Origin of the sequence: Xanthomonas nasturtii (assembly GCF_023337365.3) — a bacterium.
Taxonomy (GTDB): Bacteria; Pseudomonadota; Gammaproteobacteria; order Xanthomonadales; family Xanthomonadaceae; genus Xanthomonas; species Xanthomonas nasturtii.
In genome coordinates, this window is record NZ_CP142084.2 from 2,235,471 (window position 1) to 2,696,843 (window position 461,373).

385 protein-coding genes, 12 tRNA genes, 3 other RNA genes, 27 pseudogenes and 1 riboswitch (1 of these 428 cut by a window edge) are annotated in these 461,373 nt (G+C 64.2%); of the genes and pseudogenes, 185 read left to right on the forward strand and 242 right to left on the reverse strand.

Going from position 1 to position 461,373, the window contains the following annotated elements; genetic code table 11:
* Positions 1-274, forward strand: the 3' end of a protein-coding gene (locus M3O59_RS09705; protein ID WP_330462269.1) for an IS5 family transposase. The gene continues 1,085 nt to the left of window position 1, outside the view; the window shows 274 of its 1,359 coding nt (coding positions 1,086-1,359); its start codon lies beyond the left edge, outside the window; its stop codon occupies positions 272-274.
* A 293-nt stretch (positions 275-567) separates the two neighbouring features.
* Here M3O59_RS09705 and M3O59_RS09710 read toward each other — a convergent pair whose 3' ends face one another.
* Positions 568-2,109 carry an N-acetylmuramoyl-L-alanine amidase gene (locus M3O59_RS09710; protein ID WP_249047188.1) on the reverse strand — a complete coding sequence of 514 codons (1,542 nt, stop codon included), beginning with the start codon at positions 2,107-2,109 and terminating at the stop codon, positions 568-570.
* A gap of 253 nt (positions 2,110-2,362) precedes the next feature.
* On the opposite strand from M3O59_RS09710, the gene M3O59_RS09715 reads away from it, so the two are divergent.
* The 6 genes and pseudogenes from M3O59_RS09715 (at position 2,363) to M3O59_RS09740 (ending at position 6,215) form a co-directional block, all read left to right on the forward strand.
* Positions 2,363-2,578 carry a primosomal replication protein PriB/PriC domain protein gene (locus M3O59_RS09715; protein ID WP_116906974.1) on the forward strand — a complete coding sequence of 72 codons (216 nt, stop codon included), beginning with the start codon at positions 2,363-2,365 and terminating at the stop codon, positions 2,576-2,578.
* Between the two features lie 439 nt (positions 2,579-3,017).
* Positions 3,018-3,287 (forward strand): hypothetical protein, encoded by a 270-nt coding sequence (locus M3O59_RS09720; RefSeq protein ID WP_249047189.1) that lies wholly within the window; start codon positions 3,018-3,020, stop codon positions 3,285-3,287.
* Positions 3,284-3,701 (forward strand): annotated as a pseudogene (locus M3O59_RS09725) (SymE family type I addiction module toxin). The gene M3O59_RS09720 and the pseudogene M3O59_RS09725 overlap by 4 nt, the downstream one beginning before the upstream one ends.
* Before the next feature lie 86 nt (positions 3,702-3,787).
* The gene (locus tag M3O59_RS09730; RefSeq protein ID WP_116906972.1) at positions 3,788-4,405 is read left to right on the forward strand and encodes a hypothetical protein; all 618 of its coding nucleotides are present in this window, start codon (positions 3,788-3,790) and stop codon (positions 4,403-4,405) included.
* Positions 4,406-4,506: 101 nt separating this feature from the next.
* Positions 4,507-5,208, forward strand: a complete 702-nt coding sequence (locus M3O59_RS09735) for a hypothetical protein (protein WP_249047190.1) — start codon at positions 4,507-4,509, stop codon at positions 5,206-5,208.
* Positions 5,209-5,312: 104 nt separating this feature from the next.
* Positions 5,313-6,215, forward strand: a complete 903-nt coding sequence (locus M3O59_RS09740; protein WP_181920684.1) for an XVIPCD domain-containing protein — start codon at positions 5,313-5,315, stop codon at positions 6,213-6,215.
* A gap of 172 nt (positions 6,216-6,387) precedes the next feature.
* Here the strand turns inward: M3O59_RS09740 and M3O59_RS09745 are convergent.
* Positions 6,388-6,732 (reverse strand): annotated as a pseudogene (locus M3O59_RS09745) (hypothetical protein); the annotation flags it as partial.
* Positions 6,733-6,803: 71 nt separating this feature from the next.
* Between M3O59_RS09745 and M3O59_RS09750 the strand changes: the two are divergent.
* A protein-coding gene (locus M3O59_RS09750; RefSeq protein WP_330462629.1) for an IS3 family transposase occupies positions 6,804-7,906 on the forward strand; the annotation gives its coding sequence in 2 pieces (ribosomal slippage) (positions 6,804-7,053 and positions 7,053-7,906; 1,104 coding nt in all).
* Positions 7,907-7,936: 30 nt separating this feature from the next.
* On the opposite strand, the pseudogene M3O59_RS09755 reads toward M3O59_RS09750, so the two are convergent.
* The 27 genes and pseudogenes from M3O59_RS09755 to fliE form a co-directional block, all read right to left on the reverse strand.
* Positions 7,937-8,953: pseudogene (locus M3O59_RS09755) on the reverse strand (IS5 family transposase); the annotation flags it as partial.
* A 157-nt stretch (positions 8,954-9,110) separates the two neighbouring features.
* The gene (locus tag M3O59_RS09760; protein ID WP_330462630.1) at positions 9,111-10,325 is read right to left on the reverse strand and encodes an IS4 family transposase; all 1,215 of its coding nucleotides are present in this window, start codon (positions 10,323-10,325) and stop codon (positions 9,111-9,113) included.
* A gap of 161 nt (positions 10,326-10,486) precedes the next feature.
* On the reverse strand, positions 10,487-12,145 hold the full coding sequence (locus M3O59_RS09765) for a chemotaxis protein CheA (protein ID WP_116905565.1): 1,659 nt from the start codon (positions 12,143-12,145) through the stop codon (positions 10,487-10,489).
* A gap of 2 nt (positions 12,146-12,147) precedes the next feature.
* Positions 12,148-12,774, reverse strand: a complete 627-nt coding sequence (locus M3O59_RS09770; protein ID WP_010374309.1) for a protein phosphatase CheZ — start codon at positions 12,772-12,774, stop codon at positions 12,148-12,150.
* A complete protein-coding gene (gene cheY, locus M3O59_RS09775; protein WP_002813536.1) occupies positions 12,774-13,166 on the reverse strand; it encodes a chemotaxis response regulator CheY in 393 nt (130 codons plus the stop codon). The genes M3O59_RS09770 and cheY overlap by 1 nt, the downstream gene beginning before the upstream one ends.
* Positions 13,167-13,200: 34 nt before the next feature.
* Entirely contained in the window at positions 13,201-13,968 is a 768-nt protein-coding gene (locus tag M3O59_RS09780) for an RNA polymerase sigma factor FliA (protein WP_010374297.1), read from the reverse strand.
* Entirely contained in the window at positions 13,965-14,849 is an 885-nt protein-coding gene (locus M3O59_RS09785) for a MinD/ParA family protein (protein WP_064634904.1), read from the reverse strand. The genes M3O59_RS09780 and M3O59_RS09785 overlap by 4 nt, the downstream gene beginning before the upstream one ends.
* Entirely contained in the window at positions 14,836-16,521 is a 1,686-nt protein-coding gene (gene flhF / locus M3O59_RS09790; protein ID WP_116905566.1) for a flagellar biosynthesis protein FlhF, read from the reverse strand. Before flhF ends, M3O59_RS09785 begins: the two co-directional genes overlap by 14 nt.
* A gap of 715 nt (positions 16,522-17,236) precedes the next feature.
* Complete coding sequence (flhA, locus tag M3O59_RS09795; RefSeq protein ID WP_181920519.1) at positions 17,237-19,309, reverse strand: flagellar biosynthesis protein FlhA; 2,073 nt, start codon at positions 19,307-19,309, stop codon at positions 17,237-17,239.
* A 17-nt stretch (positions 19,310-19,326) separates the two neighbouring features.
* Positions 19,327-20,457: a flagellar biosynthesis protein FlhB gene (gene flhB, locus M3O59_RS09800; protein WP_064634900.1), complete on the reverse strand. Its 1,131-nt coding sequence runs from the start codon at positions 20,455-20,457 to the stop codon at positions 19,327-19,329.
* 255 nt (positions 20,458-20,712) lie between these two features.
* Positions 20,713-22,194: pseudogene (locus tag M3O59_RS09805) on the reverse strand (putative bifunctional diguanylate cyclase/phosphodiesterase); the annotation flags it as partial.
* Between the two features lie 116 nt (positions 22,195-22,310).
* On the reverse strand, positions 22,311-25,229 hold the full coding sequence (locus M3O59_RS09810) for a ligand-binding sensor domain-containing diguanylate cyclase (RefSeq protein WP_116905567.1): 2,919 nt from the start codon (positions 25,227-25,229) through the stop codon (positions 22,311-22,313).
* Between the two features lie 343 nt (positions 25,230-25,572).
* On the reverse strand, positions 25,573-28,488 hold the full coding sequence (locus M3O59_RS09815) for a ligand-binding sensor domain-containing diguanylate cyclase (protein WP_064634993.1): 2,916 nt from the start codon (positions 28,486-28,488) through the stop codon (positions 25,573-25,575).
* Between the two features lie 142 nt (positions 28,489-28,630).
* The gene (gene fliR / locus M3O59_RS09820; protein WP_064634899.1) at positions 28,631-29,422 is read right to left on the reverse strand and encodes a flagellar biosynthetic protein FliR; all 792 of its coding nucleotides are present in this window, start codon (positions 29,420-29,422) and stop codon (positions 28,631-28,633) included.
* A 13-nt stretch (positions 29,423-29,435) separates the two neighbouring features.
* Complete coding sequence (locus M3O59_RS09825) at positions 29,436-29,705, reverse strand: flagellar biosynthetic protein FliQ (protein WP_064634898.1); 270 nt, start codon at positions 29,703-29,705, stop codon at positions 29,436-29,438.
* Positions 29,706-30,601: 896 nt separating this feature from the next.
* Complete coding sequence (fliP, locus tag M3O59_RS09830) at positions 30,602-31,444, reverse strand: flagellar type III secretion system pore protein FliP (protein WP_064634896.1); 843 nt, start codon at positions 31,442-31,444, stop codon at positions 30,602-30,604.
* A gap of 1 nt (position 31,445) precedes the next feature.
* Complete coding sequence (gene fliO / locus M3O59_RS09835; RefSeq protein ID WP_064634894.1) at positions 31,446-31,853, reverse strand: flagellar biosynthetic protein FliO; 408 nt, start codon at positions 31,851-31,853, stop codon at positions 31,446-31,448.
* On the reverse strand, positions 31,850-32,188 hold the full coding sequence (fliN, locus tag M3O59_RS09840) for a flagellar motor switch protein FliN (RefSeq protein WP_064634892.1): 339 nt from the start codon (positions 32,186-32,188) through the stop codon (positions 31,850-31,852). Before fliN ends, fliO begins: the two co-directional genes overlap by 4 nt.
* Positions 32,185-33,198, reverse strand: coding sequence for a flagellar motor switch protein FliM (fliM, locus tag M3O59_RS09845; RefSeq protein WP_064634888.1), 1,014 nt, complete (start codon positions 33,196-33,198; stop codon positions 32,185-32,187). The genes fliN and fliM overlap by 4 nt, the downstream gene beginning before the upstream one ends.
* A 10-nt stretch (positions 33,199-33,208) precedes the next feature.
* A complete protein-coding gene (locus M3O59_RS09850) occupies positions 33,209-33,760 on the reverse strand; it encodes a flagellar basal body-associated FliL family protein (RefSeq protein ID WP_181920513.1) in 552 nt (183 codons plus the stop codon).
* A gap of 166 nt (positions 33,761-33,926) precedes the next feature.
* On the reverse strand, positions 33,927-35,228 hold the full coding sequence (locus tag M3O59_RS09855) for a flagellar hook-length control protein FliK (protein ID WP_116905569.1): 1,302 nt from the start codon (positions 35,226-35,228) through the stop codon (positions 33,927-33,929).
* Complete coding sequence (fliJ, locus tag M3O59_RS09860) at positions 35,225-35,680, reverse strand: flagellar export protein FliJ (RefSeq protein ID WP_064634885.1); 456 nt, start codon at positions 35,678-35,680, stop codon at positions 35,225-35,227. Before fliJ ends, M3O59_RS09855 begins: the two co-directional genes overlap by 4 nt.
* Before the next feature lie 3 nt (positions 35,681-35,683).
* Positions 35,684-37,060 (reverse strand): FliI/YscN family ATPase, encoded by a 1,377-nt coding sequence (locus tag M3O59_RS09865; RefSeq protein ID WP_064634883.1) that lies wholly within the window; start codon positions 37,058-37,060, stop codon positions 35,684-35,686.
* A complete protein-coding gene (locus tag M3O59_RS09870) occupies positions 37,057-37,677 on the reverse strand; it encodes a FliH/SctL family protein (RefSeq protein ID WP_116905570.1) in 621 nt (206 codons plus the stop codon). Before M3O59_RS09870 ends, M3O59_RS09865 begins: the two co-directional genes overlap by 4 nt.
* Complete coding sequence (gene fliG / locus M3O59_RS09875; RefSeq protein ID WP_010373680.1) at positions 37,674-38,663, reverse strand: flagellar motor switch protein FliG; 990 nt, start codon at positions 38,661-38,663, stop codon at positions 37,674-37,676. The genes M3O59_RS09870 and fliG overlap by 4 nt, the downstream gene beginning before the upstream one ends.
* 10 nt (positions 38,664-38,673) lie before the next feature.
* On the reverse strand, positions 38,674-40,398 hold the full coding sequence (fliF, locus tag M3O59_RS09880; RefSeq protein ID WP_116905571.1) for a flagellar basal-body MS-ring/collar protein FliF: 1,725 nt from the start codon (positions 40,396-40,398) through the stop codon (positions 38,674-38,676).
* A gap of 13 nt (positions 40,399-40,411) precedes the next feature.
* Positions 40,412-40,783 (reverse strand): flagellar hook-basal body complex protein FliE, encoded by a 372-nt coding sequence (fliE, locus tag M3O59_RS09885; protein ID WP_064634877.1) that lies wholly within the window; start codon positions 40,781-40,783, stop codon positions 40,412-40,414.
* On the opposite strand from fliE, the gene M3O59_RS09890 reads away from it, so the two are divergent.
* Together M3O59_RS09890 and M3O59_RS09895 are read left to right on the forward strand one after the other, a co-directional pair.
* The gene (locus M3O59_RS09890) at positions 40,782-41,096 is read left to right on the forward strand and encodes a hypothetical protein (RefSeq protein ID WP_147308475.1); all 315 of its coding nucleotides are present in this window, start codon (positions 40,782-40,784) and stop codon (positions 41,094-41,096) included. The two genes, fliE and M3O59_RS09890, sit on opposite strands and share 2 nt — an antisense overlap.
* Before the next feature lie 4 nt (positions 41,097-41,100).
* Positions 41,101-41,244, forward strand: a complete 144-nt coding sequence (locus M3O59_RS09895) for a hypothetical protein (protein ID WP_181920514.1) — start codon at positions 41,101-41,103, stop codon at positions 41,242-41,244.
* A gap of 89 nt (positions 41,245-41,333) precedes the next feature.
* Here M3O59_RS09895 and M3O59_RS09900 read toward each other — a convergent pair whose 3' ends face one another.
* The 17 genes and pseudogenes from M3O59_RS09900 to M3O59_RS09980 all read right to left on the reverse strand — a co-directional run bounded on the left by M3O59_RS09900 (position 41,334) and on the right by M3O59_RS09980 (position 60,200).
* A complete protein-coding gene (locus tag M3O59_RS09900; protein ID WP_116905572.1) occupies positions 41,334-44,831 on the reverse strand; it encodes a glycosyltransferase in 3,498 nt (1,165 codons plus the stop codon).
* Positions 44,832-45,077: 246 nt separating this feature from the next.
* Complete coding sequence (locus tag M3O59_RS09905; RefSeq protein WP_249046971.1) at positions 45,078-46,601, reverse strand: FkbM family methyltransferase; 1,524 nt, start codon at positions 46,599-46,601, stop codon at positions 45,078-45,080.
* 3 nt (positions 46,602-46,604) lie between these two features.
* Positions 46,605-46,858 (reverse strand): annotated as a pseudogene (locus tag M3O59_RS09910) (UDP-3-O-(3-hydroxymyristoyl)glucosamine N-acyltransferase); the annotation flags it as partial.
* Between the two features lie 391 nt (positions 46,859-47,249).
* A complete protein-coding gene (locus tag M3O59_RS09915) occupies positions 47,250-48,443 on the reverse strand; it encodes an FkbM family methyltransferase (RefSeq protein ID WP_239686956.1) in 1,194 nt (397 codons plus the stop codon).
* A 207-nt stretch (positions 48,444-48,650) separates the two neighbouring features.
* On the reverse strand, positions 48,651-49,592 hold the full coding sequence (locus M3O59_RS09920) for a hypothetical protein (protein ID WP_239686957.1): 942 nt from the start codon (positions 49,590-49,592) through the stop codon (positions 48,651-48,653).
* A gap of 32 nt (positions 49,593-49,624) precedes the next feature.
* Positions 49,625-50,248: a UDP-3-O-(3-hydroxymyristoyl)glucosamine N-acyltransferase gene (locus M3O59_RS09925; RefSeq protein ID WP_116905574.1), complete on the reverse strand. Its 624-nt coding sequence runs from the start codon at positions 50,246-50,248 to the stop codon at positions 49,625-49,627.
* Positions 50,238-51,383, reverse strand: coding sequence for an aromatic ring-hydroxylating oxygenase subunit alpha (locus M3O59_RS09930; protein WP_116905575.1), 1,146 nt, complete (start codon positions 51,381-51,383; stop codon positions 50,238-50,240). The genes M3O59_RS09925 and M3O59_RS09930 overlap by 11 nt, the downstream gene beginning before the upstream one ends.
* Positions 51,384-51,386: 3 nt before the next feature.
* Positions 51,387-52,037, reverse strand: coding sequence for an acetyltransferase (locus M3O59_RS09935; protein ID WP_064631209.1), 651 nt, complete (start codon positions 52,035-52,037; stop codon positions 51,387-51,389).
* The gene (locus M3O59_RS09940) at positions 52,037-52,789 is read right to left on the reverse strand and encodes an SDR family NAD(P)-dependent oxidoreductase (RefSeq protein WP_064631211.1); all 753 of its coding nucleotides are present in this window, start codon (positions 52,787-52,789) and stop codon (positions 52,037-52,039) included. Before M3O59_RS09940 ends, M3O59_RS09935 begins: the two co-directional genes overlap by 1 nt.
* A complete protein-coding gene (locus M3O59_RS09945) occupies positions 52,786-53,559 on the reverse strand; it encodes an SDR family NAD(P)-dependent oxidoreductase (RefSeq protein WP_064631213.1) in 774 nt (257 codons plus the stop codon). The genes M3O59_RS09940 and M3O59_RS09945 overlap by 4 nt, the downstream gene beginning before the upstream one ends.
* A complete protein-coding gene (locus tag M3O59_RS09950) occupies positions 53,556-54,596 on the reverse strand; it encodes a ketoacyl-ACP synthase III (protein ID WP_116905576.1) in 1,041 nt (346 codons plus the stop codon). Before M3O59_RS09950 ends, M3O59_RS09945 begins: the two co-directional genes overlap by 4 nt.
* Positions 54,597-54,601: 5 nt before the next feature.
* On the reverse strand, positions 54,602-54,826 hold the full coding sequence (locus M3O59_RS09955; protein WP_115038927.1) for an acyl carrier protein: 225 nt from the start codon (positions 54,824-54,826) through the stop codon (positions 54,602-54,604).
* 64 nt (positions 54,827-54,890) lie between these two features.
* Positions 54,891-56,000: a DegT/DnrJ/EryC1/StrS family aminotransferase gene (locus M3O59_RS09960; protein ID WP_116905577.1), complete on the reverse strand. Its 1,110-nt coding sequence runs from the start codon at positions 55,998-56,000 to the stop codon at positions 54,891-54,893.
* Positions 56,001-56,118: 118 nt separating this feature from the next.
* On the reverse strand, positions 56,119-57,603 hold the full coding sequence (locus tag M3O59_RS09965) for a sigma-54 dependent transcriptional regulator (protein WP_249046972.1): 1,485 nt from the start codon (positions 57,601-57,603) through the stop codon (positions 56,119-56,121).
* Positions 57,596-57,979 carry a response regulator gene (locus M3O59_RS09970; protein WP_005997154.1) on the reverse strand — a complete coding sequence of 128 codons (384 nt, stop codon included), beginning with the start codon at positions 57,977-57,979 and terminating at the stop codon, positions 57,596-57,598. Before M3O59_RS09970 ends, M3O59_RS09965 begins: the two co-directional genes overlap by 8 nt.
* 8 nt (positions 57,980-57,987) lie before the next feature.
* Positions 57,988-59,391 (reverse strand): RNA polymerase factor sigma-54, encoded by a 1,404-nt coding sequence (rpoN, locus tag M3O59_RS09975; protein ID WP_116905579.1) that lies wholly within the window; start codon positions 59,389-59,391, stop codon positions 57,988-57,990.
* 221 nt (positions 59,392-59,612) lie between these two features.
* Complete coding sequence (locus tag M3O59_RS09980; protein ID WP_221205632.1) at positions 59,613-60,200, reverse strand: response regulator; 588 nt, start codon at positions 60,198-60,200, stop codon at positions 59,613-59,615.
* Between M3O59_RS09980 and M3O59_RS09985 the strand changes: the two genes are divergently transcribed.
* Positions 60,135-60,272, forward strand: a complete 138-nt coding sequence (locus M3O59_RS09985) for a hypothetical protein (RefSeq protein WP_249045509.1) — start codon at positions 60,135-60,137, stop codon at positions 60,270-60,272. The genes M3O59_RS09980 and M3O59_RS09985 overlap by 66 nt on opposite strands.
* A gap of 43 nt (positions 60,273-60,315) precedes the next feature.
* Here M3O59_RS09985 and M3O59_RS09990 read toward each other — a convergent pair whose 3' ends face one another.
* The 18 genes from M3O59_RS09990 to M3O59_RS10075 form a co-directional block, all read right to left on the reverse strand.
* Entirely contained in the window at positions 60,316-60,882 is a 567-nt protein-coding gene (locus tag M3O59_RS09990; RefSeq protein ID WP_116905580.1) for a PilZ domain-containing protein, read from the reverse strand.
* On the reverse strand, positions 60,882-61,175 hold the full coding sequence (locus M3O59_RS09995; protein ID WP_064631223.1) for a hypothetical protein: 294 nt from the start codon (positions 61,173-61,175) through the stop codon (positions 60,882-60,884). Before M3O59_RS09995 ends, M3O59_RS09990 begins: the two co-directional genes overlap by 1 nt.
* An 8-nt stretch (positions 61,176-61,183) precedes the next feature.
* Entirely contained in the window at positions 61,184-61,597 is a 414-nt protein-coding gene (gene fliS, locus M3O59_RS10000) for a flagellar export chaperone FliS (protein WP_023903949.1), read from the reverse strand.
* 150 nt (positions 61,598-61,747) lie between these two features.
* Positions 61,748-63,073 carry a flagellar filament capping protein FliD gene (gene fliD / locus M3O59_RS10005; protein ID WP_064631225.1) on the reverse strand — a complete coding sequence of 442 codons (1,326 nt, stop codon included), beginning with the start codon at positions 63,071-63,073 and terminating at the stop codon, positions 61,748-61,750.
* 268 nt (positions 63,074-63,341) lie between these two features.
* The gene (locus tag M3O59_RS10010; protein WP_064631226.1) at positions 63,342-64,544 is read right to left on the reverse strand and encodes a flagellin; all 1,203 of its coding nucleotides are present in this window, start codon (positions 64,542-64,544) and stop codon (positions 63,342-63,344) included.
* Positions 64,545-64,862: 318 nt separating this feature from the next.
* Positions 64,863-66,068, reverse strand: coding sequence for a flagellar hook-associated protein FlgL (gene flgL, locus M3O59_RS10015; RefSeq protein WP_064631228.1), 1,206 nt, complete (start codon positions 66,066-66,068; stop codon positions 64,863-64,865).
* Positions 66,068-67,942 carry a flagellar hook-associated protein FlgK gene (flgK, locus tag M3O59_RS10020; protein ID WP_064631230.1) on the reverse strand — a complete coding sequence of 625 codons (1,875 nt, stop codon included), beginning with the start codon at positions 67,940-67,942 and terminating at the stop codon, positions 66,068-66,070. Before flgK ends, flgL begins: the two co-directional genes overlap by 1 nt.
* 11 nt (positions 67,943-67,953) lie before the next feature.
* Positions 67,954-69,132 (reverse strand): flagellar assembly peptidoglycan hydrolase FlgJ, encoded by a 1,179-nt coding sequence (locus tag M3O59_RS10025; RefSeq protein WP_116905581.1) that lies wholly within the window; start codon positions 69,130-69,132, stop codon positions 67,954-67,956.
* A 1-nt stretch (position 69,133) separates the two neighbouring features.
* Positions 69,134-70,252, reverse strand: coding sequence for a flagellar basal body P-ring protein FlgI (locus M3O59_RS10030; protein WP_064631234.1), 1,119 nt, complete (start codon positions 70,250-70,252; stop codon positions 69,134-69,136).
* A gap of 10 nt (positions 70,253-70,262) precedes the next feature.
* Positions 70,263-70,955, reverse strand: coding sequence for a flagellar basal body L-ring protein FlgH (gene flgH, locus M3O59_RS10035; RefSeq protein WP_064631237.1), 693 nt, complete (start codon positions 70,953-70,955; stop codon positions 70,263-70,265).
* Between the two features lie 38 nt (positions 70,956-70,993).
* Positions 70,994-71,779 (reverse strand): flagellar basal-body rod protein FlgG, encoded by a 786-nt coding sequence (gene flgG / locus M3O59_RS10040; protein ID WP_064631239.1) that lies wholly within the window; start codon positions 71,777-71,779, stop codon positions 70,994-70,996.
* A gap of 764 nt (positions 71,780-72,543) precedes the next feature.
* Positions 72,544-73,299, reverse strand: coding sequence for a flagellar basal-body rod protein FlgF (flgF, locus tag M3O59_RS10045; protein ID WP_116905583.1), 756 nt, complete (start codon positions 73,297-73,299; stop codon positions 72,544-72,546).
* A 122-nt stretch (positions 73,300-73,421) separates the two neighbouring features.
* Entirely contained in the window at positions 73,422-74,645 is a 1,224-nt protein-coding gene (gene flgE, locus M3O59_RS10050; RefSeq protein WP_047696172.1) for a flagellar hook protein FlgE, read from the reverse strand.
* 31 nt (positions 74,646-74,676) lie between these two features.
* A complete protein-coding gene (locus M3O59_RS10055) occupies positions 74,677-75,342 on the reverse strand; it encodes a flagellar hook assembly protein FlgD (protein WP_064631243.1) in 666 nt (221 codons plus the stop codon).
* A 34-nt stretch (positions 75,343-75,376) separates the two neighbouring features.
* Complete coding sequence (flgC, locus tag M3O59_RS10060; RefSeq protein ID WP_005914451.1) at positions 75,377-75,784, reverse strand: flagellar basal body rod protein FlgC; 408 nt, start codon at positions 75,782-75,784, stop codon at positions 75,377-75,379.
* Positions 75,785-75,787: 3 nt separating this feature from the next.
* On the reverse strand, positions 75,788-76,189 hold the full coding sequence (gene flgB / locus M3O59_RS10065; RefSeq protein WP_064631245.1) for a flagellar basal body rod protein FlgB: 402 nt from the start codon (positions 76,187-76,189) through the stop codon (positions 75,788-75,790).
* A 113-nt stretch (positions 76,190-76,302) separates the two neighbouring features.
* A non-coding RNA gene (locus M3O59_RS10070) (sX9 sRNA) lies at positions 76,303-76,377 on the reverse strand.
* Between the two features lie 302 nt (positions 76,378-76,679).
* Positions 76,680-77,624 (reverse strand): chemotaxis protein CheV, encoded by a 945-nt coding sequence (locus M3O59_RS10075; protein ID WP_064631247.1) that lies wholly within the window; start codon positions 77,622-77,624, stop codon positions 76,680-76,682.
* Positions 77,625-77,978: 354 nt separating this feature from the next.
* Here M3O59_RS10075 and flgA point away from each other — a divergent pair, with 354 nt between their 5' ends.
* The 4 genes from flgA to M3O59_RS10095 all read left to right on the forward strand — a co-directional run bounded on the left by flgA (position 77,979) and on the right by M3O59_RS10095 (position 80,745).
* Positions 77,979-78,623 (forward strand): flagellar basal body P-ring formation chaperone FlgA, encoded by a 645-nt coding sequence (gene flgA / locus M3O59_RS10080; RefSeq protein WP_039403905.1) that lies wholly within the window; start codon positions 77,979-77,981, stop codon positions 78,621-78,623.
* A gap of 66 nt (positions 78,624-78,689) precedes the next feature.
* On the forward strand, positions 78,690-79,001 hold the full coding sequence (gene flgM, locus M3O59_RS10085; protein WP_064631249.1) for a flagellar biosynthesis anti-sigma factor FlgM: 312 nt from the start codon (positions 78,690-78,692) through the stop codon (positions 78,999-79,001).
* A 16-nt stretch (positions 79,002-79,017) separates the two neighbouring features.
* Positions 79,018-79,350: a hypothetical protein gene (locus M3O59_RS10090; RefSeq protein ID WP_014503329.1), complete on the forward strand. Its 333-nt coding sequence runs from the start codon at positions 79,018-79,020 to the stop codon at positions 79,348-79,350.
* A gap of 168 nt (positions 79,351-79,518) precedes the next feature.
* Positions 79,519-80,745: an ATP-binding protein gene (locus M3O59_RS10095; protein ID WP_064631251.1), complete on the forward strand. Its 1,227-nt coding sequence runs from the start codon at positions 79,519-79,521 to the stop codon at positions 80,743-80,745.
* Positions 80,746-80,935: 190 nt separating this feature from the next.
* Here the strand turns inward: M3O59_RS10095 and M3O59_RS10100 are convergent, their stop codons facing one another.
* Both M3O59_RS10100 and M3O59_RS10105 read right to left on the reverse strand, forming a co-directional pair.
* Positions 80,936-82,657: an EAL domain-containing protein gene (locus tag M3O59_RS10100; RefSeq protein WP_064631253.1), complete on the reverse strand. Its 1,722-nt coding sequence runs from the start codon at positions 82,655-82,657 to the stop codon at positions 80,936-80,938.
* Between the two features lie 3 nt (positions 82,658-82,660).
* Positions 82,661-84,793 carry a sensor histidine kinase gene (locus tag M3O59_RS10105; RefSeq protein ID WP_064631255.1) on the reverse strand — a complete coding sequence of 711 codons (2,133 nt, stop codon included), beginning with the start codon at positions 84,791-84,793 and terminating at the stop codon, positions 82,661-82,663.
* Between the two features lie 120 nt (positions 84,794-84,913).
* Here M3O59_RS10105 and M3O59_RS10110 point away from each other — a divergent pair, with 120 nt between their 5' ends.
* Entirely contained in the window at positions 84,914-87,700 is a 2,787-nt protein-coding gene (locus tag M3O59_RS10110) for a bifunctional diguanylate cyclase/phosphodiesterase (RefSeq protein WP_181920516.1), read from the forward strand.
* Between the two features lie 769 nt (positions 87,701-88,469).
* Here the strand turns inward: M3O59_RS10110 and M3O59_RS10115 are convergent.
* The 5 genes from M3O59_RS10115 to M3O59_RS10135 all read right to left on the reverse strand — a co-directional run bounded on the left by M3O59_RS10115 (position 88,470) and on the right by M3O59_RS10135 (position 92,384).
* Positions 88,470-88,754, reverse strand: coding sequence for a hypothetical protein (locus M3O59_RS10115; protein WP_064631259.1), 285 nt, complete (start codon positions 88,752-88,754; stop codon positions 88,470-88,472).
* 86 nt (positions 88,755-88,840) lie between these two features.
* Complete coding sequence (locus M3O59_RS10120) at positions 88,841-90,031, reverse strand: methyl-accepting chemotaxis protein (RefSeq protein ID WP_064631261.1); 1,191 nt, start codon at positions 90,029-90,031, stop codon at positions 88,841-88,843.
* A 147-nt stretch (positions 90,032-90,178) separates the two neighbouring features.
* Positions 90,179-90,793: a high frequency lysogenization protein HflD gene (gene hflD, locus M3O59_RS10125; protein WP_064631263.1), complete on the reverse strand. Its 615-nt coding sequence runs from the start codon at positions 90,791-90,793 to the stop codon at positions 90,179-90,181.
* Positions 90,793-91,929 (reverse strand): tRNA 2-thiouridine(34) synthase MnmA, encoded by a 1,137-nt coding sequence (mnmA, locus tag M3O59_RS10130; protein ID WP_116905586.1) that lies wholly within the window; start codon positions 91,927-91,929, stop codon positions 90,793-90,795. The genes hflD and mnmA overlap by 1 nt, the downstream gene beginning before the upstream one ends.
* Positions 91,926-92,384, reverse strand: a complete 459-nt coding sequence (locus M3O59_RS10135; RefSeq protein ID WP_064631267.1) for an NUDIX hydrolase — start codon at positions 92,382-92,384, stop codon at positions 91,926-91,928. The genes mnmA and M3O59_RS10135 overlap by 4 nt, the downstream gene beginning before the upstream one ends.
* A 250-nt stretch (positions 92,385-92,634) precedes the next feature.
* Here M3O59_RS10135 and clpS point away from each other — a divergent pair, with 250 nt between their 5' ends.
* From clpS to M3O59_RS10150, 3 genes are all read left to right on the forward strand, one after another.
* Positions 92,635-92,955: an ATP-dependent Clp protease adapter ClpS gene (gene clpS, locus M3O59_RS10140; RefSeq protein ID WP_064631270.1), complete on the forward strand. Its 321-nt coding sequence runs from the start codon at positions 92,635-92,637 to the stop codon at positions 92,953-92,955.
* Positions 92,956-93,097: 142 nt separating this feature from the next.
* Positions 93,098-95,380 carry an ATP-dependent Clp protease ATP-binding subunit ClpA gene (gene clpA / locus M3O59_RS10145; RefSeq protein ID WP_064631274.1) on the forward strand — a complete coding sequence of 761 codons (2,283 nt, stop codon included), beginning with the start codon at positions 93,098-93,100 and terminating at the stop codon, positions 95,378-95,380.
* The gene (locus M3O59_RS10150; RefSeq protein ID WP_147308476.1) at positions 95,373-95,726 is read left to right on the forward strand and encodes a hypothetical protein; all 354 of its coding nucleotides are present in this window, start codon (positions 95,373-95,375) and stop codon (positions 95,724-95,726) included. Before clpA ends, M3O59_RS10150 begins: the two co-directional genes overlap by 8 nt.
* Before the next feature lie 58 nt (positions 95,727-95,784).
* Here M3O59_RS10150 and infA read toward each other — a convergent pair whose 3' ends face one another.
* The 4 genes from infA to trxB all read right to left on the reverse strand — a co-directional run bounded on the left by infA (position 95,785) and on the right by trxB (position 99,221).
* Complete coding sequence (gene infA / locus M3O59_RS10155; protein ID WP_064631327.1) at positions 95,785-96,003, reverse strand: translation initiation factor IF-1; 219 nt, start codon at positions 96,001-96,003, stop codon at positions 95,785-95,787.
* Between the two features lie 80 nt (positions 96,004-96,083).
* Positions 96,084-96,833, reverse strand: coding sequence for a leucyl/phenylalanyl-tRNA--protein transferase (aat, locus tag M3O59_RS10160; protein WP_116905587.1), 750 nt, complete (start codon positions 96,831-96,833; stop codon positions 96,084-96,086).
* A gap of 242 nt (positions 96,834-97,075) precedes the next feature.
* Positions 97,076-98,194 carry a GNAT family N-acetyltransferase gene (locus M3O59_RS10165; protein ID WP_116905588.1) on the reverse strand — a complete coding sequence of 373 codons (1,119 nt, stop codon included), beginning with the start codon at positions 98,192-98,194 and terminating at the stop codon, positions 97,076-97,078.
* Between the two features lie 58 nt (positions 98,195-98,252).
* Positions 98,253-99,221: a thioredoxin-disulfide reductase gene (trxB, locus tag M3O59_RS10170; protein ID WP_064631280.1), complete on the reverse strand. Its 969-nt coding sequence runs from the start codon at positions 99,219-99,221 to the stop codon at positions 98,253-98,255.
* 283 nt (positions 99,222-99,504) lie between these two features.
* Here trxB and M3O59_RS10175 point away from each other — a divergent pair, with 283 nt between their 5' ends.
* The 4 genes from M3O59_RS10175 to M3O59_RS10190 all read left to right on the forward strand — a co-directional run bounded on the left by M3O59_RS10175 (position 99,505) and on the right by M3O59_RS10190 (position 106,541).
* Positions 99,505-101,859 (forward strand): DNA translocase FtsK, encoded by a 2,355-nt coding sequence (locus tag M3O59_RS10175; RefSeq protein WP_064631283.1) that lies wholly within the window; start codon positions 99,505-99,507, stop codon positions 101,857-101,859.
* Positions 101,860-102,226: 367 nt separating this feature from the next.
* Positions 102,227-104,164, forward strand: a complete 1,938-nt coding sequence (locus tag M3O59_RS10180) for a DUF3857 domain-containing transglutaminase family protein (RefSeq protein WP_116905589.1) — start codon at positions 102,227-102,229, stop codon at positions 104,162-104,164.
* 64 nt (positions 104,165-104,228) lie between these two features.
* Positions 104,229-104,900, forward strand: coding sequence for an outer membrane lipoprotein chaperone LolA (lolA, locus tag M3O59_RS10185; RefSeq protein WP_064631289.1), 672 nt, complete (start codon positions 104,229-104,231; stop codon positions 104,898-104,900).
* Between the two features lie 348 nt (positions 104,901-105,248).
* Positions 105,249-106,541 carry a replication-associated recombination protein A gene (locus M3O59_RS10190; RefSeq protein ID WP_181920520.1) on the forward strand — a complete coding sequence of 431 codons (1,293 nt, stop codon included), beginning with the start codon at positions 105,249-105,251 and terminating at the stop codon, positions 106,539-106,541.
* Positions 106,542-106,734: 193 nt separating this feature from the next.
* Here the strand turns inward: M3O59_RS10190 and M3O59_RS10195 are convergent, their stop codons facing one another.
* The 7 genes from M3O59_RS10195 to M3O59_RS10225 all read right to left on the reverse strand — a co-directional run bounded on the left by M3O59_RS10195 (position 106,735) and on the right by M3O59_RS10225 (position 113,888).
* Positions 106,735-107,061 carry a DUF190 domain-containing protein gene (locus M3O59_RS10195; protein ID WP_116905591.1) on the reverse strand — a complete coding sequence of 109 codons (327 nt, stop codon included), beginning with the start codon at positions 107,059-107,061 and terminating at the stop codon, positions 106,735-106,737.
* Positions 107,058-107,465: a fluoride efflux transporter CrcB gene (gene crcB, locus M3O59_RS10200; RefSeq protein WP_116905592.1), complete on the reverse strand. Its 408-nt coding sequence runs from the start codon at positions 107,463-107,465 to the stop codon at positions 107,058-107,060. Before crcB ends, M3O59_RS10195 begins: the two co-directional genes overlap by 4 nt.
* Positions 107,466-107,496: 31 nt before the next feature.
* Complete coding sequence (locus M3O59_RS10205; RefSeq protein WP_116905593.1) at positions 107,497-107,847, reverse strand: hypothetical protein; 351 nt, start codon at positions 107,845-107,847, stop codon at positions 107,497-107,499.
* A complete protein-coding gene (locus tag M3O59_RS10210; RefSeq protein ID WP_064631300.1) occupies positions 107,844-109,175 on the reverse strand; it encodes a voltage-gated chloride channel family protein in 1,332 nt (443 codons plus the stop codon). Before M3O59_RS10210 ends, M3O59_RS10205 begins: the two co-directional genes overlap by 4 nt.
* 86 nt (positions 109,176-109,261) lie before the next feature.
* A riboswitch (Fluoride riboswitch) is annotated at positions 109,262-109,337 on the reverse strand.
* Between the two features lie 161 nt (positions 109,338-109,498).
* Positions 109,499-110,704 (reverse strand): acetyl-CoA C-acyltransferase, encoded by a 1,206-nt coding sequence (locus M3O59_RS10215; protein WP_116905594.1) that lies wholly within the window; start codon positions 110,702-110,704, stop codon positions 109,499-109,501.
* Positions 110,705-110,843: 139 nt separating this feature from the next.
* Positions 110,844-113,231, reverse strand: a complete 2,388-nt coding sequence (locus M3O59_RS10220) for a 3-hydroxyacyl-CoA dehydrogenase/enoyl-CoA hydratase family protein (RefSeq protein WP_064631304.1) — start codon at positions 113,229-113,231, stop codon at positions 110,844-110,846.
* A 24-nt stretch (positions 113,232-113,255) separates the two neighbouring features.
* Positions 113,256-113,888, reverse strand: coding sequence for a TetR/AcrR family transcriptional regulator (locus M3O59_RS10225; RefSeq protein ID WP_007963815.1), 633 nt, complete (start codon positions 113,886-113,888; stop codon positions 113,256-113,258).
* 218 nt (positions 113,889-114,106) lie between these two features.
* Here M3O59_RS10225 and ndk point away from each other — a divergent pair, with 218 nt between their 5' ends.
* From ndk to M3O59_RS10265, 8 genes are all read left to right on the forward strand, one after another.
* Entirely contained in the window at positions 114,107-114,532 is a 426-nt protein-coding gene (gene ndk / locus M3O59_RS10230; RefSeq protein WP_002812972.1) for a nucleoside-diphosphate kinase, read from the forward strand.
* 18 nt (positions 114,533-114,550) lie between these two features.
* Positions 114,551-115,756 carry a 23S rRNA (adenine(2503)-C(2))-methyltransferase RlmN gene (gene rlmN / locus M3O59_RS10235; RefSeq protein ID WP_116905595.1) on the forward strand — a complete coding sequence of 402 codons (1,206 nt, stop codon included), beginning with the start codon at positions 114,551-114,553 and terminating at the stop codon, positions 115,754-115,756.
* A 10-nt stretch (positions 115,757-115,766) separates the two neighbouring features.
* Positions 115,767-116,549, forward strand: coding sequence for a tetratricopeptide repeat protein (locus tag M3O59_RS10240; protein WP_116905596.1), 783 nt, complete (start codon positions 115,767-115,769; stop codon positions 116,547-116,549).
* On the forward strand, positions 116,546-117,406 hold the full coding sequence (locus M3O59_RS10245; protein WP_116905597.1) for a helix-turn-helix domain-containing protein: 861 nt from the start codon (positions 116,546-116,548) through the stop codon (positions 117,404-117,406). Before M3O59_RS10240 ends, M3O59_RS10245 begins: the two co-directional genes overlap by 4 nt.
* A 70-nt stretch (positions 117,407-117,476) precedes the next feature.
* The gene (locus M3O59_RS10250) at positions 117,477-118,115 is read left to right on the forward strand and encodes a YfgM family protein (protein ID WP_249046975.1); all 639 of its coding nucleotides are present in this window, start codon (positions 117,477-117,479) and stop codon (positions 118,113-118,115) included.
* On the forward strand, positions 118,115-119,332 hold the full coding sequence (bamB, locus tag M3O59_RS10255; protein ID WP_249054530.1) for an outer membrane protein assembly factor BamB: 1,218 nt from the start codon (positions 118,115-118,117) through the stop codon (positions 119,330-119,332). Before M3O59_RS10250 ends, bamB begins: the two co-directional genes overlap by 1 nt.
* Before the next feature lie 10 nt (positions 119,333-119,342).
* Positions 119,343-120,740, forward strand: a complete 1,398-nt coding sequence (gene der, locus M3O59_RS10260; protein WP_249045476.1) for a ribosome biogenesis GTPase Der — start codon at positions 119,343-119,345, stop codon at positions 120,738-120,740.
* A gap of 317 nt (positions 120,741-121,057) precedes the next feature.
* On the forward strand, positions 121,058-122,278 hold the full coding sequence (locus M3O59_RS10265; RefSeq protein WP_249046977.1) for a molybdopterin molybdotransferase MoeA: 1,221 nt from the start codon (positions 121,058-121,060) through the stop codon (positions 122,276-122,278).
* A gap of 348 nt (positions 122,279-122,626) precedes the next feature.
* Here M3O59_RS10265 and moeB read toward each other — a convergent pair whose 3' ends face one another.
* Entirely contained in the window at positions 122,627-123,769 is a 1,143-nt protein-coding gene (gene moeB / locus M3O59_RS10270) for a molybdopterin-synthase adenylyltransferase MoeB (protein WP_116905602.1), read from the reverse strand.
* 246 nt (positions 123,770-124,015) lie between these two features.
* On the opposite strand from moeB, the gene M3O59_RS10275 reads away from it, so the two are divergent.
* The 3 genes from M3O59_RS10275 (at position 124,016) to M3O59_RS10285 (ending at position 128,488) form a co-directional block, all read left to right on the forward strand.
* Positions 124,016-126,700, forward strand: coding sequence for a TonB-dependent receptor (locus tag M3O59_RS10275; protein ID WP_181920518.1), 2,685 nt, complete (start codon positions 124,016-124,018; stop codon positions 126,698-126,700).
* 194 nt (positions 126,701-126,894) lie between these two features.
* Positions 126,895-127,110 (forward strand): hypothetical protein, encoded by a 216-nt coding sequence (locus M3O59_RS10280; protein ID WP_064631321.1) that lies wholly within the window; start codon positions 126,895-126,897, stop codon positions 127,108-127,110.
* Positions 127,111-127,273: 163 nt separating this feature from the next.
* A complete protein-coding gene (locus M3O59_RS10285; RefSeq protein WP_330462722.1) occupies positions 127,274-128,488 on the forward strand; it encodes an IS4 family transposase in 1,215 nt (404 codons plus the stop codon).
* Positions 128,489-128,554: 66 nt separating this feature from the next.
* On the opposite strand, the gene M3O59_RS10290 is transcribed toward M3O59_RS10285, so the two are convergent.
* Entirely contained in the window at positions 128,555-130,792 is a 2,238-nt protein-coding gene (locus M3O59_RS10290) for an avirulence protein (RefSeq protein ID WP_409350122.1), read from the reverse strand.
* Positions 130,793-131,103: 311 nt separating this feature from the next.
* Between M3O59_RS10290 and M3O59_RS10295 the strand changes: the two genes are divergently transcribed.
* From M3O59_RS10295 to M3O59_RS10310, 4 genes and pseudogenes are all read left to right on the forward strand, one after another.
* Complete coding sequence (locus tag M3O59_RS10295; RefSeq protein WP_457853303.1) at positions 131,104-131,238, forward strand: hypothetical protein; 135 nt, start codon at positions 131,104-131,106, stop codon at positions 131,236-131,238.
* Positions 131,239-131,248: 10 nt separating this feature from the next.
* Positions 131,249-132,012, forward strand: a protein-coding gene (locus M3O59_RS10300; protein ID WP_330462227.1) for an IS5 family transposase whose coding sequence is annotated in 2 segments (ribosomal slippage) — positions 131,249-131,564 and positions 131,564-132,012 — 765 coding nt in all. Because the reading frame shifts where the segments join, the coding sequence is not laid out codon by codon here.
* Between the two features lie 6 nt (positions 132,013-132,018).
* A pseudogene (locus M3O59_RS10305) lies at positions 132,019-132,780 on the forward strand (IS5 family transposase); the annotation flags it as partial.
* Positions 132,781-132,847: 67 nt separating this feature from the next.
* Complete coding sequence (locus M3O59_RS10310) at positions 132,848-133,831, forward strand: IS5 family transposase (RefSeq protein WP_373419004.1); 984 nt, start codon at positions 132,848-132,850, stop codon at positions 133,829-133,831.
* A 172-nt stretch (positions 133,832-134,003) separates the two neighbouring features.
* Here the strand turns inward: M3O59_RS10310 and xth are convergent, their stop codons facing one another.
* Positions 134,004-134,990, reverse strand: a complete 987-nt coding sequence (gene xth / locus M3O59_RS10315) for an exodeoxyribonuclease III (RefSeq protein ID WP_116907049.1) — start codon at positions 134,988-134,990, stop codon at positions 134,004-134,006.
* Positions 134,991-135,141: 151 nt separating this feature from the next.
* Between xth and M3O59_RS10320 the strand changes: the two genes are divergently transcribed.
* Positions 135,142-135,912, forward strand: a complete 771-nt coding sequence (locus tag M3O59_RS10320; protein WP_064629991.1) for an OBAP family protein — start codon at positions 135,142-135,144, stop codon at positions 135,910-135,912.
* A gap of 140 nt (positions 135,913-136,052) precedes the next feature.
* Here M3O59_RS10320 and M3O59_RS10325 read toward each other — a convergent pair.
* A protein-coding gene (locus M3O59_RS10325) for an IS5 family transposase (RefSeq protein ID WP_373419007.1) occupies positions 136,053-136,851 on the reverse strand; the annotation gives its coding sequence in 2 pieces (ribosomal slippage) (positions 136,053-136,581 and positions 136,580-136,851; 801 coding nt in all).
* A 104-nt stretch (positions 136,852-136,955) separates the two neighbouring features.
* The gene (locus tag M3O59_RS10330; RefSeq protein WP_373419005.1) at positions 136,956-137,939 is read right to left on the reverse strand and encodes an IS5 family transposase; all 984 of its coding nucleotides are present in this window, start codon (positions 137,937-137,939) and stop codon (positions 136,956-136,958) included.
* Between the two features lie 83 nt (positions 137,940-138,022).
* On the opposite strand from M3O59_RS10330, the pseudogene M3O59_RS10335 reads away from it, so the two are divergent.
* Positions 138,023-138,895, forward strand: a pseudogene (locus tag M3O59_RS10335) (contractile injection system protein, VgrG/Pvc8 family); the annotation flags it as partial.
* Positions 138,896-140,152: 1,257 nt separating this feature from the next.
* Here the strand turns inward: M3O59_RS10335 and M3O59_RS10340 are convergent.
* Positions 140,153-141,136, reverse strand: coding sequence for an IS5 family transposase (locus M3O59_RS10340; RefSeq protein ID WP_373419006.1), 984 nt, complete (start codon positions 141,134-141,136; stop codon positions 140,153-140,155).
* A 64-nt stretch (positions 141,137-141,200) separates the two neighbouring features.
* Complete coding sequence (locus tag M3O59_RS10345; RefSeq protein ID WP_161945016.1) at positions 141,201-141,371, reverse strand: hypothetical protein; 171 nt, start codon at positions 141,369-141,371, stop codon at positions 141,201-141,203.
* Positions 141,372-141,479: 108 nt separating this feature from the next.
* Between M3O59_RS10345 and M3O59_RS10350 the strand changes: the two genes are divergently transcribed.
* Genes M3O59_RS10350 through M3O59_RS10360 form a run of 3 tightly spaced genes read left to right on the forward strand, consistent with a single transcriptional unit; the run spans position 141,480 to position 143,707 of the window.
* A complete protein-coding gene (locus M3O59_RS10350; protein WP_181920628.1) occupies positions 141,480-142,754 on the forward strand; it encodes a molybdopterin molybdotransferase MoeA in 1,275 nt (424 codons plus the stop codon).
* A gap of 37 nt (positions 142,755-142,791) precedes the next feature.
* Positions 142,792-143,361, forward strand: a complete 570-nt coding sequence (gene mobA, locus M3O59_RS10355) for a molybdenum cofactor guanylyltransferase (protein WP_116906472.1) — start codon at positions 142,792-142,794, stop codon at positions 143,359-143,361.
* Entirely contained in the window at positions 143,345-143,707 is a 363-nt protein-coding gene (locus tag M3O59_RS10360; RefSeq protein WP_116906473.1) for a hypothetical protein, read from the forward strand. The genes mobA and M3O59_RS10360 overlap by 17 nt, the downstream gene beginning before the upstream one ends.
* A gap of 139 nt (positions 143,708-143,846) precedes the next feature.
* Here M3O59_RS10360 and M3O59_RS10365 read toward each other — a convergent pair whose 3' ends face one another.
* Positions 143,847-144,842 carry an NAD(P)-dependent oxidoreductase gene (locus tag M3O59_RS10365; protein ID WP_249046740.1) on the reverse strand — a complete coding sequence of 332 codons (996 nt, stop codon included), beginning with the start codon at positions 144,840-144,842 and terminating at the stop codon, positions 143,847-143,849.
* Between the two features lie 82 nt (positions 144,843-144,924).
* Here M3O59_RS10365 and M3O59_RS10370 point away from each other — a divergent pair, with 82 nt between their 5' ends.
* From M3O59_RS10370 to M3O59_RS10425, 12 genes are all read left to right on the forward strand, one after another.
* Complete coding sequence (locus M3O59_RS10370) at positions 144,925-145,497, forward strand: ANTAR domain-containing response regulator (protein WP_064629999.1); 573 nt, start codon at positions 144,925-144,927, stop codon at positions 145,495-145,497.
* A gap of 4 nt (positions 145,498-145,501) precedes the next feature.
* Positions 145,502-146,599 (forward strand): CmpA/NrtA family ABC transporter substrate-binding protein, encoded by a 1,098-nt coding sequence (locus M3O59_RS10375; protein WP_116906475.1) that lies wholly within the window; start codon positions 145,502-145,504, stop codon positions 146,597-146,599.
* Positions 146,600-147,704: 1,105 nt separating this feature from the next.
* Positions 147,705-148,874 (forward strand): nitrate/nitrite transporter, encoded by a 1,170-nt coding sequence (locus M3O59_RS10380; protein ID WP_181920629.1) that lies wholly within the window; start codon positions 147,705-147,707, stop codon positions 148,872-148,874.
* A 58-nt stretch (positions 148,875-148,932) separates the two neighbouring features.
* Complete coding sequence (gene nirB / locus M3O59_RS10385; RefSeq protein ID WP_249047106.1) at positions 148,933-151,350, forward strand: nitrite reductase large subunit NirB; 2,418 nt, start codon at positions 148,933-148,935, stop codon at positions 151,348-151,350.
* Positions 151,347-151,715 (forward strand): nitrite reductase small subunit NirD, encoded by a 369-nt coding sequence (gene nirD / locus M3O59_RS10390; protein ID WP_116906479.1) that lies wholly within the window; start codon positions 151,347-151,349, stop codon positions 151,713-151,715. The genes nirB and nirD overlap by 4 nt, the downstream gene beginning before the upstream one ends.
* Positions 151,712-154,522 (forward strand): nitrate reductase, encoded by a 2,811-nt coding sequence (locus M3O59_RS10395; protein ID WP_181920630.1) that lies wholly within the window; start codon positions 151,712-151,714, stop codon positions 154,520-154,522. Before nirD ends, M3O59_RS10395 begins: the two co-directional genes overlap by 4 nt.
* An 81-nt stretch (positions 154,523-154,603) precedes the next feature.
* On the forward strand, positions 154,604-155,350 hold the full coding sequence (cobA, locus tag M3O59_RS10400) for a uroporphyrinogen-III C-methyltransferase (RefSeq protein WP_181920631.1): 747 nt from the start codon (positions 154,604-154,606) through the stop codon (positions 155,348-155,350).
* Positions 155,351-155,946: 596 nt separating this feature from the next.
* Entirely contained in the window at positions 155,947-156,204 is a 258-nt protein-coding gene (locus M3O59_RS10405; protein WP_064630009.1) for a KGG domain-containing protein, read from the forward strand.
* A gap of 205 nt (positions 156,205-156,409) precedes the next feature.
* A complete protein-coding gene (locus M3O59_RS10410; protein WP_249047104.1) occupies positions 156,410-156,565 on the forward strand; it encodes a hypothetical protein in 156 nt (51 codons plus the stop codon).
* Between the two features lie 364 nt (positions 156,566-156,929).
* Complete coding sequence (locus M3O59_RS10415; protein WP_064630011.1) at positions 156,930-157,439, forward strand: ferritin-like domain-containing protein; 510 nt, start codon at positions 156,930-156,932, stop codon at positions 157,437-157,439.
* A 236-nt stretch (positions 157,440-157,675) separates the two neighbouring features.
* Positions 157,676-158,596, forward strand: coding sequence for a M14 family metallopeptidase (locus M3O59_RS10420; protein ID WP_116906481.1), 921 nt, complete (start codon positions 157,676-157,678; stop codon positions 158,594-158,596).
* Between the two features lie 243 nt (positions 158,597-158,839).
* A complete protein-coding gene (locus tag M3O59_RS10425; RefSeq protein WP_116906482.1) occupies positions 158,840-159,538 on the forward strand; it encodes a DUF1349 domain-containing protein in 699 nt (232 codons plus the stop codon).
* Positions 159,539-159,671: 133 nt separating this feature from the next.
* On the opposite strand, the gene M3O59_RS10430 is transcribed toward M3O59_RS10425, so the two are convergent.
* Together M3O59_RS10430 and M3O59_RS10435 are read right to left on the reverse strand one after the other, a co-directional pair.
* The gene (locus M3O59_RS10430; protein WP_249054715.1) at positions 159,672-161,483 is read right to left on the reverse strand and encodes an EAL domain-containing protein; all 1,812 of its coding nucleotides are present in this window, start codon (positions 161,481-161,483) and stop codon (positions 159,672-159,674) included.
* Positions 161,484-161,680: 197 nt separating this feature from the next.
* Positions 161,681-161,839, reverse strand: a complete 159-nt coding sequence (locus M3O59_RS10435) for a hypothetical protein (protein WP_249061069.1) — start codon at positions 161,837-161,839, stop codon at positions 161,681-161,683.
* A gap of 376 nt (positions 161,840-162,215) precedes the next feature.
* On the opposite strand from M3O59_RS10435, the gene M3O59_RS10440 reads away from it, so the two are divergent.
* Positions 162,216-172,412: an autotransporter-associated beta strand repeat-containing protein gene (locus M3O59_RS10440; RefSeq protein ID WP_249047105.1), complete on the forward strand. Its 10,197-nt coding sequence runs from the start codon at positions 162,216-162,218 to the stop codon at positions 172,410-172,412.
* A 138-nt stretch (positions 172,413-172,550) separates the two neighbouring features.
* On the opposite strand, the gene M3O59_RS10445 is transcribed toward M3O59_RS10440, so the two are convergent.
* On the reverse strand, positions 172,551-175,316 hold the full coding sequence (locus M3O59_RS10445; protein WP_116906484.1) for a S8 family serine peptidase: 2,766 nt from the start codon (positions 175,314-175,316) through the stop codon (positions 172,551-172,553).
* 1,101 nt (positions 175,317-176,417) lie between these two features.
* On the opposite strand from M3O59_RS10445, the gene M3O59_RS10450 reads away from it, so the two are divergent.
* The 8 genes and pseudogenes from M3O59_RS10450 to M3O59_RS10485 form a co-directional block, all read left to right on the forward strand.
* A complete protein-coding gene (locus M3O59_RS10450) occupies positions 176,418-176,693 on the forward strand; it encodes a hypothetical protein (protein ID WP_064630023.1) in 276 nt (91 codons plus the stop codon).
* 421 nt (positions 176,694-177,114) lie between these two features.
* Positions 177,115-177,964 (forward strand): annotated as a pseudogene (locus M3O59_RS10455) (IS481 family transposase); the annotation flags it as partial.
* Positions 177,965-178,001: 37 nt separating this feature from the next.
* Positions 178,002-178,235: a hypothetical protein gene (locus tag M3O59_RS10460; RefSeq protein ID WP_249048691.1), complete on the forward strand. Its 234-nt coding sequence runs from the start codon at positions 178,002-178,004 to the stop codon at positions 178,233-178,235.
* A 333-nt stretch (positions 178,236-178,568) separates the two neighbouring features.
* On the forward strand, positions 178,569-179,927 hold the full coding sequence (locus M3O59_RS10465; RefSeq protein ID WP_330462196.1) for an IS5 family transposase: 1,359 nt from the start codon (positions 178,569-178,571) through the stop codon (positions 179,925-179,927).
* Positions 179,928-180,163: 236 nt separating this feature from the next.
* Positions 180,164-180,286, forward strand: a pseudogene (locus tag M3O59_RS10470) (type III secretion system effector XopAI); the annotation flags it as partial.
* Between the two features lie 81 nt (positions 180,287-180,367).
* Positions 180,368-180,873: pseudogene (locus tag M3O59_RS10475) on the forward strand (transposase); the annotation flags it as partial.
* Between the two features lie 272 nt (positions 180,874-181,145).
* Positions 181,146-183,452, forward strand: coding sequence for a Ulp1 family isopeptidase (locus tag M3O59_RS10480; protein WP_181920681.1), 2,307 nt, complete (start codon positions 181,146-181,148; stop codon positions 183,450-183,452).
* A 102-nt stretch (positions 183,453-183,554) separates the two neighbouring features.
* A pseudogene (locus M3O59_RS10485) lies at positions 183,555-184,451 on the forward strand (DNA-binding protein); the annotation flags it as partial.
* On the opposite strand, the pseudogene M3O59_RS10490 reads toward M3O59_RS10485, so the two are convergent.
* The 4 genes and pseudogenes from M3O59_RS10490 to M3O59_RS21145 form a co-directional block, all read right to left on the reverse strand.
* Positions 184,439-185,457, reverse strand: a pseudogene (locus M3O59_RS10490) (hypothetical protein). The pseudogenes M3O59_RS10485 and M3O59_RS10490 overlap by 13 nt on opposite strands.
* Positions 185,458-185,880: 423 nt before the next feature.
* On the reverse strand, positions 185,881-186,423 hold the full coding sequence (locus M3O59_RS21135) for a right-handed parallel beta-helix repeat-containing protein (RefSeq protein WP_409350123.1): 543 nt from the start codon (positions 186,421-186,423) through the stop codon (positions 185,881-185,883).
* 73 nt (positions 186,424-186,496) lie between these two features.
* A pseudogene (locus M3O59_RS21140) lies at positions 186,497-186,583 on the reverse strand (right-handed parallel beta-helix repeat-containing protein); the annotation flags it as partial.
* Between the two features lie 62 nt (positions 186,584-186,645).
* Positions 186,646-187,209: pseudogene (locus M3O59_RS21145) on the reverse strand (right-handed parallel beta-helix repeat-containing protein); the annotation flags it as partial.
* A gap of 327 nt (positions 187,210-187,536) precedes the next feature.
* On the opposite strand from M3O59_RS21145, the gene M3O59_RS10500 reads away from it, so the two are divergent.
* The 3 genes and pseudogenes from M3O59_RS10500 (at position 187,537) to M3O59_RS10510 (ending at position 190,569) form a co-directional block, all read left to right on the forward strand.
* On the forward strand, positions 187,537-187,953 hold the full coding sequence (locus tag M3O59_RS10500) for a hypothetical protein (RefSeq protein WP_064630033.1): 417 nt from the start codon (positions 187,537-187,539) through the stop codon (positions 187,951-187,953).
* A complete protein-coding gene (locus tag M3O59_RS10505) occupies positions 187,950-189,263 on the forward strand; it encodes a PQQ-dependent sugar dehydrogenase (RefSeq protein WP_116906949.1) in 1,314 nt (437 codons plus the stop codon). The genes M3O59_RS10500 and M3O59_RS10505 overlap by 4 nt, the downstream gene beginning before the upstream one ends.
* A gap of 262 nt (positions 189,264-189,525) precedes the next feature.
* Positions 189,526-190,569: pseudogene (locus M3O59_RS10510) on the forward strand (Gfo/Idh/MocA family protein).
* 271 nt (positions 190,570-190,840) lie between these two features.
* Here M3O59_RS10510 and M3O59_RS10515 read toward each other — a convergent pair.
* Entirely contained in the window at positions 190,841-191,116 is a 276-nt protein-coding gene (locus M3O59_RS10515) for a hypothetical protein (RefSeq protein WP_116906947.1), read from the reverse strand.
* A gap of 212 nt (positions 191,117-191,328) precedes the next feature.
* Between M3O59_RS10515 and M3O59_RS10520 the strand changes: the two genes are divergently transcribed.
* Positions 191,329-192,339, forward strand: a complete 1,011-nt coding sequence (locus tag M3O59_RS10520; RefSeq protein ID WP_082925906.1) for an IS630 family transposase — start codon at positions 191,329-191,331, stop codon at positions 192,337-192,339.
* A 12-nt stretch (positions 192,340-192,351) separates the two neighbouring features.
* Here M3O59_RS10520 and M3O59_RS10525 read toward each other — a convergent pair.
* A pseudogene (locus M3O59_RS10525) lies at positions 192,352-192,531 on the reverse strand (DedA family protein); the annotation flags it as partial.
* Between the two features lie 596 nt (positions 192,532-193,127).
* Here M3O59_RS10525 and M3O59_RS10530 point away from each other — a divergent pair.
* Genes M3O59_RS10530 through M3O59_RS10545 form a run of 4 tightly spaced genes read left to right on the forward strand, consistent with a single transcriptional unit; the run spans position 193,128 to position 195,656 of the window.
* On the forward strand, positions 193,128-193,646 hold the full coding sequence (locus M3O59_RS10530; protein WP_116906993.1) for an acyl-CoA dehydrogenase family protein: 519 nt from the start codon (positions 193,128-193,130) through the stop codon (positions 193,644-193,646).
* Entirely contained in the window at positions 193,634-194,392 is a 759-nt protein-coding gene (locus M3O59_RS10535) for a PIG-L deacetylase family protein (protein ID WP_064630041.1), read from the forward strand. Before M3O59_RS10530 ends, M3O59_RS10535 begins: the two co-directional genes overlap by 13 nt.
* Positions 194,389-194,991: a class I SAM-dependent DNA methyltransferase gene (locus M3O59_RS10540; protein WP_064630043.1), complete on the forward strand. Its 603-nt coding sequence runs from the start codon at positions 194,389-194,391 to the stop codon at positions 194,989-194,991. The genes M3O59_RS10535 and M3O59_RS10540 overlap by 4 nt, the downstream gene beginning before the upstream one ends.
* Positions 194,988-195,656 (forward strand): glycosyltransferase family 2 protein, encoded by a 669-nt coding sequence (locus M3O59_RS10545; RefSeq protein WP_116906992.1) that lies wholly within the window; start codon positions 194,988-194,990, stop codon positions 195,654-195,656. Before M3O59_RS10540 ends, M3O59_RS10545 begins: the two co-directional genes overlap by 4 nt.
* A 199-nt stretch (positions 195,657-195,855) precedes the next feature.
* Here the strand turns inward: M3O59_RS10545 and M3O59_RS10550 are convergent.
* Together M3O59_RS10550 and M3O59_RS10555 are read right to left on the reverse strand one after the other, a co-directional pair.
* Positions 195,856-195,954: pseudogene (locus M3O59_RS10550) on the reverse strand (IS481 family transposase); the annotation flags it as partial.
* Between the two features lie 285 nt (positions 195,955-196,239).
* Positions 196,240-196,674 (reverse strand): DUF3693 domain-containing protein, encoded by a 435-nt coding sequence (locus tag M3O59_RS10555; protein ID WP_373418969.1) that lies wholly within the window; start codon positions 196,672-196,674, stop codon positions 196,240-196,242.
* A gap of 129 nt (positions 196,675-196,803) precedes the next feature.
* On the opposite strand from M3O59_RS10555, the gene M3O59_RS10560 reads away from it, so the two are divergent.
* The 12 genes from M3O59_RS10560 (at position 196,804) to M3O59_RS10615 (ending at position 202,751) form a co-directional block, all read left to right on the forward strand.
* Positions 196,804-197,028, forward strand: coding sequence for a hypothetical protein (locus M3O59_RS10560; RefSeq protein ID WP_249046990.1), 225 nt, complete (start codon positions 196,804-196,806; stop codon positions 197,026-197,028).
* Positions 197,025-197,198, forward strand: a complete 174-nt coding sequence (locus M3O59_RS10565; protein WP_181920689.1) for a hypothetical protein — start codon at positions 197,025-197,027, stop codon at positions 197,196-197,198. The genes M3O59_RS10560 and M3O59_RS10565 overlap by 4 nt, the downstream gene beginning before the upstream one ends.
* Positions 197,191-197,367: a hypothetical protein gene (locus M3O59_RS10570; RefSeq protein ID WP_249046991.1), complete on the forward strand. Its 177-nt coding sequence runs from the start codon at positions 197,191-197,193 to the stop codon at positions 197,365-197,367. The genes M3O59_RS10565 and M3O59_RS10570 overlap by 8 nt, the downstream gene beginning before the upstream one ends.
* A gap of 91 nt (positions 197,368-197,458) precedes the next feature.
* Positions 197,459-198,400, forward strand: coding sequence for a rolling circle replication-associated protein (locus M3O59_RS10575; RefSeq protein ID WP_249046999.1), 942 nt, complete (start codon positions 197,459-197,461; stop codon positions 198,398-198,400).
* A complete protein-coding gene (locus M3O59_RS10580) occupies positions 198,397-198,693 on the forward strand; it encodes a single-stranded DNA-binding protein (protein ID WP_116906995.1) in 297 nt (98 codons plus the stop codon). Before M3O59_RS10575 ends, M3O59_RS10580 begins: the two co-directional genes overlap by 4 nt.
* 2 nt (positions 198,694-198,695) lie before the next feature.
* A complete protein-coding gene (locus tag M3O59_RS10585) occupies positions 198,696-198,953 on the forward strand; it encodes a hypothetical protein (RefSeq protein ID WP_116906996.1) in 258 nt (85 codons plus the stop codon).
* 17 nt (positions 198,954-198,970) lie between these two features.
* Positions 198,971-199,108 (forward strand): hypothetical protein, encoded by a 138-nt coding sequence (locus M3O59_RS10590; protein ID WP_164739998.1) that lies wholly within the window; start codon positions 198,971-198,973, stop codon positions 199,106-199,108.
* A 595-nt stretch (positions 199,109-199,703) separates the two neighbouring features.
* The gene (locus tag M3O59_RS10595) at positions 199,704-200,405 is read left to right on the forward strand and encodes a hypothetical protein (RefSeq protein WP_249046992.1); all 702 of its coding nucleotides are present in this window, start codon (positions 199,704-199,706) and stop codon (positions 200,403-200,405) included.
* A 4-nt stretch (positions 200,406-200,409) separates the two neighbouring features.
* Entirely contained in the window at positions 200,410-200,745 is a 336-nt protein-coding gene (locus M3O59_RS10600; RefSeq protein ID WP_116906998.1) for a phage coat protein, read from the forward strand.
* 3 nt (positions 200,746-200,748) lie between these two features.
* Positions 200,749-202,125 carry a zonular occludens toxin domain-containing protein gene (locus M3O59_RS10605; protein WP_249054629.1) on the forward strand — a complete coding sequence of 459 codons (1,377 nt, stop codon included), beginning with the start codon at positions 200,749-200,751 and terminating at the stop codon, positions 202,123-202,125.
* An 88-nt stretch (positions 202,126-202,213) separates the two neighbouring features.
* Positions 202,214-202,474: a hypothetical protein gene (locus M3O59_RS10610; RefSeq protein WP_116906999.1), complete on the forward strand. Its 261-nt coding sequence runs from the start codon at positions 202,214-202,216 to the stop codon at positions 202,472-202,474.
* A gap of 64 nt (positions 202,475-202,538) precedes the next feature.
* Positions 202,539-202,751, forward strand: coding sequence for a hypothetical protein (locus tag M3O59_RS10615; RefSeq protein ID WP_249054631.1), 213 nt, complete (start codon positions 202,539-202,541; stop codon positions 202,749-202,751).
* Between the two features lie 47 nt (positions 202,752-202,798).
* Here M3O59_RS10615 and M3O59_RS10620 read toward each other — a convergent pair whose 3' ends face one another.
* The 4 genes from M3O59_RS10620 to M3O59_RS10635 all read right to left on the reverse strand — a co-directional run bounded on the left by M3O59_RS10620 (position 202,799) and on the right by M3O59_RS10635 (position 208,095).
* Positions 202,799-203,152, reverse strand: coding sequence for a hypothetical protein (locus tag M3O59_RS10620; RefSeq protein WP_249046994.1), 354 nt, complete (start codon positions 203,150-203,152; stop codon positions 202,799-202,801).
* Positions 203,153-203,396: 244 nt separating this feature from the next.
* A complete protein-coding gene (locus tag M3O59_RS10625; RefSeq protein ID WP_116906662.1) occupies positions 203,397-206,390 on the reverse strand; it encodes a Tn3 family transposase in 2,994 nt (997 codons plus the stop codon).
* A 23-nt stretch (positions 206,391-206,413) separates the two neighbouring features.
* Positions 206,414-207,685 (reverse strand): site-specific integrase, encoded by a 1,272-nt coding sequence (locus tag M3O59_RS10630; RefSeq protein ID WP_116906661.1) that lies wholly within the window; start codon positions 207,683-207,685, stop codon positions 206,414-206,416.
* Positions 207,682-208,095, reverse strand: coding sequence for a MerR family transcriptional regulator (locus tag M3O59_RS10635; RefSeq protein WP_101364857.1), 414 nt, complete (start codon positions 208,093-208,095; stop codon positions 207,682-207,684). Before M3O59_RS10635 ends, M3O59_RS10630 begins: the two co-directional genes overlap by 4 nt.
* A 90-nt stretch (positions 208,096-208,185) precedes the next feature.
* Between M3O59_RS10635 and M3O59_RS10640 the strand changes: the two genes are divergently transcribed.
* The 3 genes and pseudogenes from M3O59_RS10640 to M3O59_RS10650 form a co-directional block, all read left to right on the forward strand.
* A complete protein-coding gene (locus tag M3O59_RS10640; RefSeq protein WP_116906660.1) occupies positions 208,186-210,144 on the forward strand; it encodes an FTR1 family protein in 1,959 nt (652 codons plus the stop codon).
* A gap of 24 nt (positions 210,145-210,168) precedes the next feature.
* Positions 210,169-210,786, forward strand: a complete 618-nt coding sequence (locus tag M3O59_RS10645; protein ID WP_005413376.1) for a cation transporter — start codon at positions 210,169-210,171, stop codon at positions 210,784-210,786.
* Positions 210,787-211,142: 356 nt separating this feature from the next.
* Positions 211,143-211,789: pseudogene (locus M3O59_RS10650) on the forward strand (TolC family protein); the annotation flags it as partial.
* On the opposite strand, the gene M3O59_RS10655 reads toward M3O59_RS10650, so the two are convergent.
* From M3O59_RS10655 to M3O59_RS10700, 10 genes and pseudogenes are all read right to left on the reverse strand, one after another.
* On the reverse strand, positions 211,789-212,007 hold the full coding sequence (locus tag M3O59_RS10655) for a hypothetical protein (protein WP_116906659.1): 219 nt from the start codon (positions 212,005-212,007) through the stop codon (positions 211,789-211,791). The pseudogene M3O59_RS10650 and the gene M3O59_RS10655 overlap by 1 nt on opposite strands.
* 138 nt (positions 212,008-212,145) lie before the next feature.
* The gene (locus tag M3O59_RS10660) at positions 212,146-212,544 is read right to left on the reverse strand and encodes a hypothetical protein (RefSeq protein ID WP_147308562.1); all 399 of its coding nucleotides are present in this window, start codon (positions 212,542-212,544) and stop codon (positions 212,146-212,148) included.
* Positions 212,541-213,230, reverse strand: coding sequence for a response regulator transcription factor (locus M3O59_RS10665; protein ID WP_116906658.1), 690 nt, complete (start codon positions 213,228-213,230; stop codon positions 212,541-212,543). The genes M3O59_RS10660 and M3O59_RS10665 overlap by 4 nt, the downstream gene beginning before the upstream one ends.
* A 49-nt stretch (positions 213,231-213,279) precedes the next feature.
* Entirely contained in the window at positions 213,280-214,929 is a 1,650-nt protein-coding gene (locus tag M3O59_RS10670) for a phosphoethanolamine transferase (protein ID WP_116906657.1), read from the reverse strand.
* Complete coding sequence (locus M3O59_RS10675) at positions 214,916-215,821, reverse strand: cation diffusion facilitator family transporter (protein WP_116906656.1); 906 nt, start codon at positions 215,819-215,821, stop codon at positions 214,916-214,918. Before M3O59_RS10675 ends, M3O59_RS10670 begins: the two co-directional genes overlap by 14 nt.
* An 81-nt stretch (positions 215,822-215,902) precedes the next feature.
* A complete protein-coding gene (locus M3O59_RS10680) occupies positions 215,903-219,058 on the reverse strand; it encodes an efflux RND transporter permease subunit (RefSeq protein WP_116906655.1) in 3,156 nt (1,051 codons plus the stop codon).
* A 10-nt stretch (positions 219,059-219,068) separates the two neighbouring features.
* Positions 219,069-220,040: an efflux RND transporter periplasmic adaptor subunit gene (locus tag M3O59_RS10685; RefSeq protein WP_116906654.1), complete on the reverse strand. Its 972-nt coding sequence runs from the start codon at positions 220,038-220,040 to the stop codon at positions 219,069-219,071.
* Positions 220,037-221,320 carry a TolC family protein gene (locus tag M3O59_RS10690; RefSeq protein WP_116906653.1) on the reverse strand — a complete coding sequence of 428 codons (1,284 nt, stop codon included), beginning with the start codon at positions 221,318-221,320 and terminating at the stop codon, positions 220,037-220,039. Before M3O59_RS10690 ends, M3O59_RS10685 begins: the two co-directional genes overlap by 4 nt.
* Positions 221,321-221,374: 54 nt before the next feature.
* On the reverse strand, positions 221,375-221,755 hold the full coding sequence (locus tag M3O59_RS10695; protein ID WP_147308561.1) for a hypothetical protein: 381 nt from the start codon (positions 221,753-221,755) through the stop codon (positions 221,375-221,377).
* Positions 221,756-221,902: 147 nt separating this feature from the next.
* A pseudogene (locus M3O59_RS10700) lies at positions 221,903-222,085 on the reverse strand (ArsR/SmtB family transcription factor); the annotation flags it as partial.
* Between the two features lie 406 nt (positions 222,086-222,491).
* Between M3O59_RS10700 and M3O59_RS10705 the strand changes: the two are divergent.
* Together M3O59_RS10705 and M3O59_RS10710 are read left to right on the forward strand one after the other, a co-directional pair.
* Entirely contained in the window at positions 222,492-223,544 is a 1,053-nt protein-coding gene (locus M3O59_RS10705) for a DNA-binding protein (protein WP_116906652.1), read from the forward strand.
* A gap of 45 nt (positions 223,545-223,589) precedes the next feature.
* Positions 223,590-224,216, forward strand: a complete 627-nt coding sequence (locus tag M3O59_RS10710; RefSeq protein WP_116906651.1) for an SEC-C domain-containing protein — start codon at positions 223,590-223,592, stop codon at positions 224,214-224,216.
* Between the two features lie 3 nt (positions 224,217-224,219).
* On the opposite strand, the gene M3O59_RS10715 is transcribed toward M3O59_RS10710, so the two are convergent.
* The 5 genes from M3O59_RS10715 to M3O59_RS10735 all read right to left on the reverse strand — a co-directional run bounded on the left by M3O59_RS10715 (position 224,220) and on the right by M3O59_RS10735 (position 228,408).
* Positions 224,220-224,322 (reverse strand) — tRNA-Ile (locus M3O59_RS10715).
* Positions 224,323-224,414: 92 nt separating this feature from the next.
* Entirely contained in the window at positions 224,415-224,966 is a 552-nt protein-coding gene (locus M3O59_RS10720; RefSeq protein WP_116906650.1) for a 3'-5' exoribonuclease, read from the reverse strand.
* A gap of 234 nt (positions 224,967-225,200) precedes the next feature.
* The gene (locus tag M3O59_RS10725; protein ID WP_064630047.1) at positions 225,201-225,851 is read right to left on the reverse strand and encodes a TraX family protein; all 651 of its coding nucleotides are present in this window, start codon (positions 225,849-225,851) and stop codon (positions 225,201-225,203) included.
* A 138-nt stretch (positions 225,852-225,989) separates the two neighbouring features.
* Entirely contained in the window at positions 225,990-227,795 is a 1,806-nt protein-coding gene (locus tag M3O59_RS10730) for a transmembrane repetitive protein (RefSeq protein WP_249046995.1), read from the reverse strand.
* A gap of 13 nt (positions 227,796-227,808) precedes the next feature.
* Complete coding sequence (locus M3O59_RS10735; RefSeq protein ID WP_116906147.1) at positions 227,809-228,408, reverse strand: NfuA family Fe-S biogenesis protein; 600 nt, start codon at positions 228,406-228,408, stop codon at positions 227,809-227,811.
* An 88-nt stretch (positions 228,409-228,496) separates the two neighbouring features.
* Between M3O59_RS10735 and M3O59_RS10740 the strand changes: the two genes are divergently transcribed.
* The 4 genes and pseudogenes from M3O59_RS10740 to M3O59_RS10755 form a co-directional block, all read left to right on the forward strand.
* A complete protein-coding gene (locus M3O59_RS10740; protein WP_003489213.1) occupies positions 228,497-228,853 on the forward strand; it encodes a 4a-hydroxytetrahydrobiopterin dehydratase in 357 nt (118 codons plus the stop codon).
* The gene (locus M3O59_RS10745; RefSeq protein ID WP_116906146.1) at positions 228,850-229,272 is read left to right on the forward strand and encodes an energy transducer TonB; all 423 of its coding nucleotides are present in this window, start codon (positions 228,850-228,852) and stop codon (positions 229,270-229,272) included. Before M3O59_RS10740 ends, M3O59_RS10745 begins: the two co-directional genes overlap by 4 nt.
* A gap of 274 nt (positions 229,273-229,546) precedes the next feature.
* Positions 229,547-230,365: a zinc transporter ZupT gene (zupT, locus tag M3O59_RS10750; protein ID WP_064630055.1), complete on the forward strand. Its 819-nt coding sequence runs from the start codon at positions 229,547-229,549 to the stop codon at positions 230,363-230,365.
* Between the two features lie 360 nt (positions 230,366-230,725).
* A pseudogene (locus M3O59_RS10755) lies at positions 230,726-231,827 on the forward strand (DUF3300 domain-containing protein); the annotation flags it as partial.
* A gap of 32 nt (positions 231,828-231,859) precedes the next feature.
* Here the strand turns inward: M3O59_RS10755 and M3O59_RS10760 are convergent.
* Entirely contained in the window at positions 231,860-232,846 is a 987-nt protein-coding gene (locus tag M3O59_RS10760; protein WP_116906145.1) for an RluA family pseudouridine synthase, read from the reverse strand.
* A gap of 410 nt (positions 232,847-233,256) precedes the next feature.
* On the opposite strand from M3O59_RS10760, the gene M3O59_RS10765 reads away from it, so the two are divergent.
* Positions 233,257-237,027, forward strand: a complete 3,771-nt coding sequence (locus M3O59_RS10765; protein WP_249047000.1) for a ribonuclease E/G — start codon at positions 233,257-233,259, stop codon at positions 237,025-237,027.
* A 622-nt stretch (positions 237,028-237,649) separates the two neighbouring features.
* Here the strand turns inward: M3O59_RS10765 and M3O59_RS10770 are convergent.
* The 3 genes from M3O59_RS10770 to M3O59_RS10780 all read right to left on the reverse strand — a co-directional run bounded on the left by M3O59_RS10770 (position 237,650) and on the right by M3O59_RS10780 (position 239,732).
* Complete coding sequence (locus M3O59_RS10770; protein ID WP_064630067.1) at positions 237,650-238,297, reverse strand: response regulator; 648 nt, start codon at positions 238,295-238,297, stop codon at positions 237,650-237,652.
* Positions 238,298-238,506: 209 nt separating this feature from the next.
* Positions 238,507-239,268, reverse strand: a complete 762-nt coding sequence (locus tag M3O59_RS10775; RefSeq protein ID WP_116906142.1) for a sulfurtransferase — start codon at positions 239,266-239,268, stop codon at positions 238,507-238,509.
* A gap of 98 nt (positions 239,269-239,366) precedes the next feature.
* A complete protein-coding gene (locus M3O59_RS10780; protein WP_064630071.1) occupies positions 239,367-239,732 on the reverse strand; it encodes a DUF6164 family protein in 366 nt (121 codons plus the stop codon).
* Positions 239,733-239,791: 59 nt separating this feature from the next.
* Between M3O59_RS10780 and M3O59_RS10785 the strand changes: the two genes are divergently transcribed.
* Both M3O59_RS10785 and M3O59_RS10790 read left to right on the forward strand, forming a co-directional pair.
* The gene (locus M3O59_RS10785; RefSeq protein ID WP_064630074.1) at positions 239,792-240,223 is read left to right on the forward strand and encodes an FKBP-type peptidyl-prolyl cis-trans isomerase; all 432 of its coding nucleotides are present in this window, start codon (positions 239,792-239,794) and stop codon (positions 240,221-240,223) included.
* An 11-nt stretch (positions 240,224-240,234) separates the two neighbouring features.
* On the forward strand, positions 240,235-241,497 hold the full coding sequence (locus M3O59_RS10790; RefSeq protein ID WP_249046996.1) for a TIGR03862 family flavoprotein: 1,263 nt from the start codon (positions 240,235-240,237) through the stop codon (positions 241,495-241,497).
* On the opposite strand, the gene M3O59_RS10795 is transcribed toward M3O59_RS10790, so the two are convergent.
* Positions 241,481-242,773, reverse strand: coding sequence for a nucleotide sugar dehydrogenase (locus M3O59_RS10795; RefSeq protein WP_249046997.1), 1,293 nt, complete (start codon positions 242,771-242,773; stop codon positions 241,481-241,483). The two genes, M3O59_RS10790 and M3O59_RS10795, sit on opposite strands and share 17 nt — an antisense overlap.
* A 139-nt stretch (positions 242,774-242,912) precedes the next feature.
* On the opposite strand from M3O59_RS10795, the gene M3O59_RS10800 reads away from it, so the two are divergent.
* Positions 242,913-242,996: transfer RNA gene (locus M3O59_RS10800), tRNA-Leu, on the forward strand.
* Positions 242,997-243,373: 377 nt separating this feature from the next.
* On the opposite strand, the gene M3O59_RS10805 is transcribed toward M3O59_RS10800, so the two are convergent.
* The 13 genes and pseudogenes from M3O59_RS10805 to M3O59_RS10865 form a co-directional block, all read right to left on the reverse strand.
* Positions 243,374-243,449: transfer RNA gene (locus M3O59_RS10805), tRNA-Gly, on the reverse strand.
* An 82-nt stretch (positions 243,450-243,531) separates the two neighbouring features.
* Positions 243,532-243,605, reverse strand: a tRNA-Cys gene (locus tag M3O59_RS10810).
* Positions 243,606-243,673: 68 nt separating this feature from the next.
* Positions 243,674-243,749, reverse strand: a tRNA-Gly gene (locus M3O59_RS10815).
* Between the two features lie 36 nt (positions 243,750-243,785).
* Positions 243,786-244,418, reverse strand: coding sequence for a CDP-diacylglycerol--glycerol-3-phosphate 3-phosphatidyltransferase (gene pgsA, locus M3O59_RS10820; RefSeq protein WP_064630080.1), 633 nt, complete (start codon positions 244,416-244,418; stop codon positions 243,786-243,788).
* Complete coding sequence (gene uvrC / locus M3O59_RS10825) at positions 244,418-246,274, reverse strand: excinuclease ABC subunit UvrC (protein ID WP_116906138.1); 1,857 nt, start codon at positions 246,272-246,274, stop codon at positions 244,418-244,420. The genes pgsA and uvrC overlap by 1 nt, the downstream gene beginning before the upstream one ends.
* Positions 246,271-247,689: a hypothetical protein gene (locus tag M3O59_RS10830; protein ID WP_064630084.1), complete on the reverse strand. Its 1,419-nt coding sequence runs from the start codon at positions 247,687-247,689 to the stop codon at positions 246,271-246,273. The genes uvrC and M3O59_RS10830 overlap by 4 nt, the downstream gene beginning before the upstream one ends.
* 23 nt (positions 247,690-247,712) lie before the next feature.
* Entirely contained in the window at positions 247,713-248,177 is a 465-nt protein-coding gene (locus M3O59_RS10835) for a low molecular weight protein-tyrosine-phosphatase (protein WP_064630086.1), read from the reverse strand.
* Entirely contained in the window at positions 248,174-248,953 is a 780-nt protein-coding gene (gene kdsB, locus M3O59_RS10840) for a 3-deoxy-manno-octulosonate cytidylyltransferase (protein ID WP_116906137.1), read from the reverse strand. Before kdsB ends, M3O59_RS10835 begins: the two co-directional genes overlap by 4 nt.
* Before the next feature lie 321 nt (positions 248,954-249,274).
* Positions 249,275-250,312, reverse strand: coding sequence for a tetraacyldisaccharide 4'-kinase (gene lpxK / locus M3O59_RS10845; protein WP_116906136.1), 1,038 nt, complete (start codon positions 250,310-250,312; stop codon positions 249,275-249,277).
* Positions 250,309-252,078, reverse strand: a complete 1,770-nt coding sequence (gene msbA / locus M3O59_RS10850) for a lipid A export permease/ATP-binding protein MsbA (RefSeq protein WP_116906135.1) — start codon at positions 252,076-252,078, stop codon at positions 250,309-250,311. The genes lpxK and msbA overlap by 4 nt, the downstream gene beginning before the upstream one ends.
* Complete coding sequence (locus M3O59_RS10855) at positions 252,075-252,539, reverse strand: ExbD/TolR family protein (protein WP_116906134.1); 465 nt, start codon at positions 252,537-252,539, stop codon at positions 252,075-252,077. The genes msbA and M3O59_RS10855 overlap by 4 nt, the downstream gene beginning before the upstream one ends.
* A 3-nt stretch (positions 252,540-252,542) precedes the next feature.
* Entirely contained in the window at positions 252,543-253,205 is a 663-nt protein-coding gene (locus tag M3O59_RS10860; RefSeq protein WP_116906133.1) for a MotA/TolQ/ExbB proton channel family protein, read from the reverse strand.
* Positions 253,096-255,642: pseudogene (locus M3O59_RS10865) on the reverse strand (DNA internalization-related competence protein ComEC/Rec2). The gene M3O59_RS10860 and the pseudogene M3O59_RS10865 overlap by 110 nt, the downstream one beginning before the upstream one ends.
* Before the next feature lie 308 nt (positions 255,643-255,950).
* On the opposite strand from M3O59_RS10865, the gene M3O59_RS10870 reads away from it, so the two are divergent.
* On the forward strand, positions 255,951-257,015 hold the full coding sequence (locus M3O59_RS10870) for an SDR family oxidoreductase (RefSeq protein WP_116906131.1): 1,065 nt from the start codon (positions 255,951-255,953) through the stop codon (positions 257,013-257,015).
* A gap of 321 nt (positions 257,016-257,336) precedes the next feature.
* Here the strand turns inward: M3O59_RS10870 and lolD are convergent, their stop codons facing one another.
* From lolD to M3O59_RS10920, 10 genes are all read right to left on the reverse strand, one after another.
* Complete coding sequence (gene lolD, locus M3O59_RS10875) at positions 257,337-258,092, reverse strand: lipoprotein-releasing ABC transporter ATP-binding protein LolD (RefSeq protein WP_181920589.1); 756 nt, start codon at positions 258,090-258,092, stop codon at positions 257,337-257,339.
* The gene (locus M3O59_RS10880) at positions 258,085-259,326 is read right to left on the reverse strand and encodes a lipoprotein-releasing ABC transporter permease subunit (protein WP_064630103.1); all 1,242 of its coding nucleotides are present in this window, start codon (positions 259,324-259,326) and stop codon (positions 258,085-258,087) included. Before M3O59_RS10880 ends, lolD begins: the two co-directional genes overlap by 8 nt.
* A gap of 23 nt (positions 259,327-259,349) precedes the next feature.
* On the reverse strand, positions 259,350-259,802 hold the full coding sequence (locus M3O59_RS10885) for a hypothetical protein (RefSeq protein ID WP_116906129.1): 453 nt from the start codon (positions 259,800-259,802) through the stop codon (positions 259,350-259,352).
* Positions 259,753-260,001, reverse strand: a complete 249-nt coding sequence (locus M3O59_RS10890; protein WP_116906128.1) for an FAD assembly factor SdhE — start codon at positions 259,999-260,001, stop codon at positions 259,753-259,755. The genes M3O59_RS10885 and M3O59_RS10890 overlap by 50 nt, the downstream gene beginning before the upstream one ends.
* A gap of 111 nt (positions 260,002-260,112) precedes the next feature.
* A complete protein-coding gene (locus tag M3O59_RS10895; protein WP_064630109.1) occupies positions 260,113-260,895 on the reverse strand; it encodes a succinate dehydrogenase iron-sulfur subunit in 783 nt (260 codons plus the stop codon).
* Positions 260,896-260,911: 16 nt separating this feature from the next.
* The gene (locus M3O59_RS10900) at positions 260,912-261,115 is read right to left on the reverse strand and encodes a hypothetical protein (RefSeq protein ID WP_116906127.1); all 204 of its coding nucleotides are present in this window, start codon (positions 261,113-261,115) and stop codon (positions 260,912-260,914) included.
* Between the two features lie 9 nt (positions 261,116-261,124).
* Positions 261,125-262,915, reverse strand: coding sequence for a succinate dehydrogenase flavoprotein subunit (gene sdhA / locus M3O59_RS10905; protein WP_064630110.1), 1,791 nt, complete (start codon positions 262,913-262,915; stop codon positions 261,125-261,127).
* 34 nt (positions 262,916-262,949) lie between these two features.
* Positions 262,950-263,336 (reverse strand): succinate dehydrogenase, hydrophobic membrane anchor protein, encoded by a 387-nt coding sequence (gene sdhD, locus M3O59_RS10910; RefSeq protein ID WP_064630112.1) that lies wholly within the window; start codon positions 263,334-263,336, stop codon positions 262,950-262,952.
* Positions 263,333-263,725: a succinate dehydrogenase, cytochrome b556 subunit gene (gene sdhC / locus M3O59_RS10915; protein WP_064630114.1), complete on the reverse strand. Its 393-nt coding sequence runs from the start codon at positions 263,723-263,725 to the stop codon at positions 263,333-263,335. The genes sdhD and sdhC overlap by 4 nt, the downstream gene beginning before the upstream one ends.
* Positions 263,726-263,781: 56 nt before the next feature.
* The gene (locus M3O59_RS10920; protein ID WP_249046998.1) at positions 263,782-264,090 is read right to left on the reverse strand and encodes a DUF1674 domain-containing protein; all 309 of its coding nucleotides are present in this window, start codon (positions 264,088-264,090) and stop codon (positions 263,782-263,784) included.
* On the opposite strand from M3O59_RS10920, the gene ygfZ reads away from it, so the two are divergent.
* Positions 263,992-264,882: a CAF17-like 4Fe-4S cluster assembly/insertion protein YgfZ gene (gene ygfZ / locus M3O59_RS10925; protein ID WP_116906126.1), complete on the forward strand. Its 891-nt coding sequence runs from the start codon at positions 263,992-263,994 to the stop codon at positions 264,880-264,882. The genes M3O59_RS10920 and ygfZ overlap by 99 nt on opposite strands.
* Positions 264,883-265,003: 121 nt before the next feature.
* Here the strand turns inward: ygfZ and M3O59_RS10930 are convergent, their stop codons facing one another.
* The gene (locus M3O59_RS10930; RefSeq protein WP_064630116.1) at positions 265,004-266,092 is read right to left on the reverse strand and encodes an ABC transporter ATP-binding protein; all 1,089 of its coding nucleotides are present in this window, start codon (positions 266,090-266,092) and stop codon (positions 265,004-265,006) included.
* A gap of 421 nt (positions 266,093-266,513) precedes the next feature.
* On the opposite strand from M3O59_RS10930, the gene zwf reads away from it, so the two are divergent.
* The 5 genes from zwf to M3O59_RS10955 all read left to right on the forward strand — a co-directional run bounded on the left by zwf (position 266,514) and on the right by M3O59_RS10955 (position 272,388).
* On the forward strand, positions 266,514-267,944 hold the full coding sequence (gene zwf, locus M3O59_RS10935; protein WP_116906124.1) for a glucose-6-phosphate dehydrogenase: 1,431 nt from the start codon (positions 266,514-266,516) through the stop codon (positions 267,942-267,944).
* The gene (gene glk / locus M3O59_RS10940) at positions 267,941-268,948 is read left to right on the forward strand and encodes a glucokinase (RefSeq protein ID WP_065469839.1); all 1,008 of its coding nucleotides are present in this window, start codon (positions 267,941-267,943) and stop codon (positions 268,946-268,948) included. The genes zwf and glk overlap by 4 nt, the downstream gene beginning before the upstream one ends.
* Positions 268,945-269,664 carry a 6-phosphogluconolactonase gene (pgl, locus tag M3O59_RS10945; RefSeq protein ID WP_054592947.1) on the forward strand — a complete coding sequence of 240 codons (720 nt, stop codon included), beginning with the start codon at positions 268,945-268,947 and terminating at the stop codon, positions 269,662-269,664. The genes glk and pgl overlap by 4 nt, the downstream gene beginning before the upstream one ends.
* A gap of 95 nt (positions 269,665-269,759) precedes the next feature.
* Positions 269,760-271,676, forward strand: coding sequence for a phosphogluconate dehydratase (gene edd, locus M3O59_RS10950; RefSeq protein WP_024938694.1), 1,917 nt, complete (start codon positions 269,760-269,762; stop codon positions 271,674-271,676).
* Between the two features lie 52 nt (positions 271,677-271,728).
* The gene (locus M3O59_RS10955; RefSeq protein ID WP_116906123.1) at positions 271,729-272,388 is read left to right on the forward strand and encodes a bifunctional 4-hydroxy-2-oxoglutarate aldolase/2-dehydro-3-deoxy-phosphogluconate aldolase; all 660 of its coding nucleotides are present in this window, start codon (positions 271,729-271,731) and stop codon (positions 272,386-272,388) included.
* 465 nt (positions 272,389-272,853) lie between these two features.
* Here the strand turns inward: M3O59_RS10955 and M3O59_RS10960 are convergent, their stop codons facing one another.
* The 3 genes from M3O59_RS10960 to M3O59_RS10970 are packed head-to-tail and all read right to left on the reverse strand — an operon-like array spanning position 272,854 to position 280,576.
* On the reverse strand, positions 272,854-275,940 hold the full coding sequence (locus M3O59_RS10960) for an efflux RND transporter permease subunit (protein WP_116906122.1): 3,087 nt from the start codon (positions 275,938-275,940) through the stop codon (positions 272,854-272,856).
* A complete protein-coding gene (locus M3O59_RS10965; RefSeq protein WP_116906121.1) occupies positions 275,937-279,446 on the reverse strand; it encodes an efflux RND transporter permease subunit in 3,510 nt (1,169 codons plus the stop codon). The genes M3O59_RS10960 and M3O59_RS10965 overlap by 4 nt, the downstream gene beginning before the upstream one ends.
* Positions 279,443-280,576, reverse strand: a complete 1,134-nt coding sequence (locus M3O59_RS10970; protein ID WP_064633608.1) for an efflux RND transporter periplasmic adaptor subunit — start codon at positions 280,574-280,576, stop codon at positions 279,443-279,445. The genes M3O59_RS10965 and M3O59_RS10970 overlap by 4 nt, the downstream gene beginning before the upstream one ends.
* A gap of 204 nt (positions 280,577-280,780) precedes the next feature.
* On the opposite strand from M3O59_RS10970, the gene M3O59_RS10975 reads away from it, so the two are divergent.
* The 6 genes from M3O59_RS10975 to M3O59_RS11000 all read left to right on the forward strand — a co-directional run bounded on the left by M3O59_RS10975 (position 280,781) and on the right by M3O59_RS11000 (position 282,847).
* Positions 280,781-281,182 carry a c-type cytochrome gene (locus M3O59_RS10975; RefSeq protein ID WP_064633606.1) on the forward strand — a complete coding sequence of 134 codons (402 nt, stop codon included), beginning with the start codon at positions 280,781-280,783 and terminating at the stop codon, positions 281,180-281,182.
* A gap of 8 nt (positions 281,183-281,190) precedes the next feature.
* A complete protein-coding gene (locus M3O59_RS10980) occupies positions 281,191-281,652 on the forward strand; it encodes a c-type cytochrome (protein ID WP_064633603.1) in 462 nt (153 codons plus the stop codon).
* A 92-nt stretch (positions 281,653-281,744) separates the two neighbouring features.
* Positions 281,745-281,820 (forward strand) — tRNA-Ala (locus tag M3O59_RS10985).
* A gap of 47 nt (positions 281,821-281,867) precedes the next feature.
* A tRNA-Glu gene (locus M3O59_RS10990) sits at positions 281,868-281,943 on the forward strand.
* 705 nt (positions 281,944-282,648) lie between these two features.
* Positions 282,649-282,724, forward strand: a tRNA-Ala gene (locus M3O59_RS10995).
* A 47-nt stretch (positions 282,725-282,771) separates the two neighbouring features.
* Positions 282,772-282,847 (forward strand) — tRNA-Glu (locus M3O59_RS11000).
* Positions 282,848-283,132: 285 nt separating this feature from the next.
* Here M3O59_RS11000 and M3O59_RS11005 read toward each other — a convergent pair.
* Together M3O59_RS11005 and M3O59_RS11010 are read right to left on the reverse strand one after the other, a co-directional pair.
* Positions 283,133-283,366, reverse strand: a complete 234-nt coding sequence (locus tag M3O59_RS11005) for a hypothetical protein (RefSeq protein WP_249047001.1) — start codon at positions 283,364-283,366, stop codon at positions 283,133-283,135.
* 337 nt (positions 283,367-283,703) lie between these two features.
* Positions 283,704-283,790 (reverse strand) — tRNA-Leu (locus M3O59_RS11010).
* 138 nt (positions 283,791-283,928) lie between these two features.
* On the opposite strand from M3O59_RS11010, the gene M3O59_RS11015 reads away from it, so the two are divergent.
* Together M3O59_RS11015 and M3O59_RS11020 are read left to right on the forward strand one after the other, a co-directional pair.
* Positions 283,929-284,309 (forward strand): response regulator, encoded by a 381-nt coding sequence (locus tag M3O59_RS11015; protein ID WP_064633601.1) that lies wholly within the window; start codon positions 283,929-283,931, stop codon positions 284,307-284,309.
* A gap of 213 nt (positions 284,310-284,522) precedes the next feature.
* Complete coding sequence (locus M3O59_RS11020) at positions 284,523-287,915, forward strand: PAS domain S-box protein (protein WP_116906119.1); 3,393 nt, start codon at positions 284,523-284,525, stop codon at positions 287,913-287,915.
* A gap of 424 nt (positions 287,916-288,339) precedes the next feature.
* Here M3O59_RS11020 and M3O59_RS11025 read toward each other — a convergent pair.
* The 3 genes from M3O59_RS11025 to M3O59_RS11035 all read right to left on the reverse strand — a co-directional run bounded on the left by M3O59_RS11025 (position 288,340) and on the right by M3O59_RS11035 (position 292,191).
* A protein-coding gene (locus M3O59_RS11025; protein WP_330462227.1) for an IS5 family transposase occupies positions 288,340-289,103 on the reverse strand; the annotation gives its coding sequence in 2 pieces (ribosomal slippage) (positions 288,340-288,788 and positions 288,788-289,103; 765 coding nt in all).
* A 394-nt stretch (positions 289,104-289,497) separates the two neighbouring features.
* Positions 289,498-291,861: a Tex family protein gene (locus tag M3O59_RS11030; RefSeq protein WP_116904881.1), complete on the reverse strand. Its 2,364-nt coding sequence runs from the start codon at positions 291,859-291,861 to the stop codon at positions 289,498-289,500.
* A gap of 102 nt (positions 291,862-291,963) precedes the next feature.
* Positions 291,964-292,191, reverse strand: a complete 228-nt coding sequence (locus tag M3O59_RS11035) for a hypothetical protein (RefSeq protein WP_116904882.1) — start codon at positions 292,189-292,191, stop codon at positions 291,964-291,966.
* A gap of 192 nt (positions 292,192-292,383) precedes the next feature.
* On the opposite strand from M3O59_RS11035, the gene M3O59_RS11040 reads away from it, so the two are divergent.
* Positions 292,384-293,595 (forward strand): NAD(P)/FAD-dependent oxidoreductase, encoded by a 1,212-nt coding sequence (locus M3O59_RS11040; protein ID WP_116904883.1) that lies wholly within the window; start codon positions 292,384-292,386, stop codon positions 293,593-293,595.
* Here M3O59_RS11040 and M3O59_RS11045 read toward each other — a convergent pair.
* From M3O59_RS11045 to M3O59_RS11065, 5 genes are all read right to left on the reverse strand, one after another.
* Complete coding sequence (locus tag M3O59_RS11045; RefSeq protein ID WP_181920421.1) at positions 293,553-294,029, reverse strand: hypothetical protein; 477 nt, start codon at positions 294,027-294,029, stop codon at positions 293,553-293,555. The genes M3O59_RS11040 and M3O59_RS11045 overlap by 43 nt on opposite strands.
* 8 nt (positions 294,030-294,037) lie before the next feature.
* Entirely contained in the window at positions 294,038-294,235 is a 198-nt protein-coding gene (locus tag M3O59_RS11050) for a PspC domain-containing protein (protein WP_064633588.1), read from the reverse strand.
* Between the two features lie 113 nt (positions 294,236-294,348).
* Positions 294,349-295,425, reverse strand: a complete 1,077-nt coding sequence (locus tag M3O59_RS11055) for a class III poly(R)-hydroxyalkanoic acid synthase subunit PhaC (protein ID WP_116904885.1) — start codon at positions 295,423-295,425, stop codon at positions 294,349-294,351.
* Complete coding sequence (gene phaE, locus M3O59_RS11060; protein ID WP_116904886.1) at positions 295,422-296,645, reverse strand: class III poly(R)-hydroxyalkanoic acid synthase subunit PhaE; 1,224 nt, start codon at positions 296,643-296,645, stop codon at positions 295,422-295,424. The genes M3O59_RS11055 and phaE overlap by 4 nt, the downstream gene beginning before the upstream one ends.
* Positions 296,646-296,700: 55 nt before the next feature.
* Positions 296,701-297,363 carry a CDP-alcohol phosphatidyltransferase family protein gene (locus M3O59_RS11065; RefSeq protein WP_181920422.1) on the reverse strand — a complete coding sequence of 221 codons (663 nt, stop codon included), beginning with the start codon at positions 297,361-297,363 and terminating at the stop codon, positions 296,701-296,703.
* A gap of 84 nt (positions 297,364-297,447) precedes the next feature.
* Between M3O59_RS11065 and M3O59_RS11070 the strand changes: the two genes are divergently transcribed.
* The gene (locus M3O59_RS11070; protein WP_116904887.1) at positions 297,448-298,206 is read left to right on the forward strand and encodes a 3-hydroxybutyrate dehydrogenase; all 759 of its coding nucleotides are present in this window, start codon (positions 297,448-297,450) and stop codon (positions 298,204-298,206) included.
* A 328-nt stretch (positions 298,207-298,534) separates the two neighbouring features.
* Here M3O59_RS11070 and M3O59_RS11075 read toward each other — a convergent pair whose 3' ends face one another.
* From M3O59_RS11075 to ppsR, 3 genes are all read right to left on the reverse strand, one after another.
* A complete protein-coding gene (locus M3O59_RS11075) occupies positions 298,535-299,023 on the reverse strand; it encodes an NUDIX hydrolase (protein WP_116904888.1) in 489 nt (162 codons plus the stop codon).
* An 84-nt stretch (positions 299,024-299,107) separates the two neighbouring features.
* On the reverse strand, positions 299,108-299,617 hold the full coding sequence (locus M3O59_RS11080) for a DUF1249 domain-containing protein (protein ID WP_064633575.1): 510 nt from the start codon (positions 299,615-299,617) through the stop codon (positions 299,108-299,110).
* Between the two features lie 207 nt (positions 299,618-299,824).
* Positions 299,825-300,646: a posphoenolpyruvate synthetase regulatory kinase/phosphorylase PpsR gene (gene ppsR, locus M3O59_RS11085; protein ID WP_003482830.1), complete on the reverse strand. Its 822-nt coding sequence runs from the start codon at positions 300,644-300,646 to the stop codon at positions 299,825-299,827.
* A gap of 142 nt (positions 300,647-300,788) precedes the next feature.
* Between ppsR and ppsA the strand changes: the two genes are divergently transcribed.
* On the forward strand, positions 300,789-303,182 hold the full coding sequence (gene ppsA / locus M3O59_RS11090) for a phosphoenolpyruvate synthase (protein WP_116904889.1): 2,394 nt from the start codon (positions 300,789-300,791) through the stop codon (positions 303,180-303,182).
* Positions 303,182-304,174, forward strand: coding sequence for a mechanosensitive ion channel family protein (locus M3O59_RS11095; protein ID WP_116904890.1), 993 nt, complete (start codon positions 303,182-303,184; stop codon positions 304,172-304,174). The genes ppsA and M3O59_RS11095 overlap by 1 nt, the downstream gene beginning before the upstream one ends.
* 209 nt (positions 304,175-304,383) lie before the next feature.
* Here M3O59_RS11095 and orn read toward each other — a convergent pair whose 3' ends face one another.
* From orn to mntR, 3 genes are all read right to left on the reverse strand, one after another.
* Complete coding sequence (gene orn, locus M3O59_RS11100) at positions 304,384-304,968, reverse strand: oligoribonuclease (RefSeq protein ID WP_064633569.1); 585 nt, start codon at positions 304,966-304,968, stop codon at positions 304,384-304,386.
* A 70-nt stretch (positions 304,969-305,038) separates the two neighbouring features.
* On the reverse strand, positions 305,039-305,494 hold the full coding sequence (tadA, locus tag M3O59_RS11105) for a tRNA adenosine(34) deaminase TadA (protein WP_220375925.1): 456 nt from the start codon (positions 305,492-305,494) through the stop codon (positions 305,039-305,041).
* An 80-nt stretch (positions 305,495-305,574) separates the two neighbouring features.
* The gene (gene mntR, locus M3O59_RS11110) at positions 305,575-306,042 is read right to left on the reverse strand and encodes a manganese-binding transcriptional regulator MntR (protein ID WP_003482839.1); all 468 of its coding nucleotides are present in this window, start codon (positions 306,040-306,042) and stop codon (positions 305,575-305,577) included.
* A 143-nt stretch (positions 306,043-306,185) separates the two neighbouring features.
* On the opposite strand from mntR, the gene M3O59_RS11115 reads away from it, so the two are divergent.
* The 7 genes and pseudogenes from M3O59_RS11115 (at position 306,186) to M3O59_RS11145 (ending at position 312,204) form a co-directional block, all read left to right on the forward strand.
* Positions 306,186-307,520, forward strand: a complete 1,335-nt coding sequence (locus tag M3O59_RS11115; protein ID WP_116904892.1) for an Nramp family divalent metal transporter — start codon at positions 306,186-306,188, stop codon at positions 307,518-307,520.
* Between the two features lie 290 nt (positions 307,521-307,810).
* Positions 307,811-308,635, forward strand: coding sequence for an alpha/beta fold hydrolase (locus M3O59_RS11120; RefSeq protein WP_116904893.1), 825 nt, complete (start codon positions 307,811-307,813; stop codon positions 308,633-308,635).
* 156 nt (positions 308,636-308,791) lie between these two features.
* Positions 308,792-309,043, forward strand: a pseudogene (locus M3O59_RS11125) (response regulator transcription factor); the annotation flags it as partial.
* Positions 309,044-309,468: 425 nt separating this feature from the next.
* Positions 309,469-310,596 carry a Cache 3/Cache 2 fusion domain-containing protein gene (locus M3O59_RS11130; protein ID WP_116904894.1) on the forward strand — a complete coding sequence of 376 codons (1,128 nt, stop codon included), beginning with the start codon at positions 309,469-309,471 and terminating at the stop codon, positions 310,594-310,596.
* Between the two features lie 44 nt (positions 310,597-310,640).
* Positions 310,641-311,270 carry a hypothetical protein gene (locus M3O59_RS11135; protein WP_116904895.1) on the forward strand — a complete coding sequence of 210 codons (630 nt, stop codon included), beginning with the start codon at positions 310,641-310,643 and terminating at the stop codon, positions 311,268-311,270.
* A 230-nt stretch (positions 311,271-311,500) separates the two neighbouring features.
* A complete protein-coding gene (locus M3O59_RS11140; protein ID WP_116904983.1) occupies positions 311,501-311,803 on the forward strand; it encodes a type II toxin-antitoxin system Phd/YefM family antitoxin in 303 nt (100 codons plus the stop codon).
* Between the two features lie 32 nt (positions 311,804-311,835).
* A complete protein-coding gene (locus M3O59_RS11145) occupies positions 311,836-312,204 on the forward strand; it encodes a type II toxin-antitoxin system RelE/ParE family toxin (RefSeq protein ID WP_249046866.1) in 369 nt (122 codons plus the stop codon).
* A 157-nt stretch (positions 312,205-312,361) separates the two neighbouring features.
* Here the strand turns inward: M3O59_RS11145 and guaA are convergent, their stop codons facing one another.
* The 3 genes from guaA to folD form a co-directional block, all read right to left on the reverse strand.
* Positions 312,362-313,927 (reverse strand): glutamine-hydrolyzing GMP synthase, encoded by a 1,566-nt coding sequence (gene guaA / locus M3O59_RS11150; protein ID WP_116904897.1) that lies wholly within the window; start codon positions 313,925-313,927, stop codon positions 312,362-312,364.
* 114 nt (positions 313,928-314,041) lie between these two features.
* Positions 314,042-315,499 carry an IMP dehydrogenase gene (gene guaB / locus M3O59_RS11155; RefSeq protein ID WP_064633552.1) on the reverse strand — a complete coding sequence of 486 codons (1,458 nt, stop codon included), beginning with the start codon at positions 315,497-315,499 and terminating at the stop codon, positions 314,042-314,044.
* A gap of 190 nt (positions 315,500-315,689) precedes the next feature.
* Positions 315,690-316,601 (reverse strand): bifunctional methylenetetrahydrofolate dehydrogenase/methenyltetrahydrofolate cyclohydrolase FolD, encoded by a 912-nt coding sequence (gene folD / locus M3O59_RS11160; protein WP_064633550.1) that lies wholly within the window; start codon positions 316,599-316,601, stop codon positions 315,690-315,692.
* A 49-nt stretch (positions 316,602-316,650) separates the two neighbouring features.
* On the opposite strand from folD, the gene M3O59_RS11165 reads away from it, so the two are divergent.
* Complete coding sequence (locus M3O59_RS11165; RefSeq protein WP_064633548.1) at positions 316,651-316,971, forward strand: DUF1244 domain-containing protein; 321 nt, start codon at positions 316,651-316,653, stop codon at positions 316,969-316,971.
* Between the two features lie 290 nt (positions 316,972-317,261).
* Here M3O59_RS11165 and M3O59_RS11170 read toward each other — a convergent pair.
* The 9 genes and pseudogenes from M3O59_RS11170 to cmk all read right to left on the reverse strand — a co-directional run.
* Positions 317,262-318,230, reverse strand: a pseudogene (locus M3O59_RS11170) (cation:proton antiporter domain-containing protein); the annotation flags it as partial.
* Positions 318,231-318,391: 161 nt separating this feature from the next.
* Positions 318,392-319,285, reverse strand: coding sequence for a UTP--glucose-1-phosphate uridylyltransferase GalU (galU, locus tag M3O59_RS11175; RefSeq protein WP_116904898.1), 894 nt, complete (start codon positions 319,283-319,285; stop codon positions 318,392-318,394).
* Positions 319,285-321,192, reverse strand: coding sequence for a polysaccharide biosynthesis protein (locus M3O59_RS11180; RefSeq protein ID WP_181920423.1), 1,908 nt, complete (start codon positions 321,190-321,192; stop codon positions 319,285-319,287). The genes galU and M3O59_RS11180 overlap by 1 nt, the downstream gene beginning before the upstream one ends.
* A 9-nt stretch (positions 321,193-321,201) precedes the next feature.
* Positions 321,202-322,173 (reverse strand): MraY family glycosyltransferase, encoded by a 972-nt coding sequence (locus M3O59_RS11185; protein WP_116904899.1) that lies wholly within the window; start codon positions 322,171-322,173, stop codon positions 321,202-321,204.
* On the reverse strand, positions 322,173-323,351 hold the full coding sequence (gene lapB, locus M3O59_RS11190) for a lipopolysaccharide assembly protein LapB (RefSeq protein ID WP_064633536.1): 1,179 nt from the start codon (positions 323,349-323,351) through the stop codon (positions 322,173-322,175). Before lapB ends, M3O59_RS11185 begins: the two co-directional genes overlap by 1 nt.
* 6 nt (positions 323,352-323,357) lie before the next feature.
* Positions 323,358-323,663, reverse strand: a complete 306-nt coding sequence (locus M3O59_RS11195) for a lipopolysaccharide assembly protein LapA domain-containing protein (protein WP_116904900.1) — start codon at positions 323,661-323,663, stop codon at positions 323,358-323,360.
* A gap of 68 nt (positions 323,664-323,731) precedes the next feature.
* Complete coding sequence (locus M3O59_RS11200; protein WP_064633532.1) at positions 323,732-324,043, reverse strand: integration host factor subunit beta; 312 nt, start codon at positions 324,041-324,043, stop codon at positions 323,732-323,734.
* A gap of 88 nt (positions 324,044-324,131) precedes the next feature.
* Positions 324,132-325,820 carry a 30S ribosomal protein S1 gene (rpsA, locus tag M3O59_RS11205; protein WP_039420263.1) on the reverse strand — a complete coding sequence of 563 codons (1,689 nt, stop codon included), beginning with the start codon at positions 325,818-325,820 and terminating at the stop codon, positions 324,132-324,134.
* Between the two features lie 183 nt (positions 325,821-326,003).
* Entirely contained in the window at positions 326,004-326,687 is a 684-nt protein-coding gene (cmk, locus tag M3O59_RS11210; protein ID WP_064633530.1) for a (d)CMP kinase, read from the reverse strand.
* Positions 326,688-326,859: 172 nt separating this feature from the next.
* On the opposite strand from cmk, the gene ykgO reads away from it, so the two are divergent.
* The 6 genes from ykgO (at position 326,860) to M3O59_RS11240 (ending at position 331,610) form a co-directional block, all read left to right on the forward strand.
* Entirely contained in the window at positions 326,860-326,985 is a 126-nt protein-coding gene (gene ykgO, locus M3O59_RS11215) for a type B 50S ribosomal protein L36 (RefSeq protein WP_005913193.1), read from the forward strand.
* Between the two features lie 250 nt (positions 326,986-327,235).
* Positions 327,236-327,577, forward strand: coding sequence for a hypothetical protein (locus tag M3O59_RS11220; RefSeq protein WP_064633528.1), 342 nt, complete (start codon positions 327,236-327,238; stop codon positions 327,575-327,577).
* A gap of 233 nt (positions 327,578-327,810) precedes the next feature.
* Positions 327,811-328,845: an agmatine deiminase family protein gene (locus M3O59_RS11225; RefSeq protein ID WP_181920424.1), complete on the forward strand. Its 1,035-nt coding sequence runs from the start codon at positions 327,811-327,813 to the stop codon at positions 328,843-328,845.
* A gap of 123 nt (positions 328,846-328,968) precedes the next feature.
* Complete coding sequence (locus tag M3O59_RS11230) at positions 328,969-329,853, forward strand: carbon-nitrogen hydrolase (RefSeq protein ID WP_064633525.1); 885 nt, start codon at positions 328,969-328,971, stop codon at positions 329,851-329,853.
* A 4-nt stretch (positions 329,854-329,857) separates the two neighbouring features.
* Positions 329,858-330,397, forward strand: a complete 540-nt coding sequence (locus tag M3O59_RS11235; protein ID WP_116904902.1) for a GNAT family N-acetyltransferase — start codon at positions 329,858-329,860, stop codon at positions 330,395-330,397.
* Entirely contained in the window at positions 330,378-331,610 is a 1,233-nt protein-coding gene (locus M3O59_RS11240; RefSeq protein ID WP_064633520.1) for a TraB/GumN family protein, read from the forward strand. Before M3O59_RS11235 ends, M3O59_RS11240 begins: the two co-directional genes overlap by 20 nt.
* Before the next feature lie 91 nt (positions 331,611-331,701).
* Here the strand turns inward: M3O59_RS11240 and M3O59_RS11245 are convergent, their stop codons facing one another.
* The 10 genes from M3O59_RS11245 to M3O59_RS11290 form a co-directional block, all read right to left on the reverse strand.
* Positions 331,702-332,628: an endonuclease/exonuclease/phosphatase family protein gene (locus M3O59_RS11245; RefSeq protein WP_283161237.1), complete on the reverse strand. Its 927-nt coding sequence runs from the start codon at positions 332,626-332,628 to the stop codon at positions 331,702-331,704.
* A gap of 74 nt (positions 332,629-332,702) precedes the next feature.
* Positions 332,703-335,840, reverse strand: coding sequence for a discoidin domain-containing protein (locus tag M3O59_RS11250; RefSeq protein WP_181920426.1), 3,138 nt, complete (start codon positions 335,838-335,840; stop codon positions 332,703-332,705).
* 26 nt (positions 335,841-335,866) lie between these two features.
* On the reverse strand, positions 335,867-336,703 hold the full coding sequence (locus M3O59_RS11255) for a carbohydrate ABC transporter permease (RefSeq protein ID WP_047694944.1): 837 nt from the start codon (positions 336,701-336,703) through the stop codon (positions 335,867-335,869).
* Positions 336,700-337,584 (reverse strand): carbohydrate ABC transporter permease, encoded by an 885-nt coding sequence (locus M3O59_RS11260; protein WP_116904904.1) that lies wholly within the window; start codon positions 337,582-337,584, stop codon positions 336,700-336,702. The genes M3O59_RS11255 and M3O59_RS11260 overlap by 4 nt, the downstream gene beginning before the upstream one ends.
* Positions 337,581-338,951, reverse strand: coding sequence for a sugar ABC transporter substrate-binding protein (locus M3O59_RS11265; RefSeq protein ID WP_116904905.1), 1,371 nt, complete (start codon positions 338,949-338,951; stop codon positions 337,581-337,583). Before M3O59_RS11265 ends, M3O59_RS11260 begins: the two co-directional genes overlap by 4 nt.
* A gap of 3 nt (positions 338,952-338,954) precedes the next feature.
* The gene (locus M3O59_RS11270) at positions 338,955-340,592 is read right to left on the reverse strand and encodes a glucoamylase family protein (protein ID WP_064633506.1); all 1,638 of its coding nucleotides are present in this window, start codon (positions 340,590-340,592) and stop codon (positions 338,955-338,957) included.
* A 101-nt stretch (positions 340,593-340,693) separates the two neighbouring features.
* Complete coding sequence (locus tag M3O59_RS11275; RefSeq protein ID WP_116904906.1) at positions 340,694-343,672, reverse strand: TonB-dependent receptor; 2,979 nt, start codon at positions 343,670-343,672, stop codon at positions 340,694-340,696.
* Between the two features lie 135 nt (positions 343,673-343,807).
* A complete protein-coding gene (locus M3O59_RS11280) occupies positions 343,808-344,830 on the reverse strand; it encodes a LacI family DNA-binding transcriptional regulator (RefSeq protein ID WP_116904907.1) in 1,023 nt (340 codons plus the stop codon).
* 387 nt (positions 344,831-345,217) lie between these two features.
* Positions 345,218-345,487, reverse strand: coding sequence for a BolA family protein (locus tag M3O59_RS11285; protein ID WP_116904908.1), 270 nt, complete (start codon positions 345,485-345,487; stop codon positions 345,218-345,220).
* Entirely contained in the window at positions 345,484-345,783 is a 300-nt protein-coding gene (locus tag M3O59_RS11290) for a YciI family protein (RefSeq protein WP_064633493.1), read from the reverse strand. Before M3O59_RS11290 ends, M3O59_RS11285 begins: the two co-directional genes overlap by 4 nt.
* Positions 345,784-346,150: 367 nt before the next feature.
* On the opposite strand from M3O59_RS11290, the gene M3O59_RS11295 reads away from it, so the two are divergent.
* From M3O59_RS11295 to M3O59_RS11305, 3 genes are read left to right on the forward strand one after another with little or no spacing between them, the layout of a single operon-like run.
* Positions 346,151-347,056 (forward strand): segregation and condensation protein A, encoded by a 906-nt coding sequence (locus tag M3O59_RS11295; RefSeq protein WP_064633490.1) that lies wholly within the window; start codon positions 346,151-346,153, stop codon positions 347,054-347,056.
* Between the two features lie 13 nt (positions 347,057-347,069).
* Positions 347,070-348,278 carry an SMC-Scp complex subunit ScpB gene (scpB, locus tag M3O59_RS11300; RefSeq protein WP_181920427.1) on the forward strand — a complete coding sequence of 403 codons (1,209 nt, stop codon included), beginning with the start codon at positions 347,070-347,072 and terminating at the stop codon, positions 348,276-348,278.
* Complete coding sequence (locus tag M3O59_RS11305; protein WP_116904910.1) at positions 348,271-349,935, forward strand: pseudouridine synthase; 1,665 nt, start codon at positions 348,271-348,273, stop codon at positions 349,933-349,935. Before scpB ends, M3O59_RS11305 begins: the two co-directional genes overlap by 8 nt.
* Before the next feature lie 190 nt (positions 349,936-350,125).
* On the opposite strand, the gene M3O59_RS11310 is transcribed toward M3O59_RS11305, so the two are convergent.
* Positions 350,126-350,563 carry a hypothetical protein gene (locus tag M3O59_RS11310; RefSeq protein ID WP_064633481.1) on the reverse strand — a complete coding sequence of 146 codons (438 nt, stop codon included), beginning with the start codon at positions 350,561-350,563 and terminating at the stop codon, positions 350,126-350,128.
* A 162-nt stretch (positions 350,564-350,725) separates the two neighbouring features.
* Between M3O59_RS11310 and M3O59_RS11315 the strand changes: the two genes are divergently transcribed.
* Positions 350,726-351,496 carry a glutaminyl-peptide cyclotransferase gene (locus tag M3O59_RS11315; protein ID WP_249046868.1) on the forward strand — a complete coding sequence of 257 codons (771 nt, stop codon included), beginning with the start codon at positions 350,726-350,728 and terminating at the stop codon, positions 351,494-351,496.
* Positions 351,497-351,579: 83 nt separating this feature from the next.
* Here M3O59_RS11315 and M3O59_RS11320 read toward each other — a convergent pair whose 3' ends face one another.
* Together M3O59_RS11320 and M3O59_RS11325 are read right to left on the reverse strand one after the other, a co-directional pair.
* Positions 351,580-352,383 carry an amidohydrolase gene (locus M3O59_RS11320; RefSeq protein WP_064633474.1) on the reverse strand — a complete coding sequence of 268 codons (804 nt, stop codon included), beginning with the start codon at positions 352,381-352,383 and terminating at the stop codon, positions 351,580-351,582.
* A 147-nt stretch (positions 352,384-352,530) separates the two neighbouring features.
* Positions 352,531-353,679, reverse strand: coding sequence for a pyridoxal phosphate-dependent aminotransferase (locus M3O59_RS11325; RefSeq protein ID WP_116904912.1), 1,149 nt, complete (start codon positions 353,677-353,679; stop codon positions 352,531-352,533).
* A gap of 226 nt (positions 353,680-353,905) precedes the next feature.
* On the opposite strand from M3O59_RS11325, the gene ccmA reads away from it, so the two are divergent.
* The 11 genes from ccmA to M3O59_RS11380 all read left to right on the forward strand — a co-directional run bounded on the left by ccmA (position 353,906) and on the right by M3O59_RS11380 (position 363,476).
* Positions 353,906-354,550, forward strand: a complete 645-nt coding sequence (gene ccmA / locus M3O59_RS11330) for a heme ABC exporter ATP-binding protein CcmA (RefSeq protein ID WP_116904913.1) — start codon at positions 353,906-353,908, stop codon at positions 354,548-354,550.
* Positions 354,547-355,242, forward strand: coding sequence for a heme exporter protein CcmB (ccmB, locus tag M3O59_RS11335; protein ID WP_064633467.1), 696 nt, complete (start codon positions 354,547-354,549; stop codon positions 355,240-355,242). Before ccmA ends, ccmB begins: the two co-directional genes overlap by 4 nt.
* A gap of 94 nt (positions 355,243-355,336) precedes the next feature.
* Positions 355,337-356,086: a heme ABC transporter permease CcmC gene (ccmC, locus tag M3O59_RS11340; protein ID WP_116904914.1), complete on the forward strand. Its 750-nt coding sequence runs from the start codon at positions 355,337-355,339 to the stop codon at positions 356,084-356,086.
* Positions 356,083-356,253 (forward strand): heme exporter protein CcmD, encoded by a 171-nt coding sequence (locus M3O59_RS11345; RefSeq protein ID WP_064633460.1) that lies wholly within the window; start codon positions 356,083-356,085, stop codon positions 356,251-356,253. Before ccmC ends, M3O59_RS11345 begins: the two co-directional genes overlap by 4 nt.
* On the forward strand, positions 356,250-356,708 hold the full coding sequence (ccmE, locus tag M3O59_RS11350; protein WP_064633457.1) for a cytochrome c maturation protein CcmE: 459 nt from the start codon (positions 356,250-356,252) through the stop codon (positions 356,706-356,708). The genes M3O59_RS11345 and ccmE overlap by 4 nt, the downstream gene beginning before the upstream one ends.
* A gap of 282 nt (positions 356,709-356,990) precedes the next feature.
* Entirely contained in the window at positions 356,991-358,928 is a 1,938-nt protein-coding gene (locus tag M3O59_RS11355; protein ID WP_249045071.1) for a heme lyase CcmF/NrfE family subunit, read from the forward strand.
* On the forward strand, positions 358,921-359,523 hold the full coding sequence (locus tag M3O59_RS11360; RefSeq protein WP_116904916.1) for a DsbE family thiol:disulfide interchange protein: 603 nt from the start codon (positions 358,921-358,923) through the stop codon (positions 359,521-359,523). The genes M3O59_RS11355 and M3O59_RS11360 overlap by 8 nt, the downstream gene beginning before the upstream one ends.
* Positions 359,520-359,954, forward strand: coding sequence for a cytochrome c-type biogenesis protein (locus tag M3O59_RS11365; protein WP_064633445.1), 435 nt, complete (start codon positions 359,520-359,522; stop codon positions 359,952-359,954). The genes M3O59_RS11360 and M3O59_RS11365 overlap by 4 nt, the downstream gene beginning before the upstream one ends.
* Positions 359,954-360,976, forward strand: a complete 1,023-nt coding sequence (locus M3O59_RS11370; protein WP_181920428.1) for a tetratricopeptide repeat protein — start codon at positions 359,954-359,956, stop codon at positions 360,974-360,976. The genes M3O59_RS11365 and M3O59_RS11370 overlap by 1 nt, the downstream gene beginning before the upstream one ends.
* Before the next feature lie 526 nt (positions 360,977-361,502).
* Entirely contained in the window at positions 361,503-362,705 is a 1,203-nt protein-coding gene (gene metX, locus M3O59_RS11375; protein WP_116904918.1) for a homoserine O-acetyltransferase MetX, read from the forward strand.
* A 147-nt stretch (positions 362,706-362,852) separates the two neighbouring features.
* The gene (locus M3O59_RS11380; RefSeq protein WP_116904919.1) at positions 362,853-363,476 is read left to right on the forward strand and encodes a DUF1294 domain-containing protein; all 624 of its coding nucleotides are present in this window, start codon (positions 362,853-362,855) and stop codon (positions 363,474-363,476) included.
* 64 nt (positions 363,477-363,540) lie between these two features.
* Here M3O59_RS11380 and cydC read toward each other — a convergent pair whose 3' ends face one another.
* Both cydC and cydD read right to left on the reverse strand, forming a co-directional pair.
* On the reverse strand, positions 363,541-365,226 hold the full coding sequence (cydC, locus tag M3O59_RS11385; protein WP_116904920.1) for a thiol reductant ABC exporter subunit CydC: 1,686 nt from the start codon (positions 365,224-365,226) through the stop codon (positions 363,541-363,543).
* The gene (gene cydD, locus M3O59_RS11390; RefSeq protein ID WP_116904921.1) at positions 365,223-366,959 is read right to left on the reverse strand and encodes a thiol reductant ABC exporter subunit CydD; all 1,737 of its coding nucleotides are present in this window, start codon (positions 366,957-366,959) and stop codon (positions 365,223-365,225) included. The genes cydC and cydD overlap by 4 nt, the downstream gene beginning before the upstream one ends.
* A gap of 151 nt (positions 366,960-367,110) precedes the next feature.
* Here cydD and M3O59_RS11395 point away from each other — a divergent pair, with 151 nt between their 5' ends.
* From M3O59_RS11395 to M3O59_RS11415, 5 genes and pseudogenes are all read left to right on the forward strand, one after another.
* Positions 367,111-368,733 (forward strand): cytochrome ubiquinol oxidase subunit I, encoded by a 1,623-nt coding sequence (locus M3O59_RS11395; protein WP_116904922.1) that lies wholly within the window; start codon positions 367,111-367,113, stop codon positions 368,731-368,733.
* A 17-nt stretch (positions 368,734-368,750) separates the two neighbouring features.
* Positions 368,751-369,902: pseudogene (gene cydB, locus M3O59_RS11400) on the forward strand (cytochrome d ubiquinol oxidase subunit II).
* An 86-nt stretch (positions 369,903-369,988) separates the two neighbouring features.
* Positions 369,989-370,099 carry a cytochrome bd-I oxidase subunit CydX gene (gene cydX / locus M3O59_RS11405; RefSeq protein ID WP_064633622.1) on the forward strand — a complete coding sequence of 37 codons (111 nt, stop codon included), beginning with the start codon at positions 369,989-369,991 and terminating at the stop codon, positions 370,097-370,099.
* A 59-nt stretch (positions 370,100-370,158) separates the two neighbouring features.
* A tRNA-Pro gene (locus M3O59_RS11410) sits at positions 370,159-370,235 on the forward strand.
* Positions 370,236-370,358: 123 nt separating this feature from the next.
* Positions 370,359-371,585 carry a CynX/NimT family MFS transporter gene (locus tag M3O59_RS11415; protein ID WP_181920438.1) on the forward strand — a complete coding sequence of 409 codons (1,227 nt, stop codon included), beginning with the start codon at positions 370,359-370,361 and terminating at the stop codon, positions 371,583-371,585.
* On the opposite strand, the gene M3O59_RS11420 is transcribed toward M3O59_RS11415, so the two are convergent.
* Both M3O59_RS11420 and M3O59_RS11425 read right to left on the reverse strand, forming a co-directional pair.
* A complete protein-coding gene (locus M3O59_RS11420; RefSeq protein WP_116904924.1) occupies positions 371,566-373,479 on the reverse strand; it encodes a CocE/NonD family hydrolase in 1,914 nt (637 codons plus the stop codon). The two genes, M3O59_RS11415 and M3O59_RS11420, sit on opposite strands and share 20 nt — an antisense overlap.
* A 66-nt stretch (positions 373,480-373,545) precedes the next feature.
* A complete protein-coding gene (locus M3O59_RS11425; RefSeq protein ID WP_147308429.1) occupies positions 373,546-373,782 on the reverse strand; it encodes a hypothetical protein in 237 nt (78 codons plus the stop codon).
* Positions 373,783-374,053: 271 nt separating this feature from the next.
* Between M3O59_RS11425 and M3O59_RS11430 the strand changes: the two genes are divergently transcribed.
* The gene (locus M3O59_RS11430) at positions 374,054-374,554 is read left to right on the forward strand and encodes a hypothetical protein (RefSeq protein WP_239687003.1); all 501 of its coding nucleotides are present in this window, start codon (positions 374,054-374,056) and stop codon (positions 374,552-374,554) included.
* 70 nt (positions 374,555-374,624) lie between these two features.
* On the opposite strand, the gene M3O59_RS11435 is transcribed toward M3O59_RS11430, so the two are convergent.
* The 13 genes from M3O59_RS11435 to M3O59_RS11495 all read right to left on the reverse strand — a co-directional run bounded on the left by M3O59_RS11435 (position 374,625) and on the right by M3O59_RS11495 (position 386,993).
* Positions 374,625-375,872, reverse strand: a complete 1,248-nt coding sequence (locus M3O59_RS11435; protein WP_116904925.1) for a glutamate-5-semialdehyde dehydrogenase — start codon at positions 375,870-375,872, stop codon at positions 374,625-374,627.
* A 179-nt stretch (positions 375,873-376,051) separates the two neighbouring features.
* Positions 376,052-377,206 carry a glutamate 5-kinase gene (gene proB / locus M3O59_RS11440; protein WP_249046869.1) on the reverse strand — a complete coding sequence of 385 codons (1,155 nt, stop codon included), beginning with the start codon at positions 377,204-377,206 and terminating at the stop codon, positions 376,052-376,054.
* Positions 377,207-377,219: 13 nt separating this feature from the next.
* Positions 377,220-377,480: a YciI family protein gene (locus M3O59_RS11445; RefSeq protein WP_064633413.1), complete on the reverse strand. Its 261-nt coding sequence runs from the start codon at positions 377,478-377,480 to the stop codon at positions 377,220-377,222.
* The gene (locus M3O59_RS11450; RefSeq protein WP_181920429.1) at positions 377,480-377,839 is read right to left on the reverse strand and encodes a cupin domain-containing protein; all 360 of its coding nucleotides are present in this window, start codon (positions 377,837-377,839) and stop codon (positions 377,480-377,482) included. The genes M3O59_RS11445 and M3O59_RS11450 overlap by 1 nt, the downstream gene beginning before the upstream one ends.
* On the reverse strand, positions 377,839-379,134 hold the full coding sequence (locus M3O59_RS11455) for an argininosuccinate lyase (protein WP_116904927.1): 1,296 nt from the start codon (positions 379,132-379,134) through the stop codon (positions 377,839-377,841). The genes M3O59_RS11450 and M3O59_RS11455 overlap by 1 nt, the downstream gene beginning before the upstream one ends.
* Before the next feature lie 73 nt (positions 379,135-379,207).
* The gene (gene argC, locus M3O59_RS11460) at positions 379,208-380,161 is read right to left on the reverse strand and encodes an N-acetyl-gamma-glutamyl-phosphate reductase (RefSeq protein ID WP_116904928.1); all 954 of its coding nucleotides are present in this window, start codon (positions 380,159-380,161) and stop codon (positions 379,208-379,210) included.
* Complete coding sequence (locus tag M3O59_RS11465; RefSeq protein ID WP_116904929.1) at positions 380,158-380,769, reverse strand: GNAT family N-acetyltransferase; 612 nt, start codon at positions 380,767-380,769, stop codon at positions 380,158-380,160. Before M3O59_RS11465 ends, argC begins: the two co-directional genes overlap by 4 nt.
* Before the next feature lie 5 nt (positions 380,770-380,774).
* Positions 380,775-382,118, reverse strand: a complete 1,344-nt coding sequence (locus M3O59_RS11470; protein WP_116904930.1) for an acetylglutamate kinase — start codon at positions 382,116-382,118, stop codon at positions 380,775-380,777.
* A 45-nt stretch (positions 382,119-382,163) separates the two neighbouring features.
* Complete coding sequence (locus M3O59_RS11475; protein ID WP_116904931.1) at positions 382,164-383,264, reverse strand: acetylornithine deacetylase; 1,101 nt, start codon at positions 383,262-383,264, stop codon at positions 382,164-382,166.
* A gap of 218 nt (positions 383,265-383,482) precedes the next feature.
* The gene (locus tag M3O59_RS11480) at positions 383,483-384,676 is read right to left on the reverse strand and encodes an argininosuccinate synthase (RefSeq protein ID WP_249046870.1); all 1,194 of its coding nucleotides are present in this window, start codon (positions 384,674-384,676) and stop codon (positions 383,483-383,485) included.
* A 29-nt stretch (positions 384,677-384,705) separates the two neighbouring features.
* Positions 384,706-385,176: an OsmC family protein gene (locus M3O59_RS11485; RefSeq protein WP_116904932.1), complete on the reverse strand. Its 471-nt coding sequence runs from the start codon at positions 385,174-385,176 to the stop codon at positions 384,706-384,708.
* Positions 385,173-386,192, reverse strand: a complete 1,020-nt coding sequence (locus tag M3O59_RS11490; protein ID WP_116904933.1) for an N-acetylornithine carbamoyltransferase — start codon at positions 386,190-386,192, stop codon at positions 385,173-385,175. Before M3O59_RS11490 ends, M3O59_RS11485 begins: the two co-directional genes overlap by 4 nt.
* A gap of 309 nt (positions 386,193-386,501) precedes the next feature.
* Positions 386,502-386,993 carry a hypothetical protein gene (locus tag M3O59_RS11495; protein ID WP_064633391.1) on the reverse strand — a complete coding sequence of 164 codons (492 nt, stop codon included), beginning with the start codon at positions 386,991-386,993 and terminating at the stop codon, positions 386,502-386,504.
* A gap of 177 nt (positions 386,994-387,170) precedes the next feature.
* On the opposite strand from M3O59_RS11495, the gene cysS reads away from it, so the two are divergent.
* The 3 genes from cysS to M3O59_RS11510 all read left to right on the forward strand — a co-directional run bounded on the left by cysS (position 387,171) and on the right by M3O59_RS11510 (position 391,078).
* The gene (cysS, locus tag M3O59_RS11500; protein ID WP_249045083.1) at positions 387,171-388,586 is read left to right on the forward strand and encodes a cysteine--tRNA ligase; all 1,416 of its coding nucleotides are present in this window, start codon (positions 387,171-387,173) and stop codon (positions 388,584-388,586) included.
* An 807-nt stretch (positions 388,587-389,393) separates the two neighbouring features.
* The gene (locus M3O59_RS11505) at positions 389,394-389,831 is read left to right on the forward strand and encodes a SufE family protein (protein WP_064633387.1); all 438 of its coding nucleotides are present in this window, start codon (positions 389,394-389,396) and stop codon (positions 389,829-389,831) included.
* Positions 389,828-391,078, forward strand: a complete 1,251-nt coding sequence (locus tag M3O59_RS11510) for an MFS transporter (protein WP_064633385.1) — start codon at positions 389,828-389,830, stop codon at positions 391,076-391,078. Before M3O59_RS11505 ends, M3O59_RS11510 begins: the two co-directional genes overlap by 4 nt.
* 139 nt (positions 391,079-391,217) lie before the next feature.
* Here the strand turns inward: M3O59_RS11510 and dksA are convergent, their stop codons facing one another.
* Entirely contained in the window at positions 391,218-392,243 is a 1,026-nt protein-coding gene (gene dksA, locus M3O59_RS11515; RefSeq protein WP_249046871.1) for an RNA polymerase-binding protein DksA, read from the reverse strand.
* Between the two features lie 84 nt (positions 392,244-392,327).
* Between dksA and yidD the strand changes: the two genes are divergently transcribed.
* From yidD to eutC, 6 genes are all read left to right on the forward strand, one after another.
* On the forward strand, positions 392,328-392,627 hold the full coding sequence (gene yidD / locus M3O59_RS11520; RefSeq protein WP_082925806.1) for a membrane protein insertion efficiency factor YidD: 300 nt from the start codon (positions 392,328-392,330) through the stop codon (positions 392,625-392,627).
* Complete coding sequence (locus M3O59_RS11525) at positions 392,624-393,973, forward strand: dihydroorotase (RefSeq protein ID WP_249046872.1); 1,350 nt, start codon at positions 392,624-392,626, stop codon at positions 393,971-393,973. The genes yidD and M3O59_RS11525 overlap by 4 nt, the downstream gene beginning before the upstream one ends.
* A complete protein-coding gene (locus M3O59_RS11530) occupies positions 393,973-394,812 on the forward strand; it encodes a M23 family metallopeptidase (protein WP_249045087.1) in 840 nt (279 codons plus the stop codon). The genes M3O59_RS11525 and M3O59_RS11530 overlap by 1 nt, the downstream gene beginning before the upstream one ends.
* A 358-nt stretch (positions 394,813-395,170) precedes the next feature.
* Positions 395,171-396,535, forward strand: coding sequence for an ethanolamine permease (eat, locus tag M3O59_RS11535; RefSeq protein ID WP_064633374.1), 1,365 nt, complete (start codon positions 395,171-395,173; stop codon positions 396,533-396,535).
* Positions 396,532-397,941 (forward strand): ethanolamine ammonia-lyase subunit EutB, encoded by a 1,410-nt coding sequence (locus M3O59_RS11540; RefSeq protein WP_249045088.1) that lies wholly within the window; start codon positions 396,532-396,534, stop codon positions 397,939-397,941. Before eat ends, M3O59_RS11540 begins: the two co-directional genes overlap by 4 nt.
* Positions 397,938-398,759 carry an ethanolamine ammonia-lyase subunit EutC gene (gene eutC, locus M3O59_RS11545; protein WP_249046873.1) on the forward strand — a complete coding sequence of 274 codons (822 nt, stop codon included), beginning with the start codon at positions 397,938-397,940 and terminating at the stop codon, positions 398,757-398,759. The genes M3O59_RS11540 and eutC overlap by 4 nt, the downstream gene beginning before the upstream one ends.
* Before the next feature lie 169 nt (positions 398,760-398,928).
* Here eutC and M3O59_RS11550 read toward each other — a convergent pair.
* The 3 genes from M3O59_RS11550 to M3O59_RS11560 form a co-directional block, all read right to left on the reverse strand.
* A non-coding RNA gene (locus tag M3O59_RS11550) (sX9 sRNA) lies at positions 398,929-399,004 on the reverse strand.
* Between the two features lie 64 nt (positions 399,005-399,068).
* Positions 399,069-399,359 (reverse strand): hypothetical protein, encoded by a 291-nt coding sequence (locus M3O59_RS11555; RefSeq protein ID WP_064633367.1) that lies wholly within the window; start codon positions 399,357-399,359, stop codon positions 399,069-399,071.
* Between the two features lie 352 nt (positions 399,360-399,711).
* Positions 399,712-400,215, reverse strand: coding sequence for a pyridoxamine 5'-phosphate oxidase family protein (locus M3O59_RS11560; protein ID WP_181920433.1), 504 nt, complete (start codon positions 400,213-400,215; stop codon positions 399,712-399,714).
* 297 nt (positions 400,216-400,512) lie between these two features.
* On the opposite strand from M3O59_RS11560, the pseudogene M3O59_RS11565 reads away from it, so the two are divergent.
* The 3 genes and pseudogenes from M3O59_RS11565 to M3O59_RS11575 all read left to right on the forward strand — a co-directional run bounded on the left by M3O59_RS11565 (position 400,513) and on the right by M3O59_RS11575 (position 403,933).
* A pseudogene (locus M3O59_RS11565) lies at positions 400,513-401,651 on the forward strand (putative acyl-CoA thioester hydrolase).
* 261 nt (positions 401,652-401,912) lie between these two features.
* Positions 401,913-402,086 (forward strand): hypothetical protein, encoded by a 174-nt coding sequence (locus M3O59_RS11570; protein WP_181920434.1) that lies wholly within the window; start codon positions 401,913-401,915, stop codon positions 402,084-402,086.
* A gap of 176 nt (positions 402,087-402,262) precedes the next feature.
* On the forward strand, positions 402,263-403,933 hold the full coding sequence (locus M3O59_RS11575; protein ID WP_064633362.1) for a diffusible signal factor-reguated family 28 glycoside hydrolase: 1,671 nt from the start codon (positions 402,263-402,265) through the stop codon (positions 403,931-403,933).
* Between the two features lie 66 nt (positions 403,934-403,999).
* On the opposite strand, the gene M3O59_RS11580 is transcribed toward M3O59_RS11575, so the two are convergent.
* The 6 genes and pseudogenes from M3O59_RS11580 to efp form a co-directional block, all read right to left on the reverse strand.
* Positions 404,000-404,689 carry an isoprenoid biosynthesis enzyme family protein gene (locus M3O59_RS11580; protein WP_064633360.1) on the reverse strand — a complete coding sequence of 230 codons (690 nt, stop codon included), beginning with the start codon at positions 404,687-404,689 and terminating at the stop codon, positions 404,000-404,002.
* A 28-nt stretch (positions 404,690-404,717) separates the two neighbouring features.
* Positions 404,718-405,383 carry a phosphoglycolate phosphatase gene (locus M3O59_RS11585; protein ID WP_249045089.1) on the reverse strand — a complete coding sequence of 222 codons (666 nt, stop codon included), beginning with the start codon at positions 405,381-405,383 and terminating at the stop codon, positions 404,718-404,720.
* 112 nt (positions 405,384-405,495) lie between these two features.
* On the reverse strand, positions 405,496-406,215 hold the full coding sequence (ubiG, locus tag M3O59_RS11590; protein ID WP_116904941.1) for a bifunctional 2-polyprenyl-6-hydroxyphenol methylase/3-demethylubiquinol 3-O-methyltransferase UbiG: 720 nt from the start codon (positions 406,213-406,215) through the stop codon (positions 405,496-405,498).
* Positions 406,216-406,245: 30 nt separating this feature from the next.
* A complete protein-coding gene (locus tag M3O59_RS11595; protein ID WP_116904942.1) occupies positions 406,246-407,583 on the reverse strand; it encodes a TRZ/ATZ family hydrolase in 1,338 nt (445 codons plus the stop codon).
* A pseudogene (locus M3O59_RS11600) lies at positions 407,580-408,450 on the reverse strand (PA3715 family protein). Before M3O59_RS11600 ends, M3O59_RS11595 begins: the two are co-directional and overlap by 4 nt.
* A gap of 5 nt (positions 408,451-408,455) precedes the next feature.
* Positions 408,456-409,022: an elongation factor P gene (efp, locus tag M3O59_RS11605; RefSeq protein WP_064633353.1), complete on the reverse strand. Its 567-nt coding sequence runs from the start codon at positions 409,020-409,022 to the stop codon at positions 408,456-408,458.
* Positions 409,023-409,123: 101 nt separating this feature from the next.
* On the opposite strand from efp, the gene epmB reads away from it, so the two are divergent.
* Positions 409,124-410,152 (forward strand): EF-P beta-lysylation protein EpmB, encoded by a 1,029-nt coding sequence (gene epmB / locus M3O59_RS11610; protein ID WP_116904944.1) that lies wholly within the window; start codon positions 409,124-409,126, stop codon positions 410,150-410,152.
* A 138-nt stretch (positions 410,153-410,290) separates the two neighbouring features.
* Here the strand turns inward: epmB and M3O59_RS11615 are convergent, their stop codons facing one another.
* Genes M3O59_RS11615 through M3O59_RS11625 form a run of 3 tightly spaced genes read right to left on the reverse strand, consistent with a single transcriptional unit; the run spans position 410,291 to position 414,153 of the window.
* Positions 410,291-412,408, reverse strand: a complete 2,118-nt coding sequence (locus tag M3O59_RS11615) for a putative bifunctional diguanylate cyclase/phosphodiesterase (protein WP_064633349.1) — start codon at positions 412,406-412,408, stop codon at positions 410,291-410,293.
* On the reverse strand, positions 412,405-413,334 hold the full coding sequence (locus M3O59_RS11620) for a phosphate/phosphite/phosphonate ABC transporter substrate-binding protein (RefSeq protein WP_064633347.1): 930 nt from the start codon (positions 413,332-413,334) through the stop codon (positions 412,405-412,407). The genes M3O59_RS11615 and M3O59_RS11620 overlap by 4 nt, the downstream gene beginning before the upstream one ends.
* A 51-nt stretch (positions 413,335-413,385) precedes the next feature.
* The gene (locus M3O59_RS11625; protein WP_116904945.1) at positions 413,386-414,153 is read right to left on the reverse strand and encodes an RNA methyltransferase; all 768 of its coding nucleotides are present in this window, start codon (positions 414,151-414,153) and stop codon (positions 413,386-413,388) included.
* Between the two features lie 116 nt (positions 414,154-414,269).
* Between M3O59_RS11625 and M3O59_RS11630 the strand changes: the two genes are divergently transcribed.
* Positions 414,270-415,103 (forward strand): inositol monophosphatase family protein, encoded by an 834-nt coding sequence (locus tag M3O59_RS11630; protein ID WP_005913068.1) that lies wholly within the window; start codon positions 414,270-414,272, stop codon positions 415,101-415,103.
* A 161-nt stretch (positions 415,104-415,264) separates the two neighbouring features.
* Here M3O59_RS11630 and M3O59_RS11635 read toward each other — a convergent pair whose 3' ends face one another.
* On the reverse strand, positions 415,265-415,876 hold the full coding sequence (locus M3O59_RS11635; RefSeq protein WP_011259314.1) for a superoxide dismutase: 612 nt from the start codon (positions 415,874-415,876) through the stop codon (positions 415,265-415,267).
* A 252-nt stretch (positions 415,877-416,128) separates the two neighbouring features.
* Here M3O59_RS11635 and M3O59_RS11640 point away from each other — a divergent pair, with 252 nt between their 5' ends.
* Entirely contained in the window at positions 416,129-416,569 is a 441-nt protein-coding gene (locus M3O59_RS11640) for a guanyl-specific ribonuclease (RefSeq protein ID WP_116904946.1), read from the forward strand.
* The gene (locus M3O59_RS11645; RefSeq protein WP_116904947.1) at positions 416,566-416,991 is read left to right on the forward strand and encodes a barstar family protein; all 426 of its coding nucleotides are present in this window, start codon (positions 416,566-416,568) and stop codon (positions 416,989-416,991) included. Before M3O59_RS11640 ends, M3O59_RS11645 begins: the two co-directional genes overlap by 4 nt.
* A 170-nt stretch (positions 416,992-417,161) precedes the next feature.
* On the opposite strand, the gene M3O59_RS11650 is transcribed toward M3O59_RS11645, so the two are convergent.
* Positions 417,162-419,051, reverse strand: coding sequence for an ATP-binding cassette domain-containing protein (locus M3O59_RS11650; RefSeq protein ID WP_116904948.1), 1,890 nt, complete (start codon positions 419,049-419,051; stop codon positions 417,162-417,164).
* Positions 419,052-419,161: 110 nt separating this feature from the next.
* Here M3O59_RS11650 and dbpA point away from each other — a divergent pair, with 110 nt between their 5' ends.
* Positions 419,162-420,538, forward strand: a complete 1,377-nt coding sequence (dbpA, locus tag M3O59_RS11655) for an ATP-dependent RNA helicase DbpA (protein ID WP_064633334.1) — start codon at positions 419,162-419,164, stop codon at positions 420,536-420,538.
* Positions 420,539-420,637: 99 nt separating this feature from the next.
* Here the strand turns inward: dbpA and M3O59_RS11660 are convergent, their stop codons facing one another.
* Positions 420,638-421,198, reverse strand: coding sequence for an adenine phosphoribosyltransferase (locus tag M3O59_RS11660; RefSeq protein ID WP_010372726.1), 561 nt, complete (start codon positions 421,196-421,198; stop codon positions 420,638-420,640).
* A 94-nt stretch (positions 421,199-421,292) separates the two neighbouring features.
* A complete protein-coding gene (locus M3O59_RS11665) occupies positions 421,293-422,855 on the reverse strand; it encodes a protein adenylyltransferase SelO (protein ID WP_116904949.1) in 1,563 nt (520 codons plus the stop codon).
* Positions 422,856-423,147: 292 nt separating this feature from the next.
* Between M3O59_RS11665 and M3O59_RS11670 the strand changes: the two genes are divergently transcribed.
* A complete protein-coding gene (locus tag M3O59_RS11670; RefSeq protein WP_116904950.1) occupies positions 423,148-424,023 on the forward strand; it encodes an alpha/beta hydrolase in 876 nt (291 codons plus the stop codon).
* A 159-nt stretch (positions 424,024-424,182) separates the two neighbouring features.
* Here M3O59_RS11670 and M3O59_RS11675 read toward each other — a convergent pair whose 3' ends face one another.
* On the reverse strand, positions 424,183-424,881 hold the full coding sequence (locus M3O59_RS11675; RefSeq protein ID WP_116904951.1) for a glutathione S-transferase: 699 nt from the start codon (positions 424,879-424,881) through the stop codon (positions 424,183-424,185).
* A 170-nt stretch (positions 424,882-425,051) separates the two neighbouring features.
* Positions 425,052-425,249 (reverse strand): cold-shock protein, encoded by a 198-nt coding sequence (locus M3O59_RS11680; RefSeq protein ID WP_082925804.1) that lies wholly within the window; start codon positions 425,247-425,249, stop codon positions 425,052-425,054.
* A gap of 286 nt (positions 425,250-425,535) precedes the next feature.
* Here M3O59_RS11680 and M3O59_RS11685 point away from each other — a divergent pair, with 286 nt between their 5' ends.
* The 4 genes from M3O59_RS11685 (at position 425,536) to M3O59_RS11700 (ending at position 430,109) form a co-directional block, all read left to right on the forward strand.
* Positions 425,536-426,021, forward strand: coding sequence for a YaiI/YqxD family protein (locus M3O59_RS11685; RefSeq protein ID WP_064633323.1), 486 nt, complete (start codon positions 425,536-425,538; stop codon positions 426,019-426,021).
* A gap of 70 nt (positions 426,022-426,091) precedes the next feature.
* Positions 426,092-426,640 carry a YaeQ family protein gene (locus M3O59_RS11690; RefSeq protein WP_064633322.1) on the forward strand — a complete coding sequence of 183 codons (549 nt, stop codon included), beginning with the start codon at positions 426,092-426,094 and terminating at the stop codon, positions 426,638-426,640.
* On the forward strand, positions 426,637-427,818 hold the full coding sequence (locus M3O59_RS11695; protein ID WP_064633320.1) for a BaiN/RdsA family NAD(P)/FAD-dependent oxidoreductase: 1,182 nt from the start codon (positions 426,637-426,639) through the stop codon (positions 427,816-427,818). Before M3O59_RS11690 ends, M3O59_RS11695 begins: the two co-directional genes overlap by 4 nt.
* A 221-nt stretch (positions 427,819-428,039) precedes the next feature.
* On the forward strand, positions 428,040-430,109 hold the full coding sequence (locus tag M3O59_RS11700; protein ID WP_116904952.1) for an EAL domain-containing protein: 2,070 nt from the start codon (positions 428,040-428,042) through the stop codon (positions 430,107-430,109).
* Between the two features lie 223 nt (positions 430,110-430,332).
* Here M3O59_RS11700 and htpX read toward each other — a convergent pair whose 3' ends face one another.
* Complete coding sequence (gene htpX, locus M3O59_RS11705) at positions 430,333-431,211, reverse strand: protease HtpX (protein ID WP_064633315.1); 879 nt, start codon at positions 431,209-431,211, stop codon at positions 430,333-430,335.
* Between the two features lie 98 nt (positions 431,212-431,309).
* Here htpX and gluQRS point away from each other — a divergent pair, with 98 nt between their 5' ends.
* The 4 genes from gluQRS (at position 431,310) to M3O59_RS11725 (ending at position 433,916) form a co-directional block, all read left to right on the forward strand.
* A complete protein-coding gene (gene gluQRS, locus M3O59_RS11710) occupies positions 431,310-432,209 on the forward strand; it encodes a tRNA glutamyl-Q(34) synthetase GluQRS (protein WP_116904953.1) in 900 nt (299 codons plus the stop codon).
* Between the two features lie 87 nt (positions 432,210-432,296).
* Positions 432,297-433,037 carry a beta-ketoacyl-ACP reductase gene (phbB, locus tag M3O59_RS11715; RefSeq protein WP_116904954.1) on the forward strand — a complete coding sequence of 247 codons (741 nt, stop codon included), beginning with the start codon at positions 432,297-432,299 and terminating at the stop codon, positions 433,035-433,037.
* Positions 433,038-433,196: 159 nt separating this feature from the next.
* Positions 433,197-433,772 (forward strand): polyhydroxyalkanoate synthesis repressor PhaR, encoded by a 576-nt coding sequence (gene phaR / locus M3O59_RS11720; protein ID WP_064633309.1) that lies wholly within the window; start codon positions 433,197-433,199, stop codon positions 433,770-433,772.
* A 60-nt stretch (positions 433,773-433,832) separates the two neighbouring features.
* Positions 433,833-433,916, forward strand: a non-coding RNA gene (locus M3O59_RS11725) — sX9 sRNA.
* 51 nt (positions 433,917-433,967) lie between these two features.
* Here M3O59_RS11725 and M3O59_RS11730 read toward each other — a convergent pair.
* From M3O59_RS11730 to M3O59_RS11755, 6 genes are all read right to left on the reverse strand, one after another.
* Positions 433,968-434,942 carry a TraB/GumN family protein gene (locus M3O59_RS11730; protein ID WP_116904955.1) on the reverse strand — a complete coding sequence of 325 codons (975 nt, stop codon included), beginning with the start codon at positions 434,940-434,942 and terminating at the stop codon, positions 433,968-433,970.
* Between the two features lie 33 nt (positions 434,943-434,975).
* Positions 434,976-435,911, reverse strand: coding sequence for a DUF1684 domain-containing protein (locus tag M3O59_RS11735; protein ID WP_147308430.1), 936 nt, complete (start codon positions 435,909-435,911; stop codon positions 434,976-434,978).
* Positions 435,911-437,782 (reverse strand): DNA mismatch repair endonuclease MutL, encoded by a 1,872-nt coding sequence (gene mutL / locus M3O59_RS11740; RefSeq protein WP_116904988.1) that lies wholly within the window; start codon positions 437,780-437,782, stop codon positions 435,911-435,913. Before mutL ends, M3O59_RS11735 begins: the two co-directional genes overlap by 1 nt.
* A 137-nt stretch (positions 437,783-437,919) precedes the next feature.
* The gene (locus tag M3O59_RS11745) at positions 437,920-439,632 is read right to left on the reverse strand and encodes an N-acetylmuramoyl-L-alanine amidase (protein ID WP_147308431.1); all 1,713 of its coding nucleotides are present in this window, start codon (positions 439,630-439,632) and stop codon (positions 437,920-437,922) included.
* 70 nt (positions 439,633-439,702) lie between these two features.
* Positions 439,703-440,203 (reverse strand): tRNA (adenosine(37)-N6)-threonylcarbamoyltransferase complex ATPase subunit type 1 TsaE, encoded by a 501-nt coding sequence (gene tsaE / locus M3O59_RS11750; RefSeq protein ID WP_116904957.1) that lies wholly within the window; start codon positions 440,201-440,203, stop codon positions 439,703-439,705.
* Positions 440,200-441,687 (reverse strand): NAD(P)H-hydrate dehydratase, encoded by a 1,488-nt coding sequence (locus M3O59_RS11755; RefSeq protein WP_116904958.1) that lies wholly within the window; start codon positions 441,685-441,687, stop codon positions 440,200-440,202. The genes tsaE and M3O59_RS11755 overlap by 4 nt, the downstream gene beginning before the upstream one ends.
* 24 nt (positions 441,688-441,711) lie before the next feature.
* Here M3O59_RS11755 and queG point away from each other — a divergent pair, with 24 nt between their 5' ends.
* On the forward strand, positions 441,712-442,779 hold the full coding sequence (queG, locus tag M3O59_RS11760) for a tRNA epoxyqueuosine(34) reductase QueG (RefSeq protein ID WP_116904959.1): 1,068 nt from the start codon (positions 441,712-441,714) through the stop codon (positions 442,777-442,779).
* Positions 442,780-442,926: 147 nt separating this feature from the next.
* On the forward strand, positions 442,927-444,264 hold the full coding sequence (gene xseA, locus M3O59_RS11765; RefSeq protein ID WP_116904960.1) for an exodeoxyribonuclease VII large subunit: 1,338 nt from the start codon (positions 442,927-442,929) through the stop codon (positions 444,262-444,264).
* Positions 444,265-444,308: 44 nt separating this feature from the next.
* Here the strand turns inward: xseA and M3O59_RS11770 are convergent.
* A pseudogene (locus tag M3O59_RS11770) lies at positions 444,309-445,077 on the reverse strand (AcvB/VirJ family lysyl-phosphatidylglycerol hydrolase); the annotation flags it as partial.
* Positions 445,078-445,253: 176 nt separating this feature from the next.
* On the reverse strand, positions 445,254-447,116 hold the full coding sequence (locus tag M3O59_RS11775; RefSeq protein ID WP_249046875.1) for a formylglycine-generating enzyme family protein: 1,863 nt from the start codon (positions 447,114-447,116) through the stop codon (positions 445,254-445,256).
* Positions 447,117-447,213: 97 nt separating this feature from the next.
* Here M3O59_RS11775 and rnd point away from each other — a divergent pair, with 97 nt between their 5' ends.
* On the forward strand, positions 447,214-448,305 hold the full coding sequence (rnd, locus tag M3O59_RS11780; RefSeq protein WP_064633288.1) for a ribonuclease D: 1,092 nt from the start codon (positions 447,214-447,216) through the stop codon (positions 448,303-448,305).
* Between the two features lie 207 nt (positions 448,306-448,512).
* Here rnd and ligD read toward each other — a convergent pair whose 3' ends face one another.
* Entirely contained in the window at positions 448,513-451,140 is a 2,628-nt protein-coding gene (gene ligD, locus M3O59_RS11785; protein WP_116904961.1) for a DNA ligase D, read from the reverse strand.
* Positions 451,141-451,413: 273 nt separating this feature from the next.
* On the opposite strand from ligD, the gene M3O59_RS11790 reads away from it, so the two are divergent.
* The 4 genes from M3O59_RS11790 (at position 451,414) to M3O59_RS11805 (ending at position 453,701) form a co-directional block, all read left to right on the forward strand.
* The gene (locus tag M3O59_RS11790; protein ID WP_064633285.1) at positions 451,414-451,815 is read left to right on the forward strand and encodes an H-NS histone family protein; all 402 of its coding nucleotides are present in this window, start codon (positions 451,414-451,416) and stop codon (positions 451,813-451,815) included.
* 90 nt (positions 451,816-451,905) lie between these two features.
* Positions 451,906-451,981: transfer RNA gene (locus M3O59_RS11795), tRNA-Ala, on the forward strand.
* 164 nt (positions 451,982-452,145) lie between these two features.
* Positions 452,146-452,316 (forward strand): hypothetical protein, encoded by a 171-nt coding sequence (locus M3O59_RS11800; protein ID WP_064633283.1) that lies wholly within the window; start codon positions 452,146-452,148, stop codon positions 452,314-452,316.
* A gap of 299 nt (positions 452,317-452,615) precedes the next feature.
* The gene (locus M3O59_RS11805; protein WP_116904962.1) at positions 452,616-453,701 is read left to right on the forward strand and encodes a sensor domain-containing diguanylate cyclase; all 1,086 of its coding nucleotides are present in this window, start codon (positions 452,616-452,618) and stop codon (positions 453,699-453,701) included.
* Between the two features lie 41 nt (positions 453,702-453,742).
* On the opposite strand, the gene M3O59_RS11810 is transcribed toward M3O59_RS11805, so the two are convergent.
* On the reverse strand, positions 453,743-454,252 hold the full coding sequence (locus tag M3O59_RS11810; protein WP_064633279.1) for a chemotaxis protein CheW: 510 nt from the start codon (positions 454,250-454,252) through the stop codon (positions 453,743-453,745).
* An 11-nt stretch (positions 454,253-454,263) separates the two neighbouring features.
* Positions 454,264-455,922 carry a methyl-accepting chemotaxis protein gene (locus tag M3O59_RS11815; RefSeq protein WP_116904963.1) on the reverse strand — a complete coding sequence of 553 codons (1,659 nt, stop codon included), beginning with the start codon at positions 455,920-455,922 and terminating at the stop codon, positions 454,264-454,266.
* Positions 455,923-456,227: 305 nt separating this feature from the next.
* Between M3O59_RS11815 and M3O59_RS11820 the strand changes: the two genes are divergently transcribed.
* Complete coding sequence (locus M3O59_RS11820; protein ID WP_064633275.1) at positions 456,228-456,848, forward strand: DNA-3-methyladenine glycosylase; 621 nt, start codon at positions 456,228-456,230, stop codon at positions 456,846-456,848.
* On the opposite strand, the gene M3O59_RS11825 is transcribed toward M3O59_RS11820, so the two are convergent.
* Entirely contained in the window at positions 456,788-461,182 is a 4,395-nt protein-coding gene (locus M3O59_RS11825; RefSeq protein WP_116904964.1) for a DEAD/DEAH box helicase, read from the reverse strand. The genes M3O59_RS11820 and M3O59_RS11825 overlap by 61 nt on opposite strands.
* Positions 461,183-461,373: the final 191 nt, after the last annotated feature.

A 461,373-nucleotide genomic window follows, 5' to 3' on the forward strand; every position in this document is an offset into this window, starting at 1 on the left:
CAAGGCCAAGACGCTGACACGACGGCAATGGAGCTGGATCAAACGCCGGCAAGCGGTGGAGCCGGTGATTGGACATCTGAAACAGGACTGCCGCTTGAATCGCTGCTATCTAAAGGGTGCCCAAGGCGATGCACTACACGTGCTCGGCTGCGCCGCCGGCTACAACCTGCGCTGGCTGATGCGCTGGATCGCCTTTTTGCGTGCCTGGTTGCAGGCGATGGCAGGGGCATCCTTGAGCCTGGTGCACCGGTCGCCGCTGACCTTTGGTGCTTGAAGGGGATTTTTCAGGGGCGACTAAGTCGTCAGTTCGCTGCGCCACTGGCGGACTCCATTTTGGAGTGCTTTGCAGGAGAACGGCCTTATTTCTCCGCGAGACAAAGAATTCTTCAAATCGAAGAAATGGAGTCAGACCTGAGTGCGGGCGTGCCTGTCGCAGACGTGGCCGCCAAATACGGTTTGTCCAGGGCGGGCTTATATAGATTGTTCCCAGGCGGAGTGAAAGCCCGATCTAAAAAAGTGGTCTCTTGATAGACTCCCTGGCGCGCTAGGCGCCAGGGATCAAAGATACTATTTTGTACAGGTATATTGATGCTGGACTTCGCCACCTTGCACGTTATATCTGTCAAAAATTTTCGTTTTAGCGATGTAGGTTAATGGTGATTTTAAGGATCCTGGGCAATAAAACGTCAATTCTTTAGTCTTGTCGGTTATGTCGCGATTATGAACTTCAGCGAGCTTCTTGACCTTGCAGTCATTTGTCGGGCAGCTTATGAACGTCGTCTCGATGTGGAGCCACTCGTCAAATTCACCAGAATAAGTGAGCTTTGGATGAAGAACTCCCTGCCCAGGGGCGCTTACGATGTTCTCAACGCTGACCAGCGTAAAGGGTGAGCAGGGCTCTGCCCGAAGTCTCAAGCCTTTCTCGATCGCTCTAGCAAAAGCCTCTCTGAAAAATTGATCCTTTAGTGCTTTGGCATCTCCGGCATCGGTGGTGTACCCAATGCCTATGCTGACTGCTGGCATGGTGCTTAGGCGGTTTTCGATTTTATCCAACTCAGTAACGCTCCCCGCAATTTTGAAGTCACTGTAAGCGGGGTCAGCATGTATTTGTTCTTTAGCATAGCAAAGAATACTGTTTCCAAGTTGTTGGGCGCCAGGGCTACCGGTCTGAACCACGACTTCGATTCCTTTCTTTACCGCTGATGCACCGTTCGTGTGATACGTGATGAGATAATCTGCATTCAAGAGGTTCGCGTACAGCGCCCTAGCGGCATAATCTTCATCCCATTCGCGCAAATGGCTTCGCGCTGTGTCGTCTGTGCCCTGGGGGAAAATGTTCCACAATGTTGCGCCCTTATCTGGATAGAGCTTCTTTGTGTAATATCTCGTACCAAGTCTTTCGTGCGGAAAATTGCTCGGGGTCTCAATCCAATAGTTACCGAGTTCCCTGCTGAAAATTATATTTGAAAAGTACGGTTTATACGGCAAATATGGATAGTAACTTTTAATCTTGTTCTCAGTCAGCGAAGCCATGACTGCGGTCATTCCATCTTCATCTATTTCATTGGCCGTGCCCTGTTGCGCGACCCACTTTTTACTTTTAAGATTGTAGTAAATTCCGCCGCCTGGGTTTAGTAGCAGAGTCGGGGGGGTCGGAGGGGTAGGTGATTCAACCTTCGCAACTTGCAGTGGGAAATCATCAGGAAATATCTCGTTAATGGTCAACCCGTCAAAGCGAAGCGATACAGTCGAAACATTAAAGATATTGTCAACCAAGTCATGGCCATACTGACTGACTTGGTTATAGGTAGGACTAAAGGCTTCCTTCCACTTTGTCATGTCTTTTGGAATGAAGCCGCGTCCTAGATCAACAATTACTAGTCTGGTTGATGGTTCATAAGAGACGCGCGCGACGATTTTGGTATCTTGACCTGGATACCTTTTCTGCTTGTTCACGAACGTCTGTATCGCGGCTTGAATCTGCGGCTGCACGTCAGCCCAGACAGTTGCGGTTACTGCTTGCGGCGCGGCACCTTTCGATTGTGCAGTGACCGAGCTAGGCGAGAGTGCCAGCAGCGAGACAGCAGCCGCGCATTGAATCCACTTCATGTGTTGCTCCTTGTGCTGAAATTTCCCCTGCTGTAACAGAATAGCAGTCCGGATAAGCATTTTCCCGCAGGACCTGTCGAGTCATTTGTGCAGCGTGCTTTGGGCATCCAGTTCAGCACGAGGTGCGTACGAGTAGTTTTGGCAAAGATTGAGAGTGGATGCCGGAATAAACAATAATTTCAATGGCTTGGAGACTGGGCGCTTTCGGCTTTTACCTGGATTTGAGATGTCATGATCACTAGCCTGATTCGTCATGAAGACGGCTCAGGAAATGCTCACCACGTACCAGCAGGCAGAGGTTGCCGTGCTGCTAGGGCAGAGCGTCCGCTTCGGTGAGCGCATGCTCACCCGCGCGGATCTGGCAGAGATCCGCAAGGGCCGCCAAGAGTGGCAGGTAGCGGTGGATCGAGCAGCCGCCGTGGGTCGTCGCGCCCGTTGGGCCACAGCCGATTTCGGTGGCCGGACCTGATGGCCTCCGCACGCATCGCCCGCGACCGTCTCAGCGTCGCCATCTCCGCTGACCGCAGTGTCCGCGCCATCGAGGCGGACCGTGATGGGGTCAGGTGCACTTAGTCAGGCGACGGCGCTTGGCTTGCGTGGCCCTTATGGAGCTGCGCCAGTGGCGCGCGAGACCCGCCAGCATGTATTGACACGCCAGACCGCGTACTTGCAATCTAGGCCCAAGGAGCGTCGAAACTCCTCACGTAGCGGTACCCACCTCCGTCAAACCGGTGGGTTTTTTGTGCCTGCATCCTGCAGGTACAAGCCGACGCAATGCCTGCGTCGGGAGGGCGGCTAATACAACACCCGCAAGGGGAATACGCCCGCCGGCTACTAGCGGTTTCGAACCTCCCGACATCCCGTCGCCGTTGGCGGCGGTTCTTGGGTTGTTCCAGGAGGGCGTTGCCATGTCTACCGCACTATCCATGCCGGCATCTGTGCCGGTTGATCTGTTGCCAGCTTCCGCTTACCGCCTGCCGGGGGATATGGGCGATGTGCTGCGCAGGCTCGACGCACGCACAGCTATTGAGCAGGCGAGAGACCATGCCGCGCATCTGCTGAGTCGCCAGCCCGGTGTATTGCCGCACACCTCGCGCCGCCTGTCGGCACGCAGGGCTGTGCCATTGCAGCAGTACGTCGCTGCAACCATCACCCGCCATCACCGGGAGGCGCCATGACACGCCGCCGCCCACCCACGGCATCTGCCAGCACACGGCCCACCCGCACGCGTGCGCGCCCCACGCCGCCCAAGCGCGTGCCAGTGGGTTGTTGTGGAACCTGACCGCACCAAGCTGCCACCGATGCTGCCGCCCGACCCGGACGCCTCCCCGCAAGGCCCCGGCACGCTACGCGCACCCCGCCGCGCCCGCCGCCCGCGCCAATGCACCGTCAGCTACACCCATTACCCCGGCGCCCACGACCACGCCGGCGACCAGCACGTGCCCCACGTCCGCCTCAGCGGCCTATGGCTGGAACAACTGGGCTTTGCCATCGGCACCAAGCTGCGCATCACCGCCAGTGAAGGACAGCTGTTGATGGAGGTGTTGCCGCCGGTGGAGGTGCCGGCCAAGGCGCCTAGCGTGCGGCGATGATGCTGCGGCTGCCAGCCCCCTTGCGATTGACCTAGGTGCCCGATGCCACTAGCGTCGCAGCCACACCAGCGCACAACGGACGCTTCATGATCGCGCGCCCCCTCTACGCCTTGCTCGCCACCCTGGCTCTGGGAGCTTGCGCCCACGCGGCGGGCGGCGCAGCTCCGGCAACCGTCACGGAGACATCCGCCCTGAGTTTATCCAGCCCTGCCACTGTGCCGCCTGACAAGCCCACTGCGGAGGGTTTGCTTGGCCACCTGCTTGCGTTGATCAAAGACAGCCAGACCATTTCCGACTTCACTCCCGAGCGTCTGAAGTCGGTAATGGAGCAGGTCGTTCAATTCGTAAAAGACGATGAACGCCTATACCGTGCTTTTGGCCGGCTCACCAAAGAGTGGAGCTACGGCTTTGGTGTTGATGAAACCAAACTCGATGGACGCTGGTTTGAATTCCGTTTTGATCGCAATGTGGCCGGTGCATCGCCTTCAATGACCGAGATCTGTCGTCTGGACTTCGACCGCTTCACCCAGCAGCTTGAGCTGATGGGATTTGCGCGCGAGCGCAACATCGTCGAGGACGGCCGCTGGATGAGTGATCTCTACACGCGCCCAGGGATGCGTGTAGAGGTTTTCCCGAGAGGCGAAGCTGCGGAACCGCGAGAGTTGGTAGCGCACAAGTGCGTCGAATGGGTCTACATCCGATAAGCTGAGGTAGCGGACATGTCACTCAGCCCTGGAGTTGTCAGGCATCATAAAACAATGCGTGTATAGAGCATTGGGGGTAGTTGAGAGGCGTGCATGACACGATGACATTGAAAAACTGTCAAAATTCGCCCTGCAGCACCAACACTTATTGGAGAAAGGCCGTGCCCCTTGCAAACGATCCAATGCGCTTTGCACTCACGGCATTGATTACCTGCCTGATCGCTGGCTGCAGCATGCAACCACCGCCTGCAAACGTGCCTATCGCAAAGGAGCAGATAGAGATGAGAACGGTCGTCCCGTTGGTACGGAGTTTGACCCCACATGATCGTGGGCCTACAGAGCTGGAATTCGATGTGCCCGCACTGCCCGACGACGCGACTCCTCCCGTTTTCATCGGTGTGCGGATCACCGGTGTCGATCCAACTGCTGTCTCCCAAAGTGCTGACAGGCTGATTGGCGCTGGTGTTTCGGCCGAGCTCCACTTGGAGCGTATTGAACCATCCGGTCCGGTCTCCGTGGAATTGCAGCGTAGTCAGCGTGTGGGAGTAGGTCAGCAGGCGTCCATTCCCTTGTCAGCTGATGGTATGGCGCCTGGTCTGTTCGCTTTTGATGCGGACGGTACGACGCTGCAGGACGCCGGTTTGTCTACTGAACAGACCGCGTCCAGGGAGTTGGCGTTCGGCTACAGCAATGCTGTCCAGCCAGGCCGTTATCGGCTCAAACTGCGCTTTGATCAGAACGCCGAGGCGCTGGTTGCGGCTAATGCTCAACTTCTTGTCGCTTACACCTACAAAGGAAAGTGAGGGGAATGAACATGGATGGTCATGAAAAGCGCTATGCAGTCACTGTCTACGTCGCTGCCGCAGGTACGCCGTTGATGGCCGGAGGCACATCCTTCGGTGGCCATATGTACTACTCGATTGACGACGGAACGACTGTCAAAAGTTATGGGTTCTCGCCCATCAAGCATGGCGAGGCTAGCGGGCCAGGAAAAGTTTCGTTCAATGACGTTGATACCTACCAAAAACCATATTACTCACGCACGATGGAGATCGATAAGGCGCAGTATGAAAAGCTGGAGGCCTTCGGCGCGGCCCCTGCTAAGCACGGGTTCAATATGGAATATCACGGTGCTAAAAACAGTTGTATCGACTTCACATGGGATGCGCTCAATCACGCTGGACTGCACCGGAAGACAAAAGGTGGAGTTGATAAAGGCTTTGAGGGGGATATCAGACCCGTAGAAAACGTAGATGATATCAAGAGCATTCCTGCTCCTGTGCCTAAAAGTGAGTTGAATAAGGAGCACAACAATCCCAAGCCCAAGCAGGAACTTTGGCAGAAGGTGATTGGTGAGGCGCAGCCATCCGGTGAGCAGGTATCTCCACTACAGGAAGTAACACCGCTCGCGAGAGTGCCGCCAGCAGATCCGCTGCATCACCAAGCAGAAGAAGCCGTTCGCCGCCTTGAGCAAGGTCTCGGCCGCGAGTACGACGACAACAGCGCACGGCTGGCAGCAAGCAGCGCGTATTTAGCCAAAGAGAACGGGCTGTCGCGAATCGATCATGTCGTGCTGAGCGAGAACACCAAGTCCGTGCGCCAGGGCGAGAACGTCTTCGTTGTGGAAGGTGCGTTGAACGATCCCGCTCACAAGATGGCGCATATGAAGACGAGTGATGCGATTGCGCAGCCCGTCGAGCAATCCTTGGCGCAATTACAGGCCTTGGGCGAAACTCAGCGCCAACAGCAATCCCAGCAGCAGGAGCAACAGCGAGAGCAGTCGATTGCGCCTCAACACCGGATGGTGTGAGGGCTAGTGAAATAACAGTTTCAGGTTCACTTCCACGGCAGCCTGACCTTCGCCAAACCGTCGCGCCCATGCCCGCGCGCGTAGCCGCGTAGATCGGCAGCGATGTTGGTAGTGAAACGATAACGGCCGCAGTACGCGGCCGTTGTCATTAGTCGCCCCTGAAAAACCCCCTTCAAGCACCAAAGGTCAGCGGCGACCGGTGCGCCAGGCTCAAGGATGCCCCTGCCATCGCCTGCAACCAGGCACGCAAAAAGGCGATCCAGCGCATCAGCCAGCGCAGGTTGTAGCCGGCGGCGCAGCCGAGCACGTGCAGTGCATCGCCTTGGGCACCCTTTAGATAACAGCGATTCAAGCGGCAGTCCTGTTTCAGATGTCCAATCACCGGCTCCACCGCTTGCCGGCGTTTGATCCAGCTCCATTGCCGTCGTGTCAGCGTCTTGGCCTTGCCGCGATGCAGGATCTGCACGCCATCTACCTCACGTCCGCGATACCCCAGGTCCACGATCGCTACCTGCGGGGTCGACGTCCCCCCGATTTTGAGTAGCGCCGCAGTTTGGAGTCCAATTCCCTACCCGAAGGAGATTGGACGTGAAGAAGCGTTTTACTGACGAGCAGGTCATCGGCTTTCTGCGTGAGGCCGAAAGCGGCGTGGCGATCAAGGACCTGTGCCGGCGCCATGGCTTCAGCGAGGCCTCCTACTACCTGTGGCGCAGCAAGTTTGGCGGGATGAGCGTGCCCGATGCCAAGCGACTCAAGGACCTGGAGGCAGAGAACACGCGCCTGAAGAAGCTGCTCGCCGAGCAGGTGTTCCAGAACGATCTGATCAAGGAGGCACTGCAAAAAAAATGGTGAGCGCACCGGCGCGTCGTGCGCTGGTGCGCGAGTGGATGGGGCGAGGGGCCAGCGAGCGTTGCGCGTTGGCCGCGATCGGCATGAGCGCCAGTGCGCTGCGCTATTGCCCGCGCGAGGACCGCAACGTTGCGCTACGCGAGCGCATCGTGGAACTGGCGCATCGCCACAAGCGCTACGGCGTGGGGATGATCTATCTCAAGCTGCGCCAGGAAGGACGCCTGGTGAACTACAAGCGTGTGGAGCGCTTGTACCGCGAGCAGCAGCTGCAGGTCCGCCGCCGCAAGCGCAAGAAAGTGTCAGTGGGCGAGCGTCAGCCGCTGCTGCGGCCATTGCAGGCAAACCAGGTGTGGTCGATGGACTTTGTGTTCGACCGCACCGCCGACGGCCGGGCGATCAAGTGCCTGGTGATCGTGGACGACGCCACACACGAAGCGGTCGCCATCGAGGTGGAGCGTGCAATCTCGGGCCATGGCGTGACGCGTGTGCTGGAGCGGCTGGCCATCAGCCGCGGCTTGCCGCAGGTGATCCGCACCGACAACGGCAAGGAGTTCTGCGGCAAGGCGATGGTCACCTGGGCGCATGCGCGTGGCGTGCAGTTGCGACTCATCCAACCCGGCAAGCCAAACCAGAACGCCTATGTCGAATCGTTCAACGGCCGGTTGCGCGATGAATGCCTCAACGAGCACTGGTTCCCGACACTGCTGCACGCACGCACCGAGATCGAGCGCTGGCGACGCGAATACAACGAGGAGCGACCCAAGAAAGCAATCGGCGGCATGACGCCCTCCGCGTATGCCCAACAGCTGGCCAACACCGATATCATCAACCCCGGACTCTAGACCCGGCCGCTACTCAGGACGGGGGGACGTCGGGGTTACATTCACATCCTGCAGCAACCCACGCGTCTGCTCCAGCTGCTCGGCCAACGTATCGCCGTCGTAAGGATTGCCGGAAAAACTGCGCGCGCCCACGATCAAGCCTTTGCGCGCACTCACCGCAATGCCGACCTTGACGCCAAATTCGTAAGGTGTCCTCGCCTTGCCCTTGCTCATGCATTCCACTTCCGGCGCATGCAGGGCGTAGAGCTTTTGCTTGTCCTTGGGGCGTTGTGTCAACACCCGTTGTGCGCGTTCCAGCCAGACACTGATGCGCTCACGCACCAAGGGGTCCAGCTTGCGTTGCAGATCGCGTAATACGCGTCCCAGGAGCGTGCGTTGGCGTCGCAGCACCTTGTGCATGCGCTTGAACTGGCGCGCATGCGCATAGCGCCCGGCCTTGCGGCTCAAGACCGGGCCTTGCCGCGCATAGGTCTGTCGTAGTGCGATGCCGTGGCGCTTGGCCAGCAGCACCAGCTTCTTGCGCGCCACCTCCAGCAGCCGGCTGTCGGTGGGATGGGCGATCGCCTTTTCCTGCACGGTGGTGTCCACGATCACCCGCGACAACTCGCGTGCATCCACCGCCTTCATCGCATGCGCGGTGTTGATCGTGTGCGCCAATAGCTCTTCCATGCCCGCTTCGCCCAGACGCTGTCGCCAACGTGTCAGGGAACTGGGATCGCACGGCAAGCAGGTCTGGAATACCACCTCGCCGGTGAAGAACTGCCAGTACGGATTTTCCAGCCAGCGCGCGCATACGGCCTCGTCGGACAGGTCGTAGGCGTGCTTGAGGTAGAGCAGCCCGGCGATCAGACGCATCGGCAGGCCGGGCCGTCCGCCGCTGGCAGTTGTGGCCGGCAATCGTGGCGATAGCGCCTGCTCCAACACACTCCACGGCAGCCGATGGCTTAGTTGAACCAGTGGATGGCGCAGGTCGATCTGGTTTTCCAGACGCGAACGAAACAACTCATCGGCAGGTAAGTGATCGGCAGCGGGACGGCGTGTGCGCATGGGCGAAAACTGCCAGAAACCAGTGCGTACATTAACGAAAACTGGCAGTTCCAGCACGTCGAAAATGCGGGGAAAGCCCTGCAATGGATGTGGTTTGGGGGTTTTTCAGGGGCGACTCATTAGATCAGGCAACCAGGATCTGAGGTATCCCCACGTTTTACAGCACCAACGTCATCTGCTCGCGCACTGCGTCGGGCAGTGTGCGTAAGCGTTCTAGCCAGCGTGAGACCGGTTCCATCGGCCAGCGCCTGACCAACGCCTCGCGGCCGACACGCAGTGTCGAATAGAGCTTGCGGGTACTGTTGCGCGGCGATAGCCACTGTGCGATGCCGGTGGCTTCGCAGCCGAGTCCTGCCAGCCAACTGGCGAAGGTGGCCAGCGTGTGGAGTAACAACAGGATCTGCAGGCGCTCACCGCGCCGGGTCAAACTGTCTTCCATTGCCTGGCCGTAGCGGTGCGATTTCAGATCACGAAATGCCAGCCCGATCTGCATCCGCCGTGCGTACAGGTTGACCAACTGCGTTGCGCTGGGTGCGTGCAACTGGGGTGATGCAACGATCAACCACGGCTCGCGCTCACGCGCTGCTGCTTTCAGGCTCGATGATGCACGCGAGACGTTGGCAGGTGAGCGCCGGTTGCGGTGCTGACGCCCTTTTCGTGCTTTGGCATAGAGCACCAGGCGGCAATTGAGTGGATCGCTACGATTGATCTGCATCGGTGGTAATTCGTTTGCACGATTGGAAGCCAATGCATGCAGGTTCCGGCTATCGATCCATTGCGTTACATCATCGGGCACGGCTTGCGGCTTGACCTGCGTGTGTCCACGCAGTCGCCCAACCCAATCCCAGCCCATCGCCGACACCGCACGAAACCATGGCGTGCGGAAGCCGGCATCAGTGACCAGGATCGGACGCACATCGTCTGGAATCAATGCGCGCAGTTGCTGCAAGAAACGCTTCTCCGCGCCAGGAGAGCCTTGTTGCTTTCCCGGAACCACCATGTCCAGCAAGGTGAGCGTGCGCCCACCGATCGGGACGGCCGCACGCAGCAGGCACCACGATTTGTCCGGCTTCAGATCGCTCCAATCGATGATGATCACCGGCTGCGTGCCGCGCAACAGCCAATGCGCCATGTCCCGCTCGATGGCGGATCGCTCGGCGTACAACGCGCGATTGCACAGCAGGCGGTCGCATGCCTTGAGGGGCGCACGTACCCGCGTCGCGCCTGGCCACGCGCGTGCGATGTCGATCAACGTCAGCCGGCCTCCATGCACTAGCGCTTCAACCGCGCGCAGCAAGCTGCGTTGGCGTAATGCATGCATCCCGGAGAGTGAGTTAGACAAGCATTTCTGCAATACTTCGCTGGCGCGCATGGTCGGTACTCTTCTTTGGCTTAGTCACCTTGAAGCGTGCCCCATGCGCGCACTTTCTTCCACATCCTGGCACACCAAGTGTTTGATCTTGCAGGAAGAAATGTGGGGATACATCAGAACCAGGATCGTCTTGACGATTCCCGATTCCCGATTCCCCAACCTCAATGATCGCTGGAACGCAAGCCATCCACATCCAGGATCAGCGCCATGCGGCCGTCGCCGATCAGGGTGGCGCCGGCGTAGCCGGGCAGGCCGCGCAGGGCACGGGGCAGGGGCTTGATCACCACCTCCTCGCGGCCGCGCACCTGGTCCACCACCAGGCCGAAGCGGGTCTCGCCGGCCTGCAGCAGCACCACGGTCAGCAGCGGCGGTTGTTCGGCAGGCACGCCCAGCCAGCGGCGCAGGTCGATCAGCGGCAGGGTGTGCGAGCGGCGGTCGAGCACGGCGCGGCCGTCGAACCAGCCCAGCGAGGTCTGCGGTGCGTGCAGCACTTCGACCACGCGCGCCAGCGGCAGGGCGTAGACGGCTTCGCCGGCCTGCACCAGCAGCGTGGGCAGGATGGCCAGGGTCAGCGGCACGCGGATCATGAAGCGGCTGCCGCGGCCCAGTTCGGACTGGATCTGGATCTGCCCGCTGAGTTCGCGGATGCGCGATTGCACCACGTCCATGCCGACGCCGCGACCCGAGATGTCGGTCACTTCCGCCTTGGTCGAAAAGCCCGGCATGAAGATCAGATGCAGGCACTCGTCGGTGCTCAGGCGGGCGGCGGCTTCGGCGTCGATCAGGCCCTTGTTGCGGGCGATCTCGCGCAGGCGTTCGGGGTCGATGCCGGCGCCGTCGTCCTGGATCTCGATACTGACGTAGTCGCCTTCCTGCTGCGCCGACAGGCGCACATGGCCGCTACGCGGTTTGCCGGTGGCTTCGCGCAGGGCTGGCGATTCGATGCCGTGGTCGATGGCGTTGCGCACCAGGTGCACCAGCGGGTCGGCCAGCGCCTCGACCAGATTACGGTCTAGCTCGGTCTCGGCGCCGATCAGTTCCAGCTCCACTTCCTTGGACAAGGAGCGCGCGACGTCGCGGGCGACCTTGGGAAAGCGCGAAAACACCTTGCTCACCGGCTGCATGCGGGTGCGCATGACCGCGGTCTGCAGGCGTGCGGTGGCGATGTCCAGCGTACTCACCGCGCGGTCGAGTTCTTCATCGCGCAGGCGGGTGCGCAAGGTCTTCAAGCGGTTACGCGAGAGCACCAGTTCGCCGATCAGGTTGACGATGGCGTCCAGGCGTTTGGTATCCACGCGCACGGTCTGTTCGGCTTCGGCGCCGCCCTTGGCTGCGCCTTTGCCGGCCGCCTTGGGAGCGGGCGCATGCGCATCGTCGGCATGTGCGGCCGCCGCCGGTTTGGCAGCGGCTGCCTGAGGCACGGCCTTGACCGCCGGTGGGCCGCTCTTTGCATCGAACTGTGCAATCAACGCGGCCGGCGCGTGCGGTACCGGCTCGCCGGTGCCCATCGCATCCAGCATGGCCTGCAGATAATCCAGCGATTGCTGCGCGGCATCGAAGTGATGCGCCTGCAGCACCGCCTGGCCGGAGCGCGCCATGCCGAGGGTTTCTTCAGCGGCGTGGCACAGCTCCACCATCGGTTTGATCGCCAGAAAGCCGGCGCCGCCCTTGAGCGTGTGGAAGCCGCGGAACACCGCGTTGAGTTGGTCGGCCTCGTCTGGTGTCTGTTCCAGCGACACCAGCTGTTCGCCGAGGCGATCCAGGATTTCCTGGGCCTCGACGATGAAATCGGCAGCAATATCGTCTGGAACAGCACTCATGGTTACAACCCCAATCCGGACAGCAGGTCATCGGCGTCGTCCTGCGACACCGCGTGACGGTCCAGGCCCTTGACTGCAGGACCGGCAAGACCGCCGTCGTCTTTCTTCGGTTCGGTGCTCTTCGGCGGCAGGCCGAGCGCGCCGAAGCCTTCATGCACGCGCCGCACGATGCCGGCCACGCGCCGGATGATCTGGCCGCTCAAATCCTGATAGCTCTGCGCCAGCGACAGTTCGGTCAGGTTGTGGCGCATCTTTTCCAGCAACGCGCCCTGGTCCTGATTCAGACCGCCATCGCGCAACTGGTTGGCCAGCTCGCGGCATTCTTCGACCAGATCCAGCGTGCGATGGCTGGCCTTTTCGGTCATTTCCACCACGTGGTCCAGGCGCGAACACGCATCGTCCAGTTCGCCGGCCTCTTCGGGCACGGTGGGCAGTTCGCCCAGTGCCTGGCCAAGTTCGCGGGCGAGCCGGCTCAGGCCCTGCATCATCGGACGCGTGCGCAGGGCGGCGAGGTGGTCGACCTCGCGCTTCCACGCTGCTTCGTCACCGCTTTCCAGTGCGTCGAGCGCGCCTTGCAGGCGGTCGATCAACGCGGCGCGTTCGGCATTGGTTTCCACGGTGGCGTTCATCAGGCGGTGGCCGCCAGACGTTCGAACACCTTGCCCAGCTTTTCTTCCAGCGTCTGCGCGGTGAACGGCTTGATGATGTAGCCGTTCACGCCGCACTGCGCGGCTTCGATGATCTGTTCGCGCTTGGCTTCGGCGGTCACCATCATCACCGGCAGGTGCTTGAGCTTGGCGTCGGCGCGGATGTTGCGCAGCAGGTCGATGCCGGTCATGCCGGGCATGTTCCAGTCCGTCACCACGAAATCGAACGGGCCGGCACGCAACGCCGCCAGGGCGCTGTTGCCGTCTTCGGCCTCTGCGGTATTGGTGAAGCCGAGATCGCCCAACAGATTCTTGACGATACGTCGCATCGTCGAAAAGTCGTCCACGATCAGGATCCGCATGTTCTTGTTCACATCAAGCTCCTAACACGAAAAATTACGCGAAAAATTATTCGTCAATTTCGACACCGGCATCGGCCAGTTCGAAGACTTTGAGGCGGCCCCGCAAACGCACCACTGCCTGGCCGTGGATCTGGCACACGCGCGATTCGCTGACACCGAGCACGGCGCCGATTTCCTTCAGGTTCAATTCCTGTTCGTAGTACAGCGACAGCACCAGCTGCTCGCGCTCGGGCAACTGGCCGATGGCCTTGCCCAGCTCGCGGCCGAATTCGCCACGCTCCATCATCTGCTGCGGGTTGGGGCCACCCTTGGCGGTGGTGTCCAGCTCGCCGTGATCTTCGATGCGCGATTCCAGGCTCAGCACCTGGCCACGTGCGGCGTCTTCCATCAGACGCAGGTAGTCGGGCAGCGGCATTTCCATCGCGGCAGCCACTTCGGTGGCGGCGGCGGCGCGGCCGGTGTTCTGTTCGATCTTGCGCACGGCGGCAGCGGCGTCGCGGGCGCGGCGGTGCACCGAACGCGGCACCCAGTCGCCACGTCGAATCTCGTCGATCATCGAGCCGCGGATGCGGATCGAGGCATAGGTTTCGAACGAAGCGCCCTGTTCGGAGTCGTAGCTGCGCGAGGCTTCGATCAGGCCGATCATGCCGGCCTGGATCAGGTCGTCCACTTCCACGCTGGCCGGCAGACGCGCCGCCAGATGGTGGGCGATGCGGCGGACCAGGTCGGCGTGCTGGGTCACCACGTCGTTGGCGTTGTTGCGCTGCACGGCGCGGTACTGCGCGCTGGCCGTGGTTGCGGTAGCGGTGCTCATGCGGCCACTCCCCGTTGGATGATGCGTTCGACAAAGAACTCGACGTTGCCGCGCGACACGGTGGGGGCCTGCCAGCGCGAGGTACGGCGTGCGATTTCTGCGATGGCCTGCGCCGACGGGCTGGACGGGTAGGCCTTGATGACGGGCTGCTGCCGCTGCACCGACAGGCGCAACCAGTCGTCCTGCGGCACGTGGCCGAGATAGTTCAGCGACACATCGCCCAGGAACTTTTCGCACACGCGCGAGAGCTTGTCGTACAGCAGGCGGCCTTCGTTGGGGTCGCGCACCATGTTGGCGATGATCTGCAGGCGGTCTACGCCGCGTTCGCGGGAGAGCACCTTGATCAGCGCGTAGGCGTCGGTGATCGAGGCCGGCTCGTCGCAGACCACCACCACGGTGTCCTGGGCGGCCTGGCAGAAGGTCAGCACGCTGTCGGTGATGCCGGCGGCGGTGTCGATGACCATCACGTCCAGGTCGCGTTCCAGTTCGGAGAACACGTTGACCAGGCCGATGTGCTGGGCCGGGGCCAGTTCGGCCATGTGGCGGCGACCGGACGCGGCCGGCACCACCAGCACGCCGCCGGGGCCTTCGATGATCACTTCATCGAGCGTGCAACGGCCGGCGATCAGGTCGGCCAGGGTGTACTTGGGCGAGAGTCCCAAGACCACATCCAGGTTGGCCAGGCCAAGGTCGGCGTCCAGCAGCAGGGTGCGTTTGCCCATGTCGGCAAGCGCCACGGCCAGGTTGGCGGAGATGTTGGTTTTACCCACGCCACCCTTGCCACCGGTCACGGCAATGGTGCGCACCGGGCCCAAGGGCTCGGGACGGGTCGCCGACAGGGGGAAGGCGTTGGTCAGCTTGGCGTATTCACGCGACTGCATGGTTGTGCTCCGGAGTACAGGGCTTATCGGCAGCGCGCCGCAAATCTTCAAGACGAAGAACGAGACTGGCGGCATTGGCGCGGTGCAGGTCGTCAGGGACCCGCTGTCCGTCAGTCACCCAGGTGATGGGCATTTGGTGGTCGACCACCACCGACAAGGCGCTGCCGAAGCGGCCGGTCTCGTCGAGTTTGGTCAGCACCACGCCTTGGGGTTTGGCGTGGGCGAAGCGGCGTACGACCTCGTCGAGGTCGGAAAAATGGGCGTTGGCGGGCAGCACCAGCAGCGAGGTGACCTGCTGGGCGGCGCGCAGCCAGTTCAGCTGCGCGGCCAGGGCGCGGTCGCGCTGGCCCATGCCGGCGGTGTCGATCAGTACCAGCTTGTAATCGCGCAGACGCTCGAGCAGGTCCAGCAGGCTTTCGGCGCTGTCGGCTTCGTGCACCGCGATGCCGAGCTGACGGCCGTAGCTGTGCAGCTGCTCGCGGCCGCCGACGCGCTGGGTGTCGGTGGTCACCAGGGCCACGTCGCGCGGGGCGTGCTGGGCAGCGAAGCGCTGGGCGAGCTTGGCGATGGTGGTGGTCTTGCCGGCACCGGTCGGGCCGACCAGGGCGATCACGCCGCCGCGTTCCAGCGGGTCGACCGGGGCGACCGGCAGACGCTTGGACAACAGGCCCAGCATCAGCCCGCGGCCACGGTGCAATTCGGTATCGGCCGGAATCTGCAGGGCCACGTCGCGGATCAGGCCGGCGTCGAAGCCGTAGTCGTCCATCAGCTCCAGGGCCTGCGCACGCACCGGGGAGCCACGCAGGCGCTCGTCGGTGAGGCGGTTCATTTCGCGCTCGATCATCTGGCGCATCAGCGCCAGCTCGCCACGCAACTGCTTGAGTTCTTCATCGTTCTGCGGCGCCGGGGCGGCGGCGACCGGCACCGCGGCCAGCGCCACCGGGGCGACCACCAGCGGCGGCAGTGCGGCCGGCGGCAGGATCTGCGGCAGCGCGTCGTCCAGATCGAAGTCGGCTGCGTCGTCGCGGTCGTCTTCGTCCTGGCCGTAGCCGGCATGCACGGGGGCAGCGGCGGCGGCCATGATCGGGGTCGGCGCCTGCACCGGGGCGGCATGCACGGCCGGGCGCTGCACCGGGGCGGTCGTCAAAAAGTCGGCGAACAGCTGTTCCGGCACGGCCGACAGCGCGTGTTCCTGGCGCGGTGCAGTGGTGACGGCAACCGCGTGGGCCAGCGCCTGGGCGGCCGGCGAAGGGATGGAGGCGGTGCGCACCGGTGCGGCGACCGGCGCCTGGCGCGGCACGTTGACCGGCTGGCGCAGCGCCATGGCGGCGATCATGTCTTCGGCGGCGCTGGCAACGCGCTGGCGCTGGCTCACGTTGGCCTCGGCAGCCGGCTTGAGCGGCGCGTGCACCGGCGCGGCCGGGCGGGCAGGGGCTTGCGGGGCAGCTGCCTGCTGGATGGGCGCCGGCTCGCTGTGTGCAGCCGGCGGCTCGGAGCGCGCGGTTTCCAGGGCGCGCTGCACGAGTTCTTCGTCGTAGTTGCTGGCAGCGACGATCTCGATGCCTTCGGCGGTGCGACGGTTGGACAGGATCACTGCGTCCGGGCCGTGTTCTTCACGCACCATGCGGAATGCGGTGCGCATGTCCGGGGCAACGAAGCGTTTGATTTTCATGCGAAGTGCCTCCAGGAACGGGACCCGCCGGACGCCGGGCGGGTGCGCGATGAATGTGGGTGTGTTGCCAGCGTCATGAGTTGCCTGTCCCGTTCGTTGTTCCAAGTCCTGCGCGCGCCCCGTAGCGGTGTTGCTGGCTGCGGTCTCGCCAGAGCTAATGCATGCGGTGTGCCAAAACGGGATGCCGGGGTTCCGGCGCGGGGATCCGGGTGATCGGGGACGGGGCGGAATCTGTGCGTTCGGCCCGGGTTGGCGCTTTCAAGTCATTGGCATGCTTGACATTTTTTGCGGCAGCGCAATACGTGGGCGTCACCGTGCCGGTCGATGCGCCGGCGGGCTGGGCGCCGAACGTGGCGGGCCCGGAACGCCTGGAAATGGCTGGTGTCGTGCAATCGATTGGAGGTCCGGGCCAGTGGCGGCTTTCCGACGCCGGAGACGGCGGTCGGTCGCCGGTCTGCAGGCATTGCCGGCCGGCGTGGTGACGGCGGGGAGCTGACAACTCCTTAGGAGCGCCCTTGGGCGCGACGGACTGTCCCGGTAACGCCTGTCGCGCCGAAGGGCGTTTCTACAAGGGGCAGCGCAGCGTGTCGCAGGGCACCTGGGCGCGATGGGGCGTTCCGGTAACGCCCTCGCGACCGAGGTCGCTCCTACATAGGGCGGCGACCTTGCCCGGTCCACGGCATGTCATGGGTTGCGCGGCGTAACAGCGCAAACCTCAGCTGATGGTGCCGACCAGCTTCAGGCGCTTGTCTTCCGGCACTTCGCTATAGGCCAGCACCGACAGGGTCGGCACGCTGTGGCGGACCAGACGGGCCAGGGCGGCGCGGACCTGGCCGGGCACCAGCACCACGGCCGGTTCGTTGCGGGCTTCCTGCTTGCCGACGCAATCGGCCAGGCTCTGGTGCAGGCGCTCGGCCAGGCCGGGTTCCAGCGCCACGCCGTTGCCGTGGGTGGATTCCTGCAGCACGCGCTCCAGCTGCGGGGCCAGGGTGAATACCGGCAACTCGGCCGACATGCCGGCGATTTCCTGCACGATGAAGCGGCCCAGCGAGGTGCGCACGGCGGCAGTGAGGGTGGCCGGGTCCTGGCTGTGCGGGGCGTGCTCCACCAGCGCTTCGACGATCTTGCGCAGCTGGCGCACCGGGATGCGCTCGATCAGCAGGTTCTGCAGCACGCGCACCACCACCGACAGCGGCAGCGCCTTGGGGGTGAGGTCTTCGACCATCTTGGGCGCGGTCTTGGCCAGGGTGGCCAGCAACTGCTGCACTTCTTCGTGGCCGAGCAGTTCCGGGGCGTGTTCGCGGATCAGGTGCGACAGATGCGTGGCGACCACGGTGGCCGGGTCGACCACGGTATAGCCCATCGATTCGGCATAGGCGCGCTGATGCGGCTGGATCCAGGTGGCGTCCAGGCCGAATGCGGGGTCCTTGCCGGGAATGCCGTCGAGCTGGCCGAGCGCGCCGCCCGGGTCCAGCGCCAGCTCACGGTCGGAATAGATTTCGGCGGTGGCCACCGGCACGCCGTGCACCAGCAGGCGGTAGGCGTTGGCCGACAACTCCAGGTTGTCGCGGATATGCACCGGCGGCACCAGGAAGCCGATGTCCTGGGTGAGCTTGCGGCGCACGCCCTTGATCCGCGCCATCAGTTCGCCGCCCTGGTTCTTGTCCACCAGCGGGATCAGCCGGTAGCCCACTTCCAGGCCCAGCGGGTCGATCGGGCGCAGTTCGTCCCAGCTCAATTCCGAACTGGCCTGGGCGGCGGTGGCGGCCGCAGCCGCCTGCGGATCGGTGGCCGGGTCGCCGGTGGGGGCGACCACCAGGCTGCGCTTGTACATTTTCCAGGCGATCACGCCCAGGATCAGGCCCAGCGTCAAAAACGCGACGTTCGGCATGCCCGGCACCAGGCCGACCAGGCCCAGGATGGCGGCCGCTACCGCCAGGGCGCGGTGCTGGCCGAACACCTGGCTGATCATGGCACCGCGCATGTCCTGCGCACGCGAGGCGCGGGTCACCAGCAAGGCGACCGAAGACGACACCAGCAGGGCCGGCAGCTGCGCCACCAGGCCGTCGCCGATCGACAGCAAGGTATACGTGGACGCGGCATCCATGAAGCTCATGCCGTGCTGGAACATGCCCACCGCCATGCCGCCGATAAGGTTGATGAACAGGATCAGGATGGCGGCGATGGCGTCGCCGCGGATGAACTTGTTGGCACCGTCCATCGCGCCGTAGAAGTCGGCTTCCTCGCGCACTTCTTCGCGCCGGGCCTTGGCTTCCTCGCGCGTCAGCAAACCGGCGTTGAGGTCGGCGTCGATGGCCATCTGCTTGCCGGGCATGGCGTCCAGGATGAAGCGGGCGGTCACTTCCGACACGCGCCCGGCACCCTTGGTGATGACCACGAAGTTGATGATGGTCAGGATCGCGAACACCACGATACCCACGGCGTAGTTACCGCCGATCACGAACTGCCCGAAGGCCTCGATGACCTTGCCGGCTGCGGCGTGGCCGTCCTGGCCGTTGATCAGGATCACGCGGCTGGAGGCGACGTTGAGCGCCAGCCGCAGCATCGTGGTCATCAACAGCACGATCGGGAAAATGGTGAATTCCAGCGGGCGCTGCACGTACACCACCGCCAGCAGCACCATCAGCGAGATGGCGATGTTGAAGGTGAACAGCGCATCCAGCACCGGTGCGGCCAGCGGCACCATCAGCATGGACAGCATGGCCATCAAGGCCAGCGGGGCGCCCAGGCCGTTGCGCAGCAGCTCCATCACGCGGCGGGCATTCATCGGAGCGGGGCGGGCGCTCATGCGCTGGCTCCCTTGCCGAACTCATCCACGTCCAACGACGGCAATTCCGGCATCGGGCCACCGTTCCAGCCACGCAGCTGGTAGACGTAGGAGAGCACCTGGGCCACGACCGAATAGAGTCTCACGGGAATTTCCTTGCCGATTTGTGCTTCCCTATACAAGGCGCGTGCCAAAGGCGGTGCGGTGACGATCGCCACCCGGTGCTGTTCGCAGGCTTCGCGGATGCGGAAGGCCATTTCGTCCACGCCCTTGGCCACCACGATCGGGGCGCGCATCTTGCCGCCCTCGTACTTGAGCGCCACCGCGAAGTGGGTCGGATTCATCAGCACCACGTCGGCCTTGGGCACCGCTTCCATCATCTGGCGCTGCGACATCTGCATCTGCATCTGGCGGATGCGGCCCTTCACTTCCGGGCTGCCCTCGCTCTCTTTCATCTCGCGCTTGATCTCTTCGCGGGTCATCTTGAGCTTCCGCATCCAGTTCCACTTCTGGTACGGCGCGTCGATGGCGGCCAGCAGCACCAAGGCCCCGGCGGTGTAGAACAGCAGGCTCTTGGTGAAGTCCAGGCCGTTGCCCACGGCCTGTTCCAGCGGCTGGTTCACCAACGAGCGCAGGCCGTGCAGGTTCTTGGAGATGCACAGCCAGGCCGCCAGGCCGACGAACAGCAGGCGCAGGATCGACTTGACCAGCTCGGCCAGGCTGTTGCTGCCCCACATGCGTTTGATCCCGTTGGCCGGGTTGAGCTTGTTGAGGTCGGGCATGATGGCCTTGCCGGAAAAATGCAGGCCGCTCATCAGCAGCGGGCCGGCCAGCCCGGCCAGCAGGCAGACGCCGATCAACGGCAGCATCACCCACAGCAGCTGCATCAGCAGGTCGCCGAAGTGGCCAAACAGCGCCATCGGGTTTTCGCGCATTCTCGGGTCGGGGCTGAGCGCGGTCTTCATCCACACTGCCGTGCCATTGCCGATGCCGCCCGCCAGTGCCATCAGGCCAAACACGCCGGCGCCGAACACCGCGGCGGTGGACAACTCCCGCGATTGCGGGATGTTGCCCTGCTCACGCGCCTCGCGCAGGCGTTTTTCAGTGGGAAGCTCTGTACGCTCGCCGCCGTCGTCGGACTCGGACATGGAGGTGCCGGTAGGGGATTAACCCAGCTGATGCAAGCGGCGTTCCAGTTTGTGGGGCGGGGAGTCGGGAATCGGGATTGGGGATTCGGAACAGCAGTAGCCGCGAGCTGAGCCGCTGGCGGGAAGTTGTGGCTGCGTGGTGGAAGCACTGCACCGCGGAGCTGCTGCGTTGCTGTAGCGGTCTGGCCTGGTGCTCGGCTCAGCCAAGCGGCGTTTGAGCGGCTGCGTGGGCGGGCGTTTGACGCCGTGTGTTGCTCAGCCGACGAGGCGTCGCGGGCCGTCGCGCTGGGCGACCACGGTGGCGATGAAGCGCTCGGCGTCCATCGGGCGGCCCAGCAGATAGCCTTGCAGCTGGTCGCAGCCCAGCCGCTCCAGGGTGTTGCGCTGGGCGGCAGTTTCCACGCCTTCGGCCACCACCTGCAGGCGCATGGTGTGCGCCAGCGCCACCACCGCCGCCACGATGGCGATGTGTTCGGCGCTGCCGTCCATGGCCTGCACGAAGCTGCGGTCGATCTTGAGCTCGTGCGCGGGCAGCTTGCGCAGATAGAGCAGGTTGGAATAACCGGTGCCGAAGTCGTCGATGGCAATGCGCACACCCAGCGCGTTGAGCTGGCCCAGGGTGCGCAGGCAGGCGTCGGCGTCGCGCATGGCCATGGTTTCGGTGATTTCAAGGGTGAGCTGGCCCGGCGCCAGCGCGAATTCGCTCAACGTGGTGGCCACTTCGTCCAGCAGGCTGGGCGAGGCCAGCTGGATCGCCGACAGATTGACCGCCACCCGCCAGTCGCCGTGCCCGGCCTGCCGCCAGTCGCGCATCTGGCGGCAGGCCTGCCGCAGCACCCAGCTGCCGAGCAGGCCGATCATGCCGCTGCGTTCGGCCAGCGGGATGAAGCTGTCCAGCGGCACCAGGCCGCGCTCGGGGTGCTGCCAGCGGATCAGCGCTTCGGCACCAATCGGGCGGCCGTCGTCGGCGCAGTATTTGGGCTGGTAATGCAGCACGAACTGGCCCAGTTCCAGCGCGCGCGGCAGTTCCTGCAGCAGCTGCAGGCGCTCACGGGTGGTGGCCGTCATCGAGTGTTCGAAAAAGCTGTAGCGGTTGCGGCCGGCGTGCTTGGCATGGCTCATGGCTGCGTCGGCATGCGTCATCAGCTGGTGCTCGCTGCCGGCATCTTCCGGGTACAGCGCAATGCCAATGCTGCTGCTGAGGCGCAGTTCGTGGTTGGCAACCAGAAACGGCACCGTCAGCGCCTGCACCAGATGTGCGGCGAGGGCGGCGGCATCTTCCGGCTCGGCGATGTCGGCCACCAGCACAAATTCGTCCGCACCCAGCCGCGCCAGGCTGCCGTTTGCGCGCCGGTGCGCGTTCAGACGCTCGGCCACCACCATCAGCAGGCGGTCGCCCAGCTGATGGCCGTAGCCGTCGTTGACCACCTTGAAGCCGTCCAGGTTGATCAGCATCACCGCAAAGCGCTGCCCCTGGCGCTGGGCGCGTTCGATGTTCTGCAGCACATGCTCGTGCAGCAGCACGCGGTTGGGCAGGCGGGTGAGCGGGTCGTGCAGCGCGGCCAGCGCGAGGTCGGCATTGGCCTTGGCCAGCGACTGCGCCAGCACGTCGGTGCGCTGCTGAAAGCGGCGCGACAGCACCAAAATCACCAGTGCCAGCATCAGCAGGGCCAGGATCACCAGCACCACCACCGCAGCCAGCCACGACAACGGCAGATGCGCATCGGCCGCCGCGCCGCGCAGGCAACGTGGCAAGTGCATCGCGCCGGCAGACTCCGCTTGCGCATGCGCCGCGGGCCGGCAGCGGACGACCGCGCTACCCCGCGCCCTTGCACGCGTCTTGCCTGCGCGGCTCAGGCCACCGAGCTTTCCGGCTCCTCCGGTTCGATGCGGTTACGGCCCGAGCGCTTGGCCCGATACAGCGCCTCGTCGGCACGCGCCAGCAACGAGGCGGCGGTGTCGCCGACGCGGAACCAGGACACGCCCACCGAGCAGGTCACCTGCAGCGGGCGTGCGGCACCCACCTCGTACGGGGCAAGGCTGAGCGCTTCGTGGATGGCGCGCAGCCGGTGCTGGCTCTGTTGGGTCATGCCCGGCAGCAACAGCAGCAATTCTTCGCCGCCGTAGCGGCCCACCTTGTCCGAATCGCGCAGGCAGGCGGTCAGCCGTGCGCCGACCTTGGCCAGCACCGCATCGCCGACCAGATGCCCGTGTTCGTCGTTGACCAGCTTGAAATGATCCAGATCGATCAACACCACCGCCAGCGGGTGCGCGCCGTGCGCGCAGGCCTGCAGTTCTTCGGCCATCGCTTCCAGGATGCCGGAGCGATTGAGCAGGCCGGTCAAAGCGTCGTGGCTGGCCTTCAACGCCAGCGCCGCACGCGCGCTTTCCAGTTCGCGTTTTTCGCGTTCCAGTTGATAGGTGCGCTCGGCCACCAGTTCGGCCAGCATGCGTTCGCGCGCGACCAGGTGGCGGTGGCGCCAGCGCCACAGGCCGATCAACAGGCCGCTGCCGATCAGCACATACAGCGCGATCGCCGGCGGGCTGCGCCACCACAGCGGCGCCACCGCGAAGGGCAGGTCGGCAATCGGCGAGGCGGTGCGCCGGTAGCGGTCCAGCACCTGCACCTGCAGGCGGAAATGCCCGGACGGCAGCGGCGGCTGGTCGATCGACAGGGAATCGCTCTGGATCCATTCGTTGTGCAGGCCCAGCAGGCGATAACGCACCGTCAGCCGGCTGGGGTCGTCGTAGACCTCCATCGTCGACAACTCGATATGCAGCGGTTTGTCGCTCCATCCCAACAGTTGCCCACGCTGCACCCGCGCGCCGCCGCGGCTGACGCTGTCGATGCGCACGCTGGGCTGGCGCTCGTCGAACAGGCGCGCCGGATCGCTCAGGTGGCTCACCCCGCGTGCGGTCCCGATCCAGACCGAACCGTCCGGATCTTCGGCAAACGCTGCCTCCGACACGTCATCCCAGATCAGCCCCTGCGACTGCGACAGATGCGCCCAGCGCTCGCCGTCGTACACCTCCACGCCGCGCGCATGGCCCACCCAGACCCGGCCGACGCTGTCGGCGCTCAGCAGGTACACGCCGACATCGCGCAATGCCTCGTCGCTGATTTCCCGCAGGTCCAGGCCGTCGTCCAGCAACATGCCGTGCCACAGACCGGGGCGGTAGAAGGCCAGCCACACCTCGCCGCTGTCGCTGATGTGGATCTTGCTGATCCACGGCTCGGACGCGCCGCCGTTGACCTTCACCTTGACCTTGGACCAGCGCTCGCCTTGCAGCCGGAACAAGCCGTTGGCGGTAGCCATCCACAGCGTGCCGTCGGCGGTCTGCTGGACATCGGTGTAGGCGATGGCGGGCATGTTGGCCACCGCCTGCATGCTGCCGCCCTCGAGCGGGTGTTCAATTACGAACAAGCCGCCGGCACTGAGCATCCACAGCCGGCCCTGGCGGTCGATAAGCAGGCGGCGCGCGGTGCGCGGCAGCTTGGCGATCTGCGCGCTGTGCCCGTCTGGCCAGGTGCGGCGCAGGAACCCGGCCGAATTGAGCGTCCACAGGCTGCCATCTGCGCTGCGCTGCAGGCCCACGACCTGGATGCCGGCGTTCTTCAGGGCCGGGACGAAGCGGCCATCCGGGGCGGCCTGGCGGCCGACGCCGTGTTCGTTGCCAACCAGCAGTGCGCCCTGTGCGTCGCGGGTGAACGACCAGGTTGGCGCAGGTGGCATGCCTTGCGACGCATCCCAGTTTTCGATCCATTCGTAGCCGGCCCAGCGCACCAGACCCTCGCCGTCGACGGTCATCCACACGTCGCCTTCGCGGTCCACCACGATTGCATCGCTGCTGCCGGGCGGCAGCCCGTTGTCGGCACCGAAACTACGCCAGTGGCCGTTTTCCCAGCGCACCAGACCATCGTTGCGACGGACCAGCACGCGCCCTTCGCGGTCCATGACCAGTGGCGCCTGCCGCCCGACCGTGCTGCTATCCAGCAGCGGCAGCGGGCGAACGCTGAAGTTGCTGGCGCCGCGTGCGCGATAGAGCAGGGTGCCGACACCGCGCACCCACAGTGCGCCGTCGTGGTCGCGCAGCACGCTATACCAACGGTCGTCCGGCACGCCCTGTTCGGGGCCAAACACCTGCACCTTGCGCTGCGCATCGATGGCGCACAGCTTGCGCGCGCAGCCCACCCACAGCGTGTCGCCATCCACCGACAGACTGAGCACCTTGGACACCTCCGGAACGCGCACCCGCGTTGCGGTGTCCAGCAGCGGTTCGCTATGCCAGCGGTCCCTGGCACGGGCCTGCAGGAGTTCCAGCGTGCCGTCATTGGCCAGCACGGTGCCCCAGGGCAGGCTGGCCAGCTGCATCTGGTCCTGCAGGTGCTCGGCTTCATCCGGCGCCAGCTTGCGAAACCCGTTTTCGTCGCCGACGAACAGCGCCTGGAAGCCGGCAACCCACAGCCGCCCATCGGCGGTTTCGGTCATCGAGCTGATGGTCTCGTTACGCAGGCCGTCCAGCGGCACCTGTTGAAAGCTGCGCCCGTTGTAGCGATACAGCCCGCTTTCTGTGCACACCCACAGCAAGGTGCTGCGGGTCTGCAACAGGCAGGTGCCGGCAAGACCGAGCAGGCCCTGGTCGTGGGCATAGCGGCGGATGCTGGCGCTCTGTGCGTTGGCCAGATCGGCAAACGACAGCAACGCCAGCAGCATCGCAGCGAACGATGCTCCTCGGCCTGACGTCCTCCATTGGCGGTGCAAAAACCCCACGGGCGTTGCAATCTCCCACGCATCGGTGCGTGCGGTCCGCGCCCCTCGCGCGGGTGACTCACGCTTGCCATTGGCAGCCCCCTATAGCAGGCCGCGATATATCGACTAGCGGCTGTTCACGCGATTTACTTTAGTGCCTGCACCACGGTCATTGCGCAACTGCTGCACCAGGCCGACGTTTTGCATGCAAGCACTGCGACTGCACGTTATCACTGCATTTGATGATCGCGTACTGCCTGGCGTCCCTTGCAGCATGCGGCATCGAGGCTGGCGGTGGTCGAGCGAGAACGACCGATGCGCATGCGTGCGATGAAGCGCGATCAGCGTGGCCCGATCGCAGCAATCAGGCACCGACACTGCCGGATGCTGCAGGCGCAGCGAGGTGGGCTGCATCGTAATAGATGCGATTGCGGCCACTGCCTTTGGCGCTGTACAGCGCGGCGTCGGCGCGCGCCAGCAATTGCTCCAGGGTTTCGCCGGGAATAAACCAGGCCACGCCGATCGAACAGGTGACGTGCAGCCAACCGCCATCGATGGGGTAATCGCCGCAGATGCCGCGATGCAGCGCGTCCAGCCGGTGCGTGGCTTCGTGCGTCAGCCCCGGCAGCAGCGCCAGCAATTCTTCGCCGCCATAGCGGCCGATCCGGTCGTCTCCACGCACCAGCGTATCCATCCGACGACCGACCCCGGCCAGCACCGCATCGCCGGCCAGATGCCCGTGCTGATCGTTGACCAGCTTGAAGTGATCCAGGTCGATCAGCACCACCGCCAATGGCCGCGCCGTTGCATCTGCCCGCAGCAGCATCTCGCGCAGTGTGGCGAGAATGCCGGAGCGGTTGAGCAGGCCGGTGAGTTCGTCGTGGGTGGCCTTGAGGGCGAGTTCGGCACGTGCCGATTCCAGGTCGCGCTTGTCCTGTTCCAGCTCGGCAGTGCGCTCGGCAACCAGCTGCTCCAGCTCGCGCTTGCGCCGCAGCAGTTTGGCCGTGCGCCAGCGCAACAGCACGATCACCGCTGCGATCGCCAGCAGCACATACGTAATGTAGGCGGGAATGCTGCCCCACCAGGGTGGGGTGAGCACGAAGGCGAACCGCGTGATCGGGCTGGCGCTGCGCAGGCCCGCGTCCACGGCCTGCACCTCCAGCGCATAGCGGCCAGGCGGCAGCAGTGGATAGGTGATGTGGCTGAGCGAGGTGCTGGTCCAGCTGGCCTGGTGGCCTTCCACGCGGTAGCGGAAGCTGATGCGGTCCGGGCCGCCTTCGGCGCCGGGCGTGCTCAGATCCACGTCCAGCGGAACCTGCGACCAGGGCACCTGCGCACCGGCCGCAATGGTCTGCCCGCCACGCTGCGCGCGGAGCACTTCCACCCGTAGCGGCGGCGAGGCGAACACGCGCAACGGATCAATCAGATGGGTCAGCCCGCGGCTGCTGCCAAGCCAGACGCTGCCATCGCCGTCCTCGAACAGCGCATTGGCAGACACGTCGTCCCACAACAACCCTTCGCTACGCGTGGCGCGCGTCCAGTGGCCGTGGTCCAGCAGATCCAGTCCCTGGCTGCTGCCCAGCCACAAGCGTCCCTTGCTGTCGTGATGCAGGATGAACGGCATCACGCGCGACACCAGCGGGTCGCTGACTGCAGTGAGTGTGACCGCCGCATCGTCCTGCACGGCGCCGTGCCACAGCCCGGTGTCGCGCAAGGACAACCAGAGTTGGCCGTCGGCAGAAAAATCCAGCAGGAAGTAATCGTGGCTGGGCAGGTTGCCGTGCACCTTAACCTGCAGCCAGTGGCCGTTGTTTTCCTGGCGATACAACCCTTCGCGCGTGCTGGCCCAGAGGCGCCCGCGGCCATCCAGTTCGATATCGCCGACGAACGCTGCCGGCACCGCTTCCTCGCGCCTGGCCTGCAACGGCAGCTCGGGCGTGATGAAGTACAGGCCGCGCGGCGTGGTGACCCAGAGCAGGCCGCGCGAATCGAACAGCACCTTGTTGGTGGGCAGGCCGAGCTGCAGCATGTCGAAGGTCTTGCCCGTCTGCGGGTCGCGACGGGCCAGGGCACCGGACGAGCGCGCCACCCAGGCCGCACCGTCCTTCGGCGACAGCGCGATGGAGATCGATTGCAGCAACGGCTCGCCATCGGCGAGGGTCCACGGCTGCATGCGTCCGGTATGCGGATCCAGCACGTTGGAGCCTGCATCGCCGCCTACCAGCAGCTCGCCACTCGGCAGGCGCTGGATGGCCCAGGTCGGCGCTTCGGCCAGGCCCTGGCTTTCGTCCCAGTGTTCGATGTTGCCGTAGCCCAGCCAACGCTGCACACCCAGTCCGCGCGTGCCGATCCACAGCTGGCCGGTGCCTTGCATCATCAATGGGCCCACCATCGGGCTGATCGACAGCCCCTGGTCGTGCCCGAAATAGCGCCAGTGATCGCCTTCCCAGCGCACCATTCCGCGGTCGGAGCGGGTAATCAGACGGCCCTGGGCATCCTCCGACAGGGTGGTTGCGCCAGACAAGGTGTCGAAGCTGGTGCCGACCGGAGGCGCATGGTTGCGGAACACGCGCTCGCCTGCTGCGCGCGACAGCACCATGCCGCCACCGCGCAGCCACAGGTCGCCACGATGGTCGCGGAACACCGCACGCCACTGCCGTTCCGGAACACCGTCGGCATCGCCAAGCTGGGTGATGCGCCCGCTAGCATCGATGCGGCAGACCCGTTTTCCGCAACTGGCCCACAGCGCAGTGCCATCGGCCAGCAAGGCTTTACCGGCGGGCAGCGTGGTGCCGTCGTCCAGCCGCAGCGGCAGCGCACGGACGCTCCAGCCGTCTGGCGTGGTCGACGTCAGATGCAACAGCTGATTTTCGCTGGCCACCACCACGCCCCCCGCGTACGGGGCGATCACATTGCCGCTGTCGGCACGGATCGGCCTGCCGTTCTGCAACACCGGGCTGAAGGTGGTGCCATTGCGCACGAACACGCCATTGGCGCTGGCCACCCACAGGCGCCCGCGCGCATCCAGCGTCAATGCGCGGATGTAGCGCGCGTCCAGGCCGCTTTCCTGCCCGACGGCGATGAAGTGATCGCGTTCGAAGCGGTGCAACGCCAGTTCGGTGCCGACCCAGACCACGCCTTGTTGGTCCTCGAGCAGGCTGTTGACGGTCATGCCCTGCAGGCCATCGGCCTGGGCGTAATCGCGGAAGCTGTAGGTTTGCGCCCATGCACTGCCGGCGACCAGCCACCCCAGCAGGCATAGCGCTGCCAGCCGACACATTGCCGTGCCGTGCGAACCAGGTGGAACGAACAGCGCAGGCACGTTGGACATCGGCTTCCGTGGAAAGAGGTCGTGCGATTGAACGGGTCAATCGTCCTTAGCGTTGACGGCGACCGCCGGCAAAACTTGAGCGGCCGGATGCTTAACCTGTCAGTTCCCTGGCAGAGTCGAAGGCGGTATCGAACATGCGTTGCACCGGTGGCGCGAACTCGCTTGCGAAGCTGGATAGCAGGAATAGCCCCAGCAAGACCGTCAGCGGCAAACCAAGTTGCATCGGGTTCAATGCCGGCGCCGCCTTGGCCAACGCACCGAAGGCCAGGTTGACCGCCAGCATCGCCACCATCATCGGCAAGGCCAGGGTCAGCCCGCCGCGCAGGATCTGCAGGAACAAAGTGGGCGCCACCTGCGCGAACGCGCTGGCGTCGGGAATGGCCGTGCCGATCGGCAGCGCCTTGTAGCTGTCCACCAACAGCGAAATCAGCGCCAGGTGCCCGTTGGCCGCAAAGAACAGCAAGCCGAACCCGATATAGAACCACTGCGCGATCACGCCGGAGGTCACGCCGCGCATCGGGTCGGACATCTGTGCGAACGACAGGCCGGTGGACTGCGACACCAACTCGCCGGCAAGCGCGCCGGCCTCGAAGATCAGCTTCAACATGAAGCCCATGCTGGCGCCCACGGCCAGTTCGCGCGCGATGCTCAGCACCGCCTGCGCGGTAAAACCATCCCACTCCGGCACGGGCGGCAGGATCGGCGCCAGCACCATCGACAATGTTCCGGCCAGCATCACCCGCACCCGGCCGGGAACCGCACGCGTGCCGATCAACGGCATGGCCGTGAGCAAGGCTCCGGTGCGCAACATGGTCCACATGATCGCCCCGACCATCGCAAACGCGCGCTGGCCGTCGATCACCATCTGGGTAGCGGAATCCATCCGGTCTGGTCCGCTAACCGATCAAATGCGGAATGCGCTGGAACAGCGCGATGGTGAACTCCACCAGATGCCCCAGCAGCATGCTGCCGGTGGCAAACAGCGTGGCCGTCAACGCGACCGCCTTGGCCACGAAGCCGATGGTGGGTTCGTTCAATTGGGTAGCGGCCTGCACCACACCAATGACGACACCGACGATCAACACCGCCAGCAACATCGGTCCGGCAATCCACAGGACGGCGACCAGGCCACCACGCAATTCAGTCAGGGCGATTTCAGGGCTCATGGAGGGCTGTGATGCAAGTGGGGTGCCAAAGGGCTGGGATTGGGGGTTCGGGATTCGGGATTTGCGACCTGGCTGGCGGTTTGGTGGTGGGTGAGGTCGGTTTCATCTTTGCCAGTGGCCTTCCCGTCAGCCTGTCGCTGTGCTCTTGCTGTGCTCTTGCTGTGCTCTTGCTGTGCTCTTGCTGTGCTCTTGCTGTGCTCTTGCTGTGCTCTTGCTGTGCTCTTGCTTGGCTTTTGCAGTTCGCTTTCATCCCCCATACCGCAGCGGCAGGCCACGTGGGTCAAGCCCCGAAGGGGCGGCGCGCATGGATGCGCGAGGTTTTTCTAAGGGACATGGATGTCCCTTAGAAAAATTCCCACGTGGACTGCGTACCCGTAGCGCCTTGGCGCGTAGGGGCGCGAGGACGGGGTGTGTTTCTTTGGTTACTTGATCAGCCTTCGGCTGCTGTAAAGCGCTTCTTTGCACAAGCAAAGAGAGTGACTCGCGCCCCGAAGGGGAGCGAAAGCTCTGCACTGGAATTTGCCTTGGCTCAACGATTTTTGACTTTGCATGTTGATGCAAAATATTGAAATCAAAGGCTTTCACGCCCTATGGGTGCGAGTCACTTTTCTTTGCTTGTGCAAAGAAAAGTAACCAAAAGAAAGCACACCCCGTCATCGCGCCCTCCGCGCCTGCGGCGCTGCGGGTACGCAAGTCCGGCAGAAATTTTTGTAAGGGACATCCATGTCCCTTACAAAAACGACGCGCATCCATGCGCGCCGCCCTACGGGTTGTATCTGCCGGCCTTGCCGCTGCGGTATGAGGCCCCGGAAAGCAACAGCCAAAGCCAAAGCCAAGCACCAGCCAAAGCCAAGCTGCAGAAATCCGCTCAGAGTGCCGCTGAAGCCGCGCTGCGGCTACGAGGCGTTAAAGCTCGCCGCCAGCGTGCCCACCACCAGCACCCATCCATCCACCAGGATGAACAACAGAATCTTGAACGGTGCCGAGATCAACATCGGCGACAGCATCATCATGCCCATCGACATCAAGACGCTGGCCACCACCAGGTCGATGATCACGAACGGGATGAAGATCAGAAAGCCGATCTCGAAGGCGGTCTTCAGCTCGCTGGTCACGAACGAGGCCACCAGCACCGGGAACGGCACTGCGTCCGGGCCGGCGTACTTGCCGTCGCCGGCCATGCCGGCAAAGGTCATCAGATCGGTCTCTCGGATCTGCGCCAGCATGAAGGCGCGCAGCGGCTGGGTGGTCAGCGTCCAGGCGCTGGAAAAATCGATCTGGTTGTTGAGGTACGGCTGCAGGCCGGCGCCCCACATCTTTTGCCACACCGGCATCATCACCAGTGCGGTCAGGAACATCGCCAGGCCAAGCAGCACCTGGTTGGACGGGGTCTGGCCGGTGCCCAGCGCCTGGCGCAGCAGGCCCAGCACGATGGTGATGCGGGTGAAGGCGGTGAGCACCAGCAGCATCGATGGCAGCAGGGTGATCGCCGTCATCAGCAGCAAGGTCTGCAGCGGCAGGCTCACCGGCTGGTCGCCGATGCGGCCCACGCTCACGTTGGGCAGGTTCGGCAACTGGTTGGAGCCGGGCGGCACCGCCGGTGCGGCAGCGGGGGCGGCGGCCTGCGCCATCGACGGCAACGCGGCGGGCGTGGCGGCGGCCAGCAGCGGGCAGCTCATCACCAGCAGGATCAGGATCAGGCGCAGGCTGCGCCCCCAGCGATTCCAACGACTGAACATGTCACGGGTCCTTGCGCAGCTTCTGTGCGAGCAGCTGGGCGAAATTGGGGAGTTGCTTGAAGTTGGGCAGGGTGGGGGCGGGCGCGGGTGGCAGCGGTTCGGGTAGGGTGTGCAGGGTGCTGATGCCGCCGGCGGTGACGCCCAACAGCAATTGCTGGCCGTTCACCTCCACCACCACCACGCGTTCCTTGGCACCCACCGCCAGGCTGGTCACCACGCGCAGGCCCTCGCTGTTGCGAAAACCGCTGCCGGGCATGCGCTTGAGCAACCAGCTCAGGCCGACGATCAGCGCGAGCACCAACAGCAGTGCAAAGACCGCGCCAAACAGGCTGGGCGAGGACGGCGCCTGCGCGCCGACCTGGGTGGCCTTGGCCGCGACCGGCGCGGCGGCGGCCAGCAGGCCGATCACCGCAGCCTCCGGATCCGTTCGCTGGGGCTGACCACATCGGTCAGGCGGATGCCGAAGCGGTCATTGATGACCACGACTTCGCCATGCGCGATCAGGGTGCCGTTGACGTACACGTCCAGCGGTTCGCCGGCGCCGCGTTCCAGTTCCACCACCGAGCCCTGGTTGAGCTGCAGCAGGTTGCGGATCGGGATGCGCGCGCGGCCCACTTCCAGCGACAGGGTCACCGGCACGTCCAGGATGACGTCCAGATTGAGGTCGCTGGCGTTGAGATCGCGCTCGGGCTGCAGGCTGTCGAAGGTAGCGGGCGCGGCGTCGAGGATGTCGGAGTTCATCATTTGCTGGGGTCCTGGGATGGAACGGCACGCGGGGCTTGCACGCCGGGCGGGCGTACGGCGGTGATCTTGACGGCGTTGTTGCCATTGGAAACGCCGAATTCGCCGGTGAACAACGGGATTTCTTCCACGCACAGCGGCACCTGGGCGGGCAGGTCGATCGGCAGGATGTCGCCAACCTTCAAGCCGGTGAGCTGGCGCAGGCTCATGCGCTTGCTGGCCAACACGCTCGACAGCGTCACCTCGGCGGTGTCCAGCTGCTCGCGCAGCATCACGTTCCAGGAGTCGTCGCGGTCGTTGCGGTCGCTCTGGATACCGGCATCGAGCAATTCGCGGATCGGCTCCAGCATCGAATACGGCAGGGTGATGTGGATCTCGCCGCCGCCGCCTTCCAGCTCCACATGGAAGCGGCACACCACCACGTACTCGCGCGGGGTGACGATATTGGCGAAGTGCGGGTTGATCTCCGAGTTGATGTACTCAAAGTCCACGTCCATCACCGGCGCCCAGGCTTCCTTCAGGTCGGCGAAGGTCTGCTTGAGCATCAGCTGCACCACACGCATTTCGGTGGCGGTGAATTCGCGCCCTTCGATGCGGGTGTGGTAACGGCCGTCGCCACCGAAGAAGTTGTCCACCACGGTGAACACCAGGGTGGGTTCGAACACGATCAGGCCGGTGCCGCGCAGCGGTTTGAAGCGGATCAGGTTGAGGTTGGTCGGCACATACAGCGAATGCATGTACTCGTTGAACTTGACCAGGTCGATGCCGCGCACCGACAGGTCGGCCGAGCGCCGGATCAGGTTGAACAGGCCGATGCGCCACAGCCGCGCAAAGCGCTCGTTGACCATCTCCAGGGTCGGCATGCGCCCACGGATGATGCGGTCCTGGCTGGACAGGTCGTACTGGCGGGCCTCGCCCGGCAATGGCTCCGGCTCGGTATTGACCGCACCCGAATCCACGCCATGCAGCAGGGCATCGATTTCGTCCTGGGAAAGCAGATCACTGACGCTCATCGGGCAGGCCTTACTGGGTAACGAAACTGGTGAACAGCAGGTCTTCCACGCACTTCTTGCCGGTCTCGCTGGTCATGACCTTCTGTGCTTCGGCCAGGGCGGCTTTCTGCAGCTTCTGCTTGCCGGCCAGGTCGGCCACGTCGGTGGCCTTGGTCTGCGACAGCAGCATCAACAGATGCGCACGGATGGCCGGGGCGTTCTCGGTGATGAGCTTGAGTTCTTCCGGGTCGCGGGTGACCAGCTGCACTTCGACCTGCAGGTACTGCGGGCCATCGCCGGGATCGGCCAGGTTGACCACGATTGCCGGGTCCATCGGGAAGTACTGCGCCGGCTTGGGCACTTCGGCCACCTTGGGCGCGGCGTGCTTGCCGTCTTTCTCATCGCCCTTGTGGCCGAAAAAGAACCACGCGCCGCCGCCAGCAGCCGCAAGTACCACCACACCGATGGCGATCAGCAGGATGGACTTCTTGCCACCCTTCTTCTTTTCGCCTTTCTCGTCTTTGTCTTCGGTCTTCTTGGGTTTTTCGGCGGCTGCCACAGTCTGCTCCAGGGGAATGCTCACCCTGTCGATGCAATTGGCATGCCAAACACGCGTCGGTTTCCTGGCGCCTGCGCCACGCAAACCGGGACACCCCCGCAAGCCTTGTGCTGCAAGGGTGAACGGGCGTCAGCGGTCGCAAGCCGCGGCGCGATTTGCCGCCGCGCCGGGGTGTGCCCGGCGCATTGCCTCAGGCGTAGGCGTCCAGCAATCCACGCTGGCGTAACACCACCGACGGAATTCCGACGGGCGGGGCGTCGTCCAGGCTGAGGCCGTTGCCACTGCCATTGGCGCCATTGCGATTGCCGGACGGGTTCTGCTGTTGCTGGCCAACGTCGGCCTGGCCGAGCTGGAAGCCGTTCTGGCCGAGCATTTCGCGCAGCCGCGGCAGGCTCTGTTCCAGCGCCTGGCGGGTGTCGGCATTGGCGGCGGTGAAGCTGGCGTTGACCTTGTCGCCGTCCAGATGCAAACGCACTTCCACCGGCCCCATCTCGTTGGGGGTGACCTTGATGTGGGCGTGGCCGATCTTCTGGTCGGCCAGCCAGCTCATGCGTGCGCCGATGGCATCGTCGAAGTTGTCGCTGCCCAGGTCCGGGGTGGGGGTGGGCGAGGCGCTGAAGATCGGCGCTGCGTCCTGCAGGCGGGTGAGCGCCGGTGCAGTGGTGGTGGTGGGCAGCACGAACGCCGGGGCGTCCGGCGCTGCGGGCGCAGCGCTGTCGTCGGCAGCCGGTTCCAGCGCCTTGGCGGCCATGCTCATCAACGCGGCGGTCTGCGCATCGCCGCTCACTGCGGTGGACGAGGTGGGCTTGGCGCCTGCGGCGGCTGCCGGCACCAGTGCACCCAGCGCGGGCAGGGCGGTGGCGGCGTTCGCGGTGGCGGTGGCGGTGGCTGCGGTTGCATCGGTGGGCAATGCGGTGGCAGAAGCCGTCGCACCGGCGGCGCCGGCCATGCTGGCGGTCAGCGCCGCTGCTGCGGCAGCCAGCACATCGCCGCCCGGCAACGCCTGCGCCAGCAGGCCCATGCCGAAGCCGCCCAGGCCCGGTGGAGGCCAGCCGGCGTCGGTGGCGGTCGCCGCGTCTGCCGGTGCGTCTTCGCCGGCAGTGGCGGCCTTGGTGGTCTTGCCGGGCTTGCCGGTCCCAGCAGCAGTGCTGCTGTCGGTGGCTGCCGGATCCTTGGCGGCGCCGGACCTGGCCGGCTTGGCCTCGCCGTCCTGCGCACGCGGGCGTGCGGTGGCATCGCCGGCCGCATCGTCGTGGGTGTCGTCGTCGCTGCGATTGTTGTCGGACTGGTTGGGCTTGGGCGCGGCCTGCTTGGCCGGCACGCGCTCGGGCGCCTGCGGCGGGGCCTGGTTGGGCGTGTTGGCCGGATTGAGCATGCGCGCGAACTGGTCCTGGCCCGCATCCGGTTCGGACGAGGGGTCGCTGTAGCTGGATGTCTTGCCGGTGCCGGCAAGCGCGCCCAGGCCGGCGGCAAATGCGGAAAGGGGGTTCATGCGGAATCTCCGTGAGTATCTTCGGCACGCGCAAGGCGCGAGCGGCGTGCGCCCAGATCGTCCATCTCGCGCTGGTCGCGGCGTTCGATGACCTTGTTTTCCTGCGCGCGGTAGCTGGCGGCCAGTTGCTCCAGCACCTGCTTTTCGCGGCTGGCCAGCAGCAGGCGGGTGCGTTCGGATTCGACCTTGGTGATATTGCTCTGCACGGTCTGTGCCTGTTGCAGCACGGCGCTGTCGAGCCGGTCCAGAAAAGCACGGCGGTTGCTCAGCGCAGCGGCGCTGGTGCCGGCGATGTGGCTGTTGGCGTATTCCTCGGCATAGCGGCGCAGTTCTTCCAGGCGCGACTGGTGGGTCTCCAGAGTGCGCTGGCGCTCGGCCAGATCGCGGGCGACCTTGTCTTCCTGTTCCTGCGCCCGCCGTAGCAGGGGATCGATTCGTTTTGACTGCATCATGGATTAGGTCCCCGGCTCCACCAGTTCCTGCAGCGCGGACAGGCTGTCGCTCAGCAGCGATGCCTTGTGCACGTCCTGGCCCAGGAATTCGACGATCTCCGGCCAACGCGCCAACGCTTCGTCGGTGGCCGGGTCGCTGCCGCGCTGGTAAGCGCCAATGGCGATCAGGTCGCGGTTGGCGGTGTAGGCAGAGAGCAGCCGCTTGAGCTTGCGGATGCGCAGGCGCCACGGTTCGTCGGCAATGTCCTGCACCACACGGCTGACCGAGGATTCCAGGTCGATGGCCGGGTACAGGCCGCTGTCGGCAACCCGACGCGAAAGCAGGATGTGGCCGTCCAGGATGGCGCGGGCCGCATCGGCGATCGGGTCCTGCGGGTCGTCGCCTTCGGTCAGCACGGTGTAGAACGCAGTGATCGAACCGCGGCCCTTGGCGCCGTTGCCGGCACGTTCCACCAGCGCCGGCAATTTGGCGAACACCGACGGCGGGTAGCCGCGGGTGGTCGGCGGCTCGCCCACCGACAGGCCGATCTCGCGCTGCGCCTGCGCAAAGCGGGTCAGCGAATCCATCAGCAGCAACACGTTCAAACCCTGGTCGCGGAACCATTCGGCAATGGCGGTGGCGCGGTAGGCGCCATGCAGACGCGCCAACGGCGGGCGGTCGGCCGGGGCGGCCACCACCACGGCGCGGCGCAGGCCTTCCTCGCCCAGGGTGGTCTCGACGAAGTCGCGGACTTCGCGGCCACGTTCGCCGATCAGCCCGACCACGATCACGTCGGCCGAGGTGAAGCGGGTCATCATGCCCAGCAGCGTCGATTTACCGACGCCGGAGCCGGCGAACAGGCCCACGCGCTGGCCGCGGCCGATCGGCAGCATGGCGTTGATGGCGCGCACGCCGACATCCAGCGAGGTGGTAATGGGTTCGCGCGCCAGCGGGTTGATCGACACGCCGGCCATGCCGACGCTGCCTTCGGCGCGGATCGGGCCCTTGCCGTCCAGCGGGGTGCCGTCGCTGTCGATGACGCGGCCCAGCAGGCCTTCGCCCACTTCCACGCCGCCGCGGCGCCGCGAGGGCACCACGCGCGCGTTCGGCAGCAGGCCATGCAGTTCGGCGCTGGGCATCAGATAGGTGCGTTCGCCGGCAAAGCCGACCACTTCGGCATCCACCCAGCCGCCATCCACTTCGACCTTGCAGGTGGCGCCCATCGGCGCTTCGCAGCCGGTGGCTTCCAGGGTCAGGCCGACGGCGCGGCGCAGGATGCCTTCGCGGATCAAGGTGCGGCCGGCAGTGGGCTCCAGGCCCAGCGTGCCCAGCCGGGTGGCCAGGCGCAGGTTGCGTGCATCCAGCCAATCGGCCGGGGTGGCGCCGAACAGGGCGCTCACAGGCCCGCTCCGGATTTGCGCATGACTGTCTCCAGCGCGGCCCGCAGGCGCGCATCCAGGGTGCCGTCGATGCGCACGCTTTCGGCGTGCACACGCAGGTCGCCGCGGCTCAGGCTCATGTCCGGGGCCACGCGGGTGGTGCTGCTGGGCGCCAGATGCGGCAGCAGCGCGGTGATGTCGTCCGGGTGCAGGCGTACTTCGACTTCGCGCCCGGCACCGCCAACCGCATCGACCGCCTCGCCTACCAGCTCGGCCAGCAGCTGCGGGTCGGCCTGGTAGGCACGCCCGACCAGCTGGCCGGCAATGCGCACGGCCAGCTCGCCGAGCGCGCCGACCACTTCGTTTTCCAGCCGCGCCAGCGGGCGGGTGAAGTTGTCCAGGATGCCGTCGATCTGCGCGGTCAGGCGGCGCACTTCCGACTGTCCCTGGGCAAAGCCCTCGGCATGCCCGCGCGCGAAACCTTCCTGCTGGGCGGCGTCTTCGATGGCCTGGATCTCTTCCAGGGTGGGCGGACGCAGCACCGGCTCATAGACGGCCGGTTCGTCGAACTCGGTTTCCGGCGTGGCCGGGGCCAGGTGCAGGTCCGGGGCCAGCCAGCGGGTGACCACATCGTTCATACCATGGCCTCCGCACCGGCGCCGCCCAGGCTGATGGCACCTTCGTCAGCCAGGCGGCGGACGATGGTAAGGATTTCCTTCTGCGCCGCTTCCACGTCGGCCAGGCGCACCGGGCCACGCGCTTCCATGTCCTCGAGCAGGATTTCGGCCGCGCGCTGGGACATGTTGCGGGTGATCTTTTCGCGCACCTTGACGTCGGCGCCGCGCAGGGCCAAGCCCAGGCGCTCGCCGGAGACTTCGCGCAGCAGCGTCTGCAGGCCGCGGTCGTCCAGGTCCACCAGGTTGTCGAACACGAACATCAGGTCCTGGATCTTGCCGGCCAGGTCGGCGTCGATCTTGCCGATCTCGCCCAGCACGCCCTGGTCGGCGCCGGTGTCCAGGAAGTTGAGGATGTTGGCCGCCACCTTGATGCCGCCCACGTTGGACGATTTGAGATTCTGGTTGCCGGCAAACTGGCGCTCCATGATGTCGTTGAGCTCGCTCAGCGCGTTGGGCGGGATGCCATCCAGGGTGGCGATGCGCAGCAGCACGTCGGCGCGGGTGCGCTCGGGCAGCAGCTTCAGCGCCTCGGCGGCCTGGTCGCTGTCCAGATGCGCCATCACGATGGCGATGATCTGCGGGTGTTCGTTGCGCACCAGGTCGGCGACCGCGCGCGGGTCCATCCACTTCAGGGTGTCCAGGCCAGTGGTGTTGCGGCCCAGCAGGATGCGGTCGATCAGGCCACCGGCCTTGTCGGCGCCCAGCGCCTGGATCAGCACGTTGCGGATGTAGTCGTCGGCGCCCACGCCCAGCGAGGTCTTGCCCGCCAGTTCGCCGTTGAAGTCGTCCATCACCTTTTCGACCTGATCGCGCGAGATGCCGGTCATGGTGGCCATGGCGATGCCGATCTTCTGCACCTCCTTGGGGTCCATGTGCTTGAGCACTTCGGCGGCGTCGCTTTCCCCAAGCGACAGCAACAACACGGCAGCACGCTGCACGCCACTCATTGGTTGTGTTTCAGGCTTCACTGGCAACCCATCCCTTCACGACTTGTGCGACACGTTTTGAATCGGCCTTGACTGCTTCGCGTGCAACCCGCATACGTTCTTCGTAGGCATCCGGCAGGGCGATCGGGGTCTTGCGCTCCTGCCCGATGCTGGCGGTGTCCTCACCCATGTGCGGCAGCAACTCATCGTCTTCGTCGACCATCCGCACGTCGGCGCTCTGTGGAGTGCCATCCTTGCCAGCCTTGGCTTGCTTGTCCTTGACCGCGGTCACGCCAGTGAGCTGACGCAGGGTGGGGCGCACCACACCGAACAGCAGCGCCAGCACCACCACCGCGCCGACCAGCAGGCGCAGACCGTTCTGCACGCGCGGGTCTTCCCACCACTTGGGGCCTTCTTCGCCCGCCACCGCTTCACGCACGAACGGGGCATTCATCACCGACACCGTGTCGCCACGTGCCGCGTCGAAGCCCACTGCCTGCTTGACCAGGCCTTCGATACGGGTGAGCTCGGCAGCGGTGAGCGGCTGTTCGACCATCTTGCCCTTGGCGCCGGGGCGCGGGACGTTGTCCAGCAGCACCGCCACGGAGACGCGCTTGATGCGGCCGGCCGGCTGACGGGTGTGTTGCAAGGTCCGGTCCAATTCGTAGTTACGGGTGGCGCTCTTGGAACTTTCGGTTGGCGCGGCCGGGGCGGCGGCCTGGCCGTTGGCGGCAGCCGGGGTGCCTGGCGCGCCGGCGACGGCCGGTGCCGGCGGCTGGCCGGGGCTGTTGCTGGTTGCACCCGGCGGGCCCTGCGGGCCGGTGGCGCTGGTGCTGGTGTCGTTGATCTGCTCGCTGCGCAGCTTGGCCGGCTCGCCGTTGTAGAGCTCGCGGGCTTCTTCCACTACCGAGAAGTCCATGTCTACGCTGACTTCCGGGTTGACCCGGCCCGGGCCGGTCATCGGCTCGAGCAGCTCGCGGATGCGCTGGTTGTAGGAGCTTTCCTGGCGGCGCACCTGTTCGAACTGGGCAGCGTGCTGGGCGGCGTCGCTGTTGGGGTCGGCGATGGAGAGCATGCGGCCGCTCTGGTCGACCACGGTGACGCGTTCGGGGGTCATGTCCGGGATGCTGGAGGCGACCAGATTGACGATGGCATCGACCTGGTTGCGCTCCAGGCCCTGGCCGCCGCGCAGTTCCAGCACCACCGAGGCGCTGGCCACATCGCGCTGGCGGGTGAAGGCGCTGGGCTTGGGAATGGCCAGGTGCACACGCGCCTCGCGCACCGGGCGCAGGGTGCCGATGGTGCGCGAGAGTTCGGTTTCCAGCGCGTGCTGGTAGCGGGCGTTTTCCACGAACTGGCTGACGCCGAAGCCGGGGTCTTTTTCCATCAGCTCGAAACCGCCGCCGGTTTCCTTGCCGGTCAGGCCGGAGCCGGCCAGCTTGAGGCGCGCGTCGTACAGGCGGTCCTGCGGCACCGAGATCGCGCCGGTGCCCTGGTCGATCTTGAACGGGATCTGCGCGGTGCGCAGCAGGTCGGCCGCCTCGGCATTGCCCTTTTCATCCAGGCCGGTGTACAGCGACTGATAGCCCGGCTTCTGCGACCAGAAGAACACCGCCAGACCGGCCGCCACCGCCAGGGCGATCATCGCCATCATGGTCAGCTTGCGGGTGATCTGCAGGCTGCGGACACGGTCGAACCATTGCCCCGCCTTTTCGGCGTTCTGGTTCATGTTTTCTTTGCTGATCGCGAGAGCCATGTGTCGTCAACCTTTACAGCGGCATGTTCATGACGTCCTGGTAAGCCTGGACGAGACGGTTGCGGACTTCCACGGTGGCGCGGAAGGCCACCTGGGACTGCTGGGAGGCGACCATGACCCGCGCCAGATCGGCACTGGGGTCGCCCATTTCGAATGCTTTGGAGAGCGCGCCTGACTTCTGTTGGGCCTCGTTGACGCCGCCGATGGCGCCGCGCAAGGTTTCGCTGAAGCTCGGTGCCTGGGTGGCCGGTGTTCCCTGCGTGCCGGCCAGCCCCTGGATCTGGTTACCGCGCGCCGCATCGCCCACCGCGCCCATCGGGCCTTGGCCCATCTGCGTCTGGTAGCTGCGGATCTGCGAGAGGATGGAGGTAACGGAATCGCTCATGGGTGCGGTCAGCCAGGGAGGCATCCACACCAATGCAAGCGGCGTGCCGAAATGGCGCCGGGATTCCGGCGCGAGTATGTTCCTGCCGCGGCTGGGGCGCAGCGTGATTGCCCCCATCCGCCCTTCGGGCACCTTCCCCCGCAAGCGGGAGAAGGGAGCCGCCGGATGGTCAGTTGCCCTGCAACCAACAGATCACATGCAGCCCGGCTGTCCTTCTCCTGCCAGCGGGAGAAGGTGGCGCGCAGCGCCGGATGAGGGCAACACCATCAATGGCAATGCGGCTCAATCGGGGCGATGCGCGGCGCTGGAGTGAACACATGCCCCATCCGCCCTTCGGGCACCTTCCCCGCAAGCGGGAGAAGGAACCGGTAGGCGACCAGTCGCAGCGCAACCAACAGATCACAGGCAGCCCGCTTTCCTTCTCCCGCCAGCGGGAGAAGGTGGCGCGCAGCGCCGGATGAGGGTGACACCGTCAACTCACATACAACCAGACATACTTCTACTGCCTTCTACTGCAAACGGAAAAACACCCAAGCAGCACGCTCGGGCGCTAGTCCGGCAACCACGCGGCTCGCCAGGTGTCCAGATTGCTGCCGCTCAGCATCCAGTCGCGCCGCACCACCTCGCACAGGGCTGCTCCCTTGGCGCGCGTCGCAGCCGAGTCGGCCAGGTGCTCCCGGATCGCGCCGATCCAGTCGCGATAGCGGTTCTTCACCAGCGTCACCGGCAGGCTGCCCTGGTAGCAGCGCACGTCGCTGGCGATGACCGGGTAACCGCAAGCGCCGTATTCGAGCAGCCGCAGATTGCTCTTGCACTCGTTGAACAGGTTCTGCTCCACCGGTGCCAGCGCCAGATCCAGATCCAGCGCGGCCAGCGCCGCCGGGTAGTGATCGATCGGCACGCCTGGCTGAAAGTGGTGAATGTGCTCGCGCAGCGCGAACGGGTACATGCCCATGAACACCCATTCGACTTCGTCGCCCAGTTCGCGCACCACGTCGGCAATCAATTCCAGATCGCCGGTATGGCTGGCACCACCGGCCCAGCCGATGCGCGGCTTGCCACCCTGGCGTTGGGCCCGCTGCGGCAGCGATTCCCACCAATGCGGCGGCAGACGGTTTTCGGCCACGCGGATGTCGCTGTGCAGCCCGGCAAACGCCTCGGCCAGGGCAGGGGTGGAGACAACGAAGCGGTCCACCATGCTAAGCCCGCGCCGCAACGTCTTGAGGATGTCCTTGGGCATGTGCTCGCGGTGCGCATTCTTCAGCGGCAGATTGGGTAGGTAATCGTCCAGCTCGTAGACCTTGAAGGCGCGCGACAACGTCTTCATCCGCCGCATCGCCTCCAGCCGTGCCTCGCCGACCTGGCGCTGCAGGATCACCACGTCGGGATCCTGACGCGCCAGCTCGGCAATCTCCAGATAACCGTTGAATAGCACGCCTTCGACTACGCCGGCCTCGCGCAAGGCGCGTAGCGGCTGGATTACCCGGTAGTGGCCGCAGCCTTCGATGTCGGCCGGCAGCGCGATCACGCTGGGCAGAGGCCGCCATGACTGCAACGGCCGCCAGCTGGCGCGCGGGTCGGCCAGCGCGAAGCCGGCGCCGGGGTCCAACGAAAACCCCGGGTTGTAGGCCGGGTCGTTGGCCATCGCCGGCAACCAACGCGCGTACATCGCCTCTTCGTCGAGTGCCGTGGCGGGCGTCGCGTCGGGCGGGTCGATTAACAACTGCGCGCGTGCCGCATATACATTGAGGTAACCGGCCTGCTGCAGGCGCAGGCACAGGTCGACATCGCTCCACTGCGCCAGCGCCGGCTCCAGCGCGAAGCCGCCTGCGTCGAGAAACAGCTGGCGCGGCAGCATCAGGCATTCGCCACTGAGTGCGCTGTAGTTCTGATCCAGTTGCAGGCGCTGCAGATAGCCCGATTCGTCGAACGCCGCACCTGCAAAGGCGCGCGCCGCTGGTGCCCCCAGGCCCAGCAGCAGGCCGGCGTGATGCACGGTGCCGTTGCCGCGCAGCAGCTTGCCGGCGACTGCACCGACCTCTGGCCGCAGCCCATGGTTGAGCAACTGATCGAGCCAATCGGCCTTCATCACCGCAGCGCCAGCCGACAGCCACAGCAGCACGTCCCCACGTGCGTGCTCCACCGCCGCATTGCACACCGCCTCGCGCGATGGCTCGGCAGCAAAGCGCAGCACGCGGATCTGCTGCATGCCCAGGGTGTCGATGCCGGCCAGCCAGGCGTGCAGCCCCGGCTCGGTGGTGCCGCGATCCAGCAGCAGCACCTCGTAATGCGGATAGCCGGTGTTGGCCAGGATGCTTTCCAGGCAGCGCTGTACCTGCGGCAGGCGCCCATCCACCAGCACCAGGATGCTGACCAGCGGCTGCTGCGCATAGCGGTAGTCCACCGCATGCCGGCCGGGCGCTGCGCTGTGCACCACGGCGTCCACGTAGCCGCGTGCGCTGAGGTGGCGCGCGATGGCCTGGCGTTCGTCTTCGTCGTCATGCTGCGGCTTGGCCGATGCAATCAGCAAAGGCTCGGCGATGTGCCGAATGCAGGCCAACCCGTAACGCTCGACCAGGCCCAGCTGGTAATCCAGTTCGAATGCCGCACCTGTTCCGGTGGGGAAGCCGCCATCGGCCAACAGCGTGCGGTGCCGGAACACCCAGTGCCGCGAAAGCGTCGCCGGCGCGCTCAATAGCATGTCCAGATACAGCGCCGGCCGCAGCGCCAGCCCCAACTTGCCGTTGTCCAGCGCCATCACTTCGTCGGCGTAGACGGCCTGGCACTCGTCGGGCAAGGCGAGCATCTCCAGCGCCAGCATCAGCAGACCGCTGGCAGTGAACAGGCTGCCGGCGTCGACCAGCAGCACCCAATCGATCGCGTCCTGCGCGGCGATGACCCGATTGAGCGTTGCCGGCAAGCCGTGCTCATCGATCGGCACGCCGTGCTCGCCGTGCTCGGCAACTTGCTGCGGTGCGCTGCTGATGACCCAGGTTTGGTGCCGTCGATAACAGGCCACCGCCTCCAGACTGGCCCGGGTTGCCGCGACCGCTGCGGCATCGCCTTGGCGGTCGATCAGCAGTACCGCGATGCGGGGGCCGCCGGCATGCGCCTGCAGGCGTGCTTCGATCAACGCTCGCTGCACCGTGCTCGGCTGGCGCACGCCCAGCCAGGTCGCCGGCGACACCCGCTCGGCCATGCCGGCGCTTTGCATCAGCGCATTGACCAAATCCACCGGCTTGAATACGCGCGCCTTGTGCGGGCTGAGCGGGGCCACGCGCACCTGCCGGTTGTCGCCAGTCTCGCGCCGCCAACCCAACTGGCGGATACCCTGGCGGAAGTCTTCATGGCCCTGATCGCCGACCCCGACCTGGTCGCGCCCGGTCTGGCTGAACTGCGCGCTGGACACGCGGAAGTGCGTCAGCGGGCTGGCCAGCATCGCCAGGTTGCCTTTGCGCAGCAGTTTCACGTAGATCGCCAGATCGCCGACCCAATGGATCGGCTTGCCGTTCAACATCATCAACTCGTTGCCCAGCGCGAGCAGATCGGCGCCGCGTGCCAGCACGCAACTCGGCTCGCCAATGAAGTTGATGGTGTGGTCGGCCAGAAACGACACCAGCTCCGGCCCGTCGATCAACACATCGTCGGCAAACGGAAAACAGGTGGCCAGGATGTCCGGCAACGGCGCGCCGTTGTCGTCGATCCGCACCCGCCGCGACGATGCCAGCGCGGTGCCTGGGTTGCGCTCGATTGCCTCCACCAACTGCGCAATACAGTCGGGCTGCAGCACATCGTCATCGTGCAGGAACTTGACGTACTCGCCCTGTGCTAAGCCGATGCCTTTGACCGTGCTGCCCAGCTCGCCGAGCCGGGATGCATTGCGATGGTAGCGAATGGGGAAGGGCGCATCCGCCAACCTGGATGCCAGCACCGCCTCGATGGCACCATCGGCATTGTCGTCGCAGATCACCAGCTCCAACGCCGGGTAGGTCTGTGTCAGCACGCTGTCCAGCGCTTGCGCAAAGTGCCGGGGCTTATAGGTCGGCATGACGATGCTGACTAGGGCAGAAGAGCTCAAGGGCGGTGGTCCGAGTTGATCATTCAAGAGTTATCTGATGCTAGACGAGATGCCGGCGCGAATCGGTCCGATCACCCCGGAAGTCAACGAGCATCGAACTGGCCGAGAACCAATGCAAGATGCACGCCGCTTGCATCATGATGCGTCACCACTGAGAGCAATGGCTGCGGTGGCACTGGGAGCAGGCCCTTGCAAGTCCTGACTTTTTTTTTAGGCTTACTCCGCCCAAGGCGGTGGTGCGGCACCAGGGACAGGCGATGCATACAAAACGAGGTCGTAGTAGTGGCCGGGAGAGTGTTGGCGTAGACGGAAGTGATAGCCATCGACCAATTTGTCCAGTTGTTCCACGATATCGAGTAGATCCTGGGCGTAGTGGTAGACACAAATCGCCATGCGGGGACGCTGGGTGCGGATGAGGTGAGATGCGCCTTCCAGTGCCCTGGCTTCAAATCCTTCGATGTCCAACTTCAAGAACGTCAGCTTTTCCAATTCGTCGTCCAGGCGTGTGGTAGCCACGGAGATTCCGCCACCCGGCGATACATGGCTGGAAACCGTGCCGGTCTCCTCGAAGCGCAGCGTCGTATGTTCGTTGGAGATCGCTTTTTTGAGGGCCTTGAAATTGTGCGGGGGAAGAGGAAAAGCGCTCGCAATGTCCTCCAATTTCTGAAAGTTGATGCCATCGGGTTCGAAAGCGGTGATGCTTTCGTAGCGATAACGAGATGCTTCTAGGAATTTGCGGACGATAGGGCCCTGGAAGGCGCCGCCATCACAGAAATGTTCACGCTGGCCAAGCTGGAATGTGCTGCTGTCGGCGTATTCCGAAAAGTACTCGTTGATCGGCGTCGCCCAGCAGTTCAACAGAAGGCTGGAATCGTAGGTAAGGCGGAACAACAGGTTGCTGTAAAGCGTAAAGACGCTCAAATCGTCCTCAAGTCGATCCGCAAGACGCAGAAATTCGTCCAGGCGCAGAAGCGTCCGCTGACGGTATACCTGGGCAGGCTCGTATACGGCGGGCATCCCACAGTGCGCAACGGCCAGGCAGGCATCTACCCTTTCAATGCCCGCTTGCGCGCAGAGCTTGCGGGCCAGGCCCGATTCTCCCGGGCTGTAAGAAAAATCGATGGCCAACGCCTGCGGATGCTGGGCTGCTTGCTCGATGAACTGGCGCGAACTCCAACGCGGCACTCCATGAACGGTGTCGCTGTCGCTTGGCTGGTCATCAATGGCAGCAATGACATGGCTGGGCCGTTCGACAATCTGTGGGCCATAGATGTTGCCAAGGCCCGAGCGCGGTTGCAGCAGAAAAAGGGGGCGCTGCTCAAAACGTGGGATCAGCGGATCAACGGAAGGCGCGACGCTGAGTTGTTCAATGCCCGCGCTGGTGCAGAGGTCATTTGCAAACGCCCGTCCGCGCGGGCTGCAGGAGAAATCGATAGCGATTGCATCGGCGTACTGGCCCGCCCTGCCAAGAAACTCCTGACTGCTCCAGCGCGGCGCGCCGTGAAGGCGGTCCAAGTGGATGCTTTGGTCATCAATTGCGGCAACAACATGACGCAGGCCGGCAATAACTCTGGGACCATGCGCCATGCCCACATAGGATTCGGGAGCGATGAGGAATAAAGGGCGGTTGGCAATCGCCGGCAGGCGCGCAATGACGTCCTCAAGCGCAGGGTGCTCCTGCTCCGCAATACGTAGAATCCGTTGGCGAAGCTGCTCATTTCTTGAGTTCATGAACCTCATGTCCCGTAGGTATGAATGGGGGGGGTATCGGGCATCGCAAGAGGTCTTGGCAGGCACGTTCTCGCAGTAGACACGTGGCCAACCAAGTTCGCAGCCTAGTCTCACCTTGACTCAGCCTTCAGGATGGCGTCGGTTCGCAGGACACTGTTGCCGCCGATCCCAACGCCGATTTGCAGACGATTCTCCATCCAGCATGAGGATTTGATGCGGCATGCCGGTCCGCGGTAAGCGCCGGCATGGATGACATTGTCGTGGTCGGCGATGGTTCGGCGCTCTTAAGAAGCCGCCATCGCTGATACGGCTTGGGCGTAGGTCAACCACATTTCGGCAGAGGTTGATCGCATCCAGACGGGTGGTGGTCTGCACCAGTGCAAAGCGGTCCGCCTTCAGGTCCAGCATCAGAATGACGATGCGCCGTCCGCCACTGGCCTGCCGCCGCTGATCGACCAATCGTTGCTGCGCCTGGCTGGGTGCGCGGAGCCTTGGGTGCCGCCCCCGACCCGGCGATTCCGCGCCGGTGCGATACCAGTCAATGCCGCGCACGCCCTGGCGGAAATCGATGTGGCTGTGCTCGCCAGTGCCCATACGGTCCGGATATTGTTTCGCCCGTGATCAGTCGGCAATCCACTTAGTTCTTGCGGCAGACAGTCAATAGAAATACAGGCATGTATCCCAACGATCTTGCGTGTGATGGCGCAGGCCGATCTTATAATCCGGATTCAAAGAGAGCGCCAAATCGCTGAGATCCAGCAAGTCGGTGGACCTGTGATAGGCAGAGATTGCCATTTTGGGCTTGCACAGTTTGATCGTCTTTTCCGCACCCCTCAGGGCTGCAAGTTCCGACCCTTCGATGTCCATTTTGATGAACGTGGGCGCATCGTCGATGATGTTGTCGATGGGGCGCACGTCGATCATGTCTGTGGGCTCGCAATCGCCACTCGAGGGCCTGATGAAGCCTCCGTGCCCACCCTCGTGCTTGAATGGAACCCTGGTTTCCGTCTCGCCAACGCCGCAGCGGTGCAGACTGATTTTAGATCCTAGAGGCGTGCCTTCATAGCGGCGCATCACGTTATTCAGTGTGCCTATGTTGAGGCGATCAGGTTCGATCATCCACGAACGCGAGAATTGGCCTTTGGTGACGCCAATAAGGCCGGTGAGGGATTCGCCGATGGAGGCACCGCAATCCACCATCTTTTCCGAATCGCCGAATCGCAGCAGACCAGAGCGGAAATACAAGGTTGTATAGGGGCGTTCAATTTCGTGGTAGTACTCCGGATCACAGGTCAGGTGGAAGTTCAGAACGGAGAACAAGGTTTGTGCAGAGTAGTCGTCGGACAAACGTTTTGCTAGACGCTGAAATCTGGCGACGTTGCGCACGATTTCCTGTCCCCAGTCGTCCACCCTGTAATCGACTCGCCCTTGCAAGCCGAAAGCGCGAACGGCCTGTTCGAAATTGATGTGGGGAATGTTGTGCTGCCGGCATATCTGATCAAAAAAGCGCTTAGATCCATCTTGTCGGCAGGTATTGAAAGCGATGATGTCTCTGGATTTTGCCAGTTCTACAAATCTGTCCGTAGAGATTATGGGCGTGTCGTAATGCAGAGCGCCGGAGTGATAGCGAAAGTCGTCCACGGAGGCAATCACGTTGCAATGCCAATCCTCTTTCAGACCTAATAAGTACCCACCGAAACCTCCAGTACCGAGGATGATCACCTTGGTGTCATCGCCATGCTTTGCAATGAGGCGGCGCACGTCCTCGGGAACACCGAACATTGGGTCATCACTCAGACCCTGGGCAGCAAGAAGAAAATTTTCCTCCATTGACTGGGGATCGATGTTCATTTTGGTTTGGATATCTGTTTGCATCATTGGGCCCTTGGTCGTGTTCGGTAAACACCGATCGGATTGTTGTAACGCGGGTCGAAATAAGGCTTGGCGGCAACGTCCTCCCGCTCGATGTAACAGGATTTGTAGGTACTCACGACGATTCTGACTATTGAAAGGGGGCATCAGCGCGGGGGCGGCGTCGGCAATGGCAACCGCGCGTGCTTAGCGCAAGTGCCGACGTAAGTCGTCCCAGTCCAGCAGGTCGGTGGCCACACCGCGCGCGGCCAGTAGGTCTGAGTACTGCTGCAAATCGTAGGACAACGCTGTCCGCAGCGAGTCGAACTTCGGTGCCTCGAAGTTGGGCTCCTGCTCGTCAAAGGGCAGGTCGCGGCTGGAAAAGCCAAACTTCACGTCATCCGTCTCAGGTACCTCGCCGATTAGCCTTGACAGGAACTTCGCGCGGTTCGCCTCCTCCTTCAGCTTGTCGAGTGACACCAGGATCAGGTCTTCCGGGCGGTACCGATCAAGGAAGCTTTTGATGCTGGTGTAGTAGAAGCTCGCCACCAGCACAGACATGAAGGGGAAGCTCCGGCGAGTCATCAGGAAAGCTGCCTCGTAATCCAGCCTGCCTGCGAAGTCTCCTTGTCGGAGTCTATCGATCTCGGCATCGAAATGCTGTTCGACGTAACCAGAGGAAACCCGAGGGAACATGCGTATGTGAAGGTTCTTCTGCTCCTGATAGATAGTGGACGCGGTGATCTTTGGCAGTCGCGTCCCATCCCGGGTTGTGGTGGTTCCTGAGGTTTTCAGGTAACTGTCGGAAAGCGCCAGCGACTCACTATCCTGGAGGGCGTTGATCTTCTTCATGCGGTAGGAGCTCCAGGTCCGCTCGAAGGGATTGCGCAGGCATAGCACGATCCGGGTGCCATGTTCGGGTAGTCGCGAGATCGCATAGGGGCTGTGGGAGTAGCCGGCGCTGGCATCCAGCCACGGCAGTTGCGCCGGTGGGGGCAGTTGCGGCTGCGTGCCGGGAATCAGGTAGCCATGCGGTTCCTTGATGTCCTCGACCAGATACTGTGCGATCCCGTTTCCGGTCAGCCAGCCGGCCAGGGTCGTGGTCCCGCATTTCTCCATGCCGGAGAGGAATATGTAGTTGGTTTTCATTGCGTAATAGGCGTGCGGCCCGGCTCCTTTCGTTACTGTCCGTAGACCAGGATGGGTTCGTCATAGCGGGTGTCGTACACCGCGCGACTGGGCACGTCCCGGTCATACAGACGTGGCCAGCCCAGTTCGCAGTGGCGGCCGATCCGGACGCCAGGGCCGACCACCGCTCCCATACGCAGGATGGCGTGCGCGCCGATCTCGGCGCCGTGGCCGATGCTGACGCCGATATCGCACCAGCACGAAGCGCGCAGATGCACGCCAGCGCCGATCTTGGCCCCGGCATGCAGCACGGTGTTGTAGTCGATACGGCTGCCCGCGGCGACCACCACGCCGTCGCCGATGAAGCAGTTGCGGCCGATTACCGCATCGGCAGCGACCACGGCCGAAGTACTGACGAAAGGCTCTAGGCTGAAGCCACGCGCCATCGCCAGCTGCATCAGCTCCATGCGCTTGAAGTTGCCGAAGCGTTCGTCGTAGGCCACGAACATGGCCCCGTCTGTCGGATTCAGTCCATCCAGCACGCCAAGATCGAACTCGTGTTCCGAGTCTTGTGGCACGTTGATCCTGATGACAGTCTCATCCTGGCGTGCCTGCTTCCATGCGTGAAAGGCCAGATCGAGGTATTCGCTACTGCCGATGATCCACCTAGATTTCATGTTCGGTCTCCATCAGCTGCGTATACCAGCGTTCGACCAGGCGATTCATGGATTCGTAGGCACCCTGGGTGGGTAGCGGAGCGTCTGTGTGCAATGCTGCCTGCACCCGCTCCATGATGTCCACGTCTTCGCCTACCACCACCTTACTGCCGTGCATCTGTGCCAGTAGTACTTGGCTGGAAGAACCGTAAGGCTGTTTCTTGCGTGCGCTAAACCAATAGATTTCCAGATCGGTCCGGTCAGGAGCGATGGGGATGTGGTGTTCCAGGGTGAAGGAGTAGCCGCCATTGGAACTGGCGATATGCATGTTCGGGAAGGCCAACCAGTTGAAGTAGGCGTCATTCGTGCCCCAGCGTTCCACTTTCTCGTGCCAGCCGAAGTGCTGAAGGTTGGGTATGGGGGCTTCCGGGCCGCCGAAACTGAAGCGGCGCATCTCGCGCTTCAATGCAGCGGGCGAGCTGTTTTGCAACGCTTCCATGGACTCCTTGGCTTGTTCTTCGTTTACTTCGGCAAAGAAGCTGACAGTCTTGGCCAAGGTCTTAGGGTGGACGAAGCGCGGGTGATTGGCATCCCGAAGATTTTCGTAAGCGAGCTTCCAGTTGTACCGGCCACGCCATGTGGTCACCATGACCTCAGTGTCATAGGCGCTTGAACTACTTTCCAGCAAGGCGATGAAGTCAGGCGAAAACTGCTCCTCGATGGGCATTGGATTGAGATCGACGTTGACGAACAGCAGGTTGCCGATGGCGCGAAGTGAAAATTCGCGCAGCTTCAAGTTGTCCTTTTCACTATCGTCCAAGCGGTAAATCGCATCGCAGTCCGGGATGTTCTTTACCCGGCCTTGGTCGTCGTAACTCCAGGCGTGGTAGGGGCACACAAGAGGCCGGCAACCGATAGCACCGCTTTGAATCAATGCACTGCGGTGGAGGCAGACGTTCTCGAACGCACGCAGTTGGCCGTGGAAGTTCTGGATCACCACGGGAATGCCCGCAATCTTGCGGGTGATGAAACAGTTGTTCTCCCGCAGTAGCGTCTTGAGCCCTGCAAACAACCAAACACGACGGAAAATCTTGCGCTGCTCACGCTCAAAGATCTCCTGCGACAGGTAGTACTTGGGGTGCATCCGTGAGCGCATGGATCAGTCTGTCGGTATGTTTTTGTGGAACACAATTTTGGCTGGATTGCCGAACACCGTGGCGCCGGCCGGCACGTCCCTCAGAACCACCGCACCGGCTCCGATGACCGCGCCGTCACCGACCTTGACGCCTGGCATCAAGGTGGCGCGTGGGTGCACGGTGACGAAGTCGCCAATCTGCACGCCGCCGCCCATGAATGACATCGCGCCAATGTGCACGTAGTTACCGATCCGTACGTCGTGCCCGAGCATGCTCTGGGCATGGATAGTGACAAAGTCGCCCATGCGCACGTCCGGCCCGGAATGGACCATTAGGCCAAAGAAGCAGCCCTGGCCGAAATGCACCCGCCTACCCATGCGGAAGTCGGTACAGATGGGAATGAATCGCCCGCCTTTTTCGAGGATCGGCAGAGCGTAGCGGTGGCGGTCATAGGGATTGCCCATCGCACAGACGAATACATCACCAAGCTGTGGCAGGTAGCTCATCGGATCGCCAATGATCGGCGTGTCGACACCGTAGCTGTCCAGGATATCGGCGCGGCTGTCCAGGAATCCGCCGATCAGCCAGTCCTTGCCATGCCCGGCATCGCCACGCATTTGCTCCAGGACTTCGCGGCCCCAGCCGCTGGCGCCGATAATGAGGACGCGTTCCATCAGAGCACCGCCCCACCGTCCATGACCAGGCTGGTGCCGGTGACCCAGCGGCTGGCGTCGGACAGCAGATAGACCGCAGCGTTGGCGACATCTTGTGGTGTGCCCAGACCCAGCGGATGGCGCGCGCGTTGCTGGTTCAGTGGTTCGTTGAGACCGGTGTCCTCGCCCCAAAGGCGCGGAGTGGGCACGACCGATGGCGAAATCCCGTTGACTCTCACGCGGTGCTTCGCCTGTTCCAACGCCAAGCACCGGATAATGCCCAGCAGGCCGGACTTCATTGCCGAGTACGGCCCCACGCCGCGTGTCCCAATATGCGCAGAGGTGGACAGCATGAACACGATGGAGCCTTGCGCATTGATGGCATTGGCCTGCAGCAGACGCTGGGTCAGCATGACCGGTGCCAGGAAATGCACCTGGTACATGCGCGTCATCAGTTCTTCCTTCAGCTGGCGGATCGGCGACAGCATCTGCCCGCCGAAGCAGTGCACCAAGCCGTCGATGCGCTGGCTGGCTTGCACCAGGCGTTCCCGTTCCTCCGAAACAGTGAGGTCGGCCTGCACCTGTACATGCCCGTCGCCGGCCAGTTGCGCATAGGTTTGCTGGAGACGTTCGGCATCGCGACCGCTGATGACCAAGCGCGCGCCGCGCCGCGCGCAGGTCAGTGCAATTTCCTGGCCAAGGCCGGACGATGCGCCGGTGACCAGGATGGTCTTACCAGTCAGGGAAAAGGCTTCGCGAGTCGGATTGCTCATGCGTAGATGTCCATCGGCACGGTCAGGCCACCATCTACGACGAAGTAATTGCGTGTGACCCAGCGACTTGCGTCGGACAAATAAAATACCGCTGCATATGCCACGTCTTCTGGTTCGCCCAATCCCAGCGGGGTCAGTTTGGCGTGCTCGTCGATGTTGCCGCCGCTCTGGTTGAGGCCATCGAGCATTGGCGTGCGCACATAGCCGGGGGCGATGCAGTTGGCGCGGATGCCCTGCCTGGCCACTTCCAGCGCCAGAGTCCGCATTGCGCCGAGCAGTGCTGCCTTGCTGGCAGAGTAGGCGGCAGTGGCGACAGGTCCGACGTGCGAGCCGATCGCAGAGATGAAAAGGATCGAGCCGTTAGCCTTGAGGCGCTTCTTCGCCAGCAGGCCGCGCGTCAGCAGCAGTGGTGCATAGACATTACTGGCAAAGGTTTCGTCCAGATGCGCACGGTTGATCATCCGGAATGGTGCTAGCCGGGCGATACCGGCCGCGTGCGCGACGCCATCCAGGACGCCGACCGACGCTACGAGATGGTCGATATCATCCTGCTTGTCCAGGTTGGCGATGACCTGCTCATGCCCTGTGCCTTCAAGTGTGGCGAAGGTCTCGGACAAGCGGATTTGGTCGCGGCCGCTGATGACCAATTGAGCGCCGATCTGCGCGCAGCTCAGCGCGATCTGTCGTCCAATCCCTGATGATGCACCGGTGACCAGGATACGTTTGCCCTGCAACGAGAACGGGTCGTTCGGATCGAGGGCGGCAGTCACGACTCGATCAACTCCGGAAACACCGCGCCTTCGATATCAATCAGACAGGTGCCCCAAGACAACCCGATTCCGAAGCCCGAAAGAAGTACACGCTTGGGCCCAGATTCCAGCTCCTTGTTGATGCGCGCGGTCATGGTCACCGGCAGCGATGCGCCGCTGGTGTTGCCGAAGTCGCGCAACGTGGAGGGTACTTTTTCCACCGGCAGGCCGAGCTTCTTGCGGATGGTCTCGTTGATCATTCGGTTGGCTTGGTGGAACACGAAATAATCGATGTCATCCTTGCTTACACCGGAATACGCGATCAATTTTTCGACTGCGGGAGGAACGCGCTGGGTCGAGAAGCTGAGCACGGCGGTGCCGTCGAGTTGCAAATCGGTGGCCTGATGCCAGCGATCCTTCTCGTTTTCACGATAAGGCAGCAAGTGTTGAATGGCGACCGGCTCGCGTTGCCCGCCCACCGGCAGGATGATGGCTTTGTAGCCGCTGCCATCGCTGTTGAGGTCGAAATACATCGGCGGCGCGTCGGCGCTGAATTCCAGCGCCGTGGCGGTGCCGGAATCGGAGAAGATCGGGTCTTCCAGATTGGCGCTGCGGTCGCCGACCAGCAGCAAGCCTTTTTTGACGCCGCCGGCGGCGATCATCGAGCCGAGCAGGTTGATGCCGAACGGGTAGGCCGAGCAGCCCAGGTTGACGTCGAAGGCGACCGTGGCATGCGACAGGCCGAGCCGGTCCTGCAGGATGATGGCGGTGGCCGGAATCGGATAATCCGGCGACTGCGTCACCACGATCAGTGCATCGATCTCCTCACGCTTCCACTGCAGTTTTTCCAACAATACCTCAGTCGCATCGAAGGCCAGGTCCGAAAAGCACTGCCACGGCTGGGACATGCGGCGCGTTTCGATGCCGATGTTGCGCACCAAGCGCTCACGCTCGGAACGGATCTGCGGCCGGCAGTCGGTGAGATTGGACACCACACGCTTGGGCACGCATGTCGCCATGCCGGCAAAGCGGACGTTGTGCAGCGTGGAGGTCGGCATGGTGCTTACGCCTCGGTCAGTTTGTAGAGGTCGCCCACGGTGATGGCAGTGGTGAGATCTTCGCCGGTGATGGTTTTGCCGTATTCCATGTCGAACATCACGATCACGCCGAGCGCCGCCAGCGAATCCCATTCCGGCAATTCGAGCAGCACGGTGTCCAGCGTGACCTCCACCGGCTCCTGGAAGTCGGTGGCGGAGATGAAGTTCTCGATAAACGTTGCCTGGGTCATGCGGTCTCGCCTGGTTGCCTGTTGGAGATGCGGGGAGTGAGAAGGAACGTGGTGCGTAGTGCAGTCATGTCGCCTGTTGGCCGGCGATCAGATCGGCAATGGTATCGACTTGGTCGCTGCTCAAGCCAGGAAAGATCGGCAGGCACAACACCTGCGCGGCGACCGACCGGGCCACCGGCAACCATGCCGGCGCCGAGGAGGGCAGGGCGCGATACATCGGGAAGTCGCTGATCAACGGGTAGAAATAGCGCCGCACCAGAATGCCGTGCTCGCGCATCAATTGGTACAGCGCATCGCGCGCCAGCGGGTAGTCGTCCTGCACCAGGATCGGAAAGTAAGCATAATTTGGGCTGGAATGCGCGTGCCGCGCCACACAGCGGATACCGCGCACAGCGCTCAACCGTTGCCGGTACTGCGCATCGATGGCGCTGCGCTGGGCGATGGCGTTGTCGATGTGCTGCAGCTGCAGCAGGCCGAACGCCGCGCTGATTTCATTCATCTTGCCGTTGATGCCCGGTGCCACCACCGTGGTTTCGTCGACGAAGCCGAAGTTCTTCAAATGCCCGATGCGCTGGTAGGTTTTTTCGTCGGGGCAGACAATGGCGCCGCCTTCGAAGGTGTTGAATACCTTGGTCGCATGAAAGCTCAACACGCTCAGGTCGCCGTGGCGCAGGATCGAGCCGCCATCATCGCGCACGCCGAAGGCATGCGCGGCGTCGTAGATCACCTTGAGGTTGTAGATGTCGGCGATGCGCGTGATGGCCGTCGTATCGCACGCAGTGCCATAGCAATGCACCGGCATGATGGCGGTGGTCTGCGGCGTGATGGCCGCTTCGATCTTCGACGGGGCCATGTTGAGCGTCACCGGGTCGATGTCCACGAACACCGGGGTGATGCTTTTCCACAACAGCGAGTGCGCAGTGGCAACGAACGAGTAGGGGGTGGTGATCACTTCGCCGGTGATGCGCAGCGCCTGCAGTGCGGTGATCAACGCGGTGGTGCCGTTGGTGAGCAATGCCAGATGCGGCACGCCCAGGTAATCGCACAGTGCGCGTTCGAGTGCGCGGTGCATCTCTCCACCGTTGCTGACGATCCGGCTGGTCCAGATCCGCTCCAGATAGGGCAGAAATTCTTCCAGCGGCGGCAGCAGCGGACTGGTGACGGGGATGGGCATCAATGCCTCGGCTGGTGCTGGTGAAGGTCGGGATTCCGTCGCAGCCGGCAGCTGCGAACGGAGTGATCCTGCTGAAGCAAGCGCTATGCCAGCGAGCGGAACCTGAGCGTGGTTGCGCTCAGTTGGCCAACTCGGTCTGCTCGCGGTCGATGCCGTACTTGCGGAGTTTCTCCACCAGCGTGGTGCGGCGCAGGCCGAGCAGTTGGGCGGCATGCGCCACCACGCCCTGGGTGCGTTCCAGCGCTTCGTTGATCAGCGCCAGTTCGATGTTGGCCATGTGCCCGCGCAAGTCGATGCCGTCGTCCGGCAGGCTGGACGTGGCCGCCGGTTCGGCATCGGCCGTCTTGGGCTGCAGCGTCACCACGTTGCTCGGCAGATCGCTGACCTCCACCGGTGCGGCGACCAGCACCGGCTCGGGTGGCAGCTCGACCGGAATGGCCGAGGCGAAATCACCGCGATAGCGTGCCGGCAGATCCTGTACCCGCACCAGCCCGCCCGGATGCAACACCGCCAGGCGCTCCACCAGATTGGTCAGCTCGCGCACGTTGCCGGGCCAGTCGTAGCTGCGCAACGCCTGCAGGGCTTCGTCGGCAAAGCGCACTTCGCCACGGCCGGTACGCGCCAGTTGCCCGGCGATCGTCTGCACCAGCATGGCCAGATCGTCCACGCGCTCGCGCAGCGCCGGCATCTCGATCGGAAACACGTTGAGGCGATAGAACAGGTCCTCGCGGAACTGGCCGTCGCTGATGCGGGTTTCCAGGTTGCGGTGGGTGGCGGCGATCACGCGTACGTTGCAACGGATGGTCTGCCCACCGCCGACGCGTTCGAAACTGCGCTCCTGCAGCACGCGCAGCAGCTTGACCTGCATCGGCAGGCTCATGTCGCCGATTTCGTCCAGCAGCAGCGTGCCGCCTTCGGCCATCTCGAAACGGCCCTTGCGGGTGGTCAGCGCGCCGGTAAAAGCGCCTTTTTCATGCCCGAAGAGTTCGCTTTCCAGCAGGTCCGGCGGAATCGCGCCGCAGTTGATCGCCACGAACGGCCCATCGCGGCGCGGCGAATGCTGGTGGATGGCGCGTGCCACCACTTCCTTGCCGGTGCCGGATTCGCCTAGTACCAGCACGGTGGTGTCGAACGCCGCCACCTGGTCGATCAACCGGCGCAGGCGGGTGACCGCCTCGCTGTTGCCGGTCGGCCCGGTGTCCTGTTGCACGCCGGCCTGATGCTCTGCATCCAGCCGCTTGAGGCTTGCGCGGCGCAGCAGGGCTTCCAGCTGTGCGTGGCGCAACGGCGTGTCCAGGGTCCAGACATTGGCTTCGTGCAGGCCGTGGGTCTGCGCGAACGCGCTCGGGCTGCCTTCCATCAGCAGTACCGGGGGCGGCAACTTGGCATCGGCCAGCCAGTCGAAAAATTTATCGGCCTGCGCAGCATCCTGCGCCGAGCCCACCATTACCGCCATCCATTCGTCGTGGCGATGACGGCCAGGATTGATGTCGGCGCCGTCGGTGACCCAGCGTGGATTGAAGTCCATGAACTCGAGCAGCGACACGGTGCGCTCGGCGCGCACGGCGTCACTGTCGATCAACAGAATGCGGGACTCACTCATTCCTGGCTCCTTCCGTCAGGCCCTCCAGGATTGGCATGACTTCCTGGATATAGGACAGCTTGCTGACAAAATTGTCAGCACCCGCGCGAAGAGCGTGTTCACGATGCTCGGCATCGTCGAAGTGGCTCGCGATGACAATATACGGCGGATCGTCCTGCGTCTTGATCAGACGCGTCGCCTGCAGCCCGCCCATCTCGGGCATGGCCAGGTCCATCAGCACGACATTGGGGCGCAGCGACTCAGAGCGCTCGATCGCTTCCAGTCCATTGGCGGCACTGCCCACGATGTTGAGCCACTCCACTTTGCGAAAATGACGCATCGCAGCGTTGATGAAGCCCTCGTGGTCGTCGACCAGCAGCACGGTGAGTTTGCTCATAGTAGTCCTTATCCTGCCCGGGCAAGCAGCGGTTTGTTGGTGCGGCGGCGCTCGCGTGCCGGGGCGATGTCGAGTTGTTCGCGGTACTTGGCAACGGTGCGCCTGGCGATATTAACGCCCTGGCGCGACAGCAATCCGGCGATGGCTTCGTCGGCCAATGGCCGGCCTGCCGGTTCGCTTTCGATCAAACGGCGCACCATCGCCTTGACGGCCTGGCCGGAGACGCTGGCGCCTTCCAGCCGCACCGCGAAGAAGTGTTTGAGTTCGAAGGTGCCACGCGGGGTCTGGATGTACTTGCCGGTGGTGATGCGCGAAATCGTCGATTCGTGCATGCCGATCTCGTCGGCGATTTCCTTCAGGGTCAGCGGCGCCATCGCTTCTTCGCCGCGCGCCAGGAAGGCGGCCTGGCGTTCGACGATGGCGCGCGTTGCGCGCAGCAGGGTTTCGTAGCGCATCGACAGCCCGCGGGTCAGCCAACGCGCTTCCTGCAGCATGTCGCGCAATGGCTGCGCCGCGTCGCCGGCTTCGGCCAGCGCGCGTTCGTGCACCGGGTTGATGCTGACGCGATGGGTGGTGGCCGGATTGAGGGCCACGCGCCAGCTGCCATCGGCATGCCAGGCGAGCACATCCGGGATCACGCTGGCGTTGCTTTCCTGCAGCAGGTCGTCGCCCGGGCGCGGCTGCAGCGACAGGATCAGCCGCACCGCCTCGCGCGCATCGTCCACTTCGGCATCGTGCGCACGCGCCAGAACCGCGTAGTCATGCGCGGCCAGCAGTTCCAGGTCGCCATCGAGGATGCGCGCGGCCAGATGGCGTGCCGGCACGCGGCCGGGCAGGGCGGTCAACTGGGCCTGCAGGCACTCGCGCAGATCGCAGGCGACCAGGCCGGCCGGGTCGCCGTGCAGCAGCCGTTGGCGGATCGCCTCCACTGCCTGCACGGTCATCCCCAGACGGGTGGCGCCCAGCTGCTGCAGCGTGGCCAGCGCTTCGGTCAGGTACCCTGCGTCGTCGGTCTGCTCCAGCCAGAACGCAGCGGCCCCCAATGCCGCTTCGTCCAGGTCCAGCGCCAGCTCGCGCAGGATGCGCACATGCGGGTCGGTGGACTCACCGGCGGCCACGCGCTGCATGCGGTCGTCGTCGCCATCGTTCCAGCTGCTGCTCTGCACGTCCCACATCGTGCTTTCCGGCAGCTCGTCGAACGCGGCGATATCGCTGGCGCCATCGTCGTTGGTGGTGGCCGCGTCCCCGTTGTCGGCCAGCTCTTCCAACTCCAGCAACGGATTGGTTTCCAGGGCACGACGGATTTCCAGTTCCAACTGCATGCCGTCCAGTTGCAACAGACGGATCGACTGCAGCAGCTGCGGGGTGAGGTGCAGTTGCTGGCCAAGCTGGGCGGAAATGGTCGTCTTCATGGAAGCGCTTCCGAAGGGCGCTGCGTGCAGCAGCGATGGAATGCATCTTGCAGGACAACGCGACGGGTTTCTAATCAGGGAGTCAGGTGAGGTGACTCATGATTTTCCCGACAGTCTGTCAGGAACTTCCTGACATTGCAGGCGGGCTCAAGCATGCCCGACGGAATCCCGTCACGGTTTTTGCCGTCGCTGGCCTGACGGCACGCATCGGGTTCGGCGCGTCAGACCAGCTCGTTGTGGTGTTTGGCCGCCAGCAGCACCAGGTCGTTGGCGCGACGGCAACCGAGCGATTCCATCATGCGTGCGCGATGGGTTTCGACCGTCTTGACGCTGATCCCCAGGTCGGCGGCGATTTCCTTGTTGCTCTGTCCACGGCCGATTTCGCGCAGGATCTCGCGCTGGCGCGGCGACAAGGCAGCGATACCGACCGGTTTTTCGCGGCCCAGCATCGGCGCGATCATTTTGGACGAGATCTGCGGGCTCAGGAACACCTGGCCAGCGGCGGCGGCGCGCAAGGCCAGCTCCAGCTCCAGCGGTGCGGCGTCCTTGACCACGAAACCAACCGCGCCACGATCGAGTGCGTCGCGCACGTGCACCGGGTCGTCATGCATCGACATCATCACCACATGCGTGCGTGGCGCGGCGCGCAGCACGTCGGTCATGGCATCCAGGCCGCTGCGGCCGGGCAGGGATAGGTCCATCAACACCAGGTCGGGCCGGTGCAGGGATGTCATGTCCAGGGCTTGTTGCGCGTTGCTCGCTTCGCCCACGACATCAATGCCGGCGAAAGTTTGCAGCAGCCTGGACAGGCCGGCACGGACAAGGGTGTGATCGTCGACGATGATGACTCGCACGGCGCAGAAGAGACCTATTTTCAGTAAAGGGCACCTTAGCTGACCCGGCGCCCCGCGCCAACCATCGGGATCAGCGTTGGCGACGGGCGTCGGCGATCTGACGGCGATGCAGGCGAAACAGGTGACGTTCCAACGCGTCCTGCAGGCCGGGTGCGAGCGGGGCAAACCGCAGCCACAGCCAGGAATCATGGCCGTCGCTAGCGCTTGCCAGCACTGTGGCAGGAAGCTGTACCAATTCAGGAAGCCAGTCGGAGGGCTGCAGGCAAACGCTGCCCGCCGTGCCCGGCGCGTGGGTGGTTGCGCAACTCAGGCGGATTCCGCGCACCGACCAATGCACCATGCCCTGGGTCAGGCCGCTGTCGCCCTGGCGCACCAGGCGACCGATCAGCGCCAGCATCAGATCGAGTTTGGCATCCATGCGCTGCACCAGCAGCGGCAGTTCGCCGCGGTCTTCGCTGGTTTCGTCGCTGCGCAGGTCTTCGACCTGGCCAAGGCTACGCAGCAGCGTTTCTGCGGCGCTGTGCGCGCCGGCATCGCTCCCGGCGCGGAAGCCGGCCGGCAGCTGCAGTTCGCAGCTGAGCGTGTCGGCAAACAGCTCGGCATCGGCGGATGGCGCGAGTGTGCCGAGCGCGGACATCAGATCCGGCCGACCCGGGCGTAGGCGCGGCTGGCCGAGGACGAGGTGCGCTGTGCGCGGATCAGGTCCAGCAACTTGCGCTGACGCTCGCGCATCATCCGCATCAGGTCCTGGTGCATCGTCAACAAGGTCTGCAGCGCGTCGCGGTCCTGTTGGATATCCACCTGCTGCGCGTATTGGCGCAGGTGCAGGTCGTGGGCGTCCAGCATCAGCGGCATGTCCTCGAACTCCTCTTGCGCCATGGCGATGCGGAGGTCGGCGATTTCTGCTTGAAGGCTTTGCACGCTATGCATGGCAGGACTCACGAAACGGCGGAAAGACCGCGTTGTTCGAGGGGGATGGAGTTCCACGCCGAGTCGATTTCGCTGAGCAACTCCAGCGCTTCGGTCAACGCAGTCTCGTCGTTGTGCAGGTTGGCTGCGGTCAGCCGCTGCATCACGTAGTCATACAGGGCAGAGAGGTTACCAGCGATCTCGCCACCGGCTTCGTGATCGAGCGAACCGTTCAAGTGACCGACGATCGCACACGCCTCGCCAATGGCCTTGCCCTTGCGCGCCTGGTCGCCCTGCGCCAGGCAGGCCTGGGCCAGACGGATGCGCTGGCAGGCACCGGCGAACAGCAGCGACACCAGCTTGTGCGGGTCGGCTTCGGTCACGCTGGTGGACACGCCGACCTTGCGGTATTGCTCGGCATACTGACGATTGGAACCGTACATGGATGACTCCTCAATGGGCTGACCTTCGCTGGTCCCGGAGCGCTGTGCTCCTGCGACGACGCTCCTGCCGGAAGGCAAGGCCGAAATCACGATAGGCCCTTCTTGTATCGGCAAGACCCTTGCGGGACTTGAGGATCGTCATCACGGAAATCAGCTTGTCAGCAGGCTGCTGAGCGAACTGGTGCTGCTCTGCAGCTTGCTGATCATGGTTTCCATCGCGGTGAACTGGGCGGTGTAGCGGTCGCTGAGTTTTTCCATGCGTGCATCGAGATCGTCCAGGTCCGATTCGTAGCCCTTGATGGTCTTGTTCAAGCTGTCCGAACGCAGGGTCAGGGTGCCGTTGGTGACGTTGACGTTGCTGTCGAGCAGCTTGGTCAGGGTGCCGCCGAACTTGCTGTCCTTGCCGAACACCTCGGCTGCGGCGCCGCCGTCGGACGCGATGGCGGTGTCGAACTTGCCGCCGTCGAAACTCATCACGCCATCCTTGTCGATGGTCAGGCCAAGCGCCTTGAGTTCGTTGACGTTGCCGCTGACCTGGCCACGCAGCTGTTGCTGCAGGCCGCGTACCAACGAGTCGCCGGTCAATGCCGAGGCGGTACGGGTTTCGGCGTTGTAGCTGCTGCTGTTCTTCAACAACGTGTTGGCGGTGTTGTAGGCCGCGGCGAAGGCAGTGAGGTTGCCCTTGAGGCCGCTAGTGTCGGCTGCCACGCCCAGGTTGAACTTGGTGCCTTCGGCGGCCTTGGTGAGGTTGAGCACCACGCCTGGCACGATGTCGGTGACGGTATTGGAGCTGGAAGTGCGCTCGAAGCCGTCCACGCGCACCAGCGCGTCGGCCGCGGCCACGGTCTGGTTCAGCCCGCCGGTGACGCCAGGCCCGTAGGTGAGGCTGCTCAGGCTGGGGTCGCTGGCACTGACGGTCAGCGCGCCCTTGGTGCCCGAATCCACTGCATTGAAGACCAGATGCTGGCCATCGTTGGCGGTAATCACGCTGGCGGTGACGCCCTTGCCGCCGGCGGCCTTGTTGATGGCCGCAGCGATATCGGTGAGCTTGTCGGTGCCGCTGATGTCCACGGTGACGCTCTGGTCGCCGTAGCCGATGGTCAGCGTGCCGCTGCCCACGGTGGCATCGGCAGTGAATGCGCCGGATGCCAGCTTCTGCGAGGTCGCCAGCGACACCACTTCCACCGAATAGTTGCCCGGCGCCGCCGAGCTGGTGGTGGTGGCAGTGAAGCCGGCATCGGTCGGCACCGTGGCCTTGTAGGCGTTGGTGTCGGCGCTGCTGACCACCTTGTCCAGCGCAGACTTGAGCGTGGTCATGCTGCTCTTGATCTGGCTGATTGCCGACAGCTGCGTCGTCGCAGCGGTGCCGGCCTTGTTGATGCGTGCCTGCTCGGGGTCTTTCTGCCGGGACACCAGGGTGGACACCACGGTAGGGATGTCCAACCCGGAGGCGGAAGTGCTGATCACCGATGCCATGTTGCATTCCTCGTCTGGGCGTCCGAAACAGACGGACGCATGGGATTACGTGACGGGTATCGGCCGCATCCGGGAGGACTTTAGCGGCAGCGATGGATCACACTCACGGATGAAGTCATGCAAGTTCCGTACCCGCACAGGGCCGGCGGCCGGCGTCAAAAACCCGCCTGGTCACTGTGCCAGGGCAGCGGCCACAAAAAAGCCCCTCCGAAGAGGGGCTTTGGACTGCGCGGAGCGCTGCCGCACTGCTGCGGCAGATGACTGCAAGTTACTGCAGCAGGCTCAGCACGTTCTGCGGAACCGACTTGGCCTGGGCCAGCATCGCGGTACCGGCCTGCTGCAGGATCTGCGTGCGGGTCAGTTCGGCGGTTTCCTTGGCGTAGTCGGTGTCGGAAATGCGGCTACGCGAGGCCGACAGGTTTTCCGAGGTGGCGCTCAGGTTGGCGATGGTGGAGGTGAAGCGGTTCTGCACCGCACCCATGTCGGCGCGCGAGGAGTTGACTGCGGTCAGCGCCTTGTCGACGATTTCCAGCGCCTTCTGCGAGCCGGCAAAGGTGGAGATGTCCAGGTTGGTCAGCGTGACTGCGGTGGAGCCGGAGGCTGCCGAAGCGGTCTGCAGGCCGGCGCCGACCGTGACACCCGTAGCGCCGGTGGTGCTGCCCATGGTCAGCGAGGTGAAGTCCTGACCGGCCTTGAGCGATTCCAGCTTGAGGTTGCCGCCGGTGTCGATCGAGGCATACATGCCGGTCTGGTCGAGCTTGTCGTTGATCGCTGCAGCGACCTTCTTGTTGATGGTCGCTGCATCGTCGCCGTTGGCAACCTTCACGTCGCCGATGGTCACCGTCTTGGCGCTGCCGCTGGCGTCGTTGAATGCAAGCGAGATACCGGTGATCGAACCCGATGCGGTCGCGGTGCCGGTTACGCCTGCGCCAGAGACAGCGGCAGCGAAGTTGGCCTTGCCCAACGCGTCCACGTTGGCATCGACGATGGTGTTGATGCCGATGGTCTGGCCGGCGTCGGCGCCGACCTGGAACAGCGCGCCGGAGAAGTCGCCGTTCAACAGCTTGGTGCCGTTGAAGTTGGTCTGGTTGGCAACGCGGTCGATTTCGGCGGTCAGCTGCTTGACTTCCGAGTTCAGCGCGTCACGGTCGGTCTGCGAGTTGGTGGCATTGGACGACTGCACCGACAGCTCGCGGATACGCTGCAGATTGTTGCCGATTTCCACCATCGCGCCTTCGGCGGTCTGGGCCAGCGAGATACCGTCGTTGGCGTTGCGCGAGGCGACGTCCAGGCCACGGATCTGGGTGGAGAAGCGTTCGCGAATCGCCAAGCCCGCGGCGTCGTCCTTGGCACTGTTGATGCGAGAACCGGAAGACAGACGCTGGATGCTCGTCGACATGCTGGCGCTGCTGGTGTTGAGGTTACGCTGAGCGTTCAGCGACATTACGTTGGTGTTGATTACCTGTGCCATTTTGATTTCTCCTAAGCGATTTTTCCGGCAAGGGGGACTTGCCCGGAGCCTCCGCAGGGGGGCCATCAAGTTGGCCGTTGCCGCTGCTGAGATGAATAACGGCGATGTATCGGGAACCTTTAGCGGAATTCAGTATTTTTTTACTGTTTTTCTGCGTCAGGACGAACTACGTAAGCGTTGCGTATCAAGGGGTTTGGTTTATTCGGCAGCACCCCGCCAATCTTTAGCGCTGGTATAACTCTTCGAAAAATAAACTCCGTCCGCCTGCGCAAGTGCCCACGCGCAGGAGCGAAGAAAACCCAGGTTTTCTGCGGCAAATCAGCGGATCAGGTTGAACAACGACGACGACTGCATCTGCTGAAAAATGGTCTGAGCGGCCTGCAACGAGGCCTTCTCGAGTTGGTACTGCCCGATCGCCGAGGCGTAATCCAGGTCGCGGATCGACGACAGGGTGGTCTTGAGCGTGACTTCGTTGGATTCGAGCAAGGCGTTGGCATTGTCGATCGCCGACAACTGCGCGCCACCGGAGGCGCGCGCATCGATCATCTTCGAGGACGCCTGCGCGATGTCGCGCATCGACGACTGCAAGGTGTTGATCATCGACGCCTTCTGCGGCGGGGTCAGCGTGTCCGAGTTCAGCGCGCCGACCAGATCGTCGATGGTGGAGAACACGTCCTTGGTGGTGGAAGCGCCAATCTGGAAACTGTCGCCTACCGCCGGTGCGCCGCTGATGCGCATGCGCACGCCGGCCGCGTTGATGTCTTCGCCGTCTTTATAGGTGCCGGTGCCGACCACCGCATTGGTACTGTCGCGCACTTCATAGGTGTTGGCAGCGGTGAACTGCACGCTGTAGCTGCTGCCATTCCAGCTGCCGGTGCTGGCATCGCGGCTGAAATCCAGCAGCAGCCCGGTCCCGGTGTTGGCGGCGTTGGCGTGCGCGTCCACGGTGCCGTCGCCGGTGCGGATGCGCATGAAGATTTCGCTGCCGGGCAGGGTGTCGCTGACAAAGGTGTCCGGCGCCACTTCTACCTGTTTCTGGGTCTGGTCGCCGTTGTAGGTGACGTTGCCACTGCTCTTGATGAACGGTGCGCTGCCATCGGCAGTGCCGCCGAACAGATAGCGCCCGGTGCCGTCGGTGCTGTTGGCCAGGCTGACCATGCTGTCGCGCAACGCGGTCAGCTCCGAGGCGATCGCCTTGCGGTCGTCGGGGCTGAGCGAGGAATTGTTGGCCTGCACCGTCAACTCGGTGACGCGCGCCATTTTGTCGCCGGCCTGCGAGAGTGCGTTTTCCTGCAGGCCCAGGCGGTTCTGCACGTTGTTGGCGTTTTCGCCAAAGCGCGTGATCGCGGCGAGGGCGCGATCCAGGCCCACCGCGGTGCCGGCGGCAACCGGGTCGTCCTTGGCGGTGACCAGGCGCTGGCCGCTGGACAGCTGCGATTCGAGCTGGTTCAGCCGCGCCTGCTTGGCCCCCATCGAGGCGACCGACTGGCTGTACATCATGCTGGTGGAGATACGGTCGGTCATCAGCGTACGGCGCCCAGGATGGCTTGGAAGATGGTGTCGGCGGTGGAAATCATCTGTGCGGCGGCCTGGTAGGCCTGCTGCAGCTTCAGCATGTTGGCGGCTTCCTCATCGAGGTTGACGCCGGAAATCGAATCGCGGCTGGCTTGCGCCTGGTCGTTGATGACCTTCTGCGCATCGGCCGAATAATTGGCCGCGCGCGCAGCCGAACCGACGGACGTGGTCAGGCCCGACAGCGCGCCGTTGAGCGTGACCGTGCCGCCGCTGAGTGCCTTGGCATCGTCGATCTTGGCCAGCAATTTGGCATTGCCGTTGTCGCTGGAGCCGGCGCCGGTCGGGCCGACGCCGAAGGTGTCGCCGGCCTTGGGTGCGCCATCCAGCGCGAAGCTCCAGCCGTTGGCGCTGATGGTCTGGCCGGCGGTGTAGGCGAACGGGCCGGTGCCATCGATGGTGTATTGGTTGGCGTCGATGAATTCCACCGACGCCGGCGCCAGCAGCCCCGGGTTCTGCGCGTTGGTGACCTTGACGTCGCTGATCTTGCCGGTGCCCAGGTTGGCCACCGTGGCGGTGGCCTTGACCGGGGTGGCCGCGGCAATGCGCGAGGGGTCGGTGATGGCCACCGACAGGGTGCCGGCCAGGCCAGCGGTAGGCTGCAGCAGGAACTTGTCGCCGTTGGCCGGCGTGCCGCCCACCACCATGCTCACGCCATTGAGCACCAGCGGGTTGGCCGGGGTGCCGGTGCCGGTCATCGGCACCGCAGAGCCGGTGCTGGCGTTGGTGGCCTTCCAGTTGGTGCCATCGAAACTGAGTGTGACGTTCTGGCCGTCCACCGCGCTCATGTTGCTGAAACTGGCGCTCAGCGAGGCGCTACCGGTGTTGTTCGGGTTGGCAGCGGTGGTCGGCGAACCGATGTTGAAGAAGTTGCCGCCCATCGCGCCATACAGGTCCATACCCTGGCTGTGGCCGGCATTGAAGGTGCTGGCCATGCCCACCGCCAGACGGCCGAGTTCGGCCTGGGTCGGTTCGAGCACGCTGCTGCGGAATTCCAGCAGGCCGCCGATCTGCCCGCCCAACGAATTGGCGCTCAGGCTGACATTCTGGCCCTGGGTCTGCATCGCCACCTGCAGCTTGGTGGGCTGGTACGGGTCGGCGACGGTGGTGAGCCTGGAGGAGGTGGTGCCCACCACCAGCGCCTGGCCGCCGGCGGTGAAGACGTTCATGAAGCCGCCGTCCTGGATCACCGCAGTGCCGCCGGTGTAACCCACCAGTTTGGTCACCAGCGCATCGCGTTGATCGAGCATGTCCGGCGCTGCGTTTTGCGCACTGTTGCCGATAGTGCCGTTGAGCTTGGCGATCTGCTGCGTCAAGCGATTGACTTCGTCCACGGACGAGGTCAGTCCGCTGTTGACCTCATTGCTCAGGCTGTCCATCTGCCCGTTGAGCTGCTTGAAGCGCGTCGCCAGCGAGTTGCCGCTGTCGAGCATGCTCTGGCGCTCGGCGGTGGAGGAGGCATTGGACGAGACCGCGCTGGTGGAGTCGAAGAAGTTCGACCACAGCCCGGCCACGTTGGTGGCGGTATTGGAATACAGCGCGTCCACGCGGTTGGACAGCGAAGACAGCTGCTGCAGGCGTGAGAGTTCGCCGCCGCTGTCGAGCAGGCGCGAAATGGCCAACTGGTCGGCCACGCGGCCCACGTCGGTGATCTTGGCGCCATTGCCCACGAACGCGTAGCCCATGTCGGTGGGCGTGCGCGTTGCAAATTCCACACGTTGGCGGCTATAGCCTTCGGTATTGATGTTGGCGACGTTATGGCTAACGGTCGACAACGCCCGTTGGAAGGCGATGAGCGCGCTGGTCCCGGTGGACATGATGGACATGGGCGTTTACCTCAACGACGGATGGTGCCAAGCCCGGCAGGCTCGGCGGTACTTGCGTAACGGTTGGACAGATCTGCCGCTGCGTTGCCGATGGCGGCGACCGCACGGTCGATGGTCGGGCCGTTGGCGATTGCGGCGATCTTGGCGGCGTAGCCTGGATCGGTGGCGTACCCGGCCTGTTGCAAGCCGCGTGCAAAACCGCGGATATCGGTGCCGGCCTGCAGTGCGCCCTGGTAGCGGCTGTTGTTTTTCAACAGGCGCACATAGTCGGCAAAGCTTTCCTCGGCCGAGCCGTAGGCGCGGAAATCCGCAGTTTCGGTGGTCTTGACGCCGTTGACGTATTCGTGGGTGCCGGTGGTGACCTTGGCGCCGTTCCAGCCGGTGGCCTTGATGCCGAACAGGTTGTTGGAATCGCCGCCATTGCCGATGCCACGCCGGCCCCAGCCGGTTTCCAGTGCGGCCTGCGCCACCAGCGCGCGCGGGTCCACACCCAGTTCGCGTGCGGCTTTTTGCGCATGCGTCCAGATCTTGGCGACGAAGCCTTCCGGGGTGCGTTCGCCCAGGCTGGCAGCAGCAGTGCTGGCCGCGCTCGCACTGACCGCCGCATTGGCCTCGGCAGCATCGCTGACAGCGACATCGCTCCAGCGGTCGTTGGCCGACGGCCAGCTCAGTGCGGCCGCATCGTCGCCGCCGGATTCGCCAGCACCGGTGCGCCCGGCAATCAGGTCCAGCACCTGGCTCATGCCGACGCCGCCCAGCGCGCCTGCGCCGAGCTTGGCTGCCGCGCCCAGGGTTGCGCCGATGCCGCTGGCCGCGCCATCGCGGGCGGGCAGCGGCAACGAGGCATCGCGCTTGCCGGCAACCAGCGAATAGGCCTTGGCCGCATCGGCGGTGCTCAGCGAGGTGTTCAACGCCGGGCCGCCGGTGTCGCCGCTCAGCTGCTTGGAGATCATCGCCGACAGGCCCAGGCCCTTGCCCTCGGTCAACGCCTTGGCCATCTGCTGGTCGTACATTTCGCGGAACATCTGGTTTTCGCCCGGAAACATCGGGTCGCCGGAGCTGGCGTCGCGCATGCTCTTGACCAGCATCTGCGCGAACTGGCCTTCGAGCTGACGGGAGACCTTGTCGATCTTTGCCGGATCGGCCTTGGTGCTCGGATTGAGCTCAATGGGCGAGGCTGCGATACGCATGTCAGATCACCTCCAGCTCCGCCGTCAGCGCGCCAGCCTGCTTCAGGGCTTCCAGGATGGCGACCAGGTCGCCGGGCGCCGCGCCCACTTCGTTGACTGCGCGGACAATCTGATCGAGCGTGGTGCCACCTTCGAACTTGAACATGCGGCTGCCTTCGGAGGTGGCCGTGATCGTCGATTGCGGCGTCACCGCGGTGCGGCCGCCACTGAAGGCGCCCGGTTGGCTGACGTTGATGTTTTCGCTGATGGTCACGGTGAGCGAGCCATGCGCGATCGCCGCCGGCATCACCCGCACCAGCTGGCCGATGACCACGGTGCCGGTGCGTGCGTTGACGACGATCTTGGCCGGCGCGTCGCCGGGCGAGAGTTCGACGTTTTCCAGCCGCGACAGCAGGCCGATGCGCGCGCCCGGGTCGGTCGGCGAGCGCACTGCCACGGTCACGCCATCCACCGCACGTGCGGTGCCGGCGCCGAAGCTGCTGTCGATCGCCGCAACCATGCGCGAGACGGTGGTGAAATCGTTCTGGTGCAGGTTGAGGGTGATCTCGCCGCTGCCGGCAAACACGTCCGGCAGCGCGCGTTCGACGGTCGCCCCGTTCGGGATGCGGCCAACGCTGGGAATATTGACCGACACCCGCGAGCCGTCCTTGCCCTGCGCGCCGAAACCACCGACCACCAGGTTGCCCTGGGCCATCGCGTAGACCTGGCCGTCGGCGCCTTTCAACGGTGCCATCAGCAACGAGCCGCCGCGCAGCGACACCGCATTGGCGATCGAGGAGACGGTGATGTCGATCGGCTGGCCGGGCTTGGCGAACGGCGGCAGCTCGGCGTGGATGGCTACGGCCGCGACGTTTTTCAGCTGCGGGTTGACGTTCGCCGGAACATTGACGCCCAGCTCGCCGAGCAGGTTTTTCAGGCTCTGCACGGTGAAGGGCGCCTGGCTGGTGCGGTCGCCGCTGCCGTCCAGGCCAACCACCAGGCCGTAGCCGACCAGCGCGTTGCCGCGCACGCCGCCGACCTGGGCGAGATCCTTGATGCGTTCGGCCGAGGCCGGTGCGGCGATCGCGCACAGCGCGACAGCGGCAACGAGCAGACGGAAGGGCAGGGAAGACAGGTTCATGGTCGCAGGCTCAGTAGGGCGACAGACGGGAATTGAAGAAGCGGCTCAGCCAGCCCATTGCGTTGGACTGTGCGATCGCGCCGCGGCCGCCGTAGGCGATGCGGGCGTCGGCCACCTTGCTCGAGGGCACGGTGTTGTCCGGAGAGATGTCGGCGGCGCGCACGATGCCTTGCACCTGGACCAGCTCGTCGCCCTGGGTCAGGCGCAACTGCTTCTGCCCCTGGACCACCAGGTTGCCGTTGGGCAGGCGCTGCATCACGGTGACGGTCACGCTGCCCTGCATGCGGTTGCTTTGCGCGGTGTTGCCCTTGCCGTCGAAGCTGCGGTCGCCGTTGGTGGAGTTGCGCAGCACATCGGTGCCGTTGACGGTGAGCGGCACGCCGAGCAGCGTGGGCGTACTCATGTCCACGGTGTCGGCCTTGCTGATGCTGGTGTTTGCGGTGGACGAGGCGGTGGTGCTTTCCACCAGGTTCACCGTCAGCAGGTCGCCGACATCGCGGGCGCGGCGGTCGCCATACAGATTCAGGCTCGGGCCGGCGGCGTAGATCGCACCGGCGGTGGGCTGCGCGGTCGGTGCCACCACCGGTACGATCGGCGCCAGTTCGGCGAACGGCCGCACATCGCCGGCTGCCACGCAGCCACCCAGCAGCGCGCTGCAGGCAATGGCGAAGCACAGGGAGGAGAGAGAGGGCAGGCGGGACATGGCGTGAGTTCCTGAGAAGGCGGCGAGCGGCGAGCCGATCAGACGTTGTTGTTCAAGTAACCGAGCATCGAGTCGGTGGTGGAGATGGCCTTGGCATTCATTTCGTAGGCGCGCTGGGTCTCGATCATGCTCACCAGTTCTTCCACCGTATTGACGTTGCTGCCTTCCAGCGCGCCCTGCACGGTGGTGCCCAGGCCATTGAGGCCGGGGGTGCCGTTCTGGGCGGGGCCGGAGGCGGTGGTTTCGACGAACAGGTTCTCGCCCTTGGACTGCAGGCCCGAGGGGTTGATGAAGTCGGTCAGCGTCAGCGCGCCGATTTCCTGCGCGGCGGCCTGGCCGGCCAGGGTGACGCTGATGGTGCCGTCGTTGCCGATGGTCAGCGACTGCGCGCCTTCCGGCACCTGGATGCCGGGCTGCAGCGGGTAGCCGCTGTTGGTGACCAGCTCGCCCTGCGCATTGATCTGGAAGGTACCGTCGCGGGTGTAGGCGGAGGTGCCGTCGGGCATCTGCACTTCGAAGAAGCCGCGTCCGTTGACCATCACGTCGAGCGCGCGGCCGGTCTGCTGCTGGCTGCCCTGGTCGAAGCCCTTGAAGGTGGACACCACGCGCACACCGGTACCCAGTTGCAGGCCCGTGGGCAGCTGCGTCTGCGCGGAGGTCGAGCCGCCCGGCGCACGCACCTGTTGATACAGCAGGTCTTCGAACGCGGCACGGTCGCGCTTGAAGCCGGTGGTATTGGTATTGGCCAGGTTGTTGGAAATGACCGACATGCGCGTCTGCTGCGCATCCAGTCCGGTTTTGGCGACCCACAAAGCCTGATTCATGACCCGATTCCTCGTTAGACCCGGGGATGTGTTCCGGGCACGGGTGGGTATATGCACGCGGCGTGCCAAAGCGGTGTCGGATTTCTGCCGGGTGTGCGTAAGATCACGGGTGGCGATGCCGGCTGCCGGCTCGTCCAGGTGCCTGGGGACACCATCACAGCGGGTCTGGGTTGGACCGCCTCGGCAGCTTGCAAGCGGCAGTCAAGCGGTGGCAGCGGCGGAAGCTGGCGGCAGAGCGGTACATCGTTGGTCGGTCAGGGCGGTCCCGCACTTGGCTGGCGCTCGCCTGACGGCAAGTGCAGTTGGTTTTGCCGGTCGCGAGTTGCTTGTCTGGAGCTCAGGGCTAAAAGCCGGGTCGGTCGAGGGCGCGATGCCCTCACCGCTCGCGGGACACGCCGCAAGTACGTCCATGTAGGCTCGGTGGCGGCATCCATGCCGCCACACGGTCCCGCAATCGGTGAGGACACCGCACCAGAAAGATTGCTGGTCGCTTTGTTAAAAGCCATGCACACCGACCATCTCGACTGGCCCTTGCCCGCCCACCGTCGCGGGACCTTACGCGGCATGGATGCCGCGTAAGAGCCTACATGGACGTACTTGCGGCGTGTCCCGCGATGGTGGGCGGGCAAGAGGACCCTGCAGCAAACCCGCAGAAGTGAGCGACTTTTAGTCGTTCACAAGACAAGACAGGGACGTACTTGCGGCATGTCCTGAAATGGTGGCCGGGCAAGGGCCCTGCAGCGAAGCCACAGAGTGAGCCACGTTTAGCCGTTCAGCCGCATCATCGAATTGGCCGATTGTGCATTGTCGTCGCCGTTTTTGATGATCTTGACCTGCATTTCGAACTGCCGCTGCAGCTGGATCATTTCCACCAGCGCGCCGGCGGCGTCCACGTTGCTGCCTTCCAGCATGCCGCTGTTGATGGTCTTGCCGGTGGCCACCGCAAATGCCTGCGCCGGGTCGGTGCTGGTGTTGCGCATCAGCCCGTCCGGGCGCCGCGTCAAACGATCGGCGGGCGCATCGACCACCTTCATCTTGCCGACGATGGCCATGGTCTGCGGGCCTTCGCCCTGCGGGATGATGGAAATGCTGCCGTCGCTGCCGATTTCCATCGCCTGGTGCGGCGGAATCGTCATCGGGTTGCCGCCTTCATCCAGCACGGCGTGCCCATTGGCGGTGACCAGCTGGCCATTGGCGGTGAGCGCCAATTCGCCGTTGCGGGTATAGGCCTCGCTGCCGTCGGGCGACTGCACCGCCAGCCAGCGGTCCTGCTGCAGCGACACGTCCAGCGGGTTGCCGGTGACCTGTTGATGGCCCTGGCTGCGATCGAAGCCCTGGTCCACATGCAGCGCATCGATCCGCGACGGATAGCCCTTGCCCTGGATCTTGAACGCTTCGGTGTTGGCCAGCGCGGCCTTGAACCCCACCGTGTCGACGTTGGCGAGATTGTGCGACACGGTGCTCTGCGCCTGCAGGGAAGCGCGGGCACCGGTCATTGCAACGTAGAGGGCTTTGTCCATGGGGAACTCCGAAAGGCCGGAACCGGGGACCCGGGGCCGGGGACCCGGAAAAGCAACAGCGCCGGTGTATTGGCGTTTGCTTTTCCGGGTCCCCGGCCCCCGTTCCCGGGTCCCGAGTGTCATCAACGAATATTGATGATCGTCTGGGTGACCTGGTCCTGGGTCGAGATCATCTGCGAGTTGGCCTGGAAGTTGCGCTGGGCCACGATCATGTTCACCAGCTGCTCGGTCAGGTCCACCGTGGAGGCTTCCAGCGAGCCGGACTCGATCTGGCCCAGGTCCGAGGTGTCGGGGGCGCCTACGCGGGCTGCGCCGGAGGTGTAGCTTTCGGCCCACATGTTGTTGCCCTGCGACTGCAGGCCCTGCGGATTGACGAAGCTGGCCAGCGACACCTGGCCCAGCGGCTTGTCGGCGCCGTTGGAATAGCGCGCGAACACCACGCCGCTGGTGTCGATGCTGATCTCGTTGAGCTTGCCGCTGGCGTAGCCGTCCTGGCGGGTGTCGCGCAGGGCGAAGGCTTCGCCGTACTGGGTGGAGCCGCTGACATTGAGCTGCATGTTCAGCACGCCGGCACCGGTGCTCGGGGTGAACGGGTCCATCGCGATGATGCCGTTGGCCGGGGTGGTCAGCGCGCCGGTGTCGGAGAACTGCAGCGTGGTCGGCGCGCCAACTGCGGCGCCGTCAACGTAGTTGTGCACCTGCCACTCGTTCGGGTTGGCGGTCTTGACGAAGTAGGAGGTCTGCACATGGCTGACACCCAGCGAGTCATAGACGTTGATGCCGCCGGTGGAGTGGCTATAGGTCTTGTCGTCGGCCGGGCTGAACGGGGTCACCGTCGGTGCGGTGGCGTTGCCGGGCAGGGTGAAGGCCAGGTTGACCGTAGAGGTCGACTTGGGCGGGCTGTCGGTGGTCAGCAGCTGCAGGTCCGACAGGCGGCCCACATCGAAACCGTTGCCGCTCGGGTTCGGTGCAAACACCTGCAGGCGTGCGCCCTGCGGGTTGACCACATAGCCGTTGGCGTCGGTCTGGAAGTTGCCGGCGCGGGTGTACATCTTGGCGCCGTTGGAGGACACGGTGAAGAAGCCTTCGCCGGAGACCGCCAGGTCCAGGCTGCGCCCGGTCGGGTCGATATTGCCCTGCGAGAACTGCTGCGCCACATTGCTGACGCGCACGCCGGAGCCCACCGCGTTACGCGACAGGCCGTAGCTGGTGCTCTGGAACATGTCGGCAAACTCGGCGCGCGATTCCTTGAACCCGGTCGTGTTGACATTGGCGATGTTGTTGGAAGTAACGTTCAGATCGGCATTGGCTGCGTTGATGCCGGACAACGAGGTATTGAAAGCCATGGATGAGTTCCTTTAAGTGTCGGTTGCCGGCTCAGCTGACGCGGAGCACGTTGGCGAGCGGGGAAGTGCCTAGCCCGGTCAGGTTGAGATACAGGCCGTCCGAGCCGATCGTGACGCTGTCCACCGGTGCGTCGACGTAGGTGGGTAACTTGCTTTTGGAGCCGGCGGTATCGGTTTGGGTTGCGGTGATGCCGTATTTGCCGGCCGCCATGCGGTTGCCATTGGCGTCGGTGCCATCCCAGGCAAACGACACCTCACCGGCGGCGCTGGCCGGCACGCTGAGCTGTTTGACGAACGCGCCGTTGGCATCGGTGATTTCGAAATTGACGAAGCCAGCCGACGTGGCGGCAACCACGCCCTTGGCCGAGCCGGTGGCATCGATCGCCACCTGTGCGGAGGGCACCAACACGTTGTGGCCAACCAACGCGGCGCCCTTGAGCACCTGGTCGGCGTTCATGGAATCAGAGAAATTGCCGACCTTGGTATTGAGGTCGCCAATGCCCTGCACGGTGGAGAACTGCGCCAACTGGCCCAGAAACGCGCTGTTTTCCATCGGTTTGAGCGGGTCCTGGTGCTGCAGCTGCTCGGTCATCAATTTGAGGAAGTCGGCCTGGCCGAGTGCTTCTTCCTTCTTGGCGACGGTGCTGCTGGTGCTCAGGCCGAGAGTCTTGTAGAGATCGCTGCCGATCGTGCTCATCTGGAGTGTTCCGTTAGGTAAGGGCTAGGACGGGTCAGCGGCCCATGGTCAGGGTCGCGAGCGCCAGTTCCTTGGCGGTATTGAGCATTTCCACGCCTGCCTGGTAATTGCGCGAGGCGGAAATCATGTTGACCATCTGCGAGACCGGGTCCACGTCGGGCGAGAACACGTAGCCATCGGCATCGGCCAGCGGGTGGCCGGGCTCGTAGCGACGGATCGGCGGCGCGTTGGTGGTGGTGATCTCCTTGACGTTGACCGAGGTCAGGCTGGGGTCCTGACGGCTTTGCTGGGCCTGGAAGATCGGCTCGATCGGCTTGTAGGTCGCCTCGGCAGAGCCCGCCACCGAATCGGCGTTGGCCAGGTTGGAGGCGATGGTGCTCAGGCGCACCGACTGCGCGTGCAGCGCAGAGCCGGCCACATCGAAAATGGGAAGATTGCTCATGACTTATTGGCCCGTGATCGCGGTGAGCATCGAGCGCACCTTGGATTCGAGGAAGCTCAGCGACGCGCGGTATTCCAGCGCGGCGCGGCCGTAGGCGGCGCGTTCGGCATCGGGATCGACGGTATTGCCGTCGAGGCTGGGCTGGTCGGATTCGCGGGTGATCTGGAACGGGTTGAGCCCGCCGCCACCGCCCACTTCATAGTGCTTGGCGTCGGTGGCCTGCAGCAGGCCGCCATCCTGCACGCCCTGCGCCGACTTCAGCGCCGCTTCGAAGTTGAGGTCCTTGGCCTTGTAGCCAGGGGTGTCCACATTGCTCAGATTGCTGGCAATGAGCTTCATGCGCTGCTCGCGCAGCGCCAACGCGTCGCCATGGACGCCGAGGAATGAAGAGAAGGGACTGGACACGGTGCTCTCCCGCGAAGTGTTGCAAGGGAGGAAGCAATGTTTGTGCCAAATCGAGGTGTTACGCGTGCGGAGCTGGCAACACATCCGCAGTGCCCGACCGACGGTCTTGGAGCGGTTAACAAACGTAACGAGCAGCCGTCAGGTGGGTGCATCCGTCGCGCTCAGAATCGGGGTGCACGTGTGGTCATGCCGATTCGGCACCGGCCGCGCCCGCCTGGCGGCTTCGCAGTGGATCTGTCAACTGCTCTAGCTGCCAGACATCGCCAAGCGTGCTGCTGCTCGGGTAGCTGCTGCCATTGGCAATGCAACTTGCAGGCCAACCGGGATCGTCTGGCGGGAAGTAACTCAGCGCAGCGTGTGATCAGCTGGGCGACGCCTTTTTAAGGCGCGTGCTTGCGTACGGCAACCACTTGTATAGCCAAGCCTGTCGGAAAACAGGCATTGCTGCGGCTGGCCTTCACCGGCGGGGTGGAACGGCCGCGCAATTGGATCAGGCCGCTTCGGCAACCACTTTCAGGCGGGCCAGCACATAGTCGGCCAGCTCGTGCGCGCTGTACTTGGCCACGAAGGCGTTGGCGCCGACCTGCTCGACCATGGCGTTGTTGAACACGCCCGACAAGGAGGTGTGCAGCAGCACGTACAGGCCCTGCAAGCCCGGCGTGCGCCGGATTTCCGTCGTCAGCGTGTAGCCGTCCATCGCCGGCATTTCGATATCCGAGATCACCATGGCGTAGCGGTCGGCCGGGTTTTCGCCCGATGCGGCCACCTGTAGCAGGTGGTCCAGCGCCTGGCGGCCGTCCGACAGCAGGGTCGCCGAAACGCCGAGCTGGTCGAGCACGCTGCGGATCTGCTGACGCGCCACCCGCGAATCGTCCACCACCAGCACCTGGAACTGGCGGTCGTAGGTCACCAGCTGCAGCGACGGGTCCAGTTGCACGTCCTTGCTGACCTTTGCAATGTCGGCCAGCACGCTTTCCACGTCGATGACCTGGATCAGTTCGCCCTGGAAGCGCGTCACTGCCGTCAAATAAGTGGCTTCGGCGCCGAGTTCCGGCGGCGGGTGGATGTCTTCCACCGCGATATTGACGATGCGCTCAACCCCGCTGACCAGGAAACCCTGGACCGAGCGGTTGAACTCGGCCACCACCAGGTAGCCGGGGCCGTTTTCGGAGTGCGAATCGCGTTCCGGGTGGCCGATCGCCAGGCCCAAGTCCAGCACCGGCACCGAGCGCCCGCGCACGTCGGCCACGCCGGCGAACTCGGTCGGCAGGCCCGGCACCTGGAACAGTTCCGGGCGACGCAGCACTTCCTGGACCTTGAAGACGTTGACGCCAAAAAGCTGGCGTCCGCCCAGCCTAAACAGCAGCAGCGCCAGTCGATTGTGGCCAGCCAGTCGCGTGCGCTGGTCGATGCGGTTGAGCAGATCGTGGGTCATGGGGCAGATATCGACAGCGCCCCTGAGAAACTTGAGGGCTTTGTGGTTGGTCGGGGACGTTGTCGGGAATGGGGAGTCGGGAATGGGGATGGGTTAAAGCGGGGAATGGAGACGGAATGGTCTGAGGGGCAGGGGGGCTTTAAAAACTGGCCTAGAGATTGATTGAGCCCACCGGATAGGCAGCAGCGATCAAAACTGCTGCGGGAGCGCATTGCAATGCCGCCAGCGCCTTCCACCCGTAAAAGCCGGCAACAGCCCCGCTCTTACGAATCCCGAATCCCAACTCCCCAATCCCGGCCAAAAACAGGCACACCTCTTGCACTGTCTTCCGGGTCTTCCTCCGGATCTGGTCCCATGCGCCTGCTCCTGCTTGTCATCTTGTTGGCTGCCGCTCCGGCCTGGGCCCAGAGCTACCAGTCTGTCGATTCCATCCGTGCGGCCGCGCTGGCCACCGTCGGGCCCGATGCCGAAGCCGAAGCGACGCTCGACCCGGGGCTGCGCATGCCGGCCTGCCCGATCGCGCTGCAGGCGCAGCCCACCGGCACCAATACGGTGGAAGTGGCTTGCCCGCAGCCGGCCGGGTGGCGCCTGTTCGTGCCGCTGAAGGTGCGCCGCAATCAGGATGTGCTGGTGCTGCGCCGGGGCATCAGCGCTGGAGAAACCATCTCGCTGGCCGATATCAGTATCGAGAAGCGTGACGCCGCCCGCATCGTCGGTGCGGTACTGGCCGACCCGGTGGCCGCAGTGGGCAAGTCGGCCCGCCGCATCCTGCCGGCCGGTTCGCTGCTCTCGGCCAATGATCTGGTGACGCAGCGGCTGGTACGGCGCGGCGACACGGTCCCACTGGTGTCGCGCAACGGTGGCCTGGAAGTGCGCATGAGTGGTCGCGCGCTGTCCGATGCCGGCGAAAACGAACGGGTGTCGGTGGAGAATTCGTCCTCGCGCCGGGTTGTGCAGGGCATTGTTGAAGCGAGCGGAACCGTTGTGGTCTCCAGGTAAAAATTTTCTATAAAGTTTTTTTTCTGGGTGCCGTTATCCCCTACGACCTGTAGAGGAGTTCCTGACATGACCCAGAAAATCGAAGGCAATCTACCGACCGCTGCCACCCTTCGTACCGCGGCCACCAGCAGCAAGATCGCTTCGGCCGGCGAAGATCGCGCGTCCCCGATTGCAGCCTTACCGCCCACCGACAGCGTCAAGCTGACCGGTGAAGCCACCAATCTGCAGAACCTGCAGCGCGAGCTTTCGCAGTCCTCGGCGATCGACACCGGTCGCGTGCAGGCGGTGAAGGATGCCCTGCAGAACGGCAGCTATTCCATCAACCCGGATGCCATCGCCAGCCGCATGATGGATCTGAATCAGCAACTGGCGGGTTGATCCCCGACTTAAAAGGATGAACGTGAACGAGTTCCTGCAACGTCTCAGCGACGCGCTGGCCGGCGAACGCCAGGCATTACTCGAGAACGACATCGATGGGTTGATGCGACACACGCAGGACAAGCTGTCGGCGCTGCGCGCGCTCGAAGCGGCAATGCCTGCAGGCGAAGAAGAGCGCCTGCGTGAGCTGGCCGAAGCCAATCGCGCCAACGGTGCGCTGCTGGCACGCCGGCGGCGCGAAGTGAACTGGGCGCTGCGTCACCTGGGCCGCACCGAAAGTGCGCCGTCCTACGACGCCAAGGGGCAATCGAGCGTGTTGCGCGGCGGCCGTTCGCTGGCAGTCGCCTGAGTCGCCAAGGCGTTTTTTGCAGCACACAGGGCTGCAGATAACGCGGCATGCGTATGGGAGCCGGCTTGCGTTGCGCGGCCTGCGACACAGCGCCGGTAATGCGAAGCGGCGATACGGCGCGTCAACGGTTCGGCGTATATTGGGGCATCCTCTCCGCCGCCTGCTCCCGTGACCGCCAAGTTTTTTCTCAATCAAGCCTTATTACCGTCCCCGGACATCCTGCGCGCCTTTGGCGACCAGATGCTGGAGGGCGTGCTGCTGTTCCGCGCCGACGGAAAGCTGATTCTGGCCAATGCCATTGCACGCCAAAGCCTGTGCAAGGAAGACCCCGCCGACGATCGCAATCTGGGCGAGCGGATTTCGCAGGTGTTGCCATCGGACGCACTCAATCAGGCGCGCAGCAAGGGCAGCTGGACCGGCAGCCTGCCGGTGGCCGACCGGGTGGTCATCGCGCATCTGTATTACAACGAAGAGCACGGCCTCGGGCATTTTCTGGCGTTGTTCCACAACATCGAAGGCCAGCAGGATTACGAGCGCGAGCTGCAACAACGCCACGCCGAACTGCGTCAGGCCTATCTGCGTTTGAATGGCGCGCAAGACAAACTGCTGCAGTCGGAAAAGATGGCCTCCATCGGCCAGTTGGCCGCAGGCGTGGCGCACGAAATCAATAATCCGATCGGCTATGTGCACTCCAATCTGGGCAGCCTGCAGGAATATCTGCGCAGCCTGTTCACCCTGATCGAGGCGTATGAGCGCGCGCTGCAGGCGCCGGACCCGAAGGCGCTGATTCCGGAAATCGACGAGATCCGCAACCGTGCCGATATCGACTTCATCAGCCGCGACCTGCCGCAATTGATGGCCGAATCGCGCGAAGGCATCGAGCGGGTGACCCGCATCGTGCGCGACCTCAAGGACTTCTCGTACTCGGACCGCTCCGAGTCGTGGAAGATGGTTGACCTGCACGCAGGTCTCGAATCCACGATCAACATCATCTGGAACGAGCTCAAGTACAAGGTCACCCTGGAGCGCAATTACGCCGAGCTGCCGCTGGTGGAGTGCCTGCCGTCCGAGCTCAACCAGGTGTACATGAACATGCTGCTCAACGCCGGCCAGGCCATCGTCGAGCGCGGCACGATTACCGTCACCACCGGCCGCGACGAGGCGGAAAACGTCTGGATCCAGTTCCAGGACAGCGGCGCGGGCATCGCCCCGGACCTGCTGCAGCGCATCTTCGACCCGTTTTTCACCACCAAACCAGTCGGCAGCGGCACCGGCCTGGGCCTGTCGATTTCCTACGGCATCATCAACAAGCACCACGGCCGCATCGATGTCGAAAGCACGCCGGGGCAGGGCGCCAGTTTCAGGATCGTGCTACCGATCCGGCAGCCGCGCTGACGCGCTGGGATTGGTTGTTCGGGATTCGGGATTCGGGATTCGCAACAGCCGACATTGCTATCGCTGATCGTCAATGCGCCGTCTGACCCGATGGCGCCGCTCCGCGCTTTTGACCAATCCCGAATCCCAAATCCCGAATCCCGAATCCCAAATCCCAAATCCCAAATCCCGAATCCCGAATCCCGAATCCCTATTCCCGGCCGTTCCGCAGCTCATCATGCGTGCGAAATGCCTGACGAATATGCTCGCGCAGCTCGTCGTCGTTCCAGGGCTTGGTCAGGAAGCGGTAGATCGCGCCGCGGTTGATCGCTTCGGTCACCGTGGCCAGATCCGTGTAGCCGGAGAGCACCAGGCGCACGGTGTCGGGGTAGAGCATCTTGACCCGGCCCAGGAACTCGGTGCCGCTCATGTCGCTCATGCGCTGGTCGGACAGGATCACCTGCACATCGTTGGTGGCGAGCAGGTCGAAGGCATCGCGCACATTGCCTGCCGCCAGAATCCGGTAGCCGTCGCGACGGAACAAACGCACCAGCGAGCGCAGCACGTTCTCTTCGTCGTCCAGCAGCAGCAACGTGCGGTCGGGGCGGCTTTCGGCAAACGATTCCGGGCGCAGATAGCGGCGCCGTAGCGCCATGCCGGCGGACTCTGCCGACATCGGCTCGCCGAACAGGTAGCCCTGGAAGATGTCGCAATCGTTGCGACGCAGAAAGCCCAGCTGCGCCTGCGATTCGACACCGTTGGCGATCACCGTCATGCCGAGCTGGTGGCCCATGGCGATGATGGCGCGCGCAATCGCCGCCTCGCGGCTGCCAGCCGGTGCGCTCTTGATGAAGCTGCGATCGATCTTCAGCCGGTCCACCGGATAGCGCACCAACGCGCTCAGGCTGGAATCGCCGGTACCGAAGTTGTCCAGGCTCAGGCTGATGCCTTCGTTGCGCAGGTTGGCCATCGTCTCGTGGACGAAGTTGACGTTGTTGGTCAACGCGCTTTCATTGATCTCCAGCGTGACGAATTGCGCCGGCACGCCGGCGGTTTGCAGCATCGCCATCACTTCGTTGAAGAAGCCCGGGCGTAGCAACTGCAGCGTGGAGACGTTCACCGCGATGCTGAAATCGTCGAAGCCCTGGTCGCGCCACAGCCGCGCCTGGCGCACCGCGTTTTGCAGCACCCATTCGCCGATCTGCACGATCACGCCCAGGCGCTCGGCGGTGCGCATGAAACGCTCCGGCACCAGCATGCCCAGGGTGGGCGATTGCCAGCGCAGCAGCGCTTCCATGCCCACGATGCGTCCGTCGCGCGCACTCACCAAGGGCTGGTAACGCAGGCGCAATTCGCCATGCGGAATCGCATCGACGATCTGCCGCGCAATGATGCTTTCGCTATGCGCGTTGGTCGCCGAATTGCGCGTATACAGCCGCACCGTATTGCCGCCTTCGCGCGCGGCCTGGTAGGTGGCTTCTTCTGCGTAGTCCAGCAACGTGGACAGCGAGGTGGAGTGTTCCGGACACAGGCTGATGCCGACCTTGCCGGTCATGAACAAGGTATACGGCAGCACCGACAGCGGCAGCTCCAGTTGCTGGCGGATCTCTTCGGCGAAGTCTTCCGGCAACGGCGTGTCTTCGCGACGCACCGCCACCACGATCATTTCATCGCTGCCGTGGCGCCACAGCTTGCCGCGCGTTCCGAGAAATTCCTGCAGGCGGCGCGCTACCAGCGTGAGCGCCTGGTCACCGACTTCGCCACTCATGTTCTCGTTGATCGAAGCGAAGTGATCGATGTCGATGTGGAAGATCATCAGCGGCGGGCCGCCGGACGCGGCCGCATCCACCAGATGCAGCAACTCGGGGTTGCCCGCGCCAAGCCGTGTAGGCTTGACGATTTCCAGTCCGGGCGGGATTACAGGGCTCCACATGACTCAACGTCCACCATCGTCGTGGACGGACTCGCCGACCGGGTGATAGGGCAGGCGCAACGTCACGCGCGTGCCTGCTCCGGGGGCTGATTCTATCGCGAGCGTGCCGCCGACGGTTTGCGCACGCTCACGCATCACGATCAGCCCCAGCCCGCGCGGACCCTCCGGCTCGAAGCCGTCGCCGTCATCGCTGACTTCCAGACGGAAACTGTCGCCGTCGATCGATTGCAGGCTCATGCGCACCTCGCCCGCACAGGCGTGCCGCAGCGCATTGGTGAGGCTTTCCTGCGCGATACGGAAGCAGGCCTGTTCGATCTCGTTGCCCGGCCGTTCGTCGAGCGCCTGAATGTCCAGCTCCAGCCGCACCTGTGAGGCGCGGAACAGCATCGACGCCTGCCAGCGCAATGCAGCTTCCAGGCCCAACGCATCGAGTTGTGGCGGACGCAACAGCATCGACAGATTGCGCAGCTTGGTCACCGTGCTGTCGGCCAGCGATACCACTTCCAGCAGATCCTCGCGGCGTGCATCGGCGTCCAGCTCGTCCAGCGCTGCATGCGCGGACAGCTTCATCGCAGTGATCGCTTGCCCGATATCGTCATGCAGATCGCGCGAGATGGCGCGGCGCTCGTCTTCCTGCAGCGAGAACAGCCGCTTGGCCATGGCCTGCAGTTCGGCATTGCTCTCGGCCAAGGCATCGCGCATGCGCTCGGGTTCGCTCAGGTCGCGCACCACCAGCAACTTGCAGCTGCGCCCGCCATAGCGGATATCGCCTGCCGACAGGCCGGCGTAGAAGGTGCTGCCATCGCGACGGCGCATGGCGCGTGCGCTGGAGACCGGCTCGTTGCGGTCGCTGCCTGCGCGCAGATACTCGCGTACCACCGGCAGGTCGCTGTCGCCGACCAGGGTCTGCAGAGGTTCGCCCAGAATGGTCTCGCCCTGAAAGCCGAACTGGATCGAACCGGCGGCGTTGGCATACATCACGTGTTCGTCGGCCAGGATGAGCACACCGTCGGGCAGTACGCGCACCAGTTCGCGGAATTGTTCCTCGCGTTCGCGCAGCAGGCGGCGCGACTGTTCGCGTTCGCTCACGTCCTGCAAGGTGCCGTGCACATGGCGTGCGCCGCCTGGGCTGGTCACGCTCTCGGCGCGCAGATGCACGGTGCGCGGTTGCGAATCGCCACCAGTCAGCGGCAGCAACACATCGATCTGCACCTCGCCACCGGTGCACATGTCTTCAATCATGCGTTCGATGCGCGCCTGGGTGGCGCTGTCGGAGGCGGTCAGCAATTCTTCCAGCCGATGCTCGCGACGGTGCATCGGCACGCTGCGCCCCAGCAGGCGATACACCGCCGGCGAATAGCGGCCCAGACCGGTTGTACGGTCCAGCTGCCACGAACCCAGCCGTGCGATGCTTTGCGCTTCTTCCAGACGCTCTAGCGCCTCGTCGCGCAGATGCTGCGCCTGGCGCTCTTGGTTACGGTCCACCGTGACCACCAGGCGGGCAGGGCCGCTGGTCAGATGCAGCTGATTGCTGCGCACTTCGACATGGCGTGGCCCGCTGCGCGTCAGCAGCTCCTCGTTCAACACGCAGGTGGCATCTCCTTTGCCCCGAATCTGCGCAATGACCTCTTCCAGCCGTTCACCATCGGCGTTGGGCCAGATCGCCTGCAGTGTCTGCTGCAGGAATTCGTCGCGTTCCCAGCCGAAAAATTCCAGCGCCGCCGGATTGGCATCGAGGATGCGCATGCTGGCAAGGTCGTAGATGAAGGCCGGGCTGGGCAGGGCCAGGAACTTGGCCTGCAGCAAGGCCTCGGACTGCGCCAGCTGCGCGTGCTCGTCCACGATCAACCTCATGAAGCGGCGCAGCACCAGGTGAATGACGATGCTCGACACCACCAGAAAGCTGGCGTCCGACCAGCGCTCCGGCATGGCGGCGCCGGCCAGGTTGAGCAGCCGGTTGCCCAGCAGCAGCCAGACCACACCGACCAGCAGATACAGGCCGGTCAACGTCCACAGGCCTTGCTGCAGGCGCTCGGCGAGGCGGAGGCGGGACACGGGGGCAGACGAAAACGCGGGCGCGGCGACGGGCTGTTGCATGGATCCGCGGACGACCTTGGGTGCTGGCGATACGGCCATCTTAGCCGTAAGTCGGTCCGGTTCGGTCCAGCTCGAAACAGGCGCCTCAACTAATCGACGACACGGCCGTTATCCATTGCGACTCCGAAGGCCGGGGTCGATTCTTCGGAGTGTTCCAGAGTGGACTCAGGCGTCATTGCAAGCATGCTGCAGCACCCGCTGACCTCGGCGGTGGTGTTGTTGGATGCGCATGGCCAGCCTCTGGCGGCCAATCGCGTTGCGCAGTCCCTCGGATTGCCGGCAACCCTTGGTGCATACGCCGAAGTATTGGAAAGCAGTCGCGCCCAGGTGGCCGACAGCGGTGGCATGGCTCCCTGCGTGTTGCCGGGGACCGGCGGCGGGCGGCTGGAAGGCTGGCTGCGTGCGGTCAGCGACGAACATGGCCAGGTCATGGCGTTCACCTTGAGCATTCCCGAGCCGATGGGCGCCGATGGCACCAGCCGCTGGGAAATGGGCCTGGACAGCGCCGATCACGGCTTGTGGGACTGGGACATTCCGGCCGACGTGGTGTATCGCTCGGAGCGCTGGACCCGCATGCTCGGCTATTCAGAGCAGCCGCTGCCGAACAACCTCACCGCCTTGTCCGGGCTGATTCACCCCGAAGACCACGCGCATGTCAGCGCCGCGGTGCAGGCGCATCTGGAAGGCCGCACCGACACCTACGTGGCCGAATTCCGGCTGCGCCAGCACGATGGGCAGTGGCGCTGGATCCTGGATCGCGGCCGCGTGGTCTCGCGCACTGCCGACGGCCGCCCGCTGCGCATGGTCGGCACGCATACCGACGTGCACCATCACAAATTACTTGAGCAGCAGCTGCGCGAGCAGCAGGCCCAGCTCGAAGAGGCCCAGCGCATTGCCAGCATGGGCAGCTGGAGCTGGGACTCGCACCAGGACGTGCTGTGGGTGTCGCAGGATTTCCTGCAACAACTCGGCATGGCCCAACTGCGTCTGCAAGGCATTCGCGACATTCTGCGTCTGCTCGGTCGGTCTTCGGTTGCGCAGCTGCGCAGCGCCTGGCGCAAGATCAAGCATGAAGGCATGCCGGTGCATTTCGAGCTGGAAATCAACGGCCTGCCCGGCGCCAATCCGCATCACCTGCGGGTGTGGGCGCAGCCGGTGTTCGACGGCGACGGCAGCATGGTGCGCGTCCTTGGCCAACTGCAGAACGTTACCGAGCAACGCCAGACCGACGCACTGATCCGCTGGCGCACCGAATTGCTCAACCGCGTGTCTGCGTTGGGCAAGATCGGCGGCTGCGAGATCGAGGTCGATACCCGGCGCATGCAATGGACCGAGGAGTGCTACCGCATCCACGGCCTGCGCAAGGAAAACATCACCCTGGAGCAGGCGCTGTCGCTGTACACCCAGGATTCGCGCGACGCTTTCGAAGCGGCGCTGCTGCGCATTTCCGATGGCGGCCTGCCCGAGCAGCTGGAGCTGTGCTTCTATCGCAACTCCGGCCAGCGCATCTGGGTACAGGTGCTGATCGAGCTGGACCGTCGCGAAGGCCTGCCGCCGCGGTTTGTCGCCTTGTTCCGCGATGTCACCCGCGAACGCGAAGCCAACGAGCGCATCGAGCTGCTGGCCCATTACGACCGCCTGACCGGCTTGCCGAACCGCTTCCTGCTACGCGAGCAGGCAGAGAACGCCATTCGCGAAGCAAACGAGCGCGGCCAGGTGATGGCGATGCTGCTGATCGATCTGGATGGCTTCAAGAGCATCAACGATTCGTTCGGCCATGCCACCGGCGATAACCTGCTCAAGCTCGCCTCGGCGCGCCTGCATCAACATCTGCGCAGCAGCGACCTGTTCGGCCGCTTCAGCGACGACGAGTTCATCGTGCTGTTGCGCGATATGTCCGAGCCCGAAGATGCCGGCCACGTGGCGCGCAAGCTGATCGCAGCGCTTGGAGAGCCGCTGCGCAAGGAACATGTCACCCTCAAGCTCGGTGCCAGCATCGGCATCGCGCTGCAGGGCGATGGCCTGTCGGACTTCGACAGCCTGCTGCGTGCCGCCGATGCGGCGATGTATGCGGCCAAGGAATCCGGCCGCAACACCTTCCATTACTACAGCCAGGACGTGCTGCTGCGTGCGCAGCGCCGCCTGGAGCTGGAGCACGCGCTACAAGGCGCGCTCGAGCGCGAAGAGTTCACGCTGGTCTACCAGCCGCTGGTCAACACCGTGGGCGATGCATCGCCGGCGATCGAAGCGCTGATGCGCTGGAATCGCCCTGGCCATGGTCCCTGCAGCCCGGTCGAATTCATACCGATTGCCGAAGAATGCGGCGAAATCGTGCGCCTGGGCGAGTGGGTCATCGGCGAAGCCTGCCGACAGGCGGTAGTCTGGGATCGCGCCGGCCTGCATTTCAGCCGCGTTGCGGTGAATGTTTCTGCAGTGCAATTGCGCGAACGCGGTTTTGCCGAGCGCGTACTGGAAATCTGCCGCGACAACGGCTGGCCGCCGTCACGTCTCGAGCTGGAATTGACCGAATCCGCATTGATCCGCGATTCCGATTCGCTACGCCGCTGCTTCGAACTGTTCGAACAAAACGGCGTACTGCTGGCGGTGGACGACTTCGGCACCGGCTTTTCGAATCTGCATTACCTCAACCGCTTCCCGGTGCAGCGATTGAAGATCGACCGCAGCTTCGTGCAAGGCATGCTCGACGATGCCAACACGGCCGAGGTCACCCAGGCCATCGTGCATCTGGGGCACGCGCTGGGCATGCAGGTGGTCGCCGAAGGCGTGGAGACCGTGCAGGAAGATGCACTGCTGCGTCAGCAGGGCTGCGACGAAATCCAGGGCTATTTCTACTCACGCCCGCTATCGCCACGCGATATGGCGCAGTGGCTACGCGAGGCCGACGCCGGCATGCGGCTGGGTGCACGCCTGGTGATTGCCAGCTGACGCAGTGCGTAGCGTTGCGTGTAATCGAGCCGCATTTCAGCGGCACGATGCGTGGTCCATTCGCCTTCCCAACGACTTGAAGGCAACGGCGATATCGGGTCGCAGCGGTATTTAGGTGCAACCAAACACGGCGCGACCAAAAACGGTACGTGACCTCACCCCATACGGGACATGCCGTGACGGCAGCTGCGTGATGGCATCACTTGCGCCAATGGTTCCGCAATTGGTAAGGACACCGCACCAGACAATGAGTCGGTCGCTTTGTTAAAAGCTGTCGTTCGTCGCGTTGCGGAGCTGATCGTCCACGCGCCGATCCAGGTGCCCTATGTCCTACCTTGCTCGCAAACATACACACCAAGATCCCGATGGGTCCTTGCCCGCCCACCGTCGCGGGACCTCGAGCGGCATGGATGCCGCGCCAGAGCTTACAAGGACGTACTTGCAGCGTGTCCTGCGATGGTGGGCGGGCAAGGGCCCTGCAGCCAGGCAGCAGGTGCCCAATGCCCTCGCACCACGTCATTCCAATCGCATCGCGTCGATCGACGCACCACGTTCTGTCGAAAAATCGTCGTACAGATGGGCAGGGGATGAGGTCACCCTGATGCTGCAATCGATCGGTTCCGCGTGCGCACAGTCACGCTTGGTGGAACGGCTGGATGCAACAGCGCATTAATGGCTAAGGAGCGGCGCAAGTGCGTCAAACCCGGGCAGCGGAAACAAACCAGCGGGGCGCCTGCCGAGTCACGCCCCGCTGCTTGACGCATGCGCCTTATCGCCCCGACACGCCAACTGCCGCGCCATCCAGACCCAGATCCCAGGCCACGGTTGCGAACAACAGCTCTTCTTCGCTGCAAGCGCGGTGCGGGTTGATCAATGCCTGCAACTCCGCGCGTGCGCAGCGCTCCAGACGTTCCAGCGCGGCCGGCATACGGACGCGGCGCAGCGCAGGCTTGGCCGCATCGCTTTGCGCGATGCGCTCGGCGTGTGCGGCGGCCAGTGCAGCGGCCTGCAGAGCGGCGGTGGAAGTGTCGATGGTCGGGGCAAGAAGTGACATGAGCGGAACACCAGGTCGTTACGGAACGACAAATCCCCGGAAGGCCGGGGAATGTCGGAATCAGCAGCTGCGGGGCGGCATCGGTCTTAGAACAACTCGACCGTACCGGCACCCATGCCTTGCTGTGCCACCGGCTTGTGCGGCGGGCGTTCCCACTCCACGCGCATGTCGCGCAGGCGGTTGGACACCTTGGCCAGCGCGGCGACCAGATCGCTGTCGTACACGCCGCCATTGCGATGCAGCAGTTCCTGCAGCGCCACCGCTTCGCGGTTGATCGCGGTGAGGCGATCCAGGTGGGTGTGGATGCCGCTCAGCGTCTGCGTGGCGATGTCCTCGAACTGCAGGGCACGCACCGCTTCGGCCACGCTGCCATCGATGGAACGTGCGCACTCGGAGATTTCGCGCATGCCATCGCCCAACGAGGCGTTGATCTGGGCGACGTTCTCCAGCATGGCGGCCGATTCATGGCGCGCCTCGCGGGAGCGGTCCATGTGACGCGATGCCAGCTGCGAGACCGTTTCACGCACCTTGGCGATCGATTCCTTGGAGCTGTGTGCCAGCTTGCGGATCTGTTCGTTGAAGGTGGTGGAGCGTTCGGACAGGTTGCGCACCTCGTCGGCGACCACCGCGAAGCCGCGACCGGCTTCACCGGCACGTGCTGCTTCGATGGCGGCGTTCAGGGCCAGCAGGTTGGTCTGGTCGGCGATCGACTTGACGTCTTCCAACAGCGCGAAGATGCCATCCAGATGCTGCGCCATCTCATCGATGTGATGGACGGTGTTGGTGCTTTGGCCGCTCACCTGTTCCAGCGCTTCCACCAACTGCTCCATGCGGGAGCTGGCGTGCTGGGCGAAGCGGGCGACGTCGACGCCGGCACTGCCATCGTCACCGGCGCGGTCGACGATGCGGGCCAGTGCCTGGCTTTGCTGGCGCGACTTGCGGTTCATCGCTTCGAAGCTGCCACCAAGACCGGACACGGCCTGGCGGATCAGTTCACGGGCACGCTCGACTTCCGAGCGCGAACCGTCGACTTCATTGCTGACGAACGTACGCAGTTCGTTGAGCAGTTGGTCCTGCTCGCGCAGGATGCGTGCCTGGTCCGGATTAGGCCGGAACTGGGAATATGTCACCCAGGCAGCGAAACCCAACCAACTAAGGGTCATGGTCGCCAGAATCGCCCAGCGCACCGAAGCGGGCCAGTCGAATCCGACAGCGAAGGGATACAGCAAAGTCAGGGCCAAAGGAGCGGCTAGACGGATGAGTGGACGTGAATACATGGGCGTTCTCGGCAGAGTCACGGTTGCTGTATCGGCACTCCCCCCATTGTCTTTAGCGACGATCGCCATCTCGTCCTGCCCATTCAACCCCTGTTGGCGCGCGACAGCGGCCGCTAGCGCGGCGCTGGCAGCGGTTTTTGGCGCTGTTTAGCGCAGCGCGCGGTCCACCGCTTCGAGCATCGCGCGCTTGGCGAACAGGAAATCCCACAGGCTGCCGCCCATCTGCCGCCACAGCACCGCCGAGCGCACCGCTGCCAGCAACAGGGCGCGAATCTCCGCAACCACCCCGGCCTGGCCCAGATAGTGCGGGTTGCCCTGCACCATGACCTTGGGCCGCAGGTGGCTGATGGTTTGCGCATATAGCCCACCCAGCGCACTGAGCACATCGGGGTGTGCGCTGTCGTTCAGGTGTTGCGCCTGGCGGGCAGCGGCGTCGATCCCGGCGGACACCGTGGCCACGGTCGCGGTGTCGCGCACAAACCGGCGTTCCAGCTGCAGCACCGCCAGCGCCAGGCGCGGCAGCACCTCGTCCTGGCCCTGGTTGCGGAAGTAGTTGTGCAGCAGGCGCAGTCCGGGCGCCAGCGCCGCAGACGAGCCGTACACCGCCTCCGGCGAGGACGCGTCCACCCGGAACACGCTGTCCATGGCGGTACGCACCGTTGCCGCTTCCGAATGCCCGGTTTCGGCGATCCGCCGCACCTGCTGCAGGGCCTGGGCAACACCGGCAAGCGCCAGCACACGGTGATCCATGGAAACACTCATCAAGCCACTACCTCAGAAGAAAAAGAAGATCCCGCTAACTGGCGTTCCAGCGGTGCATCGGTGGCCGCGATGACCGCGCCGCCCAGGCATTCCTCGCCGTCGTACAGCACCAGCGACTGTCCGGGCGTCACCGCCCGCTGCGGCCGCTGGAAACGCACCTGCACGCTGCCATCGTCCTGCACCTCCACCGTGCACGGCTCGTCGGGTTGCCGGTAGCGCGTCTGTGCGGTGCAACTGAAGCTGCGTGCCGGCGGCGCCCCGGTGACCCAATGGGCCTGCTCGGATTGCAGCCAGCGCGATTGCAGCAGCGGGCTGTCACGGTCCTGATCCACGTACAGCACATTGCTCGCTACGTCCTTGCCCACCACGTACCACGGCGCGGCGGCACGCCCGCGCACGCCGCCGATGTTCAGCCCCTCACGCTGACCCAGGGTGAAATAGAACACCCCCGGATGTTCGGCAATGCGCTGCCCCTGCGGGTCGCGGATCTCGCCGGTGCGCGCAGGCAGATAGCGGCCCAGAAACTCGCGGAAATCGCGCTCGCCGATGAAGCAGATGCCGGTGGAATCCTTCTTGGCATGGGTCGGCAAGCCGGCGTCCTGGGCAATCCGGCGCAACGTGCTTTTTTCCAGATCGCCGATCGGGAACAGGGTGGCGGCCAGTTGGGTCTGCCCCAGTTGATGCAGGAAATAGCTCTGGTCCTTGCCGCGGTCGGCGCCACGCAACAGGCGCCAACGTCCACCGCTGTGTGCGACCTGCGCGTAATGGCCAGTGGCAATGCGTTCGGCACCCAGCGCCTGCGCTGCATCGAGAAAATGCTTGAACTTCACTTCGCGGTTGCACAACACGTCCGGGTTGGGCGTGCGCCCGGCCGCGTACTCGGCCAGGAAATGCTCGAACACGCCGCTCCAGTATTCGCCGGAGAAGTCGCGGAAATGGAACGGGATGCCCAGCACGCCGCAAACTGCCACTGCGTCGCGGCGGTCGTCTTCGGCGCGGCAATCGCCGCTGCCGTCATCGGCCCAGTTCTGCATGAACAGCCCGGCGATCGGCTCGCCTTGCTGCGCCAGTTTCCATGCCGCTACAGACGAGTCCACGCCGCCGGAAACGCCCACCACAATGCGCGGCGTACTCATGCGACGTGCCGGACCAGCGACAATGGGTAGCGCTGCCCGGCCAGGTAGTCGGCCACCACCTCCCACACCAGCGGGCTGCGCAGGCGCTCGGTCGAGGCGCGCAGTTCATCCGGTGTCATCCACAGCGCGCGCACCACGCCGGTGTCCAGGCTGCGTTCGGGGTGGTGGGTCAGCGCATCGGCCACGAACGCAAAGCGCAGAAAGCACTGGCCGCTCGGCGCGACCCACTGGTAGGTGCCGATGAACTGGGTCAGCTGCACGTCCCAGCCGGTCTCCTCCAGGGTCTCGCGCACTGCGGCATCCAGAAGGCTTTCGTTGGGCTCCAGATGGCCGGCGGGCTGGTTCAACAGCAGGCGGCCACCAATGGCTTCTTCTACCTGCAAGAAGCGGCCGTCGCGCACGACAACCGTGGCAACGGTCACATCCGGATGCCAACGTTGCTCGGGCGCACTCATCGGGGCTGCTCCTGCCGGGGCGGCGCGTTATCCGCGGCGCGCAAAGTGATGCACGTCACCCGGCGCCAGACATGCAGGCGTGCACCACATCGCGCTGCGGGCATGGGTGCAATTGCGCTAGACGACGGCGCCAGCGGCAGCGCGGTCAAGGAATCGGTCATCAAGGGCCAGCCAGTGGATCGGACACAAATTGTGCGGGGCGCAGCGCAAATCGTCCAATGCGTGCAAGGTTGAACCGTATAATGGCTGGATGCCTCGGAATACCTCACACGAACACGACCACGGCCTGATGGTCGAAGCCAGCAAGCCGGAAGTGGCGCCACCGCCGCGTTACCAGGTGTTGCTGCTGAACGATGACTACACCCCGATGGACTTCGTGGTGACCGTCCTGGAACAGTTTTTCAACCTGAGCCTCGAGCAGGCCACCCAGGTCATGCTGCACGTCCATACCCGTGGACGGGGCGTTTGCGGGGTCTACAGCCGCGAGGTCGCCGAGTCCAAAGTGGCCCAGGTCAACGAATTTTCGCGTATGAACCAGCATCCGCTGTTGTGCACGATGGAGCAGACCTGAGGCACCCGCCAGATCATTCCAGCAGCGCAACAGTGTGGCTGCAATCACGTGCTAACGCCGTCTGAACATGCCTATCCGATAGGGTTGTGGAAAATCCCAACAAAAGCCGCATATTGTTGGCAACAGCCGTTCGGAGTTATCCATGTTCAGCAAAGATCTAGAGCAAACAATCGGCCAGTGCTACAAGCGAGCACGCGAGGCGCGTCATGAGTTCATGACCGTCGAGCACCTGCTGCTCTCGCTGCTGGACAACCCCTCCGCGCAGGCCGTACTCAAGGCCTGCGGCGCAGATCAGGTGCGTCTGCACAACGATCTGGAACAGGCCATCGAGGCCTCGGTTTCGCGTCTTGCCGAAGACGACGGGCGTGACACGCAACCCACGCTGGGCTTCCAGCGCGTGCTGCAGCGCGCCGTCTATCACGTGCAGTCCTCGGGCAAGAAGGAAGTCACCGGTGCCAACGTGCTGGTGGCGATCTTCGGCGAAAAGGATTCGCATGCGGTGTATTTCCTGAATCAGCAGGACATCACCCGCCTGGATATCGTCAATTACCTCTCGCACGGCATCGCCAAGCTGGGTGAGGACGGCGAGCAGCCGTCTGCGCCGGATGGCGAGTCCAAGAGCGAAGGCGGGGAGGGCGAGGCCAAGGGCGACGCACTGGCCGAGTTCGCCACCAACCTCAACGAACAGGCGCGCAACGGCAAGATCGACCCGCTGGTCGGCCGTGCCGACGAGATCGAGCGCACCATCCAGGTCCTGTGCCGTCGGCGCAAGAACAACCCGCTGTACGTGGGTGAGGCGGGCGTGGGCAAGACCGCGATTGCCGAGGGTCTGGCCAAGCGCATCGTCGATAACGACGTGCCCGAAGTGTTGGCCGATGCGGTGATCTTCTCGCTGGACCTGGGCGCGCTGGTGGCAGGCACCAAGTACCGCGGCGATTTCGAAAAGCGTCTCAAGGGCGTGCTGGCCGCGCTGAAGAAGGTGCCCAATGCGGTGCTGTTCATCGACGAAATCCACACCATCATCGGTGCGGGCTCGGCCTCGGGCGGCACGATGGATGCGTCCAACCTGATCAAGCCGGCGTTGTCGTCGGGCGAGCTGCGCTGCATCGGCTCAACCACCTTCCAGGAATACCGCGGCATCTTCGAGAAAGACCGTGCGCTGGCACGTCGCTTCCAGAAGATCGACATCGTCGAGCCGACCGTGGGCGAAACCTTTGAAATCCTGCAGGGCCTCAAGCCCAAGTACGAGGCACATCACGGTGTGACCTACGCCGACGACGCGTTGCAGGCGGCGGTGGACCTGTCGGTGAAGCACATCGGTGACCGTTTGCTGCCGGACAAGGCGATCGATGTGATCGACGAGGCCGGCGCGCGCCAGCGGCTGCTGCCGGAGGGCGAGCGCAAGGAACTGATCGATATCGAAGAGATCGAAACCATCGTCGCCAAGATGGCGCGGATTCCGGCCAAGCAGGTCAGCGCGACCGACAAGGACGTGCTGCAGCACCTTGAGCGCAACCTGAAGATGGTGATCTTCGGGCAGAACCCGGCGATCGAGACGCTGGCCGGTTCGATCAAGCTGGCACGGTCCGGCCTGGCCAACCCGGAAAAGCCGATCGGCAACTTCCTGTTCGCCGGTCCTACCGGTGTGGGCAAGACCGAGGTCACCAAGCAACTCGCGCTGCAGTTGGGCATCGAGCTGGTGCGTTTCGACATGTCCGAGTACATGGAAGCGCATTCGATCAGCCGCCTGATCGGCGCGCCTCCGGGCTACGTCGGTTTCGATCAGGGTGGCTTGCTGACCGAGAAGGTCGTCAAGACGCCGCACTGCGTGCTGCTGCTGGACGAAGTGGAGAAGGCGCATCCGGACATCTTCAACATCCTGTTGCAGGTCATGGACCGCGGCATCCTCACCGACACCAACGGGCGCGAGGCCAACTTCAAGAACGTGATCCTGGTGATGACGACCAATGCCGGCGCCACCCAGGCGTCGCGTCGGTCGATCGGCTTTACCAAGCAGGATCATTCCACCGACGCGATGGAATCGATCCGCCGCGGCTTCACGCCCGAGTTCCGCAACCGTCTGGATGCGATCGTGCAGTTCCAGCCACTGGCGTTCGACCACATCTTGCGGGTGGTGGACAAGTTCATCATCGAGCTGGAAATGCTGTTGCAGGAAAAGCACGTCTCGCTGTCGGCCACCCCGACCGCGCGCGACTGGCTGGCCCAGCATGGCTTCGATCCGCTGATGGGCGCACGCCCGATGTCGCGCGTGATCCAGGAAAAGATCAAGCGCCCGCTGGCCGACGAGCTGCTGTTCGGCAAGTTGGTGGAAGGCGGCCGGGTCAACATCGACGTCAAGGATGGCGAGCTGCTGGTCGAGGCGCATCCGGAGCCGGAGCGTCTGCTGCCTGCAACGGTTGATTGATCGCAGCCTTGATGGTCAAAAAAAGCCGCTCAAACGAGCGGCTTTTTTTGTGGGCGCCTGCGCGCGTAACGCGCTCGCGAGCCAGGATTGGTTTGGACCCGACCAAAGCACGCCGGCGTTGCCTGGCGCCGCCGAACTCACAGCGTCCGGCGAGTTATTCGGTCGCTCTCAGGTCGCTGCAGCGCTGCATCGCCTCGCGCCATATGGCAAGGCTCTGCTCAGCTCGACAGCTCAGCCGCTGCCGGTGCCGGTGCCTGGCGCGTCCGATGAATTCGAACCCACACGGCGCGAGGCAATTCGGCGTAATGAAGAGAAGCCGCCCATCAAAGCAAGTTTCAAGCAATAACTCGCAGGCACGACAAAAAGCGGCCAGTGGCCGCCTTGCGTCTCAGCACCAGAACCGCTTACTTCATGCGGTAGGTAATACGACCCTTGGTCAGGTCGTAGGGAGTCATCTCAACTTTGACCCGGTCGCCGGTCAGGATGCGGATGTAGTTCTTGCGCATACGGCCGGAGATGTGGGCGATGATCTCATGCCCGTTTTCCAGCTTAACCCGGAACGTGGTGTTGGGGAGCGTCTCGCTGACGCTGCCTTCGAATTCAATGGAGTCGTCTGTCGACATGTAATCCTGTGCAATCACGGCTGGCCCGACAGGGCCGTAAGGAAAGGCATTTTACGCCCCATCTCCCCGCGGTGCAAATTTTATGTTAAGCGGGCTTCACCAAGCGCGCTCGCAAGGCGTTCGCCGTAGCGTTCGGACCAGGTGCCGGGAGCCGCAGGTCGAGCTACTTGCAGCTGTACTTGCTGCAGGAACTGCGCACGCGGCAAGCGCTGCGCCCCCAGAGTGAGCAGGTGCGGGTTTTCCACCTGGGCGTCGAGCAGCGGCCAGCCTTCTGCATGCAGATGCGCAGCCAGCGCGGCCAATGCCACCTTGGAGCCGCCGCTTTCGGCACTGAACATGCTTTCGCCGAAAAACATCTGCCCGATCGCCACGCCGTAGATGCCGCCCACCAGGCGCGCGCCGTCGAAGACTTCGAACGAGTGCGCATGGCCCAGCCGATGCAACGCGATGTATGCGTGCTGCATCGGCGCAGTGATCCATGTGCCGTCCTGGCCTGCGCGTGGAACCGATGCGCAGGCGTCGATCACCTGGTCGAAGACAGTGTCGGCACGTACCGTCCAGCTGCTGCTGCGCAGTTGGCGCCTGAAGCGCGACGACAGGTGTAGCGCATCGGTGCGAAACACCATGCGCGGGTCCGGGCTCCACCACAGGATGGGCTGGCCTTCCGAAAACCACGGGAAGATGCCGTGCGCATAGGCATTGAGCAACCGCTGCGGCGACAGATCGCCACCGATGGCAAGCAGGCCGTCCGGCTCACGCAAGGCCTGTGTGGCCGGCGGAAAAGGAGCCGCCGGATCGGCATCGAGCAGAAAGGGAAGGTGGCGCGACATCTGCGCAGTTTAGAGTAGCTGACAAGCCGACTGCGCAGCGCCTGGTGGGCACGACCGGTGCCCCGAATCGGCATGATCAACGCGGACACTCCCGGTTGCTGCGGGCGGTCTACGCCTACCTGACGCCTGTTCGCTACGTGTTGGTTATGTTGCGGAGCTTGCAGCAGTGCGTCCTTCGACAGGGTGGCGCCTTGCAAGCGGCTGGGCACCTGAGCGACACCCGCCGTTACCGGCGCCTTGGATCAATCGCGGAACGGGCTGTGCTCGGACAGCTCGCGTGCGTGCCGGGCGACAGCGTCGCGCTCGTCTGCGCACCATTGCGCCAACGGTTCGCGAAAGCCCGGGTCGGCGATCCAGTGCCGGCTGCGCACCAGCGTCGGCAGGAAGCCGCGCGCAATCTTGTGCTCGCCCTGCGCGCCGGGCTCGAAGCGGGTGAGGCCCTCGCGCAGGCAGTATTCGATGCCCTGGTAGTAACAGGTTTCAAAATGCAGGCCGGGCAGCGCTTCGCCACCCCAGTAGCGGCCGTAGAGCGTGTCGCGCCCGCGCAGGCACAGCGCGCCGGCGATGGGGTGCCCGTCGAGTTCGGCCAGAAACATCACCACCTGGCGCGGCAGATGCTGCGCCAGGTGGCGCAGGAACTCGGGCGTCAGCGCAGGCGAGTTGCCGTAGTCGTTGAAGGTCTTGAGATAGAAGCCGTACATCGCTTCCAGGTCGGCGTCGCTGGCGTCGTCGCCATGCACAACGCGTAGTTGCACGCCGGCGCGCTGCACCTTGGCGCGCTCCTGGCGGATGTTCTTGCGCCGCTTGTGGTCCATCGCCGCCAGGAACGTTTCGAAGTCGCTCCAGCCGCTGGCGTTGTGCCAGTGGTATTGCAGGTCGTTGCGCTCCAGCCAGTCGGCATCAAAGGCGGTGTCTTCATCGGCAGGGTGAAAGTTCACGTGCGCCGACGACAGCCCGCTGCGTTCCACCAATTCGCGCATGGCCATCAGCAGATGGCCGCGCCACTTGGGCGCGCCCAGCAGGCGCGGGCCAGTGACGGGCGAGTAGGGCACCCCGCACAGCCACTTGGGGAAGTACTCCTGCCCGTAGCGCGCATACGCATGCGCCCAGGCGTGGTCGAACACGAACTCGCCGTGCGAGTTGTTCTTCAGATAGCCCGGCGCCGCTGCAACCAGGGTCTCGCCATCCCACAGGGTCAGATGCAGCGGGTTCCAGCCCCAGTCCGGGCGCAGGCAGCCCTCGCGTTCGAGGCCTTGCAGGAATGAGGTGCTGATGAAGGGATGCGCGCCGTCGTGCAGCGCATCCCAGGCACCGGGCGGAAGTTCGTCCAGCTGGCGACACCAGCGCGCAGTCACCGCCATGCCTGCGCTCCGCCGGCACTGCTGGCCGCGAGGCGCGGCCGGCAATCAGCCGCCATCCTCAGGCGCTCTTGTCGAGGAAACGCTCGGCATCCAGCGCCGCCATGCAGCCGAACCCGGCCGAGGTGATGGCCTGGCGGTAGTGCTGGTCGGCCACGTCGCCAGCGGCGAATACGCCGGCCACCGAGGTTTCGGTCGCCGCGCCGTTCAGGCCGGAGCGGATCTCCAGGTAGCCGTTGTTCATGGCCAGCTGGCCGTCGAACAGCTGCGTATTGGGGTGGTGGCCGATGGCGACAAAAAAGCCATGCGCATCGATGTCGCGGGTGCTGCCATCGATGGTGGACTTGACCCGCACGCCGGTCACGCCCGCATCGTTGCCCAGCACCTCGTCGATGGCGTGGTGCCAGACGGTTTCGATCTTGCCGGCGGCCACCTTGGCGAACAGCTTGTCCTGCATGATCTTTTCCGCACGCAAGGTGTCGCGGCGATGAACCAGGTAGACCTTGCGGGCGATGTTGGACAGGTACAGCGCTTCTTCGACCGCGGTGTTGCCGCCGCCGACCACCACCACGTCCTGGTCCTTGTAGAAGAACCCGTCGCAGGTGGCGCAGGCAGAGACGCCACGGCCCTTGAAGGCTTCTTCGCTGGGGATGCCCAGATATTTGGCGGTGGCGCCGGTGGCGATGATGAGCGCGTCGCAGGTGTACTCGGCGCTATCGCCGATCAGCCGGAACGGGCGCTGCGACAGGTCTGCGGTATGGATGTGGTCGAAGATGACCTCGGTCTCGAAGCGCTCGGCATGCGCCTGCATGCGGGTCATCAGGTCCGGGCCCATCAGGCCGTGGGGGTCGCCGGGCCAGTTGTCCACCTCGGTGGTGGTCATCAGCTGGCCGCCTTGCTGCAGGCCGGTGATCACCACCGGCTTGAGATTGGCGCGGGCGGCGTAGACCGCGGCGGTCCAGCCGGCCGGGCCGGAGCCCAGGATCAGCAGGCGGGAATGCTTGGCGGGACTGGCAGAAGAGGCGCTCATGTATACTCGCGATCTAGGAATTGGTAGGGCAGACGACGTAATTCGCTCCCCTGTGGCGGCATAGAGTGGCGGTCCCCACCCGGTGAATCAAGGCGGCGCGATGGAACTGCTTGAACCGCAGATGGCATGGTGCACCCGTGATGCATGTTCGACGCCGCCCTGTGCGGCGTTTTTCGTTGAGCGCGGCGCAGCTGGGTCGCCAGTGCTCATGCAACTGCTGAAACCGTGGCCTCAGTCGTTTATTATCAACCACTAACAGCATTTTTCTAAGGTCTGGCTACAGGTGGCAAAGCAGGTTCCCGAACGCAGCAAGCCCGCAGAGGGCAAATCGTCGTCGCGCAAGACGGCGGTGGCGGACAATCCGCGTCGGCAAAAGCTCTGGCGCGATCTGGCCTTGATCGCGGTGGCGCCGTTGCTGCTGTATCTGCTGGCGAGTCTGCTCACCTATTCGGCCACCGATCCGGGCTGGTCGCGCACTGGTAACCTGGTTGCGCCGATCCACAACATGGGCGGCCGGTTCGGTGCGCTGGCGGCGGACGTGCTGCTGCAGCTGTTCGGGTATGTGGCCTTCCTGCTGCCGGTGCTGTTGGGGGCGGTGGCGTGGATCGCCCTGATCGGCGAGCGCGAGGAGCAGAGCCAGAGCGATCTGGGGCCGGCGCTGCGCCTGGTCGGCATGGTGGGGTTCCTGATTTCCTCGACCGGCTTCCTGCACCTGCGCCTGTTCCAGGGCGAGGTGGCCGAGGCTGGCGGCATCCTCGGCAAGCTGGTCAGCGGCTCACTCAGTTCGGGCTTCGGCGCGCTGGGCGCGAACCTGTTCGTGCTGGTGCTGCTGCTGGTGTCGATCACCCTGGCCACCGGGCTGTCGTGGTTCGCGGTGATGGAGCGTATTGGCAAGTGGGTGCTGGCGCTGGGGCCGTTGATGCAGCGCAAGACCCACCAGGCCACCGAGTGGCAGCAGACCCGCGTGATGCGCGAGGAACGCGAGGAAGTGCGCAAGGTCGATGCGGTCAAGCAGGCCAAGCGTGAGCCGGTGAAGATCGAGCCGCCGCCGGCCCCGGTGGTGGAAAAGAGCGAGCGCGCCAAGCGCGACACCCAGATCCCGATGTTCCAGGGCGTCAGCACCGACGGCTCGGACCTGCCGCCGCTGGCGTTGCTGGACGACCCCAAGCCGCAGGCCAAGGGCTATTCGGAAGAGACGCTGGAAACGCTGTCGCGGCAGATCGAGTTCAAGCTCAAGGATTTCCGCATCGAAGCGCAGGTGGTCGGGGCCTATCCGGGCCCGGTGATCACGCGCTTCGAGATCGAGCCGGCACCGGGCATCAAGGTCAGCCAGATCAGCTCGCTGGACAAGGACATCGCGCGCGGGCTGTCGGTCAAATCGGTGCGCGTGGTCGACGTGATTCCGGGCAAATCTGTGGTGGGTCTGGAGATCCCCAACGTCACCCGCGAGATGATCTTCCTGAGCGAATTGCTGCGCTCCAAGGAATACGACAAGTCGGCCAGCCCGCTGACGCTTGCCCTGGGCAAGGACATCGCCGGCCGCCCGACGGTGGCCGATCTGGCGCGCATGCCGCACTTGCTGGTGGCCGGTACCACCGGCTCGGGCAAGTCGGTGGCGGTCAATGCGATGGTGCTGAGCCTGTTGTTCAAGGCCTCGCACAAGGAACTGCGCATGCTGATGATCGACCCGAAGATGCTCGAACTGAGCGTCTACCAGGGCATCCCGCATTTGCTGGCGCCGGTGGTCACCGACATGAAGGAGGCTGCCAATGGCCTGCGTTGGTGCGTGGCGGAGATGGAGCGCCGCTACAAGCTGATGAGCGCAGTGGGTGTGCGCAACCTGGCCGGCTTCAACAAGAAGATCAAGGACGCCATCGACGCCGGCCAGCCGATGATGGACCCGCTGTTCAAGCCGAACCCGGAATTGGGCGAAGCGCCGCGGCCGTTGGAAACGCTGCCGTTCATCGTCATCTTCATCGACGAATTTGCCGACATGATGATGATCGTCGGCAAGAAGGTCGAAGAGCTGATCGCGCGGTTGGCACAGAAGGCGCGTGCGGCCGGTATTCACTTGATTCTGGCCACGCAGCGGCCGTCGGTGGACGTCATCACCGGCCTGATCAAGGCCAATATCCCGACCCGTGTGGCATTCCAGGTCAGTTCCAAGATCGATTCGCGCACCATCCTGGATCAGTCCGGCGCCGAAGCGCTGCTGGGCAACGGCGACATGCTGTATCTGCCGCCGGGCACCGCGCTGCCGGACCGCGTGCATGGCGCCTTTGTCAGCGACGAAGAAGTGCATCGCGTGGTCGAGCACCTCAAGGCCAGTGGGCCGGTGTCGTATGTCGAAGGCGTGCTGGACGAAGTGCAGACCATGGGCGACGGCACCGTGGTCGGTGCGACCGGCTTGCCGGAAAGCAGTGGCGGTGGTGGCGACGAATCGGACCCGTTGTACGACGAAGCCTTGCGCATCGTCACCGAGACGCGACGTGCTTCGATTTCCGGCGTGCAACGGCGCTTGAAGATTGGCTACAACCGTGCCGCGCGGTTGATCGAAGCGATGGAAGCCGCGGGCGTGGTGAGTCAGCCCGAGCACAATGGCGACCGCACCGTGCTGGCACCGCCGCCGCCGAAGTAAGCATCGCTGCGCGTCGCCGGATGCGGTACCCACGCCGCTGCCCTGGCTGGCAGCAGGGCGGCAAGGCAGCGAGGCTTTAGCGTCACAGGGGCTGAGGCCTTAGAAACGCTCAGGCATCGCGATAGCTAACGAATTGCGACCATCGCACACGGTTCACTGCCTTTCTCTGCACCGGTCTATCGTCACGCTTGCGTCTGCCAATCCTGCGCAGCATGGCGTCAGGTCGATTCGATCTCGACGCATTGCTGATCGACAGAGGCTACCGCACGTAGCAATGCGAGATTGTTGGAAGTCCGTGCCTGTCATTGCCGGGCACAACGGCTACCCTGTCGGTGAGGGCCGCTCCGGCCCGCCGTGATCGAGACCCATGTTGCATCGTCCCTTGTTGTTGCTCGTGTTGCTCCTCTGCGCTCCGCTGCTTGCCCAGGCCCAGGCCCAGGCCCAGCAGAAGGCCGCGCCTGCTGCTGCGGCAGCGCGCAGCCAGGCCGACACCAACTACAGCTTCGTGCGCTACCGCGCCGACTACGAAGTGCGCGCCGATGCCAGCAGCGTGGAGACCGACGAGTACGAAATTCTGCTCAAGACCAAATCGGCGGTGGAGCAGTTCAGCCAGGTCCGGCTGAGCTATAGCGAGAAAATGGAAACGCTGGAGGTAGTGCAGGCGTACACCGTTACCGCCGAGGGGCTGCGCCAGGATGTCGCTGCCGACAAGATCTACACCCAGGAAAGCTATTCCAGCGCGTCGGCGGCGATGTATGCAGACCGCAAGGTGAAGGTGGTGGTGTTCCCGAATCTGGCGCCGGGCGCACGTATCGTTTACCGCGTGCGGCGGGCGCAGAACACGCCGTATTTCCCCGGCTATTTCAGCCTGTGGGAGACCTTCAGCGTGTTCGCGCAGTACGACGATGCGGTCGTCACGCTGGTGGCACCGAAGTCGCTGCCGATGCATCTTTCCGTGCGCGGGCTGCAGGGCGGCACCAAGCCGGTGGTGCGCGGCGATCAGGCACGCTGGGAATGGCGCTACCAGCGTACTGCGCCGATGAAGAACCAGAACTGGAGCGCGGCCACGTGGGAGTTCAGCCCCACCTTGATGGCCAGCACCTTCGACAGCTGGTCGCAGATGGGGCTGGCGTATCACGTCAAGGGCGGGCGCGCCGCCGCAGTCACGCCGGCAATCCAGACACTGGCCGACGAGGTGACCCGTGGCATCGACGCGCCACGCGCGCAGGCAGCGGCGTTATACGCCTGGGTCGCGCGCAATATCCGCTATGTGGCGGTGTATCTGGGCAATGGCGGGTTGGAACCCAACAGCGCCGACAGCATCCTGGCCAACCACTACGGCGACTGCAAGGACCACACGGTGATTCTGGAAGCCTTGCTCGCGGCCAAGGGCATCGCCAGCACGCCGGTGCTGATCGGCGCCGAAGGCGGCCCCACGCTGCCGGAGATTCCGGTGCTGGGCCGCTTCAATCACGCCATTACCTACATCCCTGCGTTCGATCTGTACGTCGATTCGACCAACCCGTACGCACGCTTCGGCCAATTGCCGGCCGGCGACCTTGGCGCGCCAGTGGTGCACACGCGTGACGGCAAGGTCACGCAGACGCCGCCGAACGACCGCAAGGTCAATCGCTATGTGGCGCGTACCGAGTACAAGTTCACGCCTCAGGGTGGCCTGCAGGGCGTGACCACGCTGGACAGCGGGCAGACCGGCGAGGTGGGCTTGCGCGCGATGTTCGTGCAGCTCAATGCGCAAAATCGCAACCGGATCGAAGAGTCGATCATTGCCCAGTCCGGTTTCGACGGCACCGGCGATCTATTGATCCAGGGCGACCCGCTGGATCTGGATGCGCCGTTCAATTACCGCTACACCTTCCAGGCCAAGGACGCGGTGGATTTTTCGGTGGTCGGCGGCATGACCCTGCCGGACATGCCCGGCGCCGAATCGATTCGCGCGATCTACACCACCACTTCGGCCGAAGACAATCTCACTCCGTTCTACTGCAACGACAGCGTGCGCGAAGAAACCTACGTGGTGAGCTTCCCGGAGACGGTGCCGATCATCGCCATCCCGCGCAGCAGTACCTTCCGCAATGCCGCCGGCGAATACGTGGTTGACTGGACGCGGCAAGGGCAGACCGTGACCGCCGTGCATCGCCTGCAGCGCGCAGCCGTGCGTGGGCCCCAGGCGCTGTGCCAAGCGCAGGATTACCGCGCGTTCCGCGAGTTGTATCAGCAGGTGCGGCGCGGCTTCCGCGGTCAGATCGTCTATGGCGACCTGTCCCGGGTGCAGACCGCGCAGTGAGCAGGATCGCAGCGCAGACGCCGCCAGCCGGGCCCGTCGTGGGATAGCGCTCGCCCATTCATCTATGAAGTATCAGAATCCACGCATGTCCTTCTGGAAGACCGCGATGCATCGCCAGCTCCGTTATGCCGTCCTTGCCACCGCTCTGTTCGCCAGTACCGCGTCTGCCGGTGCGCGTCAGGAGCTGGACACCTTTACGCGTGGCTTGAAGGGGCTCGATGGGCAGTTCAGCCAGCGCGTCTCCGACGCCAATGGCCGGGTCAAGGAAAATTCCAGCGGGCGGGTTGCGCTGTCCGCACCGCGTCAGTTCCGTTGGGAATACGCCAAACCGTACAAGCAGCTGATCGTCGCCGACGGCAAAAAGGTATGGGTGTTCGACCCGGATCTGGAGCAGGTCACCGTGCGCGCGCAGGGCAGCGAAGAACAGAACAGCCCGCTGGTGGCGTTGATCGACCCGGCGCGTCTGGACAAGCAATACGACGTCAGCGAAGAAGCCGCGCCGCGCGATGGGTTGCAGTGGCTGTCGCTGACGCCCAAGGTGGACACCGACGCCAGCTTCCAGATGGCCTCGCTCGGCTTCGGCAAGGACGGTCTGGCCAAGATGGAAGTGGTGGATGCGGTCGGCCAGCGCACCGCGATCAGCTTCAGTGGGTGGAAGCGCAACCCCGCGTTTGCGGCCGATACTTTCCGTTACACCCCGGCCAAGGGCGTGGATGTGGTGGGCGACGCGCAGTAGCGCCTTCGCCGATTGAAGGCGACCGACCCCTGCGTTACCCAGCTGCGCGGCTGCGCTTTCGTGCGCTTGTCAGTGAATGCGTTGAAGCGCTTCGCAGACGCCTTCCCATGCGAAGGCGCTTTGCGCTGCGTCTTCTGTGCTCCGGACGCGGCCGTCACTCCGTATCGCTGCCGCGAATGCCTCTGCGACCGTGCAAGGCCTGTCGCTTCCGCGCAGCAACCCCTCGCTGCAATGCGATAACGCCCCGGCGCGATAGAATGGGCTGTGGCACGAACCAGATCCACCATCGACAGCACCGCCGATCTGCTTAGTGTGGACGCCGACCATCTGCGTCCGCTGGCCGAGCGCATGCGCCCGCGCACGCTGGACGAAATGGTCGGCCAGAAACGCCTGCTGACGCCCGACAGCGCACTGCGCCGCGCGGTGGAGTCCGGCCGCGTGCACTCGATGATCCTGTGGGGCCCACCCGGCTGCGGCAAGACCACGCTCGCCTTGTTGCTGGCGCACTACGCCGATGCCGAATTCAAGGCGATCTCGGCCGTGTTGTCGGGTTTGCCGGAAGTGCGCCAGGTACTGGCCGAGGCCGCGCAGCGGTTTTCCAGCGGCCGCCGCACGGTGTTGTTCGTCGATGAGGTGCATCGCTTCAACAAGGCGCAGCAGGATGCGTTCTTGCCGCATATCGAGCGCGGCACGATTCTGTTCGTCGGCGCGACCACCGAGAACCCATCGTTCGAATTGAACTCGGCCTTGCTGTCGCGTTGCCGCGTGCACGTGCTGGAATCGGTGTCGCCGCAGGACATCGTCGACGCACTGCAGCGGGCCTTGCACGACCCGGAGCGCGGTTTGGGCCAGGAGACGATCCAGGTCAGCGATGCATCGCTGCTGGAAATCGCCAGCGCTGCTGATGGTGACGTGCGGCGCGCATTGACCCTGCTGGAAATCGCCGCCGAGCTGGCAGGCGGCGAGGGCGGCGAGATCACGCCGCAGACGCTGCTACAGGTGCTGGCCGACCGCACCCGCCGCTTCGACAAGAACGGCGAGCAGTTCTACGACCAGATTTCGGCGTTGCATAAATCCGTGCGTAGTTCCAACCCGGATGCGGCACTGTACTGGCTGACGCGCATGCTCGATGGCGGCTGCGACCCGGCCTATCTGGCGCGGCGGCTGACCCGTATGGCGATCGAGGATATCGGCCTGGCCGACCCGCGCGCGCAGAGCATGGCGCTGGAAGCCTGGGACATCTACGAGCGCCTCGGTAGCCCGGAAGGCGAGTTGGCATTCGCGCAGCTGGTGCTGTATCTGGCCACTACCGCCAAATCCAACGCCGGCTACGCCGCCTTCAATCAGGCCAAGGCTGAGGTGCGCGCCACCGGCACGCAGGAAGTGCCGTTGCATCTGCGTAATGCGCCGACCAAGCTGATGAAGACGCTCGGTTACGGCCAGGACTATCAATACGACCACGATGCCGAAGGCGGCATCGCGCTGGATCAGACCGGCTTTCCGGATGCGATGGGCGAGCGGATTTATTACAACCCGGTGCCGCGCGGGCTGGAGATCAAGCTGAAGGAAAAGCTCGACCGGCTGCGCGAAGCCAGGGAGCAGGCGCGCACGGAAAAGCGCACGCCCAAGGCGCAGGCATGACGCTACACGCGAGCACGGCGGCCTGGCCGTCAGGCCCTCTGTTATCGGCATGTTCGATGCAGGGGCAAGATGTCCAGGCGATGGCTGCAGTCACGGCGCAAAGGTGGATCATCTTCGCCTAGCTAGCGCGTGTCGTTTGGGTCGTAATCGCATAGCAATTGCGCGCTTGCACATCGTGCCGTCGAGGCGTGACTCAGCCGGGCGCCAACCTGCCGACCCGTCCGAATTCGACCGGTGTCTTCACGTAGGGCAGTGCGATGTCTTCATCGCCGATGCGCGCAAGCAACTGCTCGCAGGCCGAGGCGTCCGCGCAGATGATGATTGCCAGCGGCTGCTCGGCCAATTCGAAAAAGCCGGCCGAATGCAACAGACCTGCGTGTCCAAAGCCTTCCTGACCATTCACCAAGGTGCCGCTGCTGGCACCGCAGTCGCGTGCGGTTTCCAACAGCCAGTCGCACAGTGCTCCATGCCCATGACGGGAGCCCTGGCTGGTGAAAAATGTAAGTTGATATCCCTTCATCCAGCAATTCCCAATGATGACTTTCGCAACAGGCCAATGGTCAGCATGCCCAGCATGAGCAAGGCGAGCGAGCCGCCCACATGCAGGCCCAGCATGGCGGCCGACAGCCCAAGCCGTCCTTCGCGCAGCAGCGAAAACAACTCGGCGGTAAAGGTGGAGAACGTGGATAGCCCTCCGGCCAGGCCGGTAATCAGAAACAGGCGCCATAGCGGCGAAAGACCGGGGACGGTGCCGACGTAGGCGATGGTCGCACCCACCACATAAGCGGCCATGAGATTGGCCGCGAGCGTGCCGATCGGCACCGGGGGGAACAAGGCGTTTAGCGCCAGGCCCAGCCCGTAGCGGGACACCGCTCCCAGACTGGCGCCCAGGGAAATGGCGGCGATGGTATAGATCGGTGTCACGTGGTTTCTCCGGCGCGCGGTCTGCAGTGTGTCAGCGAATTTCGCATCGGCACAGCAGCACTGCACGCACGTCCCTTAATTCGTCGCGATGCGCCTCCAGAAAGCCGCGCAGGCGCGCCTGGTCGTCGATCAGTTCAAGGCACTGCGGGTGGCGCAGGTCGGCGAGCTCCGGATGATGATGGAACAGCCTTGCCTGGCCGGCAAGATAGCCCGAGTCCACATGCAGCAAGATGGCCTGCGCGATGCCGCTGCGTCTTGCGGCGCGTAGCAGGTGGTGCGCCAGCGCAGGAGCACCCAGCCGATGCCAGAACCGGCTGGGCCGGGCGCGGCTGCCGGCAGCGAAGTACAGGCGCAGTACGCCGGTGGGCGGTGGCATGCTCATTGCTGCTCCCCGCCGGCAGCACTGTCGGGCGCGCGTGCGATGGGCCGCCGCCGCGCGGGCAGGTCGGCAAGACGTATGGTTTCCTCCAGCCCTGCAATGTGCCGATGATGCTTGCCATTACCAATGCGCTGCGCGTGGTAGATCCCGGTATGGCCTGAAAACAGATAGGCCGTGATGCAGCCGAGTGCGGCAAGCGGTGCGATATCGGCACCGAACAGTTCGACCGCCATCAGCGTGGATGCAATCGGCGTGTTGGACGCCCCCGCAAACACTGCCACAAAACCGATCCCGGCCAACATCGGAAAGGGTAGATGCAGCAACGGCGCAAGCGCATTCCCCAGCGTGGCGCCGATGTAAAACAGGGGAGTAACCTCGCCGCCCTTGAAGCCGGTTCCCAGCGAAATTGCGGTAAAGCTGAGCTTGCCCAGGAAATCCCAAGGCGCGATAGGCGCGTGGAAGGCGCGCACGATCTCGGGAATTCCCAAGCCGATGTAGCGTTGCGTGCCCAGTCCCCACACCGCCAGTGCGATGACGCATCCGCCGAGCAGCGGGCGCAGCGGAGCGTAGCCGATGACGCGCTTGCTCAAGCTGCCTAGCCGATGGGTGACGGTGGCAAACAGCATTCCGACCAGGCCGAACAGCATGCCGGCGGCCATGACGGCCAGGACGCTGCCGATCCCGATCGGAACGATCTGACCAATTGGATAGTGGATGTGGTGGATGCCCCAGGCCAGACAGACCTGGTCGGCCACGATGGCCGCCACCGCGCAGGGCAGCAGTGCGTCGTAGCGCAATCGACCAATGGCCAGCACTTCTAGCCCGAAGATTGCACCGGCCAACGGCGTGCCGAACACCGAAGCGAAACCGGCGCTGATGCCGGCCATCAACAAGATGCGCCGGTCCTCGCGGCGCAGGCGCAGCAGGCGGGTGAGCTGATCGGCAAGTGCGGCACCCATCTGCACCGCGGTGCCTTCACGGCCAACCGATGCGCCGAACAAGTGGGAAACGACCGTGCCTCCCATCACCAGCGGCACCATACGCAGCGGCACCAGCTTCTTTGGGTCGTGGATCTCATCGATGATCAGGTTATTGCCTGCATCCACCTGCTTGCCCAGCAGGTGATACACCAGCCCGACTGCAAACCCGGCCAGCGGCAACAACCAGATCGCGCGGGGATGTGTCTGGCGCCAGTGGGTTGCCCAATCCAGTGCCCACAGGAAAAATGCCGAGGCGGTGCCGGCCAGCGCGGCCACGAGGCTGGCGATCACCAGCCATTTGGCAAGATGAGCGAGAAGGTCGAAGTGTTCGGGGTGGCGAAATCGTGACATGGCAGCCTGTCGTCTGGAGACATGAGGGCTGGCACGGCAAGGAGATGTGAGCAAGAACACGCCTACAATCCCTGGGCCGAGCCAGAGTTCTTGTAGGCGTCATCAGTAGCGATCGCTACGGTTGATGGAAAAGCACGGAGGAACGCCATCTCCGAGCGTGAAGACTAATCCCGGTCGGCAGCCCTGTCCAGAGACCGCCAGGGCATCGACTGTCACTTGCTCCGACTCTATTCATCCGCTTGGAAAACGTCCGGCGAGCACTCGCTCACCGGACGTTGTAGTGCACCCGAGCTGGCCTCCAGAGTGGCTCCGGGGTTGGGCTTTCACAGCGCTTCGATAATGCCCGCAGCGCCCATGCCGGTGCCGATGCACATGGTGACCATGCCGTACTTCTGCTGACGACGGCGCAGGCCATGCACCAACGTGGCCGCACGGATCGCGCCGGTCGCACCCAGGGGGTGACCGAGGGCAATCGCGCCGCCGAGCGGGTTGACCTTGGACGGATCCAGTTCGCTGTCGCGGATCACCGCCAATGCCTGGGCAGCAAAGGCTTCGTTGAGCTCGATCCAGTCGATCTGATCCTTGGTCAGGCCGGCTTGCTTGAGCGCCTTGGGAATCGCCGCGATCGGGCCGATGCCCATCACTTCGGGGCGCACGCCCGCCACCGAGAAGCTGACGAAACGCGCAAGCGGGGTGAGGTCGTAATCCTTGATCGCCTGCTCGGAGGCCAGCAGCACTGCACCGGCGCCGTCGCTCATCTGCGACGAATTGCCGGCGGTGACGCTGCCGCCGAACTGGCCGTTGCGGAACACCGGGCGCAGCTTGCCCAGACCTTCGAGCGAGCTATCCGGGCGTGGGCCTTCGTCGGTGTCGACCAGGCGCTTACGCAGCGCGATGACATTGCCTTGCAGGTCAGGCTGATGCGAGAGGATTTCGTACGGTGTGATCTCGTCGCGAAACTCGCCGGCGGCAATCGCGGCGATCGCCTTCTGATGCGAAGCCAGCGCGAACGCGTCCTGATCTTCGCGCGAGACCTTCCATTCTTCGGCGACCTTTTCGGCAGTGATGCCCATGCCATAGGCAATGGCCACGTGATCGTCGGCGAACACGCTCGGCGACATCGCGACTTTGTTGCCCATCATCGGCACCATCGACATGGACTCGGTGCCGCCGGCCAGCATCAGATCGGCATTGCCCAGACGGATCTGGTCGGCTGCCATCGCCACGGCCTGGATGCCGGACGAACAAAAACGGTTGATGGTCTGACCCGCCACAGTATTAGGCAGGCCCGCCAGCAGCACGCCGATGCGCGCCACGTTCATGCCTTGCTCGCCCTCGGGCATGGCGCAACCGATGATGGCATCGTCGATGCGCGACAGATCGATGCCCGGCGCCTGCGCCACCACCGCACGCAACACGTGCGCAAGCATGTCGTCGGGACGGGTATTGCGGAACACGCCCTTGGGCGCCTTGCCGACCGGCGTGCGGGTGGCGGCGACGATGTAGGCTTCTTGAATTTGTCTGGTCATTTGGGAAAGTCTCGAATGGCGGGAGTTTGCGGTTCGGGACCCGGGATCGGGAACCGGGGACCCGGGAAAGTCAAAAGCGCACACTGGCTGCTCTTGCTCTTCCGGGTCCCCGGTTCCCGGTCCCGGGGACCGGCTTCAATCAATTCCTCAACGGCTTACCCGTCTTGAGCATGTGCCCAATCCGTGCCTGGGTTTTTTCCTGCTGGGCCAGTTCGACGAAGTGCTTGCGCTCCAGTTTGAGCAGCCACTCTTCGTCCACCAGCGCGCCGCGATCCACTTCGCCGCCGCACATCACCGTGGCGATGCGGGTGGCGATCTCGTAGTCGTATTCGCTGATGAAACGGCCTTCCAGCATGTTGACCAGCAGCATCTTGAAGGTAGCAATGCCGACGTCGCCGGCGACCTGGATGCGGCGTGCCGGCAGCGGGGCGCGGTAGCCGCCTTCAGCCAGTGCGCGCGCTTCGGCCTTGGCGATGTGCAGCGCTTCGTAGCTGTTGAAGACGACCTTGTCGGTGCCGCGCAGCAGGCCCAGTTCCTGGGCATTGACCGCCGAGTTGGAGACCTTGGCCATCGCGATGGTTTCGAAGGTCTTCTTCAGTTCGGCAAACACGTCGCCGCCCGGACCTGCGGCCTGCGAAGCGCGCACCGCGATTTCCTTCAGGCCACCACCGGCCGGCAGCAGGCCGACGCCGGCTTCGACCAGACCGATATAGCTTTCCAGCGATGCGACGGTCTTGGCGCTATGCATCTGGAACTCGCAGCCGCCGCCCAGTGCCAGGCCGCGCACCGCTGAAATCACCGGTACCTGCGCGTACTTGATGCGCTGGCTGGTGGCCTGGAAATTGGCGACCAAGGCTTCGAACGCATCCACCTTGCCGGCCTGCAGTAGGCCAAGCGCGCCGGCCAGGTCCGCACCCGCAGAGAAGGGCTCCTTCTGCTGCCAGATCACCAACCCGGCGAAGTCCTTCTCGGCACGGCCAACCACTTCCTGCAAGCCGTTGAGCACGTGGTCGGACACGGTATTCATCTTGGTCTTGAAGCTGACCACCGCGATGTCGTCGCCGTCGTGCCACATGCGCACGCCGTCGTTTTCAAACACGGTTTCGCCCGGCGAGAACTGCTCGCCCAGCAGCGGGTCGGGGAAGCGCTGGCGCTTGTAGACCGGCAGCGCCGAACGCGGCAGCTTGGCATCGCGCGCCGGGCTGTACGAGCCTTCTGCGGCATGCACGCCGTCGCGGCCATCGAACACCCAGTTCGGCAATGGCGCGCTGCTCATGCTCTTGCCGCTGGAAATGTCTTCGGCAATCCACTGCGCCACCTGCTTCCAGCCGGCGGCCTGCCAGGTCTCGAACGGGCCGAGCGACCAGCCGTAGCCCCAGCGGATCGCCAGATCCACGTCGCGCGCGGTTTCTGCAATGTCGGCCAGATGGAAGGCGCTGTAGTGGAACAGGTCGCGGAAGGTGGCCCACAGGAACTGCGCCTGCGGGTGCTGGCTTTCGCGCAGCTTGGCGAACTTTTCGGCCGGGTTCTTGATCTTGAGGATCTCGACCACTTCCGGTGCGGCAGTGCGATCAGCGGCGCGGTAATCCTGCTTCTGCAGGTCCAGTACCACGATGTCCTTGCCGACCTTGCGGAAGATGCCGGCGCCGACCTTCTGGCCAAGCGCGCCCTTGGCGATCAACGCGTCAAGCCACTTCGGCGAGGTGAAATACTGGTGCCACGGGTCGTCCGGCAAGGTGTCGCCCATGGTCTTGATCACGTGCGCCATGGTGTCCAGGCCCACCACATCCGAGGTGCGGTAGGTCGCCGACTTGGGGCGGCCGACCAGCGGACCGGTCAGCGCGTCGACTTCATCGAAGCCCAGGCCGAATTCCTGCGTGTGGTGGATGGTGGACAGAATCGAGAACACGCCGATGCGGTTGCCGATGAAGTTCGGGGTGTCCTTGGCATACACCACACCCTTGCCGAGCGTGGTCACCAGGAACGCTTCCAGGCCTTCCAGCACGGCCTTGTCGGTGCCCTTGGCCGGAATCAGCTCGGCCAGGTGCATGTAGCGCGGTGGGTTGAAGAAGTGCACGCCGCAGAAGCGGTGGCGCAGCTGCTCGGGCAGCACGTCGGACAGTTTGTTGATACCCAGACCAGAGGTGTTGGAGGCCAGTACCGCATGCTCGGCCACGAACGGCGCGATCTTCTTGTACAGGTCCTGCTTCCAGTCCATGCGCTCGGCGATCGCTTCGATGATCAGATCGCAATCGCGCAGCTGTTCCAGACCCTTGCTGTCATCGGGCGTGCCGTAGTTGGCCGGTGTAATCGCTTCGGCCAGCGCCTTGCTGGCGAGCGGGGCAGGGCTCAACTTGCCGAGATTGGCGATGGCCTTGAGCACGACGCCGTCGGCCGGACCTTCCTTGGCAGGCAGGTCGAACAGCACGGTGTCGACACCGGCATTGGTGAGGTGCGCGGCGATCTGCGCGCCCATGACGCCGGCACCAAGCACGGCGGCACGACGGACTAGCAACGGATTGGACATAGCAATAAGCCTCTTGTGGAACGTTTACGGTGTGGAATGAGCACGGAAACCGGGTTCCGCGAAACGAATCAGTTCGCGCGCAGCCCGCGCGCGATGGTCGGCCTCGCTAACGCCCGCCGGGCGCTTGATGAGGCCGAAATCGGCCATGGCATAGGTGAGCGCACCGGCCAGGAAATCCAGTCGCCAGTAAAGCTCTTCCTTGCTTAGTCCCGGCACGCAGCCGGCGATGGCCTTGCCGAACTCGCGCAGCACATGGCCGTAATGGTCGGATAGGAACTTGCGCAGGTTGTCGTTCTTTTCCGCGTAGGCGCGGGCGATCACGCGCACGAACGCACCGCCGTTCTGGCGGTCCTGCGCCATCGCCAATGCGGGCTCGACAAAGGCCGCAAGCACGGCGGTGAGCTCGCCGGGCTGGGACTTCTTTGCCGCCTCCAGTTGCTGCAGCCGTGCGGCGGTCATCTCGTCCATGCGGCGGCGGAATACCTCGTTGACCAGGTTTTCCTTGGACCCGAAGTGGTAATTGACCGCCGCGATATTCACGTCGGCCTGAGTGGTGAGCTGGCGCAGCGAGGTGCCGGCGAACCCGTGCTGGGCGAACAGCTCCTCGGCCGCACCGAGAATGCGGTCCTTGGTGGAGAAGTGGGCGGGCTTGGGCATGCGCTGGGGTCGGACTCAATCAAACGATTGTTTGAGTCTACGGGCTTGGTTGCACGCAGGTCATGCGGCAATGCAGCACGATTTAGGGGGCGCTGTGCAAACGAATGGGCGACACGATAGAATTGACCATCGCAAAGAAGCCTAAGCCCGCGTTTTGACGCGGGTTTTTTTCATGATAACCTCGAGCCTTCAGTGGCTCGCCCAACGGAGATCTTCCCATGGCGCTGGAGCGCACCCTGTCCATCATCAAGCCCGATGCCGTCGCCAAGAACGTCATCGGCGAAATCTATAGCCGTTTCGAGAAGGCTGGCCTGAAGGTTGTGGCTGCCAAGTACAAGCAGCTGTCGCGTCGCGAAGCCGAAGGCTTCTACGCCGTGCACCGCGAGCGTCCGTTTTTCAATGCGTTGGTCGAGTTCATGATCTCCGGCCCGGTGATGATCCAGGCGCTGGAAGGAGAAAACGCCGTCGCCGCACACCGTGACCTGCTGGGCGCGACCAATCCCAAGGACGCTGCGCCGGGCACCATCCGCGCCGACTTCGCCGATTCGATCGATGCCAATGCCGCTCACGGCTCGGACTCGGTCGAGAACGCTGCCAACGAAGTCGCGTATTTCTTTGCCGCCACCGAAGTGGTCTCGCGCTGAGGCCGAGAGAGTCGAATCGTGAATGAGGTCGTGATCCCCTCCGTGTTGCAGGACGTGCCCGTCCTTACCCCGGAACTGCGCAAGCAGAACCTGCTCGACCTCGACCGCGAGGGACTGGAGCGCTTCTTCGCCGACACGCTCGGCGAAGCGCGCTACCGTGCCCATCAGGTGATGAAGTGGATTCACCATCGCTACGTCACCGATTTCGACCAGATGACCGACCTCGGCAAGGCGTTGCGTGCGAAGTTGCACCAGCATGCCGAGGTCCTCGTCCCGAACGTCGTGTTCGACAAGCCTTCTACCGACGGCACCCACAAATGGCTGCTGGCCATGGGTACCGACGGCAAGAACGCCATCGAAACCGTGTACATCCCCGACAAGGGCCGCGGCACGCTGTGCGTGTCCTCCCAGGTTGGCTGCGGCTTGAACTGCACGTTCTGTTCGACCGCCACCCAGGGCTTCAACCGCAACCTCACCACCGCCGAAATCGTCGGCCAGTTGTGGGTCGCGGCGCGCCATCTGGGCAACGTGCCGCACCAGCAGCGCCGGCTCACCAATGTGGTGATGATGGGCATGGGCGAGCCGTTGATGAATTTCGACAACGTCGTGCGCGCGATGAGCGTGATGCGCGATGACCTTGGCTACGGCCTGGCCAGCAAGCGGGTGACGCTGTCGACCTCCGGCCTGGTGCCGATGATCGACCGGCTCTCCACCGAAAGCGATGTGTCGCTGGCGGTCTCGCTGCACGCGGCCAACGACGCGCTGCGCGAGAGCCTGGTGCCATTGAACAAGAAATACCCCATCGCCGAGCTGATGGAGTCGTGCGTCCGCTACCTGCGCGGCAGCAAGAAGCGCGATTCGGTGACCTTCGAATACACCTTGATGAAGGGCATCAACGACCAACCGGAGCACGCGCGCCAGTTGGCCAGGCTGATGCGTCAGTTCGACAATGCGGTGCAATCCAAGGACGCCGGCAAGGTCAACCTGATTCCGTTCAACCCGTTCCCTGGTACGCGCTACGAGCGCTCGGGCGAGACGGAGATTCGCGCATTCCAGAAGATCCTGCTCGATGCGCAGGTGCTGACGATGGTTCGCCGCACCCGTGGCGACGACATCGACGCGGCATGCGGGCAGTTAAAAGGACAGGTCATGGACCGTACCCGTCGCCAGGCGGACTTCCGCCGTACATTGGAAGGGCAGGCTGATCGAGATGCGGCAGCGTAATATCTCGTTAATGGTGGTCGTGGCGATTGCGCTGAGCGTGGCCGGCTGCGGTGGTCGCAATGCCAAGCCGGGCAAGATCAAGAGCGTGGAGCAGGTTGCCCCAAGTTACGATTTTCGCGACAGCGTAGCGACGCAGAATCGCATTGCGCTGGAGCAAAGACTTGGGCTTGCGAATAATCGCCTGCAAAGTGGTGATTACGCCGGAGCGGAGCAGCAGGTGCGAGAAGTCTTGAAGAAGACCCCTAATTCGGTCGATGCGCTGATGTTCCTGGGGGTGATTCAGCAGGGCCAGGGAAATCCGGCAGCTGGCGAAACCTATCGCCGCACAACCGAGCTCGCGCCCCAGCGTGGTGACGTTTTAAACAACTACGGCGCATGGCTTTGCGCAAATGGTCAGACGGCCGAGTCGTTGGCCTGGTTCGACCGTGCACTGCAGGATCAGGGTTATGCGCCGGCGTCGGCGCTCGCCAACGCGGGTGGATGTGCGTTGCAGGCAGGTCAATCAGAGCGAGCAGAGCGTGATCTGCGTAAGGCACTGGAATTGGAGCCTGCCAACGCCTACGCACTCGAATCAAAAGCGCGCCTGGAAGCGGCTCAAAAGAGCTTTTTCGAAGCCCGCGCGTTTATCGAACGTCGCCTTTCGGCTGCACCGGCAACGGCTTCCGTGTTACAACTCGCCATTCAGATTGAGCAAGGGCTAGGCGACAAGGTAGCTGCCGGCCGTTACCAACAGCGGTTGGTCAAGGAATTTCCTGACGCAGCGACCGCTAACCCCGGGGCCAATGCATTGTGATCAGTGATTCCAATCCGAACCTTTTCGAGCAGGAAAAGGGCTGCGGGCAGCACTTGCGCGAAGCGCGCGAGGCGGCAGGTCTGAGCGTGGACGACGTGGCCGGTAAGCTGCGCATGCCGGGGCACGTGGTGCGCTCCTTGGAGCAGGAGGACTGGCAGCGTCTGGGCGCGCCGGTGTTCGTGCGTGGCCAGTTGCGCAGCTACGCGCGCTTGCTGCAGGTCGACCTGGAGCCGCTGTTGCAGCGGGCGACCATCGCACCGATCGAACCGGTCAAGCTGGTCAGTCACACGCACACCCCGCGTGCGCGGCGCATTCTCGAAAGCACGGCGCGCAAGGCCATGTACGTGGTGATCACCGGCGTGTTCGCAGTGCCGGTCTGGTACGCGACGCGCTCGCATCTGGATGGCAAGGCGCCAAGTACGGTGTCGTTGGATAGCATGCCTGAGGCTGCAAAAACCGGCACACCAGGCAATCCTGCAGCGCAGCCGGTCGCCGCGCCACGCGAGCAGCCGGCGCCGTACATCGCGTCGATGACCCCGGTGCCGCGCGCCACGTCCGATGCCGAGGCGCCTGCAACGGCGGCCGCCGCGGGTGGCAGCTTGTCGTTGAGTTTCAGTGGCGACAGCTGGGTGCAGATCCTGGCACCGGATGGCAGTGCAGTGGAAAAAGCGCTGATCCGCGCCGGCGAGCATCGCAGCTATTTGCCGGGCCAGGTGGGCCGCATCGTGTTGGGTAATGCCTCGGCGGTACAGGTTCAGCAAGGCGGCAGTATCGTCGATGTGAAACCGTTCCAGCGCGCTAATGTGGCCCGTTTTGCGGTATCCTCCGACGGCTCCGTGGTGCCGGCTTCCGAGTGAGGCGGACTGCGGTTTTTCATTTATCCCTTTTGATGTTCCGTGCCTCCGGGATGACGGAGCGAGAGTACGCATGGCGATCGACGATCTGCTGGACGAACACGAACAAGGCGAACGCGTTCGTTCCTGGTTGAGAAAGAATGGCGCGGGATTGGTGGGCGGCGTCCTGTTCGGACTGACGCTGATCCTGGGCTGGCAGTGGTGGCAAAAGCGCACCAATACCGAATTGGTCGAGGCCAACACCCGCTACGAAGCGGTGGTGAAGTCGATCCAGGCCAAAGACCTGGACAAGGTGGCCAAGGACATCGTGGCGCTCGACGACGGCAAGGGCGGCATCTACGCCGAATTGGCTGCGCTGCGTCTGGCCAAGGCCCAGGTGGATGCCGGCAAGAACGCCGAGGCGATCAAGACGCTGCGCGATGTGCCGGCCGAAGGCGAACTCAAGCAGATCGTGCAGCAGCGCCTGGCGCGCGTGCTGACCGAAAGCGGCAAGCCGGACGAGGCGATCAAGCTGCTGGCCGATGCGCAGGACCACGCCAGCCTGGAGATCCGCGCCGATGCGCTGGTTGCGCAGGGCAAGCCGGATGAAGCGCGTGCGCTGTACACCAAGGCCCTGACCACGGTGGATGTGGCCTCGCCGCAGCGCCGGTTGCTGGAAACCAAGCTGATGGATGTGGGCGGCAAGGTGCCCGATCCGGCGGAGCAGATTTGATGAAGCAGGTTGATATGTATAAGCGCGTTGCGTTGATTGTGGTGATGGGCCTGACGCTGGCTGGCTGCAGCACCGTCAAGGGCTGGTTTGCCGGGAAGGATGCGGCTGCCAAGAAGGCGCAGGAACCCGCAGAGCTGGTCAAGCTCGAGCCGTCGGTCAAGGTCGACAAGATCTGGTCCACCGGCGTGGGCAAGGGTGAAGGGCATATCGGCGTACGTCAGCGCCCGGCCGTGGCCGATGGCAAGGTGTATGCGGCGGCCATCACCGGCGGCGTGCAGGCGCTGGACCTGCAGACCGGCAAGCGTGTGTGGGAGTACAAGCCCGAGAAAGAAGAGCGCAACGACCGCAAGTTCAAGCAGCGTCTGTCCGGTGGTCCGGGTGTTGGCGAAGGCCTGGTGGTGATCGGAACGCTGTCTGGCGGCGTGATTGCATTGAACCAGGCCGATGGCACCGAGAAGTGGCGCGCCAAGGTGCCCAACGAAGTGATTGCCGCACCTGCCATTGCACAGAACCTGGTGCTGGTGCGCAGCAACGACGGCCGTGTCACTGCGTTCGATGCGGCAACCGGCGAGCGCCGCTGGTTCCATGCCGAAGAAGGCCCGACGCTGTCGGTGCGCGGTAATGCACCAATCGTGACCGGCCCGGGTGTGGTGTTCGTCGGCAACGACAGCGGCACCTTGAGCGCGCTGGCGCTGCAGGATGGCCGCCCGTTGTGGGAGCAGGCCATCGGCGTACCGGAAGGTCGTACCGAGCTGGAGCGCATGTCCGACGTGGACGGCGCACCGGTGCTGGATGGCACCACGCTGTACGCCACCAGCTTCAAGAACGAAACCCTGGCGCTGGAAGGTCCGAGCGGCCGCCCGCTGTGGACGCGCGATCACGGCGGCGCCGGTGGCGTCGGTGTGTCGTCGGCCGTGGTGGTGGTGTCCGACAACGCCGGTTCGGTGTGGGGCCTGGACAAGAGCAGCGGTGCGGCGATGTGGTCGCAGGCTGCCTTGGCACGTCGCTCGCTGACCGGTGTGGCCATCCAGGGCGATTACGCCGTGGTCGGCGACTACAAGGGCTACCTGCACTGGCTGAAACTCAGCGACGGTGCACTGGCCGCGCGCGCTCGCGCCGGACGCGATACGCTGCTGGCGCAGCCGCAGGTCGTCGATGGCATCCTGCTGGTACAAAACACCGACGGCGATCTCACCGCCTTCCGGTTGGCACAATAAGGACCTTGCGATGCTGCCCCTGGTCGCCCTGGTTGGACGGCCCAATGTCGGCAAGTCCACCATCTTCAATGCGCTGACGCGCACCCGCGACGCGCTGGTCCACGACCAGCCCGGCGTTACCCGCGACCGTAACTACGGCGTCTGCCGGCTGGACGAGCAGCAACCCTTCATTGTCGTCGATACCGGTGGTATCGCCGGCGACGAGGAAGGCCTGGCCGGCGCCACTGCGCGTCAGGCACGCGCTGCCGCTGGCGAAGCGGATCTGGTGTTGTTCGTGGTCGATGGGCGCGAAGGTGCGTCCTCGCTCGATGACGAAATCCTGGCCTGGCTGCGCAAGCTGGCACGGCCGACCGTGCTGGTCATCAACAAGATCGACGGCACCGACGAAGAGACCGTGCGCTCGGAATTTGCGCGTTATGGTTTCTCCGACGTGGTGGCGTTGTCTGCTGCGCATCGGCAGGGCATCGACGAACTGCTGGAGGAAGTCGGTGCGCGATTGCCCGAGGAAGGGTCCGGCGAGTTGCTGGATAACGACCCGGCACGCGTGCGGATCGCCTTCGTGGGCCGCCCGAACGTAGGCAAGTCGACATTGGTCAATCGCCTGTTGGGCGAAGAGCGCATGATCGCCTCCGAGGTGCCCGGCACCACCCGCGATTCGATCGCGGTGGATCTGGAGCGCGACAATCGCCAGTACCGCCTGATCGATACCGCCGGCCTGCGCCGTCGCGGCAAGGTGGAAGAGGCGGTCGAGAAGTTCAGTGCGTTCAAGACGCTGCAGGCGATCGAGCAGTGCCAGGTGGCGGTGCTGATGCTGGACGCCACCGAAGGCGTGACCGATCAGGATGCGACGATTCTCGGTGCGATCCTAGATGCTGGCCGTGCCCTGGTCGTTGCGATCAACAAGTGGGACGGGCAAAGCGATTACCAGCGCGCGCAGGCCGAAGATCTGCTGTCGCGCAAGCTCGGTTTCGTCAGCTGGGCGGAGGCGGTGCGGATCTCTGCATTGCATGGCTCGGGCATGCGCGAGCTGTTCCAGGCGATTCACCGCGCGCACGCGTCGGCAACGCATGAGTTCAGCACCAGCGAAGTGAACCAGGCGCTGGAAATTGCCTACGAGACCAATCCGCCTCCGAGCATTCGTGGCCATGTCTCCAAGCTGCGCTACGTGCATCCGGGCGGGGCGAATCCGCCGACTTTCATTGTGCATGGCACGCGCCTGAAGGTGCTGCCGGAGTCGTACAAGCGCTACCTGGAAAACTTCTTCCGCAAGCGCTTCAAGCTGGTTGGCACGCCGGTGCGTTTTATTTTCCGCGAGGGTGCCAACCCCTACGAAGGTAAGAAGAACACGTTGACCGACCGTCAGGTCGCACGCAAGCGGCGCCTGATACGGCACGTTAAAGGGAAGTAGGTGCATCCAGGCCGCCCGACACGCAATGTTTCAGGCGGTAGTGGAAGCCCGTTGGTCTGTCGAGCTGTGAGTTGCAGATCGCTCTGTGTAGGGCGCGGCAACCAACGCTCTGAACGATGTTCGTGAGCTTTCGACCAACGGCTGACGCAATCTCCACCACGTTGACGCGCCTGTTTCCAGGCATTGGCAACCGTCGTGCTCGGCCGAAATCTTGAGTTCGCGCGCAATGGCGCGCGTTGTTCGAACGCGCATGCTGCTTCAATCGCCGATGATGCGGCGGTCATTCGCGGTAGCGGTGCGCTGGTATCCTGCGCGTCATGACCGACTATCCTTCCCGCATCCCCTACGCGCAGGCGCTGCAAATTCTGCGTGCTGTCGCGGCCAGCAACCGCTTGCCCGATGAAAACATTGCCACCTCGCGTGCCGATGGGCGGATCTCTGCCGGCGATCTGATTGCACCGCTGGCACTGCCTCCATTTGCCAATAGCGCGATGGATGGCTTTGCGCTGCGGCATGCCGATGTTGCTGCGGGCGATGCGTCGTTGCAGCTGGTTGGCGAACAGTTTGCCGGCGAGCGTTGGACTGGAACGTTAAGCGCCGGGCAATGCCTGCGCATCACCACCGGCGCGCCGCTGCCCGATGGCGCCGACACCGTGATCCCGAAGGAAGATGCCGACGAGCGCGATGGCGTGGTGCGCTTCCGCACGAAGCCTGCGTTGGGCGCGGCGGTGCGCTTGGCTGGCAGCGATGTGCGCGCGGGCGATCTGTTGATACAGACCGGGCAGGTGCTGACGCCGGCGCGTATCGGGCTGGCTGCTGCGTTGGGTGTGTCGCGCCTTGCGGTGGCGCCACGGCCGACCATCGCGGTGCTGGCCACCGGCGATGAGTTGGTCGAGCCGGGCATGCCGCTCGGGCCGGGCCAGATCTACAACAGCAACCGCGACATGCTGATGGCGCAGCTGCGGGCGCTGGGCTACGCGCCAACCGCCTGGCCGACCTTGCCGGACGATCCGCAGCGCATCCGTACGGTGCTGGAAGATGCGGCGGCTGCGTTCGATGTGGTGATCACCTGCGGCGGCGTCTCGGCCGGCGAAAAGGATTATCTGCCGCGGCTGATCGATGAGCTGGGCCGCATCCATTTCTGGCGCGTGCGCATGCGCCCGGGCATGCCGGCGGTGCTGGGGCAGATTGGCCGCTGCCTGGTGCTGGGCCTGCCGGGCAACCCGGTGTCGGTGCTGGCAACGCTGATCGCCTACGGGGTGCCGTTACTGGATGGATTGCAGGGGCGCAGCGAGCCGCGCCCGGTCTGGCATGCAGCGTTGGCAAGCCCATGGGAAAAGCGCCATGAACGCCTGGAGTTCCTGCGCGGACGGCTGGAGTGCGGCGAAGACGGACGGCTGATTGCGCTGCCGCACCGCGGCGACGCTTCGCACTTGTTGCGTGGCGCGGCCGATAGCAATGCGTTGATCGTATTGCCCGAGCAGGCGCGGCGTTTTGAGGCTGGCGAGATCGTGCGGGTGATTCCTTACGCGTTGTGAGCGCTTGATGGATCGATGCTGCCCGGCAAGGTAGTGCGTTGTTGGAAGGATGATGGAAAGCGCACAGCAGGCGACGCGCTTGGCGCCAAACTTGAATGAGTAGAGTGCGCATTCCACTGGCTTGCGCATAGGTGTCGTGGCGTTGAAGCTGAAGCCTTGAACAGCCACAGCGAGTCGCTCCATAGCCTCTCTCCCTGCGGGAGAGGGGTTGGGGTGAGGGTACGTACGCCGGAAGACAGCCATTTGTGCTGCCTAAGCTGCCGTAATCCTCAAGCCAATAAACCCGCATCGCACCGCCAATCCGTCAGTCGGCCAACCGACATCACACGGTCAGTTCAACACCCACTCTCAACCAACCGCGCTACCGCAGAACGCGGCGTAATCGGCATAACCGGCAAATACCGTCCCTGGAGCGCAGACCGGACACTGCGGATCAGGTGGCAGACGGATCTCGCGAAAGCGCATCGACAGTGCGTCGAAACTGAGCAGGCGGCCGGCCAGGCTGTCGCCGATGCCGAGCAGCAACTTGATCGCCTCGGTGGCCTGCAGCATCCCGATGACGCCGGGCAGCACGCCGAGCACGCCGGCCTCGGCGCAACTGGGCGCAAATTCCGGCGGTGGCGGTTCGGGAAACAGGCAGCGGTAGCAGGGCGCATGGCCGCGGTGACGCCCGGCGTCGAAGACGCTCACCTGGCCCTCGAACTGTTGCACCGCGCCGTACACCAGCGGCTTGCCGAGTTTGACGCAGGCGTCGTTGAGCAGATAACGCGCTGGAAAGTTGTCCGCGCCATCGATCACCACATCGACCTCCTGCAGCAATGCTTCGACATTGCCTGCGGTGACGCGTGTCTGCACCGCATCGACCTGTACGCGCGGATTGAGCGCAGCGATGCGTTGTGCAGCGGAGTCCACCTTGGCGAGGCCGACGCTGTCTTCGGTGTGCAAAATCTGGCGCTGCAGATTGCTGCGGTCCACCACATCGTCGTCGGCGATGCGCAGATGACCCACACCGGCTGCAGCCAGATAGAACGCGGCCGGCGAGCCGAGCCCACCAGCGCCGATCAGCAGCACGCGTGCGCGCGACAGCCGCTGCTGTCCTTCCACGCCTACCTGCGGCAGGCGCAGATGCCGCGAGTACCGTTCAAGAAAATCCTGCTCGTCCGCTGGCAGGGTCGGTCGCACGACCGGCAGCCCATCACGCAACCAGGCGGTGGTGCCGCCCAGCACCGAGGCGACGCTGGTGTACCCCTGCGTCCGCAAGATTTCGGCGGTGCGTGCCGAGCGTTTGCCGCTTTGGCAGATCAGCACGATTTCGCGCGCATGCCCGGAAAGATGCTGGCCGGGCGTGGTTTCCAGCTTGGCCTGCGCGATCGCCAATGCGCCTTCGGCCTGGCCGCTGGCGCGCTCGTGCAACTGCCGGATATCGATCAGCAAGGCGCCTTGCAGGGCGCGTGCACGTGCGTCGGCCGGGGAGATGTCGTGACTGCTCATGACGCCATTGTCGCGCAAACGCCGACGCCGTACGTACCGTGCGATGTCGCTTCGGTCGAAGCTGCCGCACGCCGGTGAAAACCGCGTTACAGCGCAGGCGTGCGTGTCGTCGGGATCACGCTGCATTGCCCGCGGCGCCGCTGTAATTCGCTCCCGTCAGGGCAGTGCGGCTTGTCCGGCCCGGTTTGACCGTCTTGCGCAGCCCGCTATCGCGTGCCATCGCAACGACCGCCTCAGGAGAGACACATGTTCATCGCATCCTCGCGCAACGCTGTTGCGCGCCACCTCGTTGCCCGTCGTCCGCTGGCGCTCTGGATTGGGCTGGCGTTGAGCGGCAGCGCACAGGCGCAACAGGCCACGCCCGACGCCGCCGATGCACCGGAGCCGGCCGCCGCGCAGCCTACCGCCACCCTGGACGCGGTACAGGTCAAAGGCATGCGCCGCAGCGTGAAAAGCGCGATTGCGACCAAGCAATCCAACGCGGAGATCAGCGATTCGATCGTGGCCGAAGACATCGGCAAGTTGCCCGACAACAGCGTGGCTGCAGCACTGCAGCGCGTCACCGGTGTGCAGGTGGCGCGCGCCGGTGGCGAGGTGGGGCAGGTGTTGGTGCGCGGGTTGCCCAACGTGGTCACCACACTGGATGGGCGTAACGTGTTCACCACGGTGGGGCGCGACATGGAGCTGGCCGATGTGCCGGCCGAGTTGCTGCGCAGCGTGGACGTGTACAAGACCACCGGCGCGCAATTCCAGGAAGGCGGCATTGCCGGCGTGGTCGACGTGCATTTGCGGCGGCCGTTCGATTTCGATCAGGAAAGCACCATTGCCGGCAGTGGCAGTGGCAGTGCGCTGCGTGGCGATCAATCCGGCAAGACCGTTCCCAACGGCAGCCTCACGCTGAGCCAGCGCCGGGACACCGACGTGGGGCGGATGGGCTGGATGGGCAGCGTGTCGTACCAGCGCCGGCCGTATCAGGAATCCAACACGCTCTACGGCACTTACGATCTCAAACCGAACCCTCTCGATGCGACCCGGCAACTCTACGTGCCCTACAGCGCGGGCGGGCTGATGGCGCGCGGCGACCGCAAGCGCAAATCGGCCAATTTTTCGTTTCAGTGGGCACCGAGCGACAACAGCGAGGTGTATGTCGACACGCTGTACATCGGGTACGACAATCGGCCACAGGTGAACTATTGGCTGCCATTCCCCGGATTGGCGACACCGGAAAACACCGCGTCGGTGAGCGTGCGGCCCGGCACCAATGTGCTGGATGGCCTGGTCGCCCGCGACATGCGCACCCTGTCGAGTACACAGGCACACAAGAACGCCTCCGACACCTATCAAGCCGCCCTGGGCTGGCGTTGGACCGGCGAACGCATGCGCCTGAGCAGCGAAGTGGCCTACACCTACAGCACCGCCAAGAACCGCTCTTTCACGCTGGACATGAGCACGCAGGCGCCGTTGTTGCACATGCGCTCCGGCAGCGGCGCAGCCGACACCTGGATCACCCAGGCCGACGGCAGCAGGTACGACATCGCCGCGCCGGGCAACTGGGAGCTGGGCCAGTACTACGACAGCTGGAACGAGCAGGAGGGCCAGGAGTGGGCGTGGCGCGGCGATGCCAACATCACGCTCGATCTCGGGCCGCTGCGGTCGCTGGATGTCGGCGCACGCGCCAGCAGGCGCACGGCGACCAATCATTCCGGCGATACCGGTGCGCGCAACAACAGCAGCGGTGCACCGCTGCTGTTGAGCGATGTGCCAGGTCTGGCATCGGTGACGCCGGGCAACATGCTCGACGGTGCGCGTGCGTTTAGCAGCGACCGCTGGGCCTCAGCCAATCAGGACGTGTTGCTGCAGCAGAGCGCAAGACTGCGCTCGGCCATGGGGCATGGCGCGGATGCGCCGGACGAGAATCCGGCACTGTTCTTCGACGACCGCGAAGACAACTATGCGCTTTACGCACAGGTGAACTATGGCTTTTCATTGGGCTCGATCCCGGTGGATGGGCGTATCGGTGCGCGCGCGACGCGGCTGGATTCCATGCTGCAAGGGAGCGAGTCGCTCGATGGTGTGTTGAGCCCGGTCAGCATCGACCGGCGCATCGACAAGGTGTTGCCCAACTACAGCGCCAACCTGACCCTGCATGACAACCTGCTGCTGCGCCTGGCCGGCAGCACCACTATCACGCGGCCGGAGTTTGCCGATCTCAACCCGCAGCTGGCCCTGTATCAATCCACCGAATCGCTGCCGGCACGCGGCAACGGCGGCAATCCACAGCTGCGCCCGGTGGAATCACGCAATGCCGATGTGTCGCTGGAATGGTATTTCCGCCCGGGCTCGTTGCTGTCGGTGGCCGGCTTCCATCGCAGGATCGATGGCTATATCCAGAACTACGCGGCCGACGAGCCGATCGGCGGCGTCGTGTATTCGATCAGCCGGCCGCGCAATGCGGGCGAGGGCACGTTGAAGGGTATGGAAGTGGGGTACACGCACTTCTACGACTTCCTGCCTGGCTGGTGGTCCGGCTTTGGCAGCCAGCTCAACTACACCTATGTTTCTGCAGAAGCGGACTCACCGGAGGGCATTGGTCAGCCGCTGACCAACGTGTCCAAGAATGCCTACAACGCGATCCTGATGTACGAGTACGCGCATTTTTCTGCCCGCGCGGCCTACAACTGGCGCGGCGATTACGCAGTGAGTTTCAACAGTTCCGGCGACCAGCCCGAGCAGATCAACCAGGGGCGGGAGAAGTGGCTGGACCTGGCGTTCAACTACGAACTCAACGAGCACCTCACCCTGTTCGCCGAGGCGACCAATCTGTTGGGAACCACAACCAATAATTACTTCGGCCGCCGTGGCGGCGATTTCCCGCGCGAGATCGCATCGCCTGAGCGTAGCTATACGCTGGGCTTCCGGTTTCGTCTGTGACGGCCTGGAGTGTGGCGTTGGCGTCAGGCTCACCGTCTTAGCGGTAGCGTAAGGGTCAACAGAACACGGGACTGTGCGGCAGCAGCGTCGCCCTTGATGCATGGCACACCCACTGGCTTGCACAGCGCAGCCACGGGCCTGTTTGATGATCGCCAGGCACCTTGCCTGCGGCTTTATGGTTACGAGGAAGCTTCATGACCCCTGACATCGATGCGCAATTGAAACACCTGGAAGAGCAACTGCCCGAGATTCGCAGCCAGCATCCGGACGACTTCTGGGATGCGTTTCATGCGCGTGCCGAGAAGATCACCGGCGCGGCGGAGTCGCAGGAACAGGCAGCGCAGATCGTCAAACGCATTGACGAGATCCTGGGTGCCAATCAGCTCGGGCCTGCGGATCCTGGTGCCTGACACCCTGCCAGTCCCGGCACAGTCGGGTGAAGGAAACGGTGCAGGATCTGAGATATCCCCACATTTCTTCCTGCAAGATCAAGTACTTGGTATGCCAGGGTGTGGAAGAAAGTGCGCGCATGGGCACGCTTCAAGGTGACTAAGCCAAAGAAGAGTACCGACCATGCGCGCCAGCGAAGTATTGCAGAAATGCTTGCCTAACTCACTCTCCGGGATGCATGCATTACGCCAACGCAGCTTGCTGCGTGCGGTTGAAGCGCTAGTGCATGGAGGCCGGCTGACGTTGATCGACATCGCACGCGCGTGGCCAGGCGCTACGCGGGTACGTGCGCCCCTCAAGGCATGCGACCGCCTGCTGTGCAATCGTGCGTTGTACGCCGAGCGATCCGCCATCGAGCGGGACATGGCGCATTGGCTGTTGCGCGGCACGCAGCCAGTGATCGTGATCGATTGGAGCGATCTGAAGCCGGACAAATCGTGGTGCCTGCTGCGTGCAGCCGTCCCGATCGGTGGGCGCACGCTCACCTTGCTGGATATGGTGGTTCCGGGAAAGCAACAAGGCTCTCCTGGCGCGGAGAAGCGTTTCTTGCAGCAACTGCGCGCATTGATTCCAGACGATGTGCGTCCGATCCTGGTCACTGATGCCGGCTTCCGCACGCCATGGTTTCGTGCGGTGTCGGCGATGGGCTGGGATTGGGTTGGGCGACTGCGTGGACACACGCAGGTCAAGCCGCAAGCCGTGCCCGATGATGTAACGCAATGGATCGATAGCCGGAACCTGCATGCATTGGCTTCCAATCGTGCAAACGAATTACCACCGATGCAGATCAATCGTAGCGATCCACTCAATTGCCGCCTGGTGCTCTATGCCAAAGCACGAAAAGGGCGTCAGCACCGCAACCGGCGCTCACCTGCCAACGTCTCGCGTGCATCATCGAGCCTGAAAGCAGCAGCGCGTGAGCGCGAGCCGTGGTTGATCGTTGCATCACCCCAGTTGCACGCACCCAGCGCAACGCAGTTGGTCAACCTGTACGCACGGCGGATGCAGATCGGGCTGGCATTTCGTGATCTGAAATCGCACCGCTACGGCCAGGCAATGGAAGACAGTTTGACCCGGCGCGGTGAGCGCCTGCAGATCCTGTTGTTACTCCACACGCTGGCCACCTTCGCCAGTTGGCTGGCAGGACTCGGCTGCGAAGCCACCGGCATCGCACAGTGGCTATCGCCGCGCAACAGTACCCGCAAGCTCTATTCGACACTGCGTGTCGGCCGCGAGACGTTAGTCAGGCGCTGGCCGATGGAACCGGTCTCCCGCTGGCTAGAACGCTTACGCACACTGCCCGACGCAGTGCGCGAGCAGATGACGTTGGTGCTGTAAAACGTGGGGATACATCAGAACCTGACACCGTTACTCCAAACGCTCAGGTAATCCCCCGACTGAGCCTCATTGAGGAAATAGCTCCATCAACCATGCCATATCCTCTTCGTCGAATGCCGGGAAATCATCCGCCGCCCCTGCCAAGGGGGCCGCATCTTGTTCCCAGATCATGGTGCTGGACGCTGCCAGATCGGCATCCATGGGTGTACCAGGATCCGGGAGGCCGCCCCCGATCTTGGTACGCGGGCGTTTTACACCCCAGCTGAGGGGGGGGGAATGCAGCGCATCGCGCTGTTCGGGAACGCGCACCTCGACCGCTTGCTGTGCGAATTGCTGTGCGAAGGAGCCGGTGACAGAACTCTCCGATCGGGACCGTTTACGGCTGCTGCTTGCCAGCGCCTGGCCCGCCCGGTCTATCGGGCTGGGCGCATCCAGCTCACGCTCCAGCGCATCGGCGAATGCATGCAAAGACGCCTGGTCCGGCGTTTGAGCCGAAGCACGGGACGGTTCGGCCCTTTTCATCCCAGATGCCTTGAGGATACGGCGCCAACGCTGCGAGGCTGGGGGGAGCGTTCCACTGCGGGCCTCGAGTTCGGTGACGCCCACTCTGCGAAATAGCTGTAACAACCCGTGCCTGCTCATCTCGAACTGCGTCATGGCTTCATCGAATGCTTGCGCCGGGCGGGAGTGGCACTGGAAAAAAACCAGCACACGAGCCACTTGCGCGTGGTCGGCAACGCGATGGGACGTGCGTTCGGGAAGACGGCGATTGGTTCTTTTGATCAAGGTCGGCGCGTGCGGCAATCCCTTTTTCACTGCCTCCAGCGCAGGACGCCCGCCGAGGCAGGCCAAGGCGATGAGGCGGTCGTTGGTCAACGCGGCCAACGCCTGATCAGGGCGAGATAACTGATCAAAAATGCTTTCCAGCGCCTGCTTGCCGCCCTTATTGCTGGCGATGGCCACCACCTGGTCCGGGGTCAGGCCATGTTGCTCGCACAGCACCGGCAACAGCCGCTGCACCGCCTCCAGCGCCTGCTTGCCGCCATCGTGGCTGGCGATGGCCACCACCTGGTCCGGGGTCAGGCCATGTTGCTCGCACAGCTCCGGCAACAGCCGCTGCACCGTCTCCAGCGCCTGCTTGCCGCCAATATTGCTGGCGATGGCCACCACCTGGTCCGGGGTCAGGCCATGTTGCTCGCACAGCACCGGCAACAGCCGCTGCACCGCCTCCAGCGCCTGCTTGCCGCCATCGTGGCTGGCGATGGCCACCACCTGGGCCGGGGTCAGGCCATGTTGCTCGCACAGCACCGGCAACAGCCGCTGCACCGTCTCCAGCGCCTGTTTGCCGCCAATATTGCTGGCGATGGTCACCACCTGGGCCGGGGTCAGGCCATGTTGCTCGCACAGCACCAGCAACAGCCGCTGCACCGTCTCCAGCGCCTGCTTGCCGCCATCGTGGCTGGCGATGGCCACCACCTGGTCCGGGGCCAGGCCATGTTGCTCGCACAGCACCGGCAACAGCCGCTGCACCGTCTCCAGCGCCTGTTTGCCGCCAATATTGCTGGCGATGATCACCACCTGGGCCGGTGTCAGGTTCAGGGGAGCGCCCGTCAGTGCATTGCGCCATGCATGCACTGCTTCCACCGCGGTCACGCCGCCACCTTTTGCAATCTTGAGAAGTTGGCCTGTGTCCAACTGTAACGGTGGACCTCTCAACTCTCCCCCCACCGTGAGCAATGCCTCCAGGGCGCGTGCGCCGGACCACTGTTTGCCGACGCCAACGATGTCTTCATGTGCCGCCTCCGGCAACGCCGCGATCATGGCCTGGTACTTGACAGCGATGGTCCCTAATGCTGCCGGGTGTTGGCTGAGCGCAACGATGTGCGCACGTGTAAACCCATGGCCGATCAGTGCCTCGTGGTGCTGTGCTACTGTCGAATGAGCCTTCGGTTTGATCTTCTCTTGCTGCTGCTGGCTGTAGCCGAGGGTGCGTAGATCCACCTGCGCGGCCGGTGAAGCGTCGGAGGCTTGCGCAGCACGCCGTCGCGGTGCCGGCTTGGCGCGCGACGGCCACGCGGGCGTCACAGCGACCTGCACGGTGGCTTGCGGGTCATCGGCTGCACACAGACCCGATTGCACATCTCCTGAGGCAGCCTCTGTATGAGGAGCGCCGAAGGCAGACATCGAATCAAAAAGCGATGTATCAAGAAGCGACGGATCGAACTGACGGAGCAGATCGCTGAAACTGCCCGCTGAGAACGCAGGCAAGGGTGCAGGGGGAGACGGGAGACGGGTTCGGGACATCGTCCGTCGAGCGGGCAAGCCATCCAGAGGGCTGCCAGCAGGCGGAGCCCCCCCACGATCTGCAGTCGGCTGCGGCTGAACCCTATCCGGCTGGGGTCCGGCCAGAAGTTCGTGGGCAGGACTTGGAGTGCGCGGACGAATGGGATCCATCAGGTATACCTTTTTATAGAAAAGATGGTTGTCTCAAGACTAAAAGGTCGCCCCTGAAAAACCCCTAACCACATCCATTGCAGGCCATCCCCCGCATTTTCGGCGTGCTGGAACTGCCAGTTTTCGTTAATGTACGCACTGGTTTCTGGCAGTTTTCGCCCATGCGCACACGCCGTCCCGCTGCCGATCACTTACCTGCCGATGAGTTGTTTCGTTCGCGTCTGGAAAACCAGATCGACCTGCGCCATCCACTGGTTCAACTAGAGCCTGTTAACACTAATGATTTGAGCGGTTAAACTATTGCGCATGGAAATCACACCCGCACAATTTTCTCTCATCGAACAGTGTCTGCCGAGGCAGCGCGGCAATGTCGGCATGACCAACCTGCAAGTAGTCAATGCCATCCTTTATGTTGCCGAGCATGGCTGCAAATGGCGCGGCCTGCCCAAGCGCTTTGGCAATTGGCACACGGTGTACACACGCATGAACCGTTGGGCCAAGGCAGGTGTGCTGGACCGGATGTTTGCTGAACTGCAGAAGTCCCACATCGTGCGCATCAAAATCGAGGCGGTCTCGCTGGACTCTACCAGCATCAAGGTGCATCCGGATGGGACTGGTGCGTTAAAAAAAACGGCCCACAATCCATCGGTAAATCGCGCGGCGGATGGAATACCAAGATTCATATGGTTGCCGCAGATGCTCGAACAGCGATCACGTTCGGATTGACGCCTGGCAACGCCCATGACGCACCTGCGGGCCGCACGTTGCTTGAACACCTTGGGCCTGTGGAGCGACCGATTCATTTGTTGATGGATCGTGCTTACGAAGGCAATGAGACGCGCCAACTAGCGCTTGATCTTGGCTACGTCCCGGTGGTTCCGCCAAAAGCCAATCGGGTCGAGCCCTGGGAGTACGACCGAGAAATGTACAAGCGGCGCAACGAAGTGGAGAGGCTGTTTCGTCGCTTGAAGGGCTACCGCCGGATTTTCTCGCGCTTCGAAAAGCTGGATGTCATGTTCCTCGGATTCTTAAGCTTCATCCTTGTCGTTGATGGACTTCGGATGTGTTAACAGGCCCTAAGCCATCGGCTGCCGTGGAGTGCGTTGGAGCAGGCGCTATCGCCACGATTGCCGGCCACAACTGCCAGCGGCGGACGGCCCGGCCTGCCGATGCGTCTGATCGCCGGGCTGCTCTACCTCAAGCACGCCTACGACCTGTCCGACGAGGCCGTATGCGAGCGCTGGCTGGAAAATCCGTACTGGCAGTTCTTCACCGGCGAGGTGGTATTCCAGACCTGCTTGCCGTGCGATCCCAGTTCCCTGACACGTTGGCGACAGCGTCTGGGCGAAGCGGGCATGGAAGAGCTATTGGCGCACACGATCAACACCGCGCATGCGATGAAGGCGGTGGATGCACGCGAGTTGTCGCGGGTGATCGTGGACACCACCGTGCAGGAAAAGGCGATCGCCCATCCCACCGACAGCCGGCTGCTGGAGGTGGCGCGCAAGAAGCTGGTGCTGCTGGCCAAGCGCCACGGCATCGCACTACGACAGACCTATGCGCGGCAAGGCCCGGTCTTGAGCCGCAAGGCCGGGCGCTATGCGCATGCGCGCCAGTTCAAGCGCATGCACAAGGTGCTGCGACGCCAACGCACGCTCCTGGGACGCGTATTACGCGATCTGCAACGCAAGCTGGACCCCTTGGTGCGTGAGCGCATCAGTGTCTGGCTGGAACGCGCACAACGGGTGTTGACACAACGCCCCAAGGACAAGCAAAAGCTCTACGCCCTGCATGCGCCGGAAGTGGAATGCATGAGCAAGGGCAAGGCACGGACACCTTAGGGAAGCTCTGAACAAAGCAGCATGATCTGCGACAATCGATCAACGAACCGAGCGGACGATTTCGATGCAGCTGACCTTCGGCGATGCGGAGTACAACGGCAAGCGCAAGCAGACGCGGCGCGAGGTATTTCTGGCCGAGATGGATCAGGTGGTGCCGTGGAAAGACCTGCTGGCGCTGATCGAGCCGCATTATCCAAAGTCGGGGCAGCCAGGGCGACAGCCGTATCGGCTGGAGACGATGCTGCGCATCCACTTTTTGCAGCAGTGGTACGCATTGAGCGATCCATCGGCGGAAGAAGCCCTGTACGACACGGTGTCGATGCGGCGTTTTGCAAAGATCGGCGGCCTGGATGAGGTGCCGGACGAGACGACGATACTCAACTTCCGCCACTTGCTGGAGCAACACGATGTGGCGCGCAAGCTGTTCAACCGGGTCAACGCGCACCTGTCGCGCAAGGGACAGAGCCTGCGCAGCGGGACGATCGTAGACGCCACGATCATTTCAGCGCCAAGTTCGACCAAGAACCAGGACGGCAAGCGTGATCCGCAGATGCACCAGACCAAGAAGGGCAATCAGTATTACTTCGGAATGAAAGCGCATATCGGCGTGGACGATGTGTCCGGGTTGGTGCACCACGTAGAATGCACGGCAGCCAACGTCGCCGATATCACGCAGGCGCACAAGCTACTGCATGGCAAGGAAGACACGCTCAGCGGGGATGGCGGATATACCGGGCTGGACAAGCGCGAGGAAATGGCGAGCAAGCGCAAGTTGCGCTACCTGATCGCAGCCAAGCCCTCCAAGCTGAAGCAGATCAAGAACCAACGCGAATTGAAGCGGGCCAAGCGTTGGGAGCACACCAAGGCCAGCTTGCGCGCGAAGGTGGAACACCCGTTTCGGGTGATCAAACGCCAGTTCGGTTACGTCAAGGTGCGCTATCGCGGTTTGGCGAAGAACACCGCGCAGGTGCTGACGCTGTTTGCGCTGTCGAACCTGTGGCTGAAGCGAAAGCAGTTGATGCCTGTCGTGGGGAAGGTGTGCCTGTAATCCAGGCAACACCCCGCAAACGCGGCGGAAATGGCAAAAAATCGAGGGTCTGAGTGCCATCAGAGTGGCTGATGCGGTTTAGATCATCCTCCGACGCCGTTGATCAGACCATCCCTAAAGCGCGCGGCGTAAATGGGCGGCGTGGATGGCACCAGCTGTACGCGTGAGATCATCAGTGTTTCTTGTTCGCCGGCACGCGCGGCGTTGCCGATGCAGTTGTCGCCGTCTTGGCAACAGCCTTCCTGGCGGCCTTCTTTGCCGTGGGAGTCGCCCCGCCCGATGGCTTACGTACCGATGGCTTCTTCGCCGCTGCAGGCTGGCACACCTTTTCAACAGGCTCGGCGTCCACCACGGCATCAACCGATGCATCCGGCACGCGCACGCTGATCCACGTCGGCGCATGATCGCTCGCCTTCTCAAGCGCACGCACCCACTTGTCCACGCCGGCATCCTGCAAGCCGGCTGCCAAGGTGCGATTGAGCAGCAGATGGTCGATGCGCAACCCACGGTCGCGCGCGAAGTGCTGGCGGAAGTAATCCCAGAAGGTGTAGATCGGCGCATCGCCGTGCACTGCCAACAAACTGTCGGTCCAGCCCTGCGCCAGCAGCCGCTGATAGGCTTCACGGCTCTCCGGCTGCAGCAAGGCATCCTTGCGCCAGCCCTTGGGGTCGTAGATATCCGCATCGGTAGGCACCACATTGAAGTCGCCAATCAGCGCGACCGGATGTGGCAGGTCCACCAGGGTTTTCGCATGTCGGATGAGGCGTTCGAACCACGACAGCTTGTAGTCGAACTTCGGGCCAGGCTGCGGGTTGTCGTTGGGCAGGTACAGGCACGCCACCACCACGCCATGAATCGCAGCTTCCAGATAGCGGCTCTGCGTATCGCTGGGGTCCCATGGCAGGCCACGGCGGATCTCCACCGGCTCGGCGCCACGTGCGAGCAAGGCAACGTCATTCCAGGCGCGCTGGCCTTGCCAGATCACACCGTAACCCACGTCACGAATGGCCTGCTCCGGAAATGCGTCTTGTGCTGCTTTCAATTCCTGCAAGCCCACGATGTCCGGTTGCTCGCGTTTGAGCCATTCGAGCAGATGCGGCAAGCGGCTGGCGATCCCGTTGACGTTGTACGTAGCGATCTTGCGTGTAGTGGTTGCCATGGCGTGCCGGCGGATGCTCACGTCCTCAAACGCGCAGCATGGCGGCCACATCATTAACCCGATGCTCAAGCGAGGTGAAGCTGCGCCGTCTTGCCCAGCCAGCGCTCACGCCCTGCCCACCACCGACGCTCTTAGCTTGAGCACACCGACAGTGACCTGGATTACCATGCGACATTCTGCATTCTTCATCGGCCTTGCCCTGTGTGCCAGCTGTTCGCGCAGCCCGCCCTCGGTAACCCCACCTGGCGCACCGGAAAGCGCCAAGACCAATGTGCTGGAAGCCGGGGCAAAAGTGCTGCAGCCCAGCGGCCCGGTCGGCAAGCTCGACATCTATCTGGTGGGCTTCCATCCAATGAAGGACGCGCCCGACCAACAGATGGAAGCGCATCACTATTGCCAGCAGGTCAATGAAGATCTCGCGCAATGCGCGCTCTACGATGGCAACACCGAGCGCGCCAACCTCACCGGTATCGAGTACATCATTTCGGCGACGTTGTTTGCGCAGTTGCCGGAACAGGAGCGCAGCTTCTGGCACCCGCACAACGGCGAGATTCTCTCCGGCCAGCTGTCCGCTCCCAATCTGCCGCAGGTCGCAGAGAAGGAATTGATGCGCAGCAAGATCAATAGTTACGGCAAGACCTGGCACACCTGGCATTCGCGCAAGGGCACCGCGCCTGGCGATGCCTTGCCGCTAGGCGAGCCGATGCTGGCATGGTCGTTCAATCGCGATGGCGAGTTGCAGCAGCCGTTGATGGATCAGCGCGATCAAGCAGTGTCGGTCTCCACGGCCGAACGCCGCGCCAACCGTCAGGACCTTACACCGCTAGCGAAGCCCCAGCACGGGGTGGATGCGTTGCACGGCCATTTCACCGACGCAAAAGCCATCCCCGGTGTGGTCGACGCGGACGCGGCTGGTCAGTGACAGGGCAGCAAGAAGAACCCTGCTGCACATGCAGCAGGGCGACTGATCGCTCCACGTGTCACGCACGCGTGAGCTAGGGATGGTCTGATCAACGGCGTCGGAGGATGATCTAAACCGCATCAGCCACTCTGAGAACCTGTTCACAATCTTCTGAGTAACAGTGCCAAGAAGGCCAAATGGATGAACTGCAGGCTGGTGTTGAGTTTGCGCTCGCAGTTCTTCCATAGCCTTCGGTTCTTCTCCAGCCAAGCAAAACTACGCTCGACAATCCATCGCTTGGGCATGACCTTGAAGGTGTGCAGTTCGCTGCGCTTGGCAATCTGCACCGTGAGCTGCTCGCCTAAAATCTCTCGCGCGCCGCTGGCAAACGGTACTCCGGTGTAACCGCCGTCGCACAGTAAGCTTTGTACAAGCGTCAGGTTTGACTGACAGCGCTCCAACGCCTGCAGCGCACCTTTGCGGTCGGTCACCTCCGCCGTCGTCACCGCGATTGCGTGGGGCAACCCCTGACTATCAACAGCGATATGCCGTTTGATGCCCGACACCTTCTTGCCTGCGTCATACCCCTTTTGCCCAGCTGTGTCCGTGTTCTTGACGCTCTGCGCGTCCACGATCAAGAACCTGGTGCAAGCGTTGCGCCCCTGTCTCACGCGGGCCACGCCAACCTGATTTTTTGAGCGCCCGCTCCAGCAGGCTCACCCCCTCATCGTCGCACTCGCTCCACTTGGCAAAGTACGAGTGCACGGTCCGCCACTTCGGAAAGTCGCTGGGTAGCGCTCGCCATTGGCAACCGGTTCGCAGCACGTACAACACTGCGCACCACACCTCATATAAATCCACACGGCGTGGCTTGGTGCGCTTGCGCGCTTGTTCCAGGATCGGCAGCACGTGTGCGAACTGCTCCCGGCTCATGTCACTCGGATAGGTCTTTTGGCGCATCCGCATAGTCTGCACTGATCTGCGAAGATCGTGAACAGGTTCTGATGGCACTCAGACCCTCGATTTTTTGCCATTTCCGCCGCGTTTGCGGGGTGTTGCCTGGATTACAGGCACACCTTCCCCACGACAGGCATCAACTGCTTTCGCTTCAGCCACAGGTTCGACAGCGCAAACAGCGTCAGCACCTGCGCGGTGTTCTTCGCCAAACCGCGATAGCGCACCTTGACGTAACCGAACTGGCGTTTGATCACCCGAAACGGGTGTTCCACCTTCGCGCGCAAGCTGGCCTTGGTGTGCTCCCAACGCTTGGCCCGCTTCAATTCGCGTTGGTTCTTGATCTGCTTCAGCTTCGAGGGCTTGGCTGCGATCAGGTAGCGCAACTTGCGCTTGCTCGCCATTTCCTCGCGCTTGTCCAGCCCGGTATATCCGCTATCCCCGCTGAGCGTGTCTTCCTTGCCATGCAGTAGCTTGTGCGCCTGCGTGATATCGGCGACGTTGGCTGCCGTGCATTCTACGTGGTGCACCAACCCGGACACATCGTCCACGCCGATATGCGCTTTCATTCCGAAGTAATACTGATTGCCCTTCTTGGTCTGATGCATCTGCGGATCACGCTTGCCGTCCTGGTTCTTGGTCGAACTTGGCGCTGAAATGATCGTGGCGTCTACGATCGTCCCGCTGCGCAGGCTCTGTCCCTTGCGCGACAGGTGCGCGTTGACCCGGTTGAACAGCTTGCGCGCCACATCGTGTTGCTCCAGCAAGTGGCGGAAGTTGAGTATCGTCGTCTCGTCCGGCACCTCATCCAGGCCGCCGATCTTTGCAAAACGCCGCATCGACACCGTGTCGTACAGGGCTTCTTCCGCCGATGGATCGCTCAATGCGTACCACTGCTGCAAAAAGTGGATGCGCAGCATCGTCTCCAGCCGATACGGCTGTCGCCCTGGCTGCCCCGACTTTGGATAATGCGGCTCGATCAGCGCCAGCAGGTCTTTCCACGGCACCACCTGATCCATCTCGGCCAGAAATACCTCGCGCCGCGTCTGCTTGCGCTTGCCGTTGTACTCCGCATCGCCGAAGGTCAGCTGCATCGAAATCGTCCGCTCGGTTCGTTGATCGATTGTCGCAGATCATGCTGCTTTGTTCAGAGCTTCCCTAAGCACCTGACCCCGTTCTTCACATCCACGACCACGATGGCAAGATGGCGCTGCCCAAACGCGGCGTGCGTCTGTCCGTGGCCCTGGGCTGGAAACACATCGGCCTGGTCGACAAAGGCACCTTCATCGTGGATGAGGTGGAGTACAGCGGCGCGCCGGACGTGATCACCGTACGTGCGCGCAGCGCAAATCTCACGACAAACATGCGCACACGCCGCGAACGCAGCTGGCATAACACGACGCTGGGCGCCGTACTCAATACGCTGGCCGGCGAACACGGATTAACATCACGTGTTGCCGAGATGCTGGCACGGGTCAAGCTGTCCCACTTCGACCAGGCCAACGAGAGCGACATGAATCTGCTCACGCGGCTGGGACAACGGTTCGATGCGGTCGCTACGGTCAAGGCTGGAACGTTGGTCTTTGCGCCGATCGGCGCCGGCACCACGGCGAGCGGCAAGCCGCTGCCCAGCGTCACACTAAGGCGCCGCGATGGCGACCAACACCGCTACTCGGTGGCCGACCGCGATGCCTACCGCGGCGTGCGTGCATATTGGGTCGACAAGGGCAAGGCACGGCGGCAGTCGGTCTTGGTCGGCACGGACGACAACGCGAAGCGCCTGCGCGAGTCGTACGCAGACGAGGCGACGGCGAGGCAGCATGCGCATGCAGAACTCGAACGCTTGAAGCGTGGTACGGCCAAGTTCGACTACATGCTGGCAATCGGACGGCCCGAAATTTTTCCAGAACAGCGTGTCAGGCTAGCCCTTTTCAAGGTCGAGGTTGATTTGCAAGATTGGTTAGTAGCCAAGGCCACACATCGACTTGACGATGAAGGCCTACGAACGCAGCTAGAACTAGAATCCAGTCCAAAACGAAAGCAACCTTGATCTCTGCATATATTACGAGTTACTGCTTGGCCTCCTAACCGTATGAAGCTTGCTTTTTGCTTTGCAAGCTCCCCCCGATCAGGAGGGTAACGTCAAAGAATTAGGGACCAATTTCCGAAACAGGCTACTTCCGTAAAATCAGTTAGGGGGGGCAACCTCATAATCGGGCTGCTCATGAAAAAACTGGGCAGTGGATGTGTATACCATCATATTAAAATTCGGCGCATGAGCTTGTATAATTCCATGCATCACGCCTGATGTGTTAACCACTGGGCCACCAGAATCACCTGGACTTGTGAGATCGCCAAAGTCAGCCGTTGCGCCAAGCGAACCGGCAGAAGTAGGATGTCCCGCAGGAATATGCGCATCCGTCCAGTAGCACATCACGTCACTGGTTCTACCGCTTGTGCAGAATCGTTCGTCCGGGGATGCTGGGGCATGATCGGTCACGGCTATCGACACAAGCCCCCCATCCCGCGAACGGTAAACGGCTGCTCGCGAGAGCAACACTTTCCCCAATGCACGCGGCTCATACCTCGAAACAATTGAGCAGGTAAGTCCAGTTGATGGTGCAGAGCAATGCCGATAACTATGGTTAACCGGCTCCACACGAATCAATTCAAGATCTGAAACATTGGACTTCCAAGAAACATAGCCAAGGTCTGCCCCTCTGACCGACACTGAACTATTGTAAGAACCACAGTGGCCTGCGGTCAGAACGAATCGCACCGCTCGCCTATATGGGGTTAGATTGGCTAGAAAACCCTTTTGCTTGAGCACGAGGCCGGCCGTACATTCGTTACCAAGACTCATTGTCAACACCGTGCCACCTACAACCGGTTGATGAAGTCGAGCTGGATCAATGGCTAGTGCAGAGCCAGACGCAAAGATAGCCAAGATGCTGACGGCGCCCAGGGTGTAGCTATATGGTCTGGGCATTTTTTGCTGTGCCTGTCGACGTGCAGGCCGAGTACTCATCATTTTTGCAGCTTTTTGGGATGGCGATATTTCCAATACGATATAACGTTTTCCAAATGCATTTTATTCTCGGGCGAAGATTCACTGCATCAAACGAAGCCAGTCACTGCCAAGCCGCTTTTACATTTCAATAAACAGGACAAGCGGCTTCGCCACCTCGCCTAAGGATGGTCTGATCAACGGCGTCGGAGGATGATCTAAACCGCATCAGCCACTCTGATAGCGCTCAGACCCTCGATTTTTTGCCGTTTCCGCCGCGTTTGCGGGGTGTTGCCCGGGTTACAGGCACACCGTCCCCACGACAGGCATCAACTGCTTTCGCTTCAGCCACAGGTTCGACAGCGCAAACAGCGTCAGCACCTGCGCGGTGTTCTTCGCCAAACCGCGATAGCGCACCTTGACGTCACCGAACTGGCGTTTGATCACCCGAAACGGGTGTTCCACCTTCGCGCGCAAGCTGGCCTTGGTGTGCTCCCAACGCTTGGCCCGCTTCAATTCGCGTTGGTTCTTGATCTGCTTCAGCTTCGAGGGCTTGGCTGCGATCAGGTAGCGCAACGTGCGCTTTCTCGCCATTTCCTCGCGCTTGTCCAGCCCGGTATATCTGCCATCCCCGCTGAGCGTGTCTTCCTTGCCATGCAGTAGCTTGTGCGCCTGCGTGATATCGGCGACGTTGGCTGCCGTGCATTCTACGTGGTGCACCAACCCGGACACATCGTCCACGCCGATATGCGCTTTCATTCCGAAGTAATACTGATTGCCCTTCTTGGTCTGATGCATCTGCGGATCACGCTTGCCGTCCTGGTTCTTGGTCGAACTTGGCGCTGAAATGATCGTGGCGTCTACGATCGTCCCGCTGCGCAGGCTCTGTCCCTTGCGCGACAGGTGCGCGTTGACCCGGTTGAACAGCTTGCGCGCCACATCGTGTTGCTCCAGCAAGTGGCGGAAGTTGAGTATCGTCGTCTCGTCCGGCACCTCATCCAGGCCGCCGATCTTTGCAAAACGCCGCATCGACACCGTGTCGTACAGGGCTTCTTCCGCCGATGGATCGCTCAATGCGTACCACTGCTGCAAAAAGTGGATGCGCAGCATCGTCTCCAGCCGATACGGCTGTCGCCCCGGCTGCCCCGACTTTGGATAATGCGGCTCGATCAACGCCAGCAGGTTTTTCCACGGCACCACCTGATCCATCTCGGCCAGAAATACCTCGCGCCGCGTCTGCTTGCGCTTGCCGTTGTACTCCGCATCGCCGAAGCTCAGCTGCATCGAAATCGTCCGCTCGGTTCGTTGATCGATTGTCGCAGATCATGCTGCTTTGTTCAGAGCTTCCTTAGATCGGCTGGCAGAACGGCTGCACGTAGCGCCATGCGGGCGCGGCCGCCGCTCGGATAATGCTGGCGAACCAGCCCGCGTAGTCGACGAATCGCATGCGTTGCAGTTGCCGAAAATGGCCTGCAACCTTGCGGCGCGTCCTGTCTACAGGCTGTTCGAGCAGCTTCAAGCGGTGTGTGCGGGCGCGAGGCGGGCTTGACTCATGCAACGCCGCATGTCGCCTTGGCAGCGCCTGTACCTGCTACGCCAGGGGCCGGTATCCTAGCCAGGTCATCCTTTGATCGGCACTTTCCTGCACATGATCAGCTATGCCGAAGCACTCGCGCTGATACACACGCACGTCGCAACGCTCACCAGCGAGTGGGTGGCGAGCGCCGATGCCGAAGGCCGGGTGCTGGCCGCCCCGTGGTCGAGCCCGGCCGAGCTGCCGCCCTTCGACAACAGCGCGATGGATGGATTTGCGCTGGCAACCGCCGGTGCTGGCGCGCCGGCAGACAGCGAGCATGTGGTGAGCGGCACCGTTGCAGCGGGTCAGGATGCCGGTGCGGCCGCGACAGGTGCGGCCTGGGAGATCATGACTGGTGCCGGAGTGCCAGTGGGCGCCGATGCGGTGGTGCCGATCGAGCAGGTGCAGGTTCTCGAACACGACGGCGAGCGCCCTAGCCGCATCCGCCTGCGTCATGCGGTGCGTGCAGGCCAGCACATCCGGCGCCGCGGCGAAGACGTGCGCCTGCACGACAGCGTGATCGACGCCGGCACCGTGCTGCGCGGCGCGCATTTGATGCTGCTGGCGGGGCTGGGCTGCGCGCGCGTGCAGGTGGTGCGGCAGCCGCGCGTGGCCTTGATCGCGACCGGGCACGAGTTGATCGGCGACGCATCACTTCCCCTGCAGCCTGGCCAGATTCGCGATGGCAGCAGCAGTTATCTGCTCAGTCAGTTGCGCGCTGCCGGTGCCGACGTGGTGTGGCGGGGGCGGGTGGGCGATGACGATGCTGCATTCGATGCGGCGCTGGCGCAGGCGCGCGACGCCGGTGCCGATCTCATCCTGAGCACCGGCGCGGTCTCGCGTGGTCGTTACGACTTCATCCCGAATGCGCTGGCACGCCACGCTGCCGAGGTGGTGTTTCACAAGGTCGCGGTGCGGCCGGGCAAGCCGGTGTTGCTGGCACGCTTTGCCGATGGCGTGTTGTATGTCGGGCTTCCGGGCAACCCGATGGCCAGTGCGGCCGGGCTGCGTTTTTTCGTGGAGCCGGCACTGCGTGGTCTGTTGGGTATGCCTGCCGAGCGCGGGCTGCATGTGGCATTGGAAACGCCGCTGCATGCGCGGCCGATCTGGCGCCAGCATCTGCGCGCACGCCTGCTGTGCAGTGCAGCCGGCATGCTGTCGGTGCAGATCCTGCCGCAGCAGGAATCCTTTCGGGTGGCGCCGTTGCTGCAGGCCAATGTCTGGGCGGTACTGGAGCCGCAGGACGAAGGCGCCGCGCCGAGCACACACGCAGAAGTGTTCGGCTTGGGCCATCTGCAACCGGCCGCGCCGGCCATCGCGCCATGAACATGCCGGTGCGTGACCTGCAACTTCGAGTTGCCGCATGACGCCGGTGCAGCCGTGGACGGGGGTGGTGCTGGCCGGCGGCCGTTCGTCGCGCATGGGGCAGGACAAGGCGCTGCTGCCATGGCATGGGCGCCCGTTGCTGGAACAGATGCAGGCGCTGCTGCGTAAGGCGGGGGCGCAGCAGGTCCTGGTCAGCGGCAACCGGCCTGATTACGCCGGGATTGCCGATGCCCAGCCCGACCTGGGCCCGCTCGGCGGCCTTGCGAGCGTGCTCGCGCGCGTGCCCGATGCGATCACGCTGGTGGTGGTTCCGGTGGATATGCCGCTATTGTCGGCCGCGTTGCTGAGCAAGCTCGTAGCGCCCTCGCAGCACCGTTGTGTGGCCTTCGAGGACCAGATGCTGCCGATGTGCCTGCGCATCGATGCAGGCGTGCGTGAGGCGCTGAGCATGCTGATGGCCGGCGCTGCACCGTCACGCTCGCTGCGCGCCTTGCAGCGTTCACTGCAGTGCCATCGCGTGGCTGTCACCGCCAGCGAACGTGCCGCGTTCGTCAATTGCAATACGCCCGAACAGTGGAGTGCGCTGATTCATGAGAATCCAGATTGAAGGCCAGCAGTTGCGGTTCCGTATCGATGAAGCCGAACTGGCCGAACTACTGGCCGGGCGCACGGTCGACAATGCGAGCCGGTTGCCGAGCGGGCAGGGCGCGCGGCTGGTGCGGCATAGCGTGAGCCTCACCGGTGGCCACGCGGCATGCAATTGCGCCACCGACCACTGGCAGTTGCTGGTGCCGCGCGGCGCGCTCGAAGAGCATGCGCGGCAACTGCCCAGCCGCGACGGCTTGCGCTTCACTTTCGATGCGGGTGCCGGGCACGCCGAAACCATGGCGCTGCACGTAATCTTCGATATCGATGTGCGCGACAGTGCGCGCAAACGATTTCCCAAAGAGTGATGCTGCATGCGGATAGCAGAGCACGGCTGCTGATGTTGCGGTGATGCGGCTGCGCAATGTTGCCAGCGTGACTACATCATGAATCGGCTGCGGGGCGTGCGACGTATTCATTGGCTCGGCGCCGATGAACACGCAGCGGTCAACCGGGCTCGTTGGCAGCGGCAATACCAGGCACCCGGTCGCAGGCCAGTCCGCGTGCACGCAACGCTGTGTCGATCGCATCCGCAGTTGCGCTGTCGTAACCGGCGCCGCTGCGCAGGGCGACCACGTGCAAGCCGTCGCTGGCCAGTTCCACGATCAACTGTTGTTGGGCTTCGGTTGCCTGCGGCAACGCACGGCGCGAGGCGTCGCGGCGCGCAAGCTCGAGGACTGCATCGGGAACGCCCTCGTCGATCAGCAGCACGTCGGCCAGATTCATCGCGCGCAGGGCTTTCAAGGTCAGCAGGCCCGGATCGCCGGGGCCGGTGCCCACCAGTTGCACGCTGCCACGCGCCGGGATGGCGCCGGCATCGTCGAGCGCGGCACTGAACGCGGCCTCGGCCGCTTGGTCATTGCCGGCCTGCAGCAACAACGGCACGTTGCCATCGATGACGCGGTCGAACCAGCGGCGGCGCCGGTTCATGTCCGGAAACTGGCTGCGGATACGCTCACGGTAGCGTGCGAACAGCCCGGCAAAGCGGCCAACCGAGGCATCCAGTTCGCGCTCAAGCCGCTCGCGCAGACGGCGCGCCAGCATCGGCGCGGCACCGGCCGAGGAGATGGCGATGATCAGCGGGTCGCGGTCCACGATGGCGGGCACCTGGTACGTCGACAACTCGGCATCGTCCACCACATTGACCAGCCGTTGCCGCGCACCTGCGGCGGCGGCCACGCGCTGATTCAAGTCGGTGTCGTCGGTGGCGGCCACCACCAGCCACACATCGTCGATCCATGCCGGGTCGAACGCGCCACCCAGTTGCTCGAAGCGGCCGGCCTGCATCAGCACCGCAAGCTCGGGCGAAAGCGCATGGGCATACAGGCGGATATGCGCCTGGGCCTTGAGCAGGGCCAGCACCTTGCGCGTGGCGACTTCGCCGCCACCGATGACCAGGACGGCACGCCCCTGCAGATTGGCGAACAACGGGAACAACGGCATCAGACACACTCCGAAAAGATGGCTCGCACCGAATGCATGTTGCATGGCACCATCAGGCCACGTCCACGCCTCGCTGCCGCCAATGCGTGTTTTGCTGGTCAACGATACCGAAAAGCCGATCGGCCAACTGCGCCAGGCGCTGACGCGCGCCGGCTACACGGTGCTTGACGATGTGGCATCGGTCGGCGCGCTGCTGCATGCGGTGCAGAGCCAGCAGCCGGATGTGGTGGTGATCGATGTGGATTCGCCTTCGCGCGACACCCTGGAGCAGTTGTCGATGCTGCATGCGCATGCACCGCGGCCGGTGGTGATGTTTTCCGGCGATGGCGACGATGCGTTGATCCACGCAGCGGTCGGCGCAGGCGTCACCGCGTATGTGGTGGATGGCCTGGCACCGGCGCGGCTGGCGCCGATCGTGCAGGTGGCACTGGCCCGTTTTGCCCAGGAAAGCAGCATGCGCAAGCGCCTGGACGATGTGCAGCAGGCGCTGCAGGACCGTAAGCAGATCGACCGCGCCAAGGGCTTGCTGATGGAAAAACGCGGCCTGAGCGAGGCCGATGCCTATGCGGCGTTACGCCAGCAGGCGATGAAACAGGGCGTCAAGCTGGTCGAAGTGGCGCGCCGCATCGTGGCCATGGCCGATTTGTTGGGGTGAATCTATGAGCCAAGCCGAACTACCCGTGTTGCGCGTTGCCTACATGCCGTTGATCGACTGCGCGCCGTTGGTCGCAGCGCAGCGCCTGGGCCTGGACCGTGCGCACGGCCTGCAGCTGGACTTGCAGCGGCAGGCCTCCTGGGCCGGTGTGCGCGACCGTCTGCTCGCGGGCGAAGTAGAGGCAGCGCATGCCCTGGCCAGCCTGGTGTATGCGATCGATCTGGGCATTGCCGGGCCGCAGTGCCCAATGGCCTTGCTGATGACGCTCAATCACAACGGCCAGGCGATCACGCTGGCACCTGCGCTGGCGCAGGTGTTGGCAGCCGGCCGCACGCTGCCGCAGGCACTGGCCGGGCTCGGGCGTCGCGCGGTGTTCGCGCAGACCTTTCCCACTGGCACGCATGCGCTGTGGCTGTATTACTGGTTGGCCGCAGGCGGGGTGGACCCGATGCGCGATGTGGATGTGCTCAGTATTCCGCCGCCGCAGATGCCGGAGGCGCTGACTAGCGGATTGGTCGACGGCTATTGTTCCGGCGAGCCGTGGGCAGCTGTGGCCGAAGCGCACGGCAGCGGCCGGCGGGTGATCCGCAGCGGTGAGTTGTGGCCCGGCCATCCGGAAAAAGTGCTGGCATGCCGACGCGAATTCGCTGCACTGCAGCCGGAGTTGAGCGAGCGCTTGACGGCCTGCGTGCTGGAGGCCTGCCGCTGGCTGGACGCCGCGCCGGCCAACCGCGCGCAGTGTGCGCAGTGGCTGGCCGAGCCGCAGCATATCGGGGTGTCGGCTGCGCATCTGGCGGCGTGTCTTGCCGCGGATGCTGAGGGCGAGGCTAATGCGGGTGCCAATACCATTGCGGACGACGCGACTGCGCTGGCGTTCCATCGCGGCGGTGCCGTGAACATGCCCTGGCTCTCGGACGGGGAGTGGTTCCTGAGCCAGTTCCAGCGCTGGGGCTGGCATACCATTGAAGACAACGACATCGCGCGGCTCCACGACATCCATCGGCTCGACAACTATCGCCGCGCTGCCGCACGTGTAGGTGTTGCGGTGCCGGATAGCGATCATCGCAGCCATCGGTTGTTCGATGCGCCTGAGAGCGATTGACCAACGGGGTGCTCTCTGCTGTCGTGGTCAGAGATTGAGACAAGTCAGACTTGGAGCGGCGCGTCTGCGCGTTTTCTGCAGGGCCCTTGCCCGCCCACCATCGCAGGACACGCTGCAAGTACGTCCCTGTAGCTCCGGCGCGGCATCCATGCTGCTCAAGGTCCCGCGACGGTGAGCGGGCAAGGACCAGTCACGATGGTCGTTGCGTAGAGTTTTCAATAAGACAGCCGGCAAACTGTCTGACCCGATGATTTCGTTCTTCAATGAGGGCACCGCGCCCTCGACGCTGCACCTTTGCTGCAGGGCCCTTGCCCGCCCACCATCGCAGGACATGCCGTGAATCCGTCCCTGGAGGCTCTGGCGCGGCATCCATGCCGCTCAAGGTCCCGCGACGGTGAGCGGGCAAGGACCAGTCAAGTTGGTCGTTGCGTAGAGTTTTCAACAAGCACCTAGTAATGGTCTGGCGCGGCGCCCTATTTTCTTTAATAAATCACCAGCCAACTATCTGGTGCGGTGTCCTTGCCGATTGCGGGACCGTTGGCGGCATGGATGCCGCCACCGAGCCCCCATGGATGGGTTAACGGCGTGTCCCGCGAGCGGTGAGGGCACCGCGCACTCGACGCTGCGAGACTGATTCGGTGTTTCGATCAAGCCTTTGATCCTCACAGATAAGCGTGCGATTGCGCCACAAGAGCAATAACGGATGGATAGCTTGTTTTTGGAAGTGCCAAATGCCGCGCCGTTGACTCATGCACGTTGTTGGTGCGTCGCTGCACGAAAGCCGGGAATGCTAAGCCGCGCCAGCTGCTATAGACGACAATGCAAAACCTCAGGAACCAACTAATAATCAAATACAGATCAAACACTTGCGCGCGGTGAGGCGCTGGTGAAAAACTTGGCACGCTGATTGCGTAGACCTCTCGTGCAGGTGCAACGGCGTACCTGCAACAACATGCAGACGATGCAGCGGATCAACGGCGACCCGCAGGCATCCAGGACAACGGCGTCCTTCCGGTTTACCGGAGGGGCGCCGTTTTTTTTGGCCATCGCACTCGAAGAGGTCTCTATGCAGCGCTCGTTCTGGCGATCAGGGCACACGCCCACGTTGTTCGCATCTTTCCTGTATTTCGACCTGAGCTTCATGGTGTGGTACCTGCTTGGTCCGCTGCAGGTGCCGATCGCGCAATCGCTGGGGCTGGATACGCAACAGCGTGCCTTGATGGTGGCCGTGCCGATCTTGTGCGGCGCGGTGTTGCGCTTGGTGCTGGGTATGCTGGCAGACCGCATCGGCGCCAAGCGGGCAGGCGTAGCGGCACAGCTGGCGGTGATTGCCTCGTTGTTCGGTGCATGGCAACTCGGTGTGCACAGCATGGGGCAGGTGTTGCTGCTGGGTGTGTTGCTCGGCATTGCCGGTGCTTCGTTTGCAGTGGCGCTGCCACTGGCCTCGCGCTGGTATCCACCCGAGCATCAGGGCACTGCGATGGGCATTGCAGGTGCGGGAAATTCCGGCACGGTGTTGGCTGCCTTGTTCGCACCGATGCTGGCGTTGGCATTTGGCTACCAGAACGTGTTCGGGTTGGCGTGCATCCCGTTGGTGCTCACCTTGATCGTGTTCGTGCTGATCGCCAGGGAAGCGCCCGCCGCAGTCGCACGCAAGCAGTGGTCGGATTACGGCCGTGTGCTGGTGGGCAACCGCGATGCCTGGCGTTTCATGTTTTTCTATTCGGTGACCTTCGGCGGCTTTTCCGGGTTTGCCAGCGCATTGCCTGGGTATTTCCACGACCAGTTCGGCTTCGATGCGCGTACGGCCGGTTGGGCCACTGCCGCTTGCGTATTGGCGGGCTCGGTGATGCGGCCATTGGGCGGCGTCATCGCAGACCGTGTTGGCGGTACCCGCGCCTTGCTCACGGTGTATCTGTTGGTTGCTGCGCTGGTAGGCATCGCCGGCTTCGGCGCTGGCGGCGCGATGGTGACGCTGGCGTTGTTCGTGCTGACCTTGCTGTGCCTGGGTGCCGGCAATGGCGCTGTGTTTCAGCTGGTGCCGCAGCGATTTGCACAGGACATCGGGGTGATGACCGGCCTGATCGGCATGGCTGGCGGTATCGGTGGTTTTGCGCTTGCCGCAGGGCTGGGCGTGCTCAAACAACACACCGGCAGCTACGCGATCGGCATGTGGGTTTTCGCTGCTTTTGCACTCGGTGGCTGGGCGCTGCTGGCCGGCGTCAAAACGCAGTGGCGTAGCGAATGGTCCACAGCCGGCGCGGCCCGCGTCTGACATGTCGACAGGAATCCAGGCAATGAAGCAACCCAGACTCGTCGTCATCGGCAACGGCATGGCCGGCATCCGCACCGTGGAGGAACTGCTCAAGCTGATGCCGGGCATGTACCGCATCACCGTGTTCGGCGCCGAGCCGCATCCCAATTACAACCGCATCCTGCTCTCGCCGGTGTTGGCCGGCGAGCAGGAGTTCGACGACATCGTGCTCAACCCGTTGCAGTGGTATCAGGACAACGGCATCCACCTGCATTTGAACAAGCAAGTCACGCGCATCGATCGCGTGCGCCGCCGCGTGATTGCCGCCGATGGCACCGAAGCCGAATACGACCGCCTGTTGATCGCCACCGGCTCGCTGCCGTTCGTGCTGCCGATTCCGGGCAACGACCTGAAAGGTGTGATCGGATATCGCGATATTCAGGACACGCGCACCATGATCGACACCGCGCGGATCAAGCAGCATGCGGTGGTGATCGGTGGCGGCCTGCTGGGTCTGGAAGCAGCCAATGGGCTGAAACTGCGCGGGATGGAGGTGACGGTGGTGCACCTGGCCGGCTGGCTGCTGGAACGCCAGCTCGACCCGGTGGCCGGCAACCTGCTGCAGCAGGCACTGCGTGCGCGTGGGCTGCACTTCAAGCTGAGTACCGCCACCAGCGCGCTGCTGGGCAATGCGCAGGGCGAAGTGATCGGTGTGAAGTTTGCCGATGGCAGCGAGATCCCGGCCGATCTGGTGGTGATGGCGGCGGGTATCCGCCCGAACACGCGGCTGGCCGAAGAGGCCGGCATCCACTGTTCGCGCGGCATCGTGGTCAACGACAGCCTGCAGAGCTTCGATCCACGCGTGTACGCGGTGGGCGAGTGCGCGAACCATCGCGGCATCGCGTACGGCCTGGTGGCGCCGTTGTTCGAGCAGGCCAAGGTGTGCGCGAATCATCTGGCGCAGTTCGGCATCGGCATCTATCGCGGCTCGGTCGCCTCGACCAAGCTCAAGGTCACCGGGATCGATCTGTTTTCGGCCGGCGACTTCATGGGCGGCGATGGCTGCGAAGAGATCGTGCTGTCCGACCCGGCCGGCGGCGTCTACAAGAAACTGGTGATCCGCGATGATGTGCTGGTCGGTGCGTGCCTGTATGGCGACACCAGCGATGGGGGCTGGTACTTCAAGTTGCTCAAGGACGGCACGCCGATCCAGGCGCAGCGCGATCAACTGATCTTCGGCGAAAGCGCGCTGGGCGACTCCGGCACCGGCGGCCAGGACCGCGCCAGTGCGATGTCCGAGAGCGACGAAGTGTGCGGTTGCAATGGGGTGTGCAAGGGCACGATTGTCAAAGCGATCAGCGAGCAAGGCCTGTTCACCGTCGACGAGCTGAAGAAGCACACCAAGGCGGCCAGTTCGTGCGGCTCGTGCACCGGCTTGGTCGAACAGATCCTGATGAATTGCCTGGGCTCCAACTTTCAGGAAACCTCCAAAACCAAGGCAGTGTGCGCATGCACCGACCTGAGCCATGGCGAGGTGCGGCGCGCCATCCGCGAGCACAAGCTGCTCACCCATGCGCAGGCCTACGCCTTTATGGAATGGCGTACCCCCAACGGCTGCGCCACCTGCCGGCCGGCGATCAACTACTACATGTTGTCGACCTGGCCGCATGAAGCCATCGACGACCCGCAATCGCGCTTCATCAACGAGCGCGCCCACGCCAATATCCAGAAAGACGGCACGTTTTCGGTGATTCCGCAGATGAAGGGCGGGGTGACCAATGCCGGCGAGTTGCGCCGTATTGCCGATGTTGCCGACAAGTATGCGGTGCCGATGGTCAAGGTGACCGGCGGCCAGCGCATCGATCTGCTCGGGGTCAAGAAAGAAGACCTGGTGGATGTGTGGCGCGATCTGGGCATGCCGTCGGGCCACGCCTACGGCAAGTCGATCCGCACGGTGAAGACCTGTGTGGGTAGCGAATTCTGCCGCTTCGGCACGCAGAACAGCACGCAGATGGGCATCGATCTGGAAACCATGCTGGCCAATATGTGGAGCCCGCACAAGGTGAAGCTGGCGGTCTCCGGCTGCCCGCGCAATTGCGCCGAATCCGGCATCAAGGACGTAGGCATCATCGCGGTGGATTCGGGCTGGGAGCTGCATGTCGGCGGCAACGGCGGCATCAAGACCGAGGTGGCGCGTTTCCTGGTCAAGGTGGCCACCGCCGACGAAGTGCGCGAATACACCGGCGCGTTTTTGCAGTTGTATCGCGAGCAGGCCTATTACCTGGATCGCACGGTGCACTACATCGCACGCGTGGGTCTGGATTACATCCGTGCGCAGGTGGTGGACGACGCCGCAAACCGGCGTGCGCTGTACGAGCGGCTGCTGTACTCGCTGGAAGGTCTGGTCGACCCATGGAAGGCGCGCATTGCCGGCGAGCGCCGGCAGGAATACCAACCGCTGCGCATCGCCGCGCCGGCCGCCACGGTGGAGGAATGAGCATGCACAAGCCAAACGCCTGGGTGCGTGTATGCGCCCTGCAGGAACTGCCGGCGCTGGGCGCGCGCGTGCTGGAGATCGAGGGCATTGCCCCGATTGCGCTGTTCCGTACCGCCAGCGACCAGGTATTCGCGCTACGCGACCGGTGCCCGCACAAGGGCGGGCCGTTGTCGCAAGGGATAGTGGCTGGCGACACCGTGACCTGTCCCCTGCATGGCTGGGCGATTGGCTTGCAGAGCGGGCAGGCCTGCGCGCCCGACGTGGGCTGCGCGCCGCGCTATCCGATTAAGGTGGAGGCCGATGCGGTGTGGATCGTGCTGCAGCCGGTAGAGCAGGACGATGCCGTGACCGAGCCGGCAACATGAGCGAAGGCCTTCAGCCACCGTCGCCAGCCAACGCGGCGCAGCCACCGACGGCAGGGCCGATGCATCGCATCACGCGCTCGACCTGCTGTTATTGCGGTGTGGGTTGCGGCGTGCTGATTCACAGCACGCACGATGTCGATGGCGAACGCATCGTCGGCATCGAAGGCGACCCGCTGCATCCTGCAAATTACGGCCGTCTGTGCAGCAAGGGTCTGGCGTTGCCGCAGACCGTCGCAAGCACGCAGGGGCGCGTTCTTGCGCCGGAGCTGCGCCGGCATCGGCAGGCGCAGCGTGCGGCGGTGAGCTGGGATCAGGCGCTCAGCCACGTGAGCCGCAAGCTGGCGGCGATCATCGAAGAACACGGCCCCGATGCGGTGGCGTTCTATCTCTCCGGCCAGTTGTTGACCGAAGACTATTACGTGTTCAACAAGCTCGCCAAAGGCCTGATCGGCACCAACAACATCGACACCAACTCGCGCCTGTGCATGTCCAGCGCGGTCACCGGCTACAAGCTCGCCTTGGGCGCCGACGGCCCACCCACCTGTTACGAAGATCTGGAGTTGGCGCACACCGTGCTGTTTGCCGGCAGCAACATGGCGTATGCGCATCCGGTGCTGTTCCGCCGGCTGGAAGAGGCGCGTGCACGCAACCCCGACATCCGTTGGATCGTGATCGATCCGCGGCGCACCGACACCGCGGCCATGGCCGATCTGCACCTAGCCATCGAACCCGGTACCGACGTCGCATTGTTCAACGGCATGCTGCATCACCTGATCTGGGAGGGTCTGGTGGATGCGCATTTTGTTGCGGCGCATACCGAAGCGTTCGATGCCCTCAAGCACATGCTGCGCGAGTACACCCCGCGCATGAGCGCCGAGATCTGCGGCATCTCGCATGAGGACCTGGTGCAGGCGGCCGAGTGGTTCGGGCGCAGCCCTGCAGCCTTGTCGCTGTACTGCATGGGCTTGAATCAGTCCGCGCATGGCACCGACAAGAACCTGGCGTTGATCAACCTGCATCTGGCCACCGGCCAGATCGGCAAGCCGGGCGCGGGCCCGTTTTCGCTGACCGGCCAGCCCAATGCGATGGGTGGGCGCGAGGTGGGCGGCATGGCGACGATGCTGGCGGCGCATCGCGAGATCGGCAATGCCGACGACCGCGCCGAACTGGAACGGTTGTGGGGCGTGCCGGCGGGACGCATTTCGCCCACTGCCGGGACACCGGCCGTGCAATTGTTCGAGCGCCTGCGTGCAGGCACGCTCAAGGCAGTGTGGATCGTGTGCACCAACCCCGTGCATTCGATGCCGGAGGTTGCCGGCATCCGTGCCGCGCTGGAACAGGCCGAACTGGTGATCGTGCAGGATGCGTTTTCCGGCAACGACACCGTGCCGTATGCCGATGTGCTGTTGCCGGCCGCCAGCTGGGGCGAGAAGGACGGCACGGTGACCAACTCCGAGCGGCGCATCACCCGCGTGCGCAAGGCTGTCGAGCCGCCCGGGCAGGCACGTGCGGATTGGTGGATTGCCAACGAAGTGGCGCGTCGTCTGGAAGCGCGCCTGGCCCCAGCGAGCGGGCAGGGCTTGTTCGCCTTCGACACCACAGCGCAGATTTTCGACGAGCATCGCGCCCTTACGGTTGGGCGCGATCTGGATATCGGCGGCCTGGATTACGCACTGCTGGATCACGGGCCGCAGCAATGGCCGTTTCCGGCGGGTGGCACGCAAGGGCAGGCGCGGCGTTACACCGATGGTGTGTTCGCACATGGCAACGGACGTGCGCGCTTCCACGTCACGCCGTATCGCAAGGTGGCCGAAGCCACTTCCGCGCGATTTCCGATGCGGTTGCTGACTGGTCGCCTGCGCGATCAATGGCACGGCATGTCGCGCAGCGGTCGAGTGGCGGCCGCATTCGCGCACAGCCCCGAGCCGGCGCTGCGCATGCACCCGGACGATGCTGCGCGGCGTGGGCTGGTGGCCGGTGAATTGATGCAGATTGCGAGCAAACGCGGCGCGTTGGTGCTGCCGCTGGAACTGTCGGACGAATTGCGCTCAGGCACCGTATTTGCGGCGATGCATTGGAGCGGGCAGAGCCTGTCCAGCGGCGGCATCAACGAGGTCAGCACGCCTGCAGTGGATGCCCGCTCGTATCAGCCCGAGCTCAAGCACGCCGCCGTGCGGGTGGAAAAGGCCGTGTTCGGCTGGCATCTGTTGGCGGCGCGGCGCGGCGATGCAATCGCCTTGCAGCAGGCGTTGCAGCCGTTGCTGCGCGACTGCGGTTACGCCTCGCTGCGCCTGCATGCAGAGCCGCCGGACGCTACCAACCGCGATGCGGGCGGGCAGTGGGCGGTGCTGCATGCAGCCTGCGAACATGCGCCCGAGGCCGCATGGATCGATCGGCTGATTGCCGCGTTGCAACTGCCGGCCGGTACGGACGTGCTGGAATATCGCGATCTGCGTCGCGGGCTGATGCGCCGTGTCGGCTGGCGCACGCAACACGGCCATGACTACATCAAGGGCGTTCTGCTCAGCGCCGCGCAGCCCAGCGAGACCAACCGATCGCTGCTCACCACCGCACTGGCCGGCAGGCCCTGGCGCGGTGCGCGGCTGTCGGTGTTCGCGCAAACCCGCAGCACGCCCAGCGACCCGATCGTGTGCACCTGCATGCATGTGTCGGCCACCGCGATTCACGCCGCCATCGACGACGGCGCCGATGTCGCGCAGCTCAAGCAACGCCTGGGCTGCGGCACCGTGTGCGGCTCCTGCGTGCCGCAACTCGCCCGGCTGTGCCGGCGAACACGGCTTGCATGAGCGCAGCCTTTCCCTGAGCGCACTTTCCCTCCACACACTGCGAGATCCCTCATGTCAGTCACACCTTCCTGCGCGCGTGATGTGGTGTTGTTGTCCGCCGGCCCCGGCGATCTGGAATTGCTCACCATCAAGGCGGTGAAGGCGCTGGCGTCGGCACAGGTGCTGCTGCTGGACGATCTGGCCAACCCGCAGATCGTCGAACTAGCACCGCAGGCACGCGTGATCCGGGTCGGCAAGCGCGGTGGATGCCGTTCCACGCCGCAAGAGTTCATCTGCCGGTTGATGCGGCGCTACGCATTGCAGGGCCTGCGCGTGGTGCGCGTCAAAGGGGGCGATGCGCTGCTGTTTGGCCGCGCTGGCGAAGAGATCGGCTTCCTGCGCCGTGCAGGTGTCGGCGTGCAGGTGATCAACGGCGTGAGCGCGGCTTTCGCGGCGGCGGCGGCGCTGGAAGTGTCGCTGACCCATCGCAGCCACTGCCATGGCATCACCTTCGTCACTGCGCACACGCGCGACCATGGCGAGCCGAACTGGGGCGCGCTGGCGGCCAGCGGAACCACGCTGGGCATCTACATGGGGCTGCGCCGCGCAGATGCCCTGGCCCGCGCATTGCTCGCGCATTTGCCGGCCAGCACGCCGGCCGCCATCGTACAGGCGGCAACGCGACCGGAGCAGCAACGTCGCCTCACCACCCTGGGCGAACTCGGGATGACAGCCAGTGCACTGTTGCCGGGTCTGCCGACCTTGTTGTTGGTGGGAGACGCCTTGTCCGAGGCCGCTGCTGCATGCGACGACCGCCATGCTGCGGTGGTAGAGCAGGCGGTGGGTTGAAAGTGGCAGAGCAACCTGTGCAGCAGTAAAACAGCTGAGGTACGGACGGCCAGCGATTCGCGACGGCGCTGTTTGACCGCGTCCACGGCGAGAGGCCGAGCGGTTTGCCGGGGTCAACGCCGCGCGCGTGGCGATGGGCCTGGCACGGCAGGCGCCCGGCAACGGTCTGGTGCCCGATGCCGGTGATCAGGGGCATGCCCAACTCCTCGACGGACTTGCGGCAGCCTTCAAGGCGAGCCTGGGGGTGTTTTCCGTAGGGCTAACCGATCGCTGCGGTGTTCGGCAACGGTGCGGATGGTCGGGAAAGGTCAGGTGCTGGGGCGACGATTCACGGCCATTGTGTCTGCAGGCTCACCTCGCCGCGCTTCGGTTGCTTACACGACCCGCACCACCGACGCCGCTTGGTAGCGCTACCCATTCAAGAGGTGGTGCCGCGCATCCGGTGCAGTGAAGGTGTGCAAGATTTGCACAGCGAGCGCAGCCGTTTTTTCCTGCATCCAGTTGCACTGCACCACGGCGCACGCCTTTCCGGGTTGGCACGAATGTTGCGGTAAGCCTATTACCCAGGCGTAACCGAAGCATCGAGAGGAGGCACAGTGGAAGACGCACAGAACAGTACCCGTAGCCGGCGCGGCTTTGCCGCATTGGATCCGGAAAAGCGTCGTGTGCTGGCAAGCAGCGGCGGCAAAGCTGCACATGCCAGCGGCAATGCGCACGAATTTACCAGCGACGAAGCACGCGAAGCGGGTCGCAAGGGCGGCCAGGCCGTGAGCCGCGACCGCGATCACATGTCGCGGATCGGCAGCAAGGGTGGGCGTTCCAAGCAGGCCAAGCCGCAGGAAGAATCCGCGTAATCCAGTCGTCGGTACGCCTCAGGCGTGCCGATCCTGGCGACCGTGGCCAAGGGGCGCAACGCGATTGCAGCGTGGCGCCCCTGTTTTTTAGGCGTAAACGCACCCGAGACTGACACGCTGCGCGACGCAATCGATTGCAGGTCATTGCGGTCGGTCCTCCCGAACGGAGCAGGGTGAGTACTTGGGCGATGAATGTGTGCTTGCTATGCAACGCATCAAGCGCAAGCAGGAAATTTTTGCAGCCTGCTTGAAGACCGACATCGATTGCAGTGAAAAATTTCACTGTTCTCGCAAGACCGCTTCGCACGGCTGCAGAATTGCCGGCTGCCCGGATCCGTTGCACCGGGCCGCCGTTGCGTGACGCGTCCGCAATCGCTGCGGCGCCTCGATGCACCCCGACCTCTGACGTGAAGGCGAAAGATGCGACGCGCGCCATGCGCGTTGCGGATCACGAAAGATCACAGTAGCCGCTGCATCTTCATGTGGCCTGTGGATGACCGATCCATCACGCGCTGTCCGAGACTCCGCTACGCCGCGTTGGCACACGCTGCCGGTGCCTGTTCACTCGTTTGCAGAACGTGCCGCTCACGCATTTGCCACCGGGTCGGAAGGCCGGAAGTGTCAATGCCGTGTAGACGACGCACGCCTCATTCACCTAAAACAGCCGCGTCTTTCATGCATGGCCTTGCAGGCTGGATGCATTGCAGACACACAGGAGAACCGGCATGGCAGAACCCCAAGAAAATTTGATGGACTGGTTGCGCGACGCACACGCGATGGAGCAGCAGGCAGAGCAGATGCTCAAGGCCCAGGCCGCGCGCATCGAGCATTACCCGCAGCTCAAGGCACGCATCGAGCAGCATCTGGAAGAGACTCTAGGTCAACAGCGTCTGGTCGAATCGTGTATCGAACGGCTGGGTGGCTCGCCGTCGGTCATCAAGGACACCATGGGCAAGATGGCTGCGTTCGGCCAGGCCATGGGGGGCATGACCACCTCCGACGAAATCGTCAAGGGTGCGATGGCCAGCTATGTGTTCGAGAACCTGGAGATCGCGACTTACACCGCCTTGCTGGGTGCCGCCAGGACGGTGGGCGATGTCGAGACGCAGCGCGTGTGCGAGCAGATATTGCCGCAGGAGCAGGCCATGGCCGACTGGCTGCTGGCCCATCTGCCGGAGCTGACCGAAGAGTTCCTGGTGCGCGACGCCACCCCGGGTGTCACTGCGAAGAAGTGACCACCACCGCCTTGGAGCGGCCAACAGAACGACTGCGCAGTCACCAGACACGCGCGGGCGGTGCTTGAATCGGCATGTACCATTCGTGCAATGCACGCTCCTGCACGCTGCCGCAATTGCTTGCCACGTTCTGTCGGCCGCTCTCAGGCACGTTATACCGGCCCCGCTTTGCGGGGCTTTTTGTTTCTGCGCGCAGTGCGCTTACCCTTGAGGCTTTCCTGGCACTGGGTTCCGCAATGACGACCAACGCAACCTATCCGATCGGCACGCCCGGGCAACCCTGGGGCGAGCCGGAGCGCAGCGCCTGGCGCGCGCGCCAGTTGCAGCAGCGCAGCTATGCCGACGATGTCGTGCAGCAAATCGAGGCCTTGGATGCACGCTATCAGCGTGTGCTCTATGGAGCCATCGACCACACACCAACCGATTACCCGCTGCTCGCACTGCGGAGTGCGCCTTGGGATGAAAGTCTGCCGTGCGTGCTGGTGACCGGCGGCGTGCACGGTTACGAAACCAGCGGCGTACAAGGTGCGCTGCAGTTCCTGCAACAGCGTGCCGCCGACGATGCCGGCAGATGCAACCTGCTGGTCGCACCGTGCATCAACCCGTGGGGCTACGAGCGCATTCAGCGCTGGAATGCCGCGGCAGTGGATCCAAACCGTGCGTTCCGCGCCAACAGCCCTGCCGAAGAGTCGGCCGCGCTGATGCGGCTGGTGGCTGCAACCACGGGCCAGATGCTGCTGCATATCGATCTGCACGAAACCACCGATAGCGATGAGAGCGAGTTTCGCCCCGCCCTGGCGGCACGCGATGGTGCGGCGTTTGTTCCGGGCAGCATTCCCGATGGATTTTATCTGGTCGGCGATAGCGAAGACCCGCAACCGGCCTTCCAGCAGGCGGTGATCGCGGCGGTGGCGCAGGTGACGCATATCGCGCCGGCCGATGCGGACGGGCAGCTCATCGGCGCACCGGTGGTGGGGCATGGCGTCATCAACTACCCGGTGCGGCGCTTGGGCTTGTGCGCCGGTGTCACCGATGCGCGGTACCGCACCACCACCGAGGTCTACCCGGACAGTCCAAGTGCCACTCCGGAACAATGCAATGCCGCGCAGGTAGCGGCAATTTGCGCGGCAATCGACTATGCCTTGGCGCACGGTTGAGGGCAGGGCGCGTGGAAGTAGTGAACCAGTGCTGCGCAGTGTCCAGTGCACGTGGCACCTCGCCACGCGCCCGGCCTGAGTCTCTTGGCGCGCGCTTGATCGCTAGCGGTGCGCATGCCATCAAGCTCGGCAGTGAGTCAGTGCGTGAGCGGGCGGATGTCCATCAACGCATGCCTGCATGCATGCAAGCTTGCAGGTGCAACGCCTACACTACTGCAGCCATGAATCGCAGGAGCGCGGTCGATGCACGATGATGCAGTCAATGGCATACGCAGGCGGGTGATCGGTAGCATGGCCGGGATGGCGCTCAGTGGGCGCGCGTTCGCACAACACGCCAAACAGGAGAAAGCGATGACGCAGGACAGCGGCTGGCACGGCGGCACCTGGCTCAACCGGCCGAAGACGCTGCATGTCGAGGGCGATACGCTGGATGTGGTTACCGATCAGGCAACCGATTTCTGGCGCAAGACGCACTACGGCTTCATCCGCGACAGTGGGCATTTTCTCGGCATCAACGCTGGCCCTCGCTTCACCGCGCAGCTGCGTGTGCGCGCCCAGTACGAAGCGCTGTACGACCAGGCCGGCATCATGGTGCGTGTGGACGAGCAACACTGGGTCAAGGCCGGGATCGAACTCAGCGACGGGCGCGCCATGCTCAGCAGTGTGCTGACCAACCCGGTCTCGGACTGGGCCACGGGCCCGTACGAAGCAGACCCCAAGGATTTTGGGATCCGCGCAACGGTTGCCGATGGCGTGCTGCGCTTTCAGGCCTCTGCCGACGGCCGCAGCTGGCCGCTGGTGAGGCTGTGCCCGTTCCCGGTGGCACGCGAGTGTCTGCTCGGACCGATGTGCTGTACGCCGGAACGCGCCGGGTTGAAAGTGCGTTTCTCGGACTGGGCGCTGACTGCGCCACTCGGCAAAGACCTGCACGATCTCAGTTGAGCGATCTGGCCGGCGCCGTGCGCGCTCGCTGTCGAGTGACAGATAGCCAGGACATCGCAGCGGTGGGCCGCGCCAGCATGCCGACACGCTGGCGCGGTGCAGCGTGTTCAACGACCGGCACCGCCGCTCTCGCTCAGGACAGACGCTGCAGCGCTGAGGTCGCCTGGACATAAGCGGCCACCAGCTGCGCCTCCATCGGTTTGCAGAGCAAGTAGCCCTGCGCTTCATCGCAGCCCCAGCTACGCAGCAGCGCGATTTCGTCGGCGTGCTCCACGCCTTCTGCCACGGTTCGATAGCCCAGCGCATTGGCCAGCCGCACCACGGCTTCGGCGCGCAGTTGCATGCCGGCCTTGGTGGCGATGCCGGTGACCAGCGAGCGATCGAGCTTGAGCACGTTGACCGGCAATTCGGTCAGGTAACCGAAATTGCTGTAGCCGGTACCGAAGTCGTCGATGGCCACGCTGACACCGGCATCACGCAAGGCGCGCAGCCGCGGTACTGCCTCCACATTGCTGCGCAACCAGCGGCCTTCGGTGATTTCCAGCTCGATCCGATGGGTGGGAATGGCCAGTTCCCTGCAGCGGTTGATGACATCCGCAGCGAGATTGAGGTTGCCGAAATCGCGTGAGGACAGATTGATCGAGATGGAGAAATCCAGCCCGTGCGCGCGCCAGTTGGCCAGTTGCACCAAGGCGGTTTCGATCACCCAGTTGGTGACCGTGCACATCAAGGCGGTCTTTTCGAACAGCGGGATGAATTCATCGGGGACGATCGGGCCAAGACTGGCATGGTGCCAGCGCAGCAGGGCCTCGAAACCGGTCACCGACAGGTCGGCAAGGTCGATGCGCGGCTGGAACACCAGCCGGAAATCGCCGGCCTCCAACGCACGTTCGGCGTCCAATGCCAGACGATAAGAGCGCTGAATCGCATCGTCGTGCAAAGCGCTGTACCAGCACACGATGGCGTGGTTGTTGATCGCATCGCCCAAGGCCACCAGCCCCTTGCGCATCACATCGTTGGTGTCGGGCTGTTGCGGCGCGAAGCGCACCACGCCGGCATGAAAGGTCAACGACATCGGCACGCCAGCCGCATCCACCGGCTGATGCAGCATGTCCCTGAGATCGAGCAGCAGGTCTTCCATTTCGTCGGGCGCGGAGTTCAACAGGAAAAACGCAAACCGCATCGGTGCCACGTGATACACGGTGGCCTTGCCGCGCAATGCGCGGGTCAGCACATAGCTGGCATGGCGGATCAGTTCTTCCAGCGGTTGCATGCCCAGCGCCTGACGCGCCTCGTTGGCGGCCTGGGTGTCATAGACCTCGATGAACGCGGCGATGGTCGGCAGGCAATGACTGCCGAAGGCGAGGGCATCCAGATCCGATTGCAGCTGACGCGCATTGAGCAGGCCGCTATGCGGCTCGCGGCGGCCGGCACCGAATTGCAATTCGAGTTGCGCAGCCGCCACATTGGCGAACATCAGCAGTTGTTGATGCTCCTGGCTGGCCAGACGGCGCTCACGCGTATCGACCACACACAAGATGCCGGAGACGCCGGTTTGCGGCGTGCCGACCGGCACACAGGCGATGAAGCGCGCCGGCAATCCGGGGAAGGCCGCATCGCCCAATTGAATCGTTGCAAGCGCGGTATGGCCGATCAACTCCGAAACGCCGTTGGCGGCGGCATTGACCTGACAACACGACGCGATGGCCTGTTCGACATGGCCGATGCTGATGCCGCGTGCCGCCAGCACGCGCAAGCGGCCGCCTTCTGTGATGGTCAGCGCTGCGGCAGGCGCGACAAGCGCGTGGCAGACCAGGCGCGCGATCTGATCGAGAGGCTCCATCCCACCCAGATCGATCGGCACGCCGGACCAGTCGAAGTGCCGTTCCTGCGCTTTTTCGTCTAGAGCAAGCATCATGTCGTCAGGGTCCGTGTTGAAGATCACACACTGCATGGCTACTAGTAACAAACCGGAGTCATCGGTAGGTGACGAAGGACTGGAATCCGCGCCTCATCGAATATCCAACGTAATGCCTGAAAAAAACGGTAACACGGCAGCGAGCTCGGCACATTGTCTGGCAGTTAATTGACGCATACAAATATTCCATTCCAGCGACCGGCATCGAACGTAGTGCAGTGGTATTAATCGCGCAAACGATTGCATGACAAGACATTCTGACCGCCGTGCGATAGAAGCCGAATCTTGCAGCGCAGCATCGACGAATAAAAACGAAATTTCCCGTTCGGCCCGCTATACGCGCTGCGCTCCTGCATCAGCCCGCTTTGAATATCCAGGCTCATCCAATCGAATACCGCGCATAACGTGGAGAATTGCCCATTTTTTCGGTGAGAATGATGCAGCGGGGAACGTGCGCCAGTCCGGATGAGTCACGCAATTCCATTAGCGAGCCGGAGCAAACCAGTCGACAGTTTGTGCGTGTGTAACGGATGAGTTTGTGGTTAGTGATATTCAGCACAGTTTCAGCTGCGCGGCTTCGCCTATTAATCGCATCAGATTCGATTTCGGGATTGGTATTAATCGACGTCGCGTTTTAACTATCCGGGATGGAGTAGCGAGCGCTGCTTTAAACCGACTCAACCATTAATCAACTCTCGTCTTTGAAGGCGCGTGCATGGCCACGTGTCGGTCTTGGCACGGCAATCAGGGGGCAATGAAATGAATCGTGCATTTGCGCTGGTCTGGAACGCAGCTATTGGCAATTGGGTCGTCACGCATGAGTTGGTGCGGCGGCGGCGCAAGTCCGGGGCAACCCGCCGTTGTCTGTCGAGCCTGGTTGTGCTGGCGGTGGGGGCCGCCGCGCCCGCTCTGGCCTGGGGAGCATGCACACCTGCATTACCTGCAGCGGGCGCAACCGTCACCTGCTCGGGACTGCCGATCACCAGCAATAGTTTTGCCAGCAGCGCAAACAATCTGACCGTCAACGTCGCGGCCGGTTCGCAAATGACCGCAGGCTTGCTCGGCGGCACCGCCATCGCGCTCAGCGGCACCAACGCCACGCTCAACAACGGCGGCACCATCGATCCGTCGGTGCTTGGCTTGCTGTCGGTACTGAGCACTGGCGTCACCATGGGCAATGCCAGCTCCACAACGGTGACCGCCAACAATCTTGCCACTGGCACAATCTATGGCACCGGCGGTTTGCTCGGTGCCAACCTGCTCAATCTCGACGGCATGGCGCTGGGCATCACCTCGGCCAGCAATGGCGTTGTGCAGATCAATAACGCCGGCCTGATCGATAGCCGTGCGTTGCTGGGTTTGTCGGTCCTGGGTTCGGACACACCGGTCATCGCAGTCAGCGGTGGCGGCACGGTCAACGCCGTCAATACCGGCACCATCAACGGACGCGTGGGCTTTCAGAGTTCGGGCACCGGCAATACCTTCGTTAACTCCGGCACCATCAACGGCAGTGTGTCGATGGGTGCTGGCAGCACCAACAGCTTCACTGCAGTCACCGGCGGCAGCGTCAACACCGCCGGCGGACTGGCGCTCGAATTGCTGGGCCCCGGCGGCTTGCTGAGCTTTGCGGCAACGGGGGTGGTGGATGGCGGCGCAGGCGGCACCAACACGCTGATCCTGCAGAACTCGGCCACCGGCACTGGCACTGGCAGCACCGGCGTTGGAACGCTCAGCACGGCGCAATACATCAATTTCGGTAGCTTGCGTGTCAACAGCGGCACCTGGTCGGTGGGTGGCGGCAGCAACTTCGGCAGCAGCGCGCTCAATGGCGGCGTGTTGCAGTTCGCCAACCCTGCGCAGCTCGGCACTACCATCGCCGCCAATGGCGGTGCGCTGGAAGCCAGTGCTGCAGGTTTGACGCTCAACCCTGCCGGCGGCATCGCGCTGGGTGCGGGTGGATTGACCTTGCAAGGCGCCAATGGCGTGACAGTCGCCAGCGCCATCACCGGCACCGGTGCACTGACCAAAACCGGTACCGGTGGATTGGACTTGACTGGCACCAACACCTTCAGCGGTGGCGTCAATCTGCAGGGCGGTGCGCTGACTGTCAGCAACAACAGCGCGTTGGGTACTGGAACCGTCAACGCATCCATCGGCAGCGTGCTGGCGAGTGCTTCCGTCGATCTGCCGAATGCGTTCGTGCTCAGCGATAACATCGCCTTCGGTGGAACCAATACGCTGCGGCTTGGTGGGGGCATTAGCGGCGCGGGAGCGCTGACCAAGGTCGGCACCGGCACGCTCACCCTTGGCGGCACCAACACCTACGCCGGTGGTACCTCGCTGGGTGCCGGCACCGTGCTGCTGGAAACCTCCGGTGCGCTCGGCACCGGCACGGTGACAGCAGCGGGCGGGCTATTGGATACCACCGCTCCGCTGACGCTGGGCAATGCGTTTGCGCTGACCAACACACTGGGCCTGGGTGCCAGCGGCAATGCGCTCACCTTGACCGGAACGCTTGCCGGTGCAGGTGGCATCAACAAGACCGGTACCGGCACGCTCGCGCTCAACGGCACCAATACCTTCGCTGGCGGCACCACACTCGCATCGGGCACCTTGCAACTCGGTACCGCGTCCGCGCTGGGCACGGGTGCATTGAATGTCACCGGTGCCTCCAATCTCAGCAGCGGCGCTCCGCTGACGGTTGCCAATGGCGTCACGCTGGGCGGGCCGTTGAACTGGACCGGCGCGCAGGCGCTCACGCTCAGCGGTGCCATCACGGGCGGCGGCAGTTTGATCAAGAGCGGCGTGGGCGATCTCACGCTGACCAACAGCAATGCCTACACCGGCGGCACCACGCTGAGCACTGGCCGCCTGGTGGTGGGCTCCAATGCTGCGCTGGGCACCGGCACGCTGACCGCCAGCGGTGGTGAACTCGATGCGACAGCCACAGCGACGTTGGGCAATACGATTGCACTCAACGGCACGTTAGGCGTGGGCAGCAGCGGCAATGCGCTGATGCTGTCCGGCGCCATCGGTGGCATAGGTGCGTTGAACAAACTCGGCACCGGCACGCTCACGCTGGGTGGCTTGAACACCTATGCAGGCGGCACCAGCCTGAGTGGCGGCACGTTGCAGGTGACCAGTGGCAGCGCACTCGGCAGCGGCGCGTTGAACGTCACCGGCAATGCCAATCTGCAGGGCACAACGCCCACCACGTTGGCCAACGCAGTTGCATTGACCAGCGGCGCGCTCACCCTCAACGGGGCGCAGGCACTGACCCTGAGCGGCGATATCAGCGGTGCGGGCAGCCTGATCAAGTCCGGTAGCGGTGACCTGAGCCTGAGCGGAAGCAATGTGTACAACGGTGGCACCACGTTGAGTACAGGGCGTTTGTTCGTGGGCAGTAACTCGGCGCTGGGGCTTGGCACACTCAGTGCCGCTGCCGGCACCACGCTGGATTCGACAGCGGTGACCACGCTCGCCAATGCCATCGCATTGGCTGGCGCAGTCGACATCGGAGGCAGTAACGCACTGACGCTTACCGGCGCAATCACTGGCGCCGGCAGTCTCGACAAGCTTGGTCTCGCCAGCCTGACCTTGTCGGGCAACAACACCTATGCCGGTGGTACGCGGCTGTCCGCAGGCAGCTTGGTGCTCGACAGCGATACCGCACTGGGCACAGGCACCTTGACCATCGGCGGCGGTCTGCTCGACAGCACCGCAGCACGCATCGTCGATAACAACGTGGCACTGGAAGCGGATCTGCAACTGGGCGGCAGCCAGGATCTTGCGCTCAATGGCGTTGTCAGCGGTGTGGGTGGTGTGGTCAAAGACGGCGGCGCCACACTGAACTTGAGTGGGCCGAACACGTTTGCCGGCGGGGTGGATCTCAATGCAGGCGCGTTGCTGATCGGCAACGCCACTGCACTGGGCAGCGGCGTGCTGACGGCAGCCGATGGCACGCAACTGCAAGCCACCACCGCAACCACGATCGGCAACGATGTCACCTTGAACGGCGCGCTCTCGCTTACCGGCAACAACGATCTTGGCGTGACCGGTATCGTCAGTGGCGCAGGTAGCCTGGCCAAGCAGGGTACTGGTGCGCTTACGCTTTCCGGCAACAACCTCTACACCGGGGGGACCGCGCTGGACGCCGGTACGTTGGTGGTCGGCAGCAACACTGCACTGGGCACCGGCGCGCTCACGGCGGCCGATGGCACGCAGCTCACTGCCGGCACTGCAGTGACGTTGCAGAACGCGCTCAACGTTGCCGGTCAACTCGACATCGGTGGTCAGGACCTCACGCTCGATGGCGTGATCGATGGCGCCGGCAGCTTGATCAAGAACGGCCCCCAGACGCTCACCCTCACTGGCAACAACACCTGGGTGGGCGGCCTGCAATTGCAGGGCGGCGCGTTGCTGGTCGGCAGCGATACCGCACTGGGATTGGGCACCCTGACTGCAGCAGCCGGCACCACGCTGGATGCCACCACCGCAGTGACACTGGGCAATGCGCTCGCATTGAACGGCGCGTTGACGCTGCCCGGCACGCAGGACACCACGCTCAATGGCGTGATCAGCGGCATCGGCAGTCTGGATAAACAAGGCGCGGCCACGCTGACCTTGAACAACGCCAACACCTTCAGCGGCGGCGTTGCGCTGGATGCAGGGCGTGTGGTGCTGGGTAACGACACTGCGTTGGGGGTGGGTGGTCTGCTGGTCGGCGGTGCTGCGGAACTGGATACCAATGCAGCGCTGACGCTGGGCAACACGGTGCAGTTGAACGATCAGCTCACCCTGATCGGCAGCAACGATCTGACCTTGAACGGTGCCATCAGCGGTACCGGTAGCCTGATCAAGAATGGCGCCATCACGTTGTCGCTCAATGCAGGCAACACGTACGCAGGCGGCACCACATTGGCTGCGGGCACCATTGCGGTGGGTGCGAACGATGCACTCGGTACCGGCAGTCTGTCGGTCATCGGCAACGCGGCGTTGAGCAATGCGATTGCCGTGGCATTGAGCAACGACATCGCACTTGGTGCAGCGCTCACCGTGGACAACGGCGCAGACATGCTGGTCAGCGGCAACATCAGCGGCGCAGGCGATTTGATCAAGACCGGCGCCGGGACCTTGACCTTGACTGGCAACAACAGCTACACCGGCCCGTTGGCGATTCAGGCCGGCACGCTGGTGGCCAGCACCGGCGCGGCGCTGGGCAGTGCCAGCAACGTCGATGTCGCGGCGGGCGCGGTGTTGAATCTGACCAACGGTGGCCTGATCACGGCGCTCAGTGGTGCCGGCAATGTCGACACCGATGCCGGCGGCACGCTGCAATTGGGCGGCGGCGATTTTGCCGGCAGCCTGGGCGGTGGCGGCAATCTGGACAAGGTCGGCGTGGACACGGTGCGCTTGCTCGGCACCAGTGCGATCGGTGGTGCCACGCAAATCAGTGGCGGCACCTTGGATGTGATCGGCAGCCTCGGTACTAGCGCGTTGAACGTGGCGCTCGGCGGCACACTGACGGGCACCGGCCCCAACGGCAGCGTGGCCAGTGGCGTGACCGTCGGCGATGGCGGCCGGCTTGCGTTGACCAGTGGCTCCTCGCTCAGCGTGGGTGGCTTGTCGCTCGCATCGGGCGCGTTTCTCGATGTTGCACTGGCGGCGCCGAGCAACACGCGTCTGCTCGCCGTCAACGGCGATCTCACCCTGGACGGCACACTCAACATCACCAACATCGGTGGCTTCGGTACAGGCGTGTATCGCTTGATCGACTACACCGGCCTGCTCACCAATAACGGGTTGGCCTTCGGCGTGATTCCCGGAAGCGTGGATCTGAGCCAGCTCGCCTTGCAGACCGCCATCGGCCAGCAGCTCAATCTGGTGGTCACCGCGCCGGGCAGCATCGTGCAGTTCTGGGATGGCGTGCAGACCACTGCCAATGGCACGGTCGATGGCGGCGCCGGCACCTGGGGTGCGGCCACCAACTGGACCAGTCAGGACGGCACCGCCAACAGCACCTGGCAGGGCGATTTTGCGGTGTTTGCCGGTACCGCAGGTGCGGTGGGCGTGCAGGGCACGCAGAGCATCGGTGGTCTGCAGTTCGTCACCGACGGGTATCAGTTGACCGATGCCGGCGCCGGTGCGCTGGACGTGGCCGCACCGTTGACCGCAGTGCGTGTGGACCCGGGTGCAACTGCCACGATCGACGTCTCGATTTCCGGCGTTGGTGGCGTGGAGAAACTCGACACCGGCACGCTGGTGCTCGACGCGGCCAACAGCTACACCGGCGGCACCGCACTCAGCGGAGGCACGTTGGTGCTTGGCGACGCGCAAGCACTCGGCACCGGCACGTTGACTGCGGCAGCCGGCACCAACCTCGATAGCAATCAAGCATTGGCAGTGGGCAATGCGGTAGTTCTCGGCGGTGCGCTCAATCTGGTTGGCAGTAACGATCTGACCTTGTCCGGTGCGATCAGCGGTGCGGGAAGTCTGATCAAGAACGGTGCGTCCACGCTGACGCTGGATGGCGCCAACAGCTATGCCGGCGGCAGCGTGTTGAACGCAGGCACGTTGGCGGTTGGCAGCAACAGCGCGTTGGGTGTCGGCAGCCTGTCTGTGCTGGGCAATTCCACCTTGAGCAACGCGATTGCGCTGGCCTTGGGCAATGCGGTCAATCTGGGTGCCGATCTGACCATTGCCAGTGCAGACGATCTGGCACTGACCGGCGCCATCAGCGGTGCCGGTGCGTTGACCAAGAATGGGTTGGGCACACTGACCTTGTCCGGCCCCAACAGCTTCACCGGCCCGGTGGCGGTGCAGGCCGGCGTGCTGGCGACCGCTGCACCTGGTGCGCTGGGGAATGCCAGCGCAGTGGATGTCGCGGCAGGCGCAGGGCTCTCGTTGGGCAGCAATACGGCCTTGGGTGCGCTGACCGGGCAGGGGAATGTCGCGATCCTTGGCGGCAATACGCTGCAGCTGGGCGTCAACAACGTCAGCAGCATCTTTGCAGGTAGCCTGAGCGATGCCGGCAATCTGGAGAAGGTGGGCGCAGGCACGGTGCAGCTCACCGGCACCAGCACGCTCGGCGGCGCCACGCAGATCACTGCAGGCACGCTGGATGTGGATGGCGTTCTGGCCAGCACTGGCGGTGTGACCGTCGCAACGGGCGGCACGCTGAGCGGTAGCGGCGAGGTCGCTGCACCGGTCACCGTCAACGACGGCGGCCGTCTGGTGGTGACCACCGGTGCGGTATTGACCACGGGCACGTTGAATCTGGCGCCCAACGCCAGCATCGATGCGTTCCTCGGCACACCCAGCAACACGGGTGTGTTGGCGGTCAACGGCGATCTCACCCTGGACGGTACGCTCAACATCACCGACATCGGTGGTTTCGGAAATGGCGTGTATCGCCTGATCGATTACACCGGCGCACTGACCAATAACGGGCTGGGCTTCGGCACCATTCCGGGCACCATCGATCTCAGCCAGTTGACGCTGCAAACCGGGTTGTCGCAGCAGGTCAACGTGGTGGTCTCCGCACCCGGCACCAATGTGCAGTTCTGGGATGGTGCGCAGACGCTGGCCAACGGCAGCATCGATGGCGGCGCAGGCGTGTGGGTAGCGGGTCCGACCAACTGGACCACGGCCGATGGCTTGCTCAACAGCGACTGGCAAAACAGCTTCGCCGTCTTCGCCGGCCCGGCGGGCAACGTGGGCGTGCAGGGCACACAAGGCATCACCGGGATCCAGTTCGCCAGCGATGGTTATGTGCTGAGCGATGCCGGCGCCGGCGCGCTGCGCGCCAATGCGGCCACCACCATCATCCGCGTGGATCCCGGCGCCACCGGCACCATCGATGTGACCATCGGCGGCACCGGCACGCTACAGAAACTCGACACCGGCACGCTGATCCTGGGTGCCGCCAACACCTATACCGGCGGCACCGCACTCGGCGGCGGCACGCTGGTGTTGGGCGATGCACAGGCATTAGGTACCGGTACGCTGACTGCGGCAGCGGGCACCACGCTGGATACCGATCAAGTCTTGACGGTGGCCAATGCGCTGGATCTGACCGGTGCACTCGCGCTGGCCGGCAGCAACGATCTCACCCTGAGCGGTGCGATCGGCGGTGCCGGTGGCTTGATCAAGAACGGTGCCACCACGCTGACGCTCAACGGCAACAACAGCTATGCCGGCGGCACCGTGCTCAGCGATGGCACGTTGGCGGTCGGCAGCAACACCGCGCTGGGTAGCGGCGGTTTGTCGGTCGTCGGCGATGCGGTGCTGAGCAATCCAGTGGCCGCAACGCTCGGCAATGCGGTCACGCTGGGTGCTGCGCTCACCGTCGATAACCCGGCGCAGTTGACCCTTGCTGGCGACATCAACGGTAGCGGTGCATTGATCAAGACCAACACCGGCACGCTGACGCTGGATGGCAACAACAGCTACAGCGGTGGCACCACGCTCAACGCCGGCACGCTGGTAGGTGATAGCGCGAGCTTGCAAGGTGCGATCGTCGACAACGCAACCTTGGCGTTCAACCAGCTCGCCGATGGTGTGTTTACCGGCTCGATCACCGGCACCGGCACTGTGATCAAGGATGGCGCTGGCGCTCTGTTGCTCAACGGTGCGAATGGTTACACCGGTGGCACCACGATCGTTGCAGGGACGTTGATCGGCGATACCACCAGCCTGCAGGGCGACATCGCCAACAACGCGGCCTTGGTCTTCAACCAGGCCACCGGCGGCGTGTATGCAGGCACAGTCAGCGGCACCGGTTCGCTGGAAAAGGCCGGTACTGGCGTGTTGCAGTTGCTCGGTCCCAACAGCTACACCGGCGGCACCGTGGTCAGTGCGGGTACGTTGATCGGCAACACCACCAGCCTGCAGGGCAATGTGGTGGACAACGCCACGCTGGTGTTCGAGCAGGCCAGCGATGGTGTGTTTGCCGGCGCCGTCAGCGGCACGGGGAGTGTGATCAAGCAGGGGACGGGCGCGCTGACGCTTGTCGCTCCCAACACCTATAGCGGTGGTACCACGATTGCCAGCGGCAGCCTGATCGGTAACACCACCAGCCTGCAAGGCAACATCGTCGACAACGCGGTGCTGGTGTTCGATCAGGCAAGTGATGGCACGTTTGCCGGCAACATCACCGGTAACGGTGCGCTGATCAAGACCGGCGCCGGTGCGCTCACGCTGGATGGCGTCAATGGGTATCTCGGTGGCACCACCATCGCTGCCGGCACGCTGGTCGGCGATACCGATAGCCTGCAGGGCGACATCGCCAACAACAGTGCGCTGACCTTCCTGCAGAGCGGCAACGGTACCTACGCAGGCAGGCTGTTCGGGGTCGGTCGCTTCATCAAGCTCGGCACTGGCACCTTGTTGCTCACTGCCAACAGCAGCAGCTTCAGCGGGCCAACCGAAGTCAATGCCGGCACCTTGAGCGTGGGCAATCCGGCCAATCCGGGCGCCGCGCTGGGCGGGCCGGTGACAGTGGGGCCAGGCGGCACGCTCACCGGCAGCGGCAGCGTCGGTAGTTTGACCTCGGGCGGCACCGTGGCGATCGGCGGCACCAGTGGCACCATCAGTGTCGGCGGCAATGCCACGCTCGGAAACGGCTCCACTCTGCAGGTCACGCCCGGCGCAGGCGGCACGGTGACACCCATCAGCGTGGGTGGTACGGCTACGTTGGCGCCGGGCAGCACCTTGCAGTTGGTGCGTGCGACCGATCTGCCGTTGTTCACCGAGATTCCGGTGATCAACGCCGCTGGCGGGCTCACCGGGCAGTTCAGCAACGTCGTCTCCGACTATGCCTTCGTCGAGCCGAATGTCACCAGCAGCGCCACGGCGTTGTCGGTGTCGTTTGGTCGCAATACCGTGGCCATGGTCGATGCGGTCACCGTGCCAAACCAGCAGGCTGCCGCAGCTGCCGTGGATGGCTTGCCGACCACGAGCCCGGTTTACCAGGCCGTGGTGCGTCTGCCCGACGACCCGCAAGCAATCAGCACGGCGTTTGCCTCGCTGTCTGGCGAAAGCCATGCCAGCACGGCCACTGCGTTGCTGGATAGCCGCTTCCTGCTGAGCGGTGTCGGCAACCATCTGCGTGGCGATAGCCAGGACGCGCGCGTGGGAGACACCACGGTGTGGATCACCGGGCGCAGCCTGCCCAATCGTGTCGATGGCAATGCCAATGCGGCCTCGGTACGGCGCGAAGACAACGGCATCATGGCCGGCGCAGAACGCCGCATCGGCGAGCGCAGCGTGGTGGGCATTGCGGTGGGCAACCAGGACATCGAGAGCTGGTCGCGCGCGTGGGGCGACCGTGCCGATGTGGATGGCACCCATGCCGGCGTGTATGGCCGGGCCGACTGGGCTGCGTTTTCGCTGCAAGGCACGGTGGATTACGCCAGCTACGACGTGGACAGCACGCGTCGGGTGATGTTGCCCGGTGTGCTGGAAGAACGCCTGAGCAGCAACTACGACGCCACCGCGGTGACGGTCTCGCTGGAAGCGGCCTGGAATCTGCGCACCGCGGGTGCGGTGTACAGCCCGTTCATTGCGGCCGATTACACCCGTCTGAAGACCGATGGCTTTACCGAACGCGGCGGCATTTCCGGGCTGTCGGTCGACAGTGCCAGCGACACATTCACCACCAGCACTCTGGGTGTGCGTGGGAACTGGGACCTGGGCCAGAAGGCGGCGCTGTACGCGTCGGCAGGTTGGCGGCACGCCTTTGGCGACCGCTCCGTGCAGCGCTCGGCCGGCTTCATCGGCACCGGCTCGCAGTTCTCGGTGCAAAGCGTCACCCTGGCCAGGAACGCTGCCGTCGGCGAGTTGGGCGTCAGCCTGATCACCTCGCCGCGTAGCCGCCTGGCACTGTCGCTGCAAGGACTCAGCGGCGACGGGCAAACCGCGTATGGCGGCCAGGTGACCTGGGGCGTGAGCTTCTAACGTTTCGGCTTGTCGAGTGCCTGAAACTGCAAAAACGCCCCGGCATGCCGGGGCGTTTTCTTTGCCGATGCCTGTGCCGTCACAACCCATCCGGCACTGCCGCACGCTCACCGCGCATCGCCTGTGCAGCGGCTGCGCTCAGAACTGCCAGCGCAGACCGACGTTGGCGTTGATGCTGTTGGCATCCGAACGACCGCGCTCGGTGCCCACGTTGCCGTAGATGGAGAACGCATCGTTGAGCTGGTAGCGCACGCCAACCGAGGCACGCAGCGATTGCTTGGACACCGGCTCGCCGGCCACGTTGAAGCGCGCTTCCGGCAGCCCGGTGAACCAGGCGGAGAAGTCGGAATTCGGATTACCCAGCAGCGAGCGATACGCCACCAGACCGTCGAAGCCCCATTTGCCGCGCGCCAGATGGCCACGCACACCCACCTCGCCATACCCTGCGCGCAGCGTGTCGCTATTGGCACTCAAGCCCAGGCCGGTGACCGAAGCTTCGCTGAAGGCATCCTGCGTCTGGCTGACCACACCGACCGCGACGAACGGCGACAACCCCGCACGCGGCAGCAGGCCGAGTTCGGCGCGCAGCGACCAGTTGGTGTCGTGGCGACGATCCTGCAGGCGCTCGCCGATGCTGCCGGCCTGCACATTGCGTTCGGTTTCCACGTTGCTCATGCCGTACGAACCGATGCCCGAGAGGTAGGCCTGACCGATCGGCTGATACAGATACGCCGTGATCGCATAACGGTCCGAGCGCAGACGGCTGGCCGAGGCGTCGATGTGTGCACGGTCCTGACCGGAGCTCACCGCGGCACCCACGATCGTGCCGGCGCTGCCCATCGGCAGATCCACACCGAAGGTGGTGGATTGCTGGGTGTAATCGGCCGAATCGAAACCCTTGTCGCCCAGATTACCGTCCAGGTAGCTGCCCTGCATCCAGGTGGTCAGCGTGGTGGTTTCGGCCAGGTAGGGCAGGCGATCGGCAGCCACGCGTGCATCGTTGAGTGCGGACTGGAAGCCCAGCGTGCGCTCGATGCCGTGCACCTGGCCAGCCAGGGTCGGCAGCGATGCGGCAACCTGCGCATCGGTGGCCGCCAGCAGCGAGCCGGTGGCGCTGATCAGCCCACCGAGATTGTCGGTATCGCCGGACGCCACACGCGTATCCAGCACCTTGACCAGCGTGTCGGCCTGTTTGGCACCGTTGACGACAGACTGCGGCGCAGCGGCCGCTTGCGCGCTGGCAGCGGAGGCATTGCGGGTCAGCGTGGCGGTGACGGTGGTGGGGTCGTAGGCGAGCGAGGCGGTCCAGAAGAAATTGTTGGCGTACTGCACGCGGTCGAAGGTGCCCTGCAGGTTACCGGCCTTGACGATCTTTTCGCTGCTGCCGACGCTGTAGCCCGCCGCTTCCGGCAACAACAGCAGATTGCCCTTCAAGCTGGCCTGGCCGGTGACGGTCAGACCCTTGCCCAGTTCGAGGGCGGTGGTGCCGGTGTTGTTGACCAGGCTGTAGTTCCCGTTGATCACACCGCCGCGCGATTCGAACGTGGCCGAGTTGAGCACGATCACATCCGAACGCAGGCTGCCGGACAGTGCGAGCACGCCATCGCTGATGCTGGTGCCGCCGGTGTAGCTGTTGTTGCCGCTCAGCGTCAGCTTGCCGGCGCCGGTCTTGGTCAGGTTGCCCGCGCCGGAGATGGCGTTGCTGAAAGTGCTGTCGTAGCCGGACGTGACGTTGGCCGACCAGTTGTTGATGAACTGCGCCGGGCCCTTGATCGCCTTGGCCGCGTTGACCAGGCCAAATCCGTACAGCGCATCCACGCCCGGGTCGCCCAGGTCGGTGGCGGTGGTCAGCAGGGTCTGCTGCAGGTTGGAAGCGCTCATCCACGGATACACGCCCAGCACTTGCGCTGCGATGCCACTGACGGCAGCGGTGGAGAACGAGGTACCGGCGATCTGGCCCTGCAGTTCGGTGCCGGCCAGGGCCGGGGCGGCGTAGCTGCCCGGCGCGACCAGGCACCACTGCGCCGCGGCGCCGCAGTGATTGGAATAGCTGGTCAGGCCGGCGGCATTGCCGGCACTGTCGATATTGATTGCGCCCACGGCCAGCCAGTTGTTGCGCAGGCTGGCTTCCTGCACCGGCGTGGCGGCCGGGTAGGAGGCTTCCGCCGCGCCTTCGTTGCCGGTGGAGGCCACGATCAACGCGTCGGCCTGCACCAGCGGGGTCAGCGCGTACTTCCAGGCCAACGCGGCGTTGGCGCTGGCGGCGGCATCCGGATACGAGGCACCGATGGACAGGTTGGCGATCCGCACGCCAGCGGCGGCCAGATCCACCGCAGCGCGGCGGGTCTGCTGCGTGCCGCAGGAATTTTCGGCGCAGATGCGCGCGTAGAACAGGTCGGCATCCGGCGCGACGCCGCCGGCAAAGCCGTCCTGCGCCGAGCCCAGCACCAGCGCGGAGACCACCGTGCCATGACCGCGCAGGGAATTGGCGGACGACTCCGGCGTGCCCGGGCTGGCGGTGTAGTCGTTGAAGCTGTCGACCTTGCCGCTGATCGGCGTATAGCTCGGCACCAGGTTGTCGTCCAGCACGGCCAGCTTCACGCCCTGGCCCTTGGCACCGGCCTGCTGCGCCAGATCCGCATTGGTCGGCACCAGCAGGTTGCTGCCCACACCCTGGTAGCGGGGCGGCGGGGTCGGAGCCGGCGCGGTCTTGGGCAGCGGGTCGGCTGCAGGCGGCGGGGTGGTCGGTGCCGGTGCCGGCGTCGGAGCCGGCGTCGGAGCCGGTGCGATCACGGTGCTCTGCGGCGGGTCGCTGCGGACGTTGCCGCCACCGCCACCACCGCCACCACAGGCAGTCAGGACAAGGCAGGAGGCGATGGTGGTTGCAAGTAGCGAGCGATTCATAGGTTTTGTCGGTTCCGATAATGGGCGCGCCGCTACAGCGGATATTCAAAATTTGGCGCAGAGGTTCCCAGCACTGGCGATCGCCAACGCAGGCATTTTTTTCACAATTTATTCACCTTGACCGCTGCGCCTCCGTCCCCTCGGAGAAACGCTTGCGGAAAATTCGGCAATGCAGCTTTGCATTAACCGTGTGCTTGCGAGATTGTTTAACGGCGCTATCCAAAAACTCTAAAACATGAATGGACAGTTGCTATTCAGAGAAAATCAGCCGGAATAGGCGCGGTCGATTTAATCCATAGCAAAAATGGGTTGGAAGCGCCCTAGCAGGCTCTGCCGCAGAATAATGTCATAGCGGACTCAACAATATGCCGTCACAAATCTCGAAGGGCAGTAATCCTAAATGCGATGGCAGTAGCGTGAAATAAGGGAAACCTATCGCGGATGTCGGTGAATCCCCTACCTACTGTAGCGAATTCAAGCGCAAGTTAGCGCATCTAACGAACTCTAGCGTGTACTGCCGTGTTTTCGGTGGATGCGTTCAGAAATATACTAATTTGCGCTGATTGGTACTGATCTTTGAAGCAGTATATTGCGAAATATATACTGTGCGTACTCAAGCGTGGCCAGCCATTGTGCCTAATCCGTCGCCCCAGGCAGTCCAAATTCATCAGGTACGGACAGCTTGCTTTTTAGATGCACCTTCCTTTTAAAATAAAATTTCTTTCGCTGCAGCAATCACAGCGCGGCAAAGCCGCCGAAAAATATCTGGTGATTTGGCAGTGTGTGGGTTTAATTCCGACACCCGCGGCTGCGTTCCACGAGCGTGCCTCCGCGAAGCGCCTGGGCTCATGCGTGACGGTTGCCAACGAGCTGGCGCGTAGCCCGCTAAGACTCGGCCACTGCGGTTGTGCCTGTTCGAATCGTGCTGGTGCAGCCGGCACGGCTACTGCCCGGCGCCCCGACGTCAGGCGATGCGGCTGGCGGTGAAGCTGCGCCCCATCGGGCCACTCGCCGGGAATCGCCAAGGCCCGTTGCGCTGCGCATAAACCATTCAAGGTGTGTCGCGGGCGTCTTTCCTTATCGCCGCTATGCTTGCTGCCAATGAACACCGCATCGCCTGAGAATCTGATGACGAGGCAAGGCACACAGCACGGCATCCCCTATACCGTGGTTGCCCGGCAGCTCGAACGCCACCGGGTGGTGTTGGAGATCTTGCAGGTGGATGGGCAGTCCGTGCCGTTGACCGGCTCGCCCACTTTCGGTTCGCTACAGGCCGCGCTGGATATCGGCAGCAAGCTGGCCGAGCAATCCATCGGCGAACTGGTCAGAACGCAGGCGCTCGCGCACGCGACGCCGCCCGGCGGCGCTTCGGGTTAACCCGTGGCTGGTGGCGTCGTGCGATTGCTTGGTCGGTCAGGGCTGCGTTGCCGTAAACGGGGTGCCGCAGTCATCGGGCCATTGACCTTGCCGCAACCGGCGTCTTTGCAGGGCGCAGCGTTTCAGCTGGTCACTGCAGCTTCGCCAGCGCTGCCTTGGCGCGCGTGCCCGCGGCCGCACCCACCCGCTGATCCAGTACCTGCGCCAGCGCATTGAGCTGCGCCACGCTGATGCCGATGTGCATGCTGATCTTCCGCATTGAGGCTGCGCGGGAAACATGAGCGGGTACCACGCCGCAGCTGTGCCCAGACGGAGAGGATGCTGCGTGACAGAGGCAAGGAAAGACCCAACATGCGCGGGGTAGGTGTCTGATCCCAGTCTTTGATGGTGCATTATTTTCCCACGAATGGAAGGAAGCACTATGGGCCAGGTTCTGCATGGGAGCGCCACTACGACAGAGGCGATCCGTCGAGCGATACAAAATAGTCAAGAGAGCCTGAGAGCGCTCTCCAAGCGCTACGGCATCAATCAAAAGACGGTGGCCAAGTGGAAGAAGCGAACCTCGGTTGCCGATCTGCCCACTGGGCCGAGGCAGCCGTGTTCCACCGTGTTATCCGTTGAGGATGAGGCGGCGATCGTCGCCTTCCGCAAGCACACCTTGCTGCCGCTGGACGACTGTCTCTACGCGCTGCAGCCGAGCATCCCGCATCTGACGCGCTCTTCGTTACACCGTTGCCTGCAGCGCCATGGCGTCTCGCGCTTACCCGACATCCAAGGCGAAAAAGCCGTCAAGAAGCGGTTCAAAAGCTATCCGATCGGCTACTTCCATCTCGACATCGCAGAGGTGCACACGGCCGAGGGAAAGCTCTATGTTCGTGGCCATCGACAGGACGTCAAAGTTTGCGCTCACCGAGCTGCATGCCTCGGCCAACAAGATGGTTGCAGCGCAATTGCTGCGCAATGTGATCCAGGCGGTGCCCTACACCCTGCACACGGTTCTGACGGATAACGGCATCCAGTTCACCAACCGCAGTTCCGACCGCCATGCCTGCCCCCACATTTTCAGTCGAGTCTGCGAGGAGCACGGCATCGAACACCGCTTGACCAAGGTCAAGCACCCCTGGACCAACGGGCAGGTCGAGCGGATGAATCGGACCATCAAGGAGGCCACTGTCAAACGCTTCCATTACGACGATCACGCACAACTGCAACAGCATTTGGCCGACTTCATCGACGCCTACAACTACGGTCGCAGGCTCAAAGCCCTGAGAAGACAAGGAGCTTGCGTTTGATCTGCATCCAAGGATCATGCAGAAGCAGGATTTCTGCTTCTCCCGCGTCGTACTGCAGCTAGAGGACGCTGGATGGGATGGCTATTTCCCGGGCGGGCATACCCGGCAGCTGCGCCGATTGCTGACGATTGATTTTGGTTTCGATCTGTTCTTTGGGCTCGGACCACGCTTTCGGCTGACTCAGCCGGTCGAACAATCCAGCGAGAACGCCAAGCGATGGGTCGCAGAGCAAGAAATTTCATGGGAGTGAGGACTGAAGACGCTTCTCACCGGCAGGCGCGAGCGCCTGATGCCGGATGATGTGAGAGATCGAATTGCCGCTTTTGGCGGCTGAACTTCCTTCGCTTTGACATGACCACTCCTCACGGCCTCAACCGGACTTCTCGTAAGTGCCCGTGGAATCAGGGTTGAACCCCTCCGCTCCAAGACTTCGCACCTAAGCGCTCGATTACATCGAGATGTAATGCGTCGCCCCTGAAAAACCCCCAAACCACATCCATTGCAGGGCTTTCCCCGCATTTTCGACGTGCTGGAACTGCCAGTTTTCGTTAATGTACGCACTGGTTTCTGGCAGTTTTCGCCCATGCGCACACGCCGTCCCGCTGCCGATCACTTACCTGCCGATGAGTTGTTTCGTTCGCGTCTGGAAAACCAGATCGACCTGCGCCATCCACTGGTTCAACTAAGCCATCGGCTGCCGTGGAGTGTGTTGGAGCAGGCGCTATCGCCACGATTGCCGGCCACAACTGCCAGCGGCGGACGGCCCGGCCTGCCGATGCGTCTGATCGCCGGGCTGCTCTACCTCAAGCACGCCTACGACCTGTCCGACGAGGCCGTATGCGCGCGCTGGCTGGAAAATCCGTACTGGCAGTTCTTCACCGGCGAGGTGGTATTCCAGACCTGCTTGCCGTGCGATCCCAGTTCCCTGACACGTTGGCGACAGCGTCTGGGCGAAGCGGGCATGGAAGAGCTATTGGCGCACACGATCAACACCGCGCATGCGATGAAGGCGGTGGATGCACGCGAGTTGTCGCGGGTGATCGTGGACACCACCGTGCAGGAAAAGGCGATCGCCCATCCCACCGACAGCCGGCTGCTGGAGGTGGCGCGCAAGAAGCTGGTGCTGCTGGCCAAGCGCCACGGCATCGCACTACGACAGACCTATGCGCGGCAAGGCCCGGTCTTGAGCCGCAAGGCCGGGCGCTATGCGCATGCGCGCCAGTTCAAGCGCATGCACAAGGTGCTGCGACGCCAACGCACGCTCCTGGGACGCGTATTACGCGATCTGCAACGCAAGCTGGACCCCTTGGTGCGTGAGCGCATCAGTGTCTGGCTGGAACGCGCACAACGGGTGTTGACACAACGCCCCAAGGACAAGCAAAAGCTCTACGCCCTGCATGCGCCGGAAGTGGAATGCATGAGCAAGGGCAAGGCACGGACACCTTACGAATTTGGCGTCAAGGTCGGCATTGCGGTGAGTGCGCGCAAAGGCTTGATCGTGGGCGCGCGCAGTTTTCCCGGCAATCCTTACGACGGCGATACGTTGGCCGAGCAGCTGGAGCAGACGCGTGGGTTGCTGCAGGATGTGAATGTAACCCCGCAGGTAGCGATCGTGGACCTGGGGTATCGCGGACGTGAGGTAGATGGCGTGCAGATCCTGCATCGCGGCAAGGCCAAGACGCTGACACGACGGCAATGGAGCTGGATCAAACGCCGGCAAGCGGTGGAGCCGGTGATTGGACATCTGAAACAGGACTGCCGCTTGAATCGCTGTTATCTAAAGGGTGCCCAAGGCGATGCACTGCACGTGCTCGGCTGCGCCGCCGGCTACAACCTGCGCTGGCTGATGCGCTGGATCGCCTTTTTGCGTGCCTGGTTGCAGGCGATGGCAGGGGCATCCTTGAGCCTGGCGCACCGGTCGCCGCTGACCTTTGGTGCTTGAAGGGGGTTTTTCAGGGGCGACTAATGCAAGCCGATCGAGGGTCGGCAGGAATTCGTGGAAAAAAGCAAAAAGTGATCTAACTTGCTGTCAGAAAAGGAATTCCTGCCAAGCTTCTATAGAGGCTCGAGAATCCCGCGCGTCAACGCTTCGTCGTCCCAGCTATGACTTCGGTGAGCCAGCGCGAATTGGAAAGCTTCTCGCCAAACTTACTCCTACAGTCACTGCAGGAGATCAACATGGGTCTATGCGTTTCAAAGCCGAGCGTGTCAGGCTCACCTGAGCATTATGCAACCCACGCCACAGAGCAGGTCACGCCATCCGAGTCGTCGTCGCCATCGCGCAGGGAGTCGCCTTCTTCTTCGATCAGTGCTCCGACGTCCCCCCGATTTTGAGTAGCGCCGCGGTTTGGAGTCCAATTCCCTACCGGAAGGAGATTGGACGTGAAGAAGCGTTTTACTGACGAGCAGGTCATCGGCTTTCTGTGTGAGGCCGAAAGCGGCGTGGCGATCAAGGACCTGTACCGGCGCCATGGCTTCAGCGAGGCCTCCTACTAACTGTGGCGCAGCAAGTTCGGTGGGATGAGCGTGCCCGATGCCAAGCGACTCAAGGACCTGGAGGCAGAGAACACGCGCCTGAAGAAGCTGCTCGCCGAGCAGGTGTTCCAGAACGATCTGATCAAGGAGGCGCTGCAAAAAAAATGGTGAGCGCACCGGCGCGTCGTGCGCTGGTGCGCGAGTGGATCGGGCGAGGGGCCAGCGAGCGTTGCGCGTTGGCCGCGATCGGCATGAGCGCCAGTGCGCTGCGCTATTGCCCGCGCGAGGACCGCAACGTTGCGCTACGCGAGCGCATCGTGGAACTGGCGCATCGCCACAAGCGCTACGGCGTGGGGATGATCTATCTCAAGCTGCGCCAGGAAGGGCGCCTGGTGAATTACAAACGTGTGGACGTCGGCCAGGATTCCACCGAGAAAGCGAGCGATTCTCGCCAGACCGCGACACGGGAAGATCGCTGCCGAGAAAGACTATTCGCTCTTAGCGATTTAATTACATCGGGAACGCCCAATTATATCAATCTCCACCGGACTTTTCACTTTAAATAATGAACGCACTATTTAATTTTGACTGTAAAAAATATCGCGAAATGACGGAGGCGGCGGATAATCATCGCAATTCTCCGCCCCCTGAAGAACACAGGGAAAACCACGGCACGGGTTATAACATGCATCCGCTGCTTGAATCCCTCCCGCGAAGAAATCCCACGCAAGTGCATGCCGATGGCTCGGTCCATCGGATGCGGGCAGCCGCGCCGACCTCCGAAACCCATATAGATTACTCAAAACTGTTAGAACTCATCGGCGCCTATGGCGATGACAAAGACATGCGCGAGCTACAAAAAAGGTTTCATGGTTTTTCTCGCTTTTTGACGGTCAGCGGCCTGTCACATATAAGTGGCAAGCAGATGCTTCAGGAACTGAATGAAGATCAACGCGACCAAGTCATACATCAAATAATAAGACGAATTGAGCATTCTACGGATCCTGAATATCGAGAAATTGCGCTGAGCCGACTGGAGTCGCAGTGCAGTCGAAACATTGTGCTGAGCCCATGGGCCTTGGATCGCATTGCCCAAGCCAAAGCCAAAGCTGAAACCGAAACCAATGCCAAAGCCAAAACCACGGCCAAAGCCAAAACCGAAACCACAGCCAAAGCCAAAGCCAAAACCATGGCCAAAGCCAAAGCTGAAGCCATAGACGTAGCCCAACGCAAGATCAACGAAATTATAGAATATCTACCAATATATGAAGCATTAGGGAAAGTGCCACCGGCTCTGGTATTCTCTAATTACATGCATGTTGATGGCTCATTTGGCAAGACGCTACGTAACATCCTTCCATACATCACCCCAGATCAGAAGAAAAGATTTGATCTAGCAAGCGAGAGGCGCAAACTGGCCTTGGCCGCTCAGAGCAAGCCTCTAAAAGGCGTATTCCGGACCCTCCATCAAAACCCAGATTTGCTTCTTGAAATTTCAAGCAAATTCAGAAATAGAGCGTACAGAATCGAAAATGCAAGAAGCGGATATTTATCACAAGCAAGGCTGGAAGAAATGGTCGACCAGGAAACCGGCGAACTGACTCGTCTGGGTGAAGCAGTGATCTCAGGAGCATCCCAGGGCATCCAGACAGCAATTCGCGCCAACTTCAGAATGCGTTATCAACAACCGGATCTGCCTCCAAACAGCCACCTTCAGGCCTTTCATCGGCCAGAAGAAACGTGGCATCCCGACACTCCGGCGGGTTCTTCCTATTCTTCCTATTCGTCCCTGTTGCCGCCCACACCCTATGGCGGATGGCCGCAGAACGCATCAGGTGAGTGGCATCCCGATACTCCAGCGGGTTCTTCCTATCCTGCATGGCCAGCCCAGCCCGAAGCATCGAGTTCCACCTTCGATGATCTCGAGTCCTTGGACAATAGGCAGAACTATTATTATCGCGAATTCGACATCAACACCCCCCAGGAAATTGAGCAGCCAGGGGGTTGGCGGCACGACACGCCCGCCCAAAGCACACCCTCGACCTTCGATGGCCTCTCCTCCATGAGCCATTACGGCCGCGAATTCGACCTCAACACCCCCCAGGAAATCGAGCAGCCAGGGGGTTGGCAGCACGCCACGCCCGCCCAAAGCACGGACTCGACCTTCGATGGCCTCTCCTCCATGAGCCATTACGGCCGCGAATTCGACCTCAACACCCCCCATGAAGAAGAGGAGCCGTGGGACTACGGCACGCAGACTCCCGTGGGGCACTCGGCCATGAGTCCCGAGAGGATCGATGTGGACAATCTGCCGTCGCCCCAGGACGTCCCAGACTCCGAGCTTCCTCCAGTGACCGCCACTTCGTGGCTGCAAGATGGACATTTGCGCGCCTACACCGACGACCTCGCTCGCCGATTGCAAGGGCAGCCCAATGCCCATTTACTCCACTTTGCCGACTCGCAGGTAGTGACCATGCTGAGCTCCACAGATCCAGACCAACAGGCACGCGCACGGCGCCTTCTTGTCGGAGACGAAGCCCCGCCTATCGTGTTCCTGCCGATCAATCAGCCCAACTTTCATTGGTCACTCCTCGTCGTCGACCGTCGCGACAAGGGCGCTGTCGCAGCCTACTACTACGATTCCATGGCACAGACGCAGCCACAGCAACGCTACCTTGCCGACATGGCGGCCTACCACCTTGGCCTTGATCATGAGCAAACTCAGGAAATGCCCACCGCGATACAGCCGGACGGTTATTCCTGCGGCGATCATGTGCTGACCGGAATGGAGACGCTGGCTCACAGGGTGATCGACGGCACGTTCGACTCTGCGGACGGCAGAAACTTGAGCGAAATCGAACCCGACTGCAGGATGATCAGGGATCGTCTTGTCCAAGCGGACCAAGCTCCAGCAGAAAGCAGCGTCAGGCAAGTTTCCGAACGATCCAACGAACAGAAAAAAAAGAAAAGCAAGTGGTGGAAAAAGTTCTAGCAATTTGACCATCGGCGATAGAGGGTCGGCAGGAATCCGTGAAAAAGTTCTTGCCAGACAGAAAGTTAGCTCACTTTGGGGTAGCTTTTTACGCGAATCCTGCCGACCCTCAAGGTCGCCATCGGCGACGCGCTGCAGGATCTGGTCAGCCGCCTAGCCGAGCGATTGCACGCCGGGGCCGACACGGTCGTGGCGCAGGCGCAGGCGCGCTTCCAGGCGCAGCTCCAAGAGCGTACCCAAGCGCTGGAGCAGGCCCGACACGAGGCTGGCTCGCTCACGACGCAGTTGCAGCGCTGCGAAACCGCACTGCAGGCCGAACGCGAGGCGAGCGACGCCGCCAGGAGCGAGTTGGCCAGCCGCACCACCGAACTGACCCAACTGCAGGAGCGGATCGCGGGCCTCGCGGCGCGATTGGCCGAGCACGAACGTCATGCCCATTCGCTGGAGCACAAGCACGAGCATGCCAGGGAAGCCCTGGAGCACTACCGGACTTCCGTGAGAGACCAGCGCGAGCAGGAGCAGCGTCGGCACGCGCACCAGGTGCAGGAGTTGCAGGTCGCCCTGCGGCAGGCCAACGAGGCCTTGACCGCCAAGAACCACGACCTGATGCAGCTCAACCGCGACAATGGCCAGTGGCTGGAACGCCAGACCCGGCTGGAGCGGGAACTGGCGCAGGCACGCCAGCGGGCCGACGCCCAGCAACGCGAGCTTGACGCGCTGCGCCTGACGGCCGCCGAGCACCAAGCCCTGCAGGCGCGCTGGACCCAAGATGCCCACGCGCTGGAAGGCGTGCGCGCCGAACTGGCTGCGGCACGGACCGAGCTGGTCGAAGAGCGCCAGCGCCGGGAACACGCCGAGGCGGATACCTTGCGGGCCACAGTACGTCTGAGCACGCTGGAACAATTCCTGGCGCAGCTGCGGCCAGCGCGCCCGGTTGGCCAACAAGTAACGTCTGGGAAGGACGAAACCTCCCCAGACGCAGATAGTCAGTTGCTTTGAGGAAAGCTAATGCCGGGCGAAGCGCCACCAAAGGTGGTGCAACTACCGCGCGTCAGGTTGTTCTGCTCGAATGTCCGGCCGGCATTGCCCAGGCAAGTCGGGGCATTTGTCGTACCATCGTTTACGGCCACGTTTACCGTGACGTGCGAGCCGCGATTAAACGACACCGTCTGAGTTGTGGCTCCGTTGCCAAAGATGTTGAATTCGGTCAGGCGCCAGATCTTATTGATATCCACCGTGGAGGCGCGCTGACTCACGCTGTAGGCCCTTCCGTTCACCGAGAACGACACGGTATCGACGCCCCCCGAGGTCGCAGAACCGGTCAGCTTGACCCCAGCGATGCCCGAAACTGGTACCAGAGGCACTCGCACCGATTCGCTGTTAATCAGGCAAGCGTTGCCTTCGTAGGCATCCCAGCCGGACGGGCAACCCGCCGCATCGTATTCCGATGTACTGTCCGCATATACCCAGCTTTCAATGAAGATAATCGGGTCAAAGCCATTACTTGAGTCTTCGTCGGCGTCGCTGGAGTAGACGTACTGTTGCCAGGTCTTGCATGAAGAAAAACCGAACTGCGCGCAAGCGGCGGGGTTGCTGTCGCTGTCGGTATTGATTTGCAGCGAGTATTGAACCACCCCAGTGGTCACGCCGCTTACGCTCGGGAACGAACCGACGGCTGAGTGGGTGAGCCTGCCCGATTGCCGGTGATGAGCGCGCGGTTGCCGGTGGTGGTGGTACGAACGTTGCCGCTGGCAATGCGTCGTGGCTTCATAACCAACTTCGGCGGTGCGCCACAGCGTACCGCCTGCCACCCCATGTCCGGAAACGTCGAGCTAAAGCAGCCCTCCATTGCCGGAGCCTCGTGCTTGAGCGTAGTTTCCCATGCAGACATAGCCTCGGCACGGCCAGTATTGTTTGTTGTAGCGACCTGCGCCGCTGCACCCGCGCTAACAATGCTTCCAACGATGCATGTGCCAAGCATGGATTTCGCTTTAAATTTTCTCACGTTGTTTCTTCTGGCTTGATAGTTAAATCACTGTAAATTTTTAGTGATTTTTGCGACGCACCGAACCGGAAGTAATAGCCGTATTGGAGAAGATTTGCTTCTAGGCAAACGCATTACTGCGTCCTCGATCACAATCATAAGATGGCGCGAGACAAGTGCTAAACCGCCAAGCGGGCAGGTCGCGGTTCAGCATGCACGCGTGCCAGCTCGGTCAGGCGTGGCAGCGCGGGCGCTGGAGCTGGAGCATCGGACCAGACGGCATGCGGAGTGCCGGAAGCCGGGGCGGCTCACCGGCTTACATCCCCAAAAAGTGAGCTAACTCGCTGTCAGTAAAGGTCTTTTACACGAATCTCTGCCGTCCCTTAATCCTACCGGACACGATGGCGCTAACCGCCGACCAGGCGGCTGGCGCCATCGTCCGGATCAACGCGCCTCGAATGCCCCCAGGTCCGGTGCACGCCCGTTGAAGGCCTCACCGGTATCGGCGCCGGCGTCGATCAACGCGCTGCCCGGTGCCAGGGTGGCGAAGGTGATGATGGGTAGGTCGCCGTTGGCCTGGCGCGGACGCATGAGCTGGCGCTCGTCCAGGCTGACGAACTCGCCTGCACTGACGACAAGGGGAAGATTGAACGAATTGCGGCCGATATCGTTCTCGCTCGCAGACCCCAGGTTGATCATTTCGATGCGCGTTCCGAATCCCAGGTTATTGGCCAGATGGTGGTCGTATCCAGGCACGTCGGTGAGGTTGTCGCTCAAGGTGGATTGCATGTCGTAGTTGGCGCGGCCGTTCTTGATCGATGTGTTGCTGATCCACTCCTGCCCACCGATGTGGTGATTGGCGTAGAGGCCGTTGGATCGATTGCCCACTGCCAGATTCAACCGCACGATATGGCGCGGCACCGGCTTGGGATAATCGTTTCCGTTGCGGCCGTAGCCGCCTGCCTTGAAGCCTGCGCCATTGCCCAGCGGGGGTGAATGCGCTGTCGTACCCGTTGTAGAACGACCAGTTGCGTTGCAGGGTCACTGCGGCAGCGGCACTGATCAGTTCGAAGCCATCGTCGCTGTTGAACCATGCGCGGCTGCCTTCGATGAGGTTTCCAGTGCTTCCCGCAAGCGTCGGGCGCACGCCGAAACCACCACCTCGAATCCGCGAAAGACGCAGTTGTTGCTGGCCACCCGGAATGCGGCCACGCGCAGGCCGGTGGGCGTCACCGCAGAGAAGTCGAACACCGGCCGCTCGTTGGCGACGTTGACATAGGCGATGCCGGGCTTGGTGATCTCGTTGACCACGGCGTAGGGCTGCCGCACCATGCTGATGTTGGCGCTGGTCAGGCGATAGGTGCCGCCGCGCAGGTAGACGGTATCGCCACTGGACGCGGCGGCCTGCGCAGCCATCACGCTGGCAAAGGGGGCGGCGCGGGTGCCGGGATTACCGTCGTTGCCGGTGGGCGCGACGTACCAGTCGGCGGCCACGGCCGTGCACGGCGGCACGCAGGCGGCAACGGCGATCACCACGATGGTGCAAAGAGACACGATGGTGCAAAGAGAGATGTTCATCGGATGTCCCTGGTGTACTGCATGAAAGTGGCTGCTTGCCGCCCTTGACCCGGCGTGGCGCAAGCCGCGAGTCGCGCAGCCTGCGGGAACCGGTTTGCGCTCGCCAGTGGTCGTGCTCGGTTCTGCTATGGCGGTTGACGTTTCGATGTGCCGCAACGCAGAAGTGTGCAAACGGGACATAGGTATCTGGATCATGGACTACCTGCTCACACCGATCGCACCGCAGCGGCTGGCCCAGGCGATCCAGAAGCGGGGCGACGCAGCCGCCGTCATCGCATGCTGCATCGGCGTGCGTGCGAGATGCAGCTGCGTTGCACAGGCTGACGCGGCCCGCGGTCGTGCCGACACGCTTCCACGGAATCGGGCCCGACAGCGCGCACATGTGTTGCGATCACTCGACCCACACCAGATGCACACGGCCGCGCAGGCTGAAGGCATGAATCGTTGCATTATCACGCTCCTCATCACATGCAAGCTGGCAGCATCGGGGCACGTTTCGCCATTGCCCCCACTGAGTCTGCTATGAATTCAACTACCGCCCCGACCCGTTCATGGGCCATCCACCCGTTCCACGCAGCCGTACTCGGCGGTGTGTGGCCATTGTTTCTCGGCGCACTGCTGAGCGACTACGCCTACTGGAGCAGCTATCAGATCCAGTGGAGCAATTTTGCGTCCTGGCTGCTGGTGGGCGCGATGGTGCTGACCACCATTGCCCTGGTGTGCGCCATCGTCGGGATGGTGCGCGGAAGCCGTAACCTGATCTATGTCATCGCGCTTGGCGCTGCATGGATCGTCGGCTTCTTCGACGCCCTGCATCACGCCCGCGATGCATGGGCCATCATGCCTGCAGCGCTGGCGCTGTCTGCGATTACGACATTGTTTGCGTTGGTTGCGACCTGGGCGGGATTGTCCGGTCTGCGCGTAGGAGGTGCACGATGAAGCGTCAGACCACCAGCATCATCACGGTTTCCATTCTCGCTGCAGCGCTGGCAGCATGCGGCAAGGCACCCGAGCTCAACCAGCGCGGCGCAAGCCCCGAATTGCCCGCGCCCGATCGCGGTCTGCTGCCCGACATGACCATTGCCGAACCGGCCGCCTGGAACGAGCGCAAGCCGACGGTACCTGCGGGCTATCGTATCGCCGCAATCGCCACGGATCTGGGCATCCCGCGCCAGACACTGGTGCTGCCCAATGGCGACATCCTGGTGGCCGAAGGCCGTGGCGGCGGCGCCCCCAACCTCAAACCCAAGGACGTGATTGCCGGCGCGATCAAGGCCAAGGGCACCTCCAAGGCCAAGAGCGGCAACCGCCTCACCTTGCTGCGCGATGCCAATGGCGATGGCATCTATGAGTTGAAGACGGTGTTCGCCGACAAGCTCAACGCGCCGTACGGGCTCGCGCTGGTGGGCAGTGCGCTGTATGTGGCCAATCAGGATGCGCTGGTGCGCTTTGACTATCGCGATGGCCAGACCCAGGCGAGCGGGGCGCCGAGCAAGGTCACCGACCTGCCATCAGCCATCAATCACCATTGGACCAAGGCGCTCACTGCCAGCGCAGACGGCCGTTACCTGTATGTGGCCATCGGCTCCAACAGCAACATCACCGAACGCGGCATGGCCGTCGAGCTCGACCGCGCGCAGATCTGGCAGGTGGATGCCGCAACCGGCGCGCACAAGCCGTATGCCACCGGCATCCGCAATCCCACCGCGCTGGCCATCCAGCCAGGCAGCGGCGCGTTGTGGGCAGTGGTGAACGAGCGCGATGAAATCGGGCCCAATCTGGTGCCCGATTATCTGACCTCGGTCCGCGAGGGCGGCTTCTACGGCTGGCCTTACAGCTACTGGGGCAAGAACGTGGACGCGCGCGTCATGCCGCAAGACCCGCAGAAAGTGGCATCGGCGATCGTGCCGGACTATGCCCTGGGCTCGCACGTGGCGGCACTTGGCGTTGCGTTTTCGTCTGCCGCGATGGGCGCCAAGTTCGCCGATGGCGTGTTCGTTGGCGAGCATGGCAGCTGGAACCGCGATCCGCCGGTTGGCTACAAGGTGGTCTTCGTGCCGTTCCGCGACGGCCGCCCGGCAGGTGACCCGATCGACTTCGTTTCCGGCTTCCACGGCGACGATGGCAAGACCCGCGGCCGCCCGGTTGGCGTCACCGTCGACCCGCGCGGTGCGCTGATCGTTGCCGACGATCTGGCGAACATCATCTGGCGCATCACGCCGGAGACTGCGGCTGCTGCGCCGCAGTAACCAGAAGCGAGCTGTGCAGACTCCGATCCCGGGCCCGCAAGGTCCGGGATCGGAACTGCAGTCAGCTACGCCTGCGTTGAGGTCGTTCGTTGCGACGGTGCCTGCGTGTTTCATAGTTTGAAGACGCAAGTGCGCATGACACGAACGCTTGTGTGCCAGGCACGTGGGCCTGGTGCAAGACACAACTTCTGCGATGGGTCCGCCGCAGAATCGCGCAGCGGTTTGCTAGCATCGCCACATCAAGGATGCAGAGCACACATCCATGCTGCCGACGAAATTTCCCGAGCCGGATATGTTCCTTCCAGGCCAGGGCGAGCCCGCCTTGCGGTGGGGCGTATTAGGGCCTGGAAAGATCGCATCTGCATTCGTCGGTGCGTTGCGTAGCAATACCAACCAACGTCCCTTCGCGGTGGCCTCGCGCAACCGCGAACGGGCCCAGGCCTTCGCCGATACCTGGGCGGTGGAATACGCCTACGACAGCTACGAGGCGCTTGTGCGCAACCCGGACGTCGACATCGTCTACGTTGCCACGTCGCACACCGAACACCTGGAGCAGGGCCTGCTGGCCTGCGTGCGGGCAAGCATGTCTTGATCGAAAAACCCATCACTACCTGCGCGGCGGATGCGCGCGTGTTGTTGCAAGAAGCACGTGCGCGCGGGCTGTTCCTGATGGAAGCGATGTGGAGCCGTTATCTGCCCCACACCTCGGTGCTACGCAAGCTGCTGGCCGATGGAGCGCTGGGCGATGTGCGGCATGTGTTTGCAGACCTGAGCCAGTCGGGGCCCCGCAACCCATTGCACCGGCAACGCAATGCCGCAATCGGTGGCGGCGCGCTGCTCGACCTGGGCGTTGATGCCGTGCAGTTCTCTTCGATGACTCCTGGCGCTCCCAGCGCAATCAACGCGATTGGTGCGCGCACGCAAACCGGTGTCGACGCGTATTCAACCGTGGTGCTGTCGCATGGCGGGCATGCGCAATCCACTCTTATCAGTTCCATCGTGGCGCGTAGTAGTTCCACCGCCTACGTCACGGGAAGCGCCGGACGCGTCGACCTGGCAGGCGATTTTCATAACCCGACCACGCGGCGTCTTGCCGGCAATGATGACTCCATAGAACCGCTGCTTTGGACGGATACCACCGGCGTCGCTGGCTATGGGGGGGCTCTCCTGGCAAGCGACTGCAGCCGCGCGCTATATCGGGCAAGGCTTGAAGGAATCGCCGTTGCATCCGCTCGATGAAGTCATCCAGATCATGACGACACTGGACGTGGCGCGCTCGCAACTGGGTGTGGTGGCAGGCCAATAACCGTCGGTGGCAGAGCGCGGGGCAGGGCACCTACCAATCCTGCACGCAAGAGCAGCCAATAGAACGGCTGCGCTCACCGCCATGCGTTCGCGGCCGGGCCCGGAATCGGCGTGACGTGGCGGCGATAAGGGCCATCTCGCATGGAGGGCATCTCGTGCGTTTCATCCGTATTGAGGGCATCAAAAAGGCGTCCCCACCAACGCGGGGCGCCCTTCTACCCGCGGGTTCAAAGAAGTCAGCGCGACGTGCTGCTCGTGAATTGAACCCAACGTCACGGCAGGTCGCACTTGAGTTTACCGTCCACGTAATACGGCTTGGGAACATCCGGATTCTTGCTGGTCTTCTCGAACACCACTTTAAACGAGCCAGGATCCGGCGTGCCGTTGCGCGATGTGCAGGCTTCCTGCAGTTTCTTCTTCACCGCCGCGATGCCCGCATCGCGATTGGCGCCGTCGGCGCTATTGGTCAGATTGGCAACTTCGGCGTAGGCCATCGGGCTCAATGCCGCCAGGCAACCAGCGAGGATGGTCGTGTCTAATGTCTTCATACATGCTCCTTTGTCGTGTCGCTCACCCGCTGCAGCCACCCTGCAGCGCCGACAGCATAAGTGCGCCGCGTCAAGCGCCCGTGCGCGATTGCAGCGGGCAGGACCTCATCCTAGTCCACTGAATCATTGAAATCGGATGCATGATCCCCAGGTAGTGTGTCATGCAAAGAACGAAGTTGACGATCCAACAGCGTGCTGAATTGGAGGCGGTGATGCGCAAGCGTCACGGCAACGCCGCTTTGGTGCGCCGCGCGCGGTGTGTTGTGCTTTGGAGCGATGGAGAACGTCGAGTCCACATACGCACTAAGCTTGCCTGCAACGACGCATTCGTCTCGAAGTGGACGGCGGCGTTTGAGGCGCAAGGACTGGCCGGGCTGGTGTCGGTGCATCCTGGGCGTGCGCCGAAGATACCGACGGCCAAGCTGGAAGCGCGTGTGCTCAACCGCACGCTCAAGCACAAGCCCAAGGACGGTTCGACGCACTGGAGCAGTCGCAAGCTGGCTGCCGAGCTGGGCAATGTGTCGTTCTCGGCCGTCCAGCGCATTTGGCGCAAACACGGCGTGCGTCCGCATCGGTTGGACACCCACATGGTCTCCAACGACCCGGAGTTTGAGACCAAGGCCGCAGACGTGATCGGCCTGTACCTGGACCCGCCTGCGCACGCGGTGGTCTTCTGCGTGGACGAAAAGACCGCGATCCAGGCGCTGGACCGCAAGGACCGGATGCTTGCATTGGCACCCGGACGCGCGCAAAGCCACGGATTCGAATACAAGCGTAATGGCACACTGAGCCTGTTCGCCGCGCTCAATACGGGCACTGGCGAAGTGCTGGGCAAAACGGCAGCTCGTCACACCAGCGAGCAGTTCGTGACCTTCCTCGAAGAGGTTGTCGCCAGTCAGTCCAACGGCCGGGACATCCATGTCATCTGCGATAACGTCAGCAGCCACAAGACGCCGCTCGTGCATGCGTTCCTGGCCGAGTACCCCCGCGTTCATATGCACTACACCCCCACCTACTCGTCATGGCTGAACCAGGTCGAGAACTGGTTCGCCCGCATCCAGCGTGATGTCATCACACGCGGGGTTTTCTCCTCAGTCAAAGACCTCGATAAGAAGCTCATGCGCTACATCCGCCAGTACAACAAAAACCCAAAACCGCTGAAATGGACCTTCGCTGATCCAACTCGACGCATCACATCCGATTCCTCGGATTCAGTGCACTAGTGACGCGTGCAATCACGAGGCGACAGCCAGCGTCGCCCATGCGACAACGACATAGCGTGTGGTCTTTGCGACCACCAGCAATGGCACAACAGCACGCAGTGGCTCGCGCATGACGCCGGCGGCAAGCGTGAGCGGGTCGCCAATGACCGGCATCCAGCTCAGTAAAAGCGACCATTTGCCGTATTTGCGATACTGTTTGATCCAGCCTTTGAATATGCCTTTAGTGAGCACAGCGTCGCTGCAATGTGTTCGGCGCATGCATGCTGGCTCACCCTGAGTTGACGATACGGCATCTACGTTAACGAATGCCTCAACCATTCACTGCCCGTGACCACCTGCCGGGCACGCTTCCACGATCATCCAGCGGCGCGCTCGCGCAGCGCATCCGTCAGCACCTGCGCACGACGCCCCAGCTTCCCACTCCCGGCTCGGGCCACACGCGTGCGCGTTGGCAGGCGTTGAGCAGATTGGGTGCGGAAAGCCTGCCACTCGCCAAGGTGCTGGAGGCGCACTACGATGCCTTGTCCATTTTCTCCGAGGCCGGCCAGGCGCCCCCACCGGCCGAGACAGTGTGGGCAGTGTGGGCTGCCGGTGGCCCAAGCGATACCGCAACATATGATGCGAACGTATGCAGCGTGTCCGGCATCAAGCCGTGGTGCAGTGCAGAGCTGGAAGTGGTGACGCATGCGCTGGTGACGGTAAAACGTGGCGCGCAGAATCCGCTTGCTGCGGTGGCGCTGACGCAGGGTCGGTTCGAGCTCGATGCAAGCCAATGGCACGGCCCCGGCATGGTCGGCATTCCTACCGGAAGCGGGCAGTTCAAGAACGCGCCGGCGGCGTTGTTGGGTGAGCCGGAATTCTATCTACAGCGGCCGGGCTTCTGGCACGGCGGCGCAGGAATCGCGGCTTGCTGGTACGGCGCTGCTACGGCCATTGCCGAGCACCTGCGCCGCTCGCCCCGCGTAATGCACAACCCGTTTTCCGCAGCGCATCTGGGAGCCATCGATGCACAGCTGTCGGCTGCGCGGCTGATGCTGCACGACCTGGCAACGACGATCGACAGCGCCCCAACCGAAAGCCACCAGTTCGCCGTCATCCAGCTGCGCAGCCTGATGGACCGCATCTGCCGCGACGTGATCGAACGCGCCGCGCTCGCATTGGGGCCCGTCTCATTGTGCTGCGATGCCGAGCATGCGCAGCGCTGCGCCGACCTGGCCGCATTCATCCGCCAATCCCACGCCGAAAAAGACGAGCAATGGCTCGGTGAGCAGCTCTCTGCACGCGAGGCCACCCCATGGCAGCTTTGAGAGGCGAGCAGATCGCAGGGCAGGGCACCACCGAAGCGCGCTGGAAGGCCTCGCGCCAGTTGAATGCGCTCCCCACGACCACGCTCGAGCAGCTGCTCGGTAGCGCGCGCCGGGTGGTCGTGGTCTCCCCGCATCCTGACGACGAAGTCCTGGGATGCGGTGGGCTGCTTGCGATGACAATCGAATCGGGAAGAGAGGTGTTGATCGTCTCGGTCACCGATGGCGAAGCGGCCTATCCGCACGAAGACGCCTGGCCGCCACCCCGGCTTGCTGCCGCGCGTCGGGAAGAGCTGCGGCATGCGTTATCGTGCCTGGGGGTTGATCCGGACAACCTGGTCAGACTGGATGCGGGAGATGGGCAAGTGCGTGCCGGTGCGACCGCACTTGGCGACCGGCTGGCCGCTCTGCTGGAACCAACCGACGCGGTGCTGGTGACCTATGCACGCGACGGACATCCCGATCACGAAGCATGCGCCGATGCAGCGGTAACCGCGGCTGCATCCTGCGCAGCACAGCTGATCCAGTTCCCGGTCTGGGCGTGGCATTGGGATGACCCGGACAACAGCCAGATGCTGGCATCGGCAACACGTCTTGCGCTTGCGCCCGCCGCGCACGCTGCAAAGATGCAGGCGATATCAGCGTTCAAGACGCAGACCGGTCACGTCACTCCCGCGCTGCGCGCTCCCATCCTTCCCGACTGGGCGCTGGCCAGATTTCGGCGCGACTTTGAGGTCTATCTGCCATGAATGCTCAAGCCAACGCCGACTACTTCGACAGCATCTACCAACAGCCCGACCCCTTCGGTTATGCAACGCGTTGGTACGAAGCGCGCAAGCGCGACATCCTGTTGGCGACCTTGCCTAAGAACCAGTTTGCACGCGGATGGGAACTGGGATGTTCCAATGGCGAGGTGACACGTGGCCTTGCTGCCCGCTGCGAGTACCTGCTGGCAACCGACCTGTCGGCAGCAGCAGTGGAGCAGGCCAAACAGCGAGTAGGCGAACGTAGCAATGTCGAGATCCTGCAAGCCTGCCATCCGCAGCAATGGCCAGTGGGCAGCTTTGACCTGATCGTGCTGAGCGAGATCGGTTACTACCTTGGCGCAGCCGAACTCGACGACCTGATCGTACGCATCCAGGACGCGCTCACGCCGGACGGACTTCTGCTGGCGTGCCACTGGAAGCATCCTTTCGAGCAGGCGCAACAGGATGGCGTCGCGGTCCATGCCTGCATCGCACGGCTGCTGACGCGCCCGCTGGCGTATCGCTACGAAGACAGCGACTTTCTGCTCGAAGCATGGACGGCGCAGCCGCTGTCGGTCGCACAGCAAGAAGGGCTGAGGTGATCGCCGTCATCATTCCGGCGCACAACGAAGCCGAGTGCGTGGCCGCGTGTCTCAGCTCGGTCTTCCGCGCTGCCTCACACCCCGAGTTAAACGAACCGGTGGAAGTCATCGTCGCCGTGGACCGCTGCACGGATGCCACGGCTGAGCTGGCGCTGGCATTGGGCGCATACGTGATCGATGTCCCCATGCCCGGCGGGGTAGGCATCGCCCGCGCCTCGGCTGCGTCCAAGGCCATTGCACTGGGCGCGGACTGGTTGGCTGTCACCGATGCCGACTCGCGTGTTCCGGCAGATTGGTTGATCGAACAACGCAGGGCAGGTGCCGGAGTATTTTGCGGCGTGGTGGAAGTAGATGATTGGCTGGACTACTCCGACGAGGTGCGGCGTAGCTTCGAACAGACCCAGCCAACCGGAGAAGGCCACGGCCGTATTCACGGCGCCAACCTTGGAGTTCGCGCCGACCTGTATCAACAGTGCGGCGGATTTTCTGCGTTGACCTGCAGCGAAGATGTTGCCCTGGTCCACGCACTGCAGGCGATCCAGGCCCCGATCGCTTGGTCACCGCGATCGGTCGTCTTGACCAGCGCCCGCCGGCACGCGCGCGCACTCGGCGGCTTCTCAAGTTTTCTCAAGCAACTGGAAGCCTTGCCGTTGGCGCCGGCATAAGCCGGCGGCGACACGCGGCCAAGTGCATCAATGGGTGGTGTTGATAGTGGCGCAACGTGTCTGCAGCGTGCTGCATCAGCCCTCAAGCGCGAGCTGCCTACTGATCACCTTCGAACCCCGGCGCGGCTACGCGCTCCCCATGCGTCGGGTGTGAACTGGTAACTTTTCGAACGCCAGGAGGATGCGATACCCAGGTCATGTTCAATCCCGGCATTAGATGGATCGGGTCTACCTTGAACAAATCGGGTTCAGATATCCACTGTTTGCAGATGAATTCATACGGTGTCAGACCCTTCAGGGCTTAACGAAGAGCGCGTCACATGTAGCCACCGCCCAGCACGCTTCCGGTGGAGGCCGACGCACCAACCATAATGCTCATCGCATTGTCGCGGGGCGGGTTTTTCGATACCACCAGGGTAATGCCCGCACTGGCAGTTATCTGGTCGTCGCTGACCTTACTGCTTGCCTGACGTCTCGGTGTAGCTGCCGTCGTTGTTGAGCGTGAGTTTGCCATGGGATCGTGCGCAGATGAAAAGGGCGCGGAGACGGTACCGTGTTTGTTGCAAGAAAAGTCCTTCCAAAATCAATTAGGGGCATGATTAGAACGGGACACGAACTGAAAACCTGGCAGAAGACGGCCAGCACGACTACACGTCATTTCGCATAATGTATAGTTTGGGCTTGCCTGAAATGCCTTTGTGACCGCCTCAGCGCGCACAGGCAAGGCGAGCGACACCCCAATCGCTAGGGACATGGCAGTCGCGGCCAATCTGCGCCATACGGCCTTTTCATCCGAGCTAATCGCGCGTGCCTCTCCCACGACCCCCAACACCTTTGCTAACGGTTCTCCCGTTAGACCGGCTAGCGTCGCGCAAACAACCGCATTCGGTAGCGATACGCCTCTCCGATAGTTGCTCACCGCTGCTGGCTTGATTCCCAGCGCTTTAGCCAATTCTGTGTCGTTCTTCGCGTGCACCGCCTTCATCGCCGCGTCGAGCAATGCATCGATTGTTGACATGATTTTCAAAGACCCTTGACATTGGATTACAAGGGGTATTGAATCACGTCCGGATTCAAAGGGTCTTTGAATCTCCCGCTCCCCGGCTCCCCTCCGGGGCACGGGTCAAGGGGCAGGGGAGGGGGCTTCATGGACACACAAGCACTTGCACTGATCGGCGCTTCCGCGCTGACCGCCATCGTCGGCCTCGCCCGATTGGTCGCCTGCATTCTTGACCGTCGCGACCAAGCTGCGCTGCGCGCACATCGCGAACAGGTCTTCATCATCGAAAGCTACGTTGAGCTTGCCGCTCCGTCAATTTCGCGACGCGTCACGATTTCCAGCGCCCAGAGCGAAATGGATGTGGTCGCATGAAAGAGTTTGCAAAGTGCATCGGCTTTGTCTGGGGTCTCGCTGCGTTCGTGTCCCTTTTCATCATCGGTGCCTACTACCTGCCTGAGCCGTGGACATGGGTGTGTGGCGTGTTTTTGTTTGTTACGCCTGCCGGTGTGCTCGCCTATCTGAGCGGTGTCGGTCATGAGTGATTCCCCATCTGTCGAATGGTGCATTTCTACTGCACCAGTGCACGGCGGTCGGCGCATTTATGTGTTGACCATCTTTGTCAACGGCAAATCCATCGAGCAAAGCTATTTCGCATCGCGTATCGATGCTGCTCAGGCGCGTGACTCTGCTATGCAGGTCTACCGTGGCTGACGGCACATGCTCATTCTGTGGCGCGACCACTGTCTATTTTTTTCCCGGTGGCCTCTGCGTCGCATGCACCGGTAAAAACGCACGCATCCGCATGCAGGAACAGCCCACGCAATCCCGTGAGTTGTCTGCGTTCGATGCATCTGTTGGCGTCATGCAGGCCGCTACGCGCCGCACTGAAATTGCCGCAGAGAAGATCCAAAAGAACAAGCGTGTGGTCGGCACAAGCGTGCGTGAGTTCGACGCTGCCCATCCGATCGCATTGACCGCTGAGGGCCAGCGCGCAGCGCTGGCCCTTGGGCTTGTCCATTACAAAACAACTCAAACGGGCGGCAAGCCAACCGGCACCGTCACCATCGAAATAGATCCCCTTCAAGCGAAGGCGCAACGGCTGCGCAAGTCCGTTATCACCGGAGCGCGTTTGCATGACCAGGAAGCACGGAAAGGTTCGCGACAAGGTGCGTGGTACATGCTCACGCTCACCTACGACGATGGAAGCAACGCAAGCCCTGGCGACGTTAGCGGCCTACTTGCATGCTTCCGCAGCCACCTCAATCGAATTGCAAATCGACGGAGCCGGTTTAAAGGTCAAAGCCTTCGTTACATATGGGTCGGCGAGCTTACTCAACGTCTCCGCCCCCACTACCACCTCCTCATCTGGGTAGCCAAAGGCATCTGGTTTGGCAAGCCCGATCAGAAAGGATGGTGGAAACATGGTCACACCAAAATGGAGAAAGCCCGCAACTGCGTCGGCTATCTCGCCAAGTACGCAAGCAAGTTCACTGCCCTTACAGCTGGAGCTTTTCCCAAGGGATTCCGCACTCACGGTGTCGGTGGACTTAACAGCGAATCCAAGCGCGAATTGCGCTGGTGGAAAGCCCCGAAAGACGCCCGTGAAGCTCTCGGCGGCGAAGCGGATATCCGCAAAGCAAAGGGCGGTTGGTTCGACAGGCTTACCGGAGAGTTCTGGCCGTCTCCGTGGAAAGTCACATTCATTTTCGGCCGGACATTCGCCTGGAAGGTAGTCCCACTATGAAAATTCAGATCTTGAGTTCCGCTGTTGCCGTCCGCTCGTTTCCTGCCCGTGATGGCAAGCCTGCAACGCACTTCCGCGAGCAGACCGCCGCTGTTTTGCGCGACGGTGATTTTCCGTTGCCGTTCACCATTGGGCTTGACGAAGATCAAGCGCCGTACACGGAGGGCTTTTACGTGATCGATCCCAAGTCATTGCAGAACAGCAAATATGGTGGCCTGGAGTTTGGTCGCCGCATTCGGCTCGTAGCTGATCAGGGTGCCAAGGCTGCGCAGCCTGCGGCGCGCGTCGCCTAATCATGTCCATGTGCGTCGCTCTCCAGCCTGACGGCACGTTGATCCCTACCGGGCAACCGGTGGCCGAGTGCAGCGGGTACGTGCTGGTGAGCGGCGCAGAGCACGGCGTCTACGAGGTCGTGCAGCAAGTGTTCCAAATGCCTGACAAAGAAGTTGCCCTCGGGTGGTTCGCAGGCACGTTGTCACTAATCGTTTTTCTCTATGTCGCGTGCCGCTTAGCCGGGTCGGTCGCGAACATTTTTCATGACACCCGGCCCTAATCAATGAGGAGAGCAACATGGATTTTGGTGGAATTACAACGGGTCTGGACGCGGCAACCATCGTCGCAGCTGCAATCGCTGCCTGTGCACTGATCGCAACGGTGGGCTTCGCCATCTGGGGTGGCAAGAAGCTGGCGAATATGTTCACCAAGTGAGCAAACGGGGCAGGGGGACGGGGCGCATTGCGCCCCTCCTTCTTTCAAGGGGATGAGCAATGTTGATCTGTCTATTTTTCGGCCTGCTCGGCATCACGTGCGGTTGGGCCGTCGTCAAGGGGATTGACCGATGAGACCCTTGTTGTTTTTGGTGCTGTGCCTACTTTCTGCAGGTGCGCTTGCGGCTACATTTTCGGACCAGGGTGCTGCGTATTCCGAATGCATGAGTGTTGCACAGAGGAACGTTAGTGCGTCACCGACTGGCCGCAGGAATCCAAGGTGTCCTGGCCCTACGTTGTTGGTTGGGACAACTTATTATTATCAGTGCCAATACGATTCTGATAATGGGGCAGCTTGGGTTGAGCAGAACTGCGGTGCGTTTTATTACAACTCCGGCGCGTCCTGTTCGGGCCGTCCTGTTAGCACGTCTGGCTGGTCGTCTGCTGGCAATGGCTCTAGTTGTTCGGCTGGCTGCACTTACGGGCCGGCTACCTCTTCTGAAACGATGACCGTGGGAGGACGCACGTACTTTAGCCTTGCGGGTGCGAAACCGAGTGGTGAGGCCTGTGTCTACGGTGATGGAACAGGTCAGCCGGTGACTAGCGAGGATTGCGTTCAGAGTGGCTCACTTACGCAGTGTGTAAAGGCTGATGGGCGGCAGTGTGCTGCGGCGTCCACTGGCAAGCAGTTCTGTTGGTCACCTGGGGAAGCTGGCGTTAAGAAGGCTGACAACAACAATCAGGCGGCGACCAAATCGCCTTCCAATACGTCTATCAACGCCCCCAAGGATGCGCCAGCGAATGGCGGCGATTGGACCGTAACAGGGCAGGGCACCGTGTCTGAAACGAAGGGCGGCACGACGACCACTTCAACGATCACCACGTTTGACAGTAGCTATGGCAACACGGGCACTGGCAAGGGTGATGGAACAGGTACGGATGGTGGATCTGGTGGAGGTACAGGTGATGGCGATGGTGAGGGTGACGATGATGGTCCTGGTGCGCCTGGGCAATCGGTCGGTGAGTTGTATCAAGGCACTGAGTTAACGGTCGATGGCTTGATGCGTGAGTATTACGGCAAGGTGAGCAACACGCCGATCCTCAATTCGATTCGCAATTTTATGATGGTGCAGGGTGGTGGTTCGTGCCCTGTTTTTGCGCTTGGCGCCACACAGTGGACGCCTAGCCTAACGTTTGACGCGCATTGTTCGGGCACGGTCTACAACGCCTTGATTGCGATGGGCTGGGTCCTACTCGCCATCGTGGTCTATTTCGCCATTCGTATATCGGTGACCTGACATCATGTTCAATTCGATCTTAAAAGCAGGGTGGTTGGCTGACCTAACCGGGTGGCTACTCGGTGCATTGAAAGCGCTGTGGGACGCCTTTGCGGAGTTCATGGGCGATCTGTTCTTGGTGTGGCTCAAGCACACGCTAGACATGGTTGTCATGGTGTTTTCGATGCTGCCAGAGCCGACGTTTCTCAGTGGCGCAAACCTGCAATCGCTGTTCGGAAGCGCTGGCGCAACGATCGGCTGGTGGATCACGGTCTTGCAGATTGACAAGTGCATGGCGGTGATCGCATCGGCGTGCGTGTTCTACATCATCCGCCGCATTTTGACCCTCGGGATTTGGTGACCAATGTTCGTTTTTAATGAGGGCGTGCCGCGCTCTGGCAAGTCGTATGACTGCATCAAAAACCACGTGTTGCCGAGCCTCAAGCGTGGCCGGCATGTGTGGGCGCGCCTTAACGGCCTCGAAGACGCTGGTTGTCGCAAGGCCATTGCCGCCTATCTGGAATTGCCAGAGAGCCATATCGAAAAATTCCTGCACCACGTCGAAACAAAGGATGTGGTGGAGACGTTCAAGGCGCGGCAGGACAAGGAAACCAAGCGGTGGGTGATCGAGGATCACTTCAAAGATGCGCTTGTGGTGATCGACGAAATCCATGAGTTCTACGTGGAGTCGCGTCAGCCGCTTGACCCGGCCACGGAACAGTTTTTTGCGCTGCTCGGTCAGAACGGCGGCGACGGCATCATCATGACGCAGATGTTCAAGCGTCTGCATGAGGCGGTGCGCGGCCGCATCGAGCGTAAGCACAGTTTCCAGAAGCTGAGCGCTTTCGGCATGGATGGCCGGTATCGCGTGACGTTCAATCACTCCATCTCTGCCGGCAAATTCCAGAAGATCGGCAGCAAGGTGGAGAAGTACGACAAGGCCATTTTTCCGCTGTATCACGGCTACGCGCCTGGGTCCACCAACACTGAGGTTTACAAGGAAGGCAGCAAGACCGTGTGGCCGTTGGTGGCCGGTGGCCTGATCATCGCGTTGGTGGTCTTCGGCCTCGCCGGCTGGTGGGTGCTGCGCTTCTTCCGGGAACCCGAGCATATGTTTAAGGATGGGCGTGTGGGCCACGCACAGGCCGCGCCAGCCTCGTCAGGAGCGCCTGCGTCAGTCGTCGGGCAGACCTTCAAGCCTGGGCAGGCTATGCCGCTTCCTGGCGCAGCTACAGCGCCAGCAGCGCCCCCGCCAAAGCCGGACCCGAAAGACAAGCTCAACCCGGAACAGCGCTTTGTGGTGGACCTCGGCGACATGGGTCGCTTGCGTCTTGCCGCGATGGCAAAGGTGGGCGAGGAAACGCGCGCCTGGGTGGAGTGGATCGACACCGGCAACAACGCGGTGCAGATGCTCGACCTCGATCAACTCCGCGATTTGGGCATGGAAGTGACCGTCGCCAGCTACGGCGTCAGGCTTAAAGCCGGCGATATCGTGCAGGTGGCCACCGCATGGCCGCGTCAGCCAAATGTGCGTGAGCCAGAGGCGCGCACCTACAACACGGCCGAGGCGGGAGGGGTCGGCGGCGGGGCGGGTGTGCGCGCCAGCGCACAGAGCCCTGCCAGAGACCCCGGCACCTCTGGAGTGACCATTGAGCGCGCACCCAGGGCGTTGGGCACGTTCCCGGAATCCAAAGCCTATTCGACGGCTACCTATACCGGTCCAACCACGTTGGATATGTAGTTTCTTGACGCGTCATATAACTAATCACCATTAGCTTTTTCTGACGCGTCAGATTAATATATAACCATCGACACGGCGGACCACTCAAATGCGCGACGAAAAAGACCCCGGCACCATCGAAATGCAGTTGCCCAAGCGTCGCGGCCGGCCTCCTGCCAATGGAGTTGCAGCGCAGACCGCCGCTGACCATAGCCGCGCATATCGTCAGCGCCGCAAGGCAGAGCAGGGCACCAGGCTGGATGACATGAGCGACATGGCCTTGGTCGATGCCATCCGCAAGGCTGTCAGCGAGGGCAATGCCAACCTCATTGTTGGTCTGGCTAACCAGCTGCGCTATCGCTATGACTGATAATTCTGACGCGTCAGAAAAAAAACCTCCGCGAGTCGGCCGGCCACCACGTGGCGATTCCGCTATGACCGATGCTGAGCGCTCTGCCGACTACCGTGCCCGCAAGGCGCGGCGTTTACGCGTGGGGCATGCTCAGCCTGGTCAGTTATCCGATGGGCTGCTGCTCGATCTCATCCGCAAGACCATCGACAACGGATCCTCCTCGCAGACCGTCGCACGTTTGGTTGCTGAGCTTGCCCGGCGCTATCCGATTAATTCTGACGCGTCAGATAAATGATTCCTCATTATCTGGGGTGTAGGGGCATAGCCCCTACGGATAACGCCTTATCCCGCGATCCTTCCGAAGTGGCGGTCTCGCCATTCTCCAAGATCCACCACGACGACCTTGACCATTGACTGCTGAACCGCCTTGCGTTTGGCGTTACGCCTGCGGACCGAATCCCGCATGTCGCTGGCATTGGCATGCCATAGCAATCCGCGCAGCCGGCGTTCTGGTATCCGTTCGCCGCTGGGCGCAACTAGATCACGGCCGGCTAAGCGCCAGCCAGCCCACGGACCAGTGAGTTCCACATGGTTGGTGACGACGCGCCGATGCAGATCTGCCGCGCAGCTATTCGGGCATTGCTCGCCAACAGGCCAGCACGGCGGGCGAAGGTCGAGATTGTAGGTATCAGTCATGCGGCGAGTTCCGTTTCGCTAGGGGAACGGTTGGGCAGGCAAGATTTGATCCAAAGCCAGATCCAGCGGAGCCGTGCGCGTGTCGCCCTCCACGCCATTTCGCATAATGTATATTATGTCATATCAGCGCGTGTCGTGATCCAACTTGAGGGTCGGCAGGGAATCGTTACGTACAGGGCCAAAAACCGCCTAAGCGATTGAAACAAAATCATAATTTCCTTGTCCCGATAGCGGCTCTCCCCGTCTATGGGGCCTGTTCAAGGACTTTCGCTGTATAGCTCAGCGGCGCCACTTCCCTATCAAGGTCGAGATGGTAGTCGCCGAAGCGATTGATGTGGCTGGTCCGATACGGCGACAGGCCGGCCAGGATCTCGGGCGTCAGTTCAATCCCCTCCTTCCGCATCTCAGCCAAGGTGCGGCTCATGCCCTCCACGTTGTGGAGGATGATCATGTTGGCGACCAGCTGGCTGTACTTGATGATCTTGCGCTGCTCGTGTTGGACGTTCTCAGCAATGATCCCCTGGCTGCCAAAGAAGACCCACTTCACGAAGCCGTTGTACTCCTCGCTCTTGTTAGTCGCAGCATGGATCGTTTTGCGGATCTCGTTGTCATCAATGTAGCGCAGCAAGAACAGCGTTCTGACGGCCTTGCCAAGTTCCCGGAAGGCGAAGTACAGCTTGTTCTTCCGACTATAGGTGCCCAGCCGGCGCAGGATCGAGGACGCGGTGATTTTCCCCAATCGGATCGAGATCACCACCCGCAGCATGTCGTGGAGATGGGTCGCGATCAGTTGCCAGTCGATGCTGTCTCCGAACAGTGCCTGGATGTTCTTATAGGTCCTGCCAGGTTCGGGCCGGAAGAATGTCAGATCCTTGATGTTTCGTATCCTGGGCATCAGCTGGATGCCCAGCATGTGGGCCAAACCGAAGACCGGGTAGCTCTGCGCCTGCGTGTCGCCATGGACGATCTCAGGCTGGATGTCGGAAGTGTTCGCCAGCAGGCCATCGAGGATGTAGATGCCCTCGTGAACGCCACAGGGAATGAAGTGGCTGAACAGCGCCACGTATTTGTCGGACACGTGGTAGTAGCCAATGCCGCCGTAGCCGCCGTAGCGGATGTGGTACTCCGACAATAGGTTGTCCTCGTAGACGCTCCATTTGGTGCCATCTGCTGAGGCGCTCTTCCCGCTGCCCCAATAGCCCGGCAGGTCGAATTTGTTGTAGGTATTGATGACCTCCACGATGGCCTTCTCAAGCACATCCTCGGTCACATATTTGAGGTTCAGCCAAGCAACCTGGCGCCGGCTGAAGCCCTTGATCGACCGCGCCGTCTGCGTCGGCCCTAGGTTGCAGCCATAGCAAAATAGCGTGGTGATCACACGTCGCGGCAGATCTTCGACTTGGCTCTCGGTACCGGCGATCGGGCGGAAAAAACGGTGCAGATCCAGCCATTGGCTGGCATCGATTAGGACATCGACGATGCTGGATTCTGGAAGCCGTTCGGCGATGAGGCGATCCACGGTGGTAATCGCGCTGGAGACTTCGGCGCGTTGCCCCTTCCGCAGCACCAGGCGCCCCTCCAGGATGTCCGCATGCACGTTCTCCGGGAAACGCCCATCGACCTCATCGGCCAGGGTGGTCAATTGTGCGCGCAACCCAGCCACGAACGACGCGGCGTCGGTGGGTAGACCTGACACCTGGCCATAGGCTTCCAGTTCCTGCGCCAAGGTGGCTTCATCGACCAGCTGCTCGCGGTAGTCATCAAACCGTTCGCTGCTGGGAATGAAGAGATCTCCGGACTTCAGTTCGTCCTTGACCTGCACCAGCACGGCCAGCTCGAAGTACTTACGGTGCATCCAGCCGGCGCCTGCTGCGCTGGCCCGCTTGCCGAACACGTGCTGACGCCAGAGCTTGGACATCCAGTCAAAGTCCTTTTCCGGGTCCGGGCCGAGGGATGCGACCTCGATCAGCTCACGGCGTTGGTTGCGCAGCGACAGCACCGCTGTGATCAACGGCTCCATGCCGGCGTCGTGGCTGGTCGCCCGTAGATTCATCAGCTCCAGCCCATTGAACAGCAGCGGCCTGACCGCGCCATAGGGCTGCAGCATGAAAGGCAGGTAATTCTTCCCGGCGTAGGCCATATGTTCTTCGCATTCGGCCAGCAAGGTCGACACTTCCGCTTCCAGGCTGTTGTCGATGGCATCCACGCGCTGACTATCGCTGCCGTCGAGCTGATAGGCCTGCAGGATCTCCTTGAGCTGGCCGATGAGGAAGTCGGCCCGCTTGGCATGTTCGAGCTGGTAAGCCAGCAGCTTCTGCTGGGCCGTGTTCTCCAGCCCGCGCACCTGCTTGATGAACAACTCGGCTGCATCATCCAGCGTCTTGGCGTGCTGGGCGCGAATGAAGATGGTGGCCAGCGCATAGCGCTTGTCCTCAGCCAATTCGGCCAGTTCGCTGGCGTCATAGGCCCGAGCCATTGCACGGAATTGCTTGAGCTTGGGCACCGGCACATCGATGGGAGGCAGTTGGTCAGCCAACTGCTGCAGCATGCGGATGTGCTGCAGATAAAAACGAACTTCCTTGTTGGTCGGCCGGCCAGGCTCGCGCTTGAGCGATTGCCAGCCAGTAAATCTGGAGCCTTCCGGTGCGCGCAGCAATTCGTCAATGAGCGTGCGCGTGGCAGGCGTCAGTGCCTGGCTGATGCTGCGGTAGTACCCCAAATTGACCCGCTCGCGTGCGCCAATGGCGGCCAGCTCCAAGGTGCGGAAGCCTGGCAGTTCGTAGCGGTGGTGCACCAGCTCTTCGAGCAGGACGTTCACGATGTCCGGGATAGTGTGCTTGGTCTGGGCTGCTCCGGTGGCCACTGTGTCCAGCCAAGACAACCCAGCTTTGTCCAAGGGACGCACCCCAATGAACTGCCGCAGCTGCGGCATATGCCGGCGCTGGCTGCCGGAGGCGTCATAGCGTTCGAGCTGGTCGGTGTCCAATACGCGCCCGAGTCGGGCGGCCTTGGCGATGTGCTTCCGGATCCGCTCGGGCACTTCGGCCAACACTGTGAAGTAACCCAAGCGCTGGAAGAGCTTGAGATGGATCAGTACCGCCAGTTGCGGACCCGGCTGGGTGGTCAGCTGCTTGGCGAATGCAATCTCAGCGGCGGTGGGGGTATAGATCTCCTCCAGTTCCTTGGCGGTGGGATCAGGCTTCAGTCGCGGGTAGGCGGTCTCGTGAAGGGTAGCCATTGGATCCGGAGGTTATGAGGGGATCAATCCCAGTGCCGGCCGTCGTCTGTATTGAGAGACGCTTCCAGGAAACACTGGTGCGTATCGGCCATGCGGTGCATGTCATCGAGCAACGTGGCCAGGATTTCATCCAGATCCCGATCGGGATCGGTGGGAACAGTTAACCGGTACTCGCTGCTGGCGGTGTTCAGACGCACTGCCTGGAACGGAGCCAAGCAGATCTCTTCAATCCGGCCCCGGGCCTTGGCCGCGCCGCGGCCCGCGCGGGCAAACGGGGTCAGCACCATGCGCAGACGGAGCTGCAGCGCAGATTTGCCCTCGGGTGCCGGCAGTGCCATCGCCGGTACCCGCGCGGTTGGACTGGGTAGGCTCGCTTCAATGCGGTCCCGGGCAAACGGGTCACGCCCATCCAGGTAGCGCATGGCCGACTGCACATCGCGCCAGCCCACGTACTCCATCAACGCCTTCATGTCCCAGCCTTGGTCGTTGGCCCAACTGGCAAAGCCGCGGCGCAACGAATGGCTGCTGTGGAGCCCCGCATCGGCAAAGCCGGCACTGGTCAACAACTCGCGTAGCAGGCGCACCAAGCTATTGGGATGGAGGCCTTCGGCGCTCACCTGGCCCCATTGGTTGACCGCCCGAAATACCGGTCCTTCCTGCAGGTCGGCCGCCTGCAGCCACACCTGGGTCGCCTCCACCGGGCACAGCCGCGACAACGCCGGCACCTTGTAGGTAACGCCGGCCGCTCTGCGATCGCCCTTGCTGCGCGGCAGGAAACAGGTCATCCCCTGTCCCGGCACCAGCGTGAGATGGGCCACGTCCAGACGCAGCAGTTCATCGCCGCGAAAGCCACGCCAGAATCCGAGCAGCACCAGCGCTCGGTCCCGTTGGTGGCGCAGCGCTGCCGCTCCGTCGCCCCGCGCGCGTGCCGCCGCGATCGCAGCGGCCAGCCAGTCGTCGAGCTCGACCAGCCGCCGAATCTGGAGCGGCGCGGCTTGCTTGACCTGCCCGGGGTGCAGGGTCTGGATGCCTTTGAGCACCTTGCGCACCAGCGGCGACCGGGTGGGATCGACAAATCCGTGGTCGCGGTGCCAAGAGGCGATGGCCGCCAGGCGTTGGCGAAGGGTGCTGGTGGCCAGGGTCTGCGCATACGCGGCCAGGTATCGGGCCACGCTGTCAGGTGTCGCTGGGAGGTGGCCTTGCCACTCGACTTCAAAGTGCCGTAGCGCCGACGCATAGCTGCGCACCGTGTTCTGGCGCGTGGCCGCATCGAGGTAGCGGTCCAGTTCGGTCACTGGCGCGTGGCCTCCACAGCGACCGGCTGCCGCAGGGTCGACAGGATGGTGCATTCCGCCCGCTGCCCGCCGTGGCAACTGGCAATCACCCGTTCCAACTCCCTGGCCATGCGCTGCAGGTCGGCCATGCGCGCCCGCACGTCGGTCAGATGGCTGCGTGCCAGCCGATCCACGTCCCCGCACGAGAGCTCCTCATCGCCGGCCAGCTGCAGCAGGCTGCGGACCTCCTCCAGGCTGAAGCCTAGGTCCCGGCCGCGCGCAATGAAGCGCAGCCGCTCGATGTCGGCCGGGCCATAGACCCGGTAGCCATTGCCCGAGCGCCCCGGGCGCGGCAGCAGGCCGATCCGCTCGTAATAGCGGATCGTCTCCAGGTGGCATCCACTGGCGTCGGCAGCCTCACTGATTTTCATTCGTAATACACTTGACTCCGTAGTAGCTACGGACTTTACGCTGAACCCCTATCCGCCGCCACTCCGGCCGCGCCGCTGCGTGTGACGACCATGCCACTGCCCATCGCCTTGATTCGCTGCTGCCTGATTGCTTTGCTGCTCGGCTGGGTTCTGCCCGCTTCCGCTCAGGCGGAACCTACCGCAGCAGACTTGCGCCAAACGTGGCAAATGCTCGATTACATCGCGGTCGACTACCCAGGCGCGGTCCAGGCCGGACGTGTTATTGCTCCCAGCGAATATGCCGAAATGAGCGAGTTTGCCGGCGCCGTCCGCAGTCAGCTGGCAGCATTGCCCGGTGGCCCGAACCAGCAGGAGCTGACGGCCCAGGCGGATCGGCTCGTCCAGGCGGTGGCAGAGAAGGCCGACCCCGCGCAAGTGGCAACGCTTGCCCGCGGGCTCGGCACGGCGCTGCTGGCCCGCTACCCGATCGGCGCCATTCCGGCGAGCCCGCCGAAGACCTCCCAGGCCGCGTCCATCTACAGCCAGCAGTGCGCGGCCTGTCACGGCCCCACAGGTCACGGGGATGGCCCAGCCGCGCAAGCGTTAAGTCCGCCGCCGATCGCGTTCACCGATGCCACTCGCGCAGCGCAGCGCACCCCCCTATCCTTGTACGAGGTCATTTCCCAGGGTGTGCCGGGCACCGGCATGGTCAGCTTCTCTGGGCTGTCAGAAAGTGATCGCTGGGCGCTGGCATTCTATGTGGGCAGCTTGGGGTACTCCTCGCAAGCCAAGGTTCAAGGTGAGGCGTTGTGGCGCACCAGTAATGAGGCCCATGCACGCATTCCGACGCTCGAAGCACTGACTCGCACGCGGGAAGACGATCTTGCCACCACGATGCCCGCCGATCAGGCAAACGCGATCATCGCCTACCTGCGTTCGCAGCCACAGGCTGTCAGCCAAGCGGTAGCAGGAGCCGATCGCTTTGCGGTGGCGCGGCAGCAACTGGCCGCCAGCCAGCGCGCTTACGCTGTTGAGGACCTGGCTCAAGCCAAAAAGCTTGCGCTCTCGTCCTATCTGGATGGAGTAGAGCCGCTTGAGCCCACGCTGGCCACGCGCAATCCGTCATTGCTGCGAGAGATCGAAACGGCCATGGCAGGCTACCGCGCGCAGCTGGACCAGCATGCGCCCGCGGCTGACGTTGCCGGGCAGGCAGCGCAAATTGCCCAGCTGTTTGATCGGGCGGACTTGGCGCTGCAGGACACCCGAATAGGCGCCAGCACCGCATTTCTGGGCAGCTTTACCATCCTGGTACGCGAAGGACTGGAGGCGCTGTTGATCGTGATTGGCATCGTGGCGTTCTTGCGTAAAGCCGAGCGGTCTGATGTGTTGCCGTATGTGCATGCGGGTTGGATTTGCGCGTTGTTGGCAGGTGCAGCTACCTGGGCAGTGGCCACTTACTTTGTTGATATCAGCGGTGCGAACCGGGAAGTCACTGAGGGCGTCTCGGCATTGTTCGCTGCCGCTGTCCTGCTCAGCGTAGGCATCTGGATGCACCAAAAGAGCCTTGCAGGACGGTGGCAGGAGTACCTGCACGCCAAGCTGACGACCGCGCTGACACGGCGCTCGGCTGTTTTTCTGTTCATGCTGGCCTTTGTCGCGGTGTACCGCGAGGTGTTTGAGACGATCTTGTTCTACATCGCGATGTGGAGCGACCAGGCGTCCACCGCCATCCTCGCAGGCCTGGTGGCGGGAATCGCGGTGTTGGCCGCGGTGGCGTACTCGATGCTGCGCATGAGCAGGCGACTGCCGATTAGCCGGTTCTTTTCGATCAGCTCGATTCTCATCGCGGTGATGGCGGTCATCCTGATCGGTAAAGGCGTGGCCGCGTTGCAGGAAGCCGGCTGGATCTCTCAAACACCGCTCGCGTTGCCGCGCATCGAATGGATCGGCCTGTATCCCACCTGGCAGTCGCTGCTGGCGCAGGTATTGGTAGGCACCGCCGCCATCGTGGGGTTCCTCGCCAATGCTCGTTCCGGTGTGCGTAGACAGCCAGGCGCAAACGAGCAATGAAACAACACAGCAGAGGACCAGGACATGAGTGATTGCGGGTGCCACCACGAGGCCAAGAACAAGGAGGAGCGGCGCATCCTCTGGATCGCCTTGGTGCTGAATGCAGCGATGGCCGTGATCGGCGGCATTGCCGGCTGGATTGCCCATTCCACCGGGCTGCTGGCCGACGCGCTGGACATGCTGTCTGACGCCACCGCCTATGCCATTGGCCTGGTCGCTATCGGGCGCACGGCGCGGTTCAAGGCCAACGCCGCGTGGGTCAGTGGCAGCGTGCTGCTGGTGCTGGGCGTAGGCGTGCTGGTCGAAGTCGGCCGCCGGGTGATGTACGGCGCCGAGCCGGTCAGCGGTTGGATGATAGGTACCGCTCTGGTCTCGCTGGCGGTGAATCTGAAAGTGCTCCGTATGCTCGCCCCATTGAAGTCCGGCGAAGTTCATCTGCGAGCGACCTGGCTGTTCACCCGAGCCGATGTGGTGGCCAACGTTGGGGTGATTCTGGCCGGCCTGTTGGTGTGGTGGCTGGCCAGCCCGTACCCGGATTTTGTGATCGGCGCCCTAATCGGCCTGTATGTGATCAAGGAGGCTTTCGAGATCTTGGGTGATGCTCGCCGGGCACGTGCCGATGCACGCAAAACGCCTGCATGACAGCGCTTGGCCGGCTGAGCTTGGCCTGCGCTGGCTGCTGCTGGCGCACTTGGTCGTGGGCCTGGTGGCACATGCCGACCATGACCCGGCAGTGGCGCCACCAGCTTCCGAGCGTGGCGTAGACGCCTTGCCGAACCGGGTTCAGCCGCTGGTGCTGTGCTGTAGCCAGGCCGCGCCAGCTCCAGAGGTAGTGCTGGCCATTGCTCATATCGGCCGGCATTGGCTCGCGGTGACAGTCCATACGAACAGGTATCGGCATGAGCACCTGCTCGCGCCGTTCCGGCCGCCGATCGCAGGGTGATGCTCGCCGGCGTGCGCCGGCCCCCTGTTGGATACCGAAAATTCTGGAGTACTTTATGCATATGCGATTGGCGGCCCTGGCCGCGTGGCTACTGTTGAGCGCGCCGGCAACGCCGGTGACAGCAGAAGAGCTGATGACCTTGGACGACGCGTTCGCGCGTGTGGCCCAAACCCACCCCAGCTGCGCCTGGTCGATGCGCGGGCCACCGTGCTCGCTGCCGAGCGCGATCAGGCAGTACAGCGCCCACCGTGGACGGTCGGTGCCGAGGTCGAAAATGCGCTGGGCACGGGCGCGGCCCGTGGCCTGGACAGCGCCGAGTTGACCCTGAGCCTGAGCTCGGTCCTAGAGCGCGGCGGCAAGCTCGACGCCCGCCGCACCTTGGCCCAGAGCCGGATTGATGCACTGGCCGTGCAGCGGGAGACCGGTCGACTGGACCTGCTCGCCGAAACGGCGCAGCGCTACCTGGCCGTGGTCGGTGCCGATCGGCAACGCAAACTGGCGGACATGGATGTCGGCCAGCGCCAGCGGACCGTGGCGGCCGCCCGGCAGCGCCTACAGGCCGGCGCCTCGCCCGAATCGGTGGTGCTCACCGCCCAAGCTGCACTGGCGCGGGCGGAGTTGACCCGTGATCGGGCCCAGCAGCAACGCATCGTCGCGCGGCAGCATCTTGCCGCCCTATGGGGCGAGCGCGCTCCCAGCTTCTAGGTGGCCGCGGCCGATCCCATGGTCTTGCGGGCGATCGCGTCCATGCAGACGATCGCTTCGCGGATTCTGCCGATGCGGGACAGATCGGGGACCGGCCGGCATTGCTCTTCCCGCAGAAGCCCCATCTGTAGGCCCGCACGCTGAGCCATTCGCTGCTGGTGAAAGTCCCGCAGGTCGAATTCAATGGCCTGGATCAGGGCTTGATTACGGGTCATCCGATATATGGGATTGCTGCAACGGCTCCATCATAGCGACCTGGCCGTTTCGGACGGTATTCTGTAAAAATGCCTGCCGAGGCGCGGATAGCGTCCTGGCCAGGTCAATATGGGCAATCAACGTCCAACAATCGGGGGTCAACCGCGCCCGTTACTGATCCAGAATAGCTCTGCACTAGTCCAAGCCGAAAGCCCGAGCAAACAGCCCAGAAAAGCCGCCCAAGCAGCACGCTTAAACCACGTCGCGGTCTGGCCAGGTCGCGAGGTCAGAATGGAATGATCGGGGCATTGGACAACAAAAGAGAGAATATAAAGCGCTGCTGAAAATGCTCCCAGAACGAGCAACCCGACCACCAGGTAATTCAGCCCCACCAAGAGCAAGCCGACGGCACCAGCGAGTATTGACCAACGTCGGGGCCGCTGCAGCCGCATTTTTTTCCAAGCGCGTAGCATTATCTGAAATGCTCCCAGCCCTGCAAAAATAGCGATCACGCAGGCGACAGCACCGCGAACTACGTCAGGAAATACCTCATTCACGCTTTGAGCCTCCTAGTGGTGGGGGCTTCAAGATCGGCGCTGAGACGGTAACCAACCCCGCGTACAACGTGGATCAGCTTGATGTCAAATCCAGCATCGACACTTTGCCTAAGCTCATAAACATGACTTCGCAGATTCCCCTTCGTTCTAGTGTGGTCACTCCACACTACTTGCTCCAACGTCCTGACGTCGACAACAGCCGGACTAGCCGCCATCAATGCTGCGAGCAACTTTCGGCTGGCCGGATAAAGGTGGATAGGCAGTCCAGCCCTAGTTGCCACCAGCGTCTCCAGATCGAGCTTCAGATCGGCCACCCTGAGCGCAAGCTTGATCGTGGCTTTTGCAAAGCGAATCACCAGCGCTTGCAATCTCGCCTCAAGCTCGGCGACGTCGATGGGCATAACCAGGCACTCATCAACACCTTCCCGGAAAAGCTCGACCTTGGTTCCAACGTCATTCTCCGGGATCAGGACGACAACTGGACTATGGGGAGGTGTGGATCGCTGCAGACGGGCGAGATGGCGCACCACAGAAGCTATATCCCTTCCGAAAAATAACAGAACGATATCTCCCACCGGCGTTGCAAGGGACATCTCGGCGAGCCGGTTGATTTGATGTCCGCGCTCAGCGAGGGCCCGAACGACGGTCAGCTCCCCCCGACTAGGCATGATGAGGTCGATCAACATGCTCGCCTCCGAGTAGCACGAAGCAGGCTGTCATCCTTTAGCTTTTTTTTCATGATTGAGCACACCCCGCGAACACATCTTTCCTACGGTCATAGACGGCTGACTCGACCTGCATCAGACCCAGTACCGAATGAAAAAGGTTGTCATGCGATGCGGGCTTTCGAGCGCGCTGCTCGAGACAAGCGCGGTTCAAACCGCGCCACCTGCTCATGCCATCGGACAGCCAAATCACCATCGGCACCTGCATCTGCGTGTCAGGTGCGATCGCATATGGCATGCCATGCAGATAAAGATTCCGCTCGCCTAAAGATTCACCATGATCTGACAGATAAATCATTGCACTGTCGTGGGTCGTGAGGCCCTTGAGCAGATTGATGGTGGCCGCCACCATCTCGTCGGTGGCAAGGACAGCATTGTCGTAAGCATTGACGACTTCCTCTTGCGAGCATTCACTGATGTCAGGTTGCCGACAATCTGGCCTGAACTTGCGGAGCCGTTGGGGGTAGCGAAGGAAGTAGCTGGGCCCGTGGTTTCCGAGTTGGTGCAGTACGATCACGACATCCCGGTTCGAGCTATTAATTCGGTTTTGCAGACCCTTGAGAAGGATCTGATCCGAACAGCCCTCGTCAGTGCAGAAGACGGGATCTCGCTGATCGCGCAGTGACTCGAACGGCAAGCCGTCGCACACGCCCTTGCAGCCGCCTTGGTTGTCACGCCAGCCAACATCAACGCCCGCACGCGAGAGGACGTGCAGCAGCGACTCCGACCTCTCGATCTGCTGCTCGTCATAGTTGCTTCGACCGAGCCCCGAGAACATGCAGGGCAACGAAACCGCCGTACTCGACCCGCATGCACGAACGTCTCTAAAGTTGGTGATGTCTTCTCTCGAAAGGCGCGGCGTGGTCTCGCGAGAGTACCCATTGAGACCCCAGTTCTGGGCTCTAACCGTTTCGCCTACAACAATGACCAAGGCGTGGGGGCGCTTGGAGGTAGCATGCGCCGGCGCCAAGCTTGCGTCAGGCGCAAGCACGGCACGTGGACCCCGATATTGGCCTAGACCATCTTTAGCCGCGACACGTGCGAACGATGCCACTAGGTTTCCGGGAGCTAGAAGATGTCTTATTTCCCTGTTGTTACGCATTAGCGGAGAGATGTCCTTGAATCCCGCCAGGGCTGCGACTGACAGCACAACCAATGCAACGAAGACCGTGCCCGCCGCATGCAACAGCGACGACGGTACCGGCCTCCAAGCGACCTGGACGTAGAGCAAAACCAGAATGGGAAGCACGGCAACGCAGGCCACCTCCCAGATTAGGTTTCCGGTAATTACCTCCCGCGACTCCATCGCATCCGTTGCAAGAATATTCCGGGCCATGCCCACGTCGAAGTGCACGCCATACTGAAGCGAAAAATAGGACAGCGTCGCCGTGATCAACACAAAGCCAATCAATACCGGTCTGGTTGTCCAGCGTGTGCATAAAAACCGCACCAAAATGACATTAAGCGCAGTCACGATGAGAGCAATGCAGAATCGAGACACAACGCCATCAAAACCGTTCAACGTTTCAGTGCCAGAAATTGCCCGCCAAAAAGCACCGTTCAAGACCAATGTTGCGTAGGCGGCGGTGCCCCAGACGAGCAGCTCAGGACCGACACGAGGTCGCTTCAGCAGGGCATGCTTCTTGTCATGAATGCCCATGCCTGTGCCCTTTATTGGCGCACGACGCCTGCTCGATCTGAAGAGTGACCTCCTCAATCCCAAAGAGCTCGTCCAGCTCGGCACTGAGATCGCGCCGAACTTGATCCACGGGGTCGCTTTGCTCCTTCAATACGACGTGCGCCGTCAGGACCGGGCGTTGGCTCGAGACTGACCAGACGTGCAGGTCGTGAACCTCGCCCACACTTCTATTGCGCATCAGCGCGGCGCGCACGTCTTCTACTTCAATCTCAGAGGGCGTCCCCTGCATCAGAATATGCGATGCAGCCCGCAGCAGTGTCCACGTACGCGGTAGGACCCACAACCCGATAGCAACAGCGATGATGGGATCGATCAATGTCCATCCCGTGTATCGGATGACGATGGCGCCTACGATTACCCCTATAGAGCCCAACATGTCACTCCAAACTTCCAGGTAGGCACCTTTGACATTCAGCGAGTCGCCGCTACCAGCCTTTAAGAGCCGCATCGAGACAAGGTTGACGACTAGACCAATCACAGCCACGACAAACATGCCGGTCGACGCTACCTCTGGGGGCTGCCGGAAGCGGCCCACAGCCTCCCAGAGTATGTAGCCAGCGACCAGGAACAAGAGACCGCCATTGATCAAGGCGCCAAGGGCCTCCATGCGTGCATAGCCATATGTCTTATTTGAGTCCGCAGGCCGCTTGGCCATGCGAACGGCAAATAACGAGACGCCCAGTGCGATGACGTCAGTCATCATGTGCGCCGCATCTGATAGCAGCGCAAGGCTATTGGTGATTAGGCCTCCGATGACTTCGGCGACCAAGAACGTCGCGGTTAACCCTAGCGCCCACCAAAGAGGTTTTTCGAACTTGAGCTCTGACACACCGTGATCGTGGCTCCCACTCATTTGAATTCTCCAAGGGCCGGCGTCAGAGACGGGCCCGTTGATTACCTCGCCGTGTGCTCACGGCGGGGAACAACCAATAGATCAGGCCGACGCGCTTGCGCGGTTTGCAAATCTTCCATGCACCCATCGATAGAGCACTGGCAGCACGACCAGGGTCAGCAGGGTCGACGAGATAATCCCGCCGATCACAACTGTTGCTAACGGTCGCTGTACTTCCGAGCCTGCGCCCACGTTCAGCGCCATTGGCACGAAGCCTAACGACGCCACCAGCGCTGTCATCAGCACAGGGCGCAATCGGCTCAGCGCACCCTCTCGCACTGCATCTGGCAGGCTTGCGCCGGACTCTCGTAAGGACTTGATGAAGCTGATCAGCACCAGGCCGTTAAGGACTGCAACACCAGATAGAGCGATGAAGCCAATGCCTGCGGAGATCGATAGAGGAATGCCGCGCAAGGTCAGCGCCAGTACGCCACCGGTGAGGGCCAATGGCACTCCGCTAAAAACAATTGCCGCGTCCTTGGCCGATCCAAACGCCATGAATAGCAGGGCGAAGATCAATACCAGAGTCACCGGCACCACAACTGCCAAACGCTCGCTTGCCGAGATCAGCTGCTCGAAGCTACCGCCGTACTCCAACCAGTAACCGCTAGGTAACTGCACTTTGCTGCCGATCTGACGCTGAAGCTCAGTCACAAAACCGCCCAAGTCCCGATCGCGGACGTTGGCAGTCACCGCAATGCGGCGCTTGCCGTTATATCGGTTGATCTGGTTGGCGCCTTCGCTGGTAACTACCTTGGCCACCTCATTCAGCGGCACGGTCCTGGCGGCGCCATCGGCTTGAGCACCCATGGTAGCCGGTAGCGGAATTGGCAGGTTCTCAAGTGCAGAGGGGTCCTGCCGCAAGGATTCTGGTAATCGAACCACTAGATCGAAACGGCGGTCACCCTCAAAGAGCTGTCCAGCGACCTCACCGCCCACAGCTGTTGATACGGTGCGCTGCACGTCATCTGCGCTTAGGCCGTAGACCGCTAGCGCACGCCGATTCGGTTCGATGGTCAACAGCGGCAGGCCGCTGGCCTGCTCGACACGAACATCGGCCGCACCGGGGACGGCCTTTGCCACCTGCTCAACTTTCTGTCCAATCGAAAGCAAGGCATCCAAGTCGTCCCCATAGACGTTGATCGCCACGTCGGCTCGCACACCGGAGATCAGCTCGTTGGTGCGCATCTGAATCGGCTGACTGAACTCGTAGTTGTTACCCGGTATCGTCGCAAGGCTTTTTTCCACCTCCGCGACTAGGTCGGTTTTCAGCTTTTTTGGATTGGGCCACTGATCGCGCGGTTTGATCATCACGAATGTATCGGCCACTGAAGGAGGCATCGGGTCAGAGGCCACCTCAGAGGTGCCGATCTTGGAGAAGACTCGCTCGACCTCAGGCATCTTCGCTAAGCGCTCCTCAAGAATCCGCTGCATGCCGATCGACTGGGTCAGGCTCGTGCCCGGAATGCGCATGGCTTGCAGAGCAACGTCACCCTCATCCAAGCTGGGCACAAACTCGCTGCCCAGCCGCGTCGCTACTAGTGCACTGACGCCCAGCAGAGCAAAAGCTGCCAGGCCAATCAGTGCGCCACGGCGCAAGCTGAAGTCCAACAGCGGTTCATAGCCTCGACGCATCCAGGCCATGATTCGGTTCTCTTTCTCCTCGACCTTGCCACCCAGAGCCAACGCAATGGCGGCTGGGACAAATGTCAACGACAAGATCATCGCGCCGGTCAGGGCCAACACTACCGTGATGGCCATTGGGTGAAACATCTTTCCCTCAACGCCGGTGAGCGCGAAGATAGGTAAGTAGACCGCTGTGATGATGCCCAGGCCGAAGAGGCTGGGTCGGATTACCTCGGCGGTTGCGCTGGCTGTCTCCTCAAAACGTTCGACCAAGTTCATTTGGCGGCCGAGTTGGTGTTGACGTTCGCCGAAGCGCCGCAGGCAATTTTCGATGATGATCACAGCGCCATCAACGATCAGGCCAAAGTCAAGTGCGCCCAGGCTCATCAGATTGGCAGAAACACCACCCCTTGCCATGCCGGTCAAGGTAAAGAGCATCGCCAACGGAATCACCAAGGCCGTAATCAGTGCTGCGCGAAAATTGCCCAGCAACAGAAACAGGATGACAATGACGAGCAATGCACCTTCGGTCAGGTTTTTGGCGACCGTCGCGATAGTGCGGTCAACCAGCACTGTTCGGTCGTAGACCGGCGTTGCGGTAACCCCTTTGGGTAGGCTTTTCTCAGCTTCCTTCAGGCGCGCTGCGGCTGCCTGAGCAACGTCCCGGCTATTGGAGCCCACCAGCATCACGACGGTACCCAGGACGACTTCGTGGCCGTTCTGCGTAGCAGCACCGCTGCGCAGCTCTGCGCCGTCAGCTACCTGCGCTATGTCTTGGATGCGGATAACAGCGCCACCACGGGTGGCCACTACGATTTGCTCGATCTGTGGAATGTCCCCAACCTGAGCTGGCATTCGCACCAAGAATTGCTGACCATTGCGCTCGATGTAACCAGCGCCCACATTTTGGTTGTTGGCCTGTAGTGCCTGGACGACATCGTCCAGCGCGAGATCAAGCGAGCGCAAACGCGCCGGATCAGGCGTGATGTGCACCTCGCGCTTGTAGCCACCAAGGGTGTTTACTTCGGTGACGCCCGGCACGTTGCGTAGTTGGGGACGAATCACCCAGTCCTGCAATGTGCGCAGATCCGTCGCAGAAAAAGGCGTTCCGTCCGCCTTTCGCGCCGCTGGATCAGCATCGATGGTGTAGGAGAAAATTTCCCCCATGCCCGTGGCGATGGGTCCCAGGGTCGGCTCTATGCCGACAGGAATCTGCGACTTGACCTGTTGCAGGCGCTCGGCGACCTGCTGGCGTGCAAAGTAGATGTCGGTGCCGTCTTTGAAGACAACCGTGATCTGCGACAGCCCATATCGAGAAATGGATCTGAAGTAATCCATTTTCGGCAGGCCGGCCATGGCTGTCTCTACCGCATACGTGATGCGCTGTTCAGCTTCGAGCGGCGAGTAGCCTGGTGCGGAAGTGTTGACCTGCACTTGGACGTTAGTGATGTCTGGGGTAACGTCGATTGGAAGCTGCCTGAAACTCCATACACCGACAGCAATGAGCACAACTGTGAAGGACATCATCAACCAGCGATGGCTGACCGAGGCCCTGATAATTTTTTCTAGCATGTCGGTCTCCTTAATGCTCGTGCGAGGCGCCGGACTTTTCGATGTCCGCCTTGATCAAGTAGCTCTGTTCGACGACTACTTCCTCGCCAACCTTCAGGCCCTCGATCACCTCAACAACGCGCGCATCACCCTCGCCCAACTTCACTGCACGCGAGGTATAGATGTCGCCTGTGCGCACGAACACTGCCGCTTGGCCATCCATTGTCTGGACGGCACCGCGCGGCACCACAACTGCGGCGTCCCGCGAGCGGGTCGCAATCTTGCCTGTCACCGCCACACCAGGACGCCACTGATCATCCGAGTTGTCCAACGTCACCCGTGCGACCGTGCTCTGAGATGCGCTGGCCGTGCCCGGCAGCACGCTGTCCACCGTCGCGCTAACCTGGTGTCCGTCATAAAGACGCTCCACGATGACGTGCTGCCCAGGCCGCACGTCGATGATCTGACGGCCGAAGACCGTCAGATCCGCCCAGACACGGCTGAAGTTCGCGATCTCGAACAGTGTTTGCCCCTCGGCCGCTCCCCCACCGGTTTGCGCCTGGCGGCTCAACACGACTCCCGAAATCGGGGAAGCGACGCCATATGTGCTGAGGCTAAGATTGCTTTCGATGCTGGCCAGGTTCTGTCCCGCCTTGACCTTGTCACCCACGTTGACGCGGAGCGCCGCGACACGTCCCGGGTAGCGCGCGCTGACCTGAGCAACACTGCCGTCTATCGCGCGGATGGAACCTTGCACCTGGATTTCAATGGACACCTGGCCTGACCCAGCGGCGGCGACCTTGACCCCATTCGCATCGGCATCGGCGCGCAGAATCGTGGTCGATTCAGCCTTTTCTTCTTTGTGCTCGCCAGGCTCCTCGCTCTGCGCTTTGGCTGCTTCTGCACTGGGTTCTTTGGCTGTCTGCTGCTCAGCGCTTCCGCAGCCCGCCAGGGCCAACGCAAGGGCCAACGCCAGCACCGTCATGGAGTTCGCAATCTTCATTTGGAGGAGGTATCCGTATTCGCGGCGCCTTGCGCCTTGACAATGGGTTGTCCCAGCAATCGCTGGACTTCGATAAGCGCTGATTGAGCCGAGAGCGCCGCATCGAGCTGGCGACGACGCGCCTGAACACGCTGGTCCTGTAATAAGGCCCACTCCATGTAACTAATGGCACCTGCGCGCCAGGCGCGATCAGCCGCCGTCTCTGCCTTTGCCAAGCGCGGCAGGACATCGCTCTGAAGGCGCTGCACTTCCAATTGGGCCGTTGCGTAATCGCCATAGGCGGTGGCAAGTGCTGAGTTCATCCCAACCAGCAACGACTCACGTTCCACGTCTGTGAGCGCCAGCTCCGCTTCCGCCGCACGAATACCCGGTTGCGCACGACGCGACGAACCCAGCGGGATACTGAAGCCCGCAAGCACCCCGACGTCATTACCATTGCGGAACGCTCGACCTCCGACCTGCCATTGGATGTCAGGCGTGGCGTCGCTACGGACCAGGCGCAACTGCGCTTCTCGGATGCGCACTTCACCGGCAAGTTGAACCAGTTCGGGAGTGCGCTCCAGCAAGGCGCTGAGCACCGCAAAGTCCTCCAGGCCGGGCAACGTCAGGGGGTCGCCGGAAACGGTGCCATCAGCAGGGCTGCGACTGTTCCAGAGCGAGGAAAGCGCTTGGCGCGCAGCTTTCTCGGACTGGCTGGCGCGATCGCGATCTAGCTCTGCTTCAGCCAAAGAAGCTTGCGCTGTCAGCACCACAGACTCCGGCGACGCACCTGCAGCGAGCCTGCGCTTGGCAGCCTCAACCGTGCGACGACGCTGCTCGATATCAAGGTCGGCGATCTCGCGCTGTCGAATCGCTGCTGTTACTGCCAGGTAGCGTCGAGCAGTTTCGGCAAGAAGGTCAAGACGCATAACCTCGCGCTGTGGAGCCAGCTTGTCGATATTCGCTTGGGCCAGTGCCCTGCGTGCATCGAGCTTGCCACCACGCTCCAGCACGCCAGCTAGCGTGACCGTTATCTCGGCTTGATCGAAGGCTCGATAAGGACCGCTTCCCAGGGCGTTCTCAACAGTCGCGCCTAAGGTGAGGGGCGGCTTAAGGCTCGCCGAGTCGTAGTTGGCCTGAAGGACGGCGCGCTGACCGTCCACCAAGCGCAGATCAGGATGGGTCTGGGCGACCTGTTCGATCGCCCGTTCAAGTGTCAGAGTCTGACTAGGTGCCCGTTCCTGCGCAAAGAGCGCAGGCGCAAAGGCGCAGGCAGCAAATGCCGCCAATCGAAACCACATGGGAAATTCTCCGAAAGGGTCAAAACTGAGCCCGCCTGTTGAGGCGGCGAACCGTTACAGACCGATCGGAGGCCGAATATCGAACCGGAGGCGTGCCGAAATAGTGGGCAACACGGTGAAATCAGGCGCGTTGGCCATCATGGCTTGCACAAGAATCAATGCGTAAGCAGACGGTATCGCACTGAGATGACCACAGCAATGTGAGGCATGCATTAGCGCGTGCAGCAGATCGCCCCCCTGGTCATCTTCGTCGTGGGCCGCATCTTGGGCTAAAGCATGCTCACCGCGGTCGTGCAGGTGCTCAGCCACGCCCCGCGACGCTTCGTGAATATCACCCACTGCAGCGAAGATGGGGTTGAGCTGTACCGCGAGCAGCAGCAAGACCAGCGCCGGAAGGCGAAGGTAGCGGCGAACTCGTGATGCATACATAGACATATTAAAAGCTTACCCGAGCTATTGAGCGTTAGGCAATTTCATTTGAGTAATCGGCCAGAACAGTGCGCGTGCGCTCTGGGTCGGCAACGGCCAAATAGCAGTCCAGGAACGACAGCTGATCCGAAAACGTCGCGGTCATAAGACACCTCAGCAGCGCTCCGGCGTGCCGCAGGACTGGTCGCCTGCGCAGCAGTTCTCGGTCAGATAGCCGATCAGACCATTCATCGCGTTGAAGTTGGCCCGGTAGCGGATGGTGCGACCGCGCTTCTCGGCGGTGACAAGCCCAGCGGTAGGCAATTTCTTCAGGTGAAAGGAGAGCGTGGAGCCTGGAGTGTCAGTGCCTGCCTCAAGCAGGCTGGGATTGCCAACCTCGTTGTCGCCCACTACCAGGTTCATATGGCCATTGAGGGCAGGTCCAGATGGCGAAACGACTTGCAGTTGCCGTGGACGATAGGTTCGATCAGCATGCGGAATCCTTCGGTGGCCAGCGAGCTCGGTGCGGAACGCGCCCGCAACCGGCTGGCCTGCTTTTGCTCTGGGCAATACTTCCCAGCGATCACCGGCCCGGGCGGTTTCGTACTGTTTGGCGTGCCGGAAAGGGACAAAGCGTCTTTTACGCGGGATAATTCAATATTATCCCGCCTGAAATTAACGCCTCGTTTCGGAACCGTGCGCTTGTTGAATGGTACGTAATTACATGGTATGTAATACATTACGAAATAACGGGAGTGGACGAATGGCTCGGTCTGGCTTGTACAAGAGCGATGTGCAACGCGCCCGGGACAGTCTCCGGGCCGAAGGCCGAAATCCCTCAGTGGACGCCGTACGCGTGGCACTGGGTAATACTGGGTCTAAAACCACCATCCATCGCTACCTCAAGGAGCTGGAAGAGGAGGATGGGCAAGGCCTAGGGGCCAAGATCGCGGTCAGCGACGCCCTGCAGGACCTGGTGGCTCGCCTTGCCGAGCGGCTGCATGCCGAGGCGGAAACCGTGGTCGCCCAAGCGCAAGATCGATTCCAGGCCGAGCGGCACGAGCGCACCCAAGCCTTGGAACAGGCCCGGCAGGAGGCAGGCAATCTCAGCGCGCAGCTTCAGCGCACCGAGACGCTGCTTCAGACAGAACGCCAGGCGGGTGAAGCCGCCAGGGGCGAGGTGGCCAGCCGCACCACCGAACTGGCTCAGCTGGAGGAGCGCATTGCGGGCCTCACGGCACGGCTGGCCGAGCACGAAAGCCACGCGCGTTCCCTGGAGCAGAAGCACGAGCATGCCAGGGAAGCCCTTGAGCACTACCGCACCTCGGTCAAAGACCAGCGCGAGCAGGAGCAACGCCGTCACGAGCACCAGGTGCAGGAACTGCAGGTCGCTCTGCGCCAGGCCAACGAAACGTTGACCTCCAAGAACCACGACCTGGTGCAGCTCAACCGGGAGAACGGCCAGTGGCTGGAGCGTCACACCCGATTGGAAAAGGAAGTGGCGCAGCTGCGCCAGACCATCGAGGCGCAACAGGGCGAGCTCGATGCGCTGCGCCTGACAGCGGCCGAATACCAGGCGCTGCAGGTGCGCTGGGGCCAAGACACTCAGACGTTGGAGGCCGCTCGACAAGAGCTCGCGCAAGTCCGGACCGAGCTGGTCCAGGAGCGCGAACGGCGCGAGCACGCCGAGACGGAGACGCTGCGCGCCACGGTGCGCCTGAGCACCCTGGAGCCGCTTCTTGCCCAGCTGCAGCCGGCCAGTGCCGGCGGTAAAGGCGCCAAGCGGATCTCATCGGAAGAGACGCCGGCGCCATAGGCTTGCAAGAGAACATCAGGCGCCACGATCGCAAGGAGTTTTGCTATGAGCGTAGTCACCACCACACCCCCGGAAATCTCCCGTGCCGTGCGTCGCTTAACCGATTCCGTCGTGCGCGGCGCAGAGCCGGTGTATCTCGATGTGCAGCCGGAAGCCGATGCGATCGTGCACGAGTGCTTTCCCAACGTGCAGGCCAAGGTCGCGCGCGACGGTGGTCAGATGCTGTGCGGGTGGCAGCTGTGGGAATGGCCGAACGTGCTGGTCGAGGCAGAATTCCATGCCGTGTGGGTCAGTCCCGCAGGGGAAATGATCGACATCACGCCAAAGCCCGAAGGCGAGAAGCGCATTCTCTTCGTGCCGGATCCGCGCAGACGCTACGAGGGCGTGTCGATCGACAACGTCCGCATGCCTCTGCGCGATGACCTGCTGATCAGGCACTTCATCCAGATGTCCGAAGCGATCGTCCAAGTGATAAACCGCGGCGAGCGAGCATCTCAGTATGGCGAGGTCAGCGTTCCGGCCAATGAAATCCAGCCTCTTCTGCAGGCTAGGGATTTCCTGGGGCAGTCACTCGGTGCGGGACTGCGCGAGCATGCACCGTGCCTGTGCGGCAGCGGCAGCAAGTACAAGCGCTGTCATGGCGCACAAGTAGAAGCATTCTTCCGTCATTGACGGTGGTGCCCCTGGTCGGAATCGAACCGACGTGTACGCGCTTATCTGGCGCGTGCTCTCACCGGGGTATAAGGCCGGCGCTCTGACCAACATGAGCAACAGGGGCGTGATCGATCGATGCGATCACGCCGGTATTCGAGGGTCGAGCTGGCTCAGGTGGTTCATGGGGCAAGCATACCGGGGATGGAGGCCATGCCGCTATCCCCGGGCGCGGCGGTAGGAGCGGGCCCACGCCGGAGCAGGGATGCGGGCGGTCGCCACCAGCCAAGCCATCCGCAAGGCCTGCGCGTCCACCAAGGCATGGTGGCGCCTGGCCCTATGCTCCGGATGGGCCGCGAACCAATCTTCCACCAGTAATCCCGGAAGGCCTTCCTTCGACATGCGTGTCATGACCGGGGCCGGCCGGGGCCCGCACGCGGCAACCTGGTCATCGGGTAACTCAAACCCATCCAGGGCGTACCGCAGCAGCTGGAGATCGTTCGGGAAATCCGCCATCACTGCCGGCGCATCGACCTCGCTGAGGAAGGCGCGCAGCTCGGTAGTCAGGGCGGCATCAGGCAGGGCTGCGTCGCCGCGGTCTAGCAGCGGGTAGACGCTTTGACGAACGAAGTCGGTGGGAGCCTCGGGCAGGCTGGCTCGCTCAGCGTAGAAAAGGCGGTCTCCACCTTCGTTCACCAGCGCCAGACTCACCAGCTCGCTGCCCGTTACATCGGCCCACTCGGTGTCCAAGAAGTAGTACGTGGTCGCCATGATTGAATGGTGCCACAGCTTCCTGGGGAGGGCCGAGCCTGGAAGTGCGGCCGAGGGCAGAATTCAGCGATCCATCAATCGGTTAGCGAAGATCTGGCCGTGTTCGTAACGATTCCCTGCCAACCCTCAACTTTGCCTTACGCCCTGGTTACGCCGCCTGCAACTGCTGCTCAAGTACGTCCATCCGCCGCTCGCACGCTGCGCTTAGACATCATCAGACGTCGGCTTCGCACGTCATGCGGATGCGTAAAACATTCCCGTGAGAACCATCAAATGACCGACGTAGTAGACATAAAACGCCCTGCGCGTGCGTGCGATGGGAATGTTCATGCGTGCAATCATCAGCAGAGGCAACGCCAGCAGCGCCCAAACATTGGCGTTGATGATACAAAGCGACAGCACTGGCAACCCAAGCAACAAAGGTGCTGAGAGTCTTTTCGATAGTCGCCATTGCCACGGGTTGCGCCAGAACACCCAACCGCCAAGCACAATTGCCAGGCCGGCCCAACGGTAATCGACGGCAGCAGGCACCAGCAATGCGCACAACGCCAGAAAAGCCCAGCGGCGACGCTCGATTGCAAGAATGCACACAGCTGCCAACGCAAACGACAGCAGAACATTCAGCGGAAATACGCGCTGAAACGCAATTGCCACTACCGGCGTTGCGATAAGACCCCATAGAAACAAACGCTTTACCGACTTTTCGATATCGGCATTGGGCTGGGCAAGGTTGTAGGCCAGAACCAGCGCAAACAGCGGAAATGCCACACGCCCTAGTTCGGCAACGACCGGCACGTACCCCAACCCCAGAATCTTCAAAGCGTGATCCCCCGTCATGAAGACGGCGGCCAGCCATTTCAACAATTCACGACCGCCGCTGGTCACTGAGGCGCTTCAGGTTGGTCGCTGCAAAGGACTTCGCACTCGTGCGAAGGCCTGCGGTGCATTGGCGTACGTCTCCAATACCAGCGCATGCGCCACTCACTTGCGTCGCGCCGTGGTCGACGCTTCTCAGGAGAGTGGTCACTGGCCGTCACGGCGCATCGCCCCCGTATCCTCCTGCAACTCCCGCTTGAACGGCACATCCGGTGGCGGTCTTGCGGAGGCTGGTTGGTCGTTGAGATTCGGGTCGCTCAGGCCGCAGCCGCCGCCAAATTGCAGCAACGAAACCACGCAACTGATCTTGGTGGTGGTTCCCGGGATCGGGATCTCGATCTTCTTCAGGCCGCGGCGCACCCATTCCTGCAGCAAGGTCTGGTTCGGCATCCAGTACTTGTCCAGCGAGGTCGGCGTGTAGCCGTACGGCGGACGTTTGAGCCAGGTGCCGCCCTGGGCAATCTGGTCGCGGGTCCAGGTGTCGGTCTCGCTGCCCGGCGGCCCGCGGTCGCCCGCGCCGTGACCGGCATCGCCGGTGCCGGTGGCCACGTGGACGCTGCCATCGGCGTTGAACATGCCGTTGCGTTGGCCGTTGGCGCCGGTCGTTTCGCCTTGCCGGTTGCGGTCGGATTTGCTCCAGTCGTCGGCATTGGCGGCCACATCCCATCCGCCGCTGCGGTCGGCAGGCTTCGGGCCGGCATTGCCATTGGCTGCTGACCTGGTGGCTGACGCCGCCGCTGCTGTCGCCGCTGCCGAGCTACTGGAACGCTCGGACTGAGAAGAATTGGCCTGCGGCTGCGTTCCCGTTTGCGACGATTCGGCGGCGGCTGTCTGCCTCTGGGAAGCATCCGCAGGCGCCGTTTGCGCCATAGGGGCCACCGCCACCGGCACAGGCGCCGGATCCGGCACACTCGGCAACTCTGCGGCGCGCACCGCGACGTCGGGCATGCGCACCGCCGGTGCGATCTCGGGCACGCGTGCGGCCGGCGCGGGCACTTGTGGGCGCTCGGATATGACGATGTCGCGCTCGCGCACGGTTGGCGCATCAGCTGCGCGCACCGCCACTGCAGTGGCAGGACGTTGCAGTTCGCGAACCTGCGGGCGCTCGGTCACCGTCTGGATGTCGCGTTGACGGACCTCGACCTGCGGCGCCGCACGTTCGATCGCACGCGTCGTCAGCGTGATCGTTGGCGGCGGTGGCACGACAAACTCATTGTTGGCCACCGGTGTTTCAGTCACCTGCAGCGGCGATTCGATCGTCACCGGCGGCACCTGCACCGTCACTTGCGGAACGTCCGCAGTCACCGGTTCGCTGACCGCTTCCGTCGGCTCCGTCGCATCGTTTTGCATCTGTGCCGTACTTGGGCTTTCGACTGGATCGGCAGCTGACTGCGTCTGCGTCGGCGATACAGGTGGTTCGCCTGCCGCCACCGCTGCAGCTGTTTGCGCTGCAGCAGACGTTGCAGCGGCCGCTGCCGACTCCGCAGCCCCAGGTTGCCCCGCACCCCCCCCCTGCTCCACCGCACCGTCGCCAATGAAGGTCATGCGTACCCGCGATTCATCGCCAGGCTTGGCGTCATCCGGCGCCCAACGCACGGTGACCACCCAGATGAGCAGCGCAACGAAACCGAGGTGGATCAGAAAACTGCCCAGCAATGCCAGCCAATGCTGCCGACGCTGATCCTTCGGCCGCGGGTCCCAGTGTTGCCACCACAGGCTGCGAAACGCCTGAAATGGCGACAGCATGGCTGCGCTGACCACGTTGCGCTGCGACGGGCGTGCCCGTGCCAGCAGCACGCCCGTCACCTGGTCATCGTTGAATGGTGCAGCCGCATGTTTGCGGTTGCCCATCCAGATACCCCAGCCATACGGCAGGCCGGTGCGCCGATCCAGAATGAGCTTGCTGGGCATGCGCGCGCGCAGCGCCAGCAGCAGATCGGCAGCGGTTGTCACCGGTGAGGCGGAATCAGGCCGCGCTGTCGCGCGGAATGTACGGGGCGTCGCCGGTGGCGTGGTCGGTCGCGTCGCGTACCGCAATCACGCCGGGCACGCGCCCCATCAGGGTTTTTTCGATGCCCTGCTTCAAGGTCACGTCGGCCATGCCGCAGCCGTGGCAGCCGCCGCCGAAGCGCAGCAACACCACGCCATCGGCGGACACTTCCTGCACCGCCACGCGTCCGCCATGCGATGCCAGCTGCGGGTTGATTTCGTTCTCCACCACCCAGCGCACGCGCTCCAACATGGAGGCCGAATCTGCCGGCGCTTCGCCCTTGATCTTGGGCGCCTTGATGGTCAGTTGCTGGTTGCCGGTGGACTGGGTGACGTAGTCGATCTCGGCACCGTCCATCCATGGCACGCTGGCGGCGACCACATATAAGGTGAAGCCATCGCAGTCGATCGCCCACTCGTCGCCGCTCAGCTCGGCCGGCTCGGCGAATTCGAGCCGGGCATCGGCGCGCGGGGTGCCCGCATCCACCGCGCTCAGGCGCACGCCCATGCCGGGCACGCCCTCGCGTTCGATGAGCTTGCGGAAATAGGTCTGGGCTTTGTCGGATATCTGGATCATGCGGGTTATTCTACCGCTCAAAGCGCCCTCGCTCATGGAACACCGTGATCCTGGTGGGTGCGCCGTCCGCCACCCCTGCGAGACCGTCATGACCGATCTGATTCCCCTGGAGCAGGCCCATTGCCTCCCGCGCAAGGGTAGCGACCACAAGCTGGGCGAAGCGCGCCTGGCCGAATTGCTGCCGCAGGTGCCCGGCTGGGAGCTGGCCGAGGCCGGGATGGCGCTCACGCGCACGTTCCGCTTCGCCGACTATTACCGCACCCTCGCCTTCGTGAATGCGTTGGCCTGGATCGCCCACCGTGAAGACCACCACCCCGACCTGGGCGTCCACTACGACCGCGTCGTGGTGCGTTATTCCACCCATGACGTGGGCGGGCTAAGCGAAAACGACTTCATCTGCGCGGCCAAGACCGCACAGCTCTACGATCAGGGAATTACCGCATGAGCATGTATCGCGCTGCCCTCGCCGGCCTCATCGTCGCCACCGGTCTTAGCGGCTGCGGCAAGTCGCCACAGCAGGCTTCCGCGCCCACGGTCGCGCCCACCGAGCTGGCAGCAGTGAAGACGCCGCCGCCGGAGTATTCGCCGCAGCTGGCGTGCGCCGGCGTGGGCGGGACCACGGTGCTACGGGTCGTGGTCGGCACCGGAGGCACCCCGACCGATGTGTCGGTGACACAGAGCAGCGGCCAGCCCGTACTCGACGAAGCCGCGCAGAAGCGCGTGCGCGAATGGCAGTTCAAGGCTGCTACCCGCAACGGCCAGGCGGTGCCGCAAACCATCCAGGTGCCGGTTGCGTTCAAACCGCCGGTGCCGCGTCCGGACGAATGCTTCGCCATCGAAGAACGCGCCCATCGTGGCGGCTGAGGACAGGACAGTTCGGTACCGCGGTATGTCGCTCGGCAATGCGTAAGCGCTACCGGCAGCGCCGCAGCCACATCCTCGCCCTGTTCGTGCACGCATGATGTTCGCGTCCGCTTGCGGCTGGCGCAAACGCACCGTTTTTTCTCATCACTACCACGCGTTCGTCATCCAGGCGTGGCCATCCTGCATCCGCGGATGGTCGTGCGCATAGTGCGCAGCTGCAGTCGCCACGCTCCCCGCAGGATAGTTCTCCGTTCCCACGAGGTCGTCGGGTCACATGCTTGAAGTGTCATCACACAATGTCTGGATCGCGCTAGCGGTTACGTTGGCCGCCGGATTGGCGACCGGGCTCGGCAGTCTCATGGTGGTGTTCGCCAAGAAGCCCAATCCGCGGCTGTTGGCGTTCGGGCTGGCGTTCGCCGGTGGCGCGATGGTGTACGTGTCCTTGTCGGAGATCCTCAACAAATCGATCGCCGCGTTTTCGCATGCCTACAACGACAAACTCGGCTTCACCTTCGGCACGCTGACCTTTCTCGGTGGCATGCTGTTGATCATGGTGATCGACCGCCTGGTGCCCAATCCGCACCAGAGTCTGTCCAGCGACGATCCGCAGTTTCGTGACGACAACCGCGCCTACATTCGCCGGGTCGGCTTGATGACGGCCATTGCGATCACCGCACACAATTTCCCCGAAGGGTTGGCCACCTTTTTCGCCACGCTGGAAAGCCCGGCGGTGGGCATGCCGCTGGCCTTCGCGATCGCCATCCACAACATTCCCGAAGGCATCGCGATTGCGGTGCCGGTGTATTTCGCCACGCGCAACAAGTTCTACGCATTCGGTGCCAGCCTGCTCAGCGGACTGGCCGAACCGATCGGCGCGGGGATCGGGTATCTGGCCTTATCCAATGTGCTGTCCGAAGCGGTGTTCGGCACGGTATTCGGCCTGATTTCCGGGGTCATGGTGTTTCTGGCACTGGACGAACTGTTGCCAGCCGCCAAACGCTACGCACAAGGCCACGAGACCGTGTACGGCCTGGTGTCGGGCATGGGGACGCTGGCGATCAGCCTGGTGCTGTTCCGCTTCGCGACACCTTAAACCGCGTCTTACGCCGGCGGCGCCAATCCTCATTCGCTGGTAACGACGCCTGACCCAGTACCGACTGACACAGCCACTACAGTGGTGATGTTGCTGTGTCGCGACTGGCAAGCGCATTACGCTTGCGGCGTGTTCGCAATCGCGCTGCCTTACTCTCAGCGAGTCCTCACGCTCGCGGCTCCCCGCATGCCTGCTGAACACCGCTGCGCCTGGTCGGCCGCACAGCCGTTTCAGCAAGCTGCCAGACATCCAAGCCGACGCATGGTACGCGCGTCATAAACGCGCACACTGCGAGGTGCCGTATGCAACGCACATGGTCACAAGGGCGCCTTGCCTGGGCGCTGGCTGTCGCATCCACCGTGGACGCGTGCACTTGGCGATGCGTATGCCAAGGCAGCTGACGACGTGCTCAACGCGGTTCAGCTCATGCGCCAGCGCGCCCAGGCCAGCGGCCATTTGCGCAGTACGCCGCAACAGCAAGTGCAGGTGGCGCGCCATGTGCTAACCCCGATCCTGGGTGAGGCGCGCATTGCGCCGCCCGCACAGGTGATCACCATCGAGCCAGCACAGCCGGATGTGGTGTAAGTGCAGCGCTACGACCCCGGCGTGGTCTACAGCACGCCGGTCGATGTGTATCGCGATTATCGCTATCGCCCGGTGCGTTGGGACGATCACAGCGACGTGGTTACCACCGGCCTGGTGTCGTTTGGCGTCGGCGTGCTGGTAGGCGGCGCACCTGAGCACCATCACGGCTGGTTCGGCTGGGCCGAGCCAGCGCCGGCCTGGCACCGCTGGGGCTGGAACAACTGGGGGGTGGACTGGAACGCGCCGGCATTACGTGGTCTACCAGAACGTGGTCTACCAGAATCATGTCTATGCACTACGCACCACCATCATCAACAACCGAACGACCTATATCGATGCACGTTCGTATGTGCATCAGGATCAGCGTCACGGGTTCAACACGACCTCTGCGCCTGCGCCCGTTGCAGGCGTTTCGCCGCCCGGCTTTGCTGTGGCGCGGGCGGCTGCTGTGCCGGCCGCGGCGGCCAATCCGCGTGCACTCAGCGCGTTTTCCGGCTCCGCTACGCCGGCGCCCTCGCCCGCCCAGTTTTATCGCGCGCCCGACTACGCGCATCTGTCAGCGCCGCATTTCAACGCGCAGATGCTGCAGCCGGGGCGTCCGGTGGCGCTGCATGCCTCGTCGCCGCCGCATGCAGCGTCAGTGGCAGCTGTGTCGAATCCGATGCGGCAAGTGCCGGCTGCGCTGCATGCGTCTGGTCTGCAAGCGCCGCCATCCGTACCGCGCCCGGCCATGAAGCCGGAACCGCAGCAACACGCGCAGCGGATGGCTTCGTTTACTCCGCCACGCGCTGCAGTGGTGCGTTCGGCCGATCCGCACCCGCAGCGCCCGCATCCGTCAGCGCAGCCGCAGCATCACGACCACCGCCAGGACAGTTGAGCCAGCGCGCTGACGCAACCACCCTGGCCGTGTCAGCGACCCAGCCGGCCCAGCGCTTCGGCCAGTTCGGGCGCCAGCGGTGCGCTCAGCACGTACGGCGTCTTGCCAGCATCCAGCGCAAATTCAAGCGACGCCGCGTGCAGGAACAGCCGCTTCAGACCCAACTGGTCGCGCAACCGCTTGTTCACCTCGGCCTCGCCGTACTTGTCGTCACCCGCGACCGGGTGTCCCAGGTGCTGGGCATGCACACGGATCTGGTGGGTGCGGCCGGTCTCGATGCGAACTTCGCAATACGAATGCCCGCCGCGCCGTTCCAGTAACTTGAAATGGCTCAGCGATGGCTTGCCGATCGCATTCACCTGTACATGCCGCTCGCCACCCTGGCGCAGGCCGATGTGCAATGGCGCATCTACGGTCATCACGCCGTCGGGCATGCGCCCGACCAGCAAGGTCAGGTAGCGCTTGGTGATGCCGCGGCCTTCGACGCTGTCGTCCTCACGCATCAGCGCCTGCAGCTCGGTCAGCGCCGAGCGCTTCTTGGCCACGATCAATAGGCCGGATGTATCGCGGTCGAGCCGGTGTACCAGCTCCAGACTCTGGTTCGGCCGCAGCGCCCGCAGCGTTTCGATGGCGCCGAAACTGATCCCGCTGCCGCTGTGGCTGGCTACCCCGGACGGCTTGTTGAGCGCGAGCAGGCGCGCATCCTCGAACACGATCGCCGCTTCCAGCCGCGCCATGAACGACGACGGTGGCGCTGTCTTATCGCCCTCCTCGGTCACCCGCACCGGCGGAATCCGCACTTCCTCGCCACCCTCGAGCTTGCGCTCGGCCTTGGCACGCCCACCGTTCACCCGCACCTGACCGCTGCGGACCAGCTTGTAGATCAGGCTGCGCGGGGCGCCCTTGAGCTGGCCAAGCAGGAAATTGTCCAGCCGCTGCCCAGCACGGTCTTCCGGAACTTTGAGAATGCGCACGCCGACACGGTCGGTCGGCGGCTTGGGGGGCTGGGGGTCGGTCATCCGGCTCTTTATTCTGTTACACTCGGCGAGCGAGATAAGGGTTTGATTTTGTTGGAAGTTGATTGGCCAGAAGCCTGACTTCCGATGATTCCGGCACAGTGCGCGACCACCGCCCCCGGGGCGGCCATGTTAGCGGCTCACCGGCCTGCCCGGCCATCGCCGGCGGTTTTTACCGCTGCGCTGAACATGTCCCGTGCGCTGCCCCGGTTCGTCCGGACGCGGCTGCCGGCCCTGAAACACCTATAAAACTTAAAGACAAGCGCTCCCGCGGCCTGCCGTGGTGTTGCAGCGCTGGAAACCCTGGTCAGGCCTGTCCGCGCGTTGCGCGAAGGGCCGACAAGCTGTTCCAGAGGCGAAACGTCACGGCGTTCCGCGCGGTAGAGCGCGTGAGGAACGCAACAATGAAGCGAATGCTGATCAACGCAACGCAGGCCGAAGAGCTGCGCGTGGCGATTGTGGACGGCCAGACCCTGTACGACATCGACATCGAACAGCCGTCCAAGGAACAAAAGAAGTCCAACATCTACAAGGGCCGTATCACCCGGCTTGAGCCTTCCCTGGAAGCGGCGTTCGTGGACTACGGCGCCGAGCGTCATGGCTTCCTGCCGTTGAAGGAAATTTCCCGCGATTACTTCCAGGCCAGCGTCGACCACAACAAGTCGACCATTCGCGAGTTGCTGCGCGAAGGCCAGGAAATCGTGGTGCAGGTCGACAAGGAAGAGCGCGGCAACAAGGGTGCTGCCCTGACCACGTTCATCTCGCTGGCCGGCCGCTACATGGTGCTGATGCCCAATTCGCCGAGCGCCGGTGGCGTTTCGCGTCGCATCGAAGGCGAAGACCGCGCCGCACTGAAGGAAGCCCTGGACAAGCTCGACATTCCGGACGACATGGGCGTGATCATCCGCACCGCCGGTGTTGGCCGTGACGCCGAAGAACTGCAGTGGGATCTGGACTACCTGCTGCAGACCTGGAAGGCGATTGCCGAGGCGGCACTGAGCAAGCCGGCCGCCTTCCTGATCTACCAGGAATCGCGCCTGATCATCCGCGCCCTGCGCGACTACCTGCGCGCCGACGTCGGCGAGATCCTGGTCGATACGCCGGAGCTGTACGCCGACGCCCAGGAATTCATGAAGCAGGTGATGCCGCAGAGCCTGCGCAAGCTCAAGCACTACACCGACGACATCCCGCTGTTCAACCGCTTCCAGATCGAATCGCAGATCGAAGGCGCCTACGAGCGCAATGTGCGCCTGCCTTCGGGCGGCTCGATCGTGGTGGACCAGACCGAAGCGCTGACCGCCGTCGACGTGAACTCTTCGCGCGCCACCAAGGGCAGCGACATCGAAGAGACCGCGTTCCAGACCAATCTGGAAGCGGCCGAAGAAGTGGCCCGCCAGTTGCGCCTGCGCGACCTGGGCGGCCTGGTGGTCATCGACTTCATCGACATGGCCTCGACCAAGCACCAGCGCGAAGTCGAAAACAAGCTGCAGAACGCGCTCAAGTACGACCGTGCACGCGTGCAGCTGGGCCGTATCTCGCGCTTCGGCCTGATGGAAATGAGCCGCCAGCGCCTGCGTCCGAGCCTGGGCGAATCCAGCCAGATCGTGTGCCCGCGTTGCGACGGCCATGGCCGCATGCGCAGCGTCGAGTCGCTGTCGCTGTCCATCATCCGCGTGGCCGAAGAACACGCCATGAAGGAAAACACCGGGCAGGTGCTGGTCCAGGCGCCGGTGGAAATCGCCAACTATCTGCTCAACGAGAAGCGCAGCGCGCTGCGCGAGATCGAAAATCGCCACGCCTCGCCGATCATCATCGTCGCCGACGAGCAGCTGCACACGCCGCATTACGAAGTCACCCGCCTGCGCGAGAACGAGCTGGGCGAAGACAGCGGCAAGCCGAGCTACCAGCGCGGCACCCCGCGCAAGCTGCCGGTGCACGCACTGACCAAGGCGCAGTTGAACATTCCTGCAGCCCCGGCGGTCACCTCGATCAAGCCGAGCCAGCCCGCGCCGGTGCGTGAAGAGGCCCCTGCCCCGGTGGCCGCAGCTCCTGCGCCGGCGCCGGTCGTCGCACTGCCGCTGCCTGCGCCGGTGACCGGTGTGGTCGGCTGGCTGAAGCGGATCTTCGGCGGCGTCGAACCGGTCGCTCCTGCGCCGGAAACGACCCAGCGCCCGCGCCAGAACGATGCTGGCCGCGGCAACCGCAACGAGCGTGGCGACCGTGGCGGCCAACGCCGCGACGGTCGCGATGCCCGCAACGGCGGCAACGGTGGCAATCAGCAGCGCGGCAATGGCGGCAACGGCAACGGCGCCAACAAGGAACGCCGTGACGAACGCCGCCAGCCGGCAAATGGCGCAAGCACGCAGAACGGTGCTCAGGCCCAGCAGCAGGTGCAGGTCGCCAAGCCGCCGCGCAACGAGGCGCAGCCGCCCAAGCAACAGCAGCCGCAGCAGTCTCAGCAGCAAAAGCAAAAGCCGCAGAACCAGACGCCGCGTCCGCCACGTGCACCCGCACAGCAGGACGGCGTCCCGTCCGAGCGGCAGCAGCGCCCTGCCCGTCAGGATGAAGGCACTGCTTCGGCACAGACGCTGACCGCAACTGCGGCAACTGCAACGACGTCGAGCGTGGTTGCGGCGATCGCCGACACCGCTGCACCGGTAACGACGCAGGCCCCCGCGGCCGAAGCGAGCCAGGCGCATCCGGTGGATGTGATCGTGACCGACGCGCATGCCGATCGCGGCACCGACGCGGCTGCAGACGGTCAGAACCCGGACGTTCCGGGCGATGATTCGGCCAATGGCGACGGCGGAAGCCGTCGTCGTCGCGGTCGTCGCGGTGGCCGTCGTCGCCGTCGCGGCGCTGGCGCAAATGGTGAAGGCGGTAGCGGCGTCGATGGTCTGGAAACGGACGATCTGGACGGCGATGCAGAAGGCGATCTCGATGGCGACAACGAGAATGACGCTGACGACACCGCCGCGCAGACACAGACCTCGTCTGCGCCGCGCGCCGGCCAGCCCGAGTTCGACTTCGATGACGAGGCCCCTGCTGCGGCAGTGGCGCGCGCCAAGCCCGAGTCCAGCGCGCCGGCAGCGGTGAAGCCGCGTCCGGTGCCGAAGGAGCGTGCGGAAACGCAGGCCGAGGCCGACACGTCGTCGACCACCGCGCCGGTGTCCAATGCCGCGCCGTCATTCGAACAGCAGGCCGCCGCTCCGGCTGCTGCGGCAGTGAATCGGGCTCGTAGCGATGCAGCGGTGACGGCCGCGGCACCTGCTGCGTCGACGCCTGCGGCCCAGGCATCAGGTTCGGCCCCGGTTGCTCCGGCCCCGGTTGCAGGAACGGCTTCGGTTACCGAGCAGTCCGCGACAGTGGCCGCGCCGGTGGCCGCACCGTCGCCGGCAGCTGCTGCGACCGCCATGCCTTCGGCACAGGCTTCGGAGCCCGCTGCGAAGACAGTCTCTGAGCCTGCGGTTACTGCCTACTCTGCACCCGCTACCGCGTCTGTTGCTCCGCCTGCGGTTACCAAGCCTGTTGAGCAGCCCGGCACGACGGTATCGCCGACCGCTGCAGAGCCGGCTGTGCAGCATAAGCAGGTACCGTCGGCGTCGGCAGACGCTTCGGCACCTGCCACAGCTACGCAGACGCGCGTCGTACCTGCTGTTTCCCCGGAAGCTGCAGCGCAACCAGAGCCCGCAAAAGCTGACGCGCCTGCCGTTGCTGCAGATGTGAAAGCACCTGCAACAACGCCGAGTCCGTCAGCAGAAGCAGCTGTGGTCACGGTCAAAGCGCCGCATGCGGAGCCCACCAGCGCTGCAAGTTCCGCAGATGTCGCAGCGACCTCCACGGCACAGGTGCCGCAGGCGACGCCGGCAGCGGACAACGCATCTGCTGCGCCGGTGCGCAAGCCGTACGCTCCGGTGCAAACCACGTTGCTCGACGCGCTGGCTCCGCAAGACGCTTCCGCGTCGTCATCGACGTCGGCCGCTGCACCGGTGCCGTACAAGGCGGCGGAGCAGTCGGCAGCGGTTGCACCGGTTTCGCCTGCGCACGTGGCGGAACCGTCGACCGACAAGCCCAAGCCGACCGTCACCGTTTCCGAAGCGGTGAAGCGGGCAGCCCCGGCCAGCCCGACGGCCGACGCGCAAGCGGAAGAAGACGACACCGACAAGCCGCATCACGATCACTGATCGCGACAGGGCTTGTCATCCAGCCTGGAACACGCAGGCTGGATCGGCGTCAAGCAGAGCGGCCTTCGGGCCGCTTTGTTTTTTGTGGCTTATGGATCACCAGAACGAAAGACGTTCGATCCACGCAAGCGCGATGACAGGCACTCGAGCGTCTATCGCACGAGCGTCGCTGCAATACCTGCAAATTTCTGGTCCCAGCATCCTGGCAAACGTTTCGCAGCCTCAGTTCGCGGTTGCTAGAGAAATGCTGGGCGCTAGCGTCGACATGCGCGTGCAGACGCGAAAAAGCACCTTGCCACTCGCTCGCTTTCAATGCGGCAAGAAGCGCCTCTACCTCCAGATTTACCCTTTCGACCCAGCATGCCTCACTGCCATGGCGCGGCAAACAATGTTTCTGCGCGACGCCTCGTTGATGCAACAGCAACCTCAGAGCAGTGGCGTCTAGTGCAGCCAAGGCGCGTGAAGCACCTGGGTGTCAACAAAACGATAGAGGCGGCGGTCGACAACAAGCCACTGGCCCTGGGCCTAGCTCCATCTCAATCAAGAAACAGCTTCAGACCAACCACTGCATCAACGGCAATGACGCTGTAGACCTGGCGGGCCTGGCAACCCGCACAACGCACTACAGCGTTCGCGCAGGATCCGTCAGCCCGTACTGGTTGGCCAGACGCGCCAATGCGATGTTGTCCTGGATGCCGACCTTTTCGAACAGGCGCGCCTTATGCGTGTTGATGGTCTTGGAGCTGAGGTTCAAGCGCTTGGCGATGTCTTCCTGACGCAGCCCCTGGGTTAGCAGCAAGGCGACTTCCAGTTCCCGCGGGGACAATGAGTCGAACGGCGAACCGCCGCCTTCCAGATTCGACAACGCCAGGTTCTGCGCGATCGTATTGCCCAGATAGCGCCGCCCCAGCGCGACTTCGCGCACTGCACGCAATAGTTCGTGCGCATCGCCACCTTTGCCGACATAGCCGGACGCACCGGCTTCGAGCAGACGCTTGGGCAGCGGGCCGTCTTCGAGCACCGATACGATGATCACGCGCGTGCCGTAATCGCCCTTGACGATACGCTCGGTGATCTCCAGTCCGCTCACGCCTGGCAGATGCAGATCGCACAGCACAATGTCCGGTTTGAGCTGACGAATCTGCGGCAGTGCGGCTTCGCCACTCTCTGCTTCGCCCACGACATCGACGTCCACTTCCTTGGACAGAATCATCTTCATGCCGGTACGCACGAGTGCATGATCGTCGATCAGAAAAACTCTGATGGTCATCCTTGTTGTCCTCGCTAGCGGCTGGCTGATGCAGCCTATCTCCGTGAATAATTCAGGGCAAGCTCGATGCGACGTATTACGCTCAAGTCAGAGCGCCAAGACGCATCACTACAGCATGCATGACATGCGCAAATCCCGACGTTGCAACGTGTAACAATGATGCGAGCGCCTGTACGACCAGGTGCATCGGGCAACCCAGTCGCGCTCGGTCAGATTTTCCCTGTATCGGCAGTACCTTCGCCATCAATCAACGGGTTCAGTGCCGGATCCAGTGCGATGCGTTCGTCGAAGACGAAGCAACGGCCGTCATAGCCTTCTCCACCGACCTCTTCGAAATAGCCCAGGATTCCGCCCTCCAGTTGCAGCACGTTGTCCATGCCATCGGCCTGCATCCACAGCGCGGCTTTTTCGCAACGGATGCCACCGGTGCAGAAGCTGACCACCGTGGTATCGGCCAACGCCGCACGATGCGGTTCCAGTGCGTCAGGTAAGTCGGTGAACTTGTAGATGGGCAGCGTCAACGCACCCTGGAAGGTTCCGTACGCCACTTCCTGCGCATTGCGCGTGTCCAGCAGCACCAGCGGGCGGCCACGATCGTCCTGCCCATGACGCATCCACTCACGCAGCACGGCAGGCGTTACCGAAGGCGCGCGACCTTGCAATGGCGATGCGTCGCTGCGCCGGAAGCTGATGATTTCCGGTTTGATCTTGACCTTGAGCCGCGCGAACGGCTGCTGCGCACTCTCGCTGTACTTGATCCGTATCCGCGCGAAACGCGCGTCGGCCTGCAGCCACGCGTAGAACGCGCCGATCTGCTCGGCCGCGCCGGCCAGGAACAGGTTGATGCCTTCCTCGGCCACCAGCACCGACCCTTTCAGCAACCGTTGTTCGGCCTGCGCGAGCACGCTTGCAGCCAGCGTCTGCGGATCCTGGATGGCGACGAATTGGTAGGCTGCGGTATTGGTGATCATCCGGCCATTTTAAGGCCGCGGGCAGCCTCTAGCGAGCGCTGCGAATTTGAAGGCGAGGCGGCGCATTAGTGCGCGTACAACCGCATCAAACCGGGCCTTCAGCCGCGCAGCAGCAGAAACGGCAGCAAGACCAGCGAGGCGATCACCAGCATGCCGATCAGCGTCGCGATCACGAAGACCGGTCGCCTGCGCAGCAGCGCGCCGAAGGTTTCCGCGGTGCCGGCTGCCAACTCCTCCTGGCGCTGGGCGCGTGCAATCGCACCGCGCTGCGCCTGGTAGGCATCCATCGCCGCCTTGGCGCGCGGATAGTCGGTATCGTCGCTCAGCCAGAGACCGCCTGCAGAAATCCCCCAGTTGCTGGGACGCGTTTCGTAGAACCGCACAGCCTGCTCGCGCATCAGCGCACGCACCTCGTCGGCTTCGTCTTCGGGAACGTTACGCAGATTGAGCAGCAGCTTGGCCATGCCGCGATGATACCGGGACCCAGGTGCGATAATGGCCGCCTTCCTTCAAGGACCCTGCCATGCGCCTTCTGTTGACGCTCTGTGTCGCCCTGCTGCTCGCAAGCTGCGCACCCGCCCTGCCGCCCTCCGGCGGCACCATCGCCAGCTTCGAGCGGATCGACCACACCGTGGGGACCGGTGCAGAAGCCACGCCAGGTGTGATGGTGACCGTGCACTACACCGGCTGGCTGTACGACGAAAAAGCCGCCGACAAGCATGGCAAGAAGTTCGACAGCTCGCTGGATCGCGCCGAGCCGTTTCAGTTCGTGCTGGGGGGCCACCAGGTCATTCGCGGCTGGGACGATGGCGTTGCCGGCATGCGTGTCGGCGGCAAGCGCACCTTGATGATTCCGCCTGAGTACGGCTATGGCGACAACGGCGCAGGTGGCGTGATTCCGCCCGGCGCATCGCTGGTGTTCGATGTGGAATTGCTGGGCGTGCAGCCGCGCTGAGTGCCAGAACGATGACGGATCTGAGCACGCGGCGGCTGGCCGTGATCGGTGGTGGGCCGGCCGGTTTGATGGCGGCGGAAGTGGCCTGCGCGGCAGGCCTGGCAGTGGATCTCTACGAGGCCAAGGGCTCGGTGGGGCGCAAGTTCCTGATCGCCGGCAAAGGCGGTTTGAACCTGACCCATTCCGATCCGATGCCGCTGTTTGCGCAACGCTATCGCGAGCGTCTGCTGCCGGTTGCTGCGTGGTTGCACGACTTCGACGCTGACGCGCTGCGCGAGTGGGCGCGCGGGTTGGGGGTTGAGACCTACGTTGGCAGCTCCGGGCGGGTATTCCCGATGGATCGCAAGGCGGCGCCATTGCTGCGCGGTTGGGTGCGCCGGCTCAAGGACCAAGGCGTCGTGTTTCATGTGCAGCATCGTTGGCTGGGCTGGGGCGAGAACGGCGCACTATGTTTCGACACCCCTAGCGGCGCCGTCGAACGCACAACGGGTGCAACGGTCTTGGCGCTTGGTGGCGGCAGCTGGCCGCAACTCGGCTCCGATGGTCTGTGGCAGGCATCTCTGCAGCGACACGGCATTGCGGTTGCGCCACTGGTGCCGGCCAATTGCGGCTTCGATAGCGAGTGGAGTGCGCACTTCGTGCAGCGTCATGCAGGTGCGCCGCTCAAACCGGTGGTTGCGCACTGGCAGGATCGCAATGGCGTGCAGCACGCGTTGCAGGGCGAATGCGTGGCTACGGCGACCGGCATCGAGGGCAGCCTGATCTACGCCATGGCCGCGGACCTGCGCGAGCAGATCGATGCGCATGGCGTTGCCGAACTCGTGCTGGATCTGATTCCCGGCCGCTCGCTCGAACGCGTGCATACCGAACTGGAGCAGCCACGCAAGGGACGCAGCTTCAGCGAGCACTTGCGTCGCCAGGTCGGGATCGAGGGCGTCAAGGCAGCCCTGCTCTACGAACACCTCGGCAAGCAGGCGGGCAACGATGTTGCACTAGTCGCGCGCACGCTCAAGCAGTTGCCGCTGCGCTTGCTACGGCCGCGCCCGCTCGCCGAAGCGATCAGTTCGGCAGGGGGCGTGCGGCTGGAGGCGCTGGACGATCGGTTGATGGCGCTCGCGCAACCCGGCGTGTTTTGCGCCGGCGAAATGCTCGATTGGGAAGCGCCGACAGGTGGCTACCTGCTCACCGCCTGTTTCGCCAGCGGATTACGGGCTGCACGTGGCGCGGTGCAGTGGCTGGAACAACACGAGGTGCGCGCTACAGGCGATCGCTGACCGCTGCACGTGGCCACACCGATTTGACGTCGTACACCACGGCACCCGGTTTGCCGAGCGCAGCGATGCGTGCCACGTCGTAGTCACGATACTGCGTATGCGCTACCGCCAGCACCACGGCGTCGTAGGCGCCCTCTTCTGGCGTCTCGCATAACTGCACGCCGCCATGCTGCAGCGCCTCTACAGGGTCAGCCCAGGGGTCGCAGGTGTCCACCTGCACGCCAGCAGCCTGCAGTAGCTGCACCAGTTCCAGCGCACGGCTGTTGCGCAGGTCGGGGCAGTTCTCCTTGAAGGTGGCGCCCAGCACCAGCACCCTGGCCTGCGCGAGCGCGACGCCACGCATGGCCAGCATGCCGCAGACGCGCTCGGCCACATGTCGGCCGACACGGTTGTTGACCTGACGCGCGGTGTGGATCAGGTCCGGGTGATAGCCCACGCTTTCGGATTTGTGCATCAGGTAATACGGGTCCACGCCGATGCAGTGCCCACCGACCAGGCCGGGACGAAACGGCAGGAAATTCCATTTGGTTCCTGCAGCCTCGAGCACATCGAGCGTGTCGATTCCCAACTTGTCGAAGATCAATGCCAGTTCGTTGACCAGCGCGATATTGACGTCGCGCTGGATGTTTTCGACCACTTTGGCCGCTTCGGCCACACGCATCGACGAAGCGCGCCAGGTGCCAGCGGTAATGATGCTGGTGTACAGCGCATCGACCGCATCAGCGGCTTCCGCCGTCGAGCCGGAAGTGATCTTGCGGATGTCGCGCAGACGCCGCTGGCGGTCGCCGGGGTTGACGCGTTCGGGGCTGTAGCTGCAGAAGAAATCCTGGTTGAAGCGCAGCCCGGAGGCTGCTTCAAGCAAGGGCACGCAGACTTCTTCGGTCGTGCCCGGGTAGACGGTGGATTCGTAGATCACCAGATCGCCGGGCTTGAGTGCAGCGGCGATCAAGCCAGTGGCGCTACGCAACGGCTCCAGGTCCGGCTGCTCGAAGCTGTCGATCGGCGTCGGCACGGTCACGATGAAAATGCTGCACGTGGCCAGGTCCGCAGCGTTTGCGGTGTAGCGCAACTGCGTTGCCGCGGCCAGCTCGGTGGCGTCCAGTTCCAGCGTGGCATCGTGGCCATCGCGCAACTGCGCAACGCGCTGCGCATCGATGTCGAAGCCCAGCGTGTCGCGCTGCTCACCGAATGCAACCGCCAGCGGCAGGCCGACATAGCCAAGCCCGATGACGGCGATACGCCCCTGTGGCGATGCGAGAAGCGTATTGCAAGACATGCAGTTCCTTGGGATGGTGCGCGGCCGGTGGCTGCGTGCGGTGCGGCGGCAGCATAGCGCAGGCAGCAAGAGCGAGGCAGTGCATGATGGACATCGCAGCGATTCACAATCGCCGCGCAATCAGGCACGCTATCGCAATGCCCGGGTGGCGAAATTGGTAGACGCAAGGGACTTAAAATCCCTCAGCCGCAAGGCTATGCGGGTTCGACCCCCGCCCCGGGCACGTTTTATTCGCAACCCGTGCCAGCGCACGCTGTAGTGGTTTTCGAGCTGCGTGACGCTCAACCACGCGCCACCGACACATGATCGCGTGAGTCCGCAACAGATGGGTGTTTACCCGCGGCGCCGGGCTGCGCGCTCGACAGACTTGTGCTGCATATCGCGTTGCCAGGTGGTCTTGACGCCACTTGCCCCCTATTCATCCAAGCCGTCTGCGCGCGCAAGAGCGACTGGAAGGAGCGTCCACTATCGGGACGCTTGAACGTGATTGCACAGGGCGTCGCGCAAGACACCCACTCCGCAACACATCACATCACATCACATCGATGTCTGCCGCAAATAAAAAACCCTGGATATCGTGCGATATCCAGGGTCTAAATTTGGAGCGGGAAACGAGACTCGAACTCGCGACCTCAACCTTGGCAAGGTTGCGCTCTACCAACTGAGCTATTCCCGCGTGGAGCGAAATTGTACAGCGTGTTACTTGTTTGCGCCACCCCTGTCGTTGTTACCAACTGCAGAAAACAGCGCATGCAATGTGGAGGCCTGGGCCGGAATTGAACCGGCGTACGCGGATTTGCAGTCCGCTGCATAACCACTCTACCACCAGGCCGAAACTTCAAACCCAAGGCATCCTGCCTTGAAACAACGAGGCCCCTGACGCGGGGCCTTGTCTATATCTGGAGCGGGAAACGAGACTCGAACTCGCGACCTCAACCTTGGCAAGGTTGCGCTCTACCAACTGAGCTATTCCCGCTTGGGAGGCGAAATTCTACAGCGAACAGAATAGGTGTCAACTGTTGCTTTCGATTTTTTTCGGCTTGGTGCTGATCGCCGCTTTTTCGTCGGCGCGCAGGCTCGGCCAGGCGGCCTGCAGGTACTGAAAGCCCGACCACAGCGTCAATAGCGCAGCGACTGCCAGCGTCCAGTAACCGGCACGGAAGATCAGGTTGCCGAACCAGATTTCATGCGTGGGCATCTGCCCCGGCGTGACCGAGTACAGCAAACAGAGCAATGCCACCATTTGTGCGGTGGTCTTGACCTTGCCGATCGCCGCCACACGCACCTTGGCGCGCTGGCCGATCTCAGCCATCCACTCGCGTAGCGCAGAGACGGCGATCTCGCGCCCGACGATGACTGCGGCCCAGAACGCCATCCACGGCGTGGGGTGGCCCTGCACGATCAGGAACAACGCCACGGCGACCATCAGCTTGTCGGCGACCGGGTCCAGAAACGCGCCGAACGCGGAATACTGGTGGTAACGCCGCGCGACCCAGCCATCCAGCCAGTCGGTGATGGCAGCCAGCGCGAACACGCCGGCGGACGCAAAATTCGTCCACGTGTACGGCAGGTAGAACACCACGACCAACACCGGGATCATCAGGATCCTCAGCAGTGTCAGCCACGTGGGGATGGTCAACTTCATTACGGACTCGACTCGCCTGCCGCATCGGGAAGCGCCAGCCCGTGCAGGTTAGCGTAGATTCGCGCGGCAAGTGCGGCATTGACCCCTTCCACGCGGGCAATCTCGGCCTCGCCGGCGGCCTTGAGGCCCACCAGCCCGCCGAAATGCTTGAGCAGACTTGCCCGACGCCGCGGGCCGATGCCGGGGATGTCCTCGAGCTTGCTGGTCATGCGCGCCTTCTGGCGGCGCCCGCGGTGACCGGTGATCGCAAAGCGGTGCGCTTCGTCACGGACCTGTTGGATGAACTGCAGTGCTGGCGATGCCGCGCCCGGGCGCAGCTCGCGGCCATCGGCCATGATCAGCGCCTCGTGCCCCGCCCTGCGTTCTTCGCCCTTCGCCACGCCGACCAGCAGGACGTTTTCGACCCCGAGTTCGGCCAGTGCGGCCTGCGCCTGCGCCAGCTGGCCCGCGCCGCCGTCGATCAGCAGCACATCGGGCAGGACGCCGTTCTCTTCCACGGCGCGACGGAAACGGCGCTCGATCGCCTGCCGCATCGCTGCGTAATCGTCGCCCGGGGTGATGCCGGAAATATTGAAGCGGCGGTACTGGCTGCGCACCGGGCCGCTGGCATCGAACACCACGCACGAAGCGACGGTCGCCTCGCCCATGGTGTGGCTGATGTCGAAGCACTCCACCCGCTTGACCGCTTCGGCCAGCCCGAGCATTTCGCGCAACGCCTCGCTGCGTGCGTGCTGCGCGCTCTGGCTGGTGAGTTCGGTGACCAGGGTCAGCTGCGCATTGCGCGTGGCCAGCAGCAGATAACCGGCCCGCTCGCCGCGCACGTTCCACTTCAACGCCACCTTGTGTTCGGCGGCCGTGCTGAGCGCGGCTTCGATCAACTCGGCCTCCGGGATCTCGCGGTCGAGCAGGATCTCGCGCGGCGGCGAATGCTCGGCGTAGTACTGCGACACGAACGCGCCCAGGATTTCGTCGGCGCTGTCTTCGCCATTGGTCTTGGGAAAGAACGAGCGCGTGCCGAGGTTGCGGCCATCGCGAAAACTCAGCAGCAACACGCAGGCCTGGCTGGATTGCGTGGCGCAGGCCAGCACGTCCAGATCGGCTGCGCGGCCGTCGACATACTGGCGGTTCTGCATGCTGCGCAGCGACGACAACAGATCGCGCAGACGCGCGGCACGCTCGAATTCCAGCGCCTCGCTGGCCAGCTGCATCGAGTGCATGATCTCTTCGCCAAGCTGGTCGCTCTTGCCCTCCAGAAACATGGTGGCGCGACGTACCGATTCGGCGTAATCGGGCGCTGCCACCAGGTCCACGCACGGGCCGCTGCAACGCCCGATCTGGTACTGCAGGCATGGCCGCGAGCGGTTGCGGAACACGCTGTCTTCGCAACTGCGCAGCTTGAACAACTTGTGCATCAGGCTGAGTGTTTCGCGCACGCCGGTGACGCCGGTGTACGGGCCGAAGTAACGCCCCTGCACCGCACGCGGACCACGATGCAAGGCGATGCGCGGCCAGTCTTCGCGCGTGAGCAACACAAATGGGTAGCTCTTGTCGTCGCGCAACGAGACGTTGTAGCGCGGCGACAGCGATTTGATCAGCTGATTTTCCAGCAGCAGCGCTTCGGCTTCGCTGCGGGTCACGGTGACGTCCATGCGCGCCACCTGCGACAGCATCGAAGTCAACCGGGCGTTCTTCGGTGTGCCGTTGAAATAGCTGCCGACGCGCTTGCGCAACGCACCGGCCTTGCCGACGTACAGCAAGGTGTCATCGGCCGCATACATGCGGTAGACGCCAGGCGCGGTGCTCAGCTGCGCAGCAAACGCTTTTCCATCGAAATCGCTTTGGGGCCTTGCGCTCATTCGTCTATCGCAACATCACTCAGCGCGCCGCTTGCAAGGTCGTAACGCAAGATCGCGTGTGCATCGGTTTCTGCGATCCATACCGCACCGGCGGCAACCGCGAGGCCGGCTGGACCGTGCAGGCGACGCGGCAACTCGACCGTGGTCAATTCGCCGCCGCCCAGACGCAGGCAGCGCAGGCGGCCGTTGCCGGTGTCGGCGATCCACAGCAGCGGCGAATCGGCCGCCAGCGCGATGGCTTGCGGAAACTGCAGCCGCGCGGTGCCGCGCGGGCCGTCCTCGTCGCCGAACTGCCAGGTGCCCTGCCCGCCGACCAGGGTCTGCACCAGGTCGCCACGCAACTGCATGATGCGGATCGATGAGCCCAGCCCATCGCAGACATAAGCCACCTGCTGCACGGATGCCAGGCCGGCTGGCTGCGCAAACGCAGCAAGGTGGCCGCTGCCGTCGCGAATCTCAAGTGCACCGGTGCCTGCGCGCGCGGTCAGTGCAGCGCGGCCCAGGTGATAGCTCCAGATCCGGTTGTCGCCAGCCATGGCGATCAGCACCTGGTTGTCGGCGATTGCCAGACCTTGCGGATAGTTCAGCGCAGAGGCGCCGGACGACGCCAGCGGGCCTTCGACCGGCTCGCCGGAGCGGCCGGTGCCGCACAACGTGTCCACCTGCCCGCTGCGCAGGTGGATGCGACGCAGTGCGTGGTTACCGGTGTCGGCCACGTATAACTGGTCGCGCTCCAACGCCAGACCCTGCGGACGCCGGAATGCGGCTTCGCCGATGCCGCCGTCGATGAGGTCGGCGTTGCCATGCCCGAACTGACGCAGCACGCGGCCGCCGTGCGTGCACTCAAGCACGCGGTGGTGGCCGGTATCGGCGACGTATAGCCGGTCTTCGGTTGCCACAAGGCCGGTTGGAAAACGCAACGCCAGGCGCGGCTCGGGCTCGCGTTCTGTTACGCCGTGCAGGTCGGCATCCGATGGCGGCTGCTGGCCTTCGCACAAGGCGCTCAGTGCCTTGTCGAGATCGCCGGTGATGCCCACCAGGCGCTGCCGCTCGCGGCCGTAGGCATCCAGCAACACCAGCGTGGGCCAGGATTCGATACCGAAGCGGCGCCAGGTTTCCCAATCCTTGTCGAGCAGGATCGGCGCGCTGACACCGTGTCCGCGCAGTTGTTTAAGCGCGCGTTGCGGCAGGCGCTCGCTGTCGAACCGCGGGACCTGCACCACGATCACCTGCAGCCGGCCCGGGCTGCGCGCCTGCCAGTGGGCAAGCTCGGCCAGGCGTTCGGCGCACCACACCGAACTGGCATTGACGAACGCCAGCACCAGCGCACGGCCGCGATGCTCCTGCAAGGTAGATGGCCTGGCATTGAGCCAGGTGGGAAATTCCGGCAGTTCCTGGGTGAGCTGGGCATTCATGCGGTAATTATGCCCAAGCGCGATTAGCCGCGGGTGAGCCTGGCCACCGTCAGGCGTGCGGCAGCGTCGACCAGCTGCCATACCTGCTCGAAGTCGTCCATGCCGCCGGTGTAAGGGTCAGGGATGTCATCACGGGTTTCGATGCCGGCCCAGGGCAGCCACAAGGCAAGTTTTTCGCGCTGCGCCGCCGGCGCGATACGCTGCAGATCGCGCAGATTGTTGCCGTCGGCGCACAGCAGCCAATCGAAATGCTCGAAATCCGAGCGCTTCACCTGACGTGCGCGAAGACCGGAGATATCCACGCCATGGCCGCGCGCGCAGCGAATCGCGCGCGGGTCCGGCGGATCGCCGGCATGCCAGTCGCCGGTGCCGGCCGAATCGACGTCGATGCGCCGCGACAACCGCGCCTGGTCCAGTTGCGCACGCAAGGCGCCCTCGCCCATCGGCGAGCGGCAGATATTGCCCAGGCAGACGATCAGCACCTTCATGCCGAGGCGACCCGCATCTGCGCACGGGCGAGGTCGTCAGGGGTGTCGATACCCGGCGGAAACGGCTCGGGCGTCACGGCCACTGCGATGCGATAGCCGGCCTCCATCACGCGCAGTTGTTCCAGCGACTCGATGCGCTCCAGCATGCCGGGCGGCATCGCCGCAACGCGTTGCAAAAAGCCTGCGTGGTAGGCGTAGATACCGATGTGGCGCAGCCACTGGCCCTCGGCAGGCACGCTGTCGCGCTGGTTGGCGAAGCTGTCGCGATGCCAGGGGATCGGCGCACGGCTGAAATACAAGGCATCGCCGCCGGCGTTGCGCACCAGCTTCACCACATTGGGATCGAACAGGTCGTGCGCGTTGTCCACCGGCGCGGCCAGCGTGGCCATTTCGGCGCCGGAACGCTGCAGCAGATCGGCGACCGCGCGGATGCCGGCCGCCGGCGCGAACGGTTCGTCGCCTTGCAGATTGACCACGCAGGTCTGCTCGTCCCAGCCGGCAATGCGTGCGCATTCGGCAAGACGGTCGGTGCCGGAAAGATGCGCAGTGCCGGTCATCGCCACATGCACGCCGGGCAGATGCTCGATCGCCTCGGCAATACGCGCATCGTCGGTGGCCACCCAGACCTCGCGCGCGCCCGCCAGCAACGCACGCTCGGCCACGTGCTGAATCATCGGGCGATCGCCGATGCGTTGCAGCGGTTTGCCCGGCAGCCGCGTGGAAGCGTAACGGGCGGGAATGGCGACGACGAAATCGGCAGGCGGTGTGGTGGTCATACGGGCGTGCTCTGGGAAGCTGGAATGTGTGGGGAAACGAGATGGGCAAATGGCATGATGCATCCGTGTGCGTGAGCGCAGGCATGGCGTCCAGTTGGCGCGGCCATGTGCCACATCAGCACCGTGACGCCGCTGCACGCACCGCTCGCATGCACACCGACCATCATGATTGGTGCTTGCCCGACCATCGTCGCCGGACCTTACGCGGCATGGAGGCTGCGTAAGCGCCTGCATGGATGGATTCACGCCCCGTCTGGTAATGGTGGGCGGGCAAGGACGCTGCAGCCAAGCCGCACAACACCATTGCCAAAAAAAGCGCTCTTACACGCCCTGCCGGCTCGCCAATGTGTTCAAGCGGTCCAGCAAACTTACCCAGAATGCGGCCGGCAGCTCTGCCTTGAGCGGTACGCTGTAGAGCCACTCGTCGGCGAATGGACGGCACTTCACCGCGTCCTTTTCGGTCATCAGCACCGGCAGGCGGCTTCCAAAGCTGAAATCCGCGGCGCGATAGACATGATGGTCCGGAAACGCGTGCGGCACCACGCCGATACCGCGCGCCCGCAGCATCGCGAAAAAGCGCTCTGGATGCGCGATACCCGCCACGGCATGCACGCGTTGCCCGGCGAGCATGCTCAAGGGCTGCACGCGCTTGCCGTCCATCGGCTGCACGCAGTCGATGCTCAGACGCATCTGCCACTCGCCGAAACCGGCCGCGTCCGGCGCCTGCGGTGCCGCCGTGGCGCTGGCCTGGCCAAGATTGACCACGCGGAAATCGCAGTCGCGCGCGCGCGCGGCAGGCTCGCGCAGTGGCCCGGCAGGCAGCAGGCGTCCGTTGCCGTAGCGGCGTTGGCCATCGACCACTTCGATCTCCACATCGCGTGCCAGGCGGTAATGCTGCAGTCCATCGTCGCAGACCACGATGTCGCAGCCGGCTTCGACCAGGGCGCGTGCGGCGGCGAGCCGGTCGCTATCGACGCGCACGCGCGCACCGGTTTTCCAGGCGATCAACACCGGCTCGTCGCCGCCGAGTGCGACCGGCGTGTCCGCCTCGACCCACCGCGCGATACCGGCGTCATCGCGGCCGTAGCCACGGCTGGCCACGCCAGGGGTCCAGCCGGCTTCCTGCAGTTTGGAGACCAGCGCGATGGTCAGCGGCGTCTTGCCGGTGCCGCCGGCAGTGACGTTGCCGACCACGATCACCGGTACCGGCACGCCGTGGCGCTTGCGCCAACCGCGGCGATACAGCGCCCGTCGCAACGCGATCGCAGCACCGTAGACCGGCGCCAGGATGCGCGCCGGCAACGGAATCGACGTGTTGTCGTACCAGTAGCCCGGCGTGCGGGTGCCGCGCTTGCTCATGCCTGGCGTTCGCGGAACTGCATGCCGTGCAGGTGCGAATACAAGCCGCCCTGCGCCAGCAATTGGTCATGCGTCCCGCGCTCGACGATGCGGCCCTGGTCCATCACCAGCACCTGATCGGCATGCTCGATGGTGGACAGGCGGTGCGCGATCACCAGCGTGGTGCGGTCCGGCATCAACTTGTGCAAGGCATCTTGCACCAGCCGCTCGGATTCGTTGTCCAGCGCTGCGGTGGCCTCGTCCAGGATCAGGATCGGCGCGTCCTTGAGCATTGCACGCGCGATCGCCAGACGTTGGCGCTGGCCGCCGGACAGGCGCCCGCCCTTGGTGCCGACATGCGACTGCAAGCCTTCTGGCAACTGTGCGACGAATTCCATCGCATTGGCGCCCAGAATCGCGCGCTCAAGCTGGCTGGCATCGGCGTTGCGCATCTCGCCGAACGCCACGTTGTCGGCGATGCTGCCATCGAACAGCATCACCTGCTGGCCGACCAGCGCAATCTGCCGGCGCAGATCTGCCAAGGCGTACGCCTGCACCGGGTGGCCGTCGAGCAGGATCTGCCCGGCCTCGGCTTCGTAAAACCGTGGGATCAACTTGATCAGGCTGGATTTACCGCTGCCCGAGCGCCCGACAATGGCAGTGACCGTGCCCGGTTGGGCGACGAAGCTGACATCGGCCAGGGCCGGATTGACCTGGCCCGGGTAGCGCGCAGTGACATCGCGAAATTCGATCAGGCCCTTGGCGCGCGTCAGCGGTACGGCGCCCTGATCCGGCTCGTCCGGGCTGTCGAGCACCGAGAACAAACGCTCGGCCGACGCCAGGCCACGCTGCACCATGTTCTGCACGTTGGTCAGCTGCTTGAGACCGGGGATGATCGTCAGCATCGAGGTCATCAGCACGACGAAGTCGCCGGCCGTCAGCCGCCCGGCCAATGCCTGCGCACCAGCAACGAACAGCAATGCCGACAAGCCGATCGCACCGATCATCTGCACCGTGGCGGTGGAAATGCCGCGCGTGGATTCCACCTTCATCGCCAGGCGCAGATTGCGGTCGGCCAGCGCGCCATAGCGCTCCATCTCGGTCTGCTGCGCGCCGTAGATCTTGACCTCCTGATGGCTGGACAAGGTCTGGTCGGCGGCCTGCAACAGATGCGCGCCGCTTTCCTGGATGCTGTGGCTGATGCGTCGATAGCGCCGCGCCACCTTGTCCATCACCCAGGCCAGCACCGGGGCGAGCACCAGGATGGTCAGGGTGACCTGCCAGCTATGCCACAGCATCAGCGCCAGTGCGCCGATGACCTGCAGCGATTGCTGGATCATCACCTTCACCGCATCCACGGCGGCCTGCGCCACCTGGTCCGAATCCGAACCCAGGCGTATCAGCATCGACGGCACCGGTTCCGAGTCGAAACGCGACCCGGGCAGACGCAGATATTTCGCCATCACCTTGATGCGCAGATCGCGCGCGATGCTGCGCGCGGATTTCCCCATCGCCATGTCGGTGATGTAGCCGGCGATGCCGCGCACCACGAACAGCAAGATGATCTGCACCGGCAGCCAGCGACTGACTTCGGCGTTCTTGTAGATGAAGGTTTCGTCGGTGATCGGCTTCATCAACGCCAGAAAACCGGTGGTGCCGGCCGCTTCGATCAACGCCGCGATCAGCGCGGCGACCAGCAGCAGCCGATAGGGTTTGGCGAACGCCAGCAGGCGACGGTACGTGCGCCAGGACGAGACTGGCGCCGGGCGGTCGGTGGAGATGGTCACTGGCGGATTCCGTTGGTGCTTGTCTTGCCGGTCGTGCTGGCGGCGCCGGCCGGGGGCGCAGTAGCGATCGCGATGCGCCGGAAGCCGAGCTGGCCCAGCGCGTCTTGCGCGGTGACCACGGCCTGATACGGCGTGCGTGCATCGGCGCGCATCAGTACGGTCTGGTCGCGGTTGTCGCCGGCGATCTGGGCGATGGTTTGCTTGAGCGAATCCACGTCCGAGCGCAGCACTTCCTGATCGTTGATGAAATAACGCCCATCGGCGTTGACCAGCATGCTCAACGAACGCGGCGGTGCGCCGGTGTGCTGGTCGCTGGCGGTCGGCAGCTGCAATTGCAGCGTGGAGCGTGCGTCGAAGGTCGTGGTCACCACGAAGAAGATGATGAGGACGAGGATGACGTCGATCAATGGGACCAGGTCGATCTGTGGCTCGTCCTGGCTTCGGTCGCTACCGATGCGCATCCGTCAGCCCTTTGCCACGACGGGCTTGGCGGCCACTGCAGCCGGCGCGACGGCTGCCGGCACCACGCGGCCATCCATGGTGTCCAGCAGCAAGGTGGCTTCCTGCTCCATCTCGATGATGTAACCGGCAATGCGCCCCTTGAAGAAGCGATGCGCCATCAATGCAGGCACGGCAATGATCATGCCGGTGGCGGTGCACACCAGCGCCTTGCCGATGCCACCGGCGAGCTGATTCACATCGCCCACGCCATGATCGAGGATACCCATGAACATCTGGATCATGCCGACCACGGTGCCCAGCAGCCCCAGCAACGGACCGGCCGATGCGATCGTGCCCAATGCGTTCAGATAGCGCTCCATGCGGTGCAGCACATGCCGGCCAGTGTCTTCGATGCGTTCGCGGATCAGCTCACGCGGCCGGCCACGCACCTCCAGCGCGGCGGCCAGCAACGCGCCCAACGGGGAATTGCGGCGCAACGATTCGATATGGGTGGGGTCCAGCTTGCCGCGCGCGGCCCAATTACGGACCTCTTCGCCCAGACCGGGCGGCGTCACTTCATTGCGGCGCAGGCTCCACAGACGTTCCAGCACGATCGCCAGGGCAACCACGCCCAGCAACAGCAACGGCACCATCGGCCAACCGCCTGCCTTGACCAGCTCCAACACGATTCAATTCCTCCGGCAACGCGGCCGCCTATTCGCTGGCCGATAGGATAGCAGCCGACCGCCGCCGTTCCGCAGCATCCCATAGCCGCGGCTGCCAGCGCCGTCGCTCGCGCAGCTGCAGGCCATCGGCACCCAGCCAGACCCGGATTGCGCCAGCCTTTGCCGTGTCGAGCACCTCTGCCCCGCCCGCCTGCCAACGTTGCACCACCTCGGCGCGCGGATGTCCGAAGCGGTTGCCATGGCCGGAGGACACCAGCGCCAGGCGTGCGCCAGTCGCTGCGATGAAGCCGGCATGCGAGCCATCGGCGCTGCCATGGTGCGGGACGATCACCAGATCGGCACGCACCTCCGGGGCGTGTGTGCGCAGCAGGCGGCGTTCGACGATCTCGCCGATGTCGCCTGGCAACAGTGCGCTCGCATGCTGCGTTTCCACCCGCAAGACGCAGCTGGATTGATTGCGCAAATACGGAAAGCCAGCGCTGGGGTGCAGGAAGCGGAAGCGCACGCCATCCCATTCCCAGTGCTGCCCGGCGCGGCAGCGCGTACTGACCTCCAGCGGCGCATCCGGCGGTGCAGCGGTGAATGCGACCGGCAGCCCCGCACGCACCGCGGCATAGCCACCGGCATGATCGGCGTCGGCATGGCTGAGCACGATCGCGTCCAGCCGGCGTACCCCTAGCGCACGCAGCGCCGGCAGCACCACCCGCTCGCCGGCATCGAACCCATCGCGCACCGCCGGCCCGGTATCGAACAACAGCGCATGCCGTTGCGTGCGCACCAGCACCGCCAGGCCCTGCCCCACATCCAGCACCTGCACATCCGCCTCGCCTGCGGCGGGCAGTTCGCGATCGGGCCAGAGCAGCGGCAACCACAGCAGCGTCGCCAAGGATTTGCCCGGTGTCCCGCGTGGCAGCAACAGCCAGAACGCACCGAGCAGGGCCGCGATCATGGCGACCCCATCGGACTCGGGCACCCACCACAATGCCACCGTCGTCTGTCCCAGCCAGACAAACCCCGGCCAGGTCAGCTCGAAGCACCCGCCGGCAAGCTGCCATGCCCACCCGCCGGCACCTGGGTAGACCGCTTCAAGTGCGGTGCCGAGCAAGCAAAGCGGTACCACCACGAAGGTCCACCACGGAATGGCGACCAGATTGGCGAACGGCCCGACCAGCGACGCCTGCCCGAACAGGCTGACCGTCAACGGCAGCAAGCCGACCGTGGCGACGGTCTGCGCAGACAGGAAGCCGCGCACGATGGCGCGATCGTCCGAGGGCAAGCACCACACCAGCCACGCCACGCCGGCAAAGCTGAGCCAGAAGCCAGCCACCAGCACGCTGAGCGGGTCCCACAGCAACACCGTCAGCAAGGCGAGCGCGAGGATGTGCGCGGTCGTGGCGCGTCGCCGCAGCACCCTTGCCATGGCCACCACCGCAATCATCAACACGGTGCGTACCGTCGGCAGCGCCAGACCTGCCAGCACCGCGTAGGCGGCAGCGCCAATCAGCGCGGCAATCGCCGCGGCATGTACACGCGGCAGCAGCGTGCCAAGCCGCGGCTGCCAACGCCACACGCCGGCGACCAGCATCGCGAAGAATGCTGCAACCAGCCCGACATGAAATCCCGAGATCGCGATCAGATGGCTGAGCCCGGTCGCGCGCAAGGTCGCCCATGCCGCATCGTCGAGTCCCCGCGTGTCTCCCAGCGCTAGCGCACGCAGGTATGGCGCAGAAGGGCCACTGACACGCTCGGCGATGCGCTGCGACATCCGTTCGCGCCAGGCATCCACGCCTTGCGGCGGTGCGGTCTGGCGTGCCGCTGCGGGCACGCGCACATAGCCCGTTGCGACCAGGCGCTGCGCCAGCGCCTGGCGCTCGGCATCGAAGCCGCCGGGATTGCGCAGGCCGCGGGGCGCGCGCAGCTTGAGTCGCAGTTGCCAGCGCGCACCGGCCTGCAGCGCTGCGCGCGGGCCGATGCGTTCAGCACCGAAGTCGTCGTACCAGGCCAGCTGCAAGAGCTTGCCGCGCAGCGCTGCGGGCTGCGCCGGATCGTCGTCGACACGCAGCTGAAAGCGGGTACGTCGTTGCTCGGCAATCGGCAGCCCGACAATTTGCCCACGCACGCTGACCTGGCGCGCTTCATCCTGCGGAAGCAATTGCGCCCGCAGGACCCCGGCCACCTGCCACCCCATCGCACCGAAGCCGAACAGTGCGGCCGCCATGACCATCAGCAGCGCGCTCCAGCGCGGCCGCAGCCACACGCTCGCTCCGATGCCCAGCCCTGCAACGCATACGCAACCGGCATAGACCACCCGCGGCAGCAGCGCGGGCGACCAGGCGCACGCCACCACGCCCAGCAGCAATGCCGCAGCGAGAGCGACCGCCGATGCCATCTGGGGTGGTGCTGCCTGCGCTGAAGCCTGCGTGCTGCCGGTCGCCATCCTGGCCCCTATCAATCAACGCCTTGACCTTAGATTGCAGCCCACTCCGGGCACAGCAGTGGTTTACCTGTCTCAGGGTAGGGAGAACCCTGTTGCTGCGCTCGCCGGTTGCAACTGCACCGCGCCAATATCGGTACTGCAGGACGTCGCAACCCCTCGCTGCGATGCGTAACCCGGTGCTCGTGTGGATGTGCATGCGGCAAAGCGAATCCACCAATCAGCTACGCCGGTACACCCTTCCCTCAGGCATTCGCCTCGATTTTATGGCGTTGCCGCTATGGTCATCGTTGTTTTCCAGGGGTTCCCCCATGCGTAAAGGCACTGCACTGATCGTCGGTGTGACCGGTATTTCCGGTTACAACCTTGCCAACGTGTTGCTGGCCGACGGCTGGACCGTTTACGGCCTTGCCCGCCGGCCGCTGCCGCACGACGGCGTCATCCCGGTGGCGGCGGATCTGCTGGATGCCGAAAGCACCAGCAACGCACTGCGCGATTTGCCCATCACGCACGTGTTCTTCTGCACCTGGACGCGTCGCGACACCGAACGCGAGAATGTCCAAGCCAATGCCGCAATGATGCGGCACCTGTGCGATGCGCTCAGCCATGCGCCGCTGCAGCACATGGCGCTGGTCACCGGCACCAAACACTACCTGGGTGCATTCGAAAACTACGGCAGCGGCAAGGCAGAGACGCCGTTCCGCGAAAGCGAGCCGCGCCAGCCAGGCGAAAACTTCTACTACACGCTGGAAGACCTGTTGTTCGCGCATGCAGACCAACACGGTTTCGGCTGGAGCGTGCACCGCTCGCACACCATGATTGGCATGGCCAATGGCAGCAACGCAATGAACATGGGCGTGACGCTGGCGGTCTATGCATCGCTGTGCAAGCACACCGGGCAACCCTTCGTGTTCCCAGGCTCGCAAGCGCAGTGGAATAGCCTGACCGACCTCACCGATGCCGGCCTGCTAGGCCGCCAACTGGCCTGGGCCGGGCTCAGCCCGGCAGCGCGCAATCAGGCCTTCAATACCGTCAACGGCGATGTGTTCCGCTGGCGCTGGATGTGGGGCGAGATTGCGAAGTTCTTCGAACTCGACGCGGCGCCCTGCCCCGCTACGCCGGCACCGCTGGAACCACGCCTGAGCCAGACCGCACCGGCGCTGTGGGCCGACTTGGCCGCGCAACACCACCTGGTGGAATCGGACGTCAATCGGCTGGCCTCGTGGTGGCACACCGACGCCGATCTGGGCCGCGAGATCGAGTGCGTCAACGACATGACCAAGAGCCGCGAACTGGGCTTTCTGGATTTCTACGACAGCCGCGCCTCGTTCTTCGAACTGTTCACCCGGCTGCGGGCGCTTCGCATCATTCCCTGATCGATGGCGTTGCATCGCTGCAGGTCGGCCTTCGACCTGCAGCGGTAAGCGATCTGCTGCATCACTGTCGGCAGGTTCGCAGCGGTAACGTGGCGTACTTCCTTCGCTGCGCGGAGTGTGCCGCACTGCTTTCGTTGCACAGAGCGCAACGCAGTCATTCGCATCCATGCCGGGTTCGCGCAATGGCAGCCGCATACTCACTTGCGATGCAACAACGATCTGCAGACATCGTGCAGATGCCTTGCGTCACATCCGTGGAGGGCAAAAACTCGATCGCCCTCCTAATGCAGCGCCGCCGAGCCGGCGACGGCGCCTTAGCGACTACACCGCAGACGGCGCCAATTCGCGCAGCTTGCCCTGATGCAGCTCCAGCACGCGGTCCAGGCGCCGCGCCAGGCTGCGGTCGTGCGTCACCAACACCAGGCTGGTGCGCTGGGCGCGATTGAGCTCCAGCATCAGCTCGAACACGGTGCCCGCGGTCTTGTCGTCGAGGTTACCGGTGGGCTCGTCGCCCAGCACGCAACCCGGCTTGTTGACCAGCGCACGGGCCACCGCACAGCGCTGACGCTCGCCGCCCGACAGCTCGCTGGGTTTGTGTTCAATGCGATGGCCCAGCCCGACCGACTCCAGCAACTGCAACGCCTGCGCTCTGGCGACCGAGACGTCCTTGCCCGACAGCAGCACCGGCATCATCACGTTTTCCAGCGCGGTGAATTCCGGCAGCAGATGATGGAACTGATACACGAAGCCAAGCGCCTGGTTGCGCAGCGTGCCGCGCTGCGCATCGGACAGTGCCGACATACGCTCGCCCGCTACATACACCTCGCCCGAGGTCGGAATATCCAGCCCGCCCAGCAGATGCAACAAGGTGCTCTTGCCGGCACCGGAGGCACCGACGATCGCCACGGTTTCGCCGGTGGCCACCGACAGATCCAGGCCGTCGAACACCGGCGTGCGCATCTTGCCTTCGGCGTAGGTCTTGCCCAGACCCTCGGCCCGAATCACTGCCTCTGCGTGGTTTGGCTTTTGCACGACCGATTCCCGATTCCCGATTCCCGATTTCCGAACCTCATTCATAACGCAGCGCCTCCGCCGGCTGGGTGCGCGAGGCGCGCCAGGCCGGATACAGGGTCGCCAGGAAACTCATCACCAACGCCACGACGGTGATCACCACCACGTCCTGGGTCTGCATATCGGTCGGCAGGCCGGTGATGTAGTACACGTCTTCGGGCAACAACTTCACGCTGAAAATCGCTTCGATCACGCCAAGGATGCGTTCGAGATTGAGCGTCAGCACGATGCCGCCGATCACGCCCATGAAGGTGCCCATGAAGCCGATCAACGAGCCCTGCACCATGAACACCTGCATCACCCCGCCCGGCGACAAGCCGAGCGTGCGCAGAATGGCGATATCGGCCTGTTTGTCGGTCACCAGCATCACCTGCGAGGACACCAGGTTGAACGCACCCATCGCCACGATCAGCGACAGCAGGATGCCCATCACGGTCTTTTCCATCTTCAACGAGTGATAGAGATTGGCGTTTTCCTGGGTCCAGTCGCTGACCCGATACGGGCCATGCAACTTCACCGCCAGGTCGCGCGCCACCGGCCAGGCCTGATCCATGTCGTGCAGGCGCAGACGCACGCCGGTCACGCCATCCATGCGCAGCACGCGCGCCAGATCCTGCATGTTGACCACGGCCAAGCCGCGATCGATCTCGTTGTAGCCGGCTTCGAAAATCCCGCTGACGGTGAAACGCTTGAGCCGCGGCATGGCACCCAACGGCGTGGCCTGGGTATCGCTGAGCAGCACGACGATGCTGTCGCCCACGTCCACGCCCAGCCACAGCGCCAGCTCCTTGCCGATCACGATGTTGTACGAACCAGACGTCAAGCTGTCGACCGAGCCCTGCTGCATCTTCTTGGCCAGTACAGACACCTTGTTCTCTTCGGACGGAACGATGCCACGCACGATCGCCGGCTGCTTGCGCGGACCCTGCAGCAGCGATTCTGTTTCGATATACGGTGCGGCGCCGGCAACACGCGGGTCGGCCATGGCGACCTCGACCGCGTGCTGCCAGTCGCGCATTGGTGCGCCTTCCGCGCTGACGGTGGCATGCGCGGCCATCTGCAGCAGGCGGTCGCGGATTTCCTTCTGAAAACCGCTCATCACCGCCAGCGTGGTGATCAGCACGGTCACGCCCAGGGCGATGCCCAGGATCGATGCCATCGAGATAAACGAGATGAAGCCATTGCGCCGTTTGGCACGCAGGTAGCGCAAGCCGATGGCAACCGGGATAGGTTTGAACATGCGGTTCAACCGGGAAAGGGACGCTATGTTGCCACTAGCGGCCGCCGGGACGAAATGGCATGGGCCTGCGCGGCCAGACGCAGTTCACGTCGTTGCGGCGCCAGCAAGGTATCCGGCCAGAAATGCAGGCGTTGGCGTCGGCCATCCGGCTGCGTCCACGACACCACTGCAAGCGGACCGCGCCAGTGCACCTGCAGCCCGTCCACCTGTACTCCGTCAATGCTGGCGGGCGTTTCCGCCCACGGCACCAGCAGTTGCCGCACTGGCGAGCGCAACAGCTGACGCAGTGCCCGGCCGCCTGCAAGCAGCGCGTACGCAGATAGCAACACTGCCAGCCACGGTGGGACACCGCTACGCCACACAGCCCACACTGCGAGCAGCATCACTACGCCCAATGCGCAAATCAATCCGCGCGAAGGCCGCCACTCAAGCCGGCAAGGCGCGGATATCGGCGATGAGTGCGGCGTTGCCGGCATCGGGGCAAGCCTCGTATCCCATGAACCAGCGCCACAACTTATCGTCTTCGCAATCCAGTAGCTGTAGGAAAACCGCGCGCTCGGCGTCAGGCGCTTGCACCCAGCGCTGGTCCAGATAGCGCCCGAACAACTGGTCGAGTTCGCGCATGCCACGCCGGCAACGCCAGCGCAATTTCTTCAACAGGGTCTGTTCGTCCATCTCATCTCTCCACCGCGCCGCGTGGCGGGCCGAAAACGACAGCGGCACCTGACCATAAGGCCGGTGCCGCTGCGAACCACATCCCCGTCGCGGGGAATCACTACCGTGCGATCAGGCGCGACGCGCCATCATCAACTTCTTGATTTCGGCGATCGCCAGCGCCGGATTCAAGCCCTTCGGGCAAGTGCGTGCGCAGTTCATGATGGTGTGGCAGCGATACAGCTTGAACGGGTCTTCCAGATCGTCCAGACGCGCACCGGTGTCTTCGTCGCGCGAGTCCACGATCCAGCGGTACGCCTGCAGCAGGATTGCCGGGCCCAGGTAACGCTCGCCGTTCCACCAGTAGCTCGGGCAGCTGGTCGAGCAGCACGCGCACAGGATGCACTCGTACAAGCCATCGAGCTTGCGACGGTCTTCGGGCGACTGCAAGCGCTCGCGATCCGGCGGCGGCGGGGTCTGGGTGCGGATCCACGGCTTGATCGACGCGTACTGCGCATAGAAATGCGTCAGGTCCGGTACCAGGTCCTTGATCACGCTCATGTGCGGCAGCGGATAGATCGGCACCTCGGACTTGCCGCACGCAGCAATCGCCTTGGTGCAGGCCAGCGTGTTGGTTCCGTCGATGTTCATCGCGCACGAACCGCAGATGCCCTCGCGGCAGGAACGGCGGAACGCCAACGTCGGGTCGATCTCGTTCTTGATCTTGATCAGCGCGTCCAACACCATCGGGCCGCATTTATCCAGATCGATCTCGTAGCTGTCGGTGCGCGGGTTGGCGTCGACGTCCGGATCCCAGCGGTAGACCTTGAAAGTGCGCGTGTTCTTGGCGCCCTGTGCAGGGTAATGCTTGCCCTTGCCGATCTTTGAATTCTTGGGGAGGGTGAACTCTGCCATAGCTGCTCTCGTTGGCTCAGGCGATGCGCGGTGCGAACGACAACCGCACCGTGCGCATGAAGGTAAAGATGACGGATGCCACTGCCGAAGCAGTCGCGTAGCGGCCGGCCACTTGCCGGCGCTGCTCCAGCGTCATGTTGCGACACCATTGCAGCGACACATTGCCGCCACGCGCGGACGCGGTGGCAGGCAGTGGCACGGCAACAGTGGGTCGCTGCATGCGCATCGATCAGTAAACGCGCGGCTTCGGAGGCACCACGTCCACATCCTTGCTCAGCGTATACATGTGCACAGGGCGGTACTCGAATTCGCACTTGCCCTTGTCGTCGACAGTCACCAGCGTGTGCTTCTGCCAGTTGACGTCGTCGCGGTCCGGGAAGTCCTCGTGCGAATGCGCGCCGCGGCTTTCCTTGCGCTGCTCGGCCGAATTGATCGTCGCCACTGCGTTGAGCAGCAGGTTGTTCAATTCGTAGGTTTCGATCAGGTCCGAGTTCCATACCAGCGAGCGGTCCGACACCTTGACGTCTTCGAAGGTGGCGAAGATCTCGGCCATCTTGTCCACGCCTTCCTTCAGCGTCTTGCTGGTACGGAACACGGCCGCATCGGACTGCATGGTGCGCTGCATGTTGTCGCGAATCACCGACGTCGGCGTAGAGCCGTTGGCGTAGCGCAACTTGTCCAGCAGACCCAGCGCCTTGTCGCACGCATCCGACGGCAACGTCTTGTGCGGTTGGTTGGGCTTGACCGTCTCGGCGCAGCGGTTGGCCACCGCGCGACCGAACACCACCAGATCCAGCAGCGAGTTGGAACCCAACCGGTTGGCACCGTGCACCGACACGCAGGCGGCTTCGCCGATCGCGTACAGACCGGGGACCACCGCATCCGGGTCGTCGCCCTGCTTGCGCACGACTTCGCCGTAGAAATTGGTCGGGATGCCGCCCATGTTGTAGTGCACGGTCGGCAGCACCGGGATCGGCTGCTTGGTCACGTCCACACCGGCAAAGATGTGCGCACTTTCGGCGATGCCGGGCAGCTTTTCGTTGATGACTTCCGGGCCGAGGTGGGTCAGGTCGAGCAGGATGTGATCCTTGTGCTCGCCAACGCCACGGCCTTCACGGATTTCCACCGTCATCGAACGCGACACCACGTCGCGCGAGGCCAGATCCTTGTAATGCGGTGCATAGCGCTCCATGAAGCGCTCGCCGTTGCTGTTGCGCAGGATGCCGCCTTCGCCGCGCACGCCCTCGGTGATCAGGCAGCCCGCACCGTAGATGCCGGTGGGATGGAACTGCACGAACTCCATGTCCTGCACCGGCAAGCCGGCACGCATCACCAGGCCGCCGCCGTCACCGGTACAGGTGTGCGCAGAGGTGGCGCTGAAGTAGGCGCGGCCGTAGCCGCCGGTGGCCAGAACCACGCCATGGGCGCGGAACAGATGCAGCGTGCCATCGGCCATGTCCAGCGCGAGCACACCACGGCAGACGCCTTCTTCGTCGAAGATCAGATCGAGTGCGAAGTACTCGATCATGAAGCGTGCATTGTGCGCCAGCGACTGCTGGTACAGCGTGTGCAGCATGGCGTGGCCGGTACGGTCGGCTGCGGCGCAGGTGCGCTGCGCCGACGGGCCTTCGCCGTACTTGGTGGTCATGCCACCGAACGGGCGCTGATAGATCTTGCCTTCTTCGGTACGCGAGAACGGCACGCCGTAGTGCTCCAGCTCGATGATGGCTGGAATCGCTTCGCGACACATGTACTCGATCGCGTCCTGGTCGCCCAGCCAATCGGAGCCCTTGATGGTGTCGTAGAAATGGTAGCGCCAATCGTCTTCGCCCATATTGCCGAGCGCGGCGGAAATACCGCCCTGCGCGGCGACGGTATGCGACCGGGTCGGGAAGACCTTGGTCAGGCAGACGGTCTGCAGGCCTTTCTGGGCCAAGCCGAACGTGGCACGCAGGCCGGCGCCGCCGGCACCCACCACGACCATGTCGTACTTGTGTTCAGTGATCTTGTAAGCGGACATCTAATCTGGATTCCTGTTCTATGTGCCCGATGACTCAGGCACCGCCCAGCGCGATGCGCGCCACTGCGAAAATGCTGACGATCGCGCCAAGCACGGCGATGAACTTCACCGTCGTCTGCAACGCCAGCGCCAGCAGCGAATTGTGGATGTAGTCCTCGAGCACGACCTGCAGACCAAGCTGCGCATGCCAGAACATCGCCACCAGGAAACCGACCAGCAACACGGCATTCCACGGCTTGGACACCGCAGTGACTGCAGTCATGTAGTCGGAACCAAGCAGGCTCAGCACGAACGCCACAAACCAGATCGCCAGCACAACCAGCGCCGTCGCGGTCAGGCGCTGCATCACGAAATGTTCGGTACCGGTCTTGGCTGCGCCCAGACCACGCACATTTTTCAACGGAGTGCGATAGCGGCTCATGCGGAAGCTCCAGTCAGGACATACGCCCAGATTGCGCAGGTCAGTACCAGGCTGGCGATCACCGATGTCCAGCTGCTGCGGATAAAGGCCGGAATGCTGAACCCGCGGCCAAAGTCCTGGACGATGTGGCGGATGCCGTTGGACAGGTGGTAGGTAAAGGCCCAAGACCAGGCAAACAGGAACACCTGGCCGTACCAGGCGCCCAGATGCTGGGTGAGGCAATTCCAGTGGTCCTCACCTAGCACCAGCAAGAGCAACGAGACGGCGATGACCAGCGCGCCTCCGGAAAGGATGACACCGGTGGCTCGATGCAGGATCGAGGTCGCCATCTGAATCTGCCAGCGGTAGACCTGCAGATGTGGAGAAGTGGGACGTTCGCGGATCGCCATTCGCTGGGCTCGTTTTCTCGGCTGGGCGGCACTAGGCCGCTGTGGCTAAAAGCTGCTCAAAAATCGATGCAGCGTCCATTTTTTTCCCAGTCGCCGTAACGCGTTGGCTCGGGGCCGTCGCGTCCACCAATCTCCTTCGGCAGTGGCTTCTTCTCGGGTTTCTGCTCCTGAGGGGAAGGCTGCGTCTCGGAATCCTGCGCTGGGGTGGGGGTTGGATGGCCTATCATAGTGGTCTCACAACGTTGCGATTTTAGTCCTCCCCATCCATGGCTGACAACCTGAATCTTATTCCACAGGGTTTTGGCTCCCTGCACGATATGCAATACGTCCGACTCGTCGGCGCGGATGCAGCGGCGTTTGCGCATGCCCAATTCGCCAATGACGTGCAGGCGTTGGCGGTTGGGCAGTGGCAGTGGAATGCGTGGTTGACCGCGAAGGGGCGCGTCATTGCCATCTTCGCACTCCTGCGTGAGGACGACACACACTTGCTGATGCTGTTGCCCGATGGCAACGCGGCCGAGATCGCCGCGCAGCTCGTCCGTTTCGTGTTCCGCCGCAAGCTGAAAATCAGCACCGCCGCACTGTTCGCCTGTGCCGGCTTCGCCGCGCCAGTGCACGCGCACGCTGCGCAGGCCGATATCAGAACGCAGCGTATCGAACTGGATATGGGCTGCGCCGCGCTGCCGCGCACCTTGCTGTTGTACGCCGAAGATGCATTGGCGGCGCCTATCGAATTGGCGAGCGCAGATGCGCAATGGCGGCGTGCGGATCTGCAACTGGGACTCGCCCGCCTGGTCGAGGGCCAGCGCGAACTGTGGACGCCGCAGCAGCTGGCACTGGACCGCCTGCAGGCCTATAGCGTGAAAAAGGGCTGCTATCCGGGCCAGGAGATCGTGGCGCGGACGCACTTTCTGGGCAAGGCCAAGCGCGCATTGCAGTTGCTCGAAACCGATGCTGCGGCCGATGCCGGGGATGCCGTCGCACTGGACGGCACCGCGATCGGCACGGTGGTAAGCGTGGCCGGCAACCTCGCGCTGGCGGTGTTGCCGCTGGAACTGATCCTGGATGCCGGCACCGCCTTGCAGGCCGGCGCGCACGACGCTAGGCCGCACGTAATCGTGCCCGGCCTGGAGCGTTCGGCGCAGCTAGAAACGTAGCAAGCAGTCGTCAGCTGGCTTGGACGGCGCGCTCAACACCGTAGTGCGCATGTAGTCCATGCCGCTTCCGAACACCGGCCGTGCCCGTCTGGCGGCGAGCGCAGTCGTGTTATTGCCTGATCTAAGCCACTTCCAGGCGCTGCCCGGTGGCCGGGTCGAAGAAGTGCAAGGTGTCGCTGCGCAGCGCCAGACGCAGTGGCTGGCCCACCGCCGGCAAGGTCTGCGGCGGGACACGGATCACCAGCGGCTGACCTCCACGGTCGAGATTGAGGAAGATCTCGTTGCCGACCGGCTCGATCACATCGACCCGCGCATCGAAGCCCAGCACCGCGTTGTCGGATGGCTGCAGGTGCTCCGGGCGTACGCCGACGATCACGTCCTGGCCAAACCAGGCAGGGTCGACCCGCGCCGCGCCCAGCGGCACGCGCCAGCCATCGGCCATGACCAGATGCAGGCCATCCTGGGCATCCAGGCGTCCCTGCAGCACGTTCATTGCCGGGCTGCCGAGAAAGCCAGCGACAAACAGGTTGGCCGGGCGGTCGTACAGCGCCATCGGGCTGTCAATCTGCTGGATCACGCCGTCCTTGAGCACCACGATGCGCTGGCCGAGCGTCATCGCTTCGACCTGGTCGTGGGTCACGTAGATCATGGTAGTGCCGAGCTTGCGATGCAGCTGCGCAATCTCGGTGCGCACGCTGTGGCGCAGCTTGGCGTCCAGGTTGGACAGCGGCTCATCGAGCAGGAACACCGACGATTCGCGCACCATCGCCCGCCCGAGCGCCACACGCTGGCGCTGGCCGCCGGACATCGCCTTGGGCAACTTGTCGAGCATCGGGGTCAGACCCAGCAGCTCGGCAGCATTGTTGACGCGCTCGGCAATGACCTGCTTGGGGTGACCGCGCAGCTTGAGGCCGAAGGCCAGATTTTCCGCCACGGTCATGTGCGGATACAGCGCATAGCTCTGGAACACCATGGCGATGTCGCGGTCCTTCGGCGCTACGTCGTTGACCACGCGCTCGCCGATCTTCAGCGTGCCGGCACTGATGTCTTCGAGACCGGCAATCATGCGCAACAAGGTCGATTTACCGCAGCCGGATGGCCCGACCAGCACCATCAACTCGCCGTCGGCCACTTCAAAGCTCGCACCCTGCACTGCCACCTGGCCGTTTTCGTAGACCTTGCGGACACCTTCCAACTGCACTTTCGCCATCTTCGGCCTCAACGTAAGTTGTGCGCCCTGCCCTCGGCCCTCCCGACGGCGGTGACGCCGCATGCGCCTGCAAGGAAATTTCCTGCAAACGAATGCATTGGTTTATTCTGACATGTAATCGTTTTCACATGGCAACATCGATCTCGGGAGGGACCATGCCGCCACCGACCCAAGCCGCTGTCTCAAGCGGTGCAGCCTACCTTGCGAGGCCCGCCATTCGGCCACGCATGTGCAGGTCAACCGCCGCGGCGCTAACCGCTGACGGCCACTTGCTGCAACAATCGGGGATTGGGCGTGCGCGTCCATCCCCCGCTGCGCGCACGCCAGTGTCGCTCAGGAACAGACATACCGACCGCCGGCTGTCCGGCGCCTTTCCGACCAGCTGCTGATCACGATGTCTCCAGAATCTGAAATTCGGTCCATGCACAACACCCTGATCCTGTTCGGCGCCACCGGCGATCTCGCCCAGCGCTATCTCTTCCCGTCCCTGCTGCGATTGTTCGTCGATGGCCTGCTGCCGGAGGATTTCCGTATCCGCGCACTGGCGCTGTCTCCGCACGACACCGAGGCATTCCGCGAGGTCCTGCGCCCGCGCCTGGCCGCCGCGCTGCCGATCGCCACGCCCGAGCAGATCGAAACGCTGCTGCAGCGGGTCGACTATCGCTCGGTGGATCTGCGCGATGCCGAGTCGGTGGCCAATGCCGTACGCGAGCTGGCCAGCCGCCAGTGCGTGAGCTACCTGGCGATTCCGCCGGGCCTGTACATCAGCACCTGCCAGGGCCTGGCCCTGGGCGGCGCGCTGGCTGCGCCGCACCGGCTGATGCTGGAAAAGCCGATCGGCCACGACTCGGACAGCGCCCGCGAGATCCTGCAGTCGATCGGCGCGCTGATCGACGAAGACCGCGTGTTCCGCCTGGACCACTACCTGGGCAAGGCGGCGGTGCAGAACCTGATCGCCCTGCGCTTCGGCAATACGTTGCTGGAAGCGGTGTGGAACCGCACCTATATCGAGTCGGTGCAGATCCTGGTGGCCGAGAGCGAAGGCGTGGATGGGCGCGATGCCTACTACGCGCGCTCCGGCGCGCTGCGCGACATGGTGCAGAGTCACATCCTGCAGTTGTTGTGCCTGGTGGCGATGGAGCCGCCGGCCTCGCTGGAAGCCGATCGCATCCGCGACGAGAAGGTCAAGGTGCTGCGCGCGCTGCGCCCGATGACCGCCGAGCATGCCGCCCACGACAGCGTGCGTGGCCGCTACACCGCCGGCAGCATCAACGGCCAGCCGGCGCAGGCCTATCACCCGCCGGAAGGCAGCGACGTGGAAACCTTCGTCGCGGTGACCGCGCATATCGACAACTGGCGCTGGGCCGGGGTGCCGTTCCACCTGTGCACCGGCAAGCGTCTGGCCGAGCGTTCCACCCGCATCGTGGTCACGCTCAAGCCGGTGACGCATTGGCTGTTCGAGCGCCCGGACCGGCAGAACGCGGTGCCCAACCGCCTGACCTTCCAACTGCAGCCGCAGGAAAACATCGAGCTTGGTCTGATGAGCAGCCTGGCCGGCCCGGAATGGGGTGCGATCGAACTGCAGCCGCTGGAACTGGAACTGTCGGTGCCGACCGGCCTGCACCGCCGCATCGCCTACGAGCGCCTGTTCGTGGATGCCTTCAACGGCAACCCGGCGCTGTTCGTGCGCGACGACGAGGTCAAGGCCGCCTGGTCGTGGATCGACAGCGTCAGCGATGCGTGGAAAGACGCCGCGCTGCCACTGCAGTCCTACCCGGCCGGCAGCTGGGGGCCCGAGTCGGCGACCCACTTCCTGCCCCCGGCCACCGACGCACAGGGAAACAACGCATGACCGCTCCTTCCAAGCCGGTGCTGGTTGCCGATATCGGCGGAACCAATGCGCGCTTCGCGCTGGCCGACGTCGACGCCTCGGTGCCGTTGCTGGATGACACCTCGCGTGAATTTGCGGTGGTGGACTTCGGTTCGCTCGGCGAAGCCGCGCGCTACTACCTCGACCAGATCGGCGTGCAGGCCACCCAGGGCGTGTTCGCCGTGGCCGGCCGTGTGGATGGCGACGAGGCGCGCATCACCAACCACCCGTGGGTGATCTCGCGCTCGCGCACCGCCAGCATGCTGGGCTTCAGCACCTTGCATCTGATCAACGACTTCGCCGCGCAGGCCATGGCGATCAGCCTGTTGCGTCCGCAGGACGTGGTGCAGGTGGGCGGCGCCAGCTGGCGCCCGGCGCCGATCGATCAGCCGCGCAACTACGGCGTGATCGGCCCTGGCACCGGCCTGGGCGTGGGTGGGCTGATCATCCGCAACGGGCGTTGCTTTCCGCTGGAAACCGAAGGTGGCCACGTCAGCTTTCCGCCCGGCACGCCAGAGGAGATCCGCATTCTGGAGATCCTTTCCGAGCAGTTCGGCCGGGTCTCCAACGAGCGCCTGATCTGCGGCCCGGGCCTGGTCAACATCCATCGCGCGCTCAGCGAGATCGCCGGGGTCGACCCGGGCCCGCTGCAGCCCAAGGACATCACCGCGCGTGCGGCGGCGGGCGACCCGCGCTCGTCGCGCACCATCGATCTGTTCTGCGCCATCTTCGGCGCGATCGCCGGCGACATGGTGTTGATGCAGGGCGCCTGGGACGGCGTGTTCCTCACCGGCGGGCTGGTGCCCAAGGTGCTGGATTCGCTGCAGCATTCCGGCTTCCGCCAGCGCTTCGAACACAAGGGACGCTTCTCCGCGATCATGTCGCGGGTGCCGTCGCTGGCGGTCATGCATCCGCATGCCGGCCTGCTCGGCGCCGCCGCCTATGCGGTGGATGCGCAGCGTCAGCATCCAGGGGAGCAGCGATGAACCTGCAGGACAATCCGCGCATCACACTGGTGCGCTACGAAGACCCCGCCGAATGGACCGAGGCGGTGGCCAGCGAGATGGCCGACCTGCTGGAACAGGAGATTTCGCGCCGCGGCCAGGCGCGCATGCTGCTGTCAGGCGGCACCACCCCGGCGCCGGTGTACGAATCCCTCGCTCACCGTCCGCTGGACTGGTCGCGGGTGGAAGTGGGCCTGGTCGATGAGCGCTGGCTCTCGCCGCAGGATCAGGACAGCAACGCCTGGCTGGTCAATCACAGCTTTCTGACTCACGCATCGGCGGCGACCTTCATCCCGCTGGTGCGCCCGGGCAAGCAGTTGCCCGAGTGCGTGCACACCGCGAACCTGCAGGCCAGGCACGCCGAGCCTGCGTGCCTGGCGGTGCTGGGCATGGGCGGCGACGGACACACCGCCTCGCTGTTTCCGGGCTCGACCGACCTGAGCAAGGCACTGTCCAGCCCGCAGCCGTACGCTTCGCTGGATGCCACCGGCTGCCCCGGCGCGAATCAGTGGCCGCTGCGGATCACGCTGACACCGGCCGGACTGGCCGCCATCCCGACCCGCCTGCTGTTGCTGCGCGGCAAGCAGAAGCTGGACGTGCTGCAGGCTGCACTGGCCGGTGACGATGTCAGCGAGTATCCGATCCGCGTGGCGCTGCAGCCGCCGGGCCCGAAATTGCGGGTTCATTGGTGTGCGTGAGTGCGAGTCCCTCGCAAGAGCCCGCACATCCTTGTGCGGGTATCTACGAAAAAAACAGCGTGATTACCTTCCCCGTTTCTCATAGCCGGTAGCCAATGAGCCTGCATCCGAACATCCAAGCTGTCACCGACCGTATCCGCAAGCGCAGCGCGCCGTCGCGCGCGGCTTATCTGGCCGGTCTCGATGCCGCCCTGCGCGAGGGTCCGTTCCGTAGCCGTTTGAGCTGCGGCAACCTGGCGCATGGTTTCGCCGCGTCCGAACCGACCGACAAGTCGCGCCTGCGCGGTGCCGCCACGCCCAACCTGGGCATCATCACCGCCTACAACGACATGCTGTCGGCACATCAGCCGTTCGAGCATTACCCGCAGCTGATCCGCGACACCGCGCGTACGCTCGGTGCCACCGCGCAGGTGGCCGGCGGCGTGCCGGCGATGTGCGACGGCGTGACCCAGGGCCGCGCCGGCATGGAGCTGTCGCTGTTCTCGCGCGACAACATCGCCCAGGCCGCGGCGATCGGCCTGAGCCACGACATGTTCGACAGCGTGGTGTACCTGGGCGTGTGCGACAAGATCGTGCCGGGCCTGCTGATCGGCGCGCTGGCCTTCGGGCATCTGCCGGCGCTGTTCATGCCGGCCGGTCCGATGACGCCCGGCATTCCGAACAAGCAGAAGGCCGAAGTGCGCGAGCGCTACGCCGCCGGCGAAGCCACCCGCGCCGAACTGCTGGAAGCCGAGTCGTCCTCGTATCACTCGCCCGGCACCTGCACCTTCTACGGCACCGCCAACTCCAACCAGGTGTTGCTCGAGGCGATGGGCGTGCAGCTGCCCGGTGCCTCGTTCGTCAACCCGGAGCTGCAGTTGCGCGATGCGCTGACCCGTGAGGGCACCGCGCGTGCGCTGGCAATTTCTGCGCTGGGCCAGGACTTCCGTCCGTTCGGTCGCCTGATCGACGAGCGTGCCATCGTCAATGCCGTGGTCGCGCTGATGGCCACCGGTGGTTCGACCAATCACACCATCCACTGGATTGCGGTGGCGCGTGCGGCCGGCATCGTGCTGACCTGGGACGACATGGATCTGATCTCGCAGACCGTGCCGCTGCTGACCCGCATCTACCCCAACGGCGAAGCCGACGTGAACCGCTTCCAGGCCGCGGGCGGCACTGCCTTCGTGTTCCGCGAGCTGATGGACGCCGGGCTGATGCACGACGACCTGCCCACCGTGGTCGAAGGCGGCATGCGCGCCTACGCCAACGAGCCGCGCCTGCAGGACGGCAAGGTCGTCTACGTGCCCGGCACTGCAACCACCGCCGACGACAGCGTGGCGCGGCCGGTCAGCGCCGCATTCGAATCGCAGGGCGGCCTGCGCCTGCTGCGCGGCAACCTGGGCCGCTCGCTGATCAAGTTGTCGGCAGTCAAGCCGCAGCACCGTACGATCGAAGCGCCGGCAGTGGTGATCGACACGCCGCAGGTGCTCAACAAGCTGCATGCCGCCGGCGTGCTGCCGCACGATTTCGTGGTGGTGCTGCGTTACCAGGGCCCGCGTGCCAACGGCATGCCGGAACTGCATTCGATGGCGCCGTTGCTGGGTTTGCTGCAGAACCAGGGTCGGCGCGTGGCCTTGGTCACCGACGGCCGTCTGTCCGGTGCCTCGGGCAAGTTCCCGGCGGCGATCCACATGACCCCGGAAGCCGCACGCGGCGGTCCGATCGGGCGCGTGCGCGAAGGCGACATCGTGCGCCTGGACGGCGAAGCCGGCACGCTGGAAGTGCTGGTCTCGGCCGAAGAGTGGGCATCGCGCGAGGTCGCACCCAACACCTCGGTGGCGGGCAACGACCTGGGGCGCAACCTGTTCGCCATCAACCGCCAGGTGGTTGGCCCGGCCGACCAGGGCGCCATCTCGATTTCCTGCGGCCCGACCCGTCCGGACGGCGCGCTGTGGAGCTACGACGCCGAGTACGAACTCGGTGCCGATGCAGCGGCCGCCGCCGCACCGCACGAGTCCAAGGACGCCTGATTCCCCTTCCCTCTGCGCGACCGCCTCGCGGTCGCCGTCTAACGGAGTTGCAATGACGATTGCCCAGACCCAGAACACCGCCGAACAGCTGCTGCGCGATGCCGGCATCCTGCCGGTGGTCACCGTGGACACGCTGGACCAGGCGCGCCGCGTGGCCGATGCGCTGCTCGAAGGCGGCCTGCCCGCGATCGAACTGACCCTGCGCACCCCGATTGCGATCGAAGCGCTGGCCATGCTCAAGCGCGAGCTGCCCAACATCGTGATCGGCGCAGGTACCGTGCTGAGCGAATTGCAGTTGCGTCAGTCGGTGGATGCCGGCGCCGACTTCCTGGTCACTCCCGGCACGCCCGCACCATTGGCGCGTCTGTTGGCAGATGCGCCGATTCCGGCCGTACCTGGCGCGGCTACCCCGACCGAACTGCTCACCCTGATGGGCCTGGGCTTCCGCGTGTGCAAGCTGTTCCCGGCCACCGCCGTGGGCGGCCTGCAGATGCTCAAGGGCCTGGCCGGTCCCCTATCCGAACTCAAGCTCTGCCCCACCGGCGGCATCAGTGAAGCCAATGCGGCCGAATTCCTGGCGCAGCCGAACGTGCTGTGCATCGGCGGTTCGTGGATGGTGCCCAAGGATTGGCTGGCGCAGGGCCAGTGGGACAAGGTCAAGGAAAGCTCGGCCAAGGCTGCCGAGATCGTACGGCAGGTGCGTGCGGGCTGAGTTGCTGGACACCTCTGTTCGGCGAATTGATGACCGGATGTGAGGGATCAGCGCGTCGGAAAGGACGTGCTGATTCTCTCAACAAGGTTTGGAGATCCAGCGCTCATGCGTGGTGGTTGCCACTCCAACCTCTTGATCGAAGGCTGACACACGATTTTTTAAAGCCTCGCTTGCTACGCGACTTTGCTGATCGACGCCATGGCGACAACGAACCGTGGCGGCAGCATGGCCGGGGATTGGCGGAGAGCGGCACAGGGATGTGCCGCGACGGCGCGTCAGACAGGAGGTCTGCCGCGCCGAAGAGCCGATTCCCGGCCGCGCTGCCGCCTGACGCCGAAGTCAGTGTCTGACAGCTGCATGCTGGGCAATAACTGGGGAAACCGTACCCTCACCCCAACCCCTCTCCCGACGGGAGAGGGGCTTGGAAGCGCATGACGTTTTGTTGAGTCTCGCTGGGTGCGTTGCTCAAGACTCCAACGCAGCGTTCGATGGCGTTGCCTTCGGCACATCACGCGCACGTCGCACCAGCGCTGCTGCGCCGTTGCTCATGTCATCAAGAATGGCGTAGATCGTCGGCAGGAACAGCAGGCTCACCACGGTCGAAAACGCCAGGCCACCGGCGATGGCGCGCGCCATCGGGAAGTACGGTGGGCCGTCGCTGAACATGGTGGTACTGGTCAGCGAGATCGGCACCATCGCCAGGATCGCGGTGCCCATGGTCATCATGATCGGCCGCAAGCGCTCGCGTGAGCCTTCCACCAGCGCCTGCGTGCGCCCCATGCCGCGGCGGCGCAGGTTGTTGATGTGCTCGATCATCACGATGCCGTTGTTCACCACCACGCCCATCAACACCAGGATGCCGATGAAGGACATGATCCCGAACGAGGTACCGGTGATCCAGAACAGCCAGAACACACCGAAGATCGAAAACAGCACCCCGCTCATGATCGCCGCCGGGAACAGCAACGACTCGAACACCGCCGCCATCACCACGTAGATCATCACCAGCGCGATCACCAGGTTGAACACCATCTGGCCCATCGCCTCGCCATCGTTCTGGTAATCGCCGCCGTCGAAGGTGTAGCTGTAGCCGGCCGGGAAACTCATCGCCTTGAGCGGTTTTTCCATCGCGGCGCGCGCCTCGGGCACGGTGACTTTTTCGGCGAGATTGGCCTTGATGGTCAACGTGGTCTGCCGATTGGTGCGCCCGATCTGGGTAGCGGCCGGGCGGATCTGCACCTCCACCAGGCTCAGCAACGGCACGCTGCGGCCATCCTTGGTGCGCACCGTGAAGCTGGCCAGGTCTTCGGGCTTGCTCTGCTCGGCGCCGGCAAAACGCACCCACACCGGCACCTCGTTGTCGCCGCGTCGGAACTCGCGCAGCGGCGTCCCGCGCAACGCCAACCCGACGAAACTGGCTACTTGCTCGGCACTGAAACCGAAGGCGGCTGCACGTTCGCGGTCGACGCGAATCGCCAGCTCGCTGGTCCGGTCGCCGGTATCCACGTGCACGTCGCGCAGCTCCTTGCGCTGTGCCAGCAGTGGAATCACATCGTCGGCGAGTGCCTTCAACGCATCGGTCGAATCGCCGACCAACTGCACCTGAACGCCTTGATTGCCATTGCCGCCATCGCCCTGGTTGCCGATGCTGTAATCGGCACGCGCAGACCGCGGCAGTTCCTTGCGGATTTTTTCCAGCAACGGCGGCAGATCCTTGACCTTGCTCGCATCGAAGGTCACCACCGTATTGCTGCCTTCCACCTCGCTGAACCACGAGTAGATCTGCGTGATGTGGTATTTGGCGCGGTTGGCTTCGAGATAATTTTCGACCCGGCCGATCTCTTCGCCCAACTGCTCGCGCGTGTACGAGCCCTTCCACTGGTACTGAATGAAGGCCTCGTTGCCACCGTCGCCACCGAACATGTCGATCTTGGTCAGCTTCATCGGCACCAGGCTGATCGCGCTCACCAGAATGATGCCGGCCACGCTCCAGCCGCGATGCGCCAACGTCCACGCCAGTATCTTCGCGTAACGGCGCTGCAGCCGCGCGATCACGCCGCGCTCGGAGGTCACCATCGGCGGTGTCTTCATGCGCGCCGACACCATCGGAATCAGGCTGATCGCCACCAACCACGATGCCAGCAACGACACCGAAATGGTGATCGCAATCTGCGCCATGAAGATGGAGATGTTGTTGGTTTCGCCGAACAGGTTCGGCACGAACACGATGCAGTGGCACAACGTGCCGGCACTGAGCGCGATGGCCACACTACGTGTGCCCAGCAGCGCTGCCAGCTGCGGCTGGCCCGGCATGCGCTCGCGTTCCTGGTAGATGCTTTCCACCACCACCACCGCGTTGTCCACCAGCATGCCCACTGCCAGCAGCAAGCCCATCATGGTCAGGATGTTGAGCGTGACGCCGACGAAATACATGAAACCCAGGGTGATGGCGAAGCAGATCGGGATCGCCAGCGTCACCATCAACGTTGATGGCCAATGCCGCAGGAAGAAAAACAACACCGTGATCGACAACAGCAGACCTACCGCCCCGGCCTCAGCCAGTTCGGCCAGCGACGAGGTCACCGCCTTGCCCTGGTTGTCGATCACCTTGACCTGCACATCGCGCATCGCCGGCTGGGCGCGGATGTCTTCGACCTCTTTCAACGCCGCTTTCGATACCTCCACCAGGTTGGCGCTGCGCTCCTTGTAGACGTCCAGACCGATCGCCGGGCGCCCATCCAGGCGCCGCCCGTAGTTCATGCGTGTCGGCTTGAGCCGTACCTCGGCGATGTCGCCCAGGCGCACGCCTTTGGCATTGAGCACCAGCTCGCGCAGTTCCTGCAGATCGCGCAGTTCGCCGATCGGCTGCACACGGATGCGCTGGCCGTTGTCGTCGATCTGGCCCGCAGACACCGAGAAATTGAGCTTGCTCAACCGCTCGCTCAGGTCGTTGAGGCTGAGGTCGTGCGCGGTGAGCCGGTCCGGGGCGATTGCGATCTCGACCTGGTTCGGCGGCGCGCCGGAAATCTCCACCTTGGCCACGCCGGGGATGCGCTCGATGCGCCGCTTGAACTCGCGGTCGAGCATGTCATACGCGCCAGTCAGATCGGTCTGGCTGGCCAGGCGCACCTTGAGCACCGGCTCGTCGCTGCTGGACCATTTGAAAACATGGAAACGCTGCAGATCCTCCGGAAAATCGTCGCGCACCGCATCCAGCCGCTCGCGCGCATCGGATGCAGCAATGGCGATGTCGCGGTCCCAGTCGGAGAATTCGATGAAGATGTTCGCACCGTCGGCAGTAGCGGTGGAGCGCATGCGCTTGATGCCGGTCATCGTCGCCAGCGCTTCCTCGGCCGGACGCACCAGGTTGCGTTCCACCTCATCCGGCGTGGAGCCGGTGTACGGCAACTGCACGAACAGGAATGGCGCAGAAATATCCGGCAGCGCCTCCAACGGCAGCCGGAACGCGGCGATCAAGCCCACCACCACCAGCGACACAAAGCACATGATGGTGGTGACCGGCCGGCGGATGCTGAAGGCGGCAACGCTCATAGCGCCTCCAGTCCGTCGGCAGTGCCCGCCGCCTGCGCGCGTTGCCCGGCCATGCGCCGGCCGCGTTCCAGGTAGTACGCATCGGCGCGCCGATCCAGCAGGTCGTACACCACCGGGATCACCAGCAAGGTCAGCAACGTCGAGACCAGCAATCCGCCGATCACGGTGATCGCCATCGGCGCGCGCACTTCAGCGCCTTCGCCCATCGCCACCGCCAGCGGCAGGAACCCGAACAAGGTGCACAAGGTGGTCATGATGATCGGCCGCAAGCGCGAGCGTGCGCCTTCGATCAAGGCCTCGCGCTTGGGCACGCCGTCTTCGCGCAGCTGGTTGACCTTGTCGATCAGGATGATCGCGTTCTTGGTCACCAGCCCCACCAGCAAGATCAAACCGATGAACACCACCACCGAGACCGGCTTGCCGGTCATCAGCAGCGCCAGCACCGCACCCACCATCGCCAGCGGAATGGTGAACAGGATAACGAACGGATGCAGCAGCGATTCGAACTGCGAGGCCATCACCAGATAGACCAGAAAGATCGCCAGCCCGAACGCGAACAGCAGCGACTTGACCGACTGCGCCAGCTCTTCGCCCTGCCCACCGATATGCATGCCCACGCCTGCAGCGAGCGGATCCTTGCGCACCATCGTCTCCACTTCGCGCACCGCACCGCCCAGGTCGATGTCCTTCAGGCTGGCCGACACGATCGCCACACGGGTCTGATCGGCGCGATGGATCTCGCTCGGTCCAGTGGTCGCCAGCACCTCGGCCACTGCCGCCAGGCGCACCGGCCGGCTGCTGCCCGGGTTGACGATCAGCTGGCGGATCGCATCCACACTGGCGCGGTCGCTGTGCTGCGCACGCACCAGCACGTCGATCTTGCGATCGCGGAAGCTGTAGCGCGTGGCCACATCGCCGCGCACCTTCTTGACGATGACATCTGCGATCTGCCGTGTGGTCAGCCCCAACGCACCGGCGCGTTCCTGATCGAAGCGGATCTGGATTTCCGGAAAGCCCTCTTCCACCGTCGATTTGACGTCGGCGTAGTGGCCGTTGGCGCGCAGCATCGCGGCCAACTTTTGCCCGGCGCGTTCCAGTTCGCCCAGATCCTGCCCACGCAGTTCTACTTCCAGCGGCGTGGAAAAACTGAACAGCGCCGGCCGCGCGAAATCCACCTGCGCACCCGGGTGGCCGGCCATGCTGCTGCGCAGCCGCTGCGTCGCCGCCGCTTCCACCGCCGGGCTACCGCCACCGGTCATCACCACGGTGAGCTTGCCGATGTTCTCGCCGCTCTCGGTGGGGTTGGCGTCCAGCCGCGTGCCGCTGCCGCTGACGCCATACAGCGAGGCGATGCCCGGGTCCTTGTCGTGCGCCAGCTGCAGCTCGCGCACCAGCGTATCGGTCTGCGCCAGCGGCGTGCCCGAGGGCAGCTTGACCGTCATTTCGAAGCGATCCTGCGCCAGCTGCGGAATCAGATCCGCGCCCAGCATCGGCACCAGAAACAGCGTGCCGATAAACGCGGCCGCTGCCAGACCCAGCACCAGGCCAGGACGCCTCAAGGCCGCCGGCAACATCGCCAGATAACCACGCTCGGCACGCCCATACGGCGCCATCGCCAGGTCGCTGGCCTTGCGCATCACCGGCCCCACCACCCGCGCAATGCCACGCCACAGTTTGACCACCGCCCACGCCGCGCCGAAGAACGCGTAACGCACGCTTGCCCCCGCGCCGCGCCGCCCGGCGGCCACCGGCTTGAGCCAGCGTTGCTCCGGCTGCCACTGCGGGTGGCTCGGCTCCTCCGGGAACGCCATCGGTGGCGCGCCCTTGAGCGAACTCAGCATCGGGATCAACGTCATCGACACCACCAGCGAGATCGCGATCGCAATCGCCACCGTCAACGCCTGGTCACGGAACAACTGCCCGGCAATGCCTTCCACGAACACCAGCGGCAGGAACACCGCAATGGTGGTCAGCGTGGAGGCCATCACCGCCATGCTCACTTCACGGGTGCCGGCGATGGCCGCGTCCAGCACGCTCAAGCCACGTTCGCGTGCCTTGGCAATGCTCTCCAGCACCACGATCGAGTCGTCCACCACCAGGCCGGTGGCCAACGCCAGCCCGCCCAGCGACATCACGTTGAGGCTCAGTCCCAGCTGGCCCATGAAGAAGAACGTGGTGATGATCGACACCGGCAACGACAGGCTGATCACGAAGGTGCTCCAGCCATCGCGCAGGAACAGGAAGATGATCAGGATCGCCAGCACGCCGCCGATCACCGCATCTTTTTTGACATCGCTGATCGCGTGTTCGATGAAGTGCGACTGGTCTTCGATGGTGGTGATCTCCACATCGCCCGGCACCGTCGCCTTGAGTTGCTCCAGGCGCTTGCGCAGCGCGGCGGCGGTGGACACGGTATTGGCGTCGCCTTCCTTGTAGATCGCCAGCTCCACCGCTTCCTTGCCGCCCAGGCGGATGATCGCCTCGCGCTCCTTGTAGCCCTGTCGCACCTGCGCCACGTCCTTGAGCCGCACCGGCATGCCGCCGGCAATGCTGCTGCTGGACGCCGACGAGGTGCTCTGCACTTCGGCTGCAGCTGCAAGCGCGGCCTGCGAGCCGGTGGACGCTGCAATGGCATACATCTGCTGCATCGCCGCTTCGGCTGCGCTGCCGCTGCTGCTCTGCGTGGTCACCAGCATGTTGCGGATCTCGTCCAGATCCACGAACTGGTTCACCGTGCGCACCAGATAGCGCTGCGAACCTTCTTCCAGCCGGCCGCCGGAGATATTGACGTTCTCCTCCTTGAGCCGGGTGATCACGTTGTCGATCGGCAGGTTGAGCTGTGCGAGTTTTTGCTGATCGATATCGACCTGGATCTCGTCTTCCAGCCCGCCACCGACCTTGACCGCGGCCACGCCCGCCACCGGTTCGAGCTTCTTTTTCAGGTCTTCGTCGGCATAGCGGCGCAGGGCGGTGAGCTGACGGATCGCATCGGCGTCCGAGGCCGGCGCCTGTTTGGGCGACAACGCCAGCCGCATGATCGGCTCGGTGGAAGGATTGAAGCGCAGCAACACCGGCGGCTTGGTTTCCAGCGGCAGCGACAAGGCTTCCATCTTGTCGCGCACTTCCAGGCTGGCCTGGTCCATGTTGGTGCCCCAGGCGAATTCCAGCACCACGTCGCTCTGCCCGGTGCGCGAGATCGACTTGAGCTTGCGCAGGTTCTTGACCACGCCAACGGCTTCTTCCACCGGCTCGGTCACCAGCGTTTCGATTTCCGCCGGCGCCGCACCGGTATATTCGGTGCGCACGGTGAGCGTGGGATAGCTCAGGTCCGGCAGCAGATTGACCTTGAGGCTGCGCAGTGCGATCAGGCCGAACAACAGCATGGTCACGGTGATCATCGCGATGGTCACCCGCCGTCGTGTGGCGAAGACCACCAGCCCGCCACCGCCGGGCAATGGCGCATGCGGGTCGTGCACGGGTCCGTGCGGGTTGCCGTGATCGCTCATGAGCGCTTCCCGTCGCTGCCGGTTGCCGGCGCCGCAGCCGCCACCGGCTTGCGGTCGGGCTGGCCGATGACCTGCACCGCAGTGCCATCGCGCAGCGCCACCTTGCCGGCGGTCACCACCTGGTCGCCTTCCTTCAGCCCTTGCCGCACTTCCAGCCACGGGCCTTCGGCATAGCCGAGTTTCACCGGCACCCGGCTGGCCTTGCCGTTACGCACCACGAACACTGCCGGCTCGCCATCGTCCAGCAGCGCCAGGCGCGGGATCACCAACGCGTCCTTGCGCTGGTCGTAGTCGATACGGATGCGCCCGAACATGCCCGGCTGCAGCGCTTCGGCGCCCTGGCCGAACGCACAGATCACCCGGAAGGTACCGCTGCCCGAATCCACCACCGGCGCAATGCGGTCGACCTTGCCGATGAACTGCTGACCGGGCAAGGCATCGGCCAGCAAGGTCACCGGCTGACCGGATTTGAGTGTGGCCAGTTCGCGCTCGGGCACATTGAGCGTGGCTTCCAGCTGCGCATCGTCGACGATGCGAAAGATCGGCGTGTTGATCTGCACGAAGTTGCCGGTCTTGATCGAACGCGATGCGATCACGCCGGAAATCGGCGCCTGCACCGTGGTGTACGAAAGTTCCAGCGACGCAAGCCGATGCTGCGCACGGCTGTTCTCGACATCGAACTTGAGCTGGTCCACATCCGCTGCGCTCACCAGTTGCTGGCCGACCAATTGCGTGGCGCGGCGATAGCTGTTTTCCAGCTTGCGCAGTTGCGCCTCGCTCTGTGCCACCGCCAGATGCGCGCGATCGGGATCCAGCCGCACCAGTGCCTGGCCTGCCGAGACTTTTTGACCTTCTTCCACCATCACCGACAGCGCAACGCCCGAGGTCTTGGCCACCACCTGCGCTTCGGCGCGCGGCTCCAGCGCTGCGGTGCCGGTGTAACTGGCGGCCACCGCGCGGCGCGCCGCCTTGGCGATTTCCACCGGCACCGCATCCACCGCCTTCTTTTCTTCGGCGGCCGTGGCCTCGCCATCTCCTGCCTTGCAACCGCCCAGCAGCAGGCTCGTGGTGATCAACAATGCGGCGGCGCAGGTTCCGCTGCAGCCCGGCAAAAAGGAGAGTGGCGACATCGTTGTGTCCTAGTGGATGCGTGAACAGGTGTTGTAGGCAAGTAGACCACCTAGAAAGGCATGGGGCCAATGCGCCAAAGGTCATGGTCCGTTCAAGTTCGCCTATTCACCCCGTTTGCGCCGCGCCAAATCGCAGGCATACTCGTTCCGGTTCCGTCACGCCCCCACGTGCGGACGCTCAATCAGTCTCCCGGATACGAAACCATGCGCCCGCAGCCGCTCGCCGCTTGTCTCGCTCTGGTCGTCTTCCTGCCGTTTGGGGGCGCATCAGCAACACCATCAGTAACGCCAGCAGTCCCGGCCACTCCTACGCCTGCGGGCGCCGCACCTGCTGCCACAGCACCGGCAGCACCGACTGGTAATCCCTCCAATGGCCGCTTGCTGGCGTATACCTGCCAGGGCTGCCACGGCGTGACCGGCTACAAGAACGCCTATCCCAGTTACCGCGTGCCCAAGATCGGCGGCCAGTCCAGTCAGTACCTGACCCAGGCGCTGACCGAATACCGCCAGGGCAAGCGTAAACACCCCACCATGCAGGCGCAGGCGCAGAGTTTCTCCGAGCAGGACATCGCCGACATCTCCGCCTTCCTGTCCACCCTCAAGTAAGCGCCCACATGCCGAACGCCCTGCACGCTCCGCGTCTAGCCATCGCCCTGGTCGCTGCCCTGATGATGGCGGCCTGTTCCCAATCCCAGGTCGAGTCCACCGATCACTCCGCTGGCGATGCCGGGCATGCGAGCGGCGAACACGGCTCCGGCTCTTCTGCCGGGCTGCCCACCGGTCGCGCCGACGCCGGCGACAAGCTCGCGCACGCCAAAGGCAAGGCCACCGGCCAGAGCTGCGTGGATTGCCATGGCGCCGACGGCAATGCGCCGATCGATCCCAGCTACCCGAAACTGGGCGGCCAGTACGGCGACTACCTGGCGCATGCACTGCAGGCGTACCGCAGCGGCGATCGTCAGCACCCGCTGATGACCGCGCAGGCCACTGCGCTAAGCGACCAGGACATTGCCGACCTGGCGGCATACTTCGGTGCACGGCAGACGCAGTTGCGCGATCTGCATGGTGTCAATTGAGCCGCCGGCACACACCGCGCCGGTCTCATTCGGAATGAAAAAGCGCTTGCGCGAACATTAATAGGCCGCTATGATTTCGTTCTCAGCTTCGTGGGGCCATAGCTCAGCTGGGAGAGCGCCTGCATGGCATGCAGGAGGTCGGCGGTTCGATCCCGCCTGGCTCCACCACTTCAGACACTAGGCCGTCTGAATTGACAACTCGGGTTTTGATCTGCGTCCCCATCGTCTAGAGGCCTAGGACACCACCCTTTCACGGTGGACACCGGGGTTCGAATCCCCGTGGGGACGCCAATCATCTGAAAGCCCTGGCGTCGCCGGGGCTTTTTTTTGCCTGTTTTCAGGCCGAAATCGACTGTGTCGAATGTACGGGGGTCAGACTTCCTGGCCGCCTGGCGTGACGCGTTTTGCAACCACCTCAACATCTCTTTGCGAATCCCTGAGCTGACATTGGCTCGCGTACGCAGACGCGGCGCCGGAGTTGCTGGTGCCAGCCACACGCCATGAGCGCGATGCGCTTTGCAGGGTCATGCACGCTCGCGGCCTACCAAGCTTTTCGACGCGAGAAGCCTCATTGGTAATGCCATCGCGGCTACTGGCGTGCGGCCGCCGATCACACATCGGTTGCACTCTGTAAGCACGACGCGTGCGACGACCGTGCTGCACGAACACGCCGATTGGAGAGCTCGCAAAACGCGACGCACTCACGGACCAACGTGCCGCAAACGTAGCGGCAACCTGATGGACCGATGCAGGCGCTCGACATCGAGCAGACATCGATGCACGCAGGCAATCGACGGTGAAGCATTCGATGCATCTAGCCGGTCGCCGCCGGATGCAAGTTGTAGCCGGCGCGCATAGGCCTACGGTTGACCGATGCGCTCCAGACGCGCCGCATGACGGTTTGCCCACGGATAAATCGCCGCGCACAACTTTTTTCGCGCAGACCACTTCCCATGACCGGAAGATGTCGCTATGATTGCCGGCTCGCAGCAATGCGGGGCCATAGCTCAGCTGGGAGAGCGCCTGCATGGCATGCAGGAGGTCGGCGGTTCGATCCCGCCTGGCTCCACCACTTCAGACATTAGGCCGTCTGAAATGGTCAACGAGGTTTTGAGACGCGTCCCCATCGTCTAGAGGCCTAGGACACCACCCTTTCACGGTGGACACCGGGGTTCGAATCCCCGTGGGGACGCCAATCATCTAAAAGCCCCGGCACTGCCGGGGCTTTTTTTTGCCTGCGCTTCAGCCTTGGATGCGTTATGTGGCGATTGCATGCTGGAGTCGCACGCGTGCAACAAGCGCCGTATCGAAGGCACCGTTGGCTCGCATTGCACTGCCAACCAGGCAGCACTCTGGCGTCGCCCGCGCGCAGGCAGTAAGCGACATGACGCACAAGCGGCGGCGCAGTCAATGCCCTCCGCTCACAGCCAAGACCTACCCGATTCGCGCAGCCGCGCCTTGGCGCGCGCCGCGCGCAATCTCAGGCTTGTCCGCTATCCAGCGCCTTGCGGCCTTCATGCGTCAGGTCGATGTCGCCATCTTCGGCCTGCGTTGCGTAGCCGGCACGGACAGCCCAATTGCCTTCTTCGTCCGCCACCGGCTTGGTGTCGTGGATGTCGCGCAGGATGCGCAGCTGCTGCGAAGAATCGAAATCCATGGTGGCCACCTGCTGAAAAGAGAACTCCAAGGTACGCACGCGACGTGATGGTTGCATGCCTGCAACGTCATCCGTTGCCTGCGCACTGCGTGGCGTCCGCGTAAAGAGCCATCCGCGTAACTGCATGTCGATAGAGAAAGCTGAGCACGCATGCATTCGCTCCATGCAGACGGGTTTCGCGGAGCGATCCAATCTTGACGCAAGCGCGCAAGGCACTCACCGCAGACCAGCGCCCTGCCCTGACCACTGCCAAACGGCAACCGCTCACGGATGTACTGCGACCGTGCATCGCGACGGTGCCAACCGAGACCCAGCTTCTTCCTGCCAAAGCGATACACAGCAAAAAGCCCCACCGGATGTCTCCAGAAGGGCTTTCGCTGGTACTGCAACAACTTGGTGCCGAAGGTGGGACTCGAACCCACACGCTTTTAAGGGCGGCGGATTTTGAGTCCGCTGCGTCTACCGATTCCGCCACTTCGGCGTGGCCGCACAGTATAGCGACTTGTTGTTGAAACGAACAGTGTCAGTAAGCGCCTGACGAATTCAGGTACAAGCGGGGTCGGCAGCGCTGCGTCCAGACAGTCCCGATATACTGGCCGACTTGGTGAAGGAGTAAGCAATGTCGGTGTTGCGTGGAGTTCGGGTACTCGTGGTCGAAAACGATGACATGAATGCCATGCTGCTCGACTTGCAGCTTGTCCAGGCGGGTGCGGCCGTCGTGGGCCCGGTCGGCGAAGTGCAGGACGCCCTGCAGTTGATCAACGCCGACGCACCGGATATTGCAGTACTGGACTACCGCCTGGGCAATGGCGAAACCAGCGAACCGGTTGCGCGCCTGTTGTCGGAACGCGGCATTCCGTTTGTGCTGGCCACCGGCGTCGCCAGTGGCAGCATCCCCAGCGGTTTCGAACGCGGTGTGATCCTGACCAAGCCCTACCTGTCCGAAGAACTGGTCGGTGCATTGTCCAGGGCGCGACAGTTGAGCGGCGCCGCCAGCTAGGCACACGTCACCTGTTCAGTGGCCGCCCACTGATGCGGCGGCTCGCCGAGCCGACATGTCCGTTCTCTCGTCGCGACTCTGTCGCCGGCTCTCGACCCACAGCGATCGCCTGCGCGGGCAGCCTGTTGGCTGAATCGCCAGTCACTCGAGGCCGCCGTTGCCTGCACGGTGCTACTAGAATCGACTATCGAACAATGACGGTCGGGGCGCTGGATGGATATCGCCGTGTCGCCGCTGGCCGGTTTGTTACCGGAGACGAGCGAAACTGCAGCTTTACTGCTCGCGTGCGCGCATGCGGACGCACTGCTGCGCCAGAGCACCGCACTGCGCACCACACTGTCGGTTTGCCTGCATGCGCAGGCCCCCATGCTGCTGGTGTGGGGTAGCGAGGCTCGCTGCGTTTACAACGACGCCTGCATTGCGCTGCTGGGGCAGCGTCACCCGGCCGCCTTCGGGCAGCCGCTGGCAGCCTTGACCGATGCGTCCACGGGCAATGGCACGCCTGCCGACAGCGCGGCGCTGGACCTGACGACCTGGTCGTCCAGCCCGGTGCTGCAGGATGGCGAACGGTTGGGCGCGTTGTATGTGGCCACTGCGGCGTCAATCTGCGATGTCAGCGAGCAACGCCGTCACGCAGGTCGCGACAGTTTCCTGTTGATGCTGGAAGACGAACTGCAGCATGTTTCCGATCCGCGGCAAATCATCGACGCCAGCGTGCGACTGCTCGGCGAGCACCTGCGCGCCAACCGCTGCGCGTTCGGCCTGGTCGCTGCCGATGGCATCACCATGCATGTGATCAGCGACCATGTACAGGACATGCCGAGCCTGCAAGGCGATTTCCCGCTGGAAGCGGCGCAGGGCCTGCGCGACGCGCTGCTGGAAAACCGGCCCTGGTTCACTTCCGACGCGATGGCGCCGGGTGCGCCGGACTATGTGGCCGAGCAGTATCGCCGCTCCGGCTTGCGTGCCTCGCTGGCCATTCCGTTGCACAAGCACGGCCGCCTGGTGGCAGCGATCGGCGTGCATCAGCGTGCACCACGGCGTTGGCTGTCTACCGAGATCGAACTGGTGCGGTTGGTGGCGGCGCGTTGCTGGGAGTCGATGCAACGCGCCATGGCACAGCAGCAACTGGCAGCCAACGAAGCGCGCCTGCGTCGCCTTGCCAATACGCTGCCGCAGATCATCTTCATTGCCGATCCGGACGGACGGCCGCACTACTTCAACCAGCGCTGGTACGAGTACACCGGTCTGGATCCTTCCAACAACGAAGACGCCGCCTGGCACCGGGCGCACACCGCCGATGGGCTGCGCCTGTCCGCGCAGGCGTGGGCACTGGCATTGAATGGCGAGCGTGCGTTCGAAGTGGAATGCGAGCTGCTGCGTCACGACAGCCAGTCGCGCTGGCACCTGGCGCGCGCGCTGCCGGTGCGTGGTGACGACGGCAGCATCAGCGAGTGGATCGGCACCTACACCGATATCCACGACCGGCGCACGTTCGAGCAGCAGTTGCGCGAGAGTGAGGCGCGCTTCCGTGCGCTCTGCGAAACGGTGCCGGCGATGATCTGGATGGCCGATGCGCAGGGCGATTGCGTGTACTGGAATCCGCGTTGGTACCACTTCACCGGCCAGGGCGAAGACCAGGCCCTGGATCAGGGCTGGTGGGATGTGATGCATCCCGACGATGCAGCACGCGTCCGGCAGGCCTTCGAACAGGCGCTCAATCAACGCGGCGAATTTCTTGCCGAATACCGTGTGCGCCGGCACGACGGGCAGTATCGCTGGTGCATCGACACCGCGTCGCCACACTTCGCCAGCGACGGCCGTTTTCTGGGACACATCGGCTCGCTCACCGACATCTCCGAACGCAAGCACATCGAAGATGCCACTGCCTCCGACCGCGCGATCCTGAGCCTGATCACCACCGGTGCGCCGCTGCCGGTGGTGCTGGATGCGATTGCATTGAGCGTGGAGGCGCGCGGGGAAATCCCGTTGTGCTGCTCGGTGATGGTGCGCGATGAGGTCCGTCATACCTTGAGCTTCGGCTCGGCCCCGCACTTTCCGAACGGATACCGCGGGCATTTCGAGCCATCGCCGATCGGACTCGACGGCCCGCCGTGCGCGCGCTCGGCGCATCTTGGCCGCCAGGTAATCTGTGCGGATATCCAGGCCGATGCGAGTTTCAGCAGCCACCACGCGATTTCGGCGGCGATGGGCATTGCGGCGTGCTGCGTCACCCCGATCCTGGCCAGCAATGGGCAGGTGCTTGGCACGCTCAACATCTACTACGACCGCCCTCACCTGCCATCGTTACGCGAACAGGCAATGGCGCGCTCGGCCTCGCATCTGGCCGGCATCGTGATCGAGCGCACCCGCGTGGATGCCAAGCTCAAGTTGTCGTTACAGGCAGAAACTGCCGCCCGCGCGCAAGCCGAGCATGCCAGCCGGGTCAAGGACGAATTCCTGGCAACGCTGAGCCACGAATTGCGCACGCCGCTCAACGCGATTCTGGGTTGGTCGCGGTTGATGCAATCGGACGTGGCCGAACCGGCCAATCTGGGACGAGGCCTGGTGATCATCGAACGCAGTGCGCGCGCGCAAACGCAGATCATCGACGACCTGCTGGACATGAGCGCGATCCTGTCGGGCAAGATCCGGCTGCAAGCCGAGCATTTCGACATCGCCGGCTTGGTGCGCAGCACGCTGGAACTGATGCAACCGACCGCGTTGGCGCGCGAGATTGCGCTGGAGCTGGACGCGCCGTGCGACGGCGAGTTGTGGTTCTTCGGCGATGCCGGGCGACTGCAACAGGTGCTGACCAACCTGCTCAGCAATGCGCTCAAGTTCACTGCCGCCGGCGGGACGGTGCGGGTTGCGATGGATATCGAAGACGAGCGTTTGCGCCTGTGCGTCCAGGACACCGGCATCGGCATCGCGGCCGATTTCCTGCCGCATGTCTTCGACCGTTTCCGGCAGGCCGATGCCGGCACCACCCGCCGTGTCGGCGGCCTGGGGTTGGGCTTGTCGATCTCGCGTCAGTTGGTGGACCTGCATGGCGGCAGCCTGGGTGCGTCCAGCGCAGGCGAAGGCCAGGGTGCGACGTTCACCATCGTGTTGCCGTTCCAGCACGGGGTCAGCGATCTGCGTCCTTCATCGGCAGACACCGCGCACGTGGGGCTGTTGCCGGACAATTGCCATGGCCGCCTGGATGGCGTGCGCCTGTTGCTGGTCGACGACGATCAGGATTCACGCGAAGCGGTGATGCATTTCCTGACGCTCGCCGGGGCAAAGGTGCAGGCTGCCGGGTCGGTGGACGCGGCCGAGCAGTGTCTGGCGGATGCGCACTTCGATGTATTGGTTAGTGACATCGCCATGCCATCGCGCGATGGCTATGACTTGATTCGCACTGTACGTTCGGGCCGCGCCGATCTGCCGCGGCATATTCCCGCCATCGCACTCACCGCCTATGTCCGCGAAGAAGACCGCGACCGCGCGGTGGTGGCCGGGTTCGATGCGCACATGGGCAAACCGGTGGAACCACCCGGCCTGGTCGATCTGATCGAACGCTTGATCCTGCCGACGCGCACGCCACGGACTACGGTGGAATAGCGCTGGCGCGTGGCTTGGCGGATAACTTCGCCACTGATCTGCGCACCGACGATGTCTGGCTGCATCGGGAGCGCGTCTCGTCTTGCCGGTTGCTCGTTGAAAACCATGCACGCCGACCACCTCGATTGGTGCTTGCGCGCCCACCGTCGCGGGACCTTGAGCGGCATGGATGCCACGCCAGAGCTACAAGGACGTACTTGCAGCGTGTCCCGCGATGGTGGGCGCGTAAGGGCCCTGCAGCAAACGCAAAGACGTCGAGTGCGCGGTGCCCTCACCGCTCGCGGGACACGCCGTTAACCCGTCCATGGGGGCTCGATGGCGGCATCCATGCCGCCAACGGTCCCGCAATCGGCAAGGACACCGCACCTGACAGTTTGCCGGTGGTTTTATTGATGAACTGAGGACGCCGCGCTACTAGGGCCTGTTAACACATCCGAAGTCCATCAACGACAAGGATGAAGCTTAAGAATCCGAGGAACATGACATCCAGCTTTTCGAAGCGCGAGAAAATCCGGCGGTAGCCCTTCAAGCGACGAAACAGCCTCTCCACTTCGTTGCGCCGCTTGTACATTTCTCGGTCGTACTCCCAGGGCTCGACCCGATTGGCTTTTGGCGGGACCACCGGGACGTAGCCAAGATCAAGCGCTAGTTGGCGCGTCTCATTGCCTTCGTAAGCACGATCCATCAACAAATGAATCGGTCGCTCCACAGGCCCAAGGTGTTCAAGCAACGTGCGGCCCGCAGGTGCGTCATGGGCGTTGCCAGGCGTCAATCCGAACGTGATCGCTGTTCGAGCATCTGCGGCAACCATATGAATCTTGGTATTCCATCCGCCGCGCGATTTACCGATGGATTGTGGGCCGTTTTTTTTAACGCACCAGTCCCATCCGGATGCACCTTGATGCTGGTAGAGTCCAGCGAGACCGCCTCGATTTTGATGCGCACGATGTGGGACTTCTGCAGTTCAGCGAACATCCGGTCCAGCACACCTGCCTTGGCCCAACGGTTCATGCGTGTGTACACCGTGTGCCAATTGCCAAAGCGCTTGGGCAGGCCGCGCCATTTGCAGCCATGCTCGGCAACATAAAGGATGGCATTGACCACTTGCAGGTTGGTCATGCCGACATTGCCGCGCTGCCTCGGCAGACACTGTTCGATGAGAGAAAATTGTGCGGGTGTGATTTCCATGCGCAATAGTTTAACCGCTCAGATCATTAGTGTTAACAGGCTCTAGGTTGCCGCTTGCCTGTCGCTTGTTGAAAACCTTGCGCACCGACCATCACAACTGGTCCTTGCCCGCTCACCGTCGCGGGACCTTGAGCGGCATGGATGCCGCGCCAGAGCCTCCAGGGACGGATTCACGGCGTGTCCCGCGATGGTGGGCGGGCAAGGGCCCTGCGGAAACTCGCAGATCATCCCAGGACGCTGGCCGACATGCGCAATCAAACAATCCGGCCAGAGTTACTCGCCAGGCGCGCCGTCACAAGCGGCCGTCAACGACATCGCACTCAAGCCACAGACACTCCCAGCGCGAAGATCTATCCAACCGACCCAGCCACACCGACCAATCCAACAACGTCACTCAACTCCGCTTGGCACGCGCGAACGCTGCGGCCAATGCGTTGTCGGCCGGCGGTGCGGCGATCCGCGGCTTGGCGTTTGCTTGCGCCGGAGCACGCCCGCCACCGTCGCGCCGGCCCTGGCCCATACCGCCGTTGCCGCGGGCCTCGCGCGGCTGCGCTGAGCCATCGGCCGGTGGCGGCGTGTCGGACAGGCGGCAGGTCAGCGCGATGCGTTTGCGCGCCACGTCCACTTCCAGCACCTTGACCTTGACGATGTCGCCGGCCTTGACCACATCGCGCGGATCCTTGACGAAGGTCTCCGACAACGCTGAGATGTGCACCAGGCCATCCTGATGCACGCCGATATCGACGAACGCACCGAACGCGGCCACATTACTGACCACACCCTCGAGCACCATGCCTGGCTTGAGGTGCTTGATGTCTTCGATGCCTTCGGCGAACTGCGCTGCCTTGAACTCGGGACGCGGATCGCGGCCGGGTTTTTCCAGTTCCTTGAGGATGTCGCGCACGGTCGGCACGCCAAATTGGTCGTCGGTGAACAACTCCGGTTTCAGGCCACGCAGAAAACTGCCGTCGCCTAGCAATGCCTTGATCGGCTTGCCAGTGCTACCGACAATGCGCTCGACCACCGGATACGCTTCCGGATGCACCGCCGACACGTCCAGCGGCTCGTCGCCATCGGCGATACGCAGAAAGCCGGCGCATTGTTCGAAGGTTTTGTCGCCCAGCCGCGGCACCTTGAGCAAGTCCTTGCGACGCTTGAACGGGCCATTGTCGTCGCGGTGACGCACGATGTTTTCCGCCACCGTGCTCGACAGCCCGGACACGCGCGACAGCAACGCCGCCGATGCGGTATTGACGTACACACCCACTGCGTTAACGCAGTCCTCAACGCGCGCCTCCAGCGCTTTGGCCAGGCGGTATTGATCCACATCGTGCTGGTACTGGCCCACGCCGATCGCCTTGGGCTCGATCTTCACCAACTCGGCCAGCGGGTCTTGCAGGCGCCGCGCGATCGACACTGCACCGCGTAGCGACACGTCCAGATTCGGGAATTCCTTGGCCGCAAATTCGGATGCCGAATACACCGACGCGCCCGCCTCGCTCACCACCACCTTCTGCAGCTTGGTCGCGCCGCACAGCGTAATCGCCTCGCCGGCCAGTTTGTCGGTCTCGCGGCTGGCAGTGCCATTGCCGATCGCGATCAGCTCCACGTTGTGCTGCATGCACAATTTCTTGATCGTCTGCAGCGACTGCTCCCACTGCCGCTTGGGCTCGTGCGGATAGATCGTCTCGGTGGCCACCAGCTTGCCGGTGGCATCGACCACGGCGATCTTGCAACCGGTACGGATGCCAGGATCCAACCCCAGCACCACACGCGGGCCGGCCGGCGCGGCCAGCATCAGGTCCTTGAGGTTGTCGCCGAATACCGCAATCGCCTCGGCTTCGGCCTTTTCGCGCGCCTGGTTGAACAGGTCCAGCAACAGATGCATGTGCAGTTTGGCGCGCCAGGTCAGCCGGCAGGCATCGAGCAACCAGCGGTCGGCCGGGCGGCCTTCGTTGGAAATGCCGGCATTGCGCGCGACGCGACCTTCGGCATACTGATGCCCGGCTTCGGCATCGCTGCCCGGGTCCAGGTCCAGGTACAGAATTTCCTCGCGGCGCGCGCGAAACAGCGCCAGCAGACGGTGCGACGGAATTTTCGCCAGCGTTTCGGCGTGATCGAAGTAGTCGCGGTACTTGGCACCGGCATCTTCCTTGCCCTCGGCAACGCGCGCGCGAATCACCCCGGTGTCGTTCAACCAGCCGCGCAGCTCGCCGACCAGCGCCGCATCTTCGCCCCAGCGCTCCATCAGGATGGCGCGGGCGCCTTCCAGCGCTGCCTTGATGTCGGCAACGCCCTTCTCTGCATCGATAAACGCCGCCGCGGCGACCTCCGGAGCCTGGCTCGGGTCGGCCAGCAAACCGTCGGCAAGCGGCTCCAACCCGGCCTCGCGCGCGATCTGCGCGCGGGTGCGGCGTTTGGGCTTGTACGGCAGGTACAGATCTTCCAGCCGCGACTTGGTGTCGGCCGCCACGATTTCGTCGCGCAGTTCGTCGCTGAGCTTGCCCTGCTCGCCAATGCTGGACAGGATCGCCGCGCGGCGCTCTTCCAGCTCGCGCAGGTAGGTCAGGCGCGTTTCCAGGTTACGCAGCTGGGTATCGTCCAGGCCGCCGGTGACTTCCTTGCGGTAGCGGGCAATGAACGGGACGCTGGCGCCTTCGTCGAGAAGGGCAATGGCGGCGCGCGCCTGGGCGGGTTGGGCACCGATCTCGTCGGCGATGGTGCGAGCAATCTGCTGGGCAAGCTGGCTATCGTGCATGACGGCGCGGGGTGAACCGCTTCACTGAAAAAAGCATTTTCGCAGTGCGGGCCCGCTACGGAAACCCGTTGACAGCGCCGTCGTAAACCTATTCCGGCGTGCTCAGCTGACGCGGCGTGCGTAATGGGTCGCGGCGCGTTCGACCAGAATGCTCTCCTGCAGCGATTCCAGTGCCATGACACGGATCTTGCCGACGTCCTTCAGCGGCACCATGCGCTCGACATACACCTCCGGGCCGGCGTCGGTCATTGCACGCGACTTGCTGAACCCGTAAGGCACGACGCCCGTGTCGCCATCTTTGCTGCCACCGACGTACAGAACGATCGACATACCCACACCCTCGTTAACAACTGTTACGACGTTAGTGGCGCGAGCATAACGACCGTGCCGTGAGGAGCTTTCGACGTACGTTAACCCCGCCTGTTTGCGGTTTGGTGACGGCGGCAAGGCCAGGCCCGCCTCACGGCCGCTTCACCCCGCTTGGCCGTCAATCGCGATCCGCCCACTCTCTGACGTCACCGCATGGACCTGAAAAGCGGCTACCCGTTCTGGTCGATCCGCAATGGATTGATGCGCGCCTACCCGCGCCTGGAGCAAGACACCCGGTGTGAGGTCGCCATCGTCGGTGGCGGCGTCACCGCCGCGCTGATTGCGCACGAACTGTTGCGCCACGGCCACGAAGTGGTGGTGATCGAGCAGCGCGACATCGGCTGGGGCAGCACCTCGGCCAGCACCGCGCTGCTGCAATACGAAATCGATACGCCGATGATCGACCTGGCCAGACACTACGGCATGCCGGCGGCAGCGCTGGCCTATGGCGCGTGTGCGCAGGCCATCCTCGACCTGCAGGGCCTGTGCAACACCCTCGGCGGCACCGACTTCACACGCCAGGACAGCCTCTATTACGCCAGCCGCGCACGCGACCTGAAGGATCTACGTAGCGAGCTAGATACCCGCAAGACGCACAAGCTGCCGGTGGAATGGGTGGAGCGCGAGGCGCTGTGGCACAACTACGGCGTGCATTCGGAAGGCGCGATCCTCAGCCGCCTGGCCGCCAGCGTGGACCCCTACCGGCTGTGCTACCGCCTGTTTGCCGAGTGCGAGCAATACGGCGCACGCATCTACGACCGCACCACCATTGCCACAATCGCCCCCCACGACCAGCATGTCCAATTGCGCACCGAAGACGGCGTCAACGTGCGCGCACAGCACGTGATCCTGGCGGCCGGCTATGGCAACCAGCGCTGGTTGTCGCAGCGGGTGGCACGCAACCGCAGCAGCTATGCCTTCGTCACCGACCCCTTGCACGACAGCGAGATGGGGGCGCTCAAGCACACCATGATGTGGGAAACCGCGCGCCCGTATCTGTACGTGCGCAGCACGCCGGACGGCCGCGTGGTGGCCGGTGGCGAAGACGACGCTATCGACATCCCTGCGCGCCGCGATGCGCGGGTGGAGAACAAGCTCAAGATATTGCTGAAGAAAATCGCCAAGAGCATGCCCGATGTTCGCCTGCGCCCGGCGTTTGCGTGGGCCGGCACCTTCGCCGAAACTGCAGATGGGTTGCCGTTCTTCGGGCCGCATGACGCACTCGGGCCCCGCGTGTCGTTTGCGATGGCCTACGGCGGCAATGGCATCACCTATAGCGCCATCGGCGCAGGATTATTACGCGCGCAGCTGGAAGGCACCCCTCACCCGCTGTCCGAGTTGTTCGGCTTCTCGCGTCTGGGTTGAAACCGCCACGGCCACCAGCCGTGGCCGTGCATCGCATAGGCATCGGCAGCCCGCTCCAGCGGGTTGCGCACGTGGATACCGCCGCACAGCAGGTACACCGGCAAAAACAGCGGCCCCAGCACCATGTATTGATACACATGCGCGCGCTCGTGGTCGCCCAGGCGCACCGGCGGATGCGCACAACGGCCAGCAGCGTGCGCGTAGGTACTGCACTGCAGATCCAGCGAGGCACCTTTCAACAGGATGACGTTGCCTAAGGTCATCGCCCCGCCCGGCCCCCATGGCCAGGCATGGAAGACCACCGCGAGCTCCTGGCCAGACCAGCGTGGGCGTGCACCGAAACAGCATCCGACCAGGCCGATCGCAACCCCGAGCATGCTGTTGGGCAAGGTCCACAACGCGCCAAGCGCCTGCATGGCAAACCGCCCGCGCATTGCCGGGCTCAGTCGGGCTGGTTGGGGATCAGCAGCCACAGGATCAGGTAGACCAGGATGCCGGGAAACGCGGCCGAGGCGATCGACACGATCACGAACAACACGCGCAGCAACGTGGAGCTCCAGCCAAGACGACGCGCGATGCCGCCGACGACACCGGCGATCATGCGGTCGTTGAGGGAGCGGGACAGTGTGGTGGTGGACATGGCAAGACTCCTGCAAACGTAGCTAACAGTCTAAAAAGCGCCACGGCTGCATCTCGTGACGACATCACGGCCTGCTCGGCGCGGCGTACCCCGCGCATCTGCCGGCAGCCCGGTCAGGCGTTGCCGCCGCGCTCCTGCAGCCAGCGATGGATGGCCACCGGCACTTCGCGCTGCGCGCGGCCGGAGACATAGATGCCGATATGCCCGCCGCGGAAGTTCAGCTCGCTGTAATCGTCGCTGCCCACCAGCCCACGCAACGCACGCGACGCATCCGGCGGCACCAGATGGTCGTGTTCGGCGTAGATGTTCAGCACCGGCATGTCGAGGGCCTGCAGATCCACCACCTGCCCGCCGATGCTCACCTGCCCGGTAACCAGCCCGTTGCGTTGATAGAACAAGGTGACGAATTCGCGGAAGGCTTCGCCGGCCAGATCCGGCGAATCGAAGATCCACTTTTCCATGCGCAAAAAATCTTCCAGCGCCTGCTTGTCGTCGAGGATGTCGAGCAGGCCCACATATTTCTGCAGATTCAGCCGGAACGGCTTGAGCATCAGGTAACTGGCGTTCATCAGATCTGCCGGCACGTTGCCCATGGTGTCCACGAACAGATCCACATCGACCATGCGCGCCCAGTTGGAGAGCATGTTGTCGGGCGTGTGGAAATCCACCGGCGTCACCATGGTGATCAGGTTGCGCACCTTGTCGCGCTGCAGCGCGGCGTAGCACAGCGAAAACGTACCGCCCTGACAAATGCCCAGCACATCGACCGCATCCAGCCCGGACTGCGCACGCAGGTGATCCACCGCGCCATCGATGTAGCGCAGCAGATAATCTTCCAGCGTCAGGTAGCGCTCGGAGCGGTCCGGGTAGCCCCAATCCAGCACGTAGACGTCCTGGCCGTGACTCAGCAGCCCCTTGACCAGCGAGCGATCGGCTTGCAGATCGACCATGTACGGGCGATTGACCAGCGCATACACAATCAATAGCGGTGTTTTGGCCACCGGCGCCTGCTCGCCGACGAAGCGATACAGCACCACCTTGCCGTCGCGCCAGATTTCTTCGCGCTCGGTAACGCCGTAATCCACGTCTTCCACGCCCGGCAGCAGCTTGAGCCCTTCGCGCAACTTGCGTTGCATCGACAGGGTTTCCTGCATCAGGTCTTCGGCACTGAATCCCAATGGCCCTTTCATGCCTGCGCTCCACGGCTTTTACGCGCTGCGGGTTTGCCCGCCGCAGGCGTGGCCGAGGTTTTCGAGCCACCACTCCTGCGGGCTGAGGGCTTTTTGGCCGCTGTACGGGTGGCTGCCAGCGTGTCAGCCGCTGCCTTCTTTGCGGTGGTCTTTTTGACAGACGCGCGTGTCGATGCGCCCGTCTTGTCCGCACGCGCGGCAGCTGCGGGCCGGGGCGCGTCGCCTGCCTTGCTGGCCGCCGCACGCATGCCTGCAACCGGCGCGACCGGATCAGGCTGGGGCGCCGCGGGCTTGCTCGCCGGTGAGGTTGCGGTGCGCAGCATCCGCCTGACCAGGCGTTCCAGTTCGGCGATGCGGCGGTGCGCAGCGTCCATCTCCGAGCGCGTCGGCATACCGAAACGTTCGCTGAGCTGCTCGACCTCTTCCTGCAGCGCAGCGCGCAGGCGCATGTGCGCGTTGGCGAAACCGCCGTACACCTCGCGAAACTGGTCCGACAAGGCGACGTCGGCATAGGATTCTTCGGCCGCTTCGATCCACAGATCGAACAAGGCGCGTGCGCTGGTCAACTGGCTGCCGCTGCTCTCGTGCTCGCCCAGCTTGGCCGCAAAGCTCGTAAATGCCTGCTCGATCGCGGCCTTGAGTTGCTCGCCATAGGCTTGCGATTGGGCCTGGAAGTCCTGCTGCGCACGGGCCAGTTTCTGCAGGCGCGCCTGGTGATTGCGGTTCAATCCGAATGCCGGCATGTCCAGCCATGGCGCGTTCTCCTCGCGCCACTTTTGCAACGCCTGCGCCGCGTCCTGCAACCAGGGATCGAACCCGCCCGGGCTGCCGCCGCGCAACGACCCCAGCGTCCACTGCATCAGTTGTTCGCCCTGCCCTTGCACCGCCCGGCGCCAGGCATCGGATACTTCATTGGCCGAGGTGTCGCGCCCGGCAAATTGGCCGGCCACCTGTTGCATGGTGCCGAACCAGCCGCCGGCTTGATTGCGGAAGCGGTCGATCGCCTCCTGCGCCTGCGGGGCGGCCTGGGTGGGCAGCAACTGCGACCACCAGTCCACGGCCTTGCGCCAATCCTGCGGGGCGTCGCCACCGGACGCGGGCGGCGGTTGCTGCGCAGCGGCGCCGGCCTGGCCGTGGCGCATGGCATCTCCCCAGGCAGCCCAGTACTGGCGCGCCTTGTCGTCGAAGTTGCCGTTGTCCGAACCGCTGCTTGCCATCATCCCCTCCCGTGACCGTTCACCCAGCCATCCTACCGCGTGCGTGCCGGCATGCTGCTCAGGGCTTGGGGATGCGCAGCGTCTTGCTGATCATCAGCGAGCCGGAGACCGCAAACAGCAGCACCAGCGGGTGGAACTGCCACCGCCCCAGCTGCCACTGGCCCCACCACAGGGTGTCGCCGATATGGCCGCTGCTGGCAGCGACCGCAAGCAGGATCACCAGCAGCAGGCTGGTCGGAATGGGGGTACCTTCGAAGTACGGCACCTTGTCGGCCTCGCCGGCGATCTCTTCGGCGGTGACGTTGTAGCGGGCCAGCCGGCTGACCCCGCAGCAGACGAAGTAGCTCAGCACCAGCCAGTCCCAGCCGCCGCGCATGCCGCAGGCGTAACCCAGCGCCGCCGGTGCCACGCCGAACGAAATGACATCCGCCAGCGAATCCAGTTCGCGGCCCAGTGTGGAAGAGGCCTTGCGCCAGCGCGCCACGTGTCCGTCCAGCGCATCGAACACGAACGCCAGCGGGATCAGCGCCATGCCCAGCAACAGATCGCCGCGATGGCCCTCCTGCAGGAAGCGCATTGCTGCAAACACCGCGCCGGTGCCGCAGAAGGCGTTGGCCAAGGTGAACCAATCCGCGAGTTGAAAATCGCGCAGCATCGAGAAATGGCGTTTCATGCGGAGCCTGAGGTGAGCAAGGCGCAAAGGGTAACGCGCGCGCGCCATGCAGGCGACCGTTTCGCCGCACTCGACTAGGCTGGCGACCCGCGCAACCGCTCCAGGCTGCGCACCACTGTGTGAGGACACCCAATGCGCAGCATCCTGATCACCGGCGCAGGCAGCGGCATCGGCGCCGGTGTTGCCGCCCAACTGGCGGCCGACGGCCATCACCTGATCGTCAGCGACATGCAACTGGCGGCAGCCGAGCGCACGGCGCACGCCCTGCGCCAGGCCGGCGGCTCGGCCGAGGCGTTGGCGCTGGACGTGACCGACGACCACAGCATTGCGCAGGCACTGGCCAGTGCGTCACACGCACCGCAGGTGCTGGTCAACAATGCCGGCCTGCAGCATGTGGCCGCGCTGGAAGACTTCCCGATGCAGCAATGGGCGCTGTTGGTGGATGTGATGCTCACCGGCGCCGCGCGCCTCAGTCGCGCCGTGCTGCCCGGCATGCGCGCGGCCGGCTACGGCCGCATCGTCAACATCGGCAGCATCCACTCGCTGGTGGCCAGCCCCTACAAGAGCGCGTACGTCGCCGCCAAGCATGGCCTGGTCGGCCTGGCCAAGGTGATCGCACTGGAAACGGCCGATTGCGACGTCACCATCAACACCCTGTGCCCGAGCTATGTGCGCACGCCGCTGGTGGAACGGCAGATTGCGGACCAGGCACGCATCCGCGGGATTGCCGAAGACGCGGTGATCCGCGATGTGATGCTCAAGCCGATGCCCAAGGGCGCCTTCATCGCCTACGACGAACTGGCCGGCACCGTGGCGTTTCTGATGTCGCACGCTGCGCGCAACATCACCGGGCAATCCATCGCGATCGACGGCGGCTGGACGGCGCAATAACCGTACTGGCGAAATTTTGATCAGCCATCGCGCGCGCCAGGTGGCGCAAGGGCCGCGCGGACTTGTCCACAGACTTGCGCAGCGTCCATCCACAGGGGATGTGGAAAACTGCGCAGCGTCCACTGGACGCGCCGACGGCCGGCATCCTGTGCCGATGGCCGAGGCCGGCAGCGCAATGGTGGAGCCTGCTAGCGGCGCACGCCCGCGCCCAAGACCGGGATCCTGCCGACGGCTTGATTGACAACGCGACGTTCGAATCCGACGACCGCCGGCGCTATGTCAGCGCCCGGAACGCGGTGCCGCGCAAGGCACTCGGCAGCCGAGCCGATCAGATCCGCGAATACGTCCACGACTGCATGCGCCCGTCGCGATACGGCATGACGCCGTGGAATGGGCGCGGGTCGCCGTCGAACACCAGCGGCAGGAAGTTGCGGTCGCCTTCCCACATCGGCACCTGGTCCATCCGATCGATCGCGATCCATTCCAGTGTGCCCTCCGGGTTGGAGGTCTGCGGCGTACCTTCGAAGCTGGGGATCAGGAACACGAAGCCCAGCCAGTCTTCGCCCTGCTTGCCGAAGCCCGGCCAGCTGATGGTGCCGCGCAGTTGCATCTGGCCGCACTCCACGCCGGCTTCTTCACGAATCTCGCGGCGCATGCAGGCCAGCACGTCTTCGTCCGGTTCCAGCTTGCCGCCCAGGCCGTTGTATTTGCCCAGATGCTGGTCGCCGGGACGGGCGTTGCGGTGGATCATCAGCACCTGGGTGCCGTCCGGCGACAACAGGTAGCCAAGCGTGGCGACAATCGGGGTATAGGGCATGGCACGCGATCTGACACGAAGCGCATCAGTATGACCGAAGCGGTATGGCCGAAGCGACGCACCGCGCGTGGCGGCAACGCTGGGTCAGCCGACCGCGGCCTGCGGGTTCGGACGCGGCGGTGCGACGTCATCGGTATCCAGGCGCAAGGTCGCCACACCGTGGCCACGTTCGGCCAGGTACTCCAGCCACTTGCCCAGGAACGTGTTCATGCGCATGCGGTGGCTGATCAGCTCGGCCGGCGGCGGGAACATGCCCATCACGTCCTGCCAGCGACGGCCGACATAGCAATGCGTGGTCTCGGCCTGACGCGCATCGCGGTACAGGCGCACATACGCCGACGGGTCCGGCTCGCCGGTGACCGGGTCGCACAGGTCGTAGGTCAAGCGCAGTTCCACCGTGTAGCGATGGCATTCGATCACGTCCAGCCGCAGGTTCAGGCCGTCGCCGATCGAAGACACATAGGAGCCGGGTGCCAGGTCGGCCGGCGCGAACAACCGGGTCAGATGCTGGAAGTTTTCTGCGTACAACCCCATCAGCCAGCCGAAGCGGCTCAGTTTGGGGATGCGTTCGAGTTTGCTCAGTGCTTGCGCCATGGACCGATCCTACACGCTGCGCCGCCGCACGGGCAGCATTGACGAGGGCCCAACCGCAGGCCTACCTTGGCGGAGCACTGCCCCGCCCGCTTCGTATCCCGAGCCGCCTGCACAACTGCGGCAGGCAACGTTCCAGCGCTGACAAACGCATGCGCCCAGACGCGCTCAGCACTTACCAAGCCCGAATGAGCAATCCCCACTCCCCGCTCAAAACATCTCGCGCTGCAGCCCCAACGTGGACAGCACCTTGCTCGAGATTTCCTCAATCGATGTATTGGTGGTGCTGAGCGAGGGAATGCGTTCCATCTGGAACATGCGCTCGGCAATGGCCACCTCGCGCCGGCATGTTTCGGCCGCGCTGTAGCGCGAATTGGCGCGTCGTTCCTGGCGGATCTGCTGCAGCCGCTCCGGGTCGATGGTCAGACCGAACAACTTGCTGCGGTAGTTGCGTAAGCGCGGCGGCAGCTGTTCGTTTTCCAGATCTTCGTCGGTGAGCGGATAGTTGGCGGCGCGGATGCCGTAATGCAAGGCCAGGTAGATGCAGGTCGGCGTTTTGCCAGCGCGCGACACCGCTACCAGGATCACATCGGCCTCGTCGTAATTCAGCGCGATGCCATCGTCGTGACTCAGCGCGAAGTTCATCGCGTTGATGCGGCGGTGATAGGTTTCGAAGTCCACCATGCCGTGCGCGCGGCCCACACGCGAATGACGCGGCGCGTTGAGCTCGCGCTCCAGCGGCTCGATGAAAGGCGCGAACACATCCAGCATCAGCGCGCCGCTTTCGGCCAGGATCATGCTCAATTGTGGATCGACGCATGAATTGACCACCACCGGGCGCACTTGGTACCGCTCGCCTGCGGCGCGCACCCGCATCGCGGCGTCGCGCGCTTTATCTGCATCATCAATGAACGACATGCGGTCGGTGACGAAGTTGAATCCGCTGAACTGGGTGAGCAGGCTATGCCCAATCGTTTCAGCGGTGATACCGGTTCCATCGGAGACGTAAAACACCGGCCGAATTGTTGACATCAAGACCACCTCTTTGAACTGGTGTCCAAAACTTACGGGTTCATGCTTGTGCAGATTCCGCTGTGCACTGCATCATAGCGGCTTCTTCCTACGGTCGCGGCCATTCAGCCCGCTCGGGCGATGGCCTTACGGAGCATCGCGCTTGAACGAGAATATCCTGTGGTTGCATGAGCTACGCCTGGCCGACCTGGCCCGCGTAGGTGGTAAAAATTCCTCACTTGGCGAGATGATCGGCAACCTGGCCGGGTTGGGCGTCTCGGTTCCCGGTGGATATGCGACCACCTCGGAAGCTTTCAAGGACTTCATCGCCCACAACGATCTGTCCAAGCGCATCTTCGACAAGCTGGCAACGCTGGATGTCGAAGACGTCAACGCACTCACCGTGGCCGGCAAGGAGATCCGCGGCTGGGTGATTGATGCACCGCTGCAGCCGGAACTGGACCGCGACATCCGCACCGCCTACGCGCAGTTGTGCGCCGAAAACGGCGGCGGCGACGTTGCCGTGGCGGTGCGCTCCTCGGCAACCGCCGAGGATCTGCCGGACGCATCGTTCGCCGGCCAGCAGGAAACCTTCCTCAATGTGACCGGCGCCGACGATGTGGTGCACAAGGTCAAAGAAGTGTTCGCCAGCCTCTACAATGACCGTGCGATTGCCTATCGCGTGCACCACGGCTTCAAGCACGAAGACGTATTCCTGTCGGCCGGCGTGCAGTTGATGGTGCGTTCGGGCGTGGGCGCGGCCGGCGTGTTGTTCACGCTGGACACCGAATCCGGTTTCCGCGATGTGGTGTTCGTCACCTCCAGCTTCGGTCTGGGCGAAATGGTCGTGCAGGGTGCGGTCAACCCGGACGAGTTCTACGTCTACAAGCCCACGCTTACTGCGGGCAAGCCGGCCATCCTGCGCCGCTCGCTGGGCAGCAAGGCCATTCGCATGGTGTATTCGGACGTCCCCGGCGAGCGCGTGCGCACCGAAGACACGCCGGTGGAACTGCGCAACACCTTCTCGATCAGCGACGAAGACGTGCAGGAGCTTTCCAAGCAGGCACTGGTGATCGAAAAGCATTACGGCCGCCCGATGGATATCGAGTGGGCCAAGGACGGTGTCAGCGGCAAGCTGTTCATCGTGCAGGCGCGCCCGGAGACCGTGAAGTCGCGCAGCCACGCCACCCAGATCGAGCGTTTCTCGCTGGAAGCCAAGGACGCCAGGATCCTGGTCGAAGGCCGCGCGGTGGGTGCCAAGATCGGCAGCGGCGTCGCACGTGTGGTGCGCTCGCTGGACGACATGAGCCGCGTGCAGGCCGGCGACGTATTGATCGCCGACATGACCGACCCCGATTGGGAGCCGGTGATGAAGCGTGCGTCGGCAATCGTTACCAACCGTGGCGGCCGCACCTGCCACGCCGCGATCATCGCGCGCGAGCTCGGCGTGCCGGCAGTGGTCGGTTCGGGCAATGCCACCGATGTGCTCAGCGACGGCCAGGAAGTCACCGTGAGCTGCGCCGAAGGCGATACCGGCTTCATCTACGACGGCCTGCTGCCGTTCGAGCGCACCACCACCGATCTGGGCAACATGCCGCCTGCCCCGCTGAAGATCATGATGAACGTGGCCAACCCAGAGCGCGCGTTCGACTTCGGTCAGTTGCCCAACGCCGGTATTGGTCTGGCGCGTCTGGAAATGATCATCGCCGCGCATATCGGCATCCACCCGAACGCGCTGCTGGAATACGACAAGCAGGACGCCGATGTCCGCAAGAAGATCGACGCCAAGATTGCCGGTTACGGCGACCCGGTGAGCTTCTACGTCAACCGCCTGGCCGAAGGCATCGCCACGTTGACCGCCTCGGTGGCACCGAACACGGTGATCGTGCGCCTGTCGGACTTCAAGTCCAACGAGTACGCCAACCTGATCGGCGGTTCGCGTTACGAACCGCATGAAGAAAACCCGATGATCGGCTTCCGTGGCGCCAGCCGTTACGTCGACCCGTCCTTCACCAAGGCGTTCTCGCTGGAGTGCAAGGCGGTGCTGAAGGTGCGCAACGAGATGGGCCTGGACAACCTCTGGGTGATGATCCCGTTCGTGCGTACGCTGGAAGAAGGCCGCAAGGTGATCGAGGTGCTGGAGCAGAACGGGCTCAAGCAGGGCGCCGGTGCCGATGGAAAGCCGGGCCTCAAGATCATCATGATGTGCGAGTTGCCCTCCAACGCGCTGCTGGCCGACGAGTTCCTGGAGATCTTCGACGGCTTCTCGATCGGCTCCAACGACCTGACCCAGCTGACCCTGGGCCTGGATCGCGACTCGTCGATCGTGGCGCACCTGTTCGACGAGCGGAACCCGGCGGTGAAGAAGCTGCTGTCGATGGCGATCAAGTCGGCGCGTGCCAAGGGCAAGTACGTCGGCATCTGCGGCCAGGGGCCGTCGGATCACCCGGAACTGGCCGAGTGGTTGATGCAGGAAGGCATCGAGTCGGTGTCGCTGAATCCTGACACCGTGGTCGATACCTGGCTGCGTCTGGCCAAGCTCAAGAGCGAGAGCTGATGGGACTGTTGGGTGCGGTGTGGGCGGCAGCTGCAGGAGCAGCTGCTGCGAAGCCGGCGGCGGCAGGAGCTGCAGCAGCTGCCAAGCCCGCGGCCGGCAGCGAGCCTGCGTTCAATTGGGCAGCCATTCCGTGGGCACAGTACGCGGTCAATTGGGGCGTCGCGTTGCTGATTGTCGTGGTCGGCATGTGGCTGGCCAGGCAGCTTAGCCAATGGCTGCACCGCGCCCTCACCCGCGCGCGCGTCGAGATCACACTGACCAACTTTCTGCGTAACGTGATGTATGCGTTGTTGCTGGTGCTGGTGTTCGTCAGTGCGCTGAGTCAGATCGGGGTCCCACCGACCTCGCTGATCGCAGTGCTCGGCGCGGCAGGCCTGGCAGTCGGTCTTGCGTTGAAGGATTCCTTGTCCAACATCGCCGCTGGCGTGATGTTGATCGTGCTGCGACCGATGCGCGATGGCGACCATGTGCTGATTGCAGGCCAGGAAGGCATCGTGGACGAGATCCGGATCTTCCAGACCCGGATCCGCTCGTTCGACGAACGCATGATCACGCTGCCCAACAGCACGATTACCACCGCACCGATCATCAACTACAGCACCCTGCCCAACCGCCGCCTGGAAGTGACCGTGGGCGTGGGCTACGAAGACGATCTGAAGAAGGCCCAGCAGCTGTTGCTGCAGATTGCCAAGGACAACCCGAACATCCTGGAGTCGCCGGCACCGTTCGTGCAGGTCACCAACCTGGGCGAAAGTACGGTGGATCTGATGTTGTTCGCGTATGCGACCAACGGCAACTTCGGCGCGGCCAAGAGCACCACGCTGGAGCAGATCCGCAACCAGTTGCTGGAAAACGGGCTCAACATCCCCTACCCGCAACGCGACCTGCACGTGTATCACCACGATGCCGACGGCAAGCCGATCTCCGATCTATTGCTGAAAGGCATCACCGACGATGGCGACCTGAGCAAAGGGCCTTCGTTGGCGCGTTGATAGGTCGACACCCGCACTAGTACACTGGAAAACGAAAAGGCCGCATCTCACGATGCGGCCTTTTTTGTCAGCGATTACGGCTCGGAGTCGCGTTGACCGGATAGGCGCAGAAGCGCTGTTGAGAAGCGCTTCAACTGCGCGCTGCATCGCTCTTCTGCCTGCCCGCCTTGCACCGCTACCGCTGCACGCCACAGCGCGCCCACGGATGCTCAGCCTTCCACACCCGCCGCGGTATCGCCACCGAGCGCGCCCATGAACTGCCGGTAGTGACGCAGCTCGTCGATCGAATCGCGTACATCGCTCAGCGCGGTGTGCGCCGAGCTCTTGGCAAACCCATTGGCCACCGTCGGCGCCCAACGCCGCGCCAGTTCCTTGATGGTGGATACGTCCAGGTTGCGGTAGTGGAAATAGCGCTCCAGGCGCGACATCTGCCGGTGCAGGAAGCGGCGGTCCTGGCAGATCGAGTTTCCGCACATCGGCGAGGCGCCGGCGCGGATCCATTCGCCCAAAAATGCCACGGTCTGCGCTTCGGCCTGGGCGTGGGTGACCTGGCTGTCGAGCACGCGCTGCCAAAGACCCGAGCGGCGATGCTGATTGCGGTTCCACTCGTCCATTGCTTCCAGGGTTGCCAGCGGATGCGCGATGGCCAGTTCCGGCCCCTCGGCAAGCACGTTCAACTGCGCATCGGTCACGATGGTGGCGATCTCGATGATGGAATCGCGATCGGTATCCAGGCCGGTCATTTCCAGATCGATCCAGATCAGTCGGTCGTTGCCTGCAAGGTTCTCTGCCATATCACCGTCCTGTAGAGCCGTTGCCGGCCGGATGCTGGAAAGGGCGCGCATCATACCGCGGCCGCGTCGCTCAGGGCGCAAGTGGCGGCTTGCCGCGTTTGGCCCTGAAGTAATTGGTCAGCCGCAGGCTCGCCTCGGCCGCGAGCACGCCGCCGCAGACCTGCACGCGATGATTGTGGCGCGGGTCGGCCAGCAGGTCGAACACGCTGCCGCAGGCACCGGTTTTAGGGTCGCTGGCGGCGAACACCACCCGCGCGATCCGCGCGTGGATCATCGCCATGGCGCACATCGCGCATGGCTCCAGCGTGACGTACAGCGTGCAGCCGATCAGGCGGTGATTGGCCAGCCGGCGCCCGGCTTCGCGCATGGCCATGATTTCGGCATGCGCGCTGGGGTCGTGGCTGGCGATGTTGAAGTTCCAGCCCTCCCCCAACACCTTGCCATCGGCATCGACCAGCAATGCGCCGACCGGGATTTCGTCGTAGTCGCGCTCGGCACGCTCGGCCAGGTGCAAGGCGTGCTGCATCCAGTGCGTGTCGATTGCCGTGTGCGGTGCATCGTCCGGTGCTTTGATCGGCACATTGGTCGGCACGTCGGCAGGCACGCTCACGTGGCCGAGCCGCCCTGGCGGTCCAGAAACGCCGCGAACGCGGCAACCGTGGCCTCGCTGACATGGTGCTCGATGCCCTCTGCGTCGCGGCGCGCCGTGGCTTCGTCGATGCCAAGCGCAAGCAGGAAGCGCTCCACGATCTGATGCCGCTGCCGGCTGGAAGCCGCCAGGGCCTCGCCGGCCGGGGTCAGGAACACGCCACGGTACGGCCGCTGCACCACCCAGCCATCGCGCACCAGCCGCTTGAGCATCTTGGCCACGGTGGGCTGCGCTACGCCCAGGCGCGCGGCGATATCGACTTGACGCGCCTCGCCGCCGTCGACCAGCAGATCGGAGATCAGCTCCACGTAGTCCTCGACCAGCTCGGCGCGGCGCGCTTCGCGCACCTGACGGAAGCTTTCCATGTGCACCTGCGCATCGATCAGGACCGGCGCGGCCGCTTCCACCTTTTCGCTCTTGCCCACCCTCATCCTCGTCATGGTCGCCGGCGTCGGTGCCGGGATGCGTAGTTTGAAGCACGCGGCCGATCAATACGATTGAGTTTGCCAATGCTCAACAGCATAGCACTTGCTATATCATCCCTTTCGTCCTGTATCGATCCATTCGTATGTCCGCCGACAACGTCACCTCAACGCCGTCGTCAGCCACCGCCGCTGGCGGCCTGGGCGACCACCACGCCAGTGTTGCCGTGCCCAAGGGCGGCCATTGGTGGTTTCGCTTGCTGGCATTTCTGGGGCCGGGCTACATGGTGTCGGTGGGCTACATGGACCCGGGCAACTGGGCCACCGACCTGGCCGGCGGTTCGCAGTTCGGCTACCTGCTGCTGTCGGTGATCCTGTTGTCGAACCTGATGGCGATCGTGCTGCAGGGCTTGTCGGCGCGGTTGGGCATCGCAACCGGGATGGATCTGGCGCAGGCCTGCCGTGCGCGCTACCCGCGCGCAGTCAATCTGGCGCTGTGGGGCATTTGCGAACTGGCGATCATCGCCTGCGACCTGGCCGAAGTGATCGGTACCGCGATTGCGTTGAAGCTGTTGTTCGGCATCCCGCTGACCGTCGGCGCGATCATCACCGCGGTGGACGTAGTGCTGGTGTTGTTGCTGATGAACCGCGGTTTCCGCGCGTTGGAAGCCTTTGTGATCGCGTTGCTGCTGATCATCTTCGTGTGCTTCGGCATCCAGATCGCACTAGCCGCGCCACCGATTGCGGCAGTGCTGGGCGGTTTCATTCCACGTGCGCAGGTGGTCACCGACCCGCAGGCGCTGTACCTGGCGATCGGCATCATCGGTGCGACGGTGATGCCGCATAACCTGTATCTGCATTCGTCGATCGTGCAGACGCGCGCATATCCGCGCACCGATGTCGGCCGCAAATCGGCGCTGCGCTGGGCGGTCACCGACAGCACCGTGGCACTGATGTTCGCGTTGTTCATCAATGCCTCGATCCTGATCCTGGCGGCGGCGGTGTTCCATGTGCAGGGCCGCACCGACGTGCAGGAGATCGAACAGGCGCACGCATTGCTGGCGCCGATGCTCGGCGTCGGCCTGGCCTCGACCCTGTTTGCGGTGGCGCTGCTTGCCTCCGGCATCAACTCCACCGTGACCGCTACGCTGGCCGGTCAGATCGTGATGGAAGGCTTCCTGCAATTGCGCCTGCCGCCGTGGATACGGCGCCTGCTGACCCGCGGCATCGCCATCGTGCCGGTGGTCATCGTGACCTGGCTGTATGGCGAAGCCGGTACTGCGCGCCTGTTGGTGCTCAGCCAGGTGGTGTTGTCGATGCAGCTGCCGTTTGCGGTGATTCCGCTGGTGCGCTTTGTGTCGGACCGCAAGTTGATGGGCGCGCTGGTGGCGCCGGCATGGTTGGTGCGCATCGCCTGGGTGATTGCTGCAGTCATCGTGGGCTTGAACCTGAAGCTGCTCTGGGACACCGCGCTGCACTGAACGGCGGCATCCGCCAAGAACGCTGCGCTTGCGTTCGATTGCATGCGTTGCGCTGGCAGAGGGGCACGAAGAGAACAAGCCGCGCGCCCTTCGCTTGCAGACCGAGCCGCGTCTTGTGGATTTGCGCGCGGATGCACCGTCCTCGCCGCACGGATGCCGGACGCCGCAACTTTCTCATTTCCGGCACTGTCGCCGTGGCAGCGTTGTCGCTGCCAGGCCTTGCCGGTGCCGCAGCCAACCGCGCACATCCCACCTCACCACCCCACTCGTCCACCCACGGAGTCACCCCGATGTCCAATTTCATCAAACGTCCCGACGGCGCCAACATTTTTTACAAGGATTGGGGCAAGGGCCAGCCAGTCGTGTTCGCACACGGTTGGCCGCTCAGCGGCGATGCCTGGGACCCGCAAATGCTGTTCATGGGGCAACACGGTTATCGCGTGATTGCGCATGACCGTCGCAGCCACGGCCGTTCGTCGCAGACCTGGGACGGCAACGACATGGACACCTACGCCGACGACCTGGCCGGCGTGATCGAAGCGCTGGATCTAAAAGACGCGATCCTGGTTGGCCATTCCACCGGCGGCGGCGAAGTGGCGCATTACGTTGGCCGCCACGGCAGCAAGCGCGTGGCCAAGGTCGTGCTGGTGGGTGCGGTGCCGCCGCAGATGGTCAAGAGCCCGACCAATCCGGGCGGCTTGCCGCTGAGCGTGTTCGACGGCATCCGCGATGGCGTTGCCAAGGACCGTTCGCAGTTCTACCAGGACCTGACCACTCCGTTCTTCGGCGCCAACCGCGACGGCAACAAGGTCACGCAAGGCATGCGCGATTCGTTCTGGCTGCAGGGCATGCTGGGTGGACACAAGGGCCAGTACGACTGCATCAAGCAATTCTCCGAAGTCGATTACACCCCCGACCTGAAGAAGATCGATGTGCCGGCGCTGGTCGTGCACGGCGACGACGACCAGATCGTGCCCATCGATGCGTCCGGCAAGCTGTCGGCCAAGATCATCAAGAACGCCGAGCTGAAGATTTACGCCGGCGCGCCGCATGGCTTGACCATTACCCATGCCGATCAGTTCAACAAGGATCTGCTGGCGTTTGCCAAAGCCTGATCCGGTTTGACTGGATTGGAAAAGGCCGGCTCGTGAGAGTCGGCCTTTTTTATGATTTCGGCGGTAGTGATGTTTGATAGCAGACGCCGAAAACATAGCGAGCAGTCATCCGGCGGGTGTGGACGGCGCGCTTGGCATTGCAGTCTATGCGTGGTGCATGCGCCTCGAACGCTGGCCGAAAACATCGCCGCCCACGTGCTCGACGATGCCCTGTCCGCACGCGAGACCGAAGTGTTGAACCTGGTCGCCACGGGCTGCTCCAACAAGCAGATCGGCAGCGCCTTGAGCATCTCCGAAGAAACGGTCAAGGCGCATATGAAGAACATCCTCGCCAAGCTGGGCGTGCGCGATCGCACCCATGCGGTGACGGTTGCGCTACGGCGCGGCATCCTGTCGCTGGAAACCTGAGCGGCGCAGGCGAACGCTCGATTGCACAGCCTGCGCCTGCACGCCGCTCGGTGTCCTCATAAGGCGCATCGCAACGCCGTGACCGCGCATGGCCCCATGGGGTCGCGCCGAAGACCGGCCTCGCTGATCTTCGAGTCGGGAACGGAACGGCATAACGAGCAATCTGGATGCGCGCCGCCACCAGGCCTGCCCTGCCCGATTCAGCCCGCAACTTTGCAACGCGGTCGAGCATTCTTGAACGCGAGGCCACGCAGGCGATAGCCCCGCGCGCTCAAACCGATCGGCTTACGCTATCGTATGCACCGCCTAGCGGCATGGGGGCCGCTTCAGCATCTTGTTCGGCAGCCGATATTGGCTACGTCCGACCGCCGCACTCGCTGCGGCGGCATTCGATTCAATCACTAAACGCGTTCAGGGGAATTGCGATGCTTCGTCACTCTTTGCGGGTGCGCCTGCTGTTGCCGGTGCTGGCCTTGGTGCTGGTCGTGGTGGTGGCACTGACGGTCATTCTGGCCATTACCGAAGCGAACCGGGTCAAGTTCGAAGCCGGCAACTCGATCGAGCGCCAGTCGGTGTCCTTGCAGACCTTGTTCGCAGTCACCCGCTCGATGATGCTCGACCGTGTCAATTCCTCCATGCGCCAGCTGCGCAAGGAAGCCAACGCCCAGGGCGCACCGAGCATTGGCGGCGAAATCCGCGTCGCCGACCGCAGCGCCCATGACCTGTTGCTGGGCCAGCGCCCGCAGGCGAATTCCTTCACCATGCTCGACGACGTCACCGCCATCCACGAAGGCACCGCCACGCTGTTCTCGCGCACCGGCGACGATTTCGTGCGCATCTCCACCAACGTCAAGAAGGACGACGGCAGCCGCGCCATCGGCACCGTGCTCGATCCCAATGGCCAGGCCGCCGCCAAGCTGCGTAACGGCGAAAGCTTTTACGGCGTGGTCGACATCCTCGGCAACCCGTACGTCACCGGCTACGAGCCGATCTTTGCCGGCAACGACAAGCGCGTCATCGGCGCCTGGTACGTCGGTTACAAGGCCGACACGCAGGCGCTGGAAAACGTGGTCAGCAGCCGCCGCGTGCTCGACTCCGGCTTCATCGCCGTGTTCGACAGCAAGAACACGCTGCGCTTCCAGTCCACCACCGGTGCCACCACCGACACCGCCACCATCGAACGCATCGTCAAGGACAGCCCCAACGATTGGGTCGTGACCAAGCAGGAAGTGCCCGATTGGGGCTTTACGCTGGTCTCGGCGTATCCCAAGAGCGACGTCAATGGCGTGATCGTGCGCCAGTCGCTGTGGATCGCCGGCATCGGCCTGTTGGTGTGCGCCCTGTTGCTTGGCTTGCAGTGGGCCCTGATCTGGAGCCGCGTCTTGCGCCCCATCCAGCACCTGACCACCGTGGCCGAAGAACTGAGCCTGGGCAAGTGGAACCACACCATCGAAGAGGTCAATCTCAAGGATGAAATTGGTACCCTGGCACGTGCCATTTCCCGCCTGTCCAACAGTGTCCGGTTGGCCATGGAGCGCCTCGGCAAACGCTGAGGCGCTGTCACCCATTCCGTACCTGATGCTGCAAGGAAGACGCCATGTCCACTGAATTCCGTCCGCTGATCGAGATCCTGCGCGAGCTCAAGGCGCTGGCATTGAAGAAGGCGTCCGGCTTTCTGTTCATCGTCACCGAGGAAAACCATTCCTGCATCGTCCGCATCAATGCCGGGCAGATCGAAGAAGTGGTATTCCGCATGCTGCGCAATGATGAGGCGGTACAGCGCCTCACCATGGTCAACGCGGCCAAGGCGCGCTTCCAGGCCGACCCCGGTGCCGGCCTGGGCAAGTCCTCGCTGTTGAGCGATGACTCGCGGCAATGGTTGATGGGCGGTTTCGAACAGGATCTGGGCGGTGCGCCCGCGCCGGTACGTGCGCCGGTCGCCACTACCCCGCTGCCGACACCTGCCGCAGCCAGCGCAGCACCGACAGCGTCCGCACCGGTCTCTACCGGCAACGGCACAGCGCCGGACGAAGCGGTTCGCCAGGCGCTGGAGAAAGTTGCATTGAATTATCTCGGCCCGATCGCCGGCATGCTCTGCGACGAAGCCTGGGGAGCATCGAGCGACATCGAACAGGTGCTCAGCCAACTCGGCGCCAACCTGGCCACACCGCAGGAAGCGCAGAAGTTCATGGCCGATGCGCGCGTGGCGTTGGCCAAGGTGCGTTGACACGTTATCGCCACACGAACGAAACCCAAGCCGCGCTCTGCGCGGTTTTTTTCTGTCTGGAACTCTTGGGAGCGCATCCCCCCTTTTTGGGCTTTGCCCACGATGAGCCGCCGACTGGGTTCTCGTTTTGATAGACACCACTGCGCCCAACGCCCCGCACTACATCTCACAAAATTCATAACAACATGGTGTACGCTATTCTGTACACCACCAGCTCTCAGGACCGCACCATGGCGATCTCTTCAGCCGACGTGATTCCGCTATCGCACGCCAGGGCGCATCTTTCCGAGCTAGCAGACCAGGTAAAGGCCGGCGCTGAAAAAATCGTTACGAAGAATGGCGAAAGCTATATCGCCATCATCGATGCCAAGCGGTTGGACTACTACCACCAGCTTGAGCGCGAGCGCATTCATTTATTACTGATTGACGATGCACGCAAAGGCCTGGAGGACGTTGCTGCTGGCAACATCAAAGATGCACGCAGCACGCTGTCTGCGATCAAACGCCGCCGTGCATCCGGCACTGCAGGTTGACGAGGCATCGCTCAGTGGCAACGCGTCATCAGGTGAAACTCACCGCCCACTTCGAGAGCAACCTCGCAGCGATCGAGGCATTCCTACGCGAGATCTACGCTCTTCAGGCCTTCGATGCGTTAGTGGACACATTGATGGACACCGTCATTCCCAATCTGGAACGTTTTCCAGACATGGGACGTCTGTTGCTGGAACGGCCAATTCACTCGGTCGAGGTGGCCAATGGTGTTGCCCGCTTACGCAAGCAACTCGACTTCATCGTCAAAGACGCCGAACTACGCGAGTATGTGATGGCGGACTATCTGATGCTCTATGTACAGATCACCGGCACCGTGTATCTTCTCTCTATTTGCCATCAACGGCAGCTCTCATTCGACTTGGCGAGCCACTGGCCGGATTGATGGATTGCGTGCAGTCGCTGCTGACATCTGCATGCAATCACGTACGCCATCCAGCACGCAGCGCAGGTAGCCATGCATTGAACGAAGAGAGAGAACGTAGTCAGTTCATTGCTTGCGATAACGATAAAGGCGCCTCTCGGCGCCTTTATCGTTCAACTCACTCCCACTCGATCGTCGCAGGCGGCTTGCCGGAGATGTCGTAGACCACGCGCGAGACGCCGCGCAGTTCGTTGATGATGCGATTGCTCACCGTGCCGAGGAAGTCGTATGGCAGATGCGCCCAATGCGCGGTCATGAAATCGATGGTCTCCACCGCACGCAGCGCGATGACCCATTCGTAGGCGCGTGCATCGCCAACCACGCCCACCGACTTGACCGGCAGGAACACCGCGAACGCCTGGCTGGTCTTGTCGTACAGATCGGCCTTGCGCAGTTCGTCGATGAAGATCGCATCGGCCTTGGCCAGCAGTTCGGCGTACTCGCGCTTCACTTCGCCCAGGATGCGCACGCCCAGGCCCGGGCCCGGGAACGGATGGCGATACACCATCGTGCGTGGCAGGCCGAGTTCGACGCCCAGGCGACGCACTTCGTCCTTGAACAGTTCGCGCAGCGGCTCGACCAAGCCCAGCTTCATGTGCTCGGGCAAGCCACCGACGTTGTGGTGGCTCTTGATCACGTGCGCCTTGCCGGTCTTGCTGCCGGCCGACTCGATCACGTCCGGATAGATCGTGCCCTGCGCCAGCCACTTCGCATTGGCCAGTTTGTTGGATTCTTCGTCGAAGATATCCACGAACAGGTTGCCGATGATCTTGCGCTTGGATTCCGGGTCGCTGACGCCTTCGAGCTTGGCAAAGTAGCGATCGGCCGCGTTGACGCGGATCACCTTGACGCCCATGTGCTCGGCGAACATCGCCATCACCTGGTCGCCTTCCTGCCAGCGCAGCAGGCCGGTGTCGACGAACACGCAGGTCAGCTTGTCGCCGATCGCCTTGTGCAACAGCGCCGCGACCACCGACGAATCGACGCCGCCGGACAAACCCAAGATGACTTCGTCGTCGCCCACTTGTGCGCGCACGCGGGCGATCTGGTCGTCGATGATGTTGGCCGCGGTCCACAACGTCTGGCAGCCGCAGACATCCACCACGAAGCGGCGCAGCAAGGTCTGGCCCTGCAGCGTGTGCGTCACTTCGGGATGGAACTGCACGCCGTACCAACGCTTGTCTTCGTTGGACATCGCTGCCACCGGAATGCGGTCGGTCACAGCGGTAATGGTGAAGCCCGGCGGCACCTGCGACACATGGTCGCCATGGCTCATCCAGACATTCAGGCGCGCCGCGCCGGCATGATCGGTCAGACCAGCGAACAGCGCATCGGCCGCAACCACGTCCACTTCGGCATGGCCGAATTCGCGTTGATCGGCAGCTTCCGTTGCACCGCCCAACTGCGCGGCCAAGGTCTGCATGCCGTAGCAGATGCCGAAAACTGGCAAACCGCTGTCGAACACTTCCTGCGGCGCGACCGGCGCACCCGGCAAGGTGGTCGACTCGGGCCCACCGGACAGGATGATGCCCTTGGCACCAAAACCGGCAATCTCCGACGGATCATGATCCCACGCCCAGATTTCGCAGTAGACCCCGATCTCGCGAATACGCCGCGCAATCAGCTGGGTGTACTGCGCGCCGAAATCGAGGATGAGGATCTTGTCGGTATGGATGTTGGTCATCGAGAGCCGGGAATCGAGAATCGGGAGTGGGGAATGGCAACAGCAAACGCGGTGACAATCGCTACAGGACGAGGAAGCAGCGGGCTCTTACGATTCCCGATTCCCCATTCTCAATCAGCCGGCGCGATAGTTCGGCGGCTCTTTGGTGATCTGCACGTCATGCACGTGACTTTCGCGCTGGCCCGCGCCGGTGATCTTGACGAACTTGGGCTTGGTGCGCATGTCTTCGATCGTTGCGCAACCGACATAGCCCATGGTCGCGCGCAGGCCACCGATGAGCTGGTGGATGATGCCGCCAACCGAACCGCGGTACGGCACGCGCCCTTCGATGCCTTCCGGCACCAGCTTGTCGGCGTCGCTGGAATCCTGGAAATAGCGATCCTTGGACCCCTTTTCCATGGCGCCCAGGCTGCCCATGCCGCGGTAGCTCTTGTAGCTACGGCCCTGGAACAACTCGACCTCGCCCGGGGCTTCTTCGGTACCGGCCAGCAGGCCGCCGACCATCACCGTGGACGCGCCAGCCACCAGCGCCTTGCCGATGTCGCCGGAATAGCGGATGCCGCCATCGGCAATCAGCGGGATACGGTCCTGCAACGCTTCGGCCACCATGTCCACCGCGGTGATCTGCGGCACGCCCACGCCTGCAACCACACGCGTGGTGCAGATCGAGCCCGGGCCCACGCCGACCTTGACCGCATCGGCGCCGGCATCCATCAGCGCCAGCGCGGCATCGCCGGTGACGATGTTGCCGCCGATCACCTGCAGCTGCGGGTAGGTCTTCTTGACCCACGCCACGCGATCGATCACGCCCTGCGAGTGGCCGTGCGCAGTGTCGACAATCACCACGTCCACGCCGGCTGCGGCAAGCAGTTCGATGCGCTGTTCGGTATCGCCACCCACACCCACCGCCGCGCCCACCAACAAGCGCTTGGCGCTGTCCTTTGCGGCATTCGGGTTATCGGTCTTCTTCTGGATGTCCTTGACCGTGATCAGCCCACGCAGCTCGAAGCTGTCGTTGACCACCAGGATCTTTTCGATGCGGTTGCGATGCAGCAGCTCCAGCACTTCCTCATCGCTGGCGCCTTCGCGCACGGTGATCAGGCGGTCCTTCTTGGTCATGATGTGGCGGACCGGATCGTCCAGCCGCTTTTCGAAACGCATGTCGCGGCTGGTGACGATGCCGACCAGTTCGCTGCCATCCACTACCGGCACACCGGAGATGTTGCGTGCGCGGGTCAGCGCCAGCACTTCACCGATGGTGGTGTCCGGGCTGACCGTGAACGGCTCGGTGATCACACCGGACTCGAACTTCTTGACCCGCGCCACTTCGCCGGCCTGCTGCGCCGGGGTCAGGTTCTTGTGGATGATGCCGATGCCGCCCAGCTGGGCCATGGCCACCGCCAGGCGGTGTTCGGTCACTGTGTCCATTGCGGCCGAGAGAATCGGCAGTTTCAGGCGCAGATCGCGGGTCAGCCGGGTTTCCAGGCTGACATCCTTGGGCAGGACGATCGAATGAGCGGGGACGAGCGAGACGTCGTCGTAGGTAAGAGCTTCAGCCTGGATGCGGAGCATCGGCGGACCCGAGTTTGGGGAAGCGCGGCATTTTAACGCATTGGGGCCGGGATTGGGGATTCGGGATTTGCGATTCGCAACGGCGTCACCTTGCACCACCCCCGTCGTTTGCCTGTTTGTCCGGATGACGAGGGCCGGCCGATCTCGGACGCAATCCGGATCGGCCGATGCATGCGCTTCGCCGTTGCCTTCAACGAATCTCCAATCCCGAATCCCCACTCCCGGCCGCATCAGCGGCCTCGATGGTGTTCTGCATCAGCGTGGCGACCGTCATCGGCCCTACCCCACCCGGCACCGGCGTGATCCAGGCCGCGCGTTGCACCGCTGCGTCGAAACCGACATCGCCCACCAGCCGCCCGTCTTCCAGGCGATTGATGCCCACATCGATGACCACCGCGCCTGGCTTGACCCATTCGCCCGGAATCAGGCCTGGCCGGCCCACCGCCACCACCAGGATGTCGGCGTTGCGCACGCTGGCTTCCAGCACATCGGGCGGGGTGAATTTGTGGCAACTGGTGACCGTACAGCCGGCGATCAGCAACTCCAGCCCCATCGGCCGGCCGACATGGTTGCTCACCCCCACGATGGTGGCGTTGCGGCCACGCACCGGCTGGTCGGTGTGACCGAGCAAGGTCACGATGCCGCGCGGCGTGCACGGGCGCAGGCCGAATTCGCGCAAGGCCAGATGCCCGACATTCTGCGGATGGAACCCGTCCACGTCCTTGCGCGGGTCGATACGCTGGATCAGCCGGTTGGCATCGGGGATGCCCGGGAGCGGCAGCTGGATCAGGATGCCGTGGATCTTGGGGTCGGCGTTGAGCTCATCGATCAGCGATGCCAACTCGGCTTCGCTGGTGCCCTGTGGCAGGTCGTAATCGAAGGCCGCGATGCCGACTTTTTCCGCCGCGCGACGCTTGTTGCGCACATACACCGACGAAGCCGGATCGCCGCCGACCAGCACCACGGCCAGCCCGGGGCGCGCCTTGCCGGCTGCCACGCGCGCATCCACCCGCAGCTTCAACCCGTCGAGCAATTCCTCGGCAATGCGGCGACCATCGAGAAGGCGGGCCGAAGCGGAGGCAGCTGGCGCGGAAGCGGTCATGGGGCGTCAGGTGTAGAGTCGAAGGCCGTCTATTGTCCCCGATTCCGTCATGACCGACACCACCTCAACGTCCGATTCAATCACCACATCCATCGAAGCGGCCGCATTTCGCCGCCTCTTGCAGCATCTCAATCAGGACCGCACCGATGTGCAGAACATCGACTTGATGATCCTGGCCGGCTTCTGCCGCAACTGCCTGGGCGACTGGTACCGCGAAGCGGCCGAAGCACACGGCCAGACCATGAGCAAGGAGCAGGCGCGCGAAACGGTCTACGGCATGCCATTTGCCGACTGGAAGCAACAGCATCAAAAAGACGCCACGCCCGCGCAGTTGGAAGCCTTCGCCGCGGCCCAGCGCAAGCATGGCTGAGGCAGGCATCGCTTGGTGCAGTTATCAAACCGTCGCGGGCGGTTGTGAGGTGCACATGGATGGCGCAAAGAAGTCGAGCTATTGAGTGGTCCATGCCCCACCGAGCGCGGATGCTCGATCGGCGGCCGGGCCGTCGTTCCGTTCGCACGTCATATAGCGGCTAGAAACCTAGCGAGCAGCTGGCCGTGGGCGCTGACCGGCCCAGAACCGGAGCGTACGAGTGATGCATGTCGCATCCGAGCGCCGGCCGCGCCCGCCTGACGGCTGCATAGTCGTTCTGCCGGCTGCGCTTAATCGCGGGTCGCCGTCTCGGCTTGCTCGGCCAGCGGCACCGCATCGGGATTGAGCGTGCGGCTTTCGCGACGCGGTGGAGTGAACGGCGTGGGCTTGGGCACGGTCGGCGCGATGTTGCCGTACATCAGCCCTGCCACGGCACCGGCACGGGTGTCGCCAGCCGCAATTTCCGGTTTGAAACGCTCCGCATCGCGGCGTCGGATCTCGCGCGCAATCGTGACGGCTTCGTCCGCGTCCACACCCGGCTCCACCAGTGCCGTCTTGCCGAAGACCACCGCCGACTCGAAGGTCTCGCGGATCTGGTAATCCCGGCAGCGACCAGTTGTGCCGAATGCTCACGATCGTACGAACGCACCAGCAGCTTGGCATGCGGAAATTCGCGCGTTGCCAGTTCGACGATGCGATTGGCCGCCTCGCGGTTATCGACGCACACCGCAATCGCGCGTGCGCTGTGTGCGCAGGAGGCGTGCAGCGCCATCGACAGCACCACGATGGCGGTCACGCTGGCATTGACCTGCGCATCGATGACGCCCGATGCCGACGCGGCAGCAAACAGCACAAACGCGAACGCGCCGCCCTGCGCCATCAGCACCCCACGCTCCAGTGCCTGGCGATGGTCGTTGCGCATCAACCGCGCTACCGCATAGATGCACACGCCCTTGCCTACCATCAAGGCCGGTACGCCGGTCACGATCAGGCGCCAGTCGGCCGCGACCACCCGCAGGTCCAGGCTCCTGCCAACGCCCAGGAAACAGCCCCAGCAGGATGCCGCGAAATGGCTCGATATCCGCTTCGATCTGATGCCGGAACGTGGATTCGGACAACAACACGCCGGCCAGGAACGCGCCCATCGCCATCGACAGCCCGCCCACCTGCATCAACAGTGCCGCGCCCAACACAACCAGCAATGCCGCCGCCGTCATCACCTCGCGCGCCCTGGACGCAGCCAGGATGCGGAACAACGGGCGGCACGCGTACCACGCCGGCCTGCACCAGGGTGCGCATCTGCGCAGCCGTGGTCGTTGCGGTGCCGAGTTCGGCCGGCGCAGCGATGCCGTACAACGCGTCTCCAAACGACGAACGACGCCAAGTGGCGTCGTTCGTGGAAACAACGATACGGCAGCAATCAGCCGCGTACGTCGACCTGGGCCAATGCGTTGCGCAGAATTTCCCTGGCCGGCCCGCCATGCTTTTCGTGCTCGAGCGCGAAATGCACCGTGGCTTCGATCAGGCCGATATGCGCGCCGCAATCGAAACGGCGGCCTTCGAAACGGAAGGCATCGACCTGCTCTTTTTTCAGCAGCTCGGCAATCGCGTCGGTCAGCTGGATCTCGCCGCCGGCACCTGCACCGGTGGCTTCGAGCAACTCGAAAATCTTTGGGCTGAGCACATAGCGACCGACCACGGCCAGATTACTCGGGGCCACTTCCGGCTTGGGCTTTTCGACGATCGCATTGATGCGACCCTTACGGCCGTCGAATGCGTCGGTGGACACGATGCCGTAGCTGGCGGTCTTGTCGTGCGGCACGTCTTCCACGGCGATGACGCTGCCACCGGATGCTTCCGCAACATCGGCCATCTGGGTCAGCGCGGCGTCGCCACGGTTCCACATCAGATCGTCCGGCAACAGCACCGCGAACGGCTCATCGCCGACCACGGCCTTGGCACACAACACCGCATGCCCCAGACCCAGCGCCTCGGCCTGCGTCACGAAAATGGCGCGAACACCTTCCGGCAGCGCATGCCGCACCAGCTCCAGCTGCTCCAGCTTGCCGGCGCGCTCGAGCTTTTGCTCCAGCTCGTAGGCCTTGTCGAAGTAGTCGGCAATGGAGTGCTTGTAGCGGTTGGTCACGAAGATCAGCGTATCGCAACCAGCCTGGATGGCTTCGTCGACGGCGTACTGAATCAATGGCTTGTCGATGATTGGCAGCATTTCTTTCGGCACTGTCTTGGTTGCCGGAAGAAAGCGGGTCCCAAGACCTGCGACGGGGAATACGGCCTTGCGAATACGCTGGCTCATTAAAGTCTTCTGACCTCACGTGCGGGGAATGGAACGACCGTATCAGATCGCGCGTCGACTTTCCGTCGAGCAGCCGCGAAATCCGGCATCAGACTGCCCAGCACAGTCTCCATTGCCTTGATGTCATAACGATTGACCGCTTCGCGCAGACGCGTCACCAGTTGCAGCACCTGCTCGTGCGAGAACTCGCGCACGCCGGCTTCCAGGATCTTGGGATGCGCGGTCGGGCGGTAGTCTTCGTCGGCGTAGAACAGCGTCTCGTGCAGCTTCTCGCCCGGACGCAGGCCGGTGTAGAGGATCGCCACATCCTTGCCCGGCTGCTTGCCTGCAAGACGGATCATCTGTTCGGCCAGCAAGCGGATCGGCACCGGTTCGCCCATGTCCAGCGTATAGATCGCACCGTGCGATGCGGACGCCGCCGCCTGGATCACCAGCTGGCAGGCTTCGGGGATGGTCATGAAGTACCGCGTCACATCCGGATGCGTCACCGTGACCGGGCCGCCCTGACGGATCTGTTCGCGGAACAACGGCACCACGCTGCCGGCCGAATCCAGCACATTGCCGAAGCGCACGGTGATGAAGCGCGTCGGCGCATCGCGCGCGTCCAGGCTCTGGCAGATCATCTCCGCATAGCGCTTGCTCGCGCCCAGCACATTGACCGGCTCGACCGCCTTGTCGGTGGAAATGAAGACGAAGGTTTCGATGCGTGCGCGCTGACACGCGCGGGCCACATTCTCGGTCGCCAGCACATTGTTGCGCACCGCCTCGCGCAACTGCTCTTCCAGCAGCGGCACCTGCTTGTAGGCGGCCGCATGAAACACCGCATCCGGGGTCGTGGTGTTCAAGGCATGGGCCACCACTGCAGGGTCGCCGCAATCGCCGAGCACACGCACGACTTCGATGTCCGGGAACAAGCGGCGCAGATCCGAATCGATGGTCAGCAGCGCCAATTCGTCGATTTCCAGCAGCACGATCCGGCGCGCTCCGTGACGGGCGCACTGGCGGCAGACTTCCGAGCCGATCGAGCCGCCGGCGCCGGTCACCATCACGGTCTTGTTGGTCAGCCAGTCGCGGATCAAGCGCCAATCGGGGGTGACCGGCTTGCGGTTGAGCAGGTCCTCGATCGCAACTTCCTTCAACTCGCCCGGCAACGAGCGCCCTTCCAGCACGTTGATCAGCTTGGGCACCATGCGGAACGGCAGACCGGTGCTTTCGCAGATCGCCACCACGCGCTGCATGCCGGAGGCATCCAGCGAGGGAATCGCGATCACCAGCAACTTGGCGGCGGCTTCCTTGGCAATCGCCGCGGCCTCGTCCAGATTGCCCAACACATTGAGACCCTGGATCTTGGCGCCATGCAGATTGTTGGCGTCATCCAGATAGCCGACCGGCACGAAGGCACCGGTGCGACGCAGATCGCGCACCAGGCCTTCGGCGGCACGGCCGGCACCCAGAATCAGCACCCGCTGCGCAGCATCGCCGGAATGCGCGATCTGGTAATCCTTCCAGGCGCGGTACAACAGCCGCGGGGTTCCCAGCAGCGCAGACAAGGCGAAGGGATAGACCACCAATACCGACAGCGGCACACCGTCCAGCCGGTCGTACGACAGCGCCAGCACGATCGCGACCAAGCCGAGGAAACTCGACTTGAAGATGTTCCACAGGTCCGGCACCGAGGCGAAGCGCCACAGCCCGCGGTACAGACCCATCTTCCAGAACACCAACCCCTGCGCCACCAGAACCACCGCAGTGCGCCAGTCCCACAGCGGTAGATCCGGCGCCTCGCGCAGCATGGAGTAGCGGCCGGCGTGCAGCAGCTGCCAGCACACCCACACCATCAGCAGGTCGTGTACCACAACCGCCATCTGCGGTAGGGCCTTGGTCAAACGGTCACGCCAGGAAATCATAAAAGTCCATTACTCAGAATTGCGCAGTCCATCGCGCAGAAAAAGCCAGATCGCGGTAGCGCCCACGCCCCATACCAGAGCTCCGGACACCTGCAGCCAAAACGAATCATGACGAATTAACACAAACAAGCAGACAGCAGCGAGGCTGAAAGCGAAATAAATGCCGGTTACCGGAACGTGTACCCCAACCCGACGTGCCAGCCGTTGGTAGACATGCTGGGCGTGCGGTTCCCACCAACGTTGCCGGCCGAGCATGCGAGCAAGCAGCGTGAAGCCGGCGTCTACAAGAAACGCCGTCAGCGGCAGCCAGCTGATCCACCAACTCACCTGGTCGCTGGCCACGTTCAGTGCCAGCAACGCCGCCAGCACATAGCCAAGCGCGCCGCTGCCGCCATCGCCCATGAAGATGCGCGCGCGCGGAAAATTGAACGGAACGAAGCCCAGGCACGCTGCCGCAACGGCCAGCCCTGCCCAGGACCACGCAGCCGGCGCCACCAGTGCAAATGCCAGGGATGCCAATGCCGCCTGGCTACTGGCAAGCCCGTTGATGCCGTCCATGAAATTCCAGACATTGATCAACACAACGGACGCGGCGGCAGCCAGCACCCCATCCCACACATTCCCGGTGTAATGGCAAACCAGTCCGCCCAACGCCGCAGATGCGGCCAGATGGATCGCAAAGCGCAGCCTGGCCGAGAGCGGCCGATGGTCGTCCCACCAGCCCACGCCGGCCACTGCGACCAACCCTGCTGCGAACCAGCCGATCGTCGGGCGCGCCGTCGGCCACAGCACGCTTGCCGCAACGCAGCCCAGCAGGATCGCCGCAACAATCGCCATGCCGCCGCCGCGTGGCGTGGCCACCGCGTGGCTGCGCCGTTCGCCTGGTTGATCGAGCAGGCGGCGATGCAAGGCATAGCGCCGCAACACCCAGGTCCCCAGTGCTGCGACCAGCAGGTGCAGCACGCACCACAGCCACACCATCAGACCACCGCGTAGTTCAACAGCGGTTTGACCGTACCCCATTCCTTGCAGCTCGGGCATTGCCAGTGATGCGTCTTGGCACCGAAGCCACAGCGCGTGCAGCGATAGCTCGGGTTACGCACCAGCAACTGGTCGGTGATGTGCTTGAGGTCCTGCAACGTCCCGACCGGGTCGCTTCCCTCGGCCAGGGTGAGGTCGATCAAGGCCGACTCGCCACGCACCGACGGGCGATCCTTGAGCTGGCGGCCAAGATAGGCCAGCGCGGGCGCCACGCCATCCTGGGCTTCCATCAGCTGGGTCAATGCCAGCACCGGAGCAATACCGCGGTAGTGCTCGGTCATCTCCGACAGGAAGTTACGCGCCCCCGCAATATCGCCAACCCGCAAATACGCGGCCATCAATGCCGGAATGATCTCCGGCAGGTATTCCGGATCATGCCGGGCCGCACGTTCGAACGCGCGCACCGCCGCTTCGTCGTGGCCGCGTTCGGCTTCGATGCGCCCTTCCAGGATGCCGGCACGCACCGAGGTGCCATCGGCCTGATAGGCGCGTGCAATGGCCTGCAGCGCATCGTCGGTCTTGCCCAGGCCGCGGTAGCGGTCGGCCAATTCGCATTCGAATTGCGAGATCAGCTTGCCCATCGGCTCGCCGGTCACTTCTTCGTAGCGGGTGGCGTTGTCGATCGCCTTTTCCCAATCGCGCTCGGCCTGGTAGATGCCGATCAGATGACGCAGCGCCTGCGGCGCACGCTGGTCCAATTGCGCCAATTCGGTGAAGACCGTTTCGGCGCGGTCCAGCAGGCCGGACTTCATGTAGTCCTCGCCAAGCGCCAGCAATGCCTGGACGCGCTGCTGGTCGGTCAGGTCGGCGCGCTGCACCAGGCCCTGGTGCAGACGGATCGCACGGTCGACTTCACCGCGGCGACGGAACAAATGCCCTAGCGCGACCTGGGTCTCGAAGGTTTCCTTGTCCAGTTCTGCGATATGCAGAAACAGCTCGATCGCCTTGTCCGGTTGCTCGTTGAGCAGGTAGTTCAGACCGCGGAAATAGGTGCTGGAAAGCCGACTGACCTGGGTATCGCCATGGCGTTGCCCGCCGCGACGACCGACGATCCAGCCGCCCAGCGCAGCCAGCGGCACAAACAGGAAAAACCAGATCCACTCGGTCAGAAAGTCCATACGTCCTTATAGTCCATCGATGGGGCGCGGCTCGACTGCGGCAGGCGTGGCAGGCCCGGCATCGGCGCGGTTGACCGCAACAGCCTTGTTGGCCTGGCGCAGTTTGGAATAGAGGGGAATGACCACACTGACAAGCACCATGCCGGCCCCGATCAACACACCGACCAGCAGCGCGACGATGATCGCCACACCCGAACTGGTATGCACACTGTAAAAAAGGAAATCGAGAGTGATGTCCTGGGAATTGACCGCACCGATGATCAAACCGACCAGCAGGAAGGCCAACATCACCAGCAAGCGAAGCACCTTCATGGGCGAGACTCCGTCGGGAAGCGCGCTAGCTTAACCGAGACGACATCAACACAGCGCCAGAACAGACCTCAGTCCGCCGTATCGGCCACATCGACAGGCACCACGGAGCTGACACGCTCACGCAATTCCTTGCCTGGCTTGAAATGGGGAACATGCTTGCCCGGCAGCGCGACCGATTCGCCGGTCTTGGGATTACGCCCCAGACGTGGCGGACGGTAATGCAAGGAGAAACTGCCGAACCCACGGATTTCGATCCGATCACCATCGGAGAGCGCCTGCCCCATCATCTCCAGCAGCGACTTGACTGCCAGATCCACGTCGTCCGCCTTCAGATGCGCTTGGCGTCGCGCCAGGATTTCAATCAATTCGGACTTGGTCATGGGAAAACTTGCTTTTTTCGACTGACACATCGGGATCGGCCCGGGCAAGCCCGGGCCGATCCATCACGCTCTTGCGAGCGCTACGCGCTTACTCGGACTTGTTGTTGTTCAACTGTGCACGCAGCAGCGCGCCCAGCTGAGTCATGCCGCCCGACGCTGCGGAGGAAGACTGGTAGTCCTCCAGCGTTTCGCGCATTTCGGCATCGTCCTTGGCCTTGATCGACAGCTGCAGGGTGCGGCCCTTACGGTCCATGCCCACGAACTTGGCTTCGATCTTGTCGCCGACCTTCAGGTGCTGGGTCGCATCGTCGACGCGCTCGTTGGCGATGTCGCGTGCAGCGACGTAGCCCTCGATGCCGTCGGCCAGGTCGATCGTGGCGCCCTTGGCATCCACTTCACGCACCACGCCTTCGACCTTCGAACCCTTCGGGTTGGACGCCATGTACTGACCGAACGGGTCCTGCTCCAGCTGCTTGACGCCCAGGCTGATGCGCTCGCGTTCCGGGTCCACTGCCAACACGACGGCTTCCAGCGTGTCGCCCTTCTTGTAGTTGCGCACGACATCTTCGCCGGTGGTGTTCCAGCTGATGTCGGACAGGTGCACCAGACCGTCGATGCCGCCGTCCAGACCGATGAAGATGCCGAAGTCGGTGATCGACTTGATCTGGCCGGACACCTTGTCGTTCTTCTTGTGGGTGGCAGCGAAGGTTTCCCACGGATTGGCGGCAACCTGCTTCATGCCCAGCGAGATGCGGCGACGCTCCTCGTCGACATCCAGCACCATCACTTCGACTTCGTCACCAACCTGCACAACCTTGGACGGGTTGACGTTCTTGTTGGTCCAATCCATCTCGGAGACGTGCACCAGACCTTCGACGCCCGGCTCGATTTCGACGAATGCGCCGTAATCGGTGACGTTGGAGACCTTGCCGAACACGCGGCTGTTGGCCGGGTAACGACGGGCGATGTTGTCCCACGGATCTTCGCCCAGCTGCTTCAGGCCGAGGCTGACGCGGTTACGCTCGCGATCGAACTTCAGCACGCGCACGTCCAGCTCGTCGCCGACGTTGACGACTTCGGACGGATGGCGCACGCGCTTCCAGGCCATGTCGGTGATGTGCAGCAGGCCGTCGATACCGCCCAGGTCCACGAATGCGCCGTAGTCGGTCAGGTTCTTGACGACACCCTTCAGGATCGCGCCTTCCTGCAACTTGTCCATCAGCTGCTCGCGCTCTTCCGAGTGCTCGCTCTCGACCACGGCACGACGCGACACCACCACGTTGTTGCGCTTGCGGTCCAGCTTGATCAGCTTGAACTCGAGTTCCTTGCCTTCCAGGTAGGCCGGGTCGCGCACCGGGCGCACATCCACCAGCGAACCAGGCAGGAACGCGCGAACATCCTTGATGTCCACGGTGAAACCACCCTTGACCTTGCCGCTGATGCGGCCGGTGATGGTTTCGTTCTTTTCCAACGCCTCTTCCAGCTCGTCCCATACCATTGCGCGCTTGGCCTTCTCGCGCGACAGCACGGTTTCGCCGAAGCCGTTCTCGATGGAATCGAGGGCAACCTTGACCTGGTCGCCTACGCCGACATCGATCTCGCCAGCGTCGTTACGGAACTGCTCGATCGGCACGATGCCTTCGGACTTCAGGCCAGCGTTGATCACCACCACGTCGCCGCGAACTTCCACGACGGTACCGGTGACGATCGAGCCCGGCTTCAGCTTCGCCAGATTGGCTTGACTGGCTTCGAACAGTTCAGCAAAAGATTCTGTCATTTGAATTTTACTCAGTTGAACACACGGGCGCCGATCGTCGGGTGCGACAGATGCGAACCGCCCAGCCTGTTGGTCGACTCCGGACAGCGAGTCGGTTTAGAAGTAGTAGAACCGCCACGCGGGATGCGCGACAGAGCTTTGGAACGCCTTACGGTCGGCGGGACAGGCCCGCTTGCGGAACGCTTACGACGGCATGCGGTCTGCGAGCAACCCGACCACACGCTGGACGACATCCTCGATCCCTATTCCGCTGGTATCGATCAGCACGGCGTCTTCGGCCGGCCGTAACGGCGCCACCACCCGCTGCGCATCACGGGCATCACGGGCCATGATCTCGCGCAGCAGGTCGTCAAAGATAACCGAAACACCCTTTTCCATCAACTGTTTATGCCGACGGCCCGCACGTTCTTCGGCACTGGCGGTCAGAAAGACCTTGAAGGCGGCATCGGGGAAGATCACCGTGCCCATGTCGCGCCCATCGGCAACCAGGCCAGGCGCTCGCCTGAATGCGCGTTGGCGCTCTTTCAGGGCACTGCGCACCTCGGGAATGGCTGCAATGGCCGAGGCCAGTGCGCCGGTGGTTTCAAGGCGTAGCTCGCCGGTGGCATCCACGCCGTTGACCAGCACCCGCAACCCTGCCTCGCCCGCGTCGTCGAACTCCACCTTGGTGTCGAAGGTGCAGCGCACCAGCGCCGCCGCGTCGGAGACGTCCAGATCGGCCCAGCTCGCAGCAACACCGACGGCGCGATACAGCGCACCCGAATCGAGGTAATGCCAGCCCAGCCGGGCGGCCACGATCCGGCTCACGGTGCCCTTGCCGGCACCGGAGGGGCCATCGATGGTGAGAACGGGCGAAAGGTCGGTCATTCAGGTTTCCGGAAGGTCATCAGGTGGTAGTGTAGCGCCGCTTATGGCGATTGCGATGCAAGCACTTGAAAGCACGACGAAAAGCCGGTTAGAATTACCGGCTTAATTCCGGGTGCACCCTCGACCGTGGGCACTCTTCCATCGAATCCAACCGTTTACGCCGAGGTGTGCCATGAAAGTCCTGTCCTCCCTGAAGTCTGCGAAGACCCGTCACCGCGACTGCAAGGTGGTCCGCCGCCGCGGCAAGGTCTTCGTGATCTGCAAGTCGAACCCGCGTTTCAAGGCGCGTCAGCGCTAAGCTTTCGCCGCGTGCAAGACCCGAGAAAGCCGCCTCCGGGCGGTTTTTTCTTGGCCGCTGCTTCACACCGGCTGGTGCCACGTGCAGCTGCTGCGGGCCTCAGCCAGTCAAGCCATCGCCGACGTTGAATGGGCGCGCGGCCTGCCCCCGCTGCGCTGCCGCTCGGACCAACCCGTCCCCGCAGCAACGGCCGTCCTGGTTTTTTGCTGTAATCACCATCTGAAAACTTGTCCACTGGGGAGTAGATGACATGCGCAACCGTTTGTTTGTGATGCCGCCGATCATGCTGACAATCGCGCTGATGGGGATCAGTGCCGCCGCTTCGGCCGATACGCTGCTGGTCGACCGTGCCCAGCAGAAGCCGGCCGCTGCCCTGCCCTTGCGCGGCGACAGCATGAGCCAGGTCGAAGGCCGCTATGGCACGCCGCAGGAAAAGCTCGACCCGCGCGGCGGGCAGAAACGCCAGTGGCCGACCATCCATCGCTGGGTGTATCCGGCGTTCACCGTGTACTTCGAAAAAAGCAAGGTGATCGACGTGGTTGCCAATAAGGCCGATGCCAACGAGATCGGGCCGAAGCCGCCGATCCGGTGATGCCTGGACGACACTCGGCCGGACGTGCTGGCGCCCGTGCGCTGCACCTTCGGCCATCGCGTTTCGCGGCGTGAGGCGAGTTGCGTTCGTCAGCAGCCGGACATGCGTTGCTGCGACTCTGTACCAAGGCCAGGCGCGTCGATGCGCCCGGATCGCAAGAGCCCGCATGTGTGTGCGGGATATCGATGAACGTGCAGGCGTTGCCCGCACACCAAGATGAGTATTTGCCTGGCATGACCGACCGTCTTCGCTTTCCCGCCGAATGGGAACCCCAATCCGCCGTATTGCTTGCATGGCCGCATGCAGGCACCGACTGGGCCGAACGCCTGGCCGATGTGGAAGAGACCTACATCGCGCTGGTCACGGCGATCTCCCGCTTCGAACCGGTGGTCATCTGTGCAGCCGATGACGATCTGCAGATCTACGCCGAGGCACGGCTGCGTTCGGCGCGGGTGGACATGACGCGCGTGCGTTTCGTGATCGCCGCCTACAACGACACCTGGCTGCGCGACTCGGGCCCGATCACGCTGCGCCAGGAGGGCGGCTTCCGGCTGATGGATTTCCGCTTCACCGGCTGGGGCGGCAAGTTCGAAGCCAGCCTGGACGATCAATTGGTGAGTTCGCTGGATGCGGCGCAGGTGTTCGTGACGGCGCAGGTGGAGACGGTGGACTTTGCGCTGGAAGGCGGTGCGATCGAGACCGATGGCGCCGGCACCTTGTTGACCACCTGGAAGTGCCTGCATGAGCGCCACCCGCAGCGCACGCGCGAATCGCTGAGCGGCGATCTTGCGACGTGGTTGGCGCAGGAGCGCGTGCTGTGGCTGGACCACGGCTACCTGGAAGGCGACGACACCGACGCGCATATCGATACGTTGGCGCGCTTTGCCGGCCCGGATGCGATCGTCTACCAGGGCTGCGATGTACCCGGCGATTCGCATTACACCGAGCTGCAGGCCATGGGCGCCGAATTGGCTGCGCTGCGCAAGGCCGACGGGCAGCCGTATCGCCTGTTCGTGCTGCCGTGGGCAGAGCCCATTCTCGACCAGGGCCGCCGGCTGGCGGCGTCGTATGCCAATTTCCTGATCGTCAACGGTGCGGTGTTGATGCCGGCCTATGGCGATGCGGCCGATGTGGGCGCGCAGGCGGTGCTGGCGCAGGCATTCCCGCAGCACGAGATCGTGCCGGTGCCGTGCCGCGCGCTGATCTGGCAGAACGGCAGCCTGCATTGCCTGACCATGCAGTTGCCGGCCGGCCTGCTCGCCGCCTGAGCGCAGCTCCAGATTCGCCTGCGTCGCGGCCGCACATGCCGCGTGTTGTTCCTGTTCCGGCCGTCAGGCCGGTGTTACGCCATGGCGCGCTACCTTAGTGCGCCACTTACGTTGGATGCTGCCATGACCCGTCATCTCCTACCCGTCGCGCTGATCCAGGAGCGCAACCACGGCGACGCCGAGGCCAATCTGGCCGTCATCGCATCGCGTGTGGCCGAAGCCGCCGCGCAGGGCGCCAAGCTGGTGCTGCTGCAGGAGCTGCACAACGGTGCGTATTTCTGCCAGCACGAATCGGTGGACGAATTCGACCTGGCCGAGCCGATTCCCGGCCCCAGCACCGAACGTCTGGGCGCGCTGGCCAAGCAGCACGGCGTGGTGCTGGTGGCCTCGCTGTTCGAGCGCCGCGCGGCTGGCCTGTACCACAACACTGCGGTGGTGTTCGAAACCGACGGCCAACTGCTCGGCAAGTACCGCAAGATGCACATCCCCGACGACCCGGGCTTCTACGAGAAGTTTTATTTCACCCCGGGCGATCTGGGTTTTACGCCGATCGACACGTCGGTGGGCCGCCTGGGTGTGCTGGTGTGCTGGGATCAGTGGTACCCCGAAGCGGCGCGTTTGATGGCGCTGGCCGGTGCGGAACTGCTGCTCTATCCCACCGCGATCGGCTGGGATCCGGACGACCAGCAGCCCGAGCAGGAGCGCCAGCGCGACGCCTGGGTGCTTAGCCATCGCGGCCATGCCGTGGCCAATGGCGTGCCGGTGCTGTCGTGCAACCGTGTCGGCCATGAGCCTTCGCCGTTGGGCGCATCGGGCATCCAGTTCTGGGGCAATAGCCACGTGCTGGGGCCGCAGGGCGAGTTCATTGCCGAAGCCGGCCAGGACCCGACCGTGCTGATCTGCGATGTCGACCTGCAACGCAGCGAGCACGTGCGCCGCATCTGGCCATTCCTGCGTGACCGCCGCATCGATGCGTACGGCGACCTGCTCAAGCGCTACATCGACTGACCGCATGCCCGTCCAGCTGCGTGCCGTCCGCGATGCGGACATCCCGGCAATCACTGCGATCTATGCGGAGCAGATCGCCGGGGTGAATACCTACGAATACAGCGCGCCATCGCTCGAAGAGATGCACGCGCGGGTCAGCGCGATCGTGGATGCCGGTTACCCCTACCTGGTTGCCGAGCTTGACGGCGTGGTCGCCGGCTATGCCTACGCCAGCGCATTTCGGGCGCGCGCAGGCTATCGCTGGACGGTAGAGAACTCGATCTATCTGGCTACCGCGATGCAGGGCCGCGGCATCGGCAAAGCCCTGCTGGGCGAGCTGATCGCGCTGTGCGAGCAGCGCGGGTTCCGGCAGATGATTGCGGTGATCGGCGACGCCGGCAACCTGGCATCGCGACACTTGCATGAACGTTTTGGATTTCGCACGGTCGGAGTGTTCACCGGAATCGGCCGCAAACACGGTCGCTGGTTGGACGGCGTGCAGATGCAACGCGCGCTCGGCTCCGGCGACACCGCCCCTCCTTCTGATGAATACCCCCATGACTGAGCAGACCACCCACGTTCTGGACGATGCGCTGTCCGGCCAGCCGCACCGCATCGTCGAACGCGATGGCGTGCGCTATACCTTGCTGGGCACCGCGCATGTGTCGCTGGCGAGTGTGGCCGCCGTGCAACGTGCGATCGGCAGCGGACGTTACGACGCGGTGGCGGTGGAGCTGGATGCGCAGCGCCTGCAGGCGCTCAGCGACCCGGACGCCCTCGCCCGCCTGGACCTGGTGCAGGTGATCCGCAAGGGACGCGTGGCCTTGTTCGCGGCAAACCTGGCATTGGCGGCCTATCAACGCCGCCTGGCCAAACAACTCGGCATCGAGCCGGGCGCGGAATTGAAGGAGGCGGTGAACCTGGCACGCGCACAGGGCTTGCCGGTGCACCTGATCGATCGTGAAGTCGGCCTGACCTTCAAGCGTGCGTCCGGGCGGCTGGGGTTCTTCGGCAAGATGAAACTGGCCGGCGGATTGCTTGGGGGTCTGTTCGCTGCCGACGAGGTGGGCGAAGAGGAAATCGAAAAGCTCAAGCAAGGCGACATGCTGGAGGCAAGCTTCGGCGATTTCGCCAGTGAAAGCCCGGAGTTGTACGAGACGGTGATTGCCGAGCGCGATCAGTACATGGCCACGCGTCTACGCGAAGAAGTCAGCGCAGATCAGCGCGAGATCTTGGCGGTGGTCGGCGCCGGGCATCTGGCCGGGCTTGCGCGGCACCTGGAACAGGACACCGCGGCGCCCGGCCCGCTGCGCGAATCGCTGGAATACGTGCAGCAGCGCAAGCGCGTTCCGTGGATCACGTTGGGCATCCTGGCGGTCATCATCACCGGCATCGGCATCGGGTTCTGGCGTGGTGGCCTGAGCATGGGCGCCGACCTGTTGCTGCAGTGGGCGATGTACACCGGCGGCCTGGCGGCGCTGGGCTGCTTGCTGGCCGGCAGCCACCCGTTGAGCATTCTCACCGCCGCAGTCGTGGCACCGTTCAAGCCGTTCCGTCTGAGCGTGCCGACCGGCGCATTCGCGGCGCTGGTGGAAGTGCATATGCGCAAGCCGGCCTATGGCGATTTCTTGTCCTTGCGCGACGACGCGCAAACGCTGCGCGGCTGGTACCGCAATCGCGTTTCGCGCGTGGTGCTGACGTTTTTGCTGACCAACTTCGGCAGCATGGCCGGTGTGTGGCTGGCAGGTGTGCAGATCTTCAATCGCCTGCATGGGTGAGCGTGGCGGCGCTGCAATCTGCTGCTCGTAGGAGCGCACCCGGGCGCGATGGGGCGTTACCGGTAATGCCCCATCGCGCCCGGGTGCGCTCCTACGGCATTCGATCGCTTGCGCGCGGCCACGGCGCGGACTGCGCCTGTGGCGCGAGCTGCAGGCGTACCCAGACGCCGTAGTGATCCGAGGCCCAGCGCCCTTCGGCATACGGGGTGTCGAACAGGATGCGCGCTTCGCGCGCCAGCAGGCGGTTCTGCTGGAAGAAGACGTGGTCGATCCGCGCCGGCGTGTCGAACACATGCATGTTCAAGGTGCTGACCGTGGCATCGCTATTGCGATGCACGCTGCCGTAGCTGTCGCCATAGCCTTTGCGTAGCGCCTCCAGATCGAGGGTGTCGGCGGCGGTGTTGAAGTCGCCGGCAATCACCACCGGTGCCTGCGCGCTCGTGGACGCGATGAACTCCAGCAGGTCGGCGACCTGGCGCGTGCGCGTGGCGGTGCCGCGCGCATCGGCGCGTTCGTTGAGATGAGTGACGTAGACATTGAGCGGTTGGCCGTCGACATCCACCTGCAGATGCGCGGCAACACGATAGTCGTCCAGCGGCTGCAGCAGGCGCTCATGGCGTGCGAGCACCTTGCGCCGGCTGAGCAACGCATTGCCATAACGCTTGGGCGCACCCACGGGATCGACCGAGACGAAGATGACCGCGTAGCCCAACTTGCGTGCCAGCCACGCGGCCTGATTGTCGACGCTGCCGCGCCGCTCGATGACTTCCTGCAACGCGATCACATCTGGCGCCAGCTGCCTGAGCTGCTTGGCGATAAAGGCGCGACGAGCCGGCCAGTCTTCGCGGTCGTGATGCAGGTTGAGCGTGACCAGGGTGATTTCGCGCGCGGGCACGCCAGGGCCAGCAGCGGTTTGCTTGGCAGCTGCAAGTGCAGGGGTCTGGCTGCTGTCATTGTCTGGGCGCGCCTTGGCATGCTGCGGTGCCGGGTCTGCCTGCACAGCCACACACCACGCCATCAGTAGCGCGACCGCGGTGCACTGGTAGGCACGACGGCACCACTGCCCTGCCCGTCCCTGACAAGGCGTGCGGATCATTGCGCGGCCTTCTCGGCCCGCCGCACCGCGCTGGGCACATCGATCTGCACCGTGGCCGGTAGTTGCTGGATGCGCAGCTCGCCGTTCTGCCACTCGACCGATTCGCCGTTGACGCTGGCCTTGCCCGGTTCGCCCTGGTAAGGCCACCCAAACACCACACCACCCGGCGGCATCAGCAAGCCCGGTTGCAGCTGCAGTTGCAGCTGTTTCTCGCTGCGCTGCAAGCTGTAGTTGAGACGGCCATACGGCGTGCGCAGTTCGGCAATACCGATACCCTTGCCCTCGAACCAGCGCGTCGGCGTGCCGGCGGCAATCACGATGCTCTGGTCGGATTCGCGGGTGTAGGCAAACATGTCCAGCACCGAGCGGACGAAGTCCGAGGCCACCCAGGCGTGCGGCAGGTCACCGACGAAGAACGGCGTGCGCGGGGTGCGCGAAACCACTTCGGCCCACTGGTTCCAGGGCTGCGGCGCGCGGTCCTTGAAGAAGAACGCAGTCGCGTCCCAGGCACGCTCGCGCCAGCCCAGCCGGACGAAGGCAGCCACGTTGCGCCACTCGTACGGCGTGTAGTCCTTCCATTCGCGCTTGCCGTCGCGGCGGTCGGAAAACTCTTTCCAGTAGCGCTCGAAGGTGTTGGTCAGCAACTCCTGCGGCAGGCGCTGCTGCTCGCCCCCCGGGGTCAGCGCGATGGTGGTGGAGGTGGCGTCGAAATCGCCCAGCTCGGCCGAGCCTGGCAGGAAATCGAGGTTGTGCTGACGCACCGCTGCACCGAGCGAGGCGATCAGGTCGCCACTGAACTCATCGCGTGCGGCACCGAACCGAGCGACCTCATCGGGCTTGTCGAGCACGCCGGCCAGCATGGTGGCGTCCTTGTAGCCGCGCAGCGCCCAGAAGTTGTCCCAGTACGAATGCACCGGCTTGGCCGAATAGCCCTCATGGCTGATCGACACCGGCATCATTCCGTAGAAGGCCGGATTACGCATGAAGTTGTCTTCGGTGCGTTCGCTGGCGCGCAGCTTTTCCATGTAGTCGTAGGCGCCGGTGACGTGCGGCCACATCTTTTCCAGGAAAGGCCTGTCGCCGGTATAGCGGTAGTACTCGGCGATGTTGTAGATCAGCTCGCCATGGCTATCGTTTTCCGGCACCGGGTCGCTACCGCGGTCGTCCACGCAGCACGGCACCATGCCGTCGGCGAACTGGAACGGCGCAAACCAGTCGACATAGTCGCGCACGACATCTTCGCGACCCAGCCGCAGCAGCCCTTCGGAAATCATCGCGCCGTCGCGGATCCAGCTGCGCGAGTACGAGCGCGTGCCCGGCTGCAGACGCGGGCCGATGCGCGAAATCAGCATATGCGCCAGCGCCGTACGCAAGGTATCGACTACCGGCTTACCTTCGGCCGGCACGCTGATGCGCACGCGATCGAGCTTGCCGCGCCATTGCTGCGCCACTTTTTGTTGCGCCGTATCGGCATCGAAACCGGCGGGCAGTTCCGCGGCGCCGGTCTGCGGGATCACCAGCGCCACGTCTCGCGTCTGCCCGGGCTCCAGCGTCCAGCGATACAGCAGCACGCCCGAGGCCAGGCCGGTTTCGTCCTTGACCTGGGTGACGGTGGGCGGCGTGGCGGCGGTGAGATGGCTGACATCCATGCCGCTGTCGAAGGCGCTGGCAAAGCCGGCATCCGGCCGCTGCACGGCGAACACACGCGGCTTGCCGTTGACGCTGACCTGAGCGCCGTCCACCCCCAGTTGTTCGATACGACTGACGCCCCCCAGGGTGTTGAGGAACTGCGACGGCGGGTTGACCTGGAACGGACGCACCCCCAGGGCCAGGGTGAAATCACGCGCCTGCTTGCCGGTGTTATGCAGCTGATAGCGCGCGACCAGTTGCGCGTGATCCGGCGTGCCCTGTACGAAGGCGGTGACGCGCAGATTCATCAGGTCGTGATGCCAGTCGACGCTGGGGATTGGCAGGTAGTCGTCCTGCAGGCTCTGCTCGCTGCTGACGTCTGACCAATGCAGCACTTTGCCGCCGGTGACTACGAACGGTTCGATGCTGAAACCGCCCTTGCCCACTTCCACTGCACCGTCTTCGCCGATCAGGCCCTGCTCGGTACCGCCGTCCAGACCGATGATGGTCCAGTACGGCTGCTCGCCGGAGAACCCGCGCGGGTAGCTGCCGCGCGGCAGCTGTGCGGCGAGCGACTTGATGAAATCATTCGGCGTTGCCGCAAATGCCAACGGCTGCAGCTGCACTTCCTTGATGCCATAGCGCCAGTTGGGGCCGTCCTTGAGGTCCAAGCGCAGGTAGCGCGCCTCGGTATCGGGCAACGCCAGCCAATCGGTACCACCCGCACCGGCGCTGACGGTGCGCAGATCGCGCCAACTGCGGCCATCGGCCGATGCACGCACCGCGTATTGCGAGGCCTGCAGGCCGGGCACCCACTGCACCACCGCGCCACCGAATTCGCGTAGCTTGCCCAGATCCAGCGTGACGGTCTGTTGCTTGACCGCCCCGCTGAGCCAGAAGGTGTCGGGCTTGCCATCGGCCAGGCGCTGCTCCAAGGCCGGCGCAGTATCGGTGATCGCTTCGGCCTTGAGCGGCGAGGTGTCTTCCGGCGGCAGCGGGGTCAGCGTCAGGCGGTCGAAGCACACCGAGCCCTTGCCACCCACCTTGTTGTAGACGGTGAACTCGACATCCGCGCTGCTGCGCAGTTGCTTGTCCGCACCAGGCCCCCAGGCCTTTTCGATATTGCGCTTGCGGTAGTTGAAGGTGGTCCAGTTCTTCGGGAAATTGAAGCCCGGCCGGTTGACCCACCACACGTTGTCGCCGCTGGCATCGATCAGCTTGAGCTGCAGATCGTTGGACGGCGATTCGCCCCGCAGCGAAAACCCGATGCGGTAGTTCTCGGGGTAGTCGAGCGGCAGCGTGCGGCGGATGCCGACATAGCCGGAGACGCCGTTGAAGTTGTAGTCCAGGCACAAGGCACGCCCACCGGAAGGCGTTGCCACCGTGCGCAGCGAGCCGCTGACCTGGTTGGACACCACCAGGCGCCAGGCGCCGATGTCGTTGAAGCCGTCGAGCACACGCTCCTGCGCCTGCGCCGCGCCCGCAGACGTGACGAAAGCGGCCATGGCACACAGTCGCAGGAACACTGGTTTCACCCCTTCACACTCCCCAGCAGAAGACCTTGGATGTAGTAACGCTGCAGCGCCAGGAACAATAGCAGCACCGGAATCACCGTCACCACCGCACCTGCCATCATCAGCTCCACATCCATGATGTGCTCGCGCGACAGCGCCGCCAGCGCCACCGGCAAGGTGTACTGCTCCTGGTCGGTCAGCACGATCAGCGGCCACATGAAGTCGTTCCACGAACCCATGAAAGTGAAGATGGTCAAGGTGACCAACACCGGCTTGAGCATCGGCAGCACGATCTGGAAGAAGATGCGCATTTCGCTGGCGCCATCGATGCGTGCGGCTTCGATCAATTCATCGGGAATGCTGCGCGCGTACTGGCGCACCAGGAAGATGCCGAACACCGTGGCCAGCGCCGGCACCACCACCCCGCCGATGTTGTTGACCAGATGCAGCTGCTTCATCAACAGGAACAGCGGCAGCATCGCCACCTGCGCCGGGATCACCAGCGCGGCCATCAGGATTTTGAAGATGCGCTCGCGGCCGACGAACTGCAGCTTGGCGAACGCGTAGCCGGCCATGGTGTTGATCAGCAGCGAGCCCAGCGTGATCAGCCCGGAGACCAGCAGGCTGTTGGCGAAGTTGCGCGCCATGCCGGTGCGTGCAAACAGCTCGTGGTAATTGGCGGTGGTAAACGCCGAGGGCAGCATCGGCGGCGGAAACCGGCTGGCCTCGCCAGTGGGCATGAACGACACCGACAGCATCCACAGCAGCGGCGCCAGGCTGATCAGGGCCAGCACCAGCAGGCCGCCGTTGACCAGCACGGCATTCCAGCGCGACTCGCCGACATCACGGCTCATATCAGGTCCTTCTTGCGGCCAAAGCGCAACATCACGGTGGTCACCGCCAGAATGATCAGGAACAACAGGAACGCCACCGCCGATGCACGGCCGAGGTTCCACCATTTGAAGCCTTCTTCGAACATGAAATACAGCACGCTGACGGTGCTTTGCAGCGGGTCGCCGCGGGTCATCACGTAGGGTTCGGCAAACAGCTGGAAATAGCCGGAAATGGTGATCACCCCGACCACCATCAACACCGGGCCGAGCATCGGCAAGGTGATGTGCAGGAACTGCTTCCAGCGCGAGGCGCCGTCGATGCGCGCGGCCTCGTACAGGTCTTGCGGGATCGCCTGCAGCCCGGCCAGGAAGATCACCATGTTGTAGCCGAAGTTCTTCCACACCGCGAACAGCATGATGGTGGGCATTGCCCAGCGCGGGTCGCCCAGCCAGTCGATCGGAGCGATGCCCAGATGGCTGAGGCCGAAGTTCACCAGGCCATATTTGATGTGGAACAGGTAACGCCAGATCACCGCGACCGCCACCAGCGTGGTCACCACCGGGGCGAACAGGGCGGTGCGGAACAGCGCCTTGAAGCGCGAGGCCTTGGCGTTGAGCAGCAGGGCCGCGCCCAGCGACACACCGATCGACATCGGCACGCCCAGCAGCACGAAATACGTGGTGTTCCACAACGACTTCCAGAACAGCGGCGTCTGCAGCAGCTCGATGTAGTTGCCCAGACCGACGAAGCGCAGATGGCTGCTGTCGGCCAGTGCGTACAGGTCGAAGTCGGTGACACTGAGCACCAGCGCGGCAAACACCGGCACGCCGAAGAACATGCCGAGCACCATGATCGACGGCGCGGCGAACACCCAGCCGGCGACGGAATTGCGCTTGATCATCGTGCGGCTCCCCGGCCCGCGGCGGCGGCTGGCGTGACGGTTTCTGCAGCAGACGGCGTCACTGCGGGTGTGGCCGATCCACCGGCCGGGCCGACATGCCCGCCTTCCTGTTCAAAAATCCAGCGGCGCTTGGCCAGGATGTCGTCCACGCGTTGATCCAGCTCCTGCGCGGCGGCTTCGTGCGATTGACCGCCGCGCACCACGCGTTCGGTCACCAGGCGCATTTCCTGCACGATGCGCTCCCACTCCAGCACCTTGGGCGTGGCCTTGACCCGCTCGAGCTGGTCGCCGAAGGCATGCGCCAGTTCGTCGTTGGCCAACGACGGCAGCTTCCAGGTACTGCGGCGCGGCGGCAGGTCGCCGATGATGGCGTGGAAGCGCGCCTGTACCTGCGGCTGCGACAGGTATTCGATCAGCTTCCAGCTGGCGCCCTTGTGCTGGGACGACTTGAAGATCACCAGGCTGGAGCCGCCGGCAATGCCCGCGCCCAGGCCATTGGGACCCGGCAACGGCGCGGTGCCCCACGTGCCTTCCATGCCCGGCGGCTGGCGCAGCTTGAACTCGCGCACGTTCCAGGGGCCGGACAGATAGAACGCGTAGTAACCGTTGAAGAATTCGTACCAGACGTTGGACACCTGGGTCTCGGACACCTTCGGCGCCCAGCCCTTCTGGTACATGCCGTCGTAGAACGCCAGCGCCTTGCGGAAGCCGGCGCCGCGGAAGTTGCCGTAATTGTCGTGGTCGCGCAGCAGGCGGTCGTCCTGTTGTAACGCAAACGAGAGCTGCTGCTCGAATTCGTTGAGCGGCATCAGGATGGCAAAGCGGTCCGGGCCGACCTTGCGCTTGATCGCGGCCATCACCTGTTCCATCTCGGCCCAGGTCTTGGGCATTTCGCTGTAGCCGGCCTCGCGCAGCAGGTCCTTGCGGTAGAACAGCAGGCGCGTATCCACATACCACGGCACCCCGTACAAGGTGCCGTCGACCACATTGGTGTCCCACACACCGGGGAAATAGTCGGCTTGGTCAACAATCTTCGAGCGCGCCACGAACGGCTGCATCGGCTCCAGCGTATCCAGCAAGGCGAATTCCGGCAGCCAGGTGTTGCCGAGCTGGCACACATCCGGCAGGCCGTCCGCGGCGAAGGCGGTCAGCAGCTTTTCGTGTGCCGCGGTCATCGGGATGTTCTGCACATCGACCTGGATGTCCGGGTTCTGCTTCTCGAAGTCGGCCACCAGCTCGGCCACCACTTCGGCCTCCTTGCCCATCGCCCAGAAGCGCACGGTGGTCTTGGCCGGATCGGAGCGGTCACATCCCGCCGCACCTGCACACAGGGCGGCGGCCAACATCAACAGTTTCAAAAGGCGCACGGATTACTCGGGTTTGGGGCGTTGCGTGGAGTTTTGGCGTTGCGAGGGGTCTTGCTGGGCCTGGGCGGCGGCGGCGCGCGATTCGGCCATGCCCAGCGCGCGTGCGGCGGCTTTTTGCTCATCTTTTTGCGGCGCCTGCTGCGGCTCGCCTTCCGGCGTCAACCAGCCACCGGTGAAGCCGGCGCGTTCCAGGCCGGCGCGGATGTAGGCGTTCTTCTTCATCACGTTCCAGACGAATTCGTTCTGGTAGTTGGCGATCATCGCCAGGATCGGGCCCTGGTCGATGGCGATGTAGTCGCTGGCCACCCAGCCGCGGTCCGGCACCATGCGCCCGGTCTTGAGCGGGATGTCGTAGTTGAAGCTGGGGTTGAACGAATCCAGGAAGCCATAGCTGGAATACAGGAAGTCGCCGTAGCGTTTGTGCATTTCCTCGGTGGCCGGGATCACCACTTCCGGGGCGAACACGATCGAGGAGATGGCCGCGGTCGGTGCGATGGTGCCGTCGTCGAAGTTCTCGCGCAGGCCGGCGCCGCGCGAGGAGTAATGGCGGAACTGGCGCTGCTCGCCACGGTATTCCTGGCTGGTGTTCTGTGGGCCGTCGCCGGCGGTCAGGCCCCAGACGTTTTCTCCGTAGTCCTTCCACTTCATCGGGTTGTCGATGGCGTAGTCGCGCTGCGCCAGGGTGGCGCGGCGGCTGTTGAGGAAATAGTCGATGCCGCGTTCGCGCATGTACTGGTCCTGGATATCGCGGAAATCGATCCAGACATGGCTGTATTGGTGGCCGAACAAGGGGCCGAAGGACAGGTATTCCTGGCCCTGGTAGACGCCCCAGTCGTTGTTGTAGGTGCGGGTCCAGCTGGTCCACGCTTCCGGGTCGACGCCGTGGGTGGGCGAGCCCAGCGCAAGGATGTACAGCATCATCGCCTCGTTGTAGCCCATCCAGTCGTGGTCGATGAAGCCGCTTTCGGGGAACCAGCCCATCGAGATCAGCGGCGCACGCTGTTGCAGCCAGCGCCAGTCCACGCGCTTGTAGAGCGTGTCGGCAATCTGGCGGATCTCCTTTTCGCGCGGGTCGTCGCCGTCGTAATACGACTGGGTGAACAACACGCCCATCATCAGCAGCGCGGTGTCCACGCTCGATAGCTCGACCCAGCTGTCGTAACGGTTGCCCTGCTGCATGTCCAGAAAGTGGTAGTAGAAACCTTTGTAGCCTGCGCGACCGGTCTTCTGCGGCCCCATCGGCGCGTCGCGGAAGAATTTCAGCGTGGTCAGGGTGCGGTCGATCGCCTGATTGCGACTGACCCAACCGTTTTCGATGCCGATCGGATACGCGGTGAGCGCAAAGCCGACCGAGGCGATGCTGGCGAACGGGCGCGACGGAAACCGATCCGGCGCCAGTCCGTTGAGTTCGTTGGTGGTGTCCCAGAAAAACTGGAAGGTACGGCGCTCGATATCCGAAAACAGCGGCGGCAGCGGCGGCTTGACCGGCTTGGGCGGCAGTTGCGCTTCCACCAGAATGACTTTTACCGGCGCCTTCTTTTCGGCCACCTTGGGTTCCTCGGCCTGCTTGCAGGACGCCAGTACCAGCGCACCCAGCAAGAGTGAAATCATCAACCAATGCGACGTGTTGCCCCTGTCCATCCGCCCCCCACTTGTGTAATCGATTACATCTCGCACGCCAACCTACCCTATCCAAGCGCCGAGTTCGACCGCCCTGGCATCTGCCAGAGCGGTCGAGCACCTCACCAGTTCAGGCCGAAGGCCAGACGGAAGGTGCGCATCGGCGACGCCAGCACACCGGTCGGTGTGCCGTAAGCCGTGTTCAAGTCTCCGAGTGTCCCGGTCTCGCCGTTAAAGTTGGCGTAGTTCACCCAATTGAACACGTTGAGGATATCCGCACGCACGTTGAATTTGACACCGCCGCCGGTATCCCATTCTTTATTGGCGGCGATGCTGAATTCCTTGTAGCCCAGCGTGCCATCCGGCTTGAACTGGATGATGTCGCATTGGTCGTTGCCGGCAAGGCAATTCTGGCCATAGCGCGCGGTCTGGCTGGCCAGCGACAGCTTGCCGGACAGCTTGATCTCGTACGGCAGCTCGTAGATACCGGTCACCACCAGGCGGTTCTTGGCGATGCCGCCGGCCTCACGCCAGCCATAGTCTTCGATGCGTTCGCGGTCCAGCGCGTAATGCTCGCCGAACTGGCGGTTCTCCTTGGCATCGGAATAGGTGTAGGCCACGGTCAGGCCCCAGCCGGATGCTTCATCGAAGGGCTTTTCGATCTGCAGGGCGAGCTGGTTGTTGCGGGTTTCCACGCCATTGGTGCCCAGCACGATGGCGCTGTAGCCGTCCGGGCCGTCGGTCGGCACGCCCGAGGTGGTGCCCGGCTGGAAGAAGGTGCCGTCCGGCAGGCGGTTGCCGCGCACGAAGGCAAAGCCGTCGTGGCTCTCGATGCGGCTCAGGGTTACGTCGGTGAACCAGTCCTGGCCCCACAGCGGCACCATGTTGCGCATGCCGATGCTGAATTGGTCGGAGTACGGCGTCTTGATGTTGTTGTCGATCAGATAGATCTCGCGCCCACCGCCGCCAGCGCTGGTCGCCGCCAGTGCATCGAGCCCGTCCTGGGTGTTGTAGGCCGGATTCCACGCCGTGCACGGGTCGCCCAGGCACGCGCCGTTGTTGGCGCTGGTGAAGTAATAGCTATACGACTTGAAGGAGTTGTTGAGCTGTTCCAGGGCCAGGTAATCGAAGATGTTGCGATCGTAGGCACGGCCGGCGCCGCCATAGATCACATGCGCCTGGTCGCCGAACAGGTCATACGAGGCGCCCAGACGCGGCTGCCAGGCATTCTTGAACGCCTTGCGGTTGTTGCCGGTGCTGATGAAGTTGTTGATGTTGTAGTTGGCGTTTTGCAGGTTGGGCCAGTTCTGCAGTGCACCGGCCACGTCCGACGGGGTCACGAAGTCCAGGAATGCCGGGGTTTCTTCGTAGTCGTAGCGCACGCCCAGGTTCAGGGTCCAGTGCTCGTTGACCTCCCAGTCGTCCTGCAGGTAGATGCCGTACTGCTTGTTCTTGGACACCACCGAGCCGCCACCTTCCACCAGCGGCGCGCCGAAGCGCACGCGGTACGGCGTTTCCACGTCGGTGAGGATGTTGTAGTAGTACTGCGGGTTGGCCGGGTTGAACTGGGTCGAATCCAGATCGATGCTCTTGAACTTCACGCCCATCTTGACGGTGTGCGCGCCATGCCATTCCAGGCTGTTCAAGGTCAGGTCGTCCTGGAAGGTCCAGCCCTTCTGCCCCTTGCGCTGGAAGCTGCTGCCCGCGCCCGCCGCCAGCACGTCGGTCTCGTTGCCGCGCACCGGTGCGTAGCTGAGGATGTAGCCGTTGCCGTTGTTGATCGGCGCCTGGTTCCAGAACGCGCTCTCGTAGCTCAGGTTGGCTTCGTTGAGGAAGTTGGCGCCGCTGTACTGCCAGCGCAGGTTGGCGCGCTTTTCTTCCTGCCCGTTGATGCTGCCGTGCTCGTAGGTCGAGGTGCTGCCGACGTCGTTGAGTTCGTCTTCCTTGCGGTACTTGCCGGTCAGCTCGAACAGGTGATTGTCGCCGATGGTCCAGTCGATCTTGCCGAAGTACAGGTCTTCCTTGAACGGCGTGCTGGAGGTGACCACCAGCGGCTGCAGCTGCGCAGGCAGCTGGTCGACGCGGTCGGAATAGATCGAGCCGGGGATCACCACGTTCGGGGTGGTGTATTCCTTGGCTTCATAGGCGATGAAGAAATGCGCCTTGTCCTTGAGGATCGGGCCGCTGAAGGTGGCGCCGTACTGGGTTTCCTCGAAGTCGTCGCGCACGCCGGCCTTCTGCTCCAGCGGGCTCTCTTCGCGCCAGCCGTCGTTGCTGGTGTCCCAGAAGAAGCTACCGTGGAAATCGTTGGTACCGGACTTGGACGAGGCCACGATGGCCGCGCCGCTGACCTGGTCGAACTCGGCCTTGTAGTTGGAGGTGATGACCTTGTATTCGCCGATCGCCGACTGCGGGAACGGGTTGCCGCGGCTGGAATCCTGGCCGCTGACGCCACCGGTCAGCACGTAGTTCTTCTGGCTCACGCCGTCGATATAGACATTGGTGCCTTCTGCCGAAGTGGCGCCCGAGCGTACCTTGGTGGTGCCGTTGGCGTCGCGGGTGAACTGCACGTTCGGCACGGTGTCGGCCAGTTCCAGGAAGTTGCGCGTGGCACGCGGCAGGTTCTGGATCTGCACGTTGGAGATGTAGGTGGCGTTTTCGGAGGTGCGCGTTTCCACCAGCACCGGCGGCGCCTTCACCTGCACTGCGTCCAGCGTGGTGGCGTTACCACCGTCGGCCGTGGCCGGGGTGCCACCGACACCCAGGTTCAGGGTCGCCGTCTGGCCGACCTGCACGGTGACGTTCTGCGAACTGGTCTGGCCGTCGGCGGTGACATCGATACGGTACGAACCCGGCGGCAGGCCGCCAACCGAATAGCCGCCGTTGCTGACCTGCACGGTGCGGGTCAGGCCGGTGGCCAGATTGGTGGCAGTGACCTGCGCCTGCGCGGCAGGTGCCGCATCAACGGTGACCTGGCCGCGGATGGTCGCAGCGGTGCTCTGCGCGAAGGCCGGTGCGGCGCCGAGCAGCAGGCAACTGGCCAGCGCGCGGCTGAGCAGTTTGCGTGCCGGACGGGCGGAATGGGGGTGGTGGTGGCGCATGGTCGTCCCTCCAGGGATCGGTACAGATTGTTGTTGTGGCAGTGCAGTGGTGCAGGAACAGCCGCTGGGAGGCAGCGGAAGCGGACAGAACGCCCGCGAAAGGGTCGGCGGCCCGACAACGCAGGGCCGGCAAGGTCAGGGACCAGGCTCGCCGGCGCCGCAGGAGGCGCGGATCACCAGTTCGGGGGTGAGCAGCTGGCGGATGCCGTCATCGCGGCCCGGTGTCTCGACCAGGCGCATCAGCCGGGTCATCGCCTGCTCGCCCAGCCGGGCAATGCTGACCCGCATCGTGGTCAGCGCCGGGTGGACGAAACGGGCCAACGGAATATCGTCGAAACCAGCCAGCGCCACGTCGCCGGGCACCGACACCTCGGCCTGGGCGAAGGCGTACAGGCAACCCAGCGCGGTCATGTCGTTGGCGGCGAACACCGCATCCGGCAGCGTGCCCTTCGCCAGCATCGCCAGCCCGGCGCGATGGCCGGAGGCTTCGTCGAAGTCGCCCGGGTACTCCACGCCCTGCGCCTGCGCGCCGTGCGCCGCGAGCGCATCGCGGAAGCCGCGCAGTCGTTCGCGCGCATCGAAGTTCAGCGCCGGGCCACCGACGAAGGCGATGCGGCGGTGCCCCGCACGCAGCAGATGCTCGGTCATGGCCATGGCACCGGCATGGTCGTCGATACTCAATACCGGGTAGTCGGCACCCGGCAGGTGCGCATTGATCAACACCGTCGGCAGCGACTGCGGCAGGTTGTCGGTAAGGAAGCCCGGCTGCTCGGCATAGGGCGACAGCACCAGCAAGCCATCCACGCGCCCACGCATCGAGCGCAGCGCCCTGCCCTGGGCTTCCGGGTCGCCGTGGTAGCTGGACACCAGCAAGTGCTGGCCGGCCGCACGCGCCGCACCGTCGATGCCGCGGATCAATTCGGAAAAGAACTCGCCATACAGATCCGGCAGCACCACGCCCAGGGTCTGCGAGCGTCGGCTGCTCAGGCTGCGCGCGGCTGCGTGCGGGCTGTAACGCAGCCGCTCGGCCACTTTCAGCACCTGCTGGCGCACCGGCGCGGCGACGTTGTCGTGCCCGTTGAGCGCACGCGACACCGTTGCAACGGAGACCTGCGCTTCCCGAGCGACATCTTTGATGGTGACCGCACCCTTGGCCATTCCTGTCGCCCTCCGCGACCGAGTTCCCCAAACTGGCGCGGACTGTAAGCGTTTTCATAAGCGGGCGTAAACCCCTGCCTTCACATCATTGAAAACGCTTACAGATCAAATAGCTGCAGGTGATGAAGGCGTGAAGCAATGTGCTGCGGCGCAATAAATGCGCGCCCATGGATCCACACGCGAAGGAGAACGGCGATCACGCTTGGGTTGGGCCAATACCTTGATTAGGAGCGAAGGATGGCTTACCGGTGAGGCAGTCGAGCTCAGGGGCGCCCTGATCTGTAGTGCTCATGACCTGGACGAGCGCGGGGCGCGACGGGCTTTACCGGTAAGGCCCGTCGCGCCCCAGGGCACTCCCACGACGGTGTTTGGTCTTCTCGATTCGGCTTAAACCGCCTCGCCAGGCGCAATTGCCTCGATCGACAAGGCATGGATATCGGTCTGCATCATCTCGCCCACTGCCGCATAGACCGCACGGTGCCGGGCCAATGGCGGCTTGCCGGTAAAGGCGGCGCTGACCACGCGCACATTGAAATGCCCACGCCCGTCGCGCGCGCCGGCATGGCCGGCATGCCGGGCGCTGTCGTCCACGACCTCCAGCTCGGTGGGGGCCAATGCCGCCTGCAATGCCGCGCGGATCTGCTCGACCCGGCTCATGGCAGTACCCGGCGGAACGGACGGACCTCGGTGCGCGTATACACGCCCGCTTCCACATACGGGTCGGCATCGGCCCAGGCGCGTGCATCCTCCAGCACGTCGAATTCGGCGATCACCACGCTGCCACTGAAACCGGCCGGGCCCGGATCTTCGGCATCGATGGCCGGGCACGGGCCCGCCACCAGCAGCCGGCCCGCGGCCGCAAGCGCCTGCAAACGCGCCAGATGCGCCGGCCGCGCCTGCTGCCGCGCGGCCAATGCGTCGGCCCGGTCATACCCTTCGATTACGTACCACACACGCCACCTCATCCAAGACTTGAAGATCACTCTCGCGATTCTAGCCGCGTCGGCGCTGGACACCGCCCCCGCGCACGCATTACCCTTGGCACCACTGCACACGCAACCGGACGCAGCGGCCTGTCGGCCCAGGCTGAACGCCCTTCTCGACGACCGATTCGCTGCCCACCGCCGGCCCGCGTAGACGACCTCCTCGCTGTTCCGTCGCCGCATGCCACGCGGCGCCTGCTTGCATGTCGATTGGCGTATGTAAATTTGTTGGATCGTGCCGGCACGGGCACGACATTGATCGCAATAACTCAAGGCAAAGTCCTGCAGGCGCGGCTTAAGACCGCGGCCGGCGACCGTAAGACCCGATGTCGACCAGATGAATTCCGAACTCGCGCACGTCGCGACTCCGCCAGCCACGAGCGCGCCGCCACAGCAGCAGGAAATGCCGCTGGCGGTCGTGCATGGGCAACCGGTGCTGCAGATCCCGCAGGATCTGTATATCCCGCCGGACGCGCTGGAAGTCATCCTGGATGCCTTCGAAGGCCCGCTGGACCTATTGCTGTACCTGATCCGCCGTCAGAACCTGGACATCCTGGATATTCCCGTCGCCGAGATCACCCGGCAATACGTGGACTACATCAATGTGATGCAGGAGCTGCGTTTCGAACTGGCCGCCGAATATCTGGTGATGGCCGCGATCCTGGCCGAGATCAAATCGCGCATGTTGTTGCCGCGCCCTCCCAGCCAGGAAGGCGAAGAGGACGACCCGCGTGCCGAGCTGGTCCGCCGGTTGCAGGAATACGAACGCTTCAAGCAGGCGGCCGAGGATCTGGACACCCTGCCCCGCATGGGCCGCGACAGCGCGCCGGTGCAGGTGCATTTGCCGGAGCGCGCCGCGGTCAAGCTGCCGCCGCCGGTGGAACTGAAAGAAATGCTGATGGCGCTGTACGACGTGCTCAAGCGCGCCGAGCTGTTCACCGGCCATGCCATCAAGCGCGAGGCGCTGAGCGTGCGCCAGCGCATGGGCGATGTGCTGAGCCGCCTGGACGATGGCAAGTTCTACCGTTTCGAGTCGCTGTTCACTGCCGAAGAAGGCAAGCTCGGCGTGCTGGTCACCTTCCTGGCGCTGCTCGAGTTGGCCAAGGAGCAGTTGCTGGACATCGTGCAGGAAGCGCCGCTGGCGCCGATCTACGTGAAGTCGCTGGCGTTGGGCAATACCAATGCGCCGTTGCAATTCTCCAGCGAATTCGACGACAGCGATGCCGCCAACGAACCCCTCTGAAGCCGATCACCGAATGGATCAAGCGCTGATCACCCGCATTATCGAAGCCGCCCTGTTGGCGAGCAGCCAGCCGTTGACGCTGGCGCAGCTGCAGGGCTTGTTTCCGGAAGAAGAACCCGCGCCGCCCGGCAGCGTGGAGCGCGCGCTGGAACTGCTGCGCGAGGGCTGCGCCGAGCGCGGTGTGGAACTGGTCGAGGTGGCCTCGGGCTTCCGCTTCCAGGTCAAGGCCGATGTGCATGGCTGGGTCGCCCGGCTGTGGACCGAGCGCCGCACCAAGTACACCCGCGCCACGCTGGAAACGTTGGCCTTGATTGCCTACCGCCAGCCGATCACCCGCGGCGAGATCGAGCAGGTGCGCGGCGTGGCGGTCAGCAGCAACATCATCCAGGCCCTGGAAGAACGCGAGTGGATCCGCGTGGTGGGCCACCGCGATGTGCCCGGCAAGCCGGCGCTGTTCGGCACCACCAAGGGCTTTCTGGATTACTTCGGGCTCAAGCGATTGGACGAGCTGCCGCCATTGTCTGAATTGAAAGACATTGCCGAGCTGGAACCGCAGCTGCCGCTGGACCGCGACGGCCAGCTGGATGGCGTGGTGCCGGCGTCGGCAGCGGTGGATGCGGCGCAGGATCAGGCAGATGCCGATGCGGCTGGCGCTGCTGGCGCCGATGCGGATGCAACTGCCGACGGTGCTGATGTTGGTGATGCGGAAGCGGATGCGGATGCGGATGCAGAAGCCGCCGCTGACGCCAAGGCCGAAGACAGCGACACCAGCGATTTGCAGGATGGTTCGGAAGCACCCAAGGCTCACGCCATGGCGAACCCGGACAGCAACACCGAAGCGGCAAACGATCACCAGGCCAACACCGGGCGCGATGCCGCCATCGACACCGATGCCGACCAGCACGCGCCCGAACCCGCCAGCGATGCCGGGTTGGACCAGCAACACCACGCTCTCGACGCTGCGATCGACACGGAAGCGACCGATGCCGTGAGTGCGCAGATACCGCAGCACCCCGAGCATGGCTCGGCGCACGACCAGCACAACCAACACCCAGATAACGCCCGTGAGGGCGACCCCGACACCGCGCCGGGCACGCGCGCGGATGCAGTGAACGAAGACGAAGACAACGCCGTCGCGACGACGACCGTGGCTGTTGACGAAGCCGATTCCGACCCAGAGGCCGACCCGCAACGCGTCGGCCGGAGCCAGACACATGAGTGACACCCCACGCAAGCTGTCGTTGAACAAGCTCTCCCTCAAGCGCGACAGCGCGCCCGAAGCGCCCAAGCTGGAAGAGCGCCTGCACAAGGTGCTGGCCCAGGCCGGCCTGGGCTCGCGCCGCGCGCTGGAACAGCGCATTGCCGATGGCCTGATCAAGGTCAATGGCACCGTCGCGCAGACCGGCATGTCGGTGCGCAGCGGCGACAAGATCGAACTGGACGGCCGCAGCTTCGTGGCCAGCGCGCTGACCGAGCCCTCGCGCGTGTTGATCTACAACAAGCCCGAAGGCGAAGTGACCACGCGCGAAGATCCCGAAGGCCGCCCGACCGTGTTCGAGTCGCTGCCGGCATTGAAGGGTTCGCGCTGGATCGCCATCGGCCGCCTGGACATCAACACCACCGGCCTGTTGCTGCTGACCACCGACGGTGAGTTGGCCAACGCGATGATGCACCCCTCCTACGAGGTCGAGCGCGAATACGTGGTGCGCGTACGCGCCCCGGAAGGCGAAGAAAAGGTCTCCGACGCCATCATCGAGCGGCTGTCGCGCGGTGTGCTGCTGGAAGACGGCGGCGCCAAGTTCGACGAGATCGAACGTATCGGCGGTACCGATTCGCACGACTGGTTCCGCGTGGTGGTCAAGGAAGGCCGCAACCGCGAAGTGCGCCGCCTGTGGGAATCGCAGGGCTGCCAGGTCAGCCGCCTCAAGCGCAGCCGCTACGGCAAGATCTCGCTGCCGCGCGAACTGCTGCGCGGGCAATCGGTGGAAGTGGCGCAGGAGAAGGTGGAAACCCTGCGCGCCGAACTCAAGCTGGAAGAAGGCGCGCCGTCGGCACTGACGCTGCAGCCGGTGATCGGCCAGCGCCGCGCCGCCAAGTCCACCGTGCATGTCTCGCGCGATGGCCGCAGCAATGCCTACGTCAATGGCCAGACCTCCGGTGCCGACGAAGGCCGTGAGCTGCGTCGCTTCGACAACCTGCGCGAAGATCGCGGCCGCGGCGGTCGCGGCAAGCCGGGCGGTTTCAAGGGTGGCCTGACGGTCAGCGGCGAAGCCGCCGCCCGCCAGTCGCAGCAGCGCCCGTTCAAGCAGCGTGGCCCGGCCAAGGGCGACCGCGGCGCGTTGCCGGACGGCAATCCGGCCGCGTTCCGCAGCTGGTATGTGCCCGATGGCGTGAGCACCGGCCCGAGCGGCCACCGCAATGCCGGCCCGAGCGGCCCGGGCACCGGTCAGGCACGCCCGTATGCGAAGAAGGGCCCGGGCGGTGCGCGTCCGGGTGCTGGCGGTCCGGGTGGCACACGGCCGGGCGGTCCAGGACGTGGCGGCCCCGGTGGTGGCGGGCAAGGTCAGTCGCAGGGTCAAGGCCAGGGGCAGCGCAAGCACCCGTACGGCCACCCGGGCAATGCACCGAGCTTCCCCTCCGATCACGCCAACCCGGGGTTCAGCCCGTACGGTGCGGCACGTCCTGCCGGCCGTCCGAGCGGCGCGCGTCCGGGTCCGGGCGGTAACCGTGGGCCGGCCTCGGCCAATCGTGGCCCTGGTGGTCCCGGCGGCGGCGCACGCGGTCCCGGCGGCCCGGGTGGCGCACCGCGCGGCCCGGGCGGCCGTCCACCAGGCGGCGGCAATCGTCGCCCCCCGGGTGGCGGCAATCGCGGTCGCTGAGTTGCGCCACGCGCATTAAAAAAACGGCCCTGCGAAGGGCCGTCTTTTGTGGTGCTCGGTGCAGCTATTCGGGACTGCAGCAGCATCGGTAGCGGCGTCTTGCGCCAGGCCTGTCTTCGCGAGCCTCACACCCTGCAGCCGATCGCCGGCAGCAGCGCTCGATAGTGAGCGCTGCTGCCGGATCACGTGCTTACTTGCGGCGTTCGATCACGAAGTTGCCGACCGCCACACCCAGGTCCACACCTTCACCGGTGCCAGCCAACGCCAGCGAGATGTCGCCCTTGGTGACCACCTGAGCGGTGCTGGACTTCACCACGCCGGCATGCGCTTCGGCGGCCGCGTAGGTGCCGAACAGGTCGTTGAGACTGTAAGCACCGGAGAAACTGCCGCGGCCGCCGACGATCTTGGACTTGCCGACCGTCAGGCCGCCGCCCTTGCTGGAAATCTTGACCGGAATGACCGCACCGTTGTCGCACTTGATGGTGCCGGTGCCGCTGGCGGTCTTGTAGAACACCGACCAACCGGACAAGTTGAACGACAGCTGGCAATCGATGTTGCCGGCGGCCTGCGCCTGCGGAGCCAGCGTGGCGGCGCCGAGCAGCGCGAAGAGCGAAAGTGACTTGATCATGTGAGCAGTGCCAGTGGTGGACGTGGCGCGAGACTAGCAGCGCCGATGTGGCAGCCGTGACAAGGCGCCAGTACAGCGCGTGCATTTGTTCAGCGAAGTATTACCTCCCTCCACGTGGCGGCAGTGCTGCCGCCTGCAGCCGCGACGTGGGATGATCGCGGCATGCCACGTACCGTTTACAAACTGCTCTTCAGCGCCTTGCTGCTGCCCTCCCTCGCCCACTGCGGCGAGACGATTCCGACCCAGGGCTACACCGTGGTCAGGACCTATCCACACGACACCGCCGCCTTTACCGAAGGCCTGTTTTATCTCGACGGGCATCTGTACGAGAGCACCGGAGAGTTGGGCCAATCCAGCGTGCGCAAGGTGGAGTTGGAGACCGGCAAGGTCCTGCAGCAGGCCAACACGCCGCCGCCTTTTTATGGCGAAGGCATCGTGGCCTGGAAGGACCGCCTGATCCAGCTGACCTGGCGTAACCAGCGCGGCTTTGTCTACGATCTGTCCACGCTGGCGCCGCGCACGCAGTTCAGCTATTCCGGCGAGGGCTGGGCGCTGACCAGCGACGACCACCAGCTCTACATGAGCGACGGCTCCGCCAGCATCCGCCGGCTTGATCCGCACAGCCTGAAGCAGATCGGCAGCATCAAGGTCACCGCACGCGGCAAGCCGCTGGACAACCTCAACGAGCTGGAATGGGTCAAGGGCGAGCTGCTGGCCAATGTCTGGCTGACCACGCGTATCGCACGGATCGACCCGGCCAGCGGCAAGGTGGTCGCCTGGATCGACCTCAAGGCGCTGGTGCCGGACGCCGACACCTTGACCGATCCGACCAACGATGTGCTCAACGGCATCGCCTACGACGCCGCGCACGATCGGCTGTTCGTCACCGGGAAGCGCTGGCCGAAGATCTACGAGATCACGCTGGATCAGTAGCCGGGATTGGGGATTGGAGATTTGGGATTGGCAAAAGCGGGCGCGCTGGCACCTGCGCGGCAGTGGCTTGCGCCAGTACCGAATCACTCATCCCTAATTTCGAACTGATCGGCATCCAGCATCGCAGGGAAACGGGCGCGGTGCTCGGCCAGTGCGGCTGCACTGATGGTGGTGGTGATTACCTGTTCGCGTTCGCGGACTTCCACCTGCGGTTGGCCGAGGAAATCGATCACCGCGCTGTCGCCGGCGTAATGCAGCTGGTTGCCGTCGACACCGACACGGTTGACCGCCGCCACGAAGCACAGGTTTTCGATCGCACGGGCGCGCAGCAGCGTCTTCCACGCGTAGGCGCGCGCGGACGGCCAGTTGGCCACGAACAGTTGCAGATCGAAATCCAGCTGCCCCGGGCGTTCCACATCGAAACGGTTGCGACAGAACACCGGAAAACGCAGGTCGTAGCAAACCTGCGGATTGATCCGCCAGCCCTTCCATTCCACCGTCAACCGCTCGCGCCCGGCCGCATAACGCAGGTGCTCGTTGCCGAAGCGGAACAGGTGGCGCTTGTCGTAATACTGCAGCGCGCCATCGGGCGTGGCCCACAGCAGCCGATTGAACACCCCAGCATCGGTGCGCAATTGCACGCTACCGGTGACCGCAGCATTCAACCGTGCCGCCTGTGCGCGCACCCAGGCCACGGTCGGCCCGTCCATGCCTTCGGCCTTGTCGATGGCGTCGTTGGAAAACCCGCTGGTGAAGGTCTCCGGCAGAATCACCACATCGGTCTGCCCCGCCAACGGCTCCAGCAACGCGCCGTAATAGTCGCGATTGCCGGCCGGGTCATGCCAGCGGGTGCTGCCTTGGATCAGGGAGATGCGCAGATCGTTCATAGGAGGCGGGGATTTGGGAGTCGGGATTGGGGATTCGAAACAGCGGGCGTCGGGCGGCTTGGTGCTATCGGTTTCGTATGGATTCGGAGCGACAAGCGGCGCACAGCCGTTGCCAATCCCCAATCCCCAATCCCGACTCCCAGCTCGTCAGAGCTTCTGCAAACGCTCGATTGCGGCGTCCAACGTTGCATCGTTCTTGGCGAAGCACAGCCGCGCCAAACGCTGACCCGCCGGTGCGTTTTCGTAGAACGGCGACAGCGGAATCGCGGCCACGCCCTTCTCCACCGTCAACCACGTCACGAATTCGGTATCGGGCAGATCGCTGATGGCCGAATAGTCCACCAGCTGGAAGTAGCCACCGGGCACCGGCAGCGGCCTCAGCCGCGTGGTCAGCAGTTGCTCGCGGAAACGGTCGCGCTTGGCCTGATAGAAGGCGCCCAGTTGCTCGTCGTGTTCGGGTTCGTCGCGGATCATCGCGGCAAACGCGTGCTGGGCCGGGCCGAAACTGGTGAAGGTGTTGTATTGGTGCACCTTGCGGAATTCGGCCGTGAGCGCCGGCGGTGCGATGGCGTAGCCGATCTTCCAGCCAGTGCAGTGATAGGTCTTGCCGAAACTGGAAATCACGAACGCGCGCTCGCGCAACTCCGGCCAGCGCAGCACCGATTCGTGGCGGTGGCCGTCGAATACGATGTGCTCGTACACCTCGTCCGACAGCAGAAAGATCTCGCTGCCGCGCAGCAGCTCGGTCAGCGTTTGCATGTCGTCGGCCGAGAGCATCGCGCCGGAGGGGTTGTGCGGCGAGTTGATCATCAACAGGCGCGTCTTCGGCGTGATCGCGGCGCGTAGCGCATCCCAGTCGACCGCGAAGGTCTGCGGGTGCAGCGCGACGTGCACCGCACGCGCGCCGGCCAGATCGATCGCCGGTTCGTAGCAGTCGTAGGCCGGGTCCAGCACGATGACCTCTTCGCCGGCCCGCACCACCGCGTGGATGGCGTTGAAGATCGCCTCGGTGGCACCGCTGGTGACGGTGATCTCGGTGTCGGCATCGACCTGCGCGCCGTAGCAACGCTGCGCCTTGCCGGCGATGGCTTGGCGCAGCGCCGCCACGCCGGTCATCGGCGGGTACTGGTTGTGGCCGGCGCGCATGGCGCGTTCGAGTTCTTCGACCAGACGCTGCGGCACCGCAAAATCGGGAAAGCCCTGGCCCAGATTGACCGCCCCGTGCTCAGCCGCCAGCTGCGACATGACGGTGAAGATGGTGGTGCCCACCTTGGGCAGCTTGGTCGTGGGGAGCATGGCGCCTGTCCGGACAAGAAACGGGGGACCGCGAGTGTACGCAAAGCCGCCAGGCGGGTGCGCCCGGACGCTGCAAAACAGCGTTCCCCGACCCATCGCGGCGCCTGCAACGCTGCCTTCTACGTCCCCGGCGTGCCACCATCGTCGCTACAATGCGCGCCCGGTCTGGTGCGCCCTCGCCCCGGTCCTTCCCCATGCCGTCCTGCGACGGGAGCCCGCTGCACCGATGATCGAACCGCTGCACACCGCGCCACCGCTGCTGGCGGCGCACGCCCTGGCCTTCAGCCGCAACGAGGAGCAGGTGTTCGGCCCGCTGGATTTCCATGTCGATGCCGGCGAAGCGTTGCTGGTGCAAGGCGACAACGGCGCCGGCAAGACCACGCTGCTACGCGTGCTGGCCGGCCTGCTGCATGTGGAGCGTGGGCAGATCCAGATCGATGGCAAGACCGCCAGGCGTGGCGACCGCAGCCGCTTCATGGCCTACCTGGGCCACCTGCCCGGCCTGAAGGCCGACCTCAGCACCCTGGAAAACCTGCACTTCCTGTGCGGCCTGCATGGCCGTCGCGCCAAGCAGATGCCCGGCAGCGCGCTGGCCATCGTCGGCCTGGCCGGGTATGAAGATGCGCTGGTGCGGCAGTTGTCGGCCGGGCAACGTAAACGGCTGGCGCTGGCGCGGCTGTGGCTGTCGCCGGCGCCGCTGTGGCTGCTGGATGAGCCCTACGCCAACCTGGATCTGGACGGCATCACCCTGGTCAACCGGATGATCTCCGCACACTTGCGCGGCGGTGGCGCAGCGCTGGTCACCACCCACGGTGCGTATGCAGCGCCACCGGTGCGCACCCGCATGCTCACCCTGGAGGCGGCGGCATGAGCACGCATTCGCCGCAACCCTCGCTGTGGCAGGCCGCACGCGCGTTGCTTGGTCGCGACCTGCAACTGCTGTGGCGCCGCCGCAGCGATGCGCTACAGCCGGCCCTGTTCGCGCTGCTGATCGTGGTGCTGTTTGCGCTGGGCCTGGGCGGGCGGCCGGACCTGCTGGCGCAGGCCGCGCCCGCAGTGCTGTGGTTGTCGGTGCTGCTGGCCGGGCTGCTGTCGCTGGATGCGCTGTTCCGCAGCGATGTGGAAGACGGCTCGATGGAGCAATGGTTGCTGGCGCCGGTGCCGCTGGCCTGGTTGATCGCGGTGCGTGTGCTGCTGCATTGGGCCACCAGTGCGCTGCCGCTGATTGCAGTGACGCCGCTGCTGGGTGAATTGCTGCACCTGCCGCATGACCAACTGCCGGTGCTGCTGGCATCGTTGGCGCTGGGTACACCGCTTTTGAGCCTGCTCGGCGCCGTGGTTGCGGCACTGACGGTGACGATGAAACGCTCTGGTATTCTGGTGGCGTTGCTGGCGTTACCGCTGTATGTGCCGGTGCTGGTGTTCGGTGCAGGCAGCGTGGCGGCAAGCGGACAAGGGCAGGATGCGGTGGGTGCGTTGTTGTTGTTGGGCGCCGGACTGGTGATCGGCGTGGTCCTGGCACCGCTGGCTGCGGCGGCCGCGATCCGCATTTCGTTGAGCTGAGTGCTGCAGTCGATGCATTGTCGATAGCACGCCCCGCACAACGTGTTGTTGCTGTTTCGAGAGCCAATGCCACTCATAAGGCTACTGCCATTGCATGAACGTCGTCGTCCGCTGGTTCCACCAACTCGCATCGCCCCCGATCTTCGACCGTTTTACTGCGCGCTGGGCGCCCTGGTGCTACGCGTTGGCCGCGTTGCTGCTGGGCGTGGGCATCTGGCAGGCCTTGTTCGCGGTGCCGGCGGATTACCAGCAGGGCGACAGCTTTCGCATTCTCTATATCCATGTGCCGAGTGCGTGGATGAGCCTGTTCGTGTTCGGGCTGATGGCGCTGTATGCAGCAATCGCGCTGATCTGGCGCATCAAGGTGTGCGAGATTTTGGCCATGGCGTGCGCGCCGATCGGCGCGGCGTTTACCGTGATCACGCTGCTGACCGGCAGTATCTGGGGCAAGCCGATGTGGGGCGCCTGGTGGGATTGGGACCCGCGCCTGACCACTGAGTTGATTCTGCTGTTCTTGTATCTGGGCGTGATCGGCCTGTACCACGCCATCGACGACCGCCGCCAGGCTGCACGCGCGGCAGCGCTGCTGGCGATCGTCGGGGTGGCGTTGCTGCCGGTGATCCGTTATTCGGTGGTGTGGTGGAATTCGCTGCATCAGGGCCAGAGCGTCCGCCTGCTCGGCCCCTCGACCATCGATGCGAGCATGCTGCTGCCGCTTTGGCTGATGGTGATCGGCACCAAGTTCTGGTTTGCCGGTTCGCTGTTGACGCGCGCGCGCGCCGACAACCTGCGCCGCGAGGCCGGCAAGGCCTGGATCGTGCGCGATGCCGAGGGCGCGGCATGAGCTATCTGCCCTACGTCATCGCCGCCTATGCGGTGTTCGTGCTGGTGCTGCTGTGGGATCTGATCGCCGGCCGCTGGCAGGTGCGTCGCGCCTTGAAGGTTGCCCAGGCGCGCCGCCTGCGTGAGCGCAAGCGCGCGGTGCCCAGCGATGCGGAGCTGACCCGATGAACCCGCAACGTCGCCGCCGCCTGTGGCTGGTGCTGGCACTGGTGCTGGCCGGCGGGCTGGCAACCACGCTGGTGGCGATGGCCTTGCAGCGCAACGTGGCCTATCTGTACACCCCGTCGGAAGTATTGCGTGGCGATGCCGGCGCGCACGCGCGTTTTCGGCTTGGCGGCATGGTCGAAAAAGGCTCGTTCACACGTGCCTCCGGTTCGCTGGAGGCGCAGTTCCGCGTTACCGATGGCGACGCGCAACTACCGGTACGTTACGACCGCATCCTGCCGGACCTGTTTCGCGAAGGTCAGGCGGTGGTCGCCACCGGCCGCATGCAGCAAGGCGTGTTCGTGGCCGAAGATGTGCTGGCCAAACACGACGAAACCTATATGCCCAAAGAAGTGGCCGACAAGATGGGCAGCGCACATCGCAAGCATCAGGTGGAGCCGGGCAAGGTGATGCAGTGAGTGGCAACACCATGGATGTCGGGATCGGGGAACCGGAAACGGGGAACCGGGAAAAGCGCGATCCCGGCCACGCAGACGTGTTCTTGCGCGTGCGTCGCGGAAATCCCGGCTTGGCGGATGTCGGGACCGGGGACCGGGGAACCGGGACCCGGCAAAAGTGCTTTAGCGCCGACAGAGACCTGACGGCCGTAGCTCCTCGCATGCGTCTCGGCCGCGCCGGAAGCACTGCTCCTCCCGGTTCCCCGGTCCCCGGTCCCCAGTCCCGGCTCTCGCTTTTCTCCCATGCTTCCTGAGCTCGGTACTTTCCTGCTGGTGCTCGCCTTGCTGGTGGCACTGGTGCAAGCCGTGGTGCCGTTGGCCGGTGCACAGCGCGGGCGCAGCAGCTGGATGGCGGTGGCGCGGCCGGCGGCATTGGTGCAGCTGGCGTTGATCGCTGCGGCCTTCGCGGTGTTGACGCATGCGTTCCTGGTGCAGGATTTTTCGGTGCGCTATGTCGCCGAGAATTCCAACAGCCTGCTGCCGGTGATGTATCGCTACTCGGCGGTGTGGGGCGCGCACGAAGGCTCGCTGCTGCTGTGGACGCTGGTGCTGGCGTTGTGGACCGGCGCGGTGGCGATCTGGTCGCGGCAGCTGCCCGCGCATGTCATCGCGCGCGTGCTCGGGGTGATGGCGGTGGTGAGCATTGGTTTCCTGGCGTTTCTGCTGTTTACCTCCAATCCGTTTGCGCGGCTGTTTCCGGTGCCGCTGGAAGGTGGCGACCTCAATCCGCTGCTGCAGGACCCGGGGCTGATCATCCACCCGCCGATGCTGTATTGCGGCTACGTCGGCTTTGCGGTGCCGTTCGCGTTCGCCATTGCTGCGCTGCTGGAAGGCCGCATGGATGCACGCTGGCTGCGCTGGACGCGGCCATGGACCAATATCGCCTGGTCGATGCTCACCGTCGGGATCGCACTCGGTAGCTGGTGGGCGTATTACGAGCTGGGCTGGGGTGGCTGGTGGTTCTGGGACCCGGTGGAAAACGCCAGTTTCATGCCGTGGCTGGTGGGTACCGCATTGCTGCATTCGCAGGCGGTGACCGAAAAGCGCGGCAGCTTCGCCAGCTGGACCCTGCTGCTGGCGATCGCCGCTTTCGCGCTGTCGCTGCTGGGTACCTTCCTGGTGCGCTCGGGCGTGCTCACTAGCGTGCATTCGTTCGCCGCCGACCCGGCGCGCGGGCTGTTCATCCTGGTGTTTCTGCTCGCGGTGGTCGGCGGCTCGTTGCTGCTGTATGCGCTGCGCGCGCCGCGCCTGTCGCTCGGTGACGATCCGCGCCGCGCGTTTGCCGGCAGCTCGCGCGAAACCTTGTTGCTGTTGAACAACCTGTTGCTCACTTGTGCCTGCGCAATGGTGCTGCTGGGCACGTTGTATCCGCTGCTGGCCGATGCGTTGGGCCTGGGCAAATTGTCGGTTGGCCCTCCCTATTTCGGCACCTTGTTCGTGGTGTTGATGGCGCCGCTGGTGGCACTGCTGCCGTTCGGCCCGCTCACCCGCTGGCAGCGCGAACAGGCCTCGCGGCCGTTGGCACTGCTGGCGCCGTGGGCAGCTCTGGCGCTGGCGGCGGGCGTGCTGGCCTGGTTCGCCGCGCCGCAGGGGCACTGGAAAGCCGCGCTCGGTGTTGCCGGTGCAGCCTGGGTGTTGCTTGGCACCGTGCGGTTCTTGTGGACTAGGCGCGCGGCCAAGGGGCGCAAGGTCACCGCCGAAATGCTGGGCATGGTGCTGGCGCATCTGGGCGTTGCGGTATTCCTGTCCGGTGCATTGCTGGTGGAGGCACTGAGCCTGCAACGCGAAGTTGCGTTGGCGCCCGGGCAGCAGGTGCAGATCGGCCGCTACGCGCTGCACTTCGATACCGTCGAAGAACTCCGCGGGCCCAATTACGTCTCCGACCGTGCCAACCTGCAGGTGTTCAAGGACGATGCGCCAGTGGGCGTGCTGCATGCGGAAAAACGCCGCTACGCCAGCGGCGGACAAACACTCACCGAGGCGGCGATCCGCCCCGGCCCGTTCGGCGACCTGTATGTCGCCCTTGGCGAACCGCTGGGCAATCAGGCCTGGGCGGTGCGCGTGCACCTCAAACCGTTCGTCCGCTGGATCTGGCTGGGAGCGCTGCTGATGGCGCTCGGTGGCCTGGTGACCGCGGCCGACCGGCGTTTTCGTCGTTCTCCGGAGATCCAAGATGGTTGAGTCACGTTCGCCCCGCCTGCCCACTGCGGTCCTCGTGGGCGCCATCGTGCTGCTGCTCGCCCTGGCAGCACTGCTGGTCTATGCGGTGGTGCGCTCCGGTCACGACGATCGCGATGCCCTGCCCTCGGCCCTGATCGGCAAGCCGGCGCCGGAGTTCGCGCTGCCGCTGCTGCACGACCCCAGTATCGTGGTGCATGCGCGCGAACTGCGCGGTGCGCCGTACATCATCAATGTGTGGGGCAGCTGGTGCCCGGCCTGCCGCGAAGAGCACCCGGTACTAAGCCGCTTCGCGCTGACCAAGCGCGTGCGCGTGATCGGCTACAACTGGAAGGACGAGCGCGCCGATGCGCTGCGCTGGCTGGAACAACTCGGCAATCCGTATCTGCTGGTGGTGGCCGACAAGGATGGGCGTACCGCAATCGACTTCGGTATTGCGGCGGCGCCGGAAACCTTTCTGGTGGACGGGCGCGGCGTGGTGCGCTGGAAGTACAGCGGCATGCTCACCCAATCCATCATCGATACCCAGCTGATTCCGATGCTGAGCAAGATCGAGCGCTCGCCCACTGCCGCACCGGACCTGCACGCCAAGCAATGACGCGCGCCTGGCTGCTATTGCTGCTGTTGTTGCCCTGGCTGGCATTGGCCCAGCCGGCTGGCGACCCGGCGCCGCTGCGCTATGCATCGGCCGACGAAGAAGCGCGTTTTCATGCGTTGACCGCCGAATTGCGGTGCGTGCAGTGCCAGAACCAGTCGCTGGCCGATTCCAATGCGCAGATCGCCCAGGACCTGCGTCGCGAAGTGCTGGCACTGATGCACGAAGGCCGCAGCGATGCGCAGATCCGTCAGTTCCTGGTCGCGCGCTACGGCGAATTCGTGCTCTACCGCCCGCGCGTGGAATCGCGTACCTGGCTATTGTGGTTCGGCCCGCTGCTGGTATTGCTGCTGGGCGCAGGCGCGGTGGTGCTGGTGGTGCGCAGACGCAGCGTGGCTGCGCCCGCATTGCCGGCCGATGAGCAGGAGTGGTGATGGCCGGCTTTGTCATCGCGCTGATCGTGGTTGCGCTGCTTGCCTTCGGGGTGGTGTTGCGCCCGCTGTGGCGCGAGGCACGCGGGCTGGCCGCAAGCGTGGCGGTGCTGCTGCTGGCTGCAAGCGGAGCGTTGTACTGGTTGGTCGGCACGCCGGGCGCGATCGAGCAGCCAACCAATCGCCCTGCCACGCCACGCTCGCTGGATGAAGCCATCGTGCAACTGCGCGCCGCACTGGCAAGCAATCCCGAGCAGGCCGAAGGTTGGGTGTTGCTGGGGCGCTCACTGTCCAGCCAGCAGAAATTCGCCGAGGCACGCGATGCCTTCGCACGCGCGGTTGCCTTGCGCCCTGACGAGCCGGACGTGCTGGTCGCCGCGGCACAGGCGCGCATGCTCGCCGACGATAGCGGCCGCCCCGATCCGCAGGCCATGCGCCTGCTCGAACATGCGCTGGTGGTGCAGCCGGACCATCAACGCGCACGCTGGTTCCTGGGGGTGGTGCAACGCCAGGCCGGTCAACCGGCGCAGGCCAGCGCAACCTGGGAGCCGCTGCTGAGCGTGGTCGACTCCGATACCCGCCCCGGCCTGCTCGAACAGATCAACGCCGCGCGACAGGAAGCCAAGCTTGCGCCGATCCAGGCACCGGTAGCCTCTGCCGCCGATGCAGCAAATGCCGCCAGCGCCAAACGCATCCAGGTGCGCGTGACGTTGGACGCCGAATTCGCCAAGCGCGCGGGGTTACCCGGCGATACGAGTGTCTTCGTGATTGCGCGCGCGGCCCACACACCGATGCCGGTCGCGGTGGAAAAACACACGCTCAGCGAGCTGCCATTGACCATCACCCTGGACGATGGCGACAGCCCGATGCCGACCCGCACGCTGTCGTCGCTGGACAAGGTGCAGGTGCTGGCCCGGCTGTCACGCAGTGGCAACGCAATGCGCCAGGCGGATGACGTCGAGAGCATGCCGGCAGTGGTTGAACTGCCAGCGGGCGCGCCGGTAGAGCTGGTGATCGGTCGCTGATGGCTCACCAACGTTTCTTGGCGCGTTGGCTAGAGTCAAAGGCTTAGTCATCTCGCGTGCGCGGTGCCCTCACCGCTCGCGGGACACGCCGTTAACCCGTCCATGGTGGCTCGTTGGCGGCATCCATGCCGCCAACGGTCCCGCAAGCGGCAAGGGCACCGCACCAGACAGTTGGCTGGTGGTTTATTGAAGAACGAATCAACGCACCAGACAGTTGGCTGGCGGTTTTATTGAAAGCTCTGCGCAACGACCATCGTGACTGGCCCTTGCCCGCTCACCGTCGCGGGACCTTGAGCGGCATGGATGCCGCGCCAGAGCCTCCAGGGACGGATTCACGGCGTGTCCTGCGATGGTGGGCGGGCAACGGCCCTGCAACCAAGCCGCAATCCAAGGGTTTGAAGAGAACATCTCCAAGGCTTTGAAGAGAACATCACACAACACAAGGGCTCAAATCGATTCCCGATTCCCCCCAGCTTCCCACTCCCCTCCTGCACCCGGCGCCGGCCATGGCAGATAGAATTGCAACATGACTGAATTCATTCCTCCCGGCACGCTGTTCCATGCCCTGCCCTCGCCGTTTCGGATGAAACGCGGTGGCGTGCTGCATCAGGCACGCGTGGCGTACGAGACATGGGGCACGCTCGCCGCAGATCGCAGCAACGCGGTGCTGATCGTCACCGGCCTGTCGCCGAACGCGCACGCTGCTGCCAACCAGGCCAATCCCGAGCCGGGTTGGTGGGACGCGATGGTGGGGCCGGGCAAGCCGATCGATACCACGCGCTGGTTCGTGGTCTGCGTCAATTCACTGGGCAGTTGCAAGGGTTCGACCGGCCCGGCATCGATCGACCCTGCCACCGGCGCGCCGTATCGCCTGAGCTTCCCGGAATTGTCGATCGAAGATGTAGCCGATGCCGCCGCGGACGTGGTGCGCGCGTTGGGCATCGCGCAACTGGCCTGCCTGATCGGTAATTCGATGGGCGGCATGACCGCGTTGGCGTTGCTGCTGCGGCACCCGGGTCTCGCGCACAGCCATATCAATATCTCCGGCAGTGCGCAGGCATTGCCGTTTTCCATCGCGATCCGCTCGCTGCAGCGCGAGGCGATCCGGCTGGATCCGCACTGGAACAGCGGCCAGTACGACGACGCGCACTACCCGGAATCGGGCATGCGCATGGCGCGCAAGCTCGGCGTGATCACCTATCGCTCGGCGTTGGAATGGGACGGCCGTTTCGGCCGCGTGCGGCTGGATTCCGAGCAGGCCGTCGACGACCCGTTCGGGCTGGAATTCCAGGTGGAAAGCTATCTGGAAGGCCATGCGCGCCGGTTCGTGCGCTTCTTCGACCCCAACTGCTATCTGTATCTGAGCCGCTCGATGGACTGGTTCGATCTGGCCGAATATGTCGACCACGGTTCGACTCGCCACGGCAGCAGCGACAGCACCCAGACAGCCGCCCTGCCCGCCGCCGTCAAACCGGAGGCCGGTGTCTCGACCGAGGCCACCGTACTCGCCGGTCTGGCGCAGATCCGCATCGCGCGTGCGCTGGCCATCGGTGCCAATACCGACATCCTGTTCCCGGTGCAGCAGCAGGAACAGATCGCCGACGGCCTGCGTGCCGGCGGCGCGGATGCACACTTCATCGGCCTGGATTCGCCACAAGGCCACGATGCGTTCCTGGTCGACTTCGCTCGCTTTGGCCCGGCGGTGCGTCATTTTCTGCAGGGCTGTTGAGCGCGTTCGGTGTGACTTTGCGTTGCTGATATCGGCGAGTTTCACCGAACTATGCCGATACTCACAGCCGGCTTGCGAGCTGCTGCCATCGACCATCTGCACGTGTAGCCACATCGACTACCCGCACCATTTACCAGAAGAATGCGAATGCGCTATCAGGGACGTCTCAGCGACTGGAATGATCACAAGGGCTTTGGCTTCGTCACGCCCAATGGCGGCGGCGACCGCGCGTTCGTGCACATCAGCGCGTTTGCGCAGCAGGCACGGCGCCCGCGCGAAGGCGAGATCATCACTTACGCGATCGAGCGCGATGCACAAAAACGTCTGAACGCAACCCAAGTGCGGTGGGCAGACCGCACCACGGCCGCCAGAACCGAGCAGCGTCGCAGCGGGTTGCCGCGCAAAACGCTGGCTGCGTTGTCGATGCTGGCGTTGGCGGCCGCCACTGTACTGCACGTGGTACCGGTTATCGTGCCGCTCTGGTACGCGGCGGCCAGCCTGGTCACGCTATTGATCTATGCGATGGACAAGTCGGCCGCGCAACGCGATCAACGGCGCACACCGGAAGCCCGCCTGCATCTTTTGGGTCTGCTCGGTGGCTGGCCGGGTGCGTTGCTGGCACAGGAAATCTTCCGCCACAAGTGCAGCAAGGCTGCGTTTCAAATGACGTTCTGGATCACGGTCGTGCTGAATGTCAGTGCGTTGGTGCTGGCGGTAACCGAAACCGATGTGATGGCCTGGCTCCCGGTGTTATTCGATTGGGAGCGCTGACAACGCGCCGCCAAGCATTCGGCACGATTTTTTCGGGCGCGCCTCGAATGGACGCAGGGGTTCGCTACGCATTCTGATTCGGTAATTCCAACCTCCCCGCACGCATTCGGTAATGCCGCTGCACCACGCCGGGCGGTAGCGCGTCGTGGGTGATCAGCACCAGGCTGCGTTCGCCGAGTGCGGCGGCAAGGTCCAGCAGCAGCGCGTGGGCGGTGTCCACGTCCAGGCCGTCGGTGGGCTCATCGAGCAGCAGGATCGGGGCATTACGCAACAACGCGCGTGCGAGTGCGAGGCGGCGCGCCTGGCCGGCAGACAGCGTGGCGCCGTTTTCGCCAACCCAGGTATCCAGGCCTTTGTGTGTGCTGGCCCATGTGCTTAGCCGCACCTGTTCCAGCACCTGCCACAGAGCGGCATCGTCGGCAGCGGCATCGCCGATGATGAGGTTCTCGCGCACGCTGCCGGCGAACACCGGCGCGTTCTGCGGCAGCCAGGCGATGCGTTGATGCCACTGGGTCTGCGCGACGTTGCGCAGGTCGATACCGGCGTAGCTCACCTGCCCGGCCTGCGGGTCCCACAGCCGCAGCAACAGCGCAGACAGCGTACTTTTGCCGCTGCCGCTGTCGCCGCTGATGGCGATGCGCTCGCCCGGCACCACTGTCAGATCGAGCGCATGCAGCACCGGGCGCACGCTACCGGGCCAGGCAAACGACACCTGCTGCAATTGCAGCGTGCCAGTGCGCGGCACATCGATCGCGCGCGCCGGATCGCTGACCGACGGCGCTTGGTCGACAATGGCCTGCAGGCGCCTGGCCGCAACGCGTGCGCTTTGCAGCCACTGCAGTGCCAGCCCGGCACCGGCCCAGACCTCCAGCAGTGCCATGGTCAGGAACACCAGGCCTGCCGCCAGCTCGGCGGCGATCAGCCCGCGCTCGGCAGCACCGAGGGCGAGCCACAGCATGCCGGCCAGCCCCATTCCGCCACACACCGCATGCAGCAGGTTGCCGGCGATCAGCCGTCTGCGCTGGATGCGATCGCCGTCGACTACTGCAGCGGCGGCGACGTCGACCTGCTGCAGCCAGGCGCCTTGCGCATCCACCGCAGCAAGATCGGCCGCGCCTTCCAGGCCTTCGAACGCCTGTGTGCGCAGTGCGGTGCGCTGCTGCGCGCGCAACTGTTCGCGCTGCGCGCCGCCGCGTGCCACCTGCCACGGCACCAACCCGCCGATCAGCACGCCGAGCACCAGCAACAACCACGCAGCTGGCAGATAGATCAGTGCAGCGGCGGCAACACCGGCCAGCCAGATGCCGAGCAAGGCGGACAGCGGTGCCAATGCGCGCACGCTGAGGCCATCGACCTCGGCGATATCGGACATCAGCCGCGCCAGCAGGTCGCCGGTCCGGGTGGCCGACAATCGCCCCGGCGCCAGCGGCAAGGCGCGCCGGAAGAACCACACCCGCAGATCGCGGGCAATGCGCAGGGTGGCATCGTGCCCGATCAATTTTTCGCCGTAGCGCGAGGCGATACGCGCGAAGGTCAGGGCGCGGATGCCGGCCGACGGCGAGAAGAAATTGAAGCCGGTGCCCATGCCGGCCACGCCTGCCAGGGCCGCTGCGGTCAGAAAGCTGCCGGACAGCCCCAGCAGGCCGACGCCCGCCAGCATGGTGAGCAGCACCAACACCGCCGACAACAGCAGCCGCCAGGCATGCCGACGAAACACATCGCGCAGACGATCGTGGCGTGCGTCGTTCATGGCATGCCCGCCGTCACGGTCGCGCCGCGCAGATCGATCACCGTGTCGGCCCAACGCATCACCGCAGCACTGTGGGTGGCCAGCATCACCGCGCGTCCGCGTGCGAACACGCCTAGCGTGCGCAGCAAGTCCGCTTCGGTGTCCGGGTCGAGAAAGGCAGTGGGCTCGTCCAGCAGCAACAGGTCCGGCTGGCGCAACAACAGCCGCGCCAGGGCCACACGGCGCGCTTCGCCACCGGAGAGGCCAAATCCGCGCTCGCCGATCACCGTGTCCAACCCAGCCGGCAGCTGCGCGGCAAAGCGCAGCACCTGCGCCGCCTCGGCCACCGCGTGCAGGCGCGCGTCGCTGGCCTGCGGGTCGGCCAGGCGCAGGTTGTCGGCAATGCTGCCGTGAAACAGGTACGGCCGCTGCGTGGCATAGCCGATGCGCGCCCCCGGGCGCAGCACCACACTGCCCGTCTCCGGTGCGAGCCAACCGGCCAGCCCTTCCAGCAGCGTGCTCTTGCCACTGCCGCTGGCGCCGATCACTGCAACGCGCTGCCCGGGCTCCAGCGTCACCGCAAAATTCTCCACCACCACCTGCGGTGCGCCGGCAGGACGCAGTGCCAGTCCACGCGCCTGTAGCAGGGGCGCGTGCGCTTGTGCCGGTTCCAGCGCGCGCGAAGGGGGCGCCGCGGCGGGCGCAGCGGCAGGTGGCTCGAAACCTTGCAGCAGCCGCTCGGCCTCGGCCACCGCAGCCAGGGCGTTTGCGCGGTCGTGGTAATGCGCGGCCAGGCGCCGCAGCGGCGCGAAGAATTCCGGTGCCAACAGCAGGCAGAACATGCCCGCACCCAGTGACGGCAAACCGTGCACATTGAGCATGCCCAGGTAACTCAGGCCGAAGTACAGCGCCACGATCGCCACGCTCACCGAGGCGAAGAATTCCAGCACGGTCGACGAGAGGAACGCGATGCGCAAAACCTTCAGCGAGCGCTCGCGCACGCCTTCGGCGGCGGCGGCAATGCCCTGCAATTCGGCCTGGCCGCGGCCGTATACGCGGAGCAGGCCCAGGCCTTTGAGGCGGTCGGCAAAATGCCCGCCCATGCGTGCCAGCTCGCCCAATTGTTCGCGGCCTGCGGCCTCGGCGCCCCACCCCACCAGCATCATGAAGAACGGAATGAGCGGTGCGGTCAGCAACAACACCAGCCCGACCACCCAATCGACCGAAAACACCGCGATCAGGATCAGTGGGGGCACCAACAGCATTTCGGTACGTGCGAGCTGATAGCCGACGAAATAGCCTTCCAGCGCGTCGGTGTGCGCCAGGCTCAGTTCGCCCAGCTCGCCGCTGCGTTGCCGGCGCAGCCATAACGGCCCGTGCTGCACCAGCCGTCGTGCGATGCGTGCGCGCACTGCGTGCCTGGCCACATCGGCCACTTCACCGGTCAGTGCTTGCGCCCAGGCATTGAGCATCGCCCGCCCCAGCAGTGCGATCAGCAGCCCCACGCCCACGTGACGCAACTGCGCCACTGCCAGGTGCTGCACCAGTACTGCCTCCACCAGCCAGGCAATCGCCGCCGATTGCACGAGCAGCAACACCCCCGATAACGCCACCGCCACGCCCGCAAGCCGCCGCGCACGCGTGGCCGGTGCGGCAAGCGCATCCAGCCATTGGCTGCGTTGACGGCGCTCGGCGGGCGTTTCGCTGGCTTGCACGTTGGGCTGGCTCACGTCGCTCTTTTGGAGGCTGCGCATTACAGGCGATTGTAAGTCGTCGCCTCGCGGTGGGGGATGGACAGTGTGACGCACCCGTTCAGGGCCGCATTGATTTGGATCAACGCGCGCGGCGCGGCAACGGCAGATGATCGCCACGTTCCTTACCGACACTCAACCAGGCCCACCCGCCATGATCGACTCGACAGTTGTCGAACTGTCGCGGCTGCAGTTCGCAGTCACCGCGATGTACCACTTCATCTTTCCATCGCTGACCCTGGGCCTATCGTTCCTGCTCGGCATCATGGAAAGCGTCTACGTCATGACCGGCAAGCAGATCTGGCGGCGCATGACCATGTTCTGGGGCGTGCTGTTCGGCATCAACTTCGCCATGGGTGTCGGCACCGGCATCGTGATGGAGTTCGAGTTCGGCATGAACTGGTCGTACTACAGCCATTACGTGGGCGACATTTTCGGCGCGCCGCTGGCGATCGAAGGGCTGATGGCGTTCTTTCTGGAAGCCACGTTCCTGGGCCTGTTTTTCCTTGGCTGGAACCGCCTGAGCAAGGTGCAGCACCTGGTCACCACCTGGCTGGTGGCGCTGGGCAGCAACTTCTCGGCGCTATGGGTCCTGATCGCCAACGGCTGGATGCAGAACCCGGCCGGCGCGGTGTTCAACCCGGACACCATGCGCATGGAAGTGGTGGATTTCGTGGCGGTGCTGTTCAACCCGGTGGCACAGGCCAAGTTCGTGCACACCGTCAGCGCCGGCTACGTGCTGGGCGCGGTGTTCGTGATGTCGATCAGCGCGTGCTACCTGCTGCGCGGCAAGCATGTGGAGATGGCGCGGCGCTCGTTCGCGGTGGCCGCCGCGTTCGGTCTATTGTCGTCGCTGTCGGTGGTGGTGCTGGGCGACGAGAGCGGCTACGCCGCCAACGAACACCAGAAGATGAAGCTGGCGGCAATCGAAGCCATGTGGGAGACCGAAGCCGCACCGGCCGACTTCACCGCGTTCGGCATTCCCAACCAGACCACCCATCGCAACGACTACGCCATCAAGATTCCGTACCTGATGGGCCTGATCGCCACTCGTTCGCTGGATGAGCCGATCCCGGGGATTCTCGAGTTGGTGGGCCGTGCCGAACACCGCATCCGCGGCGGCCAGATCGCCTACGGCGCACTGCAACGCATCCGCACCGACAAAGACGATGCCGAAGCGCGTGAGGTCTTCGATGCGCATTGGCAGGATCTGGGCCACGGCCTGTTGCTCAAGCGCTACCGCGACGACATCGGCAACGCCGCGCCGGAGCAGATCGCCCAGGCCACGATGGACACGGTGCCGCGCGTACTGCCGTTGTTCTGGACCTTCCGCATCATGGCCGCCATCGGCATCTATCTCATCGTGTTCTTCGCCGTCGCCTTCTGGTTTGCGTGCAAGCACAACTTCCAGGACAAACGCTGGTTCCTGACCTTGGCACTGTGGACGCTGCCGCTGCCGTGGATTGCGATCGAATGCGGGTGGTTCGTGGCCGAATACGGCCGCCAGCCGTGGGCGGTGGAAGGCGTATTGCCCACGTTCTACGCTGCCTCCGGCCTGGATCTGTACGAGATCGTGCTGACGCTGGTGGGCTTCACCGCGCTGTACACGACGTTGCTGGTGATCGCGATCAAGTTGTCGCTGAAGACCATCAACAAGGGCCCGGAGGCGTTGTTCCCGCCAACCCCACCCAGCGCGTCGCCCGGCACCTCACAAGCGCACGCCCCGTCGAGTCACGCACCGTTGAGTTCGGGTGCCGTGGCCGGCAGCGCACCGTAAGCGTAAGGAGAGACATCATGGATTTCGTATTGCTCGATTACACCACCCTGCGCGTGATCTGGTGGCTGCTGCTCGGCGTGCTGCTGTCTGGCTACGCGGTGATGGGCGGCTTCGATCTGGGCGTGGGCGCATTGCTGCCGTTCGTGGCCAACACCGATGCCGAGCGCCGGTTGGTGATCAACATCGTCGGCCCGGTCTGGGAAGGCAACCAGGTGTGGTTGATCCTGGGCGGCGGCGCGATCTTCGCTGCATTCCCGCCGCTATATGCGGTGAGCTTCTCCGGGTTCTATCTGGCGATGTTCCTGATTTTGTTCGCGCTGATCCTGCGCCCGGTGGGTTTCAAGTTCCGCGACAAACTGGTGAGCCCGCGCTGGCGCAGCAATTGGGACTGGGCGCTGTTCGTCGGTGGTTTCATTCCAGCGCTGATCATGGGCGTGGCGGTCGGCAACGTGCTGCTCGGTGTGCCGTTCCACTTCGACGACAGCATGCGCACGTTCTACACCGGCAACCTATTCGGGCTGCTGACACCATTTGCCTTGCTCGCCGGTTTGCTGAGCGTAGCGATGCTGCTCGCGCATGGCGCCGCGATGCTGGTGCTCAGGACCGATGGTCCGGTGGCCGAGCGCGCGGCGCGTTTTGGCAGCATCGCCGCGATGTGTGCGGTGGCGTTGTTTGCGGCGGGCGGTGCGTGGGTAACGCTTGGCCTGCCCGGCTATGCGGTGACCTCGGTACTGGCGAGCGATGCGGCAACCAACCCGCTCGGCAAGACCGCCGCACTCACCGCTGCCGGCGGCTGGTTGCACAACTACAACAGCATGCCGGCTACGCTGATTGCGCCGCTGGTAGGCCTGATCGGGCTTGCGATGAGCGCGGTGTTGTTACGCGTGCGACGCGGCGGCCTGGCCTTCATTGCCTCCGGCAGCGCCATCGTCGGCATCGTGTTCACCGTGGGCTTTGCGTTGTTCCCGTTCCTGCTGCCCTCCTCCACTGCACCGAGCATGAGCCTGACCCTGTGAGATGCCTCCAGCAGCCGTCTCACCTTGTGGATCATGTTGTTGGCCACCGCCGTGTTCATGCCCATCGTGCTGGCGTACACCAGCTGGGTCTATCGCGTGCTCAGGGGCAAGGTCAGCGACGATGAGGTCACTGCCAATCCCAACGCCTACTGAGCGCAGCGGCCGCAACGGCAACGCATGCAATGGCGTTGCCGCAGCGCTTCACCCTGACCTTGTTCAACGATTTGAGGAGCACACCGATGTGGTATTTCGCATGGATCCTGGGCACCGGCCTGGCCGCACTGGCTGCAGTGCTCAACGGCATGTGGTTCGAAGCGCGCGAGCCCGAGCGCGACGAACCGCCGCAGTAAAATAATTTCATCAGATGCTTGCCGATTCGGCATTCCCTATGTAACATACGCGGCTCCTTCGGGGTGTAGCTCAGTCTGGTAGAGCGCTACGTTCGGGACGTAGAGGTCGCAGGTTCGAATCCTGTCTCCCCGACCAGTTTCAAAACACAAAACCGGCCTCGTGCCGGTTTTGTGTTTTCAGGCGTCGCCGCACACATGTGCGTGGCGCGGGTGGTCTGTCATGTCTGTTGTCACTGCCGCGTCTTCTCCGTCCGCCCAGTTGCGTGGTCGCGGCCTGGTGCTGGCTGCGATTCTGCTCTCCGCCTTCAACCTGCGCACCGCGGTGACGTCGTTGACGCCGCTGCTGGAACGCATCGCCGACGAGTACGCCTTCGGCGCGCCCACGATGGGTGCGCTCGGCATGTTGCCAACTGCAGCGTTCGCACTCACCGGCGTGGCCACGCCGGCATTGCTGCGCCGCTTCGGCTTGCTGCGCGTGGCGCTGTTGTCGATGGCGTTGGCCACGCTTGGCCTGGTGTTGCGCCCGCTGTTGCCGGGCACCGCCGGGCTGCTGGTCGGCTCGCTGGTGGCGCTGGCCGGCATGGGCATGGGCAACGTGGTGTTGCCGCCGCTGGTGAAGCGCTACTTCGGCGACCGCGTCGGCCGCGTCAGCACGCTGTACATCACCGTGCTGCAGGTGGGCACGCTGTTGCCGGCGCTGCTGGCAGTGCCGGTGGCCGATGCATTGGGGTGGCGCAGCTCGATGGTGGTGTGGGTGCTGCCGGCGTTGCTGGCCTTGGCGGCCTGGGCACTGGTGCACACCAACCACCGCCGCATCCGCGCCACCGGCCCGGCACCGGTCACGCCAACGCCCGAAGCCGAAGGCCGCGTTGCACGGACCGCACTGGGCTGGAGCATGGCGATCACCTTCGGCATGACCTCGCTGGTGACCTATTCGATGTTCACCTGGCTGCCGACGCTGCTGCGCGAAGCCGGCGCATCGCCCGCGTTCGGCGGCACCATGGTGGCGTTGTTCGCGGCGCTGGGCATGGTGGGGGCGCTGACGATGCCGGCACTGGCAGTGCGCATGCGCAACCCGTTCCCGATCGTGCTGCTGTGCGCGGCCTGTCATCTGGTGGCATTCGCCGGGCTGTGGTGGGCGCCGCTGGCCGCACCGATCCTGTGGGTGACCCTGCTCGGCCTGGGGCCGAGCACGTTTCCGCTGGCGCTGGTGCTGGTGAACCAGCGCAGCCGCACTGCAGCCGGTTCGGCAGCGCTGTCCGGTTTCTCGCAAGGCGTGGGCTATGCGGTGAGCTGCCTGGGACCGTTCCTGTTCGGCTGGCTGCACGCACAGAGCGGCGGCTGGACCTCCCCGTTCGTGTTCCTGGTCATCTGCATCCTGGTGCAGCTGGCCGCCGCCTGGGTGGTCTGCCGCCCGCAGTTGCTGGAAGACGTGTGGGCGCCGCCGGCACGCGGCGCCCGCGTGGTCAACGTACCGGCAGACTGATGTAACTGGGCTGCTCCGGGCTCACGTACACCCGCTGCGTGGCCTTTTGATAATCGCCGGGCTTGGCGAAGAAGATATTGGGCACGTAGGTCTGCGGGTTGCGGTCGTACAGCGGGAACAGGCTGGATTGCACCTGCACCATCACCCGATGGCCCGGCTGGAACGTGTGGTTGGCGGTCGGCAAGCCGAACTGGAACGCCAGCGGTTGATTGGACGCCAATGGCTTGGGCGCGCTGAAACTCTCGCGGTAGCGGCCGCGGAAGATCGCCAGCGACACCGGCAACTCATAGCCGCCCATCTTCGGGTCCGATGCCATCTCGTCCGGATACACGTCGATCAGCTTCACCACCCAATCGCTGTCGCTGCCGCTGGTGGACGCCTGCAGATGTACTTCCGGTGCGCCGGCGATCTGCAGCGGTTCGGTCAGCGGCTCGGTGACGAAGGTCAGCACATCCGGGCGGCCGTCGACAAAACGCTGGTCGTGTACCAGCCAGGTGGTCCACATGCTGCGGTCGGCAAAATCCACCGGGCGCGGCACGAACGGCACCGGCTTGGCCGGGTCGGACACGTATTCCTCAACGCCCACCTGCCCGGCAGCCGGCTGCTGGAACGACAGCTTGCCACCGGCCTGCAGATACAGCGGCTTGCTGGTGGAAGCGCACCCCTTGTCGCAGCTGCGCGGCCAGGCCTGCAGGCGGTCCCAATGGTTCTCGCCGGTGTTGTAGATAAACACCGGCGGCGTGCTCGCCTTGGGCGCGCCATCGACCAGGTATTGATCGAAGAACGGGCGCAGCACATCGCGCCGGAACTGGCGCGCGGTATCGCCATCGAAATTCAATGCGCCCAGCGAACTGGCCTCGCTGTTGACCTGGCTGTGCCGCCACGGGCCCATCACCAGATAGTTGAGCGTGTTGCTCTTGTCGCGCGGTTCCATTGCCGCATAGCTATGGATGGCGCCCCACATGTCTTCCTGATCCCACAGGCCTTGCAGCCACATCGTGGGCACCTTCAGCGGCGTGCGCGCCATCACCTTGTCCAGCGCCTGCTCCTGCCAGAAGCTGTCGTAGGCGGCGTGTTCGGTGAGCTTGTGCCACCACGGCAGTTGCTCCAGACCGGCGGCCTTTGCGAACTCGCCAGCCGAGCCGGCCCGCAGGAAATTGCTGTAATCGTCGTGCCCCTGACGCGCGATGCCGCTGCCCTTGCCGCGCTTGCTGAGCTGGCCGGTGAAGTAGTCGAAATTGACCTGACGGAACGCACCGTAGTTGAACCAGTCGTCGCCCATCCAGCCATCGACCATTGGGCTCTCCGGCGCGGCTACCTTCAATGCGGGGTGCGGGTTGGTCAGTGCCATCACCACGGTAAAGCCTTCGTAGGACGAGCCGATCATGCCGACCTTGCCGTTGGATTCCTTAAGGTTCTTCACCAGCCAATCGATGGTGTCCCAGGCATCGGTGGCGTGGTCGACCTCGCTGGGGTTGAGCGCCCCACGCAGCGGCCGGGTCATCACGTAATCGCCTTCCGAGCCGTACTTGCCGCGTACATCCTGAAATACGCGGATGTAGCCGCCTTCCACGAACACGTCGTCGCCGGCAGACAGCAGGTCTTTCATATGCGGCGAGGCGAGCCGTTCGGTGCGGCCGCTGGCATCGTACGGCGTGCGCGTGAGCACGATTGGCGCGTGCTTGGCGCCCTTGGGCAGCACGATCACCGTATGCAACTTGACCCCATCGCGCATCGGGATCATCACTTCGCGCTTGATGTAGTCGTTGGCGGCGTCGCCTGCCACGAACGGCTTGCCGGTGATATCCGGCGTCATCGGCGAGGTTTGCGCCAGTGCGCTACCGGTGGCGGCAACAATGGCGGTGGCAAGCAGGCAGGCGGCAAAATGGCGCATCGACGACTCCGAAACGTGCGGGGGCAGTCGTCGACTGTAGGCAGTCGGCGGCCTGCGGGGGGAGTGTCAAAGGTCGTGGTTGCCGGGTTGGGAACACGGAGACTGATCGCAAGGCGCCGTCCAGGCATCTGAACCACCAGAGTCCATGTATCGCTCAGTATTCCATTGGTCGCGCATCGCGTGCTGGAGGCGATGCTGATGCCCACGATTCGCGCATAAGTCAGTCGCTTCGCGCTTCCATTTTTCGAAAGTGATGTTCTTGCACATGATGAAGCGGCCTTCAACAATCAGGTGCTCATTCATGGGTCTTTGCGGTTCCGTCGATCGTGTCAATTCGGGAAGACTCACATATACCGAAAGTTCTCCGGCCCAGCAGCCGCCAGCGGGTAACACGCAGCAGCAGCATGTCAACAGCCCCGACCAGACAAGTGGCGTGCTGGCAGGACTGAGCAGCGTGAGCCCTAGCAGGAGTGCGAGCAGATCGTCTTTACGACAGCTCCCGCTCTCGCCGAGCCTCAGGGCTGTCAGCGAGGTCATGCGGTCCGTCAGGGCCCAGTACTACAAAGCGCCCCGCTTGAAATCGAGCAACAAAAACAAAAACACTGGCTTCGAGGAGGCCGTTCGAATCCACATGGCGACTGCAGAGATCGACCGGATGCGACAGCAGGTGGATGACCTGGAAGAGGATGTGGTGTCGGCGGCCATGGATGGAAACGCGCACAACTGCGGTGAACTGGCGACCCTGGCCGTCCACTATTTGCAGCAAGATCACAACCAGATCGCACGCCTTGCCTTCTTCAATGGAACAGCGCACACCGCCGCGATCGTCGGCCCAGTGCCAGGCGCAGGCACCTTGCCTGCAGACATGACAGATTGGGACGCGGACATCTATGTCTGCGACCCCTGGTGCAATATCGCCTGCAGGGCAAACGACTATCCCACCCAATTCAAAGAAAAGATGGAAAAGTGGGACCGCGCCGGGAAACAGGTGTGGCTGTCAGGAACTGGCTTCGTTACCCCAACAAGCGATGATTGGATAAGCACGGTGCTTGGAGGAGAAAAGAAGGCCACATGATCGAGTCGATGTCGGCAAGTGGCGCTGCACTGCACAGCGCCACACGACTGCACCGGCAACGCATGCCATTTCAGTGGCGCACCTGCCCCTCTCCACGCACAACAAAGCGCTCCACCGTGAGCGCTTCCAGGCCCATCGGGCCATAGGAATGCAGACGCGTAGTGGAGATGCCGATTTCGGCGCCTAGCCCAAGCTCGCCGCCGTCGGAAAACCGCGAGGACGCGTTGACCATCACCACGGCCGAGCGCAGCGATTGCACGAAGTGTTCGGCATTGGCGGTGCTCTGCGTGGCGATCACTTCGGTGTGGTCCGAGCCGTATTGGCGGATATGCGCCAGCGCGGTGTCCAGGTCCGGCACCACGCGCATGGACAGGATCAGATCGAGGAATTCGGCGGCATAGTCGTCATCGCTGGCAGGCGCGACATCGGGCAGCAGCGCACGCGTTGCCGCATCGCCACGCAGCTCCACCTTGCGTTCGCGCAGCGCTTGCGCAGCGGCCGGCAGAAAACGCTCGGCGATGTCTGCATGCACAAGCAAGGTCTCCAGCGAATTGCAGGCCGACGGTCGGCTGGTCTTGCCATCGACCAGCAAACGCACCGCCAGTTCGACGTCGGCCGATGCATCCACAAACAGATGGCACACGCCCTTGTAGTGCTTGATCACCGGCACGCGCGCGTGTTCGGCCACGAAGCGGATCAAGCCTTCGCCACCACGCGGAATCGCCAGATCGACGATGTCGCTGAGTTGCAACAGCTCCAGCATGGTTTCGCGGCGCAGATCCTCCACCAGCGTCAGCGCCGCTTCCGGCACGTTGGCCTCGCGCAAGGCGCGCTGCAGTGCACGGGCAATGGCGGTGTTGGAATGGATCGCCTCCGAGCCGCCGCGCAGGATCACGCCATTGCCGGCCTTGATGCACAGGGCCGCCGCATCGGCGGTCACGTTGGGGCGCGCTTCGTAAATCATCGCAATCACGCCCAGCGGCACGCGCACCTTCTGCACGCGGATGCCGTTGGGGCGGATGTCGTCGCGGGTGACCTGACCCACCGGGTCCGGCAGCTGCGCCACTTCGCGCAAGGCGGCAGCGATACCGGCCAGGCGGGTGTGGTCCAGTGCCAGCCGGTCGAGCATGGCTGTGCCGGTGCCCTTGGCGCGGGCAGCTTCAAGATCGCGTGCGTTTGCGGCAAGGATCAACGCCGAATCGGCATCCAGCGCGGCAGCCATCGCCTCGAGCAGGTCCTGCTTGGCTTGCGCGGAAAGTTGCGAGAGCACTTGCGCGGCATCACGGCACTGCAGGGCCAGCGTTTTGATATCGGACATGGTGGAAGCGTTCGGCGGGCAAGAATGCAGCAGAAAGTAGCGCAAAGCGCGGCAGAGAGCCAAAGCGGTCGCGCTTGCAACGATTGATGCTGTGCGGCCGTGCGTACTGATGGACCAACGCGTGGTGGAGCGCGCGCCGATACCGCCGCGAGCGCTCCACGCGCCGCGCCGATGCAGCGCTACAACACCACCAGGTCGTCACGATGCACCACATTCTCGCCGTAGCTATACCCAAGCACGCTGTCGATCTCGCGCGAATGGCGGCGTGCGATGCGGCGGATATCCACCGCCGAATACTGGCTGACGCCGCGCGCCAGGCAACGTTCGCCCTCCTGATCGCGCAGGCGGATCTCCACCATGTCGCCGCGACGGAAATCGCCCTCGGCGCCGGCCACACCGCCCGGCAGCAGCGAGGCGCCCTTCTGGCTCAGCGCGGTGGCAGCGCCGGCATCGATCAGGATTGCACCCGCCTCCACCGGTGCATGCCGCAGCCAGTACTTGCGCGCGGCGATGCGGGTGCGTGCGGCGTGGATACGCGTGCCACGCAGGCGGTCCTGCGCCAGGGCGCGCACCACCTCGCCGCTGCGGCCGTTGAACAGATAGGTTTCGATACCGGCCGCGCCGGCCTTTGCGGCGGCTTCCAGCTTGGTGCGCATGCCGCCGGTGCCCACGCTGCTGCCGCTGCCGCCGGCCATGGCCAGCACCTGCGGGGTCAATTCGGGCACATCGTCCAGCGGCCGCGCCAGCGGATTGCTGCGCGGGTCGGCGCTGTACAAACCGTCGATATCGGTGGCGATGAACAGCGCATCGGCATCGACCAGTGCGGCGACGATCGCCGCCAGGTTGTCGTTGTCGCCCAGCTTGAGCTCGTCCACCGAGACGGTGTCGTTTTCGTTGATCACCGGCAGCGCGCCCAGCCGCAGCAATTCGCCCAAGGTGGCGCGCGCATTGAGATACCGCCGGCGATTGCGCAAGTCGTCATGGGTGAGCAGCACCTGCGCCACCGGACGCTCGAAAAAGCGCTGCCACAACGCAATCAACTGTGCCTGACCAAGCGCGGCCAACGCCTGACGTGCCGCAATCGGTGCGCCGACATCCGCCGCTTTCGGCAGGATGGCACGGCCCGCCGCCACTGCGCCCGAGGACACAATCACCAGCTCGCGCCCCGCCGCCAGGTTGGCCGAGACGAACTGCGCCAGCCCCAGTGCGAAGCGCGGCGACAGGCCACCACCATCGGCGGCGAGCAGGCTGCTGCCGACCTTGAGCACGGCGCGGCGCCACGGCGGCAGCAACTGCTCGGTAAACGGCGACAACGGGCTGGCAGGTGTACTCATGGTGGCGGCGTGCTCAGTGCGTGTTCCACTCATACACGGTCAGCGCAGAAGCACCGCGCAACGCCAACGGGTCGCGCGCGACGATCTGCTGCGCCGCTTCCAGGCTGGCGACATTGACCAGCACATACGCCCCACCGCTGCGATCACTGAAACCACCGGTCAATTCAAGTTGCCCGGCCGCCCGCAGCGCGTCGAGAAAGGCACGATGCGGCTCCACCACATCGGCAGGAAACTGCGGATTGCGCATCGCCAGCACCAGATAACGTGTGGACATCAGCCTGCCTCGCTTTCGCCAGCAGTCGTAGGCTCGTTGCGACCGAACGGCGTGGAAATCACCAGAAAGCGCGCTTCCACGTCCGCAAGATTGTGCATCTGATGGGTAGAACCGGGTGGCACGTGCAGGCTCTGGCCGGCGCGCAGCACATGCTGCTCCCCGTCCAGCTGCAGCATCACCTCGCCGGACAACACATAGAAAAAATGCCGCGCGCGACTGTGACGGTGGCGCAACTCCGCAGCGCCCGGCGGCATGTGCTCTTCCAGCACGCTCAGGTTCGGGTCGCGCAACAGATGCCAGCCTTCGCAGGCCTCGCCCCAGGGATAATGCTCTGCGGTCTCGGTACTGATCATGGTCATCAGCGCAGCGCCTCCCAACGGGCATGCAACACGTCCAGTTGCAAATCTGCGGCGGCGCCCGGCGACACCCGCGCCGCCAGGCTGCCTTCCGGCGTGCGCCCCTGCCCGGCAGTGTCGGATGCTTCGGCTGCGGCCTTGTAGGCCTCGCGGAACGGGACCCCCGCCACGGCCGCTTCCACCGCTACATCGGTGGCGTACATGCCCGAATCGATGGCTGCGCGTAGCTTGTCCGGGCGCCATTCCAGATTGGCCAGCAACGCCGGCAGCAGCTCCAGCGCCGCAAGCCCGCGGCCGAACCCGTGCACGATCGCGCCCTTGCTGCTCTGCAGGTCGCGGTGGTAACCGGAGGGCAGCGACAGCAGCTGTTCTATCTCGGTGCGCGCGGCGGCCACGCTGGCGTGGGTGGCGCGCATCAGTTCGATCACGTCCGGGTTGCGCTTGTTCGGCATGATCGAGCTGCCGGTGGTGTACTGCGCCGGCAACGCGACGAAAGCGAATTCGCCGCTGGTGAACAGCGACAGATCCCAGGCGATGCGACGCAGATCCAGCGTGGCGCTGCCCAGCGCTTCGAGGGCGGCCAGCTCGTACTTGCCGCGCGAGAGCTGCGCGTAGATCGGCGAGACCTGCAGGCGCGCAAACCCCAGCTCGGCGGTGGTATGCGCGCGATCCAGCGGCAGGTTCACGCCGTATCCGGCGGCGGTGCCGAGCGGATTGCTGTCCACCAGCTGCAAGGTGTCGGTGGCGCGCACTGCATTGTCGATAAAGGCTTCTGCCCAACCTGCCCACCACATGCCGGCCGACGACACCACCGCACGCTGGATGTGCGTGTAACCGGGCACCGGCAGATCGGCCTCGGCCTGCGCGCGGTCCAGCGCCACCTTGGCGATCTCCGCGCCAAGCGTGGCCACACGCTGCAGCCTGTCCTTCAACCACAGCCGCGTGGCGACCAGGATCTGATCGTTGCGGCTGCGCCCGGTGTGGATCTTGCGGCCGGCATCGCCCAGACGCTCGGTCAGGCGCGCTTCGATGGCCGAATGGCAATCTTCGTATTGCGCATCGAGCACGAATGCGCCGCTGCGGAAGTCGTCGGCCAGCAGATCGAGCTGCTCGCTCAGCCCGCCCAGTTCCTGCAACGACAGGATGCCGATGTGCTGCAGCCCCTGCGCATGCGCCTTGCTGGCAGCGATGTCGTGCAGGAAGAATTCGCGGTCCAGGATGACGTCGTCGCCGGCCAGAAAGCTCTGGATCTTGGCATCCACTGCCACGCCGGGTTTTTGCCACAACAGATTGGTCATTGGAGAGCGTCTCGAAATAAATCCGGTTCAAATCCCCGTACACGGATGTGCGGGCTCTTGCGAAGGACTCGCATCAACGAATTGCCATTAATTCGTCCCAGCCAAACGCCAGGTTGAGATTCTGCATCGCCTGCGTCGCCGCGCCCTTGAGCAGGTTGTCCAGCGTCGCTACCACCACCACGCGCTTGTTGCCCGGCGCCAGCGTCACGCCGCCGATCTGCACGCCATGCCTGCCGGCGATGCGGCTGACCCACGGCGCTTCATCGACGATCTCGATCAGCGGTTCATCGGCATAACGCTGCGCGTAACGCGCCTGGATCTGCTCACGTGTGAGCGGTTGCTGCAGCCACAGGTTGACGGTCATGGTGATGCCACGGAAATGCGGCGCCACGTGCGGCATGAACTCCACCGGCACGCCGAGCTGCGCAGACACTTCGCGCTCGTGCATATGGTTGGTCAGCGCATACGGCATCAGGTTATCCGCCAGCAACGCGGGGTTGTTCTTGTCCGAGGGCGTGGTGCCCGCACCGGAATAGCCGGACACGCCGAAGCACTGCGGCGGGCCGGCCAGTTGATCGAGCAACGGCGCGATGGTCAGTTGCATGGCAGTGGCATAGCAGCCCGGGTTGCTGATGCGCTTCTGCCCGGTGTACTTGGCGCGCGTCAGCTCCGGCAGCCCGTAGTACCAGGCCGGATCGAAGCGGTAATCGGCGGACAGATCGATCAACAACGTCTGCGGCCTGGCTGCGTCGATCGCTGCGACGAAAGGCTCGGCCTTGGCGTTCGGCAAGGCCAGAATCACCACGTCGGCGGCCTTGGCAGCGACCGCCTCGGCATCCAGGCTTTCGTAATGCAACTCGCCCTCATAGGACTGGTTATGCTCGGCCACGCGCTGGCCGCCCAGTTCACGCGAGGACACAAAAACCAGTTGCAGATGCGGGTGCGCCTGCACCAGCTTGATCAATTCCGAACCGGTATGCCCGCGGGCGCCGACAATCCCGATCGTTGTCGTTGTTTGAGCAGTCATGCGTTTGCTTCCAGGCGGAACTGCAGGTGGCGTTTCACCGCGGCCCATTCCGTATCGATGATGGAGAACACCACGGTATCGCGCGGCGTGCCGTCGGCGTGGCGGGTGTGATTGCGCAGCACGCCGTCCTGCCTTGCGCCCAGCCGCGCAATCGCCGCGCGTGAGGTGTGATTGAACCAACTGGTCTCGAACACCACGCTCAGACATTCCAGCGTTTCGAAGGCGTGGTGCAGCAGCATCAGCTTGGCCTCGGTATTGACGCCGCTGCGCTGCACGCGCGGTGCGTACCAGGTGTAGCCGATCGACAGCCTGGGCACCGCTGTATCGAGGCCGTAATAGCGTGTGCAACCGACAATATCGCCGGCCGCGTCGCGCACCACGAACGGCAAAGCCGCACCATCTGCGCGCGCTTCCAACGCGGCAGCGATGTACGCGTCGACCTGCTCCGGCGCGGGCACGTTGGTGTACCACAGCCGCGACAGCGCACCGTCGCCCAACGCCTTGCGCAAACCATCGGCATGCGCGGCCTGCAGCGGCTCCAGGGTGGCGTGCTGCCCGCGCAAGGTGGGCAGTTCGCGCCAGAGCGATGGCAACGCCGTGGTGGTCATCGCACTCAGCCCAGCAGGGTCGGCTGACGCGTCGCGCAATGCGCCACGCAATGCTGGATCTGCTCGAAGTTCTCCAGCCCGTACCAGAACACTTTCCATTTCTCCTGCTTGATGCAGCCGTCGGATTCGGCGTAATAGAAGATATTGACCTGGTTGTTGTGACGCGAGCGCCAGAACAGCTGCGGCGTTTCTTCGCGCATCACGTTCCACACCGCGCGGCCCAGGCCCTCGCCTTGCGCATCGTCGAGCACCGCGAACTTGTCCAGATACGTGAGCCTGCCCGCACCGAACTGGCCTTCGTCGGTAAGAATCACCGCCGCGCGGTAGTTCTCGCTCACATAGGCACGCAGCAGCTTGGTCGTGCTGAAATAGTCCGGCACCAGGGTGCGGCCAAAGCTGGATTCGATCAGCGAGGTCAGCCGCGGCAGATCCAGTTCGTCCCACGCAGTGGCACGCAGCACGCGCTCGCCGCGCCGCACCAGCGTGCCCGAGCCCTTGTGCGTGAACAGCTCCTTGGCCAGATCTGCGGGCCGGGTGATCGACACCGACGATTCCAGCGGCAGCCGGTCGAGCAAGTCCTTGATCTGCTCGATCTTCACCCGCATGCCGCCGTTGATCCACGGCTGCTGCATCAGATGATCGAACTCGGTGGACAGGTTGATCGAATCGATCAGCTTGCCATCGGCATCCAGCAGTCCGCCGGTACCGGTGAGAAAAATGATCTTGTACGGCTGCAGTTCCTGGACCAGCTCGTTGGCGGCGAAATCCGCGTTGACGTTGAGGATCTGCCCGCTGGGCGTTTCGCCCAGGCTGGTGATCACCGGGATGGAGCCGGCCTGCAAGCTGGCTTCGATCGGCGCCAGATTCACCGCCTTGACCTCACCGACCAAGCCATACGTCTCGCGATCCAGATACTGCGCCTCGAATACGCCACCGGTGATCGAGGTCGCACGCGCGCCGTTCTGCTGCAGCGCCTCCACCAACTTGAGGTTGGAGGCCTGGAATACCTTGCGCACGATCGCCAATGCTTCCGGCGAAGTCACCCGCAGGCCGTTGACGGTCTGTTTTTCGATGCCTGCCGCAGACAGCTCCGCGTCCAGCTGCGGGCCGGCGCCGTGCAGCACGATCGGGGTCAGCCCCACTTCCTGCAGGAACGACAGCGACGAGGTCAGTGCGTCCAGGTCGTCGCGCAACACCGCGCCGCCCACCTTGACCACTGCAAAGCGCTTGGCATCCAGCTGCGAAAAACGCTTCAGGTACTGGCTGATCTCCTTCGCGCTGGCCATGCTCGAGAGCAGGCGCACGATGGTCTGGCGGGTCTGTTTGTGGGGCTGTGTTGGGAGGGACATTGCCGTGATCGAAAGAGGAAAGAAAGGCGCCCGGCGCGGGGGCGGTTACGGGGAACCGTTGATGATGCGGTGCACCGACTCGGCGTAACGCTGCAACTGCGCCAGCGTGACGAACTCATCGGCGGTATGCGCCTGCGCGATATCGCCCGGGCCGTAGACCAGCGCGGTGTAGCCGCCTGCCGAAAACAGCGAGGCCTCGGTCCAGAAGTCCACTGCGTTGCCGATCGGCAACTCCAGCGCATCGGCCACGTCGCGTGCGGCCAGGCGACGTTCTTCTGCACGCGCGATGTCGCCGGAGGGCAGACTCGGTCCGCGAAAGGTTTCTTCGAAATGCGCCGCTGCCGGGTCGGCAAACCCGGCAAAGGTCGCCAGCAAGCCATCCACGTCCATCGACGGCAACGGGCGAAATCCGAACCGCAGCTCGGCCGCCGGCGCAATCATGTTGGCCTTGATGCCGCCATCGACACGGCCGATGTTGAAGCGCAATCCGGTCAATCCGCCGAAGCGTGCATGCGCCAGCGACTCGACATGATCCAGCGCCTTGCCGCCCCAGCGCATGGCCTGGTGCAAGGCGCTTGCAGACGGATCCTGCTTGCCGGATGCATGCCCGGCACGGCCGGCAAACCGCATCAGTACCGAACTGATGCCACGGTGTGCCAGCACCGCTTCGCTCATGGTGGGCTCGGCCACCAGCACCGCCTCATACGGCAGGCCGCGCGCCAGAAACGCCGCGATACAGCGCGGGTCGTTGGCTTCTTCGTCGGACGAAAACAGAAACGCCGCGTCGCCATCGCCGGCATTGGCCGCCGCCACCAATGCCGCTGCCGCGCCCTTGATGTCGCACACGCCCAGACCGATCACGCGGTCGTCGGTGCGCCGCATCACGTGCGGGTCGGCACTCCAGTGCGGCGAATCCGGCACGGTGTCCAGATGCACATTGAACAGGTAGTTGGGCTTTCCACGCACCGCATACAAGCTCACCGCGCCGGCACCGTGGTCGATCACCTCGACCTGGAAACCGGGCAGCTGCGCACGCAAGTAATCGAAGATGCCGCCCTCGGCAGCGATCGCACGCGGCGGATTACGGGTGTCGAAGGACACCAGCGTTTCCAGGTGCGTCAGGGTGGATGCGAGTAGATCGGTCATATCGGTTCGATCAAAGGTCCGAAGCAGCGGCTAAACGGAAGTAAGGAAGGTGTGCAAACAGCTCATCTCATCGAAGCTATTCCTTCTCCCCTCGGGAGAAGGTGCCCCGAAGGGGCGGATGAGGGTGCGGGCGAAGCCTAGTGCACTGAACATCTCGAGAGCTTCGCTCCGTACCCTCACCCCAACCCCTCTCCCGAGGGGAGAGGGGCTTTAGAACCTCAGCGATTCACCTGCGCATACAGCGTGGAGCTCATCCCGAACAGCTTGATGAAGCCTTCGGCTTCTTCCACACCCCAGTCGGCCGACTGCGCATACGTCGCGCCCTTGGTGTTGAGCAGGTGCGGCGAACGCACCGCCACCGCATCGACGCGGCCGCCGCGGGTTTCCAGCACGACTTCGCCGTTGACCTTGGACTGCGAGGACTTCAAAAACGCCTCGATATCGGTCTTGAGCGGGTCGTGATAGAAGCCTTCGTACACCAGCTCCACCCACTTGCGCGCCACGTCCGGCTTGAAGCGATTCTGCTGTTTGGTCAGCACTGCATCTTCCAGCGCACGGTGCGCGGTGAGCAGCGAAATCAAGCCCGGTGCTTCGAACACGATGCGGCCCTTCAGGCCGATTACGGTGTCGCCGGTGTACACGCCACGGCCCACGCCGTAATGCGCGAACAAGGTGTTGAGCTTGGCCAGAATCTTCGCGCCCGGCAGCGGCTTGCCATCCAGTTCCACCGCTTCGCCTTCGACGAACTTCAGCGTCACCGTCAGTGCCTCGGTCGGCCACGCGCTGCGCGGCGCGCACCAGCCGCGTGCACCTTCGCCCGGCGCTTCCCAACGGTCGATCTCGCCGCCGGACATGGTCAGGCCCAGCAGATTCTCGTTGATGGTGTAGGCCTGCTGCTTGGCACGCACGCCGAAACCGCGCGCTTCCAGATACTTCTGCTCATATGCACGCGTCTGCGTATGTTCCTTCTGGATTTCACGAATCGGCGCCACGATCTGGTAATCGCCCAAGGCCTTCACCGCCAGGTCGAAGCGCACCTGATCGTTGCCCATGCCGGTGCAACCGTGCGCAATGATGCGCGTGCCCAGTTCTTCGGCGCGCTTGAGCGCGGCATCCACGATCAGGTAACGGTCCGACACCAGCAACGGATACTGGCCCTGGTAGCCCTCGCCCGCCCACACGAACGGCTTGACGAAGCCTTTCCAGATCGCCGGGCCGCCGTCGACGGTGACATGGCTGGCCGCGCCCAGTTCGGCGGCACGCTTCTCGATGAACTCACGCTCTTCGGCATCCACCCCGCCGGTGTCGGCGAACACGGTGTGCACCGCATAGCCGCGTTCCTGCAGATACGGAATGCAGAAGCTCGTGTCGAGACCACCGGAAAAAGCGAGGACGATATCTTTGCTGCTCATGACGAAGTTCCTGGGGGCAAGGGAAAAAGTTAGTCCGCAACCACGATGCGCGGTTCGCAGCGCACCGGGAAATTGACCGAATTTGCAATGAAACAGGCCTGATGGGCGAGATGATGCAATGCCTCGGCGGTTGCCGGGTCGCCGGCAGAAATCGTCACCGTGGGCTTGAGCACCACTTCGCTGAAGCGGCCGCTGTCGGCATTGGTCAGCATGCAGCCCAGCGCATCGTCCACGTAGCCGCGCACCACGATGCCGGACTCGGCAGCCAGATGCAGGTACCACAGCATGTGGCAGGCCGACAGCGACGACACCAGCAGATCTTCGGGATTGTGCAGCCCCGCATCGCCGCGAAACAGCAGGTCCGAGGACCCGACGATCGGCGGCTTGCCGGCAATGGCAATCTCGTGTTCGCGGCCATAGCTGCGATAGTTGTGCGTACCCTGCCCGCGGTCACCGGTCCAGGTGACACGGGCGGCATAGCGATGCGTGTGGTGGCTCACGGGCGGCTCTGGCCCACCAGCGCGGCCATGATCGCCTTCTGCACATGCAGACGGTTCTCGGCTTCATCGATGGCGATGCAGTTGGGCGAATCCATCACCGCGTCGGTGGCCTTGACGTTGCGACGCAGCGGCAGACAATGCGAGAACACGCCGTTGTTGGTCAGCGCCATCTTGCGTTCGTCGACGATGAAGTGCTGGTACTGGTCGCGGATCGGCTTTTCCGGTTCCCAGTTGCCGAAGAACGGCAACGCGCCCCAGCTCTTGGCATACACCACATCGGCGCCGGCATAGGCGCTGTCGATATCGTGACTGACCTGCAGCGAGCCGCCGCTTTCGGCCACGTTCTGCGCCGCCCAGTCCATGTAGCGCTGATCCAGGATGTAGTCCGGCGTCGGGCACAGCAGGGTCACGTCCATGCCCATGCGGGTGGCGATCGTCAGCGCGGAATTGGCCACCGCGGTGTTCAGCGGCTTGGGGTGATAGGTCCAGGTCAGCACGTACTTCTTGCCGCGCAGATCCTGCGTGCCGAAGTGCTCCTGCAGCGCCAGCGCATGCGCCAGCTCCTGACACGGGTGGGTGATGGTCTCCATGTTGATCACCGGCACCGGCGAATACTTGGCAAAGCTCTTGAGCACCTGGTCCTCGCGGTCCTTGGACCAGTCGACGAACTTCGGAAACGCGCGCACGCCGATCAGGTCGACATAGCGGCCCAGCACGCGCGCCACTTCGGCGATGTGCTCTTCGGTGTCGCCGTCCATCACCGTGCCCAGGTTGAACTCGATCGGCCACGCATCCTTGCCCGGCTGCAGCACCACCGCATGCCCACCCAACTGGAACGCGCCCAGCTCGAAACTGGTGCGGGTGCGCATCGAGGGGTTGAAGAACACCAGCGCGATCGACCTGCCCTTCAGCTCGCTTCCCAGCTTGTTGCGCTTGAACAGCGCGGCCTGGGTCAACAGCGCGTCCAGCTCGGCCCGGCTCCAGTCCTGCGTGTTCAAGAAGTGCTTCAGTGACATCGATCGATCCTTGTGCTGCGTGCTGCTGCGTGGTCCGCCAGGAGCGACGGGGGCGCGACATGCGCGTTTCTTGCGGTTGAAACTTTTATGACGACCAAACGAAAAAACCCAGCCTGGGGGCTGGGTTTTCAACGTCGGAACAGCGAAACGCCCCAGCTCACCCAGCGAACATGTGGGATTCCGGTCGGCGGGCACGCGAGGTCATGCCGGAGGCCATCCGGGCGGCGCTGGTGTCGTGCTGAAAGGCGTTTGCTTGCATAGGGCGCGAATCCTCGCACGCATGCGGGTGCGGCGCAACCGCCGTGCGTGTCAGCGCGGCGGTGCGACAATGGCGTCGGGAATGTACGGGGTCACCGAGACCCGGATGCGCAGCCGGTTGCCCGGATCTTCCGGCAACCGCGAACGGTATTTGGTGCCCTTGTAGACATAGTCCACGTCGAAGGCGATCGGCCGCCGGAACTCGCGTGGTACCTCCACCACCTTGCAATTGCGGCGCGTACTGGTCGGCGGAACTGCCGCCGGCGCGGCGGGTTCGGGGCGACGCGAAAACATCTCCTTGACCGAATCCACCATGCGGTTGATGCGGCCCTCATCGTCGGCCAGCGCAACGGCAGGCACGGTCTGCTCGGCCTCGCACTGTTCTTCGATACGGGTCGCGCGCAGGGTCTGGTAGACCGGCTCGACGTTGAGCACCTGCGCGTAGTCCAGCTTCACGTTCTCGATCACCACCACCCGGTTCTTGGGATCGGGCTCTGCCGCATGCACCGGAATTGCCTGCCAGGCAAACGCACACAGCAGCATGAAGAACAGGGAAGGTCGCATCAGTACCAGGAGGGCGCAGCCAGTCAATACGTAAGTGTATGGAGCTTGCGGCAGCCTGGGCTGAACGCAGCCCATCCGGTTGCCATCGCGTGGCTAGCGATTCGCCATCGCGCCGCAACGGGCTAGAATCGCGCGGTTATCCTTTTTTAGATGCCGATGAGCCTGCGCCTGCACAACAATCTGACGCGGCGGGTCGAGCCGTTCGCGCCGCTCGATCCGTCCAGCCCCACGCTGTATGTGTGCGGCCCCACCGTCTACAACTACGCGCATATCGGCAACGCCCGTGGCCCGGTGGTGTTCGACGTACTGGCCGCGCTGCTGCGGCGCCGCTACGGGGCGCTGCGCTACGCACGCAACATCACCGACGTGGACGACAAGATCAACGCCGCCGCGCAGGCACAGGGCGTGCCGATCTCCACGATCACCGACCGCTTTGCCGCGATCTACCGGCAGGACATGGCCGCGCTCGGCGTGGCGCCGCCAGACATCGAACCGGAGGCCACCGCACATATACCGCAGATCGTGGCGATGATCGAACAGTTGATCGCCAGTGGACATGCCTACGCCGCCGAAGGCCACGTGCTGTTTGCGGTCGCCAGCTTCGAGGGCTACGGCAAGCTGTCGCGCCGCGACCCGGACGAAATGCTGGCCGGCGCGCGCGTGGACGTGGCGCCTTACAAGCGCGACCCCGGCGACTTCGTGCTGTGGAAGCCCTCCAGCGACGACCTGCCCGGCTGGGACTCGCCCTGGGGCCGTGGCCGCCCCGGCTGGCATATCGAATGCTCGGCGATGGCCGCCGCGCACCTGGGCCCGACCATCGACATCCATGCCGGTGGCGTGGACCTGCAGTTCCCGCATCACGAAAACGAGATTGCGCAGAGCGAGTGTGCCCACGGCGGGGCGACGTTTGCGCGCGTCTGGCTGCACAACGGCATGCTCAATTTCAGCGGCGCGAAGATGAGCAAGTCGCTGGGCAACATCGAAACCGTGCACGACCTCATTGCCAGACACCCGCCCGAAGCGCTGCGTCTTGCGTTGCTGAGCGCGCATTACCGGCAGCCGCTGGATTGGTCCGAGGCGTTGATCGAGGATCAGGTCAAGCGGCTGGATGGCTTGTACGGGACATTGCGGGGCCTGCAAGCGATCGAAGCGGAGCCTGCGATTCCGCAGCCGATAGAAGACGCGCTCGACGACGATCTCAACACGCCTCTGGCGCTTGCGGTGCTGGCAAAGCTTGCGAAGGATGCGAACCGGGCGCTGCTTGAACTGGCGCCCGCCGGTGGCCAGACCGATGCATCCAGCACGGAGCGTCTTGCCGCATTGCAACGTGTCAAGGCCGAACTACTGGGTGCGGGGCTGGCCCTGGGGCTGCTGCAGCAGGACCCGTCCGCCTGGTTCTCGCGCGGCACCGATGCCGGCGACGATGCGCGCATCACCGCGCTGGTCGAAGAACGCAGCGCCGCGAAAAAAGCCAAGGATTTCGCCCGCGCCGACGCCATCCGCACCCAGCTGGCCGACGAAGGCATCGTGCTCGAAGACACTCCGCAAGGCGTACGCTGGAAGCGCGCATGACCCTGCCTTCTCCCACCGGGAGAAGGTGGCGCGCAGCGCCGGATGAGGGTACGGGCGAAGCCACGTGTATCGATTTTTCAGAGATGAGCGAAGCACCCGCAGCGAATTCCAGCGGGCTTCGCACGTACCCTCACCCCAACCCCTCTCCCGGCGGGAGAGGGGCTGGTTCATGGCAATGCCCGATCCCACGACGCACTCCTTTGACGTACTTATTTTTGAAACCGCACGTGCATACCCCTCTTTGCGACGCACACGCCTGTCCCTTCTCCCACCGGGAGAAGGTGGCGCGCAGCGCCGGATGAGGGTACGGGCGACGCCGCATGTATCGATTTTTCAGAGATGAGCGAAGCACCCGCACCGAATTCCAGCGGGCTTCGCACGTACCCTCACCCCAACTCCTCTCCCGGCAGGAGAGGGGCTGGTTCATGGCAATGCCCGATCCCACGACGCACTCCTTTGACGTACTTATTTTTGAAACCGCACCTGCATACCCCTCTTTCCGACGCACACGCCTGTCACTTCTCCCACCGGGAGAAGGTGGCGCGCAGCGCCGGATGAGGGTACGGGCGACGCCACGTGTATCGATTTTTCAGAGATGAGCGAAGCACCAGCAGCGAATTCCAGAGCGAATTCCAGCGGGCTTCGTCCATACCATCACCCCGCTCCGCGCCCCGGCCCGTGCTGGCGGCGCGGGCGCTCCAACGCACGCACGCCAGTGGCGCGCAGACCGCGCCTTCTCCCCAATGGGAGCTGCGCACCCTTCCGGTTTCGCCGGCAGGGCTATCACCGAACGACTCTGGATTTTTAATGACCACCTCTCCCTTCCCGCTCGAACCCACTGCCCTCCAAGCGCAGGCCACCATCGCCGAGGAGTTCTCCTTCTTCGGCGACTGGTCCGAGCGCTACCAGTACCTGATCGACCTGGGCCGCAAACTGCCCACCTTCCCCGAACAGTGGAAGACCGAAGAACACCGCCTGCACGGCTGCCAGTCGATGGTATGGATCGTGCCGGAGGGCAGTGCCGAGCGGCTGGACTTCCATGCCGTCAGCGATTCGGCCATCGTCTCCGGGCTCATCTATCTGGCATTGCGCGTGTATTCCGGGCGTAGCGCGCAGGAGATTCTGGCCACCGAGCCGGACTACATCGCCGGCATTGGGTTGGCCAAGCACCTGTCGCCGACCCGCAGCAACGGCGTGGCCGCGATGCTGGCCTTTATCCGCGACACCGCGCGCGCCCAGCAGTGAGCACGCCCGCCCCATCGCCTGCCGATTCGCTGCGCACGCTGTTCGCCCATCCAGGGTTTGGCCTGGTGCTGCTGTACCGCGTGGCGGCGATGCTGTCGTACCAGATCGTCGCGGTCACGGTCGGTTGGCATATCTACGAAATCACCGGCAACCCGCTCTCGCTGGGGTTGATCGGTCTGGCCGAAATCCTGCCGTTCTTCTGCATCGCCCCGTTTGCCGGCTACCTGGTCGATCACCTGCCGCGTCGCCGGCTGGGCATGGTCGCGGTGCTGGGCCTGGTGGCGACCGCACTGCTGCTGTTGGCGATCACGCAAGGCTGGCTGCCGGTCAACGGCGTGTGGCCGATCTATGCCGCCATTGCGCTGACCGGCGCGGCGCGTTCGTTCCTGTCGCCGGTCTACAACGCCTTGTTCGCACGTGCACTGCCGCGCGAAGCGTTCGCGCGCGGTGCCAGCATCGGCAGCGTCACCTTCCAGGCCGGCATGGTGATCGGCCCGGCGCTGGGCGGCGTGCTGGTCGGCTGGGGCGGCAAGGGCCTGTCCTACGGCGTGGCCGCCAGCGTGGCGATGCTGGCGATCCTGGCATTGGCGCTGTTGCGCGTCAGCGAGCCGGTCAGCGAAGGCCCACGTGCGCCGATCTTCCGCAGCATCGCCGAAGGCGCGCAGTTCGTGCTGTCCAACCAGATCATGCTCGGCGCAATGGCGCTGGACATGTTCTCGGTGTTGCTGGGCGGCGCGGTGTCGATGCTGCCGGCCTTCATCCACGACATCCTGCATTACGGCCCGGAAGGCCTGGGCATCCTGCGTGGCGCGCCTGCGCTGGGCTCGATCGTGGTCGGCGTATGGCTGGCGCGGCACCCGCTGCAGCGCAATGCCGGGCGCGTGCTGTTGCTGTCGGTGGCAGGGTTCGGGCTATGCACCATCGCCTTCGGGCTGTCGCGCCATTTCTGGCTGTCGGCGGCGATCCTGCTGGTGTACGGGATGTGCGACGGAGTGTCGGTGGTGGTGCGTCAGACCATCCTGCAGCTGGCCACGCCCGATGCGATGCGCGGCCGGGTGTCGTCGATCAACGGCATCTTCATCGGCTCGTCCAACGAGCTGGGCGCGTTCTACGACGGGGTGATGGCGCGCCTGGTCGGCCTGGTGCCGGCGGTGGTGATCGGCGGCTGCGTCACGCTGGGCGTGGTCGCCACCACAGCGTGGAAGGCGCCGAAGCTACGCAAGCTGGATCTGCGCGACTTGCAATGACGTGCGCAATGCTGATGTGCCGGTAGCGAACGCAGCCGGCATCGCTATTGCCTTGACGCATCAAAAACCCCGCACATGGCGGGGTTTTTTTAGTCGACCAATGAGGCTTCGACGCTTGCTGAACGATCAATCCTGACGATCAATCGCCCTGCTGCTTCTGCAGATGCTCCCAACGCTCCTGGGCGTCGATGGTGCGCTCGGCGGTCAGACGCGCTTCCAGGCGGTCCAGGCCGATCTCTTCGCCGGTGTCCACGCAATAGCCGTAGTCGCCATCTTCAAGACGCTTGAGCGTGCTGTCGATCTTGGAGATCAGCTTGCGTGCACGGTCGCGGGCTCGCAGTTCCAGCGAGTTCTCGGTCTCGCGGGTGGCACGCTCGGCTTCGTCGCCGATATCGCGCACTTCTTCGCGCAGGTTCTCGATGGTCTGCTTGGATTCCTCGACCATCTCGTTGCGCCACCGCTGCAGACGCTGACGGAAGTACTCCTGCTGCAGCTTGCTCATGTACTCCTCGTCCGCGGCAGGCTTGTAGCCCTGCGGCAGGATCGGGCGACCGGTGGTCTCGTCGATCTTGTAGTCGACCACTTTGTACTTGGTCTTGGGCGTCGGGCTGGACGACTTGGCAGTCACGGCCACGGCCACCTTACCGACCGGACGGGTCGCGGCGGGCTTGGCGGGGGCTTCGGTTTTGGTTGGTGTTTTTGCTGAAGATTTCGAAACGGGCACGGGATTCTTAACTGACGGGGTCGCAGGCTTTGCCGGCTTCGCAGGGACGGCCTTGGGGGCCGGTGCGGGCGCGGGCTTTTCAGCCTTGACCGGGACTGACTTGGCCGGAGCCGGCTTGGTGGCCGGCTTCGGTACGGACTTGGGCGCCACCGGCGTGGCGGCCGGTTTAGCGGCAGCCGGAGCTGCCTTGTTCGCCGCCGGCTTGGCAGCAGGCTTGGCGACGGGTTTCACTGGCTTGGGGGCTGCGGACGCGGTGGTCTTGGAGGCCGGCGCCGGCTTGGCAGCGGCCTTTGCCGCAGGTGCCTTCTTGGCAGCCGGCTGCTTGGTCGCCGGTTTGGAGGCCGGTTTCGCAGCGACAGGCGCCGCTGCCTTTTTCGCAACGGGTTTGGCGGACTTCTTGGCGGCCTCTACGGCCTTTTTTGCAGGTTTTTTAGCAGCCACGAAACGCTCATCCTTGGTTCCCCCGGGGCCCGGGAAAGCGGGCCTTTATAACGTACCCCGCGGACCTCCGGCAACCACCCATTAATGCAAGTGGCATATCATTGGCAAGTGATCTCACGCCTGCTCATCGCGCTGCTGCGCTTCTACAAGCTGTTCATCAGCCCCTTGCTCGGGCCGCGCTGCCGTTTTGCGCCAAGCTGCTCGGAGTACGCGATGACCGCCATCGGCCGCTTCGGCCCGCTGCGCGGAAGTTGGCTTGCCGCATGCAGGCTCGGCCGCTGCCACCCCTTCCACCCCGGCGGGTTCGATCCGGTGCCCGATGCGCCTGCATCCGCCTCCCCGCCCCCGTCTTCTTCCTGTCGCTGCAAAGGACCCCATCCATGAGCCGAACCGTCATCGTCAATGCCCGCCTGGTCAATGAAGGCAAGGAGTTCGACGCCGATCTCCTGATCGAGGGTGGCCGCATCGCCAAGATCGACAGCAAGATCACCCCCGCTCCCGGCGATACCGTGGTGGACGCTGCCGGACGCTGGGTGCTGCCCGGCATGATCGACGACCAGGTGCACTTCCGTGAGCCCGGACTGACCCACAAGGGCGATATCGCGACCGAATCCGGCGCTGCCGTGGCTGGCGGCCTGACCAGCTTCATGGACATGCCCAACACCAATCCGCCGACCCTGGATGCGGCTGCGCTGCAGCCCAAGTACGACGCTGCTGCCGGGCGCGCCTGGGCCAACTATGGCTTCTACATGGGCGCCAGCAACGACAACCTGGCTCACATCCAGTCGCTGGACCCCAAGACCGCGCCGGGCATCAAGGTGTTCATGGGCGCCTCCACCGGCAACATGCTGGTCGATAACCCGCAGACGCTGGACGCGATCTTCCGCGACGCGCCCACGCCGATCATCACCCACTGCGAAGACACCCCGACCATCGATGCGACGATGGCGCAGTACAAAGAGAAATACGGCGATGCGCTGACCCCGGAGATGCACCCGGACATCCGTTCGCGGCAGGCCTGTCTGAAATCCTCGCAGCTGGCCGTGTCGCTGGCGCGCAAGCACAACACCCGCCTGCATGTGCTGCACATCTCCACCGCCGACGAGCTGTCGCTGTTCGACGCCGGCCCGCTGGTCGATGCCGACGGCAAGCTGCGCAAGCGCATCACTGCCGAGACCTGCATCCATTTCCTGCGCTTCGACCGCAGCGACTACGCGCGGCTGGGCAACCTGATCAAGTGCAACCCCGCGATCAAGGACCCCGAGGACCGCCTAGCGCTGATCGAGGCGTTGGCCGAAGACGTCATCGACGTGCTCGCCACCGACCACGCGCCGCACACCTGGGAAGAAAAGCAGAAGCCCTATGCGCAGGCACCCTCGGGCCTGCCGCTGGTGCAGTACGCGCTGGTCGCGGCACTGGAGCTGGTGCACGAAGGCAAGCTGCCGATCACCCGCATCGTGCAGAAGTTCGCGCATGCGCCTGCGCAATTGTTCGACGTGGAAGAGCGCGGCTTCCTGCGCGAAGGCTATTTCGCCGACCTGGTGATGATCGACAACACCCCGTTCACCGTGAAGCGCGAGCAGGTGCTGTCCAAGTGCGGCTGGTCACCCTTCGAAGGCACCACCTTCCGCTCGCGCATTGCCGCAACCTGGGTCAACGGCCAGCAGGTGTGGGACGGCGAGCAGCTGGTCGGCAGCGCTGGCGGCCAGCGCCTGACCTTCGACCGCTGATGCGCGCAGCCCTGTTTGGTGCATGGCTGGCGTTGGTGCCGGCCTTGTTGAATGCGGCGTCAGTCCAGGCGCAGGCCACCAGCGAGGCTGGCGTGGTGTTCCCCGCCAGCGCCTCGCAGGGGGAGATGGTGATCGGCAAAGTGCCGGCCGGCAGCACGGTGCAGTACGCAGGGCGCACATTGCGCGTGAGCGGCTACGGCAGCGTGGTATTCGGCATCGGCCGCGACGCCGCAGGCCCGTTGCAGGTGCAGGTCACCCTACCCGACGGCACGCAGCGCAGCGTCCGCATCGCGGTGACACCGCGCGACTGGCCGACCGAACACGTCAATGGCGTGCCGCCCAAGACAGTGAACCCGCCTGCGGCGATTGCCGAGCGCATCAAGCGCGAGCAGGCACAGGTCACCGCGGCGCGCGACCGTGACGATGCGCGCACTGATTTCGCCCAGCCCTTCATCTGGCCGGTGCAGGGCCGCATCAGCGGGCGCTTCGGCAATGCGCGCGTCTACAACGGCCAGCCCGGTGCGGGCCATTCGGGCATGGACATCGCCGTGCCCACCGGCACACCGGTGAAAGCACCCGCCGCCGGCGTGGTGACGTTCGCGGCGCCGGATCTGTATCTGACTGGCGGCACGGTGCTGCTGGATCATGGCTTCGGGGTGAGTTCCAACTTTCTGCATCTGTCGCGCATTGACGTCAAGGTGGGCGATCGGGTGGAGCAGGGTCAGGTGATTGCGGCAGTGGGCGCGACCGGACGTGCGACCGGGCCGCATCTGCATTGGGGGATGAATTGGTTCGACGTGCGGATCGATCCACTGCTGGTGCTTGAGCGCGGGAAATAGTTTTTTGGGTGGTTTCCTTCTCCCGTCGGGAGAAGGTGCCCCGAAGGGGCGGATGAAGGTACGGGCGAAGCCTCATGGAGTTGCGAACGCAACTCGGCTTCGCCCCGTACCCTCACCCCAACCCCTCTCCCGGGGGAGAGGGGCTCTGGCTGTGTCGACCTGAGCGTTGACAGGCTTGGAACACTGCAGATACCCGGTCAGCCGCCACCTACCCGTCGTGCTCGTGTTCGTCAACGGGCTTTGGGATATAACCGGAGCGACCGTCGAATGTCGTTGCAGGCGAACGCTCGGCTGCTGACGGTTGGTCCGTCGCCTTGGTGCCGGGCGTGCTTCATCTCCCCTCCCCCGATTGCAGGAGATGTGCGACATGCGCAACGAGCAACTCAAACCGACCCTGGGCACCTGGCAACTGTGGGGAATCGCCGTGGGCCTGGTGATCTCCGGCGAGTATTTCGGCTGGAGTTACGGCTGGGGCACCGCCGGCACGCTCGGCTTTCTGGTGACCACGTTGCTGGTCGCAGCGATGTACACCTGCTTCATCTTCAGCTTTACCGAATTGACCACCGCCATCCCCAATGCGGGCGGGCCGTTCGCCTACAGCCTGCGCGCGTTCGGCACCTATGGCGGCATGCTCGCGGGCCTGGCCACGTTGATCGAATTCGTGTTCGCACCGCCCGCCATCGCGATGGCCATCGGCGCCTATCTGAATGTGCAATACCCCACGCTTGACCCGCGCGTCGCAGCCATCGGCGCGTATGTGATCTTCATGAGCTTGAACATTGTCGGCGTGGCGATCGCGGCCACCTTCGAGCTGATCGTCACCTTGCTGGCGGTGATCGAACTGCTGGTGTTCATGGGCGTGGTGGCCCCGGGTTTCAGCGTGGCGCGTTTCGCTGCCAATGGCTGGGCCGGCAGCGATGTGTTCGGGCCGGCCGCCATTTCCGGCATCTTTGCGGCCATTCCGTTTGCGATCTGGTTCTTCCTGGCGATCGAAGGCGCCGCGATGGCAGCCGAAGAAGCCAAGGACCCCAAGCGCACGATCCCGCGCGCCTACATCGCCGGCATTCTCACCTTGGTGGTGCTGGCACTGGGGGTGATGGTGTTTGCCGGTGGCGTTGGCGACTGGCGCCAACTCTCCAACATCAACGACCCACTGCCGCAGGCGATGAAGGCGGTGGTCGGCAATAGCTCCACCTGGTTGCACATGCTGGTGTGGATCGGCTTGTTCGGCCTGGTGGCAAGTTTCCACGGCATCATCCTGGGCTACTCGCGGCAGTTCTTCGCGCTGGCACGCGCCGGGTTCCTGCCGCATGGGCTGGCCAAGCTGTCGCGTTTTCGCACGCCGCATCGCGCCATTCTGGCCGGCGGCGTCATCGGTATCGCCGCGATCTGCAGCGACAGTGTGGTCAAGATCCAGGGCATGTCGCTGACCGCAGCGATGATCACCATGTCGGTGTTCGGCGCGATCGTGATGTATCTGATGAGCATGCTCAGCCTGTTCAAGTTGCGCCGCGCCGAACCGGGGTTGGAGCGCAGTTTCCGCGCGCCGGGTTACCCGGTGGTACCGGCCATCGCGCTGCTGCTGGCACTGGTGTGCCTGGTGGCCATGGTGTGGTTCAACCCGATCGTGGCGTTGATCTTCCTGGGCCTGCTGCTGTTCGGCGCGGCGTGTTGCGTACTCAGCCTGCGCACGCAACACACGCCTGCGACCAGCGCCAGATGAGCGGCTTTGCCTTCACCGCGGGCGGTGAGCGATTTCAGTTCGCCGATCTGAAACAGCTGCTGGCCAAGGCGACGCCGGCACGTTCGGGCGACCAATTGGCCGGGCTTGCCGCCGACTCCGGCCTGCAGCGCGTGGCCGCGCAGATGGCGCTTGCCGATCTGCCGCTGCGGCATTTCCTGCAGGAAGCGGTGGTGCCCTACGAAGCGGACGAAGTGACGCGCCTGATCATCGACCAGCACGACGACAGTGCGTTTGCCGCTGTGGCGCACCTCACCGTGGGCGGCTTTCGCGATTGGCTACTGAGTGCGCAGGCCGATGAAGCCGCATTGGCCGCATTGGCACCCGGATTGACGCCGGAGATGGTGGCGGCGGTATCCAAGTTGATGCGCGTGCAGGACCTGATCCTGGTGGCGCAGAAGAGCCGCGTGGTCACGCGCTTTCGCAATACGCTGGGCTTGCGTGGGCGCCTGTCCACACGCCTGCAACCCAACCACCCCACCGACGATGCCACCGGCATTGCCGCCAGCGTGGTAGATGGTCTGTTGTACGGCAACGGCGATGCGGTGATCGGCATCAACCCGGCCAGCGACAGTCTGGCTGCAACCACCGCCCTGTTGCGCATGCTCGATGCGGTGATCACCGGCTATCAGATCCCGACGCAATCGTGCGTGCTTGCGCACATCACCACCACCATCGACGCCATCAACCGCGGCGTGCCGGTGGATCTGGTGTTTCAGTCCATCGCCGGCACCGAAGCGGCCAATGCCAGCTTCGGCATCAACCTGGCCTTGCTGCAGGAAGGCTATGACGCGGGTGTGTCGCTGCGCCGCGGCAGCGTGGGCGACAACGTGATGTATTTCGAAACCGGCCAGGGCAGCGCGCTGTCGGCCAATGCGCACCACGGCGTGGACCAACAGACCTGCGAGGTGCGCGCGTATGCCGTGGCGCGCCACTACAAACCGCTGCTGGTGAACACCGTGGTCGGCTTTATCGGCCCGGAATATCTCTACGACGGCAAGCAGATCATCCGTGCCGGGCTGGAGGATCATTTCTGCGGCAAATTGCTCGGCGTGCCGATGGGCTGCGACATCTGCTACACCAACCATGCCGAGGCCGATCAGGACGACATGGACACGTTGCTTACCCTGCTCGGCACAGCCGGCATCAATTTCATCATGGGCATTCCCGGCTCTGACGATGTGATGCTGAACTACCAGACCACCTCGTTTCACGATGCGCTGTTTGCACGCCAGGCACTCGGTCTGCGCGCCGCGCCCGAGTTCGAGCAGTGGCTGGAACAGCACGACATCCTGCGGCTGCACGATGGTCGCTTCGAACTTGGCAGCGAAGTACCGCCGCCGTTCCGGCGCGCATTGGCGCAGGCCAGCGGCGGCGCTGCGCCATGAGCGTGCCAACCAAACCGTCGCGCGATGCCTGGGCGCACCTGCGCCAGCTCACCCCGGCGCGCATCGCGTTGGGCCGCGTGGGCACCAGCCTGCCCACGGGCGCGCACCTGGATTTCCAGCTGGCGCATGCGCAGGCCAGCGACGCGGTGCATCTGGCATTCGACCCGGCACCGCTGCAGGCCGAACTGGAGCAACGCGGGCGCAGCAGCATCCTGCTGCAAAGCGCTGCGGTGGATCGTCATACGTATCTGCAGCGGCCCGATCTGGGACGGCGTCTGGCCGAAGACGCCGCCACGCAGCTGCGCGGCCTCACCGCCGTGCACGGCGGCGGACAGGACGTTGCGGTGGTGGTTGCCGATGGACTTTCCGCGCTGGCGGTTCATCGGCATGCCGCGCGCATGCTCGAGCATATCGATGCCCTGGCCGCGCAGGAAAACTGGTCACTGGCGCCAGTGGTGCTGGTGGCGCAAGGCCGGGTGGCGATCGGCGATGAAATCGGCGAGCTGCTCAATGCACGCGCGGTGATCGTCCTGATCGGGGAGCGCCCGGGCTTGAGTTCGCCGGACAGCTTGGGCCTGTATCTCACCTACACGCCACGTCTCGGCCTGACAGATGCTGCGCGCAACTGCATTTCCAATATCCGCGCCGAAGGATTGAGCTACGCGGAGGCGACCCACAAGCTGGCGTACCTATTGCGCGAGGCATTCCGCCGCCAGCTTTCCGGCGTGCAGCTCAAGGATGAAGCCGAACAACCTGTCTTGCTGTCGGCAGGGCCTGCAGACGCTGCACCGCGCACCTTCCTGTTGCCGGACACCTGATTCAGCGGCTTGTGGGCTCGAACCCTATCCTGGGTTGGACTGGCCGACTGCAGTGACCGATCTCCCGAGAAGGCGACCTCCCCAGGCAAACGCAAAAGCCGCCGCAACCTCTGCCAGCTTGGAGCGGCTAAAGACGTTCGCAACGCGCCACGCATGAACAACAGAGACTGGCCAACAAATGGAGCGACCAGCCGCCAGATGGGCGTGGACGGCGCGCCTGGAACCGGAGTGTACGCGCGGTACCTGCCGGTTCGGGGCGCCGACCGCGCCTGCCCGGCGGCTGCGCCGTAGTCTTGTTCGCTGCTCTGGTTACTTCAGCGCGCCATCCTGCGGATTACTCGCGGCATAGGTGCTGGTCTGCAACTCGTTGTCATGCGGATGGCGCAGGGCATTACGCACCTCATCGGGAAGTTGGTCCACATCCAGCATCACCTTGCCCGAGTGCACATCGCGCACCACTGACGCCGGCAGCACAAAGTCGCCGCCATTTTCGATATTGATGACCAGTTCTGCGCCGTCGTTGCGGATGTCGCGGACCGCGCCCACGCCGACTTCGCCATCGCGCAAAAACACCATCTGGCCGATTTCGATCTGTTGCATGTTGAATCTCCTGAGGTGGCACCGCCGCTTGCGCACGTGCCGATGGCAAATCATCGCGCAGCGACGCGTTGGCAGGCGGTGAAGCGCAGATCACTGCGGCGTAGGCGCGTGCGGCAACGCGCAGTCGGCACGCGGCCCTGCAGCTAGGCAACACGCTCGACCGTCCAATTACGACGAATCAAACGCATCCAGCCGGTGGATAGGACGTTGTCACCCCATGCGCGGTACCGCCAATCAGAACTCGTGCGGCCCGGCTTTATCCGTCATCCACGCGCTTCCCGGCAGCGCTCAAGTACCGCACGCACACGCGCCCCTTGAAGGCCGCGTGTGCGTGCAGGCCAGGCCAGGCACCTCAGCGCAGCGGGACGTCCGCCACCTTGTCCTGGTAATCCTTCTTGGGGTCCACACCGAACAGCACCTTGATCCCGGCAAGCAGGCTTGACCCATTGAGCCAGATCTGTGCGTGGTCGGCATCCAGGCGCAGCAGCGCCAGTTTCGGGTCATCCTTGCCGCCTTCGTACCAGGCAGCGACGTACGGATTCCACAACCGCTCGACCACGGCCGGGTCGGTATCTTCACGCAAGGAACCGCTGATGCTGGCGAACAGATCGTGGCCCTTGCTGCTGAAGGCGCCGATGACACGGCGGCCCTGCCCCAGCATCGCGATCAACGCGTTGTCCTTGGAGGTGAAGAACCAGATCGGGCCACCACTGTCGCCTTCGATCTGCGCGGTCATCGGACGCGCGTGGCCGTCTTCGACGCCATCCAGCCCCAGCATCACGGTGCGATCGGATTTGAGCGCCTTCCAGAATTTTTCCTGCAACTCTTTGGGGTCTGCCATTTCGATTCCTGACATGCGTTGTACGCGGGTAAGCCAGTCTGGGAGGCTGCGTGCCCACGGCATGTGAGGACATGTGCTGCTTGCAAACACAGTTGCGTCGACCGTTGTTGCACTTGCGCTGCATTGCCCGGCAACCGGAAACGGCCGACCACCTTATTGCAAGCGCCTGTCTGGCAACTGCGCAGAAGGTTTCTGCGTCGCTACTGACCTGCCTGGCATCTGCCGCGTAGTGCGTTTGCGCACGCATCCCTTTTGAGAGAGTGCCGCCACATGTCTGCATCGCATCTTCGTACGACCTGCATCGCCGCTGCATTGCTGGGCCTTGTCAGCGCAAGTGCACTGGCATTGACCGGCACTGCCACGCGACCACAACTCACCAGCAGCGAAGCAAGCACTTACACGATCGCCAAGGCCTTGGCCAAGGCCGGGCCGATCGCCGCGCTGGTGACCGACAACTGGAACCCCACTGCAGGGCTCGCCTTGCTCAGCGCCGACTACGCAGTCGCTGCCGACAGTTCCACCCGCTATCGCAGCGTGCAAGCGGCCATCGATGCGGCCGTCGCCGCAGGCGGCACGACGCGTCGCTATATCAGCCTCAAGGCGGGCACCTACACCGAGCTGGTCTGCGTGCCGAGCAATGGGCCACCGCTGACGCTGTTCGGGCTGGGCGCAGGAAATGGCGACACCATCATCCGCTTCAACAACGCCAACCCCACCCCCAAGCCGGCCGGTACCGCAAGCCATGCGTGCGCCAGCAATGCATCGGCGACCACGGTGGGCACCTCCAACAGCGCAACGCTCACGGTGCGCGCGGCAAACTTCGAGGCGCGCCACTTGCGCGTGGACAACAACTCTATCGAAGGCACTTATGCCGGCAACAATCAATCCGCGGTGGCGCTGGCAGTGCGCGGCGACAGGGCCAACTTCGAAGATGTCGTGATCACCGGCAACCAGGACACCTTGCTGATCAGCGCGACCAATGCGGCCAATGTGATTCGCGCATAGTTCAAGAGCAGCACCATCGAAGGCGATGTCGATTTCATCTTCGGGTCCGGTATCGGCGTGTTCGATCGTGCCACCATCCGCTCCACCGGCGTACGCCTGGGCAGCAGCCGCGGCGGCTACATCTTTGCGCCGAGCACACGCCCTGGCAGTAGTTACGGCTTTCTGGCGATCAACAGCAGCTTCACCAGCGTCTCCGGCTCTCTGGACAACAACACCTAGCTTGGGCGTGCCCGGGACGAAGGCGTCAGCGGTCTGAGCGCCTACGTCAACGGCACCTCGCCCAATGGCCAGGTAACGGTGCGCGACTCAAGCCTGGGCAGCCATATCCGCAGGCCGCCCTCTGGGATGCGTCCACGGCCAGCCGCCCATATTGCAGCAGCAACTGCCGCAATTCGGCGAACCGTTTTTACGAGTACACCAACAGCGGTACCGGCGCGGCCAACTAACGCGGTGCAGTGCAGCGATGGCGTAGCAAGCCGGGTGTGAACCGCGCTTGCTGCATGGAATGCCTTACATGGAAAGCCATCTCTGCAATGGTCTCGTGTGTTTCACAGGACGCGAATAATGAATTGCTCGTTCGCGCATGTAGTCGTTCGCTGACAACGCACGACAACATGCGCGCACTGCGCGACCGCGCCAGCTTGCAACGACCGTAGTGATGCGCACGCATCGCACCACGTGCGCATCCGGTTGACTGCACACCAGGCGTGGCTTCCTACGTCAAGATTTTTTCAACGCCAGGTCATCCAGCCCTGTTCCCGCCGCAGACGGCATGCGATTCGATCCGGCGCACAGTTCGCTACCGCCAGCAGTTGCAGCACGCCGGAACACGGCAGATTGCCTGCACTGCCTTCGGCACTGCGGTGCTGATTTCGCGCTGACGCAATCGAACTTCGGCATGGCGCGCCACGCTTGCATCCCGCTATCGCCGATCGACACAGCACCGCCGAGACCACGCATGTGCAGGGCGCATATATTCGCAGCGCAGCGTACAGGCCGCATCTGGTTGTGCTCGTTGATCTGGCGCGCCTGCCACATTTCACCGGAGCATCTGCCCATGCCGTCCCATCGTTTCGTTCCCACCGTTGCGCCACTGACCCTTGCCCTGCTCGGCCTGACCACGTTTGACGCCAGCGCGGCGCGACCGCACGGGCAGGATGCACCCGATACCGCGCACAGCATTTCCACCAGCTGGGGGGTGATTCAGCAGCCCGCATTGCCGACCCAGGTGTGCGCCACGCTCAAGGCTGCGCTGAGGCCGGTGGGTGGCTCGGTGGATACGCTCGACCAGAACCCGGCGCAGTCCAAGCGCGATACCGCACGCTTGCAGGCGGCCATCGACGATTGCCCTGCCGGCAGCGCAGTGCGCCTGGTCCGCGGCGACGCCGGAGAGTCCGGATTGTTGACCGGTCCGCTGACCATCAAAAGCGGTGTCACGCTGTGGATCGATCGTGGCGTAACCTTGTTCGGCTCGCGCAATCCGCTCGATTACGACAACGGCCTGGGCACCTGCGGCACCGCCACCAGCGACAAGGCAAAGTCGTGCAACCCGTTGATCCACGTTGCCGATACCGCAAACAGCGCCATTGTCGGTGCGGGCAAGATCGATGGACGCGGCGGCAGCACGCTGACCGCCGGTCCCAATGCCGGCACGGCCAGCTGGTGGGATCTGGCCTATCTCAACGTCAGCAAAGGTTTGAGCCAACACGTGCCGCGGCTGCTGCAGATCGACGACAGCAGCGACTTCACGCTGTACGACATCACCCTGGAAAACTCGCCCAACTTCCACGTCATCAGCGACAACGTGGTCGGCCTGACCGCTTGGGGCATCAAGATTCTGGCACCCAGCCTGGTCTATTCGCGGCCCGGTTACCGTTGCCCGGCCGGCAGCACGCCCGACGTCAATCCGCATGCGACCTGCTTCACGCCGGAAACCGCCAAGAACACCGATGGCTTCGACCCCGGCCAGTCGAAGAATGTCCTGCTGGCGTATTCTTACATCGGCACCGGCGACGACGGCGTTGCGATCAAGGCGCATGCCAACAGCAAGCGCAGCATCGCCTCGGAAAACATGCTGTTCGCCTACAACCAGTTCTATTACACGCACGGCTTTTCGCTCGGCAGCGAAACCGACTCGGGCATGCGCCATATCGCTGTGCGCGGGCTGAGCATCGACGGCTTCAATGCCAACGATGTGCAGCGAGATCCCTATTCGGCCAATGGGCTGCGCATCAAGTCCGACGCCTCACGCGGCGGCCAGGTGTACGACATCAGTTTCGACCACATCTGCATGCGCGGAGTTGCGCGCCCGCTGGTCTTCGACGCCAATTACGCCAATGCGGCAATACGCGACAAGATCCCGCAGTTCCACGGCATCTCGCTCAGCAACGTGCATTCGCTGGGTTCGACCACCCTGGGCGGCGGCGAATTGAGTTTCTACGGATACCGCGATGCCAGCACCACCAGGCCGATCACCATCTCGCTGGACAATGTCGTGCTGGAAGGTGGCAAGGTCAGCTTCGCGCAACCGCATTTCGGTGGGCCTGCGAGCAACCCGGGCGCGGTGCATTTCACCTTCAAGGGCGGCCCGGTGAGCTTTTACGACCAGCTGACCGAATCGGTGCCCAACGATGTGCAACTGCAGGGCAAGCCCGGCCCCGGCGCGCCGTTGCAATGCAATGACGCCTTCATTGCCTATCACTCGGTGCTGGCGGATTCGCCGATCTGAGTACAGCCGACTGAGTCACCGCTTGTATAACCGCGCAGACGGGCGCAGCTGGCATACCGGCTGCGCTCAGTCCGTGCCGCTTGCCGCGCGCCAGCTATGCCACAGCTGCTGCACCGGCGGCGGATACGCGGCCTTGCCGCTCAGCTCGCGCTGCAGCCGCAACCGTGCCAGACGCGACCACACCCGATGCGGTCGCGCCAACGCGACTTTGCGCGGCCACGCATGCAGCAACTGCGTGCGCCAGGCGGCCGTGGCGACGCCACCGGGGGCTGCACTGTCGCCGGCCACGCGTTGACGTGCATCCAGCCATTGCACTGCCACCGCCGTGGCATCACCGGGCCGCGTGCGTCCAAACAGCGCCGCTTCCACCGCAACCACGGCCTCGGCAAACGTGCGCAAGGTGTCCAGCGCGTGCTGCAGCGATTGCGGCTGCGCGCGCGCGGCCTGCATCGCCGGCAAGGTGTCGGCCAGCTGTGCCCATGGCGCACGCACCGGCTCCAGCACACGCCCCAGCGGATGCCGCGAGCGTTGGTTCGACCAGTCGCGCAGTTCCTGCTGCCACCACGCCAGCTTGGCATCGGCCGGCAACGGGTCGCCGGCGATGTTCATGATGTCTTCCCATTCCTGCAGCAAGGCAAACCACGCGGCAGCCAGCGGGCGTTGCGGTTGCGGAATAAAAGGCTCGGCAACCGACCATTCCGGCCAGCGCGTGCGCCATTTGTCGAGAAAACTGTCGAGAGCGCTGGATTGGCTCATGGCGGGTCCAGAAAAAAACGAGGAAAGGTCAGATCTGCGGCCACGTTGCCGGGTTCCAAAGCGCCTGCGGCTGTTCAACCAGCACGTCGGCCTGCCAGCGCGCGGGCACGTCGTCGGCCAGACGATAGCCCCACAACACCGCCACCGATGGCATCGCCGCCGCGCGCGCGGCAAGGATGTCGCGCTCATCGTCGCCGACGTAGACGCATTGCGCAGGCGCAATGCCGATGCGTTCGGCAGCCGCCAGCAACGGCAACGGGTGCGGCTTGCGCTCGGCCAGCGTATCGCCGCCGATCAACACCGCGCAGCGCTGTTCCCAGCCCAGTTGCGGCAGGATCAGCCGCGCCAGACATTCGGGCTTGTTGGTGACGATCCCCCACGCGCAACCGGCGCGCTCCAGCCGCAGCAGCAGTTCTTCGACACCCTCGAACAGCTGCGACTGCGTGCCGATCAAGGCTTCATAACGGCGCAGAAACTCAGGTACCAAGGCATCGCGCGCATCAGGATCGAGTTCGGAAAACGCAACCGCCAGCATCGCGCGCGACCCTTTCGATACCACGGGGCGCAGCTGATCCAACGCGATCGGCACACGCCCCCGCGCGGTCAGCATCGCGTTGACGGTCGCCAGCATGTCCGGCGCGCTGTCCAGCAAGGTGCCATCCAGATCGAACAACACCGCCCGCGGAAACGTCACAGCCGCACCTGCGTCTTGTCGTTGCGTGCCCTTATCTGAAACTGGGGATGCATCGGATGTCACCAAAGCCCACCTCTGCTGTTGCGATTCCCGAATCCCGATTCCCGATTCGTCACGGCTTGACCGCATAGGCCAGGTAATTCACTTCCGTACGCGATGACAGGCGCGCACGATTGCGCCACGGCTCGTACAGCATGCCGCTGACGTCTTCCAGCTGCAGCTCGGCGCTGCGCAACCACGCGGCAAGTTCCGCCGGCTTGATGAAATCCTTGTAGTGATGGGTGCCCTTGGGCAGCAGCCGCGCGATGTATTCGGCACCCACCACGGCCAGCGCGAATGCGGCCGGGGTGCGATTGAGCGTGGACAGGAACAGCTTGCCGCCCGGCTTGAGCAGGCTGGCGCAGGCGCGGATGATCGCGGTCGGGTCCGGCACGTGCTCGAGCATTTCCATGCAGGTCACCGCATCGAAACTGCCCGGCTGTTCGGCAGCCAGGTCTTCCACCGATTGCACGCGATAGTCGACCTGCACACCCGATTCCAGGCTGTGCAGGCGCGCCACCTTGACCAGCTCCGGTGCCAGGTCGATCGCGGTCACCTGCGCGCCCAGGCGCGCCATCGACTCGCTGAGCAGGCCGCCGCCGCAGCCGACATCGAGCATCCGCGCACCGGCCAGGTCCAGCCGCGCGGACACATAGTCCAGACGCACCGGATTGAGCGCATGCAGCGGCTTCTGCGGGCCGTCGGCATCCCACCAGCGGTTGGCCAGCGCGGCGAACTTATCCAGCTCGCTCTGATGGAAATTACCGGACGTGGAGTGAGTATTCGAATTCATGCGGAGGCTCCGTGATGCGGTGACGCGCGCTCAGGCGCGGACGGTGCGGATGCGTTCGCGCCACTGCCGCGCGTTGGCGACCAGGGCGGCGGTATCCATGTCGATCAGCTCGCGCTGCACCAGCTTGGGCTTGCCGGCGATCCACACATCGGTGACCTGATGGCGGCCGGCCGAGTAGATCAGCTGCGACAGCACATGATGCAGCGGTTGGGTTTCCAGTGCGGCCAGATCCACGCAGATCAGGTCGGCCTGCTTGCCGATTTCGATCGAGCCGATGGTGTCGCCGAAGCCCAATGCGCGCGCGCCGCCCAGGGTGGCCGCGCGCAAGGTGGTGGCCGCGTCCAGCGCGGTGGCATCGTTGGCCACGGCCTTGGCCAGGATCGCGGCGGTGCGGTTCTCGCTGAACATGTCCAGGTCGTTGTTGCTGGCACAGCCGTCGGTGCCGATGGCCAGGTTCACGCCGGCACGCTGCAGCGCGCACGCCGGGCAGAAACCCGAGGCCAGCTTGAGATTGGATTCGGGGCAGTGCACCACGCTGACGCCACGTTCGGCACACAGATGGATTTCCGCCTCGGTGAGCTGGGTCATGTGCACCGCGATCAGACGGTCGTTGACCAGGCCCAGGCGATCCAGCCGCGCCAGCGGGCGCTGGCCGTATTGCTTGATCGAATCTGCCACTTCCTGCGCGGTTTCGTGTGTATGCAGATGCACCGCAATGTCGAGCTGGTCGGCCAGCATGCGCACGCGTTCGAAGTTGGCATCGTTCACGGTGTACGGCGCATGCGGCGCGAACGCCGTGCTGATCAACGGATCGTCGCGCCATTGGTCGTGCAGCTCACCGGCCCGCGCAAAGTACTCGTCGTCCGACGATGCCCAGGCGGTGGGGAAATCGATGATCACCGCGCCGACCAGCGCACGGAAACCGTGCTGCTTGTACACCGCCGCCTGCACATCGGCGAAGAAGTAGTTCTCGTTGACGCAGGTGGTGCCGCCGCGCAGCATTTCGGCGATCGCCAGCGTGGTGCCGTCGGCGACGAACTCCGGCCCGATCACCGCCGCTTCCACCGGCCAGATGTGCTGCTGCAGCCACACCATCAGCGGCAGATCGTCGGCAATGCCGCGCAGCAGCGTCATCGGGTTGTGCGTATGCGCGTTGACCAAGCCCGGCATGAGTGCCGCCTCCGGGCGCGAGACGGTCTGCTTCGGCGCAAACCGTGCGCGTGCTTCGGCAACCGGCAGGATCGCCACGATGGCGCCATCGCTCACCGCCACGGCGTGGTCTTCCAGTACCACCGCATGCGGTTCGATCGGCACCACGTAACCGGCTTCGATCAACAGGTCGCACGTCTCGGGAGGGGCATTGGTCATGAGCGGATCCAAAAAAGGTTATTTATCGAACGGCCAGCCGGTTTCGCCACCGGCCACAGGCACATAGCGTTTGCCGTCGTAGCGCAGCACCTGGCGGACGCGACGGGTACGTTCGGTATCGGTGTCGCTGCCCGGCGCGGTCTCCGTGGTGACGACGTTGGCGGCCAGCACAATATCTGCATGGCCGGCATGTGCCTGCGATGCCATGCCCACAACCACCTTGGCGGTTTCAGTGACCACGCCGCCCTTCCCCAAACTACACGGCTCGCCTTTTACACGTTGCCACGCATGGAGATCGCGTTGCAGCACCGGGCGCAAGCTGCGCCCCTCGCGCATCAGCAAGGTCAATGCCTGATTGCTGTAAAAATCCGGGCAGCTGGGCCCACGCGCAGCGCTATGTACCACCACGCCGACCGCGCGCACGCCCTTGGCCAGGTCGTAGCGCGCGGTATCCAGACGCAAACTGTCTGCATCCAGTTCGAAGGCGGCATCCTCACCCATGTCCTGCGCGTAGAACGCCAGCACCTTGCCGCTGGAGGCATCGAGCATGGCCACGCGCAGTTCCAGCTGGCGCTCGCCAGGGGCCGTGCCGGCGTCGTCAGAAAACGCAATCGCCGCCAGCCGGATCGCCGGATCGTACGGCCACGGCTTGCAGGTCTGTGCCACCGCACGCTCGACCGGCACCGCAGCTGCAACGCCGCCGACCACGCCGGCCGTTGCAATGCCCGCAACGGCCGCCACGTCACCCGCCTCGCAGGTTGCGCCTGCCGATTGCGCAAACGCCGGGCACGCTGCGAGCGCCGCCCACAGCCCCACCAGGACACCGGCACTGCGTACCGCTCGAACAGACAGGCGTCCCTGGCGCATCCGGCTTACTTGACGCGCGCCGAGTACTCGCCCGAGCGGGTGTCGACCTTGATGATTTCGTCCTGGTTGACGAACAACGGCACGCGCACCACCGCGCCGGTTTCCAGCGTGGCCGGCTTGCCGCCACCGCCGGAGGTATCGCCGCGTACGCCCGGGTCGGTTTCGGTGATCTTGAGCTCGACGAAGTTCGGCGGCTGCACCCAGATCGGGCTGCCGTTCCACAGCGTCACGATGCAATCTTCCTCGCCCTTGAGCCACTTGTCGGCGCCGCCCATGCCGGCCTTGTCGGTCTGCACCTGCTCGAAGGTTTCCGGGTCCATGAAGTGCCAGTACTCGCCATCGCTGTACAGATAGCGCATATCGGTATCGACCACGTCGGCCACTTCCACATCGTCGGTCGCCTTCATGGTCATTTCGACCACGCGCCCGGATTTGATGAAGCGGTACTTCATGCGGGTGAAGGCCTGGCCCTTGCCCGGCTTGACGTATTCGGTCTCGGTGATGACCGCCGGCTCGTTGTTGACCAGGATCTTCATGCCGTTCTTGACGTCGTTCATGCCAACAGTGGCCATGGTGCAGCTCCTCGATAAGACCACGACCCGCCACATGGAGGCAGGTCGGATTAGAATGGGGCGCCCGCCATAACCGGCGGGGATTGGTTTTGTGACCGCACATGATAACCGCAGCCCCCCTCGCCTTACAGCCATCTCCGCCCCCTGCCCTGCAGCCCTCGCGCTGGCAGCAGCAGTGGCGCGACGCCGTGCGCGACCCGCGCGTACTGCTGGCGCTGCTGGGCCTGGATGCGCAGGCTGCGGCAATCAGCGATGCCGCCGCTGCACAGTTTCCGTTGCGGGTGCCGCGCGCGTTCGTGGCGCGGATGCGCCGTGGCGACCTGCACGACCCGTTGCTGCGTCAGGTGCTGCCGCTGGATGCGGAACTGCAGCCGGTGCCGGGCTTCGGGCTGGACGCGGTGGGCGATGCCGCCGCCAGGACCGCCGCCGGGGTGATCCAGAAATACCGCGGCCGCGCCCTGCTGATCGCCACCGGCAGCTGTGCGGTGCATTGCCGCTACTGCTTCCGCCGGCACTTCCCGTATGCAGAAGAAACCGCTGCGCGCGATGGCTGGCGCGAGGCGGTGGCCGCGATCGCGGCCGACCCCGGCATCGACGAAGTGCTGCTCTCCGGTGGCGACCCGCTCTCGCTGGCCACGCCCAAGCTGGCTGAACTCACCGACGCGCTGGCAGCGATCCCGCATCTCAAACGCCTGCGCATCCACAGCCGCCTGCCGATCGTGCTGCCCGAGCGGGTGGATGCGCTGCTGCTGGCCTGGCTGCGCAGCCTGCCCTGGCCGGTGGCCTTCGTGCTGCATGCCAACCATGCCAACGAATTCGACGCCGCCGTGGACGCAGCCATGCACGCGCTACGCGACACCGGGGCGCACCTGCTCAACCAGGCCGTGCTGCTGCGCGGCGTCAACGACAGCGTGGACGCACTGGCGGCATTGAGCGAGCGCAGCTTTGCTGCCGGCGTGCTGCCGTATTACCTGCATCAGCTCGACCGCGTGGCCGGCGTGGCGCATTTCGAAGTGGTCGATGCCCGCGCACGCGCCCTGCATACCGAACTGGCCACACGCCTGTCCGGCTATCTGGTCCCACGCCTGGTGCGCGAAATCCCCGGCGATACCGGCAAGCGGCCGCTGTAATCGTCACCGCCATCGGCGCTCACGTGCACTGTAGGAGCGCCCTTGGGCGTGATGCAGCCTTACCGGTAATGCTCCATCGCGCCCGAGGGCGCTCCTACGCGCAGCGGTGCGGCACGTTAAAGCGACGTATGCACGCACTCACCCCGCCGCGATCAGCTTGACCATGTCCGCCGGGCTCAACGGGCGGCTGAACCAGTAGCCCTGCCCCAGGTCGCAGCCGCGCTCGCGCAGCAGGTTGAACTGCGCTTCCTGCTCGATGCCCTCGGCCACGACCGTGATTCCCAACGAATGGGCCATGTTGATGATCGCAGTGGTCAGCGCCAGATCGTCGGGGTCGCGCTGCAGGTCGGCAATGAAACTCTTGTCGATCTTGACCCCGTCCACCGGCACCTGGCGCAGGTGGCTCAGGCCGGAGAAACCGGTACCGAAGTCGTCCAGCCACACCTTTACGCCGGTGCGGTGCAGCTGGTCGAGCAGGCTGGCGGCCATCATTTCGTCGCCGATCACTGCCGTCTCCGTGAGCTCCAGATGCAGCCGCGCGGCCGGCAGGCCGGACTCGGCCAGGCATTCGGCCACGGTGTCGATCAGGTCGCCGCTGCGTAGTTGCCGCGGCGACACGTTGACCGAAATGAACAGGCCTTCGCCCACCGCCGGCCACTGCGCCGCTTCCAGGCAGGCCGCGCGCAACACCTTGGGGCCAATCACTTCGATCAACCCGCTCTGCTCGGCAATATCGATGAAGGTGGATGGCGCAATCGTGCCCAGCGCCGGATGCTGCCAGCGCAGCAGCACCTCCACGCCCACCAGCACGCGGTCGCTGGTGCGGTAGATCGGCTGATAGACCAGGCGCAGCTCGTCGCGCTCCCAGGCACCGCGCAACTCGTGTTCCATATGCACGCGACGTTCGACCGCATGGTCGGCGGCGCGGCTGTAGAAGCGGTGGCAATTCTTGCCGGCGACCTTGGCCTGGTACATCGCGATGTCGCCGTTCTTCAGCAGCGCGGTGGCGTCGCGCGCATCGTCGGGGAACAGCGTGATGCCGATCGAGGTGCCCAGGAACACCTCGCGGCCCTGCACGTTCAACGGCCGGCTCAGTTCGTGCACCAGGCGGTCGGCCAGCTGCGCAGCCAGCAGGCTGACATCACCGCTTTGCAACAGGATCACGAACTCATCGCCGCCGAAGCGCGCCAGGATCGCATCGTCGCCGCCCAGCGCCGCAACCGCGCGGCTGATGCGGCTGGCGAACTGCAGCAAGGCTTCGTCGCCGGCTTCGTGGCCAAGGGTGTCGTTGACGCGTTTGAAGTCGTCGATATCGGCGAACAGCAAGGCCAGCTTGCTGTCGGTGCTGCGCGCGGTGTTGAGCAGGTGATCCAACCCTTCGCGGAAGCCGAGCCGGTTGGTCAGCCCGGTCAAGGCATCGGTGTAGGCCATATGCCGCACTTCGCGGTCGTGCCGGGCGATGCTTTCGCTCATCCGCCCGAATGCGGAAATCAGCTCGCCGATTTCGTCGTTGCGCGGATGCGGTGGCAATCGTACGGCGTAGTCGCCGCGCTCGATTTGCCGCGCCGCAGCCGCCAGCAGCCGCACCGGCGCCACCAGCGTGCGCTGCACATAGATCGCCAGCAGAACGCCCAGCGCCAACAACGCGGCCAGCAGCACCAGCAACCAGCCCAGATCGCGCTTGCCGATCGCATTGAGGTTCTGCACCAGGGTCAGATTGGCGCTGGACTCGATCTTGCGCACCCGCTCGCGCGACATGCCCACGCGCACGCCGCCGATGCGTTGGTCGCCGATCGTGATCGGCACCGTGACATCCAGCACCTCGGGCGAGGATTGCAGCAGCAAGGCCTGCGCGTTCACCGCCTTGGCCGCCAGCGGGTCGGTCATGGCCTGGCCGTAACGCCGCAAGGTGGGCGTGCCGTCGTGCACCAGCCGGCCGCGGCGGTCGAACACCAGCACATAGCTCACCACCTGCTGGCGCGAGGCATTGCGCACCAGCGCGCCTACCGCGCCCAGGTCCGAGTAGTACAGCGGATTGGCCAGCCCGGAGGCCAGCTCGGTTGCCAGGGTCTCGCCACGCGTGCGCAGGCTGCGATCGAACAATTCGTGCAGGATCTGCGCGCTCAAGCCGCGCACTTCGCGCTGCATCGCGCTCTGCCGCTGCAGCAGCGAGGCCAGAATCGCGCCGACCAGCAGCAGCGTCAGCGTCATCACCAACAAAAAGCGTGCCTGCAAGCCGAAGCGCACCTGAGTCATTCCACATGATCCCTGACGCGTTGCACGCCCGCGCTCAACTCCTGCAGACGCCGGCGGCTCGTCGCATCCAGCGCATGGAACCCGGTGGTGTCGAAGAAACGTTTCAATGCCGGGCCTGCCTTGGGATCGGAAGCCGCCTGCAGCAGCACCACGCGCAACCGCTGCTCCACCGCCGGTTCCATCCCCGCACGCACCATTTCCACCGCGCGCGGCACCGGCGCGGTGCGGTGCACGATGCGGAAGTCGCGCTTGAACACCGGCGGCAGATGCCGCTCGTCGTCCCAATCCACGTTGCTGAGCGCGCCCACATCGATCAGCTGCTTGTGCACGAACGCCGCAACATTCAATTTGGATCCGACCATCAGATAGCCGACCGAACCGCTCACCGGGGTGTCGTCCGCCGACAGCAGCACATCGCACGCGATGCCATTGCGCAGCAGCTCGAGCATCGGCAACAGATAGCCGCTGGTGGACGAGGCGTTCTGCAGCGCCAGGGTGTGGCCGCGCAACTGCCCAAACGACTGGATCGGGCTGTCGCGGCGCACGAAGAACAGCGTATGGAAGTCGCGCAGGCCGCCACGTTCGGTCATCAGCAGCGGGTGGGCGCTGCCGCGCTGCCCCAGCAGCATCGCCGCCCCGGTGGTTTCGCTGACCCAGTCGACCCTGCCACGCCGAAGATAGCTGGACATCTGGCCCGCATCCGGCGCCATCAGGATCTCGCCACGACGGATGCCCACCTCGTGCATGCGCGGCACCACATAGTCCAGCAGCGGTTTGAGTTGATTGTAATGTGTGGCGGGGTCATCGCTGATCCGCCCAAGTACCAACACCGAGGAGGGCGCTGCCGCAGCCGTCACGGCCAAGCCTGCCCCGGCCAACAACCAGCAGGCAATCAGACACCATCGTAGACCGCGCAAAACGGACACTCCCCTAGAGCCGCGGACAGCCTAGCCGAATCTGTGAAGATGTGACAGACGTCAGTTTCCGGCCTGCCTGGCGAGCATGGCCATGCGCTGCGCGTCCGACAGGATGCCGCGGATCAGGCGTACCTCCTGCTCGGTCATGTCCGCGCGCAGCAATAGCCGGCGCAACTTGCGCATCGCCGACTCCGGCGCACGGCCCTTGTGGAAGTCGATCTCGTCCAGGGTGTCGCCCAACTGGCCGAACATGCCTTCCAGTTGCGCATGGCTGGCCGGGCCATCGCGCAAGCCGGCACTGGCCGCCGCAGGTGCCGGTTCGGCCTCGCCTGCGGCCAACTGCGCCAGCCGCACTTCGTACGCCAATACCTGCACGGCGGCGGCCAGATTGAGTGAACTGAACTGCGGGTCGGACGGGATATGTACCGCGGCATGGCAAAGCTGCAATTCGTCGTTGGTCAGCCCGGTGCGCTCGCGGCCGAATACGAAGGCCACTTCGGCCGGCTCGCTCGCCTTGGTCAGGGCGCGCTGCGCGCCTTCGTCCGGCAGCAATTCTTCCAGCGCCACCCGCCGCGCACGCGCGGTGCAGCCAATGACCAACCTGCAATCGGCCACCGCCTCGCCCAGCGTCGCGAAGATCGGCGCATCACCAAGCACGTCTTCGGCGCCGGCCGAGCGCCGGTAGGCGTCTTCGTCCAGCGCGCGCTCGGGCGCCACCAGCACCAGACGCGAGACACCCATGGTCTTCATCGCACGCGCGGCGGCGCCGATGTTGCCTGGATGCTGGGTACCGACAAGAACAAAACGGATGCGCTGACTGACGGACATGAACGGAGATTGGGGAGCTGGTCGGCCGTAGATGGTAAACTGCGCGGCCGGCTTTCGCGCCGGACCGCTCTTTTACCTTCGCCATTGTCCGTTCTGCCTTCACGGGAGCTTTAACCATGCAGAAACCCGCCGTCACCGTCATGGTCAAAGCAGCCCGCCTCGCCGGCAATGTGCTGTTGCGCGGCATCAACAAGCTCGATGCGCTCAACGTGGTGCAGAAAGGCCGCATGGACTACGCCAGCGAAGTCGATGCCGATGCCGAGAAGGTCATCATCAAGGAACTCAAGCGCGGCTACCCCGAGTACGCCGTGTTCGGCGAAGAAGGCGGCGTGCAGGGCGGCAAGAGTGGCCGCTACACCTGGGTGATCGATCCGCTCGACGGCACCAGCAACTATCTGCGCGGCTTCCCGCATTACTGCGTGTCGATCGCACTGGTGGAAAACGGCGAACCCACCGATGCGGTGATCTTCGACCCGCTGCGCAATGAGCTGTTCACTGCCAGCCGCGGTGCCGGCGCGGTGCTCAACGACCGCCGCATCCGTATTGCAGAACGCAAGGATCTGGAAGGCGCCATGGTCCACACCGGCTTCCCGCCGCGCGAACGTGCGCGCGCCAGTGCGCAGCTCAAGTGCGTGGATGCGTTGCTGGTGCAGGCCGAAGACGTGCGCCGCACCGGCTCGGCGGCGCTGGACCTGGCCTATGTGGCCTGCGGCCGTGCCGATGCCTACTTCGAAGCCGGCGTCAAAGCCTGGGACATCGCCGCCGGCGTGTTGCTGGTGCGCGAGGCCGGTGGCCGGGTCTGCGACTACAAGGGCGCCACCCCGCCGCGCATGGACAACATGGGCCCGGAAACCCAGCAGATCGTGGCCGGCAACATCAAGATCAGCGACGCGCTGCAGAAGGTCATCGTCAACACCGGCTACGCGCGCGAGTTCGACGCCAAGTTCTGATCGACGCCGCTTCGGTTGCGGTAGGAGCGCGTTTGCGCGCGATGGCGCTTTCCACGGCAATACCCATCGCGACCGAGGTCGCTGCTACGACGTAGACCGCACACACGAAGAAGGCCGGGATCGCTCCCGGCCTTCTTGCGTTACCGCATTAACTCAGAACGTCAGGCGATCGCGGCGTGGTAGCGGCGCTCGACTTCTTCCCAGTTCACGGCGTTGTAGAACGCGCCGATGTATTCCGGGCGACGGTTCTGGTACTTCAGGTAGTACGCGTGTTCCCACACGTCCAGGCCCAGGATCGGGGTGTTGCCTTCGAACAGCGGGCTGTCCTGGTTGGCGGTGCTTTCCACCACCAGCTTCTTGTCCGGGGTCACGCTCAACCATGCCCAGCCCGAGCCGAAACGGCTGACGGCCGCCTTGGTGAAGGCTTCCTTGAACTTCTCGAACCCACCGATGTCCTTGTCGATCGCCTTGGCGACCTCGCCCTTGGGCTCGCCGCCACCGTTGGGCGACAGCACCGTCCAGAACAACGAATGGTTGGCGTGGCCGCCGCCGTTATTGCGCACCGGGCCCTGCAGGTTTTCCGGCAGGCTCTTCAGTTTGGACACCAGCTCTTCGATCGGCAGGTCGGCGTACTCAGTCCCTTCCAGCGCCGCATTGACGTTGTTGATGTAGGTCTGATGATGCTTGGTGTGATGGATTTCCATCGTCTGCGCATCGATGTTCGGTTCCAGCGCGTCGTAGGCGTAGGGCAGCTGCGGAAGGGTGTAAGCCATGCGTGTCTCCTGGACTTGCCGCCCGGCGAAGACCGGGCGTTGCGGGGTAGATGGTAAGGACGGCGGCGGCGCTTACCAAGGGTGCTGGCAGGGAAACTTCATCCCATCGCATGCCGCGCTGTTGGCTGCACACCTTGCACCATGCCCCGGTTACTTGGGCGTGAACCGCGCCAGCACCTGGCCGCGTTCAAAGTCGACACAGACGCGCACCGGCATACTTGCTCTGCCGCACATATTCTTCGGACCGTCTTCATGCGCAAGCCCGCTTTGCTGATCGTTGCCATCGTGTTGCTGGTTGCCGGCTTATGGGGCATGCGCGCGATGCAGACGCCCAAGCCGCAGTTCGCGCCGCAAATCAACGCACCGATCGCCGCAACCGCACCGACGCGTGAGGTGCCGCGCCTGCCGGCGTTTCTGCCGATCGAGGCGATGGCGACCATCGTGCTGATCCAGCGTGGCGGCCCGTTTCCACATGCGCAGGACGGCAGCGTGTTCGGCAACCGCGAGCATCGCTTGCCCGAGCGCCCGCGCGGCCATTACCGCGAATACACCGTCGATACGCCCGGCAGCCAGGATCGCGGCGCGCGCCGCATCGTTACCGGCGGCACTCCGCCCGACGCCTGGTACTACAGCGACGATCATTATCAGAGCTTCAAAGCCTTCGATGGCCCGACCCCGGACCAGGCACCATGAGCGCGGGCGACTTCGCATTGGACCTGTCCGACCCGCAGCAGTCGGGCGTGTATCAAGCCGATACCGACGACCTGGACACCATGGCGGCGCTGGCGCGCGACGCCGGCTTGCGCATTCTGCGTGTGGATCTGGCCAGCTGCAGCGATAAACGCATGTTGCTGATGCGTCTGGCCACGCAACTGGATTTCCCTGCCAGCTTCGGCCGCAACTGGGACGCGCTCAGCGATGCATTGCGCGATCTGGCATGGCTGCCCTCGCCGCGCGGCTACGCATTACTGATCGACGGTGCCGAGGCATTGGCGCAGGCGGCACCGAATGACCGCGACAGTTTGCTGGATATTCTCGACGAGGCCGCAACCAGCTGGGCAACGCGCGGGCTCACCTTTGTGGCCTTCGTGGCACCGGCCAGCGCCTGCGACTGAGTAGGCCGACTCGGCGTTGCTACGTGGGCCTGGCCATCGCGTCGTGTAAACGCGCGTCATCCAACAGCGCCCCCGCTTCACACGCTGAGGCCTGCGCGAACCAACTGCTCGCCACCTTGCGTTAGCCGCCCACTGGCCAGCACGCAACAGCGTGCCGGCATACGGGCCGGCTATTCCAGCTCGCTCCAGCGCGCATACGCCGCATCCAGCTGCTTCTGCGCATCGCCCAACGCTGCGGTGTGGGTGGCCATCGCCGCACTGTCGCGCTGATAAAAGCTCGGCTCGTTCATCGCCGCGGTGAGCGCGGCCACCTGCTGTTCCAGCGTCTCGATCAGGGCCGGCAGCTGTTCCAGCTGGCGGGCATCCTTGTAGCTGAGCTTGCGCTTGGGCGCCTCCGCCGGCGTCGCTGCGGCTGCCACGGGCGTGGCCACTGCAGCCGTCGCCGAGGCCTTGGCCACGGCCATCGCATTGCTGGCCGGCGTGCGGCGCTGACGCAACGAATCGCTGTAGCCGCCGACGTAATCGCCAATCAGGCCATCGCCTTCCATCACCAGCGTGGAGGTCACCACGTTGTCGAGGAAGTCGCGGTCATGGCTGACCAGCAACAAGGTGCCGGTGTAGTCGCCCAGCAATTCTTCCAGCAACTCCAGCGTTTCCACATCCAGGTCGTTGGTCGGTTCGTCCATCACCAGCAGGTTGGAGGGCTGAGCGAACAGCCGCGCCAGCAGCAGGCGATTGCGCTCGCCGCCGGACAGCCGCGTGATCGGTGCGCGCGCACGCTCGGGCGTGAACAGAAAATCCTGCAGATAGGCATGTACATGCTTGCGCTTGCCATTGATTTCGAGGAAATCGCGGCCTTCGGCCACGTTCTCGATCGCGCTCCAGTCTTCGCGCAGCGTCGAGCGGTATTGGTCGAAATACGCAATCTGCAGATTGGTGCCGATGCGGATCTCGCCCTGCTGCGCCTGCAGGTCGCCCAGCAACAGCTTGAGCAAGGTGGTCTTGCCGCTGCCGTTGGGGCCGATCAGCCCGATGCGGTCGCCCCGCTGGATGATGGTGGAAAAACCCTTGACCATCGTGCGTGCGCCGAACGCAAAGCCGACGTCCTTGGCTTCGATCACCTTCTTGCCGGACGACTCGCCCTGCGAGACTTCCATGCGCACGTTGCCGGTCAGGTCGCGGCGCTGCACGCGCTCGTTGCGCATCGACTCCAGACGTCGCACACGGCCTTCGTCGCGGGTACGCCGCGCCTTGATGCCCTGGCGGATCCAGACCTCTTCCTGCGCCAGCATCTTGTCGAAGCGCGCATTTTCCTGCGCCTGCGCATTGAGCCGCTCTTCGCGACGCCGCTCGTAATTGGCCCAGTCGCCCGGCCAGCTGGTGACCTGGCCGCGGTCGATTTCGACGATGCGCGTCGCCAACGCACGCAGGAAGCGCCGGTCATGGGTGACGAACAGCACGCTGCCGCTCCAGCCTTTCAGGAACGACTCCAGCCAGTCGATCGCTTCGATATCCAGGTGATTGGTCGGTTCGTCCAGCAGCAGCACATCCGGCGAAGACACCAGCGAGCGCGCCAGCAATACGCGCCGCTTCATACCGCCGGACAGTCGCGCAAACTCCGCATCGCCGTCCAGTTCCAGCTTGGTCAGCGTCTCGGTGACGCGCTGATCCAGTGCCCACCCATCGGCCGCGTCGATCTTGGCCTGCACCTTGCCGAACGCTTCGCCATCGAACACCTCGGCATGGCTGAGCTGATGGAATTCGGCCAGCCAATGGCCCAACTCGCCCAGGCCGTCGGCCACCACGTCGAACACGCTGCCGCCGGTGCCCTGCGGCACCTCCTGCTCCAGCCGCGCGATGCGCACGCCTTGCTGCACGCGCACTTCGCCGTCGTCGGGCTTGAGCTCGCCGGCGATCAGTTTCATCAAGGTCGATTTGCCGGCGCCGTTGCGGCCGATCAGGGCGATACGCTCGCCCGGCTCGATCGTGAGGTCGGTTTTTTCCAGCAACAAGGGGCCGCCGACGCTGTAGTCGACGCTTTGCAGAGTGATTAAAGGCATGGCGCAATTGTACGGGATTGGTGATTGGGGATTCGGGATTGGCAGCAGCGCGCGCCGTTGCCGTGACCAATCCCGAATCACCAATTGCCAATCCCGGGCTAAAATGCGCCATGAACGAATTTTCCGCGCTGCCGCTGTCGCCGGCCCTGGCCCCCGGCATCGACGCCCTTGGCTACACCGTCCTTACTCCCATCCAGGCGCAGAGCCTGCCGCCGATCCTGCAGGGACTTGATGTCATCGCCCAGGCGCCGACCGGTAGCGGCAAGACCGCCGCGTTCGGGCTGGGCCTGCTGCAAAAGCTCGACCCGGCGCTGACCCGCGCGCAGGCGCTGGTGCTCTGCCCCACCCGCGAGCTTGCCGACCAGGTCGGCAAGCAGCTGCGCAAACTGGCCACCGGCATCCCCAACATGAAGCTGGTGGTGCTCACCGGCGGCATGCCGCTGGGCCCGCAACTGGCCTCGCTGGAAGCGCACGACCCGCAAGTGGTGGTCGGTACGCCCGGCCGCATCCAGGAACTGGCGCGCAAGCGCGCCCTGCACCTGGGCGGCGTGCGCACGCTGGTGCTGGACGAAGCCGACCGCATGCTCGACATGGGCTTCGAAGAACCCATCCGCGAGATCGCCAGCCGCTGCGACAAGCATCGCCAGAGCCTGCTGTTTTCGGCCACCTTCCCCGACATCATCCGCACGCTGGCGCGCGAGATCCTGAAAGACCCGGTCGAAATCACCGTCGAAGGCGCCGACAACGCGCCGGAAATCGACCAGCAGTTCTTCGAAGTCGACCCGACCTATCGGCAGAAAGCCGTCGCCGGCCTGCTGCTGCGCTTCAATCCCGAATCCAGCGTGGTGTTCTGCAATACCCGCAAGGAAGTGGACGAGGTGGCCGGCTCGCTGCAGGAGTTCGGCTTTTCCGCGCTCGCGCTGCATGGCGACATGGAGCAGCGCGACCGCGACGAAGTGCTGGTGCGCTTCGTCAATCGCAGCTGCAATGTGCTGGTGGCCAGCGATGTGGCCGCACGCGGGCTGGACGTGGAAGACCTGTCGGCAGTGGTCAATTACGAGTTGCCTACCGACACCGAAACCTATCGTCATCGCATCGGCCGTACCGCGCGGGCAGGCAAGCGCGGTTTGGCGCTCAGCCTGGTGGCCTCACGCGAGACCGGGCGCGCGCAGGCATTGGAAGCCGAACAAGGCCAGCCGTTGAAATGGTCGCGTGCGCCGTTGGCCACTGCGCGCCCGGCGCAGCTGCCGCAGGCGGCGATGACCACCTTGCGCATCGACGGCGGCAAGACCGACAAGCTGCGTGCCGGCGACATCCTCGGTGCATTGACCGGCGAGGCCGGGCTGTCGGGCGCGGCGATTGGCAAGATTGCCATCTACCCCACCCGCTCCTATGTCGCCATCGCTAACGCTCAGGTCGCCAAGGCGCTGGCGCATCTGCACGCAGGCAAGATCAAGGGACGCCGGTTCCGGGTCGGCAGGCTCTGAACACAACGCGGCCGGCATACCGCCGGCCGCATGCGTCTCGGCAGGAGCGCTCCTGGACGCGCGCACTTCCATGCGCCCGGGCTCGCCGCAAGACGCGACTCAGTAAGACAGCGTCGCCAGCAGCGGCACGTCGTCGGCCCATTTCTGGCGGCCCTGCAGTGCCTGCAACTCCACCAGCACCGCTGCACCGACAATTTCCAGTTCCAGCTGGGCAGCCAGGCCCAGCGCCGCACGCAGCGTGCCGCCGGTGGCCAGCACGTCGTCGACGATCAGCACGCGCGCGCCACGCGGCAACGCGTCTTCGTGCATTTCGATGCGATCGGTCCCGTATTCCAACGCGTATTCCTGGATCAGCGTGCGCCCCGGCAGCTTGCCCGGCTTGCGCACCGGCACGAAGCCGGTCCGCAATTCGCGCGCCAGCGCGGCACCCAGAATGAAACCACGCGCCTCGATCCCGAGCACCGCGTCCAGCGGCGTGGTCCGCCACGGCTGCGCCATCTCATCCAGCGCGGAAGCGAAATCCGGTCCATCGGACAGCAGCGGCGTGATGTCCTTGAAGACGATGCCCGGCTTGGGGAAATCGACAATGTCGCGGATCCGCTCCGACCAATGGTTGGGTCCGGAAGCGTTGGTGCCGGCGCAGCGGCTGCAGTCAGTCATGGTGGTTGTGGCGTCGTGGCCGGTGGGGACAGGCCTATTCTAGGCTGCGCAAGCCGTTGACGTCGCCTTTACGGCATACCTGCAGCTGAGCGCGTCAGGAACTGCACGACAGCATCGAACACCCGGCGCGGTCGCGCGCCCACTCCGGTCGCCGCGCAGCGAATGCGTCACGCCCGGGCTGATCGTCGTACGGGCGGCGCATGACCTCCAGCAACTCCTGCACCCCGGACGGGTCGCCCTGCTCGGCCTGGTCGATTGCCTGCTGCGCAAGATAATTGCGCAACACATAGCGCGGATTGGCCAGGCGCATCCGCGCGCGGCGCTCGTCCGGCGTCAGCGCATCCTGTTGCAGGCGTGCGGCATAGCGCTGCAACCAGTCCCGCAATTGCGGCGCATCCGCCACGCGCTTGTCTTCGTCGTAGAACGCATCGCGCAGCTGTGCCGGGTCCGGATGTTCGGGCGACAGGTCGATCAGGCCGCGGAAGGTCAGCGTCATGTCCATCTCGGATTCGCGCATCAGCGCACGCAGCGCATCGATCAGCTGCAAATCCTCGTCGCGGCACTCGGCCAGCCCCAGCTTGGCGGCGGTGTCGCGCCGGTCGCACGCCAGATAAGTGTCACGGAAGCGATCCAGCCCCAGCTGCAGCTGCAGCGGCGCCTGGTCGGCGAACAACGGCGCCAGAGACTGGGCAAGCCGGCCCAGGTTCCAGTACGCCACCTGCGGCTGGGTCCCGAAACGGTAGCGACGTCCCTGCGCGTCGGTGGTGTTGGGCGTCCAGTCCGGGTCGTAGTCGTCCACCCACCCATACGGGCCGTAATCGATGGTCAACCCCAGGATCGACATGTTGTCGGTATTCATCACCCCATGCACAAAGCCGACCCGCATCCAGTGCGCCACCATCACCGCGGTGCGCTCGCACACCTGCGCGAACCAGTTGGCGTAGAGCGCCTCGCCGGCGCCGTCCAACTCCGGGAAATCGCGTGCAATGGTGAAATCCACCCACTGCTGCAGCAGTGCCGTATCGCCGCGCGCGCTGGGCAATTCGAAGTTGCCGAAGCGAACAAACGAGGGCGCCACCCGACACACGATCGCGCCCGGCTCGCGCTGCGGCCGGCCGTCGTAGAACATGTCGCGCACCACCGCGTCGCCGGTGCCGACCAGACTCAAGGCGCGCGTCGTCGGCACGCCCAGATGATGCATCGCCTCGCTGCACAGAAATTCACGGATCGACGAACGCAAGACGGCACGCCCATCGGAGCCGCGCGAGTAAGGCGTGGGGCCGGCACCCTTGAGCTGCAATTCGTAGCGCCCGCCATCGATGCCGATCGCCTCGCCCAGCGAAATCGCCCGCCCGTCGCCAAGCTGGCCGGCCCAATGCCCGAACTGGTGCCCACCATAGTTGACCGCCCAGGGCTGCATGCCCGGATCCAGCACATTGCCACCGAAGACCTCGGCAAAGTGCGCACTGGCGATCTCAGCGTCGTCCAGGCCCAGCACGTGCGCCATCTCGGCCGAATACGCAATCAGGTACGGGGCGGCGACTGGCGTCGGCAGTACTGCCGACCAGGCGGCGCGCACCTCGCGCCGGCGCGCCCCCTCTTCCGGATCGCCAGGCAGCTGCTGGCGCAGGCGGTTATCAAAATGCAGTTGTGTCATCCGGCAAGCCTAGGCCACCGGCAGTGAACCCGGCATGGGCAGGTGCGCATCCAGCGCTGCCTGCGCACCGTATCTTCACTTGCTTGGCTCGCACCAAGCAGGCTCGTCCTGCACATGCTTGCGACGTGCAATAGCTGCTAATGGCCGCCGGACGCAGATGGTGCGGGTGCGATACAGGCGGTCACGGCAAGTCTGTGCTGCCGGGCCGCCACCGGACCGGTTCGCGCTTGTTTGCCAGTTACGTTCGTTCCTTGTACCAACCGCCCTTCCTGCCCTCCTGTCGATATCGTCCATGCCTTCGCGCGCCTCCCGCTGGTTCCGCCCCGCCATCCTGCTGCTCGGTTCGTTGACCATGACGGCCTGCAGCAGCGTCTTCTTTGGCGGCATCAATGCAGCATCTAGCCGCACAGGCATCGTCGAGCATCGCGACCAGGTCTTCGACCCCACGCACGGCCTGGCACTGGATGTCTACCAACCGCGCGGCGCGGTCGATGCGCCCGTGGTGGTGTTTTTCTATGGCGGCACCTGGAAGCGCGGTTCACGCGCCAACTACCGCTGGGTTGGCCGCGCGCTCGCGCGCCAGGGCGTGGTGGCGATGGTGGCCGACTACCGCAAATATCCGCAGGTCGGGCTGCAAGGCTTCATGTCCGACGCCGCTGGCGCTACCGCCTGGAGCTACCGGCACGCACACGAGTACGGCGGCGACCCGAAACGGCTCGCGGTGATGGGCCACTCGGCCGGCGCGCACATGGCCGCCTTACTCGGCACCGACGCACGCTGGCTGCAGGAGCAGAACCTCAAACCCCGTCAGCTGTGCGGCGTGGTGGGCCTGGCCGGACCCTACGACTTCCTGCCGATGACCGACCCGGAGCTGGTCGAGATTTTCGGCGACACGCCGGCAGCACAACGGCAATCGCAGCCGGTGCGCTACGTCGGCGGCGACGAACCGCCCATGCTGTTGCTGCATGGGGATGCCGACCACGTGGTCGAACTGCAGAACAGTCTCTCGCTGCAGCAGGTGCTAACACGCGAGGGCGGCACCGCCGAACTGAAGGTCTATCCCGGCATGGGCCACCTCGGCATCCTTCTGGCACTGCACAAAGCGCCCGAGCGCTCGCAGGTGCTGCGCGACACGCTGCAGTTCGTTCGCCAGTGCCGGGCACCCTGATCGTACTGCGGTGCCTTGCAGCCGTGCCTAGACAGGTAGCTATCGGCATCGCGCCCCGGCGAGCCGCGATGCCGACCTAGGTCTTGATGATTGGCGCCAGTGGACGGCGGAGGGATGCCTTTCGCCCGCCCTGACCTGCATCCCAAGACGCTGTGACGATCACTTTACTGGCTTGCTTCCCATCAACTCGAACGGGCCGCCCTTCTTGAGCGCGGCCTGATACGCAGGACGCGCCTCGATCCGCTCCACAAACGCGCGCAAGCGTGGATAGTTCTCCAGCCCGCCGCCGCGTGCAGCCGCCGCCTGCACCGGGAAGCTCATCTGGATATCGGCGGCAGTAAAGCGTTCGCCGGCGAACCAGCTGCTTGACTGCAGCGACTGCTCCATCCAGTCCAGGTGCAACCTGAGCTGCGGCCCGACGAATCCCGACATCGCCTTGTCCACGATTGCACGCGCGATGGGCTTGGCGAAGAACGGCATCGGCGCGCTGCGGATGCGGCCGAAGATCAGCGTCATCAACAACGGCGGCATCGCCGAGCCTTCGGCGTAGTGCATCCAATAGCGAAACTGCAGGCGCTCCGGCGACTCCAGTGGGCGCGGCGACGGCGACAGCGCACATTCGGTGTCGTAGCGCTCGGTCAGGTAGTCCAGAATCGCGCCGGATTCGGCCACCACCAGATCACCATCGACAAGCACCGGCGATTTGCCGAGCGGGTGGATCGCGCGCAACGCCGGCGGCGCCAGCATGGTCTTGGGGTCGCGCTCGTGGCGCACGATCTGGTACGGCAGCGCCAGTTCCTCCAGCAGCCACAGCACGCGCTGGGAACGGGAGTTGTTGAGGTGGTGAACAGTGATCATGGGAAGGCTGCGCGCGGAAAGCGCACATGCTACCCAGCTGCGCGTCATCGCTGTGCGGAAGGAGCGCCCGGCAGACGCTTGAACGAGACTGGGCCCATTCCTGCAAACAATAAAAAACGCCGGGCGCTTGCGCGACCGGCGTTTTTGGCAACCTTACGGTCGCAGACGGATTAGACCGCCTGCACCTGGTCAGCCTGCATGCCCTTCTGGCCCTGCACGGCGACGAAGGTGACCTTCTGGCCTTCCTGCAGCGACTTGAAGCCGGTACCCTGAATGGCGCGGAAGTGCACGAACAGGTCCGGGCCGCTTTCCGGGGTGATGAAGCCGAAGCCCTTGGCGTCGTTGAACCACTTCACGATACCGTTCATACGTGCTTCTGATGACATTTTACTAACTCCTGAACTATAGATGGATAAATCGCAGCGTCCGAAAAGCCGGAGCTGAGACTGAGTTGCAGGCGTTGGTAAAGCGGAACGATGAAGCGAGATCTGTAACGATCCGGCTGCACCAGGCCACGATTCACGGTGACCCTTGCAAACACAGTACGTGCACAGTACTCGTGTTTTCGGCAAAAAGCGACACCTTGCGTCAAATCTTTTGCAGTCAGGCCAAATCCGACTGTCTGTCAGGGCCCTCCCCATCCACAATTGCGCGATGAAAACCCCTGATACCCTCACCCGTGCGCAGATCTGGGTGGATGCCGACGCCTGCCCCGCCGTGATCCGCGACATCCTGTTCCGTGCCGCCGCGCGCACCGGCACCGCCGTGACCCTGGTCGCCAACCACTATCTCAGCACGCCCAGCCTGCCCCATGTTCGTGCCATCCAAGTGCCGGGCGGCCCAGACGCGGCCGACGACGCGATCGCAGAACGGGTGGCTGCCGGCGACCTGGTCGTCACCCAGGACATCCCGCTGGCGGCACGCGTGCTGGAGGCCGGCGCCAGTGCGGTCGGCCCACGCGGCGAACCGTTCACCAGCAATACCATCGCCGAGCGCCTGTCGGTGCGTGGCTTCATGGAAGAGTTGCGCGGTGCAGGCGTCGCCACCGGCGGGCCACCGGCGCTGCATGCGCGCGACCGTCAGGCCTTTGCCGCGCAGCTGGATCGCTGGCTGGCCGCGCAACCGCGCCCGCCGCGGTGACGCTGGCGACGTGACGCACGGCCGCGGAACCGGGTGCGTATCATAGGCGCCCTTTGCAATTGGCATCCTGATGGCCCTCACCGCCACCGTCCGCAGGGCGGAACTCCAGATCAGCGACATGGACCGCGGCTACTACGCCAACCATTCACTGACCCTGGCCCAGCATCCTTCCGAGACCGACGAGCGCCTGATGGTGCGGCTGCTCGCGTTCGCGCTGTTCGCCGACGACCGGCTGGAATTCGGCCGCGGCCTCAGCAACGACGACGAGCCCGACCTGTGGCGGCGCGACTACACCGGCGACCCGGACCTGTGGATCGACCTCGGCCAGCCCGACGAGAGCCGCGTGCGCAAGGCCTGCAACCGCTCGCGCGAGGCGGTGGTGATCGGCTATGGCGGCCAGGCCACCGAAACCTGGTGGAAGAAGCACGCCAACGCCATGGGCCGGCATCGCAACCTGCGCGTGATCGAACTCGAATCGCAGGCCACCGAAGCGCTGGGCGCGCTGATCCAGCGCGGCATGCGCTTTGACGTGATCATCCAGGACGGCGAAGTGCAGATGCTGGCCGACCACGGCAGCGTCACCCTGACCCCGATGGTGCGACAAGCGCCGGCCGAATGAACGTGCGTTGCGACGTATTGGTCATCGGCGCCGGTGCGGCCGGCCTGATGAGCGCCTTCACTGCCGGCCGGCGCGGCCGCCAGGTCCTGGTGATCGACCATGCCAACAAGGTCGGCAAGAAGATCCTGATGTCCGGCGGCGGGCGCTGCAATTTCACCAATACCGGTACGGCGCCTGGCAATTTCATTTCGGCCAATCGGCACTTCTGCAAATCCGCGCTGGCGCGCTACAGCCCGGGCGATTTCGTGGAAATGGTCGAGCGTCATGCCATTGCCTACCACGAGAAAGAGCTGGGCCAGTTGTTCTGCGACATCTCGTCCAGGCAGATCGTGCGCATGCTGCTGGACGAATGCGACGCGGCTGGCGTGCAGATCCGTACCCAGTGCGAGGTGCTGTCGGTCCAGCGCGGCAGCGACGGCTTCGAGGTCCAGACCAGCCAGGGACGCGTGCAGGCGCAATCGTTGATCGTGGCAACCGGCGGGCTGTCGATCCCCAGCATGGGCGCCAGCGGCTTTGGCTACAGCTTGGCCAAACAATTTGGCCATGCACTGCTGCCCACGCGTGCCGGACTGGTACCGATGACCCTGAGCGGCAAGCATCAGGAACGCCTGCAGGAGTTGTCCGGCCTCGCCTTCCCAGTGGAAGCGCACTGCAATGGGGTCAGCTTTCGCAACTTCATGCTGCTCACCCACCGTGGCGTCAGCGGTCCGGCGATCCTGCAGGTCTCTTCGTATTGGCAACCCGGCGACGACTTGCGACTCGACCTGTTGCCGGGACACGACGCGGGCGCATGGCTGCGCGAGCAAAAGCAGCAACGCGGCGCCACCGAGCTGCGCAACGTGCTGGCCGACGTGCTGCCGAAGCGCTTTGCGCAACGCCTGTGCGAGGTCTGGCTGCCGGACAAGCCGGTGCGTCAGCTGGATCCACCGCAACTGCAGGCCGCCGCCGAGCTGCTCGGCAGCTTCCCGCTGATCGCCAGCGGCACCGAAGGTTATCGGACGGCTGAAGTCACGCTAGGCGGGGTCGATACCCATCAGGTCTCGAGTGCGAGCATGGAGTCGCGCCTGGTGGCAGGCCTGTATTTCGTCGGCGAGGTGCTGGATGTCAGCGGCTGGCTGGGCGGTTACAACTTTCAGTGGGCGTGGGCGTCAGGCCATGCCGCGGGTAGCGTGGCGTAACGACGACGCTCAGGACGACCGCTTGCGGCCGATCACCGCTTAGGCACCGTGCAGGAGTTGCCCCGGCTCTGGACGGCACACACCGGATCCGGTCGATGCCCTGCCGAGGCGCTCGGCAGCGCAATACCTGCTCTACGTCTCACACTCGATGCGGCATGCTCCACACACATGGACGTGCCAGACCCCTTCGTGTATTAAAGCCCGTCTCTAGGGAGCTGCGCATGCAAAAAGGCAAAGATCTCACCCTCCGCCTGATGATCGTCGACGACAGCGTGGAGAGTGCCGAGACCATCGTCACCGCACTGCGCAACGGCGGCATTGCAGTGCGTCCGTCGCGCCCGCAAAACCAGGAGGAACTGGCCAGCATGCTGTCGGGCCAGATCGATCTGGCCATCCAGGGTCAGGCGCAGCAAGTGCCCATGAACGCCCTGCAGGCGCAGATCGCCGGCAGCGGCAAGGACATCCCGATCATCCTGCTGGCCGACCGGATCGAAGAAAACGCGCTGGTCGAGGCCGCTTCGCATGGCGTGCGCGCCATTGCATTGCGTCACCGCCCCGCACACCTGCTGGCATTGGTGCGCTCGGAGTGGGACGACCTGCAGGCCCGCCGTGGGTTGCGCCGCATCGAAGCGCAGATGCGCGAGACCGAGCGCCGCTGCGACGCACTCATTGCCTCCTCGCGTGACCCGATCGCCTACGTGCATGAAGGCATGCACATCCGCGCCAATGAGGCGTATCTGGAAATGTTCGGCTTCGAGTCGTTCGACGACGTCGAAGGCGTCTCGCTGCTGGACATGATCGCCGCGCAGTACGTCGACGATTTCAAACAGCTGCTCAAGGCCATGTCCAAGGGCGAGCCGCCGCCGGCGCAATACAAGCTCGACGCGCGCCGGGTGGAAGGCGACACCTTCCCGGCCACGATGGAATTTGCCACCGCCACCTACGAAGGCGAGCCATGCATCCAGGTGGTCTTCCGGCGCCGCGAGGAATTCGACCCGGAGCTGGCACGCGAGGTCGAAGACCTGCGCCAGCGCGACCAGGTCACCGGCCTGCTCAACCGCCCGACCTTCATGGTGGCGCTGGAAAAGGCAGTGGCGCAGGCTGGACGCAGCGAAGGCCAGTCGGGTTTCCTGCTGATCGAGCCGGATCACTACGCACGCATACTGCCGGAATTCGGCCTGGATTCGGCCGATGCATTGATTGCCGCGCTGGCCGCGCATGTGGCCAGCGTACTGGACGACAGCGTGGCGGCGGCGCGCTTCGGCGAACACAGTTTTGCCCTGCTGACGAACGGCAATTACGCGCGCACGCATGCGCTGGCCGAGACGGTGCGCGATGCATTCGCGCAGTATGTCTTCAGCGTTGGCACGCGCTCGGCCACGGTGACGGTCAGCATCGGCGGTGTGCAGATCGGCGAAAAGATCGCCAGCATCGGCCAGGTGCTCAATCGCGGCACCGAAGCGGTACGCACCACCGCCGAGCTCGGTGGCAATGCGGTCAGCATCTACGACCCGGCAGCGTCCGACCGGGCGGAAGAAGAACGGATCGAACGTTGGGTCGAGCAGTTGCGCGAGGCGCTGGTTGGCGATGGTTTCGTGCTGCATTACCAGCCAGTGCTCAACCTGCAGGGCGAGCCGCTGGAGTTGTACCAGGCCTTCCTGCGCCTGGAACGCAATGGCGAAATGATGTCGCCGAATGCGTTCATGGCGATAGCCGAAGAGCACGACCTCATCACCGAAATCGACCGCTGGGTGGTGGCGCGGGCGATCCGGCAACTGGGCGAACGGCAACACGCCGGGCACAAGACGCACCTGCTGGTCCGCATCGGGCCGAACTCGTTCTCCGACCCGCAGATGATCGATACCATCCGTGAACAGCTGGCGGTCTACGGCGTGCCCGGTGAGCGGCTGTGGCTGCAGACCCCCGAATCGAAGGTGTTTACGCATCTACGCAATGCGCAGCAATTCCTGGCCGCGGTCTCGTCGATGGGCTGCAAGGTCGGGCTGGAACAGTTCGGCTCGGGCCTGGATTCGTTCCAGTTGCTGGCGCATTTCCAGCCGGCCTTCCTCAAGCTGGATCGCGGCATCACCGGCGACGCCGCGTCGGCGCGCGAAAGCCAGGAGAAGATCCGCGAGATCACCTCGCGCGCGCAGCCGGCCGGCATCCTGACGGTGGCCGAGTTCGTGGCCGATGCGCAATCGATGAGCAACTTCTTCAGTGCCGGGGTGGACTATGTGCAAGGCGACTTCGTCGCACCGACCGGACCGTTGATGAACTACGAGTTCGGCTGAGCCAACCGAGCGCCGGCAACGCAGCACAACAAAAGGCCCGCACTGCGCGGGCCTTTCGTTGTCTTTGGCAATGATCCTGACTGGGCCACTGGCCGACCAGACCATACAGCGGACCGGATCGGTGAGCATGGATAACTGACGTACCGTAGCAACCGTCAGAGGTGGCACAAACCGCAGCGCCTTCCGCATGGCACAGCGCCGCAGCGATCCCGGTGACCGCTGCTTACAGCGCCGCACCATTGGCCGCCCGCAGCGCGGCGATACGCTCGGTCAGCGGCGGGTGGCTCAGGAACAGGCGACGCAGCCCATCGCCCACACCACCGGAAATGCCGAACGCCTGCACCTGCGAAGGCAAGGTGTTCTGGCCATGATTGAGCGACAGCCGCTCCAGCGCAGCGATCATCTTGCTGCGCCCGGCCAGCTGGGCGCCGCCGGCGTCGGCGCGGAATTCGCGGCGTCGCGAGAACCACATCGCGATCATGGTCGCGAACAGGCCGAACACCATTTCCAGCGCGAACACGATGATGTAGTACGCAAAGCCGCGGCCAGTGTCACGGTTGCCCGACACCGCGCTGTCGATGATGCCGCCGACCACGCGTGCCAGCACGATCACGAAGGTATTGAGCACGCCCTGCAGCAGCGCCATGGTCACCATGTCGCCATTGGCGATATGGGCGACTTCATGACCGAGCACCGCTTCAGCCTCGTCCTGCTGCATGTTGTGCAACAGGCCCGTGGACACGGCCACCAGCGCATTGTTGCGGTTGGCCCCCGTGGCGAAGGCATTGATTTCCGGCCCGTCATACACCGCCACTTCCGGCATGCCGATGCCGGCGGCCTGCGCCTGACGGCGCACGGTCTCCAGCAACCAGCGCTCGGTCGGCGTGCGCGGCTCGGTGATCACCTGCGCACCGGTACTGCGCTTGGCCATGAACTTGGACAGCAACAATGAAAGGAACGAGCCGCCGAAACCGAAGATCGCGGCCATCACCAACAAGCCGCTCATCTGCGCGGAGTTGACGCCCAGCACCGACATGACGATGCCGGCGAGTATCAACACCGCCAGGTTGGTCAGCAGGAACAGGACAATGCGGTTGAACATGGCACGGTGGCTCCACTGATGCGGGGGTGAACTGTTGCGGATCTGCGGGTGTTGCGGCTTGAAATCAAGCAAGCACCTGACCGACGATTCAGTTGCCCATGCCATCGCCTACCTATCTCGGCCGCTTCGCGCCCTCCCCCACTGGCCCCCTGCACTTCGGCTCCCTGCTCGCTGCCTTCGGCAGCTGGCTGCTGGCCCGGCATGCCGGTGGGCAGTGGTGCGTGCGCATCGAAGACATCGACCCGCCGCGCGCCGATCCTGGCGCCTCCGAACGACAGCTGCGCACCCTGGCCGCGTTCGGACTGCACTCGGACCTGCCGGTGATCCGGCAGTCCGAGCGCGATGCAACCTACATCGCGGCAATCACCCACTTGCTGGAGACCGGCCAGGCATTTGAATGCAGCTGCAGCCGCGCCGACCTGGCCGGCATGGGCGGTGTGCACCACGCCTGCATTGCGCCGTTGGGCGAGCGCCGTGCAGTACGCCTGCGGGTGCCACCGCAGCCGCCGGTGGGCTTCGACGACGCGCTGCAAGGCCATCTGCTGCAGGACGTCTACGCAGATGTAGGCGATGTGGTGCTGCGCCGCGCCGATGGCTATTGGGCGTACCAACTGGCGGTGGTGGTGGACGATGCGGCGCAGGGCATCACCGATGTGGTGCGCGGCGCCGACCTGCTCGACTCCACCCCTCGGCAGATGTTGTTGCAGCGCGCACTGGGCCTGCCGCAACCGCGCTATCTGCACCTGCCGCTGATCCTGGATGGCGATGGGCGCAAGCTGTCCAAGTCGCACGACGCGCCCGCGCTGGACGATGCAGATCCACTGCCGGCCCTGCAGGCTGCCTGGGCCGCACTGGGACAACGTTCTGCTGCGCTACCGCGGCATGCGGACGTGGCGACCTTGCTGCAGCATGCCGTGCAGCATTTCTCGCCACCGTTGCTGCCGCGCCAGCGCCAGCAGGATCTGGATAAGCGCGCATCCGGGCGCCAGCGTGACTAGAATTGCGCCCCAGCACCGGCATCCGGGCGCGGCAGCGTCGCCACGCTTCCGAGATCGCCTCGGCCTTACTTGTTGAATGGAGTCGTCATGACATCTCGCGTCGCATTGGTCACCGGCGGCACCGGCGGCATCGGTACTGCCATCTGCAAGCGCCTGGCCGACCAGGGCCACCGGGTCGCCAGCAACTTCCGCAACGAAGAAAAGGCGCGCGACTGGCAGCAGCGCATGCAGGCGCAGGGCTATGAGGTTGCGCTGTTTCGCGGCGATGTGGCCTCGTCCGAGCATGCACGCGCATTGGTGGAAGAGGTCGAAGCCTCGCTGGGGCCGATCGAGGTCCTGGTCAACAATGCCGGCATCACCCGCGATACGACCTTCCACCGCATGACTGCCGAGCAGTGGCACGAGGTCATCAACACCAACCTCAATTCGGTCTTCAACGTGACCCGCCCGGTGATCGAGGGCATGCGCAAGCGCGGCTGGGGCCGGGTGATCCAGATCAGCTCGATCAACGGGCTCAAGGGCCAGTACGGGCAGGCCAACTATGCAGCAGCCAAGGCCGGCATGCATGGCTTCACCATTTCGCTGGCACGCGAAAACGCGGCGTTCGGGGTCACCGTCAACACGGTCTCGCCCGGCTACGTGGCCACCGACATGGTGATGGCGGTGCCGGAGGAAGTGCGCGCCAAGATCGTGGCCGACATCCCCACCGGGCGCCTGGGCCGCCCGGAAGAGATCGCCCATGCAGTGGCGTTTCTTGTTGCAGAAGAGGCCGCCTGGATCACCGGTTCCAATCTGGACATCAACGGCGGCCACCACATGGGTTGGTAGCGTTTGCTGCAACTTTGCGGTGCAGCATGGATTTACATCAAAAAGCATGCTGCGCAACATTTTTAATGTGTCCGCTTAAGCAAATAAGGCGTTCTGGCTGTTGCAACCGCTGCTGCGGTGCGCCATCCTGCGCGCACTATCAGTGTGAGTGAACGTTCCATGGCCGGACTTCGCATCATCAAGAAGTATCCCAATCGCCGTCTCTACGACACGGAAATCTCCAGCTACATCACCATCGAAGATGTGCGCCAACTGATCATCGATGGCGAAGAATTCGAGGTACGCGACGCCAAGAGCGGCGAAGACCTCAGCCGCGCGGTGTTGCTGCAAATCATCGCCGACCGCGAACAGGACGGCGAGCCGATGCTCTCCACCCAGTTGCTGAGCCAGATCATCCGCTTCTACGGCGACTCGCTGCAGGGCTTCATGGGCAATTACCTGGAGCGCAGCATGCAGGTGTTCCTGGACCAGCAGCAGCAGTTCCGCCAGCAGATGGGCAACCTGCTCGGGCAGACCCCGTGGGCGATGATGAACCAGCTGACCGAGCGCAACCTGGAGTTGTGGCAGGAATTCCAGCGCAATTTCGGCGCCGGCTTCGGTCGTCCGGGTGGCCCGGGCACGCCGCCGAACCCGCCCGGCGCAGGCGGCCTGGGCAGCGGCCCGATGGGGACCGGTACGCACGGCACGGCCGGCAGCAATCATGGCACCACCGGCAAGGCCCGCAATCGCGGCTAAGAGCGACTCACAAAACGACGATGCGGCCGCCAAGCGGCCGCGGCAAGCGCTCGGTGCGGCATGTACCACGCGTACACTCCGGCTCCGAGCCCGCCGTCCGCCGTCCGCACCCACCTGACGACCGCTCGCTACGTTTTATTAGCCGCTCCAGAACGAACGCTGCGCCTGGAGCGTGACGCGCCCAGGCGCCACTGATCAGCGGCCGGCCTGCCCTGCGCAGGCCGAGCAGATCCGCGCCACGTGGTAACCACGTGCACGCAACCGCTCCACTACTCCGTCGTTTCCCAACAAGTGCAGCGCACCGACCACCACCAGCGTGGTTCCGCTGCCTTTGCCAAGCCGCTGTTCCAGCCGCGGTACCCAGCGCGCATTGCGCTCGACGTTGATGTCCTGATACAGCGCCGGATAGTGGCGGCGCATGTCCTCGGCCATCTGCGTGGACAGCGTATGCACGTCGCCATTGCGCCAGGCCGCGTGCAGCTGCTGCAGTTGATCGCTGGTCTCGGCCTCGTCCAGCGCTTCTTCCAGCAACTGATGCTGCTCGGTCGGCGACATGCCGTCGAGCAAGGCGATCTGTTCCGCGGCACGCTCCAGACCATCGGCCGGCTTGCCACGTGTCTGCGCCTGTTGCATCAGGTAATGGTCCAGACCCGCGTTCGGGTCCATGCCCTGCCGGGTCATCTCGGCCAGGCTGATCGTCAGCGCCACAAACCACGGTTCCATCGGCTGCAGGCTCTCCAGCGATATGCCGTACTTGCGCGCGTAGGCACGCAACGCCTGCCAGGTCTTCGCATCCAGCGTGTTTTGCAGCGTGCGCCCGTCGGTGCGCCGCGCTGCCTGCAGCATGCGGCTGCCCAGCTCGGGCGATTGCGCATCGGCAGGCGGCAACTCGAACAGCAGCCGGTCGGCCTTGGCGAAAGCCTGCAGCACATCCGGCGACAACGGGTAGTCGCTGGGCTTGAGCACATGGAACGAGCCCAGCAGATACAGCGTACCGCCCTTGCCATCGACCTTCCACAGCAGCGGCACCGGCGGGCCGGTCGGCACATCACTGGCGCCACGCGCCCACACCGGCACCAGCGCCCCGCTCCACAACATCAGGCCGAGCAGCGCGCCGCTGCACCAGGCGGCGACGCGTCGGCGCGTTGAGGTTGCCGCTTTCATCTTCATCGTGCTGCTCCGCGCATGTCAGCGTCGCGCATGTCAGTGCGGCACCTTGTAGGTCTTCTCGCCTGCCGACACCGCCAGGTCGATCCGGTTTTCCGGCGGCGGCAACGGGCAGGTGGCGAACGGGGTGAACGCGCACGGCGGGTTGTAGGCGCGATTGAAATCGACCACCACCTGCCCGGAAGCATCCGGCACATCCAGGTCCAGAAAACGCCCGGCCGGATAGCTGCCATGGCCGCTGGTGCGGTCGGCGAACACCACGAACATCGGCCGCCCCGGCTCGCCGATGGTTTCCAACCGGTAGGCCTTGCCGTCGCGCTCGAACTCGATCGCACCGGCATTGGGCTGCTCGCTACTGATGCCGACGATATCCACGATCGCAATGGTCTTGCCGACATCGTTGGGCACATAGCGCGCGCTGATGCGCCAGGACGGGTCCACCGGCCAGTAGTCCAGGCCTGCGAACTGGATGCGCGAGGCCGCGTCGGCATGCTTGACCCGCAGCGCATAGCGGTCGCCGCGATGGATCAGGCTCAACACGCCCTTGCCATCGTCGAAATGGATGAAGCTGGGCTGCGGATCGCGGTCGGACTGGAAGCGGATCCGGCCGGTCAGTGGCTTGCCGTCCAGGTTCAGCGCTGCGCCACGCTCGGGCACGAACCAGACCATGTCGTTCTCGGTGGACACCATGCCCATCTTCGGCGGGCCCACCGCGAGTTTGATGCCACTGTCGGCGCTGCTGCCGATGTAGTGCGCCTTCAGCGAGAGCCAGTGCAGGCCAACCAGGCTGGTCCAGCCATCGGGGGCGCGCAGCTCTTTCAGACGTGCTTCGCGCCAGGCGGCGGTGTCGGCCAGAAACGTCTTGTCGAGTGCGACCGGCGCGGCGGGCGCTGGCGCATCGCGCCCGCAACCGGACAACGCTACTGCCACCAGCATGCCGAGCAGCCAGCCCTTCCCCCTGTGCACTGCCATCAACGTCCCCTGAGAAACCAACGATCGATATCGCTCAGCGTAAACCGAGCCCAGGTCGGTCGGCCATGGTTGCATTGACCCGAGCGCTCTGTAGCTTCCATATCGCGCAGCAGCGCGTTCATTTCGGGCACGGTGAGGCGGCGATTGGCGCGCACCGCGCCATGGCAGGCCATCGTGGAGAGCAGCTCGTCGCGTGCGCTGGCGATGCGGCGGCTTTGCCCATGTTCGCGCAGATCGCCAAGCACATCGCGCAGCAGCGCCTCCGGCTCGGCATTGGCCAGCAGTGCAGGAATGCTGCGCACATGCAGCGATTGCGGGCCGGCGCGGGTGATCTCGAAACCGAGCGTGGCCAGCGTTTCGGCTTCGCGCTCGGCGGTGTCGGCTTCGCGCTCGCCCACCGCCAGCGTCATCGGCACCAGCAAGGGCTGTGCATGCAGGCCGATACTGTCGTGCGCAGTTTTGAGCCGCTCATAGCCGATGCGCTCGTGCGCCGCGTGCATGTCGACCACGATCAAGCCTTCGGCGTTTTCGGCCAGGATGTAGATGCCGTGCAACTGCGCCACCGCATACCCCAGTGGCGGCACCCCGCTGTCTGCTGCAGTTGCCGGCAATCCGGTGCCGGCCATCGCCGGCATGCCTGCCGATTGCTGCGCGCTGCTCGGTGGCGGCGCATACAGCGCGCTGTAAGCGGCGCGCGCTTCGTCCACGCGCAGACCCAACGGCGTCTGCGAAGGCGTCCAGCTTGCGTAGCTGTACGCGCTGTTGCCGCTACCGGATGTGCCACCGTGGTTTGCAACGCCGCCGCTGGCAATGCCGCCCATTCCGCCGGAGGTGGCACCCGCGTGGCCATCGCTGCCGATGCTGTTGGGCGTCGCACCAGCGCGGGTGTGCGCCAACGCGTCCTGCAAGGTGCGATAGACGAAATCGTGAATCAGCCGCGCTTCGCGGAAGCGCACCTCGTGCTTGGCCGGATGCACGTTGACGTCCACGCGCGCCGGGTCCAGTTCCAGGAACAACACGTAAGCCGGCTGGCGGCCATGGAACAGCACATCGCCATAGGCCATCTTTACCGCGTGCGCCACGCTGCGGTCGCGTACCGACCGGCCGTTGACGTAGAGGTATTGCTGGTCGGTGCTGGCACGCGAGTAATGCGGCTGCGCGACCCAGCCATGCAGGCGCAGACCGGCACCGCTGTGGTCCACGCGCAAGGCCTGGCGCGCGAAATCCTCGCCCAGGGTTTCGCCCAGCCGCGCATCCGAATACAGATCGCCCGGCTTGTAGCGCCGCGACGGTTTGCCGTTGTGCGAGACGCGCAATTCCACATCCGGGCGCGCCAGCGCCAACGAGCGCAGCCACTCTTCGATGTGCCCGAGTTCGGTACGTTCTGCACGCAGGAACTTGCGCCGCGCCGGCACGTTGAAGAATAGCTCGCGCACTTCGACCGTGGTACCCGGCGCATGCGCGCGCGGCAGCACCTCACCCAGGCGCCCGCCGTCGATTTCCAGTGCCGAGCCGTGTTCGGCGTCGTGGCGGCGCGAGGTCAGGGTGAAGCGGCTGACCGAGGCGATGGACGGCAAGGCTTCGCCGCGGAAGCCGAGCGTGGCCACGGTTTCCAGGTCGTCCAGCGAGGCAATCTTGCTGGTGGCATGCCGCGACACCGCCAGCGGCAGTTCGTCCGGGGGGATGCCGCCGCCGTTGTCGCGGATGCGGATCAGCCGGACGCCGCCTTCTTCGAGCTCGATATCCACGCGCGTGGCGCCGGCATCGAGCGCATTCTCGACCAGTTCCTTGACCACCGAAGCGGGCCGCTCGACGACTTCGCCGGCAGCGATCTGGTTGATCAGAATCTCGGGCAACTGACGGATTGCCATCAGCGCGCGCTCCACTGCTGGAAGCGCAAAACACGGTGCGTCGGGAATGTGGCAGGCAAGACAAACGTCGGCACGGCAATCCGGCGGCGCGCAGGCGCCGTCATCAAGGAATCAGTGCGCAATGATAGCCGAGCGGGTCAGCGGCTGCCGCCGGCCACGGTGCCGACCGCATCGGCCTCGGCCTGCGCGCGCGCTGCGAACAAGGTGCCGGGCGGCGGCTGGCGGGTGAAAAAGGTATCGATGCCGTCGAGCACGGCTGCCGCGATCTTGCGCTGGTAAGCCGGGTCGATCAGGCGACGCTCTTCGTCCGGATTGGAGATGAAGGCGGTTTCCACCAGCATGGCCGGCATGTCGGAGGTGCGCAGCACCGCAAAATTGGCGCGTTCCAGCTGCGGCTTGTGGTTGTTGCCGATGCGCTTCAACCCACCCAGCACATGACCGGCGGCGTCTTCGGAGGCTTTCATGTGGCCGCTCTGGGCCAGGTCCAGCAACACGTTGGCAAGCGTGCTTTCGGTCTGCTGCAGGCGTACGCCACCGACCAGATCGGCGGCATTTTCCTTGTCGGCCAGCCAGCGCGCACGTTGCGATGAGGCGCCTTTGGTCGACAACACGTAAACGGACGAGCCGGTGGCGCTGCGGTTTTCGGCAGCGTCGGCGTGGATCGAAATGAAGATGTCGGCCTTGGCGGCGCGCGCTTTTTGCGCACGCATCGGCAACGGAATGAACACGTCGGTATCGCGGGTGAGATAGGCCTTCATGCCCGGCGTGGCGTTGATCTGGCGTGCCAGTTCGCGGCCAACTGCCAGCGTGACATCCTTCTCGCGCTTGCCGGTGGGGCCCATGGCGCCCGGATCCTGGCCGCCGTGGCCCGGGTCGATCGCCACGATCAACGGACGCATGCCCGGTGCCATCTTGACGCGCGCAGCTTCGCTGGGCAGCACCGGACGCGGCGGAATGTCGTCGTCGCTCGCGCCAGCAACGGCATTGGGCCCGCTGTTGGGCATGGGTGCTGCGGCGCTGCCCGGCATGGCAGCTGCCGGCGCTCTACCGCCGTTCAAGATTGCTGCGGCGGATGCGCTGCTGCCGGCCACTGCTGCGCCAGCCGATGAATTGCCGGTAGCGACAGCGGCACGGTTAGGTGTGTTGCCGGCAACGCCGGCCGGCGCTGCGGTGCCGGTAGCTGCGGTGGTGCCAGGGCGCGGCGTCGGCACGCCGGTAGCCACCGTGGTCGGTACCGGTGCTTGCGTGACGGTGGGCATTGCCGATGCCGGCACGTACGCTGCAGGCGGTGGAATCGACGGTTGGGGTGGCGGCACCGAGGAGGCACGTTGCGCAGAGGCGGCCAGCGCGGCGGTTGCACGTGCGGCTTCGGTTTGCGCATTGAGCGGACGCGGCTCCGGCACGGCAGCAGGCATCGCCGCAGCGGCAACGACCGAGGTCGCGGCCGGGGCGGGATCGCCTGGCCACTCGATCACCAAAGTCGACGCACTGCCCAGCGTCTGCATCTGCGGCTTGAGCGGCGTCACCGGCGTTGCCAGCTCGAACACCACCCGGAACGTCCCCGGCACCGGCTGCCCGGTGCGCACCGAGGTCACCAACCCGGCAGCGGGCGGCAGCTTGAGGCCGCGCATACCGGACGAATCGGGAAAATCCACCACCAGGCGATTCGGATTCGCCAGCGACAGGGTTTTGAAGCCGCCGCTGCCGGCCAACTGAATTTCTGCGCGCGTGCCGGTGGCGCCAGTGCTGACACCGACCCCCTTGATTTCGCCGGCCCACGCAGCAAAAACCGCCAGGCTGAGGCTGGCGGTCAGGGCGGAAGCACAGAACTGGCGGATCCCCGGTGTCATGGCGCTGGATTCAATCACCCAACTGCGTGAATTGCAAGGTGATTTCCCTTAATAATCCACAACCTGGCGTTCATTCTTCTTGTGCGGCGGCAAAAAGAGCCCGCAACTGGGGCTGCTGCGAGAGGCGCTCCAGCCAACCGCGTCCGGTCGCGCTACGGCCCAGCAGCCGGACGCTGCGGCCTTCGCCGGCCACGGCCAGTTCCACGTCCAGATCGACTGGAGGCAGGACGCCTGCACCGCGCTCCGGCCATTCGATCAGCCACAGGCTTGCACTGCCTTCGTCGAGCCCGAGAAAGTCCAACTCTCCGGCATGCCCGATGCGATACAGATCCAGATGCCAGGCTTCATCGCCGGTACGCAGCGGGTAGCGTTCGACCAGTGTGTAGGTGGGGCTGCGAATCGGCCCGGTGACGCCGAGTGCGCGCAACAGCGCGCGTGCGAGCGTGGATTTGCCGGCGCCCAGGTCGCCATGCAACTGCACCACGGCGCTGGCAGGCCGTACCGCTGCCAGCGCCTGGCCCAGGATTTCGGTGGCCTGGGCGTCGTCCAATTGTCCGTTGAGCTCGCTCATGCACTGGCTCCGGCGTTGGCAAGGCGGCGCAGTTCGGGAAGCAGGTCTGTCGGCAACAGGCCACGCTCGCCTGCGCGTGCGGCCGCATCGCCGGCGCAGGCGTGCAGCAAGGCGCCGAGACTGGCGGCATCGAACGCCGACCAGCCCTGCCCCAGCAGCGCGGCGATGACGCCGGTCAACAGGTCGCCCATGCCGCCGACCGCCATGCCCGCATTCCCCGCATCGATGATGCGCGGCAAGGCATCGGGCGTGGCGACCACGGTGCCGGCGCCCTTGAGCACCACCACTGCGTCGTAGCGTGTTGCCAATGCTGCAGCAGCGGCCAGACGATCGCGCTGGATTTCCCCGGTCGAACACCCCAGCAGACGACCGGCTTCGCCTGGATGTGGGGTCAACACGCGCCGGCCACGCGCCGGCACATCGGTGCCAGCCAACAGATTCAGGCCATCGGCATCGATCACCAGCGCCGTGTCCGAGCCCAGCGCCGCGCGCCACAAGGTCTGCGCCCAGGCGTACTGCCCTAGCCCGGGCCCGAGCGCGACCGCATCGGCGGCGTCGGCCAGTGCGGCGATGTCGTCATCGGCCTGCACGGCACGCACCATCGCCTCGGGGCAGCGCGCCAGCAGCGGGGTCACATGCTCGGCACGCGTTGCCACCTGCACCAACCCGGCGCCACTGCGCAAGGCCGCTTCGGCGGTCAGCATGATCGCGCCACCGCTGCCCAGGTTGCCGCCCACGCACAGCACCCGCCCGGATTCGCCCTTGTGCGTGTTGCGGCGACGCGGGCGCAGCTGCGCTGCCAGCGCATCGCGATTCCAACTGTGTGCGGCTGGCGTTAGTCCGTCGAATGCGGATGCCGGTACCTCCAGCGACGCGACCGCGCGCTCGCCGGCGTACTCCAGCGCATCGCCGGTGTAGAGCCCCAGATGCGGCACGATGAATTGCAAGGTCAGCGACGCGCGGACCGCGGCGCCGAAGGCCCACCCGTGATCTGCATCGATGCCGCTGGGAACATCCAGCGCGAACACCGGTACCCCGGCCGCGTTGATGGCGTCGATCAACGCAGCGGTCGCCTCGTCCGGCGCGCGGTTCAGGCCGATGCCGAACAGCGCATCGACAATCACATCGGCCTGCGCCAGCGCATACGGAAACAACTCGATCGCGCCGCCAACGGCCAGATAGTCGGTGCAGGCACGCTGCGCCAGTTCCGAGGCCGGGCCATGCTCGGGCAGATGTACCACGCGCACGTGGCGCCCTGCGCGCTGCGCCAGGCGCGCTAGCACATAGCCATCGCCGCCGTTGTTGCCGGTACCGCAGACCACCACGATGCGGCGCGCCTGCGGCCAGCGCTCCAGCAAGCATTGCCAGGCAGCCTGCCCGGCGCGTTGCATCAGCAGGTAGCCATCGCCACCCAGCAGCATGGTGGCCTGCGCATCGAGCGTGCGTGCGGCAGCGGTGTCGTAAAGAGCGAGCGGTGCGTACATGCCGGGAATTCTATACTTGTCGCCATGTCTGCCGTCCTCGCCCGCCCCGACCCTACCGATGCCGCCGCGCGTATCCGTGCGCTTGCGCGCGAAGCCGGCTTTCAACGCTGCGGCATCACCGGCATCGAGCTGGGCGAAGACGAGGCGCATCTGCGCAGCTGGCTGGCAGAAGGCCTGTACGGCACCATGCACTGGATGGCCCAGCATGGCGACAAGCGCTCGCGCCCGCAGGAGCTGGTGCCTGGCACCTTGCGGGTGTTGTCGGTGGGCATGGATTACGGCCGCAAGGATGACACCGAGGCCTGGAACACCTTGCACGACGGCAACCGTGCGTACGTGGCGCGCTATGCGCTGGGGCGCGATTACCACAAGCTGATGCGCAACCGGCTGCAGAAACTGGCCGAGCGCATCCAGGGCGAGATCGGCGCGTTCGGCTTCCGCGTGTTCGTCGATTCGGCGCCGGTGCTGGAGCGTGCTTTGGCGCGCAACGCCGGGCTGGGCTGGATCGGCAAACACACCTGCCTGATCGATCGCAACGGCGGTTCGTGGTTTTTCCTGGGCGAGATCTACCTGGATCTGCCGCTGCCCATCGACACGCCCGCCACCGCACATTGCGGCACCTGCACGCGCTGCATCGACATCTGCCCGACCCAGGCCATCATCGCGCCGTACCGGCTGGATGCGCGCCGCTGCATTGCCTACCTCACCATCGAACACGACGGCGCCATTCCCGAACAGATGCGCAAGCCGATCGGCAACCGCATCTTCGGCTGCGACGATTGCCAGCTGATCTGCCCCTGGAACAAGTTCGCCAAACGCACCGACGAGGCCGACTTCCGCGCCCGCAACGATCTGGATGTGGCAACGCTGCCGCAGCTGTTTGCCTGGGACGAAGCCGAATTCCTGCGCCGCACCGAGGGCAGCCCGATCCGCCGCAGCGGACACGAACGCTGGCTACGCAATATCGCGGTGGGCCTGGGCAATGCACCGGGCACGCCGGAAGTCCTGGCCGCACTGCAAGCGCGTCGCCACGACGACTCGGAGCTGGTGCGCGAACACGTGGGCTGGGCGCTGGCGCAGCACGGTCTCTGAGCCGCGAGCGTTTGCCATGCGTTCCGCTGGCGCCACAGCCATCGGCGCCACACGCGCGGCAGGCGATGGCCCACGATCAGCCACCGGGCTCATGAGCTTCGGGCAACCGATCACCCACGACCGGCGCCGCTACGGGATAATGCGGCGATGGCCGACCGCAACGAACAGATCCTCACTCCCAGCCAGCTCAATACGCTGGCGCGCGACCTGCTGGAAGGCAGCTTCCCGCTGGTGTGGGTGGAAGCAGAGCTGAGCAGCGTCACCCGCCCGTCCTCGGGCCATCTGTACTTCACGCTGAAGGACGCACGCGCACAGATCCGCTGCGCGATGTTCAAACCCAAGAGCACATGGCTGAAGTTCCAGCCGCGCGAAGGCTTGCGCGTGCTCGCGCGTGGACGCCTGACCCTGTACGAAGCGCGCGGCGACTACCAACTGGTGCTCGACCACATGGAAGAAGCCGGCGAAGGCGCGCTGCGACGTGCCTTCGACGAACTGCGTGCGCGCCTGGCGGCCGAAGGCTTGTTCGATGCCGAGCGCAAGCAACCGTTGCCTGCGCATGTGCGCCGTCTGGCGGTGATCACCTCGCCCAGCGGCGCGGCGGTGCGCGATGTGCTCAGCGTGCTGGCACGGCGCTTTCCGCTGTTGGAAGTGGACCTGCTGCCGTCGCTGGTGCAGGGCGACAGCGCCGCCGCGCAGGTCACCTCGCTGCTGCAGCGCGCCGATGCCTCCGGGCGTTACGACGTCATCCTGATCACCCGCGGTGGCGGCTCGCTGGAAGATCTGTGGGCCTTCAACGACGAACGCCTGGCGCGCGCGATCGCTGCCGCGCAGACGCCGGTAGTGTCGGCGGTGGGCCACGAGACCGACTTCAGCCTCAGCGATTTCGTGGCCGACGTGCGTGCACCCACGCCCTCGGTAGCGGCCGAATTGCTGGTGCCCGATCAACGCGAGCTGGTCGCACGCGTGCAGCGTGCTCGGGCACGCATGGCACAGCTGCAGCAGCATGCCCTGGGCACTGCCATGCAACGCGCCGACCGGCTTGCACTGCGCCTGCTTGCGCACAGCCCGCAGGCGCGCCTGCAACTGCTGCACCGCCGCCAGGAAGAGGCCGGCCGCCAGCTGCGCACACGCATGACCCAGGTGCTGGAACGCCTGCAATCGCGGATGCAACGCGGGCAGGCGCAGCTGCAATCGCACAACCCGCAACGCCATCTGGCCGGCCTGCAGCAACGTCTGCGGGCATTGCACCCGCAGGCGGCGATGCAACGCCGCCTGCAGCACGATCAACTGCAACTGCGCAGCGTTGCGCGCTCGCTGGAAGCGGTCAGCCCGCTGGCCACGGTGGCGCGTGGCTATGCCATCGTGACCCGCCCCGCCGATGGCAGCGTGGTGCGCAGCGCGGCCGACGTGGTCGCAGGCGAGCGCCTGCGTGCGCAGCTGGCCGATGGCAGCATCGAGGTGCGGGTGGACTCTGGCGAAGGCTGAAAGCAAGCGACGCATGACAGCGCCGGTTTCAGCGCTGAGCAACGTCAGGAGCGGCTAGGCACCTGCGCTGCATGCTGCCAGCCCTGCATCAGCAGCCCGGCCAACACCGCCGGATCATGATCGAAGTGGTGCCCGCCGGCGCGCGCGAGCACCTGCACGCCACGTGCGTGCAGTTCCGGACACAGCGTGTCCTTTTCTTCTTCGCCATAAATGCATTGCAGGCGATGCACATCCAGCGACTGGATGGCCGGCTCCACATCGCGTTCGGCATCAGTAGCGCAGGCTGTTCCAACCCACCACCGACACGCCCTGCTGCTGCAGTTGCGCGGCGATGCCCTTGCCCAGTTCGCGCCAGCCGCCATCGCCGGACAGCATGACCACCAGACGGTCGCTGCCGGGCGCATGCAGTTCCACCAGCGGCAAGTCGCCCAGGCCTTGTGCCTGCGCGGCCAGGAAGTGGCCGCGGGTGGCCGCGGCGATCTGCATCGGGCTGGCGTCGTCGACCAGATCGTCGAGAAAGCCTTGATTGGCATCGGGCATGTCGCACGAACAGGCCAGGCCTGGATCCTTGCTACCGGCGTCGGCGACCACCGCACCGCCCAGCACGTCGGGCGCCGCCGCAGCGGCCAGTGCTTGACGCGCCAGCACCGCACCGTCGCCCTGCCCGACCAGTACCGGCGGCAGGAAGGCATCGACATGGTCGGCGCGCAACAATTTCTTGCCCAGCCGCTCGGCATCGTCGGCCAGCGAGCTGCAGGCGGCATGATGCGAGCGCACGCGTTCGCGGTAAGTGGCGGTATCCACCACGGCCACGCCGGCGCTATGCATTGCATCCGGCCCCTGCAATGCACATGAAAAGGCCGGGAACTCTCTGCATCGAGAATTCCAGGCTGTAGTCGCTCGCCTTGAACGCTGTTTGGTGGAGGTGAGCGGATTGGTGGAGACGGGCGGAATCGAACCGCCGTCCCGAAGCGCCCCTCCCCTCAACTCTAGATTCCGCGCGCCAGCCGGAAGCCGATGCGTGCGCTGGTGGTGTCCGAATCCTGCGACTGTCGCCAGGCCGCGCGTGTCTGTTGCGGCGAATTGGCCCAGCTGCCGCCGCGGATCATGCGCTGCCGGCAGCCCGGGTTGTACCAGGCGGCGCCGTCGGCCGGCGCACGGCGGTAGCTGGCATGCCAGCAATCGGCCACCCATTCGCTCAGGTTGCCGCCCATGTCGTGCAGGCCCCAGGCGTTGGCGCGGAAGCTGGCCACCGGCGCCGGACCCCAGAAGCCGTCGCCGTAGCCGACAAAGCCGTTGTTCCAGTGCCGGCCGCTGCGCGAGACGTCGTTGCCGCCGGTGAAGTTGCCCGCATCGACCGGGGGCGAGCCGGCATTGCCCCATGGGTAACGCCCGGTGGTGCCGGCGCGCACCGCATATTCGAATTCGGCCTCGCTGGGCACGTGATAGTGGCGACCGGTCTGTTCCGAGAGCCAGGACGCGTACGCTTCGGCATCGCGGATGCTGATGTGCATCACCGGGCTGTTGGGCGCGGCCTGGGCGCCGTTGTAGTCGGACTGCCAATCCACGCCGCTGCGGCGGATGAAGTTGCCGCTGCGCTCGTCGTATACCACCGAATGCCCGCGCCGGGTGGCGCGCGGGCGCGCGCCGGTGGCTTCGACGAACTGACGGAACTCGGCCACTGTCACTTCGGTGATCGAGAGCGCAAACCCGCGCGCGAAACGCACGTAATGCGCAGGGCGCTCGTTGTCCGATGCCCCGGGCTCGGCATCGCCCGCCCCCATCTGGAAGGCGCCATGCGGCACCACGATCATCTGCGGCCCGCGCCCGCCCACCTTGAGCCCATCGGTGAACACCTGCCCGGGGCGGAAGCTGCCGTAATGCGTGGCCAATTCCAGGCGGCGGCGCAGGTCGCCGGCCACCGGGTCGCCGGGGTCGGCGATGCGCAGCACCTCGGCAAGTTTTCCCCCGGCCGGCTTGAGCCCACGTGGCGAGGTCAGATCGTGCAGACCGGCATCGTGCAAGGCGGCGATCTGCGCGCGGCGCATGCGTTCCACCCGCGCGCGTGCATCGGCGATGGTGGGCGCGCGTTCGCGCACCTGCCCTGCCATCTGCAGCCAGTAGCGGGCACCGACGAAATCGCTCGCCTGCGCGGCCCGTTCCGCACGCTCCAGCAGGCCGCTTTCGACGGCGGCCAAGCCCTGCCGGGTACGCGGATCGTCCGGGTCCAGTTGCGCGGCATCGCGAAAATTCGCCAGCGCGCCATTGCCGTCTTCACCCAGCCGTCCACCGCGCAGGTCTTCTTCGCCGGCGCGATTGAACGCGAGCACACGCTGCGCGGTTTCCACCTCGCGCTGCAGTGCGCGCACCTTGGGGTCCTGCGGCGCGAGCGCCAGTGCGACGATGGCCAACTCGCGTGCCTGCTCCAGCGCATCGTCCTGGCGCTCGGTCTGTTCGATCAACGCCGCGCCGCGCTCGAGCAGGCGGGCACGTGCCTGCGCCAGGCCGCGCAGGCTCTCAGCGTCCTTGCCTTCGGTGCGCTGCTGGATCGCCAGATACAACGGGATCGCATCGTCGGCATCGCGATACAGGCGGTCTTCCTGCAATGCCTGATCGGCGCGCTTGCGCACCTGCGCCAACGGCGCATCGCCCAGATCCACCGCGGGCGGTTGCCACTGCGCGACGGTTTCGGCGGATTCTTCGCCGCCGATGGAAACATTCGGCTTGCTTGGTGCGGCGGCAGGCGCAGGCTGCGGCGCAACCGCAGGGGCTGGCGTGGGTGTTCGCGTACACGCGCACACACTCAGAGCGATCAGTGCCCACGCTGCCACCCGGTTGCCGCACTCATCCACCACCTGCTCCTTCCAGTGCTCTGCCGCACGACAGGCGATCGCGACGTTAGGCTATTCTGCGCGTTCTGCGCAAACCCTTGCTGTCGACGGAAATCACGTGCCCCATTGGATCACCCACCCCTCCGAGCTGACCGAACGTCTACAGGCAGCGCGCCCGTCGCGCATCGGCCTGGATACCGAATTCATTCGCGAACGCACCTACTGGCCGCAGCTGGCGCTGGTGCAGATGGCCATCGGCGAGGAGATCCTGCTGATCGACCCGCTGATTCCCGGCATGAACGCGGCGCTCAAGGAGTGGCTGACCGCCACCGACATCGTCAAGGTGATGCATAGCGCCAGCGAAGACCTGGTCACGTTCAAATGCGCGTGCGGCGTCTTGCCGCGGCCGCTGTTCGACACCCAGATCGCCGCGGCGCTGGCCGGTGTCGGCGGCGGCATGGGCTATCAGAAACTGGTGCAGGAAGTGACCGGCACCTTGCTGACCAAGGGCGAGACGCGTTCGGACTGGATGCGTCGCCCGCTATCGCCGTCGCAGCTGGAATACGCCGCCGACGACGTGCGCTACCTGTTCGCCATCCACGACGAACTCACCCGCCGTCTTACCGAGCAGGACCGCCTGGGCTGGCTGGACGAAGATGCGCAGCGCCTGCTCGCCACGGTGGAGCACGACGATGGCGAACGCTGGCCGCACGTGAGCCTGCGCACCGCGCAATTCCTGGAGCCGGCGGCGCAACGTCGGCTGCTGCGGCTGCTGCGTTGGCGCGACCTGCAGGCACGTCAGAGCGATCGCCCGCGCAGCTGGATCCTGGACAACGAACTGGCCAGCCAGCTGGCGCGGTTTCCACCCGCCGATCTGGACGCGTTGCTGCGCCAGTTCGACAAATTCCCCAAGGCGCCGCGCAAGCTCGCCACTGCGGTGTGGGACGCGCTCAATACGCCGCTGCCCGACGAAGAGCATGCGCCGCTGGCGCAAGCCGCCACCGACGGCAACAAGGCCGTGCTCAAGCGACTGCAGGACACCGTGGCGCAGCGCAGCCGCGAACTCGGTCTGCCGGATGGCCTGCTGGCCTCGCGCCGACATCTGGAAACCCTGATCGAGCAGCGCAGCTGGCCCGCGGCGCTGGGCCAATGGCGCCGCGCAGTGCTGGAAGCGCAGGTGATGCCGTTGCTGGAAGAGACTGCGGCCTAGTGCGACTGCGCCTCCCGCACCTCAAGGCCGCAGCGATGCGGGCTTTTCGTGGTGTGTCGGTGAGCTGGCACCAAGGCCGCTGACAGCAACCTGGCGACAGCGCTCGGATGGGCGTGAACGACGCCGAATGCTTGACCCAACCACGTCGATGCCCAGCATCGTCACACATGGCTGGCGGCGCATTGGCCTGATCAACGGCACGCCGCGTCAATCTTCATCCTGCTCCGCCCAGCGCGCCAGGTTCTGCTGGATACGGTCCATGTCCGCCCACGGGTCCTTGCGACGGCGGCGCAGCTTCTCGGGGACATCGCGCAAGGTGAAGGCATCGGCGCGCTGCAACTTGGACAGGTCCGACCATGGCAGCGGCAACGCGACCGGCGCCCCCGGTCGGCCACGCAACGAGTAGGACGCCACCGCGGTGGCACCGCGGCCGTTGCGCAGATAGTCGACGAAGATGCGTTTGTTGCGCAGGCGCTTGGTGGCTGTGGCAACGAACCGGTCCGGCTCGGCCTGCGCCAATGCGTCGGCAAAGCTCTTGGCAAAGCGCTTGGTCACCTCCCAATCGCAGCCCGGGTTCAATGGCACCACCACATGCAGCCCCTTGCCGCCGGAAACACGCAAGAACGATTCCAGCTCCAGCTGCGCCAGCAGCTTGCGGATATCGTTCGCCGCCCGTTTGACTTCGGAAAACGGCACATCCAGGCCCGGATCCAGATCGAACACCACACGGTCGGCAACATCCGGGCGGTCGGCATGCGAGCCCCAGGGATGGAATTCCAGCGCGTTGAATTGCACCAGTTCCAGCAGGCCGGGCGCATCTTCCACCACAAGGTAGTACGCGTTGTTGCCGGTCTCTTCGGTCAGCTTCACCGAGCTCACGCGCTCGAGCCCGGCAGTGTGGTGCTTCTGGAAGAAGCACGGTTTTTCCGCGCCACTTGGGCAGCGGATGATCGATAACGGCCGGCCGACGATCTGCGGCAACACGTGATCCATCACCGCGTGGTAGTAGTCCCACACATCGCGTTTGGTCGCGCGGATATCCGGGTAGATCAGCTTGGTCGGGCTGGACAGTGCCGGCATCTCGGCCGATGCAGCTGCAGCCACCGCCGATGTGCGCGTGGCCGCTGCCGCACGCGTTGCCGCTCGCTTTGGCGCCTGCATGGTTGCACCCCCTTCATTTTTCGCAACACGTGGTGCCGGGCGCTTGCTGGCACACGTTTCGGCCGCGCCATCTGCCGCATCGCTGTCGGAAAGATCGGCAATGCGCTTGTCCGGGCGCAGCGCCTTGAACGATGCCTGGCGCAACAGCTGCTGCCCACCGATGCCGCGATAGAACACGTCCACGACAAAGCGCGGCGCAAACCAGGTGGCGCTGCGTAGATCGGTATCCTCGGTGGGGATATGCGCCGTCGGCTTGCGCCCGCCGCCCTCCAGCTGCCGGGCGACCTCGTGCATCAGCGCATCGGAGAAGCCGGAGCCCACACGGCCCACGTACAGCCAGCCGTGCACCGGGTCCGGGGTGGCCAGCAGCAACGAGCCGAAGCCGCTGCGGCTGCCCTTGGGCGCGGTGTAACCCACAACCGCGTATTCCTGGCTGGCCAGTTGCTTGGTCTTGCGCCAATCGTCGCTGCGCCCGTCGTGGTAAGGGCGGTCTGCGCGTTTGGAAATGATGCCTTCGAAGTGCTGCTCGCCGGCCACCCGAAACGCCTCGCTGCCATCGCCGTCCACATGCGAGCTGTAGGCCAGATGCGTATTGGGTGCGGCCGCGAGCACCTGCTGCAACAGCTGCTTGCGCTCGCGCAGCGGCGCCTGGCTGATGTCCACGCCGTCCACATGCAACAGGTCGAACACCGCCAGCGCCAGCGGCATCTGGCGTTCGCCGGACAAGGTGGCCTGCAGCAGATTGAAATCTTGCTTGGTGCCGCGTCCGGCAATCAGCTCGCCATCGATCTGCGCGCTGCGCAGGCCCAGCGACTGGATGGCGTCGGCAATCTCCGGCGTCTTGGCGGTCCACTCCAGCGCATTGCGCGACCACAAGCGCACCTTGCCTGCGGTGACGGTGGCCAGGATGCGGTAACCGTCCCATTTGATTTCATGCAGCCACTGCGCGCCTGCGGGCGGGGACTGGCCCAGCTTGGCCAGCTGCGGCGCGAACGGTCCATCTTCCATCTCGGCGCGCCGTGCATTGGTCAGCGCCAGCGCCTGCTTGGCCCAGGTTCCGCGCTTCTTTGCGGCCTGCGGCGGCGGCACGCGCGTCAGCGCTTTGCGAACGGCCTTGCCCGCGCCTGCGCGGCGCACATCGTCGGCAGGCGCGGCAGCGACATCGGCCAGCAGATCGTCGGCCTCCAACGTACCGGCATAGGCGTCGTCCTCCTTGAACAGCAGCCATTGCGGCTGCCGTGCCGGCTTGCTGGACCGCACCAGATGCCAGCCGCCCTTGAGCTTGTTGCCGAATAACTCGAACCGCAGATGCCCCTTGGCCAACTGCGCCTCCGGGTCGCCTGCGGTGGCCCACACGCCGTGGTCGAACTGCGCCACCTGCCCACCGCCGTATTCGCCCCTGGGAATCTTGCCCTCGAAGCCGGCGTAGTCGACGGGGTGGTCCTCGACCTCCACCGCCATACGCTTGACCTTGGGGTCGTAACTCGGCCCCTTTGGTACCGCCCAGCTCTTGAGCGCATCGCCTACCTGCAGGCGAAAATCGTAATGGCGACGGCTGGCGTGATGCAGCTGCACCACGAAGATCGCGCGCTGGCCTTGTGGCAGGGCTTTGCCCGGCTCGGGCTCGCGGGTTTTGTCGAAACTGCGCTTGCGGCGGTATTCGCTCAGGCTCATGGCAGACCTTTTCGCTTGGAGCGGCCAACAAAACGGTGCGAGCAGCACTCATTACCCGCTCCTGTATCGTCATGGTCGGGCCTGCTGCCCATAGAATCGGGTCAAGCAGTGCCCGTAGCGACAATGCGAAAGCGCCTGAATAGGCGTTGTGAAAAGCCTGTTCACGCCGCGTGCAAGCCCCTGTTCCCTAACGGCCGCCCCCCAGGCCACATGGCATAATGCCGCGCGCCCTCCGGGCAGCGTGTCCACTCTTTATTCCGAGGCCATACCTCTGTGAGCAATACCTCTTCAAAACTGGATTCCATCGCGCAAGCCAAAGCCAAGCTGCTGGACGAGCTGCAGAAGCTGGAAGAGCAGGAGAAAACCGAGCGCGCCAGCGAGGCATCCTCCGCGCATGCCACCATCGTCTCGCTGCTCGAGCAGTTTGCCGGCCACTTCAACACCAAGCAGCGCAACGACATTGCCGCCTACCTCGGCACCACCGCTGCGCGCAAGGAAGTGGTCAAGAGCGGCCGCAGCGAAGTGAAGCCGAAGTACGAACTGCCGCATACCGGTGAGACCTGGTCCGGCCGTGGCCGCACCCCGAAGGCCTTCGCTGCCTGGGAAGGCTCGGTGTCGTACAAGGAATGGAAGGCCAAGAACCCGGACCTGAAATTTCCGCTGATCCGCGAGTGATCGCATTCGGGCGCGCCAGTGCGGCGCGCTCTGCCGCTGCCGGCCAGCCCTTGGCGAACCGCGCGGCATGTGGTTAGAATCGAAGTACGTGGGGCGGTAGCTCAGCTGGGAGAGCGTCGCGTTCGCATCGCGAAGGTCGAGGGTTCGATCCCCTTCCGCTCCACCATCGAATCAAACGTACAGGCCCTGGAAACGTCATGTTTCCGGGGCTTGTGCGTTCTGGAAGACGCTGCCGCGCGGAACAGCGTGGGCACGCCAGCCGTCGCCGTGGCGCAGGGATCACACCGTGCGCGCTAACGTCCAGGCTTCTCTCCATAGCGGACGCAAGCCATGAACCACAAGGACCAACAGCCCGATACCGTCGCCGACGATGCGCACGGGGTGACCGAGAGTCAGCAGGACCGCAAGCACGACGATGCCGCCAAGCAGCGCCCGGGCCAGGAAGACCTCAAGGTGCATGACGAGCAGAGCCGTCGCCCCACCCGCAATGCGGGTCAGTAAGGAGTGATGCAGCCAACGCCGCAGCCGATGTGAGGACACCTCCCGCGGCTGCTGGCTGTGGCGCGCTTGCGCGCTTCATCGCCGGCGCTGATGTCTTGCACCGTCCCGCTCATCGGGCAAGATGGCGCCTGCAAAGACTGGAATGGGTCAGCGATACGCGCGGGCAGTCTTGTGGCAAGATCCGGACAGGTGTTTCGCTGTTGTTCCGATGCTGATCGCTGTCGTGCGACCGCTTCGACCAGTGCCAACCCGCTCCTCTTTCATCGCCTTGATGGCGCCTTGTTCCGGTGGTGCTTTGCATGCAGATACCCGACGCGCCTGCGTTGAACCTGATCCCGGTCACGCTGCTGCCAGGTGGCGTCAACGCCAATTTCGGCGCGCGCTTGCCGGCCAACGAGGATGAGCGTGTGGTGGCGCTGCACGCGTACGATTTGCTGGACACCCCACCGGAGCCAAGCTACGACGCGTTCACCGCAATTGCAGCTGCGGTCTGCCGCGCGCCGATGGCGCTGATTTCGCTGGTCGATACCCACCGCCAGTGGTTCAAATCCAGGATTGGCATGCAGCCGGCCGAAACGCCGCGCGAACTGTCGTTCTGCGCGCACGCCATCCTCGAACCCGATCAGGTGATGGAAGTCGGCGACACCCATCTGGACGCACGCTTCGTAAGCAATGCGCTGGTGACCGGGGAGCCGCAGATCCGGTTCTACGCGGGCGCGCCTTTGCTGACCTCCGACGGCATCGCGCTGGGCACGCTGTGCGTGCTGGATCGCAGCCCGCGTCGTTTGTCGGTGGCCGAACGCGACGCGCTGCAGGCGCTCGCCAGGCAAGTGGTCAGCACCCTCGAACTGCAGCAGGCCGCCCGGCTGGTAGAGCTGGACGCGCTGCGCGACGCGCTCACCGGGCGATGGAATCGCGCCGGGTTGGAGCATGCCTTGCAGGCGCTTGCAGATGCGCCCAGCGCAACGCCGGATGCCGCACTTGGTTTCATGTTGATCGAACTGGACGGCTTCAAACGGCAAAAACTGCAGGCTGGCGCGGCTGCCGCGGACGCCAGCTTGCTGCAGGCCGCCAGCGTTCTCGAAGCGCAGCTGCCGTCAGATGCGATCGTGGCGCGTCTGGCCTGCGATCAATTCTGCGTGGCGCTACCGGCAATCTCGGCGCCTGCGGCACTGGAGGCTGCCGAAGGCTTACGCAAGGCCATGGAAGAGGCGAGCTGGCCCACCGGCCCGTTGACCATCAGCGCAGGGCTGGTGGATGTTGCCGCACCCACGGCATTCGACAGCAACACCTTGCTGGCCCGCGCCCGCCACGCGCTGCAGCAGGCGCGTGGCGAAGGCCGCAATCGCGTGCACCGCTTCAACGGGTGGCACCCGCAGGGGTGATCGGCGCGCCCGGCGCTGCGCACCCGTTGTAGTGCTAGCGCTCAGGCCGCCAGCGCATCGGTATTTCCGGCGATCTCGTCTACCTGCAGCACCTGCTCCATGTCCAGCAGCACCACGAAGCGCTCGCCCACCTTGCCCATGCCGCGCAACAGGTCGCGACGGATATGCGTGCCGAACGAAGGTGCCGCTTCGATGTCCTGATCGGCCAGTTCGATCACTGCATTGACCGCGTCCACCAGCACGCCGATCACCTGCGTTGCTTGCGCCTGCTCGGTAGCCAGAATCACGATGCAGCTGCGTTTGCCGATCGCACTGTCCGCACGTCCCAACCGCGACTGCAGGTCTACCACCGGCACCACTGCGCCACGCAGATTGATGACCCCGCGCACGCAATCCGGCATCGACGGCACCGGCGTGGGCGTGCGGTATTGAATGATTTCACGAATGCCGAGAATGCTGGTGGCGAAGGTTTCGCCATCCAGTTGAAAGGTCAGATATTGCGCGGCGGCATCGGCGTCGCCGGGCATCACATCAAGCGTCGGTGCGGTCATCGGTCGATCTCTCAGAAACGCGCGAACTGGCCTTCGTCCGGGCCCTCGGACATCGCATACGCAGGCGCTGCATTGCTGTGCCAGCCACGCGCCCCTGCGGCACGCGCCGGGCGTGCGGCAACCTGCTTGCCGCGCTTGGGCGGCGCAGTGGTCGCGCCCTGCCCGCCCAGCCGGAAGAACGCCATGCTCTGCTGCAGCTGTTCGGCCTGCGCGCTCATCTCTTCGGCAGTGGCGGCCAGCTCTTCGGACGCGCTGGCGTTTTGCTGGGTGGTCTGGCTCAGCTGCACGACTGCCGAATTGATCTGGCTGACGCCGGAGGACTGTTCTTCGGACGCCGCAGAAATCTCCTGCACCAGATCGGAGGTGCGCTTGATGCTGGGCACGATCGAATCCAGCAAACGGCCGGCGCGGTCGGCCAATTCCACGCTGGAACTGGCCACCTCGCCGATCTCCTGCGCGGCCACCTGGCTGCGTTCGGCCAGCTTGCGCACCTCGGCGGCGACCACCGCAAAGCCCTTGCCATGCTCGCCGGCGCGTGCCGCCTCGATCGCGGCATTGAGCGCGAGCAGATTGGTCTGATACGCGATGTCGTCGATGATGCCGATCTTCTGCGCGATCTGCTTCATCGCCTGGGTGGTGGCGACCACCGCTTCGCCACCTTCCACGGTTTCCCTTGCGGCCTGGGTGGCCATGCCATCGGTGATGCGCGCGTTCTCGGTGTTCTGGCTGATCGAGGCGGTCATCTGCTCCAGCGAAGCGCTGGTTTCTTCCACACCGGCGGCCTGTTCGCTGGCCGCCTGCGACAACGACTGCGCAGTGGCGCTGACTTCTTCCGAGGCACTGGCCAGGGTTTCGGCACTGGTATTGACCTCGCCGACCACCTGCGACAGCTTCTGCACCATGGTGCGCATCGCTTCGAGCAGTTGCGCGGTTTCGTCGCGGCCATGCACATCGATCTGCATGGTGAGATCGCCTTTCGACAAGCCATTGGCCACCGCCACCGCGCGGCGGATCGGTCCGGTGACGCTGCGGCTGATCACCACACCAAGCAGTGCGCCGAGCAAGACGCCGCCGCAGATGATGGCGATCAATATCCTGGAACTGCGCGTGTGGATGGCGTCGGTTTCCGCGTTGGCCGAAGCGGCGCTGCGCTCGCGCAGGCCACTCAGATCGGCCATCAAGGTATCCACCTCGTCCGAGCTGGCACGTACCGCGCGTGAGAGCTCGGCCAGTTCCGGATTGGCTTCGCGCAGCGCTTCGCGGTTGGCTGCCTCGATGAAACGCCCGCGCTCGTCCAGATACGTTTGCCAGGCGCGATCGAATTGCGCCAGCTTGTTCTTGCCTTCTTCGGTTTCGAAACTGCCGCGTGCGCGACTCATGTGATCGACCACCTTGGCGGTGTATTTGTCGATGTTCTGCACGTGCGACTGGCGCTCTTCCGCGCTGCCGGCCAGCAACAGGTTGGCGCGTGCGCGGCCCGCGTAGATCAGGTTGATGTTGGCTTCCTTGACATTGGACAAGCCGAGCAATTCGCGCTCATACAGCGAACTCGACAGCGCGCTGATGCGGCCGGAGTTGGAATAGCCCACCCACCCGATGCATGCGCCGATCGCCGAGACGATCAGGAATGCCACGATCAGCCGGGTTCCGATTTTGAAGTTGCCTAACATTGGGGAGTTCTCTCAAGAATGATGCGTGGGCGACATGCGCTGCATGACGGCGATGGCGATGGCGCTGCGCGTGCCGCGCGCTGCGATGCGGCGTGTCTAACCAATCGCTAATGGCTATCGGCGACGACAAAACACGCTTGAGATGCAGGCATCGCCACAATGCGTATTCATGCAAACGGATCTGCGCTTTTGTGACAGGTCATGCGCTCGCAACAGCCTCTGTTCGGAAAAACCCTACCCCTCAATGGCGGGCTGTCCGGGACAGTCCGCAGGGACATCACACTCCTGCGGCTAGGCTTGGCCACATGCCGTCCACACCCCTGCCCCGTACGTTTTACGCGCTCGACGCGCGCCAGGTTGCGCCGCAGCTGATCAACAAGGTACTGGTCAGCGCGGACGGGCGCCGTGGGCGCATCACCGAAGTGGAAGCCTATTGCGGCAGCGAAGATGCGGCCGCGCATTCGTTTCGTGGCATGACGCCGCGCACGCGGGTGATGTTTGGCGCGCCAGGGCACCTGTATGTGTATTTCATCTACGGCATGCACTGGGCGATCAACGCAGTGTGCGGCGGCGCGCCCGGGCATGCGGTCCTGATCCGCGCATTGGAGCCGCTCGACGGCATCGACAGCATGCAGACCGCACGCGGCGGCGCGGCGGTCAAATTGCTGACCACCGGCCCAGGCCGCCTGGCGCAGGCCTTCGGCGTGACCGCCACCGACAACGGGCTGGATCTCACCACCGCTGCCGCGCGTCTGTGGATCGAAGACGACGGCCTGCCCTCGCCCTCCAACCCACTGACAACGCCACGCATCGGCATCCGCAAGGCAGTGGATGCGCCATGGCGCTGGGTGGTTGCGGACAGCCGCTATGTGTCGCGGCCGCTTCCGCGCGTGGCTGGCAACGCCGCCACGCTGCCAGGCGCCTGAGCCAGCCAGCGCTCCATCGGCGACTGCTCGGCGGCACCCGGGCCGCGCTGTAGCAGGCGCAACGCCTGCTCGGCCTGCTCGGGAGTGAGTTCCTGCAAGGCCTGGAAGCGGTCTGCCGCCCATACCGCCATCGGCAGGCCATCCAGCGAGGCGACGCGATTGCCCGGCACACGTGCAACCCGCTCGCCCGGCAGCACGCTTCCGAGCAGATTACTCGAGTCGCTCGCACTCACGCAGATCCACTGTTGCGGCAACGCCCGCGCGCGCACGCGGCGCAAGGCGGCAATCGCCTCCGGCAACGCGAACTGCTCGCCGGACAGCCCGGCGATGAAACGGCCACCGCGAATTTCGCCACGCGCTTCCAGGCGCTGGTACATGCGCAACAACTCGCGCCACGGCGGCAGCCACGCGGCTTCGCGTTCGAGCAGCCGCCAGCACACCACGCCATAGCGACGCAGCAGCGTGCGGGCGACGTGTTCGAGCGTGTCCTGATGGCATTCGCCGGCTTCGGCTAACGGCAAGTCGGGCAACGCACGCACCGGCGCCCAGCGTCCGGCATCGCGAATGCCCAAGGCGCTTGCGCGGCGCCGATGGCGCGACAGCGCCGACGGGCGCTTGGACGCCGGCACCAGCAGCGCGCGCAGCCCGGCATAGCTGTCGCACTGCGCACGGCCGCGCATCACCAGCTCGCTCAATGCGTCTTCCAGCTCGGTGTTCATCAAATGCGCCGCATCGGCGATTTCGTCGAAGAACAATGCGCCCTGCTCCTGCAGCACTGTCATGACCCGTTGCGCGCGCGACCCCAGCGGTCCGTCGTCGGCATCGCGCGCCAGGCTGCGCCAGCGCTGCGCTTCGCGCCGCGGCAGCAACACGATTGGCGTGCTGCGCAACGCGGCACCGCTGCGCCCGCCACCGGGCCGCAGGCGTGCCCACAGCGTGCGCCCGGCGGTGCACAACTCGTCCAGCCAGGCCGGTTGATAGTCGCGCACACGCGCCGGCAACAGCTCGCTTTCCCACAGCACCGCAGACGCTTCGTAGCCTTCCAGCTGCCCGATCACGCCGGCCAGTGCGTCCGGCCCGGCCACGCGGCTGGTGCCGTCGACATGCTGCCACTCGAATAGAAAGCGCGCGTAATCGCGCTGCGACACCGGCTCGATCTCGCGCCGCAATCGCCCCAGCGTGTAGCGATGGATGCGCGCCAGCAGGTGACGTTCGCACCACTCCTGCGCCTGCGCGTGCGCAGTGAACTGCCCCGCCATGACATAGCCTTCGCGTTGCAATGCCGCCAGCGCAACCGCGATCTCCGCTTCGGCCACCTGCAACGCCGAGGACAACGCCGACACCTGCGCCGGGCCGATCGCCGACAGGCGCCCACGCAGCAGTTCGCGCACGGCCCAGTCGCGTTCCCACGCGGCAATACGGCAATCCTCCGGCGCCTGCAACGGTGGATGCGCGCAGGCGTCCGGATACAACGGCAAAAACCAGTCGATGCGCTCGGCACTGATCCACAGCGCCGCACTGCCGTGCAAGGCAACGCAGGTAGCGCGACCATCGGCAGCGAGCGCCGCCAACCAGGCCTGCCAATGCGCATCGCTGGCTTCGTCGAGCGGCAGCACGCCGAGCCCCACCAGCGCCTCGTGCATTTCTTCGGCATCGCGTGGCTGCGGCCAGGCTTCCTCGCGCACCGCATCGATGGCCTGCGGGTCGAGCTGGCCCAGATCGTCGCTGGTCTGCGGCGTGTAGCGGCGACTCTGCACGGCCTGGGTGCGGCGTTCTTCCAACGGCGCATCGTCGAGAAATGCGTACGGACGCGCATTCAAGGCTTCGGCCGCCAGCGGCGACGGTGCCGCCAGATCGCGCGCAATCAGCGTGATTGCGCCCGATTCCAGCCCCCGCAGCACCTGCAACCAGCCCTCGCTGTCCATGGAGTGATGCAGGCAATCTTCCAGCGTCTGCGCCACCAGCGGGTGGTCCGGCACCTCGCGTTCGCCGACCAGATTCTCTGCGCAGGCCACCTGGTCCGGGAACACCGTGGCCAGCAGATCCTCCGACTTCATCCGCTGCAACTGCGGCGCGACCTTGTTGCCGCCGCTGAAGCGCGGCAGCGCCATCGCATTGGTCGCATTCCAGCGCCAGCGCACGCCGAACAATGGGGCATCCAGCAAGGCCTGGATCAACACATGCTCGGCCGATGACGAATGCAGATAGCGGCCGACCTCTTCCAGCGCAAAACTGTGACTGGTGGACAGCGACAACACGATCGCATCTTCGGTGGCCGCAGCCTGCAATTCGAAATTGAAGGTGCGGCAGAAGCGTTTGCGCAACGCCAGTCCCCACGCCCGATTGATCCGGCTGCCGTAAGGCGAATGGATCACCAGCTGAGTGCCGCCACTGGCATCGAAGAAGCGCTCCATCACCAGGCACTGCTGGGTGGGCAGCGCGCCCAGTGCGGCGCACGCACTGGCCAGATAGTCCAGCAGTTGCCGCGCCGCTTCGGCGGACATGCCCAACGCGTTCTGCAGCCAATCGCAGGCCGCCACATGTGGCGTGGTGTCCAGCCGCGCGGCCAGGTCGCCACGCAGGCGCGACACCGCCGCCGACAATTCGTCGCTGCGGCCCGGCGCCTCGCCCAGCCAGAACGGAATGTTCGGCGGCGCGCCCTTGGCATCTTCCACGCGCACGCGCCCGGCATCCACGCGCAGGATGCGGTAGCTGGCGTTGCCGAGCTGAAACACGTCGCCGGTGAGACTTTCCACAGCGAAATCTTCGTTGACCGTGCCGATCTTTTCCGCCTGCGGCTCCAGCACCACGCTGTAGTCGCCGGTTTCGGGAATGGTGCCGCCGGAGGTCAGCGCCGTCATGCGCGCGCCACGCCGTGCATGCAGGCGCCGATGCACCGCGTCGCGATGCAGGTAGCCCGCGCGCGGGCCGAGCCGGGTGCTGAAGCCCTCGCACAACATGCGCACCACGCTGTCGAAGCTGGCGCGGCTCAATTCGGCGAACGGCCATGCGCGGCGCACCAGCGCGAATAGCGCATCTTCATCCCAGTCTTCGCATGCCGCTTCGGCCACGATCTGCTGCGCCAGCACGTCCACCGGCGCCAGCGGGATGCGCAAGGCATCCAGTTCGCCGCGGCGGATGCTGTCCAGCAGTGCGGCGCATTCGACCAGCTCGTCGCGGGTCTGCGGGAACAGGCGCGCCTTCGGCGTGCCGCCAACCTTGTGCCCGGAACGCCCGGCGCGTTGCAGGAAGGTGGCGATCGAGCGCGGCGAACCAAGCTGGCAGACCAGATCGACATCGCCGATATCCAGTCCCAGCTCCAGCGATGCGGTCGCCACCAGCACGGTGAGATCGCCGGCCTTGAGCCGTTGCTCGGCCAACAAACGCGTCTCGCGCGACAGGCTGCCGTGATGCGCCGCCACGCGCTGCTTGCCGAGTAGATCGCCCAGATGCCGCGCCGCGCGCTCGGCCATTCGCCGCGTATTGACGAACACCAGCGTGGTGCGATGCTGCTGCGCAAGCGCGGCCACGTCGGCATACACCTGCAGCCATTGGTCGTTGGACATCACCACGCTCAGTGGCGTGGGCGGCAACGCCAGAGCCAGGTCGCGCGTGCGGGTGTAGCCGATATCGACGATCTCGCACGGCGGCGGCAACCCGTCTGCGCCGACACCGACCAGAAACTGCGCCACTGTTTCGATGGGCTTCTGCGTTGCCGACAGCCCCACCCGCGTGATCGGCTGCGTGGCCAGCCGCTGCAAGCGCTCCAGGGTCAGGCTCAGGTGGCTGCCGCGCTTGTCGGCCGCTACCGCATGGATTTCATCGACGATGACGGTGCGCACATGCCGTAGCGCAGTGCGTCCGGATACCGAACCCAACAGCACATACAACGACTCCGGCGTGGTCACCAGAATATGCGGCGGCGTGCGGCGCGCTTGTGCCCGCTCGCGCTGCGGCGTGTCGCCGGTACGCACCGCGGTGCGCACCGCAACGTCCGGCAATCCGCTCGCCACCAGCGCCGCGCGGATGCCTTGCAGCGGCGCTTCCAGGTTGAGGTGGATGTCGTTGGATAAGGCCTTCAACGGCGAGACGTAGACCACGCGGGTTTCGTCGGGCAGCGCACCGCCATTGGCCAGCCCGTCGCGGATCAACCCGTCGATGGCGGCGAAGAACGCGGTCAGTGTTTTACCCGACCCCGTTGGCGCAGCCACCAGCGTGTGGCGCCCGGCCTGGATCGCCGGCCACGCGGCAATCTGCGCCGGCGTTGGCGCAGCGAAGGTCTGCGCGAACCACGCAGCGACCACGGGATGGAACTGTTGCAGGACAGGATGCATTGGCGATGCCCGACACCGGACCCTCATCTTGAGGGCGCGGCGCGCGGATGTAACTTGGCGGGAGCTCGATGGATGGGGTTGCGCGGTGACCCAGACAAGCCGGCCTCCGCAGCGCCGATGAACGATTTAGAGCGGCTAAGACAACGTAGCAATTGGCAGGTGGGTGCGGGCAGCGCTAAGAGCGTGCTTAG

Bases quoted from the DNA above. Each gene is read 5' to 3' on its own strand.
- M3O59_RS10780 (WP_064630071.1), bottom strand. From the start codon at position 239,732: ATGGCCAAGCTGCTGCTCAATCTGCGTAACGTTCCCGAAGACGAAGCC.
- M3O59_RS11695 (WP_064633320.1), top strand. From the start codon at position 426,637: ATGAACGTGCGTTGCGACGTATTGGTCATCGGCGCCGGTGCGGCCGGC.
- fliG (WP_010373680.1), bottom strand. From the start codon at position 38,663: ATGAGTGGCGTGCAGCGTGCTGCCGTGTTGTTGCTGTCGCTTGGGGAA.
- M3O59_RS10760 (WP_116906145.1), bottom strand. From the start codon at position 232,846: ATGACCGACCCCCAGCCCCCCAAGCCGCCGACCGACCGTGTCGGCGTG.
- M3O59_RS10765 (WP_249047000.1), top strand. From the start codon at position 233,257: ATGCTGATCAACGCAACGCAGGCCGAAGAGCTGCGCGTGGCGATTGTG.
- M3O59_RS09995 (WP_064631223.1), bottom strand. From the start codon at position 61,175: ATGCATAGCGTGCAAAGCCTTCAAGCAGAAATCGCCGACCTCCGCATC.
- M3O59_RS11320 (WP_064633474.1), bottom strand. From the start codon at position 352,383: ATGAACGATCTGCGCATCTCCCTGATCCAAGGCAGCACCCGCTGGCAT.
- M3O59_RS11575 (WP_064633362.1), top strand. From the start codon at position 402,263: ATGCCGTCCCATCGTTTCGTTCCCACCGTTGCGCCACTGACCCTTGCC.
- M3O59_RS10340 (WP_373419006.1), bottom strand. From the start codon at position 141,136: ATGCAGCTGAGCTTCGGCGATGCGGAGTACAACGGCAAGCGCAAGCAG.
- M3O59_RS10955 (WP_116906123.1), top strand. From the start codon at position 271,729: ATGACGATTGCCCAGACCCAGAACACCGCCGAACAGCTGCTGCGCGAT.
- flhF (WP_116905566.1), bottom strand. From the start codon at position 16,521: ATGAAAATCAAACGCTTCGTTGCCCCGGACATGCGCACCGCATTCCGC.
- M3O59_RS10885 (WP_116906129.1), bottom strand. From the start codon at position 259,802: ATGCCGGCAACGCCGCACTCATCGCCGATATCCGCGCCTTGCCGGCTT.
- lpxK (WP_116906136.1), bottom strand. From the start codon at position 250,312: ATGAGCAAGCGCGGCACCCGCACGCCGGGCTACTGGTACGACAACACG.
- M3O59_RS11815 (WP_116904963.1), bottom strand. From the start codon at position 455,922: ATGTTAGGCAACTTCAAAATCGGAACCCGGCTGATCGTGGCATTCCTG.
- M3O59_RS10675 (WP_116906656.1), bottom strand. From the start codon at position 215,821: ATGAGTGGGAGCCACGATCACGGTGTGTCAGAGCTCAAGTTCGAAAAA.
- ccmC (WP_116904914.1), top strand. From the start codon at position 355,337: ATGAACGTCGTCGTCCGCTGGTTCCACCAACTCGCATCGCCCCCGATC.
- M3O59_RS09950 (WP_116905576.1), bottom strand. From the start codon at position 54,596: ATGCCGACCTCCACGCTGCACAACGTCCGCTTTGCCGGCATGGCGACA.
- M3O59_RS10265 (WP_249046977.1), top strand. From the start codon at position 121,058: ATGACCGACTATCCTTCCCGCATCCCCTACGCGCAGGCGCTGCAAATT.
- M3O59_RS10195 (WP_116905591.1), bottom strand. From the start codon at position 107,061: ATGAAGGGATATCAACTTACATTTTTCACCAGCCAGGGCTCCCGTCAT.
- M3O59_RS11230 (WP_064633525.1), top strand. From the start codon at position 328,969: ATGACCCGTCATCTCCTACCCGTCGCGCTGATCCAGGAGCGCAACCAC.
- M3O59_RS10505 (WP_116906949.1), top strand. From the start codon at position 187,950: ATGAAGCGTCAGACCACCAGCATCATCACGGTTTCCATTCTCGCTGCA.
- M3O59_RS11560 (WP_181920433.1), bottom strand. From the start codon at position 400,215: ATGTCAGGAATCGAAATGGCAGACCCCAAAGAGTTGCAGGAAAAATTC.
- yidD (WP_082925806.1), top strand. From the start codon at position 392,328: ATGCAAGTGGCATATCATTGGCAAGTGATCTCACGCCTGCTCATCGCG.
- M3O59_RS10695 (WP_147308561.1), bottom strand. From the start codon at position 221,755: ATGTCTATGTATGCATCACGAGTTCGCCGCTACCTTCGCCTTCCGGCG.
- M3O59_RS09785 (WP_064634904.1), bottom strand. From the start codon at position 14,849: ATGCAGTCGCGTGAATACGCCAAGCTGACCAACGCCTTCCCCCTGTCG.
- ligD (WP_116904961.1), bottom strand. From the start codon at position 451,140: ATGAGCCTGAGCGAATACCGCCGCAAGCGCAGTTTCGACAAAACCCGC.
- M3O59_RS10105 (WP_064631255.1), bottom strand. From the start codon at position 84,793: ATGGCCGTATCGCCAGCACCCAAGGTCGTCCGCGGATCCATGCAACAG.
- M3O59_RS11665 (WP_116904949.1), bottom strand. From the start codon at position 422,855: ATGACACAACTGCATTTTGATAACCGCCTGCGCCAGCAGCTGCCTGGC.
- M3O59_RS10290 (WP_409350122.1), bottom strand. From the start codon at position 130,792: ATGTCCCGAACCCGTCTCCCGTCTCCCCCTGCACCCTTGCCTGCGTTC.
- M3O59_RS11690 (WP_064633322.1), top strand. From the start codon at position 426,092: ATGGCCCTCACCGCCACCGTCCGCAGGGCGGAACTCCAGATCAGCGAC.
- M3O59_RS10205 (WP_116905593.1), bottom strand. From the start codon at position 107,847: ATGAGCATGCCACCGCCCACCGGCGTACTGCGCCTGTACTTCGCTGCC.
- M3O59_RS10055 (WP_064631243.1), bottom strand. From the start codon at position 75,342: ATGAGCACGATCGGCAGCGATCTCTACAAGACTCTCGGCCTGAGCACC.
- ppsR (WP_003482830.1), bottom strand. From the start codon at position 300,646: ATGTCAACAATTCGGCCGGTGTTTTACGTCTCCGATGGAACCGGTATC.
- pgl (WP_054592947.1), top strand. From the start codon at position 268,945: ATGAACCTGCAGGACAATCCGCGCATCACACTGGTGCGCTACGAAGAC.
- M3O59_RS09740 (WP_181920684.1), top strand. From the start codon at position 5,313: ATGTACTACTCGATTGACGACGGAACGACTGTCAAAAGTTATGGGTTC.
- M3O59_RS11325 (WP_116904912.1), bottom strand. From the start codon at position 353,679: ATGCTCCCCACGACCAAGCTGCCCAAGGTGGGCACCACCATCTTCACC.
- M3O59_RS11650 (WP_116904948.1), bottom strand. From the start codon at position 419,051: ATGCCTTTAATCACTCTGCAAAGCGTCGACTACAGCGTCGGCGGCCCC.
- M3O59_RS11495 (WP_064633391.1), bottom strand. From the start codon at position 386,993: ATGCTGCTGTGTGCGTTTGCCTGGCAGGCAATTCCGGTGCATGCGGCA.
- M3O59_RS11140 (WP_116904983.1), top strand. From the start codon at position 311,501: ATGGCGATCTCTTCAGCCGACGTGATTCCGCTATCGCACGCCAGGGCG.
- M3O59_RS10540 (WP_064630043.1), top strand. From the start codon at position 194,389: ATGAATGCTCAAGCCAACGCCGACTACTTCGACAGCATCTACCAACAG.
- M3O59_RS10970 (WP_064633608.1), bottom strand. From the start codon at position 280,576: ATGTCGCCACTCTCCTTTTTGCCGGGCTGCAGCGGAACCTGCGCCGCC.
- M3O59_RS10835 (WP_064630086.1), bottom strand. From the start codon at position 248,177: ATGAAGGTGCTGATCGTCTGCCTGGGCAATATCTGCCGCTCGCCGATG.
- M3O59_RS09915 (WP_239686956.1), bottom strand. From the start codon at position 48,443: ATGAACATCGATCCCCAGTCAATGGAGGAAAATTTTCTTCTTGCTGCC.
- xth (WP_116907049.1), bottom strand. From the start codon at position 134,990: ATGGCAACCACTACACGCAAGATCGCTACGTACAACGTCAACGGGATC.
- fliP (WP_064634896.1), bottom strand. From the start codon at position 31,444: ATGTTCAGTCGTTGGAATCGCTGGGGGCGCAGCCTGCGCCTGATCCTG.
- M3O59_RS11540 (WP_249045088.1), top strand. From the start codon at position 396,532: ATGAGCGGCTTTGCCTTCACCGCGGGCGGTGAGCGATTTCAGTTCGCC.
- M3O59_RS10870 (WP_116906131.1), top strand. From the start codon at position 255,951: ATGCGTAAAGGCACTGCACTGATCGTCGGTGTGACCGGTATTTCCGGT.
- cydC (WP_116904920.1), bottom strand. From the start codon at position 365,226: ATGAACGACGCACGCCACGATCGTCTGCGCGATGTGTTTCGTCGGCAT.
- M3O59_RS10665 (WP_116906658.1), bottom strand. From the start codon at position 213,230: ATGTTGATCGACCTCATCATGCCTAGTCGGGGGGAGCTGACCGTCGTT.
- tadA (WP_220375925.1), bottom strand. From the start codon at position 305,494: ATGCAGCACGCCTTGCACCTGGCCGAGCGTGCCGAGCGCGACTACGAC.
- M3O59_RS11490 (WP_116904933.1), bottom strand. From the start codon at position 386,192: ATGTCACTGAAGCACTTCTTGAACACGCAGGACTGGAGCCGGGCCGAG.
- flgC (WP_005914451.1), bottom strand. From the start codon at position 75,784: ATGAGCAATCTTCCCATTTTCGATGTGGCCGGCTCTGCGCTGCACGCG.
- M3O59_RS11255 (WP_047694944.1), bottom strand. From the start codon at position 336,703: ATGAGCCGTGATGTCGGCGAGTCGCGCTGGAATGCCGTGCTGGTCAAC.
- M3O59_RS11380 (WP_116904919.1), top strand. From the start codon at position 362,853: ATGCGCTATCAGGGACGTCTCAGCGACTGGAATGATCACAAGGGCTTT.
- M3O59_RS09970 (WP_005997154.1), bottom strand. From the start codon at position 57,979: ATGAGCAAACTCACCGTGCTGCTGGTCGACGACCACGAGGGCTTCATC.
- M3O59_RS11630 (WP_005913068.1), top strand. From the start codon at position 414,270: ATGCAGAAACCCGCCGTCACCGTCATGGTCAAAGCAGCCCGCCTCGCC.
- M3O59_RS10680 (WP_116906655.1), bottom strand. From the start codon at position 219,058: ATGCTAGAAAAAATTATCAGGGCCTCGGTCAGCCATCGCTGGTTGATG.
- M3O59_RS10855 (WP_116906134.1), bottom strand. From the start codon at position 252,539: ATGCGCATCGGTAGCGACCGAAGCCAGGACGAGCCACAGATCGACCTG.
- cysS (WP_249045083.1), top strand. From the start codon at position 387,171: ATGAGCCTGCGCCTGCACAACAATCTGACGCGGCGGGTCGAGCCGTTC.
- M3O59_RS10775 (WP_116906142.1), bottom strand. From the start codon at position 239,268: ATGATCACCAATACCGCAGCCTACCAATTCGTCGCCATCCAGGATCCG.
- M3O59_RS10690 (WP_116906653.1), bottom strand. From the start codon at position 221,320: ATGTGGTTTCGATTGGCGGCATTTGCTGCCTGCGCCTTTGCGCCTGCG.
- nirB (WP_249047106.1), top strand. From the start codon at position 148,933: ATGGCCGGCATCCGCACCGTGGAGGAACTGCTCAAGCTGATGCCGGGC.
- efp (WP_064633353.1), bottom strand. From the start codon at position 409,022: ATGGCCACTGTTGGCATGAACGACGTCAAGAACGGCATGAAGATCCTG.
- M3O59_RS11395 (WP_116904922.1), top strand. From the start codon at position 367,111: ATGATCGACTCGACAGTTGTCGAACTGTCGCGGCTGCAGTTCGCAGTC.
- M3O59_RS11730 (WP_116904955.1), bottom strand. From the start codon at position 434,942: ATGAAGATGAAAGCGGCAACCTCAACGCGCCGACGCGTCGCCGCCTGG.
- flgL (WP_064631228.1), bottom strand. From the start codon at position 66,068: ATGACCGACCGTATCTCCACCAGCATGATGTACAGCCAGTCGGTCGCC.
- M3O59_RS09735 (WP_249047190.1), top strand. From the start codon at position 4,507: ATGACATTGAAAAACTGTCAAAATTCGCCCTGCAGCACCAACACTTAT.
- tsaE (WP_116904957.1), bottom strand. From the start codon at position 440,203: ATGAGCGAGCTCAACGGACAATTGGACGACGCCCAGGCCACCGAAATC.
- M3O59_RS11165 (WP_064633548.1), top strand. From the start codon at position 316,651: ATGACCGACACCACCTCAACGTCCGATTCAATCACCACATCCATCGAA.
- phaR (WP_064633309.1), top strand. From the start codon at position 433,197: ATGGCCGGACTTCGCATCATCAAGAAGTATCCCAATCGCCGTCTCTAC.
- M3O59_RS11365 (WP_064633445.1), top strand. From the start codon at position 359,520: ATGACGCGCGCCTGGCTGCTATTGCTGCTGTTGTTGCCCTGGCTGGCA.
- phaE (WP_116904886.1), bottom strand. From the start codon at position 296,645: ATGATGGCAAGCAGCGGTTCGGACAACGGCAACTTCGACGACAAGGCG.
- guaA (WP_116904897.1), bottom strand. From the start codon at position 313,927: ATGACCAACATCCATACCGACAAGATCCTCATCCTCGATTTCGGCGCG.
- M3O59_RS10895 (WP_064630109.1), bottom strand. From the start codon at position 260,895: ATGGCAGAGTTCACCCTCCCCAAGAATTCAAAGATCGGCAAGGGCAAG.
- lapB (WP_064633536.1), bottom strand. From the start codon at position 323,351: ATGGACTTTCTGACCGAGTGGATCTGGTTTTTCCTGTTTGTGCCGCTG.
- pgsA (WP_064630080.1), bottom strand. From the start codon at position 244,418: ATGAAGTTGACCATCCCCACGTGGCTGACACTGCTGAGGATCCTGATG.
- ykgO (WP_005913193.1), top strand. From the start codon at position 326,860: ATGAAAGTCCTGTCCTCCCTGAAGTCTGCGAAGACCCGTCACCGCGAC.
- ndk (WP_002812972.1), top strand. From the start codon at position 114,107: ATGGCGCTGGAGCGCACCCTGTCCATCATCAAGCCCGATGCCGTCGCC.
- M3O59_RS11470 (WP_116904930.1), bottom strand. From the start codon at position 382,118: ATGTCCCTCCCAACACAGCCCCACAAACAGACCCGCCAGACCATCGTG.
- der (WP_249045476.1), top strand. From the start codon at position 119,343: ATGCTGCCCCTGGTCGCCCTGGTTGGACGGCCCAATGTCGGCAAGTCC.
- M3O59_RS10705 (WP_116906652.1), top strand. From the start codon at position 222,492: ATGGCTCGGTCTGGCTTGTACAAGAGCGATGTGCAACGCGCCCGGGAC.
- M3O59_RS11625 (WP_116904945.1), bottom strand. From the start codon at position 414,153: ATGTCCGTCAGTCAGCGCATCCGTTTTGTTCTTGTCGGTACCCAGCAT.
- M3O59_RS10645 (WP_005413376.1), top strand. From the start codon at position 210,169: ATGAGTGATTGCGGGTGCCACCACGAGGCCAAGAACAAGGAGGAGCGG.
- M3O59_RS11245 (WP_283161237.1), bottom strand. From the start codon at position 332,628: ATGGCGTGGTGTGTGGCTGTGCAGGCAGACCCGGCACCGCAGCATGCC.
- M3O59_RS10615 (WP_249054631.1), top strand. From the start codon at position 202,539: ATGACCGATGCTGAGCGCTCTGCCGACTACCGTGCCCGCAAGGCGCGG.
- M3O59_RS11195 (WP_116904900.1), bottom strand. From the start codon at position 323,663: ATGAAGGTGCTTCGCTTGCTGGTGATGTTGGCCTTCCTGCTGGTCGGT.
- M3O59_RS11360 (WP_116904916.1), top strand. From the start codon at position 358,921: ATGGTTGAGTCACGTTCGCCCCGCCTGCCCACTGCGGTCCTCGTGGGC.
- M3O59_RS10880 (WP_064630103.1), bottom strand. From the start codon at position 259,326: ATGTTCAAACCTATCCCGGTTGCCATCGGCTTGCGCTACCTGCGTGCC.
- edd (WP_024938694.1), top strand. From the start codon at position 269,760: ATGAGCCTGCATCCGAACATCCAAGCTGTCACCGACCGTATCCGCAAG.
- cydD (WP_116904921.1), bottom strand. From the start codon at position 366,959: ATGCGCAGCCTCCAAAAGAGCGACGTGAGCCAGCCCAACGTGCAAGCC.
- M3O59_RS10030 (WP_064631234.1), bottom strand. From the start codon at position 70,252: ATGAACCTGTCTTCCCTGCCCTTCCGTCTGCTCGTTGCCGCTGTCGCG.
- M3O59_RS10215 (WP_116905594.1), bottom strand. From the start codon at position 110,704: ATGACCAGACAAATTCAAGAAGCCTACATCGTCGCCGCCACCCGCACG.
- fliF (WP_116905571.1), bottom strand. From the start codon at position 40,398: ATGGCTCTCGCGATCAGCAAAGAAAACATGAACCAGAACGCCGAAAAG.
- M3O59_RS09930 (WP_116905575.1), bottom strand. From the start codon at position 51,383: ATGCGCTCACGGATGCACCCCAAGTACTACCTGTCGCAGGAGATCTTT.
- M3O59_RS09955 (WP_115038927.1), bottom strand. From the start codon at position 54,826: ATGACCCAGGCAACGTTTATCGAGAACTTCATCTCCGCCACCGACTTC.
- M3O59_RS11285 (WP_116904908.1), bottom strand. From the start codon at position 345,487: ATGAGCCGGGTCGAGCAGATCCGCGCGGCATTGCAGGCGGCATTGGCC.
- proB (WP_249046869.1), bottom strand. From the start codon at position 377,206: ATGAGTACACCTGCCAGCCCGTTGTCGCCGTTTACCGAGCAGTTGCTG.
- ygfZ (WP_116906126.1), top strand. From the start codon at position 263,992: ATGGCTGACAACCTGAATCTTATTCCACAGGGTTTTGGCTCCCTGCAC.
- M3O59_RS10610 (WP_116906999.1), top strand. From the start codon at position 202,214: ATGCGCGACGAAAAAGACCCCGGCACCATCGAAATGCAGTTGCCCAAG.
- cmk (WP_064633530.1), bottom strand. From the start codon at position 326,687: ATGACCGACCTTTCGCCCGTTCTCACCATCGATGGCCCCTCCGGTGCC.
- M3O59_RS10210 (WP_064631300.1), bottom strand. From the start codon at position 109,175: ATGTCACGATTTCGCCACCCCGAACACTTCGACCTTCTCGCTCATCTT.
- M3O59_RS11310 (WP_064633481.1), bottom strand. From the start codon at position 350,563: ATGATCAAGTCACTTTCGCTCTTCGCGCTGCTCGGCGCCGCCACGCTG.
- M3O59_RS11270 (WP_064633506.1), bottom strand. From the start codon at position 340,592: ATGGACAGGGGCAACACGTCGCATTGGTTGATGATTTCACTCTTGCTG.
- M3O59_RS09720 (WP_249047189.1), top strand. From the start codon at position 3,018: ATGTCTACCGCACTATCCATGCCGGCATCTGTGCCGGTTGATCTGTTG.
- M3O59_RS11180 (WP_181920423.1), bottom strand. From the start codon at position 321,192: ATGATTTCCTGGCGTGACCGTTTGACCAAGGCCCTACCGCAGATGGCG.
- ubiG (WP_116904941.1), bottom strand. From the start codon at position 406,215: ATGAATTCGAATACTCACTCCACGTCCGGTAATTTCCATCAGAGCGAG.
- flgA (WP_039403905.1), top strand. From the start codon at position 77,979: ATGCGCCTGCTCCTGCTTGTCATCTTGTTGGCTGCCGCTCCGGCCTGG.
- aat (WP_116905587.1), bottom strand. From the start codon at position 96,833: ATGTCGCGCCACCTTCCCTTTCTGCTCGATGCCGATCCGGCGGCTCCT.
- M3O59_RS11555 (WP_064633367.1), bottom strand. From the start codon at position 399,359: ATGCAACAGATCGAAATCGGCCAGATGGTGTTTTTGCGCGATGGCGAA.
- M3O59_RS11615 (WP_064633349.1), bottom strand. From the start codon at position 412,408: ATGACTCAGGTGCGCTTCGGCTTGCAGGCACGCTTTTTGTTGGTGATG.
- M3O59_RS11680 (WP_082925804.1), bottom strand. From the start codon at position 425,249: ATGAACGGTATCGTGAAGTGGTTCAACGACGCCAAGGGCTTCGGCTTC.
- M3O59_RS10135 (WP_064631267.1), bottom strand. From the start codon at position 92,384: ATGAGTGCGCCCGAGCAACGTTGGCATCCGGATGTGACCGTTGCCACG.
- M3O59_RS11040 (WP_116904883.1), top strand. From the start codon at position 292,384: ATGGACCTGAAAAGCGGCTACCCGTTCTGGTCGATCCGCAATGGATTG.
- M3O59_RS09760 (WP_330462630.1), bottom strand. From the start codon at position 10,325: ATGCGCGCCAGCGAAGTATTGCAGAAATGCTTGTCTAACTCACTCTCC.
- M3O59_RS10225 (WP_007963815.1), bottom strand. From the start codon at position 113,888: ATGCCCAAGCCCGCCCACTTCTCCACCAAGGACCGCATTCTCGGTGCG.
- M3O59_RS10520 (WP_082925906.1), top strand. From the start codon at position 191,329: ATGCGCAAGCGTCACGGCAACGCCGCTTTGGTGCGCCGCGCGCGGTGT.
- M3O59_RS11670 (WP_116904950.1), top strand. From the start codon at position 423,148: ATGCCTTCGCGCGCCTCCCGCTGGTTCCGCCCCGCCATCCTGCTGCTC.
- M3O59_RS10240 (WP_116905596.1), top strand. From the start codon at position 115,767: ATGGTGGTCGTGGCGATTGCGCTGAGCGTGGCCGGCTGCGGTGGTCGC.
- M3O59_RS09710 (WP_249047188.1), bottom strand. From the start codon at position 2,109: ATGAAGTGGATTCAATGCGCGGCTGCTGTCTCGCTGCTGGCACTCTCG.
- M3O59_RS10445 (WP_116906484.1), bottom strand. From the start codon at position 175,316: ATGAATCGCTCGCTACTTGCAACCACCATCGCCTCCTGCCTTGTCCTG.
- M3O59_RS10435 (WP_249061069.1), bottom strand. From the start codon at position 161,839: ATGAGCCTGGATATTCAAAGCGGGCTGATGCAGGAGCGCAGCGCGTAT.
- lolD (WP_181920589.1), bottom strand. From the start codon at position 258,092: ATGAATGAGGTTCGGAAATCGGGAATCGGGAATCGGGAATCGGTCGTG.
- M3O59_RS11505 (WP_064633387.1), top strand. From the start codon at position 389,394: ATGACCACCTCTCCCTTCCCGCTCGAACCCACTGCCCTCCAAGCGCAG.
- M3O59_RS10975 (WP_064633606.1), top strand. From the start codon at position 280,781: ATGCGCCCGCAGCCGCTCGCCGCTTGTCTCGCTCTGGTCGTCTTCCTG.
- sdhA (WP_064630110.1), bottom strand. From the start codon at position 262,915: ATGTCCGCTTACAAGATCACTGAACACAAGTACGACATGGTCGTGGTG.
- M3O59_RS11805 (WP_116904962.1), top strand. From the start codon at position 452,616: ATGCAGATACCCGACGCGCCTGCGTTGAACCTGATCCCGGTCACGCTG.
- M3O59_RS11810 (WP_064633279.1), bottom strand. From the start codon at position 454,252: ATGACCGCACCGACGCTTGATGTGATGCCCGGCGACGCCGATGCCGCC.
- flgM (WP_064631249.1), top strand. From the start codon at position 78,690: ATGACCCAGAAAATCGAAGGCAATCTACCGACCGCTGCCACCCTTCGT.
- M3O59_RS10025 (WP_116905581.1), bottom strand. From the start codon at position 69,132: ATGCGTATCGCAGCCTCGCCCATTGAGCTCAATCCGAGCACCAAGGCC.
- M3O59_RS10790 (WP_249046996.1), top strand. From the start codon at position 240,235: ATGACGGATCTGAGCACGCGGCGGCTGGCCGTGATCGGTGGTGGGCCG.
- M3O59_RS11185 (WP_116904899.1), bottom strand. From the start codon at position 322,173: ATGGTGTGGCTGTGGTGCGTGCTGCACCTGCTGGTCGCAGCACTGGGG.
- M3O59_RS10530 (WP_116906993.1), top strand. From the start codon at position 193,128: ATGGTCGGCATTCCTACCGGAAGCGGGCAGTTCAAGAACGCGCCGGCG.
- M3O59_RS10585 (WP_116906996.1), top strand. From the start codon at position 198,696: ATGTCCATGTGCGTCGCTCTCCAGCCTGACGGCACGTTGATCCCTACC.
- M3O59_RS11675 (WP_116904951.1), bottom strand. From the start codon at position 424,881: ATGATCACTGTTCACCACCTCAACAACTCCCGTTCCCAGCGCGTGCTG.
- M3O59_RS10075 (WP_064631247.1), bottom strand. From the start codon at position 77,624: ATGACCCACGATCTGCTCAACCGCATCGACCAGCGCACGCGACTGGCT.
- M3O59_RS09815 (WP_064634993.1), bottom strand. From the start codon at position 28,488: ATGTGTCGGCTGGCAGCGCTATGCCTGCTGGGGTGGCTGGTCGCCGGC.
- cydX (WP_064633622.1), top strand. From the start codon at position 369,989: ATGTGGTATTTCGCATGGATCCTGGGCACCGGCCTGGCCGCACTGGCT.
- M3O59_RS11080 (WP_064633575.1), bottom strand. From the start codon at position 299,617: ATGGCGCAAGCACTGAGCAAACTCGAACGCATCCCCAAACTGAGCCGC.
- M3O59_RS10165 (WP_116905588.1), bottom strand. From the start codon at position 98,194: ATGGCGGTGACTGCGCGCTGGTGTCGCCAGCTGGACGAACTTCCGCCC.
- M3O59_RS11425 (WP_147308429.1), bottom strand. From the start codon at position 373,782: ATGAATGAGCACCTGATTGTTGAAGGCCGCTTCATCATGTGCAAGAAC.
- flgG (WP_064631239.1), bottom strand. From the start codon at position 71,779: ATGAATCAGGCTTTGTGGGTCGCCAAAACCGGACTGGATGCGCAGCAG.
- sdhC (WP_064630114.1), bottom strand. From the start codon at position 263,725: ATGGCGATCCGCGAACGTCCCACTTCTCCACATCTGCAGGTCTACCGC.
- M3O59_RS09870 (WP_116905570.1), bottom strand. From the start codon at position 37,677: ATGAACGATGTGGTCACCCGCTGGCTGGCCCCGGACCTGCACCTGGCC.
- gluQRS (WP_116904953.1), top strand. From the start codon at position 431,310: ATGCCATCGCCTACCTATCTCGGCCGCTTCGCGCCCTCCCCCACTGGC.
- M3O59_RS10590 (WP_164739998.1), top strand. From the start codon at position 198,971: ATGGATTTTGGTGGAATTACAACGGGTCTGGACGCGGCAACCATCGTC.
- epmB (WP_116904944.1), top strand. From the start codon at position 409,124: ATGATAACCGCAGCCCCCCTCGCCTTACAGCCATCTCCGCCCCCTGCC.
- moeB (WP_116905602.1), bottom strand. From the start codon at position 123,769: ATGAGCAGTCACGACATCTCCCCGGCCGACGCACGTGCACGCGCCCTG.
- M3O59_RS09925 (WP_116905574.1), bottom strand. From the start codon at position 50,248: ATGAAATCTAGGTGGATCATCGGCAGTAGCGAATACCTCGATCTGGCC.
- M3O59_RS10285 (WP_330462722.1), top strand. From the start codon at position 127,274: ATGCGCGCCAGCGAAGTATTGCAGAAATGCTTGCCTAACTCACTCTCC.
- M3O59_RS10785 (WP_064630074.1), top strand. From the start codon at position 239,792: ATGCGCCTTCTGTTGACGCTCTGTGTCGCCCTGCTGCTCGCAAGCTGC.
- M3O59_RS10535 (WP_064630041.1), top strand. From the start codon at position 193,634: ATGGCAGCTTTGAGAGGCGAGCAGATCGCAGGGCAGGGCACCACCGAA.
- M3O59_RS11035 (WP_116904882.1), bottom strand. From the start codon at position 292,191: ATGTCGATCGTTCTGTACGTCGGTGGCAGCAAAGATGGCGACACGGGC.
- fliS (WP_023903949.1), bottom strand. From the start codon at position 61,597: ATGTACGGTTCCAATCGTCAGTATGCCGAGCAATACCGCAAGGTCGGC.
- M3O59_RS11135 (WP_116904895.1), top strand. From the start codon at position 310,641: ATGTCCACTGAATTCCGTCCGCTGATCGAGATCCTGCGCGAGCTCAAG.
- M3O59_RS11315 (WP_249046868.1), top strand. From the start codon at position 350,726: ATGCCACGTACCGTTTACAAACTGCTCTTCAGCGCCTTGCTGCTGCCC.
- kdsB (WP_116906137.1), bottom strand. From the start codon at position 248,953: ATGACCACCACACCGCCTGCCGATTTCGTCGTCGCCATTCCCGCCCGT.
- M3O59_RS11020 (WP_116906119.1), top strand. From the start codon at position 284,523: ATGGATATCGCCGTGTCGCCGCTGGCCGGTTTGTTACCGGAGACGAGC.
- M3O59_RS11700 (WP_116904952.1), top strand. From the start codon at position 428,040: ATGCAAAAAGGCAAAGATCTCACCCTCCGCCTGATGATCGTCGACGAC.
- bamB (WP_249054530.1), top strand. From the start codon at position 118,115: ATGAAGCAGGTTGATATGTATAAGCGCGTTGCGTTGATTGTGGTGATG.
- fliE (WP_064634877.1), bottom strand. From the start codon at position 40,783: ATGAGCGATTCCGTTACCTCCATCCTCTCGCAGATCCGCAGCTACCAG.
- M3O59_RS10115 (WP_064631259.1), bottom strand. From the start codon at position 88,754: ATGTCACTTCTTGCCCCGACCATCGACACTTCCACCGCCGCTCTGCAG.
- M3O59_RS11465 (WP_116904929.1), bottom strand. From the start codon at position 380,769: ATGACCACCACGGCGTTGCCATCGCTCTGGCGCGAACTGCCCACCTTG.
- M3O59_RS09940 (WP_064631211.1), bottom strand. From the start codon at position 52,789: ATGAGCAATCCGACTCGCGAAGCCTTTTCCCTGACTGGTAAGACCATC.
- eutC (WP_249046873.1), top strand. From the start codon at position 397,938: ATGAGCGTGCCAACCAAACCGTCGCGCGATGCCTGGGCGCACCTGCGC.
- M3O59_RS10965 (WP_116906121.1), bottom strand. From the start codon at position 279,446: ATGAGCGATCACGGCAACCCGCACGGACCCGTGCACGACCCGCATGCG.
- M3O59_RS11045 (WP_181920421.1), bottom strand. From the start codon at position 294,029: ATGCGCGGGCGGTTTGCCATGCAGGCGCTTGGCGCGTTGTGGACCTTG.
- M3O59_RS10275 (WP_181920518.1), top strand. From the start codon at position 124,016: ATGTTCATCGCATCCTCGCGCAACGCTGTTGCGCGCCACCTCGTTGCC.
- M3O59_RS10365 (WP_249046740.1), bottom strand. From the start codon at position 144,842: ATGCCGTTGTTCCCGTTGTTCGCCAATCTGCAGGGGCGTGCCGTCCTG.
- M3O59_RS10640 (WP_116906660.1), top strand. From the start codon at position 208,186: ATGCCACTGCCCATCGCCTTGATTCGCTGCTGCCTGATTGCTTTGCTG.
- lolA (WP_064631289.1), top strand. From the start codon at position 104,229: ATGAAGTATCAGAATCCACGCATGTCCTTCTGGAAGACCGCGATGCAT.
- M3O59_RS11530 (WP_249045087.1), top strand. From the start codon at position 393,973: ATGCGCGCAGCCCTGTTTGGTGCATGGCTGGCGTTGGTGCCGGCCTTG.
- M3O59_RS11065 (WP_181920422.1), bottom strand. From the start codon at position 297,363: ATGGCGCGCGCGCGTTACCCTTTGCGCCTTGCTCACCTCAGGCTCCGC.
- M3O59_RS10890 (WP_116906128.1), bottom strand. From the start codon at position 260,001: ATGGACGAACAGACCCTGTTGAAGAAATTGCGCTGGCGTTGCCGGCGT.
- M3O59_RS11260 (WP_116904904.1), bottom strand. From the start codon at position 337,584: ATGATCAAGCGCAATTCCGTCGCCGGCTGGGTGTTCGCCGCGCCGTCG.
- flgK (WP_064631230.1), bottom strand. From the start codon at position 67,942: ATGTCCATCATGTCCACCGGGACCAGCGCGCTCATCGCCTTCCAACGG.
- M3O59_RS10460 (WP_249048691.1), top strand. From the start codon at position 178,002: ATGCAGAAGCAGGATTTCTGCTTCTCCCGCGTCGTACTGCAGCTAGAG.
- M3O59_RS11355 (WP_249045071.1), top strand. From the start codon at position 356,991: ATGCTTCCTGAGCTCGGTACTTTCCTGCTGGTGCTCGCCTTGCTGGTG.
- M3O59_RS10900 (WP_116906127.1), bottom strand. From the start codon at position 261,115: ATGCAGCGACCCACTGTTGCCGTGCCACTGCCTGCCACCGCGTCCGCG.
- dbpA (WP_064633334.1), top strand. From the start codon at position 419,162: ATGAACGAATTTTCCGCGCTGCCGCTGTCGCCGGCCCTGGCCCCCGGC.
- M3O59_RS10500 (WP_064630033.1), top strand. From the start codon at position 187,537: ATGAATTCAACTACCGCCCCGACCCGTTCATGGGCCATCCACCCGTTC.
- fliR (WP_064634899.1), bottom strand. From the start codon at position 29,422: ATGGATTCCGCTACCCAGATGGTGATCGACGGCCAGCGCGCGTTTGCG.
- mobA (WP_116906472.1), top strand. From the start codon at position 142,792: ATGACGCCGGTGCAGCCGTGGACGGGGGTGGTGCTGGCCGGCGGCCGT.
- M3O59_RS11475 (WP_116904931.1), bottom strand. From the start codon at position 383,264: ATGACCGATCTACTCGCATCCACCCTGACGCACCTGGAAACGCTGGTG.
- M3O59_RS11825 (WP_116904964.1), bottom strand. From the start codon at position 461,182: ATGCATCCTGTCCTGCAACAGTTCCATCCCGTGGTCGCTGCGTGGTTC.
- M3O59_RS10920 (WP_249046998.1), bottom strand. From the start codon at position 264,090: ATGCGCAAACGCCGCTGCATCCGCGCCGACGAGTCGGACGTATTGCAT.
- M3O59_RS10360 (WP_116906473.1), top strand. From the start codon at position 143,345: ATGAGAATCCAGATTGAAGGCCAGCAGTTGCGGTTCCGTATCGATGAA.
- M3O59_RS11595 (WP_116904942.1), bottom strand. From the start codon at position 407,583: ATGACCAATGCCCCTCCCGAGACGTGCGACCTGTTGATCGAAGCCGGT.
- M3O59_RS11095 (WP_116904890.1), top strand. From the start codon at position 303,182: ATGGGACTGTTGGGTGCGGTGTGGGCGGCAGCTGCAGGAGCAGCTGCT.
- M3O59_RS11070 (WP_116904887.1), top strand. From the start codon at position 297,448: ATGCGCAGCATCCTGATCACCGGCGCAGGCAGCGGCATCGGCGCCGGT.
- M3O59_RS10745 (WP_116906146.1), top strand. From the start codon at position 228,850: ATGAGCATGTATCGCGCTGCCCTCGCCGGCCTCATCGTCGCCACCGGT.
- argC (WP_116904928.1), bottom strand. From the start codon at position 380,161: ATGACTGCTCAAACAACGACAACGATCGGGATTGTCGGCGCCCGCGGG.
- M3O59_RS11220 (WP_064633528.1), top strand. From the start codon at position 327,236: ATGCGCAACCGTTTGTTTGTGATGCCGCCGATCATGCTGACAATCGCG.
- M3O59_RS09935 (WP_064631209.1), bottom strand. From the start codon at position 52,037: ATGGAACGCGTCCTCATTATCGGCGCCAGCGGCTGGGGCCGCGAAGTC.
- M3O59_RS10555 (WP_373418969.1), bottom strand. From the start codon at position 196,674: ATGTCAACAATCGATGCATTGCTCGACGCGGCGATGAAGGCGGTGCAC.
- M3O59_RS11130 (WP_116904894.1), top strand. From the start codon at position 309,469: ATGCTTCGTCACTCTTTGCGGGTGCGCCTGCTGTTGCCGGTGCTGGCC.
- fliJ (WP_064634885.1), bottom strand. From the start codon at position 35,680: ATGATGCAGTCAAAACGAATCGATCCCCTGCTACGGCGGGCGCAGGAA.
- M3O59_RS10635 (WP_101364857.1), bottom strand. From the start codon at position 208,095: ATGAAAATCAGTGAGGCTGCCGACGCCAGTGGATGCCACCTGGAGACG.
- fliN (WP_064634892.1), bottom strand. From the start codon at position 32,188: ATGATGAACTCCGACATCCTCGACGCCGCGCCCGCTACCTTCGACAGC.
- M3O59_RS10415 (WP_064630011.1), top strand. From the start codon at position 156,930: ATGGCAGAACCCCAAGAAAATTTGATGGACTGGTTGCGCGACGCACAC.
- M3O59_RS11635 (WP_011259314.1), bottom strand. From the start codon at position 415,876: ATGGCTTACACCCTTCCGCAGCTGCCCTACGCCTACGACGCGCTGGAA.
- ccmE (WP_064633457.1), top strand. From the start codon at position 356,250: ATGAACCCGCAACGTCGCCGCCGCCTGTGGCTGGTGCTGGCACTGGTG.
- M3O59_RS11755 (WP_116904958.1), bottom strand. From the start codon at position 441,687: ATGTACGCACCGCTCGCTCTTTACGACACCGCTGCCGCACGCACGCTC.
- M3O59_RS09855 (WP_116905569.1), bottom strand. From the start codon at position 35,228: ATGAACCCCCTTTCCGCATTTGCCGCCGGCCTGGGCGCGCTTGCCGGC.
- M3O59_RS11115 (WP_116904892.1), top strand. From the start codon at position 306,186: ATGTCCGCCGACAACGTCACCTCAACGCCGTCGTCAGCCACCGCCGCT.
- M3O59_RS10450 (WP_064630023.1), top strand. From the start codon at position 176,418: ATGAACACCGCATCGCCTGAGAATCTGATGACGAGGCAAGGCACACAG.
- M3O59_RS11345 (WP_064633460.1), top strand. From the start codon at position 356,083: ATGAGCTATCTGCCCTACGTCATCGCCGCCTATGCGGTGTTCGTGCTG.
- M3O59_RS10440 (WP_249047105.1), top strand. From the start codon at position 162,216: ATGAATCGTGCATTTGCGCTGGTCTGGAACGCAGCTATTGGCAATTGG.
- M3O59_RS11030 (WP_116904881.1), bottom strand. From the start codon at position 291,861: ATGCACGATAGCCAGCTTGCCCAGCAGATTGCTCGCACCATCGCCGAC.
- M3O59_RS10980 (WP_064633603.1), top strand. From the start codon at position 281,191: ATGCCGAACGCCCTGCACGCTCCGCGTCTAGCCATCGCCCTGGTCGCT.
- M3O59_RS11685 (WP_064633323.1), top strand. From the start codon at position 425,536: ATGAAAACCCCTGATACCCTCACCCGTGCGCAGATCTGGGTGGATGCC.
- M3O59_RS10330 (WP_373419005.1), bottom strand. From the start codon at position 137,939: ATGCAGCTGACCTTCGGCGATGCGGAGTACAACGGCAAGCGCAAGCAG.
- M3O59_RS11235 (WP_116904902.1), top strand. From the start codon at position 329,858: ATGCCCGTCCAGCTGCGTGCCGTCCGCGATGCGGACATCCCGGCAATC.
- M3O59_RS10960 (WP_116906122.1), bottom strand. From the start codon at position 275,940: ATGAGCGTTGCCGCCTTCAGCATCCGCCGGCCGGTCACCACCATCATG.
- M3O59_RS11240 (WP_064633520.1), top strand. From the start codon at position 330,378: ATGAATACCCCCATGACTGAGCAGACCACCCACGTTCTGGACGATGCG.
- fliM (WP_064634888.1), bottom strand. From the start codon at position 33,198: ATGAGCGTCAGTGATCTGCTTTCCCAGGACGAAATCGATGCCCTGCTG.
- ccmB (WP_064633467.1), top strand. From the start codon at position 354,547: ATGAGCACGCATTCGCCGCAACCCTCGCTGTGGCAGGCCGCACGCGCG.
- uvrC (WP_116906138.1), bottom strand. From the start codon at position 246,274: ATGAGCGCAAGGCCCCAAAGCGATTTCGATGGAAAAGCGTTTGCTGCG.
- M3O59_RS11305 (WP_116904910.1), top strand. From the start codon at position 348,271: ATGAGTGACACCCCACGCAAGCTGTCGTTGAACAAGCTCTCCCTCAAG.
- M3O59_RS09765 (WP_116905565.1), bottom strand. From the start codon at position 12,145: ATGAGTGCTGTTCCAGACGATATTGCTGCCGATTTCATCGTCGAGGCC.
- rpsA (WP_039420263.1), bottom strand. From the start codon at position 325,820: ATGACAGAATCTTTTGCTGAACTGTTCGAAGCCAGTCAAGCCAATCTG.
- M3O59_RS10830 (WP_064630084.1), bottom strand. From the start codon at position 247,689: ATGAATGCCCAGCTCACCCAGGAACTGCCGGAATTTCCCACCTGGCTC.
- M3O59_RS10770 (WP_064630067.1), bottom strand. From the start codon at position 238,297: ATGACCATCAGAGTTTTTCTGATCGACGATCATGCACTCGTGCGTACC.
- M3O59_RS10685 (WP_116906654.1), bottom strand. From the start codon at position 220,040: ATGAAGATTGCGAACTCCATGACGGTGCTGGCGTTGGCCCTTGCGTTG.
- M3O59_RS10220 (WP_064631304.1), bottom strand. From the start codon at position 113,231: ATGTCCAATCCGTTGCTAGTCCGTCGTGCCGCCGTGCTTGGTGCCGGC.
- M3O59_RS10710 (WP_116906651.1), top strand. From the start codon at position 223,590: ATGAGCGTAGTCACCACCACACCCCCGGAAATCTCCCGTGCCGTGCGT.
- M3O59_RS10625 (WP_116906662.1), bottom strand. From the start codon at position 206,390: ATGGCTACCCTTCACGAGACCGCCTACCCGCGACTGAAGCCTGATCCC.
- M3O59_RS10620 (WP_249046994.1), bottom strand. From the start codon at position 203,152: ATGACTGATACCTACAATCTCGACCTTCGCCCGCCGTGCTGGCCTGTT.
- clpA (WP_064631274.1), top strand. From the start codon at position 93,098: ATGTTCAGCAAAGATCTAGAGCAAACAATCGGCCAGTGCTACAAGCGA.
- M3O59_RS09825 (WP_064634898.1), bottom strand. From the start codon at position 29,705: ATGAGCCCTGAAATCGCCCTGACTGAATTGCGTGGTGGCCTGGTCGCC.
- M3O59_RS09780 (WP_010374297.1), bottom strand. From the start codon at position 13,968: ATGAGCACCGCTACCGCAACCACGGCCAGCGCGCAGTACCGCGCCGTG.
- orn (WP_064633569.1), bottom strand. From the start codon at position 304,968: ATGGCAGAGAACCTTGCAGGCAACGACCGACTGATCTGGATCGATCTG.
- eat (WP_064633374.1), top strand. From the start codon at position 395,171: ATGTGCGACATGCGCAACGAGCAACTCAAACCGACCCTGGGCACCTGG.
- M3O59_RS11075 (WP_116904888.1), bottom strand. From the start codon at position 299,023: ATGCCCTATACCCCGATTGTCGCCACGCTTGGCTACCTGTTGTCGCCG.
- M3O59_RS11820 (WP_064633275.1), top strand. From the start codon at position 456,228: ATGCCGTCCACACCCCTGCCCCGTACGTTTTACGCGCTCGACGCGCGC.
- M3O59_RS10655 (WP_116906659.1), bottom strand. From the start codon at position 212,007: ATGACCCGTAATCAAGCCCTGATCCAGGCCATTGAATTCGACCTGCGG.
- M3O59_RS11295 (WP_064633490.1), top strand. From the start codon at position 346,151: ATGAATTCCGAACTCGCGCACGTCGCGACTCCGCCAGCCACGAGCGCG.
- nirD (WP_116906479.1), top strand. From the start codon at position 151,347: ATGAGCATGCACAAGCCAAACGCCTGGGTGCGTGTATGCGCCCTGCAG.
- M3O59_RS09960 (WP_116905577.1), bottom strand. From the start codon at position 56,000: ATGCCCATCCCCGTCACCAGTCCGCTGCTGCCGCCGCTGGAAGAATTT.
- xseA (WP_116904960.1), top strand. From the start codon at position 442,927: ATGGCCGACCGCAACGAACAGATCCTCACTCCCAGCCAGCTCAATACG.
- M3O59_RS10720 (WP_116906650.1), bottom strand. From the start codon at position 224,966: ATGGCGACCACGTACTACTTCTTGGACACCGAGTGGGCCGATGTAACG.
- M3O59_RS10600 (WP_116906998.1), top strand. From the start codon at position 200,410: ATGTTCAATTCGATCTTAAAAGCAGGGTGGTTGGCTGACCTAACCGGG.
- M3O59_RS11450 (WP_181920429.1), bottom strand. From the start codon at position 377,839: ATGACCATGATCAGTACCGAGACCGCAGAGCATTATCCCTGGGGCGAG.
- M3O59_RS11800 (WP_064633283.1), top strand. From the start codon at position 452,146: ATGAACCACAAGGACCAACAGCCCGATACCGTCGCCGACGATGCGCAC.
- M3O59_RS10515 (WP_116906947.1), bottom strand. From the start codon at position 191,116: ATGAAGACATTAGACACGACCATCCTCGCTGGTTGCCTGGCGGCATTG.
- M3O59_RS09730 (WP_116906972.1), top strand. From the start codon at position 3,788: ATGATCGCGCGCCCCCTCTACGCCTTGCTCGCCACCCTGGCTCTGGGA.
- M3O59_RS09905 (WP_249046971.1), bottom strand. From the start codon at position 46,601: ATGAGGTTCATGAACTCAAGAAATGAGCAGCTTCGCCAACGGATTCTA.
- M3O59_RS09900 (WP_116905572.1), bottom strand. From the start codon at position 44,831: ATGCCGACCTATAAGCCCCGGCACTTTGCGCAAGCGCTGGACAGCGTG.
- M3O59_RS11745 (WP_147308431.1), bottom strand. From the start codon at position 439,632: ATGACACCGGGGATCCGCCAGTTCTGTGCTTCCGCCCTGACCGCCAGC.
- flgF (WP_116905583.1), bottom strand. From the start codon at position 73,299: ATGGACAAAGCCCTCTACGTTGCAATGACCGGTGCCCGCGCTTCCCTG.
- htpX (WP_064633315.1), bottom strand. From the start codon at position 431,211: ATGTTCAACCGCATTGTCCTGTTCCTGCTGACCAACCTGGCGGTGTTG.
- M3O59_RS10280 (WP_064631321.1), top strand. From the start codon at position 126,895: ATGACCCCTGACATCGATGCGCAATTGAAACACCTGGAAGAGCAACTG.
- M3O59_RS11120 (WP_116904893.1), top strand. From the start codon at position 307,811: ATGTCCAATTTCATCAAACGTCCCGACGGCGCCAACATTTTTTACAAG.
- M3O59_RS10090 (WP_014503329.1), top strand. From the start codon at position 79,018: ATGAACGTGAACGAGTTCCTGCAACGTCTCAGCGACGCGCTGGCCGGC.
- M3O59_RS10565 (WP_181920689.1), top strand. From the start codon at position 197,025: ATGAAAGAGTTTGCAAAGTGCATCGGCTTTGTCTGGGGTCTCGCTGCG.
- M3O59_RS09990 (WP_116905580.1), bottom strand. From the start codon at position 60,882: ATGTCCGCGCTCGGCACACTCGCGCCATCCGCCGATGCCGAGCTGTTT.
- M3O59_RS11250 (WP_181920426.1), bottom strand. From the start codon at position 335,840: ATGGCCGCTTTCGTCACGTCTGCGGGCGCGGCGCAGGCGCAGGAGCGT.
- M3O59_RS11280 (WP_116904907.1), bottom strand. From the start codon at position 344,830: ATGGCCAAGGGTGCGGTCACCATCAAAGATGTCGCTCGGGAAGCGCAG.
- M3O59_RS10795 (WP_249046997.1), bottom strand. From the start codon at position 242,773: ATGTCTTGCAATACGCTTCTCGCATCGCCACAGGGGCGTATCGCCGTC.
- M3O59_RS10560 (WP_249046990.1), top strand. From the start codon at position 196,804: ATGGACACACAAGCACTTGCACTGATCGGCGCTTCCGCGCTGACCGCC.
- M3O59_RS11225 (WP_181920424.1), top strand. From the start codon at position 327,811: ATGACCGACCGTCTTCGCTTTCCCGCCGAATGGGAACCCCAATCCGCC.
- M3O59_RS11015 (WP_064633601.1), top strand. From the start codon at position 283,929: ATGTCGGTGTTGCGTGGAGTTCGGGTACTCGTGGTCGAAAACGATGAC.
- M3O59_RS11580 (WP_064633360.1), bottom strand. From the start codon at position 404,689: ATGAGCCAATCCAGCGCTCTCGACAGTTTTCTCGACAAATGGCGCACG.
- M3O59_RS11645 (WP_116904947.1), top strand. From the start codon at position 416,566: ATGAGCGCGGGCGACTTCGCATTGGACCTGTCCGACCCGCAGCAGTCG.
- M3O59_RS10395 (WP_181920630.1), top strand. From the start codon at position 151,712: ATGAGCGAAGGCCTTCAGCCACCGTCGCCAGCCAACGCGGCGCAGCCA.
- M3O59_RS09920 (WP_239686957.1), bottom strand. From the start codon at position 49,592: ATGAAAACCAACTACATATTCCTCTCCGGCATGGAGAAATGCGGGACC.
- sdhD (WP_064630112.1), bottom strand. From the start codon at position 263,336: ATGAGCCGCTATCGCACTCCGTTGAAAAATGTGCGTGGTCTGGGCGCA.
- M3O59_RS10575 (WP_249046999.1), top strand. From the start codon at position 197,459: ATGCAGGAACAGCCCACGCAATCCCGTGAGTTGTCTGCGTTCGATGCA.
- M3O59_RS10010 (WP_064631226.1), bottom strand. From the start codon at position 64,544: ATGGCACAGGTAATCAACACCAACGTAATGTCGCTGAACGCTCAGCGT.
- mutL (WP_116904988.1), bottom strand. From the start codon at position 437,782: ATGGCAATCCGTCAGTTGCCCGAGATTCTGATCAACCAGATCGCTGCC.
- M3O59_RS11005 (WP_249047001.1), bottom strand. From the start codon at position 283,366: ATGCAACCATCACGTCGCGTGCGTACCTTGGAGTTCTCTTTTCAGCAG.
- M3O59_RS10420 (WP_116906481.1), top strand. From the start codon at position 157,676: ATGACGACCAACGCAACCTATCCGATCGGCACGCCCGGGCAACCCTGG.
- mnmA (WP_116905586.1), bottom strand. From the start codon at position 91,929: ATGAGTACGCCGCGCATTGTGGTGGGCGTTTCCGGCGGCGTGGACTCG.
- clpS (WP_064631270.1), top strand. From the start codon at position 92,635: ATGCCTCGGAATACCTCACACGAACACGACCACGGCCTGATGGTCGAA.
- M3O59_RS10370 (WP_064629999.1), top strand. From the start codon at position 144,925: ATGCGTGTTTTGCTGGTCAACGATACCGAAAAGCCGATCGGCCAACTG.
- flhA (WP_181920519.1), bottom strand. From the start codon at position 19,309: ATGAATGCCCGCCGCGTGATGGAGCTGCTGCGCAACGGCCTGGGCGCC.
- zupT (WP_064630055.1), top strand. From the start codon at position 229,547: ATGCTTGAAGTGTCATCACACAATGTCTGGATCGCGCTAGCGGTTACG.
- scpB (WP_181920427.1), top strand. From the start codon at position 347,070: ATGGATCAAGCGCTGATCACCCGCATTATCGAAGCCGCCCTGTTGGCG.
- M3O59_RS10605 (WP_249054629.1), top strand. From the start codon at position 200,749: ATGTTCGTTTTTAATGAGGGCGTGCCGCGCTCTGGCAAGTCGTATGAC.
- metX (WP_116904918.1), top strand. From the start codon at position 361,503: ATGACTGAATTCATTCCTCCCGGCACGCTGTTCCATGCCCTGCCCTCG.
- M3O59_RS11420 (WP_116904924.1), bottom strand. From the start codon at position 373,479: ATGCGCCATTTTGCCGCCTGCCTGCTTGCCACCGCCATTGTTGCCGCC.
- M3O59_RS09895 (WP_181920514.1), top strand. From the start codon at position 41,101: ATGCCCCATCCGCCCTTCGGGCACCTTCCCCGCAAGCGGGAGAAGGAA.
- M3O59_RS10465 (WP_330462196.1), top strand. From the start codon at position 178,569: ATGCGCACACGCCGTCCCGCTGCCGATCACTTACCTGCCGATGAGTTG.
- galU (WP_116904898.1), bottom strand. From the start codon at position 319,285: ATGAGCCAGCGTATTCGCAAGGCCGTATTCCCCGTCGCAGGTCTTGGG.
- queG (WP_116904959.1), top strand. From the start codon at position 441,712: ATGTCTGCCGTCCTCGCCCGCCCCGACCCTACCGATGCCGCCGCGCGT.
- M3O59_RS10930 (WP_064630116.1), bottom strand. From the start codon at position 266,092: ATGGCGAAAGTGCAGTTGGAAGGTGTCCGCAAGGTCTACGAAAACGGC.
- M3O59_RS11660 (WP_010372726.1), bottom strand. From the start codon at position 421,198: ATGACTGACTGCAGCCGCTGCGCCGGCACCAACGCTTCCGGACCCAAC.
- M3O59_RS09965 (WP_249046972.1), bottom strand. From the start codon at position 57,603: ATGAGTGAGTCCCGCATTCTGTTGATCGACAGTGACGCCGTGCGCGCC.
- M3O59_RS10670 (WP_116906657.1), bottom strand. From the start codon at position 214,929: ATGGGCATTCATGACAAGAAGCATGCCCTGCTGAAGCGACCTCGTGTC.
- M3O59_RS10250 (WP_249046975.1), top strand. From the start codon at position 117,477: ATGGCGATCGACGATCTGCTGGACGAACACGAACAAGGCGAACGCGTT.
- M3O59_RS10425 (WP_116906482.1), top strand. From the start codon at position 158,840: ATGCACGATGATGCAGTCAATGGCATACGCAGGCGGGTGATCGGTAGC.
- ccmA (WP_116904913.1), top strand. From the start codon at position 353,906: ATGATCGAACCGCTGCACACCGCGCCACCGCTGCTGGCGGCGCACGCC.
- trxB (WP_064631280.1), bottom strand. From the start codon at position 99,221: ATGAGCGCCTCTTCTGCCAGTCCCGCCAAGCATTCCCGCCTGCTGATC.
- flgE (WP_047696172.1), bottom strand. From the start codon at position 74,645: ATGGCTTTCAATACCTCGTTGTCCGGCATCAACGCAGCCAATGCCGAT.
- M3O59_RS11445 (WP_064633413.1), bottom strand. From the start codon at position 377,480: ATGTCCACACGTTATCTGGTGCTGGCGATGCGCAATCCGCAGTTTCCT.
- rpoN (WP_116905579.1), bottom strand. From the start codon at position 59,391: ATGAAGACGACCATTTCCGCCCAGCTTGGCCAGCAACTGCACCTCACC.
- M3O59_RS10310 (WP_373419004.1), top strand. From the start codon at position 132,848: ATGCAGCTGACCTTCGGCGATGCGGAGTACAACGGCAAGCGCAAGCAG.
- M3O59_RS10570 (WP_249046991.1), top strand. From the start codon at position 197,191: ATGAGTGATTCCCCATCTGTCGAATGGTGCATTTCTACTGCACCAGTG.
- fliD (WP_064631225.1), bottom strand. From the start codon at position 63,073: ATGGCATCGGTGATCAGCACTTCCGCCTCCGGGTTGGACATCCCTACC.
- guaB (WP_064633552.1), bottom strand. From the start codon at position 315,499: ATGCTCCGCATCCAGGCTGAAGCTCTTACCTACGACGACGTCTCGCTC.
- M3O59_RS10180 (WP_116905589.1), top strand. From the start codon at position 102,227: ATGTTGCATCGTCCCTTGTTGTTGCTCGTGTTGCTCCTCTGCGCTCCG.
- M3O59_RS10295 (WP_457853303.1), top strand. From the start codon at position 131,104: ATGCGCACACGCCGTCCCGCTGCCGATCACTTACCTGCCGATGAGTTG.
- glk (WP_065469839.1), top strand. From the start codon at position 267,941: ATGACCGCTCCTTCCAAGCCGGTGCTGGTTGCCGATATCGGCGGAACC.
- M3O59_RS11050 (WP_064633588.1), bottom strand. From the start codon at position 294,235: ATGTCCACCACCACACTGTCCCGCTCCCTCAACGACCGCATGATCGCC.
- M3O59_RS11640 (WP_116904946.1), top strand. From the start codon at position 416,129: ATGCGCAAGCCCGCTTTGCTGATCGTTGCCATCGTGTTGCTGGTTGCC.
- M3O59_RS10480 (WP_181920681.1), top strand. From the start codon at position 181,146: ATGCATCCGCTGCTTGAATCCCTCCCGCGAAGAAATCCCACGCAAGTG.
- M3O59_RS11055 (WP_116904885.1), bottom strand. From the start codon at position 295,425: ATGAAAGGGCCATTGGGATTCAGTGCCGAAGACCTGATGCAGGAAACC.
- flhB (WP_064634900.1), bottom strand. From the start codon at position 20,457: ATGTCCGAGTCCGACGACGGCGGCGAGCGTACAGAGCTTCCCACTGAA.
- phbB (WP_116904954.1), top strand. From the start codon at position 432,297: ATGACATCTCGCGTCGCATTGGTCACCGGCGGCACCGGCGGCATCGGT.
- M3O59_RS11480 (WP_249046870.1), bottom strand. From the start codon at position 384,676: ATGAGCAGCAAAGATATCGTCCTCGCTTTTTCCGGTGGTCTCGACACG.
- M3O59_RS11200 (WP_064633532.1), bottom strand. From the start codon at position 324,043: ATGACCAAGTCCGAATTGATTGAAATCCTGGCGCGACGCCAAGCGCAT.
- M3O59_RS10190 (WP_181920520.1), top strand. From the start codon at position 105,249: ATGCGCCCGCGCACGCTGGACGAAATGGTCGGCCAGAAACGCCTGCTG.
- M3O59_RS09715 (WP_116906974.1), top strand. From the start codon at position 2,363: ATGAAGACGGCTCAGGAAATGCTCACCACGTACCAGCAGGCAGAGGTT.
- infA (WP_064631327.1), bottom strand. From the start codon at position 96,003: ATGTCGACAGACGACTCCATTGAATTCGAAGGCAGCGTCAGCGAGACG.
- M3O59_RS11435 (WP_116904925.1), bottom strand. From the start codon at position 375,872: ATGTCCGATATCAAAACGCTGGCCCTGCAGTGCCGTGATGCCGCGCAA.
- M3O59_RS10375 (WP_116906475.1), top strand. From the start codon at position 145,502: ATGAGCCAAGCCGAACTACCCGTGTTGCGCGTTGCCTACATGCCGTTG.
- M3O59_RS11735 (WP_147308430.1), bottom strand. From the start codon at position 435,911: ATGGCAGTGCACAGGGGGAAGGGCTGGCTGCTCGGCATGCTGGTGGCA.
- M3O59_RS09770 (WP_010374309.1), bottom strand. From the start codon at position 12,774: ATGAACGCCACCGTGGAAACCAATGCCGAACGCGCCGCGTTGATCGAC.
- M3O59_RS10100 (WP_064631253.1), bottom strand. From the start codon at position 82,657: ATGTGGAGCCCTGTAATCCCGCCCGGACTGGAAATCGTCAAGCCTACA.
- M3O59_RS10120 (WP_064631261.1), bottom strand. From the start codon at position 90,031: ATGTATTCACGTCCACTCATCCGTCTAGCCGCTCCTTTGGCCCTGACT.
- hflD (WP_064631263.1), bottom strand. From the start codon at position 90,793: ATGAGTGTTTCCATGGATCACCGTGTGCTGGCGCTTGCCGGTGTTGCC.
- M3O59_RS10580 (WP_116906995.1), top strand. From the start codon at position 198,397: ATGAAAATTCAGATCTTGAGTTCCGCTGTTGCCGTCCGCTCGTTTCCT.
- M3O59_RS10740 (WP_003489213.1), top strand. From the start codon at position 228,497: ATGACCGATCTGATTCCCCTGGAGCAGGCCCATTGCCTCCCGCGCAAG.
- M3O59_RS11525 (WP_249046872.1), top strand. From the start codon at position 392,624: ATGAGCCGAACCGTCATCGTCAATGCCCGCCTGGTCAATGAAGGCAAG.
- M3O59_RS09890 (WP_147308475.1), top strand. From the start codon at position 40,782: ATGGGTGCGGTCAGCCAGGGAGGCATCCACACCAATGCAAGCGGCGTG.
- flgH (WP_064631237.1), bottom strand. From the start codon at position 70,955: ATGTCCCGCCTGCCCTCTCTCTCCTCCCTGTGCTTCGCCATTGCCTGC.
- zwf (WP_116906124.1), top strand. From the start codon at position 266,514: ATGCACAACACCCTGATCCTGTTCGGCGCCACCGGCGATCTCGCCCAG.
- M3O59_RS11455 (WP_116904927.1), bottom strand. From the start codon at position 379,134: ATGACCAATCTGTTGTGGCAAAAACCCGGCGTGGCAGTGGATGCCAAG.
- folD (WP_064633550.1), bottom strand. From the start codon at position 316,601: ATGACCGCTTCCGCGCCAGCTGCCTCCGCTTCGGCCCGCCTTCTCGAT.
- M3O59_RS10410 (WP_249047104.1), top strand. From the start codon at position 156,410: ATGCAACGCATCAAGCGCAAGCAGGAAATTTTTGCAGCCTGCTTGAAG.
- M3O59_RS11275 (WP_116904906.1), bottom strand. From the start codon at position 343,672: ATGCGCCACCACCACCCCCATTCCGCCCGTCCGGCACGCAAACTGCTC.
- M3O59_RS10735 (WP_116906147.1), bottom strand. From the start codon at position 228,408: ATGATCCAGATATCCGACAAAGCCCAGACCTATTTCCGCAAGCTCATC.
- M3O59_RS11370 (WP_181920428.1), top strand. From the start codon at position 359,954: ATGGCCGGCTTTGTCATCGCGCTGATCGTGGTTGCGCTGCTTGCCTTC.